This window comes from Bradyrhizobium tropiciagri (assembly GCF_018130505.1).
Taxonomy (GTDB): domain Bacteria; phylum Pseudomonadota; class Alphaproteobacteria; order Rhizobiales; family Xanthobacteraceae; genus Bradyrhizobium; species Bradyrhizobium tropiciagri_B.
In genome coordinates this window covers 396,761-854,176 of sequence record NZ_JAFCKH010000001.1, presented here as the reverse complement: position 1 = coordinate 854,176, position 457,416 = coordinate 396,761, and the positions used below count along the sequence as shown (strand labels likewise).

The window sequence follows — 457,416 nt, the reverse complement described above, 5'->3', positions numbered from 1 at the left end:
GGAGAACTGCCCTGGGGAATCACGATCGCGCAGCCATGACCGCAACCGACAGGAACATCGCGAGCCAATCTGTGCCGGATAGCGCGCCCGGACCGGGCGCTGCCGTGCAGGCTGCGCTTTCGATCGGCCATGTCAGCCACAGCTACGGTCCGCGCCGCGCGTTGATCGACGTCAATTTCAATGTCGCGCCGGCCAGCTTCACCGCCCTGCTCGGCCTCAACGGCGCCGGCAAGAGCACGCTGTTCTCGCTGGTGACGCGGCTGTTCGGCATCCAGAACGGCAAGATCAGCATCTTCGGCCACGACATCAGCCGTACCCCGGGCGAAGCGCTGCGGTTGCTCGGCGTCGTGTTCCAGCCGCGTACGCTCGATCTCGATCTCTCGCTGACGCAGAACCTGCTCTATCACGCCGCGCTGCACGGCATCTCGCGCCGCGAGGCGCGGCTGCGCAGCGCCGAGGTGCTGGAGCGCATCAAGCTTGCCGACCGCGCCGCCAGCAAGGTGCGCGACCTCTCCGGCGGCCAGATGCGGCGGCTCGAGATCGCCCGCGCGCTGCTGCACCGGCCGCGCCTGCTGCTGCTCGACGAGGCCACCGTCGGGCTCGACGTCAAGGCGCGCGCCGACATCCTCGACCATGTCCGCCAGCTCGTCACCGAGCAGGGCATCGGCGTACTCTGGGCGACGCATCTGTTCGACGAGATCATGCCGAATGACGACCTCGTCGTGCTGCACCAGGGCAAGATGCTGGCGCACGGCCCGGTGTCGCGGGTGATCGCGGAGGCCGGCGCCCAGGACGTCAACACCGCGTTCATGCGCCTGACCGGGACCGCAACGCTGGCAGGAAAGCCGCCGTCATGAGCAGCACGACCGTCACGCCCGCGCGCAGCGGCTTCTCACTGTCGGAATACATCGTCTGCCTGAACGGCATCGTGTGGCGCGAGGCGCTGCGCTTCCTGCATCAGCGCGAGCGCTTCGTCTCGGCGCTGGTCCGGCCGCTGGTCTGGCTGTTCATCTTCGCCGCCGGATTCCGGCAGGTGCTGGGCATCTCGATCATCCCGCCCTACGAGACCTATATCCTCTACGAGGTCTATATCGCGCCCGGCCTGATGGCGATGATCCAGCTGTTCAACGGCATGCAATCCTCGCTGTCGATGGTCTACGACCGCGAGATGGGCAACATGCGCACCTTGCTGGTGAGCCCGCTGCCGCGCGGCTATCTCTTGTTCTGCAAGCTGCTCGCCGGCACCGCCGTCTCGCTGCTGCAGGTCTATGCGTTCCTCGCGATCGCATGGTTCTGGGACATCACCCCGCCGACGATCGGCTACCTCACGGTGCTGCCCGCGCTGGTGCTGTCCGGCCTGATGCTCGGCGCGCTCGGCATGCTGATCTCGGCCAGCATCAAGCAGCTGGAGAACTTCGCCGGGGTGATGAACTTCGTCATCTTCCCGATGTTCTTCGCCTCATCGGCGCTCTATCCGCTCTGGCGTGTGCAGGAAGGCAGCCCGATGCTGTATTATGTCTGCCAGTGGAATCCGTTCACGCACGCGGTGGAACTGATCCGGTTCGCACTGTATGGCAAGATGGACTGGGTTTCGTTCGCGGTGGTCGGCGGCTGCACGGTGGTGTTCATGATCGGCGCGATCCTGGCTTACGATCCATCGCGCGGCCTGGTGCGCCGCGGACCCGGCGGAGGCGAAGCATGACCAAGGGTTGGCACATCAGTCTCGGCGCGCTGCTCGCCGTCACGTTGTCGAGCCAGGTCGCGCACGCGGCGGACCCCCGCTATCCGGACTGGCCGTGTGCGCAGGCCAAGGTGCCGGAAATCTCGCTCGCCGCGGTCTGGGCCGGGCCGCCCCTCGACGATGCCGCAAGCAAATGGAAGGACGACCAGAAGGTCAGCGCGCTGGTGGCACGGCTGTCGGCCCGCCGCCTGCCGCTGGAGGACGCGCAGAAGGAGATCACCGAGTTCCTGTCGACCGCGGCCGCCGACAAGGCCACGCGCGGAAAGCTGCTGTTCGCCGGCCTGTTCGATTCGCTCAATGCGCAGCGCAACTCTGTCATGAACGGGCTGGAGCGCGTGATGCGCAAGCAGCGCGAGGCGGCGGAAAAGATTCGCGCCGATACGCTGGCGCTGCAGGCGCTGCAGGACGCAACGCCGCCGGATCAAACCAAGGTCGACGCGCTCGGCAACCAGCTGACCTGGGAAACCCGCATCTTCGAGGACCGGCGGCGTGTGGTGAAATTCGTCTGCGAGGTGCCGACCGCCATCGACCAGCGCCTGTTCGCGCTCAGCCGCACCATCCAGCAGGAACTGGACTGAATCGCTGCGGCCAATCGCCCGGGACCATGGCCGCGCCCGGCGGGCGCGGAACCAATCCCGCCGTTCGTTCGTTGCCTCCAACTCTATCTGAAATTGGGAGGCCTCGATGAGAGCAGCCAAAATCGTCCTGACCGGCCTGATGGCCACGAGCCTGATCACGTCAGCGGCTTTGGCCCAGCAAGCCATGTCGGGAATGGTCACCAAGATCGACCGATTGGCGGGAACCATTGCCATCGCACCGGTTCAAACCGGCACGGTGGGGGCCTCCAGTGGCTCAGCTGTGGAATACAAGGTCCCCAAGGACCAGTCCCTCGAGCCCTTCCACGCGGGCGACAAGGTGACCTTCTCCGCCACCGAAACCGGGGGCAACAAGACGATCACCAAGATCGAGAAGCCGAAGCCGTAACACCTTAGCCCCGCGCGACGGCGGGATCAGTTCTCGCCCTCGCGCGGCTCCGGCTCCACATTCGCCAGCGGCAGTTTGGCGCGATCCCAGCCATCGGTTCCGTCCGGGTACCACGCAACGTTGCCGTAGCCATAGGACAGCACGCGCTTGGCGGCGTTCCACGACATCCAGCAATTCTCCTGGCAATAGATCACGAGCAACGCCGCGGTGTTGCCGCCGGACACCCGTACCAGTCCGTGTTTCAGGTAATCCTCGGTCGGTGCCGCGAGCTTGCCGTAGCCGGTGTCGGGCAGCCAGATGCTGCCGGGAATGTCGAGATGCGGCCGCTCACGCCACACCGTGCCCGCGGGCAGGTTCGGCTTGGGCGGACGCGGCAGCACGTCGATGAACGCGCCGGACTTGTCGCGCCAGATCGCTTCCGCTTCAGCGGTCGTCAGCACGCGCACGCCCGCCAGCGTCGCGGGCACCGGCGCGCGATAGTTCTCGGTGCGATAGTCGTCGGGCTCTGCCGGCTTGTCCTGCGCGCAAACGGGCGCCGCAGCGATCAGCATCGCGGCGGCGGCCACGGCTGCGCGCAGCCAGGTCATGGCGACTTGTTTGCGCTCTCCGGACCGATCGGCCGGTTGTTCTCGTCGAGCAGCGGAACGCCGAAATCGAGCAGGATCTTGTTGATCGCCGGCTGGTTCTCCTGGATCAGCTTATTCAGCTGGCGTTTCCAGGCCTGATCGGCCGAGCGCACGCCCATGCCGATGCGATAGACCAGCTTCGGTCCGGTGGTCTCCTTGACCAGCGGCGTGACATGCAGCGGCGGGTTGGACTTCTTCGCGTAGAAGCCCGCCATCGGGCCCCACAGGATGCCGGCGTCGATCTCGCCCTTGACGAGATCGCCGATCATCGCCTCGGCCGATGAGTCATAGCGGGTGTCGATCATCAGCGGATAGGGCTTGGCATTCCCCATCAGGCCGGCCATCGCCATGTTGGTGGCGGGCGGCGTGCCCGCGACGATACCGATATGTTTGCCCTTGAGCCGCTCGTCCTCGAGCGTGGTGACATCTTCGAGCCCGCTGCCCGGCTTGGCGACAATCGCGTAGGCCGTGCGGTAATAGGGATTGGTCGCCTGCGCGAGCTCGTCGCCTTGCGGGAATCCCATGATCACATCGCAGCGATGCGAGCCGAGCGTCATCCGCACGAAACCGGTCGCCTGCGGAAAGAACATGTAGTCGAGCCGCTTCTGCAGCTTCTCGGCCAGCAGCTCGCCGATCTTGTTCTCGAACCCCTCGCCCTTCTCGTTTGAGAACGGCAAGTTGCGTGGATCGGCGCAGATGCGCAGCACCTTGGGATCGATCAGCTCGATCGAGAGCTCGCCCTGATCATTGACCTGCGCGCGCGCTACGTCGCGGCCGGCGAGACATACGATCCCGGCAAGTGCGAACAGGATCAGCCGGCGTCCGACAAGTCTCATCACTCAAGTCTCCTCCTGATCGGACGGTGCGCCGCCATCGCTAGATTGCCCCTCACACCATGACGTGCAACAGGAATAACCCTCGCGGCAGCACCGTGTTGCTTGCTGCACTGCAAACCGAACCATCGCGCGTGCTGCGCGCGCCGATGAAACTGAGGCGGAAACATGGCTCATGGCGGTTCGATGCTGGCGCTGCTCCTGATGCTCGGAGCATCGACCATAGCGCGGGCGCAAGAGGTGGAATTGCCTGTAAGCGAAGTCGCGCCCGGAATCTTCGTGCACGGCGGGACCACCGCGCTGATGACGCGCGAGAACGAAGGCGCGATCGCCAACGTCGGATTCGTGGTCGGCGACAGTGCGGTTGCCGTCATCGATACCGGCGGCAGCGTCCGCGAAGGCCGCCAATTGCTGGCCGCCATCAAGCGCCGCACCGACAAGCCGATTCGTTACGTCATCAACACCCACGCCCATCCGGACCACAGCTTCGGCAACGCGGCGTTTGTGCACGATGGGACCAGCTTCGTCGGCCACAAGAACCTGCCGCGGGCGCTGGCCGCGCGCGGGCAGTTCTATCTCGACGGCTTCCGCCGGACGATGGGCGACGAATTGATCGACGAGGTGCGCATCATTCCGCCGACGCTGCTGGTCGAGGACACGCTGACGCTCGACCTCGGCGGACGCACGCTGGCGCTGAAGGCCTGGCCGGCGGCGCATAGCGACAACGACCTCAGCGTGTTCGACGAAAAGACCAAGACCCTGTTTGCCGGCGACCTGGTGTTCCTGAGCCATATTCCCGTGGTCGACGGCAGCCTGAAGGGCTGGCTGCGCGCACTCGACGACCTCGCTGCCATCCCCGCACAGCGCGTGGTTCCCGGTCACGGAGCCGTGAGCGAATGGCCGGCGGCGCTCGCGGACGAGCGGCGTTATCTTGAGCGGCTGGCCGCGGACGTGCGCGCGATGGTGGCGAGCGGCAAGCCGATCACGGCCGCCGCCGAGCAGGCCGGCGCCTCCGAACGGTCGCGCTGGCAGTTGTTCGACGACTACAACGCCCGCAACGCAACTGCAGCATTTTCGGAAATTGAATGGGAATAGCTGCAGCATTGTCCTATAGTGACGCCAGACATAGGGTTTTGCGCACATGCTCCGACATCGCGTCCGCCTGCTTTGCGTCGCCAGCCTCGTTTCGATCGCGCTCGGCATTCACGCCGCGCCCGCGGCGGAGGCCTATGATCCGTGGCCGGGCCTGGTCCAGGACATCTTCAGCAATCGCCCGATGAATGACGGCAACGACGTGATCGGCATCGAGATGCCGGCCCGTGCCGAGGACGCCGCAATCGTTCCAGTGACATTGCGCACGAAACTGTCGCCCGGCGATGCGCGCCGCATCGTGGCGATCACGCTGGTGATCGACCAGAACCCGGCGCCGATGGCCGCCAAGTTCACGCTCGGGCCCGACGCCAACGTCAGCGAGATTTCGACCCGCGTCCGCGTCAACAACTACACCGACGTGCATGCGGTCGCCGAACTCAGCGACGGCAAGCTCTACATGGCCAAGACCTATGTGAAGGCGTCCGGCGGCTGCTCGGCGCCGGCGGCCAAGAATGCCGAGGAAGCCAACAACCGGCTCGGCCAGATGCGCTACCGGCAATTCGCCAAGACCGATCAAGGGCCCGCGAGCGCGAGCCGCGAAGCCCAGATCATGATCGGCCATCCCAACAATTCGGGCCTGCAGATGGACCAGGTGACGCAGCTCTACGTCCCGGCCTTCTTCATCAACCAGCTGCAGCTCTGGCAGGGCGACAGCCCGGTGCTGGCGATGGAAGGCGGAATCTCGATCTCCGAGGATCCCAATATCCGCTTCACCTATGTCTCGAACGGCGCCAAGCAATTCCGGGCCGAGGCCAAGGACACCGACGGACACGTCTTCCAGCACGAATGGAAGATCGAAAATCCCGGGACCTGACCGGTCCGCGAGATTGAATCAAGCTAGAAGCAACGCACTTCGGCTTCCGCCTGCGCCCGCCTGAGGTCGTTGAGCGCGCTCGTCGCCTGCTCGGAGGTGCGGAACGGGCTGCCCATATCGCCGCGCACCTGCGACATGCTCAGCACGGTTTCGGCGGTGACGTAGCGATCATAGGGAATCAGCGAGGCGACGATGTCGATCGAGCAGGAGCACTGCTCGATCGCCTGCCGGCTCTCGCCATTGGCCTTCATGCAGCCGAACACGTATTCGGCCCGCGTCGAGGTCGGATAGTCGTTCAGCTCCTGCGCCCGCACGCCGATGCTCGTCGCGGCGAGCGCAGCAAGGGCGACAATCGGTCCTAGCATGCCAGCTCGTGCCATGGTCCTGCTTCCTCTTCTCATGTTGCAGGCTATGCTATGGATGTGAGACAGAAAAGCAAACATTCGGGAAGGTCGCTCACGAGACAATGATGGGATCAGTTCGCACGTTGTTGGCGGTGGCCATTCTGGCTGTGATGCAGGTCGGCGCCGCCTGCAACGCGGAGACCATCCGCGTTGCATCGCAGAAGACCGGGACGCTGGCCTGGGAACTGGCGGTCATCCGCTCCCACGGGCTCGACAAGAAGGCCAATCTCACGATCGACGTCGTCGAGCTCGCCAGCCCCGAGGCCGGCAAGATCGCGCTGCGCGCCGGCAATGCCGACGTGATGGTCTCGGACTGGCCGTTCGTGTCGCGCGAGCGCTCGCTCGGCGTCAAGCTGCAGTTCTATCCCTATTCCAGCGCGCTCGGCGCCGTGATGGTGCCGGCCGCCTCGCCGATCAAGACGCTTGCCGACCTGAAGGGGCGCAAGCTCGCCGTCGCCGGCGGTGCGATCGACAAGAGCTGGCTGCTGCTGCAGGCCGCCTTGAAGCAGGACGGCATCGACCTGAAGTCGCAAGCGAGCATCGTCTACGGCGCGCCGCCGCTGCTCGCGGCCAAGATGGCCGACGGCGAGATGGATGCATCGCTCAATTACTGGAATTTCTGCGCCGCGCTCGAGGCCAAGGGCTTCCGCCGCCTCGCCGGCATGGAGGACGTGCTCGAAAAGCTCGGCAGCAAGGGCCGCATCGCGATGATCGGCTACGTCTTCGACGAGGCCTGGGCCAACGCCAACAAGGACGCGCTCGCGCGCTTCATCGCCATGACGCGCGAGGCCAAGCAGATCCTCGCGACGTCGGATGCCGAATGGGACGCCATCGCGCCGCTGACCGGCGCCACTGACGCCGGCACCCTGCGCGCCTATCGCGACCGCTACCGCGAAGGCATTCCGCGCCGGCCGATCGCCGACGAGGAGGCGGATGCCCGCCTGCTCTACCGCGTGCTGGCGCAGGTCGGCGGCCGTGAGCTGGTCGGCAGCGCGACCGAGCTCGATCCCGGCACCTTCTATCAAGCGATTCCCGGAGACTAGCGGTGCTACGTCTCGTGTCATTCGCGCTGTTCATCGCGACCTGGTGGATTGCCTCGCTTTTGATCGGCGACGCCAAGCTGCCGGCGCCGCCGATCGTGCTGTCGGCGATGATCACCGAAGCCAAATCCGGCGCGCTGTTCCTCAATCTCGGCGCGACGCTGGCCCGCGTCGCGCTCGCCTTCACGCTGGCGATGGCGCTGGGGTCGGCGATCGGCTATTTGATGGGCCGCAGCGGCCTTGCCAACCGGCTCGGCGATCCCTGGCTGATCCTGCTGCTCAACCTGCCCGCGCTCGTCGTCATCGTGCTCGCCTATATCTGGGCCGGGCTGACCGAGGTCGCGGCGATCGCCGCGATCGCCATCAACAAGCTGCCGACCGCGGTGGTCACGCTGCGCGAGGGCGCGCGTGCGCTCGATCCGGCGCTCGACGAGATGGCGACGGCGTTTGCGTTTCCGCCCGGCCGCACCTTCCGCCATGTGATCCTGCCGCAGCTTGCGCCCTACATCGCCGCCGCGGCGCGCTCGGGTCTGTCGCTGGTCTGGAAGATCGTGCTGGTCGCCGAGCTGCTGGGCCGGCCGAACGGCGTCGGCTTCGAGATCGGCGTCGCCTTCCAGCTGTTCGATATCCCGCTGCTGCTGGCCTATTCGCTGAGCTTTGCGGCGGTCGTGCTCGTGATCGAAACCCTGCTGGTGCAGCCGTTTGAAACCAGGCTATCGCGGTGGCGGCTCCGTGCAGCTTGAGGTCGGGATCACGGGCAAGAGCTTTGCGAGCGCGTCCGGCAAGCGCCACGACGTGCTCGCCAACATCACCTTCACGCTGAATGCCGGCGAGGTCGGCGTGCTGTTCGGCCCCTCCGGCTGCGGCAAGAGCACGCTGCTGAAGATCCTCGCCGGGCTCGACCAGAATTATCAGGGGCACGTCGCGCGGCCCGCCAATGTCAGGCTCGGCATGGTGTTCCAGGAGCCGCGGCTGCTGCCGTGGCGCTCGGTCGAGGAGAACGTGCGGCTCGCCGCGCCTGACGTCGGCGATGCCGGGCTCGCAGCACTGTTCGAGGTGCTGGAGCTGTCGGCCCACCGCCATCACTTCCCCGGCGAGCTGTCGCTCGGCCTCGCCCGCCGCGTCGCGCTGGCCCGCGCCTTCGCCATCGAGCCCGACGTCTTGATCCTCGACGAGCCGCTGGCCTCGCTCGACAATGCGCTCGCGGGACGGCTGCGCGACCAGATCGCGACGCTGGTGGCGAGCCGCAAGATGATGACGCTGCTGGTGACGCACGATCTCGACGATGCGGTCCGGCTCGGCGACCGCCTGTTCTTCCTGTCGGCGCGGCCGGCGCGGATCCTTCATGTCGAGACCATCGCCGCACCGCGGGCGGAGAGAAACGAGCAGGAGATCACCGCGATCAAGGCGCGGCTGTCGCAGTTGGACCTTGCAAATATGTGAGACGCGGTCATCCTTGATGACAAATGAAAATACCGGAGGTTTCTCGATGTCGCGCGTGTTGATCGTCGTGGGTGCCGTGTTGCTTGCCCTGCCGGGCGCAGCGCTCGCGCAGACCAAGGGCAAAGGCATTCGGCTGTGGAATCTGACCAGCGCGACGATCACCGAATTCCAGCTGTCGCCGGCCGGCAAGAACGCGTGGGGTCCGAACCAGACGCTGAACGACAAGGACAAGGAGGTCGATCACGACGAGCGGCTACGCATCAACGGGGTCGAGCCCGGCCGCTACGACGCCAAGGTCGGCTATAGCGGCGCCAAGCAATGCTTCGTCCGCGACATCGAGATCAAGGCCGACGCCGTGTTCTCGGTCTCCGACAAGGATCTCAAGGACTGCAACAAGTAAACGAAAACGGCCCTAGCCCGCCGACTTCACCCCATCCGCGCCTGCGCGGTCGTTCGGGTGCGGATATTCGCAGCGCCATTTCACCGCGGTCCATTTCGGGTGCTCGCCGATCCATTGCGCGATGTACGGCGGCGCCGCCATCGCGCATTGCTTCGGAGACCCATTCCAGTTGAACAACAGGTGCTGCTCTTCGCAATTGGCGGGCGACAGCACCGCACATACGGTGACGACGAGATCGATCATGCGCAATCCTTCAGCATGCCCTCGAAACAGATAACACTGCGAAATACGTAATCCTGCAAGTTCGGGTTTCACAGCCCCGTGAAGCTGCGGGAACCGAGCCTTAGAAGTTGACGCCAAACACCAATCTGGCCTGGTGGCGCTCGAAATTGGCGAGGTCGAGCGCGGCATTGCTGCCGGGCCGCTGCCCCCAGGCCTGGATCCCCCAGGTCGCGGTCAGGCGCGAACGTTCGGAAAGCTGGAAATAGGCGGTCGGGCCGATGAACAGCGCCTGCCCGGCCAGCTCGTCGAGGCCGATGCCCTCATACTTCCTGAAATAGCGCGCTTCGCCGCCGAGCAAGACGTTCGGCCGCACCTTGGCCATCAGGCCGAAGGCCACGCCGATGGTGGCGTCCTGCTCCGACATGCCGGTCCGCGGCAGGCGGGTCCATTCCGGCTCATAGCTTACGTTCAGCGCGGCGAGCACGGTGTCCGGGACAATTTCGCGGTCGAACGCCAGCGTCACCTCGGTGCCGTAGCCGCGGATCGCTGCCGCGGTCGTCTCGTCGACGCGATCGGCGCGCGTCTCCAGCGCCAGCGTCATGCCGAACGGCGCCGCCTCGCGATCGAGAAAGCGGTAGCGGAAATCGACCGACACGCCCTGCCACGACAATTGGCGACGGTCTTCGAACCCCGGAACGCCCTTGATGTCATAGGCCATGAACGAAGCGGCCAGCTCGACGCGAACGTTCGGCACCGGCACGAACTCCGCCTCCAGCTCCTGGTTCAACGTGCCGTAGCGGCCGCCATCCTTGGCGAAGCGCCCGGTGGTCTGGCTCTGGAATTCGCGCTCGCCGGCGGTGCCGACATCGGAGCCGATCATGAAGCCGAAGATGTGCTCGGTGTCGAAGCCCTCGGCCCGCGCGGCCAACGGCAGCGCCGCGACGCCAAGCGCGACGCAGACCATTCGCGCCCGACGCGGCATGTTGATTCCAGGATTCATCGTCCCGACGAGGTCAGCCCACTGCTTCAAGCCGCCACCCTAGGACAAACCGTCGCCGTCGCCAAATCCGACGGCTATCGCGTGATGCAATTTGGTCCGCGTGTGGCCGACCTGTGGGCAAGACAAAGCCGCCAACGTTGGCCGATGGCGGCGCGGATGATCGAGGGAAAAGTTTCGAGTGGCGGCAGATGCCGCGCAAGACGCCTGCCACGGTCCATGCAGCAAGCTGCACGGACCGGGCAGGACGCCTTCAGGTCACTTGCGCGCGGCGCAGGCGTACATGTTGATTTCCATGCCCACCGGCACTTCGACGATCTTCGGGGTCTTCCAGGTCATTTCCGTGCTCCCAAGTAGCTGAAGGTAGCTGGCGCAAAGTTCGCGCCGCGCCGAAAGCTATGACCGCACCCCGGACAGCGCAAGCAAGGCAGTGGCGGGCCGACTTCGCTGCTGGACATGCCGGAACGACCACGGGCTTGCCGGCGCCTACGGGGATTCGATGCAGTTGGGAAAGGCCGACATTGTTCCGTCAGGCATTTTCCAGCTTCCGCAGCGCAACGCACTGATAACAAGACCAGATTGCCGCGCTCCGGTCTTGCCTAGGAGGGAAATCAGAATTTTTTTCTTATCTACCGGATCAAGGCCGGAATTCTACCTTCCGGGTAAAACCGCCTCGCCGGCCTATTTGAGGAGGCGCAGCAAGGCCCGGCCGGCTGGCGACCTCAATTCCTTCGCATCCAGCGTTCCGTCGTTGTCGGGATCGGCCGCCTTGAAACGCTGCTCGACGATGGCGAGGTACTCGTCGAGCGTCAGCGTGCCGTCGCGGTCGGGATCGGCCGCAGCGAGCTCCTTCGCGGTCAACCGCCCGCGCAATTCGCGTGCATCGAGCGTGCCGTCACGATCGGGATCGAGCTTCGCGAACACCGCCGCGGCGGCCTTCTTGGCTTCGGCAAGGTCGACCGTGCCGTCATTGTCGGGATCGAGCATCTTCAGCACGCTCTTGCCGCCGGACGCGGCGACGGCGGGACCGGACAGAACCGCCACCATCAGGGTCAAGGCAAGCGATCGGCGCGAGATCATCATTCGTCTCTCCTCAGGTGCGGCCGCGACGAGCATGCGGAGCATGGTCCATCAATTCCGGCCGACCATAACAGTTTCAGCAAGACCTCGTACAGATCGTGCAGCCCTGCTGCCCTGTCGGGATTCGGGTGGAAAGTAATGCGTGGCGCGGCCAACTCTCGGCTTGGTCGACTGCATCGCACCATGAACGAGCGAGGCCTCTCATGCACTGCATTTCCAGGATCGGTTTGGGCTGCTTGCTCGTGCTGTCGCTGCTCGCGCCGGCAGCGGCCCAGAGCAAAGCCCCTGCGCCATCGGCCGGCGCGGCCACGCTCACCGGCAAGGAGCGGCTCGGCCGCAAATGGACCGACGAGCAACGCATCGATGATTGCAACGTGCCCGTGGATAAGCGCGGCGCAAAGGCGCGGCCGACCGCCTGTCCACACGCGCCGTCGAGTTAACCGGTTGGTTCAAGTCGCGGGACTCGCGCTGCACCACACCAACGCACTTGCGTCGTAGCGTGTAAACGCAACCGCGCGATCGCCCGCGTTGGCATGCCAACGCCAATTCGTGCAAGGTCTGATGAAAAATCCAGCACCCGGCGCGCAAGTCCACGCGCGTCCACGTTTTCGTATTGACGCGTTTTGGTTTCGGGCCGATGGTTGCATCTGCAACGTCAGCAATAGACGTGCAGACAAAGGTCCATTGGGAGGAGATGATGAAACGCATTGCGCTGGCCGCAAGCCTCGTAATCCTTGCATCGTATGGTGCAAGCGCTCAGACCAACGATCAGTTGGTCAAGGGGGCGACCGATACTTCAAACGTTCTCAACTACGGCATGGGCTACAATCTTCAGCGCTTCTCGACGCTGAACCAGATCAACAAGGACACCATCAAGAACCTGGTGCCGGTCTGGAATTACAGCCTGAACGACGACCGCAGCGAGGAATCGCAGCCGCTCGTGTATCAGGGCGTCATCTACGTCACCACGCACAACGCCACGATGGCGATCGACGCCAAGACCGGCAAGCAGCTCTGGAAGAGCAAGGTCGAATATCCCGCCGAGACGCCGCGCATCGTCTGTTGCGGCATCATCAATCGCGGCGCTGCGCTGTATGACGGCAAGGTGTTCCGCACCACGCTCGACGCCAACGTGATCGCGCTCGATGCCAAGACCGGCAAGGAGCTGTGGCGCCAGAAGGCTGCGGACATCAAGGAAGGCTATTCGATGACGGTCGCCCCGCTGGTCGCGGACGGCGTCGTCATCACCGGCATCTCCGGCGCCGAGTTCGGCACCCGCGGCTTCATCGACGGCTGGGATCCGGCCACTGGCAAGAAGCTCTGGCGCACCTACTCGATCCCGACGCCGGACGAGCCCGGCGGCGACACCTGGAAGGGCGACACCTGGAAGCTGGGTGGCGGCTCGACCTGGATCACCGGCTCCTACGATGCGGAGCTGAACACGGTGTATTGGGGCATCGGCAATCCCGGACCGTTCAACTCCGCGGTGCGGCCCGGTGACAACCTCTACACCTGCTCGGTGCTCGCGCTCGATCCGAAGACCGGCAAGATCAAGTGGCACTACCAGTTCTCGCCGAACAATCCGTTCGACTATGACTCGGTCGCCGAGATGGTGCTTGCCGACATGAACATCGAGGGCAAGCCGACCAAGGTGCTGATGGACGCCAACCGCAACGGCTTCTTCTATGTGCTCGACCGCACCAACGGAAAGCTGCTCGCGGCCAATCCCTATGTGAAGGTCAATTGGGCCACCGGCATCGACATGAAGACCGGCCGGCCGATCGAGACCGACGTCAGCAAGGATGCCCGCGACGGCAAGAAGGTCGTGGTCTATCCGTCAATCCTCGGCGGCAAGAACTGGCAGCCGATGGCGTACAATCCGCAGACCAATCTCGCCTATGCCAACACGCTCTCCTTCGGCGGGCGCTACAAGACCGAGCCCGCGACCTACAAGCAGGGCGAATGGTACCTCGGCATGGACCTGACCGACCTCTGGGAATGGGGTGATGGTCCGCGCGGTCATCTCAAGGCGATCGATCCGATGACCGGCAAGGCGAAGTGGGAATCGGCCGTCGACATTCCGCGTTTCTCCGGCGTGCTGTCGACCGCGGGCGGCGTCGTCTTCACCGGTGCGCTGACCGGCGAGTTCGAGGCCTTCGACGCCGACACCGGCAAGAAGCTCTGGCAGTTCCAGACCGGCTCCGGCATCGAGGGTCAGCCGGTGACCTGGCAACAGGACGGCGTGCAATATGTTGCCGTCACCTCGGGCTATGGCGGCGTGTATTCGCTGTTCTCCGGCGACGAGCGGCTAGCCAAGGTGCCGCCCGGCGGCTCGCTGTGGGTCTTCGCGGTGAAGAACTGAGCGCGGAGCCGACGTGACTGAAAGAGCAACTCTGTTGACGGCGGCGATCTTCGCCGCCGTCGCGGCGGCCTTGATCATGCAGATCCCGGCCGCCGCACAGCAATCAGGCGCGAATGACCTGCAAGGCCAGGTCGATCCAGGCAAGGTGACCTACGCCAGGAACTGCTCGCATTGCCATGGGCCCAACATGGTCAACTCCGGCACCATCACGCCGGACCTGCGGACATTCCCCGACGACAGGACGCGCTTCGTCACCACCGTCAAGCAAGGCAAGAACGGCAAGATGCCGCCGTGGGCCGATATCCTGAACGAGCAGGAGATCGCCGACGTCTGGGCATTCGTGGCGAGCCGGAGGAATCCATGAGAGGCTTCGTTGCCGGTACCATCGCAACGGTCCTGCTCGCGATGGCCCCAGTGGCGCGGGCCGCCGACGAACCGCTCAAGGTCTGCCTCGACGAGGACCTGCCGCCGCTGTCGGCGCACCATCGCGGCAAGCCCGACTCCGGCTTCGACGTGGTGCTGGCGCAGCTGATCGCCGAGCGGCTGGGCCGTCCGCTCAAGATCCAGTGGTTCGAGAGCAAGCTCGACGAGGATTCAAGCCCGCAGCTCGAGGCCAATGCGCTGTTGTCGGACGGCCGCTGCTCGCTGGTCGGCGGCTATGCCCTGACCAAAGACTCGCTGGTCGTGCCGGGCGTCAAGACCGCGAAGCTGCCGGACTTCGAGGGCGCCACGCGCGACGACCGCCGCCGGCGGATTCCGCTCGGCGTGCTGGTGCCGAGCCAGCCCTATATCTATTCGCCGATGACCATCGTGCTCGGCCCCAAGGCGAAGGATCGCAAGATCACCGATATCGGTGACGTCGCCGGGCTTCGCATCGCGATCGAAAGCGGCACGCTGGGCGATGCCATCCTGATGACCTTCGACAAGGGAAAGCTGATCGACGACATCACCCATCTGGTACCCGGCCGCAGCGATCTGCTCGGCGAGCTCGAGGGCGACAAATTCGACGTGACGCTGCTCGACCTGCGCCGGTTCGACGCCTACCGCGCCAACCACCCCGACACCAGGATCTCGGCGTCCGGCTACTACTATCCGATCGGCGCCAATCGCGGCTACGTCGCGCTCGACAGCGACAAGGCGCTGCTGGAGGCCGTCAACAAGGTGCTCTCGGAGCTGCAAGGCGCAGGCAAGATCGCCGAGCTCGGCCAGGCCGCCGGCCTCACCTACCTCGCCCCGCGCGAGCCGATCATTCTCGGCGACGTCTGGCTGAAGATCTTGAACCGGTAGGAGCACGATCGGGGCCAGCGCACCATTGGTTCCGTCATCCTGAGAACTTGTGAATCTTTGCGCCGACGGGACTAAGAACGGGATGCGCGCGAACCACCCACGGTGTCGTCCCGGCGAAAGCCGGGACCCATAACCACCGAATTTGATTGTTGCACATCGCTGGAGCCACAGCTCGTTTCAACAACCCGACCCTGTGGTTATGGGTCCCGGCTTTCGCCGGGACGACGCGTGGGGAGATGATTCCAAGATCGATAGTCCGTAGGGTGAGCAAGGCGCAGCGTGCCCACCATCACGAGCACGCCGCAGATGGTGGGCACGGCGCTTCGCGCCTTTGCCCACCCTACGCGGCTAAGTCCCGTCATCCTGAGGAGCCGCGAAGCGGCGTCTCGAAGGATCGACGGCCCGGCTGGTGGCCGTGCATCCTTCGAGACGCGCGCAAGAGCGCGCTCCTCAGGATGACGGGACTTATGCCCGGCTACCGCAGATAGCTCGCGAGGTTCATGCTCTGGATCTTGGAGATCGCCGAATACGACGCCGTCAGCTGCGCCTGATAGGTCGCCAGCTGTGCGGTAACGGCAGCGACGTCGACGCTGGTGAGGTCGGTGGACAGCGTCTGGGCGAAATTCTGGTAGTCGCTCTGGCTGGCGCTCGCCGATTCGATCTGGGCTGCTGCGGTCGAGAGTTTCGCCTGCACGGTGGACGTCGCATCGAGCGCGCTGCCGGCGAGATCGAGCGCCTGCGAGACGTCGCTCGACGACAGCGCGGTCGAGTTGCCGACGAATTTCAGCACCCGCATGACCTGTTCGAACGCCGAATTGTCGGCCGTGACGCCGTAGGAAATCGACTGGTTGTCCGAGACGCGGACCGAGGCGATCTCGCTGTCGCCCTTGTAGTAGCTGGTATCGGCCGCCGTCAGCGAGCCGGTGCCGGTCCCGAAGCTGGTCAGATCGACCGGCGCGGTGTCGGTGCTGGCGCCGCTGAACACGTATTCGCCGTTATACTGCGTGTCGAGCAAGCCCTGCATCTGCGACAGCGCCTGCTGGGCGTAATTGACCACCGACGCAGTCGCCGTGCTGCTGCCGGTGGTGGCGGCGCTGAGCTGGGTCCGCAGCTGCGTAATGATGTCGGTCATGGTGCCGACCGCCGAATACATCACCTGCACCTTGTTGTCGGCGAGCTTGGCGGCGTCGATGTAGGATTGCGAGCGCGTCACCGAGACCTGCAGATTGATGACGCGCCCGGCATCGGAGCCATAGCCGCCGAAATCCTCCGACTTCAAGCCGGAGGATTCCTGCACCTGCTCATTGGCCATCACCGACTGCACCCGCAGCGCGCTGGTGATCATCTGCTCCGACTGCGCAAAGGTGGCGATGCGCATCATCATGGCGACCTCACCTCACACTCAGCTCGCCTGCATCGCGGTCATCAGCGACGTGAACATGCTGTTGATGACCTGGATCAATTGGGACGCGGCGGCATATTTGTTCTGGAGCGTGCTCAGATTGGCGGTTTCCTCGTCGATATTGACCCCGGACTGCGACGACAGCGAGTTGGCGTAGGTCGACTGCGCGGTCTGCTTGGCGGCGAAGGTGGCCGAGGCCTGGGTCGCCTTGCCGGCGACATTGGCGACGATCGCGGCCGCATAGTCGGTGAACGAGCTGGTGGTAGCGCCGAGCCCGCCGGCCATTGCGAAATCGGTCGATCCCGTCAGGGTGCCGAGCAGCGCGTTGACGACGGTCGCCGACCCCGGCGACAGCACCTGGCTTCCGGCCGTGAGCGCGGACGAGGCGTCGAGCGTCGCGGTCGGCAGCGCCGCCGTGCCGGTGAGAATGTCGCTGCGAACCGCGATGTCCGACGCGCCGGTGCCGGTCACGAGATCGTTGAGGCCGAAATAGTCCGAAAGGCCCTCGCCGGCACTGCCGACCGAGCTGCTCATCTCATTGATCGCGACGCCATTGCCCGATCCGGTCGCGGAGATGGCGAGGTGTCCGTTCGCGTCGACCGACGCCGACAGGCCGGAGATGCCGTTGATCGCGGTGACGAGATCGCCCACCGTCGCATAGGACGACAGGTCGAGGTCCTTGTAGGACACGAGATTGCCGCTCTTGTCCGCCACCGCGATGCGCACCGTGCCGGTCGCCGACAACGGCGTCGTGCTGGTCACGCTGGCGGTTCCGGTCAGGCTGGCCGGCGGCGGCACCGAGGTGCCCTGGTTCGAGACCGCGTTGACGGCGGCCGTGAACTGCGTCGCAAGCTGGTCGAGCTGCGACTGCGCCGCCGGCAGGGTCTGGTCGCGCAGCGTGATCAGGGCGCCGACCTTGCCGGAGGAGATCTGCGAGGTGATGTCGACCCCGTTCACGGTGATGCCGCTGAAGCCGCTGGAGGACGAGCCCGCGACATAGGTGGTCGACGCGGTGACGTTGGCGGCCGCCGTGTAGCTCAGCGAATGCGCGGTGCTGTCGACCAGCGCCTGCCCGGAGCCGGTGTAGACCTGGATGTCGCCGTTCGACGCGGTGAAGTAGCTCACATTCATCATCGACGAGAGGTCCTGCAGCGCGCTGTTGCGCTGGTCCTCGAGGTCGGCGGTCGATTGCCCGGCGGCGGCCTCCTGCTTGATCTGCTTGTTCAGGTCCGAGATCTGCTGCAAGTCCGAATTGATGTCGCTGACCGAGGAAGCAATGTCCTGGTCGGCATTGCCGCGCAGCGTCTGGATGCCGCTCGAGGTCTGCTGCAACTGGCTGGTGACGGCATCGAGGGCGCTGATCGCATTCGCCTGCAGCGACACGCTGCTCGGCGTGCTGGCCAGCGATGACAGCGCGGTCTGGAAGGCGGCGATGGTGTTGGCGAGCGACGTGCCCGTCGTCGACGAACTGGCGCTGGCGGTGCTGCCGTAGAGCTGCGCCAGCTGGGTCAGATAGCTGTTGGTGGTGTCGGCGGCGCCGAGATCGGAAGTGGCTGCGACCAGCGACTTCAGCAGCAGCTTGTCGACGGTCGAGGTGATCCCCGTGACCGTGACGCCGGTGCCGACGCCGCCCGTGACGCTGCTGGCCTGGTTGGCGGTCTTCTGCGTATAGCCCTTGGTGTCGGCGTTGGAGATGTTCGCCGAGGCAACGCTGATCTGGACACTCGTGGCCGAGAGCCCGCTGAATGCGATGCCTTGCGCGACACTGAGCGACACGGCTGCCTCCCTCTGCCGACCTGATCAGGCCCGGACGTTGGTGCCGCAGGATGCCGCCGAGGTGACGCGGCGGCCCGCCGCGCCATACGGCGATACGTTCGCAATCTGCTCGCGGATCGCATACATGATCGCCTCGATGCGGCGGTTGCTGGCCTCGATCGCGGCGCGCAGCCGCAGCACGTTCTCGTCCATCGCGCCGCGCAGCCGCAGGATCCGCTCCATCAACTGCTCGCGCAGCACGCGATCCTGGACCTGGAGATTTGCGGTCCTGCCGACCGCCTCGGCCACGCACTGCTCGAACAGGGTGGCGAGCTGGTTCTTCTCGTCGACCTGCTTCAGGCGCGAGGCCGGCAAGCCCTTGGCGAGCTCGACGTTCTCCTCGTTGACGATCACTATCAGGCTGTCGATCAGCGTGATCAGCGATCGGGCACGCTCGTCGCTGCCCGCCGGATTGGTCTTGATGGTGGCTGCCGGTGTCATGCTATCGCTCCCGTTCGTGCTAGTGTCCGCGACGCAGGGCGCGGATCGATTGTGCCCCGCGCCCGTAGGCGGAGATCGCCGTCGCCCGGACCGTCGCCCGGTTGATTTCCGCATCGAGCCGGGCGCATTCGCGCAACAGCTCGCCGCGCAGTGTCGTGATGTCGTCGAGCAGCGCGGTGAGCTGCGCCCGATCGTTGGCCTTGACGCTGCCGGCCCGCGCCGTCAGGCGCCGCAGCTTCCGCAGCAAGGCATCGTCGCCGCTTGCGTTTGCCATCACCGCGACACCGCCGAGATCAGGGTGTCGAACATCTTGTCGACGGTGGTGATCACCTGCGAAGCCGCCGAATAGGCCTGCTGCGCCGAGATCATGTTGGAGAACTGGCCGCTGGTGTCGGTCGTGCTCGATTCCAGCTCGCTGCCGTAGACCGTGCCCGCGCCGTTGGTGCCCGAGGTCTGCAGCGTGGCGTTGCCGGAGGCGGCGGTCGAGGCGTACATGCCGTCGCTACCCGCGTTCAGGCCATTCGGATCACTGAAGGTCGCCACCGCGATCTTGTAGATCGCGATCGTCTGGCCGTTGGAATAGGTGGCGTCCACCACGCCGCCCTTTCCGACCGAGATGCTGCTCAACTTGCCGAACGCAAGTCCGTCCGAGTTGATGCCGGTGAGGTCGACCGATGGCGTCGTCTCGCCCGAAGAAAACTGCGTCAGGCCGTCGGTCTTGCCGACCGTGCCGAGGTTGAGCGCGATGCTGCTGTTGGCCGCGCCGTCGGTCCACGCCGACACCGAGACGGTCGGCGGGCTCGGCGTCATCGAGGCGAGCGAACCGTCCGGGTTGAAGGTGATCGCGACCGAGCCGCTGGTCGTGCCGGTCGTCTTGGTCGAGTCGGAGGCGAGTGTCGGATTGCCGAAGCTCGCGGTCCAGCTGTTGGCGGCGGTCTTTTGCCAGGTGATCTGGATCGAGTTCGCGGTTCCCAGCGAGTCGTAGACCGTCATCGACGAGGTGAATTTGTCGTTCACCGCCGCATCCGACGGCAGGTTCGCTGCCACCGTCGTCTCGGTGGTGGCGCTGCCGCTGGTCGCAGCCACCTGGGTGTTGATCGGCCCGAGGCTCGCCGCCGAGGCATTGCCGACGACGTTGCCGTCCGCATCGGTGCGCCAGCCTTCGAGATAGTAGCCGTTGTTGACGAGATAGCCCTGGTTGTCGGTCGTGAACGCGCCGTTACGGGTGTAGAAGGTCGATCCACCGGACTTGGCATCGGTCGCGACGAAGAAGCCCGCGCCCTGGATTGCGACGTCGGTCGAGTTGGTGGTTGCCGCAAGCAAACCCTGCTGGGTGATGTTGGCACGGCCCGAAACCGTGACGCCGCCCGACGTATAGGAGGTGAGGCTGCTCGACGCCGTCACCAGGTCCTCGAACATCGCCGACGTGGTCTTGTAGCCCGTGGTGTCGGCGTTCGAGATGTTGTCGGAAATCATTGCCAGCGACTGGCTCTGCGCATTGAGCGCGGAGATCGCCGAGGAAAGAGCACCAGTGAGACTCATGATAAACTCCGGAAGCGATCAGGACGTGACGCCGATGATGTTGGCGGCGCTGACGGGGACGCCGTTCACGAGCAGCGAGGGCGTCGAGCCGGAGGCATCGATCCCGGTCACCGTTCCCGTGATCGTGGTGTAGTTGAGCAGCGAGTTTCCTGCGGCGTCGGTCGCGGTCACCTGGATGGTGTACTGGCCGCCGTCCTTGAGCTGGGTGCCGTCCGAGGCCTGGCCGTTCCAGGTGAAGCTGTTCGAGCCGGCGGTGCCGGTCCCCTTGCCGCTCCACACCGTGTTGCCGGAGGAGTCCTGGATCGTGATCGCGACGTTGGATGCAGCCGAGCTCAGCGAGTAGCCGAAGGTCGCCGAGCCGTTGTTCAGCTCCGCCGTGTCGGTCTTCGCCTCGACGGTGTGGCCGATGTAGTTGACCGAGTTGAGCGTGACGAGGCTCGAGAACGAGCTCGCCAGCGAGGTCATGCTGGCGTTGGTCGACTGCTGCTCGGTGAAGTTGGCGTAGGACGTAAGCTGGTTGATGAAGTCGGTGGTGCTGGTCGCGTTCAGCGGATCCTGGTTCTGCAGCTCGCTGACCAACAGATTGAGGAAATCGGTCGAGCTCATTCCCATCGACGCGCTCGACGACGAGCTCGAGGCGGCGGAGGCGGCAGCCGATGTGGCCGAGGAAACGGTCATGACAAGGCTCTCTTCGCCGCGCCTGTGCGCAGCGGAACGCGTTGAACATTCGTGGTCGTGAAGGTCGTTCGCAGATGAAACGGATGACGCGCCGAATTCAGGCGCGGATTCATGCGCGCGGAATCACTTGATCAGTCGGCAGAATTTGCCGCGCCGTGGCGTGCGCAGACGTCGCCCGCGCGAGAAGCAAAAGGTGGAGACGTGCCGGTGGCTAGAGCGGCAGGCTGAGGGGCAGGTCCAGCGTCAATGCCGGCGCCAGCGCGGACCACAGGCAGAACGCGAGCAGCAGCACCGGCAGGGCCTTGCCCGGCTGCGCCGGCTCATCAGGGCGCTCTGCATCGTCCGGCTTGTCCGCGGACGCGGCCGGTTCGCTCGGCAGTTTCGCAGCCGCGGTGACGATGCGGTCGACAAGGCCGGCGGGCGCGCGCACCGGCGGCGCTGCGAGCGCCTTGCGCAGCGCACTGGCCTCTTCATAAAGCGCCCGCGCCTCGGCCGAGGATGCGAGCAGCTGCATCGCCGCCAGACGCTGATCATCGGGCCAGCGGGACAGGTCCTCCCCCAGCCGGTCGATCAGATCCTCGAATGTCGCAACGTCCATCGCGCGTGCAGATCCAGCCTCGTCGCCAAGGCTGTCATAAAGCATTCGCGGGACGGCGGAAATCAATTTCCGCCGCTACGGCCTCAGGTCCGGCAAGACGCCCCGCCGGACCGTCATTTGCCCACAAGACGGTGGCGCGATGCCCTGCCCGTCTTCAGCCGGCCATCGTTGCCGGCCGATTCGCAGCCCGCACGCGACTCAGCGGGCCGCGACTGATTCGGCCACCCTGGCCTTCGCGGCCTTGCCGGCGGTCGCTTCGACGAACTTCCAGGCGTCGCGCAGTTCCGTCAGGCTGGCGATGATGCGCCGAAAGCTCTCCTTCGCATGCGGCCGACCATAGGAGCGCAGGCACGCCATGATCAGCGCGTTGTAGGTCCGGTACAGCCGGTCGGCCATCGCACCGCCGCGCGCAAAATCGAGGTTGTGGCTGAGCCCGCGCAGGATCGCGGTCGCCCGCGTCAGGTAGCCATGGCCTTCCTCGAAGCGCTTGGCCTCGTGGGCCTCCTGCGCCTTCTGCAGCAGCGTGATCGCGCCGTCGCATAGCATCACCACCGCCTTCAGCGGCGGTACCGCCACGGCGGCGGATCGATAGGCATTGTTGGCGAGATAGGCCGTCGCGTTCTGTGTCATTAGTTACCCGATGATGCGTCCAGGAGGGCTTTCAGGTAGCCCAGCGTGTTGTTGGCGCTTTCGATGGCTGCCTGGTAGTTGGCGTATTGAACCTGCAGCTGCGCCTTGAAGGTCGCGGCATTGCTCTGGACGTCGTTGACCTGCCCCTGCAGATCGGTGTCGCGCGACTGCAGATTGCCGATCAGCGTCTGCAGCTGACCGCTGGTTCCGGCGCTGGTGTTGGCGATCTGGTAGAGCTGGCTGGCGAGGCCCGACGTCGACGTCACGGTGATCGATTGCGAGGTCGTGCCCGTGTAGCTGAAGGCCATGCCGGCATAGATCGTGCCGGCATTGCCGATCAGCGTGTTGCCGACCACCGAAAAGCCGGAACTGTCACCGTTGATCGAGGCGCCGGTCAGCGTGCCCGTGGAATCGACCGTGACGTCGAGGGTAAACGATTGCGGCGACGTGCCGGTGTTGATGACGCTGAGCTGGCTCGACGACGTCGTCGTCTGCGCCGACAGCAGCTTGGTGACGCCGGCAAGATTCTGCGTCAGCACGGTCGACAGCGTTCCGGTGTCGAGCTGCAGCTCGTTGTTCTCGTTGAAGGACAGGCCGAGATCGGCCATCGTCATGTTGCCGACCGAGCCGCTGAGCACCTGCTGCAGCTGGGTCATGATATCGCGCATCGTGCTGTCGCCGAACAGCACCGCGCTCGACGACGCGCTGCCGTCGGAGTTCTGCGCCGACTGCGCGATCACCTGGTCGCGGAAGGCGTTGTAGTTGGTGACGAAGGTCTGCAGCGCGGTGGCGATCTGGGTGGTGTCGGTGTCGATGCTGACGTTCAGCGTCGTGCCGGCCGGCGTCGGCTGCAGCAGATCGAACGTGACGCCGGTCAGCACGTCGGAGATGTCGTTGGTGTTGCGGGTCAGCGCGATGCCGTCGAGGGTGAACTCCGCGGCTTGCGACTTCTGCAGCACGTCGGTGAATGCACCCGACGTGCCGGTGACGCCGAGCTTGCTCAGGATGTCGTCGCCCGAGGTCGACGAATAAGTGATGTCGGCCGCATCCTGCGTCCCGGTCAGCACCATTTCGTACGATCCGCTCGAGACCTGGACGATCGACGCCTGCACATTGGTGGTCGAGGTCTGCGCGTTGATAGCATCGACGACGTCCTGCATCGACATGCCGCTGCTGATCGTGATGTCGGCGTTGCTGCCGCCGGCAAGGCCCAGCGAGAAGGTCCCGGAATAGCCGAGCTCGGCCGTGGCGCTCGACTGCGCGGTGCCGATCACCTTCTGCGCGGCCGCGAGCTGGGTGATCTGCAGCGTATGGTCGCCGGTCGCCGAGCCGCTGTTGACGCTCATGTTGAGCGCCGAGGACGCGCTGACGTCGCCGGTCGATGAGATCGTCGCCGATCGCGTCGCAAACGCGTTGGTGGCGAGCGAATTGATGATCGATGAGCTGAGCGAGGTCAGTCCGCTCGCCAGCGTCGAAAGCTCGGTCTGTAATGTCTGATAGGCCGAGATCTTGGCCTGGTTGGCGGTGATCGTCGTGGTGATCGAGGTCGCCTGCGCCAGCTTGGCGTTGACCTCGGCCTCGATCAGCGCATCCCAGTCGATGCTGGTTGAGTTGGTGGTGCCTGTCGTCGTCACCGTGCTGGCGGAGCCCGGCGACGAGCTCGTGGTGCCTGATGTGCCTGAGGTCGCGCTGCTTACCGTCATGTCGACACGTCCGCTGCAATGGGAATCGGGCCGGCGCGCGGCCGGCCCGATCTATTTCCTCACTTAGCCGAGCAGCTTCAGCAGGTACTGCGGCATCTGGTTGGCCGCGGTTTCCGCCGACACCGCGGCCTGGGTCTTCACCTCGGCCGAGGACAGCGTCGCCTGCTCGGCGGCGATATCGACGTCCTTGATCGCCGAGTTGGCCGACTGCAGGTTCTGGGTCTGGGTCGAGATCGAGTCGGCGCTGAAGTTGAAGCGGGATTCCTGGGCGCCGATCTCGGCGCGGGCCGACGACACCGTGTCGATCGCGGTGTCGAGCGCCGACATCGCGCTGGTGGCATCCGACAGGCTGGAGACGTCGAGCGAGGTCACGCCGAGCGAGGATGCGGTCAGGCTGGTCAGCGTGATGGTGATGGTGTCGGCGGAGGTCGAGCCGACCAGCACCGAGACGCCCGAGGCGAACACGCTGGAGCCATCCAGCAGGCTCTGGCTGCTGTAGCGGGTGCCGCTGGCGATCGAGTCGATTTCGCCCTTGAGCTGCGTGAATTCCGAGTTGATGTAGCCGCGGCTGGAGTCGCTCACGGTGCCCGAGGCGGATTCCGAGGCCAGCGACTTCATGCGCGCCAGGATGTCGGAGATGTTCGACGCGCCGCCGTCGGCGGTCTGCAGGATCGAGGTCGCCTGCGCGGCGTTGGTCGCGGCCTGCTGCAGCGTCGTGATGTCGGAGGAGATGCGGGTCGAGATCGCAAGACCGGCGGCGTCGTCGGAGGCCGAGGTGATGCGCGAGCCGCTCGACAGCTTCGACAGCGCGCTGGTTTCCTGCTGCGAGTTGATGTTGAGGTAACGGACCGCGGAGTTCGCGGCGGTGTTGGTGGAAATTGCCGGCATGATTAGCTCCTGTGCTGATGGGCATGGCATGCCGCATCGTGGTAGAAGAGAGGTGACGCGGATCCAGCCCCCGTCCGCCCGATCAAACGGGACGGCCGCCGGTGATCAGGCGCGAAATCTTTCAGACGCAGGAATTTATGGTTAGCAGTCGGTAAACGCGCCGCGCAGGTCGCGCTCGTGCCGCTTGAGCATCTCACGCAATTGTTGCCGCCCGCGCTTGAGCAGCGACTCCACCGCGGCGACGGTTGAGTCCATCACCTCGGCGATTTCGCCGTTGCTCATGTTCTCATGGTAGGAGAGGATCACCGCGACACGCTGCTGCTCGGGCAGCTTCTGCATCGCGACTTCCAGCATATTTCCGATCTCGTTGCGCTCGATCACGGCGCTGGCGTCGAGCTGGGTGTCGGCGACCTCCGGCACGACATCGACACTCTCGGTGCGCGGCTTGCGGCGCAGATCGATGCAGCGGTTGCTGACGACGCGATACAGCCAGGTCGAGAACTTGGCGCGGCCATGCTGCCAGCGGCCGCGATGCGTCCATACCTTCAGCATGGTGTCCTGCACCACGTCCTCGGCATCGGCGGCGTTGCCGACGATGCGCAGCGCGATGGCGTAGGCGCGATCGACGTGACGCTCGACGAGCGCGCGAAACGCCGCCTCGTCGCCGGCGGCGAGACGGTCGAGCAATTCCTTGTCTTCGTCCTGCACCTCGACGGTGTCGAGCGGGCCCGCATCGGCAACGGTCGGCACTTCGCTCCAGGGAGCCGCAGCTTCGGCCGGCGCGACCGTGGCCTTGCTGGCCTCGATCTCGCCCGGTGCCCTCATATCAAGCGCGTAGCTCATCCGCCGCTCTCCAACCAACGCCGCAGGCACACATCCCATGCGGCTTCTGAGCGTTGAACGGCGAGGCCGGACAAACCAGGCGAAGATTTTTTGTTATTTTTCAATTGCTTAAGCGGATGTTTTTGCCGACCGCCCGGCAAAAGCTGCCGCGCCGCGACGGCGCGGGGAAAACATCTCGATGGTTGGAAGCAGTCGTTGAGCATCGCCCCGGGATTCCGCGGAAGAGATCGTCGCGCCGAAAAACGCTGTTGTCACACCAACTCACGCGACGCGAACAGATGCATGCGCATCGGCATGCGGTGATCCATTCCCGTCGTGGTCGCGATCTTGCATTCGACGATTGCGACTGGGCAATTTTTTCCGAATCACCATTTCGACGTTATCGGATTTTTTGAATCTGTCAGTCGCGAAGCACGCGTTTTCGAATCCCGCATCGAACTTTTTTGAAAAGACGCGCCTGATTTGTCTCACGCGCGCGTTCAACGCATGAGGACTGGCGGGATTTCTGCGCATGACGATCGCTACCGTCGACGCGACGCGTCGAATGCGGAATGTTTCTGCATGCTCATTCGATGTTTTCGATACATTTCTGTTGCGCGCCTGCACGACGCCGGATGGCGTATTTGAAAGGGTTTTTCAGCTTTCAGGTATTGCTGAAAAATTTCCCAACATGTCTGCCGGTTTCGTTCAGCATCGAATTCTCGCGGCATCGCGCGCACACAAGGCCGCGAAGCAGCGTCGCGGCAGCACTGAAGTGCACATCACCGATATCTATAAGTACTTTCCGTTCAGGCTGTTCGGCCTGACGCGCGACGCGCTCGCCGATCTCGCGCGACTGGAGTTCGAAGCCGAGCTCGAGCTGTGCCGGGTCAATCCGGAAATGCTTCAGCAATATGCCGACATGAAGCGCGGCGGTTTCCGCGTCGGCTTCATCTCCGACACCTACTGGAATTCGGATCAGCTCGCGCAGCTGCTGCAGAGCTGCAATCCCGGACTGACCTGGGATTTCCTCTACGCGTCGTGCGACCATCGCAGCAGCAAGAGCGAAGCGCTGTTCGAGACCTATCTCGCCGAGCAGGGCATCGATCCCGCAAGCTCGTTCCACATCGGCGACAACGAGCACGCCGACATCAAGGGCGCCCGCCGTCACGGCATTCGGCCGCGCTACTATCCGCAGGCGAGCGCGGCGCTGGCATCGAAGCTGCAGCGCGAGACCTCGCTGTTCGAATTGCTGTGGCCCGAGCAGCCGTCGCGGCTCGATCACGGCGCCCGCACGCTGCGCCGCGTCGTGACGGCGCAGAGCTCAGAGCATTCTCCCGCCTTCCATCTCGGCCTCACCGTTGTGGGCCCGGTGATGGCGGCGTTCGATGAGTTCATCGAAGCGCGACGCGCCGCTCTGGCGCGCGAGGGCGCGCGCGTCGCAATTGCCTTTCTCGGCCGGGACGGCTTTCTGCCGCACCGTATCTGGCAAGCCGCCGATCGCGGCGCCGGCGCCTATGTCGAGGTCAATCGCCGCGTCAGCCTGATCGGCTCGGCCACCACGATCGAGCCTCTCTGTGATCTGCTGAACCGGGTGGTCGAGATCGACGCGCCGACCTTCGTCGATCTCGTGAAGGTGCAGCCGCCTGCGGTGATGGACTTCTTTGCGCAATATCCCGACGGCATCGCAAGCGGCCGCGAACTCGCCGACGCCCTGCCCGATCTGATGGACCCGCGTGAGATCACCGACGTCGCCGCCGGCGTCCGCGCGCGCCTGCTTGCCTATCTCCGCGCGCACATCCCGGATCTCGACAGCTGCACCGATCTGATCCTCGCCGACGTCGGCTATTCCGCGAATGTGCAGAAATCGCTGCGGCGGATCTTCGACTGCGAAGGCATTCGCATCCGCCTGCACGGCGCCTACCTGATGTCGCTGGACGATGCCTTCGACGACATCGCCGACGACGACACCGCGGAAGGCCTGATTTCCGATCGGGTGCTGACCCCGTATGCCAATCGCATGCTGATCCGCAACGCCACATTGCTGGAACAGCTCTGCTGTCCTCCGCAAGGATCGGTGCGGGACTATCGCGGCAGCGAGGTCTTGCGTGAGCACGACCAGCGGCCGGCCGCACAGCTTGCGCTCGCCACCGAAGTCCAATCGGGGGCGCTGACCTACGCGGCGCGCGCCCGTGAGCTTGGCCCGCGTTACGGTTTGCAGCCCCATGCCGAAGAGGCCGTCGCCGCGCGCTGGGCCGCCACTGTGCTCGGACGCATGCTGCTGCTGCCTGACGACGATGAGCTGGCGCTGCTCGGAGGCATCAAGCACGACCTCAATCTCGGCACCCAGGCGCTGGTGCCGATGGTCGACGCTAACTTCATCAACGACTGCATCGTCGCGCGCGGTCTCGGCGTTGCCTGCACCGTGCCGGCGCCGCCGATGTGGCTGGGCGGCAGCTTTGCCGCGCTGTCGCCGTCGCATGCCTACCTCTACACACTGTTCGGCGCCAACCGCCTGCCGGCAAACGTGTTCGGCGAAGCGCAGTGCGGCACGCTGCAGGTCGGCCTGTTCGGACGCGACGGCCAAGCCGCGCTGGAAAGCATCAACGTCACGCATACCGGGCTCGGCGACCTCCGCCTGCGCGTTCCGCTGTCGCGGGGCATGGCGGTCGCAACGATCGCGCTGCCGCTGGCAAAGCTCGCCCGCGAGGGTCTGCTGCACGGCGTCACCGTTCAGTACGGCGCGAGCACGGCCAAGGCCGCCGAGAGCGCGGACGTGAAGCCGATGGCCGAGGGACGACTCACCTTTGCAGGCCTCGAGTGCAGCGGCCGTCACTTCCGCGCCTCCAGCGACGACGGCATGCTGCTGATCCCGGTCGACGACTTCGACGATGAGGTCGCGATCTACACGGTTGCGCTGACCTCGTTCAGCCACGACCGCATCCTGGCGATCGACGGGGGCCATGCCGATGCGGCACCCGCGGCCACCTTGAGCTGGCGCAGCGCCAACCGCGTACTGGAATGATCGGCTGATTTTGCGCGCCTGATCTCGCCGCCCCGCACGTAGAAGTTAACGAGGGGTAGCGCGGGCATGACATCAGCTGACACCACGCAGGCGAGCGGCCTGCAGACCGATTTCGACCGGTTGCTGCCGGCGCACGGCATCCGCATGAACGCGCCCCAGCGCCGGCGGCTCGCGTGGCTGGCCGAGCGGCTCGGGCCTGTCATCATCCATCAAGGGAGCACGATTCCGGCACGGGAGAGCGGCGTCGTCATCGTCGTCGAGCCCCCGAGCGGTCCCGCCGCCGAATTGTTCTGCCGGTCGCTGCGCAACGAGTGCGCGGTGGTGATCCCGTTCGGCGAGAATCCGGCGTTCGACTTTCTCAAGTCCAAGCTGACCGACTTCGGGACGATCGGGCCGAGCCTCGACGGCCCGCACGAGATGTGGTGGGGCGGCATCAATTGGCGCGCGATCGCTCCCGCGCAGGGGGCGCGCGCCGATGCGCCATTGCGCGTCGTGTCCTGCTATCCCCGCGCCTGCGGCGACGATCACACCCGCGCGCTGCTTGACAGGCTGGCGGAGTTCGAGATCGCCTGCGAGATCGCTCCGATCGATACCGCGGATGGCGGGCGCATGCGCGCGTCCGAGAAGGCCGCCTTCATCCAGCGGATGTGGCAGCAGCATCCTGAGCCGCTGCTCTTCATCGAGGCCGACGCCGTGCTCGGCGAGCCGCCGTTGCTGCCGCCGCACCTTGCCTGCGACGTCGCGCTTCACAAGTGGAACAGGTGGGAGGTGTCGGCGCGCACGCTCTACCTCGGCCGCTCCGCGGCGGCCGAAGCGCTGCTGTGCAACTGGCATCACATCGCGGCGGCCTATCCGGCAGTCTGGGAAGGCTATCTGCTCGACCAGGCCTGGAGCCTGACGTCGTCGCAAATGCCGCTCGATACGGTCTGGCTGCCGCGCTCGTACCATGCACCGGCCGACGATCTCGGTACGCCCCGGCACACGACGATCGTTCACAACGTGCCGGCAGACGGCGCCGATCTCGGGCCCGACCTTGAATTTTCCGTGGCGATGCGCGCCGCCCGGCGCGCCAGCCGCAGCGGCGGCCGCGATTCCATGATCGTGATCACCTCGCAGGCGTCATCGAGCGACGCCATCACGGTGATCATGCGCGACATCGCGGCCAGCGACGCGCGCGAGATGGCCGTCAGCATCGAGGCGGTGACCGCGGCATTTACCGCAGATTGCGGCGGGTTCGGCCGGCTCGAGCTCGCGCTATGCCCGTGGCAGGACGATATCCGCGCGGCAAAGTCGGCAGCCCGGCAGGCCAACAACCGGATCATCGAAATTGCGCCATGGCAGACGCTGCCCGCCGATCTGTTCCGCACCGTCGGGCAGGCCCGCGATGCCGGCAGCGTCGTGGTGATGGCCGGCCAGCGCGGCTGATCGCAGCAAGGGAAAGACAGCGGGAAGGACATCAGGCATCATGAAGACCATCATCCTGCTCACCGGCATCGCCAGCCAGCAATTCGCGCTCACCGAGCTGTTGAAGGCGCACAATCCGGCGCTGTCGTTCCGCTGTGCGGTGACGGCGGAAGACCTCGCGGCGATCGAACCGGATGTGCTGCGCGATGCGCGGCTGCTGGCGTTCACCACCAGCGTCATCGTCCCCGGCCGCATCCTGGCGGCGCTCGGCCATGGCGCGTACAATTTCCACCCTGGTCCGCCGCAATATCCGGGTTGGGCGCCGGCGCATTTCGCGCTCTATGACGGCGCGCGCACCTTCGGTGCCACCGCGCATGTGATGGCCGCGCGGGTCGATTCCGGCCCGATCATCGGCGTCGAGTCCTTCATCGTCCCCGACAAGATCAGCGTGCGCGGGCTCGAGCAGATTGCCTATGTGCGGCTCGCCCATCTGTTCTGGCGGATGTCGCGCGACCTCGCCTGCGATCCCTTACCGCTCACCGAGCTGCCGATCGCTTGGTGCGGCATCAAGAGCACGCGGCGGATGTACCGGGACATGTGCGAACTTCCCGCCGGCATCAGCGCCGGCGAGCTTGCGCGCCGCATCCGCGCCTTCCACGACGATTTCCGCGGGATACAGCTGACCTACAGCCTGCACGGCACCCGCTTCCAGCTCGCGACGGCGGCCCCAGCGGCGCCGGAAGCGCCGCAGGTGATCTCGCCGCCGCTCGCCGCGGCGTCCTGACGGCAGTGGCAGCAGGACAGCTCCTTCTCCCCGTTCTTACGGGGAGAGGGTTGGGGTGAGGGGCTGCCTCCGCGCAAATGATGGCAGTTTAATTCGCGGAGACTCCCCCTCACCCGGAACGCATCTGCGATGCGTTCCGGCCTCTCCCCGCAAGCGGGGCGAGGCGAAGCCGATCCCCTTCGATGCAAGGCTCAGCCGGCTCGCGCGACGATCTCCGCGTCATTCGCCTCTGCGGCCGGCCGTGCCCGCTCCAGACCCGAATTGATGCCGAGCCGGTCGAGCAGATCGGCGTCACGGTCACGTTGCGGATTGCGCGTGGTCAGCAGCACATCGCCGATGAAGATCGAATTGGCACCGGCGAGGAAGCAAAGCGCCTGCAGCTCGTCGGTCATGTATTGCCGTCCGGCCGACAGCCGAACCACGCTTTGCGGCATCAAGATGCGGGCGACCGCGACGAGACGTGCGACCGCGATCGGGTCCGGCCGCTCCGCGGTGTCGTTGACCGGCACGCCCTTGACCTCGTTCCAGAGATTGATCGGAACGCTTTCCGGATGGGTGGCCATGTTGGCGAGCAGCACCAGCATGCCAAGCCGGTCGGTGACCTGTTCGCCCATTCCGATGATGCCGCCGCAGCACACCTTGATGCCGGCTTCGCGCACATGGCCCAGCGTGTCGATTCGATCCTGCAGAGTGCGCGTGGTGATGATCTGATCGTAATAGTCCGGCGAGGTGTCGACGTTGTGATTGTAGAAATCGAGCCCGGCGTCGCGGAGCCGGCCGGCCTGCGCGGGCGTCAGCATGCCCAGCGTCACGCAGGTCTCCATGCCGAGGCCCTTCACGGCGCTGACCATTTCGCAAACCTGGTCGAGATCGCGATCCTTCGGATTGCGCCATGCCGCCGCCATGCAGAACCGCTCGGCACCGGCTTCCTTGGCGCGCTGCGCGGTGGCGATCACGTCCTGCTTGTCCATCAGGCGCGTCGCCTTCAGGCCGGTGTCGTAATGCGCGCTTTGCGAGCAATAGCCGCAATCCTCCGGGCAGCCGCCGGTCTTGATGCTGAGCAGGCTCGCGGTCTCGACGTGGTTCGGATCGAAATGGGCGCGATGGACGGTTTGCGCGCGGAACACCAGGTCGGAGAACGGCAGGTCGTACAGGGCCTCCGCCTCGGCGCGGGTCCAGTCGTTGCGGACAGGCCCACCATTGCGGCCGTTGCCCGGTTTCGCGCCTTCAGTATCGATCATCACGCTCATTCTCCCCAATCATGCCTCAGCCTTGCGCGGCGAAAAGGCATCTGATCGACAGATATGCGTCCATTCGATGGCGCAAGTCCATGCGCCCTGCGCGACGGCAGGCATGCGGCCGTCGCTTTCGAGGTGAGGTAACATCTGCCGGCCGGACGCCGCCGCGGGATGCGCCGACCGGATCGCCAGGGGGCGGTCAAGATCGGCGACCTGCGCCGCGGGCTCACCGACCCGCCGCTCCGTCAGCCGCGCAGCCGACGAACGCGCATGGTTCGGTTCACGTCGCTCGCATCGGCTTGATCTCGCCGGTGCGCGCCCTCGGGACGATCTCGCCGAGCAGCACCAACAGCAACAGCCCGGCGGCGGTGAGGAACAGCATGCGGTGATTGCCACCGCTGATGTTGAGCAGCGCCGAGAACAGCGAGCCCGCGACCGCCATCGCCGCGGCGGAGAGGATGGTGGCCCGGCTCCACACGACGTTCTGCCGGTGCGCGCTGTGCGGGATCGACTCGCGGACCCGTGCCAATGCGAGCGGAACGATGCCGGGCGCGAAGGTGCCGATGATGATTGTGAGCAGGACGAGCACCGGCCGATTGTCCGTCGCATAAAGACCGAACAGCGCCGCCGCCTGCACCGTCACCACCAGCCGCACCGTCGGGCGCGGGCCGACACGGTCCGCAAGCAGGCCGTAGAGCGGCGGGCCGGCGATCGCGCCTACGCCGTACCAGATCCAGAATATGGCCCCGGCGTGAATGCCGTCGCCGAGGCCGCGGGCGATGAAATCGACCAGGAACACCATCGGCGGCACGGCCGCGGTCGCCATCAGCGCATACTGCGCATAGAGCAGACCGACACGCGGACCCGCATGCCAGTGCGTCGCCGCTGATGCCGACGAGTCGGGCTCGCTGCCGGAATTGAGGCCAGATGCGGGCCAGGCGAACCAGCTTGCTGCAGTCAGGATCGCGGAGAAGATGCCGAGCCCCAACCAGGTCTGGCTCAGGCCCAGATTGAGCAGCAGCGGAACGATAGTTCCCGAGCCGGCGATGCCAAGGCCGAGACCGAGGAAGATTGCACCGCCGGCAATGCCTCTGCGCGCTTTCGGCACATGGGGCAGCACCGTGCCGGTGACCAGCACCATCACGACGCCGCCAGCGACGCCCGACAGCAGCCGCCAGCCGAAATACCAGACGAACGACAGCGGCGTTGCGCAGGCAAAGAACGCGGCGGTGATGATCAGCATCATCAGTCGCAGCGTATTTTCCTTCGACACATGCATCGCCAGGAGCCGTGCCAACAGCGCGCCGCCCAGATAGCCCGCCAGATTGGCGGCGCCGAGATAGATCACGGCGGAAGCCGAGAACCATTGCGCCTTGATCAGTTCGGGAATCAGCGGGGTGAAGGCGAAGCGAGCAAGCCCGATGCTGACGAGGCTGGCGCTCAGCCCGGCGAAGATGTGGCGCCAGACCAGGATGCGGTCGACCTGCGCCGGCGAAAGGCTCTGCGAATGATGGGGCATTGATGTCTGCTCGATTAACGGAAAGGAATTGGGCATTGAGCCGCATCGGCATGCCCGGGAAGAACGAGCGGCGTGGCGCTACGCGACGTCGCCATGCGCGGGCAGCACCACGACCCTGGTGCCGACCGGAACGCGGCGGTAGAGATCGATGATGTCCTGGTTGATCAGGCGCACGCAGCCCGACGAGACCATCGTGCCGATGGTCCATGGCTCCACGGTCCCGTGCAGCCGGTAGTAGGTGTCCTGCCCGTTGGCGTAGAGATACAGCGCCCGCGGCCCGAGCGGATTGTCGATGCCGCCATCCATGCCGCTCGCATAGGGGCCGTAGCGCTTCGGCTCGCGCTTGATCATCGACGGCGTCGGCACCCAGCGCGGCCACTCGGCTTTGCGCGCAATCGTCGCGGCGCCGCGGAAGTTGAAGGCCTCGTCCCGGCCGACACCTACGCCATAGCGGATCGCGCGTCCGCCTTCCTGAACCAGATAGGCAAAGCGCTGGGCGAGATCGACCACGATCGTCCCGACCGGCTCGCGGGTGAGATAGGCAACCTCGCGGCGATAGTATTTCGGATCGATCCTGCTGAGGTCGACGGCCGGCACGGCAAACGGTTCGCCCGAGACGGCACCATAGATCGCAGCGTGTCGCGGATCGTGTTCGTCGCCCGCCATCAGGCCGGGACGATCCTGCGTCACGCATCCCGCCAGAATGAATGGCGTACCGCAGACGAACATGCGTCGAGTCAACATGGCTTAACTGATCCTTCCTCAGGGCGCGAGGCAGCGCGCACGCAGCAGGACGCGGCGCGCGGCGGCGATGATGGATTTGGGTAGATGACGGGTCGCTGGTTACGGTGTTTCGCCGGAGGCCGTGCTAGCCTCCTCGAGCAACATCGGCCTGTAATACAGATCGATCATGATGGCCTCCGCCTGGCGGACGGCCACGCGAGGCCAACTGCCGCCAGCCCCGGCCCGACCAGGCCGTTCAGCAGGGCGGCGTCGGGACGCACGCGCGCCAGCACGCGCAGTCCAAGCAGCAAGGCCAGCAAATGGCGCGCGTGATCCTCGGCACGGAAGCTCGTCGCTATCTCGCCGCCGGCCTGTCCGGCAGAGACGCAGCGCAGGAAGAACTGCTCGATCTTCGCCGTCTCGCCGGCGAGATAGGCCTGCAGTTCGTGATCATCGGCGGTCGCCTCCAGCGTGGCATTGACCAGCAGGCAGCCGCGGTGCTGCGGATCGGCCAGCGAGCGATCGACGATCTCGCGAAAGAACAGAACGATCGCCTGCCCCGGCGATTTCGTGCGCTCCAGCCGCACGATGCGTTCGAGCAGGATGCTGTCGAGATAGTGCCGCAACGAACGCAGAAAGATGCCGCGCTTGTCGCCGAACGCCGCATAGATGCTGCTCTGGGTCAGGCCCGTCGACTCGACGAGATCGCGCGTCGAGGTCGCCTCGAAGCCCTTGGCCCAGAACACCGCACCGGCGGCTTCAAGAACCTGGACCTCATCGAACTCACGGGGCCTTGCCATCCGTCAAACTCCATTATGGATCATTTGCTCCATATTAATGGAGCGAACGATCCATAATGTCAAGCAGCTTTCGACCGCGCAGATCTCGCCCATCGCGAACGGACAGAGGCTGATCAACGTGTTGCCATGGCTGCTGAAGTCCACGACGATACATATCCCGGACCCGCGGCGTCTCGTTCGCGCCGCGGCAACCCAACCGACGCCGTACAGGCGCAAAATCGAGAGGATGCCCAATGCAAGGCGCCATCTATCCAAGCCTCAAGGACCGCACCGTTCTGGTGACCGGCGGTGGTTCCGGCATCGGCGAGGCCATCGTCCGCCAGTTCATCGGCCAGGGCGCGCGGGTCGGGTTCATCGACATCGATGCGAAGGCGTCGCAGCAGTTGCTGGCGAGCCTGCCGGCGCAGGCACGCGCGCATTTCGAGCACGCCGATCTGCGCGACATCGCCGCCTTGCGGCGTGCGATCGTCGCCATCCGCGAGGCGCTCGGGCCGATCACCGTCCTGATCAACAATGCCGCCCGCGACGACCGCCACGCGATCGCGGACGTTACGCCGGAATATTGGGACGAGCGGTTCGCGGTCAATCTGAAGCATCAGTTCTTCAGCGCCCAGGCGGTCGCGCCGGACATGAAGCAGGCCGGCGGTGGCTCGATCGTCAACATCGGCTCGGTGAGCTGGGTGATCGGCCAGGGCAACATGCCGTGCTACACCACCGCCAAATCGGCAGTGCAGGGCCTGACCCGGGCGCTCGCTCGCGATCTCGGGCCGGACAACGTGCGGGTCAATTCGATCCTCCCCGGATGGATCATGACGCAGCGGCAGCTCGATCATTGGCTGACGCCGGAAGCCGAGGCCGAGCTGATGCAGCGCCAATGCATCAAGCGCAAGCTGATGCCCGACGACATCGCCCGCGTCGTGCTGTTCTACGCGGCCGACGACAGCGGCGCCTGCACCAACCAGAACTACATCGCCGACGGCGGCTGGGTCTGACCCAGCCGCCAGAATTCCCGGGCCCGTACTCCGTCAACCCGCCGGAACAGGAACCGGTGCGGGACGGAGCGCTATATTGCGCTCGATCTCGATGCGGCGCTCCTCGACCTCGGGCGGCAGACACAGCCGCTGTCCGAGTTCGTCTTGGGGCTCGTCGACCGTCAGCACGGTGGGCGTGGAGATTGCGCAGATGTGCCCGTCCGGATCCCTGAAGAAGAACAGCTTGCTGTAGACCGCGTTCTGGATATCCGAGATTCGCACTCCAGCTCGCCGCAAGCGTTCATGCTCGTGAGCGAGCGCGGCATCGTTCTCCACCTCGAGCGAGAAGTGATGCGACAGGCCGGTCCCGAGGCGGCCCGTGCTGTAGCCCGGCAGCCCGAAGAATGTCAGGACCGAACCTGGAGAGAGTTCGTCATCGCAGCCGTAGTAGTAATGTGTGCCGCCCTTCTCATCCAGGTAATCGGTCTTCTTGATCAAGCGCAATCCGACGGTCTCGACGAAGAATTTTTCCGTCCGTTCGGCATTCGATGAGATCGATGTGAAGTGGTGGAAGCCGCGCAGCGCGAAGTCGTCGGTAATCGCCGGTGCCGGCTGAGGCCAGGTTTCGGAAGCCGTCAAGAGCTCGTCGCGTCCACCGATCAGGTTTTCCTTCGGTTGCGGACGAAAGCCGGAGCCCAGCACCGCCTCGTCGTGACCGAATCCCGGCTCCGTGGTTGCGATCTCGATGATCGCCCCGTCCGGATCGCGCAGATAGATCGCGTGAAAATACTGCCGATTGTAGGGGCCGGTGACGTGCAGGCCTAGGTCGGTCAGGCGGCGCTTCCATTTCAGCAGCCCGTTCCGCGTCGGAACGTGAAGCGCAAGATGATGATTGGTGCCGGCACCCCAACGTCCCTTTGGATCGCCGACGCGCGGAGATGCCACGCCCGCGATCGTGGCCTCCCGGTCAACGAAGCCGGCTTCCGGCATCGTGTAGAAGATGGGATTCCATTCGATGTAGCTGATGGTATGCCCGCGGCGCGGCTCGCCCTTGAAGGTTCGAAATCCGAAGGTGATCACCGGCAGGCGTGGATCGAGATGATGGACCGTTCTCTTGACCACGGGCAATCCCAGCAGCACCGAATAGAACTGCTCGATGCGCGCAAGATTGCTGGCCACGAAGACCTGATTGTTGACACCGCTGACGACCATATTGTTCATCTTGGACCTTCAAATGCCAATCCGCCGGACGCCCTTCCCGTCACGAGGATTGCAGGGTTGAGCAAGAACAGGAAGACGCCGCCCGGAGAACACAGCGTTCGGTTTACTGAACGAAGGGCAAGCCTGGACGCGTCCTACCGGCTCACCAACCAGGGATAGCGCGCGGTGTCGGCGTCCCAATAGTCGGGATCGAGGTAGATGTGCAGGCGATGAATTCGAAAATCCCGGATCTCGAATACATCACACCACAAGCCGGCATGGGTAATTCCGGCGCGCCATTCGACTCCGTCGGTCGTCGTTCCGTGACTTGCGCCCTCGACGACGACAAGGTCGTCCTTGATGACGACATTCAGGTGCGCGTGATGATGGGTGATCGAACCAATGATTCTCCCGAGGTCGGCAAAAAGGCGTTGTATCTCGTCCTTGCCGTTCGCAACGCCCCACTTCGGAAAATGAACCCGCGCCTTTGCATCGAAGAGATCGATCAGGTCCTCACCCCGATCTAATCTGAGCAGATACTCCAGCGCGATCGACTTGCGCTGCTCGTCGGTCATCGGCCTGACAACAAAGTCCATCGCATCCTCCCTTCACCAAACGGTGCCAATGCATCCGCGCGACAGCCGCGTAAGTGCAACGCGCCGTCGGCGGCGTGCGAGAGTTGCAGGTCTGCTGAACGGGAAGAAGAGTGCCGCTGCCGAACGCTGCGTGCAGCCTGTCGAACGCTCGGATCGGGGTGATTCTCAGCGTGCCCGGCGTCTCGATGACTTTGGTTGAGGTCCCTGTGCTGCCGCAGGCTCGAATGCGGTCACGCGCGGCATTTCGTCGGCAAGAAAGTCGACCAGCGCTCGGACTGCGGGAAGCAGGCCACGCTTGTAGGGGATCAGAGCCGAGACCCGCGCATCAGCAGCGATCCAGCCGGGCAGGACTTGCCTGAGCTTTCCCGCAGCGATCTCGTCCCTGCAGACATACCCGGGCAGAGCAACAATTCCGAGGTCGGCACACGCCGCCTCCTTGAGCGCCACCATGTTGTTGCTTTGCAGCCGCGGGACGATCCGAACGGAATGCTTGCGACCGTCGGCTGCAAGCAATTCCCAGTTCGACGATCCACCCTGCGTGATGGCGAGCGTGTCATGCGTGGATATCTCGTCCGGGGTCGCCGGAACGCCTCTGGCGTCGAGATAGCCCGGACTGGCGAACAGAACCCACGGCGCGCGCGCGACGCATCGCTGGACAAGTGATGAGTCCTCCAGCGGCGATCTGTGCCCGCGCAAGGCCAGGTCGAATCCGTCGGCCACGATATCCACCAAGGTATCGGTCGCGATCTCGACGATCCGGACCTTGGGATATTTCTTGAGAAACGCCGCCAGAAGATCGCCGAGCGCGAACTGCGCTATCTCGATCGGAGCGGTCATACGGATCACGCCGCTCGGCTCGCTCGCACGCTGGCGCACCGCTTCTTCGGCAACTTCCGCGGCCTGAAGCAGGGTCTGGGCATAGTGGTAGAACTGCATGCCGACCTCGGTCACCCCGAAGCGGCGCGACGTTCTGTTCAGCAGCGTAACACCCAGCACGTCCTCGAGGTCCCTGATGCGATTGCTCAGGGTGGACTTGGCAAGGCCAAGCGATTTGCTCGCCGACGTGAAACCGCCGCGGTCGACGATCTGAACGAAAAAGAAGACGTCCTTCAGATCAAGCATCAATGGGCCATCAGCAGGCTGGGAGATTCATCTCTAACGACGCTAGTTCCGCGGAACAATCGATTGCAAGGCCGCTCTCCGGTCCGGTAAAGTCTGCCGGAGGTCCCGGGATTCGGGTCGTAGCATCAGCAGTATCACGTTCGCACCCATGGCTGGCAAACGGAACGGCAAACGGACGACCATCACCCTGAAGGAGGTGGCGGAGCTCTCCGGCGTTCACGCATCGACGGTCTCGCGCGCCCTCAATCCAGCTACCCGCTCGATGGTGATGCCGGCGGTGGTCGAGCGAATCTTGAAGGCCGCAAAGAAGCTCGGCTATCAGCCTGATCCCGTCGCAGCCAGCCTGCGCACCGGCCGGTCTTCGCTGGTCGGCATTCTGGTTCCCGACATCGCGAACACCGTATTCGCCCCGATCCTGAGCGGAGCGACCGAGCGGCTTGATGAGCAGGGCTATTCGGTCATCGTCTCCGACGTCGGCAACGAGCAAGGGCGGCAGATCGACCTTGTCGCGAAGCTGATGGCGAGGCGGGTCGATGGCCTGATCCTCGCGACCGTCAGTCGCGATGACCCTTTGGTCGCGTACTGCATCGAGCGGAATCTGCCCGCCGTGCTGGTCAACCGGGCCGAAACCCAGTCCCGGCTCTCGGCTGTCGTGTCCGACGATGCGCTCGGCATGCAGCTTGCCGTCGATCATCTGAGCGAACTGGGGCACAAGCGGATCGCCCACCTGGCCGGCCCGACCAGACATTCGACCGGCTTCCTGCGCCGCAGAGGCTTTGCCCAGGCAATGGCGGCGAACGGTTTTGACGCGGCGGCCGCCCCTTGCGAAGTTGCCGACGCCTTCACCCGCGAGGCGGGCGCCGTTGCCATGCGGCGCCTGCTCGACACGCACCGGGGCATCACCGCGATCGCCGCTGCGAACGACCTCCTTGCGCTTGGCGCCTACGACGTGCTGCATGAGCGCGGTCTGAGCTGCCCGGGTGCCATCTCGATCATCGGACATAACGACATGCCCCTCGTGGACATGGTCGCGCCCGCATTGACCACGATCAGAATCAGCCATCGTGAAATGGGGCGGCAAGCCGCCGATCTGCTGCACCAGGCCATCGAGCAGCCCGACGCTCCCGCCCGCAACGTCGTGCTGCCGCCGAAGCTCATCGTGCGCAAATCCACCGCGGCTCCGCCTTCGACGAAGTAGCCGTTCTTTGGCCCGCGACCGGTCAGGCGCGCGAGCGGCGGCTTCGCTAGTCGGGCAGATCGGCTTTCTCGTCCCCATCCTCAAGACTCCGATCGGGAGCCCTGCCGGCTGTCGTCACTGCCCGGCGGCGTAGCTCTCAGCGGTCGGACAGGTGCGCTTGTCGTACGGGACCAGCCACTCGGCGAAGTTGGCCTTGGTGATGATTGCGCCGGGAATCAGCAGGCGCTTCGGCGTCTTTTCACCACGAATGGCCCGCAGGCCGATCTCCGTTGCGACACAGCCGATCTTGAAGCCGTTGAACTCCGCGATCGCCAGCAGGCTGCCTTCCTTGACGGCTTCGACCGCTTCCGGCACGCCATTGATCGAGACCACGGCGGTCTTGGTCCGGCCAGCCGACTTCAGCGCTTCCGCCGCCCCCAACGCCGACGCATCCGCCGCCGAAAGCACACCGTCGATGTCGCTGAACTGCTGGATGAAGTTCTCCATCACCTGCAGGCCCAGCAGACGCTGGAAATTCGCCGGCTGCGACGCGAGCAATTTGATGTTCGGATATTCCTTGAGTGCCGCATCGAAGCCACGCTTGCGCTCGTCGCCGGTGTTGGATCCCTTGACGCCTTCCAGGATGACCACGTTGCCCTTGCCGCCGAGGTGCTCGAACAGCGTCTTGGCGATGTCGTAAGCCAGCTTGTAGTCATCCTCGCCGACAAAGGAGAGATAGGGAGCGTCGCCGGCCTTGTCGTTGTAGTTCACGATCGGCGTGCCGCCCTCGATCAGGCGCTTGATCGTCGGCAGCTGCGCCTTCGGGTCGATCGGCATGAACAGGATGACCGCGGGCTTGGTCACGCCGACATCCTCGAGCTGCGACATGCCTTCCGTGATGTTGTTCGGCTTCGTGGGGACGTATTGCCGAACCGTTGCGTGCATCTTCTTTGCCATCTGCTCCACGCCGGCCCGCACACCCTCGAAATGCGGATCGACCTGGTTCTTGGTGAAGGCGGCGACGATTTCGCCATCGGCCAGCGTGCTGTGCGACGAACCGAGCCACGCCAGGGCAGCGACGGTGAGAGTGACGGTGATCTTGTTCCGCATTGGATTCCTCCTCGTTGTTGACGCCGTCGGCTGTCGCGCCACTCCGCGCGCACAACCGACGTTCGGAAATTCAGTGACCGGCGCGGCGCGCCGCAAATGCATCGGTCAGCATCGCGAGCAGGATGACGGCTCCGGTGACAAACGGATGCCAAGCGGAACCGACATTCAGCAGATTGAGGGCCGCGACAATCAGGGTGAGAATGACGGCACCCGACAGCGTCCCGAGGATGCTGCCGCTGCCGCCGAACAGCGAGGTGCCGCCGACCAGAACGGCCGCGATCGCGGGCAACAGCAGCGGCTCGCCGATACCCGGCTCGGCAGCGTTCAGCCGCGCCACATAGATCAGAGCGGCGAGCCCGGCGGCAAAGCCGCTCAGCGCGTACAGCAACATGCGGCGGCGGGCGATCGGGATTCCCGACAGTGATGCCGCCGCCTCGTTGGCGCCCATCACATACACCTCGCGGCCGATCGTGGTGCGCGTGAGGAAGATCAGGCATCCGGCGCCGACGGCCAGCATCACCCAGATCGGGACAGGCACGCCGAGCCAGAAGCCGCCGCCGAAGAACCGAAACGCGGCAGGAAACCCGTAGATCACCTGGCCGGCCATGAACCAATAGGCAATTCCCTGCGCGACCCACAGCATGCCGAACGTCGCCAGGAAAGCCGGGATCTTGAGGCGATTGATCAAGAGGCCGTTGGTCAGGCCGACGAGCGTGCCGCAGCCAAGCGCAACGGCAACCCCGGCGACCGGTTGTCCGGTCAGCTTGATCACCGATGCGGACAGACATGCACACAAGGTCAGATTGGCACCGATCGACAGATCGAGTCCGCCACCGATGATGACCAAAGTGAGCCCGGAAGCCACCAGGAACAGCAGGCTCGCCTGCCGCAGCAGGTTGAGGGCATTGTCGATGGTGGCGAAGGCCGGACTGATCAGGGAGAGCGCAACACAGATCACCACGATGATGGCCAAACGAACCAGCATGGGGACCGGAACGGCCGGCAGAGCAGTCGACACGGGAGCCTGGAGTGTGGTCATTCTGTGATCCTCGCGACAGGCCGTTTGCGGTTGCGGTCGATCAGCAATGCAGCAATCAGCAGTACGCCGACGCAGACCACCTGCAGCGATGGTTCGACCGAGAGAACATTGAGCCCGTTGCGCAGCACGGTGATCGCGAGGACACCGAGCACGGTGCCGAACAGCCACCCCTGCCCCTTCTCGAACGACGTTCCGCCAAGCACGACCGCGGCGATCGCCTCGAACTCCATGCCGACCGCGACCGTTGGGTGAGCGGAGTTGGTACGGCCGAGCAGCAGCACCGCCGAAAGGGCAACCGAGACGCTGCAGACAACGTAAACCGCCATGTGGACGAGATTGGCCCTGATGCCCGCAAGGTGAACGGCATCCTTGTTGCCGCCGACGGCGAAGATGTAGATCCCGAACCGCGTGCGATAGAGCACGAGGTACAGCAGGCCGTAGAATGCCGCCGCCACGAGCACCGGGACAGGAATGCCGAACACCGCCGCGCGGTAGAATGCCTCGAGCGCCGGCGTGAATCCTCCGATCGGCTCGCCGTTCGTCAGCGCAAGGGCCAGCCCTTCGCAAAGCCCCATCGTGCCTAGAGTCACCACAAAGGCGGGAAGCGCGAGGTAGCTGATCATGAATCCGTTCAACAGCCCGACCACGAGCCCGAGGGCCACGGCGGCGGCCAGCGCGGAGAAGATGCTCCATCCGGCAACCAGCAGGGTCGCGATGATCACCGCGGCGAGCCCGATCAGCGCCCCGACCGATAGATCGAGGCCGGACGTCAGGATGACCAGTGTCATCGGCAGAGCCAGCATCAGGAGAAGCGAGGCCTGCAAGCCGACATTCGACAGATTGGTAATGGAGAGAAAGCGCGGGTTTCCGATCTGGAACGCCACGACCATCGCCAGCAGGATGAAGGCGACACCGGGGACGCGGGCAAGATATCCGCCGACAGTAACCGGAGAGCCCGGGAGCGTTTGATCAGACATGATGCACCGCCAGATCCAGAATGGCCCTCTCGGAGAGATTGTCGCGGTCGAGGTGGCCGACGATGCGATAGTCCCGCATCACATAGGCGCGGTCGCAGAGATGCAGCAGCTCCGGCAGCTCGGAGCTGATCATCAGCACGGCCGCCCCGTCGCGCACCAGCTCGTCGATCAGCCGGTAGATCTCCGCCTTGGCTGCGACATCGACGCCGCGGGTCGGTTCGTCGAGCATGAACAGGCGTGAGCCGGCCGCGAGCCATTTGCCGAGAACGATCTTCTGCTGATTGCCGCCGCTGAGATGCCGCACCAACTGGGCGCTTCCCGGCGTCGCGACCTTGAGACGCCCGATCAGGTCGGCGCACACGCGCTCCGCCGTCGCCGGGCTGAACCAGCCGCGACGGAACAGCCGCCACATCGAAGCGGCGGTGGCGTTGTCGCGAACCGCCAGCGGCAGCGCCAGCCCCTCCCGCTTGCGATCTTCCGGTAACAACGCCATACCCTTGCGTGCGCTGCGATCGGGACGCGCTGCCAGCGGCGCCCCGTCGAATTCCAGGTCTCCCGCGGTCAGCGGATCTGCGCCGAAGATCGCACGGACCACTTCGGTGCGACCCGAGCCGACCAGCCCTGCGAGACCGACGACCTCGCCGGCGCGGACTTCCAACGAGATATCAGCGAGCTTCGCGGTGCGCAGATGACGCGCAGCGAGAACGACGGCTCCTGCGGGGCGCGGCTCGCGTCGCGACAGCGAGTCCAGCGAACGGCCGATCATCGCGCGCACCATCTCTTCCGCGCTGACCTGGCCGCGCTGGAAGCTATCGACGACGGCGCCGTCGCGCATGACGGTGATGCGGTCGCCGAGCGCCTGAACCTCCTTCATGCGATGGGAGATGTAGACGATCGCGACGCCCTGACGCTTGAGCCGCTCGATCACCTCGAACAACCTGTCGGCTTCGCGCTCCGAAATCGCCGCGGTGGGCTCGTCCATCACCAGGATGCGCGCGTTCTGGGAAAGCGCCTTGGCGATCTCGACCATCTGTTGCTGCGCGACTCCGAGGTCGGCTGCGAACGTCGCGGGATCGTAGTCGAGTCCCAGCTGACGGAGAATGTCGCGTGCTGCCCGGCGCATCGCCGCCTTGTCGACCAGGCCGAGACGCATGAAGCCCTGCTCGCGCCCGAGAAAGATGTTCTGCGCGATGTCGAGATACGGCGCGAGCGAGAACTCCTGGAAGATCACGGCGACGCCAAGCGCGCTGGCATCGGCGGGACCGCGGACAGATACTTTCTTGCCGCCGAATTCGATATCTCCGCCGTCGGCGATGTAGGCGCCACACAGCACCTTGATCAGGGACGATTTGCCGGCGCCATTCTGACCGAGGATGACGTGGACCTCGCCGGCATGGATGTCGAGCGATGCGTTCCTGAGCGCATGCACGCCGGGGAACGACTTGCGGATGTTCGCGAGGCGCAACAGCGGCGCACCGCCGGCGTCGGAATTTGTCACCGACGCGAACGAACTCGCTTCATCGACAGAGCCACACTGCGATCGCTCTTTGGGTTTCACGTATCCATCCCGCCGTGAGTGACGTTTAGCTCGGTTGCAATGACAATACCGCAATCGATTGCATAAACAAGTCGAAATTATTGTTGCAGGCGCCTGGGGATTCCGAGCCAGATACGCTCATCTGTATTCAGAAGTGGATTAATGTAAGTATTTTCAGTGCTTTGATTGAACAGTCCAGCACCAACGCGAACAGCAGACACTGCTGCGACAATTTTGCAAGCGATTGCAGATTTTATCAATCGAGCGTATGATGCGGTCGATCAATTGGTCGCTCTCGCAAAAAACAGACGGATGGACACTGAAGATGACTCGCAAACCCGCGTTCGCAACGTCCCCCACCAATCCCGAGATCAAGGAAGTTCAGACCATTCCCGAGCGCAAGGTCGACATGCCCTACGCGCCGGCGATACGGGTGGAGAGCCCGTGCGGACTGCTCTTCATTTCCGGCGCAACGCCCTCGCCGCTCTATCACAAGCATCCGCACGCGCTGAGCGAGCACGATCATCCCAATTCGATCGAGGACCAGACGCGGCGCGCCATGGAGACGATCAAGACGATTCTCGACCATGAGGGGCTGGCCTGGACCGACGTCGTCAAGGTCACGAAGTATCTGACCGATATCCGCGACCAGGATGGAATGGTGGCCGTGTTGAAGGAATATTTCGGCAGCTGGACGCCCGCGAGCACCACGGTGTGCATCAATCAGCTTTCCACGCCGGGCGCGCGCGTCGAGCTCGACATGATTGCCGCCCTGCCCAAGGGACGCTGATCGCTGATGATCAGCAGCCACTTGCTACCGATCCTGCTATCGGCGGTGTTGATCTGGGCGGGCGGGCTCAACCTCGCCGGCCCGGATTTCATCCGGGAGGAGTTTGCCAAATGGGGATATTCGGATGGCCTGCGGATGTCCGTGGGGCTCGCCGAATGGGCCGCCGCGATCGCCTTGATCGTCGTTCCGTTCCGAATGCTGGGTTGCGCCCTCGCGGCGATCATTCTGCTCGGCGTCATCGTGACGTTCGCGAGGGATCGCAGCCTGATGCGGCTGGAGTACCCGCTGGTGCTGCTCGCGATCGACATGATGATCGCAGTCCAGACATTGGGTTTGATCAGCTGACGAGTGCGCATGAGCGCCGGTCCGCGCTGTCATACGACCGGCAACGCTCCACCATCGTCCCGGCGGAACGAATTTCGAACCGTTCCGCTATCGCCCCTGCGCCGGGCGCTCTTCCGCGCTCAGCGGCATGACCAGAAGCAGGCTCGCGGGCGTTTTGCTTCTGTTGGTGAGACGGCGATCCTCACCCGGCTCGATGCGGCAGGAATCCCACCGGCCCAGCACAACCTCCTCCGAACCGTTCGAGACATGCACCTCGCCCTCGAGGACGACATACATCTTCTCCTGAGGCGAAGCGGATAATACGGTTCCGCCATCGGGAGCGATCACGGAAACGCCGATCCACATCGTTTCGGCAGGACCGGCCTCCCGGCCCTGGAGCCGAACCATCTTCATGTCGTGGTGACCCGGCGCATCATAGCCGGGCGCTTCCGCGAAGCGGACGACGTGCATCGATCAGCTCCCCGGCCGCAGGATGATGCGGTCGCGGGACGATCCGATCACGGCCGCATACGCAGCCTCGGCGTCCCCCAGCGAATAGATCGACGTCGGCACGATCGGGAATGGCCGAAGCGAGCCATCGTCGAACCCATGCATCATGCTGCGCAACACGTTCGCGCTCTCGATCGACGAAAAGCCGAGCGTATCGACACCCACATAGGTGTGGCGGGCACGATAGAACGCCAATATGTCGAACTCGACGATCCTGTTGACCGCGGCGATCAGGATCTGTCGGCCATCCTTGGCCAGCGAACGGTTGGCATCCTGGAAGTAGGGATCGCCGACCGTATTGAAGACGATGTCGACGCCTCGTCCTCCCGTCAGCCCGAGGACAGCTTTCGGCACCTCGACCGCTGCGGAGTTGATGACTTCGATCGCCGTGTTTGCGTGCCCCTGATACGGCTCGTCCTTGCGGACAACGCCGATCACGTTGGCGCCTCGCGAGGTCGCGATCTGAACGGCTGCCTGGCCTACTTTCCCGTTCGCCCCGAACACCAGGACGAACTCCCCTTGCTTTGGCATTCCGGTGCGCCGAAAGCCTTCGATCGCGGTGACGAACGGCACGCCGATCCCGGCCGCCTCTTCCATCGACATTCCGCCGGGCTTGCGCACCAGCGCATCGGCCTCAACGGCAAGATGCGAGGCGTGCGATCCATCGCGACGGATTCCGAGGTCGCCGGAGCTGCCGAACACCGCCTGGCCAAGCCAGCTTGCAGGACCGTCGATGACCGTGCCGGCAAAATCCCGACCGGGAGTCCGAGGAAAGACCGCGTATGGCATCAGCCCGGTCGTGGCCTTGACGTCAGATGGATTGACGCCCGCAGCTTCGATCCGGACCAGAACTTCGCCCTGCCCGCGGCGGATCGTTCGCGTCTCCCGCGCCAGCCTCACGGCGTTCACATTCGGCGCCTTTGCGTTGATCCTCACGCAATCCGCCTCGACGATCATGGGCGCGCTGCCCGCGTCAGAAAGGGTGAGTGTCATGTCCGGTTCTCCTGCGCAACGCGCGTAGCAGTGCGCGGCGTCGCCAGGCCGACGATCTCTCTGGCCTGCGAACAGGTCGCGATCTGACCGCCGAGATCCTCGACGATGCGGCGCGCCTTCGTCACCATCTCCCCATTCGACTTGGCAAACTGCCCGCGGGAGAGATAGACCGAATCCTCCAGGCCGACCCGCACGTGACCGCCTGCCAGGTACGATAGCGCAACCGACGGGAATGCGGCCTTGCCGATTCCGATCGCCGTGAATTCGGCGTCGCTCGGCAGCAGATTACGTGCGTAGAGCACGGTCTCCGGTCCGGGTTGGAAGCCGTAGCGAACTCCCATCACAAAGGAACACAGGATCGGCCCCTGCAAGGTACCGTCCGCTAGGAGGTCCTTCATCAACGCGATATCTCCGGAATCGAACAGCTCGATCTCGGGTTTCACGCCGGCGTCGGAGATGACCTTCGCCATCCGCCGGACGTTGCCGGGCGTATTGATCACCACCTCCTTGCCTGAATTCATCGTGTTCAGATCGAGCGTGCAGATCTCGGGGCGGAGCGCGGCGATATGCTCGACCCTGCGCTCCGGCAGCATCAGCGTCGTGCCCTCCGCTGCGAGCTTCGGCTCGTCATGGGAGGGAACGAACCGGCCGCCCGGGCCCGTGGTGACGTTGAGAATGAGCTCCGGATTCCGTGCGCGGATTCGCTCGATCACCTCGGCGTAATGGTCCAGGGACATCGAAGGACGGCCGGTCGCCGGATCCCGGACGTGAATATGCACAATCGCGGCGCCGGCATCCGCGGCACCGAGACAGGCATCCGCGATCTGCAGCGGTGTGATCGGCAAATACGGCGTCTGCTCCGGCGTCGTCAGATTGCCGGTCACGGCGCATGTGATGATGACATGGTCACGAGGAGATCGCATGGCTTGCACCTTCAGAGCGAACGGCCACCGTCGACCACGATGGTCGTGCCGGTAGAAAAAGTGAGATGGGTCGAACAGGCGAAGATCGCGGACGCGATGTCATCGGCCGTCGCCACCCGCTTGAGCGGGGTTGTCGCCGCCGTCTTCTGGTTGAAGTCGGCACCGCGTCCCGGCACAAATTGTGTGTCCACGACGCCGGGTGCCACGGCGAGCACCCGAACCTCGGGCGCCAGCACGCGCGCGAGGGATTTGGTCATGACATCGATGCCGGCCTTGACCGCGCAGTAGGCGATCGACGACCCGATGCCGTTGGTCCCCGCGATCGACGAGATCGACACGATGAGCCCGTCGCCCGATGCTTTCAGCAGCGGCGCGAAGGTGCGAATGGTCGCGAACTGGCCACGCCAGTTCACCGCGAACATGCGGTCGATCAGTTCGTCGTCGAGGCCCTCGAGGTCGGCATGGGGAACCGGCTTGGTGAACCCCGCCGCGTTGACCAGGACGTCAAGCCGTCCACAGCGTGCTTCGATCACGCTCCGCAACGCCGTCAGCGTGTCCGATCGAGCAACATCAGCAACGGAGGCGAAGTGCCCTTCGCCCGGAAGCGACGTTACGACGCGTTGCGCCGCGGCGGCCTCCTCCGGCACATCGCGATGACTTATCACGACCTGCGCGCCGATCTCCGCGAAACGCCTTGCGACTACAGCGCCGATGCTGCCGGCTCCGCCGACGACGAGCACGGCCTTGCCGCCCATGGACATGGCACTCATCCTCATTACTCGATTGGGGGTTTGGGAAGGATCGCATCGCCCGGCTCCATGACGAAGCGATGCGTCAGCGTGTACCAGGGCGCGCCAACGCCCTCCGCCGGTGGGGTACCGCCGTCGTGCCGGCTGTAGTCGCCGACCAGAGCGCGTGTGACGCCGAAAACCACGTCGCTTTCCAGATACTGGTCGTCGTCGACGAATATCTGGGTGATCAGTGTCTTGAAGCCGGGCTTGAAGCCCAGGAAGTGCATGTGCGCCGGCCGGTAGGGATGCCGCCTTTGCGCGCGAAGCATGTCGCCGACCGGACCGTCGGTCGGGACTGGATATCCTGCCGGCTTCACCGAGCGGAAACTGAACCGGCCGCGCGCGTCGGTTGTGAACTTGCCGCGCAGATTCATGTCGGCCTGCGTTTCGTCCTGGTTCTCGTAGAGGCCGATCGGAGACGATTGCCAGACGTCGACCTCGACGCCTTCGATCGGCTTGCCGGCGGGATCGACGACCACGCAATCGACAAACAGTTCGGGGCCCGGCGTCGGCGACCTGACGATCGAGCTTCCGTTTTCGGTGTGCGGTGAGTTTGCGCGCCAGAACGGGCCAAGCAACGCAGACGCGGTCTCCGTCGCACCGGCGTTACCGTTGTTCATCATGCAGACCAACGTCGACAGGCCGATCGCGTCCGAGAACAGGACACCCTCGTTATGGCTCGCGTGAGTCGCCTTGCCGATGCGGTTGAGGAACTCGATTCCGAACTCGAACTCCTGTTCGGTCAGCCTCGTCTCCCGCGCGAAGGCATGGAGATGCCTCACGAGAGCGTCGAGCAGCTCTCGAAGTCGCTTGTCCCCCGCGCCGGACATGGCCCGAAGCACCGCCGGGGTGACATCATCGAGACGATCGATGATCCCGCCGCCAGGAGATAACGAACGATCTGCTCCATCCATGCTCGACTCCCTTATGCAATCGATTGCACCAATATGCAATCGATTGCACTAATGTCAAGCCATAATCCGGAGCGCCGACATTCTAAGGTCGCATAATTATAATAGCGCTATCTTTGGGAAAGACTGGGTTCTACGTCTGACGCGGCCGGTCGAGTGGCACCGTCATAGGCGGTACATCACCTCGAATCCGATCATGTGGATGGTCTGGGCGGGACCCGTCTGGCGGATGAACTCGCCGGGCTCAAACAGCGAATATGAAGCCAGGACGTTGACGAGCGGGTGCGGGTGCCAGTTGAGCACCACTTCCTGCTGATCGCCGATGTGGAGGGCATCACTCCGATTTCCGGCGCGGAGCAGATTTCCGGCAATGCCGTAAATCCCGTCACCCCGGCTCTGCCGCCAGTATGCGATCGCCGCAAAGCCGATCGTCAGATTGTGGCCGAGGTCGAAATCGATCCCGGGATGGACGTTGACGATGTTGCTCGGGCCGAGAGGTGTGAGCTCGCCGAAGTACTTGCCCTTGGGAAACATTGGATTGAAGGTCTGAAGCACATGGTCGGCGGCATCGTGATCGCCGCTGATGATGTCCGCACGCAGGCGAAACGTGACGGGCTCGATCCGGTACGCTGTTTCGGTCCCGAGCGACCAGGCGCGGATCGGCTCACCCGAGAACCGCCCGAACTGCTCCATCAGCTCCCAATTCCAGCTCCACGGACCCCGCTCGCCGAACACCCGGACGCCAACGGTTTGGCGGTGCTCATCGCCCGTTCCCTGTTCGAACTGGGCATTCCGGTTACGAAAATCGAGGACATAGGCATCGACGCCGGTGCCGCCCGGCTGCAGGGTGGCGTAGGCTCCCGTCAGAGAGCGGGTATCAGACGCGTGATCATCGAAGTTGCCCGGGCCTATCGCCACGGGATCGACGCGCATCAGTTGAAGCCGAATCGGCGCAACGTCGGCGATGACATGGACGCCATCGAAGGGTTGGGGAATGTTCGGGCCGTAACGCGTGCCGACCAGCCGCTCGGACCCGAGCGATATCAGCTCACGGCCGCCTCGAAGCGTGACCATCGCATCTCCGACAGGAACAACGGCTTCGCCGAATCCCTGCAGCAGATCGACGCCGGTCTGGTCGGCGGGTCCGGGCGGCGTTTCGAGCCCGACAACGTAGCCGGCAATGCCCTGAACGAATGCACGAACCGGCCCGGCATGAATGTCGGCGTGCGGCATCAGCCGGAGCCACAAATATCCGTCATCCGGCGCCGGCGCGCTGCCCCATAGATTGTTCTGGTACCCTTCGTATCGCGCGCGAGCTTCGACACCCGTGCTGATCCAACTGCTGCCATCGGCGGAGAGCGGCCGGTACTTTGCTGGTATCCAGTCGGGGAGCGCGGCCGGATTCCGATCGCGCAAGACCGACCAGTCCTCGTCATAGCGCCAGCCGACCTGGGCCGGCAGATCTTGTGCAGCAGCCGGAACGGTAGCAATCACCGCGAGCGCAAAGGCGAGCACGCAATGCCTCTTCATGCTCGAGCGACCCATGGCGTGTGTGCGATCCGTTGCGGGCGCATTGCGCTTGCAATGCCTGCGCCGCCGCAGCGGCTTCCTGATCTCAGCGGTGGGCCGATGTACCGGCGAGAATCTGCCTGGCACCGACGACCGCAAAGCGGGACCGGGTTACGACGAACCCTTCAATGGGGCGAGCGGCATTTATGCCGAAGCATTTCCGCGAGAATGCAGGTTTGAGTACGCCGCTTGGCGTAGCGGCCTGACAGGGCTCAGGCCTCGTTTCGATCCATCAGCCCAGATCGCCGATCGTTCCGGCTATTGATCCATGCTGATCTTGCTGGCCTTGATCAGCCCGGCCCATTTTTCGATCTCGTCCTTCACGAAGCGGTCGAGGTATTCCGGCGACGCCCGTTCCTCGGAGACAAGCCTGAGGCCGACGGCGCCGAGCTTCTTTCTGATATCGTCCGTCTTGATCGTTTCCACCACGGCATGATTGAGCGTTGCCACGATCGATTGCGGAGTACCCTTGGGCAGGAAAAAGGCATTCCACGTATATGCCCTGACCTCGAAACCCTGCTCACGAGCCGTCGGAACGTTCGGCAACGCCTCCGAGCGTTCGTCGTCGAGAACTGCAATGGCCTTCACAGCTCCACCGTCGATCTGCGGCTTTGCCGTCGTCACGATGTCGCAGAGGTAATCGACCCGACCACTCGCAAGATCCTGCATCGCGGGGTTGGAGCCACGATAAGGCACGTGAACGACATTCAATCCCGTGACCGAGTTCATCAAGGCGCAGCCGAGGTGGATGGCCGAGCCGGCGCCGGCGGAGGCGAACTGCATCTTGTCGCCATTGGCCTTGGCGTAGGCGACGAATTCCTGCATGGAATTGACCGGCAGGTCCTTGCGAACGACCAGCACCAGCGGCGCTTCCAGGAACAGGCCGACACTCACAAAGTCCTTCGTCGAGTCATAGGACGGCCTCTTGTAGAGCGACTGGTTCTGCGCCTGCGTCCCGACAGTGCCCTGAAGAAACGTGTAGCCGTCCGGATCCGCCTTGGCGACGCGACTGGCGCCGTTCATCCCTCCGGCGCCGCCGACATTCTCGACGATGACGGCCTGGCCGAGAACCTCGCCCATCCGCTGCGCGAAGAGGCGCGCCGGCACATCGTTGGGGCCGCCGGCGGCGAATGGATTGATCATCGTGAGCGATCGTTTCGGCCACTCTTCCGCGCCGACGCGATTCACGGCGCAGATACCAAGCATCAAGAGCCCGAAGGCAATCGCCCTACGCATAATCCCTCCCCTGTCCGTTTCTTCTTGTTGTCGACTGTTCAAGACAGCTCGATCAGCAGCTTCGCCAGGTCCTTTGGCGCGATCACCATGACGTCATGGCCTGTCTGCAACTCGACAAGCTTCCAGCCTGTCTTGTCCTTCAGCTTGGCGACGTTGCCGTCGAAGGTCGGACTGGCATAACCCTTGGCCCGAATGTAGGTCTTCTTCGCAATCTTCTCGCGTCCACCGAGCACTCGCAGCTTCTCGGTATAGGTGCCGATCGGCTGCGGCGTGGTCTTGGAATCGACCCAGGCGCGATCCTTCTCGTCCTGCACACCGAAGGCAGCCGCCGGCGGTGCCTTGAAGGATGGGTCCTGGCGGCCCAGCGCCGCCTCGATCGCCGACTTGAACGCGGGTGAGGACTTTTCGAGCAAACTGTCGCCGTCCTCCGGCAGGAATGCATCGAGGAAGATGATGGACGAGATTCGATCCGCCATCTTGTCTGCGACCCCGCTGATCGCAAGCCCGCCATAGGAGTGGCCGACGAGCACGACGTCCTGGAGATCTTCCCAGGCGATCACGTTGGCGACGTCGACGACATGGGTGCTGACATTCACCTCGCGGGTCAGCAGATGCGACCGTTCACCGAGGCCCGACAGTGTCGGCGTGAAAACCTTGTGTCCTTGCGCCTCCAGCAAGTCCGCCACCGGCCGCCAGCACCATCCGCCGTGCCACGCGCCATGCACGAGCACGAAGGTCTTTCCCGGTGATGCCGCCATCGCGGCCGATACGTTGCTAGTGACGGCAACAGCTCCCACACCCGCCGCAATTGCATCGCGGCGTGTCATCTTCGCACTCATGTTCCCCTCCCAGGTTTTTGTTCTAGGCCGCAAGCGCTCCCTGAATCCGGCTGCGAATGGCCTCCTTCGCATCGTCCCTCGTCTCCGACGTCAGCGGGATATCGATGGCGATGGTCGCCGGACGCTTAAGCACCACGATCCGGTCGCCGATTTCCAGCGCCTCGTTGATGGAGTGCGTGATGAAGACCGCGGTCTTGCCGTTCTCCTTCACCAGCTTGACGAACTCGGTTCGCAGCCGCTTGCCGGTCATTTCGTCCAGCGCCGAGAATGGCTCGTCGCACAGCAGCAGGTTGGCGTTGGTCGCAAAGGCGCGCGCGATCGAGACACGCTGCCGCATGCCGCCGGACAGGGCGTGAGGATAGTCGTGCTCATGGCCGCGCAGGCCGAGCCGCTCGAGCCAGCTCATCGCGTGGCTGCGGCGCTGCTTCGCCGACTGGCCCAGGATCTCGAGACCCAGCTCGACATTCTCGATTGCGGTTCGCCAGGGCAGCAGGCGGTCGCCCTGAAAGACGATCGCCATCTTGCCCCTGAACGCGTCGAACTCGCGGAACGGGTCATGCCCGCTGACCGTCACGCGCCCTTCGGACGGCTCGGTCAGGCCGGCGATCATGTTGAAGATCGTCGACTTTCCGCAGCCCGTCTTGCCGAGCAGGGCCAGCATCTGCCCCTGAGCGACCTTAAGGTCCAGATTGTCGACCGCCGTATAGAAGCCGGCGCTATTGGCCTTGCCGAAGACCTTCGACACCTTGTCGAGCGAGATGACGCAATTTTCCATTCCGGTCACCGACGTCATAGCGTGCGCTCCGAGGCTGCGCGGTAGCGGAAGGCAACGTTCTCGATCAGCGTCAGGATCGCTTGCACGATCAGGACGAAGACCACGAGCTGCAGCGTCCAGGCGAGCGCGCCCGCCATGTCGAACACCTGCTGCTGCTGCAGCAGCTGGTAGCCGACGCCACCGGTGGCGCCGACCAGCTCCGCCACCACGACGACGCGAGAGGCGTTGCCGAGATTGACCTTCCAGGCCGTGAGAATATCCGGAAGGACGGCCGGGATGATCATCGCCGTGAACAGCTTGCTGCGCGACGGACGGAAGCTCATGACCATCTCGGTCAGGTCCCGCGACATCGCCCGCAGCGCGCTCAACACCTGGAACGAGAACGCCGGCAGCGTGGTCATCACCATGATGAAGAAGATGCGCGGCTCGATGCCGTGAAACCAGATGATCGCGAACACGACCCAGGACAGCGCCGGAATGCCCTGAAACAAGGTGAGGATCGGCGACAGGAAATCGTGGATCATCCGCGAGCGCGCCATCAGCACGGCGAGAACCGCGCCGATCAGGAAGGCGCCCGCAAGTCCGGCCAGGATGCGGAGCACGGTCGCCAGCACGTCGACGAATTGCGACCACTCGGTCACGATGCTGACGAAGCGGGCGAAGACGTCGACCAGCGACGGAAACAGGAACGGCGGGAAGAACAGCGAGGCGAACTGCCACAGTCCGGCCACGACGGCGAACGGCAAGACATAGGACATCGCACCGCGCAGCGCGGTCATGCCCAGTCGCGATGCACTCGAGCTCTCGAGCTGTGCGGCTGTCATTTCATCGGTCCTTGATAGATGGTGGCCGCCGAGGGATCGGACGGGAGGAAGGCGATCGATTTGCCGGCGTCGTAGACCGCCCTGATCTCCTTGCTCACTTCGGCCGCGGTACGAAGGTTCATGCCGAGGCGATCATTGGCGCGGATCAATTCGGCGATGGCCTTGCGGTCGTCCGCGCTGCCCTTGGCGCTGATCAACTTGGCTGCTTCGTCAGGATGAGCGGCGACCCACTCCGCCGCTTCCTTGTAGGCGGCGTAGAGCTTCGGAATCTCGGCCTTGTGCTGCTCGGCCCAGTCGACATGCGCGGCAACGCCGAGATAGGGAATGTTGGTGCTTCCCGACAGCTTCTTCCAGCTGTCCTTGATCTGCAGATCGAGCAGGCGAATGTCGGGCTTCTTGGCGTGCAACGTGGTATAGGCCGGCTCCCAGAGCTGCACGGCCGTGGCGCGGTCGGCGAGCGCGTAACCAACCAGTCCCGGCGTTGCGGTATTGACGACGGAGAGTTTGGCGGTATCGACGCCGAGTTGGCGAGCGAACCAGTCGAACATCACGTAGTTCGTGGTGCCCTTCGCCGCGGCCAGATCCTTGCCTTCGAGGTCCTTCAGCGACTTGATGTCCGGGCGCGACGTGACGACCGCGCCCCAATAGTCGAACAGGTTGAACAGGTAGGTGACCTTGACGCCGCGCACGTCGGCGAGACCAACCGTCAGCAGCGCGGCGCTGCCGCCGACCTTGAATTCACCCGAGTTGAACTGGGCCGTGTAGGCATCCGGGGTTCGCTCCTCGAAGGTGATCGAAAGGCCGTTCTTCTCGTCCAGCTTCTGCGCCTTGATGACCGGTGGCAGGAATGCCCCGAGCGACGGCGCGCCAAACACCACGATGGAGATTTTCTGAAGATCGGCCGCCACCGTTGGCGTTGCCGTGGCGGCCGCAAGCAGCAAACCCAACGCAAATCCGACTTTGTTCATGTTTTCCCTCCCAATGACAATGTCGTCGCGCCCTCGACACGCGACAGGAATTGCGTCAGCTCGTGCGCGAACGCATCGGCCGCCTCGATCGCCGAAATATGTGCGGCGTCGAGCGTCACCATCGTCGCACCCTTGACGCCCGCGACGATCTCCTCACCACGGGCAGGCGGCGTCGATGGGTCATGCGCACCGCAGATCACCTGAACCGGACACGCGATCTCGCCGAGACGCGGCTTCATGTCGGCTGCGGCAAGCACTTCGCAGCAGGCGGCATAGCCTTCCGACGGCGTAGCGCCGATCATCGCGGCCAGCTCGGCCATGCGTTGCGGCGAGCGTGCCTGAAACGACTTGGTGAACCAGCGATCGAGGGTCGCGGCCACCAGCGAGCCCATGCCTCCGGCGCGGACCGACGCCGCGCGATCCTGCCACAGCGAGGCCGGCGGAAAGTTCGCGGCCGTATTGGCAAGCACCAGACCGGACAGCCGCTCGGCGTGATTGGCGCCGAGCCACATGCCCGTCAGGCCGCCCAGCGACAAGCCGCAGAACACGGCCCGGTCGATCTCGAGGGCATCGAGGATCGCCACCGCATCGCGCCCGAGCCGCTCGAGGCTGTAAGGCCCCGCCGGGACGTCCGATCCGCCGTGACCGCGGGTGTCGTAACGCACGAAGTTGACGGAGCCGGCCAGCCGCGCAAGCAACTCGTCCCACATCGAGAGATCGGCGCCGATCGAATTGCTCAGCATGACGATCGGCTTGCCACGGTCGATGACCGGCGCCTCGACCGCGAGGCGGACCCCGGGCTCGACTTCAATCCGTTCGATGCGGCCTGATGCGCGATCCATGCCTTACGCCACTCCCTTCGAGGCGGATGCCTCGAACTCCTTGCGGAGCGCGACGAAGAAGCGGCCGATCAGATGCTTCGACACGCTCATCAGGATGCGCTGGCCGACACCGGCGACCAGGCCGCCGATCTCGCCATTGCCCTTGTAGGTGAGCTTGGTGCCGTCACCCTCGGGCTCGAGGTCGAACCGCGCCGTGCCGTTGCCGTGCCCGAGCGAACCGCTCCCCGACACCTGGATGTTGCAGGATTTCGGAGCATCCTTGTCCGACAGGCTGATCGCGCCTTCGAACGAGCCGCCGACCGCGGCGACGCGAAGCTGCATCTCGACCTTGTACGCGTCGGGCGACGTCTCCGTCATGCTCTTGCACCCGGGGATGCAACGGATGAGGACGGCGGGGTCATTGAGGGCAACCCAGAGGGCGTCCACCGGAGCCGGGATCGTTTCACTGCCGCCGATATCGAGCTTCATGTCGTCCTCTCAGAGACCAAACAGACGCTGGGCGAGACCGCCATTGATCGAAGCGCGTTCCCCGTCCGAGAACGACGTGTCCTGGACGATCTTCAATGGCGCGAGATCGCCGATCGGGAACGGCATGTCCGATCCCATCATGATGCGATCGGCGCCGACCACGTCGGCGAGATAGCGCAGCGCGCGGGTGTCCTGCACGATGGTGTCGTAATACATCGCGGCAAGCGCTGCATCGGGATCACCGAGCTTGTCCTTGTCGAGCGAATAGTTCCGGCGGAGACGGCCGATGACGTAGGGCAGCGCCGCACCGCCGATGCCGGCGACAATCTTCATGTTCGAATAGCGCGTGACGTGACCGGCATAGATCAGGCGCGACATCGCGATCAGGGTGTCGGTGATGCGACCGACGGCATTCGCCATGCCGTAGTCATGCACGCGATCGTCGCCGCTCTCGAACACCGGGTGGATGAAGATGATCGAACCGAGCTCGTTGGCGGCTTCCCAGAACGGCGTCAGCGTCGGATCGTCGAGCACGCCACCCTTGCCCTTCGGCTGGGTGCCGATCATGACGCCCTTGAAGCCATCCTTGTGGGCATCGCGCAGAACCGCCGCGGCGCGGATCCCATCCTGCAGCGGCACCGTCGCCAGCGGAATGAAGCGCGGCTGCTCCTTCGCCGCCTGCGCCAGGTGGGTGTTGATCAGGCGAGCCCACTGCTCACCCTCGGCGGCCGGAATCTCGTTGCCGAACATGTCGAGCCAGCCGCCGACGACCTGGCGCTCGATCTTCTGAGCGTCCATCCACTGCAATCGCGCCGCAATGTCGCTGAGCGGCTTGGAGACCGGGCGCGTCGGCTTGTTTCCCGCAAAGGAGAAGCCGAGGCTGCCGCCGTCCTCGACCAGCCGGATCGAGGGAAACTTCGCCTTGTCCGCGCGGATGGCGTCGAGCAGGCTCGGGGGGACCAGATGGGCGTGGCAGTCGATGATCACGTTCTATCCTTTCTTGATCTTGTCCGCGGCGGCGATCGCGTCGCTGATCGCCGCAATGCGGATGGGAAGTCTGGAGAATGAAATGCCGAGCGACGATACCGCATCGTTGATGGCGCCGGAGATCGCGGCCGGCGCACCGAGATAGCCGCTCTCTCCCGAGCCCTTCTGGCCGAACACGGTGAACGGCGACGGCGTGCAATGATGCACGATCTCAACGTCGGGCATTTCGTGCGACGACGGCAGCAGGTAGTCCATGAAGGTCTGGGTCAGGATCTGCCCTTCGTCGTCATAGACGAACTCCTCGAGCAGCGTCGCGCCGAGGCCGTGGGCGATGCCGCCGAGCGTCATGCCCTTGACGATATGCGGATTGATCACCGTGCCACAGTCGTGGCCGATCACGTAGCGGCGGATTTGCGGCTTGGCGATCTCCGGATCGAACGCCACCAGGACGAGATGGAATTCGAACGAATGGCACGGATACATCTGCACGCGCCCGTCCTCCGGCAACTTCGTGGCGGTCGGAACCTGCATCACATGCGTGGTCTCGAGACCGGGGTCCATTCCCGGCGGCAGGGCGTGATACTGACGATGGCCGATATTGACGAGGTCGATCCAGGACAGGGTTTTCCCGGACCTTGGATCGGTGACGTTGCCCTGCGCGTAGACCGCATCGTTCTCGGCGACGCCGAACTGGTGCGCGGCAATCTGCGTGAGCTTCGACTTCAGCTTCTGCGCTGCATGGTAGCAGGCGCCGCCCATCATGATCGCCATCCGGCTGCCAACCGGCGTATTCGAGGGCAGGCTTGCCAGTGAATCCGGACGTACGATTCGGATCTTGTCGGGATCGATCTCCAGCACCTCGCCGACCACGGTCGCCGCCAGCGTCTCGTGCCCCTGTCCGGAGGATGTGGTGTGGATCGCGACCGTGACGAAGCCGACGCCGTCAATGTTGATCCGGCAGGAGTCCATCCAGGTCGTGGTCGTGTTCTTCTCGTTGAGCAGCGGCTCGAACGACGAATTGCCTCCGCTCGGCTCGAGACAGGCGGCAATGCCGATGCCCGCCATCATTCCCGAAGCGCGCAGCGCGTCACGCTCGCGGACCAGGGCGTCGTAATCGGCATGCCGCAGCACCTTGTCGACGACGGTGTGATAGTCGCCGCTGTCGTAATGCGTGCCGCTCGGGATCAGATACGGAAACTCGTCCGAGCGGATGAAATTGCGGCGGCGCACTTCGATGCGATCGAGGCCCAGCGCGCCGGCAACCTTGTCGATCGCGGTCTCGATCGCATAATTGGTCGGCGACTGGCCGAAGCCGCGAACCGCTTCCTGAGCCGCCTTGTTCGACAGCGTCGCGATCGCGCGGTACTGGACGCTTTCGATCTTGTAGGGGCCGACGATCGCGCCGATCGGCTTGCCGAGCTGGAACGGCGAGCGCCCGGCATAGGCGCCGACATTGTCGAGCGCCCGCATCTTCATCGACTTGACGATCCCCCGGTCGTTGAAGGCGACCTCGACGTCGAACAGGCGTTCCGGCCCATGGGCGTCGCCCGCACGCATGTTCTCGAGCCGGTCCTCGATCAGGCGCACCGGCCGGCCGATGATGCGGGACAGATGCGAGACCAGGACCGTCTGCTTGATGCCGCGCTTGACGCCGTAGCTGCCGCCGACATCGACGTCGTGATGGACGCGCACATTGTTCGCCGGGATGCGCAGCGCGCGGGAAATCTGGTCCGGGTATTTCGGCATCTGGATCGAGGCCCAGACGTCGAGCATCTCGCGCCACGGATCCCATTTCGCCACGACGCCGAACGTCTCGATCGGGACCGTCGAATTGCGCCCCCACTTGACCTGGAACTTGAGATGACGCGGGCTCTCCGCGAAATGCCTGTCGACCTCGCCCCAGACGAACGTCCGGTCGAGCAGCACGTTGGTGCCGTGCTCCGGATGCACCTTGGCGCTCGCCGCGGTGATGGCCTCCTCGGCGTCGATGACATAAGGCAGCGGTTCGTATTCAATGCGAACCTTCTCGATCGCGTCTTCCGCCTGGGCGCGGCTCTCGGCGACGACAGCCACGACCCATTCGCCGGCGTAGCGCACCTGCCCGACGGCGAGCGGATAACGCCTCACCTTCGGCGTATCGAGCCCGTTCATCAGGGGATCGACGGCCTTGGCCAGCTCTTCCCCGGTCAGGGCGTAGACCACGCCCGGCATCGTCAGCGCCTGGCTGGTGTCGATCGACACGATGCGCGCCGCCGGATGCTGCGAAGGAACGATGGCGACGTGCAGCATCTCGTCGACGACGATGTCGGCCACATAGCGGCCCTGACCAACGACGAAGCGGCGATCTTCCCGGACCCGCCGATTGGACGAGACGAACTTCAGGCGCGGCGGGTGCGCGGTCATGAGCGATCTCCATGCGGCGCGGCCGGCGCGTTGTCCGCGTTGGCGGACGAGCGCGGCATATTGACTTGACGCAGCCGCTCGGCGGCGAGCTCGATGGCCTCGACGATCTGGCCGTAGCCGGTGCAGCGGCAGATGTTGCCGGAGATCGCGTCGACGATGTCCTCGCGGCTCGGCTCGGTCACGCGCTGCAGCAGCGCTTGTGCAGCCAGGATCATGCCGGGCGTGCAATAGCCGCACTGCATGCCGTGGGTTTCGCAGAATGCATCCTGAAGCACGCTGAGCTCGCCCGGTGCAGGCGCAAGTCCCTCGATCGTCGTGATTGCATAGCCGTCGGCCTGCGCCGCGAACATCAGACAGGAACGCACCGGCTCGCCGTCGAGCAGGATGGTGCAGGCGCCGCAAACGCCATGCTCGCAGCCGGCATGGCTGCCGACCAGCGAGAGATCTTCCCGCAGCGTATCGAGCAGCGTCTTACGCGGCTCGACCTCGGCTTCGCGGGTGCGGCCATTGACATTCAGCGAAACTTTCATTGCGCGCCTCCCTGCGCGTCCCTGAACGCATCTTCCAGGGCACGCACACCGAGTGTCACCGCGACGCGCATGCGATAATCCGCAGACGCATGCAGATCGCTCGTTGCCTCCAGCACCTGCGATGCATCGCGCACCAATTCCACGATCGCCGTCTTGTCGGGCCGGCCACCGATCAGCCCCGAGACATCGAGCCGCACGGCGCGATCGCCGACGCCACCGATCCCCAGCGCAGCCTCGATACATTGACCGTTGTCATCGAGCGCGATCTGCGCCGCCGCCGCCACGAAGGCAAAATCGGACTGCCGGGCGCTGACCTCGTGAAAGCCGGTCCCGACCCGAGCATGACGCCAGATCGGAAACCGAACGGCCGTCACGCAATCGCCCGGCATCACCGCGGTCAACATCGGTCCGATGAAGAAGTCGTCGGCCGGCATCGTGCTGACGCCGTCGGGATTGGTGATCTCGATCTCGGCCGCGAGCGTGACGGCGACCAGCGGAATCTCCGCGGACGGATCGGCATGGGCCACCGAGCCGCCGACGGTACCCCGGTTGCGCGTCGGCGGATGGCCGACCCAAGGCAACGCCCTCGCCAGCAGCGGCAATGCCTGCTGCGCGGCCGCGCTGCGCTCGACCTGCACCTGCCGCGTCGTGGCTCCGATCGCCAGAACGTCGCCATCGATGCGGATACCGTTCAGCTCGGGCAGACGGTAGATGTCGACGAGCCGTGCCGGCCGCGCGAGGCGCATCGCGAGCATCGGAACCAGTGTCTGGCCGCCCGAGATCACCCGCGCGTCCTCGTCCGCGGCGAGCAATTCGCAGGCTTCGGCAATCGAGCCGGGCCGAACATATTCAAAGGGAGCAGGCTTCATCAGCTTTCCTTCTCGCCGGACACCGGTCGCTCGACCGGAATGCGGGAGCGACTAACCAAGCAGCAGGCCGGCGACGGCCGGCGACAGCACCGAGACGGTTTGCTTCTTCAACAACGGGCCATTCACTTCGGAAGCCGCCTTGATCTGGCGCCACTCGTTGTCGGCGCCGAATGCCGCCCACGCCTTGGTGCGATCGTCCTCGGATTTGAACCGCGTCAGATAGGTGAGACGGCCATCCTCGGCGGGCGCCTCGAACACACCGATCAGCTCGATGCCGTGCTGCGGGAGCCGCGGCACCACGTGCTCCTTGAAGCGTGTCCGCATGGCCTGAGCACGGCCCTCCTCGGCTTCATAGACACGGATTTCGTAGATCACGGCAGTCTCCATCCCGCTTGAATGTTTCGGCCGCAATAAAGCAAACGCGAGGGCAATGTCAAACTTATTATAGTTCAATCTGCGATATTCCTCGCATTGCACTGCAGCAATGACGAATTTGATCCGAAACGGAGGATAAATCGGCCCAAACTGGAGACATCAGAAATAGGATATTGAAACAATCTCTGAATTGAACTACTTCAAGTGAGCTTGTTTGAGGATTCGACCGCCGTGTCTCAAGACGACCTTTCTGCCGAGTGGATACCCGTCCTTTCCGATGCGCCCGGCCCCCGCTATCTGGCCTTCGTGCAATCGCTCGAGAGGGACATTGCATCCGGGGCCCTGAAGCCGGGCACGCGGTTGCTGCCCCAACGCGACATGGCAATCCAGCTCGGGCTGAGCGTCGGCACCATCTCCAAGGCCTACGCCGAGGCGATCTCTCGCGGCCTGATTTCCGGCGAGGTCGGCCGTGGCACCTTTGTCGAGCGCCGGCGTCCTGCGATCAGTGCGGAAGGTGTATCCACAACCGTCAATCTCGCGCTCAACGTTCCGCCGTATACCGGCGAGGACGTTCTGATCGCCGCGGTTCTCCAGGACATCCTGCGCGACGAGGCGCTCAAACCGCTGCTCGGCTACCTGCCGCATCAAGGCCTGCTCAATCATCGCGACAGCATGGTTGCCTGGTTCGCGCAGCTCGGTGTCATCACCGATGTCGACCACCTCTTCATCACCCATGGCGGACAGCACGCGCTGTCGATCGCACTCGGCATGGTGGCGGCGCCCCAGGACATCGTGCTGACGGAGCGCTTCACCTATTCCGGCATGATCGCGCTCTCGGCGCAGAACGGCTATCGGCTGCACGGCGTCGATTGCGATGCGCATGGGCTGCTGCCTGACGCGCTCGACCGCGCCTTCACGGCGACGAAGGCACGCGCCCTGTTCGTCACACCGACGCTGCAGACGCCGACCGGCACCACGATGCCGGAAGAGCGGCGCCGCGAGGTGGCTGATGTCGTGCGGCGGCATGACGGCTATCTGCTGGAAGACGACGCCTACGCGTTCCTGCTCGCGAGGCCGATGCAGCCGATTTCGCTGCTGCTGCCGGAGCGCAGCTTCTACGTTTCGAGCTTCGCCAAGTGCTTGGCTCCGGGCCTGCGCATCGCCGCCATGATCGTCCCCGATCAGTTCCGCGACCGCGCCAACAACGCCATTCGCGCCACCGGATGGATGGCCTCGCCGCTGATGGCCGAAGTGGTGTCGCGGCTGATCCACAGCGGCGAACTGGCGCGCCAGGTTCAGCTCAAGCGCGCGGAAGCCGCCAGCCGCAACGCCATCGTCGACGAGGTGCTCGGCAACTGGCTGCCGGCGGCGTCCGAGACGCCGGGCTTTCACCGCTGGCTGCCGATCCCGGCCGGGCGCACGATGATTGCGCTCATCGCCCAGGCCGCGCAGGCCGGCATCACGCTGGCACCGCCGGGCGCCCTGCAACAGGTCGATCGCGGCACACTCGGCGTCCGCATCTGTCTCGGTCATCCCAAGACCCACGACGAACTGCGTCGAGCGCTGATCGAGCTGCGGCGGATTCTCGAGTCAGCCGAGGAGATGTCGTTCGTCTAGCTGAGACGTGCCGGCATGGTGACTTCAAACCTGGCTGCGGTCGAACCTCTTCCGTTCAACGCGAATATCATCCGTCCAGTACATCCAGGAAAGCCTCAATCCGTTCGAACGGAGTTTCGTTCACCTTGCCCGTATAGACGACGCGATCGCCGTCACGATGCAGGGACCGCGTCCTCGATTTCGACAACGTCCCGGGCAGGAACGTCGCCGCAACGGCCTCCGGCCCGACGTCGAGTCTTATGATCCCGCGGCGCTTGCAATCGATCCTGAGCCTTGCGGCCGCGAAGAAATCGCGGCCGGCCGGAGGCAGCCTGCCGAAGCGGCGCGAGATCTCCTCCTCCAGGTCGTCCAGATCGTCTTCGCTTCGGCTCCTGGCCGCGCGGCCGTAGATCTCAAGACGCATCGCCTCCGATTGCACATAGCTCCTGGGCAGCATATCCGCGAGCGGAAGGTTGAGATCGGGCACCCATAGATCGGCGGACCGGTCGTTGCTCTTCTCCGAGGCCTGCTTCAGGAGATGGCTGTAGAGCACCGGACCGAAAACCTGCACGTGGCCGGACTGCCGCTCGGAGAGCAGGTCTCCGGCGCCCCTGAGGTCCAGATCGCGCTCGCTGATGGCGAAACCCGCGCCCGGTTTGCTGAACTCCTCCAGAACGGCCAAGCGCTTGCCGGACTGCTCCGAGCTGGATTCGGTCAGCATGTAGGCGAAGGCGCGGGTGCCGCCGCGTCCCACCCGCCCCCGCAATTGGTGGAGTTGCGCGAGACCAAACTTTTCCGGCCAGCAGACCACGATGGTGTTGGCGCGGGGAATGTCGAGGCCGCTCTCCACGATATTGGTCGCGAGCAGGACGTCGGCCTCGCCTTCGACGAAACTCATCATTCGATCGTCGAGCTCGCCGGCGGGAAGCTTGCCATGCAGGCAAACGATGCGGAGCTCCGGCGCCACCGCCTGCACGCGCGCGAGCAGTGGATCCAGATCCTGGATTCGCGGACAGATCAGGAAGCTCTGTCCATGGCGCCGCTGCTCGCGCAGCAATGCGGCAGCGATCGCCGCGTCCGAGAGCGGTGCGACCTTGGTCACGACTGGAAGCCGATGGACAGGCGGCGAAGCGATCACGCTAAGCTCCCTGAACCCCGCAAGGCCCGCCGCAAGCGTCCGCGGAATCGGCGTGGCGCTCATCCAAAGTGTATGGACGCCCTTCGCCAGTCCAGACAGCTTCGCCTTCTCCGCCGCTCCAAAGTGCTGCTCTTCGTCGACAATGACCAGGCTCAGCTTGGCGAACTTCACATCCTTCGATGCGATCGCCTGCGTACCGACCACGACCTTCATTTTTCCGCTTCGCAGGCCCTCCTTCGTCTCCTTCATCTCCGCGGCGGAAGTGGCGCGCGACAAGCTTCCGACTTCGATACCGAACGGCGCAAACCGCTTGCGGAATGTCGCGACGTGCTGCCTTGCCAGAACGGTCGTCGGCACGATGACGGCGGCCTGTTTGCCCGACAGCGCGACGGCGGCCGCTGCGCGCAGCGCAACCTCGGTCTTGCCAAATCCGACGTCGCCGCAGACCACCCGGTCCATCGGATGCCCCGACGCCAGATCATCCAGCACCTCCCGAATAGCCTTCGCCTGATCGACCGTCGTAAAATATGGAAAGCGCGCGACGAAGCGCTCGTATGCGGGACCGGGAGCGACCAGTTTCGGGGCGCGCCGCCGCCGCCGTTGCGCGATGTGCTTTGCGAGCGTTTTCGCGGCAATCTGGATTTCCTGCTCCGCCTTGGTACGCCGCGCCCACCACGTGCTTCCATCCGCCCTGTCCAACGTCAGCCCGCCGCGTTCTGCCGCATAGGGCCAGATCAGCGCGAGATCGGCGGGCGGAGCGAGGACGGCATCATCGCCGGCAAATGCCAGCCGGATCATCTCGCGGGATGATTCCTTTCCCATGTCGAAGGTCTGCAAGCCATCGAGCACGGCCAGCCCTCGCTGCACATGAACCACGACTGCGCCGCGCTCCGGTACATCGGGATGATCGAACGCCGCACCCCATGCTCTCGCCATCGGCTGCGGATGATGGGCCCGGCTGCCGAGCACATCCGTCGCAGTGACGACCACAAGCGGCTTGCGGCCTGAATCGATGAAGCCGGCGTCGAAATCAGCCAGGAGCGCCGCTTCGCCACCGCGCCCCTTCGCCGCCTCGCTCCAATCAGCGGCGCGTTCCGCTCTGATCCCGCTCATTCGCTCGATCGCGCGCAGGTCCTCCTCGACCGCCGCGACAAACAGCAGTCGCGATCCGGCGCGCTGGGTGTCGGCAACAAAGGCGCGGAGAACCTTTCGCGGCGAGGCGACCTTCGAAAAATCCGGCGTCGCGTTGTACGCCGCCTTCCGAGGCAGCACACTCATGCGTTTGGCCAGCCGCTTCCAGTCGCCGGGCCCGAGATACTCGCGGTCCGCCTCCCTGCGGCCCGCGGCCTCCTTGATCGTGCTCAGCCAACTATCGGCGTGCCCGAGAACTCCCGCATCCGCGATCCAACGGGCGCGCTGACAGTAATCCGGCAGCGCCGCGCGCTGCGCCCGCTTGCCTCCCAGCGCGATCTGCTCCGACATCGGGTCGATCAGCAGTTCCTGCGTGTCGAAGACGACGTCGTGTTCGTCCGGATCGACTCCTGCGATCCGGCTGATCACTCCACCGGAATGCTCGATCCTGAACGGCCCGAGGGCACCGGCGGGAAACACTTCGAATGTCATTCCGTGGAACAGGACGCTGCCCGGATAATCCGCCTCTTCATCAAGATCGTATCCCAATCCCTCCAGACGATCCTTGAGGTCCTGCTCGGCATAGGTCGCACCCACCTTCAGGTTGATGCTGAGACGCGTCCAACTGGCGGGCAGCGGCAACCGCTCCATGATCGCCTCCGCCGTCGACACCAGGAGGACAGGCTTCTTGCTCTTGGCGAGACGCCGCAACACCGAGCTCCGCCTGCCGGCGATCTCGCGCGACGGCTCCAGCCCGTCAAATGGCAGGGTATTCAGCCTCGGGAACACCAGCACGTCCAACGACGGATCGAGTGAATGGAGCACGCTGCCCAGGCGCTCGGCCCTGTTCTCGCTCTCCGCCAGGAAAACGATGCCGTCACGGCCGGACTTCTTCCATTGCTCGAGGAGATGCAGCGCCAGCATGCCGAGAGGCGAAGAGGACGAGATCCTGGAACTCGCCGATCCCGCGCGCTTCTTCTTCGCGCCGGTGGCAGCGCGAGCCTTGTTAGCTTTTCCCACGTCGGACCCGTTGCTATTCACACGAAGCCGTTCGGCGGGAGCATCCAGACTGGATGCTCCACGATACCCCCGACTCAGGCCTTTGCCGAACTCACTACGATTTCAGGCTGAATAGCAACCCCGACGTACCGCAAGAATTTTTTCAAGGAGAATGAGCGCAGCCGTGGTCAGGCGGCGTCCTCCGCGCCGCCGCCGACACGAATAAACGCGTCACCTGCGATGAATACCGACGAACAATGCCGTTCGCGGCGCCTCAGCGCGAGGGCACGAACGCCACGACTTCGATCTCCACACGCGTACCGATGCCGAGGAGTGAACCGGCTCCGACGGCGGTGCTGGCCGGCGGCTCCTTGCAGTCCATGAACGTCTCGACCCGGACGCGATTGAAGCCGTCATAATCGGCAAGGTCCGTCAGGAACGATGTGGTCTTGACGATATCCGACAGCGAGGCGCCGTGCTTGGCGAGCACACCGGAGATGCGCTCGAAAACACGGCGCGTCTGCAACTCGATATTGTCTCGGGCGTCCTCATCGGCACAGATGATTCCCGACAAGTACAGGAGTTCGCCACTGGTTCCGAGCGGGACACGACGGGCCGACGAATAGCGCGGCCGATTTGAGCTTGCTGTCGACATGCGTTTGACTCTCCCTGCTGAATGATACGTGGCCTGAATGGCCCGGCTCGAGGATGGGATCAGGCCTTCAATCGAGCGCCGGCCGCTGTATACACCGGACGGCGCCGTTCGGCGAAGGCACGAAGTCCCTCTTCCGCATCGGCGCTCTGGAGAAGCCGCTTTTGCAGTTCGCCTTCGAGCGCCAATCCATCCGCCAGCGAACGATCCAGGCCGTGCTGGACGGCTCGCTTCGCGGCCCTGACGGCCAGCGGCCCGTTTGCCGCGATGCGCTCTGCGATTGCGAAGGCCTCACCGAGCAACGTGTCGGCGGAGACGATCCGGTTCACCAATCCGATCCGCTCCGCCCGCTCCGCGCCGATTGTCTCTCCGGTCAGGATCATCTCCAGGGCGCATCCAACTGCAACGAGACGCGGAAGCCGCTGGGTACCGCCACCACCGGGCAGCACGCCCCAACGCACCTCGGCTAACCCGAACTTCGCATCCGCCGTGCAGATGCGCACGTCGCACGCCATCGCCAGCTCCAATCCGCCGGCGATGCAATGGCCCTGGATCGCCGCGATGACCGGCTTGGTGATCTCGTCGGCAAGCGTCATGCCGCCGAAACTGATGGTGCTTGCCGTTCCATGCAAGGCGACGTCGCGGCGCCACGGCATATACGTCTTCAGATCGCCACCGGAGCAGAACGCACGGCCGCCGGCACCCGTGAGAACGCCAACCAGCAACGTCTCGTCCGCCTCGAACTCCTTCCACACGTCGGCGAGCGCCCGGTCGTGCTCGACGTCGAGGGCGTTCATGGCGTCGGGCCGGTTGATCGTGACCAGGGCAACGGCGCCCCTGCGTTCAAAATCGATGGACATGATGGATTCCTTCAGGACCGACCTTGAGGCTTCAAGGCCCAGGATTCAAAAGCGGCAAGCGCCGCGTTGAGGACGAAGCCGAACGCCCCGACGACGGTCAGCAGACCGAACACCTCAGCAGCGTTGAAGTTGCGTTGCGCCGTCAGCAGCAGCGCGCCTAAACCCGGCATCAGCGTCAGCATCTCGGCCAGCAGCGACACGATGATCGCGAGCGGAGCGGCCACGCGCACGCCGGTCAGGATGGACGGCAGCAACGCCGGCAGGAAGATCTTGGTAATCCGGGCGAGTGGTCCGAGCTGCAGGGATCGCGCGGCCTCGAGCAACGTCGGATGCAGCGAGCGCACGCCCGAGGTGGTATTGAGCAGCACCGGCCAGAGCGCCGCAAAGACGATCACGAACAGCTTCATCGTATCGTTGACGCCGACGATCAGGGCCGCGACCGGCACGATCGTCGGAGGCGGCAACGTGCGCAGAAACTCCAGCGTCGGCCCGAGGCAGCGCGCCAGACGGGGCGAGGCGCCGATCAGCCCGCCGATGCCGACGCCCAATGCGGTGGCGACAACCAGCGCCATGGCGACCGACTGGAATGTCATCAACACGGCGGGAAGCAGTTCACCGGAACTCGTTCGCTCGATCAGCGCGGCCGCCCATGCGGACGGCGGCGGGAAATACGGCGAACGCGGATCGCCCAGCACCTGCCAGAGCAAGAGCAGCGCGATCAGCGGCAGCAGCCCTTGCAGCGCCGACGCTGCGTTGACCGCCGCGTGGAGAGCCCACTGACGGCTTGCACGACCGATCGGTGCCTGCGCGGACGCGTTGGTTGCGATCATGACTGCGCAAGCTCCCGAATTCCGGGGAACAGCCGGGCGAAACTGGCGCGAAGGCAAGCATTGAGCAGCACTCCTAGCGCACCGGTCGCAACGAGGTAGCCGAACATCAGGCCCGGCTGAAGCGCCTCCTGCGCCGTCACCACGCCCCAGCCCAGCCCGGCTGGATTGCCCACCATCTCCGCGATGACGGCGACCACGAGCGCGAGACCGAGCGCAACCCGGGCGCCGACCATGGCCGACGGCAGAACCGCGGGAAGGACGATCTTGCCGAGCCGCTGCATCCGCGACAAATGCAGCGTTGCGGCCGTGTCGAGCAGCCGCGGGTGGATGGCCTTCGCCCCGGCCACGGTGTTGACGATCACCGGCCACACGCTCGCGAACACGATCACGGTGATTTCCGTGGTGACGGTGAAGCCAAACAACAGCACCGCGACCGGCACGAACGCGACCGCCGGCAAGGGCCGGAGCAGTTCGAGCGACGTGCCGAAGAAGCGGCGGACCATCGGCGAAAACGCCAGCGCGAGCCCGATCGCCGCGCCAAGCGCGCTCGCAACAATCCATCCCGCCACCGCGCAAGCGACCGTGTGCATGGAATCGCCGATGATCTGACCGGACCGGATCGCGCCGTACAGCGCCTCGCCGATCTCGCTCGGTGCCGGCAGGAACTCGAACCGGGTCGTAGCAGTCCGGACGCCGACTTCCCACAGCCCGAGCAGCGCGACTGCGGTCGCGAGCGCCGGTGCGTTGAACGCTGCCGCCGCGCGGCTAAGCATGGATCTCATGGCGAAACGCCTCGTAGAGCTGGTGACGAAGCCGCAAATATTCGGGCAGCTCCTTGGTGGCGATCTGGTCCCGTGGCCGCGGCAGATCGACGGTGATGCGCCGCGCGATCCGGGCCGGACTTCCCTTCAGCATGATGATCGTATCGCTGAGATAGATCGCCTCCTCGATATCGTGGGTGACGAACAGCACCGTCGCGCCGGTCTCGGCCTGAACCGCCAGCAGTTGATCCTGCAGCGAAGCCTTGGTCATCGCGTCCAGTGCGCCGAACGGCTCGTCCATCAGCAACGCGTTCGGCTCCATGGCAAGCGCCCGGGCGATCTGCACCCGCTGCTGCATGCCGCCGGACAGCCGCCACGGATATTCGTCCTGGAAGCGCTCAAGGCCGACCATGCGGATGGCGTTCTGAACCTTGCGATCGAGCTCGTCACCGCCAAGGCGGCCTTCCACGCCCAGCGCGACGTTTCTCCGTGCGGTTCGCCACATCAGCAGTGCGTGCCCGTAGTCCTGGAACACCATGGCCATGCCGGGGACCGGAGACCGCACGTCGCGTCCTTCATAGGCGGCGCGACCGCCGCTGTAGGGCGTCAGCCCCGCCAGAGCCCGCAGCAGCGTCGTCTTTCCGGTGCCGGAGCCACCGAGGATCGACACGAACTCGCCCTTTCCAACCTCGAGATCGAGGTTCTCGATGATCCGGCGCACACCGGGCGCACCGGGCAGATCGATGCAGAGCTGCTCGCACTCAAAACTGGATTGCGTTGTCATGATTGGCGCCGATCGTCCCGTTTCACTTGAGCACCAGACTGGACGCGTTCAGCGCAGTGCCGAGCTGCCCGGTCTCCCGGGTTGCCTCGACCCACGCCGCGACATCCTTTGCGGTCAGCGACGTGCCGTATGTCGGCAGCACGATGCTCTCGATCACCTCGCCCGGCAGCCGGGTCCATTTGGCGAGGATTTCGCGCGCATCCTTCGGGTGCGCCGCGATGAAGGCCCTCGCCTCGTCGAGCGCGGCGATCCAGCGCGCGATCACGTCGGGATTGGCACGCGCCCAGGCACCGTTCGCCATCCAGCACGTCAGCGTGACCGGATCCGCGACCTGCAGCATCGGATCGCCGAGATCAATCTGGCCCGCCTTCTTCATGGCGCTGACGAACGGCTCGACCGCTTCCACGGCGTCGACGCGTTGTGCCTTGAGCTGGTCCGCCATGTTGGCGAATGTCATCTCGAGGAAACGCACGCCCTTCGGGTCGACGCCGGCGCGCTTGAGCCCCAGCAAGGTCGCGATGTGGACGACGCCATTGATTGATGGCGTCCCGACCGTCTTGCCGTGCAGTTGCCCGATCGAGGTGATCCCGGACTGACTGTTGGCGATCAGCCGCATTTGTTGATTGGCCGCGGTCTCGAACGTGTTGCCGCTCACCCCGACGACATCGAGACCGCCGGCCGCCGCCTTCACGATATCGATGGCGGTCGCGCCGGAGATATCCAGCTGGCGTCCGAGCGCGCCGATCGTGGTCGAGAGGTTCTGCACCGTCATGATCTCGACGTCGAGACCGTGCTGCAGGAAGATGCCCTTGTCCTTGGCGACCCAGAGCGGAAGCCAGGCCGCGGATATCACCGAGGCGACACGGATCTTGACGGGGGCCGCGCCACCCTGTGCGAGGACACGGGACGCGGGGTACGCCGCGGCTGTGCCGAGCATGCCGGCGATGGCAGTGCGTCTCGTGAGCATTACGCTTCCTCCCTGTTGTGCTGCGTTACTGCCGAGCGCGCCGCAAGCGCGATCGCCTCGATTTCCAAAAGCAATCCGTAGTGAAGCGACGCCACGCCGGCGACCGCGCGCGCGGGGCGAACCTCACCGATCCAATCGGCATAGATCTGGTTGAACGTCGGCCAATACTTCATGTCGGTCACATAGACGCGCACCTGCAGCAGCCGGCTGCGATCGGTTCCTGCTGCTTCGAGGCACGCGTCGACATTGGCCAGCGCCTGCGCGGCCTGCCGCTCGAACGGCTGGTCGCTCATCGGCTTGCCATCCGTGTCCACCGGGAGCTGTCCGGACACGAAGACGAGACCCGCGGCGGTGCAGGTGTGGGAATAGTGGCCGGCGGGCGGACGCAGCCGGGCGCTGTCGGCGAATACGATGTCGTGCTGCATGATGTTGCCTTCGATGTCCGTCTTCAGCTCAGTAGAACTGCATCAGGACCTTGTTGTCGGCCAATTCGTCCGGTGAAGTTTCGTGGATGATCGCGCCCGACCGCATCACCAGGACGCGGTCGGATATCTTGAACGCTTCCTTGACGTTCTGCTCGACCAGAAGGATCGACAGCCCGAGCTGCTGCTGAAGTTGCCGGATCGGCTGCAGCAGATCCTGGAACAGTTTTGGCGCCAGTCCGATCGACGGCTCGTCCATCAGCAGACACCTTGGACGGCTCAGCAAGGCGCGTGCGATGCTGACCATCTGTTGCTGTCCGCCCGACAGCGTGCCGGCGCGCCGGGCGTAGAATGTCTTGATGCGCGGCAGGATCGACATCACCCACTCGACCCGCTCGGACTGCTCGCGCTGCGGGACGTCGGTCGCCCACATCGCGAGCCGGAAGATTTCCCCGACCGTGAGCCCCGGAAAGATGCCGCGGCCTTCGGGCACGAGCCCGATCCCCAGCGCCGCCATCTTCTTCGGCTCGGGCCGGCTCATGCGCTGGCCGTCGACCGAGATCTCGCCGCCCTCCCGTAAGACCACCCCGAACAGCGCGTTCAGCAGCGTGGACTTGCCGGCGCCGTTGTGACCGACCAGGCAGAGCACCTCGTTCTTGCGGATTTCAAGGCTGACATTGTCGAGGACGACGCGGCCGCCGTAACCGACCCGCAGGCCGTCAACGCTGATGAGAGCATCGGTCATGGGTTGCGCTCGCCGAAATAGATGGATGACAATTCCGGATTGCTGAGAATTTCGTCAGGCTCGCCGTCGGCCAGCAGGCGTCCCTGGTCGAGAAAGCTGATCCGATCGGAGATGCTGACGACGATTTCGAGGTTGTGCTCGATGATGCAGATCGTGATGCCGCGGCGAACCTCATTGCGCAGCAGCGTCACGAACCGCTCGTAGGACCCGGGATCGAGACCCGACGCCGGCTCGTCGAGCAGCCACATCTTCGCCTTGGTGGCCATGATGCGGGCCAGGCTGAGAAACTTGCGCTCGGCGTAGGCCAGATCGTTGGCACGCACCTCGGCCTTGTGGACCAGGCCGGTGGCATCGAGGATTTCGTGCACCCTTCGACGTCGCTCGGTGACGCTGCCCGCCTCGGACTGCCAGAACCAGGCGCTGTTCTCCATGACCGTGAGCACGTTCTCGAACACCGTCATATGGGAGAACAGCCGCAGGTCCTGGAAGGTGCGGGCCACGCCGAGCTGTGCGATCTTCCACGGCGCCGTTCCGACCACCGAGTCTCCCTGCCAGCGGATGTCTCCCGCGGTCGGCCGGAGATGACCGGTGATCAGGTTGAACAGCGTCGTCTTGCCCGCGCCGTTGGGCCCCACCAAGGTCGTGATGATGCCCTCGCGCAAATGCAGCGAAACATCGTCGACGGCCTTCACGCCCTCGAAGCTCTTGGTGAGGTTGACGATCTCCAGGAGCGTCGCCGGCAAGGCGGGCGCTTTCGACATTTGCAGCATGTCACGCCTCCCCTTGCTTGGCGCCCATCAGGCCATCCGGCTTGAAGATCATCAGCAGGACCATCGCGAGGCCGTAGATCATCTGCTGCACGGATCCGATCTCGGTGCGCGGCAGGAACGGCAGATAGGTCAAGGCCGCGGGCAGCAGCGTCAGGAGGACTGCTCCGACGATCGGCCCCCACACGGTGCCGATGCCGCCGACGATGACCATCGCCATGAACAGCGTCGAGGCATCGATGGTGAAGCTCTCGACGTTGATGAAGCTGAGGTAGTCGGCGTAAAGCACGCCGGCGACGGCGCACATCGCGGTCGAGTAGAACACCGAGAGCGTCTTGATCAGCGCGACGTTCTTGCCGAACGCCAGCGCCGCCGACTCGCTGTCCCTGATGGCCTTGAGGCTGCGGCCAAAGCTCGAGCGAACGATCGCCGTGGTGAGAACGACCACCAGGGCCAGAGCCACCGCCGCAAGGCCGAAGAATTCGACCGGATCGGTGATCGCGTGTCCCGCGATGCTTGCGGGCGGGATTCCGACCAGTCCGCCGATGCCGCCGGTGACCGACTTCCACTCCGAGAACACCGTCGTGGCAAGGACCTGAAAACCGAGCGATGCCGCCACGAAATAGTCGCCGCGGACCCTCAAGGCAGGCAGGGCCAGCGCCGCTGAAAGCAGGCCGGCAAGGAGCATCGCGGCCACCAGCTGAAACAACAGCGAGTCGGTCCACTGCAAGGCCATGAACGCCGCGACATAGGCGCCGACGCCGAAGAACACGGCATGGGCCAGCGAGAAAATGCCGGCATATCCCATGATGAAATTCAGGGTGATCGCCAGAATGGCGTTGATGCAGACGAGCGTCGCAAGGTTGATGAGATATGCAATCACGATGCGAATTCCTCAGCTGTTCACGGCGCGGCCGAAGAAACCCGACGGCCGCAGCACGATGAACGCGAACAGGATCAGGAAGGTCGCCGCCTCGCTCCACTGCGGGTCGAAGCGCCATAGCGCCAGATTTTCGGCGATGCCCAGCAGTAGGCCGGCGCAGGCCGCGCCGCGCAGGCTGCCGACGCCGCCGACGATGGTGGCGGCAACGCTGATCAGCATGACCCGGCCGCCGATCGCCGCATTCAGCCCCGACGTCATGCTGGTGAGCACGGCGGCGGGAACCACGAGCAGCGAACCGAGCGCGAACGCGCATGTCGATACGGCCTTCGGGTTCAGGCCGAAGGTCCGCACCAGCGCGGGACTCTCGGAGAGCGCACGCATTGCAATCCCGATATTCGTCCTGCCGAGGAACAGCTGCAGCGCGACAAAACATGCGACCGCGATCACGACGGCAATCGCAGCCGTCGGCGCCACATAAAGCCCGGGCGCGAGCTCGACGCTCTTGCTCAGGGCCGAGGGCACCGAGATGAAGCCGCGCCCGAACACGGTCCCGATCAGGTTCTGAACGACCACGGCGACGCCGAAGGAGCCGACGAAGATGGTGAAGAACGAGCCGTCGGTGCTCTGGATCGGTCCGTAGACATAGCGGTCGAGGGCGACGCCGAACACCACGACCACGATGCAGGCGGCCAGGATCGAGATCGGCCACCAGACGAGGAGAACCGCGTACAGGTAGTAGAACACGTAGGCGCTGATCGCGAAGCTCGCGCCGTGAGCGAAGTGGAAGATCTTCGTCGCCCCGAAGATCAGCGAGAATCCGACCGCCGTGAGGCCGTAGAGCGCCCCAACCTGGATGCCGTTGATGATGAGCTGGAGAAGCAGCATGGTTCCTCCTACGGGCGTCGACAGTCAGGGCGCCGGAACAGTCTCGACCGCCGCCGGCTCGCCGCCGACTTCGTTGATCTGCATCGCGGATCGGATCGTGCCGTCCTTTTCGAAGGTCACGCGCCCACCGACCAGATCGAACGTTCCGATCTCCCGACGCTTCGCCAGCAGGTTCTCGCCCGTGACCGGCAAGCCGGCCTTCCGGAGGCTGGCTGCCAACGTTCCGAACAGCAGCACCGCGTTGTAGTAATTTGCGGCATAGGCGCTCGGCGCCCTGCTGGTCTTGGCCTGATATTCCCGCGTGAATCGCTTCGTCACCGGATCGTCGGAATTCCAGTCGATCCGCTGCGTCGTGAACAGCGCGCCCTTTGCTTCCGCAAGGCCGGCGATGGCGGGGATCGCAAATCCGGAGTAGCTGGCGAGCTGTTGCGTCACGCCGTTGTCGCGCAGCTGCTTGATGATCTGCGATTGCTGCGCGCCGAACGAGGCGATGTAGACGACGTCCGGCTTCGCGTCACGCACGCGCGCCGCGATCCCGCTGAACTGTTGGGCATTCGACGGCACCGACAGCGTTTCCGCGAGCACGCCGCCGAGCGGAGCAAGCGATGCTTCGAGTTCGCGCTTGATCGACTGCCCGAGCGGATCGTCGACGTAGACGAGGACGAAGCGCTTCAATCCCCGCTTTTGAACGAGGTAGGGCGCGATCGCCCGCACCTCGAAATTGGCGAGCGGGATCACGTTCCAGAAATATTCGCCGAGCTCGGCCAGATCGGGACCGACCCCGCCGCCGTTGACTGCGACCGTGCGGCTTCGCGCAGCCGTCGTCGAAATCGCCTTGGACACGCCGGTGAAGGCCGAGAGCACGTAGGGCACCTTCTCGACGTTCACCAGCTTGTTCATGGCGATGACGCCCTGCTGCGGCAGCGCCTGGCTGTCCTCATAGGCGATCGACAGCTTGCCACCGAGCACCTTCGCCTCGTTGAGATGGGAGACCGCAAGCTCGGTCGCTCCCATGTAGAGATCGCCGTAATCGGCATTGGCGCCGCTCAAGGGAAAGATCGCCCCGATGCGGAGATCCTGGGCGGACACCGGCGCCGCAGAGGCGGCGAGCAGGGAAAATGCAAGAACCGCGGCTTTCCGAAGGGATGGCATTCGCAAACTCCCAAATTTACGAAAACGATTTCGTAACCTAGGGCGCACGAGCCTCGCTTGTCAAGCGCGGCATGAGATGCGTCAGACTTCGGCTGCTGCGACCAATTGGCCGCCATGGGACGAGCGCAGGATCAGCTCCGGCGACCAGATGTCCTGCAATTGCTCGGGCGAGCCGCCGTCCATGAGGGCAAGCAGCAGCTCGACCATGCGGCGCCCCGCCTCGAGGGTCGGCGCGGAAAACGTCGTCAGAGGCGGATTCAGATAAGGCCCGAGCGGATGGTTGTCGCATCCGATCACGGGGATATCGACCCCAGGCCGCCGGCCCGTTTCCGCGATCGCCTGCATCGCGCCGGTGGCGATCAGGTCGTGACCGCACATGATCGCCGTCGGAGGATTGCCCAGGGCGAGGAGCTGCCGCGCACCGCTCAGTCCACCCGCCTCATCGTTGCTGGTTTCGACCACGAGATCGGCGTCGAACGGCAGCTTCGCCGCCTTCAGCGCCGCGCGATAGCCTTCCTGCAGGAGACGGCTGATCATAAGGTAGCCGGGCGTGCTCAACAGACCGATCCGGCGATGCCCAAACCCTACGAAACGTGCGGTCCCGTTGCGTCCGGCAACCGTCCGGTCGATGTCCACGAAGGGAAACGGCTTGCCGGTCTCACTCCTCCCGAGCGCCACGAACGGCACGTTGCGTTCCTGCAGATAGCGGATCCGGGGATCGTCGCGGCGCGTGCGGCCGAACATCACGCCGTCGACCCGCTGCCGCTCGACCAGCCGGCGGAAGCTGTCGAGCTCCGTCTCCAGCGTCCGGGCCGCGACGATGATGAGCTGGAACGGGGTCTCACTGAGGCCCTGGTCGATTCCCATCAACAGATCCAGGAAGAACGGATGAGCGAAATGCGACTGCGGCGGCGACAGCACGAAGCCGATGGTCTCGGACGTTTGCGTGCGCAGCCGCCGCCCCGCGGGATCCGGCGAAAAGCCAAGCTTTTCCGCCGCTTCGAGCACGCGCCGCTTGGTCGCGTCACTGACGTCACCGCGGTCGTTGATCGCCTTCGAGACCGTCGATACGGCCAGCCCCAAATGCTTGGCCAGTTCTACAATGCTGATCCGCTGCTTCATCCAGGCCTCGTTGTCGCCAACACTTGACACATGACTTCGTCAGCGTCTAGCTTACGCACGAAAACGATTTCGGAGTTCACCGATGATTGATGTCGCTGCGCACGAAATGACGATGCTTCGCCAGACCGTGCGGGGATTCGTCCGCAATCGCCTGGGGCCGCTCGAGCAGCAGATCGAAACCGACGACAACGTTCCGCCGGAGCTGATGGCCCAACTGCGCGCCGAGGCCTCGACGCTCGGGATCTATGGCTTCAACCTGCCGCCCGAGCTCGGCGGCTATGGGCTTCCCGTCTCCGCCCAGGTCGGAATTCTGGAGGAAGTCACCCACACCTCCGTCCCCCTCTCCGAAGTCGTCGGCTTCCTGCCGCTCTCGCTGGTTCACCTGAGCGAGGAGCAGCGCGGCCGGATCCTTCCTGACCTGGTGTCCGGGCGCGCGACCATGACGTACGCCCTCACCGAGCCGGACGCAGGCTCGGACCTGAGCAGCATCCGGACCAAGGCGGTGAAGGTCAACGGCGGCTGGCGCCTCGAAGGCGCCAAGCAGTTCATCTCGAACGTCGAGAGCTGCGACTACGTGATCGTGCTCGCGGTCAACGATCCTTCCGCCTCGCTCAAGGGACGGCTGACCACGTTCATCGTCAAGCGCACCAACCCGGGCCTCGTCGGCCTGACGCGCTACAAGAAGATGGGATGGCACGGCTATCATCTGAACGGCTTTTCACTCGAGAACTGCTTCGTTCCGGATGAGGACGTGCTCGGCCGGCCCGGCGACGGGTTCCTGGTCATGATGGCCTCGATCAATCACGACCGAATCCTCTCGGCCTGCAGGTCGCTGGGGCTGGCGCAACGCGCGCACGACATGTCCGTCGCCTACGCCAAGGAGCGGCGCGCGTTCGGCTCGCCGTTGGCAGGACATCAGGCGATCCAGTTCATGATCGCCGACAACGATGTCGAGATCGAAGCGGCGCGCGCGCTGATCTATCGGGCCGCCGAACTCTGCGACCAGGATGATCCTGCCGCGCGGATCGCCGTCTCCAGGGCCAAGCTGTACGCCAGCGAGATGGGCTGCCGCGTCGTCGATCGCTGCCTGCAGATCTTCGGCGGGATGGGCTACATGTGCGAGCTGCCGATCGAACGCTTCTATCGGGATGCCCGCGCATTTCGATTGGGCGAAGGCACCTCCGAGATGCAGCGGATCCAGATCGCTCGCCAGGCTCTCGCCAACTGATGCAAGGGATCACAATGAGTGGAGCACCGGGCCCATTTTTCGGACTGCTTGATGATCATGCCGACGAGCCGGCGATCCATCTCGGCGATTACGTCGCCACGCGCAAGGAACTGGCTGAAGCCTCAAACCGCGCGGCAGCCTTTCTGAGCAGCCTCGGGCTGACGCGCGGCGACGTGGTCGCGCTCTGGCTGCCGGACGGCCCGGCCTGGCTGCAGTTCCTGTTCGCCGCGGCCCATCAGGGGATTCTCGTCGTCCCTATCAGCACGCGCTACCGGCGCGCCGAAGCGCACCATGTCATCGCGTTGTCGCGGGCAAATGCCGTCGTGGCGGCCGCCAACTTCCTCGATGTGGAATTCGCGCAGATCGTGCGCGATATCCAGCGAGAGGTGACGACCCTCGCGCACGTCATCGAGATCGCCGATCCCGCACGCTTCCACGCCGGCGCCGATGGTCATCCCAAGGCTTCCGGCCGGCCGGAAGACCTTCTCTGCACCTTCAGCACGTCAGGCACGACAGGCGCGCCAAAACTTGCCGTGCACGACCAGCAGAGCTGCGCCACCCACGCCCGCGTCGTCGCCTCTGCGTTCGACATTCATCCCGGCGACAAGACGCTGTGCGCATTGCCGCTCTATGGCGTGCTGGGATTCGTCCAGGCAATCGCGACGCTGGCCGGCGGCGGGGCCTGCGTTCTCATGCCGGTCTTCAAGGCGGCAGCGGCCGCATCGGCGATCGAGCGACATGCAGTGACCCACGTGTTCGGCTCCGACGGACTGCTGGATGCCGTCTTCAACGTTCCTGCGGCAAATCTCTCGAGCTTGCGTGCAGGGGGCTTTGCGGACTTCGCGGGTCTGACCGATCCCGTGATGCAGACGGCCGAAGCTCGCTGGGGCCTGCGCCTGGTGAGCATCTACGGCTCATCCGAAGGCTTCGCCCTGATGGCCGCGCGCTCGCCTTCCGAGTCTATCGAAGCGCGGTCGCTGGCCGGCGGCCGGCTGCTGTCGGGCGACATGGCGTTTCGCATCGTCGAACTCGACAGCGAAACTCCGGTCCAGCCTGGCGCAACCGGCGAGCTGCAGATACGCGGATACAATTTGATGCCCGGGTACCTCAACAACGAGGCCGCAACCGTGCGCTCGTTCACGTCCGACGGCTGGTTCCGAACCGGCGATTTCGCCTATGCGGAGGATGACGCCTTCGTTTTCCTGTCGCGCATCGGTGACGGCTTGCGCCTGCGCGGATACCTGGTCGATCCAACCGAGATCGAAGCGTTTCTGTGCCGGCATCCGGCCGTATCGGCCGCCCAGGTCGTCGGCGTGCGCATCGAGGGCGAAGGCGACGTTGCGGTGGCCTTCGTTCGCGCCGACCGCGAGATCGCCGAGACCGACCTTCTCACCTACTGCCGCGACGGCATCGCAAACTACAAGGTCCCGCGCCGCATCGTTCAACTCGATGCGTTTCCGGTCATCGAAGGCCCGAACGGGACCAAGATCCGCAAGGCGGACCTGAGAGAGCAGGCCTCCCGGCTGCTCTCATCCGCTGCCATCTCCTGACGAGGTTCGACATGAAACGACACGAGATCAAATCCGACATCGCCTGGGCGACCCCCACCCAAATCAAGGTCCATGGCCTCGATCTCTGCACCGAGATCGTCGGCGTCGTCGATTTCGGGCAAATGGCGTTCCTCGAGATTTTCGGGCGCCTGCCCAACACCAACGAAGCCCGCATGTTCAACGCCATGATGGTGATCCTGGTGGAGCATGGCATCACGCCCTCCTCCCTCGCCACGCGGATGACCTATTGCGGCGCCCCCGAAGCCGTGCAGGCCTCGGTCGCCGCCGGGCTGCTGGGACTGGGATCGGTCTTCGTCGGCTCGCTCGACAATGCCGCGAAGATGCTGCAGGAGGCCCTGCCCGATCCGGCCGCGTCGATCGATCTGACCGAGCTGGCGCGCACCACGGTCGACGCCTACCGAAGCCGGCGCGAGATCATTCCGGGCATCGGTCATCCCTTCCACAAGCCGATCGATCCGCGGACGCCGGCGCTGTTCAAGGTCGCAAGCGAAACCGGCTTCAGCGGCCGCTATGTCGAGCTGATGGAGCGCATCGGGGCGGAGGCGGAGAACCGCCACGGCAGACCGCTACCGGTCAATGTGACCGGCGCGATGGCGGCGATTGCCTCCGAATTCAAGCTGCCCTGGAAGATGTGCCGCGGGCTCGCCGTGGCGGCACGCGCCGTCGGCCTGGTCGGTCACATCATCGAGGAGATGCGTCAGCCGATGGCCGAGGAAATCTATTACCGCATCGAGCATGAAGCGACCGAGCATTCGCGCCCGCGCGAGTGAAGGAGCGGAACGATGAACAAGGATCCGGCTTCGCCCACGCCTTCACCTCAAAGACCGACGCCGGATCGCTTCTGGTTCTGGAGCTTTGAGAAGCTGCGCAATGCCGATACGGATCAATTCCATCACGTCAACAATGCGGCGATTGCGAGCTTCCTGGAAGGCGGCCGAATGGAATTGTTCTCCGATCCCTCCATCGCTCCGCTGATGAGCGGACTGAACGTCGTGGTCGGACGCCTCAACATCGAATTCCATGCCGAGCTGTTCTATCCGGGCGAGCTCAAGATCGGCTCGATGGTCACCCGCATCGGTCGTTCGTCATTCGATGTGCTGCAAGGCGTCTTTCGCGACGGGACCTGCGTGGCTTCCGCCGTCGCGTCTTGCGTGCTGCTGCAATCGGGCAAGCCGTACCCCATTCCTGATGCGATCCGCGCGCACCTGCTCGGAAATGTCGGTGATGCCCCCAATTTGGCCGGAGCCTGATCATGCCGGTGCAGTATAGCCTGCAGGGCGGAATCGCCATCCTGACCCTGGACAACCCGCAGCGGCGCAATGCGTTGTCCAGGGCTTCGGTTGCGATGCTGCTGGAATTGCTCGAGCGGTCGCGCACCGAAAAGGCGCGCGCGATCGTGATCGCGGCTAATGGCCCGGCGTTCTGTGCCGGTGCCGACATCGACGATCTCAGGGATGGCTGGATGAGCGGCGCGGCCGATCCGACCGATCCCGCGCTGCTGTTCCGCGCATTGGCCGACGAGACGCGTCCCACGATCGCGGCGGTCCAGGGCGGAGCGCTCGGCGGCGGCTTCGAACTGACGCTGTCCTGCGATCTCGTCGTGGTCGGGACGGACGCGTACTTCGCGCTGCCGGAACTGGGACACGGCGTCATTCCCAACACCGCGCTGGCCCGCCTGCATCCGGTGGTCGGCACGCGACGCGCCATGGAGCTGATCATGACCCGCAGACGATTGAGCGGATCAGAGGCCATGCTGTGGGGATTGGCAAACCGCCTGGTCTCCACCGCAGAGGTGCTGCCCGGCGCGATCGAGCTCGCACGCAATGTTGTCGAGTCAGCACCTCCCGGCGCGATCGGTGCCGCAAAGCGAAACCTCGCTCGCCACAACAGGACGGATTGGGAGGGAGTGATCTCCTCACCCGGCGACGTCCCGCCCACGGAGTGGCGCGAAGGCCTGCGTGCATTCGATGAGCGGCGCAAACCCGACTATGATCAATTCTGGCAAGGCGTTTGAAGATGCAGCAGGAACCACGCGCGGCAGCGAAGGACATCCACTTCTACGAACCGGTCAATGGACACGGCTTGAAGCACGATCCCTTCAACGCCATCGTCGCGCCGCGGCCGATCGGCTGGATCTCCTCGCGCGACGCCAAGGGCAATATCAACCTCGCGCCGTACAGCTTCTTCAATGCCTTCAGCTACAAGCCGCCGATCGTCGGCTTCTCCTCCACAGTCTGGAAGGACAGTGCCGCGAACGTTCTGGAGACGAAGGAGTTCTGTTGGAATCTCGTCACCATGGATCTCGCCAAACGGATGAATGCGACCGCGGCGCATGTGGCGCGCGACGTCGACGAGTTCACGATCGCCGGGCTGACCGCCGCACCCAGCAGGTTGGTCAATGTCCCCCGTGTGGCGGAAAGCCCTGCATCCTTCGAGTGCAAGGTGACGGAGATCATCCGGCTCAAGGGCGCGGACGGAAGGGACGCCGAAGCCTGGGTGACGTTCGGCGAGGTCGTTGCCGTCCACATCGACAAGGCGTTGATCCGGGACGGCATCTATCAGACCCAGCTCGCGCACCCGATCGCGCGCGCAGGCCGGCGCGGCGACTATTTCGAGATGACGCCTGAGACCATGTTCGAAATGGTCCGGCCGGACTAGCCGTCCCAACCGGCCTATTTCTGCGGGATCAGTCTGATCGGAAGCAGAAAGGGCGTTCTCGCGGCGTAGGCGTCATATTCAGGGAAAGCCTGCCGAAGGATCCGCTCTTCGTTGAACATGCGCCGGCATTGAATCGCGACGACCGTAATCGCGATCAGCACGGCGAGCGGTGAAAGCACCTGCAGCGTCACGCCGACCAGCGCGACCATCTCGCAGAGGTAGAGCGGATGCCGGACAATTCGGTAAGGCCCGTCCGTCACAAGGCGCCTTGCCTCCGCCAGAAGGCTGAAGGATTTGCCCAGCCAGCGCAGCACCACAATGCACAGCGAGGTCGCCACCAGGATCAGTGCCGTGGAGAGGATCGACCAGACCGGATCGAGCTCCGCCTTTGGAAGAAAAGCGAGCGCTATGCTCAGAAAGGTGCCTAGCAAGGCCGAGAGCCGGGTCTCGATGCCCTTCGACTTCATGATGGGGACCAGCCGGGTCATCGCCGTCACCGCGACCAGGCCGAGGAAAAGCACATTTGCCAAATGGGCCGCGGCCGTCAGCAGCCCGTGAAAGCTGTCCACCGGAAGCAGGTGCGGAATGCCTGCGGCGCCCAGAGCCGCAGACCCGCCGTAGATGATGATCAGTGCAGCTCTCGCGGCCCAATCCAGCCAGGAATTGACGCCAGAACGGGCGGCCTCGTCGCTTGCTGTCGCGGGGTTCACCTGGCCGAGCTTTACCTCAGTCACAGCACTGATCTCGCCCGTTCAAAATCGGGGGGTATTAAAAATCGAGGGTACTAAAAGCCATGCCTTCCGGGAGGTCAATCGGCCAGCAATCCTCCGGATGCAGGCCGGCCGGTTCCAGCTTCCGTCACCGCTTGCCGGCCCTCGAGATCGCATTGAACCGTTTCGGCGGTGGCGGCACGTACGTAGAAGGCATTTATTTGAAGTAGCATTGCCATGTATGGACGCGGCTTCGTAAAATTGCGCCAAATTTGTTTCTTTCTTGTCGTGCTGCTGTTCTGTCAGCCAGCATCGGCCGCCAATCGTGTCGCGCTGGTCATCGGCAATTCTGCATACAAGAACGCGGCGCCGCTTTCGAACCCGGTCAACGACGCCCAGATTGTCGAAACCACCCTGAAGAATGCAGGTTTCGACGTGGTTCAGACCCGCCTGGACCTGCAGGCGGCCGAGATGCGGCGGGCGCTGCGCGATTTTGCCGACCAGTCTCGCGACGCGGACGTGGCCGTCATCTATTATGCAGGTCACGGCATCGAGATCGAAGGCACCAACTATCTGATCCCGGTCGATGCCACGCTGGAGCGCGATACGGACGTCTACGACGAGGCGTTTTCGCTCGAGCGGATCCTGCTCGCCGTTGAACCGGCAAGGCAATTGCGGGTGGTGATCCTCGACGCGTGCCGCAACAATCCGTTCTCCGACAAGATGAAGCGAACGGTTGGCTCGCGGGCGATCAGCCGTGGCCTCGCCCGCATCGAGCCGGCAAACTCGAATACGCTCGTCGCCTTCGCCGCCAAGGCCGGATCGACGGCATCAGACGGCAACAGCAAGAACAGTCCCTACGCTGCGGCACTCGTGAAATATATCGGAACTCCCGGCCTGGATTTGCGCCGGGTGTTCGGCTTCGTCCGCGACGATGTCATGAAAGCGACCGGCAATCGGCAGGAGCCCTACGTCTACGGAACCCTTGGGGGCGACGATGTGCCGCTGGTGCCGGCCAAGCAACCTGGCAAGGAAGCTGCCAAGGAAACAGTCAAGGAAGCTGTCCCGGCGGAACTGCCGCGTGCCGAAATGCGACGCGACTACGAGCTTGCGCTGCAGGTCGGCAACAAGGATGCACTAAATTATTTCATCAGTCAGTATCCGGACGGCTACTACGCAAATCTGGCAAAGCTTCAGCTCGCCAAGCTCGATGCGGAGGAGAAGCGTGCCGCGGCGGCCGAAAAAGCGCGTCAGGCCGAGCAGGAACAGGCCCGGCTCGTCAACCAGGGCGCCCAGCAGACTCAGCTCGCCAAGGCGGCCTCCGACCTGAAGGCAGCGCAGGAGGCCCGGGCCGCCGCCGAGGCAGCCAAGGAAACCGCGCAACAACAGGCGGCTCAGGCTGAACAGCGGCGTGTCGCGGCCGAGAGCGCTGCCGCCGCGAAGATCGTCGCGCCGGCTATTCCATCCGCGCCGGAGCCGCCGCGCCAGCCGACCACACATGCGGACACGAAAGTCGCCGCGCTGCCCAGCCCGCAAGCACCCGTGCCGTCGGCAGCGCCGGCTGAGGTCGCAAAATCACTCCAGACCGAACTGCGCCGGGTTGGTTGTTTCACCGGATCGGCCGATGGAGATTGGGATACGGCGTCACGGCGCTCACTCGAGCGCTACAACCAGAGCGCCGGCACCAAGTTCGACACCAAGGCCGCCAGCGCCGATGCACTTGACGCGGTCAAGCTCAAGACGGCGCGGGTCTGCCCATTGGTTTGCGGGTCCGGCCTCAAGCGAGACGGCGACCGCTGCGTCAAGATTACCTGTGCTGCAGGCTACTTCCTCAACGACGACGATGAATGCGAGAAGCGCAAGGCTGCTCGTCGCGCTCCCACCGCCAGGGTTGAACGCAGGACCAGGGATCCTGAGGAAGAGGCGCCGGCAAGACCCGCACGGCCGAGAGCCGAGGCCAATGCAAACCGGAAGGGTGACGGCGGCGGCGGTGGCGGCGGAGTGCCCTTCATGCCCTTCTTCCTGCCCTGACGCCGAGGCGAGAGCCGAGCCCGGTTGATTGGCAATGCGTGCTCGGCCCCTGCGGATTATTCCCAGAGCGAGGGCCTCTTCGATGCCAGATGCAGGTCGGGCGCGCCGGCCGACGCTAACGCTGGTCGAGCGACGCAGCGCGATTCAGCGTCGATGACGAAATCCATCTTGGCCAGATTATCCGCCACCCGGATGTGCCTCAATATCTCGGAGTTCACCTGCTCTGCATGCGTCACCGGCAGCAGGTGGCCTCCCGTAGGCAGATGGTGCATCACAGCTCGGTCAATGATCGAGGCGAGCTTCGTGACGATGCGCTGCGTCACATAGGGCGATATCCCGCCCGAGAACAACAGCGTCGGCACGCGCAGCCCGGCGGCAGCCGTCGCCACGCCGCCCAGCCCGAGGATCGCGGCGAAATCGCAGGCGAGCTTGTCGGCCTGCTCGATCATCCGCAACTGCCCGCTCGGCGAGAACTGTTCGCCCGGGCCAGAGCCGGCCCAGAACGCCATGAACGCCTCGATCGCCTCCATCACGGCCCCGTCGCTGATATTCTTCGACACGATCTGCGCGATGTGCGCAAAGCGCTCGTAGAGCCGCGCGTCCGCGGGAGTGTCGCGCAGCAGCGTCGGCAGCACCGGCTCGATCAGCGTCAGGCTGCGAATCCGGTGTGCATAGCTCGATGCCGTCGCCATGCGAAACGCGATCGTTCCGCCATAGGAATGTCCGACCAGGTGGATCGGCCCTTCGGCCGCCCCGAGTTGAGTCTCGAGCCGCGCGATCTCGCCATCGAGCGTCCGCGGCCAGTCGCACCCGATCGCGCACGCACCGTAGCCGGAAATATCCGGCGCGATCAGCCGATCGCCGCCGAGCGCGGCGGCTAGCCTCGTCCATTGCCGCCCCGACCCGAGCGAGCAATGCAATGCCACCACCGAGGCCGCCTGTGTTCCGTCCAAACCTGTCATCAAACCTATCCCAACTGCTCTTGTTATCGCGGAGCGCGTGGCCCGCGGGCCCCCATTCGCCCGTCATGACGCGAGCAGCACGGAGGACGCGTTATTCCTGAGCAGCAGGGCAGAGGCCGTGATCGTGATCGCGGAGGGAACGGGAGTCACAGGCCGGTGATCAGATGGAATCCAGATACCCCGTCAGGATCGGGGTTTGGACAAGTCAGCCGCCAAATCGCTTCACCAGCTTTGAACCCTTGGCAGTGCTGATCTGCCCACTGGTCAAATCGCTGCCTACGCTCAGTCCCTTCGTCATCAGGTTCTTGTTGAGCTGCGCGGCTTGCTTCTCATTGGAATAATCCACGTCGACGTGGTCGACACTCATCAAGTGACCCAGTTCATGGGCCCAGGCGCGTCCATTGGCGAAGTCGTTGCCGTACCACTGGACAAAGCTTGCCGGCTCGGGATCGCTGTGAAGATACGAGCCGCCGCCGGCCGTCAGATTGGTGATCGGGTTGACGAGATAGACGTGAACCGCGTTGTCGGGCGCATGTCTCAGACTAAGAACATCCAGCACGCGCTGGTCATTGTTGCGCGCGCTCTTTGCCATATCGAGCGGCTTGTCGCTCAGGGATTCACTGATCACGAACGTGATCTTGGCCGGCGCCCAGATCTTGTTGACGACGTCCAACGCTTTCTTCGCCGTATCGGCACTCCATTTGCTGGGTTCAGCGACACCTTTTTCGGCAAATGGCGTGATGTAAATTTTCAACGGGATAGGCATATCCGTCTCCGATGCTCGATATCCTCACGACAGATCGATGCGCGCGTCGTATCGACGACTGGATCCGATTTTTGACTCCGTTCCGCCACAACGGACGCGTGTTTGATCCCAGATAGGCGCACTTCGCATCGGGATGGAAGAGGCTTGCGGATGCGACAAACAGCCGAGGCAAGCGCTTGAACCTTCTCATCGCTGCAGCGACCAACAACGCACCACTGCTCAAGCTCGGGGCTAGCTATGCCGCTGCGAGGACGAGTCGGTCGACACGCCAGGACCGGCGCTCAGTGCCAGAATTGGGCGGATGACCAGCAGACGGTGATCTCGCTGTTGAACCTGATTCCCACCGCCGACGCCGGTGCGGGCGGCGGCCTTGGCGGTCGCATCGTCGCCGGGATCTCGAGCGACAATCTCTACACGGCAATCCTGCACTTTCAGGAAAAGTATTTTCCGAAGGAGAAGTCAGGCTTCGTCGATCCGGGGGGCGCTGTCCTCGGCCGAATGGAACAACTCGCCACGCGCCCGGCACCCGCACCGAAGCCGCCGGCGGGACAGTGGGGTGAATTCAAGAGCGGGTCGGTCCAGCGCGCGCTCACCAAGGCGGTGGCGGTCGACCACTCCCTCGACCACACCGAGGCGGTGGAGCTTCTGCGCGCGACCCTCATCAACGGTTTCGTGAGCACGAGCGAGCTGGACGATCTCGAGATGGTGGCGGATAGGTCCAAGACCATCGCAGACCGGCCAAAGGCGTTGCTGAAAATGTTCGTCGACCAGGCAAGGTCCAAGATCACCAAGGACGGACCTTACAAGCTGGCGTCAGCGGTGCATGTCTTCGCGTCAGGCATGGCTTGCGACTTCCTCCGGCGGCGCGGAAACGGCTACTGGCCGCATCTCGATCGCGATGAAGTCGGCGTCGGGCTGCTGCTGCGGCTGGCGAAGCCGTCGCTCCTGCGCCAGGGCGATGCAAACCTGTGCGGGCCGGCCGCGTTCCTCTTCAATCTCCTGTCGGATCAGCCCGGGGAATACGCCAAGTACACGATGGACATGTACGAGAACGGAGCTGCGAAGATTCACCGTTTCCTGATCAAGCCAAGCGGCGCCCTGCGCGCATATGCGCTCCCGGCCGGCGCCGTCGACCCGGTCGACTGGCTGACGATGTCGAGCCTGCGCAACTCGGAAGACTGGTTCATCCATTTCGACTCGACCGACGGAACACTTTCGGGTGCGACCACCCAGATGGAATTGGCGTGGTGGTTCGACCAGGCCGGCTATACCGGCATCAAGGAGGACGCGAATATCGCCCGCCACCAGCGCGACACCGACAACATGGATGAGGCCAGCCGGCTCTATTCCGCGGGATACCGTGTCTGCCTGCTGATCGATGACCAGATGCTCTACGCCAGCAAGCAGACCAAGTCAGGCTCGGTCGTGCTCAGGGATCGTCACTGGGTTGTGCTTCGCTCGAAGATCGATCGATCCGGCGGAAACGTGAAGATGAACATCTTCACCTGGGGCGATGGAGACTACAAGGTGCCGCAGGGCGATCCGCTGACGGTCAGCCAATTCCTCGAGAACTATTACGGATACGTCGCCGCGAAGCCGTAGCGTTGGTGATCTTGGCTTGCCGCTCAATCCTCCGTTCACTATCGAGCGATGGAACCTTCACCCGGCACGCTTCAGCCAGTCTCCAAAGCCGTTCGCATCATAGATAAATATAAGTAATATCAATACCTTACCTGTTGTCCTGATGCCGACAGGCCGGCCGCCGCGGCCCTCAAATCTTCGCTGCGATTTTGAACGTCCGCGCTGGGCTGAACGACAACAAAAGGAATGCATAGGGTTCGAGATTGATACTTTACTGAAGCACCCGGCGCCCGAACCGTTTGATTGCAGTCGAGCTTCGGGCAGCCGTCTTCAGGCGACCATTTCCCTGGATGCTGGACGTTCGCCATGAGCTATTACTCATACCTCCGGGTTTTTGTTCTTCTTGCTGCTTCCGTCCTCCTGGCATCGCAGCCGGCCTGGGCAACGAAGCGAGTTGCGCTGGTGGTGGGAAATTCGAACTATCAGAACGCGCCGCTGCTTCCAAATCCCGCCAATGACGCCGCCGCCATAGCCGCGACCTTGAAGGGCGCTGGATTCGATGTTGTGGAATCCAAGCTGAACCTGGCCTCGACCGACATGCGGCGGGTGCTGCGGGACTTTGCCGATCAAGCCCGCGATTCGGATATCGCCGTCGTCTACTATGCCGGTCACGGAATCGAGATCGACGGAACGAATTACCTGATTCCGACGGATGCCCGCCTCGAGCGCGACACCGACATCTATGACGAGGCCTTCTCGCTCGATCGGGTCCTGCTGGCGATCGAGCCCGCGAGGCAGCTGCGCGTCGTGATCGTCGACGCCTGCCGCAACAATCCGTTCGCCGACACGATGAAGCGAACCGTCGCTTCGCGCGCGATAAGCCGCGGCCTCGCCCGGGTCGAGCCTACCGTGTCCAACACGCTGATCGCATTTGCCGCGAAAGCCGGGCTCACCGCGCTCGACGGCAACAGCACGAACAGCCCTTATGCGACCGCGCTCGTGAAGTATATCGCAAAACCCGGCCTCGACTTGCGCCGGGCGTTCGGCTTTGTCCGCGACGACGTCCTGCAGGCCACGGGTAATCGGCAGGAGCCTTATGTGTACGGCTCGCTGGGCGGCGACGACGTTGCGCTCGTGCCAAAGGCATCGGAGCCGGCACCAGCGCCTGCCAACGCATCGGCGGAGATTCGCCGCGACTACGAACTGGCCTTGCAGCTCGGCAACAAGGCCGCGATGAGTGCATTCCTCGTCCAGCACCCCGATGGCTATTACGCAAATCTGGCCAAGCTTCAGCTCAACCAGATCGACGCGGAGGACGCACGCGTTGCAGCCACCAGGAAAGCCCAGGAGGCCGAGCAGCAGCAGGCCCGCCTCGTCTCCGAAGGCGCCCAGCGTGCCGAGCAGGAAAAAGCCGCGGCAGCCGTGAAGGCTGCGGAGGATGCCCGCATCGCCGCCGAACGAACCAAGCTGGCCGCCCAGGAACAAGCGACCGAGGCTGAGCGGAAGCGGACTGCAGTCCAATCCTCGACGGTCGCCATGCTCTCCGGCAGCGGCCCCGTTGCGGACAGCGCCAAGCCGGACGCTCCCGCTGTAGCAGCCCCCGTCCAGAACAATGAGGGCACGAAGGTTGCCGCCTTGCCCCCGGAAGCGCCGCAGGGCGATCTCGCCAAGTCGGTTCAGAGCGAGTTGAGCCGGGTCGGCTGTTTCACCGGCGCCATCGACGGCGACTGGAACGCGGCGTCCCGCCGCTCCCTGACGCTGTTCAACCGGCATGCCGGAACCAAGTTTGACACCAAGCTTGCAAGCCTCGACGTCCTCGACGCCATCAAGCTGAAGCCGTCGCGCGTCTGTCCGCTGATCTGCGAGCACGGCTACCGGCCGAACGGCGAGCAGTGCAGCAAGATCACCTGCGCCGAGGGCTCGTTCCTCAACGACGACAACGAGTGCGAGAAGCGCCGCGCGAAGAAGCCGGTCGCCAAGCGCAACATCGAAGAGCGTCCGTCCCGTACCGTGGATCGCCCAATCCGCGAGCGGCCCGAGCCACGGGTGGATGCTCCGAGACGGCAGGCGACTGCCAAGCCGTCCGGTGGCAGCGGTCAGATCATGTGCGATGCCTATCTATGCCGCCCCGTCCGTCGCGGATGCCACCTGGACTACCGTGGCGGCGGAGGCCCCGGTGGCGGCACCGGCAATGTCGAGGTCTGCGACTAACAGGACATGACCACGCCGGCATTCACCTCAGGTCGACCGGGCCCGCGTCGGGCCCGGCCGCAGTGGAGCGACCCGCGTGGCGTGTGAACTGGAGCAGAAGGATATCGGGGCCTTCCCAGGCGTGACGCTGTTCACGAAACGGACGGCGCCCGGCATGAAGCCGACCGGGGTCTATCTCCCGCCGAAACACGCAACGGCCTCGACCAAGTTCGACGTCGTGATCTGGCTGCACGGCTTCTACGTCAAAAACCCTGAATTCCTGTTCCACAATGACCCTGCGCGGCTGCGCGAACAGGTCCGGGACTCCGGCAAGGATGTCGTGCTCATCGCGCCATTCCTTGGCTACGAATATGCGGTCGGCGACAGTTTTGCCGGAAACTACAGCGTAAAGGATCTGGCGACGCCGAAATGGGGCGAAAAATATCTCGAGGAGATTCTTGGCGCGCTTGCCAACTTCATTGGTCCCGCGAACGCTCTTCCCCAGCTGCAGGTCGGCAAGCTCGTCATCGCATGCCATTCCGGCGGCGGCGGCGCGATGCGCAATCTTGTCGGGACTCTCGGAAAGTATCAGTCGAAACTGAGCGCATGTTGGGGATTCGACTGCCTGTACGGCGTCAAGGCGCAACCCGATGACGCCACGTTCTGGTACAATTGGCTGTCGAGCCAGAACAGCAGCAAGCTCGAGGTCATGTATGGTCCGACGACACTCTCGCAGTCCGTGAAGCTGGATCTGATGGGGCGCGGTCTGGCGACGACTGACGGCAATCAAGCCCTGACCCAGCGTCCAGCACTGAAGAATCTGAACGTCAGCCTCGGCCACTACGATCTGTTTCCGGCATTTGGGCAGATGGTCCGGGTCAACGACCTGGACCCGGCTTACGTCGATCGCTTCATGATCCCGCAAGTCGCCGATCAACCGCGGGTTAACTCCAAGCCGATGCCCCGGAACGGGGAATTCGTCCGGCAGGCAATTTCCAATGTTCGCGAAGCCTTCCCCTTCCCGAAAGACATTCACTACATGATCGCGCGCGGCGGCTTCTTCAGCCGCCTGAGCAGGCTGTAACCCCGCGACTGCCGACCTACTTGATCGCGTATGATTTGATGTCGAACGACCAGTTGTTCGGCATCAGCTTTCCGCTGCCGCTGTCCGGCACACGCAGCTCACGGGTCCAATCCGACAGATAGCTCAGCGTGTCGGCCGGCTCCTGAAGCTTGCGCTGAATGTCAGGCAGGTCGAGCAATTGCACACGCCGCTCGCTCAGGATCGCGACGATAACGGCGGACCCGGTCGGCGGCGCGACGACATACTCAAAGCCGCGTTGTTGTGCCGCCGGCGTCGGAACGACGAACTGGACGCCAGGCTTGACAAGGTTCATGTCGCGCTCGGCCGACTGGGCCAAGAGCTCTGCGGTCGGAAAGATCTGGGACATGCGTCCCTCCGCATCGACATCCACCAGGATGAGATATCCCGGCTTCCTGGCGGTCACGCCGAACGACACCTTGCCGCCGATATTGACGGTTGGACCCGGCAGGATTTCAAGCGACACACTGGCGGCATTCGCCGAGCCACGTGGGGCCTGTACGCGCCAGAGCAACGGGGCGATCGTCGCGTTCGCAGATGGAAAAGCCGGTGGCAGCGGAGCTGCGGACGCGGCGCCGCTTCCCGCCAGCAACAACGCGATTGCGAGCCATGATCGATTGCGGCAAATCCGTTCCGCTGGCGACATGACCCGCCTTTTCCACGATTGTCAGGGAACGCTGAAGAAGCCGATTGATGCGATCCGCGCGTCCGCCGGCAGGTAGCGTTCGAGGCTCTTGATCACCTGCCCCGAGGCGCGGCGGCGGTTGAGCTGCATCAGGACCGTCTCGAGATCGACCATGCGCTGCTCCGAGGTCACCGCAACGACCTGCTCGGCACCGAACGGCTCGCCCACCCGAAGCGGCAGCCGCAGGTTCGCGGATCGAGCCAGCGCGGCGTCAGATCCCACCGGATACAGCATCTGGATGGTCCCATCGCCGGAGACGTTGAAGAGCAGCACCGCCCGAGAACCGACATCGGACAATTCGACCTCGACGGTCTGGCCGCTGCGCTGCTGCCGATCGTCCGGCCAGATCCGCATCAGTTGCGGTGACCGCGTCGCCATGCGCTTGAGCTCGCGGATCGCCGCGGTCCTGTTGACCACAGTGGTCAATCCGGCAACGTCGACTCCATAGGCGACCACGTCGCCCCACGCGATCACATCGTGGGATACGGGATCCCAGATCAGGTCGGGATTGTCGGTCGGCTGAACGGCCTGCACACCGGCGTCCTGCGGCTTGACGCTGTCGAAGTAGCTCGTCTTGCCGTCAAGCGAAGCAAGCCGGATCGGCGTGGTGAGGCGGAAGGGCGGCAATGCGGCGCTGGGCGCGGCCGGACTGGTCGCGGCAGCCGTGGTGGTTGGAGCGGTCGGCGATTTCGCCGTGACGGCCGCTGGTAAGGGCGGCTTTCCCGCGGCAGGCGCGGCCGTCGCAGTCTGACTGGAGGCCGCTCGCGCGGTGGCCCCCTGGATCAGTACCACGCCACGTGTCAGTTCAAAGGCCACCTCGGTTTCCGGCGCCTGCGCCTGCGACGATATCGTCACGATGTTCTGGCGTTGGTCGGACAGTTGATAGACCACCTGCCGGACATTGCTGAACAACTCCTTCAGGGTCACCTTGCCATCATGATTGATATCCGCGCTGCCCTCCACAGCCCGGGCAACCGCATAGCTCAAGGCGCCGCGCAGGCCGTCGATCCCGGGGATCCGCACTTCCGGCGCCTTGGTGTGGCGATCCACCGCGGCGAGGAACGCCGTGTGGTCGAGATCCAGCTCGGACTTCGGATCGTCGCTGTTCGACACCGGCTTCAATTCGTCGACCAGAAGGGTATAGCGCGGCACCTGCCGGAAGCTCATTTCCGCCGCACGCGGATCGATATCGCGCACCATTCCGCCGCCGTGACAGGTATCCGCGACGAAGATCACCTTCGCACCGCGCAATTCGAACTGCCGGATGAAATGGTTGAACTCGCTGCCCAGAATACGCTGGGCCGAGCCGGTGGGCGTGGTGGCGAACTCGGGCAGCAGGAACACGTTCTCCATGCCGTCCGGTTCGGAGCCCTTGACGCGCTCCGGCTCCTGCGTGCCGTGACCTGCGATCGACAGGAAGATGAGATCGTTGCTCTTGGTCCGCTCCACCAATGAGCTAATCTCACGCAGCACGCTCGCCCTGTCGGCCTGCGCGTTGGTCAATTCGACCACATCGCTCACGCCCATCGTCCTCAGGCTGGACACGATGTCATTTGCATCGGCGACCGCGCCCTTCAATTTGCGGACGTGCTGATAGTCATCGATGCCGATGACGAGAGCGCGGAAAGCAGCACCCTCCGGGTTGCTGATCGACAACTCGCCTGCCGCATGCGCGCGCTGGAGCGGCAGGCCAATCAACGTGGCGAGCAGGATGGCGGCAAACAGCCAACCGGTCTTCTGATCAAAGCTCCTGAGCCGTCGCATCGTGATTGACCTCGATATCAACTAGGCCTGCCCCAGCTTGGAGGCAGTAATCCATGTTCATTTGTAGCCTCGGCAAGACCCGAGGTTCAGCGCCGCTTGGCCGCGGCTTTGCGGCCGGCCGGCGCCTCGGTCTCTTGATAGGCGTTCGCGGAAACCGCCGTCTGATCGTCAGCGAAGGCGCGGAAGCGGACCGGGACGTAGCCGCGCGCGAGCAGGCTCGCCAGCGGATAGACGTTGCGGCAGACACGGCCGTTGCAGCCGCCCGTCGAGGATTCCATGACTTCGGCCTTGCGGTCCGGCGTGAAGCGCAGGAACAGCATCACGTGGGAACCGGGTTTGTTCAGGGCATCGCCAGGCTTCAGATCCCATGGGTTGCCGACGGGTGAGGCGATCGCGGGGATGGCGGCGGTCGTGTAGTGGACGGAGAGGCCCCACGTCGCGCTGACGAAGGCCGAGCAGTCGACGCCGGCCACATCCGGACGCGGCGCATTGCGCGTGCACACATTGCCCGCCAGCGTCCCGCTTTCGATCCGCTGCCGGAAATTCGCCAACGAACCGTGGCAACCCCAGCAATAGGGCACGCCGCGCACTTCCTGGTTGACCTTGCCCTGCAGATACCAGGGACGGCGAATGCGGCTGAAACCGGAGCATTGGCTGTCCGGATCGCTGCCGTAATTCGCCGGCGTCAACCGCCACTGGACGCCCTCAAATGCAAACGCGGTCTCGATCGCCTGCTGGCGATTGGACGGCCGCACCGCTGCGGTCGCATTGAACTTGACCTCCGGCCGCGCCGACGGCGCGGCTGCAGTGCGCGATGGCCTGACGTCGATGACGGACACGTTGCCCAGCGGCCGGAACCCGACGCCGACCACCTCGACGCCATCCGGCTTGGTGCGCAGAAAATAGACATCGCCGTCGCCCGAGATGGTGACGAACCGCCGGGTGACGGGGGTGTTCTCCAGCGGCAACTCGTAGATGCCCTCAAGGCGTCCGTTCGCGGCATAGCGCGCGACGAACGTCGCGGCATTCTTGCCCGACGGCGGAATGTCCTCGGCCAGCACGTAGAAGCGGTCGCTGTTGTCGATCTCGAGGAACTCGACGGTGCCGAGCTGGTTGCGAACGCGCAGCCCGAGCTGGCCGATGGTCTCGTTGGTGACCATGGTCTGGATTTCGACCCGCACGCTGGTATTGCCCTTGTCGGGAATGATATCGGCGATCACCGATCCCTTGCTGCGCGAGGCGATGTACTGCCGGTCGGGCTGTCGCGTCGTCTTCACGATGGCCGCGCGGGTGTTCTGATCGAGCAGATCGGTTGGGCTGCTCAGCGCCTGCGAGCCCATCTGGGCAAAGGCGGAAACGGCGACCTGGTCGTCGGTGCCGCGGGAAGAGACTTCCTCGAGCTGGATCTCATCTCCGCCCAGGCCGCGGGTGGACTGCCCCGGTGCCGCCTTCAGCACGCGCACGCCGCCGTCCCAAACCATGATGTCGTCGTTGTGAACGACGAGGTCGGTGGGCTGGACATCACCCGGCATCTTCAGGACGTCGGGAGCCACGCTGGGCTGTTTGGGGTCGAACTGCAGGATGCGGCCGTTGACCTGATCGAGGACGAACAGGTTGCCCTGCCCGTCGGCGCTGAGTGCTTGCGGACCGCCGAGTTCGACGTCCTCGCTGGCCGGAACGATCCCGACCATGGAGGCGGCCGAGCCGCCGGCAAAGCTTCGCACGACGGCATCGTCGGCCCTTGCGCCGGTGGCGGCGATGGCTGTGCCGACGACCAAGGGCCAGATCCAGCTAGAACGACGAAACATTTCCCGCCTCAATGCCACCGAACCGAACGGAGCGTCAGTCCGACTAATCCAGGACCGCAAAAGTGCGGCGTCAATTAGTGGTGAGCCGCCTCGATCCCGTTCAATTCTCTCACTGGACGGTGATCGTCCGAACCCCTTCAGCCTGCAGTGCAAACCCATGGCCAAGAACAGATTTGAGCAAGTGCACGAGATCCAGCCCGATGCGATTACCCTGATCTTGAAGCGCGACGGTGACGGCGCCTCGGGATCGGTCGTGTTGCCCGCCGCCGCCAGCGGGGGACGGCTGAGCAGCAACCAGGTCAGCGCCCAATTGCCGGCCCAGGACGCCTTTCGCGGCGCGATCCGGCTCGCCAATGACATGAAGCTCGCGATCGTGGTGTGCGACCCGGACGGCATCTGGAAGCCGGAATGGGGAGACCTCTATCAGGCGATCGATTGAACCACACCGATCCACGCTGCAGAGCCGCATGGAGGCCGGTATGGTGAACAGAGCGTTAAGCGGCCCGTCATTGCGATCGAGAGCCATGGTGATCGCCCTGCTGGCCGCAACCAGCTGGCCGGCACGGGCGAACGATTCCGCCGCCGAACTGTCCATCGGCGGGCTGCAACTCGTCCGCACCAAGGACGTGGCCATGGCGAGCGAGGACCTTCGTATCGGGCTCGACAGGGTCAGCGTTCGCTACGAGTTCGTCAACCAGACGAGCAAGCCGGTGACGCTCACCGTCGCCTTTCCGCTTCCCGACATCGATCTGTCCGAAGCCGAAAACATTGCGCTTCCATCGAGCGATCCGGTCAACTTCGTCGCGTTCGAGACAAAGATCGACGGCAACCCGGCGCCGCTGACCATCGACCAGCGCGCCATGGTCGGCGACAAGGACGTCAGCGCCGTTCTCCGTCAGTTCAAGCTGCCCCTCTTGCCGCTCGGCGATCGGGAAATCCGGGTCGCCGAACTGCCGGCGGCCACCCGGACGAAGCTGATCGATTCCGGCCTTCTGATGCCTGCGGGCATGAGCGACAACGGCCGCCAGCAATACACGCCCGGCTGGATCACCAGGACGTCAGCCGTTCGCGAGCAAGAGTTTCCACCTGCGCGCACTGTCGTTGTCGAACACCAATATCGTCCCAGCGTCGGCACCAGCCCGGACACGGTCTTGCGCTCGGGTCTGCGGGGCAGCGCAGCACTCCGTCCGGAAGTTGAACGATACAAGAAGGAATATTGCGTTACGGACGCTTTTCTTGCCGAATTGGACAAGCGCGCCGGCAAAAGCCAGGACAACACGGCTAAGCTGCAGGAGCGGCGCATTTCCTACGTGCTGAAGACCGGCGCGAACTGGGCAGGCCCGATCCGATCCTTCACGTTGACGATCGACGCGGGCAGCGATGATCGTCTGGTCAGCTTTTGTCCAGGGCGGCTGAAGTCGTCCGCTGCCAGCAACGGGCGCCAATTCACGGCAAGTGACTTCAAGCCGGATGCCGACCTGAAGATCCTGGTGATCGGCAAGTTCTAAGGGAACTCAGTTCGTGAGCATCACATAACGCGCGGCTGCAGTGAGGGTCACGTTGCCGCGCTGCGCTTCGCTCATCGCCTGCAGGAAGAATGTGTCGGCCGCCATCGGTCGCGGTTGGCGCAACGAGTCGAGAACCCGCGGCGCGGCAACGACCAACAGCAACTGCGGACCGCTGGTGCGTGCCATCGGCAGAGTAAACGACAGCGAGTCGATGCCCGGCTTCAGGAGGTAGGACAGGCTTTGCACCTCGCCGCGATCCGTGACGAGAAGCAGTTCCACCACCCGGTTGGCGAAATTCTCGATGGTCCCGTTCAGGGTTTCGCCAACCTTCAGTTCCGTCGCCGACAGATTGATGCGCGGTGTCCGCGCTTGATCACTCCCGACTTGCCCGAGGAACTTGACGGCCGGACATTGTGCCTGCGTGACCTGCCTGACACCGACCGAAGCTTCAAATCCCTGCTCCTTCCGGAACGCCTTGTCGAACGTATCGAACGGGGCGGTGGAAGCGCCGAATCCTTCGATGACGGCGGCGCTCGAGCTCACCGCAACAGGCAGGATGAAGAAGCAGTCGCCGCCCGCATATTGCGCGACGTATTTGCGGATGCGATCGGCCCGGCCCGGCCCATCGGGCGACGAAGACGGCGTCGGCGTCACCGTCGGCTGAGACGGCAGCTTGTCCGGCTCCTGACGCGCCGGCCGTAGCGGAGGCGGCTCGATCTTCGGCGCGGTCGTTGTGCCGGCAAGTTTCGGAGGTGGCGGCAAGGCCGCAAGGCGGGATGCCGACCAGACGAATTTATAGAAGGCGTACCCACTGCCCCCCAGCAGAAGCAGCAGCGCGACGACGCCGGTGCCGAGCCAGATGCCGCGCCTGTTCCGCGTGGTCGATGATGCAGATTCCCGCTGCGCCGACGTTCCGGCGTCCTTCGCCAGCGGATCGAAGCCGGACAGCGGCGCGGCCGACGGCTGAGCAGAAGCTGACGGCGACCAGCCGGCGACCTCCGCCATGGTCGGGCGCAAGGCCGGGTCTGGCTGCAGCATCCGCTCGAGAAGCGGCCTGATCCGCATGTCCACCGCGCCGAGATCAGGCACACGCCGGCGTTTCTCGACCAGTTGAAACTGGCTGCCGCCCATATCGAGCTTCTGCCCGGTCAAGGCATGGAACAGCACGAGGCCAAGGCTGTAGACGTCGGACTTCGCAGTGACCTCATTGCCGTACAGGCCGACCTGTTCCGGCGATGCGTAGTTGTCCTTGCCCGCGAAGCCGGAGCCGATGATGGTCTTGTCGCCCATCTGGGTAGACCGGGCGATCCCGAAGTCGATGATCTTCGCCCGCCTCACGTCGTCCAGCGGCACGATGATGTTGTCGGGGGACACATCGCGATGGATGATGCCGTGCTCGTGCGCGGCATCCAGGCCCGATGCGACCCGCTGCATCAGCTTGATCAATGCCTCGAAGGTCAGCGGCCCATCGTCGAGCATGCTCGACAGCGAACGCCCATTCACGAATTCCATCGCGAGATAAGGTCGCTGCAGCACCGGTTCGACCGTGAACAGGAAGTACCGAACGATCGCTTCGTGCGGAAGATTGTGGAGTGCCGCGGCCTCCCGGCGAAACAGCGCAAGCGCCGCCTCGTTGTCGACCATGTCCGGCAGCAGCATCTTGACCGCAACAGGCGAGCCGGTCTGGATTTCGCGGCAGCGGTAGACCTCCCCCATGCCGCCGGCCCCGATCATCGCTTCGATCTCGTAAATGCCGTTGAGCCGGGTTCCGGCCTGCACCCCGCGGTAGGATGGTCGAAACGGATCGTTCGCGGTCATGCGCGCGGCTCCCGATCGAGCGGCGTTCGCGTGGTCTCCGTAGCGCGTGGTGCCAGCAGCCGCACGATCACGATCGTCACATTGTCGAGGCCGCCACGGTCAAGGGCGAGCGCGAGCATGTCGTCGCAGGCCGCCTGCGCCGTCCGCGTCGCCGCGTATTTCTGGATCTCGTCGTCCTGCACGTGTCGGGTCAAGCCGTCGCTGCAAATCACGAAGACGTCGTCCGGCTCGGCCGGACCGGTCACGACCTCGAACTCCGGATCGGCGACAACGCCGACAGCCCGGGTGATGGCGTTGTTCGGCCAGTCCTGGACCTCTTCGCGCGATACCGTGCCGCCGGCAATCAGTTCTTCCAGTTCGCTGTGATCGTGCGACACCTGGATGATGCCGTCGCGGTTGATCAGATACACCCGACTGTCGCCTGCCCATATGCAGGCATAATGATCATCGCGAACCAGCAGAACTGCCGTCGTCGTCCCGACGATGGCCCCCTGCCTCGCGCGGCTGAGAGCGAGAATCTGCTGGTTGGCACTGAACAGACGCGTCTCGCACTGCTCCAGAAGGTCTGCCGCGGAGTCCGGTGCCCCGATGGCATCGAGCGACTGCACCACGATGCCGCTGGCAAGATCGCCGGCCTCATGACCGCCCATGCCGTCAGCGACCGCCCACAGGCCGACATCGGTTCGCACCAGGCATGAATCCTCGTTCCGCTCCCGCACCCGTCCGGCGTGAGTGACGCTACCGACATCAAACAAGGGCGGTGAGTGTGCCATCGCTTGTCACCCCGCTCCGGATGCCGCGCGGCCGAGGTCGCCGGTCAGCAGCATGGAATAGTGAAAGGGATCCGGCAGTCCGCGGCAACACAGCGCGAGAGGCGAGAAGCCTTCGCCGCCGGCGGTCCACCAGAAGCTGGCTGCGGCATGGATCTGGGGGTTGGCGACGCAGAGCGATCCGAACGACTCGGCAAACCCGTCAGCCGTCGAAACCATTGCGGAGGCGGCGTCGCCCAGCGACACGATCGACGGCCCGTCACTGCCCGGCGCCCGCAGACGCGGGAGCGCGAGACGATCCAGCGCATCGGAGATCTGTTCGAACGTCGCGGCGCGGTCCAGCGTCGAGAGCAGAAATGTCTCCACCTGCTCGAACCACGCGTCCTGCGGATCGATGTTCGGCGGTGGCAACCCGGCGTCACGATCCATCACCGCATGCAGCGTCAATGGATAGTATCGCCCGACGCCGTCGAGCGACGACATGATCGCTCCTGCAACCGTAGTGCCGCAGATTGCACCGCCAAGCCAGAAGCGCCAGACCGGCGCGGTCAGGAATGCTTCCTGCCAGGAGGCGCCGAGTTGATGGCGGCTTGCGGAGATGCCGGCCTGCACCCACGGCTCCCAGACTTCCAGGAAGCTGCGCGGGGTCGCGATCGCGATGAAATCACGCTTCGCGCCGATCTTGCCGAATAAGCCGCATCGCATGGTCAAATTCCGGTCGGGCAACGAAACTCGCGGAGCACTGACAAATTCAGCGGATTGCGCAACGATCCGGTCGAGATCTGGTAGTTGAGCTCGCGACCGGCGACGATGAAAGTTGCGCTGGCGGATTCCGCCTTGGCGACCAGCGACCCCGCCTCCAGCATGCGGAACAGCGACCAGGGGCCGATGCGCTCGAGTACGGACGGCGAGCCGGTCTCGTTGCTGACTGAAATTGCGGTCCGCGGCGATGGGCCGGGCCAAAGCACCGTGGTCGGCGAATTGGTTTGCGGCGGTGGCGGTGGCGCGGCGGGTTGCGGCGCGCCGAACATGGATGGAGCAGCGGCTGGTCCGGGCGTCGTGGGACTGGTGATCGTGGTGCCGCCGATCTCGGTCTTGACCGTAATGCCCGGTCCAGCCGCCCCCGGCGGCCGGATCGCGAACGACACCGCCGGCACGGCGCCGCCGGTCTGGAAAAAGGCGTCGCGGATATAGGCGGCATTCTGGAACTGCTTCAGCGTGTCGGGCGAGAACGACCGTCCGACCGGACTTTCCTTGCGCCAGACCCAATCCGAGCGCGACGTATCGGCGTAAGGCGCCAGGAACTGGGTGAAGAACTTGTCCATGATGCCATTCGGGCTGAACAGCTTGGCGAAGTCCGCGAGCGGGACCTCCTGACCGCTGCTCCGGACGAACGGATAGCGGTTGGTCACCGTCTGCTGACAGACCGGCGTGACCTGATCGCGCAACGACTGCAGGATCTGTCCGGCGGTGGACGCGGCGATGCTGCCTTCGAATTCCCCGGCCGCCGCCCGCAGCATGTCGGAAAACGGTGGCGGCATGCGCGAGGCGTTGTTACGCAACGCTGCAACCTGGGTCTGAAGCCCCGCAGTCGCCTGCGCGGTGAGCTGGGGATTCTCGACCATCAGCGTCAGGTTCTGCGCGATGTCGTTGAGGTTTGCGATCGTCGAGTCGATCGGCCGCCGCGTGCTCTCGCCTTCCAGCACCGCATGGTAGGGCTTGAACTGCGACTCGATCGACGCGCCGGGCGTACCATCCTGGGCATTGTTGAACAGCGCCGGCGTGGTGGCCGCGGGCGGCGCCCCGGCCGCCGCGGGCGTGGCGCCGCTCGCCGGCTTCGGGCGTTCCTTGGTCAGCATCGTCTCGTCGCGGACCGACTCGAGGATTTGGCGCATCGGCGAGGTCGGTGCCGAAAGCGCCCTCAGCACCTCGTATTTCGGCTTGTCGGCAAGCAATTTCTTCAGCCGCAGGCTGCCGAGCGCGGTGCGCCACGTCGTGACAAACTCGTTCGAATAGATGCTGAGCAGATCGCCGGCCAGATTGTCGTATTGCTGGTCGATCGCCGACTGCTGGCCGGCGTCGCCCAGAACCCACCGCTCCCGCTTCATGCGCTCCGACAAGCCGGGCAGCCGGGCGATGAACTTCTGCTGGAAGCCGTTGTAGGTGAAGAACTCGGGCACCCGCACGCTGTCCAGCGGCTGCCCATTCGTGGTCTCGAACACGACCGTCACGTCCGGGCCGCCGTGGCGGCTGGCGATCCAGTCGCCGCCGGCCGATCCGCGCGCCTCCGACTTCAGGAACTCGTAGGCGCGTTGCGACACGCTGAGGCGGGCCAGCGAATTCTGCGCCTGCTTGATCAGCCGGCCGTCGAGTTCGACCAGCGGCGCCTGCTCGGTCTCGAGGTCGAACATCGCCGTGAGATTCTCGTCGAGCAGACGCCGGCCTTCCGCATTGGTCGCGCCGGGATAGAGGTTGTCCGCCCAGTCGCGCTGCATCCAGGAGCGGATCAGTTCCCGGTCCGGCGACTGCAGCCCGCCAAGCATCAGGTAGACCTTCAGCGCCTCATAGACGAAGGCCGGCTCGTTGATGCGCGCATTGAGTTGCTCTTCCAGACGGTACAGCAAGCGCGGCCTGAACATGCGCTCGAGCGCGGTGTGATAGGCGGCCTTCGCAGGTGACAGCAGGCGTGCGTGCTGACTGAGACCGTAGCGCGCCGACAACGCTACCGGTTCATTGCGCGAGGCATAGCCCGCAGGCGCGTTGCGCAGGCGATAGAGCAGCGGCAGCACCTTGTCGAGATCATGGTCGGCGATCAGCGTTTGCTTGATCAGCGGCGCGCCCGCAGCGGCATACTCGCTATCGGCCTGCAGGCTCTGCTCGATCAGATCGGAGTTGCGCTTGTAGCTGGTCAGCCAGGCAACGATCAGTCCGATCGCCACCAGACCGATCACCGAGAATGCCGCGGTCTTGAGGATCAAGGCGCGACGCACCGCGGCGCGGTCGGTCGAAACCCAATCAGCCTCGCCGATGATGACCTTCGAGATCAGATCGCCGAGGAAGTAGCTCTTGCCGGTCCCGGAGTAGGATCCTGCACCGACCTCCTCCGCGCCGAATGTGCGCGCCAGGGATCCGATCAATTGATCGATCGGCGTGCCCTGCTGCGTGCCCGACGTGAAATAGAACCCACGGAGATTGGCGTTGACGTGATACCGCGTCGGCTCGAAAATCTGGTTGAGGAAATCGTGGATTTGCGGCTTGAGCCGCGCCATCTGCGCCGGGAAGCCGAACAATTGCACGCGATGCTGCGGTGTCGGCTCGTCCTGCAGGCGGTCTAGCGTCTCCTCGCTCAGGCGCTCCAGCAGGCGATCGAACTCGACTGGGATCTGCCCCACCAGATTCTGCGTCTTGTCGCCGGTCTGGAAGGTGGCGCCCCAGACCTGGCGCCGCCCGGCTTCGCCGAGATACGCGAAATACTCGGTGAAGCCGGCGACGAGATCGGCCTTGGTGAACAGCGCATAGACCGGGAAGCTCACTTTCAGCCTCTGATGCAGCTCAAGCAGCCGCATCCTGATCGCATCGGCATGCAGCGCGAGTTCCTGCTTCGGCAGCGTCAGCACATCTTCCAGACTGATTGCGACCAGAACGCCGTTGATCGGCTGGCGCGACCGGTTCTTCTTCAGGATGTCCAGGAAGGACAGCCAGCTCTCCTTGTCGGCCTTGCTGTTGGAATCCTGGGTCGTATACCGACCGGCGGTATCGATCAGCACCGCTTCGTCGGTGAACCACCAGTCGCAGTAGCGTGTACCGCCGACCCCGGCGATCGCCGCCGGCGTCGCTCCGCGCGCGAGCGGAAACTTGAGCCCCGAATTGACCAGCGCCGTGGTCTTGCCGGCACCGGGCGGGCCGATGATGACGTACCAGGGCAGATCGTAGAGATAGCCGGACTTGTTGCCGCTCGCGGTCTTGAGCGTTGCGAGCGCATCCTTCATGCGCTCCTTGAGCACGGGCTCGTCGCTGACGGGCTGATCCGCGCCGCTGATGCCTTCGGCGATCTCATTGGCACTCTTGCGTCGCTTGAAGAAATGAAGGCCGGTGACGCCTGCCGCCGCGGCGCCGAGCAGCAGGATCGCGATCTGGCGGACGATGTGATTTTCCAGCGGCCGCCAGTCGCCGAAGGCGATGAAGGGACCGGCAAGGTAGATCACCGCCCCGAGCGAGCTGAGCCCGACTCCATAGAGAACGATGCGAAGAATGTCCTTAGCGAGCATTGACCCGTACCTGTCGCATATCGCGTGAGCTTGTCGCGTCTGCCTATTCGCTGCGTTCGATGAAGATCTCGACCCGACGGTTCTTGGCGCGGCCCTCGGGCGTCGAATTGCTGCCGATTGGAGAATCCGAGCCCTTGCCGTCGACATCGATGCGCGAGCCATCGGTCAGGCCGGGCTTCAGCGCGGCCGCAACCGCCTTGGCGCGCTCGACCGACAACTCGAAATTCGAGGGGAAACGCACGGTCCGGATCGGAGAGCTGTCGGTGTGCCCGACCACCCGGATTCGCCCAGGCTCCTTGTCGAGCGTCGCCGCAACGCGGGCCGCAATCGGCTTGAAGCCATCGAGGATGGTCGCCTGGCCCGAGGAGAACAATGCGAGGTCGCAGACCCTGATCACGATGAAGCTTGCCGTCTGGTCCGCCGTCATGGCGCAGGCGGTCTTCTCCTTGGCGAGCGCGTTGCGGATGCGCTGCAGCTGGGTGATGCGATCCGGCGGCGGCGGTGGAGGCGGAGGCGGCGGCGGAGCGACGACGCGGCGCTTGAGCTCGATCGGATCGCCGGGATGCAATGCCAGCGCCACCTCCGCGGCATTTTCCGCGCGGCCGGCCAGCAGGGTCCGGAGGACGAAATAGGTGCCCGTCAGCAGCGCGGCGACCACGGCCGCCACCAGCCAGACGGGAACACGCAGGCGCGTTCGCCGACCGGCCAGCGCCTGCCCGCGCCAATGTGGCGACAAATCGTTGGTCGGCTTCGGCCGAACCCGGCGCAGCGTTTCATAGAGATTGCGCTGGATCACCTGGAGGTTCGCAAGTCCACCCGGCGATGTCCGGTGAATGCCCTGGAAGCCCAGCGCAAGGCAGGCGTGCTGCAGCTCGAGCACCGGATAGTTGACCAGCGGATCGGTCTTCAGATGGTCGAGGATCTCGAAGAAACGCACGCCGCCCACGCGCTCGCCGAAGAACCGGCTGAGCATCGAGTATTGGGCCCAGACGTGGCGATCGTCGGTCGGGATATGCTGCACGATATCGTCGGCAGTCGCGCACAGGATATACTTCGCCGTATTGGCCTGGTGCTCGGAAATGCCGGCCGACCGGATATCCTTCTCGAAGAACTTGATGGCGTCGGCGACCTGTTCCATCAGGCTTGCGAACGACGCCCGCATCAGCGCGACGCGCAGCCGGCCCAGCAGCTGCAGCAGAGGTCCGCCGGCGCGCATCACCGGATTGGCGTTTGGCGCGACCAGATCGTCGACCCGCAACGGCGGTCCGGGCGGCAGGATCGCTTGCTGCGCCTGCGCCTGCGCCGGGGTCGAAATCCATTCCTCCGACGGCTGGCTGGTCGGCGGGGCGGCGTAGTTCGCACCGGGCGGCACGGGAGAAAACGATGGCGGCGAAGGGGCGCCGGGCGATGCCATCGGCGACGGCGAGTAAGCCGGCCGGCTTGCAGGCCCCTCGCCCGCCGGAGGTTGAGGAGCCGGAGCCGGCTGCACCTTCCCGCCGGGGTTCGGACGAATGATCGTCCGCTCACCGCGACCGAAAGGATTCACCGGCTTGTCCCTGTCGGTCATGGCCGCTCTTCCAGGATGGCCCAAAGGTACAACTCAAGTTCCGGCCAGTCGCCGGAAAAATGCATCCCGATCGAAGCCGCCGTGCTGAACTCGGGCCACAGCGGCGACTTGCGATCGAGATAGAAATAGACGTGATCCGTGATGGCCCGGATGTGCGGCGGCGGCGTCGGCAGATGCACCAGCGTCAGGCCCGGCAGGTTTGCGTGCACGATCTCGGTCATCTTGGTATTGGGCCCGACCTTGAACAGATGCGGGAAGTCGTTCTGGATCTCCACCAGAGGCCGCCGCGCGGCGACCTCCAGCACGAGGGTCGCATTCCGGAACAGCGCCCGGTCGCGGATCGGCGAGACGAATGCGTTCTGGGCGCGCTCGATGATCTCGAGACGGATCGCCCGCCTGCCCAACCGCGCGCTCAGGAAGTCCTGGATGTCGCGCACCAGCGGCGTGAAGACGTATTCGAGGTTGTCGTGATCGTAGGCCGGGTAGTCCCGCGCGCGCCGTTCCGTCGTCGCAAAGGTCGCAAGCTCACCGGCAAATCTCAGCAATTCCTCGTACAGCCGCTCGGGATGCACGCTGCCGGACCGCTTGAAATGCGTCAGCACGGGAATGGTCCGGTTCAGCACCTGCAACACCAGATAATCGACGCTCTGCAATCCGCCGCCGGACGAAGGATCGACAGCGTAGCGCGCCAGCTCGTCGAGCTTGGTCTCGACCCAGCCGATGATGCGGTTGAGCCAGCCGTCGACGACCGGATGTGCGGCACAGACCAGCATCGGCGGCACGAACTTGTCGTCGAACAGGATGTTCTTGTCGCGAACCTCGAGGATGCGCGCGATGCCGAGACCCATGTATCCGGGCTTGCTGGTCTTGCGCAGCTCGAACGACAGCCGCGGATAGACGATGTCGATCTCCTCCTCGATGCGCAGCGCCGAGGTTGAATCGATAAACGTTTCGGAGGTTCGAACGTAGCGGCTGGCGCTATCGGTACTGTCCTCGTCCACCTCGCGTGTGTTCGGGGCCGCGACCGGCATCATCAGCCACACGATCTGGCCAGCGGCGGACTCCGGCACTTCGATGGCTTCCGGGATCGGACTGTCCGCAGGAATGTCGAACGGTGTTCCATCGGGCATGACGCCGGTCGCGCTGCGCACCGCGAACTTGCTCTGTTGAGTAAGGTCGCTATCGATCTCGAGCTGGGCAAAGCCCCAGGGGTACGGCGTCGTGTAGCGAACGCGCTTTTCCAGCAGATGCTCAAGATATCGATCGTTCTGCTGCAGATGATGCGGCCGCAGAAACAAACCTTCCGACCAGAAAACCTTGCTGTACCAAGACATTCCTACATCCACTTGGCAATGACCGGCGACGGCATCGTCACCGACGGTTCACTTCGACCCCGATTTGTCCGCGCGGTCGTAAAATTCCGAGAAATGCAGCATGAAGGTATCGATCGGCGCGCTTTCGTCACGGCCGAGATGCGCTTTCCAGCGCGTCAAGAATTCATCCCAGAGCTTGCTCTTGTTCGAGCCGAAAAAGGATCTGGCGCCGCGCTGCAGCTCGAGCTCCCGCGCCATCAGGGTCGGATCGATACTGGCAACAAATCCCCTGACCGCGTGTTGCATCGCAGTGTAGGTCTTGAGCTGATGCGATTTGAGATCGCTGAAACCCTGGGCGAACGCGTGCGGCGCATCGAGATAGCTGCGCGTCGGCGGTCCAAACAGGATGCGCATCGCATCTTCCACGGTGGGCGAGAATTTCAGCGGATTGTTTTCGATCGCCTGGATGGTGGTTTGACTGGTGCTGCGCGTCAGCTGCTTGGCCTGGGTCCGCGCCTGCAGCAGAGCCATCATGTTTTCCACGGTCATCCGCAGGATGACACCCAGCTGTTCTGCGAGTTCGGCCTCGGACTTGCCGGCAAAGATGTTGTCCGGCAGTCCGGCAGCACGGGCCACGAGGCGCGCGAACTCGGGATTGCCGATCGACGCGGCCGCAGCCGGCTCGGTCGCTTGCGGGCGTGGCGGCGCCATCTGCGGCGGCGGCGCCGGCGGTGGCGAGGCAGCCGCTTCCTCATCGGCCCATACGGACGGTCGGCGCGGTGTCGGCATCGCGTGCAGAAGGTCGGCCGGCGGTTTCGGCGCGGCGACCGGCCCGGCTGCCCAGCTCATGTCGTCGTGCACGGGCGGCTCGCGTTGCGGCAACTGCGGCGAGTACCGGACGGGGTCCACCCCCGCCGGCGGAACGCTCGCCGCCCAGTCGAGGAATTCCGGATTGATGGGTCGCGCAGCCTCGCGCGGCTTCTTCAGTTGCTGCGGGTCGATCGGCGGTGGCACGTCGCGATCGGCGGCCCAGAGCTCCTGGTAATCGGCATGTTGCCGCGCGAGAGGAGCCTGCTGCTGCGCGCCATGGCTGGGTGAGGCCTCACCAGGCTCATCCAGGTCCAGCGAAACCACGATGACATAGTGGCCGATGACGAGCCGGTCGCCGTTGCGCAGCCGGTGCGCGCCTCGCATGCGCTGGTCGGCACCATTGAGAAAAGTGCCGTTGGTCGACACGTCGCTCAACCAGTAGCCGCCGTCGCGATAATGGACCTCGCAATGCTTTCCCGAAATCATCCGGGACGGATCGGGCAACGTCCAGTCGAGGTGACGATCCCGGCCGATGTCGACCGAACGCCGGCCGGTGACCGCAAATGACACAGGTCCGCCGTCGGGAAGGTTCGTCTCGTTCTCGATGTTGAAGCGAAGCACCATCACAACATCTCGTCAGCGCGGAGGGCGCGGTTCGCCGCGTGCCAATTGAATACCATCCTCCAGGCATGTCGTCATTATTCGGTCCTGGGACGCGCGAGGAAGTCTGCAGAAGCCTATCAACACGGCCGCACGAACCGCCCGCGCCGTCTGATCCGGCTTGGCTTCGACCGGGGCAAATTCCGCGGGAACGACGCTGCCGCCGGACCAGCCGGCCGCCAGCGCCAACCAGGTCGCCGGCTGTTCAGGATCGTTGGCATTGCCGACCGCCAGCGCCTTGTTGCGCGTTTGCTCGTCCGGCTGCCGGACCCACGTCTCCGCAACGTTGAGCGACCTGGCTTCGTTGCCGTCGACATGGTCGAACATCTGCCGCAACGAGCGGCATCCCCAGGCGACGGCCACACGTCTGGGGAGCAGATACGCGCAGAAGGATACGGCCTGGTGCCAGTTGGCGGCATCAACCGCCTCCTGAAGGAAGTCCAGCGACAGCTTTTCCGGAGCGGCCTTGCCGACGTCGTAGCGCGCCAGCGGATAGGCCTCGAGCAGATCGTGGACTGTGCTGAACCGAACCTGATTCATGGCTGTCAGCCGACAATGGTTGGCGTGCCGTGGCCGATCAACGGGCCGCCGGCCGCAAGCGTCATGGCGGCCTGCGCGGTCATGGTGATGGTCGGCGCATTGATGACGATACCGGCCGGGGTCAGGATGATCTGGCTTGGGCCGACCTGCAGGGTGATGTTGACGTTGGCCGTCAGGGTGATGCTCAGGCCTGCATTGACGGATTGATCCATCGCCAGCCTGATGTGCTGGCCGCCCAATTCGATATCGAGCTTGTCATTGCCGTGCTTGAGCGTGGTCTTGCGGGTATCGCCGCCGAACGCGGCTTCGCCGATGGTCCTCGTCTCGGTGTCGCGGACCGTGACATCGTAATCCTTCTCGGCGTGCAGGGTGATCTTCTCGGACCCCTTCTTGTCCTCGAAGTTCCACTCGTTGTAGCCGCCTCCTCCCTTGGTGGAGTCGGATTTCAATCCCGCGATCGTCTTCTTCGACGGCAGATCGTAGGGCAGCTTGTATTCATCGTTATAGACCGTGCCGATCACCAGCGGCCGGTCGGGATCTCCTTCCAGGAATTCCACCACGACTTCCTGCCCGACGCGCGGAATGATCTGGCCGCCCCAGCGCTTGCCGGACCAGACTTGCGCAACGCGCAACCGGCACGACCGCTTCTTCTTCCGATCCCAGAAGAAGCGAACGTAGATTTCGCCCAGCGATTCGACGTCGATCTCCTCGCTCGAATTGTCGTCCTTGGTGACGACCTTGGCCGTTTGGATACCGTTGATCCGCGGCTTCGGCGTCGTCATCGGAGATCGGAACGGCCGATCGCTCGGCAGGAATTCATAGCTGCCGAAATAGACATGCTGTCCGGCGTCGCTGGGACCGCCGGTGCGGTACGACTCGATCGAAAACGAGTGAGCGGCGCGTACCACCAGATATTCGACGTTCTGCGAGTCCTTTGCGTGCTTCTCGAGCTTGGTCAGTCCGCCGGGGAACAGGCTGACGGCGTCGCCGTTGCCGCGCCGGCGGCGATCCATCGCCTGCTCGGACTCGAGCTGGACCTTGGCATATCGCTCGCCGTCGGACTTCTCCTTGAACTTGCCGGGATAGTCGTAGAACTCCATCTCCGACCGCGTGTAGTGCTCGGAGCCCTTGGCGTCGCTGATCATCTTCGCGTTGGGCTTCTCGTAGTTGTAATCGTTGAGCTCGATCTTGCCGGTGCGAAACCGACGCTCGGAAACCCACTCGTAGATGTGCTGTTCTTCGCGGCGGTCGGCACCGGTCAGCGGGATGTAAGGAATCTTGGCGAGGCCGTCGATTGTCTTGTGCGACGACTTGGAGTCGGCCAGCACCAGCGTGTGTTTGCCGCCTTCATGCTTGAAGAAGTAGTAGATGCCGTGCTGCTCCATCAGCCGGCACACGAAGTTCAGGTCGGTCTCGCGATACTGAACGCAGTATTCGAGCTTCGGGCATGAGCCCTCTTCGGTGAGCTTGGACTCATAGTCCGTGAAGCCGCGCTCCTTGAAGACCTCCTTGATGATGTCGGGCGCCTTCTTGTCCTGGAAGATCCGGCAATCGGTGGTGCGCGACAGCAGCCACAGCCAGGGTCTCAGCACGATCCGGTAACTGAAATAGTCGTTCTTGACCCCGACCCATTGGGCATCGGTGAGAATGCCGCTGAATTCGCGTTCCTTCTCGTGCAGCTTGATGGTGAGCGTGCACTGCTGGCCGATGGCGCGATCGAAGTCGAGATCGGCGTCCTCGCTGAGGCACTCGATCCGGTATTCGAACAGTTCGCTCAGGCCTTCTGAAGCCTCGAACCCGACGAAAACCAGAACGTCCTTGCCGAGGGGGGTCTTGAGCTCGCAGAGGCGGGTATCCTGGGTAAGCTGGCCCATGTGAGCGTTAAACTCCCTTCATTGACCGCCTGGTCCGCGCAACGGGCAGATCAGGCCGCCAAGCAAGATCAACCAGCCGGCCATCCGGTAACGACCGACGCGTCCGCCCGGTGTCTCCTTCCGCTACTGATGGAACTACCGTGGCACTCATGTAGTCGGCCCCAAGCGCTTGCTGGTTCACGGGAAAATCTTCTCCGGGAATGAACCGGGGCCGGTGCTGATCTGACCTAACAGTCAATCGGATCATGATCCCCGCGCGATCCGACGGATGTCACGGACCTGGCAAGGGGCCAGGCCGCGCAGACGGACCATCATCGCATGCTCGATGTCGCAGCCCTGACCCAGCCGATAGACCCGGAGAGTCCCTGCGGGCCCGACCTCGATGCGGCGGGAGACATCCAGTACCTGAACTTCTTCGCAGCTGCGGAATCGCTGCTGCCGATGTCGTACTTCGAGGTGGTCAACGCCAACGGTGAACGCGGACGCTTCGATCCGAAGGCAATTGATATTGCCGGCCAGTTCACCGCCGCGCAGCCCCTCTTGGCCCGCACCCGCGACCTGCGCCTGACCATGCTGCTGGCCAAGTTCTCCATTCTGAACCGCGATCTCGATGGCTTTCTCAGCTGCCTGAAGGCGACCACCCAACTGCTGCGCGAGCAATGGGACTCGGTTCACCCAAGAGGCGAGGACGGCGACTACGCCTTTCGTGCCGTCACCGTCGAGGCGATCGACGTGTTTCCGACGGTGATCAACCCGCTGCAATTCCTCCCCCTGATCGAAAATCGCCGGCACGGCAGCCTCAACTACCGTGCCTATCAAATTGCCAAGGGCGAAATTCCCGCCGCCGATGCCGATGTCGACTTGCCCGATCTCGGAACCATTGAGCGGATCATCGCCGAGACCGATCTCGACACGCTCAAAGCCGTGAGCGCGCGCTGTTCCGCAGTCGCCGCCGAGATTGCGGGCATCAAATCGATCTGGCACGAAAAGTTGAACTCGGGGCAACCCGTCAGTCTCGAACGGCTGGCGGGCGTTGCAAATGGCATGGCCGCCTGGCTCGCCGGGCTGGTGACCGCACGCGATCCGGCCGCTATTGCCCCATCGCAGGACGAGCCTTCCCAGACCGAACGGCAACTTCCGATTGAACCGGCCGGCGCAGTCGCATCACCGGGACAGGCCTCCGCGGCACTGGCGGCGGCTGCCGATTATTTCGCCCGGCAGGAACCGTCGAATCCGGCGCTCCTGCTGGTTCGGCAAGCGCAGGACATGGTTGGCAAATCGTTTATCGAAGTGATGCGAATGTTGATGCCTGCCCACGTCGAGAGCGCCGCCATCAACATCGGCCGCGACAAAGTGTTCGACCTGCCGATCGAACGCATGGCGGAGTTTGCCACGACAATCCCGGCCGAAGCCGAAAGCGACGCGCAAGGCGCTGATTTTGTGGCCAAAAACAGAGCGCAGGCGTTGGACCTGCTGACCAAGGTCGCGACCTTCTTCCGCGCGGCAGAGCCGTCCAGTCCGATCCCGTTCCTGGTCGATCGCGCACGCGAACTCGCACAACGCGACTTCCTCAGCCTGCTGAAGGAAGTCCTGCCGGAAGGCGCGCTGAAGACGATCGATAAATCGAATTGAACCCGCCTTCCGTTCGGCGGGACTAACTGAGCAGAAGGAAGCTCCGCTACCGAAAGACCGAAGCACCTTTTTAGCCAGCGTCGTGGAAGTCGGCTTCCGAAGCAAATTTTGAGAGGGCAACCCATGGCAACCGACAGCGGTCAAAAATTCATTCGGCGAAATCGCGCACCCCGCGTGCACATCACCTACGAAGATCCCTACGACGCCGAGCGGCTGGTCGAACTGCCGTTCGTCATGGGCGTGCTCTCCGATCTCTCCGGCAACAACTCGGGTGTCGAGAAGCCCAAGGTCGAGGAGCGCAAATTCCTCGAGTTCGACATGGACAATTTCGACAGCCGCATGGCGGCGATCCAGCCCGGCGTCACGATGCGCGTCGCCAATCGCCTGAGCGAAAACTCCGACGAGAAGGTTTCCGTCAACCTGCGCTTCAACAAGATGTCCGACCTGACCCCTGTTGCGGTTGCCCGCCAGGTTCCGGCGACGGCGAAACTGCTCGAGGCGCGCGAACAGCTCGCCAACCTCTTGCGCTACATGGACGGCAAGGTGGCCGCCGAGGATCAACTCAAGAAGCTGCTCAGCGATCCGCAACTGATGGCCGCGCTGCGCGAGCGCGCATCGAGCCAGTCTGCTGAACCAGATGCCGAGAGCTAAGGAAGGAACGGGGACCATGGCAAAGGAAGTCACACACAAAGAGGCCGCCACCCAGGTCGGGACCGTCGAGGCCGATGAATTTTCGGCCCTGCTCAAGCAGAGTTTCAAGCCGCGCACCGAGCGCGCCGCGACCGAAGTCGAGAACGCGGTATCCACACTCGTTCAGGAGGCCTTGAAGGACTCCAGCGTCATCAAGTCCGACGTGCTCGACACCATCGAGGAAATGATCGCGCGGATCGATCAGAAGCTGACCGCGCAGGTGAACGAGATCCTTCATGCGCCCGAGTTCCAGGCGATCGAAAGCGCCTGGCGCGGCTTGCACTACCTGGTCTTCAATTCCGAGACCGACGCCACGCTCAAGATCCGCGTAATGAACGTTTCCAAGACCGAGCTCTATCGCAACCTGCGGCTCTATCCCGACGCGCGCTGGGATCAGAGCCCGCTGTTCAAGCAGATCTACGAGTACGAATTCGGCCAGTTGGGCGGCGAGCCGTTCGGCTGCCTGGTCGGCGACTATTACTTCAGTCACGTCCCGACCGACGTGCAGTTGCTGCGCGACCTCAGCAAGATCGCCGGCGCCGCGCACGCTCCCTTCTTCACCGGTGCCGAGCCGACCTTGATGGGTATGGATTCGTGGACCGAACTGTCCAACCCGCGCGACATCGGCAAGGTGTTCGACACGCCGGAATATGCTGCCTGGAAGGGGCTACGCGACCAGGACGACTCCCGCTATCTCGGCCTGTGCATGCCGCGCGCACTGGGTCGCCTCCCTTACGGCGCGAAATCGGAACCTGTCGAGGAATTCGCATTCGAAGAGGAGACCGACGGGCACACCGGAGACAAATACGGCTGGATCAACGCGGCCTACCCGATGGCGGCCAACATCAATCGCGCCTTCAAGGAGTTCGGCTGGTGCACGCGCATTCGCGGCGTCCAGTCCGGCGGCGAGGTGATCAATCTGCCTACGCACACCTTCCCGACCGATGACGGCGGGGTGGACCTGAAATGCCCGACCGAAATCGCCATCAGCGATCGCCGTGAGCACGAACTTGCAAAGGCGGGCCTGATCCCGCTGATCCATCGCAAGAACACCGACAAGGCTGCGTTCATCGGAGCCCAGTCGCTCTACAAGCCGAAGAAGTATTTCGGCGAGAAGGGTGTGGACGCAACCGCATCCGACAACCTGTCGTCACGCCTGCCCTACATGTTCGCAGTATCCCGTTTCGCGCATTACTTGAAGTGCATGGTTCGCGACAAGATCGGATCCATGAAGGAGAAGGATGAGCTGACGGTCTGGCTGCAGACCTGGATCAACGAATACGTTGATGCCAACCCGGCCCTTTCTTCAGAGGCGCAGAAAGCGCGCAAGCCGTTGGCCGCTGCGAAGGTCGAAGTCATAGCAAACGAGGAGAACCCGGGATACTACAACGCACGCTTCTTTCTCCGCCCACATTTTCAATTGGAAGCGATGGACGTCGGCCTCAGCCTTGTTTCGCGCCTGCCCGGCCCGAGTTCCTGACGTCGCGTTCTCGCTACCGTCAAACACACTGAATTCTGAAAGGACTTCGCTATGGCTGTCGACATCTTTTTGAAACTCGATCCGATCAAGGGCGAGTCGCTCGACGACAAACACAAGGACGAAATCGACATTCTGAGCTGGTCGTTTGGCGAGAGCCAAAGCGGCACCTTCCACAGCGGCTCGGGCGGCGGCGCCGGCAAGGTCGCTGTTCAGGACCTCCACTTCACTCACTTCGTCGACAAGGCCACGCCCGAACTCTTCAAGGTGTGCGCCAACGGCAAGCATATCGATAACGCCATCCTCACCGTCCGCAAGGCCGGCGAACATCCGCTCGAATATCTCAAGATCGAGATGAAGAGCGTGTTGGTCACCAGCGTGTCGACCGGCGGATCGCACGGCGAGGACCGCCTCACCGAGAACGTCAGCCTGAACTTCCAGAAGGTGAAGATGACCTACAAGACCCAGACCGAAAAGGGCGGTGCCGGCGCATCACCCGTGTTCGGATGGGACGTTGCGGCCAACAAGGAATGGGCCTGATCGCAAGCTTCCACTCGGCGCCGGTTGCCAATAACGGCAATCGGCGCTGGCGCCATGGGGACCATCGATGGCTGTTACGCCCAGGAAGGACCGGCTTTCTCCTCCGTTGATGCTGGCCTTTCGCGCGGCTCACGAGGCCCGCGATGCGCGCAAGAAGATCGAGTTGCGCGACCAGTTCGGCGAGCGCGTCATAGCGGGGCGGCGCAGTGCCGGCCGTTTCCCGATTTCCGAGACGTTGCTGCGGCGAGAGGTCTCGCAGGATCTTGAAGCTCTGCTCAATACGATCGCGCTTGAATCGACCCTGGATCTGACTGGCCGCGACTGCGTCCGCGCCTCGATCCTGAACTACGGTTTCCCCGACATCGCGAACCGTTCGATCGACGAGATTACCGACGAAGAGCTCAGCGATGCGCTGCGCACGTCGCTCACGACCTACGAGCCGAGGCTCGATCGCAAATCGATCCGCGTGCGGCGCGACACCTCGGTCGGTCCCGAACAACTCAAGCTGCGCTTCATCGTGCATACCGACCTGAAGTGCGAGCCGCTCAACGTGCCCGTGGAATTCGTCGCCGACGTCGACCTCGACAGCGGCGATATCCAGATCAATCGAATGTAGCATGAATCGCGAATTCCTCGACTTCTACAATCGCGAACTGTCGCTGCTGTACGAGCATGCGGAGGATTTTGCCGAGGAGTATCCGGGCATCGCCGAGCGCCTCGGCGGCCTGATCCGCGATCGCTCGGATCCGATGATCTCGGGCCTGTTGGAAGGCGCTGCGTTCCTAGCCGCGCGCGTTCAGCTCAAGCTCAAGCACGAGTTTCCGGAGTTCACGGCCAATCTGCTCGAGCAATTGGTCCCGAACTATCTCGCGCCGACCCCGTCCGCGATGCTGGTCAAGGCCCAGCCGACCTATGCCGATCCCGCCTTGCGCGATGGCAGGAAGATTGCGCGCGGCGCCTATTTCGACGCCACCTACCGCGAACGGGAACGCAGCCTCGCCTGCCGATTCCGGCTGTGCCGCGATATCGTGCTTTGGCCCTTTGACGTCACCGGCGCCGAGTATTTCGCGACCGCGGGTGCATTGCAGGCCCTTGGGGTGCCCGTTGGCGGAGAGGTCATCGCGGGGCTCAGGCTCTCATTGACCCACCGTACCGCCGCGCGGCTCGACGAGGAGCCTGATGACGCGGAGGCCCGCCGCAAGCCCGACACCTGGTTTGCCGGCTGCCGCACCAGCGAACTCCCCATCTATCTGACCGGCGCCGAATCCGATGCCATCGCTCTCTACGAACAATTGACCTCGAACTGCGTCGGCATTTATTTCCGCTACCTCGATGATTTCGGCGATCCGGTCGTGATCCGGGCGCCGAACGACTGCGTGCGGCAAGTCGGCTTCGACGAGAACGAATCGCTGTTTCCGAACGACAACCGGGTGTTTCGCGGCTCGGAGCTGCTGCGGGAGTATTTCGTGTTTCCGCGCAAGTTCCTCGGCATCAACCTGACGGGACTACGCTCAGTGATGCCGCGTCTGCGCAGCAAGTCGATCGACATCGTCTTCGCATTCGATGCGCACAATTCGCGCCTTGCCGCCTCGGTCCGGGCGGAAACATTCAGTCTCTATACCGCCCCGGCCATCAACCTGTTCGAGAAGACCAGCGATCGCATCCCGGTCAAGTCGAACACCCACGAATACCACGTGGTCCCTGATCGGAGCCGCTATCTCGAATACGAACCGCACCAGGTGCTCGAAGTCTACGCGCACTTTCCGGCGGAGAAGGACAAGCGGCCGGTGCGCCCGCTGTACTCCGCCGCCGTCGACCGGACGGCGGGATCGGTCGAGGGGCTTTATTTTACGGTTCGCCGCTTGCCACGGCGTCGCACCGTCGAAGAGAAGACCTATGGCGCGGCCTCCGACTATACCGGGACGGACATGTTCCTTTCCCTGCTCGAACCCGGCGACCTGCAAGGCGACAAATCCGCCACCGAGTTGAGCGTGCGGGCACTGTGTTCCAACCGGCATCTCACGGAGCATCTGCCGGTCGGCCAGGGCGGCGCCGACTTTCGCCTGCTGGACGACACTTCGCTCGAGCTGATGTGCATCGCCGGTCCGACCCGGCCGCGCGAGCCCGTGGTGGCGCAGTTGCGCAGTCGCAGCGAGATCGCGAGCGGCGGCGTCGTCAGCTGGCGCCTGATCAACATGCTGAGCCTGAACTATCTCGGCCTCGTCGAGCGCGGCGGCGGCAAGTCTGCGGGCGCACTGCGGGAAATGCTGTCGTTGTTTGCCGACCAGTTCGACGACGCCACGGAGCGAAAGATTCGCGGCGTGCGCAGCGTCGAGAGCAGGCCAGTGGTCCGCCGTGTGCGCGAGCGTACCGGAAGTGGCGCCGCGCGCGGCCTGGAAATCACCGTCACGCTCGACGAGAAGGCATTCGAGGGCAGCGGCGCGTTCCTGCTCGGAGCCGTGCTGGAGCGCTTCTTCGCCGATTATTCGGGCTTCAACACCTTCACCCAGACCGTCATCGCAACTCCCGAGCGCGGCGAGATCATGCGCTGGCCCGCGCGCATGGGCTCCCGGAGGCCGCTGTGACGCTGATCGACCAGATGAAGGCCGAGCCCTGGCGGTTCGATTTCTTCCAGACGCTGCGCCAGCTCGAGCGTTCCAACCCGGACCGGCCGCGGATCGGCGACAGTGCGGCGCGTCGGGACGAATTTGTCGACCTCGGTCAGACGCCCTATCTGGACTTTCCCGCGTCCAATCTGAGCGCCGTCGACGACCGCGACGGCAGGCTCAGAATTCTGGTCAAATTCCTCGGTCTGCTCGGGCCGCAGGGCGCACTGCCGCTCGCCACCACCGATGAGAGCGTCGGCTGGGAATTGATGCGGGACGATGCTTTTCCGCGCTTTCTCGACCTCCTCAATGGACGCTTCCTGCAATTGTTCTTCCGCGCCTGGGCCGACGCACGGCCGATCGCCCAGCATGATCGGCCACCGGAGGACCGCTTCATCGCCTATGTCGGCTCCTTCGCCGGCCTCGGCTCCGACATCTTTGCCGACCGGGACACCGTACCGGACATGGCGAAGCTGAGCTTCGCCGGACTGGTGTCTCCCCGGGCGAAATCCGCGTCGCGACTGGCGCGGTTCCTGCAGGGGCTTTTCGACGTCAAGGTCGAGGTCGACGAGTTCGTCGGCACCTGGCTTGCGTTCGACCCAAGCCATTGCAGCCGGCTCGGCGCGGCGCATGCCAAGCTCGGCCACGATGCGCTGCTGGGCTCGCGCGTGTTCAGCGTCGAGGACAAGATCAGGGTCCGCGTTTTCGTGAAGAATTTTGCTCAATACGAGCAGTTCCTGCCCACCGAAATTCCCAACCTGTCGGAGCCGCTGGCTGACGCCGTCTACTTTTATGTCGGCGACGAACTCGAGTGGGAGGTGGAACTCGCTATTCCCGCGGGGTCGGTCGTCCCGATGAAGCTGGGACAGAGCGGACGCCTTGGATGGACCAGCTGGATGTCACCGAACTGGGCCTCGACCGAGGAATATCGCAGCGACGCCCGCTTCCACCTTGCCGAGCGTTTGAGAGCCCGGCGGAGCGCGGCAGCAGACACCGCGCCGGTTTGAACCTATCCACTGGTCCGATTGTCCTAACATCATGGAATTCGAGCCGATTTCCACGATGAGCCGGACAACGCCAAGCAAGTGAGCAGGAGGCGCTACCGTGGCCGACATCAGCATTGAGGTTGTGACCGGCAAGCTGAACCGGGCTGGTTACGACGCCTTCATACAAGCCCTGCGTCACGCCAAGAGCGCCAGCAACCGCAACGTCGAACTCGCGCACTGGCTATTCCACATTCTGCAGCAGGAACGGACCGACCTCAGCCTGTCGGTAGATCACTACAAGCTGGACCGCGGGCGGCTGCTGTCGGACCTCGCGGGCGTCATCAACGGCTTCCGCAAGAACGTCACCGACATGCCGAATTTCGCCAACTCGGTCATCGATATCCTCGACCGCGGCTGGCACTACGCCACGCTGTTCTTCGGCGAGACGCAGATCCGCACCGGCCACCTGCTGGTCGCCGGCCTGAAGTCGAACGATCTGCGGCGGACGCTGGAGGACATCTCGAAGGAATTCGCCAAGATCAACGTGGACGCATTGGCCGCGGAGCACCGCGCCGTCTGGGCCGGCTCCGACGAGGAGACCATGCGTCCGATGGACGGCGCCGGACTCGCGGGTGCCGGCACCGACGGTGCGGACCGTGCAGGTCCCAAAGGAACCACGCCGCTCGACCGCTTCTCGCAGGATCTCACGGCCAAGGCGAAGTCGGGCCAGATGGACCCGATCCTGGGCCGGGATCACGAGATCCGGCAATTGATCGACGTGCTGATGCGTCGGCGGCAGAACAATCCGATCCTCACCGGTGAAGCCGGCGTCGGCAAGACTGCCGTGGTCGAGGGATTCGCGCAGCGCATTGCCGCAGGCGATGTACCGCCGCCGCTGCGCGGCGTCAGGCTCTGCGCGCTCGACATCGGCCTGATGCAGGCCGGCGCCTCGATGAAGGGCGAGTTCGAGCAGCGCCTGCGCTCGGTTATCGACGAGGTCCAGAATTCGCCGACCCCCATCATCCTGTTCATCGACGAAGCCCACACCCTGATCGGAGCCGGCGGCGCGGCCGGCACCGGCGACGCGGCCAATCTGCTGAAGCCACCGCTCGCCCGCGGCACGCTGCGCACCATCGCCGCGACGACGTGGGCGGAGTATCGCCAGTACATCGAGAAGGACCCAGCCCTCACCCGGCGCTTCCAGCCGATCCAGGTCGATGAGCCGGATGTCGAGACGTGCTGCATCATGCTGCGCGGTCTGCTCGGTCCAATGGAGAAGCACCACGGCGTCCGCATCTCGGACGGCGCAATCGTGACCGCGGTCAACCTGTCGCATCGCTACATTCCGTCGCGGCAACTGCCCGATAAGGCGGTCAGCCTGCTGGATACGGCTTCGGCGCGCGTCGCCATCAGCCAGAGCGCGACGCCGGCCCTGATCGAGGACGCTCGCGTTGCCATAGCGGCGCGCGAGGCCGAACGAACCGCGCTGGTCAGCGACGGCGATCTCGGCGACGAGAACCGCGAGCGCGTCACCGCGATCGACGGCGATATCGCGACGCTCAAGGACAAGCTGGCCGCGCTCGAGGCCGATTGGGCGAAGGAGCAGGAGATCGTCAAGGACATCCGCAGCATCCGCGACATCCTTGCCGAGAAGGGAGGCGACGACCCGGCGGCGAAACGCGATGAGCTGCGCGGCAAGTTTGCGACGCTCGAGAGCATCCATCCGGAAAAGCGGATGATCTATGCCCATGTCGACCAGCAGTCGGTGGCATCGGTCGTATCCGACTGGACCGGAATCCCGGTCGGCAGGATGATGCGGGACGAAATCGAGACCGTGCTGAAGCTGCCCGAAATTCTCAATCGCCGCGTCGTCGGCCAGTCCCACGGGCTGACGATGATCGCCAAGAGGATCGAGACCAGCCGTGCCAGGCTGGACAATCCGTCGAAGCCGATCGGCGTGTTCATGCTGGCCGGGCCGTCCGGCGTGGGCAAGACGGAGACCGCGCTGGCGCTTGCCGAAACGCTCTACGGCGGCGAGCAGAACATGATCACGATCAACATGTCGGAATTCCAGGAGGCGCATACGGTCTCCACCCTGAAGGGAGCGCCTCCGGGCTATGTCGGCTATGGCGAAGGCGGCCGCCTCACGGAAGCGGTCCGGCGCAAGCCCTACAGCGTCATCCTGCTGGACGAGGTGGAAAAGGCCCATCCCGACGTCCACGAGATCTTCTTCCAGGTGTTCGACAAGGGCGTCATGGAGGACGGCAACGGCCGGCGCATCGACTTCAAGAACACCCTGATCATTCTGACCACGAATGTGGGCACCGACCTGATCATGGGCCTGTCGCGCGATCCGAAGTATCGCAATGAACCGGAAGAGCTCGCCAAGCTGCTGCGGCCGGAATTGCTGAAGGTGTTTCCTGCGGCGCTGCTCGGCCGCATCGTCTCGATCCCGTACTTTCCGCTGTCGGACGAGATGCTCGCCGGCATCGTCAGATTGCAGCTCAACCGGATCGGACAGCGCCTGCGCGACAACCACAACGCCGCGTTCGGTTACGATGATGCGGTCGTGGAGCACATCGTGTCCCGCTGCAACGATCCGGATTCCGGCGGGCGCATGATCGACAATATCATCACCAACACGCTGCTACCCGAACTGTCGCGTGAATTCCTCAGCAAATCCCTTGCCAAGGAGGAAATCAAGCAGGCCCAGGTTTCGATAGCGGACGACAAGTTTTCATATTCGTGGAACTGACCGCGATGAACATCCAGACCGAACACCGCCAGCCGACCACCGGCACCACGCCTTACGACGAAGTGTATTATCCCGGCCACGTCTACGGGCTCACGCACCCCAATCATCTGGCAGCTATCGGCACCGTCTACGGCATGCGGCCGGCACCCGTCGAACGCTGCCGGGTGCTGGAGCTCGGTTGCGGCGTTGGCGGCAACCTGCTGCCGATGGCCTTTCAGTATCCGAACAGTGAGTTCATCGGCATCGACTTGAGCGGCGTTACGATCGAGCGCGGCCAGCGCAACATCGCCGCACTGGGCCTGAGCAACATCAGGCTGCTTCACTACGATATCATGGATGTCGACGCGGCCTTCGGGCAGTTCGACTACATCATCGCCCACGGCGTGTATTCATGGGTCCCGCCGGACGTGCGCGCGAAGATGCTGACCATCTTCAAGCAGAATTTGGCGCCGCAGGGGATTTGCTACGTCAGCTACAATGCGCATCCGTTCTCGCATATGCGCGACATGGTCCGCGACATGATGCGTTATCACACGCGTCACATCACGGGGATGAAGGAGAAGGTCGGACAAGCCCGCGCAATCGTGAAGTTTCTGAGCGACGGCTCGAACTCAACTTCGGTGCACGGCGCAGTGATGCGCGATCAGTGCAAGCGCGTCCTCCAGGCTCCGGACGAATTGCTGTTTCACGACGATCTCGATCAGGGTGCAAGGGCGTTCCTGTTGCACGAAGTCGTCGAGGACGCCGGGCGGCACGGTCTTCAATATCTGAGCGACTCCGATTTCTCGCGGCGCAATCTTGCCGGCTTCAGCGAAGAGGTCTGTGCGACGCTGCAGCGCTTCCCGGAAAGTGAGTTCCTGGCACGCGATCAGTACAAGGACTTCATCGACGGCAACGGTTTTCGGCGGACGTTGCTTTGCCACGAGGGCATTACCCTTGATCGCCAGGTCGAGCTCGACTTCATCACCCAATTCTATTTGCTGAGCACCACCAGCCCGCGCCAGCCTGATTTCTGCCTGACCGACGATTCCGAGATGGAATTCGAGAATCAGGACGGCAGCCGGATCACGGTGACCAAGCCGCTGTTGAAGGCCGCACATCTTTGCCTCGGCCGGGCCTGGCCGCGCGCACTCTCGTTCAGGGAACTGCTCGACGGCTCGCGAGCGCTGCTGGAAGACCGGCAAGCCGACGATGACGAACGGGTCCTGACGGAGGCCTTGTACATCCTGGCTTGCAGCGGAGAGGTCTCCTTCCTGAAGTCACCGCCGTTCCTCGTGAAGGAAGTCACCGATCGCCCGCAGGCGAGCCTGCTTGCCCGCAGACAGTCGCAGAGCGGCCCCCTGGTCACCAATCTGCTCCACCAGACCGTGCAGCTCGAGGACGACCGGACGCGCCACTTCGTGCAACTGCTCGACGGCTCGCGGACGATCGAGGAAATCGTCGCGGAAATGACAGCGACCTTCGGCGCAAAGATCGAGGTCAAGCAAACAGACGACGCCGGAAAATCCACCGAGCCGTTGCAGATCTCAACCCGCGAAAGCGTGAACCGTTCGCTCGCGACGATCGGCAAGCTCGGCCTGCTTGTTGCCTGATACGCCCGAAGCGCCCGACTTGGCGGGTTGAGAATACCGCGACCTTCGTCAGCGCGCGCCCTTCGGCTTGGAGCCGAGCAGATCGTGCGTCCCGCTGACGCTCAGCGTTCCCGAGCACTCGAACCCGCCGAACATCCCGCAGGATCCCGTGACGGTCAGGCGCAGGTTCTTGCTTTGATACATGTCGACCGAAAGGCCAAATCGCGAAAAGTCATTGGCGCTGTTCGGCAGGATCAGGTCGATATGATCGATTGCCCAGCGTGGCACTTTTGGATTGCTCTTCCAGAACAGCTCGTTGACGGCGTGGTGGCCGAAGTTCGGCCCGACCGTGAGGGCGCCGTCCGCGCCCTCGAACACGAAGCCCGTCTCGTCGATGTGAACGTTGACCCGATCGGGCGCCACCGCGAAATGCAGGGACGTGATGTCCTGCGGCTGCGGGTCCTTGCCGAACTGCGCGCTGTAGCCGTCGCTCCATTGCCCCCGGCCGCGCCCGAGCCCGAAGCCGTGCCGGCCGGGAAGGTCGCGCGTCGAAAGCGGCCTGTCGGAGAGTTGCGGGCGCCAGATCTCGCGGAACCCCTTGCCGATCGTTGCCGCCATCGACAGGTCAAGAGCCCAATGCGACGCCTTCTCGGGGCTGCGCCCCTCCGCGAACGCATCGAAGCCGTCGCTCGTCTTGGCAATGCGCAGCTTGTCGATCAGGCCTTCCCAGTCCTTCGGCAGGAAGGTGAAGCCGTCGAGCGTGCTCGTCGCTGCCGCCGCACCGTACTTCTGCAATTGCTTACGGATGTACGGCTTCTCATCGTAAAGCCGGACATCGGGGTTCGGTCCCGCGAAATACTTCGTCAGATCGATCTGCGGCCGCAGCATGGACAGTCGCGCCGCGATCTTGCGGTAGGTATCGGTCGTGGTCGGATCAGTGGTTGTCACGGGACCGCCTCGGAGGAGAATTTCGTCCGTAATTGGTGTCAACCGCGTCCGCTTGGGTTCAACGCAGCCCGCGGCAGGGATTGGGCCTGCCAACGGAACGACGCGTCGCGATGCAACGCGTGCAGCGATGGCCGCGGCGAAACCATGCGCCCTGCCATACTGCGATATCGCGGAGGGAAATAGCTTGAGAAGGCAAACGTGTTGCCGAGGCCGAGCGCCACGCCAACGTGCGTCATGCCGGCGATCGGCGAGCGGTGCTCGATCATTATCAGGCAGCTCGTTGCGGATCGGGCGTGACCTCAACGTCCCGTCGCACGAGATCCGATTGGTCTCGACCGCCATCCCGCGAAGGCTTTGGAAAATAGAGAGATTCCAATGGTGGGCGCACCAGGGCTCGAACCTGGGACCCGCTGATTAAGAGTCAGCTGCTCTACCAACTGAGCTATGCGCCCGGAACTTGTCCGGAAGTGACCCTCGCAAGAGGGCCGTCGTTTAGCAGGGCGATTTCCCGATGTCCAGCAAGCTGGACGATTTTTCCTGACTTTTTCCAGCGCTTCGAACGCGCCGAAGGCCGCCGGATTCCGGCGGCCTTTCAGTCACTTGGCAAAGGCACTGCAGCCGGTGCTCAGAGCCGGCCGGAGCGCTCCTGATCGCCGCCGCGGTCATGGTCGTAGCGATCGCGATCGGGGCCGCGGCCGCCGCGCTCCCAGCGGTCGAATCCGCGCTCGAAGCGGTGGCGGCGCCAGCCCTCGGCGCCGAAGCCGCGGCTTTCCAGATGGGTCAGCATCGAGAGCCGCCGCTTCTGGTTGTCGTCGAGCGTCTTGTAGAGCGGGTCGGCGGCATCGGCGATCTTCTTCAGCGAGGCCGCGGTCGCAGCCATGCTGTCGGCCCGCTCGCGCAGGCGGGTGACCGGATCGGCCGGCTTCTCGGCCTTGTTGTCGCCGTCGTTCTTCTCGGCGGCCATCCGCGCGTTGGCGCGATCCATCCGCTGCTTGGCGAAGTCGCGCACCGCGGCCTCGACCGCGGGCCACAGCTTCTCCTGGTCCGCCGTCAGCTTCAGCCCGGCATGGACCGCGGCGATCCGCGCGTCGAGGAAGGCGGCGCGGTCCTCGGGGCTCATCCGCATCTGGCCGTGGAACCAGGGCCGATGCTGGGCATAGACCACGGTCGAGCCGGCGAGCGTGAGCGCCGCGATGCCGGCGAGCAGAACTTTCTTCATACGAACCTCCTTTGAAGGTTGCTCGAAGATGATGCGCCCCGCCCCTGCCTGCAACTTACCGATTGGACAGACAGAGCTCCCTTACCAAGATGTAATTCCCGGTTAACACCCGGAAACGTCCCCTAAATCATTCCCAACATTCGCGGCAGCCACAGCGAGATTTCCGGCACGTAGGTGATCAGGCCGAGGAATACCAGCATCGCACACAGCCACGGCAACACCGCGATGGTGATCTCGCTGATGCCCATCTTGGCGATACTACTCGCGATGTAGAGGTTGAGACCGACCGGCGGATGGCACAGCCCGACCTCGGTGTTGACGATCATCAGGATGCCGAGATGCACCGGATTGACGCCGAGCTTGGTCGCCAGCGGATACAGGATCGGCGCCATGATCAGGAGGATCGACGACGGGTCCATCACGTTGCCGGCGAGCAGCAGGATGACGTTGACCACCAGCAGGAACATCCAGATCGAGAAGTTCTTGTCGATGATCCAGGCCGCCATCGCCTGCGGGATCTGCTCATGCGTCATCAGGAACGAGAACAGCACCGCGTTGGTGATGATGTAGAGCAGCATCGAGCTCATGCTCGCCGCCTGCAGCAGCACCTTCGGCACCTCGGAGAGCTTCAGCTCCTTGTAGACGAACACGGTGATGAAGAAGGCGTAGGTCGCGGCGACCGCGGCCGCTTCGGTCGGCGTGAACACGCCGCCATAGATGCCGCCGAGCACGATGCCGATCAGCAACAGGCCCCAGATGCTCTCGCGGAACGCGTTGAACTGCTCGCCGATGGTCGCCTTCGGCATCCTCGGATAGCCATTGCGCTTGGCGACGAAGAAGGTCACCGCGGCCAGCATCAGCGCCAGCACGACGCCCGGCACGATGCCGGCCATGAACAGCGCGCCGATCGAGGTGTTGGTGGAGACGCCGTACAGCACCAGGATGATCGAGGGTGGCACCAGGATGCCGAGCGCGCCGGAGGTCGAGATCACGCCGACGCCGAACCGCTTCGGATAGCCGTGATCGACCATCGCCGGCATCATGATCGAGCCGATCGCAACCACGGTGGCGACGCTGGAGCCGGAGATCGCCGCGAACATCGCGCAGGCCGCGACGCCGGCGAGTCCGAGGCCGCCGGGCAGATGGCCGACCAGCGAGGTCGTGAACGCGATCATCCGCCTTGCGACACCGCCGCGGGTCAGGAAGGTGCCGGCCAGGATGAAGAACGGAATCGCCATGATGCCGAAATTGTCGAGGCCCGAGAACAATTTCAGGCCGACGCTCTCGATCGGCACCTGCGTCATCGTGAACAGGAAGGTCAGCACCGTCAGGCCGAGCGAAATCGAGATCGGCATGCCCGTCAGCATCAGGGCGAACAGCAGTACGAAGATGATGGTGGCGTTCATCACGCTTCTCCAAGCGCGACGGGCGCGGTCTTGCTGGTCTCGACGCCATCGACATGGGCGGCGTCATGGTGCGGCAGCTCGTTGCTGAACCAGTAATTCCAGCACACCTGCAGGAAACGGAAGCACATCAGATACGAGCCGAGCGGGATGCAGGCGTAGACGATCCAGCTCGGGATCTCCATATCGGGCGACACCTGCGTGGTTTGCATCAGCTCATAGACGAACTTGGCGCCCATGGTGCCGACGATCCCGGTGAACAGGGCGCCGCCGAGCAGGCCGAACAGGATCACGCCCTTGCGCCAGCGATCGTTGAGGCGGTTGATCAGGACGTCGACGCCGACGTGGACGCCGGCGCGCACGCCATAGGCGGCGCCGAACTTCGCCATCCAGATGAACATGTAGATGCAGAGTTCCTGCGACCAGGCGAGGTTGATGCCGAACAGGTACGGATACAGGATCGGCACGTCCACCAGGAAGCGGTGCACCACGGTGATGAAGGTCAGCAGCGTCGCGGCGCCCATCAGGCTCGCGATGATGATTTCCTCCAGCCGGTCGAGAATCTTCAGCAGCATTGATCTCCCCAATGGTGGCCGGACACGGCGATGCGGCCACGCCCCCTGCCCGCGACCTGGCGCGGCCGCGGCGTCCCTCGTTTGCAGTCCCAATCAGCCGCGCGGCTTGTGCTCGCACGTGGTGAAGATGTTCGCTTCACCTCGCCCCGCTTGCGGGGAGAGGTTGAAATTCAAGCTACGCTTGAATTTCGGGTGAGGGGGAGCTTCCGCGCGCACATCTGTCATCGATTACGCTGAGAAAGCCCCTCACCCCAACCCTCTCCCCGTAAGCACGGGGAGAGGAGCTCTTCTATCGTCGACCTCAGTTCACCGGGCTGCGGCCCGTTTCCTTCAGGAATTCGTCGATCAGGGGCTGGCCGACGCGCGAGGCGACGTCCTTGTAGATCGGCAGCATGGCCTTGCGCATCGCCTCGTCCTGGTCGTGGGTCAGCGTGATGATCTCGGTCTTGCCGCTCTTCTTGATCTGCTCGAGCGCCTCGTCGTTCTCCTTGGCGGACTGGCTATTGCCGTACTCGGTGGCTTCCTTCATCGCCTTGGAGAGCTGCTCGCGGATATCGGCCGGCAGGCCGTCCCAGAACTTCTTGTTCACGATCACGATGTAGCCGATGTAGCCGTGATTGGTGACGGTGGCGTACTTCTGCACCTCATGCATCTTCTGGGTGTAGATGTTCGACCAGGTATTCTCCTGCCCGTCCACGACGCCGGTCTGCAGCGCCTGGTAGACATCCGAGAACGCCATCACCTGCGGGATCGAGCCGAGCGCGCGGAACTGGGCCTCGAGCACCTTCGACGACTGGATGCGGAATTTCAGGCCCTTGTAGTCCGAGGGTGCCACCAGCTTCTTGTTGGCGGTCATCTGCTTGAAGCCGTTGTCCCAGTAGGCGAGACCGGTCATGCCCTTGGAATCGAGCAGCTTGAGCAGCTTCGCGCCGACCGGGCCGTCGGTCACCTTGCGGAGCGACGCCAGGTCCGGAAGGATATAGGGCAGATCGAAGACTTCGAATTCCTTGATGCCGATCGGGCCGAACTTCGCGTTCGACGGCGCCAGCATCTGCACCGCGCCGAGCTGCAGGGCCTCGAGCTCTTCCTTGTCCTTGTAGAGCGTCGAGTTCGGGTAGACCTCGACCTTGACCTTGCCGGCGGTGTACTTCTCGGCGAGTTCCTTGAACTTGTCGGCCGCCTTGCCCTTGGGCGTGTCCGCGGCTACCACGTGGCTGAACTTGATGACGATCGGCGATTGCGCCGAGGCCGGTGCCACAAAAGTCAGCGCTGCGATCGAAGCCGCAGCCAAAATCATCAACTTACGCATGTTTCCTCCCGCGTATTGCGGAGCCGAACTATCGTGCCCCGAGACATCCGGCCGCACCTTTACAGAGAAGCGACCGCGAATGCCATTGCCCCTTTAGCAGGGTCTAATTTGCCCATTGTTGCGATGCACAACGGGCTGCGACGGCGATATCAACATCGGCCGTTGCGACCGTTCGATGACATCGCCACACGCTGTGCCCGCTCACGGCCGCGAGGTCAATGACGGTTGCGGAAATGACGAATTCGCGAGACGCGAATGCTCGCTGGCGTTGCGGTGGCGACGCGCCCGCCAAACAGCGCGGCGTCATCACCCGACTCGACCGGGTGATCCAGTATTCCAGAGACAGCAGTGCTTGAGTCGATAGGCCGCGGCGTACTGGATCGCCCGGTCGAGCCGGGCGATGACGGCGGTGGTTGGGACCGCAGCCTCGGATTCTCGCGAGACGCGAATGCTCGCTGGTGTTGTGGTGGCGAACGCGCCTGCCCCATGTTGCGTGATAACCGCCATACACCGGCGTCATCACCCGGCTTGACCGGGTGATCCAGTATTCCAGAGACAGCAGTGCTTGAACCGAGAAGCCGCGGCGTACTGGATCGCCCGGTCGAGCCGGGCGATGACGGCGGTGGGTGGGGACCGCAGTCTCTTCCGTTTCAATTTGAGGAATCTCCTGCGGAGGGCGGTAACCATCCGTCGTAACATTGCGCAAACTCGGACGGCGTAACTGTCGCCTTGAGTTGGAATAGCATCGGAGCGCAGATGTATTCGAGACTCCTCGATCCGGTTCGAGAAGCATTCTGCTCACCATCCCCGGCCACGCGGGTGCTGGTTCTCGCTGCGGTTTCGTTCGGCGCCTTGGGCGGCACGTGGCTTGTCTATACCGACGGCGGAGCGCAATTCGCCACCCTGCAAATTCTATATCTGCCCATCATCCTTGCTGGGTTGGTATTCGGAGTCATCGGCGGCCTCGTCGCCGGCGCCGCTTCCGGGCTCCTGCTCGGCCCCTTCATGCCTTTGGACGTCGCGCACGGCGAAGCTCAGCAACTGGCCAACTGGCTGCTCCGCGCAGCCTTCTTCTGCCTCGTCGGCGGGATTGTGGGTATTGGCGCCAGCACCCTGCGCCGGCAGTTGAACCGGCTTGACTGGCTCACCGAACACGACGCGGGGACCGGCCTCCTCAATCAAGTCGGTTTCGCGCGCCTGCAACGGCAGGCGATCGAGCGCGACCGGGCGGCGGTCGAGCGTCTGCTCGTAGTGGCGCAGATCAAGAACATGCTCGACATCCAGAACACGTTTGGTGCCCGCTTCGCCGAGAAACTGCTTGAGCAAGTCTACGCGCGGGCACGAGCGATCGTTCCGGCAGACCTCCCGATCGGTCTTCTCCAACGCGATCGTCTCGTCGCGGGCTTCGACGGCATCGCCGCAACACGCAAGCTGCGCGGAGAGATCGCGACGCGCATTCGCTTGCCCTATCGAGTCGATGAGGTACCGGTTTACGTCGACTTCGCATTCGGCGCGGCCGCCTTTCCCGCGCACGGCCGAACGTTCGATGAGCTGCTGCAAAGGGCCAAGATCGCCATGCACGCGGCGGCCACGCGAAACCTTCCGTTCGTCCTCTACGACACCGCCGCCGACGTCAGCAGCCGCGAGAACCTCGAGCTGCTCGGCATGATATCGGCCGCACTCGCCAACAAGGAGTTCGCAGTGTGGCACCAGGCGAAGCTTCATCTGGCAACCGACAAAATCGCCGGCACCGAAGCGTTGTTGCGATGGCGTCACCCACAACGCGGCTTCATTCCGCCCGGCGCGTTCATTCCGCAGGCGGAGGAAACCCCGCTGATCGATGATGTGACCAAATGGGTCATCGGCGCGGCGCTGGCGGATCTGGCTGCATGGCGCGCCCGTGGACATTCGTTCGGCGTGGCCATCAACCTTTCCGTTCACAATCTGCACGAACGCTCACTGCTCGAGACCCTTCATGAGACGGTAACGCTGCATGGCATCGACCCGCATCAGGTCGAACTGGAAATCACGGAAAGCGCCGTGATGGATGACTTCGATTACTGCGTGGTCCTGATGCGGCGGCTGCGCGATCTCGGCTATCGGGTATCGATCGACGACTTCGGCACCGGCCATTCGTCGCTGGCCTATTTGAAGAGGCTGCCGGTCTGCGCGCTGAAGATCGATCAGGCCTTTGTACGTGATCTCGCCATCGATGAGAGCGATCAGAAGATCGTACGCGCCGTTCTCGAGTTGGCGAGGTCGCTGAACCTCGACAGTGTCGCCGAGGGCGTTGAAGATGAAGCGGCGCTGGCATTGTTGCGGGAATGGGGCTGTGACTATGCCCAGGGCTATGCCGTGCACAGGCCGGCCCCGTACAACGAATTGCTGGCGTGGCTCGAGAAGCCGCCGCTGAAGCAAAACCTCCGCCTGCAAAGACCGCAAATCCTGACGTAGGTCGGCCGCTGCATCGGGTTCACAGCCGGCACGCATCAGCCGGCGCGGTCCCGCTGAACCGGACGATCTCGATCATGTCATATCGATTGCAGGCAACCAGTGGTAGGTGCTCATTCCGCGCACGGTTCCGCAGCATCGGATGCGGCCGCGCGACGTTTTGCGCAGAACTGCCTAATCGCAGTGCTTGGCAGTGCAACAAGGCTCGGTTACGCTGCCGGGACACGACTACTCTGGACGTGACGACGACAATATTCGCAACGGAGCGAAGCAACATGATCGAGCTCACGGTCAATGGGATCAAGCGTCAGGTTGACGTCGTTCCCGAAATGCCTTTGCTTTGGGTTTTGCGCGACGAACTCGGGATCACGAGCGCAAAATACGGCTGCGGCATCGCGCAATGCGGCGCCTGCACCGTGCAGATCGACGGCATGGCCGTGCGGTCCTGTCAGGCGCGGATCGGCGATATCGCAAGCAAGTCGGTCGTCACGCTCGAAGGGCTGGAGAAGAAAGACCAGCACCCGGTGCTGCAGGCCTGGATCGAGCATCAGGTCCCGCAGTGCGGCTATTGCCAGACCGGCCAGATCATGCAGGCGATCTCGCTGCTCGAGTTGATCCCCCAGCCGACGGACGAACAGATCAACGAGGTGATGTCCGGCAATCTTTGCCGGTGCGGCACCTATCCGCGCATTCGCGCCGCGATCCATGCGGCTGCCGGCAAGATGGCGGAGAAGTGACATGGGCGAGATGCAGAGACTGTCCCGTCGCGCTTTCGTCATCGGCTCTGCTGCCTTTGCCGGCGGCATCGCCTTCGGCTCCTACAGCGATGCCAAGGAGGCAGCTGCAAGCGCTGGCGCCAACCCGCTGAGCGCGGGCCTTGGGCCGAACTCCGCGAGCTTCAATCCCTGGGTCGAGATCAGCCCGGACAAGATCACGCTGATCGCGCAGCACGCCGACATCGGTCAGGGCGTTGGCTCGGTGCAGCCAATCCTGATTGCCGAGGAGATGGATCTTGATCCCGGCCAGTTCGAGGTCCGGTTCGCGGGGCCCAGCCCCGCCTACTTCAATACCGGATTCGCCGATGAGTTCGCGCCGTTCCTGGCCGCGGACCAGAGCCCGGCGGCCGAGGCCGCACGCGCCGCCGTGCTCGAGAATCTCAGAAAGTCCGGCCTGCAGATGACCGGCGGATCGAGCACGATCCCGGACACCTATGAGAAGCTGCGCGTCGCCGGCGCGGTCGCACGCGAGACGCTGAAGGCCGCGGCCGCCAAACGCTCCGGCGTTGCGGTGGCGGAGCTTCGTACCAAATCCGGCCATGTGATCCTGCCCGACGGCAGCAAGATCGCCTACGTCGCGCTCGCGGCGGACGCCGCGAAGATCGCGCCGGTGCTCGATGTGAAGCCGCGCGATCCGTCGACATGGCGAATGATCGGCAAGCCGATGACGCGCCTCGACATCCGGCCGAAGGTGATGGGCGAGCTGAAGTTCGGCATCGATATGAAAATGGACGGCATGCTGTATGCGTCCGTCAAGCTGAACCCGGGCAAGGGCCAGCCGCTGAAGTCGTATGACGCGCGCAAGGCGCAGTCGATGCCGGGGGTCAAGAAGGTCCTCGAAATCAAGAATGGCGTCGCGGTGGTCGCGACCAACAGCTGGTACGCGATGCAGGCAGTCGCGGCCGTTGAATGCGAATGGGCGCCCTCGGCCTATCCCGCGGAGCAGGCCGACCACTGGAAGGTTCTGGAAGCCTCGTTCAAGCCGGAGTTCTTGGGCAAGGAGTGGCGCAAGATCGGCGATGTCGAGACCGGCCTGAAGAGCGGCACGCTGGTGGAGGCGGAGTATCGCGCGCCCTACCTGGCGCATGCGCCGCTGGAGCCGCTCAACGGCATCGGCATCGTCACCGACGCCGGGATGGAAATCTGGGTCGGCCATCAGAGCCCGCAGTTCGTGCAGTCGACCGCGGCGGCGGCGATCGGACTCAAGCCGGAGCAGGTCACCTTCCACAATCAATGGACCGGTGGAAGTTTCGGCCACCGTCTCGAATACGAGAACGTGCGTGTGCTGGCCGAAATCGCCAACCAGATGCGCGGGACGCCGATCAAGCTGGTGTTCTCGCGCGAGGAAGATTTCATCCAGGACATTCCGCGGCAGATTTCGGTCGCCCGGCACCGGGGCAGCGTCGACAAAGGCAAGATCGTTGCGGCCGACCTCCAACTGGCATCGACAGCGCCGCTGAAGGGGCTGCTCGAGCGCTCGGGCATTCCCTCGAAGGATCCCGACGCGCAACTGGCCTCAGGCCTCTGGAATGTCTACTACGACATCCCGAATTTCCGGGCCACGACCTATGAGGCGCAGGGGCTGTCGCCCTGCACCACCTGGCGCTCGGTCGGCGCCTCGACCGCCGGCTTCTTCACCGAAAGCTTCATCGACGAACTGCTGCATGCGGCGGGTGTCGATCCCATGAAGGGGCGCATCGAGATGTGCGCGGTCCCGACCTACCGCAAATTGCTCGAAACCCTCGCGGAGATGTCGGACTGGAAGGGACCGCTCGGCAACGGCAAGGGGCGCGGCGTCGCGTTCGTCGAGGCGTTCGGGACCCCGACCGCCGAAGTCGTCGAGGTGACCGCGACCGACCGCGGCATCAGGATCGACAAGGTCTGGGTCGCGGTCGATGTCGGCAAGGTGGTCGATCCCGTCAATTTCGAGAACCAGGTGCAGGGCGGGGTCATCTGGGGGCTCGGCCACGCCATCAATTGCGAGATCACCTACGCCAAGGGCGGCGCGCAGCAGACCAACTACAACCACCACGAGGCGATGCGGATCTACCAATGCCCGGTCATCGAGGTGCGCGGGCTGGAGAATGATCCGAAGGTGAGAGGCGTCGGCGAGCCGCCGGTTCCTCCGGCGGCGCCTGCGCTGGCCAACGCGATCTTCGCGGCGACCGGCAAGCGGATCCGCGAAATGCCCTTCAACAAATTCATCGATTTCGTCTGAGGGGCAAGCCATGAACCGAGCACTGATCGCGATCGCGTTCGCCGCGGCGTCGCTTGTGACCCTCACCGGGATCGTGGTCGCCAAGGACGACGCCGCCAAAGAGGCCGCGAAAGATGCGCTGCCGGCGGGCAGCGTCAGCCGCGCCGATGGGCTGGAGGCCTGGAAGCGGATCGAAGCCGTGGTGACGCATCCGCGCTGCGCCAACTGCCATGTCGATGCCCGGGCGATCCCGATGTGGACGCCGGCCGGCGAAACCAAGCCGCGCGTGCACGGCATGAACATCCATGGCGGCGAGAGCCGGATCGGCGCCGAGACCATCGCTTGCTCGACCTGCCACATGACCTCCACGCTGCCAAACGATCCGGCGCCGGCGCCGCTGCGCGCCGGCATCGACTGGCAGCTTGCCCCGGTCGAGTTCATCTGGTTCGGCAAGAGCGGCGCCGAGATCTGCGCGCAGCTGAAGGATCCCAAGCGCAATGGCGGCCGCGATGCCGTCGCCCTGCTCGAGCATCTGCGGCACGATGCATCGCTGGGCGGCTTCATTCCGCGCGGATGGGCCCCCGGCGCCGGCCGCAGCACGCCGCCCGGCACCTTCGAGGATCACGTCAAGGACATGGCGCTGTGGGGCGCGGCCGGACAGCCCTGTCCGAATTGACGGCGGCCCTCCCGCGCCGGCGGTGACGGCCCGCCTGCCCCACTTCGCCGATCTCCTCTGCGCAAATGATCCCGGCATCAGGCGGCCGGTTGGCCGCATACGCGCCGGCCGGGGCAACGCCCACCGGCGCGCGGAGGCCTGCGCTTTGATTTAGGTCAACAAGAGCAGCCTCGCGGATTGCTGAATTGGTCATGCGTTTGGCCACCCCGGCAGGGTCTCTGCTCCGGGAGACGGCAAGATGCGTCCGTTCCCGACCTTCTCGCAGGCTCCCATGATCGCCCAACTCACCCGAACCGAGCGCCAGAACGCAATCCTGATCTGCCTCGTGATCGCGGCCTGCGGATTTCTGCTTGCCGCGGCCGGCCGTGATGATCCGATCAGCATTCACGGTGCGCTGATCTTCGTTGCCTGCGCACTGATGATCTTTCGCATCGGCAAGGATTACTACGCCCCGGAGCCGTCGGACGAACGGTTCGCTCATTACTACGACGATCCCAGCAAGGCCGGCATCGTGCTGTCGATGGCTTGGGTCGTCGTCGGGCTCGCATTCGGCGACTGGGTGGCGTGGCAACTGGTCTATCCGGACCTGACCTTCGGCGGCGGCTGGTCGAGCTTCGGCCGGATCCGTCCGGTCCACACCACCGCCGTGATCTTCGGCTTCGGCGGCAACGCCCTGATCGCAACCTCGCTCTACGTGCTGCAGCGAACCACGCGGGCGCGGCTGCCCGACCAGCTCAGCCCGTGGTTCGTGCTGATGGGCTACAATTTGTTCTGCCTGCTCGCCGTCACCGGCTACATGCTGGGCATCACGCAATCCAAGGAATATGCCGAGCCGGAGTGGTACGCGGACCTCTGGCTGGTCGTCGTCTGGGTGGTGTATTTCCTGATCTATCTGCGCACGCTGGCGCGGCGCAAGGAGCCGCACATCTACGTCGCGAACTGGTACTTCATGGCCTTCATCCTGGTCGTGGCGATCCTGCACATCGTCAACAACCTCGCCGTTCCGGTCTCGCTCGGCAGTGCCAAGAGCTATTCCGCGTTCTCCGGCGTCCAGGACGCCATGACCCAGTGGTGGTACGGCCACAACGCGGTGGCGTTCTTCCTGACCGCCGGCTTCCTCGGCATGATGTACTACTTCCTGCCGGTGGTCGCGGGCCGGCCGATCTTCTCCTACCGCCTCTCGATCATCTCGTTCTGGGGCATCACCTTCTTCTACATGTGGGCGGGCTCGCATCACCTGCACTACACGGCGCTGCCGCAATGGGTGCAGACGCTCGGCATGACGTTCTCGCTGATGCTGCTGGTGCCGTCCTGGGCCTCCGCGGGCAACGCGCTGCTCACCCTCAACGGCGCGTGGCACAAGGTGCGCGACGACGCGACACTGCGCTTCATGATGGTCGCGGCGGTGTTCTACGGGCTCAGCACGTTCGAGGGATCGTTCATGGCGATCCGGTCGGTCAATTCGCTGTCGCACTACACCGACTGGACCGTCGGGCACGTGCACGCCGGCGCGCTGGGCTGGGTCGCGATGATCACCTTCGGCTCGATCTACGCCGTGGTGCCCTGGCTGTGGAAGCGCACCGGCATGTACTCGGCGCGGATGATCGAGGCGCATTTCTGGCTCGCGCTGGCAGGCACCGTGATCTACGTCTTCGCGATGTGGAATTCCGGCATCATCCAGGGGCTGATGTGGCGGACCTACAGCGACAGCGGCACGCTGGCCTATTCCTTCGTCGATTCCCTGATCGCGATGCGGCCCTATTACATCGCGCGCGCCTTCGGCGGACTATTGTTCCTGATCGGCGGCTGCATCGGCGCCTACAACATCTGGATGACGATCAGGGAGCCCCGCGAGGCGGAAGCGCGCGCCGGCGATCTGCCCGAGCCCAGGCTCGCGGCGCAGCCGGGGGAGTGAGCCGCCATGTCGATCTTCGGATTTCATTATCAGCTCGAACGCAAGGCGATCGGTCTCGTGCTCGGCATCGTGCTGGTCTCCAGCATCGGCGGCCTGGTCGAGATCGCGCCGCTGTTCACCATCCACCAGACCGTCGAGGACGCAAAGGACATGCGGCTCTACACGCCGCTCGAGCTCGCCGGTCGCAACATCTACATCCGCGAGGGCTGCTACGCCTGCCATTCGCAGATGATCCGGACCTTGCGCGACGAGGTCGACCGCTATGGCCCCTACTCGCTGGCGGTCGAATCCAAATACGACCACCCGATGCTGTGGGGCTCCAAGCGCACCGGCCCGGACCTGGCGCGGATCGGTGAAAAATACTCCGATCAGTGGCAGGTCGCCCATCTGATCAATCCGCGCGACGTGGTGCCGGTCTCGATCATGCCGGCCTATGACTGGCTGCTGTCGACCGACCTGCGCACCGACGACCTGTCCGCGCACCTCAAGGCGCAGCGTGCGGTCGGCGTGCCCTACACAGACGAGATGATCGCCAACGCCGCGCTCGACGCCTACGGCCAGGCCAATCCGGATTCACCGCGGGCCGAGGGCGTGACCAAGCGTTACGGCAAGGCGACCACGGTCCGCCCGTTCGACGGGCTGCCCGGCCGGCTCACCGAAATGGATGCGATGGTCGCCTATCTGCAGGTGCTCGGGCGCCTGACCGACGCGGCCCGCAAGCCGGTGGCACAGGCAGGAGCGGTGCAATGAACATCGAACACGACGTCCTGGTCGGCTTCTCCAAATCGTTCGGCCTGTTCTACCTGATCGCGCTGTCGGTTGCGGTCCTGATCTATGCCTGCTGGCCGTCCAACAAGCAGCGCTTCGATCGCGCCGCGCAATCCATCCTCGACGACAGGGACAGGCCATGGCGGTAGAGGAACGCGACAACCACACCGGCTATCTGACCACCGGCCACGAATGGAACGGCATCAAGGAATTGAACACGCCGGTGCCGCGCGCGGTGTATTTCTTCCTGACCATCGCCGTCGCGTTCTCGATCGGCTACTGGATCCTGATGCCGGCATGGCCGCTGGGCGTGACCTACACCAGGGGGCTGCTCGGCATCGACCAGCGCAACGTCGTGGCGCAATCGCTGAAGGAAGCAGCCGCCGACCGCAATGTCTGGACAGCGAAGATCCAGAGCGAAAGCTATGCCGCGCTACTGGCCGATCCGAAAATGATGGCGATCGTGCGCGAGGTCGGCCGCCCGCTGTTCGGTGACAATTGCGCCGCCTGCCATGGCCGCGATGCCACCGGCGGCCCCGGCTTCCCGAACCTGACGACGACGTCGTTTCTATGGGGCGGCAAGCCGGATGACATCTTCAACACCATCCGCGTCGGCATCAACTCCGCGCACAAGGACACCCATGTGTCGCAGATGCCGGCGTTCGGCCGCGATGCGATGCTGCCGCGCGGCGACGTGCTGAAGGCGGCAACGTACGTCTATTCGCTCTCGAACCCCGGCGCGAAGAATCTCGATCCGGCCACGGTCGCGGCCGGCAAGAAGATCTTCGCCGACAACTGCGTGGCGTGCCACGGCGACAATGCCAAGGGCAATCCCGAACTCGGCGCGCCCGATTTGACCGACAGGTTCTGGATCTATGGCGGCAGCCTCGATGCCATCGACACCTCGGTGTGGGGCGGCCGGCAGGGCCACATGCCGAGCTGGGAAGGCCGCCTCTCCGAGCTCGACCGCAAGATCCTCACGCTCTATCTGCTCGACAAGCGGACGCAGACGCCATGAACGAGCTCGCCATGACCGGCAGGCCACCACGCAAGCGCGCTCTGACCCTGCTCTGGCTGCTTTTCGCCGCCGCCGTCGCGTTGGTCTTCGTCGCCGCCAACACCCACCTGATTTATGTCGCGGCCACGTCGCAGCCGACCTGCCTGGCACATGTCAAGCATGGCCAGGGCGATGCGGCGCGCGGGCAGTTCAGCGCCGCGGTGTCGTCATGCGCGCCGCCGACAGTCCCTCATTCCTCAGCAACGGATTAGCGCCATGCCGGTGATCCCTCCGCTCGCATCGCCTTTGCCGATCCCCAATCGCTGGGCGCGGCCACTGACGACCGACGCCCCCATGAAGTGGCTCGCCCAGGGCTGGCGGGATTTCATGACCCAGCCGGCGATGAGCCTCGCCTATGGCGCCCTGATCTTCCTCGTCTCCGCGTTCTTCGTCGGCGGCCTGATCGCGCTCGGCCGCGACTACATCCTGTTTCCGGCCTTCGCCGGCTTCATGGTGGTCGGCCCGATCCTCGCCATCGGCCTCTATGAAAAGAGCCGCCGCATCGAGGCCGGTCAGCCGCTGCACTGGGCCGATATCTTCTTCGTCAGGCCGCGCTCGGGCGGCCAGATCCTGTTTACCGGTGTGCTGCTCTGCCTGCTGATGATGGTGTGGATGCGCGCTGCCGTCATCATCTACGCGCTGTTTTTCGGCCTGGTGCCGTTCCCCGGCCTCGCCCGGGTTGCGCCGATGCTGTTCATGACGCAGACCGGCTGGGCGATGCTGGTGGTCGGCACCGCGGTCGGCGGATTGTTCGCGGCGTTCTCGTTTGCGATCAGCGTGTTTTCGATTCCGATGCTGCTCGACGAGGACACCGACGCGCTCACCGCGATGGCGAGCAGCATGGCGCTGGTCTGGACCAATCTGCGTGTCCTCTTGATCTGGGCGGTGATCGTGCTGGGACTGTTCCTGGTGAGCCTTGCGACCGGCATGCTCGGGCTGATCGTGATCTACCCGCTGCTCGGGCATGCCACCTGGCACGCCTATCGCGCCATGCAGCCGGCTGCCACGTAAAGCGGCGGCGCGGTTGCTAGATGGAGCCGAGCGATGAGTTGCTGCGCGCCGGGCGCCGAACTTTGCCTCGTCGAAGCGACAAGCTCGAACGAAGAGTTGCTGCTCGCGAGCCGCACGCTGCGCGACGGGCTGCGCCAGACCGATCTCTCGGTGCCCGACATGCACTGCGGCGCCTGCCTGCAGAAAATAGAGGCCACGCTCGGCGGGCTCGACGGCGTCGCCTTCGCGCGCGCCAATCTGTCGGCCCGGCGCGTGTCCGTGCAGTGGACCGGCGACAACCCGCCGCCGCTGATCGCGGCGTTGCAGCAGATCGGCTACCAGGTGCATCTCGACGAGGCCACCGCCGACCGCAACGACCCGCAGCTGACGCGACTGCTGCTGGCGCTCGCGGTCGCGGGATTTGCCTCCAGCAACATCATGCTGCTGTCGGCGTCGGTCTGGTCGGGCGCGGAGGCAGAGACGCGCGACCTGTTTCACTGGATCTCGGCCGCGATCGCGCTGCCGACGCTGGCCTATGCGGGCCGACTGTTCTTTGGCCCGGCGTGGCGCAGCCTGCGCCATGGCCGCACCAACATGGACGTCCCGATCTCGATCGGCGTGCTGCTGGCGTTCGGCATGAGCCTCTATGAAACGACGCAGCACGGCCCGCACGCCTATTTCGATGCGTCGGTATCGCTGCTGTTCTTCCTCTTGATCGGCCGCACGCTCGACCATGTGATGCGCGCGCGGGCGCGGCAGGCGGTTGAGGGACTGGCACGGCTCTCCGCCCGCGGCGCGCTGGTGCAGCGGCCGGACGGCACACAGATCTATCTTCCGGTCGATGAGATCGAGCCCGGCATGACGATCCTGCTCGCGGCGGGAGAGCGCGTGCCGGTGGATTGCCGCGTCGCCAAAGGACATTCCGCCATCGATCGTTCGTTGGTCTCGGGTGAAAGCGTGCCGCAGTCCGCGGCCGAGGGGTCGCTGCTGCAGGCCGGCACCCTCAACCTCACCGCCCCGCTCACCATCGTCGCTACGGCAGCGGCGAAGGACTCCTTCCTCGCCGAAATGATGCGGATGATGGCGGCGGCCGAAGCCGGCCGTTCGGCCTACCGCCGCATCACCGACCGCGCGGCACGGCTTTACGCGCCGGTGGTGCATGTCACTGCGTTCCTGACCTGCATCGGCTGGATGATGGCGACCGGCGATGCGCACCGCGCCATCACCATCGCGATCGCCGTCCTCATCATCACCTGTCCCTGTGCGCTCGGGCTTGCCGTGCCGATGGTCCATGTCGTCGCCGCCAGGCGCCTGTTCGAGAGCGGCATCATGATCAAGGACGGCGGCGCACTGGAGCGGCTCGCCGATGTCGATACCGTTGTGCTCGACAAGACCGGCACGCTGACGGCCGGCCGGCCGCGCCTCACCATCGCGGGCGAGACCAGCGCCGGCGCACGCGCGCTGGCCGCCGCGATCGCCGCGCATTCGCGGCACCCCTATTCCGAAGCGCTGGCAGCGCCCGGCGGGACGCGTCCGGCGATCACGCTGGATGACGTGATCGAAGTGCCGGGTGCCGGCCTCGAAGCCCGGTCAGGCGAAAACAGCTATCGGCTCGGACGACCGGACTGGGCCACGGGCGCCCCGCCCGCGGCGCATCCCGATGCTGCCGTCGTGTTGTCACGCAACGGCGATTGCCTTGCCGCCTTCCGCCTCGACGATCAGCTGCGCAGCGGCACGCGGGAGGCCATCGTCGCGCTGACGGCATCCGGCCTCACCGTCGAGATCCTGTCGGGCGACAATGCAACGCGCGTCGGCGACATCGCCGCGCGCCTCGGCGTGAGCTTCATCGCCAATGCGCGGCCTGCCGACAAGGTCGCGCGGATCGCCGCGCTGCGGCAGGCCGGACGCAAGGTGCTGATGGTCGGCGACGGGTTGAACGATACGCCGGCGCTGATCGCCGCCGATGCCTCGATGGCGCCGGCGTCCGCCGCCGATATCGGCCGCACGGCCGCCGATCTGGTGTTCGTGCGCGAAGACCTTCAGGCGGTGCCCCGCGCGATCGCCGTCGCGCGCCGGGCCGCAAGACTGGTCCGGCAGAATTTCGGGCTCGCGATTGCCTACAATGTAGTGGCGATCCCGGTTGCGATTTCCGGTCAGGTCACGCCGCTGCTGGCGGCGGTTGCCATGTCGCTGTCGTCGCTCGTCGTGATCGCCAACGCACTGCGCTTCGGCGATAGCCCGTGGGCCAGACCGCACGCAGCGCGTCCCGCCGGGCGCACGGCACCTCTCACGCCGGGATTGGCGCCATGATTGATTTCTTCTTCCTGGTTCCGATTGCGATCGGCATGGGGCTGGCCGGCCTCGCCTCGTTCATGTGGACGCTGAAGAGCGGGCAATATGACGATCTCGAAGGCGCGGCCCAGCGCATTCTGTTCGATGGCAATGAAGGACCTGTGCTGGAAGAGAAACGTCCGACGCCCCCCACAGGTATCAAGACGTAAGGCGCATTCCGGATTTGCCGATTTGTGACGCCTGTATGTCTGCGTTTTCCGCGTCAGCGAATCGATACGCTCGATTTTTCGCGGAGCCGCGTTGTTTCTTGACCTAGATCAACGTGACGCTGACGCGGGCGCGACATCTGCCCGGGGGCACACGAAACGAAACCAAGGAGCTAGCGATGACAAGAACAGCAGCCGCTGTCGCGGTGGCAATTCTCTTGGCCACGACGCCTTTCGCCTACGCTGCAGAGACGTCTTCCACCGTCGGGATGCGCCACACCAGCGCCGAGGATCTGAAGAGCCTGACCGATATGCGTGTCGGCATCGTCAAGGCCGCCCTGCAATTGACGGCCGAACAGGAAAAATACTGGCCTGCACTGGAAGAGGCAATGCGCGCCAGAGCCGGCAACCGGCAAGCCCGGCTGGAGCAAGTGGCCGCGCTGCAAGGCAACGACACGACCGCTGCCGCAGGCCAAAGCAATCCGGTCGAGTTCATGCAGCGTCGAGCCGACATGCTCATTCAGCGCGGAACCGATCTGAAGAAGGTGGCGGACGCCTGGGCGCCTCTCTACAAGACGCTCACCGATGATCAGAAGCGGAGGATGGCTTTCGTGTCGTTCGTCGCCTTGCGCGGAATGCGCGATGCGATCGATCACATGGCCGACTCCGAGGAGGATGACAATTAGAGACCAGCTACTACGACCGCTACGGCAGCTATACCTGCCCCGGTGAGTATCCCTATTGCTACTGACGGAATTGCCTGCGTGCGGACGGCGACAAGCTGAGCTTCCGCCGTCCGCCCGGCAACCGGCTCGGGCCGCCACGCTAGCGCTTGGGACCTTCGAGAATCATTGTCAGAGGCATGGCATTGCAGGGAAACGCGGATCGATCCTGCCCGAATTGACACTCTCGTTGTCGCCGTAGCGAGGAATTGCCGGACCGACCTTCCCGGCCGACGGCGTCTCCTTCGGGGCGCGCTCACTTTTGCCGCCAACCGCGCCAAGCAGCGTCGCGACGACGATCATCACCAGGATTCCGGCAAGGCTCAGCGCGAGCTGCATCACGAGCCGATCCGAGAGGTCGAGCAGCGTCAGCTCGCAGACGAGCGCCAGCAGGACACCGAGGCAGTAGATCGGCAGTGAATTGGCGCCACAGCTCCTCGCACAGCGAAGCACGGGCGACGACAGCCCTCGCCAATCCCTGGGAACGAGCCGTACCGCCACGATTGCCAGCGCCAGGAAGTGCAGCAGCCGCAACGGGCTGAGATTCGATTTGTCCAATGGAAACAGCCGGTCTGTGATGGCGTGCGGCACCAGAGGCGTGATGCTCCAGCTCAATGCCAGAACCAGGCTGAAGGCCAGATAGAGAACGGCAAGAACAAGCACTGCGCGCGAGGTGATCCACGGTCGTACGCGATCGCCCGAGATCACCCACCACGCCCCGATCACGAACAGCACCTGCCAGGCCAGCGGATTGAAGTACCAGGTGCCGTTCGGCCAGGCCGGAACGCCCCAGCCGAAGACGTGCACCAGCGCATAGAGCAGCAGCGAGACGCCGAGCGTCAGGTTTGGCGCCCGCAGCAGCAGCCAGAGCAGCGGCGCGAACAACACGTGACCGAGCACGAAGACCGGCAGGATGTCGGTGTTGACAGGTCGATATTGCAGCATCGCCGCATGCGCGAACGTCGCGCCCGGTTGCTCGAACAGAATCCGCGTGTTGCTGTCGTCGGCGAGATCCTCGCTGCCCGAGAAGTAGACGAGGACGGCGCAGGCCAGCGTGAGCAGCAGGAACGCGGCATAGATGCTCCATCCCCGCCGCAACGATCGCCCGACCACGCCGTGCCAGCCCTCGCGCTGGCGCGCACTGCCGTACGCCAGTGCGCAGGTCACGCCCGAGATCAGCATGAATATCTCGGCGGCGTCGCAGAAGCCGTAATTGCGTGGCGTCAGCCAGCTGCCGACGTTGTTGGGAACATGATCGAGGAATATCCACCACAGCGCGATGCCGCGGCAGACATCGAGACGAAGGTCGCGGCCGGTCCCGCTGAACTCCGGCGAGGCTTCGCCGGCCAATCGCTTCGCGCTGGGCGTCCGATCATGCATCTGCCGACCTGTCCGCGTGCCTGCGTGCCTTGGTCGGGCGGGCCTCGATGAGACGCCCGGATGCGCCGTCACCTGCGTGCCGAGCGGATCGCCGACCAAGACGATGCGGTTGGATTCCACCTACCCGGTGGCCAGGAGTTCGTTCGTCGTCCGACTGTCCGCCTGATCGGCGGCGTCGGAAGCATCGCCGTCCTCCCGCGGCGTCTGCAGGATGTCTTCGCTGCCGACAGGTATCAGAAGCGCCTTGCGCATCTCGGCGAGGCGAGCCCGGCAGAACTCCCGGTACAGTATGTCTATGATGGTGGGCATGATCGAACCCTCACTTGATCATCACCATTGACGCCATTGGTCATAAAAACTGATGATTTCAACCGGCGGCAGGGCCGGGAATAAATGCATGTCTGGAAGTCTTCTAATTACGAGGCGGCGATGCGACACGACATCGGTGTGCAGGAGCCAGCCTGATCGTCCAGAACAGTCCGTCGAGTTCGTTCACCCGCGAACCGCGTCGTGAAGCTGCATCTGTGCTTGCATTTCGCACCGGGCACCGCACTTGGACCCGATATCAGCAATTACAAATAGAGCCGTCACGACCATCTCCTCTTAAAGGAGATTTTTGGCACGACTTGCATAGTCAATATTAGGCGCATTTGCCGACCGGGCACGTGAACCAGCTCACATCAGCTCGATCACAGATGATTGAGAATATCAGACCAAAGGCGTAGCTTCTTGGACTCGTGCGCACATTGCCGGAGAGGCGGTGCGCGAATTGCAAATGCGGAGCAAGCAGCCATCCGTCGCAAGCGTTCATCCCGTTGTCCCGTCAAAGGCGGGAGGTCCCGATGCCAGCGCACGCAACCGATTTCGTATCGCATCGATTCTCGACGCGAGAACTCCCTGAACGAATGCGACTGCCGCAATGGCGCGAGAGCTTTGCACGAGGGATCGTCCACGCCGATATCGAGCCGCTGTCGAGTACGACGTTTCACGCCGATGCGAGGCTGCACGCGATGCATGGCTTGCGTACGCTCGCCCTGAAAGGCTCCGCCATGCGCTTCAAGCGCTTGCAGTCGAGCATCACCGACGGCGATGACTCGGTCGGATTCATCGTCTGCTCCCGCAGCCGAAGCGAGCTCTCGCAGCGCAGCCACGAGGTCGAGCTTCGTGGTGGCGACGCGATCGCAATCCTGCATTCAGAGCCCGCGATCCTCACCTATGCCGATGGCATGCTGCTGGGTCTGGCGCTGCCACGCGACGCCATGGCTGAGCGCGTGACCGACGTCGAGGCCCTCGCGATGCGGCCGATTGCGCGCAGCACGGAAGCGTTTCGACTGCTCAGGGCGTATCTGAGGTCGGCCTTCAAGGAGGGAGCCCTGGCCTCACCCAGGCTGCGCGGCATGGTCGTGGCGCACATCCATGATCTCGTGGCGCTCTCGATCGGCGAGGATGCGTCGCTGGGCGAAAGCACCGCAAGCGCAGTCATGGCGGCGCGGCACAGCGCCGTCCTCGCCTACATTGAGGCAAACTTTCAGGACCCGGGGCTCAGTGTCCAGACGGCGGCCCGTGGCCAGGGCATCTCGCCCCGCTACCTGCAACGCCTGATGGCGTCATCGGGATCGTCATTCACCGGGCATGTGAACGAGCTGCGTCTCCAGCAGGCGTTCAAGTTGCTGACCAGGCTCGACGCCGGCCCGCAGCGAATCTCCGACATCGCGCTCGAGGTCGGCTTTTCGGATGTTTCGCATTTCAATCGCCTGTTCCGAGCCCGCTTCGGCGACTCGCCGAGCGGCGTTCGTGGCACCGGAAAGGATCCGCTCTGAGAGCGACGTCGCCCGCTCGCGTCAGCCGGTCTTTCCGCCGGCCTTCTCGGCGCGCCCGGTTTCGATCGCGCATAGATGGTCGAGCATCAGCCGGCTGGTCGCGGACAGATGCGCGGAGTCGCGGACCACGATCTTGAGTTCGCGGCGGCCCCAGGCGTCGCGCAGCGGGATCGCGCGAAGCCCCATGCCGGCGCCGACCACCGCGAAGGCGCGGTCGGGGATCAGGCCGAGGCCCATATTGGCCTGCACCATGCGGCAGACCGCGTCGAAGCCGGGCACGTTGATGCGCAACCGCATCGGCTTGCCGGCCTGGGTCGCCGCATACTGACAGCGCAGATAGATCGAACTCGCGGTGTGCAGCCCGATGTGATCGTAGTCGAGCGTGTCGGTGAACAGGATGCGCTCATGGCCGGCCAGCGGATGGTCCGGCCGCATCACCACCACGAGATTGTCGTAGCGGTAGTGGAAGGCCTCGAGCGCGCGGCTGTCGGCCTCGGCCGAGCAGATGCCGATCTCCGCCGTGCCCTCCTCGATGCCGCGCACCACCTGCCCGCTCGGCCGCTCCTGCAGGTCGACGCGGAGCAGCTCATGTGCGGCAAAAAAGGCCGAGAGATCCTCTGGTAAATACTGCACGATCGCCGAGAGGTTGGCGAGCATGCGGACATGGCCGCGCACGCCCTGCGAATATTCCGACAGTTCGACCGCGATCTTCTCGACATTGAGCAGCGTGACGCGGGCGTGATGCAGCAGCGCCTCGCCGGCCGGCGTCAGCGCCATGCCCTTTGCCAGACGCTTGAACAGCGTGACGCCGAACGCGAGCTCGAAATCGTTCATTCGCTTCGAGACTGCCGAGGCGGCAATCCCCTCGCGCTGCGCGGCGCGGGTCAGGTTCTGCTCGTCGCAGATGGCGACGAACAGGCGAAGGGTCGTGAGATCGACACGGCGCGTCAGCGCGGTCTCGGCGCGCGTCGGGCCGCGCTGCGGAAGGTCGACGTCGATGGAGGCAAGCGACATGGTTGGCGTCCCCGGGGGCACGGACGTGCAAAGTTAGCGCCGGCTGGAGCGCAAAAAATCCCAATTGCAGGGCCGGCATGGCTGCCCTGTTGGGAAATGATTCCAATTTCGTCGCGAAAATGCGCGCCATATTCCAACGGGCGCCGGCCAGCCGCCGGTGCGCGAACACTCCCACAGGGTCGTCCCGGCGAAGGCCGGGACCCATAACCACCGGTTGTCATTGTTGCGCCACGCTGGAGCCACAGCTCGTCTCAACAACCAGACCCTGTGGTAATGGGTCCCGGCCTTCGCCGGACGACGCTGTGGGGATGGTGCCACAACATCGGGCCGTGCATTCATCGAGACGCGCTACGCGCCCCTCCAGCGACAAGGGCAAAGCCCTTGTCGGGGATGACGGGGCTACAACGGTACGCTCGAACAAAAACGCGGCCGCAGCCTACGCACGTTTCGCGCTCTCCATACCATCACCCTGAGGAGGCCGCGAAGCGGCCGTCTCGAAGGGCGAACGGCCCGGCTGCCTCGGCGAGTGGATCGCCGCTTGCTGAAGCAGCGGGGCCGTCGATCCTTCGAGGCTCGCTCCGCTCGCACCTCAGGATGACGGGTCTAGGTAGCGCGCTCGAACAAAAACGCGGCGCCGAGGCGCCGCGTTTGCTGTCACATCGATGCAGCCCACCGTCAGCTCGCGGCTGCCGCGGCCGGGACGTCGCGCTGGCGCTTCATCACGATCTTGTTCAGGGCGCCGAGATAAGCCTTTGCCGACGCCACCAGCGTATCCGGATCGGCGGCGCGGGCGGTCATCGAGCGACCCTCATGGGCGAGGCGCACCGAGACTTCGGCTTGCGCGTCGGTGCCTTCGGTCACCGCGTGCACCTGGTACAGCTCGAGCTTGGCCTCGTGCGGCACCAGGCGCTTGATGCAGTTGAAGACGGCGTCGACCGGACCGTTGCCCTCGGCTTCCTCGATCCTGATCTGGCCGTCGACGTCGAGCTTCATGGTGGCACGCTGCGGACCATGGGTGCCGGCGATCACGGTCAACGAGGCCAGCTTGATCCGGTCATGCGCGGCGGCCATCTCCTGATCGACCAGCGCCTCGATGTCCTCGTCGTAGATGTCCTTCTTGCGGTCGGCGAGCGCCTTCATCCGCGTGAACGCATCCTCCAGCTGGTTGGCGCCGAGCTTGTAGCCCATCTCCTCCAGCTTGTGGATGAAGGCATGGCGGCCGGAATGCTTGCCGAGCACCAGCGACGACTGCTTCAACCCGACCATCTCGGGCTTCATGATCTCGTAGGTCGAGGCGTCCTTCAGCACGCCGTCCTGATGGATGCCGCTCTCGTGGGCGAACGCGTTACGGCCGACGATCGCCTTGTTGTACTGCACCGGGAACGAGGTCGCGGCCGACACCACCTTCGAGGCGCGGGTCAGCTGGGTGGTGTCGATCTTGTTCCAGTAGGGAAACTTGTCGTTGCGCACGTTGATCGCCATCACGATCTCTTCCAGCGCGGCGTTGCCGGCGCGCTCGCCGATGCCGTTGATGGTGCACTCGACCTGGCGCGCACCGCCCATGATGCCGGCCAGCGAGTTCGCTACCGCCATGCCGAGATCGTTATGACAGTGTACCGAGAAGATCGCCTTGTCGGAGTTCGGCACCCGCTCGATCAGCGTCCGCATGAAGTGGGTGTATTCCTCCGGCACGGTGTAGCCGACGGTGTCGGGGATGTTCACCGTGGTGGCGCCGGCCTTGATGACGGCTTCGACGATCCGGCACAGATAGTCCATCTCGCTGCGGGTGCCGTCCTCGGCCGACCATTCGACGTCGTCGATCTGGTTGCGGGCGCGGGCGACCATCGCGACCGAGGTCTCGATCACCTCCTCGGGGGTCTTGTTCAACTTCACCCGCATGTGCAGCGGCGAGGTCGCGATCACGGTGTGGACGCGGCCGCGCCGCGCGAACTTCACCGCCTCGGCGCAGCGGTCGATGTCGGCGGGGTGGGCGCGCGACAGGCCGGCGATCACGGAGTTCTTGGAGCGGCGGGCGATCTCGCTGACGGCCTGGAAATCACCTTCCGAGGTGATCGGGAAGCCGGCCTCGATGACGTCGACGCCCATGTCGTCGAGGAGCTCGGCGACCTCCAGCTTCTCCTCGAAGGTCATGGTGGCGCCGGGGCACTGCTCGCCGTCGCGCAAGGTGGTGTCGAAAATGATGACGCGGTCCTTATCGGACTTGTTCTGGGTGGCCATGTCGAAATTCCTTTGAAGCTTTGCGCCCGGTCGGTCGGTCCATAGGGGCGATGTCAGGGTCTGGTGATCTCGTCAAACCCCTGAGTGCCCAGGCGCAATTGCCCAGCCGGCCCTCAGGGGCAGGTAAGAAGCAGGCCGCCAATAAGGAGGGTGGGCGTTCCGGCCGGGATCGTGGCGGTAGCCAGAGCCACCTCCTCGAAAATCCCATCAATTTGGCCGCGAATCAGCATTGCCAGACCCTTTTGAGCGCCAAATCCTCGGGCAAAACCGTTGACGGTTGGTTGCCGAAAGGGCGCCGCGCCGGGTCGTTCTAGACGATTATGGCAAGCCGCCGCAATGGGGAAAGAGAGGCAGCAGGGTTGACCTAACGGTGGCAGCCCACCGCGACGGTATGGCGGTCGCCCACCCAGGGCGCGGCTGCGAGCCCTGAGGCAAGGGGCTCGCACGATTTCGGAATAATGGAAGAATACCGGTGAGTTGCCCGACGTGTCAAGTGGCCGTGTTGAACGCCCGCAGCCGCCGGCTACTTTGCATGGGGTTGTTTTCCGTGTTTTGGCGGCGGGCCCCCTGCGATGCGAGAGACAGGCGCTACTTCTTCACCGCCTTCTTCTCCGCCCCGCCCTTCCCTTCGGCCAGCAGCGCGTCGCGGACACGCTTGAACTCGCTGAGTTCGGCTTTGTCGACTTCGGGGAATTTCAGATCGAGCTTGTCGAGCGCGTTGACGATGGTTGAGCCGATCACGACGCGGGCGAACCATTTGTGGTCGGCGGGGACGATGTGCCAGGGCGCCTCTTTGGTCGAGGTGTGGTGGATCATGTCCTGATAGGCGGCCTGGTACTTCGCCCACAGCGCGCGCTCGCTGACGTCGGCCATCGAGAACTTCCAGTTCTTGGCCGGCTCCTCGAGCCGGTCGAGGAAGCGCTGGCGCTGCTCCTCCTTGGAGACGTGCAGGAAGAACTTCAGGATCACGGTGCCGTTGCGCGCGAGATAGCGCTCGATCGCGGAGATGTCCTCGAAGCGCTCGCGCCAGATGTCCTCCGTCACCAGTTGCTTGGGGATCTTCTGCTTCTCCAGCACCTCGGGATGCACGCGCACGACGAGGCATTCCTCGTAATAGGAGCGGTTGAAGATGCCAATGCGGCCGCGCTCCGGCAGCGCGACCATCGCGCGCCACATGAAGTCGTGGTCGAGTTCGCGGCTCGACGGCTGCTTGAACGAGGAGACCTCGCAGCCCTGCGGGTTGACGCCCTCGAACACGCTCTTGATCGCACTGTCCTTGCCGGCGGCGTCCATGCCCTGGAAGATCAGGAGCAGCGACCAGCGATCCTGGGCGTAGAGCTTCTCCTGGAACTCGTTGAGGCGCTTGCGGTTGGCCTCGATGATCTTGCCGCCGGCATCCTTGTCGATGCCGCCCTTCTCGGCGGTCGCGAACGACTTCAGGTGGAATTCGCCGGAACCGTCGAATCGGAACGGCGCGACGAAGGGCTTCAGTTCATCGGCGAGCGATGGGGACGGCTTGTTGCTCATGACCTCTCGGCGGCTTGCGTGGCGATCTGACCAGGTCGATCAGGCTACCAAGAATGCCCTTGGGCAGGAAGATGATGAACAGCACCAGCAGCACGCCATAGACGAGATTGTCCCAGCCGACCGCCTTGGTGCCGAAACCGATGCGCAGTACCTCGGCGAGCAGGATGGTGATGACGGCACCGACCGTCGGGCCGAGTGCGACATAGACCCCGCCGACGATCGCCGCGAACACCATCTGCAGCGAGACGGCGATGCCGCTGACGGTGTCCGGCGAGATGAACATCTGGTACTGGCAGTACAGCGCGCCGGCCAGCGCCGTCATCAGCGCCGAGATCATGGTGATCTTGAGCTTCTCGGCGGTGACGTTGACGCCGGCCGCCGCGGCGGCGTCCTCATCCTCCGAGATCGCCTCCATGGCGTGGCGGCTCATGCTGCGGTCGATGGCGCGCCAGACCACGAGGCCGACCACCCAGACCGCCAGCGCGATCAGGTACCAGGTGGTCTTGTCGTCGAATTGCAGCGCGATGAGGCCCTTGCCGCTCGGCGCGCGCTGCGGCGTGTAGCCGAGCGAGCCGCCGGTGTAGTCGCGCGTCGCGGTGATCACCTGAAGCACGATGCCGGACAGCGCCAGCGTCACCAGCACGAAATAGTGGCCGGTGATGCGGAAGCGGAAGCAGGGATAGGCGACGATCAGCGCCAGCACGCCGGCCGTCGCCATGCTGACGGGGATGCCGATCCAGGGCGTGATACCGAGGTGATTCCACAAGAGCGCGGTGACATAGGCGCCGATGCCCATGAAGCCGCCATGGCCGAGCGACACCAGGCCGAAGCGGCCCATGATCGACCACGAGGTGTAGGCGAACGACCAGATCAGGATCAGCACCAGGATGTGCAGGTGATAGGGATCGCGATGCACGAACGGCACCGCGACGAGCACGATCAGCGCGATGATCCAGCCTGCCAGCTGCCTGTTCACGAGCGCCTCGCCAAAAGGCCCGCGGGCCGGATGAACATCATGACGATGAAGAAGGCGAACGCCAGCACGTAGCCCCATTCAAGGTCGGAGAACAGGCCGCCGAGCGAGATGATCTCGGCGAACACGAAGGCGGCGATGAAGCCGCCGATGAAATTACCGAGCCCGCCGAGCACGCAGATCAGGAAGGTGATCGGCCCGAACGACAGGCCGACGAACGGATGCACGTCGTATTGCAGCACGAGCAGGCACGCGGCGAGGCCGGCGAGCCCGCCGCCGATCGCCGAGGTGACGAGGTAGATGCGCTTGGCGTCGACGCCCATCAGCGGCATGATCTGGCGGTCCTGCGCGATGGCGCGGATCGCGGTGCCGGTGAAGGTGCGGGTCAGGAACAGATAGACCCCGATCATGCCGAGCAGCGCCGCCACGAACGACAGCAGCCGCGCGTAGGAGAAATTCATCTCGCCGAGCGCCAGCACCGGCAGGCGGATGCCGAGATTGCGGAAGTCGATGCCGAAGGCGACGGTGGCGAAGCTCTGCAGGATGAACAGCACGCCGCCGGTGGCGAGCAGCTGGTTGATCGGCGGCGCGGTGAGCAGCGGCGCGATGACGAGGTAGTGCAGCGCGGCGCCGAGCAGCGCCACCAGCAGGATGACCAGCGGCGCGGCGGCCCAATACGGCAGATGATAGACCTGCACGAGGTAGTACATGCCATACATGCCGATCATCACCAGTTCGGCGTAGCAGATCCAGGTGACGTCGATCACACCGAAAATCAGGTTGAGCCCGAGCGCCAGCAGCGCCAGCACGCCGCCGAGCAGGATGCCGTTGATCACGGCTTCCAGCAGGTAGATGTCGAAGATGTCGAGGAAGTGTTGCATGGCCATGCTGTCCTAGACCGTGACATCGTCAACAAGCTGCATTCGCATCCCCGTCATCCTGAGGAGCCGCGAAGCGGCGTCTCGAAGGATGCACGGCCCGGCCGGTGGCCGTCGATCCTTCGAGACGCGGCTGGCGCCGCTCCTCAGGATGACGGGACAATGATTTGGCACGCCTGTACGACCTGCTGTCATCACGCTCACACCCCCAGATACGCCTGCTTGATGGTGTCGCTGGCGGCGAGTTCCTGCGCGGTGCCGGCGGCGCGGATGCTGCCGGCTTCCAGCAAGTATGCGCGGTCGACCACGCGCAGCACCTGCTGCACGTTCTGCTCGACGATCAGCACGGTCAGGCCGCTGGCGCGGATGCGCTTCACCAGCTCGAACACCTGCTGCACCACGACCGGCGCGAGGCCCGCCGATGGCTCGTCGAGCAGCAGCAGTTTGGGATTCGACATCAGCGCGCGGCCGATCGCGCACATCTGCTGCTCGCCGCCCGACATGGTGCCGGCCATCTGGTTGCGGCGCTCCTTCATGCGCGGGAACAGATCGAAGACGAAGTCGAGCCGCTCGGCATAATTGGCCCGCGCGCCCGGCATGTAGGCGCCCATCTTCAGATTGTCCGCGACCGTGAGCCGCGGAAACAGCCGGCGATTCTCCGGCACATGGGCGATGCCGAGGCTGACGATGCGGTGCGCGGGCGTTGCCGCGACGTCGGTGCCTTCCATCGCGATGCGGCCCTTCAGCGGGCGGATCAGCCCGGAGATCACGCGCATCAGGGTGGTCTTGCCGGCGCCGTTCGGGCCGATCACGCCGACCGCTTCGCCCGCCTTGACGTCGAGTGAGACGTCGAACAGCGCCTGGAAGCTGCCGTAGCCCGCGTCGATCGATTTCAGGTCCAGCATGCGTCACGCCCCGATCCGGCGGCGCGCCTGCGCCGCCGCGGCGGCCGCGAGCGAGGCGTCCGCATCGGTGCCGAGATAGACCTCGATGACGCGGCGGTCGCCGGCGACGTCCGCAGGCAGGCCTTCGGCGATCTTCTCGCCGTGATCGAGCACCATCACGCGATCGACCACCCGCATCAAGACGCCCATGATGTGCTCGACCCAAATGATGGTGATGCCGAGTTCGTCGCGGATCCGGCGCAGCATGTCGGCGGCTTGGTCCATCTCGGCCTCGTCGAGCCCGCCGAGGCTCTCATCGGCGAGCAGGAGTTTCGGTCCCGTCGCGAGCGCCTTGGCCAGTTCGAGCTTCTTTAGGCCCGCGGCGCCGAGACCCTCGACGCTGGCGTGGCGGTCGGTCGGCAGGCCGACCATCGCCAGCGCGTGCTCGGCCGCCTCCTCCGCCTTGGCACGGCTGTGGCGGCCCTGGCCGTAGAAACCGGCGAGCGAGACGTTGTCGAAGATGCTGAGGCGATGGAACGGCCGCGGGATCTGGAAGGTGCGGCCGATGCCGCCGTTGATGATCCGGTGCGGCGCGAGCCCTGCAATCTCGTGCCCGTCGAACAGGATCGATCCCGACGTCGGCGGCAGCGTGCCCGAGAGCATGTTGAAGATCGTGCTCTTGCCCGAGCCGTTCGGACCGATCAGGCCGAGGATCTCGCCCTTCTCGACGCGGAACGAGACGTTGTTGACGGCGCGAAAGCCGCCAAACCGCTTCACCAGGCCTTCGACTGCGAGCACGGCAGTCCCTTCCGAAATGCTGGTTACTTGTAGCTGTAGGTGGTGCCGGCCGGCAGCGGCAGCACGGACTCGCGCTGCATCTGGCTCTTCGGCCACACCACGTAGGATTTGTCGTCGATATATTGCAGCACCACCGGGAACGAGCGCGAATTCTGTCCGGCGAACTGCTCACCCTCGCCGTAGAACTTCACGCCGAAGCCGAGCATGGTGCCGCCTTCCGGAATGTCGGTGTCGAGCGCGGCCTTGCGCAGCGCATCGGGATCGACGCCGCCGTATTTCTTGATCGCGCGCGGCAGCACGTCGTCCATGAACACGAAGGCATTGGAAGCGCCGATGCCGACATGGGCGGAGCGGATCGGCACACCGGGCTTGATCTTGTCGAACTCCTCGCCGACCATCTTGATGACCGCCGGAAGCTTCTTGTCCATGCTGGTCTGGTTGGCGAGCCAGATCGAGATCGGGTCGGTATTGAAGAGATAGCTGGCGTCTGCGCCGAGCCCTTCCTTCAGCTTGTCGTAGACGCCATAGCCGGCGCCGTGGCCGACGATGGCGCCGAATTTCAGCCCCTGCTCGCGGGCCTGGCGGAAGAACAGGGTGATGTCCGGATTGTAGCCGGTGTGGAAGATCACGTCGGGCCGGGCGCGCTTCAGCTTGGTCACCAGCGCCGACAAATCCGGCGCGGTTGCCGAATAACCCTCCTTCATGACGATGTTGAAGCCGGCCTTCTTGGCGCCGGCCTCGTTGCCCTTGGACACATCGACGCCATAGGCGCCGTCCTCGTGGATGATCGCGACCCGCAGGTCCTTCGGCTCCTTGCCGAACTTGGATTGCGCCTGGTTGGCGATGAAATCCATCGTCATCAGGCCGAACTGGTCGCCGCTTGCCTGCGGGCGGAACACGTATTTGTAGTTCTTGCTGTCGAACACCGACGAGGAGATGCAGGTGGTCATCCACATGAACTTCTTCAGCTGCTCGACGCGGGCTGCCACCGGCACGCACTGCGCCGAGGAGAAGAAGCCCATCACCATGTCGACTTTTTCCTGCTCGAGCAGGCGCACCGATTCGTTGATGGCGATGTCGGGCTTGCTCTGGGCATCGGCATAGACCGCCTCGACCTTGTAGCCCTCGACGCCGGTCTTGGCGTAGTGGTCGAGCATGATCTTGACGCCGGTATAGTTCAGCTCCGAACCGCCGCCGGCGAGTGGGCCGGTGAGATCGAAGATCACGCCGATCTTGATCTTCTTGTCCTGCGCATGCGCGGTCACCGTGACGCCCAACGCTGCAACCGCGACGGACAGACCCGCAAGCCAGCGAGCAGCCTTCATGACCGGCATGAATCCCTCCCCAGAGATTGTGCACTGCATTTATTATGGTTGTCGTGCTGCCCTATCACAGGGGCAGCGACCGAGGATGTCAAGCGCCATGGCTGCGTCCGCACGGCGCAGGCCTGATCAAAGCTTCAGCAAATGGTTGCAGGCGTACGTCGCTCGCAAGCGGACCTACCTGGAAGGTGTTAGTCGTCCCGCTGCACCAATTCGAAGGTGATGCCCTCGGGTCCCTCGAACAGCCGGAGCTTCCGGCTGATGTAGTCCATCTCGTCGCTCAGCATGGTCACACCGTTGGCCACGAGATGCGCGGTCGCCGCCTCGATGTCGTCGACGCGAAACGCGAGGTGATTGAAGCCCAGCCTTCGCAGATTGGTCGGGTGCGCACCCGGATCGGTCCCCGGCGGCGAGTCGAACTGGAGCAGCTGGATTTCGAAATGAGAATCGCCGCCTTCGAGCACGAGGGTGATGTGCTGCGCTTTCATGCTTGGCATGCCCATGTAGCGGGCGGGAACGCCACCGTCGATGATCGCGACGTGATCCTTCCTGAAGCCGAGAAGTGCGAAGAACTCGATCGCTCGGCCAGCGTCCGCCACTGCGATCGTCACATGATCCGGACTGAGTATCATCCTGTCGCTCCCTGTCATGAACGCCGAGTGCCGCGCGCCTCTCGCGCTCGCGAGGTTACCAGCCCGCGTCGTCGACCGGTAGACAGATTGACCTGCGACGAAATCTGCTTCGGGCCAAAGCCGTCAGTGACGGCCAATCCTACGCGCCAAGCTGCGTTTCGATGAATGCGGTGACGAACCGCGGCATCGCGGCGGTCAGATCGGCGCGGCTGCGCACCAGGTGCATCGCGGCGAGCTCCGGCTCCTGCTGCTGCGCGAGGTTGGCCTCGATCCGCGCGCACAGCGCCTCGCCCGGCATGTCGACGCGCAGGATCCGCATCATCGCGAGCGCGGGTCCGGTGTAGATGCAGTGCCAGTCCGCGTCCGCGCGGCAATCCGCCGGGGACAGGCCGGTCTCCTCGGCGAGTTCGCGCAGCACGCTGCCGGCGATATCGACAGTGTCGCCGCTGATGTCGTCGAGATCGGGCGTGCCCGACGGAAAATAGATGCGGCCGGGATTGGCGGTGTGCTCGCCCATTTCGCCGAGCACGAAGGCGCCGTCGCTGGCGAGCAAAGCGCCCATGCCGAAGCCGTTGAAGATCTCCGGATCGGGAAAGCCCCAGTCGCGCCAGGCGAGGAAGCTCGCGAAATCGGTCTCGAAATAGTTGGCGCTGAGCCGCCCGGTGGAAAACACCGGGTCGCGGCCGAGCAGCACCCGGCCGTTCCACAGGCTCGGCTTGGCGCGCTGCTGCTCGGCGAAATGCGCATCGATCTCGGCACGCCGTTCATCCGCGAACGGCCACGGCCGCCGCTGCAATGTCAGGTCGAGCGAAGTGACGCGCTGAATGACCGGAGCCTGCATGCCAATCACCGCGTCAAACCCTCAATGTGAGCATTCCGAAACGATGCTTACTTGCTCATCCCGGTCGTCTTGACCTGATCGACATATTTGTTGGTGTAGGTCTTGGTGACGTCGATCCCGGCCTTCGCCACCTCCGGCGAGCCCGTGCTGAACACCGCGAGCACGGCCTCGGCGCCCTTCGGGTCCATCTTGCCGGTCTGCGAATACATCGGGATCGTGTTCTTCAGCGCGGCAAGGTACTGCGCCTTGTCCTTGCCGACGATCTCGTCCGGCATCTTGGCCATGATCTCCTCGGCCGAATGCGAATGGATCCAGTTGAGCGTCGCCATGATGGCGTTGGTCAGGCCCTGCACTTCCTTCTCGTGCTTGTTGACCCATGCCGTGGTCGAGTAGAGCGCGCCGCCGGGATATTCGCCGCCGAACACCTCGAGCGTGTCGTGCTGGGTGCGGGTGTCGCTGAGGATCTTGAGGTCCTTGTGATTGCCCTGCAGCACGGTAACGGCGGGATCGAGCATCACGGCGGCGTCGATCTGGCCCTGCTCCATCGCGGCGACTGCGGTGGCCCCCAGGCCGACGCCGATCACCGCGGTGTTCATCGGATCGAGACCGTTCTTCTTCAAGAGAAACTTCAGGAAGAAATCGGTCGAGGAGCCCGGCGCGCTGACGCCGACCTTCTTGCCGGCGAGATCCTTGACCGAGTTGATCTCACCGGTGTGCTTCGGCGAGACCACCAGTACCAGGCCGGGATAGCGGTCATACACCACGAAGGACTGCAGCTCCTGCTTCTTGGCGGCGAGGTTGACGCAATGGTCGAAATAGCCGGAGACGACATCGGCGCTGCCGCCGAGCACGGCCTTCAGTGCATCCGAGCCGCCCTTGAGGTCGACCAGCTCGACCGCGAGCCCGGCCTTGTCGTATTCGCCGAGCTGCTTGGCCAGCACCGTCGGCAGATAGCACAGGCAGGCGCCGCCGCCGACCGCGATGGTGATCTTGCTTTGCGCTGCGGCAAGGCCCGTGCTGACCACGAGCGCCAGCATTGCGCCTGCCAGCCTGCCAAACATCGTCCTCATGGCGTCCTCCACACGAAATTCGGCGGCAACATAATGCAGTGCGGCAGGCTTGAGAAGGCGACTTTCCGGTAGCTGGTCAAGCCCGCGGCGGCGACATAGCATCCGCCTCACAAAAAACACTCAGGGGAGGTTTCTCATGAATCGTATCGCCACGACGCTATCGATCGTTGCGGCCTTCGCCGCCGGCTGCGCCGTCACCCACGTCCTGCGGCCGGCGTTCGCCGCCGAGAACATCACCGCGCAGGTCATCCACACCGGCGAGATGGAGGGTGACAAGCTCGGCGACGCCAACAAGGTCGGCTTCCGCTCCAAGATGTTCGTGTCGGCCGACGGCGCCACCGTCTCGATCCAGGACGGCAACGTGCCGAAGCACCTGCATCCGAACACCAACGAGCTGCAGTACATCCTGGAAGGCACCGGCACGATCTGGCTCGGCGACAAGGAAGTGACGGTGAAGCCGGGCGACCTCGTCGTGATCCCGAAGGGCACGCCGCATGGCGGCTCCAAGCCGAACGGCCGCGCGCTGAAAGCGATCGCGATCAAGACGCCGCCGCAGGCGCCGGACGATACCAAGCTGCTGGATTGATACGCGCTCGCGGGGTGGGTTAGCTGCAGACGTAAACCCACCTGCCGCGATGGAGGAAAATCGCCGGGGCTACGCGGTGTCTATCATCGGGCCGCGTTGCGCGGACCGTTGGCTAACCCACCCCACGATTCCGCGAGGAGCCAGCGCGCTGTGCCCACCACCGGTTGCCGTGCAACAGATGGTGGGCAGGCCGCGCTTTCCCCACCGAACCACCCCAAGGTCCCCACTTCGCGATCTCTCTCACGACGACCCCAGCTCAGGGGCTGACAGAGCTGGGGTCTTGCTGCGTGAGTCGCTGACCACATGCGGGTGTGGAGCAGCGTGATGCGAGCCTGCGCGATGTCGCGGGTTCCGGCATTAACATGGTTTAGAGCGCCGCCGGTCTGTGCAGAACTCTATTGCGCAAAGTAAGCGGGGTGATCGAGGTCGGCGATCAGCCCCGGCCGCTCGGGCTGCCAGCCGAGCCGCGCGCGGGTGCGTGCGCTCGAGGTCGGCACGTCGAAGCCCGCGAACCTTGCGAACCAGCCGAAATGCGCGGCCGCTTCCTCCGGCGATTTCGACACCAGCGGAATGTCGAGCCGTCGCGCGATCACCTCCGCAATCGCCTTGAACGGCACGCCTTCATCGGCCACGGCATGGAACGGCCCGCCCTCCACGCCACGCTCGAGCGCGAGACGATAGACCCGCGCTGCGTCGAGCCGATGCACGCCGGGCCAACGATTTTGCCCGTCCCCGATATAGGCGGAGGCGCCCGTCTCGCGCGCGATCGCGACGAGGCGCGGCACGAAGCCGTGGTCGCCATGGCCATGCACCGAGGGCGGCAGCCGCACCACGGCGGCGCGCACGCCGCGCGCAGCCACGGCAGTCGTCGTCGCCTCCGACGCACGCGGATAGGCGTCGGAGACCGGGATCGGCGGATCCTGTTCGGTCGCGAGGCGGCCCTGCGCCACGCGGGCGACACCCGACGTCGTGATCAGCGGACGCGTCGAGCCTTCAAGCACCGCGCCGAGCGTCTCGATGGCTCGGCGGTCATCGGCGCAGTTCTGCGCGAACTTCGAGAAGTCGTGGTTGAAGGCACAATGGATCACCGCGTCCGACTGCGCCGCGCCGCTCCTGAGGCTGTCGAGGTCCTCGAGCGTTCCGTGATGAACCTCGGCGCCGGCCTCGGCCAGCGCGGCCGCGCCGTTGTCCGAGCGGGTCATGCCGAGCACCTGATGGCCGGCGGCGATCAATTCCTTGGTGACGGCCGAGCCGACCCAGCCGGTGGCTCCAGTGACGAACACGCGCATGCAATGTCTCCAGTTTCGCTGGCGACAAATCTCGCGGCTCGCGCTATTCTGGTAAAGTAGTGACGTTATCATGGTATAATCACTAACAGGATGAGCGAGCACCTCGCACAGGACAATCTGCTCGGCACCTACCTGAAGGACCGCCGCAGCCGGCTCGATCCGGCGGCGTTCGGCTTTGCGGCGGAGCGGCGGCGAACGCCGGGGCTGCGCCGCGAGGAAGTGGCGCAGCGGGCCAATATCAGCCCGACCTGGTACACCTGGCTGGAACAGGGCCGCGGCGGCGCGCCGTCGGCCGATGTGCTCGACCGCATCGCACGGGCGCTGATGCTGACCGACGTCGAGCGCGAGCACCTGTTCCTGCTCGGCCTCGGCCGCGCGCCCGAGGTACGCTACCAGCGCAGCGAAGGCGTCACGCCGCGGCTACAGCGCGTGCTCGATGCGCTATCGCCAAGCCCCGCCGTGATCAGGAGCGCGACATGGGACGTCGTAGCCTGGAACAGGGCGGCGAGCGTCATGCTGACGGATTACGGCGCGCTGCCGCCGCACCAGCGCAACATCCTGCGTTTCATCTTCCTCGATCCGCGCGTCCGCGCCGCGCAATATGATTGGGAGAGCGTGGCGCGCTTCGTCGTCGGCGCGTTCAGGGTCGATGCGGCCCGCGCCGGCGCCGCCACGGCAGTGCAGCCGTTCGTCGACGAGCTCTGCCGGCTCAGTCCGGAATTCGCGGCGATGTGGCGCGACAACGACGTCCGCAGCCATGGCGAGGGCGTCAAGCACCTGCGGCATCCGATCCTCGGCCCGATCGCGTTCGAATATTCGGCGTTCGCGGTCGATGGCCGGCCCGATCTGAGCATGGTGGTGTACAATCCGATCGAGCCGGAGGTCGCGGACAAGATCCGCGAGCTGATGGAGAAAGCGCCGGCTCTCTAGCCTTGCACCAAGCGCGTAGGGTAGGCAAAGGCGCAAAGCGCCGTGCCCACCATCCACGACGTGCTCGCGATGGTGGTCACGCTGACGCTTTGCCCACCCTACGAGGGCGCAGGTCGCTGTTGTGACCGCACCCGTATTCCGGCCACGATCACGGCCGCTACGACTTCAAGACCGATCGACAGTACGAGCGCGGTGCCATAGCCGCCGCTCCAGCCGCGCACGAGGCCGATCAAGACCGGACCTAGCGCGCCGAGCGTGCCGCTGATCGCGGTGAACAGCCCCATGACGACGGTGAAGCTCGCGGCGTCGAATTCGCGATGAATGATCAGCGGCGGCAGCGTGATCAGGTTGCCGACGGAAAAGCCGAACAGTGCGCTGGCCGCCAACACCAGCCGAACGTCGTCGGTCTGCGAGATCGTCGCGAGCGCCACGGCCTGGCTGAACAGCGAAGCCGCCGCCGCCAGCCGCGGGTCGAGCCGATCGGCGACCACGCCGAGCGATAGCCGCCCGACGATCGCCATCGCCGTCATCACGCTGACTGCAACGCCGGCGCGCACCGGACCGACCTTCGGCTCCAGCATCGCGATCTGATGCACGATGAAGCCGACCTGGGCCATGACGCCGAGCGCAAACGGAATTGCGATCGTCCAGAACGCAAGCTGCCGCACCGCCTGCCCGCGCGTGATGCTGCCGGTCGCGGCGCTCTCGCTTGGCTTGGAGGGATCGCGCATGCTCATGCTCGCTGCGGAGGATGCCGGCGGCGGGCCGACCCAGGCAAGGGTGACGGGCACGAGAACGGCCAGCATGACCGCGGCTGCGGTCAGCATCGCCGCCTGAAATCCGACATGCGTGACCAGCAGCACCAGCAGCGGCGTCACGATGACGCCGCCGGAGCTCGCCCCGAGGAATGCGAGGCTGATCGCGAGGCCGCGACGCTTCTCGAACCAGGCGCCCACCAGCGCCGAGATCACGACCGTGCCCATGCCGACCCATCCGAGCGACATCAGCGCGAACGCCACGTAGAGCATCCAGGGCGCCGACGCGATTGCGAGCAGCGCCATCGACCCGGCAAGACTCGCGATGCCGGCAAGCGCGAGCCGTTTCAGGCCGAGCCGCGCCACGATCTCGTCGGTGAAGATGACGATGACATTACCGATCAGGAGCGAGAGCGTGCTGGCGCCCGAGATCAGCGAGGCCGGCCAGCCGTTCAGGCGTTGCAGTTCGACCAGGTAGACGCCCTGGCCGTACAGGGCGAAGCCGAAGATAGAGAGCGCCAGCAGGAAACAAGCGAACACGACGCGCCAGCCGGCATAGCGCGGTGACGTCTCGTCCTGCATCTGCGACCCCACCCCAAGCCGGTCCCTGCCCGGCTCCGCCTACATGCACGCACCACGCGTGCAAGACGAGTCACGAATCATGGATCGACTGTTACACGGGCGGCATTTGCTCTCTAGCGGAGCACCAAGTGCTGTAGGGTGGACAAAGGCGCACAGCGCCAATGCCCACCATCCACGACGCGCTCGCGATGGTGGGCACGCTGACGCTTTGCCCACCTTACGATCCGTTTCGATGCGCGGGCTCAGTCCCGCGCCACCGCGGTCGGCCGCCACACCAGCAGCCGCTTCTCCACCAGCGTCACCACCATGTCGATCAGGATGACGAAGGCCGACAGCACGAACATGCCGGCGAATACACCGGCGACGTCGAACACGCCTTCGGCCTGCTGGATCAGATAGCCGAGCCCGGCCGCGGCGCCGAGATACTCGCCGACGACGGCGCCGACCACCGCGAAGCCGACCGAGGTGTGCAGCGAGGAGAACATCCAGGACAGCGCCGACGGCCAGTAGACGTGGCGCATCAACTGCCGTTCGTTCATGCCGAGCATCCGGCCGTTGTCGAGCACCGTGGTCGGGACCTCCTTGACGCCCTGATAGACGTTGAAGAACACGATGAAGAACACCAGCGTGACGCCGAGCGCGACCTTGGACCAGACGCCGAGCCCGAACCACAGCGCGAAGATCGGCGCCAGCACGACGCGCGGCAACGCGTTGACCATCTTCACATAGGGATCGAACACCGCGGCGACGCGCGGCTGCCGCGCGAACCAGAAACCGACCAGTATGCCGCCGGCCGAGCCGATCACGAAAGCGAGGATCGATTCCCACAGCGTGATCGCAAGGTGCTTCCAGATCACGCCGGTCGAGAACCACTTGACGATCTGGCTGAAGACGTCGACCGGATTGGAGAAGAAGAACGGCGGCAGCAGGATCTTGCCGAACAACGGCACGGTGGTGAAGAACTGCCACAGCGACAGCGCGACGACGGCGACCAGGACTTGCAGACAGAGCAACGTGACGCGCGACATCAGGCGGCCCCCGCCTGGGTCGACTGCACATAGCCCTTCATCACCTCGTCCTTCAGCACGCTCCAGATCTCGCGGTGCAGGGCATGGAAATCCTTCTCCATGCGAACCTCCGAGATGTCGCGCGGCCGCGGCAGCGTGATGCGCCAGTCGCCGATGATGCGGGCGGACGGTCCAGCCGACATGATGACGACGCGGTCGGCGAGCGCGATCGCCTCCTCGAGATCGTGGGTGACGAACAGTACCGCCTTGCGGTCGGCGGTCCACAGTTCCAGCAGCAGATTGCCCATGATCTGCCGGGTCTGCGCGTCGAGCGGGCCGAACGGCTCGTCCATCAAGAGGATCTTCGGATCGCGGATCAGCACCTGCGCGAGCGCGACGCGCTTGCGCTGGCCGCCGGAGAGCATGTGCGGATAGCGGCCCGCGAAGGCGCCGAGCCCGACCGAGGTCAGCCATTTCTGCGCGCGCGCCAGTGCCTCGGCACGCGGTGTGCCGCGGATATCGAGCCCGATCGCGACATTGTCGATCGCGGTCTTCCACGGGAACAGCGCGTCGGCCTGGAACAGGTAGCCGGCGTCACGGTTGAGGCCGGCGAGCGGCTTGTCGAAGATCCGCGCCGCGCCCGCTGCCGGCTTCAGCAATCCGGCCGCGACGTTCAGCAATGTCGATTTTCCGCAGCCGGTCGGGCCGACGATGGCGACGAACTCGCCATGGGCCACCGCCAGGTTGGCCTTCTCGACCGCGGTATAGAGCCGCCCGTCCGCCAACCGGAACGCCACCGTCGCATCGTCAAGCGCGACCGCCGTCGGCTCTGTCTTCTCCACCACGCCGCCTCCCACCTGTCAGGGATGGCTTAGCGGTTCGAGCCGGCAAGTTCAACGCAGGAACACGGCGCAGGGGCCGCCGGGAAGCGTGCGCGCACGCGGTATTCGCGAAAGCCGGGTTGAGAATTCGCACGAGATCGCCGAGGCTGCGAGCCCGACGGACGCGAGCAGGAGACGGATCATGCGGATTGCAGTGGTAGGCGCTGGCGGCGTCGGCGGCGGGTTTGGCGCGGCGCTGGCCCATGCCGGGGCTGACGTCACCTTCATCGCGCGCGGCGCGCATCTCGCCGCGATGCGGAGCGAGGGGCTGAAAGTGCAGGGCGGCCGCGGCGAAACCCATCTGGTGCCGACCAAGGCGACCGACGATCCCGCTGGTGTCGGCCCGGTCGACATCGTGCTGTTCTGCGTCAAGCTGTGGGACGTCGAGAGCGCGGGCGCGCATATCAAGCCCATGGTCGGTCCCGACACAGCGGTCATCCCGCTGCAGAACGGCGTCGATGCACCGGAGCGGCTGCTGCCGATCCTCGGACCCAAGGCGGTGATGGGCGGCGTCGCCCAGATCAGCGCCTCGATCATCAAGCCCGGCGTCATCAACCAGGTCGGCACCTTCATGCGCATGATCTTCGGCGAGCTCGACGGCAGCATCACGCCGCGCGGCAAGGCGCTGCATGAGCTCTGCCTGAAGGCCGGCTTCGACGCCACGCTGAGCGAGCAGATCACGACCGAGCTCTGGATGAAGTTCGTGCTGCTCGCCACCAATGCCGGCATGACCGCCGCGACGCGGCAGCCGATCGGCAAGCTGCGCGACGATCCGGATTTGCGGCCGCTATTCGTCTCGGCCTGCCAGGAGACTATCGCGGTCGCCAAAGCCAACGGCATCAAGCTGCCGCCGGACGCACTCGAGAAGGTGCTCGATTTCGTCGGGCATGCACCGCCGGCGATGAAGGCCTCGATGGCGCTCGATCTCGAGCGCGGCAACCGGCTCGAACTGCCGTGGTTGAACGGCAAGGTGGTCGAGCTCGGCCGCAAGCTCGGCGTCAAGACCCCGACGCACGACATGCTCTACGCGCTGCTGAAACCCTACGCGATGGGCACGCCTGCCTGATATCCGCGGCCGCGCCAACGCGCGGCCGCTCCAAAGCGTCGCGGCGCCTCAGACCATGAAGTGGCCGTTTCCGTGCTCTCCGGCTGCCTTCGCGTAGGCTTGCCACTGATGATCGAGCACGATGGTCTCGTGGCTGCCATTGGCCTGGCTGATGTCGAGCACGAGATCATTGCCGCCGCCGCGCTGCGCCGTGACGTCGGCCGAGCCGTTGACCAGGTCGACCAGCGCTGCCATCGAATTGACCACCGCGCCCGACCCCGCGCCTTCGCCGGTGTCGAGCACGGTCGCCGGATGGCCGCCGTTCGACGCGAACGTACCGGCCTCGTAGTCGTAGAACACCAGCGCGTCGCCCTTGTTGAAGTTGAGATCGAACACCGTGTCGGTGGCGTGCTGGCCGGCGGCCTGGTCGGTGCCGTTGAAGCGGAACTGATCGGCGCCGACGCCGGCATACAACAGGTCGCTGCCGCCACCGCCGTCGAGCACGTCGGAGTGCAGTCCGCCGATCAGCACGTCGTTGCCGCCCTTGCCGTCGAGGAAACTGCCGAGCGGGCTGAACAGCTTGGCAATCAGGACATCGCTGCGATTGGTGCCCTCGACCAGATTGTCCGAAACCACCGTGACGTTGGTGCCGCCATGACCGTCGGAGCTCAGCTGGAAGTTCAGGCCCGAGGCATAGGCGTGGGAATCCAGCTGCAGCGAGATCGCGCCCGTCGTGCCGCCGGTGATGGTGAGCACGTTGTCGGCCGACAGCGTCGCCTGCTTGGCCTTGCCGATGCCGGCCAGATCGATGGTGTCGCCGACGGCGAAGCCCTCGATCGTGTTGCCGAGATGGCCGTGATCCAGCGCCGCCTGGTCGATGCGCAGCGTCTGGGCGCCGGTCTCGAAGGTGATGGCGCCGGTCCCGCCTGCGTGCAGCGCCGCCAGTTCGAGCGTGCCAGCATGCAACGTGGTGCCACCGCTGTAGTCGTTCGAATGCGCCAGCACGGTGGTGCCGGTTCCGGCCTGATCGAAGGCGCCGCTGCCCGAGATCGCCGCGCCGAAGACGAAGCTGTCGGAGTGGCTGACGCCCAGGATCCCATCATTGGTGATGGCGCCGGCGAGCGCGCCGCCATCGGCTATTGTCAGGCGGGCGCCGGCCGCGACCGTAATGCCGGATGCGAAGCTCTCGCTGTCGGTGATGGTCCAGCTGCCGCCCTGCACGTCGAGCACTTCGAAATTCACGGCGTGCGCCAGCGTGCCCGCGCCGGCGCCGAGCAGGTTGATTGTGTCGGTGCCGTCGCCGCCGTCGATCGTCGAGGTGAAGGTCGAGCCCGCATAATCGTTCAGCTTATCGTCGCCGCCGCCCATGGCGACGCTGCCGTCGATCGTGCCCTTGTTGGTGATCGTATCGCCGAAGGTATCGGTGATCGAGATCGCCTGGCCGTTGCCGCCGCGGATCAGGCCGTCGTTGAAGATCGTGGTCGCCGCAAAGGCGTTGCCGAGATTGCTGTCGTCGACGGTGATGGCGCGGTCGGCACCGTCGATCGTGCCGTGATTGGTCACGCTGCCGCCGCCGATCGCGAGCGCCTCGGCGAGGATGCCGTCGGTATGGCCGGTCGCGGTGATGGTGCCGCTGTTGGTCAGCGCGACCAGGCCGTCGACATCGACGCCGTCGCCGTCATCGGTGCCGTTTGAGTGGCCGGTGATGAAGCCGTTGTTGATGACGGTCGCAGTGGTGGTCGCCGCGCTGTCGAGGTTGATGCCCGCACCGGCGTCGCCGATGATGCTGGCGCCGAGATCGTTGGTCACCGTCACCGGCTGGTCACCGGTGATGCCGTGACGCGCGCCCTCGATCACGCCGCCGGTATGGTTGTTGACGACGCCGCCCGCATTGCCCTGGAAATCGATGCCGTCATTGCCAGTGTCGCCGGGCGAAGCGTGGCTGACGATGCGCCCGGAATTGTCGATCACCATGTTGACGCCGGCGCGGATCGCGTCGGCATCGGCGGCCTGCAGCAAGCCGGTCGCTTGGTTGGTGAGATGAATGGTGCCCGAGGTCGACACCAGGTCGGTGAAGTCGATCGCCTGCCCGTTGGTCGAGCCGGTGTTTCCGGTCGACTGGATGGTGCCGGCGTTGTCGACCGTCACGACATAGGTCGCGTTCGGCGTCAGGGTGCTCGCGGTGAGACGGACGGCATCGCCTTGCGACTGGATCACGCCGTGCTGCTGGTTGGTCAGCGTGAACGAGGTCAGGCTGGCCAGGCTCGAGGTGTTGAGATTGATGGCGCGGCTCACCGATGCGGTGGCGTCGATCAGTCCGTCATTGGTGATCGTGATGGTGCCGGCTCCCGGGCGGATCGCATCGTCGCCGCTGGCGCCGATCACGGCGCCGGTGTGGTTGGTGATGTTGATGACGGCGCTGGCCGAGGTGATCGTGGCGAAATCCAGCGCCTGGCCGCTGGCATGGGCGATGATGTTGTTGGAGGCGTCGAGCGCGCCGGAAACGATGTAACCGGAATTGTCGACCGAGATCGTGCCGCTGCTGATGTTGCTGTTGATCCGGAATGCGTCGTTGTTCGCGGCAATCAGCTTGGCGCCGGCCTGGTTGATCAGGCTGAGGCTGCCGCTCGAGAACGTGCCTGACGTGTCGATGCCGCGCGTCGTGGCGCTGATGGTCCCGGCATTGTCGATCACCACGCCCGGGCTGTTCGAACCGCCCGTCCAAAGAATGGTGGTCGCAGCCTGGAGGGTGCCGCCCGCCGCGATGGTGCCAGTGTCATCGCCGCCAACGGTCTTCGCGGACGTGACAGTGCTGCCGCTTGCTACGGTAAAAGACGACATGAAGCCTCCCAATATGTCCTGAGTTGACGCTGCACCGCGTCACGGAATCTGCAATGCGCCGCGAGCGGTATCGGGAGTGCATGACGATGAAATGACGCCGGTGCTCCGGCGCGCGTTGAAACCGGGATGGAGCATCAGCAAGCGAGACGGTACCCGCGCTGCGCTACTCCGCTTGCTGGCGGCGCTTGTAGCTGCGGCTTTTCGGCGGCTTCTTCGGGCCTGCGTAGAACGGATTGACGATACAAGTCGCCGGTCGCCCCGAGGCCGTCGCCTGGCACTGCGGAATCGATGTGTAGCTGCAATCGATGTATTCCGCGGTCAGCCGGCCGCCATAGAGCTGCAAGCAGACGGGATAGTTCGGATCATAGGCCTGCGCGGCTGCAGGTCCGCTGACGAGCATGCCGAGCGCGGCGATCGCGAAGAATGCTGGGCGCATCGAAATCTCCTTGTTCAAGTGCTGCGGTGCGCGGCTATTGGTCGCCCGCGGGCTTGCCGTCGTCCTCACCGAGGCAGCGGATCACGAAGGCCGGCGTATCGCGCGGCAGGATCTGCGCGGCACGGGCCTTGAGGCGGCATTCGAGCTGCGCGATCTGGCGCGCCCGCTGCCGGTCGGTCGGCAGCGTGGCCTGGCGCAACTTGCGCAGCGTCATCGGCGAGCCGTCGGACTCGAAGCTCAGCTCGTACTTCCTGCCGTTCTGGTCGGTGGCGGCGCAGCTGACGCTCGACACCTGCCGCGTCACGAAGCTTCCGATCTGCCGGCACGAGCCCGTCGACATTTCGACCTGCGGCGACGGCAGCCCATCGACCCGCGGGCGATCCTTGGACTTCAGCAGCATGCGGTCGACCGCAAGCTCGAACAGATTGTCCTGGGTCTTGCCGACGCTCTCGCCGGAGAACGAGATGATGTGGCTGTTGTCGGCGGGATCATCGAGAACGACGGTGAACTCGGAACGGCCGCGCTGGGTGTGGAAGTAGGCAACCGCCTTGCAGGTAAAGCTTCGGCCGGCGACGTTGACGTTGCGGCAGGTGCCGGACATCAACGCGTACATATCGACATCGTAGACCGGGCCGGCACCGGCGAGCGCAGGCCAGCAGGCGATTGTGGCCGCAAGCACCCGCGCGAGGCGGGACGCAATGCCGGATCGATTGGGAAGTCGGTCGAGAGCCAAACGCATGGCCCAAAATCGCCGATTTGAGGCGCCAGCGCAATCGCCGAAGCGGGCTTAAATTGCCGCGCCGGGAAGCCGTTCCGGGCCTTCCGGAAACCGCACGCCCTCGGCGTCGTCAGATCTGCGGCCCGGACAGCGTAACTTCACGTTCGGCGCGGAAGACGTTGCTGTAGAGGTTCGCGATCCACTGCCGGCCGCTCGCCGTCATGTTGAGACAGCTGATGGCGCCCTGGATGTGCGGCGCCACCATGTTCCAGTAGAATTGCGGATAACGATCGACGATATCGGCCGGCGATTCATAGCCGAGCTGGCGGTTGATGCCGACCTCCTCGAACTCGTGATAGAGCGCATTGGCCTTGCGGATGTAATTGGGATCGCCGAGCTGTCCGATGAAATCCGCGGCGCGAACGATCGCCGCCTCGTCGTCATATTCCTGGCCTTCCGGCGCCGGAAACCGCGTGCCCTCGATATTGCGCGCGACCCGCTCGCGGTCGATCGGAAGCACGGCCTCGAGCCTGTCGAGCACATACAGCTTCGAGCGGTCGACATGATAGGGCATCAGACCGGCATCGGAGGAGCCGCGCGGCAGCACCACCTTGCGTCCGGTTGCATCGACGACATAGCCGTCCGGTCCGTCGCCCTTCAACAGGCCGCGCACATAGCCGATGTCGTGGGTCAGGCAGGCGATGATCGTATGCGTGTAGTCCTCGGCGGTGACGTGAGTGTGCAACGCGCGGCCGCGGATGATGTCGTGGCCGGCGAGCGTCACCAGCATCGTGTGCTCGACATTGTGGTAGAGCGCATCGCTGTTGCCGATGCATTCGAGCGCGATGCGTGCCGCCGCCGGGAGAAGCTCGCCGAAGCGGGCTTGCGAGGATCCGAATGTGCGGCTGACCCACGTGGCGAGAAACTTCTCCAAAGCTCCTGCCGCCAACTCAGGTAACGTCATCATCGATGCTGCCCCCGACCGCGCAACGTCCCTCACTGGCTTCGATCTCGCGTCGTAGTTGGGTACGGAGTATAGCGCATACTCTTGCGCGCGGCTACGCGCCGCGCCATGCGGCTTTGCACCGGGCCGTACTTTCCCGGGCTGGTCTGCCGTGACGCCGCCCACACCGATCGTGGCATGAACCCTGCATGAGATTGGTCAGAAGGTGCCGGTTCAGAAATCGCGTCAGACCGCGTTACTCCACCGATAAGGCTCATCATGCTCGTTACACTCGTCGCTATCCTCTGCAATGCTCAACTCTGCATGGAAAAGGTCGTCACAACCAGTGACCTGTCCGGCATCACCATGGGCGCCTGCGCAGTGAATGCGCAGATCGGTATCGCCGACTGGCTGGCCAAAGGGCCGTATCACGATTGGCGCTTGCGCAGCTACAAATGCATCATGGGCAAATACGTGCCCAAAAACGAAGTGTGATGCGCTCACAGGTTTTGCGCAAGGGGTTTGATTCGCGTTAGGCATCGCTCGGATCAAGGAACCGCAGGCGACCCCAACCGTTGGCGCTAGCGCCGCGGCTCAAGTCAAAGTCCATTTTATGGGCTATCACTGTCGCCCGCGATGGTGAGACCCGAGGTCGCCCTGGAATGTCGATAACGCCGCTGATCGCCTATGCGCATGTCGGCAAGAGTTTTGATGGCGGCCGCGTGGTGGCGGTCGACGATGTCTCGCTCGCAGTCGCCGAGGGCGAATTCCTGGCGATCGTCGGCGGCTCGGGCTCCGGCAAGACCACGCTGCTGCGACTAGCCAACCGCTTGATCGAAGCCGATCGCGGCCGGATCGCGATCGAGGGCGAGGACGTCAGCCGGCTCGATCCGATCCTGCTGCGCCGCCGCATCGGCTATGTCTTCCAGAGCGGTGGACTGTTTCCGCATCTGTCGGTCGCCGGCAATATCGGCATCACGCCGAGGCTGCTGGGCTGGCAGCAGGCCGAGATCGCGGCGCGGGTCGACGAACTGCTCGACCTCGTGCGGCTCGACCGCGCGCTTTACCGCGACCGTCTGCCGCACGAGCTCTCCGGCGGCCAGCGCCAGCGCGTCGGCGTTGCACGTGCGCTCGCGGCGAAGCCACGCATCGTGCTGATGGACGAGCCGTTCGGCGCGCTCGATCCCCTCACCCGCGATGCGCTCGGCGATGACTACCGCACCCTGCATCGCGAGCTCGGCCTGACCACGATCATGATCACCCACGACATGACCGAGGCGCTGCTGCTTGCCGACCGCGTTGCGGTGATGCGTACCGGCCGGCTGCTGGCGCTGGGCACGCCGGCCGAGCTCTCGGCCAGCACCGATGACTATGTCGGCGAGCTCCTGCGCACGCCGCGGCGCCAGGCCGAACGGCTCGGCGCGCTGCTGCCGCGGGACAGCGCGGCATGAGCCTTGCCACCGATCCGCGCTGGAGCGAGGCGCTCGGGCATCTGCCCGACTATCTCGGCAATCACGTGCGCGTCAGCGTTGCCGCGCTGGCGCTCGGGCTTGCGGTCAGCCTGCCGCTCGCAATCATCTCGCGCAACCGGCCGGTGCTGCGCGGCGCGCTGCTCGGGCTCGCCAGCATCGTGCAGACCGTGCCGGGGCTCGCACTGCTGGCGCTGTTCTATCCGCTGCTGCTGGCGCTCGCCGCGCTGACCGCCGCCTGGTTCGGCGTCAGCTTCTCCGCCTTCGGCTTCCTGCCGGCGGTGCTGGCGCTTGCGCTGTATTCGATGCTGCCGGTGCTGCGCAACACCATCACCGGCCTGTCGGGCGTCGATCCCGGAGTATTGGAGGCGGCGCAAGGCGTCGGCATGACGCCGCGGCAATCGCTCACCATGGTCGAGCTGCCGCTGGCGCTGCCGGTGATGATGGCGGGCATCCGCACCGCGGCGGTGTGGGTGATCGGCACCGCGACGCTGTCGACGCCGATCGGCCAGACCAGCCTCGGCAACTACATCTTCGCAGGGCTGCAGACCCAGAACTGGGTGTTCGTGCTGTTCGGCTGTATCGCAGCCGCGGTGCTCGCGCTCGTTGTCGACCAGCTGCTGGCGCTGATCGAGAACGGCCTGCGCAGCCGCAGCCGTCTGCGCACCGCGCTCGGCGGGCTCGGCATCGCGGCGCTGATCGCGGCGACGCTGGTCCCCGCGCTCGGGCGCTCACACGCCCGCTACGTCGTCGGTGCGAAGACCTTCGCCGAGCAATACGTGCTGTCGGCGCTGCTGGCGCAGCGTCTGCAAGCCGCCGGACTGCCGGCCACGACGCGCGCAGGCCTCGGCTCCAGCGTGATCTACGAGGCGCTCGCCAGTGGCGACATCGACGTCTATGTCGACTACTCCGGCACATTATGGGCCAACCAGTTTCATCGCACCGACATCAGGCCGCGCGCGGAACTGCTCGGCGAGCTGAAGACCCGGCTGGCGCAGCAGAACATCGACCTGCTCGGTGAGCTCGGCTTCGAAAACGCCTATGCGCTGGTGATGCCGCGAAAGCGCGCCGAGGAGCTCGGGATCCATACGATCGCCGATCTGGTGTCGCGCGCGCCGACCATGTCGATCGCCGGTGACTATGAGTTCTTCTCGCGGCCGGAATGGGCCGGCGTCCAGAAGACCTACGGGCTGTCGTTCCGCGCCCAGCGGCAGATGCAGCCGGATTTCATGTATGCCGCGGTCGCCTCCGGCGAGGTCGACGTCATCGCGGGCTACACCAGTGACGGGCTGATCGCGAAATACGACCTCGTCGTGCTCGAGGACAACAAGCACGCGATCCCGCCCTATGACGCGATCGTGCTGCTGTCGCCGAAGCGGCACGACGACGAGGCGCTGAAGACCGCGCTACGTCCGCTGCTCGGCAAGATCGACATCGCCGCCATGCGCGAGGCAAATTTGCGCGCGTCGGGCAACGATGCGTCGTCATCGCCGGACGCGGTAGCGAGGTGGCTGTGGGAGAAGGTCGGGAGATAGCGTAGGATGGGTAGAGCGCAGCGAAACCCATCATACCCGGCGAGCTGTTCGAGGCGTGATGGGTTTCGCTGCGCTCTACCCATCCTACAGATCGGATCCTCAAAGTCCCTTGATCAATCCCGCGTCGATCAGCATGCGGTTGAAGCGGCGCGCCTCGGCGCCGTCCTGGCAGGAATAGAATTTGCCGCCGCAGCGGAGCATGATCGCCTTCTGCTCCTCGAACGACGGATCGAGCGGAATGCCGGCGGCTTCCTGGATCACCAGCGGCAGATAGGCCGCGTCGATCGTGTCCATCACCGCGGGGCTCTTGACCGGCTCGAAGTTGACGGCGTCGATCGCGTAGTATGTCGCGTAGTAGCGCGGATCGTAGTCCATCAGCTTCTTGCCGATGCCGGCCTCGTCGAGCTGCGGGTCGAGCAGTTGCGGCGAGAATTCCGGCTGATGATCGCCGTAGCGCACGATCAGGAACGGCTGCGCCGGAAACTTCTTCTTCAGCGCCGCGACGAAGCCGGCATAATCGCTCGCGCTCATCGCCTGCCGGCGCAGATACTCGTCGATTGCAGGCTGGTTGCCCGGCCGTTTCCACGACGGCAACAGGTCGGGCCGGAATTTCGTCTCCCAGGGGAAATGGTTGGCGGCGAGATAGACGAAGGCGAACAGCGGCGTGCCCGGCGTCTTCTGCTCCGCCATCAGCTTCAGCGCCTTGTCGTAGAAGAAGCTGTCGGGCTCGACGTCCTTGGCGTGCATGTCGTGCGCGTCGTAGAACTGCTGGATGCCGGTCGTGGCCTGGAAGCTGCGCGCGCTCATGAAGCCGCCAAATGCCGGATAGAGCGACAGCGTCTCGTAGCCGCAGCGGCGCAGCGACAGCGGCAGGCCGCGCTCGACCCGTCCAGACGCGATGCGGGTGACGAAATAGGCGAAGCGGCCGAACGAGCGCGACGACAGCCCGGCGAGCACGTTGTACTCGGTGAACCAGCTCGGCCCGCCATTGCTCTCGGCCAAGAATTTGCGCGCGACGCCGTCATAGGACTTGAACTGGCTGCCATAGCCGGCCGGCACCTTGACGCCGGCGGCGGCGCGGATGTCGAAGCTGGATTCATCATGGATCATGATGATGTTCGGCCGCCGGCCGGTTGGATGGCAGGCATCGACCAGCGGCACTTTCAGCTGCTCGTTCGAGCTGCGATCCGATTCCATGAAACCGTAGGCGACGAAATCCGACACCGCGGTCACGCCGGAGCGCGCGAATTTCGACAAATAGCCGTCGTCGTAATAGCCGCGCCAGGCCTCATCCGGCCATGCGAAGGAATAGGCCGACAGCGCCGCCGCGCAGGCGAGGCAGCCCGCCGCGGCCGGCAGGCGGCGGATGCGGAACGGATCGAGCCACCACAGCGCGTACATCAGCGGCAGCGTGACGAGGCCGGCGCCGATGATCGACCAGCGCAGGTTCGGGAAGATCGTGAGCAGGAAGGACGCGGTGTCGCGGTCGATCACCATCAGGTCGACGAAGTTCGCGGTCATCTGCACCACGTCGTGCTTGAAGCGCGACAGCAGCACCACCAGCACGACTACCGTCAGCGACAGCGCGCTCGACAGTGCCGGCCGGCGCAGCAGGGCGATGAACAGGAAGTTCATGATGCCCCAGGTCAGCAGGAAGCAGATCCGCGAGCCGAAATCGGTCTCGGTCCGCAGCATCACGATCAGCGCACCGAGATGCGGCACGGCCACTGCCATCAATCGCCAGATGCCGATCGCGGCGAGGCTGCCCGCCAGCGCGGCAACGGAGGAGTTTTGCTGGGGCGCGGGCGCCATGGGCGGGACGCAATACAAACCCGGCGCAATGCAATCGCCTTGGCTGGCAACGGCCAGGAGGCACGCCGGCGCGGCCGGTATCCGCGCCATGTCACAAAATCGTAATTGAATCGTCATGAATGGGCAATGAATTTGCCAAGGCAAGCCCTGCGCAGCGGCCGGCACTCGTGCCTTAACCTTACGCAGCAGGCCGTGCCGGGCGCGCGATGCCGGCGATGAAGAGGTCGACAATCGCTGCCGCCATCGCCTCAGCTTCCACCTCCGCGACGCCCCAGCGCGGCAGATGCCCATCGATGTGCATCCGCGCAAAACCGTAGACCAGCGCGCGGCCGGCGATCTGGATCTGCTTCAGGTCGGCCGCCGCGAGTTGGCCGGCCGCGAACGCATCCGCCAGCGTGCGCTCGGTCAGGCCGATCAGCTCGGCATTGTCGCTGGAGACGCCGGCCGAGCGGTCGTGGTCGAAGAAGCGGCGGCTGGAGATGATCTCGAAATGGGTCGGGTTCTGCATCGCCCATCGCAGATAGGCGATGCCGAGGCTGCGGAAGCGGCCCAGCGGATCGCCGGCGGGCGCTAGGGCGAGCGCCGCCTCGATCTCGGCGCGGAAGCGGCGCTGCGCCTCCTCGGCCACCGCGTTCATCAGGGCGTCCCGGCTCGGGAAATGCCGAAACGGCGCCCCCGGCGAGACCCCGGCGCGACGGGCGGCCTCGCGGACACTGACCGCCTCCGGCCCGCCCTCGCCGACCAACTGCATCGCGGCCTCGATCAGAACGCGGCGGAGGTCGCCATGGTGATAAGGCCTTGCCGCCTGTGCGCGGGCCGCTTCCGAGCGCGGCTTGGCAGGTCGGCGTCCTGACGGCGGGCTTTTGGCGGGGCGGCGCATCGCGAAGCCCTAGCATCACCCGCTTGTGAATGTAAGCGCCGATTACACGGATTGACCACACCCGGCCTCGGTATGTAACTGGTGATTACATTATCACGGGAGGGCCGGACATGACGCTACGGCGAAACTGGTTCGAGGGCTGGCGGCTGTTCGCCCTGCTCTCGCTGACCCTGATCGGGCTTTCGATCTGGATCGCCGCGATGCGGCAGTTCGAGGTCGAGGGCGCGAGAATGGTCATCCGCTTCACGGCACGCAGCTCGCTGCTGTTGTTCTGCCTCGCCTTCTCCGCCGCCGCGCTGGCGCAGATATGGCCGAACGGCTGGACGCGATGGCAGCGCCGCAACCGCCGCTATCTCGGCGTCACCTTCGCCGCCTCGCACGCCATCCATGCGGTCGCGATCGCAGCATTCGCGTGGCTTGATCCGGCCGGCTTCGCAGCCGCGACCTCGGCCGTCTCCTTCATCTTCGGCGGCATCGGCTATGCCGTCATCATTGCACTGACGGCGACCTCGTTCGACCGCACCGCGGCGATGCTGGGCCCGCGTGCCTGGCGCGTGCTGCACCTTGTCGGCGGCTACTATCTGCTGGTGCAGTTCATGGTCTCGTTCGGCAAGCGGATTCCCGAGATGCCGTTCTATGCGCTGTTTTTGATCCCGCTCGTCGCGGTGTTCGTGGTGCGGATGATCGGCATGGCCGCGCGGCCGGCGCCACGTCCGGCACGGGCGGGTTGATCGGATCGTCTCAGACGAGATGAAACTTGCGGCCGAGCCGGCGATGCACCGACATCACGGCGCGGTCGACGTCGCTGATCAGGCTGTCGCCGAGCACGACGTTCGGGATCTCCCAGTTGCGGCCGATCTGCGCCTGCGGCAGCGCGGTGACGACGGGCACGCGTGCCGTCTCGCAACCGGGCTGGGCACGCAGTGCGTCCTCGGCGAGGCGGGTCAGTTCGTCCTGGTTCTTGCCGTCGGTCATTTCCGCAAATGTTGAAGCTGAAAAGTGGCTCATCGATGGATTCATCGTGAAGAAGTTCTAAAGAGCGTTCCGCGGCCGGCCAACTGAATTGAATCCCGCCTGGTCGCGGCCCGTTAACGATGCGAAGCGCCCCGTATTTGCACCGGCTTTCGGCTTAACACAGCCGTAAGATCAGCTGCCGCATCGTGCCGGCGGGTGTCATCCAACAAACGAACAGGCTGCCACGCATGGCGCAACAGCCGGCACAATCGATCATTGCCGAACTTGAAGATGCAGTCCGGGACGGAACGTCCGCCAAGCGCGTGCAGACGCTGCGGCGGGTCACCGACCTGTTCCTGAACGACGGCGACCGCCTCAACGACGAACAGGTCAAGGTGTTCGACGACGTGCTGTGCCTCTTGGTCGCGCGCGTCGAGACGCGGGCGCGGGCCGAGTTGTCGAAGCGCCTGGCGCCGCTCGACTACGCGCCGTTCGAGGTGATTCAGTACCTGGCCTGGGACGACGACATCAGCGTCGCCGGCGAAGTGCTGACGCAGTCGAGCCGACTCAGCACCGAGGCGCTGCGCGAGATCGCCAGCACCAAGGGACAGGACCATCTGCTTGCGATCTCGGCGCGGGAAGGCCTGCCCGAGAGCGTCACCGACGTGATCATCGAGCGCGGCGAGGACCGGGTGATCCGGCGCCTCGCCAAGAACGCCAGCGCGCAATTCTCCGACGACGGCTATTCCAGCATCGTCGCCCGCGCCGAAGGCGACGACGAGTTGGTCGAGATCCTCGGGCTGCGCATCGACCTTCCGGCGAGGCTGCTGCATGACCTCTTGCTTCGCGCCAAGGCCGCGGTGCGCGCCCGCCTGCTGGCGATTGCGCCACCCGCGGTGCGCGACGAAATCCGGCAGGTGCTCGACTACGTCGCCGAGCGGGAAGCCGTCACCCCGCGCCGCAATTACGGCATCGCCGAAGAACTCGTGAAGCTGATGAAGCAGTTGAACGAGCTCGACGACGCCGCGGTCTACAAATTCGCCGAGGCCGGCAAGTTCGACGAGGTGACGGTCGCGCTCGCTGTGCTCAACGACGTGCCGATCGTATTGATCGAAAAGCTGATGCTCGGCATGCGCTCCGACCTGATGCTAATCCCGTGCCGCTCGGCGCGGCTGAACTGGCCGACGGTGGAAACCATCTTGCGCAAGCGGCCGCTGCCGCGTCCGCTCGACGATGCGACGCTGGAGCTCGCACAGCGCGACTATCGGCGGCTGTCGCTGGAGACCGCGCAGCGCACGGTACGGTTCTGGCAGCTGCACAACCGGATCGAGAAGCAGCCAGCGGCGGTGGGGTAATGGCGGCGCGGCGATCGCCGCTGCCATAGGGTGGGCAAAGGCGCGTCAGCGCCGTGCCCACCATCCACGTCGTACGCGTGAGGGTAGGCACGCTTGCGCTTTGCCCACCCTACAAGTCGTGCCTTAGTTCTTGCTCTTGTCGACCAGGGCGCCCTCCGCGACAGAGGGCGTCATCTCGCGCGGTCTGGCTGCCGACCTGCTCGATCGGGTGCTGGGCGAGCTCGGCATGGGCCGCGAACCGGCAACAAATTTGACCGGTGTGAAATGCCGCACACGCGCGCCGCCACTGGCCCCTACACTATCTGGAGTTTCCGACCGAAGCCAGCTATATCTACATTTTATAGTTGTATTTGTTGAGGAGGCAATTATGGCTAGATCAACGAAAGCAGCCAAGGCAAAGAGGACGACGAAAAAAGCAGCGAAGAAAAAGCGCGCCGGCACGGCCGCGGCATACAGAGCGAGCGGCTTCAAGTCCCTGGCAATGCACGTGACCGAACAAGATGGCCGGCGTACCTTCGAAGCGCTCAGGTCGGAGCGCCCCGCGACTTCCACATTCTCGCTCGCAGTAAACCAACCCGAAAATGTCGATCCGGAAAGCGCCGCCAAACGGATTCTCGATCACGCGCTGGCAAGCAAGGCGATGCCGTCGCTGACGGCGCCGGTGGTCGATGGCACCGAGAGCAGCTTCAAGAGCCTCGGCGTCGAAACGGTGCCACTGACGGGAACCAGCATCGTCAAATTTCGCCAGCAAGTGAAAGGCATTCCGGTTTATGGCTCCCTCGTCAGCGTCGAACTCGGTGACAAGAACGAGATGGTGTCGCTCAATTCGAACCTCGCGGAGCCGGACGTCAAATCCTACGTCGCGAAGATTTCTCCGCAAGATGCACTGAAGAAGATTGCGGCCGAGGCCGGCTACGGCCGCGAACTGCCGGAACGCACGCCCGTGCTGAACCTCTATTACGACCAGAAGGGCAAATGGCACCTTGCCTATGTGGTTGAAGACGTTCGGAGCCGAAAGAAGTCGAAAACGCCCGGACGCGACATGCCCTTGATCTATGACTATGTCGTCGACGCGCTGACTGGCGCGCTGGTGGCGGAATTGCCGCGCACGCCGACCGAAACCAGCAACGGGATGGACGAACTCGGCAACGACCAGACCTTTGGCATCGTGCGCGAGGGCAGCAAGAAGGTGATGCGCGACGATACCCTCAACATAGAGACCTACGATTTCAGCTTCGGCGACCCGGAACGAGCGGATCTGCCGGGTAACCTGGTGGCGCATCCGTTCTCCAGCGCTGCAGTCAGCGCGCACTGCAACGCAACGATCGTCGCCAAATTTTTGCGCGACGTGCTCAAACGCAACAATATCGACAACATGGGCGGGCGCATGATCTCGACCGTCAATTGCGTTGTCAAAAGGTTCGAGCAGCCGCCTGCGGGCAGCAAGATCTGGCTGAACGCGTTTTGGGATGGCACCCAAATGGTCTACGGTCAGGCCAAGTTCGACGGCAAGCTACGATCGCTTTCGGCGGCACTCGACGTCGTGGCGCACGAATTGTTTCACGGCGTCACGGGCGACACAGCACGTCTGGTTTATCTGGGCGAGACCGGCGCACTGAATGAATCCTATTCCGACATATTCGGCATCATCATTTCCAATGTCGGCGAGCCGGATATGGAGAAATGGAACTGGTTGATCGGTGACGGGATATCCAGCGGGCTCGAGGCGCTGCGCGACATGGAAGATCCAACCCGGTTCGGGCAGCCCAAGTTGATGAGCAATTTCGTCGTCCTGCCTCTTACCGAGCAGGGGGATTCCGGCGGCGTGCACACCAACAGCGGAATTCACAATTTCGCAGCCTTCAAGGTGATGACGGCAAAGGATGGCGACGGGTTCCTCTTCAAGCCGAGCGAACTCGCGGCCATTTTCTATATCGCGCTTACACAGCAGCTCTCGCGACAATCGACCTTTTCAGACAGCCGCCGTGGTGTCGTCCTGGCCACGCGGTCGCTGTTCCGGACCCTGCCACAAGATCAGATTGACGCTCGCGTCGCGGCTGTCGAGGCTGGCTTCAACGCGGCAGGTATCCGATAGCGCGCCGGTGAAGACTGCGGATTTTATCGGCCGCCTCGACGCCGAGGCGGCCGATAAGCCGGGTCTTACCGGTTAGCTCCGTTCCTCAGCATCGAGATCGCATCCACGCGACCTCGATGCTCCAAATGTGGATCGCGGCTTAGTTCTTGCTCTTGTCGACCAGGGCGCCCTTCTTGATCCAGGGCATCATGTCGCGCAGCTTCTCGCCGACCTGCTCGATCGGATGCGCGGCGAGCTTGGCGCGGGTCGCCTTGAACGAGGTCTGGTTGACCTTGTTCTCGAGCATCCAGTCGCGGGCGAACTTGCCGGACTGGATGTCGTTCAGCACCCGCTTCATCTCCTTCTTGGTCTCGTCGGTGACGATGCGCGGGCCGGTGACATACTCGCCGTATTCGGCGGTGTTGGAGATCGAGTAGTTCATGTTGGCGATGCCGCCTTCATAGATCAGGTCGACGATCAGCTTCACTTCGTGCAGGCACTCGAAATAGGCCATCTCCGGCGCGTAGCCGGCCTCGACCAGGGTCTCGTAGCCGCCCTTGATCAGCTCGACCAGGCCGCCGCAGAGCACCACCTGCTCGCCGAACAGGTCGGTCTCGCATTCTTCCTTGAAGGTGGTCTCGATGATGCCGGCACGGCCGCCGCCGATCGCCGAAGCGTAGGACAGGCCGAGGTCATGCGCGTTGCCGGACGAATCCTTGGCGATCGCGATCAGGCAGGGCACGCCGCCGCCGCGCTGATACTCCGAGCGCACGGTGTGGCCGGGGCCCTTCGGCGCGATCATCAGCACGTCGAGGTCGGCGCGCGGATCGAGCAGGTTGAAGTGCACGTTGAGGCCGTGGGCGAACACCAGCGCCGCACCCTTCTTCATGTTGTCGTGCAGGTGCTCGCGATAGATGTCGCCCTGCAGCTCGTCGGGGGTCAGCATCATCACGAAGTCGGCCCACTTTGCCGCCTCGGCGACTTCCATCACCTTGAAGCCGGCGTTCTCGGCCTTCTTGGCCGAGGCCGAACCCTTGCGCAGCGCGATCGCCACTTCCTTGACGCCCGAATCCTTCAGGTTGAGCGCATGGGCGTGACCCTGGCTGCCATAGCCGACGATGGCGACCTTCTTGCCCTTGATCAGGTTCAGGTCGGCATCGCGATCGTAATAAACTCGCATCGTGGTTTCCTCGTTTGAAGGGGGCCGAACATCGGCCGATGGATCAGGCTTTCGGAAGGACAGAACCGCCGGCCGCCCGCGAATTTCCGGCGTTGTCTAGAGCATTTTCCCCGTCAGGGGAAACCCCCATCTCGCATGGCGCGGTGCGGCATCATGCGTCCATGAAGACCGGGTAGAGCGAGGCCAGCAGCAGGACGGCCATCGCCACGTTGAAGATCCGGATCGCGAGGGGCGAGGTCAGGACCGGCCGCAGCGCGGTGCCGAACAGCGCCCAGACGGTGCAGGACACCGTGCCCAGCATCAGGCTGAGGCCGACCTGGATCGCGATGTTCCAGGGAAAGGCGGCGATCGCCGCATAGGCCGTGATGGTGCCGATCACCATCACCCAGCCCTTGGCGTTGATCCACTGGAACATGGCCGCGCCCCAGAACGTCATCGGCCCGCGGCCCGTCCTGGCATCCTTGTCCGCCGAGGGCGGCGCGGCCATGGCGATGACAGCGGCGAGGTAGACCAGATAGACCACGCCGCCATATTTCAGGATGGTCTGCAGCACCGGGTAGGCGATGAAGATCGCCCCCAGCCCGACACCGACCGCACCGACCATGAAGGCGAACCCGACTGTGATGCCGGCGATATGCGGCAGCGTGCGGCGGAAGCCGTAAGTCAGCCCCGAGGACAGCAGCATGATGTTGTTGGGGCCCGGCGTGAAGAACATCACGACGGAGAACACGACAAAGGCGAACAGCAGCGAACCGGACATGGTGCCCTCACGCGACCTTCGGCAGGACTTTGGGCCGCTTCGACAGCAGCATCACGGCGATGCCGGCGATCACGGTGATCATGCCGGCCAGCCGCAGGGGCCCGAATTTCTCGCCGAACACGATGCTCGAGGCTGCCGATCCCACGAACGGCACCAGCAGCGCGAACGGCACCACCTGCGCGGCGGGATAATCCCGCAGCAGACGGCCCCACAGCCAGTAGGCGATGCTGGTCGAGATGGCGCCGATGCACAGCATGGCGACAATGCCGACGGGCGACAGATGCCACAGCGCCTGCCACAGCGGCTTCGCCCCCAGCGTGACGAACGACAGGGCAAACAGCGGCACTGCCGCGCAGAGGCACAGCCAGGCGAACAGGTCGAACATCCGCGCGTCCTGCGCCGGCCGTAGCAACAGGTTTCCGACCGCGAACGAGACCGGCGAGATCATCAGGATGGCGAAGGCGGTGACGCTGAAGTCGTAGCCGACGGTGCCGCAGATCATCAAAAGGCCGACTGCGGCAACAGCGATGCCGACGGTTTGCATCCGCGACGGTCGTTCGCCGAACACGAGCGCAGCAAAACCGATGGTGAACAGCGCCTGGCTCTGCACGATCACGCTGGTGAGCCCGACCGGCACACCATGGGCGATCGCGATCGACTGCGCCAGGAACTGGCCGAGGAACAGCGTGAAGCTGATGCCGATCAGCAGCGGCCACGACACCTGCTTCGGCTTGCGCAGGAACAGGCACGGCAGCGCCGCGATGCCGAAGCGCAGCGCGGTCATCAGTTCCGGCGGCAGTTCGTCGAGCGCGATCCGGCTTGCGACGAACGCGAGCCCCCAGATCACCGCGACCATGACGGCGATGCCAACATCGGCCGGCTTCATTGTTGTTCTTCTTTGATTTCGGTTCTGGCTTCGGTGGTGTCTAGATCTGCTCGTCGGGCTTCGGTTTGCGCAACAGATAGGTGCCGTGCAGCGGCGCGTGATAATCGGCCGAGACCAGGGTGAAGCCGGTCTCGGTCAGCATGCGCTCCATCACCCAGCCGAAGGTCGAGTACTCGTCGCGCATGTGGTTCATCACGCTTTCGCGCTCGAAATCGTGGTTCTTGATCGAGAAGTCGGCCCAGCCCTCGACATCGCGATCGACGCCGTCGGGCATGCTGACGAACACCATGTCGCGCAGATAGAAGTTGGCGCCGGGCTTGAGAGCATTGAAGATCCGCGACAGCGCCACCGCCTTCCAGAAGTCGGGCAGATGATGCAACGTGAACTCGCTTACGATCAGGTCGTAGGAATTGGGCTGGTAGGCAAAGGACAGCAGCCCGGCCGGTTGGGTGCGGATCCGCGCCTTGCGGTCGCGGGCATAGATCTCGGCGAGCCCGAGCATCGCCGGCGAGATGTCGATGGCGTCGACCTCGGCGCCCATCAGCGCCGCCTCGGTCGCCAGCACGCCGTTGCCGCAGCCGATGTCGGCGACGCGCCAGCCCGGCTTGACGCCGAGCATCGTCAGCGCCTGGCGGGCGCGGGCATCATTGTCCTCGCGATTATCGTAGATCGAGGCGACCGCGGTATCGAGCCCGACCCGCCGCCGTTGCGTGTAGTACCAGTCGCGCGCCAACATGACTCACATCCCTTCCGGCCCACGCGTGATCGCGGCCACCCCGGTTCGTGACACCTCGACCAGGCCCAGCGGGCGCATCAGGTCGATGAACTGATTGATCTTGGACGAATTCCCTGTGATCTCGAACACAAAGCTCTCCGTGGTGGCGTCGATCACCCGGGCGCGGAACGCGTCCGCGAGCCGCAGCGCCTCGACGCGGTGGTCGCCGGTGCCGCGCACCTTGACCATCGCGAGCTCGCGTTCGACCGAGTTGCCGGTCAAGGTCATGTCGACGACGCGGTAGACCGGGACCATGCGGTCGAGCTGATGCTTGATCTGCTGGATCACCATCGGCGTGCCGGTGGTGACGATGGTGATCCGCGAGAGGTGTTTCTGACTCTCGGTCTCCGAGACGGTGAGACTGTCGATGTTGTAGCCGCGGCCGGAGAACAGTCCGATCACGCGGGCGAGCACGCCGGGCTCGTTCTGCACGAGCACCGACAGCGTGTGCGTCTCGTTGGGATCGTGGCGCTCTTCGAGGAAGTAGGCGGATGCGGGCTGGTTCATGGTCGTCCCCTTACATTCTTCTCACGCCACCGCGCGCTGCGCGGCCGGCGCGGTGTCCGTCCCGATCCAGGACCGGAACAGATCGAAATCGATATTGCCGCCGCTCAGGATCAGGCCGACCCGCTTGCCGGAGAGCCTGCCCTTTTCCTGCAGCGCGGCGGCGAGCGGCGCGGCGCCGGCGCCTTCGGCGAGGTTGTGCGTATCGGTCCAGTAGGCGCGGATCGCGTGAGCGACCTCATCGTCGGTAACCTGCACGATGCGCGATGCGCCCTTGCGGATCAGGGCAAGCGCGTCCGCATCCGGAATGCGCGTCGCCATGCCGTCGGCGCGGGTGTTGCTGGTCGCAGTGGTCACGATCGCACCAGCCGCGAACGACAGCGCGTAGGAAGGCGCCTCGGTCGATTGCACGCCGACGATCTCGGTCTTCAATCCGAGCAGGTCGCGCGCCATGATGCAGCCGCAGATGCCGGAGCCCTGCCCGATCGGCACATAGAGAATGTCGAGGTCGGGCGCAGTCCGGAACAGCTCGAGCGCGTAGGTCGCAACACCGAGCACCAGGTCCGGGTGGAACGACGGCACCATGTGCAGGCCGGCGAACTGGGCGCGGCGCTCGGCCTCTTCCCGCGCGGCCTGAAAGTCCTCGCCATGCTCGACCAGTTCAGCGCCGAACGCGCGCATCGCGCGGTTCTTCTCTACCGAGTTGCCCCGCGGCACGTAGATCACCGCCGGCACGCCGTGCCGGCCTGCGGCAAAGGCGAGGCTCTGGCCGTGATTACCGCGGGTCGCCGAGATGATGCCGGGTACATCGGGCCGCTCGCGCTTCAGCCGCGCGAGATAGACGAGACCGCCGCGCACCTTGAAGGCGCCGATCGGCGTGTGGTTCTCGTGCTTGACCACGACGGATGCACCGAGCCGCTCGGCCAAGAGCGGCCAGGCATGCGCCGGCGTCGGCGGCACGGCGGTGCCGACGATGCCGTGCGCGCGTTCGAGCTCGTTGAGGTCAAACATCGGCGTTCACCTCACACCAGCGCCTTGCCGCCGGCGAAGGCGCTTGCGGTTGCCGCATCGGTCGCCTCTTCCGGCAGCAGCATCTCGTTGTGCGCCTTGCCCGACGGGATCATCGGGAAGCAGTTCTCCAGCGCCGCGACGCGGCAGTCGAACAGCACCGGGCGCTTGATCGCGATCATCTCCTTGATCGCGCCGTCGAGATCGGCGGGCTTGACCGCCTGCAGGCCGACGCAACCATAGGCCTCGGCGAGCTTGACGAAGTCAGGCAGCGCCTCGGTGTAGGAATGCGACAGGCGGTTGCCGTGCAACAGCTGCTGCCACTGCCGCACCATGCCCATGTACTGGTTGTTCAGGATGAATATCTTGATCGGCAGCTCGTACTGCACCGCCGTCGACATCTCCTGGATCGTCATCTGCACCGAGGCGTCGCCGGCGATGTCGATCACCAGGCTGTCGCGATGCGCGACCTGCACGCCGACCGCGGCCGGCAGGCCGTAGCCCATGGTGCCGAGACCGCCGGAAGTCATCCAGCGATGCGGCTCCTCGAACCCGTAGAACTGCGCGGCCCACATCTGGTGCTGGCCGACTTCGGTCGTGATGTAGGTGTCCTTGCCCCGGGTCAGCTCGAACAGCCGCTGGATCGCATATTGCGGCAGGATGATATCGTTGTTCTTGCGGTAGGACAGCGAGTTGCGCGCGCGCCATTGCGCGATCTGCTGCCACCACGCCTTGATGTCGGGCTTCCGCGCCTCCGCCTTGAACGTGTGCAGGAGATCGCCGAGCACGTTGCCGGCGTCGCCGATGATCGGCACGTCGACGCGGATGTTCTTGTTGATCGAGGACGGGTCGATGTCGATGTGGATCTTCTTCGAGCCCGGCGAGAACGCATCGGTGCGGCCGGTGATGCGGTCGTCGAAGCGCGCGCCGACGCACAGCATGACGTCGCAATCATGCATCGCCATGTTGGCCTCGTAGGTGCCGTGCATGCCGAGCATACCGAGCCAGTTCGGTCCCGAGGCCGGATAGGCGCCGAGCCCCATCAGGGTCGAGGTGATCGGGAAGCCGGTCGCCTCCACCAGCTGGCGCAGCAGCGTCGAGGCTTCCGGGCCGGAATTGATCACACCGCCGCCGGTGTAGATGATCGGACGCTTGGCATGCGCCAGCATCGCCACCGCCTTGCGGATCTGGTTCTCGTCGCCCTTGACGCGCGGCGTGTAGGAGACGTGCACGTCCGATTTGCTCGGCGGATGATAGGTGCCGGTCGCGAACTGCACGTCCTTCGGCACGTCGACCACGACCGGACCGGGCCGGCCGGTGGTGGCAACGTAGAACGCCTCGTGCAGCACCTTGGCGAGATCGTCGACGCTGCGCACCAGCCAGTTGTGCTTGGTGCAGGGCCGCGTGATGCCGACCGTGTCGCATTCCTGGAAGGCATCGTTGCCGATCAGGTGGGTCGGCACCTGGCCGGTGATGCAGACCAGCGGGATCGAGTCCATCAGCGCGTCGGTCAGCGGCGTCACCATGTTGGTGGCGCCTGGGCCCGAAGTCACCAGCACCACGCCGGGCTTGCCGGTCGAGCGCGCATACCCTTCCGCGGCGTGGCCGGCGCCCTGTTCATGGCGCACCAGGATGTGCTCGACCTCGCTCTGCTGGAAAATCTCGTCGTAAATCGGAAGCACCGCACCGCCGGGATAGCCGAACAGATGCTCGACGCCGTGGTCGATGAGCGCGCGCACGATCATCGCGGCGCCGGTCATCTGATTGGGGTCGTGGCTCTTGTCGGTCATGGCTTGCTCCGGATGCGCTTGGTTTTGCGCGGCTTTCTTCAGTTCTGCTTCGAGAAATAAAAAAGGGCCCTAGAGGCCCCATGCACACCGCCTGAATTTGGATGGCCGCTAGCCATCCCCGGCGGTGTGCCTGGGTACGACGGCGATAAGGAGTTTGGTAATAATATTGCGCACGATGCGACCCAGTCTTCCCAAAGGTTGCGCGAACATAGCGGCCAAAGCCCGAATGTCAAGGCAAGGCAGAGACTTTCGCGATTTCCGTAGTCTAACGGGGTTCCGGGCATTCGGCGAGCGTTTTCGCGCGACGAAACACGCATGGCAGACGGGCGCAGGGGTGCCCCGGGGCCCGGACAAGGGTCCCGTAGCCCGGATGCAGCGCAGCGTAATCCGGGATCACGCTCTCCGGGAACACCGGCCCCGGATTGCGCTTCGCTGCATCCGGGCTACGGGAGCCGGGCTTTCAGCCATTCCTGCGCTGCGTCCGGCGCCACCCAGTCGAATTCCGGCAACTGGTGGCGAAACCAGGTGAACTGGCGCTTGGCATAGTGCCGTGTGTCGGCCCGGCCGATCTCGGCGGCATCCTCGCGGCTGATCTCCCCGGCAAGATGCCGGATCAGCGCCGGCACGCCATGGGCCTTCATGGCCGGCAGCAGCGGGTCGAGCTTGCGCGCCGCCAGCGCCGCGACCTCGTCGAGCGCGCCGGCTTCGAGCATCGCGCCGAACCGCGCATCGATCCGCGCGTACAACTGATCCCGCTCCGGCGCGAGGAAGACCGCGGAAAATTCTCCCGGCGGCAGCAGCGGCGGCAGGCCCTCGCGATGCCAGTCCGGCAGCGTCCGCCCGGTCGCCTCGACCACTTCGAGCGCGCGGGCGATACGGGTGCGATCACGCGGCTTCAGGCGATCGGCGGAGACCGGATCGCGCCGCGCCAGTTCGGCATGCAGCGCCTCGACGCCGTCAAGCTCCAGCCGCGCGCGCACGGCCTCGCGTACGTCGAGGGGGATCGGCGGCACCGCCGAGAGCCCGCGCGTCAGCGCCTTGAAGTAGAGGCCGGAGCCGCCGATGAAGATCGGCAGCCGACCTTGCGTGCGCGCCTCAGCAAGCACCGTGGCAGCATCGCTGACCCAGGCGCCGGCGGAGAAATTCACGGCGGCATCGACATGGCCATAGAGCCGGTGCGGAACCAGCGCCTCCTCGGCAGAGGTCGGCCGCGCCGTGATGATCCGCAGATCACGATAGACCTGCATGGAGTCGGTGTTGATCACGACCCCGCCGGTCCGTTGCGCGAGTTCAGCCGCCAGCGCCGACTTGCCGCTGGCGGTCGGCCCTGCGATAAGCACGGCCTTGTCAACCAATCCCGAACCCGCCTGCATGTCCCTCGTCGCCACACTCATCTGCAATCCCGCGAGCCCCGCGCTCGACTCCACCATCGTCGATGGCGCACGGGCCGTGCTGCCCTCGCCCCATCAGGCGCAGTGGCTGTTCAACGAAGTCGCGGTCGACATTCCCTTCGAGAGCGACGTAACCAGCCGCGACGACATCAAGGCGATCGAGACCCGCCTGCGCGAGGCGCGCGCCGACCTGCCGATCGACATTGTCGTGCAGCCTCGGATCGCCCGGCGCAAGAAGCTTTTTCTGGCCGACATGGATTCCACCATGATCGGCCAGGAGTGCATCGACGAGCTCGCCGATTTCGCCGGGCTGAAGGCTCATGTTGCCGCCATCACCGAGCGCGCCATGCGCGGCGAGATCGCGTTCGAGCCGGCGCTGCGCGAGCGCGTGGCGCTGCTCAAGGGGCTGCCGGTCAGCGTGGTCGACGAGGTGCTCGAAAAGCGCATCACGCCGACGCCGGGTGGCCGCGCGCTTGTGATGACCATGCGCGCACACGGCGCCTATACCTGCCTGATCTCGGGCGGCTTCACGCTGTTCACCAATGTGGTGGCGCAAAAGATCGGCTTCCAGGAGAACCGCGCCAACCAGCTGCAGGTCGAAGACGGCAAGCTCACCGGCGAGGTGGTCGAGCCGATCCTCGGCCGCGCCACCAAGCTCGCCACCCTGGTCGAGCTGACGGAATCCTTCGACCTCGACGACATCGACACGATGGTGGTCGGCGACGGCGCCAACGATCTCGGCATGATCGAGGCCGCCGGGCTCGGGGTCGCCTACCACGCCAAGCCGGCGGTCGCGGCGGCCGCGGCCGGCCGGATCGACCACGGCGATCTCACCGCGCTGCTGTACATGCAGGGCTATCGGCGGGATGAGTTCGTGGAGGGGTAGGCCTCTTGCGAGACCGTCATGGCCGGGCTTGACCCGGGCATCCATCCAATTCGAAGAATCCTTGTGAGATGATGGATTGCCGGGTCAAGCCCGGCAATGACAAGTGCTTCTCTAGTGCGCGCTCAGCGCTTACTGCACGCCCAGCGCCACGAACCGCAGCTCGCCCTCGCCGTTGGAGACCAGCAGCAGCACCGACTTCTTGCCGTCCTTCTTGAGCTGGTCGACGCGCTTCTTGATGTCGGCGGCGCTGGACACTGCCTCCTGCGCCACCTCGACGATGACGTCGCCGGCCGACAGGCGCTTCTCGGCGGCATCGGAGTTGCCGTCGACGCCGGTGACGATCACGCCCTTCACGCTGTCCTTGATCTTGTACTTGGTGCGCAGGTCCTTGCTCAGCGATGCAAGGTCGAGGCCGAGCGCCTTCTGCGTCACCGGCTTCTCGGCGGTGTCGTCCTTCGGCTTGGCATTGGCGAGCTGAACCTTGTCGTTGTCCTCGAGGCGGCCGAGCGTGACCTTGCGGGTCTCCTCATTGCCTTTGCGGATCACGACGACGTCGACCTCCTTGCCGACCGCGGTGTCGGCGACGATGCGCGACAGATCCTTCGGATCCTTGACGTCCTTGCCGTCGAATTTCACCACGACGTCGCCCGGCTCGATGCCAGCCGGCTTTGCCGGGCCCTTATCGTCGACGCCGGCGACCAGCGCACCGCGCGCCGGCTTGATGTTGAGGCTGTCGGCGATCTCGTCGGTGACCTGCTGGATGCGCACCCCGAGCCAGCCGCGGCGGAGCTCGCCGAATTTCTGCAGCTGATCGACCACACCCGCCACCGTCTTCGACGGCACCGCGAAGCCGAGGCCGATCGAACCGCCGGTCGGCGAGATGATCAGCGTGTTGACGCCGACCACTTCGCCGTCGAGGTTGAACAGCGGACCGCCGGAATTGCCGCGATTGATCGAGGCGTCGGTCTGGATGTAGCTGTCATATGGGCCCTGGCTGATGTCGCGGTTCTTGGCCGAGACGATGCCCGCCGTGACGCTGCCGCCGAGGCTGAACGGGTTGCCGATCGCGATCACCCATTCCCCGAGACGCAGCTTGTCGCTATCGCCGAACTTCACAGCGGTGAGCGGCTTCGGCGGCTTGAACTTGAGCACCGCAAGGTCGGTCTTCTTGTCGACGCCGACCAGCTCAGCCTTCACCTTGGTGCCGTCGTTCATGATGACGTTGATCTCGTCGGCATCGGCGATCACGTGGTTGTTGGTGACCACGATGCCCGCGGTGTCGATGATGAAGCCGGAGCCGAGCGAGTTGGTCTTGCGCGGCTGGAACTCGCCGCTCTTGTCGCCACCCTTTTCACCGCCCTTGCCGCCTGGTCCGCGGCGGTTCTTGAAGAAGTCGTCGAAAAACTCCTCGAACGGCGAGCCCGGCGGCAGTTGCGGCATGGTGGCGCCGCCCTTGGCTTCGATGGTCTGCGAGGTCGAGATGTTGACGACCGCATCAATCACCTTCTCGGCCGTATCGGCGATCCCCTCGGGACCGCGCGCGGAGGCCGGCACGGAACTCAGCATGCTCGCAGCACCGATCGAGATCGCCGCTCCCATCAGGCGGAGGCGGCGGCTCAGGGCTGGTCTGGCAGCGGTCATGTCGGAATCTCTCCAGGCAAACGGGTCAAATTCGTTGGTCACAGAGTGCGCCCGAACGGGCGTGCGGCGCAAGCATCTCAACCGGGCATTTCGGCGAAAAACCGGCCGCAAAAGGCTCACGATTATGTTCATTCCGGCCGCACTGCGCGCCGGAACAAGCAATGATCAGCGTCGCACGAACCAGATCAGGATCAGCCCGGCGACGGCCGAACCGATGCCGACGATGCGCAGGATGTTGTCGGGTGTCTCCAGCGCGCTCTTCATCGCCCGCCGCATCCATGCCGGGCTTGCCGCGAACAGGATGCCTTCAAGCACGAACAGGATTCCCAGTCCGATGAGGAAGTCGCCGAACGCTATTGACCTCATCGAACGGCAACCTCCCACTGCATGGTTCTTGGTTATGACTTGTCAGGAGCGGCGGCGCTGTCCGCCGCCGCTCCCTCGCAACGTTACTGCTTCGGCGCGGCGGCTGCCGCCGCCGGCTTGCCGCTGGCACTGCCGAAGTATTTGAAGAACTCCGAATCCGGCCGCAGCAGGAAACGCGTGTCGTTGGAGCGCAGGCCGTTCTCATAGGCCGACATCGAGCGATAGAACGCAAAGAAGTCCTGATCCTTGCTGTAGGCTTCGGCGAACAGGCGGTTGCGCTCGGCATCGCCGGCGCCGCGGGTCTGCTCGGCCGTCGACCTGGCGTCGGCAATGATCACGGTGGATTCGCGATCGGCCTTGGAACGGATCTCCTGTGCCTTCTGGCGGCCCTGAGCGCGGAATTCGGCGGCCTCGCGCTGACGCTCGGTCTTCATCCGCTCATAGACCGCCTGGCTGTTCTGCTCGGGCAGATCGGCGCGGCGGATCCTGACGTCGACCACCTGGATGCCGTAGCCGTCGGCTTCCTTGTCGAGCTGCTCGCGGATCCGCGACATCAGCCGCTCACGCTCGTCACGCACCACCGCGATGAAGTTGACCTCGCCGAGCACGCGGCGCAGCGCCGCGTTCAACAGCGTGGTCAGCTGCAAATTGGCGGCCTGGATCGAGCCGACGCTGGTGTAGAAGCGCAACGCGTCCTTGATCCGATAGCGGGCGAAGGCGTCGACGACGAGCCGCTTCTGGTCCGACGCGATCACTTCCTGCGACGGGTTTTCCAGGTCGAGGATGCGCTTGTCGATCGAGATGACGCTGTCGGTGAACGGCACCTTGAAGTTCAGGCCCGGCTCGGTGACGACGTCGACCGGCTTGCCGAACCGGACCACGAGGGCCTGTTCGGTCTGCTGCACGGTGAACATCGAGCTGTAGGCGATGATGGCCACGACGAAGAGAACGATGAGGGCGACAATGCCCGCGGCAGGCGACCTCATCGCGTGGCTCCTCCCTGCTGCTGCTGACCGGCGGTGGCCGGCGCTGCAGGCGGACGCCGCGGCGTCAGCTCACCCAGCGGAAGATAGGGCACGATGTTCTGGCCCTGGCCGCCGTCATAGACCAGCTTCTCGGAGCCGCCGAGCACGCGTTCCATGGTTTCCAGATAAATCCGCTCGCGCGTCACGTCGGGTGCCTTCTTGTACTCTTCATAGACCTTGAGGAAGCGTGCGCTCTGGCCCTTGGCCTCGGCGACCGCCTGCTCCTTGTAGCCTTCGGCGTCCTGCAGGATCTGCGCGGCACGGCCGCGCGCTTCAGGCACCACGCTGTTGGCGTAGGTCTGCGCCTCGTTCTGCAGCCGCTCGAAGTCGGCGCGCGCAGCCTGCACGTCGCGGAAGGCGTCGATCACCTGCGCCGGCGGATCGACCTTCTGCATCTGCACCTGCGTGATCTGGATGCCGGCACCGTAGGTGTCGAGCGTCTTCTGCATCAGTTCCTGGACGCTCTGCTCGGTGGTGGTGCGCGCGCCGGTCAGGATCGGCTGGATCTGGGAGCGGCCGATCACCTCGCGCATCGCGCTCTCGGCCACCGCCTTCACGGTGCCTTCGGGATTCTGGATGTTGAACAGGAACGCGCCGGCGCCGCCCGGCTTGATGCGCCACAACACGGTGAAGTCGACGTCGACGATGTTCTCGTCGCCGGTCAGCATCAGGCTCTCCTCCGGCACGTCGCGCATGGTGCGGCCGCGCCGGGCCGGATCGTCGATCAAGGTCATCCCGATCGAGATCGTGTTCACGCGCAGCGCCTTCGGCAGCAGCACGGTCTCGATCGGATACGGCAGGTGATAGCGGAGACCCGGCTGGGCATCGCGCACATACTTGCCGAAGCGCAGCACCACGCCGAGCTCTTCCGACTGCACGCGGAAGATGCCGGTGGCGAACCAGATCGCCAGCGCGGCGACCACCACCAGCGCGATGCCCATGCCGCTGAAATGACCGCCGGGCAGCCATTGCTGCAGGCGGTCCTGGCCGCGGCGCAGCAGGTCCTCAAGGTCCGGCGGCCTCGGCCCGACCGATTGCGGACCCGAGCCCCATGGTCCCTTCGGACCTGAGCCCCAGGGGCCACCGCCTTGATTTTTCCACGGCATTCAATCTCTCCTCGGCAAGCCCGCGACCGGAACGGTCGAAAGCTCGGATGTCCGGCCCGGTTATAGGGGACCGTCCCGGCCCTTACAACGCAAGCTTCATGGCGTGACGAGCTATGCGCCGGGGCATAATTGTCAATGCAAACATTGGTTAACCGCGGCGGCGCCGACGATATGTCACATAGGAGAAGTCGGTGCTGTCGTTCTCGCCCGCCGGATTCCGCACGCGAGCGACCTCTTCCCAGTCGGCGGCGTCGATTGCATCAAACCGTGTATCGCCTTCCGGCCGGGCATGGACCTCGGTGATTTCAAGGCGGTCGGCGAGGCCCATCCACCGCGCGTAGATTTCCGCGCCGCCGATCACGGCAATCTCAGTGGCGAAACGCCGCAGCGCATCGCCGAGCGCGATCGCACGAGCATGCTCGAACGACGTCGTGACGACAGCGCCGCCTGCCCGGTAGGCCGGATCGCGCGTCAACACGATGTTGGTGCGGCCTACCAGCGGCCGGCGCAGCGATTCAAAGGTCTTGCGCCCCATCACCACCGGCTTGTTCATGGTGATCGCCTTGAGGCGCTGCATGTCGGATTTCAGCCGCCAAGGAATGGCGTTGTCGCGCCCGATCACGCCGTTCTCGGCAACTGCGACGACGAGCACGATCTCCATCAGCGCGCTCCTTCCGCCAGCGCCGCGAGCGCCTCGCCGGAGACGCGGCAAAGCGTCCATTCATCCATCAGCTCGGCGCCAAGCGACTTGTAGAAGGCGATCGACGGCGCATTCCAGTCGAGCACCGCCCATTGCAGGCGCGCAAAACCCTGCGCGCGGCATTCCTTCGCAAGGTGCACCAGCAACGCCTTGCCGATGCCGTTGCCGCGCAGCGCCGGACGCACGAACAGGTCTTCAAGGTAGATGCCGTGGCGGCCGGCGAAGGTGGAGAAGTTGACGAACCATACCGCGAAGCCCGCGGGCTCGCCGTTCCATTCCGCGATGTCGCAATAGAGCCGCGGGTTGGCGCCGAACAAGGCTTCGGCAATGTCGGCCTCGCTGGCGTGAACCTCGTGCAGCAGCTTCTCGTAGGCGGCGAGTTCGCGGACCAGCGAGAGCACCAGTCCCGCCTCGTCGGGACGCGCGCGGCGGATGGCGAGAGACATCAATCCCTCACACCGCGACTTCAGCCTTGATGTGTGGATGCGGGTCGTAGCCTTCGAGTTTGAAGTCCTCGTAGCGGAACGCGAAGATGTCCTTCACGTCGGGATTGATCGTCATGGTCGGCAGCGGCCGGGTCGGCCGCGTCAGTTGCAGGCGTGCCTGCTCGAGATGGTTCGAGTAGAGATGCGCATCGCCGAGCGAATGCACGAAGTCGCCGGGCTTCAGGCCGGTGACCTGCGCGACCATCATCGTCAGCAGGGCATAGGAGGCGATGTTGAAGGGCACGCCGAGGAAGACGTCGCCGGAGCGCTGATAGAGCTGGCACGACAGTTTGCCGTTCGCGACATAGAACTGGAACAGGCAATGGCACGGCGGCAGCGCCATCTTGTCGACCTCGGCCGGATTCCAGGCGCTGACGATCAGCCGCCGCGAATCCGGATTGCGCTTGATCATCTCGATCACACCAGCGATCTGGTCGATGCTGCGGCCGTCGGGCGCCGGCCACGAGCGCCATTGCGACCCGTAAACCGGGCCGAGATCGCCATTGGCATCGGCCCATTCGTCCCAGATCGTGACGCCGTTTTCGTTGAGATATTTGATGTTGGTATCGCCGGCGAGAAACCAGAGCAGCTCATGCACGATCGCCTTCAGCGGCAGCCGCTTGGTGGTCAGCATCGGGAAGCCGGCCGACAGATTGAAGCGCATCTGATGGCCGAAGATCGACAGCGTGCCGGTGCCGGTGCGGTCGTGCTTCTCGGCACCGTCGGCGAGGATGCGTTCGAGCAGGTCGTGATACTGGTTCATGCGTGCGCTTCAGGTCTTCAAGGGAGCGGCGAATGTAGCGGCCGGGGCCGTGGATCGACACGCCGATTCGGCCGGATACACCGATTATACCCTGAAAAATGACCACGCTTCCGGCAAACGACAAGAGGCGGAACTCGCGTTCCGCCCCTGTCCTATCCGCTTGATTGCGCTGGCTTAAGTTGCCGGCTTGAGCACCGGCGTCCACTTCGCGATCTCGTTCTTGACGAGGGTCGCGAGGGCCTCCGGCGTGCGATCGGCGGCCGCCGGGATCACGCTGCCGAGTTCGAGCAGGCGCTTGCGGACATTCGGGTCGTCGAGCGCCTTGACCGCCGCCGCGTTCAGTGTGGCGATGATCGCCGGCGAGGTTCCCTTCGGCGCGAAGATCGCATTCCAGGCCTGGGCCTGGAACGCCGGCAGGCCGGCTTCCGTGGTGGTCGGCACGTCGGGCAGCGACGGATTGCGCTCGGGCGTCGCGATCGCATAGGCCTTGATGGTGCCGGCGTTGATCTGCGGCACCGCGTTGACGATCTGGTCACACATGTAGTCGACCTGGCCGGCGACCAGCGCGTTCATCGCCGGGCCGGTGCCGTTGAAGGGCACGCCGACCGGCTTGACCTGGAGGATCGCGTTGAGCAGTTCGCAGGAAGCGTGCGACACCGAGCCGATGCCGGCATGTGCGGCGTTCACCTTCTCGGCGTTGGCCTTCACATAGGCGATGAATTCCTTGAGGTCCTTCGGCGGAAAGTCCTTGCGGGCGAGGATCAGGATCGGCGTGCCGGCGAGCAGCGCGACGGGCTCGAAATCCTTTTCCGGATGATAGGCGAGCTTCGGATAGAGCGGCACCGAAGCGGCGTGCGTGCCCATATGCCCGGTAATCAACGTATAGCCGTCATTGGCAGCGCGCGCGGCCCGCGTGGAGCCGGTGGTGCCGCCGGCGCCGACGACGTTCTCGATGATGATGCTCTGGCCCAGCGTCTGCGCCATGTGCGCGGTGACGATGCGCGAGATCACATCGGTCGGTCCGCCGGCCGCGAACGGCACGATCATGGTGATGTTGCGCGTCGGATAATTCTGCGCCGATGCCGGCGCCGCAACCGCGCACAATGAGGCGAGCGCAGCAAGGCATGCGCCCGCGAGCGAGCGAATGGAAGTCATCTCAGATCCCCTCCGGAAGTCCAGCCAACAAAAATGCCGGCCAAATGGCCGGCATCGTTTGTTTCACGGGGCTGTCTCTTTAGTCTACTCGACTTCCGCCTGCGGCGCGCCGACGCAGGGCCGGCGCGCGCTCAGTTCTCCGATTCCGTGAACACCTCGTCGCGCTTGGCGCGCAGTGCCGGCAGCACCGCGAGCACCAAGAGGCCGGCCGCAATCGCCAGCAGCACCGCCGACAGCGGCCGCGAAACGAACACGCTCCAGTCGCCGCGCGAGATCAAGAGCGCACGGCGCAGGTTCTCCTCCATCAACGGTCCCAGCACCATGCCGAGCAGCAGCGGCGCGGGTTCGAAGTCGTGCTTGATCAGCCAGTAACCGACCAGGCCGAACACGCCGGCAAGGACGACGTCGACCGGCGCGTTGTTCACCGAGTAGATGCCGATCGCGCAGAAGATCACGATCGAGGGGAACATCAACCGGTACGGCACACGCAGCAGGCGGACCCAGATGCCGACCAGCGGCAGGTTGATGATGATCAGCATCAGATTGCCGATCCACATCGAGGCGATCATGCCCCAGACGAGGTCGGGCTGCTTCTGCATCACCTGCGGGCCCGGCACGATGCCATGGATGGTCATCGCGCCGACCATCAGCGCCATCACCGCGTTCGGCGGGATGCCGAGCGTGAGCAGCGGGATGAACGAGGTCTGTGCCGCGGCGTTGTTGGCGCTTTCCGGCGCCGCCACGCCCTCGATCGCACCGCGACCGAACCGCGAGGGGTTCTTCGCGATCTTCTTCTCGAGCGTGTAGGCCGCGAACGAGGCGATCACGGCGCCGCCGCCCGGCAGGATGCCGAGGATCGATCCGAGCACGGTGCCGCGCAGGATCGCAGGGGTGGAGTCGACCAGGTCCTTCCTGGTCGGCATCAGCCCGGTGATCTTCTGCTGCACCAGATCGCGATTGAGCTCCGCACCGTGGTCGAGGTTGCGAATGATCTCCGCAAAGCCGAACACGCCCATCGCCACCGTGGCAAAGCCGAGGCCGTCGGCGAGCTCGGGGATGTTGAAGGCCATGCGCGAGGCGCCGGTCTCGATGTCGGAGCCCACCATCGACAGCAGCAGGCCGAACACGATCATCGCGATCGCCTTCAGCACCGAGCCCTTGGCGAGCACCACCGCGAAGATCAGGCCGAGCACCATCAGCGAGAAATATTCGGCCGGGCCGAACGCCAGCGCGAGCTTGGTCAGCGGCGCGCCGAGCACCGCGATCAGCACCGTGGCGACGCAGCCGGCGAAGAACGAGCCGATCGCGGCGATCGCCAGCGCCGGACCGGCACGGCCCTGCTTGGCCATCTGGTGGCCGTCGAGCGCGGTGACCACCGATGTCGCCTCGCCGGGAATATTGACCAGGATCGAGGTGGTCGAGCCGCCATACTGCGCGCCGTAATAGATGCCGGCGAGCATGATCAGCGCGCCGACCGGCGGCAGGCCGAAGGTGATCGGCAGCAGCATCGCGACGGTGGCGATGGTGCCGATGCCCGGCAGCACGCCGACCAGCGTGCCCACCAGCGCGCCGATCAGGCACATCAAGAGGTTGATCGGCGAGAATGCGACCGCGAAACCGTGGGCGAGATTGGCAAAGATCTCCATCACGCCCTCACTGGATCAGGAAACGCGGGAACATCGGCATCGGAAGTCCCAGGATGTAAGGAAACAGGATGGCGCAGCCCGCCGTCAGGCAGGCGCCGACGACGACGGCTTCGAGCCATTTCGTCTCATTCGAGCCCATTGCCGCGATCAGGAAGCTTGCGAAAGCCGAGACGACGAGGCCGAGCGGCCGGATCGCCAATGCGAAGAACACGATCGACGCCGAGACGAACAACGGGCCACGCCAGGAATAATGCGACAGGTGCGGACCATCTTGCAGGACCCCGACCAAAGCGACGCCGGCGCCGAGCAGCAGCAGCAGCACGGCGAACATCCGCGGCGCGGTTCCGGCGCCGAACGAAAATCCGTGCATGCCCTGCAGGTCGCTGGACGCCCACAAGGCGAACAGGGCAACCGCCATCATGGCCAGCCCGCCGATGAAATCCTGCGGTCCGCGTATCCATTTTGGCAGTATCGACCTGACCGGCGCCTCGCTCGGCGTATCACTCATGGTTTCACTCCCCCTGGCGGCGTTTTTCCCGCCCGTTCTGATTGGACTGACTTGTGGTGCTGGACCCCGACGCCTTGCTAGCGATTTTCGTCAGACAACGCCAGCAAAACCCAAAATGCCGCCGGCAAGCAACATCCAGAACGGATTGAGGCGCGTCGCAAAGGCCAGCACGGCTGCACCGATGGTGATGAGCGCCGCGATCCAACTTTGGTCTGATGTCTGCGCCAGGATCAGTCCGCTGGCGGCCATCAGGCCGATCGACAGCGGCACCAGCGCGGCCTGAACGATCGCCGGCCAGCGCGCATGGCGCGAACGCTCGAGGAAACGGCTCACATAATAGGCAAGCAGCGCGGTCGGGCCGCACATCGCAACCGTCGCCGCCAATGCGCCCCCGATCCCGGCGACCGAGTAGCCGATCAGCGTCACGATCAGCACGTTCGGTCCGGGCGACAGCTGCGAGATCGCGAACACGTCGGCGAACTGCTTGTCGGTCATCCAGTGATGCACCTCGACCGCGGCGCGGTGCATCTCGGGAATCGCCGAATTGGCACCGCCGACCGCAAACAGCGACATCAGGCCGAAGGTTACGACAAGTTCCCCGATCGAGTCGGAATTCGTGCTCATGCCTTTGCCCTGCGGCGCGCCAGGATCGTGATCGCGAGGCTGACCGGGATGGCGACCAGCAGCACGATCTGGAGCGGCCATCGCACCAGTCCGATCGCGGCGAACACCGCGACCAGGATGACGAGGCCGGTGACGTCACGCCGCTTGATCAGCGGCATCATCATCTTGAAGACGACCGCGATCAAAAGCCCGACGGCGGCGCAGGCAACGCCGGCGAGCGTGCGGCGCAGCGCGGGAATATCGCCGTAATGCGCGTAGAGCGCGGCCAGCACGGTAGCGATCAGCATCGGCGGGCCGACCAGGCCGGCGAAGGCGGCAAACCCGCCGGCGATGCCGCGGAAGCGCGCGCCGAACACGACCGACAGGTTGACGATGTTCGGACCTGGCAGGAAATGGCACAGCGCGAAGGTCTCGTTGAACTCCTCGGCGGTCATCCAGCGGTGCTTTTCGACTATGCCGCGCCGGGCCCAGACCAGGACCCCGCCGAAGCCGGCCAGCGACATCTTGGCAAAGGCAAGGAACAGCTCGAGCAGGCCGGGCTGGTTGGGCGGAGATGAAGCGGGGGCGTTCGGCGCCGGAGCGGCAACCGGCGAGGATTCCGGAGGCATGGCGCGAAATCTAGACGGCGGCACCGCGCAGGCCAACCCAAATAGATGTGTTTTCCCACCTGAAAGAGCCCTGAAGTGCTCTGAATCGGCTCTGTTTTTCTTCGGGCCAGCCGCCTATATTGGGGATGCCGGTTCGCCGGCTATGGAAATAAATGACCGTCGCAATAAACCATTCGGACCCGGGGGCGGTACCCGGCGCCTCCACCAAAGTCCATCGCCATTGCAGGGTGGCTTTTGGCGGGGGCGAAATAGGATCGACGAGGGCGTAAAGGGCGCGTTTTTTCTCGGTATGGTTCCGCCGACATCGGGCCATTGCAATAGTTGCCAACGACAACTTTGCTCCGGTTGCTCAGGCTGCGTAACGCAGTTTGAAAGACCATCTTAAAGTCCTAGCGGGTTAAGCTCCGCTAGGCGGGGTTCGGAGGCACCTGGCAACAGAAGCCTCCACTTCATTTTCAGACCGGGCACTTCCTCCGCCACAGCTCGCCGTCCCTGCTGATTTCCGGCTTCCGGCAGGGTAGCATGGCCCCCAAAAGGGCGAGTCGGACGGATCCGGCGGCGCCCGACGCGTTCGACCGTTATTTTGCAAGCGACAGGATCACCATGGCGACTGATCACATCCGATATGACGTGCTGGCGCGGGATGCGCTGCGCGGGGTGCTGCGCCGGGTGCTGGCGGATGCCGCCGAACACGGCCTGCCGGGTGAGCATCACTTCTACATCACCTTCCTGTCGAACGGTGAAGGCGTGAAGCTGTCGCCGCGGCTGCTTGCGCAATACCCCGAGGAGATGACGATCATCCTGCAACACCAGTTCTGGGATCTGGTGGTGACGGAAGAACGGTTCGAGGTCGGCCTGTCGTTCGGCGGTATTCCCGAGCGGCTCATCGTGCCCTTCGCCGCGGTGACGCGCTTCCTCGATCCGTCGGCGCCGTTCGACCTGCAGTTCGATGCGTCCGATGCGGTGGCCGAAGCGGCTCCGGCCAAAACCCCGGCGGCAGCGCCGGCCAGCGCCCTGCCCGCGGCGCCGGCCCGGGCTACGGCCGAGACCAAGCCAACCGAGACCGCAGCGGCCGAAGCCGACGAAGAGCCCGCCAAGCCCAGCGAAGGTGCCGAAGTGGTGCGGCTGGATCGCTTCCGCAAGAAATAATCCAAGAAATAATCCAGGCACGCACGGCTCCCCCACCCTGTAGGATGTTGGACATGCGGGATGACGCACAGTCGTCCCGCACCATGTTCTGCATGAGCGTGACTTCGGCGCCCGCGATTCACCCGCGCAACGCCGGATCACGCGTCTCGACAAGCAACGGAAGTATTCATGGCCCGAGCACCGAAATCATCCAAGGCGACCACCCGCAGCGAAACCGACAGCTTCGGCCCGATCGACGTCCCGGCCGATCGCTACTGGGGCGCACAGACCGAACGCTCGCGGCAGAACTTCAAGATCGGCCACGACCGGATGCCGATCGCGATCATCCACGCGCTCGGCATCGTCAAGCTCGCGGCCGCCGAGACCAACCGTGAGCTCGGCCAGCTCGATGCGCGCCGCGCCGGCGCGATCGTGCGCGCGGCCAAGGAAGTGATCGAAGGCAAGCTCGACGAGCACTTCCCGCTGGTGGTCTGGCAGACCGGCTCGGGCACCCAGACCAACATGAACGTCAACGAGGTGATCGCCAACCGCGCCAACCAGATGCTCGGCGGCGAGCTCGGCGCCAAGAAGCCGATCCATCCCAACGACCACGTCAACATGAGCCAGTCGTCGAACGACTCGTTCCCGACCGCGATGCACATCGCCGCGGCGAGCCGGATCGTCACCGACCTGATCCCGGCGCTCACCGAGCTGCATCGCGAGCTGCGCAAGAAGGAGAAGGCGTTCGCGAAGATCGTCAAGATCGGACGTACGCACACCCAGGACGCGACGCCGATGACGCTCGGCCAGGAGTTCTCCGGCTATGCCGCGCAGATCGAGAGCGGCATCGCGCGGCTCCGCGTCGCGGTGAAGGATCTGTATCCGCTGGCGCAGGGCGGCACCGCGGTCGGCACCGGCCTCAACTCGAAGCCGAGATTCGCGAAGACATTTGCGAGGCACGTTGCCAAGATCACGAAGCTGCCGTTCATCACCGCGCCGAACAAGTTCGAGGCGCTGGCTTCGAACGACGCCTATGTGCTCGTGCACGGCGCGATCAACTCGGTGGCGACCGGGCTGTTCAAGATCGCCAACGACATCCGCCTCCTCGGATCCGGTCCGCGCTCGGGTCTCGGCGAACTGATCCTGCCCGAAAACGAGCCGGGCTCCTCGATCATGCCAGGCAAGGTCAATCCGACGCAGTGCGAGGCGGTGACCATGGTTTGCTGCCAGGTATTCGGCAATCAGACCGCGATCACGGTCGCCGGCAGCCAGGGCCATTTCGAGCTCAACGTGTACAAGCCGGTTTTGGCATATTGTATGATAAATTCCATTCAGCTGATGTCCGACGTTGTCCGCTCATTTACCGAGCATTGCGTTGTCGGCATACGCGCAGATGAAAAGCGCATCGGCGAGCTGATGCAGCGCTCGCTGATGCTGGTGACGGCGCTCGCACCGAAGATCGGCTACGACAACGCGGCCAAGGTCGCGAAGGCCGCGCATGCGAATGGAACGACGCTGAAAGAAGAAGCCCTACGGCTAGGCTTTGTATCTGCGGACGAATTCGATCGGCTCGTGCAGCCGGACAAAATGACACATCCCGGATGAGCGAGCCGGCTGCGAGCGAAGAAAGTCCGGACAATTACGGTCAACGCGCGTGATATAATTATCGATCATAACGCCTAAAGGCTAAGGCCGGTCAGCTATCAGCTCTGCACTGCCGCATGGTAGAGCAGGCAGACGTCTCGTTTTCGCAGAGCGAAACCAACTTTTTGATGCTACCACCGAAGCATCAAACGGGGATTCCGGATGAACACCGAGCCAGGCGCGCTGCGCGGCCACTCTTGCTTTCGTCACGCCGCATCACCAAGTCGGGTTGGGGGGCGATGAGGACGAGCATGGGCGATATAGTCAACTTGAAACGATTCAAGAAGCGCACTGAGCGCGAACAAGCAGCCAAGCAAGCTGATAACAACCGTGCGCTATTTGGTCGCACAAAATCCGAACGTGCACGCGACGAGTTTGTCGCCGAGCGGAGTGCGCGTTTGATCGAGGGGCACCGCATCGACGGCGGTGACGCATCATGAAATCTCCCGTCGTCAAACGTTCGATCGTGGTCGCCGGCCACAAGACCAGCGTCAGCCTCGAAGAGGCGTTCTGGAACGGCATGAAGGAAATCTCCGGCCTGCGAAACATGACGCTGTCGGAGCTGGTGGGCGAGATCGACAACAATCGCCAGCAGGGCAATCTTTCCTCCGCGATCCGTCTCTTCGTGCTGGATTATTTCCGTTCACGCGCCACGCCGGCGGTCCCGGCAGATGTCAGGCCGCAGCAGGTCGATACGCGTCAGCAAGCCTGAGCCGCCTTTCGATCTTCGCAATCGATCGCCCGCATCCATCGCGCGGGCGATCGTTTCGTCGCACGCGTGTCTGAGTAGAGACTTCCTTCTCAAAACATGATCCGGAAAGACGGACGGCGGCCCCGCCGCGTTTCGCGACGCGAACCTGCATCCGCTTCGCGCGCGATCGCAATGAATCAATTCTGAATTGCCGGCCGCGGCGGCGGGTTGGCGACCTGCGGGGTCAGCGACAAAGGCGGCCGCGGCTTGGGCCTGGGCGCTGCGCCGGGCGCCGGCTTGACCTCGATCGGCGGCGGCAATGGCGCAACCTGCGGCTGGCTCGCGATCGGTGCCGGCGGCGCGACCGGTGCCGTAATGACCGGCGGCGCGATCGGCGGACGCGGCGCGACCACCTTCGGCTTCGCCGGCGCCGGCGCTTCGGGCGCAGGCTCGCCGGGTTGCGGAATTGCCGCAGGCGTCGCCTCCGGCGGCCGCTCGCCGCGCTCGATCGCATCGAGCCGCTTGGTCTCGCGGTCGATCGCACGCACCGCAAGCCACGACGAAAGCCCCGCGATGTCGATGCTACGGCTCAAACCATCCGGCGTGCCAACCGCAAGTAACTGGATCTCGGGGCGGCTGTTGGCCGTGCCGATCGAAGTCGATGACAGAGCCGCGCGGATATCGGCCTGGTCGGCCGGAATGTCGTAGCCGCCGGATACGACGACATTGGCGCCATTGGCCGCCAGCGTGGTGGCACCGACGCGCAGGCGGCCGTCGCGGATGTTGAACGGGATCTGCGCGGTCGGGATCGACAGCACGCCGCCGGCCAGCACCGGCTCGATAATCTGTCGCAGCCGCGTGTCGTCGGTGGCCTGTCCCGAATCGCTGGCGCGGATCGCAACGCCGAACGCGCGCGGATCGAGGCCCGACAGGCTGATCCCCTCCAGCGTCACAGTGCCGCTGCCGGACAGCGCGCCGGTCAGCGCCGAGGCGCTGCGGCCTTGCGCCAGCAGCGTCATCTGCGCCGAGGCGCGCCCCTTGGGTAGCGCGAGGCTGCGATAACGCAGCGCCGAGCCGTCGACGCCCGCAAGCTGCACATTCGCGTTGATCGAAAGTCCGTTGGCGCCCTGGCGCGCATCGATGGTGGCGGTCGCATCGCCGCCTCCGATCTTGCCCTTGATGCCATCGAAGGTGAGCGACTGCCCGTCAGACCTGATCGCACCGCTGATCGGCTGCAACTCGGCGCCGCCAGGCAACCGGCCGTGCAGCGCCTCGAACGTCACCTTGCCGCGCCAGCCCGACGTGAGGCCTGCGCCGAGCGGCACCGTGGGATCGGGACCCGCCGCGCCGATCGCCGCCGCAAGCACCGGCGCCAGCGTGATCTGGTCGAGGCCGATCTCGCCCTCCACGCTCTTCTGATCGGCAAGCGTCAGCGCCAGCCGCCCGCGCAGCCGCGAGCCGGCGACGATGCTGTCGAGATCGTCGAAGGTCAGCCTGTCACCTGCGAGCGTGACGCGCGACGACAGGCGGATGTTGGTGGCCGGGTCGGGTGATTTCAAGTTCACGAGCGGACTGACGTCGGCGCTGCGGACGCGGAGACTGACGCTCGATTTGGCGTCCTTTGCCCAGGGCTCCGCGGTGCCTTCGGCATCGGCATCGATGCCGGCGCCCCACAGCCTGGCCTTCACCCGCAACGGCGCACGCCATGCACCGTTCAGGTTGCCTTCGAACTGGATCGGTCCGGCACCCGATGCAATGACGCGATCGAGCCCGAGCAGCGCCAGCAGGGCCGTCCCGTCGCCGGACGACAATTTCGCTTCGGCGACGACGTCGCCGCGGCTGAGCGCATCGAAATCGAGCCCGCGGATCGCCGCGACCGGCGGCGTCGCCGACAGCATCGTGCGTCCCTTGAGCTGCGGCGCATCGAGATCGAGCGTCGCCTGCGCAGTGGCGCGATCCGCGGCCTTGCCCTTGCCGAGATCGAGCGCAAGCTTGGCACGAACCGGACCAGCATCGGCCTTGAGGACGCCGAGCCGCGCCGCAAGCGACGGCGCGAGCGGCTGCACGATTGCGACGATCCGGCCGAGCGATGCGGCCGTCGCATCGATCGCCAGCCTGCCGGTGGCATTGACGCGGTCGAAATTGCCGCTGCCGTCGAGCGTGACGTTGTCGGGCTGACCGATCCGCACGCGCTCGAGCACGATGTCCTTCGCCCCGTAGGCGAGCTTCGCCTGCAGCGGCCGCAGCTCCTGGCCCGCGGAGACGGCGCGGCCGATATCGAGCGACAGCTTGACCTCGTCGGGATACTCGGCCTGCGGGCCGGCCAGCGAGCGGATCAGCGCCGTGGTTGCATCAAGGTCGAGCCGCTCCGCCTTCAGCTGCGCGTCGAGCTTCGATCCCTTGCCCACCTCTCCGTACGCCACGGCAACGCGGCCTTCGACCGTTCCGCTCTCGATCTCCGCCCGCATGCCGTCGATGGCAAAACCGGCCGGCGAGACCGTGACGTCGCCGCGGAGCCGCAACGGCTTCTGACTGCGATAGGCGGCATCGCCGCGGCCCTGCAGCCAGCTCATCAGTGCGTCGGGATCAGTCGATTCGATGTTGAGCGCGGTCTTGAAGCTGTTCGCGGCGCCGCCCTGCGCGCTCGCGCCGCTCATCGAGACCCGCGTCGAACCCGGCGCGCGAAACTCCAGGCGGCGCACCGTCCAGGATTTCGCATCGGACTGCAGCTCCGCCGAGATGTCCTGCAACGGACGGCCGCCGAGCATGATCCGCTCCGAGGCCAGCTCGATCTGCGCCGGCAGCGGGCTTGCCGGCACCCCTGACAACATCGCGCGCAACGCCGGCAGCACGCGCGCCGGCTCGGCATTGGCGTCGGTGCCGCCCTTGGCGGTATCCTTGCCAGTATCCTTGCCGCTATCCTTGGCAGCGAATTTGTCGGCATCGAGCTGCCGCGCCGACAGCGAAGCCCGCAGCAGCGGGGTCGCGCCGAAACGGACATCGCCGCTGCCGGTAAGTTTCAGCGCACGGTCCTCGGCGCCATAGCTGACCTCAACCTGGTCGAGGCGCGCCGCCGCATTGTCCCCCTTCACCTTGGCCGCGATCCGCCACGGCGGATCGTCGCCGCCGCGCTGGCCAGGCGCGCCGGCGAGCGTCACCGCTCCCTCGAAGCGCGGCGCACGGGCCTCGAAGCTCAGCACGCCATCGAGATCGGCCGACAGCGGCCGCTGGCCGGGATCGATATTGAGATGCACGCGGGTGCCGTTGCCGTCCGGTCCCTGCCCCGACGACACCCGGAACGGATAGCGGTTGCCGCCCATCATGAAATTGCCGTCGCCGCGGATCGCTCCGGCGAGCGAGCGGACATCGCCACTGAAGGCGATATCGTTCAGCTCGAGCGTGCTGCGGCTCGCCGCATCGTGCAGCGCGATGCGGCCGGTCAGGTTGAGACGGTCGATCGCCAGCGAGGCAAGGCTGAAGGCCCCGCTCGACACCGGCCAGTCGACCCGCCCCTTCGGATCGAGCCCGAGATCGAGCGAGACGCCGTTGATGGTGAGTTCGGTCGCGCGCCATTCGCCGCGCATCAGCGAGCCCAAGCTGAACTCGACGTCGAGATTGGCGGCGCGGACCTTGCCGAGGTCGTTGGCGCCGCCGATCGTGACGGTCTTCAGCCGCAGCCAGGGCGCCGGAAGCAGGCGCGCGTCGAGGTTTCCGGCGACCCGGACTGGCGCACCAATGATTCGCGTCGCCTCTGCCTCGAACTGCGGCCTGAACTGGTTCCAGTCGACGAAAAACGGACCGACCAGCGCGGCGACCAGTGCAAGGATGAGGGCGATTGCCAGGCCGAGCAGTGTCGTCTGCACGGTGTCTCCTTTGAGCCCGCTCCGCGGCGACCTCATACGCCGAACGCCGGAACAGCTCATATAATAGAGACAAGTATGGCGAAGTCACAGCGCTTTACCGCCGTAACTTCAGGCGAGACGCAGGTTTCCCTCAGGCTCGTTAACGTGCCGGGTGGCGCCGGACCGACGCCTGGAAATCACCAGCTCGCGGGCAGCCGCTTCAGGCCGCGCAGCACGAAGGTCGGCCGCCACTCCGGATTGGCAGCGTCATCGAGCCGCAGGTCCGGAATCCGGCGCAGCAGGGTCGAGATCGCGATTTCCGCCTCGATCCGCGCCAGCTGGGCGCCGAGGCAGAAATGGATGCCGCCGCCGAACGACAGCGGCCTCACATTCGGCCGCTCGATATCGAGCTTTTCGGGATGATCGGGATAGACCGCCGGGTCGTGATTGGCGGAGCCGAGCAGGCACAGCACCGTTTCGCCCTTCGGAATCCGCTTGCCGCCGAGATCCTCGATATCCTCGAGCGCGACGCGGCCGGTGAGCTGCACCGAGGAGTCGTAACGCAGGAATTCCTCGATCGCGTTGGTGATCAGGCCGGGATTGGCCTTGAGCAGCGCGAGCTGGTCCGGATTGCGATGCAGCGCCAGCAGGCCGTTGCCGATCAGGTTCACGGTGGTCTCGTGGCCGGCGCCGAACAGCAGGATGATGTTGGCCGTCAGCTCCTCGTTGGTGAGCTTCTGGCCATCTTCCTCGGCCTGCACCAGCTGGGTGGTGAGGTCGTCGCCGGGCTGCTTGCGCCGCAGCTCGAACAGCTGGTGGAAGTACATCGCGGCCATCGCGTTGCCCGCGTTGCCCTGCTTGATCTCCTCGGCCGTCAGCGGCACCGGATCGAGCAGGCGCCCGCCATCGCGCGAGCCGTTGTAGAAGGCCTCGCGATGCTCCTCTGGAATCCCGAGCATGTCGCAGATGATGGTGACCGGCAGGCGGAAGGCGAAATCCTCGATCAGGTCCATCCTGCCCTGCGGGATGATGCGATCGAGCGTCTCGTCGACGATCTGCTGGATGCGCGGGCGCATGTCCTCGACCCGGCGCGCGGTGAAGGCCTTGACCACCAGGCCGCGCAGGCGGGTGTGATCCGGCGGATCCTGCTGCAGCATCCAGTGGCTCATGCTGCGGAAGACCGGCTCCTCCATGATCTTCGGGCCGTAGCGGCGGATGGTGCGGTCGATGTAGTCCTTGCCGAAGCGCTTGTCGCGCAGCACGAGGCTGACCTCGGCGTGCCGGCTCGCAACGAAGGCACCGTGCGCATTGAGGTGCATCGGGTCCATGGTGCGGAGCCGCTGGTAATGCGGATAGGGATTGCGAATGAATTCGGGCGCCAGCGGATTGAAAAGCGGCTCGCTGCTCGTCGACTGAACGTGCTCGTTCATGGTGACCTCGTTCGCTCGCTGCGCCGGTGCCTGCACCCTGGCGCGCCTTGGTGTCATCCTCGGGGCCGGACTCGACGGTCCGGTCATTTCAGCATCGGTCGGCGCGGTCGGCAAACTCCGTCGGCGCGCAACTCGATACACTCTTGTATCGAGTTGCATTTTGCCCTAAAATGCGCCGATGTCAAGGGTTCGAACCAGGCCGACACGGGACGATACCTGCGAGAAGCTGTTCGAGGCGGCGGCGCAGGTGTTCGAGGAACAGGGAACCGGTGGCGCCAGCATCGAGGCGATCGCGGCCGCGGCCGGCTTCACGCGCGGCGCCTTCTATTCGAACTTCAAGAGCAAGGAAGAGCTGATCATCGCGATGCTCGAGGATCACGTCGAGCAATCGGTCAAGCGATGTCTCGATCTGCTCGCGAAGCACAAGAACCTCGCCGATTTCCTCGAGGCGCTCCGCACCATGGATCGCAGCCAGCAGGATCCGCTCGGCCGCTCGCCGCTGCTGCACATGGAGATGATCCTGTTCGTCGCGCGCGCCGAGAAGCGCCGGCCCGAACTCGCCAAGCGCCTGCGCGCGCGGCGCAAGCTGATCTCCGACATCGTCACCGCCACGGCGAAGAACGGCGGACGCGACGCCGCGCTCAATCCGGAATGGACCGGCGCCATCGTGCTGGCGCTGGAAGACGGTTTCCGCCTGCACCGCCTGATCGATCCGGAGACCACGCCGGCCGACAGCTTCCTGCGCGCGATCACCGACCTGCAGCGCGCGATCGCCGGTTCGTCCTCTCAGTAGTTCTCAAGCCGTCCGCTCGATCTTGTGCATCTGTCCGGCGACGGCGCGGACCTTGCCGGGCGAGGCCTGCCAGATCGCGAATGCCGACAGCAGGCTGGCGGCGATCCCGAGCGTGAAGGCGCTCGTGTAGCTGCCCGACATGTCGTAGAGCTGGCCGGTCACCCACGGTCCCGCGGCGCCGCCGGCGAGCGCGGCGAGCATCACGGTGCCGAAAATGCTGCCGTAGTGCTTGCCCTGGAAGATCTCCAGCACGACGGGCCCCATCACGGAGGTGAGGCCGTAGCCGAGCGCGCCCTGCGTGAGCACCATCAGCCAGACCAGAGGCATCACCGGCCAGTATTTCAGCGCGACCAGCGCGGCGAAGCAGATGACGAAGCCGAAGCAGGAGATCGCCCACACCCATTCGCGGCCGATCCGATCGGAGAGATGGCCGAGCCAGATCTGGCCGGGGATGCCGATCATGCTGACGATGCCGAGCGCCCAGACGCTGACATTGGAACTGAAGCCGATATCGAGCAGGAATTTGGTCTGGTGCACCTGCACCGCGTACCAGATGTACAGGCCACAGAAATAGCCGACCGCGATCCACCAGAACCGCGCGGTGCGCAGCGCGCGCGGCAGTGTCCAGTCGGTGGCGACCCAGACCGGATCGACGATGTTTGATGCAGGCTTTGCCGATGTCGCCGATGGAGCGGCATCGCCGTCCGGCCGCAGGCCGATGTCCTCCGGCCGCTTGTGCAGCAGCAGATTGATCGGCGCGAGCACGACGAGCACGATGATGCCCATCGCGGTGCAGGAGGTGCGCCAGCTGGTCTGCTCGATCATGTGCTGCACCCATGGCAGCAAGGTCACCGAGCCGAGGCCGACGCCGGCGAAGGCGAGCCCGATCGCAAGGCCGCGGCGGCGGATGAACCAGTTCGGCACGAACAGCGACTGGCCCGAATAGCCGAGGCAGACGCTGCCGGAGCCGACCAGCACGCCGATCGTGAGGTAAAGGTGCCAGGGCTGCGTGGTCAGCGGCGCCAGCAGCAGCCCCGAGGCCATCAGCACGACGCCGAGCTCCATCACCGCGCGCGGCCCGCCGCGGTCCATCAACTTTCCGATCAAGGGGCTCGCGATCGCCGAGGCCACGAAGCCGAACGAGAACGCACCGGCGGTGACGCCGCGCTCCCAGCCGAACTCGGTGATGATGGGCGGATAGAACAGCGAGAATGCCGTCCGCGCGTTGACGCCGATCGCCATCGTGACGAACGTCACCGCGACGATGATCCAGCCGTAGAAGAAGGGAAGTCGCATCGGACGCAGCATTCTCTCCGCAACGGAACAGGCTGTGACGGCGCCGTGGCGGACTTCGGGCGGCCGGCAGCAAGCGCTGCCGCCAGCCGGATGTCACGACGACTTGGAGACAGGCGACCTGGAGACAGAGGGGTCGACGTATCCGCCGACCCCTGCCCCAACAATCGACCGCCGTGATCGCCTCGTCAACGCTTGCGCGGCCGCTTGGCTGCCTTTTTGCCCGCCTTCTTCTTGCTGCCGGCCTTCTTGCTGGCAGACGGCTTGCCGCGACCCGACTTGGTCCGCCTGAAGGCGGGCCTGCGAAGCTCGAGCTTCGGCCAGCTGATCGGCTGCTCACCACTATCGGTATCGTTGTCGTCAGGCGGATCCTCCGCACTGTCGTCCATCGGACCGCTCACGACCAGATGGACCAGATAGGTATTGCCGGCCGTGTTCAGATAGTGCGCAAGCGGCTCGCTGTTACTTGGAAACAGATGCGGCTGATGCGTATGGCTGTTTTCCTCGACCGAGAACTTCACCGCCTTGATCGCGGTTCGGGTCATCGCATCGCTCAGGATCCGCTTGATCGCGTCCTGCGTGTCCTGAGGCAGCACATGATGAAGGAAGAAAGACCATTTCCGCTTGGCGTCGTCGCTCCCGTAGTCCCTGCTCGGGTAGGCGCCGATGCGAAACGCCACGCGCCAGAGCCGGTGGCTCGCGTCGAACAGCTTTTCCTTCTTGTTGTGCCGGCGAAGCGACGCCAGCTCCGTACCGCTGAACAGCTCATTCAGCCTGTCCACGATTTCAGCATCGGGACCGCTGCCGACCGGAAGTAGAGCACCCATTTATCGTCTCCCTTTTGCAAATTGACCCACGCGTAAAAATTCAGACAGATAACACCGCGGAATTGCCGGCGCGGAGTCCGGTCGAAAGAGTGCACGCTTGCGCCGCGGCCAATGATCGGCCCAGCACACGTTCGGGCCGCGCTTGCGGGCCGTCGCGCCGCAGGCTGCAGGCGTAATGTTCTCAACGCTTGCGACAGCCCGTTCGATCGAGATCGACCGCCCGGTGCGCTTCCGGAGTTGGACCATGCCCTTGGTCAGAACCCAGCGGTCCGCCGCGCACTCGCAACCGAGCTCGGCATTGGCGGCGAGCCGTCCGCCTTTCGACAGATGATGTCCGACCTCATGAAGCAGAGTGAACACCAGCCCGTCGGTGTCGATCGCGACGTGGTAGGCCAACCCGCCGTAGAGCCGAATGATGCGGTCGTTGCCGCGAATGAACGCCTGGGCGTTGACGGTGGTGCTTGCTTCGTCGAGTTCGAAGCGCAGTTCCGGAAACGCGCACCTGAAATCAGTCAGGATCTCGCAAAGCAGCTCGTCCCTGCGGGTGCGGGCGATACCCTTGCCGAGCGGTTCGCCGATGGTGTTCGCGAACAACATGAGATCATCCGGTGCGAGATCAGAACGGCTTGCGTGCGTAATTCGATTTGGCTTCCAGACTTCACGGCGCGGAAGGACACCTTCCAGTCCTGCAATACATCAACTGTTGTTGGCCTCGTGCGAACTTCGTATAGATTTGACCGTCTTGCCCGCGGCGCCGACGAAGGGCGCGAATATCATCGCGCCGGTCTCACGCAGCAGCGCGGTCGCGCAGTCCAATTCCTTCTCCCCCTCGGCGACCTCCTCGCCGCTGTCGGACCGCAACAACAGATCGGCGCGAACGGCCCGAGCCAAGCATTCCGGGATCCGCGCATGGCGCTCGACCGCAACTGCGATCGCCTCATCGACAGCGGACAGCGCCGCCGCCGTATCACCCTTCTGGCGATACGCGTTCGCCAGATCCGCCAGGATCCGCGCTTCGTTCTCGAGCCCGGCCTTGCGCGACCGCGCGAAGTCGAGCGCCGCCAGCAGATCCTCGATCGACGCGGAGATACGGCCCGCCACCATATGGGACAGGCCGCGGCTGGCCTGGGCATAGACGCGCAAATACGGGCTGCCGCTCTTCACGGCGAGCGAGAAGGCACGATCGGCATGATGTTGCGCGAGTCCGACGTCGCCTTCGGCCCAGGCGAGATCGACATAGGCGAGACTTGGAATGACGTAGTGGATGGCGTCGACCTGACTGCCATCGAGCTGAAGCACGCGGTCGAGCAGCGGCCGCGCTTCGGACCCGCGCCCCAGCATCACGAGCGTCTGCCCGCGCATCGCCGTCAGCCAGATCTCGACGTCGAAGCCGAGCGTCTCGCGGTCCGACTTCACGATCTCTGAGGCGCGCGCGGCCGCTTCCTGATTCATCTCCAGCGCATCCGACATGCGGCCCGAGAGCCGCAGCGCATGACAGAGCACGGCTTTCAGCGTCACCTGCACGCTTGTATCGGTGCTGGTATCGGCGAGCGCCTTGGCCTCCCGCACCCGATCGACATACTCGTCCGCCGAGCCGCCATTCGCCAATATCCGGCCGTAGGCGGCGTGGATCAGCGTGTTGGCGCGCAGGTCGCCGATTGCAAGCGCAATGCCGCGGGCCTCCTCGAAATAGACCTGCGCATCCGCGGCGGGAATTCCCTCGCGCCAGCCGAAATTCACGATCTGGCCGCAGGCCATCATCTTGAGATAATCCGTCATCTGCGACGGAGGCTGGTGCATCAAGAGCTCACGCACCTTCTTCCAGCTCCGCAAGGCCTGGCTGGGATCATTCGCACCGACCCAAACCGCCGCGCGCATGTGCTGCTGCGCCGCCTTCAGATGCTCGCCGGCATGCTCCCAATGATACGCGAGCAGCGACGCCCGTTCCTCGGCGCGGTCCTTGAACAGCCGCTCGATTGCCTGGGCGACGGCCGCGTGCAGTTCGCGCCGCCGCTCGTGCAGCAGCGACAGGTAGGCGACTTCCTGGATCAGCGGATGACGGAATGCGATCAGCCGCTGCTCGAACGGAGGCACGTCATAGAGCAGCTCGGCCCGCCGCAGATGTCCGACGGCTTCCAGCAATTCGGCCTGCACCAGTCCGGCAACGGCATCGAGAACTGCCAACGAAATCTCGCGCCCGGCGACCGACGCAACCTCGAGGGCGCGTTTCGCGCGCTCGTCGAGGCGATCGATGCGCGCCGCGACCACCGCCTGCACCGTGGTCGGAAGCGGGATCGTGTCGATGCCGCCCTTCAGCCGATAGGCGCCCTTCTCGCCCTCGAAATCGCCGCGCTCGACAAGGGCGTTCATCAGCTCTTCGAGGAAGAACGGATTGCCATGCGCGCGCTCGACGATATTCCTGCTCAGCAGCGCCAGTGACGGATCGGTGCCGAAATGGTCCCGCAGGATCGATTGCGCCTCCGCGGGTTCGAGCGGCGCCATGTTGATCTGCCGATAGTGCGAGCGCTGCATCAGCGGTGCGGTAAATCCGGCCCTGAAATTGACCAGCAGCATGGTCGTGGTGCCGACCACCGCGTCGGCAAGCGCCTCCACGAACTCCTCGCTGGCCGCATCAATCCAGTGCAGATCGTCGATCAGCACAACCGTTACGTTGTCGCGCGGCGCCGAGCGCACAAGCTCGCCGACGAAGTTGAGCAACTGGGTCTTGCGCGCCTTGGGATCCAGCTTCGGTGCCGGCTGGTGCGGATCGGCGAGACCGAGGAATTCCAGCAGCACCGGCGCCAGATGGTCGGACACCGGCATTCCGGCCAGCCGGTCGAGGATCCGCCGCCGCGACACGTCCGGCGTCTCCTCCTTGATGCGCAGGCCGAAGATATCGCGGAACAACGCCAGCACCGGCTGGAACGGCGTTGCGCGGCCATGCGCGAGCACGCGGGCTTCGAAAACCCGGATGCCCCTGCCGCGACAACTTTCGGCAAATTCAAAACAAAGGCGGCTCTTTCCGATGCCGGCCTCGCCGACGACGCCGACCACCCGGCCATCACCCTTCCTCGTGCTCTCGAGTTCGGCCGTCAGGGCGCCAAACTCGTCGGCGCGCCCGGTCAGCGGACTGAGCCGCCGTCCGGTGCGGAATACGCCGCTCGACGGCGCGTGCTGCAGACCGCGCAGCTTGAACACCTCGACCGGCGCCGCTAGCCCGCGAATGGTATGCTCGCCGAGCGGCTCCACCTCCACGAACTGCTTGGCGATCGCATAGGTCTCCCGCGAGACCAGGATGGTCCCGGGCTCGGCAAGCTGTTCCAAGCGGCTGGCGAGGTGCACGTTGGCGCCGGCCGCGTCATAAGTCTGATAGATGCCGTGCTCGATGGCCTGAAATACCACCTCGCCGGTGTGGACGCCGACACGGATCTGCAGATCGACGTCATGCAACCGCTTGACGTCATCCTGCATAGCCAGTGCCGCGAGACAGCCGCGAACGGCGTGATCCTCATGGGGCTGCGGCGCGCCGAACATCGCCATGACGCCGTCGCCCTGCGCCTTGTTGACGACACCGCCGTAGCGATGGACGGCCTCGTTCATGAGGTCGAGCACCGGCTGCAAGCGCCGCATGCCCAGCTCAGGATCGCCGAGGCTGTCGATGAGGCCGGTCGAGTTGCTGATGTCGGCGAACAGGATCGTGAGGTGCTTACGCTCGCCACCCTTGGCGTGCAGGCTCCTCAGTGCACGCTCATGTGACGGCTGGCCGTGGCTCGCGTCGATCGCCGTGACCAGCGCAGCACCGCATCTGCCGCAGAAGCGACTGCTCGTTCCGTTCAGGTGGCCGCAAGCTTCACACGCAATTCCGAGAGAGGCCCCGCAACCTTCGCAATACTCATTGGTCGCCTTGTTCTGACAACCGCAACGCAGACATTGCATCGTAGGCCTCGTGAAGAGAGCGCAGACGCAGGCAACCGCAACAAGCCTTAAAACCAACGCGAGAACAATCGGGTAACCCAACGAATCTTAGCAAAGCTAGCTGCATCTGTCGTGCCATTTTATGACGCACGCGCAGATTGCGACGCTGCAGCGGCGTCAATTTCGTCCGATCCTAAGTTGCGGACGAGGGCCCGCCGAGCATGCAAGTTGTAACGGTCACGTCTGCAATGCATGACTTTCGTGGCCGAAATAAGCGCGCTCGAGCCGGTGCGGCAGATCGCTCTCGCTGGTCGGCGCCTCCAGCGCGATCGCGCCCTGCACCAGCGCGTAGACGCGATCGGCCGATGCCAGCGCTTTTTCCAGCAGCTGCTCGACCAGCAGGACCGAGGTTCCCTGCTGGCGCAGCCGGCCGATTACGTTGAGGACGCGGTCGACCAGCACCGGCGACAAGCCGGCAGACGGTTCGTCGAGCATCAGCAACCGCGGCCGGCGCACCAGGCCCTGTGCCACCGTCAGCATCTGCTGCTGCCCGCCGGAGAGCGCGCCGCCGCGCTCGTTGCGCTTCTCGGCGATCTCGGGGAAGAACGACAGCGCCTCCTCGACCCGCACCGCGCGCTCGGCCCGCGGCAGGTCGTAGCCGGCGAGCAGGAGATTGTCGTTAACCGAGATCTGCGTGAACACGCGATGGCCCTCGATCACATGCACGAGGCCGGCGCGCGCCGCATCGCGCGGCGTGGCGTTGGTCATGTCGCGGCCGTCGAAGCGGACCTGTCCGGCGTTGACCGGCAGCAGTCCCGACATCGCGCGCAACAGCGTGGTCTTGCCGGCGCCGTTGGGACCGAGCAACGCCACCACCTCGCCGGCTGCGATCCTGATGTCGATACCGTGCAGCACGCGGATCTTGCCGTAGCCGGATTCCAGCGCGCTCACCGAGAGCAGAGGTTCAGCCGCCGAGGTAAGCACTGACGACCTCCTTGTGTACGCGGATCTCGGCCGGCGTTCCCGCCGCCAGCGTGCGGCCGAGGTTGAGCACGGTGACCTGATGGCAGATGTCGAAGATCAGGTCGGCATGATGCTCGACCAGCAGCACGCCGGTGCCGCGGCCGCAGACCGCCTTGATCAGCGTGGCGAGCCGCTCGATCTCGTCATTGGAGAGGCCCGCGGCGGGCTCGTCGAGCAGCAGGAAATCCGGATCGAGCATCAGCGCCCGCGCGATCTCGATAAAGCGCAGTTCACTGTGCTGCAGGCGGTCGGCGCGGACCTCGGCAAGCGCCTCGAGGCCGACGACCGCGAGCAGTGCACGGGCCTTGTCGGCCAGTTGGCGCTCGTCCGCGCCGTTGCGCGGCAGCGCCAGCATCGCCTCCGCGAATGTCGCCCTGCCCTCGATCGAACCGCCGATCATGACGTTCTGCAGCACCGAGGCCTCGCCGATCACCCGCGGCGTCTGGAAGGTGCGGGCGATGCCGCGCACCGCGCGCAGCACCGGCTGCCCCGCCGGCAGCGCCTCGCCGCCGAGCGTCATGCTGCCGGCCTTGGCGGCGTAGTAGCCGGAGATCACGTTCAGCGTCGTGGTCTTGCCGCTGCCGTTCGGCCCGATCAAGCCATGGATCTGGCCGGGCGCGACGTCGAGATCGAGGCCATCGATCGCCTTCACGTTGCCGAAGCTGAGCGCGATGTCGCGCAGCTGCAGCGCCTTGCCGCCGTCGCGCCGGCGCACGATGTCGGCGAGCGCCGCCGGGCGCGGCACGATGGCGCGGTTGCTGGCGAGCGGACGTCGGTTGCGGAAATCAAGCAGTGCCGCGATGCCGCCCGGCATCGCCAGCACGATCACCAGCAGCAGCACCGCGTAGAGGAAGGTCGACCATGCCGCCAGCGGGGCCGCGATCTCCGGCAGGATGGTCAGAATGATGGTGCCGAGCATCGGCCCGAGGATCGAGCCGCGGCCGCCGATCAGGATCGCGATGAAGAACAGCACCGAGAGGTCGAAAGTGAAGGCGTCCGGCGTGATGTAGGTCTGCAGCGTCGCGAACAGTCCGCCCGCGATCGCGGCCAGCGCACCGGCGAACAGGAAGATCGCGATCAGCATCTTCGGCTTGGAGATGCCGCTCGCCTCGGCCGCGACCTCGGCGTCGCGCACCGCGATCAGCGCGCGGCCGAAGCGGCTGCGCGCGATGTTGGCGCTCATCCAGGTGGTGACGGCGGCGAATGCGATGCACAGGCCATAGAAGCCCCATGGCGTGTTGAACGGCGCCGGGAATTCCGGACCGGCGATGCCGATGCCGCCGCCGGTGACGCTCTGCCAGGCCAGCGCGATCTGGGTCACGATGGTGGCAAAGCCCAGCGTCGACATCGCGAAATAGAACGTGCGCAGCCGCAGCGCCGGCAGGCCGACGATGACGCCGAAGATCGCGCCGATGCAGGCGGCGATCGGCAATGCCACGAAGACCGGAAGCGCCGGCATGACATTGCCCGCAACCAATACGCTGGTGGCGTAGGCCCCGAGCGTCAGCAGCGCGACATAGCCGATCGCGAGATGGCCGGCGAAGCCGACCACCAGATTGAGGCCGGAGACCAGCACCCAGTAGATCGCCGCGCGGGTGCCGATCAGCACCCAATAGTCGTTGCTGACGAACGGCAGCAGAAACGCCGCCGCGAGGATGCCGAGGAACGGCGCGACATGTGGCAGCGCGGCGCGCCATGCGCCGCTGTCGGTGCGGGACGGGGTGTCGGTGACCGCGGTCATCACACCCTCCGCGCGGTCGAGGCGCCGAACAGCCCCTGCGGCGCGGCAAGCAGCACCACGATGAACAGCGTGAACACCGCGACCGAGGAGAAGATGCCGCCGACCAGGAAGTTCGCGGCCTGCTGGAACAGGCCGAGCGCCAGCCCGCCGATGATCGCGCCTCTGTTATTGCCGAGCCCGCCCAGCGCCACCGGCACGAAGCCGTAGAAATTCAACAGCGCGCCGTTGGCGAAGAAGGCGAGCAGCAGCTGGCCGCCGGAATATCCGGCGATGCCGCCGACCACGCCGGCGAGCGCATAGCTCGCGACCCGCAGATTGCGTTCGGGAAGGCCGAGCGCCCGCGCCGCAAAATTATCCTCGGCGATGGCGAGAAAGGCGCGGCCGACCAGGGTGCGGCGGTAGAGATATTCGAGGCCGAGAATCGTGACCGCGCAGGCCACGACCGGCAGCCAGAATTTCTCGTCCCAGACGCCCTCGCCCCAGCCGACGATGCGCGGGAACGGCTGCGGCTCGGTGCCCCATTTGATCGCCGTGATCTGCTGGATCATCAGCGCGACGGCCAGGGTCGAGAGCACGTAAAGGTGCTGGTCGAGGCTTTTCAGCACCGGCCGCACCGCGACGAACTCGGTGATGATGCCGATGATCGCGCAGCACACCAGCGTCAGCGCGAAACCGGCAATGATCGGCAGGCCCAGCTTCAGCGTGAACATCGAGCCGAACACGCCGCCCAGCATCGCGAGCTGGCCGGCGGTGAAGCTCATCACCCGCGAGGTCGAGAACATCGTGTTGTAGGTGACGCCGACCAGCGCGTAGATCGCGCCGGCGGCAAGGCCCGAGGCAAGGATCGAAGCGAGCATCGATTGCGCCCTCGCCTTTGGCTCAACTGTATCCCGGCGCGAGCGCGAAGGTGCCGTTCTTCGCCGTAGAGGCCTCCGACATCACGATCTCCTCGGTCAGGTAGCCGTTATGCTCGGTCGGCGAGAAACGATAATTGCCGAAATAGCCGGGATAGCTCGACAGCGTGTTCCAATACTTGATGATGTCGGCGCTGCTGGTCGAGCCGCTTTCCGCCACCGCCTTGGCGATCAATTCGATGCAGTCCATGCCGCCGGCGACCCACCACAGCAGCGTGTCGTTCAGCGCGACGTTGGCCTTGGCAAGGCGCGCGACGAGGTCTTCGCTCTTCGGCGGCAGCTTGCCGGCGCTGTCGTAGCTGCAGCTCTTGTAACCGATCGCGTAGACCTTCTTCCAGTTCTCCGGCTTGGCGACGAGGCTGGCGAGTTCGCCCGAGGCCATCGACGGATGGCCGACGAAGGGCACGTCCCAGTTCATCGTGGCGCGGGTGTTGAACATGCGCGCCTCCATGCCGGTCGAGACGCTCCACACGATGATCGCCTCGGCGCCGGCATTCTTGGCGCGTAGCATGTCCGGCGTCATGTCGGGCTGGGTCGCATCGACATTTGCCTGATAGACCACCTCGGCGCCGTCCTTCTTGAATGCCGCGACAGAGGCGCCGACCGCGGTGACGCCATAGCCGGTGGTGTCGCCGATCACGGCGACCTTCTTCACTTTGAGGATCTTCAAGCAATAGTTGCGCACCGCGTCGTCCCACTGGTTGTTTGACGGCGCAATGCGGAACGCGTTCGGAAACTTGACCGGATCGATCAGGCTTTCGACCACGCAGGGGTGCAGGTCCGGCATCTTGGCGCGCGCCATGATCGGCGTCGTGGCCAGCGCCTCGCCGGAATTCAGCGGCCCCCACATCGCGTGCACCTTGGCCTGGCTGATCAGTTCCTGGGTGGCGTTGACCGCCTTGGTCGGATCGCCCTGGGTGTCGCGCATCACGATCTCGATCTTGCGGCCCTTCACCCCACCCGCATTATTGATGGCGTCGACCGCGAAATTGACGCCGCGGTTGAAGCCGACCGTCGGCGCCGAGCTCGGGCCGGTGATGGCGGCGAGGCAGCCGATCTTGATCGGTTCCGACTGTGCGATGGCGGGGGCTGGGAAGGAGAAAGATGCGGCGCCGAGTGCGCCGGCGCTGCCCAACAAGACGTCACGGCGTGAAATGGCCATGTGATGCACTCCCTCTTGAGGCGCCCGTCGTTAGCTGCGGGACGTCCGTTCATTTTCTGTCCGCGGCTCAGGGACCGCGGTTTGGTGGGGTCGAGTTTGAGCTGGATGCGAACGGCTTGTCCAGCCGCATCTGCGGAATTGATGGATGTCGTGCGCTCATGGCTGCCGCGTCCATTGGTCGGCATTCACAGCACCAACGGGAATTTCGCCGGCGATGATCTTCGCGACCTGGCGCACCGTCTCCGACGATTGGTGCTCGATCGCCTGCGGTGTCAATCCGCCGACATGCGGCGTCGCGATCACATTGGGCAGTTTTGCGAGCTCCGGCGACGGCATCTGGTCCGGAGCGCGGCCGACGTCGAGGGCGGCACCGGCGATACGTCCCTCGCGAAGCGCCGCGGCGAGCGCGGTCTCATCGACGAGATTGCCGCGTGACAGGTTGATGAACACGGCGTGCTGCTGCATCCGCGCCAGCGCTGCCTGCCCGATCAGGTTCTCGGTCTGCTCGTTGGCGATCGCAAGGCAGACGACGTAGTCCGCCCGTGCCAGCAGATCGTCGAGCGGCAAATGCCGGATCGCCGCGTCGTCGATCGTAACGAAGGGATCGGCGACCAGCACCTCCATCCCGAGCACCTTCGCGATGCCGGCAAGATAACGTCCGATGCTGCCATAGCCGATGATGCCGATCGTGCTGCCGGCCAACTGCCGGCCCATCACGATTTCGGGCGCCTTTCCGGCGTGATAATCGGCGGTGGCGCGCGAGACGCCGCGCGACAAATCGACCATGAAGCCGAGCGCGAGCTCGGCGACCGATTGCACGAAGCCGGGGCTCGCCCGCGTCACCAGCACGCCGACAGCGGAGGCCGCGGCGACATCGACGTTGCGGATGTCGACCGCGCAGCGCACGAAGGCGCGCAGCTTTGGCAGGCGCGGGAATATCTCGCCGGGGCCCGCGGTCATGCGGTCGGCGACGATAATGTCGGCGCCTTCAGCGGCCTTGACCAGCGCGGCAGCATCGAGGGCTTCCTCGCCATCATGCAGCTTGACGTCGGCGACCGCGCGCAAGCCGGCCAGGCTGCGCTCGCCGTAATAGTCGCGGCGCATTTGCGGGGTATGGGCGAGCAACACTTTCACGATCTGTGTCCCTTAATAGCCCATCGCATGTGGCAACGCGGTGCTGATGAACGGCACGAAGGCGATCACCAGCAGACACAGCAGCAGCAGGCCGAGATAGCCCATGATCGGCTTGATGGTCTGCTCGATCGGCACGTTGCCGATCAGACAGGCGCCATAGAGCCCGAGACCAAGCGGTGGCGCAAAGAGCCCGAGCCCCATCGAGATCACCAGCACGACCCCGAAATGAAGCGGATCGATGCCGAGCTTCACCGCGACCGGCAGCAGCAGCGGCCCGAAGATGATCAGCGCCGCGGCGCCTTCGAGCACCGAGCCCATCACCACCAGCACCACGATCGACAGCAGCATGAACAGCCAGACGCCGTGGCTGCCCGAGATCGCCAGCATGAAGTCGCCGACCTCATGCGGCACCTGCTGCAGCGTCAGGATGAAGGCGAGCGACTGCGCCGCCGCGACGATGAACAGCACGAGGCCCGACCGCGTTGCCGATTGCACGAAGCAGTGCGCAAGACTCTTCACGCCGAGTTCGCGGAACAGGAGGCTGCCGACCGCGATCGCATAGACCGCGGCGAAGGCGGAGATCTCGGTCGCAGTGGCGAAACCGCTCTTGAAGCCGAAGAAGATCATGAAGATCAGCCCGAACGAGGCGATCGCGCCGGTCCACAGGCCGGAGACGGCCGCGCGCGGCTCGGCCTCGCCGATCGTCGCGGGACGCTTGCCGAAGATGATTGACACCGCGATCAGCGCCAGTGCCATCAGCGCGGCCGGCAGCATGCCGGCGACGAATAGCCCGCCGATCGAGAGATTGGCGACGAAGCCGAGGATGATCAGATTGATGCACGGCGGAATTGTCTCCGCCATCACGGCGGAGGCCGCGAGCAGCGCCACCGCCCCGCCCGGATTCTGTCGCGAGCGCCGCGCCGCCGGAATCAGGACCGAGCCGACCGCGGCAACATCGGCCATCTTCGAGCCCGAGATGCCGGAGAACAGCACCATCGACAGCACCATCACGACGTTGAGCCCGCCGCGCATCTTTCCGACCGCGCGCTGCAGCAGTTCGATCAACCGCACCGACATGCCGTTGGCTTCCATCAAGTAGCCGACCAGGATGAAGAACGGGATCGCCAGCAGCACGAAATTGTCGATGCCGCGCGCCATCTGCTGGGCGAAGATCACGCCGGGCAGCGTGCCTTCCACCCAGATGAAAATCAGCGCCGCCAGCGCCAGCGCGAACCCGATTGGCAGGCCGCCGAACAGCGTGAGGAAGAAACCGACCAGCATCAACACTTGGGATGACGGCACCGAGTCCGGCGCCAGCGCATCCGAGGCCAGATAAAGCCCGGCGATGACCGCCGTGGCGACGATGCCCGCGATCATGTCGCGCAGCGAACGGCCGCAGAATATCTCGAGCGCGAACACCGCCATGAACGCCGCGCCGACGCCCATCGGATAGAAGGTCCATTCCAGCGGCAGGCCGGAGCCGGAGGTCTGGCCGGTGGTCAGCCAGCCCATCTTCAGCGCATTGAAGGCGACATAGGCGGAGATGATGGTGACGAGCAGCGCGCCGAGGGCGTCGACGACCCGCCTCACGCCCGACGGCAGCATGTCGACGAAGAAGGCGACGCCGAGGTTCTCGCTGCGCGCCAGCGCGCTCGCCGCGCCGAAGAAGCTCGACCCGACCATCAGGCCGCGGGCGACGTCGTCGGACCACTCGACCGGCGCATTGAACAGGAAGCGGGCCAGCACCGAGACGCAGACCACGACGAGATCGGCGGCGAGCAGGATCGCGGCGATCGCATCGCTGACGGCGACGAGCGGCGCCGTGATCCGATAGCCGCTGCGGCTTTCGGCGACTGCGGCGACTGACATCGGCTCAGGCCTGGGTGGCGCGGATCATGTCGATCACGGCCTTCGCCTCGGGCCGCGCCTTGATGAAATTGTCGGTCTGCGGCAGCACGCGCTTGCGGAACGCCTCCTTGTCGCATTCGACCACGGTGACGCCCTTCTCGACCAGCGCCGCCTGCGCCTCCTTCTCGACCGCAAGGCCATGCGCCCTGGTGTCGGCCGCGGCCTTCTTCGCGGCATCGAGGAAACCCTCGCGCAGCTTGGGGTCCATGCGGTTGAAGGTGGTCTCGCTGAAATAAACAGCGAGCGGCGAGAAGATGTGCTGGGTCAGCGCATAGTGCTTCGAGGTTTCGTAGAACTTGCTGGCCAGAATGGTCGGCGGATCGTGCTCGAGGCCGTCGAGCACGCCGGCCTGCAGCGCGGTATAGATCTCGCCGAACGCCAGCGGCGTCGCCGCTGCGCCCATCAGGCGCAGGCATTCGGTGATGATCGGATTGGGCAGTGTGCGGATCTTAAGACCGGCGAGATCCTCCGGCGTCTTCACCGGCTTCTTCGCCAGCACGCTGCGGGCGCCGAAGTTATAGGCCCAGGCGATGATGCGGATGTTTCCGCCCTTGAGCAGCGCATCCTCGATCGGCTTCGCCGCGCCGGCGTCGAACGCCTTGGTCTGCTGCTGGAAGCTGGTGAAGAGGTAGCCGAGGTCGAAGGTGCCGACCAGCGGCACGAGGTTGGCCGAGATCGACGAGCCCGACACCATCAGGTCGATGACGCCGAGCTTCACCGAGTTGATAACGTCGATCTCCTGGCCGAGCTGGTTGTCCGGGAAGAACGTGAGGTCGATCTGGCCGCCGAGCCCGCCTGCTTTGAGCTGCTTGACGAGGTTGTCGTAGTAGACGCGGCCGTTGGCGTATTTCGGATCGTTGGGCAGCGACGACGAGCAGCGCATCTTCATCACCGCGGCCTCTGCGCGTCCGATCAACGCGGGGGTGGCGGCGAGCCACGCGCCCGCTGCGGCCGACGACTGCAAGACAATACGGCGGCTCACGCGCTTGGTCGTCATGTTGCTCCTCCCCGGGGACGGCTGGCTCATGGATCGTTGTCGCCCGCGCGTTGACGCAGCGAGCTTGGCAGTTTTGTTGTCATAATGTATGACAAAACGAAGCATGTTGCGCAAGGGCGCGCAACGCGGTTGCGCAACGGTGCAACCGGATCGTGCAATGACCGCGATGCACGCTTCAACCGCAGTGAGGCCCCGATGTTCCAGACATCCAGCGCGTTGCATCGCAATGTGCACAGCCAGGTCACCGACCGCGTCGGCAGCAGTATCGTACGCGGCGAGATCGGCGTCGGCGAGGCGCTGCCGCCGGAAATGCAGATCTGCCAGATGATGGACGTCAGCCGCACCGTGGTGCGCGAGGCGATGCGCACCCTCACCGGCAAGGGCCTGATCGAATCGCGGCCGAAGAGCGGCACGCGGGTGCGTCCGCCCGAGCAGTGGAACCAGCTCGATCCGGACGTGCTGCGCTGGCATCTCGAGACCGCCGACATAGATCGCTATCTGGCAAAGCTGTTCCAGCTGCGCACCGCGGTCGAGCCGGGCGCGGCGGCGCTGGCCGCTATTCATGCCGGCGAAGAGGACATCGCGCGCATCCGCGCCGGCTGCGACGGGATGGATGCGGCCACCACCAACGAGGCGTTCGTCGCCGCCGACATCGCCTTCCACCAGTCGATCTATTTCGCCACCCGCAACGAGTTCTTCTGGCCGATCGCGCAGATGTTCGAGATCACCCTGCGCCAGAGCTTTACGATCGCGGCCCCCGGCTCGCATCGACCGCGCGCCCTGATCGAGCACCGCGCCGTGCTCGACGCGATCGCCGCCGGCGATGCCGAGGCGGCGCGCGAGGCGACAGTGGTGCTGCTGACGCATTCCGCCGACGATCTGGTGCGGATCAGGGGCCGCGAGTTCGAGATGCCGCGCTCCACGCCCCGACGGTGAGGAGGCACAGCCTTTCCCCGCCGGCGTCCCCTGCCGCAACAACGCGGTGTCATCACCCGGCTTGACCGGGTGATCCAGTATTCCAGAGGCGGCAGTGATAGAGCCGAGAGGCTGCGGCGTACTGGATCGCCCGGTCGAGCCGGGCGATGACAGCGGTGGATGGGAACGCGGCACCCCCGCACACGGGCCTGTGACCATAGTTGAATGCGCCGGCGACGAAACTTCTGGATTGTTTAGGGCGTAGACGCCATGACAGGACAGTTACCCACGAAGGTTCATTGATGCACGACGTCTCGATCCCGGCGGCCCTGGTTGCCGGACTTGTCAGTTTCCTGTCGCCCTGCGTGCTGCCGCTGGTGCCGCCCTATCTGATCTATCTGACCGGCGCGACCATCGAGCAGGTCAACCAGGACGGCGCCAGCCCCGCGTCCAAGCGCGCGGTAATGACGGCGGCACTGATGTTCGTGCTCGGCTTCTCCACCGTGTTCGTGGCGCTCGGCGCCAGCGCGTCGTTCGTCGGCGGCCTGGTGCGGGCGTGGTCGGCCGAGTTGTCGATCCTGGCCGGCATCGTCATCATCATCATGGGCCTGCACTTCCTCGGCATCACCCGGATCGGCCTTTTGATGCGCGAGGGACGAATGACTGCGCCGAAGCCGGTCGGGCTGTGGGGCGCCTATGTCATGGGCCTGGCATTCGCGTTCGGCTGGACGCCGTGCATCGGCCCGATCCTCGCCGCGATCCTGTCGATCGCGGCCGCCGAGGCCACGGTGACCAAAGGCGCCGGCCTGCTCGCGGTCTATTCCGCCGGGCTCGGCATCCCCTTCCTGCTCGCGGCCTTCATGATCAAGCATTTCTCCTCGCTGTTCGCGCGGATGAAGCGCCATCTCGACACCGTCGAGCGGGCAATGGGCGTGCTGATGGTGATCACCGGCATCGGCTTTCTGACCGGCGCGGTGTCGAGCGTCAGCGTCTGGCTGCTGGAGACGTTTCCGGCGCTGCAGAATATCGGATAGGGCCGGCCCCTCTCCCGTCATTGCGAGCGAAGCGAAGCAATCCATCGCACCGCATATGCGGATAGATGGATTGCTTCGTCGCTTCGCTCCTCGCAATGACGCGGGATAAACCTTCGTGTCTCTGCTGGCTTTTGGCTGCGTGATGTCGGACTATTTCCCCGAGCAGACGTGAGGAGAGCCGGAGCAATGGGCCAGGACCAACCGACACGCGCCAACTGGCCGGTCTTCCGCTCGCTCGCCGGCTTCCGCGCAAGCAGTCTCCCGGGCGATCTGATCGCGGGATTGACCCTAGCCGCGATCGCGATTCCCGAGCAGATGGCGACGGCGCGGCTCGGCGGCTTCGCGCCGCAGATCGGCTTCTTCGCCTTCATCGCCGGCTCGATCGGCTTTGCGATGTTCGGCGCCAACCGCTTCCTGTCCTGCGGCGCCGACTCCACCATCACGCCGATCTTCGCCGGCGGGCTGGCCTTGATGGCAACCGCAGGCTCACCCGACTATCAGGCGCAGGCGATGGCACTGGCGCTGTTGGTCGGCGCCATCATGATCGCGGGCAGCCTGTTCAGGCTGGGCTGGGTCGCCAATTTGCTGTCTACGCCGGTGACGGTCGGCTTCCTCGCCGGCATCTCCGTGCACATCCTGGTCTCGCAGCTGCCCGGCGTGCTCGGCCTGACCGCGCCGGCCGGCCCGACGCTCTACAAGCTCGGGGTGCTCGCTGGAAATATCGGCCAGACCAATCCCTATACGGTCGCGATCGGCCTCGGCGTGCTGGCGCTGGTCGCCGGCGCGGAGAAGATCAGCGCGCGGATCCCGGGTGCGCTGATCGGCCTCGTCGCCGCGACGCTCGCGGTGATCGCCGGCCATCTCGAAAGCAAGGGCGTCAAGGTGGTCGGCGCCGTGCCCGCGACACTGCCGACGCCGTCGCTTCCCGACCTCGCGCCGGAGCGATGGGTCAAGCTGCTGTCGCTGGCGCTCTTGATCGCCGTCGTCGTGATGGTGCAGACCGCGGCGACGACGCGCTCGTTCCTGTCGGACCCGGACAAGCCGGCCGATGTCGACCGCGATTTCCTCGGCGCCGGCGCCGGCAGTGTGCTCTCCGGCCTGTTCGGCGCCTTCCCGGTCAACGCCTCGCCGCCGCGCACCGGGATCGTGTCGGAGACCGGCGGGCGCAGCCAGCTTGCCGGACTGTTCGCGGCGGCGATCGTGCTCGCGCTGCTGGCGTTCGGCGCGACCCTGCTGCAGCACGTGCCGGATGCCGCGCTCGGCGGCGTGCTTTTGTTCGTGGCGCTGCGCATCATCCGCGTGACGCAGATCCTGAAGATCTTCCGGCAGTCGTTCTACGAATTCCTGCTGGTGGTGGCGACGGCGGCGGCGATCATCGTGCTGCCGATCGAGCAAGGCGTCGCCGTCGGCATCGCGCTGTCGCTGCTGCACGGCATCTGGACCACGACGCGGGGAGGCCTCGTCGAGTTCGTGCACGTGCCCGGCACCACGATCTGGTGGCCGGCGAGTTCGCACGTCACCGGCGAGCGCAAGGCCGGCATCGCCGTGGTCGGGCTGCAGGCGCCGCTGTCGTTCCTCAACGCCGAAGGTTTTCACGGCGCCGTGCTCAAGGCGATCGGCAGGGCGCCGAAGCCGCGCCTGCTCGTGATCGAGGCCAGCGGCGTGATCGAGATCGATTTCACGGCGGCGCAGGCGTTGCACGATCTATTCCGCGAGTGCCGCGAGCAGGACGTGACGGTGGCGGTGGCACGGCTGGAATCGACCCGCGCCCAGGACGCCTTCGAGCGCTTCGGCCTCTATGATGTGCTGCCGAGGGACCACGTCTTCCGCAGCGTCGACGAAGCCGTGCGCGCGCTGAGCGGGACGAGCTGAGCGGATGCCCAACGCGTTCAGACACGCGCCCGCGACAGCGTCAGCGCAAGCAGCAGGTAGGCGGCACACGTCCACAACGATTGCCAGTTCTCCAGCCCTTCGCTGAGCCCGGTATAGACAGCAGCGATGAGGAACACAGCGGCGAACAACGATTCCGCCACAGGGCGGCTGGCTTTCCTGGGGCGGTTGAGCAGCGTCATCGCGGCAAACGGGACAGCCGCCATGGTGAGGGCCGCGTAGGGAAAATCCTTCTCGCGCGGGTCGAACACGAAGCCGAGCGCAGTCTGCGTGGCGATGACGACGATGACGATCCAGAGCAATCCGTGCACGGCCGCGAGCAGCGAAGGCGTCCGGCCGTCCTCCGGACCCACCAATTCCAGAAATGCGGGCGGCGCGCGCCCCGACATCAAGGCGCTGGCGCCGAACACGGGGGAAGCGGTCGCCGCCACCAGAAGTGTGCCCCACAGCAGCCAGTTGCCCGTTCCGTAGCTTTCATGGACCATCTTCTGGACGGTCACCCCGAACAGGATTCCGGCCATAGTTGCCGATACTGCCACCGCAACCCATGCGGCCAGACCGGGTTGCCAAGGCTTGCGCCGCGAGGTCAGCCATGCCGCGGCAAACGCCAGGATCGCCAGCGCCATCCCGCTGGCCATCTGCAGCTTCCAGGACGGAAAATTGCTGACGGGGACGCCGGGCGGATATTTCGGCATACGCGTTGCGGAATCGAACAGGCCCCAGGAGCCGCCGACCGTGCCCTCGAACTCATGCTTCCACGATTCATCATAGGCTTCGAACAGGTTGACGCGGAAATGCTCGCGCCGGGCCAGCTCGAGCACCTCCGAGATCACCCGGGCCTGGTTGGTGCGCGACGGCAGCGCCGACTCGCGCATCCGTCCCTCGCTCGGCCAGCCGGTCTCGCCGATCAGGATTTCCTTGCCCGGAAAAGCCGACGCGACCCGCCTGCGCACGGCATCGACGTGGGCGGCGGCCGATTCCGCGGGGATCGGGACGTTCTCCCAATATGGCAGGATATGAACGGTGACGAAATCGACCGCGCTCTCAAGCTCGCGATAGCGCAGCCAATACTCCCAGACGTCGGAATAGGTGACGGGCACCGCTACTTGCGCCTTCACCGAACGGATCAGGGCGGCAAGGTCGGGCGCCGACATTTCCCGGTGCAGCAGCACCTCGTTGCCGACCACCAGCGCAATGATGGTCTGCGGATATTGCCGGGCGAGGCGGACGGCCGTCGATATCTGCGCGGCGTTCTTCTGCCGGTCCTTGCTGAGCCAGATTCCCTGGATGACTTTCAGCCCCACCTCGGCCGCAACGTCGGGGACCTGATCGAGACCGAGATCGGTCGCATAGATACGGATGCATTCGGTGATCCTGGCAAGCTCGGTAAGATCCTCCGCGATCTGTTCGCGTGACACCTGCGTCTCGGCCGATGACGTCTGATGGTTGCGGAAGGGCGAGTACGAGATGCATTGCAGCTTGGCATTCGGATCGATCGGTGCGCGCGCCAGACTGACCGGCATGGCCAGCCACCACCACGCCGCGGCAATCGCACCGAGGGATATCAGAAGAAGCGAAAGCGGGATGCGGAGAGAAGCCACTTCCGTCCTCCTTGCGGCAACGATTTGCAGGGTGTCCCCAATGCGCGAGGCCCGCAGACGCACTCATTTGCCGTACGAGACCGCACCGTAGCCGTGTTTCTGATCGTGTCGGGGTAAAACGGACGTGATGACTTCATGTGAGCGCGCTCAGTCCGAGCCACTCACTCCGGCCCGCCGGCGAGCGCCGGGTGCTCCCTCAGCACTTCATCCTTGATCGAGCCAGTGTGGATGGCACGGAACAGCGCCCGCGCGGTCTTCATGTTGTTGGCCTTGATGCAGAGGCCGACGATCTCGCGCACCGCGGAGTCGCGCACCAGTTCGTCGGAGATCTTCATCGCGATTTCCATCGCGGTCTTGGCGGCCTGCTCGTAGCGGTCGCGCTCGGCCTGCTGCTGGGTCGGGCGCCCCTGGGGCTTGCCCACCTTCTCGGCACTGTCGGCGGCGGCGCGGCAGATCGCACGAATCCGCTGCGCGGCCTCGATGTCGCCGAGCGGCCCCTCGATGGGCTCCTCCCAGATTTCAGTGGGCCTGGTCTTCTTGAACCAAATCATCGCCACATCCTGTGGCCGGAAGATCGAGACAATCAATTTTGAGCATGATCGCGAACGCTACGCGTCCGCCACAGGGAAAACCGCCTCGCGCTTTCGCGCACCACGCTCTAGGCAACAGGAACGATCTTTCCGGGGTTGAAAATGTTTTGCGGATCGAGCGCATGCTTCAGCGCCCGCATCGCGTCGAGCGCCTCGGGGCCGAGCTCCGCCTTCAAATATTTCTGCTTGCCCTGGCCGATGCCGTGCTCGCCGGTGCACGTCCCGCCCATCGCCTGGGCACGCTCGACCAGGCGGTGCATGAACTCCTCGCCGCGCGCCATCTCGTCCTTGTTGTCGATGTCGCAGACCAGCGAGCAATGGAAATTACCGTCGCCGACATGGCCGACGATCGGCGACAGCAAATTGAGCCGCTCCAGATCGTCCTCGGTCTCGGTGACGCAATCGGCGAGCCGCGAGATCGGCACGCAGACATCGGTTGCGACGACGCCGATGCGATCGCCCGGCCGCAGCGCCTTCACCGACCAGTAGGCGTCGTGCCGCGCCTGCCACAGTTTGGTGCGGTCTTCCGGCTTGGTGGTCCAGGAGAAGTCGCCGCCGCCGCATTCGGCGGCGATATCGCGGAAATTCTTCGACTGCTCGGCGACCTCGACCTCGCTGCCGTGGAATTCCAGCAACAGCAGCGGCGTCTCCGGCAGCGACAGCTTCGAATAGCTGTTGCAGGCCTTCACCTGCGCGGCATTGAGCAACTCGATGCGCGCGACCGGGATGCCGGTCTGGATCGCGAGGATGGTAGCCTGGCAGGCGCCGCGCACGCTATCGAACGAGCACGCCGCGGCGGCGATGGTCTCTGGGATGCCGCGCAGGCGGATGGTGAGCTCGGAGATGATGCCGAGCGTGCCCTCGGCGCCGACGAACAGATGGGTCAGGTCGTAGCCGGCCGATGACTTCTTGGCGCGCGTGCCGGTCGTGATGATCTCGCCGTCGCCGCGCACCACCTTCAGCGCCAGAACGTTCTCGCGCATGGTGCCGTAGCGCACCGCGTTGGTGCCGGACGCACGCGTCGAGGTCATGCCGCCGAGCGAGGCGTCGGCGCCGGGATCGATCGGGAAGAACAGGCCCTGGTCACGCAGGTGCTCGTTGAGCGCCTTGCGGGTCACGCCGGGCTGGATCACGCAGTCGAGATCCTCGGCATGCACCTCCAGCACCTGGTTCATGTCGCGGAGGTCGATGCAGACGCCGCCGCCGGGCGCGTTGACCTGGCCTTCCAGCGAGGTTCCGGTGCCGAACGCGATCACCGGCACGCGGTGCTGCGCGCAGATCCGCACCACGTCCTGGATGTCGGCGGTTTCCTGCGCCATGACGACGGCATCCGGCGGCTGGTTCGGCAGCCATGTGGTGGTGTGGCCGTGCTGCTCGCGCACCGCCTGCGACGTGACGAGCCGGTTGCCGAACCGCGCCGCCAGCGCGTCGATCGCGCTCTTCAGGGCCGCCGGCTCGGGTCGCGTCACCTTGCTCGAAATCGTCGTCGCCACGTCAATCGTCCTCCCACCTTTAGCCGACCGTGGCAAAGCTTGTATAAGGGGTCAAGATAGCATGTTCCGAAAAAATGCGCGTCGTTTCGCGCACGCCCGAATTGCGTGCAAACAACAGGGATGGACGATGATTTCAGAGACTGCCGCCGGGGAGATGCCGCTGCCGCCCGCCCCGTTCCACTCCTCGGTGATGCAGATCGAGCCGCAATGGATCGACTATAACGGCCATCTCAACATGGCCTATTACAACGTGATGTTCGACCGCGCCATCGACGAGATGTGGCTGCAACTCGGCATCGGTCCGGCCTACATGAAGGCGCGGCAGTGCTCGACCTTCACCGCCGAATGCCATGTGCGCTATCTGAGAGAGATCCATCTCGGCGATCCCGTGCAGGTCTCGGTCTTCCTGCTCGGCGCCGACGAGAAGCGGCTGCATACGTTCGAGGAGCTGCGCCACGCGAGCGAGGGCTGGCTATCGGCGACCTCCGAAAACCTCACACTGCATGTCGACATGCAGGCTCGCAAGGTGGCGCCGTTTCCGCCTGATATTCGCTCCCGCGTGCGAGCGATCGTGGACAGCTATGAGGGCGTGCCACGTCCCGAGGGCATCGGCCGCAACGTGGCGATGCCCTCGAAGAAATAGCGCCGCTAGACCCTGGTGCGGCCGCGCAGCAATCCAACCACCGCCGACACCAGGAACAGGATGACGGCGATGAAGAAGATCATCTTGGCGATTTCGACCGAGGCGCCGGCGATGCCGCCGAAGCCCAGAATGCCCGCGATCAGGGCGATGACCAGAAACGTGACGACCCAGCTCAGCATGATCCAACCTCTGTCTCGTTTGCTCGCGCGGGCCGAAGCCCGACGCCGCGTCTGGTGAAACAATCCGAGGCGGGAACGCTGGTTCCTGATCGCGAAACCGCGAAATTTTCGACGCTTCCGGGAACCGGGCCGGCTGTGGATCACCGACGGGAATGGTTCCTGCGGCGCGGGATAAACCTGTCAAAACGGCCGATCAGGCCCTATATGGCCTTCAATCCCTGTTAAGAAGGCTCCCTTTCACCGTCCCGCGGTGCCATCGTGGGGCCGAGACGATTCGCGCATGACCGAACCGAGCAAATTGCCGCATCGCGGCGTTCCCGAGCACCAGCCGGCGGCTGGCGGCATTGCCGCGCGTTCGCGCGCGGCGGCGGGCGGTCCGCAATATCTTGCCGGCCTCAATCCGGAGCAGCGCGACGCGGTCGAGACGCTCGACGGGCCCGTGCTGGTGCTCGCCGGCGCCGGCACCGGCAAGACGCGGGTGCTCACGACCCGCATCGCGCATATCCTGAGCCAGGGCCGCGCGCGGCCGCACGAGATCCTGTCTGTGACCTTCACCAACAAGGCGGCGCGCGAGATGAAGCTGCGGCTCGGCCAGATGCTGGGCCAGGCCGTCGAGGGCATGCCGTGGCTCGGCACCTTCCACTCGATCGGCGGCCGCATCCTGCGCCACCATGCCGAGCTGGTGCAGCTCAAATCCAACTTCACGGTGCTCGACGTCGACGACCAGGTGCGGCTGCTCAAGCAGCTGCTGCAGGCCGAGAACATCGACGACAAGCGCTGGCCGGCGCGGATGCTGGCCGGGCTGATCGACAGCTGGAAGAATCGAGGACTGTTGCCGTCGCAGGTGCCGTCCGGCGAGGCCGCCTCGTTCGGCAACGGCAAGGGCGGCAAGATCTACGCGACCTATCAGGAGCGGCTGAAGATCCTCAATGCCGCCGACTTCGGCGATCTGCTGCTGGAGAACATCCGCCTGTTCCGCGAGAACCCGGATGTGCTGCGCTCCTACCAGAACCGCTTCAAGTTCATCCTGGTCGACGAATATCAGGACACCAACGTCGCGCAGTATCTGTGGCTGCGGCTGCTGTCGCAGGCGCCGTCGCGGCCGGGCTTGCCTCTTTCCGCGGTCATTCCGGGGCGGATCGAAGATGCGAACCCGGAATCTCGCGGTAATGAGGACTCAGCTCGAGATTCCGGGTTCGCGCCTGACGACGCGCCCCGGAATGACAACGCGAGTGGCGTCACACAGGCTCCACCCAAGAACATCTGCTGCGTCGGCGACGACGACCAGTCGATCTATGGCTGGCGCGGCGCCGAGGTCGACAACATCCTGCGCTTCGACCACGATTTCCCCGGCGCCAAGGTGATCCGGCTGGAGCGCAACTACCGCTCCACCGGCCACATCCTCGCCGCCGCCTCGCACCTGATCGCACACAACGAGGGCCGGCTCGGCAAGACGCTGCGCACCGAGGATGTCGACGGCGAGAAGGTCACCGTCACCGGCTCGTGGGATTCCGAGGAAGAGGCGCGCGCGATCGGCGAGGAGCTCGAGGAGCTGCAGCGCGCCGGCGAGAACCTCAACGACGTCGCCATTCTCGTCCGCGCCTCGTTCCAGATGCGCGAGTTCGAAGACCGTTTCGTCACTCTCGGCCTGCCCTATCGCGTGATCGGCGGTCCCCGATTCTATGAGCGCGCTGAAATCCGCGATGCGCTCGCGTATCTGCGCACCATTAATTCGCCGGCCGACGATCTCGCCTTCGAGCGCATCGTCAACGTGCCGAAGCGTGGTCTCGGCGACGCCACCGTGCAAATGCTGCACGACCACGCCCGCAAGCGCCGCATTCCCTTGTTCGAGGCGGCGCGCGCCGTGGTCGACACTGACGAGCTGAAGCCGAAGGCGCGCGGCTCGTTGCGCGAACTCGTGATGCAATTCGACCGCTGGCGGGCGCAGAGCGAGGTGACGTCGCATACGGAATTGGCCGAGATCGTGCTCGACGAGAGCGGCTACACCGAGATGTGGCAGAAGGACCGCTCGGCCGACGCCGCCGGCCGGCTCGACAACCTGAAAGAACTCGTCCGCTCGATGGAGGAGTTCGAGAACCTGCAAGGCTTCCTCGAACACATCTCGCTGGTGATGGACCGCGATGGCGAGGCCGGAGAGGAAGCGGTGTCGCTGATGACGCTGCATTCGGCCAAGGGCCTCGAATTCGACAACGTGTTCCTGCCGGGCTGGGAGGAAGGCTTGTTCCCGAGCCAGCGCACGCTGGACGAACAGGGCCGCGCCGGGCTCGAGGAGGAGCGCCGCCTCGCCCATGTCGGCCTGACGCGCGCTCGCCGCCGCGCAAAAATCTATTTCGCCACCAACCGCCGCATCCATGGCACCTGGTCGACCACGATTCCCTCGCGCTTCCTCGACGAATTGCCGGCGCACAATGTCGAGATCACCGAATCCAAGGGCGGCTCGGGCTGGGGCGGCAGTGGCGGCTATGGCGCCTCGCGCTTCGACAACCTCGAATCCTTCGGCTCGAGCTATTCGACACCGGGCTGGCAGCGCGCCCAGGCCAATCGCACCCGCGGCGGCGGTGGCGGCCGAGGCGGGTTCGAGGAGCGGCAATCGTCGTTTTCAGGCCCGCGAGGCGGAGCCTCAGGCGGCTTCGAACGCGGCAAACGTGGCCCCATGGTGATCGAGGGCGAGCTGGTGGCGAAATCCACCGGCACGGTGTCGGACTTCTCGCTCGACGACCGCGTGTTTCACCAGAAATTCGGCTACGGCCATGTGGTGAAGATCGACGGCAACAAGCTGACCATCGCCTTCGAGAAGGCCGGCGAGAAGAAGGTCGTCGACAGCTTTGTGGAGCGGGTGTGACAGGGCGGCCTTCTTTGTTGGTAGGCCTTGACCCCAACTGATTTCATGGGTTCAGATGGACCCATGGTCCGGGGACGTTTCTTCCTTTTTGTCATCGCTCTCACTGCGCCGTCGCTGGCGGCCGCGGAGACGTTGAGCTTTGGCGATGCCGCCGCCCAGCTCGCGAAAGCCTGCGGCGCCGACATCACCGCCAATTGCCGTGGCGTCAATCTCGACTCCAATCGCTTGAAGGAGTGCCTGTCGCGCAACCGCGACGTGATATCGCCGACCTGCAAGGAGAGCTATCTGACGACGCTGGACGCGATCCAGAAGCGGATCGCGGCGCGCGTCACCGTCGCCAATGCCTGCACCCGCGAGATCGTCAAGGTGTGCGGCGGTTCGACCAAGGAAACCAGCAAGTCGGTGCCCTGCCTCGTCGCCGCCAAGGGCGTCAATCGCAATTGCGCCCAGGCGATCACCGACGCGGGGTATCAGTGATGCGTCCGCTGCTGCGCCGCCTGCGCGATCTCGGCCTGCTCGGCGCACTGCTGCTGGCGGCGCCCGCGCATGCGCAGACCGCCGTCACGCGCGACGACATCATCGCCAAGCTCAATCATTTCGAGGCCCCCGCCGAGATCGACCTGCCGGCGCTGCGCCAGCAGGTGCTCGAGCGGTCGCGCGCGCGCGGCAAGAACGAGCCGCCGCCGCAGAAGCGCCCGCCGATCGCGCCCGATCTCAACAAGCTGCCGGTCATCAACCTCGACATCAAGTTCGACGTCGACACGCCGATCGTGCTGCCGGAGTCGTACCAGGCCGTCGGGCGGATCGCCGACGCGCTGACGCATTCTTCGCTGCTGCCCTACAATTTCCTGATCGTCGGCCATGTCGAGTCGGGCGGCCGGCGCGACAACGCCGCGCTGCTGAGCCAGCGGCGTGCGGATGCGATCCGCGACATCCTCGTCAACACCTTCAAGATCGCCCCGAAGCGGCTGCTGCCGATCGGCCTCGGCGAAGAGCAACTGCTCGACCCCGCCCGCCCCAACGGACCGGTCAACGCCCAGCTGCAGCTCATGACGGCCTCCAAGGTCGCCGACACCGAGCCCGCCGCGCATCCGGCCCCGGTCGCCGCCGCCAAGAAGCCGGCGAAGAAGAAGCACTGAGGGAAGTAGCTTGGGTCAAGCGGCGACCGCGACGGTCGCGGGACCGCACGCCAAATACCGAAAAACAACCCCATGCAAAGTAGCCAGTGGCTGCCGGCATTCAACGCTGCACCCTTGACACGTCGGGCAACTCAACGGTATTCTTCCATTATTCCGAAGTCACGCAAGCAGCCGATCCCGAGGCCACTGACGACTTGAAGACCCGCATGGTGACGCTGGTCGAATTGCCTGTCCGGGCTCACGCCGCAGAATAGTTTTTCTGCCCGGCCGGGTGATTGCAGAACGGATTGCGCGTCCCTATCTGCGGGTAACCCATTTCCCGCCGCCGCCACCCATTCCGCGCGCCCCCATCCCATACGGCCATCACTCCTCCATGTCGTCGATCATCTCCGTTTCCAATCTTTCGAAAGCCTACGGTTCCGGCTTCAAGGCGCTGAACGGCATCAACCTCGATATCAAGCGCGGCGAGATCTTCGCGCTGCTCGGGCCGAACGGCGCCGGCAAGACCACGCTGATCAGCATCATCTGCGGCATCGTCAATCCGAGCCAGGGCAGCGTCTCGATCGGCGGCCATGACATCATCCGCGACTACCGCGCGGCGCGGTCGATGATCGGGCTGGTTCCACAGGAACTGCACACCGATGCCTTCGAGTCGGTCTGGGCCACCGTCAGCTTCAGCCGCGGCCTGTTCGGCAAGCCGAAGAACCCGGCCCATATCGAGAAGGTGCTGAAGGACCTCTCGCTGTGGGACAAGAAGGACAGCAAGATCATCACGCTGTCCGGCGGCATGAAGCGCCGCGTGATGATCGCGAAAGCGCTGTCGCACGAGCCGCAGATCCTGTTCCTCGACGAGCCCACCGCCGGCGTCGACGTCGAATTGCGCAAGGGCATGTGGGAGGTGGTGCGGACGCTGCAGGCCTCCGGCGTCACCATCATCCTGACCACGCATTACATCGAGGAAGCCGAGGAGATGGCCGACCGCATCGGCGTCATAAACAAGGGCGAGATCATCCTGATCGAGGACAAGGCAACCTTGATGCAGAAGCTCGGCAAGAAGCACCTGACGCTGCAACTGCAGAACAAGCTCGATGCGATTCCCGAGACGCTGGCGGCATACCATCTCGAACTGTCCGCCGACGGCCGCGCGGTGACCTACGATTACGACACCAAGGGCGACCGCACCGGGATCACCAGCCTGCTCAGCGATCTCCGCAACGCCGGCATCCGCATCTCCGATCTCGACACCAAGCAATCCTCGCTCGAGGACATCTTCGTCAGCCTCGTGAGGGCGCCATGAACTACCGCGCAATCCGGGCGATCTATCTGTTCGAAATGGCGCGCACCTGGCGCACGCTGCTGCAGAGCATCGTCTCGCCTGTCGTCTCCACCTCGCTGTATTTCGTGGTGTTCGGCGCGGCGATCGGCTCGCGCATCACCGAAGTCGAGGGCGTCAGCTACGGCACCTTCATCGTGCCGGGCCTCGTGATGCTGTCGGTCTTGACCCAGAGCATCGCCAACGCCTCGTTCGGCATCTACTTCCCGAAATTCGCCGGCACGATCTACGAGATCCTGTCGGCGCCGATCTCCTACCTCGAGATCGTGATCGGCTATGTCGGCGCCGCCGCCACCAAATCGATCATCCTCGGCCTGATCATCCTGGCCACCGCCGGGCTTTTTGTTCCTCTGCATATCCAACATCCGATCTGGATGCTGACCTTCCTGGTGCTGACTGCGGTCACCTTCAGCCTGTTCGGCTTCATCATCGGTATCTGGGCCGACGGGTTCGAGAAGCTGCAGATGATCCCGATGCTGGTGGTGACGCCGCTGACCTTCCTCGGCGGCAGCTTCTACTCGGTGAACATGCTGCCGTCGGGCTGGCGCACCATCACGCTGTTCAATCCGGTGGTCTACCTGATCTCCGGCTTCCGCTGGAGCTTCTTCGAGATCGCCGACGTCAACGTCGCCGTGAGCTTCGGCATGACCATCGGCTTCCTGGTCATCTGCATGGTCATCGTGGCCTGGATCTTCCGGACCGGCTATCGGCTGAAGAACTGACTCGGTTCGCGAATCTTCGTAGCCCGGATGGAGCGAAGCGCAATCCGGGACAGCTCTATCCGCGGACGGCGCGGCCCCGGATTTCGCTGCGCTTCATCCGGGCTACAAGCGCGCGTTACCGATAGCAGTAGAAGTGCCCGTGCCGGTAATAGCCGCGGCAGCGCTGGCCGCGGCGCCAGCCGCGATCCGGAATCCCGAACACGCCCTTGACCGCGCCCATGGCGCCGCCGACGCCGGCGCCGACGGCTCCCCCGACCACGCCGCCAATCGGCCCGGCGGCCCGGTTGCCTTCGTAGGCGCCTTCCTGCGCGCCGCGAACGATGCCCTGGGCGTGGCCGGCATGCGGGATTGCCAGCAGCGCGAGCCCGAGGGCCGCGGCGGCAAGCAGGAGCCGCGCGGACGGGCCGGCTCCGACGACGGCCGCGGTCTTGACCTTGGTGTTGTTCATCTCGATTCCTTGCAACGCGACGCGAATGCGTCACTGGGCGGGAGTTGTGAAACGCCCATGCGGCCAAATGGTTGCCGTTTAAGGCTGTTGTCGCGGCCTGCTCGCGAAAAAGTCAGGACGCCGCGATCGACAAATCCGCCTTCGGCCTTGTTTGCGCCGCGCGCCGGATTAACGATTGCGCGGTACGCCACTGGAACCAAACTCTGATTCCGGGCATATTGGATGCCGGGGGACGGAGAGCCGCGGCGCTGTGATCGGCCTGGAGGCCAAGGTAAGATGCGTTCGTTCCTCGTTGCTTTCACGTCCGTGATGCTGTTCACCGCCGGCGCCGCACAGGCCAAGGTCGATATCACCATCGACAAGGACAACCAGCAGATGACCGTCGCGGTCGACGGCGTCGCCCGCTACCACTGGCCGGTCTCGAGCGGCATCCCCTCGCGCGAAACCCCGAACGGCAGCTTCCGCGCCTTCCGCATGGAAGAGGATCACTATTCCAAGGAATTCGACGACGCGCCGATGCCGCACTCGATCTTCTTCACCAAGGTCGGGCACGCTATCCACGGCACGGACTCGGTGAGCCGTCTCGGCACGCCGGCCTCGCATGGCTGCGTCCGGCTGTCGCGCGCCAACGCCTCGACGCTCTACGCGCTGGTGCAGAAGGAAGGCGTGCTCAACACCACGGTGACGCTGACCGGCTCGTCGCAGGTCGCGCTGGCGCGCAATCCGCGTGGCCGCGCCGGCACGGCGGTGGCCCGCGGCGCGCCGCAGCAGTACGACCAGCAAGCCACCGCCGGCGATCCGGTCGTGTTGACGCCGCAGCCGCGTGAATATCCGGCCCAGGCGCGCGCCGACGACGGCTACATCTATCCGGCCGACGGCTCCTCGACCGAGCAGCGCTATCCGGCGCCGCGCACCACCCGCCGCGTCTACGACGCGCAAGGCTATGGCCAGCAGCAAGGCTATTACGGCCAGCAGCAATATTACGGCAACCAGAGCAACGCGCCGGCGCCGCAATATTACCAGCCGCAGCCCCGGACCTATTACCAGCCACGCGGCTTCTATCAGGACTGAGACGCTCCCTCGCCGACGTCGCTCTTCTCGCCTCACGCGTAGCCCGCATGAGCAAAGCGATATGCGGGGCCCGCCCCGGATATCGCTTCGCTCATCCGGGCTACATGCAGACAGCCCAGCACCGCCTGCCCCTCTGACGACAGGTGCGCGAGCACAATCTGCGGCGTGCTCACCTGCTTGTGACCATCAGCAACGGCGCGCCGCCTGCCGGCGCCGCCGCTGTCGTCGCACAGTCATCTGATTGTAAAATTAGCCCGATATTTCGCGAATACAGCGCCCGCCCGGCCTTCAGGCCGTCGGCCTCGGAGTGCCTGATGATGTCAGAGCCAGAGCGCGTCAGTACGAAATATCAGGGGTTACAATGAAACGGGGCATCATTGTCCTTTGCCTGTGCACTGTTGTGATGGCGGGATATTTCACCACCGACCGGTGGGCCATCCGCCATACGACGATGACGTTCCATGACGTCCTGCGCGAGGATCGCAACGTGACGGTCGACGTCGCGGTCCGCCGCGACCGCGAGATGCAGGCGATGGCCGAGATGGTCGACCTGCCGGTCGCGATCCTGAGCCACGGCAACACGGTCAAGAACACCGAGTACTCGTTCCTGACCAACGTGTTTGCCTCGCGGGGCTACCTCGTGATCAGCATCCAGCACGATCTCGACAGCGATGCGCCGATGGTCACCAAGGTCGGCGAGGAATATGTCGGCCGCCGCATGCAGTACAATCGCGGCGCCTTCAACATCATGTACGCGATCGACGAGTTGAAGAAGCTCTATCCCAACGCGGACTATCGCCACCTGACGCTGATCGGCCATTCCAACGGCGGCGACATCTCGATGTTCTTCGCCAAGCAGCATCCCGAACTGGTGAAGAAGGTCGTCACGCTCGACAATCTGCGCGTGCCGTTCATCACCGACGGCAAGATCAAGATCCTCTCGTTCCGCTCGAAGGATCCGCACTTCAAGGCCGACCCCGGCGTCGTGCCCGACGACGAGACCTGCGTCAGGGCCGGCATCAAGGTCGTCAACACCGAGTATCAGCACAACGATCTCAGCGATCGCGGGCCTGACAGCGCCAAGTCGTCGATCCAGGCCACCGTGCAGCAATTCCTCGACGAGGACGAGCCGCCGTCGACAATCCCGCTGCTGACCGCGGCGGCGCCGAGCCCAGCCAACGCGGCGCCGGCCGAGAAGAAATAGCCGGCGCGACGAGGCGCCTATGCGTGTGCTCTGCGATTGGCCGTCGCGGCAAGCCAGATGGCCGACAGCAGGAAGTAGAACGCGCCGAACCCCGCATAGGGCGCGATATCGAGGATCGTCGGCGCAACGCTGCCGATGGATTGGATGATCATGTAGCCGCCGGCGAGCGCCGACTGCCCGCCACTGAGGATCATCAGCCATTGCGCGCCGTAGCGACGCCAGCGCCGTGCTCCCGTGTAAAGCTGCAGCAGGCCTGCCAGGATCGCCCAAGCCCCGAACACCGCCAGGACGGCATAGGCGCTGTGGCTGACCGCCGCGATCACGGCGAGCGCCGTCACCGTGCTGACCGCGACGTTCAACGTCTGCGACGGGTTGGCTATCAGGCCACCGGTGACGCGGGCGTCAGCCAGGTTGGCGACGGCATCCCACGCCGGGTAGATCACGAGCAGGAACGCAACGATCGCCGGCTGCGCGCGGAACAGCACGGCGGCGGCGATCCAGGCGATCGAGAACACGGCGCGGCCGAAATAGTAGAATCGCAGCCAGCTGGGCTGGGACATTTGACTTTCCATTGACAGGGCTTCCTATGTTATCTACCTACTAGTAGGATGAATTCGCGACCTACTAGTAGGTAGGCAGGAATCCCAAGTCAACTGGGCGCACCACACGTCCGCGTGAGAAGGAGCGCGCAGCTACGAGTTTCAGCCTCGCCCATCGGCGGCGGGCGACGACGTGAGATCCAATGACTTCGACCGCAGACAAAATCCTCGACGTCGCGCAGACCCTCATCGTCGCGGGCGGCTACAACGCGTTCAGCTACGCCGACATCTCGGATGCGATCGGCATCCGGAAGGCGAGCATCCACCATCACTTCCCGACCAAGGCCGAACTGGTCACAACGCTGGTGGATCGCTACCGGCAGCAGACCGAAGCGGGCATGACGTCTATTCAGCAGCAGGTCTCGAGCCCCGCCGAGCAATTGCGGTTCTACCTGAACTTCTGGCAGACCTGCATCCGGGATGCCTCGCTACCTTTCTGTGTCTGCGCGATGCTGGCCGGCGAGATGCAGATGCTGCCGGAGGACGTCGCCTCGCGGGTCCGCGCGCATTTCCACAGTCTCGCAAAGTGGCTTGCGTCGGTGCTGCAGGCCGGCGCCGAGCAACGTCTGTTCCGGCTCGACAAGCGGCCGGAAGATGAGGCCCAGGTTCTGATGGCGACGGTCCACGGGGCGATGCTCTCCGCGCGAGCCTTCAACGATCCCGACCTGTTTGCCGCGATCGTCGACACGCAGATGGCAAGGTTGCTGATGCAGGGTCGCTAGAATGAGAGTCTGCCACGAAGCGATCAGAGGATTCCGCTTCACCTCTCCCCGCGTGCGGGGAGAGGTCAGAACGCATCGACAGATGCGTTCTGGGTGAGGGGGAGCCTCCGCAAACGCAGTTGCGATCGTTTACGCGGAGAGAGCCCCTCACCCCAACCCTCTCCCCGTAAGGACGGGGAGAGGGAGCGTACGTACTTTCGTCGCCACTCGAGTTGACCTCTCGCCTACTGCTCGCCGTCGCGCAGGCGGCGCCAGACTGCGCCCAGCACGTTCGAATAATCGTCGGTCCAGACCCGCTGGTTCTCGCTGGCTTCGGTCTCGGCCCAGACATCAGACGATGCGAGCTTGCCGACATCGGCGTCGTCGCGCGCTGAGACCACCACCGAGGTCGAGAAGATGTACTCGTTGTCGCGGCCGGAATCCTCGCTGTAGACCCAGCTCTTCAGATCGTTGGCCTCGGCGATGCCGACCACGACGCTGGAGAGCTCGAGATGGCGGTTGGAGACGTGCATCACCACCGCGCCCTGCGGCGCCAGCTTCTCCTTGTAGATCGCCATCGCCTCCTCGGTCGCGAGATGAATCGGGATCGCGTCCGACGAATAGGCGTCGACGATGATGAGGTCGTAGATGCCGTCCGGCTCCTTGGCGAAGGTCAGCCGCGCATCGCCGATCACCGGCTTGAGGTTCGGCTCGCAGTTCTGGATGTAGGTGAAGTATTTCGGGTCACGCGCGGTGTCGACCATCGACTGGTCGATCTCGAAGAACTTCCAGTCCTCGCCGGGCTCTGAAGCGCAGGTCAGCGTGCCCGAGCCGAGCCCGATCACCGCGACCTTCAGCGGGGCGCCCTTGCGCTCGCGGATTGCACTGATGGCGCGGCCGATGCCGCCGTCCTTGTGGTAATAGGTGATCGCCTCGGGACGTCCGGTCACCGGCGTGCCGTCGTCGTTCTTGAACTTCTCGGCGCCGTGGATCGTGGTGCCGTGCATCAGCACGTGATACTGCCCGTTCGGCGTCACAACGATCTTGTGCACGCCGAAGAAGCTGCGCACGGTCTCGACCCGGCCGTCATCGGACGGATAGGCCCGCAGCAGCACCAGCGCCACCGCGACGGTGGCAAAGATCTTCCAGCGATTGGCGTTCAGCCCGAGCGCCAGCAGCGCCGAGAGCGCGCCGACCGCGCCGATCATCCAGACCCGCCGGTCGTCGAGCCAGGAGAAGATCTCACCGGGCGAATAGCTCGGCGCGATCAGCGCGACCGCGAGCACGGCGAGCAACGGCCAGTACCAGGCGCTCCAGCGCGGCAACCGCTCCGTGCCGGTCGGGCGGCAAAGCGCGGCCAGCGCCAGGAGGATCGGATATTCGGCGACCCAGGAGAAGGTGAACGGCGCGATCAATCCCGCGAACAGGCCGCCGACCATGCCCCCGAACGACAGCGCGACATAGAAGCCGGTCAGATATTTCGCGGCGGGCCGCGTGCGCGCGAGTTCGCCATGGCAGGCCATCGCGATGACGAAGAAGCAGAGCTGATGGCCGCCGAGCGTCAGCAGCAGGTTCTGCTCGCCGCCGACCGCGAGCAGGATCACGACGCCGGCGATCGCCAGCGGCTGCAACCGCAGCATCCATTTGTGCGGCAGCAGCGGCCGCGACTGGAACACCAGCACCCAGGTCAGCAGATACAGCGACAGCGGCAGCACCCAGAGCAGCGGCGCGGCGGCGACGTCGGTCGAGATGTGGGCGGTGACCGCGATCAGAAGGCCCGACGGCACCGCGGCGAGGAAGATCCAGCGCGCGCGCAGCAGCCAGGACGGTGCCGGCGCGCTGGCCTCATCCGCCTGCATGTTGAGCGCGGCCGCACCAGCCGGTGCGCGGAGCAGCAGCACGCCACAGCCGGCGATCAGGACGATCAGGAGGCCATAGCCGCAGGTCCAGATCAGGTTCTGGCTGCGCAGGGTGAACACCGGCTCCAGCAGCACCGGATAGGACAACAGCGCCAGGAAACTGCCGATGTTCGAGGACGCATAGAGGAAATACGGATCGGGGCCATCAGGGTGGCCGGTGCGCACGAACCAGGCCTGCAGCAGCGGATTGTTGGCGGCCAGCGCGAAGAACGGCAGGCCGATCGAGACCGCGAACAGGCCGAGCAGCCAAAGCGCATAGCCCGAATGCGGCGGCTCGCCCCAGCCGCTGCTGATCGCCAGCGGCAGCGTCAGCAGCGCGACGACGAGCAGTGCCAGATGCACCACCACCGGAATCGCGCGGTTCTTCAGCGTCATCAGGACATGCGCATAGGCGTAGCCGCCGAGCAGCAGCGACTGGAAGAACACCATCGCCACCGACCACACCGCCGGCGAGCCGCCGAGCCGCGGCAGCACCATCTTGGTGAACAGCGGTTGCACCGAGAACAACAGCAGCGCGCTGACGAAGATCGCGGCGGTATAGACAACCAGCACCAGCCGGTTTCGCGAGACAGACGGCTCTGACGTCATGGAAGCTCCGGCATGGACCCGGCGGGCGCCGGAGGCGGACGATCCGGCGGGAGTGCACCGGAGAATTTGAGTTGAGCATATGGCAGTATCGCGGGCAAGAAACCGCAGTCACGCGGACTTGACGAAGCGCCGCTGCGGGGCGACAGCACGCTGTCATCACTGCTTGTTGAAGCTGACATGAACGAAACGGACGTCGTCATCATCGGTGCGGGGCATAACGGCCTCACCTGCGCGGCCTATCTGGCGATGGCGGGGCTGCGCGTGAAGGTCGTGGAACGCCGCAAGGTGGTCGGCGGCGCCGCCGTCACCGAAGAATTCGTTCCCGGCTTCCGCAATTCGGTCGCGGCCTACACGGTGAGCCTGCTCAATCCGCAGATTGCTTCCGACCTGAAACTTGCCGAACACGGCCTCAGGATCGTCGAACGCCGCGCCCAGAATTTCCTGCCCGCGCCTGACGGCAGCTACCTGCTGACCGGCGAAGGCCGCACCCGCGGCTCAGTCGCGAAGCTCAGCCTGCGCGACGCCGAGGCGATCGGCGCATTCTCCGGGGAACTCGAAGCCATCGCCGACGTGCTGCGGCAGTTCGTGCTGCGCGCGCCGCCGAACATCGTCGAAGGCTTCGGCATCGGTGCGATGAGCGAGGCGTTCAACGCACTCGGCACCGCCAACATCCTGCGGCGGCTGTCGCTGGAGCAGCAGCGCAACCTGCTCGACCTGTTCACGCGCTCGGCCGGCGAGATGCTCGACGAGCGGTTCGAGAGCGACCTCGTCAAGGCGCTGTTCGGCTTCGACGCCATCGTGGGCAATTACGCCAGCCCCTACGCCGCCGGCTCGGCCTATGTGATGCTGCATCATGCGTTCGGCGAGGTGAACGGCAAGAAGGGCGTCTGGGGCCACGCCATCGGCGGCATGGGCGCGATCACGCAGGCGATGGCGCAGGCTGCGCGCGGCCACGGCGCCGAGATCGCGACCGATGCCGGCGTGCGCGAGGTGATCGTCGAGAAGGATCGCGCCTGCGGCGTCGTCCTCGACAATGGCGAGATCATCCGCGCGAAATATGTCGCAGCGAACGTCAACCCAAAACTGCTCTACACGCGCCTCGTGCCCGACGGCGCACTGGCGGCGGACTTCCGCGCCCGCATCGCACGCTGGCGCAACGGCTCCGGCACGTTCAGGATGAACGTCGCGCTGAGCGCCCTGCCCTCGTTCAGCGCGCTGCCGGGCGGCGGCGATCATCTCACCGCCGGAATCATCATCGCTCCGAGCCTGGCCTATATGGAACGCGCCTGGCGCGATGCGTGCGAGTTCGGCTGGAGCCGCGCTCCAGTCGTCGAGATGCTGATCCCCTCGACGCTCGACGACAGCCTGAGCCCGGCGGGCCAGCATGTCGCCAGCCTGTTCTGCCAGCATGTCGCACCGCAATTGCCCAACGGCAAATCCTGGAACGACCATCGCGAGGAGGTCGCCGACCTCATGATCGCGACCGTCGACCATTACGCGCCCGGCTTCGCCGGCAGCGTGCTCGGCCGCCAGATCCTCTCCCCGCTCGATTTGGAGCGGCAGTTCGGCCTGCTCGGCGGCGACATCTTCCACGGCGCGCTGACCCTGAACCAGCTGTTCTCGGCGCGGCCGATGCTAGGCCATGCCGACTACCGGGGCCCGCTGAAGGGTCTCTACCACTGCGGCTCGGGAGCCCATCCCGGCGGCGGCGTCACCGGCGCCCCCGGCCACAACGCCGCGCGCGCAATCCTCGCCGACCACCGCGCGCTGTTCGCCTGACGGGTGACAGTGGACAGGCTTGTGGAGAAGCGGTGGATCAGCCCGGGATAAGTCAGCGCGCTCCGACGGGACAAAGCGGCTTGATCGCTGCGGACCGGCGGTAGTGTCTCAGTTTGAATTCACACACGGGACTTCGACCAGCGAGACTTCGCGGCCTTGCTGGCGATTTCCTTGCGACGCTTGGCCGACATGTTGTCGGCCCGCGCCTTACCGCCCATGCGACCAAGCGCCACGGCGGCGGCGTTCTTCCCGTCCTCCGTGGTGATGTCCTCGATCTCGCCGGCGGCGATCTTGCCGATCACGACGGCGGCGCCGATCACGTCACGGGGGTGCTTTTCACCCTTAGGGCCTCTTGGCATCTGTTGCACAACCTGTAAGGTGCTTACCGGTAAGCATCTTATGCTCAACGACCCTCTACGTAAAGAAAATCTGAAATGAGCGATCTGAAAATTCTGTTCGGGCTGATTACTCGGAACAAGGGCTGGGCAGCGTCCGCGCTGGGCACAGTTATTTCCATAAGTGCCGCTGTTATCGCCGCTTTGATCGTCTTCAACAACGAGTACAAGCCTCTACCCCACAGGGTGGACGAGCTCGAGAAAAAAGTTTCGGCGATCATCGTCCCCTCGACCGAGGCCCTCCAATGGGTCGGGACTTGGCAAGGGAAGTGGGACAACACGTATGATATGCGATTTCAAATCTTCTATACCTACGGAAACAACTATCTCATTGAATATAACCATCGAGAATTTCCAGATCAGCCGATGCAAAATGATGGCATCGCTCCCGGAATTTTAGATGGCAACATTTTGACGTTTCGCGAATCGATTACCATCCGGCGCACGTCAGCTACGACCGCAACGGTCTCAGGAGTTTTTGGCAACAGCGTGGGACGACGGGCCGTAGTCACAAAGCAATAATTCAAACTGAGACACTACCGGACCGACTGTGCACGATGGACCGACAACTCCGCGACAAGGTCGTCGATGATGCGTTGACAGGCGGGGGACAGACCTGTGGACATCCGTTGGACAGTCGGCGCCGTGCCCGCGACATGCCCCGCCAAAAAGAAAAACACCGAGCGACTGTAGTCGCCCGGTGTCCTGAGAACGCCGTCCGGTGGTATTGCTTATTTCAGCGAGCTGCTGATCGTGTCGAACTTGCCGCTCAGCGCGGTGCCGACGCCGTTCACCGCGGCGATGATGGCAATCGCGATGCCGGCGGCGATCAGGCCGTATTCGATCGCGGTGGCGCCGGAGTCGTCCTGCAAGAACTTAACGATAAAAGCCTTCATGATAGCCCTGCCCTCGAGTTGTGATGCGCATGGAACCCGGATCTGCGCCGGTTCCGGAACCGTAATAGTACGGCAAAATCTAAGGTTGATTTTACAGACCCGGTCCCAATTTTCGCGATAATCGATTGAATCAAAGTTGAAATTTTAGCAAAATTCGCGCTACCGGCAGTCAATGACCCCCTCCACACATCGCGCCAGCATCACCCTTCCGGACGAATCGACCGCAAAACGGCTGATTGACGCGCTTTCCGAGACGTTTTTCGAAGATCAGGCGGCTTTTGCCGCTTTCGAACGGCCCGACGGCCGCTGGGATGTCACGGTCCATTTTGCCGAGCCGCCGGACGAGGAACTGCTTCGAAACCTGGTCGGACAGATGGTGCGACATAATGTCGCAGATGATTTATTCTTCGATCGGGTCGAGGCGAAGGACTGGGTGAAGGCAAGTCTGGAGGACCTGGTTCCGGTCCCGGCCGGACGCTTCGTCGTGCACGGACAGCACGACCGGCACCGGGTACCACCCAACAAGCTCGGCATCGAGATCGAGGCGGCGCTGGCCTTCGGCACCGGCCATCACGGCACCACCCGTGGCTGCCTGCTGCTGCTCGACCACGTGCTGAAGGCCTATCAGCCGCGCCGCGTGCTCGACCTCGGCACCGGCACCGGTGTGCTGGGGATCGCCGCCGCCAAGGCGCTGCATGGCCGCCTGCTGGCGAGCGACATCGACCCGCCCTCGGTGCAGGTCGCACAGGAGAATGCCCGGCTGAACGGCGCAGGCCATCTGGTGGACGTGATCCGCGCCACCGGCTTTGCCGCGCCGCGCTTTGCCGAGGACGGCCCGTTCGACCTGGTGCTCGCCAACATCCTCGCCAATCCGCTGCGGCAGCTGGCCGGGCCGATGTCGCGGCACCTCGCATCGGGGGCGCAGGTCATTCTCTCGGGCCTGTTGACCCACCAGGCGCCGGCGGTGATCGCCGCCTACCGCGCCCGCGGGCTGGTGCCGCTGCGGCACCTGAAGATCGAGGGCTGGAGCAGCCTGCTGCTTCGCGCGGTGAAATGACCGCAAGCGGCAGACGGTGCGGCGACTGCACGCTCTGCTGCAAGGTGATGGCGATCGAGGAGCTGGCGAAGCCCGCCAATGCGTGGTGCCGGCATTGCAAGCCGGGACGCGGCTGCGTGATCTACGACGACCGGCCTGCGGAATGCCGCTCGTTCAGCTGCGTGTGGCTGATCAACCAGCTGTTGGAGGATCACTGGCGGCCCAACAAGTCCAAGCTCGTGTTGACGACGTCGGAGGACGGCATCGAGGTGCGCTGCGATCCCGGCGTCCCCGATGCCTGGCGCAGGGAGCCGTTCCGGAGCGAGTTGCAGCAATGGGCGATCTCCGGCGAGACGGTCGACACCACCGTGGTCGTCATCGTCGGCCGGCGCATGACGCTGGTGACCGGCGAGCGTGAGTTCGACCTTGGCATCGTCGGCCCCGACGAGCGGATCGTGCGCGAGTTCGAGGGCACCAGGGTGGTCAATGCGACCGTGGTGAAGGCGTCCAATCTGGACGCGTGATCGCGATCGCGTGGCTATTTGGAGGCCGGCGGATCGCGGCTGACGTCGGCGGGTTTGCCCCGCTTCAACGAGCGCCTGACGCGGGCCTCGACGAGGCGATCCAGGATCTGGACGATGACACCGCGCTGCTTCTGTTCGATCGGCGCGATCGGGCCGCGGTGGACCGGCGGCGAAATCTTCTCAAAGCTGAAGGCAGGCATGGTGCATCTCCTCGCCGTTGAGTTGAGACACTCCTGGACTCTCCCCTGATCTCTTTGACGGCCCGCTTGCGCGCCGAGCCGTTGCGTCGTCTCTAGTGTTGGCGCCTCGATTCAAGCATAAGTTATGCCAAATTGTGGAGATGCTTGGCCGCATCGATCCCGTACCGACCGGGCTCGCAGGCGGATTATGCTCGACCGAAAGAGAGTGCCCCAGGTGATGTTCGAAGCCCATTTCCAGACATTCGAGGAACCCGAGAGCGGCGTCGCGCTGACCGCACGCCTGAGCGCCTTCCGTGAGGAACTCGCCCGCCGCAAGCTGACGGGATTCGTGATCCCGCGCGCCGACCAGCAGCAGAATGAATACGTTGCGCCGTCCGAGGAGCGGCTCGCCTGGCTGACCGGCTTCACCGGATCGGCGGGCCTTGCGATCGTGCTCAGCCAGCAGGCCGCGGTGTTCGTCGATGGCCGCTACACGCTGCAGGCCGGCAAGCAGGTCGACCGCAAGGCCTGGGAGGTCGAGCCGCTGGTCGATCCTCCGCCGGAGCATTGGCTGACGCGGCATCTTTCCGCCGGCGACCGCCTCGGATTTGATCCGTGGCTGCACACGTCTGCGGCAGCCGAGCGTCTTGCCGCCGCCTGCGCCAAGGCCGGCGCCGAGTTGGTTGCGGTCGAGAGCAATCCGGTCGATGCGATCTGGAGCGAGCGGCCGGCCCCGCCGCTCGGTCCCGTCACCATCCACGGCGCGCAGTACTCCGGCGAGATCGAGGCGGAGAAGCTCAAGCGGATCCGGCTCGAGATCGGCAAGCTCGGCGTCGACGCGCTGGTGCTGTCCGACAGCCACGCGGTGGCCTGGACCTTCAACATCCGCGGCGCCGACGTCTCGCACACGCCGCTGCCGCTGTCCTACGCGCTGGTGCCGAAGGACGGCCGGCCGGTAGTGTTCATCGACCACCGCAAGCTGTCCAATGCGACGCGCGACCATCTCGAGCAGTCCGCCGATGTCGAGGAGCCCGCGGCGCTGACGCCGAAACTCACCGAGCTAGCCAAACGCGGCGCCTCGATCGCGCTCGACGGCGCGACCGCGGCCGACGCGCTGAGCCGGCTCATCACCGGCGCCGGCGGCAAGCCGGTGCGCGGCAGCGATCCGGTCAGCCTCCTCAAGGCGGTGAAGAACAGCACCGAGATCGAGGGCACGCGCACCGCGCACCAGCGCGACGCGGTGGCGCTGGCGCGCTTCCTCGCCTGGGTCGACCGCGAGGCGCCTGCGGGCAAGCTGACCGAGATCGACGCCGTCGAGGCGCTCGAAAGCTTCCGCCGCGACACCGGCGCGCTGAAGGACGTCTCGTTCCCGACCATCTCCGGCACCGGCCCGAACGGCGCCATCGTGCATTACCGCGTCACCCGCAAGAGCAACCGCCGCATCGAGCCCGGCGACCTCTTGCTGATCGATTCCGGCGCGCAATACGAGGACGGCACCACCGACGTCACCCGCACCATCGCGATCGGCAACCCTACCGACGAGATGCGCGACCGCTTCACCCGCGTACTGCGCGGCCACATCGCGATCGCCCGTGCGATCTTCCCCGACGGCACCACCGGCGCGCAGCTCGACACGCTGGCGCGGCAATATCTCTGGCAGGCCGGCATCGATTTCGAGCACGGCACCGGCCATGGCGTCGGCAGCTATCTCAGCGTGCATGAAGGCCCGGCGCGGATTTCGAAACTCGGCACCACGCCGCTGAAGCGCGGCATGATCCTGTCCAACGAGCCCGGCTACTACAAGACTGACGCTTACGGGATCAGGATCGAGAACCTCGAGCTCGTGATCGGCACCGACATTGCGGGCGCCGAGAAGCCGGTGAACGCCTTCGAGACGCTGACCCTGGCGCCGATCGATCGCCGGCTGATCGATGTGAGCATGCTGAGCGCGGACGAGCTGGCGTGGCTCAACGACTACCATGCGCGCGTCAACCGGACGGTGCGGCCGCATCTCGATGACGCCACCAAGCTCTGGCTCGACGCGGCGACGGCGCCGCTGAAGTAGCAACTGCTGCGCGGCCGCGATCGCTTGCCACAAACGCGGTGTCATCCCCCGCGAAAGCGGGGATCCAGTATTCCAGAGGCAGTTGTTGTTGAGCCGAGAGGCCGCGGCGTACTGGATCGCCCGGTCAAGCCGGGCGATGACAGCGGCGGGTGGGGACAGCAGCGAGTTTGTAGCGGATGTCGCATCCACTACCGCGGTGTCATCACCCGGCTTGACCGGGTGATCCAGTATTCCAGAGGCAGTCGTTGTCGAGCCGATGAGCCGCGGCGTACTGGATCGCCCCGTCAGCCGGGCGATGACAGCGGTGAATGGGGATGTAGCTGGCTTTCGCCAGGACGACAGCAGCTTGTTGCGCGAGGCGAAATATCATGCGGCGCGCTTCCCGGAATCGGCATGGGCGCATGCCGAAACACCCGTATTCCGCGCGAGAGGGATCGCTACAGTCGATTCACAACACTGGATCGGACCTGAATGCACGGCGTGATGGGCAAGCCGCCCGGCGCGGCCAAGGACAACATCGCGACATCGAAGGTCATGCTGCTGATGCTCGTCGTGATGACGGGTGTGGCGCCGATCTCGCTCTACATGCTGGTGCCGGCGCTGCCGGTGCTCGCGACCGATTTCGGCCGCGACATCTCGATCGCGCAGATGACGGTGTCGCTCTACATGGTCGGCATCGCGCTGTCGCAGCTGGTCATGGGGCCGCTGTCGGACAAGTTCGGCCGCCGTCCGGTGCTGCTCGCCGGCCTCGGGCTGATGGTGGTGGCCGGCATCGGCTCGGTGTTTGCGCAGACACTGCCGCAGCTGATCGCCGCGCGCTTCTTCCAGGCGCTCGGCGGCGCCAGCGGCATGGTGATCAGCCGCGCCATCATCCGCGATCTCTATCCGCGCGAGCGCGTCGGCGCCATGATCAGCCTCGTCGTCGCCGCGCTGATGATCGCGCAGATGGTGAGCCCGCTGACCGGCGGCCTTTTGGAGACCGCTTTCGGCTGGCGGGCGATCCTGTATCTCATCACCGCGGCGTCGCTGCTTACCACGATCTTCATCGCGCTGGCGCTGCCGGAGACCCGCCGCGACCGCGCCGACACGTCGAGCTTCCGCGGCGATCTCGGCAGACTGATGACGAGCCGCGCCTTCGTCGGTTATCTGCTGTGCCAGGTGCTCGCCTCGCAGATCATCTTCGCCTTCGCCGGCGGCGGTCCCTACATCGTGGTGACGCAGATGGGCCGCAGCAGCGCCGAATACGGCGCGTGGTTCGCCATGACCGGCTTCGGCTACTTCGTCGGCAATCTGCTGTGCGTGCGGTTCGCGCCGCGGCACTCGCTCGAAAGACTGATCTGGTTCGGCCTCGCGCTGCAGGTCGGCGGCAGCCTGCTCAATTTGACCTGGAGCATCTTCGGACTGAACCAGGCACCGCTCTGGCTGTTCGGCACCCAGATGATCGTGATGGTCGCCAACGCCTTCGTGATGGCCAACTCCGCCGCCGGCGCCATCAGCATCCGCCCCGAGGCCGCCGGCACCGCCTCCGGCGCGATGGGCTTTCTGCAGCAGGGCATCGGCGCGCTGATCTCGCAATTCGGCGCCTATCTCGGCGGCCATTCCACGAGCACACTGCCGCTGATGGCCGCGATCTTCGCGATCTCGCTGGCCTGTGCCGCGACGATGATCTTCATCGTGCCGCGGCGAAAACTGGTGGTGAGCGAGGAACTGATCGAGAAGGCGGAGGAGGAAGAGAGCGGGATGATGTGAGGGGCGCGCGCGCCATCCCGTCATTCCGGGGCGCCTCGGAGAGGCGAACCCGGAATCTCGAGATTCCGGGTTCGATGCTGCGCATCGCCCCGGAATGACGGCGAAACTCTCACTCCCCGATCAGCTTCAGCCACTCGTCTTCGGTCAGCACCGTGACGCCGTGCTTTTGCGCCTCGGCGAGCTTCGAGCCGGCGCCCGGCCCGGCCACGACATAGTCGGTTTTCTTCGACACCGAACCCGCGGCCTTGGCTCCCAGCCGCTCGGCGGTGGCCTTGGCTTCGTCGCGCGTCATCTTTTCCAGCGAGCCCGTAAACACCACGGTCTTGCCGGCGACGGCGGAATTGCTCTTCGGCTTCTCGGCGTCGATGATCTCGTCGAGCTCGCCGGTCAGCCGCTCGACGATGCCGCGATTGTGGCTCTCGCCGAAATAATCCGCGATGCTCTTGATCACGGTGTCGCCGATCTGGTCGAGCGCATCCATTTCGGCGATCGCCTCCTCGTCACCCTTGGTGACCTTGAGGCAGGCATCGTGGAACGCGTCCCACGAGCCGTAGCCGCGGGCCAGCGCCAGCGCGGTGGTCTCGCCGACATGACGCATGCCGAGCGCATAGATGAAGCGCTCCAGCCCAATCTTGCGCCGGCTGTCGATCGAGGCGAACAGGTTGCGTACCGAGGTTTCACCGTAGCCCTCGATCTCCTCCAACTTCAGCTTGGCGTTGCGCTTCGGCAGCGTGAAGATATCGGCCGGCTCCTTCACCCATCCCTCGTCGAAGAAATACTGCAGCTGCTTGTGGCCGAGGCCGTCGATGTCGAAGGCACGGCGCGACACGAACAGGATCAGGTGCTCGATCTTCTGGAACGGACACGCGAACTCGCCGCTGCAGCGCAGCCGCGAACCCTCCTCGCCGGTCGCGGTCTCCTCGCGCACCACGTCGGTGTGCAGCGGGCAGGGGCACTTCTTCGGGAAGTGGAATTCCGCCGCCCCCTTCGGCCGCTTGTCGATCACGACGTCGACCACCTGCGGGATCACGTCACCGGCGCGCTGGATCACGACGGTGTCGCCGATCCTGATATCACGGCCCTCGCGCAGCACCTCGCCCTTGTTGCCGATGCCCTTGATGTAGTCCTCATTGTGCAGCGTGACGTTCTGCACGATCACGCCGCCAACACCAACCGGCTCGAGCTTGCCGACCGGGGTGAACGAGCCGGTGCGTCCGACCTGGATCTCGATGTCGCGCAGCACGGTCATGGCGCGCTCGGCCGGGAATTTGTGCGCGATCGCCCAGCGCGGCGTGCGCGACACGAAGCCGAGCCGCTCCTGCCAGTCGATGCGGTCGACCTTGTAGACGACGCCGTCGATGTCGTAGTCGAGCTCGGCGCGCTGCTCCTCGATCTTGCGATGAAACGCGATCAGCTCCTCGACCGAGTGGCACAGCTTCGTCAGCGGATTGGTCTTGAAGCCACAGCGCTCGAACCAGTGGATCATGCCGCTCTGGGTGCCTTCCGGCATCGCGCTCATCTCGCCCCAGGCATAGGCGAAGAAGCCGAGCGGCCGCGAGGCGGTGATGGTCGGATCCTTCTGCCGCAGCGAGCCCGCCGCCGAGTTGCGCGGATTGGCAAAGATGGTGTCGCCGGCCGCCTTCTGCCGCTCGTTGAGCGCCAGGAACGCCTTCTTCGTCATGTAGACTTCGCCGCGCACCTCGCAGACATCGGGGACATTACGTCCCTTCAACCGCTGCGGCACGTCCTCGAGCGTACGGATGTTGGCAGTGACGTCCTCTCCCTCGGCGCCGTCACCGCGCGTCGCGGCGGTAACGAGCTCGCCGCCCTCGTAGCGCAGCGACATCGAGAGGCCGTCGATCTTCGGCTCGGCGGAGAAATCGATCTTGTCGTCGGGCAGCTTCAGGAAGCGCGTGATGCGGCCGACGAAATCGACCACATCCTCTTCCGCGAACGCGTTGTCGAGCGACAGCATCGGCAGCGAATGGCGAACCTTCCTGAAGCGCCCCGATGGCGCCGCGCCGACCTTCTGCGACGGCGATTCCGCCGTGACGAATTCCGGAAAGCGTTTCTCGATCGCGTTGTAGCGCTGCCGCAGCGCATCGTATTCGGCGTCGGTGACGCTGGGCGCATCGTCCTGATAGTAGCGCCTGTCGTGCCCTTCGAGATCGAGCGCCAATCTTGTCAGCTCGACCTTGGCCTGAGCCTTGGTGAGCTTGTCGACGTCGACCAATGTTTTGTTTCTTACTGTCTTGGCCATGCACCGCGCGCGCTATAAATTTCCGTCATTCCGGGGCGGTCCGCCAGGACCGAACCCGGAATCTCGCTGTTCCGGACTCGATGCGTCGCATCGCCCCGGAATGACAGTGTAGGGAATGGGGCTCATGTCGTATTACGTCTACATTCTAGCAAGCCGACGAGACGGAGCAATCTACATTGGAATAACCAACGACCTCGTTCGTAGAGTCTATGAGCATCGAACCAAAACCGTGCCCGGCTTCACGTCCAAATACAATATCACACAGCTCGTTTGGTTCGAAATCTACGACGATCCGGTCTCCGCGATTTCACGCGAGAAAGAGCTCAAAAAGTGGAAGCGGAGCTGGAAGACGCAGTTGATCGAAACGACCAATCCACAGTGGAATGATTTGTACGAGTCGATCTGTGTTTGAGGTCGTCATTCCGGGATGGTCCGAAGGACCAGACCCGGAATCTCGAGATTCCGGGTTCGATGCTGCGCATCGCCCCGGAATGACGGGTAGAGACTAACTCGCCGCCCTGAGCAGGCGTTCCGCGGCGGCTCTGGCCTCGGCGGTGATCTCGGCACCGGCCAGCATGCGCGCGATCTCTTCGCGGCGGTGGTCGGCGGCCAGCGCGTTGACGCGGGTGGCGACGCGTTTGCCGCGGTCGAGGGCGTCCTTGGAGATCAGAAGATGCTGGCTGGCGCGGGCGGCGACCTGCGGCGCGTGGGTCACCGCCATCACCTGCACCCTTTCGGCGAGGCGCGCGAGGCGCGAGCCGATCGCATCGGCCACCGCGCCTCCGACCCCGGTGTCGATCTCGTCGAACACCAGTGTCGGCGCCGAGCCGCGATCGGCCAGCACGACCTTCAGCGCCAGCAGGAAGCGCGACAGCTCGCCGCCGGAGGCGACCTTCATCATCGGTCCCGGCCTGGTGCCCGGATTGGTCTGCACCCAGAACTCGACCCGGTCGATGCCCTGCGGTCCCGGCGAGGCCGAATCGGCCTCGACCTGGGTCATGAATTTTGCGCGCTCGAGCTTGAGCGGCGCGAGCTCGCCGTTGACGGCCTTGTTGAGCTTCTCGGCCGACTTGATCCGCGCCGCCGACAGCTTGGCTGCCGCCGCGCCGTAACGCTGGTCGGCTTCGCGGGCGGCCGCTTCGAGCTTCTTCAAGCGGTCGGCGCCGGCGTCGATCAGCGCGACGTCGCCGGCATATTGCGTCGCCAGCGCGGCCAGCAGGTCGACCGGCGTCGAATATTTGCGCGAGGCGGCGCGCAGCGCGAACAGCCGCTCCTCGATGCGCTCGAGCTCGGCGGGATCGAAATCGGTCGCGGCCAGCGCGGCGTGGAGATGCTGGTCGGCCTCCTCCAGCGCATTGATGGCGATGTCGATCGCCTTGACCGCCGGCTCGATCAGTGCGGGCGCATTGGCGGCGCGCCGCTCCAGCCGCCGGACTGCGGCCGACAGCGAGGCCACCGGCGAGTGCGAGCCGCCGATCGCCTCCTGCGCCTCGCGCAGATCGGTCGCGATCTTCTCGCCCTGCATCATGGTGGTGCGGCGGCTGGCGAGCTCGGTCTCCTCGCCTTCCTTCGGCGCCAGCGCCTTCAGCTCCTGCGAGGCGTGCCTCAAATAGTCCGCCTCGCGCGCGGCGCGCTCCATCGCGGCGCGATGCGAATCGAGATCGACGTTGGCGGTGCGCCTGATATCCCACAGCGCTTCCACCGCCGCGACGTCCTTCTCGAGCCCGGCGAAGGCGTCGAGCAACTGGCGATGGGTGGCCGCATCGACCAGCGCGCGTTCGTCGTGCTGGCCGTGGATCTCGACCAGCACGGCGCCGACCGCCTTGAGGGTCTGCACGCTGATCGCCTGGTCGTTGATGAAGGCGCGGGTGCGGCCGTCGGCGAGCTGAACGCGGCGAAGGATCATCTCGCCGGTGTCGTCGAGGCCGTTCTCGGCAAGTATCTTCGCCGCCGGATGCCCCTTCGGCACGTCGAAGACGGCCGTGACCTGGCCCTGCTCCGCGCCGTGACGCACCAGTCCGGCATCGCCGCGGCCGCCGAGCGCCAGCGCAAAGGCATCGAGCAGGATGGATTTGCCGGCGCCGGTTTCGCCGGTCAGCACCGCAAGGCCACGGGAAAATTCGATATCGAGCCGTTCGATCAGGACGATGTCACGGATCGACAGACGCGCCAGCATGCGAGGACAATTCCTAGCCGAGGCCTATCTTCTTGAAGGTCCTGCTGATCCAAGAACCCTGATTCTCGCTCGGCTCGAGACCGCCGGACTTTACTAGATTATAGGCGTCCTTGTACCAGCGGCTGTCAGGAAAATTGTGACCCAGCACGGCGGCGGCGGTTTGCGCCTCGCCGGCGATGCCGATCGCCAAATAGGCTTCGGTGAGGCGGAAGAGCGCCTCCTCGACATGGCGCGTGGTCTGATACTGCGTCACCACGGTCTTGAAGCGGTTGATCGCGGCGGTGAAGTCGCGCTTCTGCATGTAGTAGCGCCCGACCGCCATTTCCTTGCCGGCGAGCTGGTCGCGCGCGGCCTGCAGCTTGGCCTTGGCGGAGGTCGCATATTCCGACGTCGGATATTTGCGCACCACCTCTTCCAGCGCCGCGATCGCCTTCTCGGTGCGGCCCTGGTCGCGGGAGATGTCCGGAATCTGGTCGTAATGCGAGGCGGCGATCAGGTATTGCGCATAGGCCGCGTCCGGGCTGCCGGGATGCAGCGTGACGTAACGGGTCGCCGAACCGATGCAGCCGTCATAGTCGCCGCCCTGATAGGCGGCATAGGCCGACATCAGCAGCGACTTGCGGGCCCAGTCCGAATACGGATGCTGCCGGTCGACTTCCTCGAATTTCTTGGTGGCGGCCTTCGTGTCCTTCTTCTCGTTCATCATGTACAAGCCCTCATTGTAGAGCTTGTCCGCGGGCTCATCGACGAACGTGTCGTCCTTGGCCATGAACTTGTCCCACAGCGCGCCGGTGCCGCAGCCCGAGAGCGGCAGTGCCAGCACGATCAGGCCCGCCGCGAAACGCAGCGCGCGCGCTGCCCGCGAAAGGCCGGGGACGTCAAAAGGATTGCGTGGTTCGAGCGTCATACGCGTTGCCGACATGAAGTATAAAACCAGACGCCTTTGATGCGGTTAACGGCGGAGCCCACTCCATCCATGGACCGCGGTCATGGACGCAATATTTCCGGACCATTGGCAGCGCGTCGTGCAACCGCAGGTCGGTCTTGCCGAAAATCAGTCGTGGGCCAATCGACTACGTCGCCATTCCGCCCGGAATAAGGCGGCCGGCGGGGCCGGCACCCTGCTGTGGATACTACGGAAATCGGGATAGACCCGCGCCGATGGCGAAGGATCAGGACACGTCCGGGCCATAGGCCGGGGCGATCAGGCCGCGCACGGTACCGGCGCCGGCCTCGACATGGCTGCGCGAGGGCCGCCGCGCGGTCTCCGCCTCGACCACCCGCCAGGCGCTGCGGTCGGCCAGCAGCGCCTTCAGCACCGCATGGTTGACCTTGTGACCGCCGCGCACCGAGCGGTAGATGCCGAGCAGCGGCAGGCCGGCCAGCGCGAGGTCGCCGATCACGTCCAGAACCTTGTGGCGGGCGCATTCGTTGGCGTAGCGCAGGCCCTCGGTGTTGAGCAGGCGGGTGTCGTCGAACACCACGGTGTTGTCGAAGCTGGCGCCGAGCGCAAAGCCGGCGCCCCAGAGCTTTGCGACATCGTTCATGCAGCCGAAGGTGCGGGCCCGGGCGACGTCGCGGCGGAAGCCTTCCGGCGACAGGTCGAAGGAGAAGGTCTGGCGGCCGATCACGGGATTGGTGAAGTCGATCTCGACCTCGGCGCGGAACCCGCCGGCAAACGGACGCAGCTCACCGACGGAGTCGCCGATCTTGACCTGCACCGGCTTGAGAACCTGGATGAAACGGCGGATGGCGGGCTGGGTGACGATGCCGGCCTGTTCGATCGCGGCGACGAAAGGCGCAGCGCTGCCGTCCATGATCGGAACTTCGGGCCCATCGACCTCGATGGTGGCGTTGTCGATGCCCATGCCGCGCAGCGCGGCAAGTACGTGCTCGGCGGTCGAAACCAGCGGTCCCTCGCGGTCACCCAGCACCGTCGCAAAGTCGGTTGCGATCACGGCGTCAGCGCTGGCCGGAATCTCACGGTCGGCACCATCGAGTCCGGTGCGGACAAAGATAAAGCCTGCATCGACAGGTGCAGGTCCCAGCGTGAGATTGACAGGAAGACCAGAATGAACGCCGACGCCCGTCACGGTGGCTTGCGACCGAAGCGTTGTTTGACGGCTGAACTTCATTCGATAATGCCCACTACCCGACTTCACTCAATTCGAGAGGCCAATTTCCCCAGGCCGACTCGCTTGAGCTCCCCAAGTCACGGCAGACCATAGTCAGAGCCCCGAACCGCGCCAACTCACGCTTCTTTACCGATTGTTACCCCATCTCCGCCGCATTCGCGCCCAAGGTCAGCCAAATTGCGGCAGCGCACGGGGCCTTCCAAGGACCGCTACCTGACCACAGAAAGAATAATTAATCATTTAAAATCAGTTGCTTGTTTGTGCGCCGGCAACTGCCTCCCGACCCAAAGACAAAGGCCCCGGCGGTTCCCGCCGGGGCCTTGTTGGTCACCAATGCTGTAACAAACTTCAGTTTGCCTGCCGGCGCAGGAAGGCCGGGATATCAAGATGGTCGTCACCCTGTGGCGCCGGCGCAACAGGTGCCGGACGGCCATGGGCGTCCAAGCCCTGCGGAGCCGGGCGCTTCGCATATTCAGATACCGGCGATTCGTTCGCCGCGATCTGCTGGGCGACGCTGCGGGCCTGCTGCTTGCGATCTGGCAGCGGCGGCATCGCCGGGCTGAAGGAACGCGCCGCGATCGGCGGCTCGCTCTCCTCGTCGCGGCGGCCGAGGCCGACATTGGCGAGGCGCTGCAGCAGCGACAGCCGGGTCTTCTGCGGATGTTCCTCATGGGCCTCGGTTCCGCTGGCCTGGCGGATCTCGGCCTGGGCCGGCATCGGCAGGTCCTCGAATTTCGGCATCCGCGGCGCGCGGACCGGGGACCGTTCGGCCGCCTGCGGGATGAAGGTTTCCGGCGGCATCGCTTCCTGCTGCTCGACCCTGGTGACGTCGTGGTCGGGGAACAGGCTCGGCTTCTGGGCGATCGGGCGCACGGTGACGTCACCGTAAGAGCCCTGCTGCATCTGCGGCGCAACCGGCGCGCTGTCGGGGGCGACCGCGGCGGCGATCGCCGCCAGCGCGGCGCGCTCGACATTACCAGCCGGGCGCTGCTGGGCGGGGGCCGCGGCAGGCGCCTGCGCGATCGGGGTCACCGTCACGCCGGTCGGCGGTTCCAGCTTCTGGGCGCGATCGGCGAGACGCTGATTGTCGGCCCGCAGGCGTGCGGTCAGGTCGGCCAGCCGGCTCTCCGGAGAACCGCCGGTGGCCGGCGCGGCGGGCGCCTGGGCACGGGCGATCGCAGCCTGCTCGATGCCGGTCGCAACCACCGAGACGCGGATGATGCCGTCGAGCGACTCGTCGAAGGTGGCGCCGACGATGATGTTGGCGTCCGGATCGACCTCCTCGCGGATGCGGGTGGCGGCTTCGTCGACCTCGAACAGGGTGAGGTCCTTGCCGCCGGTGATCGAGATCAGGAGGCCGCGGGCGCCCTTCATCGAGCTATCGTCGATCAGCGGGTTGGCGATCGCGGCTTCCGCCGCGGTTAGCGCGCGCTTCTCGCCGGTGGCCTCGCCGGTGCCCATCATCGCCTTGCCCATTTCCCTCATCACCGCCCTTACGTCGGCGAAGTCGAGGTTGATCAGGCCTTCCTTGACCATCAGGTCGGTGATGCAGGCGACGCCCGAATAGAGCACCTGGTCGGCCATCGCGAAGGCGTCGGCGAAGGTGGTCTTCTCGTTGGCGACCCGGAACAGGTTCTGGTTCGGGATGATCAAGAGCGTGTCGACCACCTTGTGCAGCTCGGCAATGCCGTGCTCGGCGGTGCGCATGCGGCGGCCGCCCTCGAAGTGGAACGGCTTGGTCACGACACCGACGGTGAGGATGCCCATGTCGCGCGCGGCCTTGGCGATGACAGGCGCGGCGCCGGTGCCGGTGCCGCCGCCCATGCCGGCGGTGACGAACACCATGTTGGCGCCCGAGAGATGATCGCGCAGCTCGTCGATGACCTCCTGCGCGGCGGCGGCGCCGACGTCGGGCTGCGAACCCGCGCCGAGACCCTGGGTGACGGCGGTACCCATCTGGATGATGCGCTGCGCCTTCGACATGGTCAGCGCCTGCGCATCGGTGTTGGCGACGACGAAGTCGACGCCCTGCAGGCCGGCGGTGATCATGTTGTTGACGGCGTTACCACCCGCGCCACCGACACCGAAGACGGTGATGCGCGGTTTCAGCTCGCTGATGTCAGGGGGGGTCAGATTGAGTGCCATGGTTGCCTCTCTCGTTACGCGCGCGTGGGTTCGCCCCGGCCGCAGGGCGCGGGAGTTGGTGAAAATGCAATGTTCCGGGGTGTGGTCATCAGAAGCCCTCGCGAAGCCATCGTCCGACCTTTCCGAAGTAACCGTCAGTCCCTGTCCTGAGCTGCCGCGTGCGCCGCGGTTCGACATGTTCAAGGTGAGCGTATTGCGGATAGACGAGCAGGCCCGTCGGCACCGCGAACGATGAGCCCTTCGCTTCGTTCGGCAAACGGCCGAAGCCGAGCGGACGGCCGATGCGGACCTGGCGGTTCAGGATGCGGGTGGCCAGCTCGACCGTGCCGGTGAGCTGCGAGGCGCCGCCGCTCAGCACGACCCGCGCCCGCGGCTCTGCCGCAAACGGGGAATCCGCGAGCCGGTCACGGACCATTTCGAAAATCTCCTCGGCGCGATGCCGGACAATATTCGCGATCGTGGCGCGGGAAACGATTTGCGGCGTCTCCCGGTCATCGCCTGCAGTGGGAACGGACATCAGCTCGCGCGAGTCCGAGCCGCCGGTCAGCACTGTGCCGTATAAAGTCTTGATTCGCTCGGCATCCGCAATGCACGCTCCGATGCCGCGTGCAAGATCCATCGTGATGTGTTGCCCGCCGAGCGCAAATCCCGATCCGTGCACGAAGCGTCCGCCCGAATACGTCGCGATTGTGGTGGTGCCCGCGCCCATTTCGACGACGGCAGCGCCGAGATCGGCTTCGTCGTCGGTCAGCACGGACAGACCTGCGACATAAGGACTCGATGCCATCGCTTCGACATTGAGATGGCAACGCTCGACCACCAGCATCAAATTCTTGGCGACGGTCGCGTCACCAGTCACGACGTTCATGTCGACGCCGAACTGCCGCGCCACCATGCCCCTGGGATCGCGGATGCCCTTGACGCCGTCGAGCGCGTAGCCGACCGGCAGGGCGTGCAGCACGGTGCGGCCGGCGCCGGTGGCGTGGCGCATGCCCGCCGAAGTGACGCGGCTGATATCGTCCGAGGTGACCGAGCCGCCGCGGATATCGGCAGCGGCTTCAACGAGTTGACCATGCAGCCGGCCGCCGGAGACGGACAGCAGCACGGACTCGACGCGAACCTTGGCCATGCGTTCGGCGAGCGCCACGGCATGCCGCACCGCCTTCTCGCATTCGGCGAGATCGACGACGGCGCCGGCCTTGACACCGCGCGACTGGATCTGGCTGTAGCCGATCAGCTCGACCGCATGGGTGCGGCCGCGCAACGCCTCGTTCGGCGGCGATGGCTTCAGCCGCGCGATCATGCAGGCGATCTTGCTCGAGCCGACGTCGAGCGAGGCCACCAGCGCGGTGCGCTTCGGCATCGGCCGGGTCTTCGGGGTCAGATTGCGATCGAGGCCGGTCATGCGGAGTCACCGGCTTTCTTCTTGGTCTTCTTGTCCTTGAACAGCTCATCGCGCGCCTTGCCGGCCTCTTCGGACAGCTGCACGATCAGCCGGTCGGGCAGGCGCATGTCGACGGCGACGATATCGCGCGAGAACAGCTTCTCCTCCTTGTCGAGCTTGGAGAGCACGGCAAGCGCGTTGCCGACGTCGTATTCGGGCAGACGGATGTCGAGGCCGTCCTTCAGGCGCAGATTCCAGCGCCGCTCGCCGACGAAGATCGCGGCCTTGGTGACGGCACGGACCTGCGGGTAGCGATCGAGCAGCGCGAGGAAATCCTTGGCGCGGCTGTCGGCGCCCTTGCCCACCACCAGCGGCAGATTGAGGAAACGGCGCGAGACATAGGGCTCGAGCACCGCGCCGTCGGCGGCGATGACCGAGAGCCGGCCGTTCTCCTGCCACAGCGCGAACGCAGTGCGCTCGACGATGTCGATCTGCAGCCGGCCCGGATAGAGCTTCAGGATGGTGGCGTCGGCGATCCAGGGATTGGCCTTGAGGCGGTCGCGCACCGTCTCGGCATCGAGGAACAGCAGCGACGAGCGGCCGTTGACGCCGCCGATCGCGAGCACCTCGTCCTGGCTGAGCTGCCTGCGGCCGTTGATGCCGACGGTCGTGATGCGGAAGCCCGCGGCATTGGCGAGCGCGTTGCGGGTGTCGCTGAGCGCGGTGACGAATTCCTCGACATGGCCGCCTTTGACGATGCCGAAGCCGGCGCTGCCGAGCAGGATCGCGACCGTCGCGGCCAAGCCGACGCGGCGCGGCAGATAACGCTCGACCAAAAGGATGAAACGGTTCGGCGGCTCGCGGTCGATCACCGGCGGCTTTTTCGCAGGGCGCTGGCGGCGCCGTGCCAGCCAGGCGCCGACATACTCGCGCGCCAGCACGACCGCTCCAATAGCGGCTGCCTTCAGGTCAGCTTGAGGCCCCAGCGATCGCAGCGATCGAGTGAGGCGTCCTGCACCGTCCATTGCACGAGCTCGTCACATGTTGTGCCCGCAAACCCCGCGGGTCCCGGCACAGGTCACGTCTCAGCAGATACCGGTGGGATAAGAGTTGGCCCCCTGTTCCCTGGTTGCGATCCTCGAAGCGGTAATCCGCGACAGCTCACGCCCCGGCAGCCAAGCGCTACATGCGCCGCCAGCGTTAACCTTCGGGCTTCCTGGTAAACAAACGGTAAATGACACCGGCCCAAAGCATGTTTTGATCAACGCTCTGAGTACTTTGCCGCGAACCCGTTAGCATTTTAGCAACAGCGGCGGGTTCCATCCGGGGTCGAGTCGACCGGGTTCCCGGGTTATTTCGGTACCCGGCGGCAGGCCAGCTCAATCTGGTCACGCAGGAAATCGGCAAAGCCAATGCCCTGAGCCTTCAGCGCTTTTGGGTACAGGGATGCCGCGGTGAGGCCGGGGAGCGTGTTGGTCTCGAGGTAGACTGGGCCCTTGGCCGACACGATGAAGTCGCTGCGCGAGTAACCGGTACAGGACAGCGCGCGGTGGGCGCGCAGCGCATGATCCATGATCGCGGCGCTGACCTCCGGCGCGAAGCGGCCGGGACAGATCTCCTGGGTCGACTTCAGGAGGTATTTGGCTGTGTAGTCGAAGCCGCCCTCCGCCGGCACGATCTCGATCGGGGGCAGCGCTAACACCGCGCCGTCGGACTGTTCGAGCACGCCGCAGGTCGCCTCCACGCCCGAGACGAACGGCTCGATCAGATATTCCTCGGTCTTCGCGGCATTGCGGACGGCGACGATATCCTGCTGCGCGTTGACGAAGATCAGCCCGTAGCTCGATCCATCCTTCGCCGGCTTTGCGATCAACCGGCCGTGCTCGGCGAACGCCTGCGCGATATTCTCGACGGCGATGCCTTGCGGCGCATTCACGCCGGCGAACGCGGCAAAGCGCTTGGCCGACGGCTTGTCGAACGCCAGATGCGACGCCGCCGATCCCGAACCCGTGAACGGGATGCCGCGCAATTCGCACATCGCCTGCAATTCGCCGTTCTCGGCGCGGCCGCCATGCAGGCCGAGCACCAGCACGCGGTTCTCGGCACGAGCCTTGTCGAGCGCGTCGGCAAACGCGAGGCCCTGGCCATCGGGCTTGAAGTCGACCTCGAACGGACGGGCGTGGTTGAGCAGCTTCTCCGACGTCACCGCGTGCACGGTGTCGTCGACGTCCCAGAACCACAAATCGGCGTCCGGCAGCGCGCGGTGCAGCGCCTGCGCGCTCGCCACCGAGACCAGCCGCTCCTTGTTGGTGCCGCCGAAGAGAATGGTGACCTGCATCAGCTGTTTCCGATCCGCTTGATTTCCCAGTGCAGTTCGATCCCCGATGTCTCCTTCACCCGCTCGCGCACGGTTTCGCCGAGCGTCTCGATATCATGCCCCGTGGCGTTGCCGGTGTTGATCAGGAAATTGCAGTGCATCTCCGAGACCTGCGCGCCGCCGACTTTGAGGCCGCGGCAGCCGGCGGCATCGATCAGCTTCCAGGCGCTGTTGCCGGGCGGATTCTTGAAGGTCGAGCCGCCGGTCTTCTCGCGGATCGGCTGCGCGGTCTCACGATGGGTCTGCACCTCAGCCATGCGCGTGCGGATCGTCTCGGCATCAGTGATGCGGCCGCGGAACCGCGCCGATGTGAAGATGATGGAGGGATCGACGCCGCTGTTGCGGTAGACGAACTTCATGTCGGGATTGCTGAACGTGTGCTTGGCGCCGTCACGCCCGATACCGGTGGCTTCCACCAGCACATCCTTGGTCTCGCCGCCATTGGCGCCGGCGTTCATGCGCAGCGCGCCGCCGATCGTGCCGGGAATGCCGTAGAAGAATTCCATGCCGCCGATCCGGGCTGCCGCCGCCGTCTCCGCCACGCGCTTGTCGAGCGCCGCGGCACCGGCGGTGACGATATCGTCAGTGGCGCTGGTCTCGCCGAAGGCGCGCGGCGCGAGACGGATCACGACACCGGCCATGCCGCCGTCGCGCACGATCAGATTGGAGCCGACGCCGACCACATAGACCGGCAGCTCCGCCGGCAGCTGCCTGAGGAAATAGGCGAGATCGTCTTCGTCCGCCGGCGTGAACAGCACCTGCGCCGGACCGCCGACACGAAACCAGGTCAGCTCCGCCAGCGACTGGTTCGCCAGCAGCCGCCCGCGCAGCAGCGGCATCGCGGATTTCAGCTCGGGCGTGATGTCGGGGAAAGTCACGGTCACCCCAGCGCCTTCAATTCACCGGGCAGCGCGTAGGCCCATTGCGTGATGTTGCCGGCGCCGAGGCAGACCACGAGGTCGCCGGACTTTGCAACACCGTGCACGATGTTCGCGAGCGCGCCGGCGTCGGGCAGCGGGATCACGTTGCGATGGCCGTGGGCGCGCAGGCCGGCGGCGAAATGGTCGCGGTCGATGCCTGCGATCGGCGCCTCGCCGGCCGGATAGACCTCGGCGACCACGACCGCATCGGCGTCGTTGAAGCAGGTGCAGAACTCCTCGAACAGCGACTGCAGACGGGTGAAGCGATGCGGCTGCACCACGGCGATGATCTTGCCGTTGGTGGATTCCCGCGCCGCCTTCAGCACGGCTGCGATTTCGACCGGGTGATGGCCGTAGTCGTCGATCACCGTGACGCCGTTCCATTCGCCGGTCTTGGTGAAGCGCCGCTTGACGCCGCCGAAGCTCGCCATCGCCTGGCGGATGACATCGTCGGACACGCCGAGTTCATGCGCGACGGCGATCGCCGCCGTCGCGTTCGAGGCGTTGTGGCGGCCGGGCATCGGCAGGTTGATGTCGGCAATCTCGTGAACCGCGCCGCTCGTGCGACTGCGGATCGCGACCGTGAATTTGGAACCGCCGCCCATGGGCGTCAGGTCCTTGAGCTGCGCGTCGGCCTGCGGGTTCTGTCCGTAAGTGATGATGCGGCGATCCTCGATCTTGCCGACCAGCGCCTGCACCACCGGATGATCGGTGCACATCACGGCGAAGCCGTAGAACGGCACGTTCTCGACGAAATTGCGGAACGCATCCTGGATCGCCTCGAAGGTCTTGAAGTGATCGAGATGCTCGGGGTCGATATTGGTGACGATGACGACGTCGGACGGCAGCTTCAGGAAGGTGCCGTCGCTCTCGTCGGCCTCGACCACCATCCACTCGCCGTCGCCGAGCCGCGCATTGGAACCGTAGGCATTGATGATGCCGCCATTGACCACGGTCGGATCGAGCCCGCCAGCATCGAGCAGCGTCGCCACCATCGTGGTGGTCGTGGTCTTGCCGTGGGTGCCGGCGATCGCGACGCAGCGCTTCAGCCGCATCAGCTCCGCCAGCATCTCGGCGCGCCGGACCACCGGAATGCGCTGCGCGCGCGCCGCCATCAGTTCCGGATTGTCGCGCTTGATCGCGGTCGACACCACAACGACCTCGGCACCATCGACATTCTCCGCGGCGTGGCCGACCGAGACCTTGGCGCCCTTCTTGCGTAGCCGATCGAGGTTGTAATTGTCCGAGGCGTCGGAGCCCTGCACGGTGTAGCCGAGATTGATCAGCACCTCGGCGATGCCGCTCATGCCGATGCCGCCGATCCCGACGAAATGAATGGGCCCGATCTCGCGCGGCAGTCTCATGTTGCTAGCACCTTCATCGTGTCCGGACTCACCCCGGCAGTTCTTCGACTTATGAAAGACGCGGCTCGCCGGGACAAGCCCGGCCGTGACGTTCCATGGCCGAAAATCCCCGAAAACGGCCTAAATTCCCGCCACTTTCGTCACCAGATCGGCCAGCCGTTCCGCGGCGTCGAGCCGGCCGACGCCGCGCGCGGCATCGGCCATCGCGGTCAGTTTATCGGGCTCGGCGGCGAATGCGGAAATCTCCGCCGCCAGCCGCTCGGCCGTGAAGTCGGCCTGCTTGATGCGCAGCGCACCGCCGGCGTCCGACAGCACGCCGGCATTGGCGAACTGGTCCTGATCGATCGCACCGGGCAGCGGCACCAGGATCGAGGGCCGGCCGATGGCGCCGAGCTCGGCCACGGTGCCGGCGCCGGAGCGCGAGATCACCAATTGGCTCGAGGCCAGCCGCGCCGGCAAATCCGAGAAGAACGGCGCCAACTCGGCATTGATCTTGAGCCGGTCGTAGACCGCACGCACCCGCGCCATGTCCTCTTCGCGCACCTGCTGGGTGACGATCAGCCGGCCCCACAGCGCCGGATCGAGCTGTTCGATCGCCGGCGGCACGATGTCGCTCATCACGCGCGCGCCCTGGCTGCCGCCGACCACCAGCAGACGCAGCGGACCGCCGGCTTCGGGCAAGGTGTATCTCACCGCCGCGGCCGCCAGGATCGCCGGCCGCATCGGCGTGCCGACGGTGGTCGCCTTGCCCGCCAGCGCGGGATCACGGTCGAGCACGCCGGGCAGCGAGGTCGCGATCGCATTGACGCGGCTGGACAGGAAACGGTTGGCACGGCCGAGCACCGCATTGGCGTCGTGGATGATGCCGGGCACGCCGAGCAGGCGCGCCGCGAGCAGCGGCGGCAGGGTCGGATAGCCGCCGAAGCCGACGACAGCTGACGGCTTCAGCCGGCGCACCACATTGGTCGCGACCAGCATCCCATAGCCGAGCGTCAGCGCGGTGCGCGCCAGCGAGATCGGATTGCGGCTGCGCACGGTGGCGCTCGGCACGAGGTCGATGCTCTCGCGGCCGAACAGCCCGGAGTAGCGCAGTGCGCGGCCGTCGGTCGCGAGCCGCACGCGCATGCCGCGCCGGATCAATTCCACGGCGAGCGCCTCCGCCGGGAACAGATGGCCGCCGGTGCCGCCGGCCGCCAGCAGGATCAGGGGTGCGTTGTCCATCGAACGCTTTCTACAAGCATTGTTCCGTCATTGCGAGCCAACGGGTCGCGCGAAATGCGCGCCCGATGACAGGCTCCGCGAAGCAATCCATGGCGCCGCATATTGGAGAGATGGATTGCTTCGTCACTTCGCTCCTCGCAATGACGAGAGACACTACGCGTAGGCGCGCTGGGAACTCGCGCCTTCCATCGATTCGATTTCGGTGCGCGGCCGCTGCCGCGTCAGCGCCAGCATCATGCCGACGCCATAGGCCAGCGAGACGATCGACGAGCCGCCATAGGAGATGAACGGCAGCGTCATGCCCTTGGCCGGGATCAGTTGCAGATTGACCGCCATGTTGATCGCCGCCTGCACGCCGAACAGGATCGCGAGCCCCGATGCCGCGAAACGCGAGAACATGTCGTCGGTGGCGTAAGCGCGCGTCAGGGTGCGGATCACGATGAAGGCGAACAGCGCGACCAGCATCAGGCAGAGGATGATGCCGAACTCTTCGGCGGCGACCGCGAACACGAAATCGGTGTGGCTGTCCGGCAGGCTGCGCTTGGCGATGCCCTCGCCCGGTCCGAGCCCGAACCAGCCGCCGTTCCAGAACGCTTCCATCGCGGTGTCGACCTGGAAGGTGTCGCCGGAGGCAGGATTCATGAAGCGCTTGATGCGGCCGGCGACGTGCGGCACCAAAAGATAGGCTCCGAACAGGCCGGCGCCGGCGGCGCCCGCCAGGCCCAGCACCCAGATCATCCGCATGCCGGCGATGAAGAACAGCGCGCCCCACACGGTCAGGATCAGCATGGTCTGGCCGAAATCCGGCTCCATCACCAAGAGCGCCACCAGCGTCAGCAGCAGCACCATGGCCATCGAGGTCGCCGGCATCTCAGGCCGCTTGGTCGATTCCGCGAACAGCCAGGCCGCGACGACGACGAAAGCCGGCTTGGCGGATTCGGAGGCCTGGATGTTGACGCCGAGCAGCGTGATCCAGCGCCGCGAGCCCTTGACCTCGGGCCCGATCAACAGCGTCACCACGATCAGCGCGATCGAGACCGCGAGCACGATCAGCGCGGTGCGCCGGATCTGCCGCGGCGACAGGAACGACACCCCGATCAGCACCATCAGCGACGGCACCAGGAACAGGACGTGGCGGTTGAAGAAGTGGAACGGATCGAGCCCGATCCGGGTCGCCACCGGCGGGCTCGCCGCCAACGACAGGATCACGCCGGCCAGCATCAATCCGGCGATCGCCACCAGCAACAGCTTGTCGACGGTCCACCACCAGTCCGAGAACGGGGTGCGTTGGTCACGGGCGAGCATGGGCGTCCCCAGATGGCAGAGAGAACGTCCATTCGTGGCCCAGGATGGTTGCCAGGGAGTTAACGGGACGGATCACTTTTGAGGGATGCGGTGTGACCGCCGCACACATCGCCGTCGTCCCGGCGAAGGCCGGGACGACACCGAGTATGTGGCGCGGTCCAGCCAGTAGCCCGCATAAGCGAAGCGACATGCGGGACCTTGGCGGAACCCGGATGTCGCCTCGGGCTACCGGGCGACTCTCAGCGCAATCAGCCTCGGATACATCTCGGGTCCGCCGGGCATCTTGGTGATCACTTCGCCATCGTTCGACTGTACCAGCGTAAGGATCGTGTAGGCCACAACGTGCGCCGACACGTCGAGGAAAGCGACGGAGACGATCGCGTGGTTCGGGACCGGGCGATAGCGCTGAAAGACGACGCCAACCCGGAACGGATTCTGCCAATTCGCCGCAGCATCGCGAAGCTCTAGGTCAACGCCCAGCGAACCAAGCAACCTCGCCGATCTCACCGAAGACCACGGGATTGACAGCCCGGAGCGACGATCCCGCAAACCATCCGTTGCAATCTCAAGAACCGCATCGCCGCGCATCGCGTCCCAAAGGCAGGTGCAAGCCGTGCCCGTGAAGATCACACCATAAAACAGCATCGCCACCATCAGAAAGATCAAGCTGGCGAAGGCGAGAATGGAGCTCGGCCATTGCGAGGGGTTGATGAAGGAAGCAACGGGCGCTCCCAAAACCACGACGAGGCTCAAGAACGCGCCCATCGGAAGCAGGCAGAGGAGCCCGAGCGCAAGGGCGGGGAGGCCGAGCAGCACATTCTTGCCGCGATCGGGCAACGCGACGATCGGCAACGGCACAGTGATCGGCGGAGGCATCGGGTTGCTGAGCCGGAGCTCGCCGGGGATCAGAACGGTTTCGCGCTTCGTGACATCGTCGTCCATCACGGCCTCGCATCACACCGCGGCAGGAGCACCACCGCCACTCCAACATGTAGGATGAGTCGAGCGAGCCGACACGTCCGTTCACCGTTCCCAGCAACGGGGTTAATGGAACGCTGTCACTCGTAGGATGGGTGGAGCGCAGCGATACCCATCAATATCCGTCGGGGCGGCGATGAAGTAGCGCTTCGCTCCACCCGTCCTATGAAGCGGGATCGTCACACCACCGGCTTGACGCCCGGCAGTGCCTGGACGAGATCGCGGAACGCGGCGCCGCGGATTTCGAAGTTGCGGTACTGGTCGAACGAGGCGCAGGCCGGCGACAGCAACACCACGGCTTCCTTGATGCCGGAGGCCTCCGCATCGCGCGCAGCGCTGGCGATGGCGACGTCGAGCGTGCCGGACATCTCGTGCGGGACGCCTTCGCCGAGCGTGCCGGCAAATTCGGCCGCCGCCTCGCCGATCAGATAGGCCTTGCGGATGCGCGGGAAATAGCCGGTCAGGCTGGTGATGCCGCCGGCCTTGGGCTTGCCACCCGCGATCCAGAAGATATCGGCAAACGACGACAGCGCATGCGCGGCCGCGTCCGCGTTGGTGCCCTTGGAGTCGTTGACGAACAGCACGTTGCCGCGGCGGCCGACCTGCTCCATGCGATGCGCGAGGCCGGGAAAGCTGCGCAGGCCGTTCTGCAGCACGCTGGTCGAGATGCCCATCGCAAGCGTGCAGGCAGCGGCGCAGGCTGCGTTCTGCGCATTGTGCAGGCCGCGCAGCGAGCCGATGCCGCCGAGACGCGCGACCTCGCTGCGTGCCGCACCCGACGCGCGCACGATGGTCTCGTGCTCGACATAGAGGCCGTCGGGCAGTGGGTTCTTGACCGAGATGCGCACCACGCGCTTGCCGGTGCGTTCGAGCCGGTCGGCGATGTCGCGGCACCAGCTGTCGTCGACGCCGACGATCGAGGTGCCGCCCGTCTGCACGCCCGCGACCAGCCGCTCCTTCACCGCGGCGTAATGCTTAAGCGTGCCATGACGGTCGATATGATCCTCGGTGACGTTGAGCAGGATGCCGACCGACGGATCGAGCGAGGGACAGAGGTCGATCTGGTAGGACGACATCTCGATCACGTGCACGCGGCCCATCCGTGGCGGCTCCAGCGACAGGATCGCGGTGCCGATATTGCCGCCCATCTGGGTGTCGTAGCCCGCGACCTTCATCAGATGCGCGATCAGCGCCGTGGTGGTCGACTTGCCGTTGGTGCCGGTGATGGCGACGAACGGCGCGTTCGGCGCATGGCGGCGCCGCTCGCGGCAGAACAATTCGATGTCGCCGATCACCTCGACGCCGGCCTCGCGCGCCTTCGTTACGCTCCAATGCGGCGCCGGATGGGTCAGCGGCGCGCCGGGGGTGAGGATCAGCGCGGCGAAATTCGCCCAGGAGACCGTGCGCAGGTCGGCAGTGGTGAAGCCGGCCTGCACCGCCTTGGCGACATTGTCGCCGCTGTCGTCGGCCGCGATCACCTCGGCGCCGCCCGCCTTCAGCGCATGGCAGCTCGCAAGGCCGGAGCCGCCGAGGCCGAACACCGCGACCGTCTTGCCTGCGAAGGAGGTGACGGGGATCATGATGGCTCCACGGTCATTCCGGGGCGATGCGCCAGCATCGAACCCGGAATCTCGAGATTCCGGGTTCTCGCTTCGCGAGCCCCGGAATGACGATGGTGAGAGAACAGCACCATCACCGCAGCTTGAGCGTGGAAAGGCCGGCGAGCGCCAGCATCACCGAGATGATCCAGAAGCGGATCACGATCTGCGGCTCGGTCCAGCCCTTCTGCTCGAAATGATGGTGCAGCGGCGCCATCCGGAACACGCGCTTGCCGGTGAGCTTGAACGAGGTGACCTGCACGATCACCGACACCGCCTCCAGCACGAACAGGCCGCCGATCACCGCGAGCACGATCTCGTGCTTCACCGCGACCGCGACCGCACCCAGCATGCCGCCGAGCGCGAGCGAGCCGGTATCGCCCATGAAGATCGAGGCCGGCGGCGCGTTGAACCAGAGGAAGCCGAGGCCGGCCCCTAACACCGCGCCGCACAGCACCGCGAGCTCGCCGGTACCGGCGACGTAGTTGATCTGCAGATAATCCGAGAACACCGCGTTGCCGGTCAGATACGAGATCATGCCGAAGCTCGCCGCCGCGATCATGACCGGCACGATGGCAAGGCCGTCGAGACCGTCGGTCAGGTTCACCGCATTGCCGGCACCGACCATGACGAAGGCGCCGAAGATCACGAAGAACCAGCCGAAATTGATCACGAGGTCTTTGAAGAAGGGAATCACGAGCGAGGTCGAGGACACGTCGCGCCCGAGCCGCACCAGCGCATAGGTGGCGGCGAGCGCGATCGCCGCCTCGATCAAGAGCCGCAGCTTGCCGGCGAAGCCGCTGTGTGACTGCTTTGTGACCTTCAAGTAATCGTCATAGAAGCCGACGAAGCCGAAGCCGAGCGTCACCGCCAGCACGATCCAGACATAGGGATTGAGCGGATTGGCCCAGAGCAGCGTCGACACCACGAGCCCCGAGAGAATCATCAGCCCGCCCATGGTCGGCGTGCCCTTCTTGGAGATCAGGTGCGATTGCGGGCCGTCGGTGCGGATCGGCTGACCCTTGCCCTGGCGCAGCCGCAGATGATCGATGATCCACGGCCCGAACAGGAAGACGAACAGCGCACCGGTCACCATCGCACCGCCGGTGCGGAAAGTTATATAGCGGAAGACATTGAGGGCGCTGCGGAATACTCCGAAGCCTGGCACCGTGTTGGACAGCTCGATCAACCAGTAGAACATTCAAAAAGCCCTATACCGCTTCTTCGTGCGCGGCTCTGTCGGGAAAGCGCTTTTGCAGCGCGCTGACGATCACCTTCATCTTCGATCCCAGCGATCCCTTGACCATGATCACGTCGCCGGCGCGGACCGCGGCGACCGCCTGCGCTTCGAGCGCCGCCGAACTCTCGGCATAGCCTCCCCGCTTGCCGGTGGAAAGGGCATCCCACAAATTCCGCATCAGCGGACCACAACAATATACGAGGTCGATGCGGTTGGAGGTGACCGCCTCGATCAGGCCGCGATGCAGTTCGGGCCCGGTCGGCCCGAGCTCGAGCATATCGCCGAGCACGGCGATGCGGCGGCCGTGCGGCCCGACCTGGGCCGCACCGAGCACGTTGAGCGCGGCTCCCATCGAGGCCGGATTGGCGTTGTAGCTCTCGTCGATCAGCGTCGCCTCGCCATGGCCGACCTCGAGCGTGCGGCGATGACCGCGTCCCGTCGGCGCCTCGAGCTGCGACAGCGACAGCGCCGCGCGGGCGATGTCGGCGCCGAGCAGCGAAGCGCCGGCCAGCACCGCGAGCGAGTTCACTGCCATGTGCTTGCCCGGCATGCCGATCTTGTAGGTGATGTCGTGATCGAGGATGTCGGCGTGCACCGCCGAGCAGGTCGCGTGCAGCGAAAGGTCGATCAGCCGCGCTTCGGAACGCTTGTCGGCGCCGAACGAGACGATGCGCGAGATGCCGGCCTTCTTCGCCTGCTTCTCCAACCGGTCGAATTGCGCATTGTCGCGGTTGAGCACGGCTGCGCCATCGGGCTCGAGACCTGCGAAGATCTCGGCCTTGGCATCGGCGATCGCCTCGATGCCGGAGAAGAACTCCAGATGCACCGGCTCGACCGTGGTGATGACGGCGACATGCGGCCGCACCAGCTTGACCAGCGGGGTGATCTCGCCGGCGTGGTTCATGCCGATCTCGAACACCGCAAAGCGCGCGCTCGCCGGGCAGCGCGCCAGCGACAGCGGCACGCCCCAATGATTGTTGAACGAGGCCACGGAGGCATGGGTCTCGCCCTGCGCCGACAGCACGCGGCGCAGCGCCTCCTTGGTCGAGGTCTTGCCGACCGATCCGGTCACCGCGATGATCTTCGCGTTGAGCCGCGCACGCGAGGCTTGCGCGAGTTCGACCAGGCCGGCCAGCACGTCGTCGACCACCAGCAGCGGCGCATCGACCGGAAACTTGTCGCGCTGAGCGGCCTCGACCACGGCGAGCGCCGCGCCGGCCTTCAGCGCGTTCTCGACGAAGCTGTGGCCGTCATGGACGTCACCCTTGATCGCGAAATAGGCCTCGCCCGGGGCGATGGTGCGGCTGTCGATCGAGAGGCCGGTGATGCCTTCCGGCAGCGTGCCCTGCGTGGCGGCGCGCATCGCCGTCGCCATCGCATCCGAGGTCCACAACATCGTGCTCATGCGCCCTCCGCAGCTAACGCGACAGCAACCGCTTCGTGATCACTGAACGGCAACGTCGTGTTGCCGATGATCTGCCCGATCTCGTGCCCCTTGCCGGCGACGACCAGCGCATCGCCGGGCTCGAGGCCCGCAATCCCGGCACGGATCGCCTCGGCGCGATCGCCGATCTCGCGCGCGCCCTTCGCGGCGGCCATGATCGCGGCGCGGATCGCTTCCGGCTTCTCGCTGCGCGGATTGTCGTCGGTGACGATGACATCATCGGCATTCTCGGCCGCGATCGCGCCCATGATCGGGCGCTTGCCGGCGTCACGGTCGCCGCCGGCGCCGAAGATCACGACCAGCTTGCGCTTCGCATAGGGTCTGAGTGCCTGCAGCGCCTTGGCGAGCGCGTCGGGCTTGTGCGCATAGTCGACGAAGATCGGCGCGCCGTTGTGCTCGCCGACGAATTCCAGCCGGCCCTTGGCGCCCTCGAGATGTTCGAGACTGCAGAACACGTCGTCGGCCGCGCTGCCGGTGCCGATGGCAAGACCGGCCGCGACCAGCGCGTTCTCGATCTGGAATTCGCCGACCAACGGCAGGCGGATGGTGCGCCTGCGGCCCTGGTGTTCGATCACGAGCTGTTGCGCGAAACCTTCGATCGTTGCGTCGATCAGGCGGATACCCTCGCCCGCATCGGCATTGCGTCCGACCGCGATGATGCGCAGCGCCCGCGCGCGCGCCGCATCGATCACCTGCGCCGAGCAATCATGATCGGCGGAGATCACGGCGGCGCCGCCGTCAATCACGAGATCGCGGAACAGCCGCAGCTTGGCGTTGAGGTAATGCGCGACATCGGGATGATAGTCCATGTGGTCGCGCGACAAATTGGTGAAGCCGCCGGCAGCGACGCGCACGCCGTCGAGGCGATACTGATCGAGGCCGTGCGAGGAGGCCTCGAAGGCCAGATGCGTGACGCCGTCAGTTGCGATCTCGTCGAGCTGGCGATGCAGCGCGATCGGATCGGGCGTCGTCAGCGAGCCGTAGACGGTACGCTTGTCGGAGACGAGGCCGATGGTGCCGATGCTCGCGGAGACGTGGCCGAGCCGCTGCCAGATCTGGCGCGTGAAGGCCGCGACCGAGGTCTTGCCGCTGGTGCCGGTCACCGCGGCGATCGTCGCGGGCTGGCGCGGATAGAATGTTGCGGCGGCAAGCGCCAGCGCACGGCGCGGGTTCGGCGTGACGACCACGGGCACGCGCGCGCCCTGCGGCGGATGGTCGCTCGCGACGGCAACGGCGCCCGCGGCAATGGCCGCGTCGACGAAGCGCGCGCCGTCGGTCTTGGCGCCCGCCAGCGCAAAGAACAGATCGCCCGGCTTCACCGTGCGGCTGTCGACCGCAAGTCCGCCGACCTCGACGGCAGCGGCACTCGGATCGATCGTGGCATCATCGCTGAAGAGGTCGCGAAGTCTCATGATCTTCCAGTGTGGCCGGCGCAAGAGGCGCCGTGTGAATCTACGCCTTACTGGGTTGCTCTGGATGCCGCAAGAATAAGGCGGTCGGACGGCGGCAGGTCGAATCGCGGTTCAATACCCAAAATCGGCGCAATTCGGGCAATCACATTGCCACCGGTCGGCACCGCATTCCAGCCCGAGGTGATGAAACCGTAGGTTTCCTTCAGCGGCTGCGGCTCGTCCAGCATGATCAGAAGCTGATATTTCGGATTGTCGGCGGGCAGGATCGCGGTGAACGCGTTCAGCACGCGCTTCTTGGCATAGCGGCCGTTGATGACCTTTTCCGCGGTGCCGGTCTTGCCGCCGATATAGTAGCCCTTGACGTCAGCCTTCTTCGCGGTGCCGATCTCGGCATTGAGCCGCATCAGATAGCGCATCTTGTCCGAGGTCTCGGGCTTGATCACGCGCTTGGCCAGCGCCATCGCTTCCTGCTCGGTGCGCTTCAGGAAGGTCGGCGGGATCAGATAGCCGCCATTGACCAGCGCGTCGATGCCCATCACCGCCTGCAGCGGCGCCACCGCGATGCCGTGACCGAACGAGATGGTGACGGTGTTGAGCTCGCCCCAGCGCTTCGGCACGATCGGCGATGCGCTCTCCGGCAGCTCCGTGCGCAGCCGCTCGAGCTGGCCCATCTTGCGCAGGAACGCCTTGTGCGCGTCGACGCCCATCGCCAGCGCGATGCGCCCGGCACCGATGTTGGAGGAATAGTAGAACACCTCCTTCATGTTGATCATGCGGCCCATGTTGTGATCGTCATGAATCGCGAACTTGCCGTAGTGCAGCGGGCCGCGCGCGTCCCACATCGAGTTGAGGTCGTACTTGCCGGAATCCAGCGCCATCGCCAGCGTGAACGCCTTGAAGGTCGAGCCCATCTCGTAGACGCCGGTGGTCAGGCGGTTGATGCGATCGGGGTCGTGCGCTTCCTTCGGATTGTTCGGATCGAAATCCGGCAGCGACACCATCGCGACGATTTCGCCGGTGCGCACGTTGGAGACGAGACCCGATGCGGCCTTTGCCTTGAACTTCTCCTTGGCCTTCAGCAATTCGTCGCGCAGCGCGTGCTCGACGCGCAGGTCGATCGACAGCTCGACCGGCTTCTGCAGCCGGTCGGTCGCGAAGCCAGCGCGGTGCAGATCGGCCAGACCATTATTGTCCAGCCACTTCTCCATGCCGGCGATGCCCTGGTTGTCGATGTTGACGAGGCCGATCAGGTGGGCGACCTCGTTGCCGGTCGGATAGACCCGCTTGTTCTCGCGCAGGAAGCCGATGCCGGGAATGCCGAGGCGGTGGATGTCCTGCTGCTGCTTGGCCGAGATCTCGCGCTTCAGCCAGACGAAGCCCTTCCGCGACGACAGGCGGTCGCGCACCTCGCCGGTGTCGAGATCGGGCAAGGTCGCGGTGAGTAGCTCGATCGCCTCGTCCTTGTCGATGATGCGGCGCGGCTCGCCGAACAGGCTCGGCGCCTTGACGTCGGTCGCAAGCACCGCGCCGTTACGGTCGGTGATGTCGGGCCGCGCGGTGGCGATGGCGTCCTGGGATGCGGTGCGCCGCGCGCCATGGCTGTCGGCGCCGACCGCGAACAGCACGAGACGGCCGGCCAGCACGGCATAGACCGCCGCGAAGGCGAGGATCGCGAAGCCGACGCGGGCGCGCGCCTTCGCGGCGCGGTCGACATTGCTGCCGTACAGCAGCGTGCGGATCAGCCGCTGGCTCCAGGGTTCAGTGGGCTTCTTCGGCTGGCCCGGATCGATCATGGCTGTTCCGGTCATTGCTGGTCTCCGCCTGCCTGATCGGAGTCGGTCGCCTGGTCAGTAGCGGGCTGATCGGTGGGCGCGGCAATCGACCCTGTCGTGCTGTCAGGCGCGGCAGCGGCCTCGATGGTGTTGATCATCGCGCCGATCGGATCGCGCGCGCCCGGACGCGCGAAGTTCGGCGGCCGCTCCGGCAGGTTCTTCAGCGAGTCGTACTGGTTGGCGTTGATCGGCTTGAGCGGCAGATGCCGCTCGACCAGCCCTTGCAGGCGGAGCGGCGCGTCGAGCTTGGCCCATTGCGCGCGCAGCCGCGCAATCGCGTCGCGCTGCTCGCGAATCTCGGCGTTCAACCGCAGCACCCGCTCGACCCGCGCGGTCGATTCCATCTTGATGCGGTAGACATAGGACGCCGCGAAGATCAGCATGCCGATCACGACGAAGTGGAGGAGGCGCATCGTCACCCTCCCCGCAACACGTCTGCGAGCCGCGGCCATTCCGGCAATACATCGCTCGCGTGCATCGGCGCCGCGGTGCGTTCCGCCGCGCGCAGCTTGGCGGAGCGCGCGCGCGGATTGGCCGACGTCTCGGCATCGTCGGGTGTCACCGGGCGCTTGGTCAGGATCTTGAAGCTCGGCGCGGTCTGCGCGACCTCGGGCAGATGCCGCGAGCCGCCGGCCACCTTGCCGCGCTCGGTGAGGAAATTCTTGACGATGCGGTCTTCCAGCGAATGGAACGAGACCACGACGAGTCGGCCGCCCGGCTTCAGCACGCGCTCGGCCGCGGCGAGCGCCTGATGCAGCTCGTCGAGCTCCTCGTTGACGAAGATGCGCAGCGCCTGGAAGGTCCGCGTTGCGGGGTGGATCTCGTTCGGCTTGGCCCGCACCACCTTGCCGACGATGTCGGCGAGCGCCTGCGTCGTCGTGATCGGCGCCTCCTTGCGCGCGGCGACGATGGCCCGCGCGACGGCGCGCGAATGCCGCTCCTCGCCGAAGATGTAGATGATGTCAGCCAGCTCTTTGTCGGAGGCCCTTGCGACCACGTCGGCCGCGGTCGGACCGCTCTGCCCCATCCGCATGTCGAGCGGACCCGTGAGGCGGAACGAGAAGCCGCGCTCGGCCTGGTCGAGCTGCATCGAGGAGACGCCGACATCCATCACGACGCCGTCGACCGCATCGACGCCCTGCGCGGCGCAGACCTCGGCAAGCTCGGAGAACCGATCCTCGACCAGCGTCAGCCGGCCGCCGGCGCCGTCGACCAGATCGAAGCCGCCGGCAATCGCCGTGCGGTCGCGGTCGATGCCGATCACGCGGGTGCCGGCGACTTCGAGGATCGAACGGCTGTAGCCCCCGGCGCCGAAGGTGGCGTCGACATAGATGCCGCCCGCGCGCGGGGCGAGATAGTCGACCGCCTCGCGGCCGAGCACGGAGATGTGACGGGAGGCGTGATCGCTCATCCGCCGCTCCCGGTCGGGGCTGCGTTCGCTGGACGAAATGTAGACGCGCGCCGGCTCATTGCGCCTCGAATCCTCGCGCCTTGCCATGCGATCCCGGTCAGAAAGCCGCCGCGGTATGCATGAGCTGGCTCCCATCCCCGGTCGCAAATCCTGATATCCGACCGGAATTGGCTGGGTTTCCATGGGATTTCGCGCAAAAGCGGACCTCGGCCGTCCCCCGAAACCGGTTCGGCACTTCACCTCTCAGTAACGGCACTTAGCGTTAAGAAACGGTTGATGGTCCGTTAGCGGATTCCTTCACCTTTTACCCGTTGATGGGTGATATCTTCGGAACTCCACGCGCAGTTGTGCGCGATGGAACCGGCGGCCGGACGCCGCCTCCGCAAGGTAAAGGAATAGTAAACGCACTTGTTTTATCGATACGTCATGCCGTTCTCCCGCCGGGTTTCAGTGATCTGATGGCTTCTGGTTCGTCTGGTGGCTCCGATTCGAAGCGACAACGCGCCCTTCCAATTCCCAGGGCTGTTGCCGACATGACGACGTTCGCGCCTGATTCCTCGATCGCCTCCGATGTGATCCCGTCGGCCAATTTCGGCGAGCGCGCCGGCGGCCGCGAGCCCGATATGATCGTGCTGCACTACACCGGCATGCCCGACGTCGAGGGCGCGATCGCGCAGCTCTGCACCGCGGGCACCGAGGTCTCGGCGCATTACATCGTGCTCGAGGACGGCCGCATCGTGCAATGCGTGCCCGAGGCGAAGCGCGCCTGGCATGCCGGCGTGTCGTACTGGGCCGGCGAGGACGACATCAACTCCTGCTCGATCGGCGTCGAGATCGTCAATCGCGGACACGACTGGGGCTATCCCGAGTTTCCGCTGCGCCAGATCGCGGCGGTGATCGCGCTGTGCCGCGGCATCATGCTCCGCCGCAAGGTGCCCTCGCATCGCGTGCTCGGCCATTCCGACGTGGCGCCGGCGCGCAAGAAGGATCCCGGCGAGAAATTCCCGTGGCATTCGCTGGCCAATTCCGGCGTCGGCCACTGGGTGCAGCCGGCGCCGATCGTGCGTGCCGGTCAACTGCAGCTCGGCGCGATCAGCGACGACGTCTCCAGAATGCAGACCGCCTTCCGCCGCTACGGCTACAACGCCCCGACCAACGGCAAGTTCGACGGCGCGACCATGGAAGTCGTCACCGCCTTCCAGCGCCACTTCCGTCCCGAGCGCGTCGACGGGATTGCCGATCAGTCCACCATGGCGACGCTGCATGCGCTGCTCGCCAGCCTGCCGCCGGAGACGGCGGCACCGGCGGTGGCTGCTTCGACCAAGTAGGACGCCGCTTCATTCTTCTGGTCGTTCTGACGAGATCTCGGCGCCTCGGCATGCCTCCCCTGCGCCCGACGCACGATCCTCATTTCCGCCTCTAAGCTGCGTCAAGTGCGCCGTTAGCAATGATTTGCGTCTTCCTTTAGGATGGCGGCACGTCACGACTGCTGCCGTATCCCAAGTCAATTTTTGGAAGGTGTCACCATGACGGTACTTGCGCGATCGATCGGCGCCGTTTTGTTTTATCTGTTTTTGGGCGAGCTGGCCGCTGCTCAGACCAGCGACGTCAAATGTCAGCCGGTGAATACATCGGGCATGGCGCAGACGCTGCGCTGCGACGGCGGCATCACCATCACCGCCGAGAACGGCGCGCAGTATACGCTGAACGACACCAACCGCGACGGCCGCGTCGACTCCGTCGAGCTGGGCAGTCAGGCGATCCTGCTCGAAGTGCCCAAAGTGGCCAAGGGCAAGCGCTTCACGGTGACGACGCCGCAGGCCATCGCGGCCGTGCGCGGCACCAAATGGGCCGTCGACACCACGGCGCAGAAGACGTCGGTGTTCGTCGTCAACGGACGCGTCTCGGTCGGGCGCCGATCCGCCACCCGAGGCGGCGTCATTCTCGGACCCGGCGAAGGCGTCGACGTCGAGGGCACCGCTCCCCTCGTCGTCAAGCGCTGGGCGCCGGCACGTGTCGCCGCCCTGATGGCTAGACTGGGCCAGTAAGCACCGCGCCGATGCGCAGGCATCTCAGGGGCCTGCTGCCGGTCGTTCTGGCAGCGCTATGGGGAGCTGGGGTCTATGTCCTCCACTCCCAGGGCCACCTGCGCGCGCTCGACCGCGCCGAGTCGGCGATCACGGACTTTCGAACCGTGCTGCGCGGCGTGCGGGCGCCGCCCGATCTCGTCACCATTGTCGAGATCGACGATCGCGTCGTCGGGCAGCTCGGCCAATATCCGCTGCCAAGGCGCGACCTTGCCAGGATCGTCGATGCGATCGCGCGGTTGAAACCGAAGGCGATCGGCCTCGACATCCTGCTGCTGGACAAGGGTTCCGACGCCGGCGATGCCGCGCTGGCCGAAGCGCTCGGGGCTGCTCCCACAGCGATCGCCGCGGCCGCCGTGTTTCCCCAGCACAGCCAGTCGATCCCTGTTCAGAAGGACCAGCCACTCGGAGCGTTGCCATCGGCCGAGCGGTTTCTATGGCCGCTGAAGCAATTTGCCGAACGCGCGTCGGTCGGCGTCGTCAACGTGACCACCGACCAGAGCGGTGTCCCGCGCGCGATACCAATGCTGTTTCGGACCGACGACGGCATCGCGATGTCATTCCCGCTTCGCATCGCCAGCCTCGCCACCGGGATCGAGCCGGCGATCGAGCCGAACCGTCTTGTCCTCGGCCGGCTCACGATTCCGACCGATGCCGATCATGCACTTCCGGTCAGTTTCTACGGCCCGCGCGGGACGATACGAACCATCAGCGCCGCGTCGCTGCTCGCGGGCGAGCCGCCCGCCGCCGCCATTGCGAACAGAGTTGTCGTGGTAGGCGCCGCCGTCGCCGGCGGCGGCGACTTCTTTCCGACGCCGTTCGAGCCGCTGATGCCGGGTGTCGAAGTGATCGCGACCGCGATCACCGGCCTGTTGGCTGGAGATGTCGTCTGGCACGGCCGGTCGATCCAGATCGCGGACGGCATCGTGTGCATACTCCTTCCGGCGATGATCGTCGGCCTGCTGGCCTGGCGCCGCAGCACGGTCGGCATCATCGCCGCGGCCGGCGTCGTCCTGCTGTGGATGAGCGCAACGCTCCTGGCCACTTCGTCGGGCGTGTGGTTGAGCGCGGCCGTGCCGCTGGCCGCGACCGCACCGCCCGTGCTGCTGTTCGGCGTCATTCAACTCTGGTGGGGCCGGCAGCGGGCGCATTATTTTGCCATGAAGAGCCAGGTGCTCGGCCAGTTCCAGGCACCCAGCATTCAACGATGGCTCGCCGCCGATCCCAATTTTCTTGCCGAGCCGGTGCGCCAGAATGCAGCCGTCCTGTTCATCGACCTGTCGGGATTCACGTCCCTGAGCGAAACGATGGGGCCTGACCGCATCAGGGAGCTGCTGAACGAATTTCACGGCATCATCGACCAGGACGTGGTGAAATATCGGGGAACGATCACGGGCTTTCTCGGCGATGGCGCCATGGTCCTGTTCGGCCTGCCGCAGCCTGCGCCTGATGATGCGATCAGGGCGATCGACTGCGCAGCAACCCTCTCGACAAGCACGTCGGAGTGGCTAAGTGGCTTGCCGATGCCGATCGCGTCGAGGCTGGGGTACAAGCTGGGGGCGCATTTCGGGACCATCGTCGCATCTCGCCTTGGCGGCACCAGCCATCGCCACATCACGGCAACCGGCGACACCGTGAATGTCGCCAATCGCCTGATGGAAGTGGCGGCCGGTCATCGCGTCGAGATTTGCGTCAGCGACGAATTGCTGCGCGCGGCCGGAGATGACGTCGCTCTCTCCAAATCCGGTTCGCTGACCGGGCCGATCCGGACGCAAGTGCGGGGCCGCTCGGGTTCGCTGGGGATCTGGCTCTGGAGCGCGCGCGCCCAGGCTTCCGACAACTCCCGCCCCGCATGAGGCGCGCAGCGAACGAGTTTCATCCCATCTCCGCGATCCGCCGTGCATAGAGCCGGCGCAACGGCTCGAGCTGCGTCGCGGCGGTCGCGGCGAGATAGGCCTGCCGCGCTTCCGCCTTGCGGCCGAGACGGCGCAGCAAATCGGCGCGCACGGCGGGCAGCTGGTCGTAGCCTTTCAGGTCGCCGCGGGCCTCCAGCGCGTCGATCAGATCGAGTGCACGGGCCGGACCGTCGACCATCGACACCGCGGCAGCGCGGTTCAGCTCGATCACCGGCGACGGGTTGATCCGGAGCAGCACGTCATAGAGGCCGGCGATCTGCGGCCAGTCGGTGTCCTGATAGCTCGGCGCCCGCGCATGCAGCGCGGCGATCGCGGCCTGCACCGCGTAGGATTGCGGCAGGCCCGGCATCCGCAGCGCCTCCTCGACCAGCTTGAGGCCGTCGGCGATCTGCTCGAAATCCCACAGCGAGCGGTCCTGCTCCTCGAGCAGCACGATGTCGCCGCCGGCGGTCTGGCGGCCGGCGCGGCGCGCGTCATGCAGCAGCATCAGCGCCAGCAGGCCCTTGATCTCGCCGCGCGCCGGGATCAGCACGTTGAGCAGCCGCGCCAGCCGGATCGCCTCGCGCGCGAGGTCGGGCCGCATCAGGTCCTCGCCCGCGGTCGCGGCATAGCCTTCGGTGAAGACGAGATAGATCACCGCGAGCACGCCGGAGAGCCGCGGCTCCAGCGCCTCGCGCGCCGGCACCTCATAGGGAATCCCGGCAAGCTTGATCTTCTGCTTGGCGCGCAGCAGCCGCTGCGCCATGGCGTCCTCGCCCACGACGAAGGCGCGCGCGACCTGCGCCGTGGTGAGGCCGCACACCGTGCGCAGGGTCAGCGCGACCTGCACCTCCGCCGCGAAAGACGGATGGCAGCAGGTGAAGATCAGCCTCAGCATGTCGTCGTCGAGCGTCGCGTCGGCCGGCTCGGCCGCGCCCTCCGCATCGAGCAATATCTGATGCGTCAGCTCCTGCTGCTTGCCGCGAAACGTCACCGCGCGCCGCACCCGGTCGATCGCCTTGTTGCGACCGACATTGACCAGCCAGGCGCGCGGATTGGACGGGAATTCGCCGATCGGCCAGCGCTCCAGCGCCACCGCGAAGGCGTCCTGCAGGGAGTCCTCGGCCAGATCGAAATCGCCGACGAGGCGGATCAGCGTCGCGAGCGCGCGGCCCGCCTCGTCGCGGAAGATTTTTTCGATCTGGCTGGGGGTCATGTGGGTGCTGACGATTGACCGTCGTACCGGGCTCGTCCTTCGGACGCCCCCGGAATGACGAACTCATCACTTGTTATAGTCGGCCATCTCCCAGATCGGGCGCACTTCGATCGAGCCGACCCGCGCGCCCGGAATCCGCGCCGCGATCGCGATCGCCTCGTCGAGATTCTTGGCGTCGATCAGATAGAAGCCGCCGAGTTGCTCGCGGGTTTCCGCGAACGGACCGTCGGTGGTCAGCGTCTTGCCGTCGCGGATGCGCACCGTGGTCGCGGTCGTGGTCGGCCGCAGCCGCTCGCCGCCCTTGTAATTGCCGTTCTGGATGATGCCCTGCGTGAACGCGCCATATTCCTGCAGCATCTTCTGGGACGTCGCGGCGTCATTCTTCGCGTATTCGACCTCGTTCTGGTAGATCAGCAACAGATATTGCATCTCGACTACTCCTCTTGTTCGGCTGGATCGCCGACACCCAGTCGAACGGGCGACACGCCAAACGACATCCTCAGCATAATTTATTTGCGCGTCCGTGCCGTGCGGCGGCGACGCCACTGAAACCGGTATTGCCGACCTTTATATCGGCAAATCCGATAGCAACAGCCATTATTATTCGTTTGTCAAAACCAATATCCCGGCTAGCTTTTCGAGGTGGCGTCGCGTCGGTCGTGACCGGCCTGGTCAGGCGGACGGTCCGATCGCCCTTCGGAGGAACGGCCATGACATCGTCAGGGATCGAGGGCTTGCTGTTGTTGCTCGTGTGCTGGGCCGCCAGCCGGGTGCTGTTCGCGGCCGATGCGGTCGGACCGGCCCTCAGCGCCGATCAGATCGCGGCCGTGGTCGCGGTCAGCAACAATCCGTCGGGCGCATAGCGGCCGCCAGTTGGCGCTGTAGTTGCTATCGGCAACATCGATACGGCGCCGCGGTCAGTGACGCTTGCGCAGGCTGCGTTTCGAAGCTGACGGCTGATCTGTTGTCTGAGGCATCGCGACGCGATGCATCAGCGCGATCGCGTTCGAGACATGCTCCTCCTGCCGGTCAAGCGGATAGGCCACATAGGCCGGCATCGAAAACACCGGTGCCCCGGCGACCGCGTGCAGGCGCTTCGCCTTCAGCAGCGGCTCGACGATGCGTCGCGCGAAGAAGCCCGAGCCGCCATTGGCCAGCAAGTGCTGCAGGCCGAGCCAGCCGATGTTGACGTTGAGCGCCGGCCCCGCGAAGTTCGGAAACAACGTACTGTGCCGCGCGTAAAATTCCGGACCCCAGTCGACATAGACGTAGCCCGGCTGCGGCTCGGGCGGGCTCTTCGGATCGGTCGACACCAGCATCAGCTGCTCGTCGAACAGATGCTCGACCTTCAGCCCGGGGCGGCTCTGCGGCGTGTACATCACCCCGACGTCGATGCGTCCTTCCACCAGTCCCTGCATCAGTTCAGGCTCGAGAGCGCTTTCGGCCCGGACCGAGACCTCGGGGCACGTCGTCTGCATCAGCGGCAGCCAGCGCAACAGATACTCCTCCCACAGGCCGATGCGGCCGCCCACCACCAGCGTCGCGGTGAATCCCCTCGGCAGTCCGACGTCATGGCGGGCCTGCTCGACGGTGCGGACCAGCAGCGAGGCATGGCGCTGAAACTGCCGGCCCGCCGGCGTCAGCGTCGTGCCGGCCTTGTTGCGCACGAACAGCGTACAGCCGAGTTGCTGCTCGAGGGCGTGGATGCGCGTGCTCACGGTCGACTGGCTGACATGGAGCCGCTCGGCTGCGGTGATGAAGTTGCCGGCGCTCACCACCGTCAGGAAGGTCCGGGCCAGTTCGGTGTCCATGGCCTGCAAATCCTTGAATCGGAGAAGCCGATATCAAATGCGCAGGCTCGGCGGATGTCAAAACCATGGATGGCTGCCGGATTAACCATCGCAACCGCTTGACGCGGGCGGCCAAAGCCCGCATGCACGGAGCCGTCAGTCGGCCGGACGGCCGCTCCCGCTGGTGCCGAAAGGCCGCGGGGGAGGAAAGTCCGGGCTCCATCGACATGCGGTGCCGGATAACGTCCGGCGGGGGCGACCCCAGGGAAAGTGCCACAGAGAACGAACCGCTCCCTCCCCGGAGGGAGTAAGGGTGAAAAGGTGCGGTAAGAGCGCACCGCGTTGCCGGCAACGGCGACGGCATGGCAAACCCCACCGGGAGCAAAACCGAATAGGGACGGCATGGCGGTTAGTTCGCGCTCGCGCGATAACACCGCAGGGCGATGTCAGGCCCGCTGTCCGGGTAGGTTGCTCGAGGCAAGGTGCAAACCCTGCCCCAGAGGAATGGCCGTCACGTACCGTTCGAAAGAGTGGTGCCCTACAGAACCCGGCTTACAGGCCGGCTGATGCTTCTACCAATGAGGGGCTCGGCGTAATGCGCCGGGCCCCTCGCCATTCTGTGACCGTCATTCCGGGGCGATGCGCAGCATCGAACCCGGAATCTCGCGCAACGACATCGAGATTCCGGGTTCGCGCTTACGCGCGCCCCGGAATGACGACCTAGGAAGCGATCTCCTGCAACAGCGCCATCAGCGCCTCCGGCGCGGTGACGTTCGGCGAGTGGCTGGCGTCGATCTCGAAGTGGCGCCAGCCGCTTTCGCTTTTCGTGCGCTGCGAGAACTGTCCGAACGTATCCGCGGGCGCGCTGCGGGTGGCATAAATGTAGCTGCGCGGCACGGCCGGCTCGCCGTGCTTCAGCGTGAGCTTCTGCTCGAAGCATTTGATCGGCATCGCAACGCGGCGCGCGCCCAGCCATTCGACATCGGCGGCCGAGGTGTCCGCCGGCGTCTGCATCGGCGGGATACGCCAGCCGTCGCCGTCGCGCGCGGCCTTGCGCATGCTCTCGATCGCCGGCGCGTTGAGATCGAACAGCGATTGTCCGTCGCGCGGCACGAAGGCGTCGATATAGATCAGTTGCGCGATGCGCTCGCGCACGCGATCGGCAACGCCGGTCGCGACCATGCCGCCATAGGAGTGGCCGACCAGCACGATGTCGCCGAGATCCTCATAGCTGATGACGTTGAGCATGTCGGCGATGTGGGCTTCCAGATCGAGCGCCTGATGCGCCAGATGCACCCGCTCGCCGAGCCCGGTGTAGCTCGGGGTGATCAGCCGGTGCCCGGCGGCCTGCATCAGGGGATGCATCTTCCTCCACGCCCATCCCGCCGACCAGGCGCCGTGGCAGACCAGAAAGGTTTTGGACGAACTCGCAGTGGACGCACTCGCAGTCATGGGGATTTCCATTTTTCGATTATCGTTGGAGAGCTGCGATTTCGAATAGTAGCTGCGGTGCGCGTTGTGTAAACGTGGGGATCAACACGCCCGTCATTCCGGAGCGATGCGAAGCATCGAACCCGGAATCTCGAGATTCCGGGTCTGGTCCTTCGGACCATCCCGGAATGACGAAGGAGAAAAAGATTGACCGCAGCGGGCTACGCGATCCTGTTCTCCGGCGCGCTGGCCGGCGGTTTCGTCTCCGGCCTCGCCGGCTTCGGCACCGCGCTGATGGCGCTCGGAATCTGGCTCTACGTGCTGCCGCCGACCTTGGCGGTGCCGCTGGTGCTGGTCTGCTCCGTCATCGCGCAGCTCTCGACGCTGCCGTCGATCTGGAAGACGATCGATTTCCGCCTGATCTGGCCATTCATCATCGGCGGCCTCGCCGGCGTGCCGATCGGCATTCTGCTGATCTCGCAAGCCGATCCGTCCGTGTTCAAGCTGACGGTCGGCATCTTCCTGCTGGTGTTTCCGGTCGCGCTGTACCTGCAGAAGAAGCCGATGTCGATCGCATTCGGCGGCAAATGGGCCGACGGCGCCATCGGCTTTGCCGGCGGCATCCTCGGCGGCCTCGCAGGGCTATCCGGCCCGCTGCCGATCCTGTGGGCGAGCGTGCGCGGCTGGGGCAAGGAACAGCGGCGCGGCGTATTCCAGACCTTCAACTTCACTATCCTGTTCGCCGCGCTCTGCGTGCAGACCGCGAGCGGGCTGGTGAAGCCGGATATCATCTGGCTGACCGCCTGCGCCTTCCCGGGCACCTTGCTCGGTGCCTGGCTCGGCTCGCGCGTCTACCATGCGCTCAGCGACCGCAACTTCTCCGACATCGTGCTGGTGCTGCTGTTCTTGTCCGGCGTCGCGCTGGTGTGGAGCGAGATTGCTCCGAGATAAGTGCGCGCATGGCGGCCATGTGCACCGAGCGCGCGACTTGTCGAGGGCGATCCAAAACCGCTAACCACGTCGATCATGTCCACGTCCCATTCACGCGAACGCATCGGCCTGCTGCTCGGTTTTGTCGGCATGGTGATCTTTGGCGGCACGCTGCCGGGGACACGGCTCGCGGTCGCGGCGATTGATCCATTCGCATTGACCGCGATGCGGGCGGCGATTGCGGGCCTCTGCTCCCTGGCGGTGCTCGTCGTGCTGCGGCGTCCGTTGCCGCCGCGCCCGCTTTGGCCGCAGTTGGTGCTGACGATGCTTTGCGTCGTCGTGCTGTTTCCGCTGCTGATGGCGATGGGCATGCAGCGCGTGGATGCCTCGCATGGCGGAGTGGTGTTCGGCGGCATGCCGATCGGGACGGCGCTGGTCGCCGTCGCGGTCACCCATGAACGTCCGAGGCCGCTGTTCTGGATCGCGTCCCTCGCGGGCGCCGCGCTGGTCATCGCCTTCGCGCTGCGGCAGGGCGGCGGCGCGCTGTCGGTCGGCGACCTCTTCCTGTTCGCGGCCGTCGCTGTCGCGGCCGTCGGCTACGCCTTCTCCGGCAAGCTGACGGCCTCGATGCCGGGCTGGGAGGTGATCAGCTGGGTGCTGGTGATTGCGCTACCGTTCTCGCTCCCGGCCGCGGCGCTGACGATGCCCGCCGATCCGCTGCAGCTTCCGCTCAAGCCGCTGCTCGGCCTGCTCTACGTCGCGCTGTTCTCGCAGTGGATCGGGTTCTTCGCCTGGAACGCCGGCATGGCCATGGGCGGCATCGCGCGGGTGTCGCAGGTGCAGTTGCTGCAGCCCTTCGTTACCTTTGCGCTTGCCGCCCTGTTCAACGACGAGACCATCACCTGGCAGATCGTGCTGTTCGCCGCCGCCGTGGTCGCAACGGTGGCGATCTCTACACGGACGCGGGCGCAGACGGCGCCGCCTCCGGCGCAGCTTGTTCCGGAGTGAGCCCGCTCGCCGGCCTCGTCAGGCGCTTGCCGAACTCGCGGCGCAACAGCCACAGGCTCAAGGCGGCCTGCAGCGTCGTCGTCGCGATCGACATGTACCAGACATACTCGATCCGGAAGCCCGGCCGCGTCGACAGCCAGATCACCGGCACCGCATAGGTGACCAGGCGGGTGACCGAGCTCAACAGCACCGGCCTGGTGTTGCCGAGGCCCTGGAACATACTGTTGCAGGTGAACACCAGCCCCTGCGCCACCAGATTGAGCGAGACGAACTGCAGGAACATCGCGGCGACGCCCATCGTCTCCCGATCGCTCGAGAAGTTGCCGAGCAGCCATTCGGGCTTGCATTGCGCCAGGATCGTGAACGCGCCCATCACGATGGTGGCGATCGCCGCCGCCTTGACGAAGGTCTCCCGCACGCGTGCGGTATGCCCGGCGCCGAAATTCTGCCCGGCGATCGGACCCGCGGCGAGCGCGACCGCAAGCGCCGGCATCTGGATCAACCCCAGCACGCGCGTGCCGATGCCGAAGCCGGCCTGCGCGCCGGGACCGAAATCGCGCAGCACATAGTAGATCACGCCCATCCAGGCGAAGATGATCGCGAACTCACCGCCGGCCGGCAGGCCGACATTGAGAATGCGCTTCCACTGATCAAGCCGCGGACGCCATTGCGCCGGATCGAAGCTGACATAGCGCTCCAGCTTGAGGAAATACACAAGCAGCATCAGCACGCCGCACAGCACGGCGAGCGAGCTTGCAAGGCCAGCCCCCGCGACGCCGAGCGCGTGACCGGTGCCCCAGCCCGTGATCAGAACCGGCGCCAGCGCGATGTTGATGAGCACGGCGATCACCTGCACCAGCATGCCCGGCCGCACGATGCCGGTGGCGCGCAGCGCGGCGCCCATCACTTGCGTGATGAATTGCAATGCCAGCGCCGGCATGAACCACAGTAGATAAGTGGTGCCTGCCTCGATCGTGTCGGTATCGGCCGCAACCGCGCGCATGTAAGGACGGGACAGCAGCGCACCCGCGACCAGCGTGACCAACCCGAACAACGCCGACAACACGATTGCCTGGTTGAACACCGAATTGGCGTCGCTGCGATCCTTGCGCCCGACCGCCTGCGCGATCAGCGCAACCGTGCCGACGCCGAGCACCTGCATGAACCCGTTGATCAGGAATCCGGCGTTGCCCGCCGCGGCCACGCCCGCGACGGCGGCTTCGCCGAGTCCGCCTACGAAATACAGGTCGACCAGCTGGCAGATCATGATCGTGATCATGCCGACGACGATCGGCGGCGCCATGATCAGGATGTGGCTCACGATGGAGCCGCGTGTCAGATCCTTCATCGCAATTCCCCCCGGCGCGCGACTGACCGGGCGTTCGCCCGTCGGCCGCGCGCCATTTCACTCCGCCGCCGCGATCCGGCCGAACTCGGTCGCCTGCCGCTCGAACAGCGAGCGGTAGATGCCGTTCGGCCGTACGGCGAGCATCTCGTGCGTGCCCTGCTCGACGATCTCGCCGCGATCGAACACCAGGATGCGGTCCATGCTGCGCACCGTCGACAGGCGGTGCGCGATCACGATCGAGGTGCGGCCCTTCATCAGCCGCTCCATCGCCTGCTGGATCAGCGCCTCCGATTCCGAATCGAGGCTCGAGGTCGCCTCGTCCAGGATCAGGACCGGCGCATCGGCCAGGAAGGCGCGCGCCAGCGCCACGCGCTGCCGTTCACCGCCCGACAGCTTGACGCCGCGCTCACCGACCAGCGTGCCGTAGCCCTTCGGCAGGCGCATGATGAAGTCATGCGCATTGGCGAGCCGTGCCGCCTGTTCGATCGCCTCCATGCTGGCGGCGGGCCGGCCGTAGGCGATGTTCTCCGCCAGTGTGCGGTGGAACAGGATCGGCTCCTGCTGCACGATCGCGATCTGGCTGCGCAGCGATTGCTGCGTCGCCTTTGCGATGTCCTGACCGTCGATCAGGATCCTGCCGCCGGAAACGTCGTAGAGCCGCTGCACCAGCTTGACGAAGGTGGTCTTGCCGGAGCCGGAGCGTCCGACCAGCCCGACGCGTTCGCCCGCGTCGATGTCGATCGACAACCCGTCATACAGCGGCCTGCGATGGCCGCCGTAATGGAAGGTCACGTCGTCGAACACGATGCGGCCGCCCGCGATGTCGATCCGCCTGGCGTCGACCGCGTCGACGATGCCGAGCGGCTCGGCATGGATCGCGACCAGCTCCTCCATGTCGTTGACCGAACGCTGCAGGTTGTTGATGTGCATGCCGACATCGCGCAAGTAAGCGTGGATGATGTAGTAGCTGGTCAGCACATAGGTGACGTCGCCCGGCGTGGCGCGGCCCGCCGCCCACAGCAGGATCGCGCCGCCGATCACCGACGCGCGGAAGCACAGCAGCACCAGCAGCTGCGCCGCGCCGGTGTGGTTGTAGCGGAACCAGGTCCGCCGCACCCGCCGCCGCCAGCGGCCGATGACGCCGCCGAGCCGGATGTCCTCGCGCACCTCGGCGCCGAACGACTTCACCACCGCGTTGCAGGTCAGCGCATCCGCCAGCGTGCCGCCGACCTTGGTGTCCCACGCGTTGGAGACGCGCGCCGCCGGCGCCACGTAGCGGACCTGGAACGCCATCGTCATCGCGACATAGATCACCGCGCCGACCGCGACCACCGCGCCGAGCTGCGGCCAGTGCAGGCCGAGCAGGATCATCGAGCCGAACAGCACCACCACCGACGGCAGCAGCGCCATCAGCACGGTGTCGTTCAGCACGTCGAGCGCCCACATGCCGCGCGTGATCTTGCGCACGGTGGAGCCGGCAAAGGAGTTGGCGTGCCAGTCGGTCGAGAAGCGCTGCACGCGCATGAACGCGCGCTGCCCGACATCGGACATCGTCTGCAGCGTGAACGGCACGATGGTCTGGATGCCGACGAGGCGCAGGATCACCGACAGCAGGCCGAGCCCGACGATCGCGCCGAACGCGAGCAGCGCGGCATGGCGCGCGGCGGGGCTCGCCGCACCCGCGGTCAGCGCGTCGACCAGCCGGCCGGAATAGACCGGCATGAACAGGTCGGCGGCGGTCGCGCCGAGAAATCCCGCGGTGACGATCGCAGCCCGCAGCGGCTGCTCCAGCCAATGGCGGAACACGAACGGAAGCACGACCCGGATCGCGGCCGGTCGTTTGGTGGTTGAAGCGGTCATGGCCCATTCCGGCCACGCGTGCGTCGCGCCGGCCGGCTCCATCTGAAGCGATGCGCGGCCGGAATCCGGCCGCAGGCAACGCTGAGTACAATCGGTAACGTGTTGGGAAGCTTGGTCGATCGGGGATCAGGCCCGATCAGAGCTGGGAGCTAATGCGAAAGCGCGTCCAGCATCATCGAACGCGGGCGCGCGATCTGCGAAATAAACGAATTCATGCGCATCTCCCCGGTTCGAGCAACGGAGCGCTGCTTATAAATGCATCACGCGGGATTGGCAAGGTAACATCGCCGTGAGTGCGTCAATGCGCGCGAGTGTGGCCATTCGGGCTCACGTGTGCCGGCGATGGTGACTCTTCGTAGCCCGGATGGAGCGAAGCGCAATCCGGGAAGATCTTTCCGCGGTTGGTCTGGTCCCGGATTTCGCTGCGCTTCATCCGGGCTACGAATTCGCCTTTCCCGTCAATGCGCGTCGCCGCCGCCGGCGGTCATCGACGGCGGCTTGTTGACGAACAGCACCACGAGGCTGAGGCCGGCATAGAACAGCGACAGCATGAAGAAGGCGTCGCCGTAGCTCATCACCGCGGCCTGGCGGTGCACGATCTGCGACAGCTGCTTCATCGCCATCATCGCGGAATCGCCCATGCCCTGCATGCGCTGGGTGAAATTGTTCAGCGTCTCGACCGCGGTGGCGTTGCCCCAGGTCACGCGGTCATGCAGCCGCGAGATATGCAGGTCGGTGCGGTCGTTGAGCACCTGGTTGATCACCGCGAGCCCGAGCGCGCCGCCGAGATTGCGCATCAGGTTGAACAGGCCGGAGGCGTTCTTGACGCGCTCCGGCGCCAGCGTGGCGAGCGCGATGTTGTTGGTCGGCACCATCGCGCACATCATGCCGATGCCGCGCAGGATCTGCGGCACCAGCAGCTCGTAGAAATCGTACTCGCGGGTGATCCAGGTCATCTGCCAGGAGCCGAGCGCGAAGGTGACGAGGCCGAACGCGATGATGTAGCGCAAATCGACCTTGAGCATCAGCCGCCCGACCACCGGCGCCATGAAGAACATCGTGATGCCGGAGACGAACATGGTCTCGCCGATCATCAGCGCGCTGTAGCCGCGGACCTCGGCGAGATAGCGCGGATAGACGTAAGTCAGGCCGTAGAGCCCGATGCCGACGCAGAATTGCAGCAGGCAGCCGACCGCGAAGTTGCGGTTGGTGAAGGCGTAGAGATCGACGATCGGCTCCTCGGCGGTGAGCACCCGCCAGAAGAACAGGATCGCCGACACGAAGCCGATCGCGGCGCAGACCGCGACCGAGGTGTCCTGCAGCCACTCATATTGCGGGCCTTCCTCCAGCACATATTCCAGCGAGCCGAGGAAGCCGGCCATGAAGATCAGGCCCCACCAGTCGAAGCGATCGAGCAGGGCGAGATTCGGCTGGTCGAAATCGATCAGCGCCAGCACGCCGATGGTGATCAGGATGCCCGGCACGATGTTGATGAAGAACAGCCAGTGCCACGACATCAGGTCGGTGATGAAGCCGCCGACCGTCGGCCCGACCGTCGGCGCCAGCGTCGCGACCAGGCCGATGATCGGCGCCACGATGTAGAACTTGGTGCGCGGGAAGATCAGATAGGCCGAGGCGAACACGGTCGGGATCATGCCGGCGCCGAGAAAACCCTGCAGCGCGCGCCACACGATCATCTGCTCGATCGAGGAGGCGAAGCCGCACAAGAGACTCGATGCGGTGAAACCGAACGCCGAGATCGCGAACAGCATCCGCGTGCCGAGCGCCCGCGACAGGAAGCCGGACAGCGGAATCGCGATCACTTCCGCGATCAGGTAGGCGGTCTGCACCCACGACACTTCGGTGGACGACGCCGAGAGGCCGGCCTGGATCTCGTTGAGCGAGGCCGAGACGATCTGGATGTCCAGGATCGACATGAACATGCCGAACACCATGATGATGAACGCGAACAGCCGCTTCGGCTGGATGCGCTCCGACGCCGGGGCGCCGCTCATCATCGATGGAGAGGCAGTGGTCGTATCGGCCATGGATTCATTGGCTCCGGCTTCGAACCGTCGGCTCGCAGCCTCAAGGCATCACTGCGGATGGATCATCATCGGCGCGTCGAGATCGCTGTCGGCGTCGGCATCCGGCGCGCCCTCGTGGGTGTCGACGGTGGTGTAGACCGACATGCCGGCGCGCAGCAGGCCCTGCTTCGCGACGCTGGCGGGCACGCGGATGCGGACCGGCAGGCGCTGCACGATCTTGGTGAAATTGCCGGTGGCGTTGTCGGGCGGCAGCAGCGTGAATACCGAGCCCGCCGCCGGCGAGATGCTGTCGACGATGCCGGTGAACTTGCGGAAGCCGTAGGCATCGACCTTGATCGTCACGCGCTGGCCGGGGCGGATCCGCTTGAGCTGCGTCTCCTTGTAATTGGCGTCGATGAAGACGCCTTCGAGCGGCACCACATTGCCGAGCCGCTGGCCGACATTGATGTAGTCGCCGGTGTTGACCATGCGGTTGGAGAAGGTGCCGTCGACCGGCGCGCGGACCTTGGTGAATTCGAGATCGCGCTCGGCCTTGGCGAGCTGGGTCTGCAACTCGGCGAGCTGCGCGCGCGCCTCGGCCTGCTGCGCCCGCGTCACCTCGACATTGTCCTTGGCGGCATCGAACGCCGCCTGCGCCGAACGCACCGCGGCCTGGCCCTGGTCGCGGCCGGCCTCGGAGACCTCAAAGGTGGCGCGCGAGGCGAAGCCCTTGGTGTTGAGCGCCTGCTGGCGATCGAAATCGAGCCCGGCGCGCTTCAGGCCGGCTTCGGCCGAGACGAGTTGCGCCTTGGCCTGCTCGACCGCGCTCTCCTGCGCGGTGACCTGGCGGCCGATGCGATCGATCGTCGCCTGCTGGGTCGCGATCCGGGTGCGCGCGGCGTCAACCGCGATGCGATAGTCGCCGTCATCGATCCGGAAGATCACGTCGCCGGCACGCACCACCGTGTTGTCGCCGGGCATGATCGCGGCGATGTGGCCCGCGACGCGCGCGCCGAGCATGGTGTTGTTGGCGCGGACATAGGCGTCGTCGGTCGAGACGTAGAAGCGGCCGATCGTCAGGTAATAGGTCGCGTAGCCGGCGGCGGCGAGCGCGAGCAGGCCGACGATGCCCATCAGCACGAATTTGCGCTTGCCGGATTTCGGCGCGGCAGCGGCAGGCGGCGCGGCCGGCTGCGCGGGCGCAGGCGTCTGCGGCTGCTCGGCGGGACGGCGCTTTGCTTCGTCGGCAATCTGAGGCGCGCCCTGCTCGCCGAGACCTTCGGACGCATCACGCGTCACGTCGTCCGCCGCCGTCTCCGGCCCGGAACGAACGATGCGCGCGGCCTGATCTCTCGCTGCGGCCATGAAAGGCTCCCCACCAAATTCCCGATGCGCGCGGGTGCGGGATTTTGCCGCGCGGCCATCGTCAGTGCCATACTTACCATTGACCGAACCGTTCGGTCAATCTACATTCGGACTTACAGATTATAGTGCGTCGATTCTCGCCTTTGACCATTTTGCGTTGAGTTCTTGCCGAGAAGCTAAATCAATGGTTGCAGCGCCGCCCACTTCCGTCCACGTCGTCGAGGAGGAGTCCTCGAAGCGCCGCCAGATCCTGGACGGCGCCCGCAAGGTGTTCCTGGACCTCGGTTTTGACGGCGCCAGCATGGGCGAGATCGCCCGCGCCGCCGGGGTCTCCAAGGGCACCCTCTACGTCTACTTCCCCGACAAGGCCGGGCTGTTTGCGGCGATCGTCGAGGAGGAGAAGCTCGCCCAGGGCAAGATCATCTTCAATTTCGACCCGGCGCGCAGCGTCGATGTGACGCTGCCCGAGTTCGGCCGCGCCTATGTCGGGGTGCTGTGCCGGCCCGGCGGAGGCTCGGCGATCCGCACCGTGATGGCGATCGCCGAGCGGATGCCCGAGCTCGGGAGCCGGTTCTACACCCATGTGATCGCGCACACCGTCGACCGCTTCGCCGCCTATCTCGAGGCGCGTGCCGCACTCGGCGATCTCGTGATCGACGACTATCAGCTCGCGGCCTGGCAGTTCATGCAGATGTGCCAGGCGACGCTGTTCCAGGCGTTCATCTTCCAGGCCGCGCCGTCGCCCTCGCCCGAGCGGATCGCGACCGTGGTCGACAGCGCGACGCGCGTGTTCTTCGCGGCGTACCGGCCGAAGGCCAACTGATCTTCCACCGTCATTGCGAGCGAAGCGAAGCAATCCATTCTCTCTTCTCGTGTCGAAATGGATTGCTTCGCTTCGCTCGCAATGACGGGGAGATAGTGGCGCGCTATCCTGTTGCGGCACCAGCCCGAGGATAGCCAGCGATGAACGACCTCACCATCCGACACATGCAACCGGGCGAGATCGCGCTCGCGGTGGACTGGGCCGCGGCTGAAGGCTGGAATCCCGGCCTCGCCGATGCCGCCAGCTTCGCCGCCGAAGACCCGCAAGGATTTTTCATCGGCGAGCTCGACGGGCAGCCCGCCGCGGTGATCTCCTGCGTCAATTACGGCGCGCACTTCGCCTTCCTCGGCTTCTACATCGTGCGGCCCGATCTGCGCGGGCGCGGTCATGGCCTGAAAATCTGGAACGCGGCGATCGCGCATGCGCGGCCGCGGGTGATCGGGCTCGATGGCGTGGTGGCGCAGCAGGCCAACTACAGGAAGTCGGGCTTCGCGCTCGCCTACGCCAATATACGTTACGGCGGAACGGTCGCCGCGCCGCCGATACCGAACGCCGACGTCGTCGCGCTGGCCGACGTGCCGGCAGCGCTGATCGAAGCCGATGACTCAACGGTGTTTCCGGCGCCGCGCCCGGCCTTCCTGCGCGCATGGATCAACACGCCGGGGCATGTCGGACGCGCGCTGCTGCGCGATGGCCGGCTTGCCGGCTGGGGTGTGATCCGGCCGTGCCGGACCGGCCGCAAGATCGGCCCGCTGATTGCCGACGACCGCGCCAGCGCCGAGACGCTGCTGTCGGCCTTGCTCGCGAGCAGCGGCAGCGGCGAAATCTTTCTCGACGTCCCCGAGATCAACCGCGACGCGGTCGCGCTGGCGCAAGGCCTCGGCCTCTCGCCGGTGTTCGAGACCGCGCGGATGTACACCGGCGCGATCCCGCCCATGCGGACCGATCGCGTGTTCGGCGTCACGACGTTCGAACTCGGCTAGGGCGTGATGAGATTGGTGGACTCCCTCTCCCCGTTCTTACGGGGAGAGGGTTGGGGTGAGGGGCAGCCTCCGCATCAACGGTAGCAGTTGGATTCGCGGAGACTCCCCCTCACCCGGAACGCATCTGGCGATGCGTTCCGACCTCTCCCCGCACGCGGGGCGAGGTGAAGTAAGAGTCCCGACCCTACTTCGCCGCTGCGTTGACTTCCGGCGCAACGCGCGCGGTCCTGCCCTGCTCAACGTCCTCCGGCAGTCCGGCAAAGCGGCGCAGCGCCTTCGCCATCTTCACGCGGCCGCTGACGCCGGTGATGATGACGTCGACCATCGTGAACGACGAGTGGAACTGGCCGTGCGCCTTGAGCTGCTCGACCGCAACGCCGGCCTTCGCCAGTGCCTCGGCATAGGCGATGCCCTCGTCGCGCAGCGGATCGAACTCGCAGGTCGCGACGAACGCCGGCGGCAGGCCTTCGAGCTTGCCCCGCAGCGGGGCGACGCGCGGATCGGTGCGGTCGGCGGGCGAGCAGTAGATGTCCCAGAACCAGTACATCAGCCCGCGGGTCAGGAAGTAGCCGGTCGCGTTCTCGACATAGGACGGACGATCGAAGTTCGAGTCGGTGACCGGGCAGATCAGGAGCTGGCCCGCGATTTCAGGCCCGCCGCGATCGCGCGCGAGCTGGCAGGTGACGGCGGCGATGTTGCCGCCGGCGCTCCAGCCGGCGACCAATAGCGGCCCTGCCCTGCCGCCGAGTTCGGCAGTATGCGCGGCGATCCAGCGCGTCGCCGCATAGCCGTCCTCGGGCGCGGCCGGGAAGCGATGCTCGGGCGCGTGGCGATAGCCGACGCTGACCACGATCATGTCGGTGCGCCGGCACAGGTCGCGGCAGAACGGATCGTCGGATTGCTCATCGCCGAGCACCCAGCCGCCGCCGTGGAAATAGACCACGATCGGATGCGGCCCCGGCGACGCTGGCCGGTAGAGCTTGTACGGCAACGGACCATCGGCGCCCTGCAGCATCCCAGTGCCGACCTCGCCGACCGGCCGCCCCGCCGGACGGCCCTTGTTGAACTCGTTGAGGAAGTCGCGTGCGCCCTGCGCGCCCATGGTCTCGAGCGGCGGCAGGTTCAACTCGCCGAGCAAATTGAGCACCAGCCGTACGTCCGGCTGCAGCCGCACGATCTCGCCGTCATTGCATTGCGCCTCGACGCCGGGACCGGTGAGCTTGAAGCCGAGCATGCCTTGGTTGACGACCTCGTTGCAGATGCTGCGATAAGGACCGACGCCGCCGGTATAGGGCATCACGACCTGCGGCTTGCCGGGCACGTTGGCGCCCGTGTACCAGGTGTTTGCGAGCCGATGCAGCGTCAGCATCGAACAATCGGCCATGTGGCGCTGCCAGCCCGCCTGCGCGGTCTCGGTCGCCTCCATCGTGGTGAAGCCTGCATCGCGCAGCGCCGCGATGCGCTCGACCACCCAGTCGACATGCTGCTCGATCGACACCGCCATGTTCGACAGCACCGACGGGCTGCCGGGACCGGTGATCATGAAAAGATTTGGGAATCCGGCGACGGTGACGCCGAGATAGGTCTCGGGCCCCTTTGCCCAGACGTCCGACAGCGACTTGCCGCCGCGGCCGGAGATCGGATGCACCGCCATGATCGCGCCGGTCATCGCGTCGAAGCCGGTCGCGAACACGATGACGTCGACATCGAAGCTGCGCCCGTTGGTCGAGATGCCGCTCGCGGTGATCTCCTTGATCGGCTCCTGCCGTAGATTCACCAGCGTCACGTTGGGACGGTTGTAGGTGGCATAGTAATTGGTATCGAGGCAGGGTCGCTTGGCGCCGAACGGATGGTCGTGGGGCGTCAACGCTTCGGCCGTTGCGGGATCGTTGACGGCGGCGCGGACCTTCTCGCGGATCAGGTCGGCGACGATCTTGTTGCCGTCGGCATCGACGCCTTGATCGGCCCACAACTGCGTCAGGATGTGGACGAGGTCGCCCGCCGCCCATGCCTTCTCGAAGCGCTCGCGGCGCTCGGCGTCGCTGAGCTGCCAGCTCACCACCGTCTGCTGCGGATACGGCACGCCGGTCATCGACAGCCGGGCCTGCTCGCGATAGGCCGCGCGATCGCTCTCGAAATAGGTCTTGCGATCTTCCGGCGCCGGACCATTGCCGGCCGGCAGCGCGAAGTTCGGCGTGCGCTGGAACACGGTGAGCTGCGCGGCCTGCTCGGCGATCAGCGGGATCGACTGGATCGCCGACGAGCCGGTGCCGATCACGGCGACGCGCTTGCCCTTGAGGTCGACGCCCTGATGCGGCCAGCGGCCGGTGAAATAGATCTCGCCCTTGAAACCCTTGACGCCGTCGATCTCCGGCGGCTTGGGCGACGACAGGCAGCCGGTCGCCATGATGTAGTAGCGGCACGAGATCGGGCCGTTGCTGGTCGAGAGCTGCCAGCGCTCGCTCGCATCGTCCCAGGTCGCCTGCGTCACCTTGGTGTCGAAGCGGATGTCGCGGCGCAGATCGTAACGGTCGGTGACGAAACCGAGATAGCGCAGGATCTCCGGCTGCGTCGCGTATTTCTCCGACCAGGTCCACGCCTTGTCGAGCTCGGGATCGAACGTGTAGCTGTAGTCGATGGTCTGGATGTCGCAGCGCGCGCCCGGATACCGGTTCCAGTACCAGGTGCCGCCGACGTCGCCGCCCTCCTCGAGCGCGACCGCCGACAGTCCGGCCTTGCGCAACCGGTGCAGCAGATAAAGTCCGGCGAAACCTGCGCCGACGACCACGACGTCGACCTGCTGTGTGGTTCCGCGCCGCGTGGAGTCCGAAGCACGTGCTGCAACCGCTGCGTCTGGCATGCCATTCCTCCCGAGTGTTTTGATTTGAGCGGAAGGCTAGTCCTGCGTGTTCAGTTTGTCATCACGGCAAATGCAATCTCAGGTGAGGAACCGTGACACGCGCGCCGGCTGCGGCACGAGATGCAGCGTGTAGACGCAAGTGTTCGTGCGGACATGAGCAGCCCCGCATACACAACTGTCGTCCTTGCGAAAGCAGGGACGACACCGGCTGTGTCGCACGGCTGTTGATCCCGTCATCCTGAGGTGCGAGCGGAGCGAGCCTCGAAGGGTGCGCGGCCCGGCTGGCGGCCGTCGATCCTTCGAGGCTCGCAAGAGCTCGCACCTCAGGATGACGGGTCGGCTGTTTGCCTCACACCGACCGCATCAAGCCGCCGTCGACGCGGATGTTCTGGCCGGTGATGTAGCCGGCGCCGTCGGAGACCAGGAACGCGATCGTCGCGGCGATTTCCTCGGCCTTGCCGTAGCGCTGCATCGGCACGCTGTCGCGGCGCGCGTCGGTGGCGGGCAGGCTGTCGATCCAGCCCGGCAGCACGTTGTTCATGCGCACATTGTCGGCGGCGTAGCCGTCGGTGAACAGCTTTGTGAACGCGGCGAGGCCGGCGCGGAACACCGCCGAGGTCGGAAACATCGCGCTCGGCTCGAACGCCCAGGCGGTCGAGATGTTGACGATCGCACCCGCCTTCTGCGCCTGCATGATCGGTGCGACGAGACGCGTCGGGCGGATCACGTTCATCAGATAAACGTCGAGCCCGGTGTGCCACTGCTCGTCGGTCAAATCCAGCACGCCCGCGCGCGGCCCGTGGCCGGCGCTGTTGACCAGCGCATCGATGCGGCCCCAGCGCGCCATGATGCCGTCGACGGCGCGCTTCAGGTCGTCGTTCGAACGGTTCGAGCCGGTAAAGCCGATGCCGCCGAGTTCGTTCGCCAGCGCCTCGCCCTTGCCCGACGACGACAGGATCGCGACGTGGAATCCATCCGCCGCGAGCCGCCGCGCCGCGGCCGCTCCCATGCCACTGCCGCCTGCGGTGACGAGCGCGACTTTTCCTGCTGCCATGATCGATATCCCCGTGATGAACCGACGCAACGTCTATCATCAGGGATCGTGCTGCGCGACACCTTGCCTGGCCGCGCGATGTCGCAGTTATTTCCTGTATACCTGCTTCGATCCGGCGTCGAACCGTGCCACCGGCCGGTCCATCTGCCAGAGCTCGATGTCGTGGCTATCGACGAGACGGCTGGCCGAATTGATGGCGGCGTCGTCATCGGCGCAGTCCATGTTGACCACACCGATCGATCGGCTGTGCAGCCCGACGATATACGCGCGATAGGTCGTCATCCTCGTTCTCCAGATGCCGCGGCCGCCCTCGCGGGCGAGCGCGCGAAAATGCCTGGCTCGAAGGTGGATGGAGCGGCGTATGAATTCGAGGAGAACCGTTTCGCCATCTTGTAAAGACGGCATAAGTACCGCCGCGCTCGCGGCGTACCGATCAAGGCAGCGTTAGGCCTTGACCAGCTTCTTCACCGCCGCGACCAGTTCATCGGGCGAAAACGGCTTCTGCAGCAGGATGCTGTCCGGCACGCCCTTGGTCGGCCACTCGTCGCCGCCGCCGCCGGTGATGTAGAGCACGGGAAACGACGGATCGACCTCGCGCGCGCCGCGCGCCACGCGCCAGCCGTCGAGCCGGCCGAGCAGGCGGATGTCGGTGACCAGCGCGCTGTACTTGGTCCGGAAGGCCTTGAGCAGCGTCAATGCTTCCTCGCCGGAGGGCGCGATCGCGGGCTCGAAGCCGCCGTCGGTCAGCGCGTCCTCCACCATCATCTGCAGGTCGCGATCGTCTTCAATGACGAGAATAATCGGCGCGTCTTGCAAAGCTATCCCCCAGAAATCACGCGGTTGCGCCCCGCGTTCAGAGCATATGCAACAAGAAAGTGGCCACCGTTTGCACGATGTCACCCGGTAAAAATACGGGGGCGGTCGGACGCGCCCTATTCGTCCGCGAAGTCGTCTTCTTCGTTGGCCCCGGGTTTGCCCCGGGGCGCGACCGGCTTTCTGCCGCCAAGCGAACCTGTGACATAAGGTTCGCGCGCTGCATAGGGGCTACGGCCACCGGCGCGCGCGGCAACCTCCTCGCCGGACACCGCCGCCGGCTGGCAGATGATGCGGCGGCTGGACCGGCGCATCAGATCCACATGGATGTGGTCGTAGTGATAGACGTTGGAGCCCGGCGCCAGCACCGTGTTGAAGTGCTGACAGGCGGCGCCCTGGACGTCGCGCAGGAAGCCCTGCTCCTCGGGAAGGCCGCGCCAGCCGTCCTTCACCGAAATGCGGCGGCCGTCGGCGAGCGTGAAGGCGGCGATGTCGAGCGCGTTGCCGAAGGCGTGTTCGGAAATATGCGCGCGCGAGTTGCCGTTCATGCCGCGGCAGGAATAGGCCGAGATCTGCTTGATCTCGACCACCCGTGTGCCGAACCAGCGCTGCGCCGCAGGCTGCACCGAATCGGCGAGCCAGCGCTCGAGCATCGAGACGATCGGGCACGCCAGCGTCGCCGCCGGCTTCACCGCGACGGGACCGACCGACATCACCGGTTCACCGCGCGACGGGCCGAGCCGCGGCGGCGCCGCGTCGGGCTGCTGCGAATACGGTGCCGGCGAATAAGGCGCGGCGCTGTCGCGCTGAGGGTTGGAATGCAGGCCGGGATAATAAGGCTTCTCTGCCGCTGCGCCCGGCGTGCCTTCGGGCGGCAGGTCAATCTCGTCCTGCTGGGGCGCAACGCCAGGCGCAGTCAGCGAGATCGGTCCGGTCTGCCGGCTGCCATAACTCGGCTGACCGCCATAGTTCGGCTGACTGCCGTAACCTGGCTGACCGCCGTAGTTCGGCTGGCTGCCGTAGCCCGGCTGGCTCCCGGCTTGATTGGAATACGGCGCGGACGGCGGACTCGGCTGCTGGTTGATCGGCCAGCGCGGCTGGTTGCCGATCGGCGCCGGCGGACGCAGATCGTCGGCAAACCCGTAGGCCGAACTGGCCTCCCCGAGCGCCGCGACTTTGAGCGGAAACTCCGCGCCGCACACTCCCGGCCCGGAGATCGGATCGATTCGGACGAGGTCAGGACCTTCCTTGACCGCGCCGGATTTCAGACAAGCGGCCTCGGCCTCGGCCCGCCACGGCTCGCGCTCGGCGGTCTGAAACAGACCACGGCCGCAACCAGAAAGCGAAACAAGGACAAGGGAGCCGACGAGATACAAACGAACTCCACGCGTCATGGCGCGCAGGTTCTTCGAATTTATTTAAAGACTCTTCAACGCATTGATTTCACGTCTCTTTAACCATGCGATGGAACCCGGAAAGAGCACCGGAACACGCCGCGTAGGTCAGCCGGACAGCAGGGCTGACTTTTTCGCGCCGGAACGAGTTGCTAGCTTCGGTAGTTAATGCGGGCAGCGTTGTGAACCAGGGAGCTACCCAATGGATTTCGCGAGTCCTCTGCTGAGCAAGCTGAGCATTGTGGCCGCGTACATCGCGTTAGCCTTCGTCGGCGCCATCATTCTCGGCGTATTCTAGATCGGACGAAGTCCAGAGTTTCGCGCCCGGCGGCCGTCCCCGCCGGGCGTTTTGTTTTTCGGAAACCGCGCGCATCCGACCCATTGCCTCTCCGTGACATGGATCACAGAGGGCTCCAACGATCACGCGTAGCTTCGGGCCAGACCGCTTCACCCGCTCCAACGCAGGAGGCCCCGATGAGGAAGCTCGTTTTGATCGCCGCGCTGCTGATGACCACCAGTGCTGCCCAGGCCGGCGGCGCCGGCATCACCCTGCAGATCGACGGCCAGCGCATCCGTGTCGAGGCGCCGCGCAATTGCAACGCGCTGTCCTGCATCCGCATCTCGGCGCCGGGCTACAACGGTACGCTCGGCAATATCAACCTCAAGGGCCTCGGCTCGCAGGGGGATGACGACGACGAAGATATCTCGCCGACCGCGCCGCCGCCTCCCGCGCCTTCCCCCGCACCGGTTCAGGCCGCACCACGGCCGCAGCCGGCCGCGACCACTGTCACGCCGCCGCCTGCTCCCCCTGCTCCTGCGACGACAGTCGCGACGGCAACTGCCGCGCCGGCCGAGTCCGCTCCCAGCGCACCGGCCCCGGTCGCCGCGCGGCCCGCGCCGCAGCCTGCTCCCGTCGCGGCAGCGCCGGCGCCCGCGCCGACCGGACCGATCGGCGTCTGGGCCACCGAAGAGAACAAGGGCAATGTCCGCGTCGAGCCGTGCGGCGCCAATCTGTGCGGCTATGCCGAGAAGAGCGGCGAGCGGATCCTGATCAACATGAAGCTTGAGGGCAGCACGTGGAGCGGCCGCATCCACGATCCCGACTCCGGCCGCAACTACGACTCGACCATCGCGATGAAGGGCCCGAATGCGATGCGCGTGCAGGGCTGCGCCTTCGGCGGCATGTTCTGCGGCGGCCAGACCTGGAAGCGGGTCAGCTAGGCGCTACTTCGCATGGGGTGGTTTGCAGTTTTTAGTGGGAGACCGGCAGAGCGCTTCAAGCCGGTCGCCCAGGACGGTATGATGGCCGCACGATCGAGGTTGAGTTGAACCTGCGGGGCGGCTTGCGATGGCGTTGACGGCACTTGATCTCGGCCTCCGCGGCGCGGTGGTCGGACTGTTCCTGGTGGTGTGCGCGGTGCTGCTGCTGCGCTACACGGCGGTGCATCGCGAGTGAGCAAGGTGGCAGCCGACGGTTCGATCCGGACCACAGCGCACTCGGCGGCTGTAGCCAGCGGCGGCTGGCGCGAGGGCATCATCGTTCTCGTGATCGTGCTGGCGCCGGTCGGGTTGGCGGTCATGCTGACCACATTGGGCGTCCTGGCATATGCAAGCTGGACACGTGCGCTCGGCGGCATCCCCTATGTCCCGGCATGGCGGGAGATGCAGCCGATCGGGATGCTGGCCTTCGTGATCAGCAGCTGCATCGCGGTCGCTGCGGCCTGGCGCTGGTCGCAGCGACGGGGTCTGCATCGCGAGGTGTTTCTGTTCCGCCGGCTGACATGGCCGGCGACCGCCGCGAGCCTCGTCGGATTCCTGGTCGCGCTCTACGGCGCCCCGGTTGCGACGCATTGGCTGTCGCATGTCACCGGTGGCGCCGGTCCGGGCGCCCGGATCAATTTCCACAGCCCGTATATGACCGCGATCTACCTGCTGCTGTTCGTGGTCACGGCGCCGCTGTCCGAGGAAATTCTCTATCGCGGTCTGCTGGTGGCCTGGCTGCGCCGCGTCGGCTGGAACGATGCCACGATCTGGCTGGTGGGCAGCCTGATCTTCGGCGCCAACCACATCATCCCGCTCGGCCTGGTCTGGAGCGTCGTCATGACCGCCCTCGGCGCCATCCTGTTCGCGCTGCGCCTGCGCTACAACTCGCTCACGCCGGCGTGGCTCACCCATGTGCTGTTCAATGCGCAACCATTTCTGATCCTGCCTTTGATCAACCGGTTTGCGCCCGGGTTGCTCCCCGGGTACATCTCCTAGAGGACACGGAGCTTACCGAGCGATGAAGCATTTCCTGGAAGCGGCCCGGCTGCTCGTGCTCGACCTGGCATCGACGCTGGTCTTTCTCGTGCTGTTCCTGCTGACCCACAACACGGCGCTCGCGGTCGGCGTCGGCATCGCCTTTGGCGTCGCGCAGATCGGCATCCAGTTCGCCCGCGGCAAGCGCATCGACACCATGGAATGGCTGAGCCTGTTTCTGGTCGTCACCGCCGGCACCGCGACCTTGCTGACCCATGACCCGCGCTTCGTGCTGTTCAAGCCGAGCGTGATCTACGCGATCGTCGGCTGCGTGATGCTCAAGCGCGGCTGGCTGAACCGCTATCTGCCGCCGATCGCACAGACCGTCGTGCCCGATGTCGCAATCATAGTCGGCTACGCCTGGGCCGGTCTGATGTTCGTCTCCGCCGCGGTGAACGCGTTCGTCGCGCTGACCTGCGAGGTCACGACATGGGCGGTGGTGATGCCGATCTACGGCATCGTCAGCAAGGTCGTGGTGTTCGTCGGCGGGTTTGTCGTCATGCGCCTGATTGCGCGACGGCGCGTCCGTGCCATGCCCGAGGCGGAGCGCGAGGCCGTGTTGGCGCTCGACCGCGGGGCCGCCTCGGCGACTGGTTAACGAAACAAACCGGCGTCCGACGAAACCATTTTGGCGCCGCGACGAAGAATTGCGGAAACGAAGCGCCCCTAGTGATCGCATCCGGCAACGCGCCGCTCGGCGCGAACACAAGGGGGACATCATGGCTTTCACCGCATCCGCAATTCGTCACGGCAAGCTGCTCGCTGCGACCGCCTTCACGCTGGGTCTGTTGACCACGGCGTCCTACGCCTACACCGACGAGCAGCAGCAGATGTGCACCGGCGATGCGATGCGGCTGTGCAGCGCGGAAATTCCTGACGTCGATCGCGTCACCGCCTGCATGGTGCGCCAGCGCGCGCAGCTCAGCGACGGCTGCAAGGCGGTGTTCCACTACGTGCCGCCGGCGGCGCAGCCCGCCAGCTATTCGCCCGCCGCCAAGCCGGGCAAGCCGCTCGCAATCACCCCGCACAAGCGCGGCTGAGGATTCCCGCAATATCGGATCGGCACCGTGCTCCCCGGCGGAGCGCGGCGCTTGATCGTTTCGGCCTGCCATGACAACAAGGCGGGACCATTCATTGAGCATTCAGCCTGACACGGCTCAATTGCGTTTCCGTCCGAATGCTTCCCGGGAATCCATGCTGATGTGGCGCAGGCTGTCTTTCGCGCTTCTGCTCGGTGTCGGCGCCATGACCGGCTGGCACGCGCAAGCTGTCGCGGCTCCCGACTTGACGACATTCGCACAAGCGCAGCCGGCAGCAACGCCGGCGCCCGCCCCGGCTCCGAGCGCGACGCCCGCGCCTGTGGCAACACCGGCGCCGGCCGCAAGTCCGCAAGCCGCCACGCCCGAGCCGATCGGCAACGTCGCGACGCTGACGGGCACCGCCACCGTCAAGCGCAACAACGCCACGACCCCGCTGCAGATCCGCGACGACATCTTTGCCAATGACGAGGTCGCGACCGCGGCCACCTCCTCGCTCGGCATCACCTTCAACGACGGCACCACGTTCAACCTGCGGGCCACGACCAGAATTACGATCGACAGCTACGTCTACGAGGACGGCGGCAAGCAGAACAACGCGCTGTTCGACGTCGCTCGGGGAACGGCGGCCTTCGTCGCCGCTGCCGTCGCCAAGACCGGCGACATGAAGATCTCGACGCCGACCGCAACGCTCGGCATCCGCGGCACCACCGGCCTCGTCGAGGTGCCGGAAGGCGCGACCGCGACCAGCAACAATGTCGGCATCAAGCTCTATCCCGACGAGGACGGCCATGTCGGCCGCATCGAGGTGAACGACCGCGGCGGCGCATCGCTCGGCGTGCTGACGCGCGCGGCGAGCGGTTTTGCGATTCGTCCCGGCATCGGCGGCGCGCGCTTCGCCGCGGTGCCGCTGACGATCTCGGCGCAGCAGGTGGCGCGCGATCGCGGCTTCGTCCGCCAGGTGCACTCGGCGCAGTTCGTCGGCCGCCAGGTGGTGAACGAGCAGCGCGACTTCCGCCGCGCCAATCCCGATTTCCGCCGCGGCAATCCGGCCGCGCCGTATCCGAACCGCGGCCAGCCGTTGCAGCCGAACCAGTTGCGGCCGAACGGCCAGCCGGGCCAGAACCGCAATGCGCCCGGCCAGCCGGGTCAGCAGAACCGTCCGGGCCAGTTGCAGCAGCAGCCCGGCCAGCAGAACCGTCCCGGCCAGCCGCAGCAGCGGCCGGGCGCGCCGGGCCGGCAGGGCTCGCAGCAGCCGGGCAACCAGCAGCAGGGCGCGGCAGGCCACGCCCTGCCCGGCCAGCCCGGCGGCGCGGCACTGCCTCGCACACCCGGCGGACAAACCCCGGCTGGACAACAGCCGGCGCGCCAAGGCAGTGCGCCGGCCGGCGGACAGCAGAGTCCGGGACGCCAGGATTTGGGGCGGCAAGGCAGCGCGCCACAGCAGGGCGGGCAACAGCTACCCGCGCGTCAAGGCGGCCTGCAGCCGGGACGCCCTGCGCAGCCTGGCCTGAGGCCGCCAACGCAGCAACCGATCCAGCCGGGTTATCCGCGGCAAGGTATGGTGCCGTCAGTGCCGGGCCAGATCCGGCCGGGCTTGCAGCAGGCGCTGCCGGGTGGCCGCTTGCCCGGCCTGCTGCGGCCGGGCACACAGCCACGCCCCGGCGTGGCGCCGCAGCAGCAGCGACGCCCGCCGCCAGCGCGACCCGCGAAACCGGAGCGCAAGGACCAGCGTCAGTAATCAGCTGCGCCTGGTGATGACGGTCTCGAGATATTCGCCGGCGATCACCAGCGTGCCGTCGGTCGCGCTGTTGAACTTGTCGATGAGACCGAACATGTCGCCGGCGAGCGACTGCTGCTTGGCGGCGTCGATCGCGCCGAACGCCTTCAGCACTGGACCGTAATAGGTGCGGAAGATCTCGAGGAAATGTTCGCGCGACTTGTAGCGGAAGGTGAAGTGCCTGCGCTTGGCATCGATCGCCATGTTCGGGCCGAACATGGTTTCGAGCTGCGCCTCGGTTCCCCACAGCGCGGGCGACTTCGCGCCCGGCGCCGGCGGGACATATTTGCCGATGGTCTTGAACAGCTGGCCGATGAAGCCCTCGGGCGTCCAGCAGGCGAGGCCGATCTTGCCGCCGACGCGGCAGACCCGACGCAACTCGTTCGCCGCCTGCTGGTGGTCGGCGGTGAACATGACGCCGAACGTCGACAGCACGACGTCGAAACTCTGGTCCGCAAAGGGCAGCTTCTCCGCATCGGCTTCCTGGAACGTCACCGGCAGGCGCTCGGCCGCCGCGCGCTCGCGGCCGCGCTCGAGCAGCGCGCCGACATAATCGGTCGAGACCACATCGGCAAAGCGCCGCGCCGCGGCGAGCGTCGCATTGCCGTTGCCGGCGGCGACGTCGAGCACGCGCTGATTGCTGCGCAGGTCGACCGCCTCGCACAGCATTTCGCCGACGATCTGCAGCGTGGTGCCGACGATGGCGTAGTCGCCCGAGCTCCATGTCGCCTGCTGGCGTGCCTTCAGGGCGGCAAGATCGACGGCGGGCGTTTCGGTCTGGACGTTCATTGAAACTCTCCGTTGAGTGTCGTGATGAAATACATTTCAGATAATGTGCTGCGGGCTATTGCGTGCGCTGGTCGAGGACGGCCGGGATCGCAGACGCGACCACGAGGCTCCATTGCGAGCGATGGCGGCAGCGATGCCGGTCCAATTGCTGAGCGACCGCGCGCTGCGCTTGCGCGCCATGATGCTCGCGAACGATCAGCCCCTCCGCCCTCGTGAACACCGGCGCGGACAAGCCCGCGACCACGAGGGCGAACAGCGCGCGTCGCGCGATCAGTTGCGAACGGCGGATGTCGGCATTCGTCAACGGCCGGCCGCCGAACCTGCGCAGCATGAAGCGGCTGACCTGCCGCTCGCGCGCTGCGAGCATTCGAGCGACCGACACATTGACGATCCGCCGGAAGCGCGACAGGAAAATGGAGAAAGACTTCTGCACCGGGCCTGATACTGGCTCCTTGAATGAAAAGAACATCATCGTTTCCTTGATCGAAAAATAACGATGGCGTGCCGGACAATATCTGGACCGGGATGCGCCATCCGACGCTTCGCAAAGCGTCACTCGGCGGCAATGGGCGGTTCGACCGGATCGTCACGCACGACGACTGTGGTCGCGACCTTGTAGAATTCCTCACCGGGCATGCCGACGCGGCGAGCATGCTCGCGGATCGAGTCGCCGTCACGCGCCTCGTATATGCAGAACGTGCCAATGCGACCATCTGCCTCATGCACCACGTAGCTGCGGATCCAGCGCACGCGATCAGACATCTGCTCGTTGCCGATCTTCGCGGAGGTCGCACCGGCGGCCTGCAGCTCGGCCATGTTGGCCCACGCGCTGGGACGGCGGATGACATAGAGTTCCATTGGATTCTCCTGATGACGAACTGTTGAACGGTCAGCTTGCGATGAGTGCGAGCCATGATGAGCTATAGGCGCGGTCGATGCCCGCTGTCCTTACCGCGGACTGATCATTGTCTGATCTTTGCCTGAACCTTTTCGCGCGAAGACCTGACACAACGACATGGCCTTCGCCTTTGGACCGTTCGAGCTTGACGAAGCGGGCCGCGTCGTGTTGTGCGCGCGGCAAGAGGTTGCTTTGCAGCCGCGCGTGTTCGATCTCCTGGTTTATCTCGTCCATCATCGCGGCCGTGTCGTCTCCAAGGACGAACTGCTGGAAGCGATCTGGCCCGACGTCACCGTCACCGACAATTCGCTTCAACGCGCCGTGAGCGCGCTCCGCGCCGTGCTGCGCAAGGGCGGCATGGCGCATGCGATCAGGAATCTGCCGGGCAAGGGTTATCGCTTCAGCCCCGATGCCGAGACCGGACAGCGGGTGCACGCCGCCGACAACAAGCTCACCGAAACCGGCGGCGCGATCGGGCTCGCCCGGCACGCCATCGCCGGGAAATTGTGGCTGCAGGCTGCCAGCCTGTTCGAGAGCGCGCATGAAGACGGCGCGCTCACCGCCGAAGATCTGCACGATTGGGCGCTGGCGCTGCAATGCGTCGGCAGGCCCACCGCGGCCGTTCCGATTCTGGTTCGCGCCATCAGCGCCCGCGCCAAGGCGGGCGATGCTGCCGGCGCCGCGCTCGATGCGATCACGCTTTCGGGATTGCACTTCGAGAGCGGCCAGGCCGCGATCGGCAAGGGCTGGCTGGCCCGCGCGGAGGACTGGGCATCCGAGATCGACGATCCGCCGACGACGGCGCTGGTGTTGTGGATGAAGTCGAAGCTCGCTGCGTTCGACGGCGAGCCGGAGCAGGCGCTGGCATTGGCCGAGGCCGCCTACACCGCGGTCCGGCACAAGGACGTCGTCGGCATCGAGGCGCTCAGTCTCGCCTTTCGCGGCTTCTACCGGCTGTGCCTCGGCGACACGCGCGGCGGGCTGGCCGATCAGGACCACGCCGCGGCACTCGCGCTCTCCGGCAATGCGCTGGACCCGGTCATGGGCGGCATCCTCTATTGCAACGTGCTGTGGACGTCCCGCATGTTCGGCGACTGGGCGCGCGCCGAGCAGTGGACGCGCACCTATCAAAGCTTCTGCTCGGCCAGCGGCATGGAGCTGACCGGATCGTGCCAACTGCACCGCTCCGAGGTGCTCGGCATCCGCGGCTCACTCGACGAGGCGCTGCACCGTATTCAGGACGCGTTGACCCGGCTCACCAGCGATGCGCCATGGTCGATCGGCGATGCCAACCGTGTGCTGGGCGATATCCAGTCTGCCATCGGCAATGACGACGTGGCGCTCGAAGCCTATGACAGGGCGTATGCGCTGGGCTGGTGTCCCGAGCCGGGCCGCGCGATGCTGCTGCTGGCGCGGGGTGAAGCCGAGGCGGCCTATGCCGGCCTCGAGCGCAGCCTGATCGGCAAGAACTGGTGGACGCTGCAGCGGCGCGGCATCCTGCTGGCGCATCTGGCGCTGGTCGCGGCCCACACCCGCCGCAACGAGCAGGCGGAAGCCTTGATCAGGGAGCTGTCCGGAAGTCCGGATCGCTGGCCGATGCCCTCGATCCGCGCGCTCACCAACGAGGCGCAGGCGATCCTTGCGCTCGGCCGGCAGGATCACGAGGCCGCGATGCGTCACCTGCATCTCGCCCGCCAGCTGTGGTCCAGCATCGACGGCCGGGTTCAGGCCGTGCGGCTGCGGCTGCAGATCGCGCGGCTGGAGTTTGAATGCGGCGACATCCGCGGCGCAGCGGCCGAGGTGCATGCGGCCCGGCGCATTGCAGGCGAGATCGGCTCCCGCAAGCTTGCAGCCGATTGCGTCGCCCTGCAACGCGACATCGATTGGTCCGCAGGCGGACACGCTCTCGCCGCCCAGCGCAAGCGCTCGTGCGGCTGATCAGGCCGCGCGGCGCAGCCAGTCCCGCACCCGCTCGAGCAGATTCTTGCGCAGCATGGGCTGCGCCTCCGCGCCGGCCGGTTCGATCTCGGGTGCAAAGGACGCCGCAGCTTCCGGCGCAGGCGTGACGGCGACCGGCTCGCTCTCGACGTCCTTGCTCTCGGCGTCCCTGCTCTCGACCACTTCGCGTGCTTCGACCGTGATCTCCTGCGGCGCCGTGATCGGCACGTCAGGTGCGCTCCGCGGCACAACCGGCGCCTCTGCGACCGCGGGCACTTCGGCCGCCGGCGGGTCGACCTCGACCATCGGCGGATCCGCGACCTCGGCTTCTTCCGCGATGTCGGGCTCTGCTGCAGCCTCGGGCGCTGCAGCAACCTCGGGCATTCCAGCGATGTCGGGCGCCTGCTTGATCGCCGGCGCCTCGACAACCGGTGCCTGCTCGACGCCGGGCGCCTGCGCAGCAAGGCGGCTCTTGCGCCGCTCGGCGGCTGCAGCCCGCAGCCGCGCGCGCCGCTCGCGCTCGGCGTGAGCTGCTGCCTGCAGCGCGATCGGTCCGACATTTTCCAGGAACGCACGCTCATAGCCGCGCGACAGGCGCTCGAGCGCCTGGTCGAGCGGCAGCCAGTCGACCTCCCGGATGTCGCTCATCAGCTCGCGCACCGGCTTGCCGCCGGCATCCATGCGCCAATAGTGCACCACCTTGGAACGGCCGCCGGATTCATAGACCAGCGTGCCGATGAACTCGTGCACGTCGACGGCGTGACCGGTTTCCTCCAGCACCTCGCGTTCGGCGGCGGCGCGCGGCGTCTCGCCGTCATCGAGCTTGCCTTTCGGCAGCACCCACTCGTTGCGCTTGCGCAGGCGCACGACGGCAAACCGCGGCGGTACTTCCCGCCGCAGCACAATGCCCCCCGCCGCCATCACAGGCGTTCGCGCCATCTCGTATCCATCAGGTTTGCGATTTGGGATCGTCGCCCGACGATCCCAACCATCTTAAGCATGAAACGGAAAAGTGGAAACCGGTTTCCTCGCGGCAAATGCAAACATTTCCGCGCCGATCATGCGCAACAATGCGGCAACGAAATGAGCAAGACTACATCGGCCTGCGCAACAGCGGCTCGCCGCATTTGATCCGCGTTCCCTCCGCGACATTGTCGCAGAACTCGAAATTGCCGGGCGCCAGCACGATGATGGTCGAGCCGTGCTCGAACCAGCCGAGTTCATCGCCCTTCTTCACTTTCGCATCGCAGGGGAAATCCACCGGTCCCCGCGACTGCGCGTTCAGCGTGACGTCGAGGAAATGCAGACGGAGACTCGCCACCAGGATAGCCGCGACCGGAACCAGCGTCAGCGCCTCGCCGGTCGGAAGCTTCGCCCGCAACACTGCGCGCTCGTTCTTGCAGAACAGCCGCTCGATCCGCTTCAGCGCGATCGGATTGACGTTCCAGACATCGCCGTGAATGAACGTGACCTTGTCGATGGCAAGGTCGTACGGCGCATGGAAGCGGTGATACATGCTCGACGTCAGCCGCAGCGTGACGAAGCGGCCGTTCTTGTGCTGCTCGACCAGTGCCGGGTCGCCGAGCAGGTCGAGCAGCGAATAGGGCGCGCCCTTGACCTGGAACAACTGGCCGTCCTCGATGGCGCCATGCGCGCCGATGATCGCGTCCGAGGGGCTGGCGATGATGGCGGGATCGGCCGCCGCCGGGCGCAGGCCGGGCTTCAGCTCGCGGGTGAAGCAGTCGTGCAGGCTTTTGAATTCGGTCTTTTTGGCTTCCGACAGATCGAGGTCGGAGAACAGCTTCCAGCAGGCGATCGAGGCGTCGCGCACCAGCGGGTTCTCGACCTTGGAGAACCAGCCCATGAACCGGGTCAGGGCCGCCCGCGGAATCCGGTTGGTGAGCAGGAAATTGAGGTCTTCCTGCTGGGTGAATGCCGAGATCAGGCCCTTGACTGTCATGAATCTGTTAGGTGCCGAGGCTAGCGCTTCTGTCATGGAAACATCCCTTCCGATTCTCTCGCTGTCCGCCGCCGCGCTCGCCGGCGCCGCCGCAGCCTTCCCCAAAATTCAGGCCCGCATCGCGCTGTCGCGGGCCAAGCACCGCTCGCTCGCCGGACATTCCAAGATGTCCAAGATGGTGGCGCGCATGGTGCCGAAATACGAATTCGACATCGACGAGTTCTTCCGCTCGGACGGGGCGCCGACCGAGGTCGCGATGCAGCGCCAGGACGGCTTCTTCCGCCTCGCCGGCATCTACGGCGAGCGCTACCCCAAGGGTCGCGCGCTGACGGCCGAGGTCGCGGATCACATCTCCGACCTGCAGTTCACCGAAACCTACCGGGTGCCGTTCCAGTACAGCCGCCTGGTGCGCGAGCATCTCGCCACCTCGGCGTTCATGCAGGCTTCCAGCGGCGTCACCGTCACCGACGTCGACGGCAACGTCTCCTACGACCTGACCGGCTCCTACGGCGTCAACATCTTCGGCAACGACTTCTACAAGGAGTGCATCGCCGAGGGTGAGAAGCGCGCCAATGCGCTGGGTCCGGTGCTCGGTCCCTACCACCCGGTCATTGCCGACAATGTGAAGCGGCTGTGCGAGATCTCCGGCCTCGACGAGGTCTCGTTCCACATGTCCGGCACCGAGGCCGTGATGCAGGCGGTGCGGCTCGCGCGCTACCATACCAAGCGCAAGCGCCTGGTCCGTTTCGCCGGCTCCTATCACGGCTGGTGGGGTGACGTGCAGCCGGGCGTCGGCAACCCGGTGTCGCCGCACGAGACCTTCACCCTCGCCGAAATGTCCGAGAAGACGCTGCACGTGCTGCGCACCCGCAAGGACATCGCCTGCGTGCTGGTCAATCCGCTGCAGGCGCTGCATCCGAATTCCAACGCGCCCGGCGATTCCGCGCTGGTCGATTCCTCGCGCTCCTCGAAATTCGACCGCGCCGCCTACACCGAATGGCTGAAGCAGCTGCGCGAGGTCTGCACCGAGCGCGGCATCGTGCTGATCTTCGACGAGGTGTTCGTCGGCTTCCGCCTCGCCGCCGGCGGCGCCCAGGAGTATTTCGGCGTCAAGGCCGACATGGTGACCTACGGCAAGAGCCTCGCCGGCGGCCTGCCGATCGGCGTGGTCTGCGGCCGCAAGGACCTGATGCGGCGCTTCCGCGACGACCGCCCGGCGGACGTCTGCTTCGCCCGCGGCACCTTCAACTCGCATCCCTACGTCATGACGTCGATGGACGAGTTCCTGAGCCGGCTCGCCAGCCCCAATTTCCGCTCGATCTACAACGGGCTGGACGAGACCTGGAACGGCCGCGCCAAGGCGCTCAACGACCGCCTCGCGGCGCAGGGCCTGCCAGTGCGCGTCGGCAACCTCTCCTCGATCTGGACGGTCTATTACACCGAGCCGTCCCGCTATAACTGGATGCTGCAATACTATCTGCGCGCCGAGGGCCTGGCGCTGAGCTGGGTCGGCACCGGCCGCCTGATCTTCACCCTCAACTACAGCGACGCAGATTTCACCGAGGTCGCCGACCGCTTCGTCGCGGCGTCCGAAAAGATGAAGCGCGACGGCTGGTGGTGGCACAAGGAAGGCCTCACCAACCAGAACATCAAGCGGCAGATCCTCAAGGAGATGGCCGCGGCGAAGTTCAAGCGCTGAGGCCAGCCCCCGCTCTATCCCCCCCTCGCCCCGCTCTTGCGGGGCCGCGACGAGCGAAGCTCGCACTGAGAGGGTTGGGGTGAGGGGCTCTCTCCACAAATTTGGTAGCAGACGGACTCGCGGTGAGCCCCCCTCACCCGGATCGCATCTTACGATGCGATCCGACCTCTCCCCGCAAGCGGGGCGAGGTGAAGAGAAGCAGCCGCGTTCTCTCACTCTGCTTTCTTTCCCGGCCATCGTATGCCCCGTCGTTCCGGGGCGATGCGCAGCATCGAACCCGGAATCTCGAGATTCCGGGTTCGCCCGCTGCCGCGAGCGCCCCGGAATGACCGTGTCCAAGACCAAGCCCAAGACGATGCCCTAAGACGTAGATGCCCGGGACGAGCCCGGGCATGACGCAATTCGAAAGAGGTTGGGGATCAACGATCAGGCAGCGTGCTTGACGTGCTTCTCAAGACCCGGGTCGATCAGCTCGCCCTTCATCAGGAACAGCGGCGCCTTGTGATAGAGCTTCAGATCGTGGAACGGGTCGGTGATGATCTTGGTCATCCAGACGAGGCCGGTCTCGACGTCGCGGATGAAGAACAGGTGGATGGTGCGGAACAAGAGGCCGCCGACGCCGACAAACAGCCAGATCTTGGCCACCTGGCGGGTGAAGTCGCCCATCGTGACCCAGGGCTTGAACAGGCCGAACAAGGTCGGATCGAAGTACAGCACCATCGGCGACAGCGCCCAGATCGCCATCAGCACGACCTTGCGCTGCAGGTTGTAGCCGACCTTGATGTCTTCCTTGTGCTCGTGGGTCGCGTGGTTGACGTGGTCGTAGCCCTTCGGCTCGAAGAAGAAGTGACCGGCCTGGCGCGAGGTCATCGAGACCAGCCAGCCGACCAGCGCCGACACGACCGGATCGAAGAACAGCATCACATAGGCGAACACGAAGCTCAGCGCGCTGACGAAGTGCAGGCTCTGGTTGATCCGGCTGTGATGATAGTAGCGATGGTCATCCCAGCGCTGGGTACGCAGCTCTTGCAGGAAGTTCTTGATCATTGGTTCCCCCAACATCTGTCGGAACAAGGATTACAGGGATTCGATGTAGCGTGTGTGACATCATCATAATGACATATAATGATGTGGAGCGACGCGTTGACGCAACCGGAGAGTGACCCCGCCTCGTCCGGCACGCGCTTTCGCGGTGGACGAGACCGAGGATCGGCACCGTAGTTTCCCGGTCCGAGGCGTGCTGTGCGCCGCCTCACACGAGAGCTACGACGGCGGGCCGGGCCGCCCCTCAGGCGGCCTTGGCGACGTCCGCCTTGCGGAAGCGGACCAGCGAGAAATGGCCAAGCGGCGGGATCAGGCGGCGTTCGGCGAGCTCCATGCCGCGGGCACCGGCCAGCCACTTGGTGTAGCGCGACCAGGCGAATTCGGCGGTGCGGAAGCCGAGCGGGCGGACCACTGGCTGCAGCCTCTGCTCGATGAAGCGGCGCACGCCGGCATCGGCGCTGACCCGGGTCAGGATGATCAGCTCGCCGCCCGGGCGCACCACGCGGGCGAACTCGTCGAGCGCGGCTTCCGGATTCGGCACCGCCGACAGCACGTACTGCGCCATCACCACGTCGAACGAATTGTCGGGAAATTCGAGCTTCTCGGCGTCCATCACGGCGAGCCCCTCGACATTCTTCAGGCCGTATTCGCTGACGCGCTTCTTGGCCTTCTCCAGCATCGCTTCGGAGATGTCGGTGCCGAAGATGCGGACATGCGGGCCGTACAGCGGCAGCGAGATGCCGGTGCCGACGCCGACTTCGAGCACGCGGCCGCCGATCTTGTTGGTGGCCTGGATCGCCGCCTGCCGGCCCTTGCTGAACACGCCGCCGAACACGAGGTCATAGATCGGCGCCCAGCGGTCATAGGCCTGCTCGACCGTCTCGCGGTCGAAGGAACGCTTTGCGTCCAGCTTGAGGATGTCAGCCATAAATGGTCTCTCGTCTGCTTTCGTTCGATGAGGGTGTTAATTCGGAACGGCGGTCCGGCCGGCGACGCGGCGGGCGGGCCGCGGCGCGCGGCTCGGCTGCAACGGGGCCAGATTGCCGATGAACTGACGCGCACTGTTTTCCCAGGAGCGCTCCAGCGCGAAGTTGCGGCAGGTCTCGCGCGACATCGTCAGCGCACGCAGGCAGGCGGCGCGCAAATCATTGTCGATCGCGCCGATCGGATGATCCGCGATGACGTCCTTCGGTCCGGTGACCGGGAATGCGGCGACCGGCGTGCCGCAGGCCAGCGCCTCGAGTTGCACCACGCCGAAGGTATCGGTGAGGCTCGGGAACACGAAGACGTCGGCGGCGGCGAGATGCGAGGTCAGATCCTGGCCCTTCTTCTCGCCGAGGAAAATCGCGCCGGGATATTTCTGTTCCAGAGCCGCCTTCTGCGGGCCGTCGCCGACCACCACCTTGGAGCCCGGCAGGTCGAGCGACAGGAAGGCGTCGAGGTTCTTCTCCACCGCGACGCGGCCCATGGTCATGAAGATCGGCCGCGGCAGGTCGAGCGTCGTCGGCTGGTCCGGATTGAACAATCTGGTGTCGACGCCGCGGGTCCAGAATCCGAGCTTGCGGAAGCCGCGCTCGGCGAGCTCGGCCTTGAGCGAGTCGGTCGCCACCATCGTCATCGAGGCGGCGGCATGGAAGTGGCGCAGCACGGCATAGCCGACGCTGTCCGGGATACCCGTGCGCACCGAAACATATTCCGGGAAGCGCGTGGTGTAGGAGGTCGTGAAGGCGAGATCGTTGCGCTTGCAATAGCCGCGCACCGCCCAGCCGATCGGCCCCTCGGTTGCGATGTGGATCGCCTCGGGTGCCGCGTCCTCGATCCGGCGCGCGATCTCGCGGCGGTTCGGCAGCGCCATGCGCAGACCCGGATAGGTCGGCACGCCGACCGAGGGGAAACCCTCCGGCGTCAGGAATTCGATCTCCGCGCCGAGCGTCGCCGCGCTGCGCGACAGCGAGGTCAGCGTCCGGACGACACCGTTGACTTGCGGATGCCAGGCATCAGTCGCTACGAGGATGCGCATTGCACGAGATCCAAATCGTTAATTCGATTCTGCTCGCACGACGTTCTGACATGGATGTTTCAAACGTATGACGTCATCGAAATGTTAGGTTCTTTTTCAGGGCACAGCGCCGCTTTTTCGGATAACATGACAGTATGATGTCAGGGCAGGACGACACTCTCCGCGCTGCACGGCGCAGGGTCAGGCGGCGGAACTCCTCGCTGCTGATCCTGGCAGCCGGCATGCTCGCGTTCGGCCTCGCCGCCGGCGCGCTCTATTTCTTCCTGCGTCCGACGACGTTGCAGATCGCCGTCGGTCCGGCCGGCAGCGAGGACGTCAAGATCGTGCAGGCCTTCGCGCAGGCGTTTGCGCATGACGGCAGCGCGGTGCGGCTCAAGCCGGTCGCAACGCAAGGCTCCGCCGAAAGCATCGCGCTGTTCGCCGCGAACAAGGTCGACCTTGCGGTGGCGCGCGGCGATCTCAATCTGCCGGCCAGCGCGGAGTCGGTTGCGATCCTGCGCAAGAACGTCGTCGTGCTGTGGGCGCCCTCCGGCGCCAAGGGCAAGCGCTCCACGGGGTCGAAGGTCAAGAGCATCGACGATCTCGCCGGGCACAAGGTCGGCGTGATCGGCAGCACGCAGGCCAACGTCACGCTGCTGCGCGTGATCCTCACCGAGTCCGGCGTCAATCCCGACAAGGTCGCGGTCAGCCAGTTCAGCGTCAAGCAGATCGCCGAGCTTGCGCGCGATCCCTCGCTCGACGCCTACATGGCCGTGGGTCCGCTCGACAGCAAGATCACGGCCGAGGCGATCGCGGCAACCGCGGCGGCGCGCGGCGAGCCGCGCTTCCTGCCGATCGATGTCTCCGAGGCGATCGCGCAGAAGCATCCGCTCTATGAGTCCGAGGAGATCGCCGGCAGCATCTTCTCGTCGTCGCCGGCACGTCCGGAGGACAAGGTCGAAACCGTCAGCGTCAATCATCTGCTCATCGCGCAGCACGCGCTCGACGATGCAACGGTCGGCGCGCTGGTCCGGCAATTGTTCACGATGCGCCTGCAGGTCGCCCGCGACGTGCCGTCGGCGTCCAAGATCGAGAAGCCCGACACCGACAAGGATGCCGCGCTGCCGGCGCACCAGGGCGCGGCAGCCTATATCGACGGCAACGAACGCACCTTCCTCGAGAAGTATTCGGACTACATCTGGGGCGGCATCCTGCTGCTGTCCGGCCTCGGCTCGGCGATCGCCTGGCTGCGTCACTACATGAAGCGCGACGAGCGCGAGCAGTACATCGCGCATCGCGACAATCTGCTGGCGCTGATCTCGAAGGTGCGCGGCGCGGAAACACCGGAAGCGCTCGAGGCCATGATGAGCGAAGCGGATGACCTGTTGCGCGAGGCGCTCGACTGCTACGACGACGGCGCGATCGAGGAAGGCGACCTCGCGGTGATCGGTCTGACGCTGGAGCAATTCCACCACGCCGTCGCCGATCGCCGTGCCGTGCTCGGCGGCGACAGGCCGGGCCTGCCGCGGATGCGCGCCGGCTAGGCAGCGTTGAGCGAGCCCGGGACAAAGGGTGCCCGCACCATTTCGGAATAATGGAATAGTATCGCTGAGTTGCCCGACGTGTCAAGCGGCCGTATCGACCGCGGGCAGCCGCCGGCTACTTTGCATGGGGTTGTTCTTCGGTATTTGGCATTGCCTCCTGCGACGGCAGCACCACACGGCCGATTGCACCGAGAGCAATGTGCACCGAGAGCAATGTTTTTGTTGTGAGTACGAATCCGCGCCACCATGTTGGATGGTGACCGCAACGCTTCGCACAACGCCATGTCCGCCTCCACCATCGCAGAACTGCCCGCACCGTTCATGCTCGCGGTTGCCTTCGCCGGCGTGTTCCTGATCTCCTTCATGAAGGGCGCATTCGGCGGCGGCTTTGCCATCGTCGGCATTCCGCTGCTGTCGCTGGCGATGGATCCGATCGCCGCCGGCGCGCTGCTGGCGCCGCTGTTCATCGTGATGGACCTCACCGCGCTGCGCTACTGGCGGCCGAACACCTGGTCGCGCCCCGATCTCGCGATGCTGCTGCCCGCGCTGGTGGTCGGCATCGGCCTCGGCTATTTCGTGCTGCGCGATCTCGACCGCCACGCCATCGAGATCGTGATGGGCGTGGTGACGCTGCTGTTCGCCGGGCTCTGGCTGATCGGCGGCGGCGAGATCAAGCCGCGGCCGCGTTCGGCCATCAAGGCCGGGCTCGCCGGCCTCTCCTCCGGCGTCACCACGATGGTGGCGCATTCCGGCGGTCCGCCGCTGGCGATGTACCTGTTGCCGCTCGGCATGTCGAAGGCGCTCTATGCCGGCACCACCAGCCTGTTCTTCACGGTCGGCAACCTCCTGAAGGCCGGCCCGTGGCTGGTGCTCGCAACCCCCTCGCGAAGCCTGTGGCTGCTGATGGCGCTGTGCGTTCCGGCCGTGCCGGCCGGCGTCTGGGCCGGCTGGCGGCTGCACGAGCGCCTCGACCAGCGCGCGCTGTACCGCGCCTGCTACGCCATCCTCGTCGTCACCGCGGCCAAGCTGCTGTGGGACGGCCTGGGCGGGTATATCCACCTCTGAGCCGGCCTGCGGCGCCGCCCCGGCAACCCCGGATTAACTGTCCCGCGAAACACGCACGAAACAATTCCCTAACGCCACGAAACCATTTTGGCGATTTCGTGCAAACGTCCTGAAACGGCTGGCCTGTACTTCATTGTTCCAACGACGCGCCACAGCGGCGCGCAGGGCGCAAACAACAGGGGTCGACAATGTTCCAGTCCATCAAGCTGAACTCGCGTCTCGCTGCCGCTGCCTTTGGCGCGCTGGCGATTGGCACCGTTGCCTTTTCCGCTTCCGCCGCGGCCGCGCCGCTGGTCCCCTTCCCGTTTATCCTGACGCCGCCGACCGAGGCCGCTCCGCCCCCGGTGCAGCAGATGCCGCAGGTCCAGGAAGAAGAGCGCACCACCGTTCTGCCCGCCCGCCTCCGCCGCCAGGTCGTCGCCTATCCGACCCGCGAGGCGCCCGGCACCATCATCATCGACACCCCGCACACCTATCTCTACCTGGTGCTCGGCAACGGCCAGGCGATGCGCTACGGCATCGGCGTCGGCCGCGATGGCTTCACCTGGTCGGGCACCCAGACCATCACCAAGAAGGCCGAGTGGCCGGATTGGACCCCGCCGCCGGAAATGATCGCCCGCCAGCCCTACCTGCCGCGCCACATGGCCGGCGGCCCCGGTAACCCGCTCGGCGCCCGCGCCATGTATCTGGGCGGCACCGTGTACCGCATTCACGGGACCAACGCGCCCGAGACGATCGGCACCCGCGTCTCCTCCGGCTGCCTGCGCCTCACCAATGAGGACGTCAGCGACCTCTATTCGCGGGTCGGCGTCGGCACCAAGGTGATCGTGCTGCCGATGACCGATCGCCGCGCCGACCTCGGCTCGGCCGTCCGCTAAATCGTAATCATCCTTAAGCGAGTACGGCCCCGGCCCGCCAGCCGGGGCCGTACTCGTTTTGCCGGCCGTTAACCTCCTCGCCGCTTTGTGCGGTCACGCAATCTTTCGCCCCCGAAGCAGCTTGATCCGGCCACACTGGCGCCCTCGTCGGCAGGCCTGTACAAGTTGTGTCAACTTCATTTCATCCGGGGACATGATGCGTCTGTCGATGCGTCCGATGACGATCCTGCTCGGGATCGCGGTGGTGGCGGTCTCGTTCCTGATCGCCTTGAAGGCGATGGACTTGGTGGCGCCGAGCGCTCCGGTGCAGCCGCCGAAGATCGTGGAGCGGCCGCCGCTGCCGGCGGCGCCGCGCTCCTCGACGGTGGTGGCGCAGGTCTCGGTGGCGCTGTCGGCGATCCGTGACGTGGCCGAGCGCGGCGCGCCGAAGACCTTTGCCGGCAAGGCGCCCAATCCGGCGACGCAGATCCTGCAGAATGCCGATATCAACTGGACCGCCTCGCGCGGCCCGATCGCGCTGACCGGCGCGCAGGATGTGCTGACGCTGTCGACCCCGATCGACGGATCGCTCAAGGTCACCGGCTCGCTGTCGGCGAAGGCGAACGGCGCCTTGAATGACGCGCTCGGCAGCCTGCTCGGCGGCAACGTCGCCAAGCAGATCGGCGCCGTCAACATCAAGAACATCAACGCCAATGCCGAGATCAAGGGCAACGTCACGCTGACCGCGCGGCCGAAGCTCGGCGCCTCCTGGCGGATCGAGCCGAACCTGCAAGCGCAGGTCAATCTCAGCGACACCAATCTGTCCACCGCCGGCGTGCGCCTCAACGTGCCGGCGCAGGTCAAGCCGGTGATCGACAAGACCGTGGCCGACCAGATCGCCGCGATCGAGGCGCGGCTGCACAACGATCCGGCGTTCCAGAACAGCGCACGCGCGCAATGGGCCAAGGCCTGCCGCTCGATTCCGCTGCAGGGCACCGGCGGCACCTCGTCGATGCCGCCGATGTGGCTCGAACTGAAGCCGACCCGCGCCATCGCGGCGCAGCCGAAGGTCGACGCCTCGTCGATGATCATCACGATGGGGATCGAGGCCGAGACGAGGATCACCGAGAAGCAGACCACGCCGGACTGCCCGTTCCCGGACAAGCTCTCGATCGTGCCGCCGATGCCGGGCCAGGTCGCGATCGGCCTGCCGGTCGACATGTCCTTCACGACGCTGACCCAGCTGGTCGAGGCGCAGGTCAAGGACAAGACTTTTCCCGAGGACGGCTCCGGTCCGGTCGACGTCACCGTCAAGCATGCCAGCGTCGCCGCCTCCGGCGACCGCCTGTTGATCTCGCTGCTGGTGCGCGCCAAGGAGAAGGCGAGTTGGTTCGGCCTCGGTGCCGAGGCGACCGTCTATATCTGGGGCCGACCGCGGCTCGACCAGCAGGCGCAGACGCTGCGGCTCAACGATGTCGAGTTGGCGGTGGAATCCGAGGCCGCATTCGGCCTTCTGGGCGCAGCGGCGCGCGCGGCGATTCCCCGCGTTCAGCAGGCGCTCGCCGACCGGCTGATCGTCGATCTGAAGCCGTTCGCCAACAACGCGCAGCGCAAGATCGCCGCCGCGATCGCCGACCTGCAGAAGAACGAGGACGGCATCCGCGTCGACGCCGAGGTCAACAGCATCCGCCTCGCCGGCATCGACTTCGACTCCAAGACACTGCGGGTGATCGTGGAGACCGAGGGCACCATCAAGGCCGCCGTGACCGCGCTGCCGGCGCTGTAATCGCCGCCAGCCAGCTCGCTAGACGATATCCCAGTCGTTCGAGACGACCCCGGCGGCCGCGATCACATGCGCGCCGCCGACCTGGCCGTTGTCCCAGACCAACACCGCACCATTGTCGTTGCGCCACAGGATGTCGCTGCGACCGTTGCCGTCGTAGTCGCCGGTGTCGGCGATGCGCCAGTCGTTTGAGATCACGCCGACCGCCGCAACGATGTGCGCGCCCCCGATCTGACCGTTATCCCAGATCGACACCGCGCCATTGTCGTTGCGCCACAGGATGTCGTCGCGCCCGTTGCCGTCGAAGTCATCGGTCGCGGCAATCCGCCAGTCGTTCGGAACCAGGCCTGCCGACGCCACGATGTGCGCGCCGCTCGCCTGGCCGCTATCCCAGATCGAGACCGCGCCGTTGTCGTTGCGCCACAGGATGTCGTCGCGGCCGTCGCCGTTGAAGTCGCCGGCCCCGGCGACGCGCCAGCCGCCGGGAACGACGCCGGCACTGGCAACGATATGCGCGCCGCCGATCTGCCCGTCGTCCCAGATCGAGACCGCGCCATTGTCGTTGCGCCACAGGATGTCGTCGTGATGGTTGCCGTCGAAATCGCCGGTGCCGGCAATATGCCAGCTGCCGGCGACAGCGCCGGCGCTGGCGATGACGTGCGCAGCGCCGATCTGCGCGCTATCCCAGATGGAGACCGTGCCGTTGTCGTTCTGCCATAGCGCGTCGCTGGCGCCGTCGCCGTCGAAATCGGCCTTGCCCATGATGTGCCAGCCGGCCGCGATGCCGGAGCCGACGATATGCGCGGCTGCGATCTGCGCATCGTCCCACACCGAGACGGCGCCGTTGTCGCGGAACCAGAGGATGTCGTCGCGGGCGTTGCCGCCGAAATCGCTCCGGCCCAGCGAGTCGAAGATGAAATCATCCGCGGCCAGATTCGCCCTGGTAACACCGAGCAGCGTGAGCTTGTCGCCGCCGCCGAAGTCGATCACGGTGTCGGCGCCGGCCTGGGTCGCATGCGAGAGCACGGCGGAGAGCGAATGGACGTCGAAGCCGGCAAGGCCGATGCGATCACCACTGCCTGCGCCCGCCGCGAAGTCGTTGATGATGTCGGCGCCGTAACCGGGCGCGAACACGAAGCGATCGGCGCCGGCCCCGCCGGTCGTCGTATCCCTGCCGGTGCCGCCGTCGAGCATGTCGTTGCCGGAGCCGCCGAACATCATGTCGTCGCCGCCGAGGCCGCGCAGCCGGTCACCCTGGTCCGCCGAGACCACGTCCGGCGTCAGGCGGAACACGTCGCCACCCTGGTTGACGATGTAGAGATTGCCCCTCGCGTCCTCACCGAACGAGGTCGGCGTGACGATGGTGCCGACATTGGTGTGGATCTGTGCCGTCCGGTCGGTCGCGACCCAGGCGCCGCCCGTGTTGCGCAAGGTGTAGACGTGGCCGCTGCCGAGGTCGGCAAAGAAATATTGCCCTTGCAGCCCCTCGCTGGTGCCGCGATAGGCGTAGCCGCCAATGACGGCGATGCCGGTCGCATGGCTGTAGGAATAGATCGGCGCCGTCAGCGTGCCGGCCGAAACCGTGCCGCTGCCGGCAGGGCCTTCGTAGGACGGCCAGCCGTAGTTGGCGCCGCCCCGCCCGAGATTGATCTCCTCCCAGGTGCTCTGGCCGACATCGGCAATGTAGAACTCGCCGGTGCCGCGATCGAAGCTGTCGCGGAACGGGTTGCGCAGGCCGAGTGCGAAAATTTCGGGGGCGGCGCCCATCGTGCCGACGAACATGTTGTCGGGCGGGATGGCGTAGTTCTTGTTGGGGTCTGCCGGAAATGCATCGGCATGGACGTCGATGCGCACGATCTTGCCGAACAGATTGCTGGCAATTTGCGCGTTGCTCGGGTTCGCATTTTCGCCGACCGCCGCGTAGAGGTAGCCGTCCGGCCCGAACCCGATCCAGCCGCCATTGTGGTTGGTGGCGGCGGACAGATTTCCCAGGCTCATGACCGTCGTCGCGCTGGCCACGACATTGGGGTTTGCCGGATTGACGTGATAGCGCACGATCTCGTTGTGCACGCCGCCGGTCGTCACGGTCATATAGGCATAGACGAATCCGTTGTTCGCATAATCCGGGTCGAACGCGAGGCCCAGCAGGCCCCGCTCGCCATTGCTGTCTACACTCGCGCTGAGGAACGGCACCGGCAGCAGCTGTCCGGTGACGAGATCGACGATCCGCACCGTTCCGCTCTGCTGGACGACGAACAGGCGTCCGGAGTCTCCCGGAGCGGCGGTGACGAAGAGCGCGCCGGTCAGTCCCGTTGCGACGCGGGTTGCGGTGATCGAGCTGACATTGCCCTGCGCCCCGTTCGGATCGAAACCGTAGAGCAAGTCGCGGCCAGCGCTGCCGCTGAGATCGTTGCCGCCATCATTGCCCAGAACGACGTTCGCATTCGCCATGCGACCTCCAGGGAATTTTGCGCAGGAGAGCCAGATTTGATGTCTTGGTTTCGCGAGCCGTGCGGTGCGAGCTCGACGCATCGAAGCATCCGGCAAGCGCACGCGATGTTCAAGCAATGCGATTGCGATCAAATGCCACGGGACGCTGCGGCACGGCCCCACCAGAGGTTGCCGCCCTCCCCGGCGTGACGGGCCTCCCGGGCCGCGAGGTACCGGAACACTCCGCCGCGCGGCAATTCGATCACACGCAGTTCCGGCGCCTGCCCAGAAAGTCGGCTTTGCGACAGCTTGCCGCACCGGATAGAAGGGCCCGGTGGAAGCAACCCTCAACGAAAAGTCAGGGAGAGAACAATCATGAAGTCACTGTTGGCCGCAGCTGCGGCCGGTCTCGCGCTCGCGGCCTCCGGCTCCGCGGCCAACGCCCAGATCTCGGACAATGTCGTCAAGATCGGCGTACTCACGGACATGTCGAGCCTTTACGCGGACGCCACCGGCAAGGGCTCGGTCGCCGCGGTCGAGATGGCGGTCGCCGATTACGGCGGCAAGGTGAAGGGCGTGCCGGTCCAGGTGGTCTCGGCCGATCACCAGAACAAGCCCGACGTCGGCATCAACATCGCGCGTAACTGGTATGACAACGAGAAGGTCGATGCGATCCTCGACGTCCCGACCTCCTCGGTCGCGCTGCCGATCTCGGCGCTGACGCGCGAGAAGAACAAGATCAACATCAACTCCGGCGGCGGCTCCTCGGACATCACCGGCACCGCCTGTTCGCCCAATACGGTGCACTGGACCTACGACACCTATGCGCTCTCGAACGTCGCCGGCAAGGCGATGGTCAAGCGCGGCGAGGACACCTGGTTCTTCGTCACCGCCGACTACGCTTTCGGCATGGCGCTGGAGCGCGACGCTGCCAACGTCGTCAAGGAAAGCGGCGGCAAGGTGCTCGGCGACGTGCGCCACCCGCTGAACTCGTCGGACTTCTCGTCCTTCCTGCTGCAGGCACAGGCGTCGAAAGCCAAGGTCGTGGCGCTGGCGAATGCCGGCGGCGACACCACCAACGCGCTGAAGCAGGCCTCCGAGTTCGGCCTGGTGCAGGGCGGCCAGAAGATGATCGCGCTGCTGCAGGAGATCACCGACACGCATTCGCTCGGCATCAAGGCAACCCAGGGCCTGATCGTCACCGACGCCTTCTACTGGGACATGAACGACGAGACCCGCGCCTTCTCGAAGCGCTTCAACGAGAAGGTCGGCCACATGCCGACCATGATCCAGGCCGGCCTCTACTCGGCGACCATGCATTACCTGAAGGCGATCGAGGCGATCGGCAGCGACGAAGCGCCGAAGGTGATGGAGCAGATGCGCAAGACGCCGATCAACGACTTCTTCGCCAAGAACGGCCACATCCGGATCGACGGCCGCATGGTGCACGACATGTATCTGTTCGAGGTCAAGAAGCCCGAGGAATCCAAGGGCGAGTGGGACCTCTACAAGCTGATCGCCACCGTGCCCGGCGACGAGGCCTTCCGTCCGCTCGACAAGGGCGGCTGCCCGCTGGTGAAGTGAGCCGAGGTGAAACTCGCTTTCCGCGTCCCGGCATTTTGCCGAAGCGCGGGAAATCAAATCCGCAATCCCGGACATCACAAGTTCGGGATTGCCATTCCCGCACATGAACCTCGGCTCGGACCGGCTGACCTATAGGCGCCGGGATTTTGCATCACCCTTCCCGGGGCTAGAACCGGCGCCGCCTGCCTTATTTCAAGCAGGCGGCGTTGTGTTGTCGAGGGCCGGGTTCCTCTTCATTCAGCGGCGATGATGGGCGCTATGGCGCGGCAGATCGGCGGTAACGCCGATGCCGGCTTCGCGCTGCTGGATCGCCTGCAGCACTGCCGGCGGCTGCAACACCAGAGCGGCTGCGCGAGTCGGCGCGCCGCCGTTCAGAACGTCGCGGTACGGGTAGAGGGCCTGATACGCAGCCGGCTCGGAAATCGCTGCCTAGGCCGAGGCCGCCGTGGCCGCGAAGGCCGACAGCGCCGCAGCCAGCGCGACGGTTTTGAAAGCCGCCTTTGCGGTATGTGAAATCCTGGTCGTCATGATAGCGCTCCTTGCGACTTTCATCGCATGCGATTAATTCGCTCGCGCTCTATAAAGGGATGCTGGCGATAGATTTCAAGCATTCCGATTTAATCGGATACGATACATTTGATCACAACCCTTCAACTATCCGTGTCGCGGGGAAATCGCTGATAAATCATTAGATTGCCGGCAGGACGACCGACTTTGCCCACCCTGCCGGGAACCCGATCAGACCCCTGAAACGCGCATAGTCGCGATCTGGAACGGTCGTAGCTGCAGACGGCACACCCGCCCCTCTACGGGCAGCGCGTCGATCCGGTCCTCCAGGATGTTGCTCGTCCAGACCGCCGAGATGTCGACGCCGAACGCCAGCGTCACGGCAGCATGAACGCCAATGCTTTCATAGAGCCGCACCACCCAGCCCTCGCCATCCTCGGCCGGCTTGATCGTGTCGATGACCACGTTGGACGGCGACGCCTTCAGGAACGACTGCCGCAACGGCTCGCCCGGACGTCCCTTGATCCAGAGCACGGGCCGGGCAAAGCGCAGCGCCCTGCCGACGGTATCCGCCGCGCGCCAGTCGCCCGCGTGCGGATAGAGCGCATAGCCCATCCGGTGCTGGCCGAGATCGGCCTGCGGATCGGGCGAGATCGGGCCGCGCAGCAGCGTCAACGCGAGCTGATTGCCGAACACCGAATAGCCGTGCCGGCAGTCGCTGAATAGCGAGACGCCGAAATCCGGCTCGCCGATGTCGGCCCAGCGGTGACCCGGCACCTCGTATTGGGCCGCATCGGCATCGGTGTTGGCGTGGGTCGGCCGCTCGGTCGCGCCGAACATGGTCTCAAAGGTCGCGTTCGGCGAACGGCAGGCGACGGGAAACATCACCTTCAGCGCCGTCCGGCGTTCCTGCCAGTCGACCGTGGTTTCGAAGGCGAGGTAACCGGCGCCGGCGTCGAGGCGGATCACCTGGGACAGATGGCTGGCGCGTCCGAGCTTGCGCGCGAAGCGAATTTCGCCGCGCAGCCCGCCGTCCAGCAGAACCTCGCAGGTGACCTCTCCCGACACCTCGCGCGTGGTCTCCAGCGCGAACGGATCGATATCCCACGCCTCGAAGTCGAGCGGCCGGTCCTCCAGCAGCAGGAAGCGGCCGCCGGGCGCGGCCATGGTCTCGCGGCCGGTCGGCAAATGCAGCAGCGAGCGGACGTGACCCGTGCGGTCGATGCGCGCCTCAAGCTGCGCATTCGACAGCACGAAGCCGTCGGCATCGGACGCCACGCCAACGCGCTCGTCGATCGCGGCCGTCTCGCCCGCCGCGAACGGCGCGGCGACGACGTGGTGAAGCGTGCCGTCGGGATCGCAGGCGATCTCGGCGCGCGCGCTGCCTAGCGTATTGACCGGTGTCCAGCCGCCGTCACCGCTCTCGCAGAGCGTGCCCAGCACGGCCTGCGTGCGGCGCCTGGCGTCCGCCTCGACGCCGGCGAGTTCGGCCTCGGCTCGCTCATAGACTTCGCCGATGCTGCTGCCCGGAATGATGTCGTGAAACTGGTTGACCAGCAGCGTGCGCCACAGCGCTTCGATCTCCTGCGCCGCAGGCGACGGCCGCTGCCACGCAGCCGCGACGGTGGCGGCGAATTCCAGCGCCTGAAGGCCGGCCTCGCAGGCGCGGTTGAGCCGCTTGACCTCGGCCTGCGTGGTGTAGGTGCCGCGGTGATATTCGAGATAGAGCTCGCCCTCGATGGTCGCGAAGTTCTCCGCGGACATCGCCAGACGGTCGAAGAATTCGTCAACGGTGCGGATCTGGATTCGCGGCAGTCCCTGCAGATCCTTGGTGCGCTGCAGCGTCTCCAGCATGGTTTCATCGGCGCCGCCGCCGCCGTCGCCATACCCGAACAGATAAAGCGCGTCCGGCGAGCGGTCGGCATCCTTGTAGTTGGCGGCGTGATAGCGCAGCTCGGCGAGCTGCGTTGAGCCGTTATAGGTATCCGCCGGGGGGAAGTGCGCCAGCACGGTGCTGCCATCGAGCCCGCGCCAGTGGAAGCTGTGATGCGGCGGCGAGGTGAACTTGTTCCACGACAGTTTCTGGGTGAGGAAGCGCACCATGCCCGCCGAGCGCATCAGCTGCGGCAGCTGCGCGTCGTAGCCGAACACGTCGGGATTCCAGAACACCGTGGAGCGTGCGCCGAAGGTGCGCTCGAAATAGCGCTGGCCGTAGAGGAACTGGCGGCAGATCGACTCGCCCCAGGGCAGATTGCAGTCCGGCTCGACCCAGCTGCCCCCGATCGGAAGCCACTGGCCGGTCGCGGCCTTGGCGCGGATGCGCGCGAACAGATCCGGGTCGTTCTGCTCGATGACGACATACTGGTAGGCCTGCGAGCAGGCGAACTTGAAATCGGGATAGCGCTCCATCAACGCGACCGCGGTGGAGAAGCTGCGCTGCGCCTTGCGCCGGGTTTCCGCCAGCGGCCACAGCCATGCCGTGTCGAGATGGGCATGGCCGATCGCCGTCATCTCGTGCGCGACCCCGCCATTGCGCGCCGCGAGCAATTCATCGAGCACGGACCGCGCCGCCGGCCATGTCGCACGATCGTCAGGATCGGCAATATTGCAGACGCGATTGAGGTCGTGCAGCAGCCGCCCGGCCCAGGTCCGGTCCAGCGCCGGCTGCGCCGTCTCGCCGACGGCGCCATACGCCCTGCTCTTGGTCGACGGATCGCGGTCAGCCTCGAGCTGACGCAGCACGTCGTAATCGAAGTAGAACGACCAGGCCTCCGGATCGAAGCGGCGCAGCTCGCAGGCCGCCAGCGCGTAGGCCTGCGTGTCGCTGCCGAACGCGCCGAACAGGCCGTTGCAGGCGACCTCCACGAGGAAGCTCAAGGTCTCGCCACCGCGCGCCGATGCAATGAGCGGCGCAACATGCCGGCCGGGATTCAGCCCCTGCGTCGAACGCCCATCCAGCCAGAGCAAGGCCTCCGAGCGGCTGTCCCAATACAGATCGACGCGCGACCCGGCCCAGCCCGCAGGCACCTCGGCCACGATCCGAACCCAATATGTCGCCCATAGCGGCCCGAGCGGCTGGCCCAATTCGACCGGCCGGTAGTCCAGCTCGAGCGCCTCCGCCAGGCTGATCCGGTCCGTCGGACAGGCCAGTTCGAGCGAGGTGACCTTCACGCGATCGCTGTGAATCCTGCGCTGCAGCCGCTCCGCAAAGCGCTGCAGCCTGCGCCGCGTATATTGCGGGTAGCGCCCGCGAATCCGCGCTACCGCGGCATTGCCGTCGTCTCGATCCGTGTCGTCGATCATGGTTCACCCGTGTGAAGGATGAAGGCCTAAGCCCGATTCGTTGAGGCTTGATTATAGCGGCGCTTGAGCCGATCGAATCAGGGAGCCGCGCAGGCGGGCGCGCATGAGCGCGAGGTTCGAAACTGCCCGTTAGCTAACTCAACCGTTACGTCGTTGAGCCAGGTTTTATGCACCTCGAACGCAAAAACGCGCCCGGCGGGACCGGGCGCGCTTTGCTTCAACTGACGCGACGTGCGTTAGTCGGTCGAATACTTGAACTCGGGCATCGCCTTCAGCTCGTCCTTGCTGGCGCTGATCACGGCGTGATCCGGGTACCAGGGGTTCGGCTTCGACGTTGCCGCCGCAGGCGCGGCGCCTGTCGTGGTGGTCTTGCTGGTGCTGCTCGTGTTCGACGACGTGGTGGTCGAGGCGACCGGCTCGTTGACAAACTTCACCTTGTCGAGCGGCAGCGCGACCAGATGCTCGCCGACACCAAGGAAGCCGCCGACGCCGACCACGACCGCCTTGATCGCACCGCTCTTCTCCATCAGCAGGTCGTTGATCGAGCCGACGCTCTCGTTCTTGTCGTTATAGACGCTGAGACCGACGACCTTCGACGCACGCCAGTCACCCTTGAAGGAGACGGACGTCGTGCTGGTCGTGGTTGTGGTCGTCGTGCTCGCCGGCGGCGGCGAGGCGTTGGTCTTGTCGCTCTTGGTGTCGGTCGGCGTCTGCGCAAACGCAACGGTCGCAAGCAACGCCGAGCCGGCAACGCCGGCAACGAATGATTTGACTAACATGTGTGGCTCCTCCTCAGTTCGCAAAATCGATGCGTGGAGAACCCGTCATCCTCGCAAGTGTTCCTACGAAAGATGCGATCAAAAGCCGCCGTATTGCGAGGGAACGTACGCCAGGCAACACAGCCGCCGGTGAAACCGAACATCAGAAGCTGAAGGCTTGGAGCTTGCGCCGAACCCGCAGTCTTTCATGGAGCGCGCAGGCATTCGCATGCGACGCGTCGGCGAGACGCGGCCTGCCTAAGTGTGCACGGCGCGTTGCCGCGCGATCAGAAGCCGCCCCAATAGGGCGGCACGCCGTAGAAGCGATGCAGCTCGACTTCCTGCGACCGGTCGCCCCAATCGAAATCCTTGTCGGCGCGGAACGAGGGCGCGCGCTTCAGCTCGTCATCCTCGATATCGAGCTCATAGGCCTCGAACTTGAGGTTGTAGTGCAGCCGGCCCCAGGGCAGCGGAATGAGGTTGGTTCCGATACCGAGGAAGCCGCCGAAGCTCAGCACCGCGTACGACACCTGCCCGGAGATCTTGTCGATCATCAGCCGCTCGATATGGCCGATCATGTCGCCGTTGGGCCGGCGCACCGCAGTGCCCTCGACGCGATCGCTCGCAATGAGCTGATGCGGCCTGGTCTGGACCTCGACAGCCATTTCACCCTCCCAGCCTTCAAGTCTCTAAGCTGAATCAACGCGCTGCCCGAATACGGGTTCCGGCCTGGTCTGAGGACCGGGCCAGGACCGAGGTGGCCGGCCCGCCACCGGAACCTCCAAATACGGGAAAGGATAGGAAAACTGTCTCTCCGGCCGATTATCGGCGAGTTCCGCGCAGCGGTCCCGGAACGGACTTGAGCTGGGCTGGTTGAAGTCGGGTGATTCCGATGGAGATCATGCGATGTTCAAGGCAGAGCGATCCATCATTCGCTGCAGGTGCGGCCAGGAGCTGACGAACCTGCGATCATTTCCCGACAACCAGACGGGAACGCGTTTTCTCACAGAGCGTTGCGAAGCCTGCGGTGAGATCGTGGTGGTGCTGGCGGATCAAAACCAGGGAGCGACGCGATGAGCCGGAAGACATTGCAAGCTCGCACCGAGCAGGCGCTCGTCGTCATGACCCTGAGCACCGCGACCCTGATCTCATTCTTCGTCCTCGCGCTGTCCCGGATGTGAGAGATTCGGATGATCCGGCCGGTCAGCGCGACCGCGCCGTCCCAAGCGTTTCGAACAACGTCTGTTGCCACCAATCGCTTTCAATCTGATCGAGCACGGCAAGATCGAGCCTCGGCTTCAGGGCGCTGTTTCTCGGCAAGACGATCGCATAGCTCTCGCTGCTGAAGCTGGTATCCACGACACGGACCGAACCGGAAAAGTCGTTGCGAACCATCCAGGTCAGCAATGGCTTGTCGTGGACGAAGGCATCGATCTCGTTGCGTCCCACCGCGGACAGGCCACTTTGAACATCCGGGAATGCGCGAAAGGAAAGCCGCTGGCGGCCCAGATAGCCTGTCGTCGCCGAGTTCGCGACCGCACCGACACGCACGGAGCGCAGGTCGTTAAAGCCGTGAACGGCGCCTTCTAGTCCCCTGCGCGTCAGGGTCGAGGTGATCCCGGCGGTGAATACGGCGATCGCGATGATGGAGGCGATCATCCACGCCATTGCGACGATCCGGCCCGGGAGAGTCGTCGGTGCATTCTGGGCCGCGCCGGCCTGGGTCATGGCGATCGTCGACCACCAGAAGCTGGAGGCAAGTCCCTTGGCGCCACCCGCGAAATGTTCCGTCTTCCGCCGCTCCAGCACCCAGATGAGGAAGCCGACCGCCATTGCGAAACAGAGCAGGATTCCGACAGCCTGGAAAAAGCCGAAGGACAGCAGCGCGCGTCCGATCGAGACCCACGGATTCTCGTTGATCGGAACGGCGATCCCGATCCCCGTATTGTAGAAGGGTTGAGTAAAATCGACGCTGCGCGCGCGTTCAGCAGTTACGGTGATGGCGGCGACACCGGCGTCGTAGGTGCCGTTGGCGACACCGTCCAGCAGCGCGGGGACATCATCGGCTTCGACCAGGCGAAACCGCAGATGCTCGCGATCGGCAATCTTCTTCCACAGCGCGATGCTGATGCCGCTCCACTCCCCGTTCGGCTGCTTGATCGCAAATGGGGGCGCCGACTTGGTCGCCACCACCAATTCCTTGCCGGCGGCGGCATTCTCCTGGGCCAGCAGCACGTGTGGGCCAAACGCCAGCAGAACCAGCACGAAGCACAGGACGGCGCGAAACGACGCCAGCGGAACCAGCTCAAATCGATCAGACGAATTCATTGCAAACCCCGGTGCGCACCTCGCGTCCTACTAGGTCAGCGCTATTTGGCAATTCCGCGGATGCCTCGGCGAATTCGTCGCGAGGGACCGATGCCTGTCCCCAATCTCGCCGGGAAACGACCGGAGAGGAGAGATGGCTGCCGAACCATGGATTGCAGAGGCGCGTCGTGTTCCGTGCCGCGCGCGGCGACGCGGCCTCATTTTTGCCCAAGAAAATGAGCGGTCTAGAGCCGGATTGAAAGTCGTTTCAGATCAAGTTTTTCTGCAGTTCATTTGGAATGGAACTAGCGTCATGGCCTCGATCGATGGCATGGGTTACTTGGCGTCGGCTCTTGTCCTGCTCACGTTCTGCATGAGCACCATGTTGAGCCTGCGTGCGGTTGCAATCTGCAGCAACCTGGCGTTCATCAGTTATGGACTTGTTGCCGGAATTTACCCGGTGCTCCTCCTCCACATCATCCTGCTTCCGTTGAACGTGGTGATGCTGGTCCAGATGGCGAGCCTGCTTCGCAAGGCCAAGCGGGCCGCGGCAACCGATCTCTCTCCGAACTGGCTGCAGCCGTTCATGCGGGCCAAGCATCTCAAGGCAGGGGAGACGATCTTCAGAAAAGGGGATCATGCCGACCTGCTGTACATGGTCGTGTCGGGAGAGGTCAGCCTTCCGGAAATCGATCGACGGCTGCGTGCCGGTGACCTGTTCGGAGAGATCGGACTGTTTTCCGTCGAACGGCGCCGCACGCAAACCGCGCTGGCAGCGACCGATCTGGATTTGCTCTGGATCAGCGACGGGGCGCTCAAGAAGCTCTGCGAACGCAATCCGGGACTGTCGCTGTATTTCCTGCGACTGACCGCCAGCCGAATGGCGGAGAATGCCGATCGCGCGAGCGCAGCCGCCGCCTCGCCCGCGTGAGGTAAATTCGGCTGTTTCTTCAAAGCATTGCGTTGATGACAGAACGATAACTTTTCACCGCAAGTGCGAGCTGTTAACTCCAGTAACCGGGCAAGAATTTCAGAAACAAACTGAAACAAAAATCCTGAGCCGCTTTCCCCGAATCACGGACAAAAAGATCGGTATGACCCAGGCCACGCCCAATATCCTTGTCGTCGAGGACGACCGCGAGACGCGGACCCTCATCGCAAAGTATCTCCGCACCAATTCCTGTCATGTCACCACCGCGTCCGACGGACGCGAGATGGCCCGCGCGATGACCGATCATCGCGTCGACCTTTTGGTGCTCGACGTCATGCTGCCGGGCGAGGACGGGCTCAGCCTGTGCCGCAAGGTGCGTGCGGAGTCGCAGACACCGATCATCATGCTGACGGCGCGCGGCGAGGACGTCGACCGCATCCTCGGCCTCGAGATGGGCGCCGACGACTATCTGGCCAAGCCGTTCAACCCGCGCGAGCTGCTGGCGCGGATCAATGCGGTGCTGCGCCGCCAGGCCGCGGCGCGCAACGCCAGCGCGATCGAGGGCGCGACCGTGCTGACCTTCCTCGGCTGGAAGATCGACATCCGCCTGCGCGAGCTGCGCAACCCCGAGGGCGCGCGCGTCGCCATGACCAGCGCCGAGTTCGACCTGCTCCGGACGTTCTGCGAGCGGCCCGGCCGCGTGCTGTCGCGCGATAGCCTGCTCGACCTGACCCAGGGCCGCAGCGCCGGCTCGTTCGAGCGCTCGATCGACGTTCTGGTCAGCCGCATCCGCCGCAAGATCGAGCCCGATCCGCAGGAGGCCACCATGATCAAGACGGTGCGGTCCGGCGGCTATGTGTTCACCCCGCGGGTGGAGGCGGTTGCCGCCGCGAGCAACTGATACCGGCCATGAAGCTGCTGCGCGTCCTGACACTGCGGGGTATCGGCGCACAGATGGCGGCGCTGGTAGTGGTGTCGATCGTCGCACTGCACCTGATCATCACCGCGACCTTCCTGATCCATCGGCCGGACCAGGTCGACCCGCCGGATCGCTGGCACACCCAGCTCGCCGCCGCCGCGCAGCTGTTGGGACGCGCTCCGGCATCGGAACGGCCGCGGCTCGCGGCCGACGTCACCCGCGCCTTCCCGCAGCTGGCGATCGGCGACCTGCCGGACGAGACCGTCCCGATGGCCGACCCCGATGCGCAGAGCCTTCACGCGCTGCGGCGGCTGGGCCCCGGCTATCACGTCTTCCTGCTGCCGCGCGAGCCGGGCGTCACGCCGCATGACGGCGAGACCCGCCGCGTCGCGATCCGCCTCCCCGACGGCGACATGATCGCCGCCAACCTGATGCCGGATCCGCACATGCGTCCGTTCTGGGGCGGCCCGTGGATGATGACGGTGCTGTTCGCCGTGATCAGTGTCACCCTGCTCAGCCTGTGGGCTGCATGGGCGCTGACGGCGCCGCTGTCGACCTTCGTCAAGGCCGCGGAGACCTTCAGCCTCGACGGCGCGGCAGCACCGCTGCCCGAGCGCGGGCCGGAGGAGATCCGCTCGCTGGCGAAAGCGCTCAACCGGATGCGCGAGCGCATCACCGCCCTGATCGACGACCGCACCAGGACGCTGGCCGCGATCAGCCACGATCTGCGCACGCCGATCACGCGGATGCGGCTGCGCGCGGAGTTCATCGAGGACGAGACCCATCGCCACCGCATGCTGCGCGACCTCGACCAGATGCGCTCGATGCTGGAATCGGTGCTGTCGTTCCTGCGCAACGACCGCAAGCTCGAGGAGATGACGCTGGTCGACATCGCGAGCACGCTGAATCTGGTCACCGACCAGTTCGCCGACATGGGGCACAAGGTCAGCTACACCGGACCGCAGCATGCGATGGCGACGGCGCGGCCCGCCGACCTGCATCGCTGCATCACCAATCTGGTGGAGAACGCGGTACGCTTCGGCGGCGAGGTCGCGGTCCGGCTCGACGCCGCCGGCGACCGTCTCGCCATCGACATCGAGGACGACGGTCCCGGCATTTCGGATGCGCACAAGGCGAGCGTGCTGGAGCCGTTCGTGCGCGGCGACAATGCGCGCAACATGGACGAGGCCGAGGGTTTTGGCCTTGGGCTGTCGATCGCCAACGCCATCGTGCTGGCGCACGGCGGCACACTGTCGCTGCACGATCGCAAGCCGCATGGGCTCGTCGTGCGGATCGAATTGCCCGCACACCGCCAGCCGCAGCAGCTGCAGAAATCCGCGGCCTGATCAGGCTCGAGCATGATCCGGAAAAGTGGAAGCCGGTTTTCCGGAAAGATCATGCTCAAACAAAGAGGCGCGCTCAGGCAGCCAGCGGCGTGAGCTGCGCATCGTCGTAGATCGCGACGGCTTCGAAACGGTAGTCGCAGGCGCGGCAATTCCACAGGTAGGACGTGCGTCCGTCGCCTTGCTCGACCCAGTCCGGCCGTGCAATCGGCTTGCCGCATTGCGCACAGGGATTTTCACGAGGCATGAAGCCAAAATCCTGGCGAGCCATGGCGCATCTCCCGAGTAGCGTTTTTATATGCTTTGGAATGGACAGTCGTGCTGACTCAACACGTGCACGCTATCTTCATCCATTGTAGACCTCTGTTGAATCGTTTGCACGACAATCCGTGTGTGCGACGTGCGGCAAAATCGATCCTGACAATTTGAGGCAGTTCGTCATCCTCTTCCGATCCCGGAAATCATCGGACGTATCCGCTTCCATCCCGGCGCGGCTTTTGCCACATTGCTGCCCGCTCGGCGTACCAATGAAACCGCAGAACCTGACGCACTGAATTTTCTCTGACCGAAGTGACATGAAGACATTTCAAACTCTTGGTTGGCTCGCCGCAATCGCGGTGCTGTCGCCCTGCGCAACTGCGAACGCGCAATCGCGCGCGCAATACGAGGCGATGGTGGCCACGGAGGCCCAGGCCAATCTGGTGCCGGAAGAGTTGGTGCATCGCGTCATCGTGCGCGAGAGCAAGTATCACCCGCAGCTGATCGGGCGCGGCGGCACCATCGGGCTGATGCAGATCAAGCTCGGCACCGCGCGCGGGCTCGGTTACACCGGCACCGCCGAGGGCCTGCGCGACCCCGCGACCAACCTCAAATACGGCATCAAATACCTCGCCGGCGCCTTCCGCGCCGCCAATGGCAATCACGACCGAGCCGTGCGTTATTTCGCGGGCGGGTATTACTACGTCGCAAAGCGCCAGCGCGGTGCGCACCTGAACGAGGCGAAGCATGGCGGCGTAAGTGCACCGCCGAAGGAACTCGCCAGGCAGGATCAGGTGACCGCCGATACCGCCGAGGCGAAGCCGGAACAGGCTGCAAAATAAGCTCTTTGGCGCCAGTGCCCACGCCGCGATGCGCGGCGTGTTCCACTCACTGATCGTCGCGCTTCGGCAGCGCACCCGCGTCCGTACGCCCCACCGAAACCGCGGCGCCCGGTTCTCGATGCGGTTCCTGGCATACACGTTGACACGCCCAGCCATCCGCCTACATTAGAGCCGTTCCGAGGGGTGCTCCGAGGAGGAGCTGAGATACCGCAAGCTTGGACCCGCCACAGTGGCGGTTAGTCCGGGACCGCGGTGACCCTTTGAACCTGATCCGGGTCATGCCGGCGAAGGGACAGGGATGTTTCAGACGTCAAGACCGCGGGGGGATTCCCCCGTCTCCATCATCGGCGCAGGCATAGCCGGCGCCTGGCATGCGCTGCTGCTCGCAGACGCAGGACGTTCCGTCACTCTGCATGAGCGCAGTGACGCCGCGATGACGGAATCCACAAGCCACTGGGCCGGCGGCATGCTCGCGCCTTGGTGCGAGGCCGAGGGTGCCGAGCCGGTGATCTCGCGCCTCGGCATCCGTTCGCTCGATCTGTGGCGGCAGCATTTTCCCAAAACCCCGTTCAACGGCTCGCTGGTGGTGGCGCATCCGCGCGACCGCGCCGATTTCGAGCGCTTCGCCCGCATGACCTCCGGCCACCGCCGGCTTGATGCTCAGGGCGTGCGCGAGCTCGAGCCTTCGCTGGAGGGCCGTTTCCGCGAGGGGCTGTTCTATCCGGACGAGGGCCATGTCGAGCCGCGCCGGGTGCTGCCGCAGCTGCATGACGCGATCACCAGGGCCGGCGGCGCCATCAGGTTCGGCAGCGATGCCGAGGCCACCGATCTCGACGGGCTCGTGATCGACTGCCGCGGCCTCGCCGCACGCGACCGCGCCCCCGGGCTGCGAGGCGTCAAGGGCGAGATGATCATCATCGAGACCTCCGAGGTCGAGCTGGCGCGCCCGGTGAGGCTGATCCATCCGCGCTGGCCGCTCTACGTGATCCCGCGCGGCGACGGCCGCTTCATGCTGGGCGCGACCTCGATCGAGGCCGAGGACACGGGCGTCAGCGTGCGCTCGGCGCTGGAGCTGCTGGGGGCCGCCTATGTGGTGCACCCGGCGTTCGGCGAGGCGCGCATCGTCGAACTCGGCGCCGGGCTGCGCCCCGCGTTCCCGGACAATCTGCCCAGGATCAGGATCGAGCAGGAACGCATCACGGTGAACGGACTCTACCGTCATGGCTTCCTGCTGGCGCCGGCGCTGGCCGAGCTGACGCTCGCCTACCTTTCGCGCGGCGAAATCGACAATGAGGTGATGCAATGCGCGTGATCGTTAACGGCGAGCAGCGGGACATCAGCGCCGCCAGCGTCGCCACGCTGCTGAGCGAGCTCGATTACGAGGGCACCCATTTCGCGATCGCGCTGAACTACGACGTGGTGCCGAAAAGCCGCTGGGCCGAGACCGCGCTGAAAGCCGGCGACGAGATCGAGATCATCACGCCGCGGCAGGGAGGGTGATGGTGATGAACGCGCGAACTCTCCCCTCGTCGTCCCGGCGAAAGCCGGGACCCATAACCACGACCGGTTATTGCTACGAAGAACGTCGCGCCGCGTGCCTCATTGCAGGGCCGCGGCGTATGGGTCCCGGCTTTCGCCGGGACGACAGCACCATTTGAGGAGACGCCGCGCACATGGTCACCTTCTACGGCAAATCCTTCCCCTCCCGTCTCCTGATCGGCACGGCGCTGTATCCCTCGCCCGCGATCATGCAGAACGCGATCCGCGCATCGGGCGCGAGCATCGTCACGGTGTCGCTGCGGCGCGAGGCGGCGGGCGGCAAGACCGGGGATGCGTTCTGGTCGCTGATCCGCGAGCTGGGCGTCACCGTGCTGCCGAACACCGCCGGCTGCCGCAGCGTGAAGGAAGCCGTCACCACCGCCAAGCTGGCGCGCGAGCTGTTCGACACGCCCTGGATCAAGCTGGAAGTGATCGCCGACAACGACACGCTGCAGCCCGACGTGGTCGGCCTGGTCGAGGCCGCCGGCATCCTGATCAAGGACGGTTTCGAGGTGTTCCCCTATTGCACCGAGGACTTTTCGGTGGCCTCGCGCCTGGTCGACGCCGGCTGCAAGGTGGTGATGCCGTGGGCCGCGCCGATCGGCAGCGCCAAGGGCATCATCAACCGCGACGCCTTGAGGCTGCTGCGCGACCGGCTGCCCGACATCACGCTGGTGGTCGATGCCGGCATCGGTGCGCCGTCGCATGCTGCCGAGGCGCTGGAGCTCGGCTACGACGCCGTGCTGCTCAACACCGCCGTCGCAAAGGCCGCCGATCCCGTCGCGATGGCCAACGCCTTCCGCCTCGGCGTCGAGGCCGGCCGCACCGCCCATGAAGCCGGGCTGATGGAAGCCCGCGACTTCGCCTCCCCCTCCACCCCTGTCGTTGGGACACCGTTCTGGCATGCCGTATCCTGATCGCCACGCGTATCCTGATCGTTTCTATCCCGTCGTCGACACGGTCGCCTGGGTCGAACGGCTGACAAAACTCGGCGTCGGCACCATCCAGCTCCGCGCCAAGGAGCTCGACGACGGCGCCGCGCTGCAGATCGTCACCGACGCGCTGGCGGTGACCAAGGGCACGCCGACGAAGCTCGTGGTCAACGACTACTGGCGCGCCGCGATCGTCGCCGGCGCCGAGCATCTGCATCTCGGCCAGGAGGACCTGGCCGATGCCGACCTAGCCGAGATCCGCAACGCAAAACTGACGCTCGGCATCTCCACCCACGACGACGCCGAGCTCGCCACCGCGCTCGCCGCGAAACCCGACTATGTCGCGCTCGGCCCGATCTTCTTCACCACGCTCAAATCGATGCGGTTCGAGCCGCAGGGCATCCCGAAGATCACCGAGTGGAAGAAGCGCATCGGCTCCATCCCTCTCGTCGCGATCGGCGGCATCAAGTTCGAGCACGCGGCCGAGATCTTCGCCGCCGGCACCGACTCGATCGCCGTCGTCAGCGACGTCACCCAGCACGCCGACCCCGACGCCCGCGTGCGGCAGTGGCTCGGCCTCAACGCGGAGGCCGTGTGATGGGCGGCTTCGCACACTCTCCATCCCGTCACCCTGAGGAGCGCGCTCTCGCGCGCGTCTCGAAGGGTCGACGGCCCGGCTCGTTCATCCTTCGAGACGCGCTTCGCGCTCCTCAGGATGACGAGGTCAACTGCATTCACAAGAGTTAAAACGGAGGAATCCTTATGAACATCCGCTCCAACCCCGAAAGCACCCGTCCCGCCGTCACCACCGGCGCGCTGCCCGCCTCGCGAAAGATCTTCGCAACGCCGGAGGCCGCGCCTGATCTGCGCGTGCCGCTGCGCGAGATCATGCTGTCCGAAGGCGCCGGCGAGCCGAACCTGCCGGTCTATGACACCTCGGGCCCCTACACCGACCCGGCCGTCACCATCGACGTCAACGCCGGCCTGCCCCGCAATCGCCTCGCCTGGGTCAAGGAGCGCGGCGGCGTCGAGGAATATCAGGGCCGCGACATCAAGCCGGAGGACAACGGCAATGTCGGCGCCGCGCATGCCGCCAAGGCATTCACCGCACACCATGCGCCGCTGCGCGGGCTCGACGGTCACAAGATCACGCAGCTCGAGTTTGCCCGCGCCGGCATCATCACCAAGGAGATGATCTACGTCGCCGAGCGCGAGAATCTCGGCCGCAAGCAGCAGCTCGAGCGCGCCGAGGCCGCGCTTGCCGACGGCGAAAGCTTCGGCGCATCGGTGCCGGCCTTCATCACGCCGGAGTTCGTGCGCAGCGAGATCGCGCGCGGCCGCGCCATCATTCCGTCGAACATCAATCATGCCGAGCTCGAGCCGATGATCATCGGCCGCAACTTCCTGACCAAGATCAACGCCAATATCGGCAACTCGGCGGTGACCTCGTCGGTCGAGGAGGAGGTCGACAAGATGGTGTGGGCGATCCGCTGGGGCGCCGACACCGTGATGGACCTTTCGACCGGCCGCAACATCCACACCACCCGCGAATGGATTTTGCGCAACTCACCGGTGCCGATCGGCACCGTGCCGATCTACCAGGCGCTGGAGAAGTGCAACGGCGATCCCGTCCAGCTGACCTGGGAGCTCTACAAGGACACGCTGATCGAGCAGTGCGAGCAGGGCGTCGACTACTTCACGATCCACGCCGGCGTACGGCTGTCCTACATCCACCTCACCGCCAACCGCGTCACCGGCATCGTGTCGCGCGGCGGCTCGATCATGGCGAAGTGGTGCCTGGCGCATCACAAGGAGAGCTTCCTCTACACCCATTTCGAGGAGATCTGCGACATCATGCGCAAGTATGACGTCTCGTTCTCGCTCGGCGACGGCCTGCGTCCCGGCTCGATCGCGGACGCCAACGACCGCGCGCAGTTCGCTGAGCTCGAGACGCTCGGCGAACTCACCAAGATCGCGTGGGACAAGGGCTGCCAGGTGATGATCGAGGGCCCCGGCCACGTGCCGATGCACAAGATCAAGATCAACATGGACAAGCAGCTCAAGGAGTGCGGCGAGGCGCCGTTCTACACCCTCGGGCCGCTGACGACGGACATCGCGCCGGGCTACGACCACATCACCTCGGGCATTGGCGCCGCGATGATCGGCTGGTTCGGCTGCGCCATGCTCTGCTACGTCACGCCGAAGGAGCATCTGGGTCTTCCGGATCGCAACGACGTCAAGACCGGCGTCATCACCTACAAGATCGCCGCCCACGCCTCCGATCTCGCCAAGGGCCACCCCGCCGCCCAGCTCCGCGACGACGCGCTGTCGCGCGCGCGTTTCGACTTCCGCTGGGAGGACCAGTTCAACCTCGGCCTCGATCCGGACACCGCAAAGAACTTCCACGACGAGACCCTGCCGAAGGAAGCCCACAAGGTCGCGCATTTCTGCTCGATGTGCGGTCCGAAATTCTGCTCGATGAAGATCACCCAGGACGTCCGCGACTACGCCGCGTCGCTCAACGACAAGGAACAGGGCATGGCGCAGATGAGCGCAAAGTTCAAGGAAATGGGCGAGAGCGTGTATCTGGATGCGGAGAAGGTGAAGGAGAGCAATCGGGTGTTGTGACCTTCATCGCTCGTCATGCCCGGGCAACAGTGCGAAGCACCTCATCGCGCCAGATGACCCGGGCATCCATCGAAAACGAAAAGGCCGGGCGAAAGCCCGGTCTTTTTTCTTCGGGAAAGCGTACTCATCCATTGGGTATGCGGATTGTACGGGCCGACGGCAGACACCAGGTGCTTCCCAAAACCATTGACCTGGATCAAGGAAATATCCGCGATCTCATCGCATGCCATGATGCTGAAACGTAGTGAAGGCCGCAAATTCCACGCCGGCTCGCAGAGGGTCCAGTAGCCCAATGGCCCGGTAATTGGAGACTTTTCATGAGAACCTTCAATGCAGTGCTTTTAGTATTTCTCATTGCGCAATCGGCCTCGGCACGAGCTGCGGATTTGAACGGAGCCTGGACGGTCGACGCCTCGGCCTGCGATAAGATATTCACGAAGGAGAACAACAAGCTCGCATTCAAGAAGGATGCCGATCTCCACGCGGGCGGCTTCATCGTGCAGGGAAAGCAAATCACCGGCACGTTTCAAAAATGCACCGTCAAATCGTTGCACGATGACGGGCAGAATGCACGCATGGTTGCGTCGTGCTCGGATGGTGTCGCGATTTCAGACGTCGCATTCGACTTGAAAGTCTCTGGAGACGGCAAGATCACGCTCAGCGCCAACGGACCCGTGACAGTAGAGACACCGTATGTTCGCTGCTCGATGTGACGTTGACGGCGACGACCAGGTCGGTTAGCCGAAGGCGTAATCCACCTAATAAACAATCAAGAAGAAGGTGAGTTACGCGGAACCTGTCATCGGGCCGCGCTCTGCGCGGACCCGTTGGCTAACCCACCCTACGATGCGACGCAGGTGTGACCGAACTCGCCCGAAACGCTATCTCCTGATACTCCTGCGCCTCCACCCCGTTGATGATCCCCAAGAACTTCGGCGTGCCGCCGTTGTAGACGAAGTACCGCACCGTTCCCTCCTCGTGCCCCGCGACATTCGAGTTGTAGCCGGTGAACCAGGACTTGGCTTTGCGCATCAGCATGATCTCGTACATCTTGACGACATGCGCGGTCCAGCGCTGCTGCGCCTCAAGCGTGGCGTCGGCTCTGACGTAGCCATGGTCCCACATGAATTTCAGCAAATTGGTGCACCAGCCGACGCCGTTCTCGATGCCGCGCGGGAAATTGGTCGAGGCCGAGGCGCTTTGCGGGCCGGTCGGCATCAGCAGGTTCGGGAAGCCGTGGACGAGCATGCCGAGGAAGGTGGACGGCGCGTGCTTCCATTTGTCGGCGAGACGCTCGCCGCCGATGCCTGTGATGTCGATCTGGTCATAGGCGCCGGTGATGGCGTCGAAGCCGGTGGCGTAGACGATGATGTCGAAATCGTAGTCGCGCGCTGACGTGCGCAGGCCTTTCTCGGTGACGCGGACCAGCGGTGTCTCGCTGAGGTCGACGAGATGCACATTGTCGCGGTTGTAAGCCTCGAAATAGTTGGTCTCCAGCGGCAGGCGCTGCACGCCGAAACCGTGATCCCGCGGGATCAGCTTTTCGGCGACCTTGGGATCGTTGACGCGGCTGCGGATGCGGCCGGCGATATACTCGGACAGCTCGGCATTGGCGGCTTCGTCCATGAATATCTCGCGGTAGTTCGCGAGCCAGATGCCGAAGCCGGGCTCGTCATACAGCTTGTCCCACAGCGCCAGCCGTTCCTCGCGGCTCGCCTCGTAAAAGCCGCGGCTCTGCGGGCCATGAACGAAGCTGCCCGGCGTCAGCGCGCAGGCGGCGAAGATCTCGTCGTAGCGGGCGCGGATGTCGGCCATTTCAGTCTCGGAAATCGCGCTGTTGTTGAGCGGAGCGCTCCAGTTCGGCCGGCGCTGAAACACGGTAAGCTCACCGACCTTATCGGCGATCTCACCGATCACCTGGATCCCGGTGGCGCCGGTGCCTATGACCGCGACCTTCTTGCCCGCAAGATCGACCGGCTCGTGCGGCCAGTAATAGGTGTGGAACGAGCGGCCCTTGAAGTCGTCGATGCCGGGCACGCGCGGCATGGTCGGCGCCGAGAGCAGCCCGATCGCGAGCACCACGAAGCGGCAGGTCAGCGTGCGGCCGTCGCCGAGCTCGAGCTGCCAGAGATCGCGCGTCTCGTCGAACTGCATGGTCTCGACCTTGCAGCCAAACTGCATATGCTTGCGCAGGTCGAACTTGTCGGCGACATAGTTGAGGTAGCGCAGATTCTCCGGCTGGCCGGAGAAGCGCTCCTTCCAGTGCCACTCGTCGAGCAACTCGCGCGAGAACGAGAAGCCGTAGGTGTAGCTCTCGGAATCGAAGCGGCAGCCGGGATACCGGTTCCAGTACCAGGTGCCGCCGAGATCGGGCGCGGCTTCCAGCACGGTGGCGTCGATGCCGAGATCGGCCAGCCGCTTGATCTGGTAGATGCCCGCGACGCCGGCGCCGACGACGATCACCTCGTAGTGGGATTTTGCCTCGCCCATCGTTTCACGCTCCGGAATTCTGTTCTTGCGTCTGTTGAGGCAGATTACAAACCGTTTTGCCTGATCAGGCAACGCCGGATCAGACGTGCGACTTGCGTTGAGACGCTGGCTGCACCACATCGATCGCTGCGTAGCCCGGATGAGGAAGCGACATCCGGGGTTTGCGTCCGTCCCGCATATCGCTACGCTCATGCGGGCTACGCATCTATCGATCGCCCATACGTCATTTGGATCGCCATGACCGACAGTCTCACCGGTGTCTGGGACGGCAGCTACGTTCAGACGGGCGCCGGCATGGTCACGTTCCTGGCGACGCTGATCGATGCCGGCGGCGCGCTCGGCGGCAGCGTGACCGAGCCCTGCATGACGCCGGGCTGCCCGCTCAGCACGCACAACGCCTCGCTTGCGGGCCATCGCTCCGGCAGCGCGGTCTCCTTCGTCAAGCGCTACGAGCCGCCGGGCTACGGCTATCACACGGTGCATTACGAAGGCACGGTCAACGCCGAGGCGACGGAGATCGACGGCCGCTGGCGCATCACGGGCACGGCGTTCTCGGGCGCGTTCTTGATGGTCCGCGCGGGCAGATCGGCGGAAGCGGTCGCGGCTGAGAAGAAGACCAAGGCGCCGGCGCGCTGACCTTGCAGATGTCCGACGCCTCGCTCCACCGCCTCCCCGACCAGCTCCGCGGCAATTTGCGCCTCGTCTTCGTCGGCACCGCCGCCAGCACGCGCTCGGCTAAAGTCGGACATTACTATGCCCATCCCGGCAACCGCTTCTGGCGCGCGCTGCATGAGGCCGGCATCACGCCGCGGCGCTACCGGCCCGACGAATTCGCGGCGCTGCTCGCGCTCGGCATCGGCTTCACCGATCTGTCCAAGACCGGCGCCGGGATGGATCACGAGATCGCGCGGCAGTCGTTCGACGTGATCGGCTTCCGGGCGAAGATCGAGACCTATCGGCCGAAGACGATCGCCTTCACCAGCAAGACAGCGGCGAGCCTGTTTTATCACAAGCCGACCAGCGCGATCGCGCTAGGCCGGCAGGCGCCGCCGCGCGGTTTTCCCGAGGTGTTCGTGCTGCCGTCGCCGTCAGGCGCGGCGTCCGCAACGTGGACGCTGCAGCCGTGGCGCGAGCTGGCGGAGTGGATCGCGCAAACGTAGCCCAGATGGAGCGAAGCGTAATCCGGGGCCGCTCCATCCGTGGAGACGTCGGCCCCGGATTTCGCTTCGCTGCATCCGGGCTACAAAGTTATTCCTTCAGCGAGATCGCGAGCCCGCTGAGGTCGAAATTGGCCATCAGCCCGACCTGCTTGCCGCTCAGTTCGAGCACCGCGCCGTTCGGGTTGGTCAACAGGATGCCGCGCACGCCGGCGCCGAGCGCAACCCCGGCGCCCGCCGCGGCATAGACGCCGGCGATGTCCTGGGCCCGGCGGATGTTGCGCACCCGCCCCTGCAACGTGGTCTGCGAGCCGCCGAACACGAGGCCGTAATCCAGCCCGCCGGCGGTCAGCCCGTAGGTCTTGCCGCGGAACGTCAGCACGCCCTTGCCGGCGGAGCCGCCGAACACCCAGCCGCCCTTGAAGATGACGAGCGTCACCGCGCCCTCGTCGGCTCGCGCGGCAGACGATCCGGTGAGCAGCGCCAATGCGAACAGCACGGCGCGGACGGCGGATGACAATTTCATGGGGGAGTTCTCCGGACGAAGTGAGCAGCTCAAATCGCGCCAATCTAGCCGATGGGCGGCAGCGATGAAATGCAGGCAAACATGCTGAATTGCGCTTGTTCCTGAACTTGTGAAGTCTATCATCGCGCGCACGGCCGCGCGACCATGGGCGCATCCGCCTGCCGCTTTGCCGGATCGCTGAGGAGTTTGCGCAACAGGATCCAGATCGATGCACAATTTCACCCCGATCTCAGGTTTTGCCGGCGGCGCGTTGATCGGGCTCGCGGCGGCGCTGCTGATGCTGCTGACTGGGCGCATCGCGGGCGTCACCGGCATCAACGGCGGCCTGCTCCAGGCCGACACCACCGACCGCAGCTGGCGCCTCGCGTTCATCGCGGGATTGATCGCAGCGCCGTTGATCGCGGCGCTGTGCGGTGCGCCGCTTCCGCAACCCGTGATGAATGCGCCCCTCGTCGTGATCGCAATTGCGGGCCTCCTGGTCGGGTTCGGCACCCGCATGGGCAACGGCTGCACCTCCGGCCACGGTGTCTGCGGCTTCGCCCGGCTGTCCGGCCGCTCGATCGCGGCAACCTGCATCTTCATGCTGACCGCGACCGTGACTGTTGCGATCCTCAGGCATGGGCTCGGAGGCTAGCGATGCAGCTTCTCGCCAGCTTTGTCTGCGGGCTCGTTTTCGGCGCCGGACTTCTGATCTCGGGAATGACCGATCCGCAGAAGGTGCTCGGCTTCCTCGACCTGTTCGGCGCGTGGGACGCGACGCTCGCTTTCGTGATGGCGGGCGCGGTCGCGGTCGCCGCCACCGGCTTCGCGATCGCGCGGCAACGCGCCGCTCCGGCCTTCTCGGTGCGCTTTCTCTGGCCCGAACGTCACGACATCGATGCACCGCTGGTTGCCGGCGCCGTGCTGTTCGGCATCGGCTGGGGCCTCGTCGGCATCTGTCCCGGGCCGGCGCTGGTCAACCTTGCCGGCCTCTCGCTGCCGATCGTTGTGTTCGTCGCCGCGATGATCGCAGGCATGTTCGGCCACGAATTCCGGCGCCGGCGCGCGACGGCGCCGCCGCGCAGCATCGCAAATACTCCTCTTCCATCTCGCGCAGACGGGTGACCTCATGACAGCGATCAAGCACATCCCGCCCCCGCCCGGCGTCAAGGCGCCGCCACTCTCGTTCGGCGCCCGCGTCGGCGACTTGCTGTTCATCTCGGGCATTCCCGGCTTCGACGCCAATGGCGGGCTGCCCGACGGTTTCGAGGCGCAGTTCGCCAATGTCGTGACCAACTTCAAGCGCGTGCTGGAGCAGGGCGGCGCGACGATGCGCGATCTCGTCAAGGTCAACGTGCTGCTGACCCGCGCCTCCGACGTCGCCACGATGAACGCACTCTACGCCGGCGCATTCGGGCCGCCGCCCTACCCGGCACGCACCACCTGCGTGGTAGTGGCGCTGCCGAACCCGCAGATGCTGATCGAGATCGAGATCGAGGGCGTCGCGGCGGCGAAGGGCTAATGCCGTCACCGGCGTCGTAGGGTGGGCAAAGGAGCGCAAGCGACGTGCCCACCCTACGGCGCTACGCGATTACGCAAACCGACTCACGGCCGAGGCAGCGCGTCGCGGAGCGTGTCGCTGACGAAGCGGGCGGCGCGGCGGAAGGCTTCGTCATTGTCGCCGCGAAAGCTCACGGTCCGCCGCAGCAGCAGCTTGTTATCCTTGACGTCGACGAGTTCGACCTCGCCCCACTGCACCAGCGTGCTCATCTTGCGGATGCCGCCATAGACGACGTACTGCGCGCCGGACTGCCGCGCCGCGGCGGCGAAGTCGTCGGCCGGCATGCTCGCGGCGGTGCAGGGCCGCTGCGCGCAGTCGATCGGCAGCACGCGATAATCCTTGTCTCCGAGATCAGTGCGCAGGCCTTCGCCGAAGGCGGTGACCAGCGCGGTGTGCTTGGCCGTCTGGTCCGACGCCTCGCCCGAGGTGTCGACATAGTCGAAGTCGGCGATCGCCACCGAAATCGGTGAAGCCGCCCGCGCCGTCCCGGCGTGACAGCACAGTGCCGCTGCGGCGACCACCGCAAGGGCCACAGATGTTTTGCATTGCCGACTGCCACGCCCGCCGCTTGTGCCGCGCATCACGATCCTCCCGAACACCTGTCCTCCGATCCGGGGCAGGTCTCCGCACAGTCGATCATGGAACGGCGCGGCGGGCAAATCGCAGGGCATCACCGCGCACGCGAATTTGGATGCAGAAGCGAATGGTGGGCAAGGTCGCTAAGCGACGTGCCCACCTTCCCGGCATGTCCTCATGGTGGCGCCGGCGCTTCGCTCACCTTATGAACTCAGGGAATGTTGATCTGCTCCCTGGTCGAGGCGCCGACCACTTCGACGCCCTTGGTGCCGAGTAGGTGGGAGATGTCGAGCGAGACGTGATAGGGCGCGGTTTGCGGCAGGCCGATGCCGCTCTGGCATCCGACCACCTCGATCCCCCAATATTCCGGCTGCCTGATGTAGATCAAAGGATGCAGTTCGACCTTCATCGTCACCCAGGGCTTGGTGCCCGATACGATGAGGATGAAGGATTTCGGCACGATGCCGGGCACGACCCGCACGTCGTCGAAATCGATCAATCGACACGACGTGGAGTGAGGCAGGCTCTCGAACCGCTTCAAATCGCTCTCTTGCATGACAATCTCCGGTGAAAATTCACGTCACAAAGCAGTGGCTGCCGGAGCGTAATACAATCTTCGATTGCATTCAAGGCAACACCTATCTCAGAATGTGCAAGAGTGTGTTGGCACGTGATCATCGTCACCGTCTTTGCGAAGCGCGTTGCCCGCCACGCGGAGCGGTATCATCCCAACTGTCATCACCCAGCTTGACCGGGCGATCCAGTACGCCGCGGCCCATCGGCTCAAGCGCTGCTGCCTCTGGAATACTGGATCACCCGGTCAAGCCGGGTGATGACACCGCGTTGTGTGGCAAGCGAACGGACAACAAACTCAGTGTCGTCCCTGCGAAAGCAGGGACGACACTGTATATGGATGCCTTTTGCCGCCACGGACCGCGCTGCGCGTCTCCCGGCTAAAACAACGACCCCTGCCCGTCATCCTCCTCGCGCGGCGCCGCCTTGCGCGGTGCGGCCTTCTTCGGCGGCGGCGCGTCTTCCGCTGCGATCTGTTCGGCGGTCATCGGCAGCGTGAGTTGCGCATCGTCATTGGCAAAGCTGTTCACCCGCATCGTCACCTGGTGCCAGGCGAACTCGCCGACATCGGGCCCCTTCAGCAGCGGCATCACCTCGTCGGCATCGTCCGTGCCGCAATCGAGCCAGCGCGCGAATTCCTCCGGCTTGATCGTGACCGGCACGCGATGATGCAGCTGCGCGAGGTCGCGGCTCGCCGGCGCCGTGACGATTGCGACCGTGTCCTGCTCCTCGCCATTCGGCCCCATCCAGCTCTCGGCGAGCGCCGCGAAGGCGACCGGCTCGCCATCGCGGCGGTGGATGAAGAACGGGCGCTTGCGGCCACCGGCATCCTGCCATTCGTAATAGCCGTCGGCCGGGATCAGCGCGCGACGCCGCCGGATCGCGTTCTTGAAGGCGGGCTTCTCGCGAACCGTCTCGGCGCGCGCGTTGATCAAGAGCGAGAAGGTTCTGGGATCCTTGACCCAGGACGGGATCAGGCCCCAGCGCATCAATTGAAAATGCCGGCCGCCATTTTGCAGGATCACGACGGGGATCGGCTGGGTCGGCGCAACATTATACCGCGGCGGAAAATTCGGCTGCTCAATATAGCCGAAAATTTCCCGCAAGGCCGCCGGCGGCGAGGTGATCACAAAGCGTCCGCACATATCCCGTCCAGAATGGTATCCGTTTATTCCGCTTTAACCCCAACCGTTAAAGAGTGCGAGCGATGACCTCAACGGCCGCCATAGCGGGCTCTTCCCCGCGACCGACGTACCCCGACGAGGCGCGGGCTGCGCAGTTGCGCGCCGGCAACATCAATCCGCGCACCGGGCTTGCGACCGACTACCTCAATCATTTCAACGAAGCCATCATGCTGCTGGAGATGATTCCGGATATGCCGGAATGCGCCAGCGATTTCCTGGAGTGGCGGCCGCTGTCCTATGCCGAGCACTTCATCGCCTCCAATTTCAAGGCACGCGATCTCGCGATCGAGGCCTATGAAGCCGCGAACGCCGACATCCGCGCCGAATTCGACCATCTCACCGACAACATGACGCGGATCCTGGCCGAGGTCGGCTCGGCGATGCGCCAGTTGCAGCAGGACAAGAGCCGGGTCGCGCTCGCCGAGCAGGCCATCGTCTGGGTCAAGCCACTGGTGATGCTGACCGCCGGCGTGATCAACGGCGCCGCGGAGGCCGACGTCGACAGCATCATGGCAGGCGCCTGATTTATCAGGCATGCTGCTTTCCTGATGACCGTGATCTCTCCCGAACCTCCATCCCGCCCGCAACTCGCCGTGTCAGGCGTGATCTTTCGCGCCGGAAAGGTGCTGCTGGTGCGCCGCGCCCGCTCGCCGGGCAAGGGCTTCTACTCGCTGCCAGGCGGCCGGGTCGAATTCGGCGAGTCCCTGCACACTGCCCTGCACCGCGAGGTCGACGAGGAGACCGCGTTGCGGATCGATATCCTGGGCCTCGCCGGCTGGCGCGAGGTGCTGCCGGCCGGCCCCGGCACCGGGCACTACATGATCATGTCGTTCGCGGCACGCTGGGCCTCCCGGGAAGTGGCGCTGAACGACGAGCATGACGACTACAAATGGTTGGCGCCGGAGGAGATCGGCGACCTCAAGGTCACCGGCGGGCTCCAGGAGGTGGTTGCAGCCGCCCGCAAGCTGGTCTGAGGCCGGTTCCGGCCTTCACCTGCCCTGTCGTCTGCCTTGCCTCGGGCGCATTGCGGGGGCATACCACACCCCGTTCCGGAACCCCTGATGACCAAAGCATTTCTGGCCGTTGTTTTGCTCCTGTCGGCATGCCTCGCGACGCCCGCCCGCGCGCAGGACGCACCCGCGCCGTTCGACGGCGACCTGCAGCGGCTGGCCGAGATCCTCGGCGCCCTGCACTACCTGCGCGGCATCTGCAACGCCAACGAGGGCACCAAGTGGCGCAACGAGATGCAGGCGCTGATCGACGCCGAGACCCCCTCCGGCGACCGCCGTGCCCGCATGATCGCCGGCTTCAACCGCGGCTATAACGGGTTTCAGCAGACCTACCGGACCTGCACCCCCGCCGCGACAGTCGCGATCCGCCGCTACATCGAGGAGGGCTCGAAAATCTCCCGCGACCTGACGGCCCGTTATGCCAACTGAGACCACGATCTTCTTCGACCTCGACGGCACGCTGACCGATCCGAAGCCCGGCATCACCGGCTCGATTCAGTATGCGCTGCAGAAGCTCGGCCGCCCGGTTCCCTCGCAGGACGAGCTGACCTGGTGCATCGGGCCACCGCTCCGGGCGAGCTTTGCGATGCTGCTCGGCGGCGAGGAATATGCCGACCAGGCGGTCGCGTTCTACCGCGAGCGGTTCGGCGATGTCGGGCTGTTCGAGAACGCGGTCTATCCGGATATCGCCGAGGTGCTGGCCACGCTGCGCCAGACGCCGCGGCGAATGTTCGTGGCGACCTCGAAGCCGCACGTGTTCGCGACGCGGATCGTCGCGCATTTCGGGCTGTCCGATCATTTCGACCACGTGTTCGGCTCCGAGCTCGACGGCACCCGCGTCAACAAGGTCGAGCTCCTGGCCTATGCGCTCGAGCAGACCGGCGTCGATCCGGCCGCCACCGTGATGATCGGCGATCGCAGCCACGACGTGATCGGGGCGAAGCGGAACGGCATCCGCGCGGTCGGCGTCACCTACGGCTATGGCAGCTCCGAGGAGCTGATCGAGGCCGGCGCCAGCCATCTTTGCGCGTCACCGCGCGCGGTGCTCGACCATATCGGCGGTTCCTTCGGATAAATGCCGAGGCGGCCGTTAACCTTTCCTAAAGATATGGACTAGGCGGTAGCCGCATGCGTGCTACACCTCGAGGCCTTGCTGCGGTTCGCTTCCGGACCGCGGATACATTTTGTGAATGTTCATGCGCCATCCAGCGTCCTTTCCTCTCCCCCACGATCCGCGTCCTGATCACGAGCAGAAGCAGGCCGCGCTGAGTTACCTTAATCAGGCCTGGGCGGAAGCGCGTCTTGATGGCGTCGACGGCGACTGCCTGGCGCAGGCCAGCCTGTTCGCCGCGCTGGCCGAGCTCGTCACCACCTACGGCGAGGACGCCGTCGCGACGTTCGCCGAGAACCTGCCCGCGCGTCTGCGCAACGGCGAGTTCTCGCTGGTGCTCGCCCGCCAGTAATCAACCGAACTCTAGGGCTTCAGCGTCTCGAGGAAGCGGACCGGCTCGCCCGTCGACGACGTCGTTACTTCGCCCTGCCACATCACCCGCTGGCCGCGAACGAAGGTGCCGACCGGCCAGCCCTGCACCCGCACGCCGTCATACGGCGTCCAGCCGGCGCGCGAGGCGACCCACTTGTTGGTGATGGTCTCGCTGCGCTTGAGGTCGACGACGGTGAAATCGGCGTCATAGCCAGCCGCGATGCGGCCCTTGCACGCGATATTGAACAGCCGCGCCGGACCTGCGCTGGTGAGATCGACGAACCGCGCCAGCGACAGCCGGCCGGCATTGACGTGGTCGAGCATCAGCGGCACCAGCGTCTGCACGCCGGTCATGCCCGACGGCGAGGCCGGATAGGTCTTGGCCTTCTCCTCCAGCGTATGCGGCGCGTGGTCGGAGCCGAGCACGTCGATGATGCCCTGCTCGATGCCGTACCAGATCCCGGTGCGGTGATCGGCCGAACGCACCGGCGGATTCATCTGGGCCAGCGTGCCGAGCCGCTCGTAGCATTCCGGCGCGGCCATCGTGAGGTGGTGCGGCGTCGCCTCGCAGGAGGCGATGTCCTTGTGGTCGCGCAAATAGAGAATTTCTTCCTTGGTCGAGATGTGCAGCACATGGATGCGCTTGCCGGTCTCGCGCGCCAGATTGACGAGGCGCTCGGTCGCCATCAGCGCCGCGGTCTCGTCGCGCCAGACCGGGTGCGAGCGCGGGTCGTTCTCGATGCGCAGCGGCTTGCGCTCGTTGAGGCGGTATTCGTCCTCGGCGTGGAACGCGGCGCGGCGCCGGATCACCTGGAAGATTCGGCGCAGGCTCTCATCGTCCTCGACCAGCAGCGCGCCGGTAGAGGAGCCGATGAACACCTTGACGCCGGCGCAGCCCGGCGCGCGCTCCAGCTCCGGGAGGTCCTGCACGTTCTCGCGGGTGCCGCCGATGAAGAAGGCGAAATCGCAGTGCATGCGGTGGCGGCCGCGCTTGATCTTGTCGGTGAACGCCGCTTCGGTGACCGTCAGCGGGTTGGTGTTCGGCATCTCGAACACGGCGGTGACGCCGCCCATCACGGCGCTGCGCGAGCCGGTCTCGAGATCTTCCTTCTGCTCCAGGCCGGGCTCGCGGAAATGCACCTGGGTGTCCATCACGCCGGGCAGGATGTGCAGGCCCTTGCAGTCTATCACCTCGCCGGCGGAGGCCTGGCCGAGCGAGCCGATCGCGGCGATGCGGCCACCCTTGATGCCGATATCGCGCACGCCCTCGCCGTCCTGATTGACCACGGTGCCGGATTTTAGAATGCTGTCGAAATGCTGATTCATCGGTCCTCGGCGCCCGCTTTCCACAGTCGCGCGGGCCTTGTTCGGGGCACTCTAGCGCCTTAGCTTGGCAGGGGGAAATCCGCCCTCCGGCGTTTCCCAAAGGAACTTGAAAAGAGCCGATTTTTCGAATGAAAGCAGCATTTCTTCCGGATCGGGGCGTGGTCAAGGTCGCAGGCGACGACGCCCGCAACTTCCTCAACGGCCTGATCACCGCAGACATCGCCGAGTTGCGTCCGGGCCAGGGGCGGTTCGGCGCGCTGCTGACGCCGCAGGGCAAGATCATCACCGATTTCCTGATCACCGAGGCGCCGGCAGGCCATGTCGGCGGCTTCCTGATCGACGCGCCGCGCGCGCTCGCCAAGGGGCTCGCCGACAAGCTCGGCTTCTACAAGCTGCGCGCCAAGGTCACGGTCGAAAACCTCACCGACAGCCTCGGCGTGCTCGCGGCCTGGGATGGCGAACCTGCGATGACGCCGGACCTCGCCTTCGCCGATCCGCGCAATGCCGCGCTCGGCTGGCGCATCCTGATCCCCGTGGAGTTGCAACAGAAGCTCGCCGAGCTGATCGGCGCCGACCTCGTCGACAGCAGCGCCTATGAGGCGCATCGCATCGCGACCGGCGTGCCGCGCGGCGGCCTCGACTTCATGTATGGCGACGCCTTCCCGCACGAGACCAACATGGATCACCTCCATGGCGTCGATTTCGACAAGGGCTGCTATGTCGGCCAGGAAGTGGTGTCGCGGATGCAGCATCGCGGCACGGCGCGCACCCGCACCGTGAGGATCGTCCTCGACGGCCCCTCGCCCGAAGCCGGCGCGACCATCCTCGCCGGCGACAAGCAGGTCGGCACCATCGGCTCGACCGCGGGGCAGAACGGCCTCGCGCTGGTCCGTATCGACCGCGTCGCCGATGCGCTCGACGCCGGCCTTACGCTCACCGCGGGCGGGCTGTCGCTTCGCCTCGCCGATCCCAATGTCGTCCGCACCCCGCCCAAGCAGACCGTCGCATGAGCCGCACCGCAAAACTGCATCCGGACGGCAAGACGCGTTGCCCCTGGCCGGGCGAAGATCCGTTCTACATCGCCTATCACGACAATGAATGGGGCGTGCCGGAATATGACGACCGCGCGCTGTATGAAAAGCTGATCCTCGACGGCTTCCAGGCCGGCCTGTCTTGGATCACCATCCTACGCAAGCGCGAGAACTTCCGCAAAGCCTTCGACGATTTCAGGCCCGAGAAGATCGCGCGCTACACCGACAAGAAGGTGCACGCGCTGATGAACGACGCCGGCATCGTGCGCAACCGCGCCAAGATCGAGGGCGCGGTGGCGAGCGCAAAGGGCTACCTGGAGATCATGGAGAAGGGTCCCGGCTTCTCGAAATTGCTCTGGGGCTTCGTCGACGGCAAGCCGAAGGTCAACCAGTTCAAGACCACCGCGAGCGTGCCGGCCTCGACGCCGGTCTCGATCAAGGTCTCCAAGGAGCTCGGCGCGCGCGGCTTCAAATTCGTCGGCCCGACCATCGTCTACGCGTTCATGCAGGCGACCGGCATGGTCAACGATCATCTCGTCACCTGCTTCTGTCACGAGGCCTGCAGCGGCAAGCTCCGCGCACCGCGGCTCAAGGTGAAATGACGGTGCGTCAATCGACCGAGGCGGTCCGCGCCTGGCAGCGCATGCTCTCCGGACGCCGGCTCGACCTGCTCGATCCGTCGCCGCTCGACATCGAGATCGTCGACATCGCGCACGGGCTGGCGCGGGTCGCGCGCTGGAACGGGCAGACCTCCGGCGCGCACATCTTCTCGGTGGCGCAGCACACGCTGCTGGTCGAAGCCGTGATGCGCCAGCAGATGCCGCGCGTCGACGTTCGTCACCGGCTCGCAGCGCTGCTGCACGACGCGCCGGAATACGTCATCGGCGACATGATCTCGCCGTTCAAGGCGGTGCTCGGCGGCGACTACAAGGTGGTGGAGAAGCGGCTGCTGTCAGCGATCCACATCCGCTTCGGCCTGCCCGCCGTGCTGGCGGACGAGATCACCCAGCAGATCAAGGCCGCCGATCGCGGCGCCGCCTATCTCGAGGCGACGCACCTGGCCGGGTTTTCGCAAACCGAGGCGAAGCGGCTGTTCGGCCGCGATCCCGGCCTGCCCGAGGCGACCGAGCGCGACTACCTGACGCCGTGGACCGCGGCGAGAGCGGAGAAGCAGTTCCTCGAGCGGTTCAGCGCGGTGCACACGTAACGCTGCAGTGCACGGCATTTTGTAGGGGGGGCAAAGGCGCGCAAGCGCCGTGCCCACCATCCACGACGCGCTCGCGATGGTGGGCACGCTAACGCTTTGCCCACCCTACGGCAGCCGTTATAATCCCCCTCACCCCGACCCAAGGACCATTATGCTCCACGTCTGCTCGCTTGCCGCGCTTCCCGACACGGTCCGCGTCACCGGTGCCAGCCATGTGCTGACCGTGATGGCCAATGTCGACCAGGTGCTGCGGCCGCCATCCGTGCTTGCCGCCAATCACCTGAAGGTGTCGATGGACGACATCACCGAGACGATGGACGGCTTCGTCGCGCCGAACGAGACGCATATCGAAAAGGTGCTCGCCTTCGTGCGCAGTTGGGACCGTCGCGCGCCGATGGTGGTGCACTGCTATGCCGGCATCAGCCGCTCGACCGCGAGCGCCTTTGCCGCGGCCTGCGCGCTCAACCCGCATCGCGACGAGTTGGCGATCGCCCGGCTGATCCGCGAGGCCTCGCCGATCGCTTCGCCCAACCGGCTGATCGTCAGCCTCGCCGACAAGGCGCTGGGCCGCGAGGGGCGGATGCTGCGTGCGCTGGAGGCGATGGGCCCCGGCAGCATGAGCGTCGAGGGCCGCCCCTTCCGGATCGATCTCGAATAGGACGAACGTGGCACACCCCAAGGTTTGAACTTCGTGGCTTGAACTTCGTGGCTTGAACTTCCGGTCTCCCGGACGGCACATAATAGATTGCGACGGGCCGCCGGCTGGCCGAGGGTCCGCCGCGCATTGCCGGAGGCCCAATGTTCGACTCGCCGTTCGATTTCCTCACGCTGGTCATCGCCATCATCGCGATCGCTCTCGCCCAAAAGGCGATGAGCCAGGTCTCGGCGTTGCAACGACGGCTGGATGCCATCGAGGGCGCCGGCGCCGCGCGGGTGGCCATGCCGCCGCCGCTGGCGCCGCTACAGGAGTTCGAGCAGACGCCACCATCGGCGCCTCCGGTCACGCCACCGCCGCTGCCGGAAGCGGCCGCCGGCGAGCCGGATATGCCGCAAGCCGGACCGCCCGCGCAGGCTCCAGAGGCCGCGCCGCCGCCCCTGCCGGAGCCGGCTGTCGGCTTCGAGGAGACCCTCGGCACGCGCTGGGTGGTGTGGATCGGCGGCCTGACGCTCGCGCTCGGCGGCTTCTTCATGGTGCGCTATTCGATCGAGGCCGGCCTGCTCGGCCCCGGCGTGCGCACCATGCTCGGCGGCCTGTTCGCGCTGGCCCTGCTGGTGGCCGGCGAATGGACGCGGCGCAAGGAGAGCATTTCGAGCATCGCCCCGCTGCCGGTCGCCAACATTCCCGCGATCCTCACCGCGGCCGGCACCGCGGTGGCCTTCGCCACCGTCTATGCCGCCTACGCGTTGTATGACTTCCTCGTACCGGCGACCGCGTTCATCCTGCTCGGCCTGGTCGCGCTCGGCACGCTCGCCGCTGCCTTGCTGCACGGGCCGGCGCTGGCCGGGCTCGGCATCGTCGGCGCCTTCGCCACGCCCATCCTGGTCTCATCGGACAAGCCGGACTATTGGTCGCTCTACATCTACCTCGCCATCGTCACCGCCGCGTCGTTCGGCCTTGCACGAATCCGGCTGTGGCGCTGGCTTGCCGTCACGACGATCGCCTTCGCGCTGCTGTGGACCTTCCCCTGCCTGCAATGCGGGCCGGACTTCATCGCCCCGCACGCCTTCCATGTCATCGCGGGCTTCGTGCTTGCCGCGCTGCTGGTCGTCTGCGGCTTCATGTTCGGGCCTGACAGCAATGGCGAGGAGATCGAGCCGATCTCGTCCGGCTCGCTCGCGGCCTATCTGCTCGGCGCGATGCTGATCGTGCTGAACAGCTTCCATGCTGATGTTGCGATGATCAGCTTCGCGCTGCTGGTGGCGGGCACCCTGCTGGTGGCGTGGCGTGCGCCCGCAGCCACGCGCGCGGTCGGCGCCGCCGCGATCTTCGTCTTCATCGTGTTCGGCGAATGGGCCATCCGCGTCAACGTCGACACGCTGGTGCTGCCGGGCGGCGCCATCCCGGGCATCGGCCCGTCGGCGACCGACGGTTCGGTCTCGCTGCATCTCGTCACCGCGGCGGTTTTTGCCGCGGCGTTCGGCATCGCCGGCTTCCTCGCGCAACTGCGCTTCACGACAATGCAGGTCACGGTGACCTGGGCCGCCGCAGCGGTCTTCACTCCGGTCACGCTGCTGATTGCGCTCTATGCCCGGATCGCGCATCTGGATCGTTCGGTGCCGTTCGCGATCCTCGCCGTGCTGCTCGCCGCCTGCTATGCGGCCGCGACCGAAGCGCTGACAAGGCGCGGCGAGCGGCCGGAGCTGTCGCCTTCGATCGCGCTGTCCGCCACCGGCACGCTCGCGTCACTCGCACTGGCGCTCACCTTCGCGCTCGACAAGGGCTGGCTCACCATCGCGCTGGCACTGGTGTCGCTGGGCACGGCGTGGATCTCGGTGCAGCGGCCGATCCCGTTCCTGCGCTGGCTGGCCGCGATCCTCGCCGGCATCGTCGTGCTGCGCATCGGCTATGAGCCGCGCATCGCCGGCGACGCTGTCGGCAGCACGCCGATCTTCAACTGGCTGCTGTGGGGCTACGGCATTCCCGCGCTGTCGTTCTGGGTGGGCAGCCACTTCCTGCGCCGTGGCGGCGATGACGCTCCGCTCCGCATCGTCGAAGCCGCCGCAATCCTGTTCACGGTACTGCTCGCCTTCATGGAGATCCGGCACGCGGTGAATGGCGGCGACGTCTATCGCAGTGCCGCCGGGTTGACGGAGATCGCGCTGCAGGTCTGCGTGGCGCTTGCGATGGCGATCGGGCTGGAGCGGCTACGGCTGCGCAGCGGCAGCATCGTCCACAATGTGAGCGCGATCCTGCTTGCGGTGTTCGCCGGACTTGCCAGCGTGTTCGGACTGCTTGGGCTGGAGAACCCGATGCTGTGGTACCGGGACGTCGGCGGCAGCTTCATCAACGTGCTGCTGCTCGGCTACGCCTTGCCGGCCGTATTGGCGCTGCTGCTGTCCTACGCGGTGGCCGGTCATCGCCCCGCGAGCTACGGCAATACGATCGCGGCCGGTGCGCTGATCCTCGCCCTCGCCTATGTCAGCCTTGAAATCCGCCGGCTGTATCACGGGCCGGTGCTGAGCCGCGGCGAGACCACCGATGCGGAGCAATACACCTACTCGATCGCCTGGCTGATGTTCGGCGTCGCGTTGCTCGGCATCGGCATCCTGGTCAACTCGCAGCGGGCGCGGCTCGCCTCCGCCGCGGTGATCGGCCTGACGATCCTCAAGGCATTCATGATCGACATGTCGACACTGACCGGCGTCTATCGCGCGCTGTCGTTCATGTGCCTCGGCATCGTGCTGGTCGCGATCGGCTGGCTCTATCAGCGGATCCTGTTCCGCAGGCAGGCACCGCCGCCTGTCCCGCAGGCGGGGGGATGACAGAGCGTTTTCCAGCGAAGTGGGTCCCGGTTGCCGTGAAGACAAAGCAAAAACCTGGAGCCTTCCGATTCTATCGGAATGTTCGAGGCGGCAAGGCGAAGGCGGACGTCAGTCGACGGATTCCGCAACGAGGCGGATTCTGAACACGGGCTTCCTGCCCTCGTCGAGCAACTCCATGTTCCATTCGCTGTTCTGCTGGAGATTGCGCGAAATGCTGCCGAGGAAGTTGCCGCAAACCTTCGTCATCTCGGCCCAGGCCGCGTCACGGCTCTCGAATTCGGTCGGGTGATCGGACGCGCCGGCGTAATCGCCATCACTGATGCGAAAAAAATACTGCGCCATAACTGTGCTCAAATGCGTGGTCCCCACGTTCCGGTGAACGTCGGCTATTGAGTAGCCGCCAGCGCAAACGCCGCCATCCGTATGACTACGGCTTGGTGGCGGATATTCGGGTTAGTGCGAAAGGACGAGATGTCCGGCACTCACGCATGATCCGAAAAAGCGCGAACCGGTTCTTCTGAAAAGATCACGCGCAAACAAGGAGCTAAGGCGCAATGACGATGACGCTTAGTCCGTCGACCGGCGCAGTTCCGGGGGGCTCTCGACCTTGGCCGGCTCGGCCTTGATCGGCTCGAGCTTCGAGCTCTCGACCCGCGGCGTTTCGACCCGCGACACTTCGGACTGCGAGGCGTCCGCCGACCGGGTGCGCGCGTGCGGACGCGGGCGTGCCACCGAACGGGCGATCAGCATCTGCTGCGCGCCCTGATGGCGGAATTCGCAATAAGCGAAACCCATGCCGGAGACCGAGCCGCGGAACGAACGCTCGTCCTGCTTCTCAAGATTGAAACAGGGCTCGAACGGAATGCCCTTCAGCGAGGCGCAAACGCTCTGGCCGCGGACCTGCAGCGTGTTGCCGGGTAGCCGGACATGACGGATCGGGCCGGAGCCGGAGAACTGGACCGAGCCTGCCGCGCCCATGTCGTCGAGGATGCGGCCGGCACCGCGGGTGCCGTCGAAACAGGTGAAGGCGAACACCTTGCCGGCAACGAATTTACGCGCCTCGTCGGCGTTCATCATGCCTGCGAACGCCGGTACGACCATCGCTCCGGCCGTCACGGCCCCCAACACGAAACGCGCAAGCATGCACCTACTCCACCCTACGAGCGCGGGCACCGCTCCTTGTTGAGCATGACCCCCGTCACGACGCTATCCACGTCTGCGCGAGGACATCCCGGCCCCCGGGATCATGCTGCAAGTCTCTTTACCCGCTGCTTACCATACCAACAGTGGCAACATTGGAGCAGCTTGGTTGGTAAAGTCTGAACGTCGTCAGACTATTTTTACCACGATGCGACCGCGGACCTCGCCGCCGAGGATTTTGGCGCCATAACCGGCGACCTCGTCCATCGTAATTTCGTGAGTGATATCAGCAAGTTTTGCCTTATCCAGATCGCTGGCCAGGCGGGCCCAGGCGGCTCTCCGCAGCTCGATCGGGCACATCACGGAGTCGATGCCGAGAAGGCACACCCCCCGCAAAATGAAGGGCGCAACCGACGACGGCAGATCCATACCGGCGGCTAGGCCGCAGGCCGCGATCGCGCCGCCATACTTGGTCATCGAGAGCATGTTGGCGAGCGTGGTCGAACCGACGCTGTCGACGCCGCCGGCCCAGCGCTCCTTTGCCAGCGGCTTCGCCGGCCCCGACAGTTCGGCGCGGTCGATCACCTCGGCGGCGCCGAGACCCTTCAGATAATCGGCTTCGGACGCCCGCCCGGTCGAGGCGATGACGTGGTAGCCGAGCTTGGACAGCACCGCGATCGCGACCGAGCCGACGCCGCCGGCAGCCCCGGTCACCACGACCGGCCCGCTCTTGGGCGTCAAGCCGTGTTTCTCCAGCGCCAGCACCGAGAGCATCGCGGTGTAGCCGGCGGTGCCGACCGCCATCGCATCGCGCGCCGAAATCCCGTCAGGCAGCCGCACCAGCCAGTCGCCCTTGACGCGGGCCTTCTCGGCATAGGCGCCGAGATGGGTCTCGCCCATGCCCCAGCCGTTGCAGACGACCTTGTCGCCCGCCTTCCAGTCGGGATGGCTGGATTGCTCGACGGTGCCGGCGAAATCGATGCCGGCGATCATCGGGAACCTGCGCACCACCGGCGCCTTGCCGGTCAGCGCGAGGCCGTCCTTATAGTTCAGCGTCGACCATTCGACGCGAACGGTCACGTCGCCGTCCATCAGTTCGGCTTCGTCGAATTGCGTGAGCGCGGCGGTGGTACCCTTGTCCGCCTTGTCGATCCTGATTGCCTTGAACGTTGCCACGATGAGCACTCCCCGAAAGCCTTGGTTTCGGGGAATGTTTAACCCATCAGGCAGGCTGCGCAACCAGGCGGGCCACCGGCTTTTCGACGATCGGCAGGTTGATCAGCGCCGACAGCACGCCGAACAGCACCGACAGCCACCAGATCGGCGTGTAGGAACCGTACTGCTCGAACACGATGCCGCCGAGCCAGACGCCGAGGAAGCCGCCGACCTGATGGCTGACGAAGGCGAAGCCGTACAGTGTCGCGAACCAGCGCGTGCCGAACATCAGCGCCACCAGCGCTGAGGTCGGCGGCACCGTGGACAGCCAAGTCAAACCACTGACTGCGCCGAACGCGATCGCCGAGAAGGTCGTGATCGGGAACGAGATGAAGACGACGATCGACAGCGCGCGGGTGAAATAGATCACCGACAGAATGTAGCGCTTCGGGAACACGTTCTGCAGCCAGCCGACGCTGAGCGAGCCGATGATGTTGAACAGGCCGATCGCCGCGATCACCCAGCCGCCGGTCGTCGCCGGAATGCCGCGGTCGGCGAGATAGGCCGGCAGATGCACGGTGATGAAGGCGAGCTGGAAGCCGCAGGTAAAGAAGCCGAGCACCAGCAGCACATAGGAGCGGTGGCCGAACGCTTCGGCAAGCGCAGTCTTGAACGACTGCTGATCGGCGGCCGGAACGTTGCTGGTCTCGGCCGGCGGCGTTGCGAGTGCCAGCGACAGCGGCAGGATCAACAGCATCAGTATGCCGAACACCAGGAGCGCGGTCTGCCAGCCGAAATTGTCGATCATCGCAACGCCGAACGGCGCGAACAGGAACTGGCCGAACGAGCCGGCCGCGGTGCCCGCGCCGAGCGCGATGCCGCGGCGTTCGGGCGGCAGCAACTTGCTGAAGGCGGACAGCACCAGGTTGAACGAAGAGCCCGACAGGCCGAAGCCGATCAGGACTCCGGCACCGATATCGAGCGACAGCGGCGACGACGAGTAGCGCATCAACAGCAGGCCGGCGGCGTAAAGCAGCGCGCCGACCACCATCACGCGCAGCAGCCCAAAGCGGTCGGCAATCGCGCCGGCGATCGGCTGGCCGAGGCCCCACAGCAGGTTCTGCAGCGCCAGCGCGAGGCCGAACACGTCGCGGCCCCAAGTGAATTCCTTGCTCATCGGCTGCACGAAGAAGCCGAGGCTGGAGCGCGGGCCGAAGCTGAGCAGCGCGATCGCGCAGCCGCAGACGATGATCACAAGCGGTGTGCGCCAGGTGGCAGAGGCCGGACGAGCGTCACCGGTGGTTACAGTCATGTCTTTCCCCGCAACTGCTGCGGGGCACCCCGCACCAAAGCTTACAGGGAGTTAATGCAGCTGCATGAAAACCCCAAGGGGGCGATGGAGAAAAATCTTCGCCTGCAGGGCAGCTCTGCGGAATTGGAAAAGCATGATGGCCGTCATTCCGGGACGCCGCAGCGCGAACCCGGAATTCCATCGAGATTCCGGGCCTGGCCCCTGCGGGCCATCCCGGAATGACGCGGCCGGGCGAGCCGTCTTGGAGCTCCGGCCCTACCGCTTCGCGCTGGCCTGCTCGGCCGAGCTTTGCGCGGCTGAGGCGAGCTGGGCGGAGATCGCGGCCGTTTCGGCCGGATTGCCCCAGCTCGGCGCATCGCTGCCGTTGCCCCAGGCGCGTGGCCGATAGAAGGTGTGGACGCCGAACTTGTACATCTTCTTCATCTCGCTGACCCAGGACGGCCGCACCCAGTAGGCGTGATAATGGGTCGAGCGGTCGACTTCCGGCAGCCACAATTTGCCGTCGAGCATTGCCTTCGAGATCTTCCTGGCGCGGTCCCACATGTCGGGCTCGCGGACCACGTCGCGGACGTTGTCGCAGGCGAAGGTGAACTGGCAGGCGTAATGCCGGTGCTTGTTCTGGTAGACCACGCCGCACACGGTGTCGGGATATTTGCCGGAGAAGGCGCGGTTCAGCACCACCTGGGCGACCGCGATCTGGCCGCGCACCGCTTCGCCGCGCGCCTCGAAATACACCGCTTCGGCGAGGCACTTTTCCGACTTGGCGCGGGAATGTTCGTCGAGCAGGCCGAGCCGCTCGGCCGGCGTCTTGCTGTGCTGGTCGTCGGCGTTGACCTCGCCCTTCGGCGCGATGCTCTCGCCCATCTCGCCGGCCTTCACGGGGCCGTCGGCATCGACCGGCAAGGATGCCATCACCTTCATGTCGGGATCGGGCTGCACGGCCGGCGCCACCACGACCGGCTCCTCACCGGGCTGCCAGCGCTCGATGCTCTCGGGCGCACCGAGCGACGAGCCGAAGAACAGGCTGGAGGTCTGGACCGCGAACGGGTCGCGCGACGGCGCCGTATTGGCGTGAGCCGTCCGTGCCGGAGCGGCCGGCGCCGGCTTCAGGTCATTGAGCGGGTCGGCTTCCAGCGACAGCGAAACATCCTGCTGCTGCGCCGACGGCTGCGAGTATTGCAGCAGCGGCGGCGCACGCAGCGCCTCCTGCAGCTCGGGATCGAGCGGCGCGCTGTCGGCCGGTGCGGTCGCGGTCTTCATTCCCTTGACCAATGAATTCGACGTCGCCGGATCCTCGTTCGGCTGGGCCGGATTGGCGGGCAGCTCAGGCTCAGCCGCATCGGGCGACCTGACGACGAGACGGTCGCCCTTCAGCGTGCGGTCGACCCTCGGGAAATCGGATGCCTGGTAGCGCGGCGGCGGCGCCGCGAGCGGATTGCGCGTCACGGTGCCCGTGATGTCAGTGCTCTGGTTGCCGAGGCTGGCGAGAATGACGTTCGGAGCCTGCGGCGCGGAGGTGCCGATCGGGCGGCCGAAGCTGTAGGTGGCGACCTGGATCGAGCCGACGGCGGATGAGAACACGCGCTTCTGCCAGCGCTCCGCGACGCCCGGCTGGCGGGCGAGCAGTGAGGCGATATCCTGATATCCCATCTCGGTCGGCATCAGGGCGAAGATGCTGAGACCGAGACCGAAGAGCGCAAACCGTGCGCCCCTCGGCTGGTTACGCAACACAAACATCGTACGCTCACGCAACGCTTACTGTGCAATCGAACGCGGTACATCCGCGCAATTCGACCTTTATCGTTGCTAACGTGTTTAGGTTGCCGCGGAGTTAATCGGCGTTGCCCGCGCGCTACACTCAAGCAATCACGTAGATCTCGCGTGTTGCGTCGCACAGCGTGGTAAATGCGCGGCGGATGAAAGTCGTAAACGGCTCGTCAACGAAGATGGTGAATGAAATATTGATCGCGCGGTCGCGTAGGATGGGTGGAGCGTAGCGATACCCATCACTTCTCCCGGCGTGTGGTGAGATGATGGGTATCGCTGCGCTCCACCCATCCTACGCTCCCGCAAAAACAAATGGCCGGGACAATGTCCCGGCCACTGCCGTCTTCAAACTATCTGATCGCTCACGCCTGGCTGGCGGCCGCCTTGCCGAGCGCGGCCTGCGCGGCGGCGAGGCGCGCGATCGGCACGCGATAGGGCGAGCACGAGACGTAGTCGAGGCCGACCTCGTGGCAGAACGCCACCGATGCCGGATCGCCGCCGTGCTCGCCGCAGATGCCGACCTTGAGGCTCGGCCGCGTTTTGCGGCCGCGGGTAACGCCGATCTTCACAAGCTCGCCGACGCCGTCGCGATCGACCGAGATGAACGGATCGATCTCGAGGATGCCCTTGGCGACATAGGTGCCGAGGAAGCTCGCGGCGTCGTCGCGGCTGATGCCGTAGGTGGTCTGGGTCAGGTCGTTGGTGCCGAACGAGAAGAACTCGGCGGTCTCCGCCACCTCGCCGGCCATCAGGCAGGCGCGCGGCAGCTCGATCATGGTGCCGACCTGGTAGCTCAGCTTGACGCCGGTCTCCTTCATCACCGCATTCGCGGTGGCATCGATGCGCGCCTTGACCAGATCGAACTCGGCCTTGGTCGCGATCAGCGGCACCATCACTTCGAGACCGACCGGCTTGCCGGTGCGCTTGCCGGCCTCGACGGCGGCCTCGAAGATAGCGCGCGCCTGCATCTCGGCGATCTCGGGATAGGCGATCGCGAGACGGCAGCCGCGGAAGCCGAGCATCGGGTTGAACTCGGCGAGCTCCCGCGCACGATCGGCCAGCTTGCGCGGATCGGTGTTCATGACGCGCGCGACTTCCTCGATCTCCGCCTGGGTGTGCGGCAGGAACTCGTGCAGCGGCGGATCGAGCAGGCGGATCGTGACGGGCAGACCCTTCATGATCTCGAACAGCTCGACGAAGTCGGCGCGCTGCATCGGCAGCAGCTTCGACAGCGCCGAGCGGCGCGACTGTTCGTCCTCGGAGAGGATCATCTCGCGCACGGTGCGGATGCGGGTCTCCTCGAAGAACATGTGCTCGGTGCGGCAGAGGCCGATGCCTTCGGCGCCGAATTTCACCGCGGTACGCGCGTCATCGGGCGTATCGCCGTTGACGCGGACGCCGAGCTTGCGGACCTCGTCGGCCCAGCCCATCAGCGTGCCGAACTCGCCGGACAGCTCCGGCTCGATCATCGGCATGCGGCCGGCCAGCACCTGGCCGACCGAGCCGTCGATGGTGATGACGTCACCGGTCTTGAAGGTGCGCTGACCCACCGTCATGGTGCCGCGGCCGTAATCGACGCGGATGGTGCCGCAGCCGGAGACGCAGGGCTTGCCCATGCCGCGCGCGACCACCGCCGCGTGCGAGGTCATGCCGCCGCGCGTGGTCAGGATGCCCTGGGCCGCATGCATTCCGTGGATGTCTTCCGGGCTGGTCTCGATGCGGACCAAAATCACCTTGCGTCCGTCGGCCTGCAGCTTGGCGGCTTCGTCCGACGAGAACACGATCTCGCCCGACGCAGCACCGGGTGATGCCGGCAGGCCGGTCGCGATCACGTCGCGCTTGGCGGCCGGATCGATGGTCGGGTGCAAGAGCTGATCGAGCGAAGCCGGGTCGATCCGCGTCACAGCGTCCTTGCGGGAGATCAGGCCTTCATTGGCAAGCTCGACGGCGATGCGCAGCGCCGCCTTCGCGGTGCGCTTGCCGCCGCGGGTCTGCAGCATCCACAGCTTGCCCTGCTCGACCGTGAACTCCATGTCCTGCATGTCGCGGTAGTGCTTCTCGAGCAGCGTGTAGATCCGCGTCAGCTCCTTGAACGCCGCCGGCATCGCGGCTTCCATCGACGTCTTGTCGGAGCCGCTCTCCTGGCGCGCTTCCTCGGTGATGTCCTGCGGAGTGCGGATGCCGGCGACGACGTCCTCGCCCTGCGCGTTGATCAGGAACTCGCCGTAGAGCTTGCTCTCGCCGGTCGACGGGTTGCGGGTGAACGCAACGCCGGTCGCCGAGGTCTCGCCCATGTTGCCGAACACCATCGCCTGCACGTTGACGGCAGTGCCCCATGACTCCGGAATATCGTGCAGCTTGCGGTAGGTCACCGCGCGCGCATTCATCCAGGATGAGAACACCGCGCCGATCGCGCCCCACAGCTGATCATGCGGGTCCTGCGGGAAGGCGTGGCCGGTCTCCTTCGCCACCGCTTCCTTGTACTTGCCGACCAGCTCGACCCAGTCGTCGCCGGTGAGGTCGGTGTCGAGCGAATAGCCCTGGCTGTCCTTGAAGGTGTCGAGGATGTCCTCGAAGTGATGATGCTCGAAGCCGAGCACCACGTCCGAATACATCGTGATGAAACGGCGATAGCTGTCATAGGCGAAGCGACGGTCGCCGGAGAGTTCGGCGAGCGCTTCGACCGTCTGGTCGTTGAGACCGAGATTGAGCACGGTGTCCATCATGCCCGGCATCGAGGCGCGCGCGCCGGAGCGCACCGACACCAGCAGCGGGTTCTTGGCGTCGCCGAAGGTCTTGCCGGTGATCTTGCCGACATAGTCGAGCGCCTTCTCGACCTGCGCCTTCAATTCCTTCGGATACGTCTTGTCGTGCTCGTAGAAATAGGTGCAGACCGAGGTCGGGATGGTGAAGCCGGGAGGCACCGGCAGGCCGAGATTGGCCATTTCCGCGAGGTTGGCGCCCTTGCCGCCGAGCAGATCGCGCAGACCCGCCTGGCCTTCCGCCTTGCCGTCGCCGAACGTGTAGACCCATTTGCCAGCCTTGATTGCAATCTGTGCAGACTTCGCCGGGGCCTTGCCGGCGGGCTTCGCGGCCGGCTTGGCGGCGGCCTTCGGCGCCACCTTGGCGGCGGTCTTTTTCAGCGCCTTGCGGGCCTGCGGCGCGGCCTTCCGAGCCGGGGCGGAGGGCTTTGATTTCGCTGCGGTTTTCACGACAGTTTTCTTGGACTTCGCGACGGCTTTGGCCATGTCAGACAACAATCCGGAAAGAGGGGGTCGAGGATGCGCGCCTTACACCATTTTGGGGGGTCCCGCGCAAGCCGCGAAACCCCCTTTCCCGCTACATATGAAACCAGCGCAGCAGCCCCATTCCCACCAACCCGACGAAGATCAGGTAGATGGCGACGATGTAGTTCAGGAGCCGCGGCATGATCAGAATCAATATGCCCGCGATCAAAGCCACGATGGCAGGCAGATGCGCAGCGGTGATGACCATTGAAATTTCTCCGGTGGTTTTCGGAAGATCGAATCGAGAGCGGCAGTCTATCTGCCGGGAACGCAAGTTCCCACATCAAGACGCGCATGATGACAACGGGTTCCGGCGCTCACGAAATTTGCTCGAAAATGCCGCGTATATGACAGTGGTTTTTCCGGAACATCACCGGAGCGGATGAATTGGCTCCCCATGTGTGCTGGCAACGTGAAGCCGGCACCTTGCAGCGTGAATATGCAGCGTGAAAATGGAGTGAGCCATGCGAAACAGATTACTTGCCGTTGCAGCCGTTGCTGCTGCGATCACGGTGCCGGCTGTTGCCGCACAGGCGCAGACCGTCGGCATCGTCCGTGGCGGTCCTTCAGTCGCAGTCGAGGATGACGGCGGAATTGCGATCGAGCAACGTCCGGCGTTCCGCGAATATATCGTGCGCGAGCGCGTGCCGGATTATCGGATCCCCGATCGCGTTGCGGTCGGCTCGGTACTGCCGGAAGTCGGCGTGACCTATTACGACGTACCGCAGCGTTTCGGCGCGACGCCCTATCGCTACACCGTCGTGAATGGCGAGACCGTCCTGGTCGAGCCGCGCTCGCGCCGCATCGTTCAGGTGGTCGATTAATCGTGAAACGACCGGCCTGAGCGATCAGTCCGGGCGCCGCGCAAGCGGATGTGCGTGAGGATCGACCGGACCAGAAAGCCCTGCCTGGCCTCCCCTCCAGGCGGGGCTTTTCTGTGTTGTGCGGCGACGCGCGGCTTCGTGAAGGATTTTATGACTTGAGGAGCGAGAGCAGCGTCGAGGTCGTCTTGTAGTTCTTGACCGCGGCGTCCTGAAAATCCGGCGTCCAGTTGGTCGCCAGCCGCTCCTCCGAGCTCATCGACGAGTATTGCTTGAGGATGCCGAGGCTGAACGCCCGCGGATCGCCGTCGGACTGGCTCTGCTTCAGCGCGTCGAGCACGGCAAGGCGCGTCCGCGTGTTGAGCTCCTGCTTGGCGGCGAAGATCTCCTCGACGGAGAACTTCTTGTCCTGGTTCAGCGAGATCGCCGAGAGCGAACGGTTGTCGAGCGTTGACAGGTTGGCGAGTTGTCCGGTCTTGCGTCCGGGATCGAACACCAGTTCCTTGCCGTTGCTCGCCGCCTCGTTCTTCTGCCGGTCGAGGAAAGCACGCACGTCGGTTGCGATGCTGCTGAAGTCGCGCGGCGTGTTGCTCTTGGTCGGGGGCGCGGTCCCCGCCAGCGCCGCTGCGATCGGATCTCCGGGAATGTCCGACGGCGGCGTGTTCGGATCCTGCTGCGTCGCCTGATAGCCCTTGAGCACCGCGGCGCGCTGCTTGGCCCAGGTCGCGGTCGCCTTCTCCTCGTCACTGGCACCATCGAGCCAGTCGAGCGCCGCCTTGTAGCTGACGCTGTAGTCGCCGGTCAGGCGCGTGGTCGCAAGCGACGGCTCCAGCGCCTTGTCGAAGCGCTGCTTCAATTCGGTGGCGGCGACCGCCTGCTCGTCCGGCGAGAATTTTCCGCCGTTGTTGGTCGAGATCGCAAACAGCGAGCGGCGGTCCAGCGTCGACAGATCGATCGTGGTCTCGCCATCGACGATCGGGCCCTTCACGCCGGCGACGTTGTAGAGACGGTCGAGCGTGATGCGCGCATCGTTGGTCACCGTCGCGAAGTCGGGCAGCTGCGCCTTGGCGAGCTGGGCGCGAGCGGCGTCCGACAGCGTGAGGTTGGTCGCGGCGTTCGATGTCGAGGACGCCGAAGCATCTCCGGCACTGCCGTCAGCCGACAGCGTCGCGGCCAGCGAGGGCGTCGCCGCAGCCCGCGCATAGGCCGAACCGTACTGGGCGTAAGGATTGGTGCCGATCGAAGTCATCGGGAAGGTCCCTGCATTGGGCGAGGGGCGATTTCTTAAGAAATCGTTGACTTGCCGGGACCTTCGCAGGGCATGGTTAACAAATCGCAAATCGTGTCGAAATATTTCCGCAGCCAGCCATCAGCCCTCGATCCTGGAGAAATCCGCCACCGCGCGCGTCGCGGCCCGGATCTCATTGAGCAGCTTGAGGCGGTTCTCGCGAACCTTCGGATCGTCGTCGTTGACCTTGACCTTGTCGAAGAACGCATCGACCGCCGGGCGCAGCTTCGCCATCGCGCTCATCGCGGCGGCGAAGTCTTCCTTGGCGACCGCGGCGGAGGCTTCGCGCTTCACCTGGTCGATCGCCGCCGCGAGCGCCTTCTCCTCGTCGAGCTTGTAGAGCGCCGCGTCAGGCGCGCCATCGAAGCTCCGCTTGTCCTTCTTCTCCTCGATGGCAAGGATGTTGCTGGCGCGCTTCGTTCCCGCGAGCAGGTTCTTGCCGTCGTCGCTGTCGAGGAATTTGCCGAGTGCTTCGACGCGGCGGACCACCAGCAGCAGATCGTCCTGGCCACCGAGCGAGAACACGGCATCGACGAGATCGTGGCGCGCGCCCTGCTCGCGGAGCTGGACCTTCAGGCGGTCGGCGAAGAAGGCCAGGACGTCTCGCATCACCTCCCCGATGTTGAAGGGCTCCGTGACTTCGCGCGATGCGACGACCGCGATGGGACCAGCCAGTTTTGATTCATGTTCATCAACGGTCGGTATCTTGGACAAGTCGTCTAGGTCTACTCCAAATCGCTTCTTCACGAAGAAAGTTGCGACTGCCCAAACCAGGACAAGATTGAACTGAATCCGCAACTGATTTTCCAAGACGATTCGAATGACGCCCAGCGCTGCGCGACGCAGAGCGTATGGATCCTTCGATCCCGTCGGCTTCTCATCGATGGCCCAGAACCCCGCCAGCGTATCCAGCTTGTCCGCCAGTGCCACCGCGATGCTCACCGGATCAGTCGGCGCGCGATCGGTCGGCCCCTGCGGCTTCCAATGCTCCTCGCTCGCCGCGGCGACCGAGGCGTCCTCGCCCTGTGCCAGCGCGTAATACTTGCCCATCAAACCTTGCAGCTCGGGGAATTCGCCGACGACTTCGGTCAGCAAATCCGCCTTTGCCAGCCGCGCAGCACGCCTGGTTTTCTCGACGTCGGCGCCGACCAGCGGCGCGATCTCGGCGGCGAGCCGCTCGATCCGCTTGATCCGCTCGGCCTGCGTGCCGAGCTTCTCGTGGAACACGATCTGCTCGAATTTCGGCAGCCGGTCCTCAAGCTTCGTCTTCAGGTCGGTCTCGTAGAAGAACTTCGCATCGCTCAGCCGCGGCCGGATCACGCGCTCGTTGCCGGCGACGATGGTCTTGCCGTCGTCGGGCGCCTCGATATTCGCGGTCAGCACGAACTTGTTGGTCAGCTTGCCCGTCTTGGGGTCCTTGACCACGAAGCACTTCTGGTTGTTGCGGATGGTGGCGCGGATCACTTCGTCCGGGATCGACAGGAATTCCTGCTCGAACGATCCCATCATGACGACCGGCCATTCGACGAGGCCGGAGACCTCGTCGAGCAGCACCTGGTCCTCGACCAGCTCAAGGCCCTGCGCGAACGCCAGTTCCTTGGCGTCTTCGAGGATGATGTCCTTGCGCGCCTGCGGATCGAGGATGACCTTGGCCGCCTTCAGCTTGGCCTCGTAATCTTCGAAGCGGCGCACCGAAATTGCGCCGGGCGCCATGAAGCGATGGCCATAGGTGGTCTGCCCGGCCTCGACACCGTCGATCGAGAACTTGACCACATCAGGCTCTTCGGTCTCGAGCCCGAAGGTCGCGGTGATCGCGTGCAGCGGGCGCACCCAGACCAGCGAGCCTGATTTGGCCGAACGCGCGCCCCAGCGCATCGATTTCGGCCACGGGAAGGTGCGGATGATCACCGGCAGCATTTCCGCGATCACGTCGATCGCCGGGCGGCCGGGCTTTTCGATCAGCGCGACGTAGAAATCGCCCTTCGCATCTTTCTGGATCGTCGCCTCGTCAAGCGACTTGAGGCCGGTCGCCTTCAGAAAGCCCTGCACCGCTGCATCCGGGGCGCCGATCTTCGGGCCGCGGCGTTCGGTCTTCAAATCGGGCTGGCGCGCGGGAATGCCGTGCACGGTGAGCGCGAGGCGCCGCGGGGTCGCGAACGCTTTCGCGCCTTCATAGACCAGTCCCTCGGCGACGAGCTTGTCGGTCACCATGCGGCGCAGATCGTCCGCCGCCTTGGCCTGCATGCGGGCGGGGATTTCTTCGGAGAACAGTTCAAGGAGAAGATCGGGCATCAGGCCGCCCTGCCCGTTTCAGTGTGGATCCATGCTTCGCCGCATGCCTTCGCCAGATCGCGCACGCGGCCGATGTAGCTCTGCCGCTCCGTCACCGAGATGACGCCGCGGGCATCCAGCAGGTTGAAGACGTGGCTCGCCTTGATGCACTGGTCGTAGGCCGGCAAGGCCATCAGATGTTCCTTTTGATTGCCGCCCTCACGCCAACCCGCGGCGAGATACTTCCGGCAGGCCTCCTCGGCCATCTTGAACTGCTCGAACAGCATCGCGGTGTCGGCGTATTCGAAATTGTGCCGCGAGTATTCCTGCTCGGCCTGCAGGAACACGTCGCCATAGGTCACCTTCTCGGCGCCCTCGCGGCCGTTGAAGTTGAGGTCGTAGACCCGGTCGACGCCCTGCACATACATCGCGAGCCGCTCGAGCCCGTAGGTGAGTTCGCCCGCGACCGGGGCGCATTCGACGCCGGCGACCTGCTGGAAGTAGGTGAACTGGCTGACCTCCATGCCGTCGCACCAGCATTCCCACCCTAAGCCCCACGCGCCCAGCGTCGGGCTTTCCCAGTCGTCCTCGACGAAGCGGATGTCATGGACGGCGGAATCGATGCCGATCGCGGCGAGTGACTTCAGGTATAGCTCCTGAAGGTTCGGCGGCGACGGCTTCATGATCACCTGGAACTGGTAGTAGTGCTGCATCCGGTTGGGATTTTCGCCGTAACGACCATCCTTGGGCCGCCGTGACGGCTGCACATAGGCCGCGTTCCACGGCTTCGGCCCCAGCGCGCGCAGGGTGGTGGCGGGATGGAAGGTGCCCGCGCCCATTTCCATGTCATAGGGCTGCAGGATGACGCAGCCCTGCTCGGCCCAGAACCGCTGCAGGGCGAGGATGAAGCCCTGGAACGAACGTTCCGGGCGCATGTGGTCAGGCAGGGCGTCCATCGGCTCAACAGGTCTCGCGAGGGGGTTTTGAAGCGCGCGGGACCGTATCGGCGGCAGCCAATGGAATCAAGGCGATGCCGGAAATTCCGGCACCGCCATGTTGCGGCTTTGGAAGCGGGTCAGCTCGGCCGGTACGCGCCGGTCACGGGGTCGCGGCGCAGGGTCTTGATTTCGCTCGCGCGCGTGGCGTCGGCCATGCGGGCGAGCCGTGCCTCTTCCAGTTCCTGGTTGATCCGGACGGCCGTCTTGTACGCCCAGCGGACCACGGCCAGGCTTCCCAGGACGCCAGCGAATGCAATCAGCGGCGGCATTGGTCGATCCTTGTCGTTCACGTCTGTCAGGCCCCCAATACCGGGCATTCTCGCCCAACCCCGTCTGCGCCGCAATCGCGCTTTTGGGGCTAAATGGCGCGCTCACATCCACGTCAGAACCCGAATTTGGCCCAAATCGCCCGTGTTTCCAGCGCGGAGATCAGTTCCTCCGGCAGGGCGGCAATGCCGTCCAGCTGTGACAGCGATCCCGCCCCGGGCGAGCGCCGCCCGAGCAGGCCGGACAGCATGCCGCTCGCCGGCGCGATCACCGGCGTCAGCACCTTGTCGCCGTAGCGGGCGCGCAGCGTCGAGCGGAGATCGCCGATGCCGTCGGCGAGACCAAGGCCGATCGCCGTCTCGCCGGCCCAATATTCACCGGTGAACAGCACATCGTCAGCGCCCTTCAGCCGCCCGCCCCGGCTCTGCTTTACCAGCGCGATGAAGATCGCATGGATCTCGCGCTGGATTGCCTTCAGCCGCGCGACGTCATCGGGGTTCTCGGGCAGGAACGGATCGAGCATCGCCTTGTGGCTGCCGGACGTATAGAGCCGCCGCTCGACGCCGATCTTCTTGATCAGCCCCTCGAGGCCGAACGTGCCGCCGACCACGCCGATCGAGCCGAGGATCGAGGACGGGTCGCAATAAATCTCGTCGCCCGCGCAGGCGATCATGTAGCCGCCGGACGCCGCGACGTCCTCGACGAACACCAGCACCGGCAGCTTCTTCTCGGCAGCCAATTGGCGGATGCGCAGATAGATCTGGCGCGACTGCACCGGCGAGCCGCCGGGTGAATTGATCACCAGCGCCACCGCCTTGGCATTCCGAGTGCCAAACGCGCGCTCCAGCATCTTGGCGACGCCGGCGAGGTTCATGCCCGGCCGCAGCGGCGTCACCGCGCCGATCACGCCCGACAGACGGACCACCGGCACGACCGCCACGCCACGCCGGAAGCGCGCGGGAAGCATCCTCTGCACACGCTCCAGCAGTCCACCCGAACGCTGCTGCCGATCACTTATTTGTTCACTCATGCACTTACCTCGAATTAACCACTTTTTATCACGCCACTGTCATTGGAATTAGCGGAACGCGTTTTGCATTCTTCTCGTTGGGTGGCTGCAATGGCGCGGCGGAGAGGGACATGAAGATCTACCTGCTGATTTTGCTGTTCGGTACACTGCTCACGGCAATCCGCTTCACGTCAACGCCGGAACGCCAGTCGGAAACGGCCTCGCAGTAGATTCACGCCACTCACGGCTCGGGTAGCGAGACTGCCCGCTATGGCCGCGCCAACGGCAATCCTCCCTTCCCTGCCAAGATCTCCTGTACCCATTTATTGGGCACGCCTGGCTTTTCATTGAGCAGCAGCGCGGCATGCAGTCGCGTCGGCGCCCGTCCGCCCTTGGTTGCCCGCACCAGAATCCTGATCGCCGGCGACGTCGCGTCAGCGTGAACCGGCAGGATCTCCAGACTGCCGAAGCCGCGGTCGAGCGCGGCCAGCACTTCGCCGATGCCGTCCGCCCGCCAGATCATCGCGAGCCGCCCGTTCGATCTGAGAATCCGCCGCGCCACGTGGACCCAGGCCGCAAGCGTGGTCGCGGTCGCGACATGCGCGCGCTCCCGCGCCTCGTCCGGCGAGGCGCGGTGCCGGGCAGGATCGTTGAACGGCGGGTTCATCAGCACGACGTCGGCGCTATCGGGGCCGAGGCCGGCCGCGGCAAAGGCCGAGGCGTCGGCCTCGACATCGAGCACGATCACATCGCCCGGGATCGCATTGGCCGCGGCATTATTCCGGGCAAGCTCGGCCAGCGCGGGGTCGATCTCGACCAGCGCGAGCGCAATTCCGCCGACCCGCCGCGCCACCGCCAAACCCGCAGCGCCGACCCCGGAACCGAGCTCGACGACCCGGTCGCCCGGCTGCGCCGGCGTCGCGGCGGCCAGCAGGATCGCGTCATGGCCGGCACGATGGCCGCTGCGCGGCTGCCGCAGCCGCAACTGGCCGCCAAGGAAGCCATCCTCGGTGACATCAGGGGCCGGAGATGGCATTTTTGACGCGTTTTCTCCACGCGAACCGGCGCCCGCTTCGCCTGAAGACGCGCTATTCATCGGCCCGCAATTCGTGGCCGAGGCCGGCATCGGTGAGGAGCTGGCGGGCCTGCCGGTTGTCGTCGTCATGCACCAGGATGCGCCGCGGCAGCACGCCCAGCGAGCCCTCGATGATGCTCATGTTCTGGTCGAGCACCAGATGGTGGATGTTAGCGCTGTCGAGCAGCGCGCCGATGGCGGAAACCAGCACGATGTCGTTGGTCCGAACCAATTCCCGCAAAATACGCTCTCCTCTGGGCCCAGCTGTCCGGCCGCTGCGACATATGTCAACAATTTCGTGGTCTTGCCGCTTCACCGCGCAGTTTCTATTGTTATAGCTAAGCATAGTGCGAATTCGGCAAAATTGGAGACCAGCGTGGCGGTTATTGTACCCTTCGAAAGCCCGTCCAATGCTTCGATCGACGGGCTGGTGGGACTTGTCGCCGCCGACATGGAGCGGGTCAACGCGACCATCATCTCGCGGACCGGCTCCGAGGTCACCATGATCCCCGAGGTCGCCAACCACCTGATCTCGTCGGGGGGCAAGCGGCTGCGTCCGATGCTGACCCTGGCCATGGCCCAATTGTCTGACTATTCGGGCGACGGCCACATCAAGCTCGCCGCCGCGGTCGAGTTCATGCACACCGCGACCCTCTTGCATGACGACGTGGTCGACGAGAGCGAGCTGCGCCGCGGCAAGCTCTCGGCGCGGATGCTGTGGGGCAACGAGGCCAGCGTGCTGGTCGGCGACTTCCTGCTCGGCCAGGCCTTCCGCATGATGGTCGAGGTCGGCTCGCTGCGCGCGCTCGACATCCTCTCAGCGGCCGCCGCCACCATCGCCGAGGGCGAGGTGATGCAGCTTGCCGCCGCCAAGAACACCGCGACCACCGAGGACGAGTACCTTGCCGTGATCAGAGGCAAGACCGCCGAGCTGTTCGCCGCGGCCTGCGAGGTCGGCCCAGTGATCGCCAACCGCCCGAAGGCCGAGCAGACCGCCTGCCGCTCGGTCGGCATGAATCTCGGCATCGCCTTCCAGCTGGTCGACGACGTGCTCGACTATGGCGGCAAGTCCGCCAAGCTCGGCAAGAATGTCGGCGACGATTTCCGCGAGGGCAAGATCACGCTGCCGGTGGTGCTCGCCTTCCGCCGCGGCAACGACACCGAGCGCAAGTTCTGGATCCGCGCGCTGGAGCGCGGCGAGATCGGCGCCAGCGACCTCGACCACGCCATCGGACTGATGACCAAGCACCGCGCGCTGGAGGACACCATCAGCCGCGCCCAGCATTACGGCGCCATGGCCGTCGACGCGCTGGCGCTGTTCCCGTCCTCGCCGATGAAGACGGCGCTGGAACAGGTGGTCGCGTTCTGCCTGGCAAGGTCGCATTAGTAAGAGCAGCGACGTCGCCGTGTGTGTGTCGCATCGCCTGCCACACAACGCGGCGTCATCACCCGGCTTGACCGTGTGATCCAGTATTCCAGAGCCAGTCATTATTGAGCCGAGAGGCCGCGGCGTACTGGATAGCCCGGTCGAGCCGGGCGATGACAGGGTGGATGGGACGCGCACCCTCGCAATCCCGTAGGATGGGTACAGCGAAGCGAAACCCATCGCCTTTTGTCCGCACGGATGGATGATGGGTTTCGCTGCGCTCTACCCATCCTACGACGGGACGGCGCGCGCCTACTCCTCCACCGGCACCCAGATATCCAATCCGCCGTTACCGGTCGCCGGATCGAAATTCACGTCGTAGCGCTCGAAGTTCGGCGCGTCGGCGACCTTCATGCCGGACTGCGGCAGCCAGCGATTCCAGATCGTGTTGACGGTGCGGCGGATGGTCGAGATGTGGTCCTTGTGGGTGAACACGAGATATTTCTGCGCCGGGATTCGCACGCGGGCGAATTCGCGCGGCAGGTCGGAGAAGTCGGCGACCTCGACGCCGGCGATGTAATCGAAATTGCCGGCATCGTCGCCGTTGCAGCAGACGCCGAAGGCGAGGTTGCCGACGCGGTGGGGGATATCGGCGTGCTTGAGGTGGAAGTCCTGCCACTGGCCCGGGATACCGGCGCCGGCACCGCTGCCGTTGCCGTGATTGTAGCGCTCGCCGATCCCGGCGACGAGGAACGCCTTGGCGGTTGCGGTGCGCGGCGGATCGATGTGATCGAGGGCTGTCGAGATCATGGTGATCGGCTCCTGGAGCTTGAGCGTGTCGAGACACGTGCTCGCGCGCACCGCTTCGGGCTTGACGCCGAAATGATCGCGGAACGCGCGGGTGAATGCTTCGTGGGAGCCGTAGTCCACATCCAGCGCCAGGCTGAGAATGTCGGGCGCACCGGCGGCGAGTTCGCGCGCGGCCTCGCTGAGGCGGCGCGCCCGCACATAGCGCATCACCGGAAACCCGGTCGCTTCCGCGAACGCCCGCACCAGATGGAAGCGCGAGACGCCGGCGACGCCGGCGATCTCGTCGAGCGTCAGCGGCGCACGCAGATGGCTTTCGATGTACCAGAGCGCCTTCTGGGCCGGGTTCATGGACGATACTTCCCTTCGGCTTCCGTTGCGAAGCAGCCGCATCATGCGCGGATGCCGCGCGCCACGCTTGATAGGTCTTGCTGCGTGACTTGCTGAAACTTCGGTTCCGCTGCGCGGAAATTTAGCCCAAAGGCGTTGCTGGTAACATGCTCCCAATCATGCATACTCGCTCCCGCATCGACCCGACGGCTCACCAAGCTGCCTGAAAATCAAGACTGCACGAGCCGCGGCCAGCATGTCAGGGAGGACAATGATGCACTACCGACGCTTGAGCTATGCCTTGTCCGCGGCGCTTGCCGGGCTGTTGACGGTCGCCGTCGCAGGCACCGCCAACGCCCAGAAGAAATACGATACGGGCGCGACCGACACCGAAATCAAGATCGGCAACATCATGCCTTACTCGGGCCCGGCATCCGCCTACGCCACGATCGGCAAGACCGAAGCCGCCTATTTCAACAAGCTCAACAGCGAAGGCGGCATCAACGGCCGCAAGATCAACTTCGTCTCCTATGACGACGCCTACTCGCCGCCGAAGATGGTCGAGCAGGCCCGCAAGCTGGTGGAGAGCGACGAGGTGTTCCTGATCTTCAATCCGCTGGGCACGCCGGGCAACACCGCGATCCAGAAATACATGAACGCCAAGAAAGTGCCGCAGCTGTTCGTCTCGACGGGAGCTGCGAAGTGGAACGACCCGAAGAACTTCCCGTGGACCATGGGCTGGCAGCCGAGCTACCAGGTCGAGGCGCGCATCTATGCCAAGTACATCCTGCAGAACTATCCCGGCAAGACCATCGGCGTGCTCTACCAGAACGATGATTTCGGCAAGGACTACCTGATCGGCCTGCATGACGGACTCGGCGACCAGGCCAAGAAGCTGATCGTCGTCGAGACCTCGTACGAGACCGCATCGCCCACGGTGGATTCGCAGATCGTGCAGATCAAGGGCGCCAATCCCGACATCTTCGTCAACATCGCAACGCCGAAATTCGCGGCGCAGGCGATCAAGAAGGTCGCCGAACTCGGCTGGCATCCGGTGCAGTTCCTAACCAACGTGTCAGGCTCGATCGGCGGCGTGATGAAGCCGGCGGGCTATGAAGCGAGCCAGGGCGTGCTCTCCACCGCCTATCTCAAGGATCCCAAGGACGCCGAGTGGAAGAACGATCCGGCGATGAACGAATGGCGCGCCTTCATGGGCAAGTGGTATCCCGAGGGCGACCTCGACGATGCCGCGACCGTGTTCGGCTACGGCGTCGCCAAGGGGCTGGAGCAGGTGCTGCGGCAATGCGGCGACAACCTCACCCGCGATAACCTGATGAAGCAGGCCGCCAGCCTGAACTTCGAGATCGGCATCTATCTGCCGGGCACCAAGATCAAGACCAGCCCGGATGACTACGCCCCGATCGAGCAGTTGCAGATGATGCGGTTCAAGGGCGAGAGCTGGGAGCGGTTCGGCCCGGTCATGAGCGGCGAGAAGAGCTCGTAAGCGGCGCTGCACAAGTTTGCAGTTGGTGATGCCCGGCCATGCGCCGGGCATCCACGTCTTCGACACGATTCGCGCGCAACGCTTGCGCGCGCTAGACTTGCGCGACCGGGGATATGAGCAGAAGCGACGCCGTCCTTCAGCGAGCAATGTCCGGTCACAATGAGAGCCAGGGACATCCTGCGATCGGAAGGACAACAACAATGAAAATCACCGACGTCCGCGCCCACCATATCCGCATCCCCTATGACGCCGGGCCGGCGAGCTTTCGCCAGGGCGCGTCGGCGATCTCGGCGCTCGACATGGTGCTGGTCGAGGTGTCGACCGACGCCGGCCTCACCGGCTGGGGCGATGCCTTCGCCTATGTCAGCCCGAAGACCAACAGCATGGCGGTCACCGAGATGATCGCGCCGCAAGCGCGCGGGCTCGAAGTGCCTGACGCCGCCGGCATCCCCGCCGTGATGGAGCAGATCCAGCGCAATTTGCATCTGTTCGGCCGCTACGGCATCACGATGTTCGCGATCTCCGCGCTCGACATCGCGCTGTGGGACCTCGCGGGCAAGGTCAAGGGCGTGCCGCTGCATCAATTGATCGGCGGCGCCAAACGCAGCAAGATCCCGGCCTATGCGAGCCTGTTGCGGATCGGCACGCCGCAGCACATCGCCAGCGAGTGCAAGCGAGCGATCAAGCTCGGCTATTCCGCGATCAAGCTGCACGAGACCACGGTCCCCGCCGTCACCGCCGCGCGCGAGGCGATCGGGCCCGGCGTGCCGCTGATGGTCGACATGAACTGTCCGCTGGACGGGCCGGCCGCGATCCAGTTCGCGCGCGACTGCAAGCAGGCCGCGCCGATGTTCCTGGAGGAGCCGGTGTGGCCGCCGGAGGATTTCGCGACGCTCGCTGAGGTGCGCAAGGAGGGCCGGCTCGACATCGCGGCCGGCGAGAACGCCTGCACGGTGCATCAATTCCGCCAGATGATGAATGCCGGCGCGGTCAGCCATGCGCAGCCGTCGGTGATCAAGGTCGGCGGCGTCACCGAATTCCTCAAGGTCGCGGTGCTGGCGGACGAGTTCGGCGTCCAGGTGATCCCGCACTCGCCCTATTTCGGGCCCGGCTTCCTCGCCACGCTGCACCTGATGGCAGTGCGCGATGCGGGAATGATCGAGGTGTTCTTCATGACGCGCCCCGCCTGCCTGTGGGGCAACCGCATCGACGTCGACGCCAGCGGCCATGTCGCCGTGCCGCAGGGCCCCGGCCTCGGCTATGAGCCGGATCGCGACGTGATGGAGAAGTACCGGGTGGCGTGAGCGCCCGGTCGTTTCCACCGTCATTGCGAGGAGCGAAGCGACGAAGCAATCCATCGATCCGCATACGCGGTACGATGGATTGCTTCGCTTCGCTCGCAATGACGGCTTTTACTTGGTCCCCTCCTTCGCGGCCGGCGCTGCATCCTTCGCTGCCTGCGCGTCGGCCTTCTTCTTCAGATCGTCCGCAAGCTTGCCTTGCGCCGCCTGCAAATCCGCGGCGAGCTTCTGCAAGCCCGCGACCGTGCTCTTCAGGCTTTCGATCTGACGATTGGCCGCGTCGAGCTTCTGCTGATGATCCGTCGTCAGCTTGGTGATGGTCTTCTGCAGGAAGTCGACATTGCTCTGCAGGCAGCTGGTGCGCCGCTCCATCGTCTTCTCGACGGTGCAGATCTCGATGCCCGGAACGTCCTGCGCGCGAGCGTGTCCGGCGAGTGCAAGCGCAACGAGCAGCGCAACGGCGATACGAGCAATCATTGTCATCCCCCAGTCAGGTGGTCCGTTCACAGCTTTGTGCGCGCGATGCTCAAAGCAGGGCAGAGATATCACACTGAAACCGCATTCGAGCGTTCTGCTTAAGCCATTACGAGGAACTTCTCGTGGGGACGGGGGCCTTCGGAACTAGTTTGGTTCGATCCCTTTGGCTCGGCCTTGGGCAGTGGAGACAGATCACATGGCGACGCGCGATAAACGGCTGGCGCAATTTGATGGCAATGGCGAACCTTCGCCGGAACTGCGCGTGGAAGTGCTTTGTGAGGATCACAGCGGAACGTATCAGCTGCCGTTTGCTTGCCGCTTCGTCAACGGACAGTGGCGCAACGACACCACCGGCGGCGCGCTCGAAGCCAACGTCGTCGCCTGGCGCATGCCGCGCGAGAAGCAGGTGATGACCTGAGCACAGAAATGCGCGCCGCTGTTCCAAAACGCGACGCGCGCTCTTTCGACATTAAGGTTTGGAACGTGGGTGGAACGAACCGCGTCCGAATCACTGATCGGGCGCCGTACGCCGTTGTTCACGGCTAGATGTGGCGAACGATCCGAGCCGGTGCACCACATACAGAACCATCACGATCGGCCGCACCCAGCGGCCGATAACAAAGGTTAATTCCTCCGCGGACGACATGACGATCACCTCCACGGCGTGGGCGGAGGCACGTTGTCGGTCCGCGGCTCGACATCGACGGTCTTGAAATCGGCAGGGCTGACGATCTCGAGGTATTCCATGTCCTCGGAATAATCGAACAGGTAGTGGGTGATGCCGGGCCGCTGATGCACGACGTCGCCGGCCCGCACCAGCGTCTCCTTGTCCTCGTACATGAAGCGGGCCCAGCCCTTGGTCATGATGACGATCTGGAATTCGCACAGATGCTTGTGCCAGCCGGTGCCTTCCTCCGGCGGCAGATCGGGATTGGCCTTGACCAGGTGGCAGATCACCTGGCCGTTGGTGGCGTCGGCGATGCCGAGGTCGCGGTACAGGAAGAAGTCGCGCAGACCTCCGCCCTTGAACGCGGTGTCATCGGGTTTGACGTGGGAGAATTTGCTGACGACGGCGTGCTGATTCATCTGAAGCTCCACGGTTCTCGTGTTCGCGAGATCGCGGCGCCGGCTCAGCGTCCAAATTTTCGGCAGCGTCGCATCGTCGCGGTCACAGCTTGGGAACTGCCATGCGAAATCCTTGCCAGCCGCACGCCGCCGCTTCTGCCGCGCTCGACATCATCCCGGAAGCATCTGGAGCAAAGCGCAAATTCACGTGCGGCTGAGGTTGCGACGCCGTCCCGATCGGACGGCAACGCCGTCACCGGCGGCATCTCCCTTGAGCAAACGCTGCCCGGAGCTTGGGCCGCCGATGCGTGCACAACGAACGGCGCACTGCCTAATATTCGACCTCGAGCTCCTCGACATCGGCCGGCTCGGCCTTTGCCGCCGCGATCCATTCGATCATCTCGGGCATCATCATGATGGTCGTGGCATAGGCCGCGAGGTCCGGCTCAAGCTTGACGTCGTAGGTCAGGAAGCGGGTGACGACGGGCGCATACATCGCATCCGCCATGGTGCGGCGCGCGCCGAACAGGAACGGCCCGCCCGAGCTTGCAAGGCAATCGCGCCAGATAGCGCAGACACGGTCGATATCGGCCTGCGCCCGCGACCAGATCTTGAAGCCGGGAAAGTGCCCCTTGAGATTGACCGGCAGCGAGGCGCGCAGTGTCGTGAAGCCGGAATGGATCTCGCCGCAGATCGAACGACAATGGGCGCGCTGGATCCGGTCCGCCGGCAGCAGCCCCGCCTGCGGCATGATCTCGTTGAGATACTCGGCGATCGCCAGCGTGTCCCAGACCGTCGCGCCGTCATGGCGCAGGCAGGGCACCAGGATCGAGGACGACAGCAGCAGCAGTTCGGCGCGCGCCGACGGATCGTCGGGGGCGGTGACGACTTCCTCGAACTCCAGCCCGGCGAACTTCGCCAGCAGCCAGCCGCGCAGCGACCAGGACGAATAGTTCTTGCTGCTGATGGTGAGTGTCGTCGTCGCCATGCCCATCCCTCACGCCTGCCGCTCCCGCTGACGCCCAGCACCCGGGAGATCGGCCGTTTTCGCAGCAAGCCACGTGCCAATTTGACGGGCAGCCGCCTCTCGCTCTGGCGTCGATATTGCATGGCATGTCGGCCCAGGGGTGGATGCGTATGATGTCGATGCTGTACCAGGCCTACCAGAACCACGCGGACCTCACGGCGCCATGGCGGACCGGAGCCGCCGCGGCGCTGAAATACCTCAACCTGGTGCCGCAGGGCGCCTCGGACCGGATGTTCGGCCGGCTCGCGGCAGCGCTCGAGCTGATCTCGCGCTCCGCCCTCACCTATGCCCGCCCTGATTACGGCATCGACAGCGTGACGGTCGGCAACAGGGAATTGCAGGTGACCGAGGAGGTCGCCTACGCGACGCCGTTCGGCTCCCTGCTGCACTTCAAGAAGGCCGACGCGCCGGAGCAGCCGCGGCTGTTGCTGGTGGCGCCGATGTCCGGCCATTTCGCGACGCTGCTGCGCGGCACCGTGAAGACGCTGCTGCAGGACCACGACGTCTACATCACCGACTGGCACAATCCGCGCGACATCCCGCGCGAGGAAGGCCGCTTCGGCCTCGAGGACTACACCGATCATTTGATCGATTTCCTCGGCCAGCTCGGCCCGCGCGCCCATATGGTCGCGATCTGCCAGCCGTCGGTATCGGCGCTGGCGGCGGCGGCGATCATGTCGGAGGACAACCACCCGGCGCGGCCGGCGTCGCTCACGCTGATGGCCGGGCCGATCGACACCCGGATCCAGCCGACCAAGGTCAACCAGTTCGCCACCGGCAAGCCGATCAAATGGTTCGAGGACAATCTGATCAACTACGTGCCGGTGCAGTGCAAGGGCGCGCTGCGGAAGGTCTATCCCGGCTTCGTGCAGCTCACTGCCTTCGTCTCGATGAACCTCGAGCGCCACATCAAGCAGCATGTCGAGCTCGCGCGCCATCTGGCTAAAGGCGATGCCGAGAAGGCCGAGATGATCAAAACCTTCTACGACGAATATTTCGCGGTGATGGACCTGCCGGCTGAATTCTACATCGAGACCGTCCGCGACGTGTTCCAGGAGCATCTGCTGCCGCAAGGCAAACTGATGCATCGCGGCCGTCCGGTGAACCCAGCGGCGATCCGGCGCATGGGCCTGATGACGGTGGAGGGCGAGAAGGACGACATCTGCTCGATCGGCCAGACGCTGGCGGCGCAGGACCTCTGCACCGGCGTGCGCACCTACCGCAAGGTGCACCACATGCAGGCCGGCGTCGGCCATTATGGCGTGTTCTCCGGCAAGCGCTGGAACAACGAGATCTACCCGCTGCTGCGCGATTTCGTGCATGTGAATTCGTGAGGGAAGTGCGACGCTGCGGTCGCGCTTGGATTCTGCGTAGCGCGGATGGAGCGCAGCGCAATCCGGGAAAGTATCTCCGCGGAGAAGCCGGCCCCGGATTTCGCTGCGCTCCATCCGGGCTACGAAGCTCCTCGCAATGACTTCTGGCGTCTAGCCACGCCTCATCACTCGCAGTAGTGTCCCCCGCCACGACGACCCGCCCTCAAGAATCGTCCAGGGAGAACCCTCCATGCGCCGCCCCGCCTTCCGCACCCTTGCGCTCGCCTTCACCGCCGCCCTCGCCTTCACCTCGGCCGCCTCCGCCGCCGAAGTCCATGTCATGATCTCGGGCGGGCTGACCGCGGCCTACAAGGCGCTGGTGCCGGAGTTCGAGCGCAAGACCGGACACAAGGTGATCACCGCCTTCGGGCCGTCGATGGGCACCACGACCAACGCGATCCCGGTGCGGCTGGAGCGCGGCGAGCCGGCCGACGTGCTGATCATGGTCGGCTACGCGCTCGGTGACCTGATCAAGCAGGGCAAGGTCGTGGCCGACAGCCGCGTCGACCTCGTGAAGTCGCCGATCGGGATCGCGGTCAAGTCAGGCGCGCCGAAGCCGGACATCAGCTCGGCCGACACCGTCAAGCAGGCGCTGCTGGCGGCGAAGACCATCGCCTATTCCGACAGCGCCAGCGGCGTCTATGTCTCGACCGAAATGTTCGCCAAGCTCGGCATCGCCGATCAGATGAAGGACAAGGCGCGGATGATCCCGGCCACCCCGGTCGGCGAGATCGTCGCCAAGGGCGAGGCCGAGCTCGGCTTCCAGCAGATCTCCGAGCTCAAGCCGGTCGCCGGCATCGACATCGTCGGCCCGCTGCCGGAGCCGTTGCAGAAGATCACGGTGTTCTCCGCCGGCATCGCCAAGGTCTCGAAGGAGCCGGACGCCGGCAAGGCGCTGATCGGCTTCCTCGCCTCGGCCGACGCCCGCGACGCGCTGGTGAAGAGCGGCCTCGACCCGATTCCGGGCGGCGCGACGCATTAGGGCGCTGGACGCGCGCCCTCGGAGGGGCGCACAGCCAAAACATGGAAAACAACCCCATGCAAAGTAGCCGGCGGCTGCCGGGGTTCGACGGCGGCTTGACACGTCGGGCAACTCAGTCGTAATATTCCATTATTCCGAAAATGTACTAGTACCCATCCACGGCGTCGTCCCGGCGAAAGCCGGGACGACGCCGTGGGTGGTTCTTGCGCAATCCACCCTACCGCCAATGATGCGCGCTGTACGCGAGCAGCACGATCACGACCAGCGCCAGCAGCAAGGTCGTCGACTTCCAGAACAGCACCGGGTTGCGCTCGATCAGCGGGGTCGATGACGTCGCGAGATACTTTGCGTTGGGATTGCGCAGGTCGAACAGGAATTCGGAGAAGCTGTCGTAGCGCTTCAGCGGGTTGGGATGCACGGCGCGCTCCAGCGTGCGGTCGACCCAGACCGGGATGTCGCGGCCGCCATGCGTGGCCGGGCTGTAGACCAGCCGGTTGAAATCGGCCGGCGTGCGGGCGCGCGCGATCTGGGCGCCGTAGGGCAGCCGTCCGGTCAGCATCTGATAGGTGACGACGCCGAGCGAGAACAGGTCGGATCGCGGCGTGCCCGGTTCGCCCAGGAAATATTCCGGCGCGGTGTATTGCTGGGTGCCGAGAATCTCCTCGGCCCCCGACGGCGCCGCGTCGGCGACACCGGAGATCCGCGTCGAGCCGAAATCGATGATCTTCACCGTGCCGGTCTTGTCGATCATGATGTTGTCGGGCCTGACATCCTGATGCAGCATCTCCTTGCGGTGGAAGGCGCGCAGGCCCCGCGCGGTCTGCTCGGTGATGTCGCGCACCGTCTCAAGCGCGGGAGCGGGATTGTCGATCATCCACTGCGTCAGGGTCTGGCCGTCGATATATTCGGTCGCGACATAGAGGAAGTTCCGCCGGCGCTGCGGCAGCCAGGGCTTCAGCACATGCGGACTGTCGATCCGTTTCGCGACCCACTCCTCCATCATGAAGCGCTTCAGATAGGCCGGATCGTCGCGCAGATCGATCGAGGGGATCTTGATGGTGACGGTGGTGCCGCTGTCCTCGTCGACCGCCAGATAGATGTGGCTGCGGTGCGAGGCGTGCAGCTCGCGCACGATGCGGTAGCCGTCGAAGCGCATCCGCGCGTCGAGCAGTGGCGGCACCGGCAATTCGCCTGGCTGGCCGAACACCTCGCTGGCATCGCCGTCCGGCAGCTCGTCGATGCGAACGATCTGCGCGGTGAGATTGTCCGGACTGCCGCGCTCGAACGCCTGCTCGACGATCGACCGCGCCGCCTGATCGAGATCGCCGGCGCCGTCCTGGATCAGCTTGGCGAGCTGGCGCGGCGGGACATGCTCGTAGATCCCGTCGGTGACCAAGAGGAAGGTGTCGCCGCGCTCCAGCCGGACGTTCTGGTAGTCGATCTCGAGCTGCGGGTTCACGCCGAGCGCGCGGCCGAGATAGCTCTGCTGCGAGGAGATCACGACGCGATGGTCGTTGGTCAGCTGCTCGAGGCTGTTGCCGGCGACGCGGTAGATCCTGCTGTCGCCAACATGAAACAGATGCGCGGTGGTCGACCGGATGACCACCGCGCTCAGCGTACAGACATAGCCCTTGTCCCGGTCATAGGGATTCTGGCTGCGCCGCGTTTGCGCATGCAGCCATGAATTGGTCGCCTCCAATACCCGCTGCGCCGAGGTCTTCACCGACCACGATTCCGAGGTGCAGTAATAGTCGGTGAGAAAACCCTTCACCGCGGATTCGGCGGCGACGCGGCCGACGCTGCTCGACGAGATGCCGTCGGCGAGCACCACGGCGATGCCCTTCAGGCCGAGCAGCGGCTCCTCGGGGATCAGTACGCCGTGGAAATCCTGATTGGTGTCCTTGCGGCCCTTATCAGAGAATTGCCCGACCGATATTTTCAGTGCGCGCGGCATGGCTCGTGTTCGCGGCGGATGGATCTTTCCCGCAGGAGAGACCCATCCGCCCGCACAGATCAAGCCGCTAGGCGCTGCGGGCGCTTCGGCGCGGTCTTCACATGCGTCGTGTAGAGCGTCAGGCCGGTGAAGGCGAGGCCGCCGACGAGGTTGCCGACCACGGTCGGGATCTCGTTCCAGATCAAATAGTCCAGGATCGTGAAATGGCCGCCGAGCATCAGCCCGGACGGAAACAGGAACATGTTCACGATCGAATGCTCGAAGGTCATGTAGAAGAACAGCATGATCGGCATCCACATCGCGATCACCTTGCCGCTGACGGTGGTCGAGATCATCGCGCCGACCACGCCGGCCGACACCATCCAGTTGCACAGCATGCCGCGAATGAACAGCGTCAGCATGCCGGCCGCGCCATGCGCCGCATAGCCGACGGTGCGGCTCTCGCCGATGGTGCCGATGACCTGGCCGACCTTGTCGGGCGGCGAGGAGAAGCCGAAAGTGAACACGATCGACATCATCACCGCGACCGTGAAGGCACCGGCGAAATTGCCGATGAAGACGAGGCCCCAGTTGCGCAGCACGCCGCCGAGCGTGACACCGGGCCGCTTGTCGATCAGCGCCAGCGGCGCCAGCACGAACACGCCGGTCAATAGATCGAAGCCGAACAGATAGAGCATGCAGAAGCCGACCGGAAACAGCGCGGCGCCGACGATCGTCACGCCGGTGTTGACGTTGATGGTCACCGCAAAGGCCGCCGCCAGCGCGAGGATCGCACCGGCCATGTAGGCGCGGATCACGGTGTCGCGGGTCGACATGAAGATCTTGGATTCACCGGCGTCGACCATCTTGGTGACGAATTCGGACGGTGCGAGATAGGCCATTTCGTAAAGTCCCCTTGAGCAATTGGCCGCGCCGGCTGCCACGCGAGAGGCGACGCAAGCTGGTTGAAATGCGCACCATCCGGAGACGCTTCAGGGACAAGGCAAGCTGTCGTGGAGAGATGTCTCGATGACGGCTCAGCGCGCCCAAACGGGGCAGGCAAATTGTCCCTCAGCTTCGGCCAACGCTGGCTTCGGCAACCCGGAGGACGGCAGTCGTCATTGACTGGATTGGGTAAAAGCAATCGACGTGCCAATAAAGCGAGCCCCGCGCCGGGCGGGAAAACCTTTGAAACAATTAGGTTTTGCTATCCGGTCCGGGCAGCGCCGTGAGCCGATGGCGTGGATTTATGCAGCCTGCACAGATGTCACCCACCGGCGCTCTTCGTCCGACGGTGCTCTTTCTCCGTCATCCTGAGGAGCCGCGAAGCGGCGTCTCGAAGGATGAATCGGCCCCTATGCCGCCACGTGGGCTAGAGCCGGGCCGTCGACCCTTCGAGACGCGCTACGCGCTCCTCAGGGTGACGGGACTGGCATGGTGGAGCTACTTGACCCCGGTGCGGATCGGGGAGTCCTTCAGCCCGTTGTTGTCGTAGGCCTTGCGCAGCGTGCCGTTGCTGGTCGCTTCCGTCATGAACTTCGCGGTGAAGGCCGCGGCGAGCGGATGGTTGAGCGGCACAGCGACCGCGGTGACGGTCTGCTTGAAGGTCTCGTCCAGCACCTTGGTGCCCGGGATCTTCTTCGCCATCGCATGGAGCTGGTCGCGCGACAATGCGAAGGCGTCGATCTCGCCGTTCTTCAGGAGATTGAAGATCTCGTCATAGGTCTGATAGCCCGCCACCTTGGCGTGCTTGAGATGCGCGATGGCGCCGCGCATCGTCGTGGTGTTGTTGACCGCGGCGACCTTGACGCCGTCCTGATCGAGCGTCGCGAAATTCGTGATGGTCGAGCCCGGCTTGACGATGTAGGTGGCGTCCGCGACCTCGTAGATCGGCCCGAACGTCATTTTCGTCTCGCGCTCGGGGTCCTTCGGCAGGAAGGTGACGTCCCAGGTGTTCTTCGCGGCGGCGTCGGTGATCTGGCCGGAATTCTGGTGCACGACATATTCCACGGGCACGCCGAGCTGCGCTGCCATCTCGCGGCCGAGATCGACGGGAACGCCGGCATAGCCACTCTCGGTCTTGGTCGACCAGAATGCGCCGCCCGCCGGGCTGATCGCGATCGCGACCCGGAGCTTGCCGGTCGGCGCGATCTCATCCTTCAGGGCATCGGCATGGGCAGGCACGGCCATCATCATCACTCCCAGTACGAGGCCAGCCAGACGCGACAGTTGAGCGGACATCGGACTTCCTCCACGCCGGGTCTTGGGCCCGGCTGTTGCTTGATCCGAGGTGTTTTAGCTTACCCGGCTGAGAGGAACCAGCGGGCAGCCCGCGCATTTGCGCGGTATCATCGCGCAAATGCCGCAAGGCTAGCCCGAAGCCTAACTTGAAGCCTAACCTGGGATACTTTTAGAGGGCGTAATGCGCCCTCCATAGCGCAACGCCGCCCGCTTGAAATTCTTGCGGTCGGCGCTGGCCCTAGCCCCAAGGAGGAAGTGCAAAATCCCTGGCAACCAAGAATCAGCACGAACCGCCGCAGGGTTCATCACCCAATCGGGCTATGCTCGACGATCTTTAGAGCGTCACGAAATTGCAATGCAGCTTTGGTGAACTTGTCGCTTAGCCTGCGGCGTGGAACCACCCGCTCGCGCGGTCGCGTTGGCCGAACTGCAAGTCGACACGCGATCAGATTGGTGCCGTCACAGGTTTCCAGTAAGTGGTCGCAAGCCGGGCAATGATACTCGCCCTTGGGATCCGGTTCAGACCAGAGCTCCCAGCGTCGGAAGCCCGCGCCGCGAATTGGGCACGTTACGCTTTCATCGCCCTGATTCCAATCGCACAGGGGCACCGTTTGGCGAAACATGCGCGGCAGAACCTTGTTTAAGCCTTTTGATAGATTGGTTTCTTATGCCCGATATTTTGATCAATTGCCCAGAGACGGGAAGGCCCGTTCCAACAGGTTTGGATACGGAGACTGTTGTTCTTGAGACGCTTCCCAGCGTCTCGCTTCCTGTCGAGTGTCCACACTGCGGTCGAGTGCATTACTGGAGACCAGCCGAGGCTTGGGTCTGGCACGGCGGCAAGCCCGTGCCGCACTAGGAAAGAGGTTTGTGGCGTTTGCGCCTTGGCGATGCGACGTTTCAAACTCCGGTCAACGCGCGGCGCCGGCCAGCACCTCGCGCGCCAACGCGTAGCTGTTGACGACAACGCCCTCGCCCATCTCCGCGAGCCGCGCGTCCATCCGCGTCATGCCCGAGACGAATGACGGCAGCACGCGCTCCATCCACCGGCCGGCGAGTTCGTGCAGGCTCGCCTCCCTGACATTGCCGAGCGCATAGTCGCGCGGAAAACCGTATTCGAGCGGCACGCACATCCCGTCCGGCTCGATCACCAGCGGCGAGACCACGTCGCTGATGCGCCGCGGCGTTTGCCGGTCCGTGCACGCCATGATCTGGCGCAACCCGCCCGACGTCGCGATATCGGCCTGGATCGTGAGCCGGTTGCCGACGGCATGCTGCAACCGCACGCACTCGACGAGCGCCGCAGAGGCCTCGATTTCGTCCGGAACGTCGTCGGCGAGGCCGATCGCCCGGCCGGTGGCCTCGAGCGGATGAATCTGCAGCAGCCGCGCGCCGCTCGCGAGCGCAAACTCCACCGCCCATTCGATCTGGTGCACGTTCCACATCGTGAGCGTGAAGACCAGGCCGAGCGGGATGCCGCTGTCGCGCACCAGCGCGAGACGATCGCCGAGCCGGCGGAACGCTCCCGCCTGCGCGCGCATCCGGTCGTGATCGTCAGGCGCGCCGTCGATGCTGACCGCCAGCAGATCAAGCATTCCAGTCACCGCCTTGAGGCGTGACGGAGTGATGGCGAGCCCGTTCGACACGAGCTGCGTGTGCATGCCGGCAGCCTTGGCAACCGCAAGCAGGCGCGGTAACGGCTGATACATGAAAGGCTCGCCGCCTGATACGGAAGCAACGCGATAGCCAAGCGCCGCTGCTTCGCCGAGGACACGCGCGACGAGCTCCGGCGGCAGCTCGTCGCTCGCCTCGGGCGATGACTCCGAATAGCAATGCAAGCAACGAAGATTGCATCGCCGGGTCGGATGTATCTGGACGATCCTTGCGGACCGGACGAAGCTCACGCTAGCGCTCGCGCGCCGAGCCCGCCTGGAAGCCGACGTCGAAGCCGTCAATCTGCGGAGGCAGGCCCCTGGGGAATACCCAAACTCCCGGGATCTTGTCGTGCTTCAGCAGCGTTCCCAAAAACTTCAGCAGGGCGTCCGGCTTGACATGCCATGTCCCCCACCCGCCGTCGGGATCCGGGATTCCCTTGGGAAAGAATTCGACCAGATTGACGCCGTCGTGCTCGACGTCGACGAGCTTGGCCAAGTCCTGCTTCGTCCATCGCTGAGCGAGCATATCAGATCCACGCGGTTTCCTGTCAGCTGACATCTGATGCCTCCGGGCTGCTCGGCATGTGAAATAAATTTGCAATGATATTGATAGAAACTGCCGAGTTATTCTATTTTAGCGTGTGTCCGACAATGGTCAATGTTCCATGCCGCGGCGTTGAGCCGCGCGCACGACATCGTGTTGAATACGGAATGCGATCGGCGCGGCTGATGCCTTGATCGCGCGCGAAAAAGATCGCGGTCACGGTCGATAGAACCTGCAACAAAGCTTGCACGACTGCTCACGCAAGCTCGTGTCGTTGCACGAAACGATCAGTACCGGACTATCTCACCCGGATGGTGATCTTCTCGGAGACGACCGGCGGATCGAACGGATAGTGCTTGGCATCGCCAAGCACCAGTTGCAGCGTATGCCTGCCGGGCGTCAGTTCGATGCGGGTCTCGGTCTGCCCGGCGCCGAAATGCTGATGCGACTTGTCCGACGGAATCGGCTCGCTCGGATTCAGCGGCTCGTTGACGTCGATCAGAAGATGGTGATGCCCGCTGTTCGGGTAATCGTCGCCGGCATGGGTGACGCCCATGTTGCGCAGACCGAAGCGGACCAGGAATGAGCCCCTCACCGTTGCGCCATCACGCGGCGTGATGAAGTACAGCTTGGCGTCTTTTCCCGCCGGCTTGTTCTGCGCGGCGGCGGGGCTCGCGAGCAGCGCCAGCGCCGACGCGAACAGGATCGAGCATACAAGTCTCATAGCCCCTCCACCAAACCGGGCGATTGCAGTGATCTCAGGGAGACAGCGCGACCCGCAGACCATGGGTCGGATAACGAACGTTGGTATCGTAATTGTCGCGATTGGCTGGCCGCACGTAGCGCGCGTCGTTCTTCCAGGAGCCGGAGCGGATGACGTGAGAGCCGCAGTCGCCGCCGGCCCAGACCGAGCCGTCGACCGACGCGCCCTGGTAGTTCCTGTGCCAGCAATCCTCGACCCATTGATCGACGCCGCCGCCCATGTCGTGGAGGCCGAACGGATTCGGCTTGAAGCTGCCGACCTTCAGCGGCTGCTCGGCATTGGCATCGCCGCCGCAATCCTTGCAGGCGGCGTTACCCGGCTGCATCTGATCGCCCCACCAATATTTGGTCTGCGTGCCGCCCCGCGCCGCATATTCCCATTCGGCTTCGCTCGGAAGCCGGTAAGCCTTCTTGCTGCGCTCGGCGAGCCACGTCACATATTGTTTGGCGTCGCTCCAGCTCACATTGGTGACCGGCGCATCATCCTTGCCGGCCGCCGTGAAGCCGCAGGCCTTGGCCGCGGCGCACGCGTTCCATTCGCGCACCGTGACCGGATATTTGCTCATGCTGAAGGGTTTGACCGTCACCCGGTGGATCGGCCGCTCCGACGGATCGTCATTGCTTCCCATCGAGAAGCTGCCGCCTTGCAGCGCGACCATCTCGGGCTCCGGCACGGCTGCCGCGGGCGCGGGGCTCGCGGACGGCGCAACTTGAGGCGACGCCTGCTGCGTCGGCGCGGCGCTCGGGGCAGGAGTTGGAGTCTGGGCTGGCGGCTGGCTCGCTGCCGGCGCCGGCTGCTTGACGTCGGGCGAGGATGCGGCTGACGGCGGCGCCTGCGCCACATCCGCCGGCCTGCCGCGCTGCTGCATCAGCATGTACCAGAGCGCGCCGCCGGCGATGATCGCGATCGAAAGGCCGAGCAAGGTGATCAGCACGGTCTCGCGGCGCTTGCGCGTCCGGTGAAACGCCGCGGCGTCCGGCAGCACGCGATACACCCGCACGGGATCGGTGATGTTCTTGACCTTGCGGTCGCCGAGCGACTCGTAGCCGCAGACCAGCTTGTGCTTGATCTGCTCGTAGATGCCGCCGGAAATGAACACCTCGCCCGGCGCTGCGATTCCCTCCAGCCGCGCGGCGACGTTGACGCCGTCGCCGTAGATGTCGTCGGGCTCGATGATGACGTCGCCGAGATTGACCCCGATGCGGTATTCGATCCAGAACTCCCTCGGCATCGCGGCGTTGCGGCCGATCATGTTCTGCTGGATCACGATGCTGCAGCGGACGGCCTCGACCGGGCTGTCGAAGATCGCGATGAAGCCGTCACCGGTGGTCTTGACCAGCTTGCCGTGGTGTTCGGTGATGGTGGGCTCGATGAGATCGCGTTCGATGCGCTTGACGCGCTTGTGCGTGCCCTCTTCGTCGAGCTGCATCAGCCGGCTGTAGCCGGTGATATCGCCTGCAACGATCGCAGCAAGGCGGCGAGGCCCAATATCGCTGCCTGAAGGCGGCGTGCCGGACTTCCCCGACCTGAAGTCGCGCAGTTCTCCCATTACTCCGGCTGCTCCGCAAACCCTGGATGGTGCGCCGAGGTGCAACCGGCTCCTCGGTCACCGAAGCCTGGCTGAAAACGTATCACACCGCGGGGTCGGATCAAAGTGACCCGGCTCACAGACTGCGGCAACCCCGATGGGTGCACCCCGCAAACGCGGAGGGGTATCGGCCGGCAAGTTCAGCGGCAAATCACGATGGCGTCAGCCCGCCTGGGTGGTGGGCGCCTTGATTTCGCGCGGCAAGATAATCGCGGCCGCGATCGCCAGCAGGCACAGCGCCGCGAACGCGCGCAGCATCATGCTGAAGCCGCCCTGGTCGTACAGCCAGGCCACCAGGCCGACCGACGCGCCGGCCGCGGTGAAGCCGACGAAGTAGCGCACCGCATAGGCGCGCGAGCGCCATTCCTCGGTGGTGTACTTGCCGACCATGGCGTCGTTGACCGTGACCTGGCCGAATGCGCCCATCACGATGCCGATCGAGACCAGGATCAGCGGCAGGTTCGACAGGCTGGCGGCGAGATAAAGGAACGGCGCCAGCATGAACGACAGCGGCACCGCCACCGCCTTCAGCGAATGCCGGTCGAGCAGCTTGCCGATGGTGTACTGCGTCATCGCGCCGAACACGTAGACGCCGGCCGCGATCACGCCGAGCAGCGCCGGGCTGTGGGTCAGGTCGGCGAGACGTTCGGCGAACAGTTTCGGCAGCGCCACCGTCACCGCGTTGAAGGTGGTCGAGATCGCGATCACCACGATCAAGAGCGACAGCACCACCCGCCACATGTCCTGCTTGGCGACGCGCGCCTGCGCCGCCGCCTGCTTCGAGCCCTTGCGGTCCTCATGCACCACGGTCATCGCGAAGGCGATGCCGATCAGCACGGTGATCACGCCGGGCACGATGAAGGCCCAGCGCCAGCCGAGATACTGGCCGATCACGCCGGTGACCAGCGCCGACGAGGCGACGCCGAGATTGCCCCAGACGCCGTTGATGCCCATCTCGGCGCCGAGCTTCTCGGCGTAGGACACGATCATCGCGGTGCCGACCGGATGGTAGATCGAGGCGAAGATGCCGATCGCCAGCAGCGCCGCGCCGAGCTGCAGCGGCGTCTGCACGAAGCCGACCGAGATCATCGCCAGGCCGATGCCGACGAAGAAGATCAGCATCATGTGTCGGCGGCTCCAGCGATCGCCGAGCCAGCCGGTGATCAGCGAGCCGGCGCCGAAGGCGATGAAGCCCGGGGTCGCGTAGGGCAGCAGCTCCGAATAGGCCATGCCGAGCGCGGGGCCCATGATGATGACGGCGGCGGCGAAGATCAGCATCGCATAATGGTCGATGAAATGGGCACCGTTGACGAAGGTGATCACCCGGCTGGGGCTGTTCATTGGCACGTTCTCACTCGAATCTTCAAATTCCTGAAAATCGGTTATAGGTATTTGCCCTGACGGGATGTCGCCAATGACTATCGCTGACGCGCCAATCCTAGCCCTCTACGAGCCACGCCGCGTGACCGCCGACGGCGTGCATCTCGTCGCGCGCTCGTACCAAAGGGGGCACCGGCTCGACCTGCATATGCACCGCGAGGCGCAGCTGGTCTACGCCGCTCGGGGCACCATGCAGGTGACGACGCCGAAGGGCCGCTGGCTGGTGCCGCCGGACCGCGCGGTGTGGGTCCCTGCCCTGTTCGGCCATGCGATCGACGTGCTCGCCGATATCGAGATGCGCACGCTGTATTTCGAACAGGCCTGGCTCGCCCGCGAGCAGCGCAGCGCCAGCCTCGACAACGAGTTCGTGGTGCGGGTGTCACCGCTGCTGCATCAGTCGATCCTCGCGCTGTTCGATGCATCGAGCAGCGATGAGCGCATCGAACTATTGATCCGCCTGGTGATGTTGGAGCTGCACCGCGCCGAGGACTCCACGACCTTCATTCCGCTGCCGCACGAGCCGCGCTGCCGCCGCGCCGCCGACATCGTGCTGGCCGACCCGACCCGCGACCACGAGATCGAAACGCTGGCGCGCATGGTCGGCACCTCGGCGCGGACGCTGTCGCGGCTGTTCTCGGCGGAGACGCAGCTGTCGTTCAAGAGCTGGTGCCAGCGCGCCCGCATCGCGGCGGCGATCGAGCGGCTGTCGACCGACGCGAACGTCTCGGTGAAGCAGGTCGCGTCGGACCTCGGCTATGCCAGCGTACCGGCATTTTCCCATGCGTTCCGCCAGGTGACCGGCAAGACGCCAACCGAGTTCGCGGAGAAAACCTGAACGGATTCCGCGTCAAGCCAGCAATGATACCTTTGTCGTGCTGCGACATATTTCCGTACGATCCATGCGCTTGAATCGGGTGCTCCCGGCCTTAAATCCCGTGTAAGGTTCGGCTTCACTGGATCAGACCCCGCCCATGGCCAACGCCTACTTCTCCGACCTGCTCGCAACGATTTCCGAACGCGGCCGCATTCTGCTGGGACGATCGAGCCCGACCAACGTCAAGCAGGATGCCTCCGAGCTCGTCGAGCTCTGCGAAGCGCTGCTGTCGGGCCGCGGCGAGGCCTCCGGCACCGCGATGGCGCGCGAGGTGCTCGACCGCTACCATCACCTCGATGCCGCCGGCCGCCTCACCTTCTTTCAATCGCTGGCCAACGATTTCGGGCCGGATCTCGCCCGGCTGACGCAGGCGATCGAAAGCTGGCACACCCATGCCAACGGCGACGACGCCAGCGACGTGCACTTTGCATCGGAGCCGCGCCGGCAGGAGCTGATCCGCCGGCTCAACCGCGCGCCGGGCGGCACCGGCGAGCTGGTGTCGATGCGCTCCGATCTGCTTTCACTGATGAAGGGCAACAAGGACCTCGCCGCGCTCGACCGCGACGTGGTGCATCTGCTCTCGTCCTGGTTCAACAGGGGATTCCTCGTGCTGCGCAGGATAGACTGGTCGTCGCCGGCCAATATTCTGGAAAAGATCATCCGTTATGAGGCCGTGCACGAGATCCGCGACTGGGACGATCTGCGCCGCCGCATCGATCCGGTCGACCGCCGTTGCTACGCCTTCTTCCATCCGGCGCTCGCCGAGGAGCCGCTGATCTTCGTCGAGGTCGCGCTGACCGAGGCGATCCCGGGCGCGATCGCGCCGCTGCTCGCCGAGGAGCGCGAGCCGGTGCCGGTCGAGCGCGCCCGCACCGCGGTGTTCTATTCGATCTCCAACACCCAGCGCGGGCTCGGCGGCATCTCGTTCGGCAGCTTCCTGATCAAGCAGGTGGTCGAGGAATTGCGCCGCGAATTGCCGAAGCTCGACAATTTCGTGACGCTGTCGCCGGTGCCGGGCTTCATGCAATGGGTCAAGCAGGCCGACGACGTTCCGCTCGGCGAGGACGACCGCCAGTTGCTCGAGGCCCTCGGCAAGGGCGACTGGCCGCAGGATGCCGAGCTCGCCGCGCAATTACGCGCCGTGCTGGAGCCGCTCGCGGCCTACTACTTCCTGAAGGCGCGCACGCCGAAGGGCCGCCTGATCGATTCGGTGGCGCGTTTCCATCTCGGCAACGGCGCGCGGCTGGAGCGGATCAACTGGCTCGGCGACCTCTCGCCGAAGGGCCTGCGCGAATCCGCCGGCGTGATGGTCAACTATCTCTATCGCCTCGACGACATCGAGAAGAACCACGAGGCCTATGCCAACAACGGCGAGGTGATCGCCTCGAGCGCGGTGAAGAAGCTGTTGAAGGGCGAAGGCCGGCGGCTGCTGGACATGCGGCTGGGATAGACGGGGCGACGCTCCCTCCCCGCGTCATTGCGAGCGGAGCGAAGCAATCCATCTCTCCACATGCGGATAGATGGATTGCTTCGTCGCTTTGCTCCTCGCAATGACGGCTAAGGGCGGCGCGCGCTCTCGACGCGCCGATCGCTCAAAACTTCGCCCGCGCCATCAGCCGCACCGTGCGTCCCTGTCCCGGCGAGATGTTGTTGTTGCCGTCGGCGGAAGCCCAATAGCCCTTGTCGAAGATGTTCTCGACATTGAGCTGGGCGCTCCAGGTCTCGTCGATCTTGGCATAAATCCCGGCATCGAAGCGGACGAAGCTCGGCAGCCGCACGGTGTCGTCGGACGAGGCAAAGGAATCGTCGAAGAAGATCACGCCGAGCGCCGCGGCCCACATCGGCGTGAACTGGTACTTGTTCCACAAGGCGAGCTGGTTGTACGGCACGAGCTGCACGCGATTGCCGGGCACCACGGTGGCCGACGTCGCGCTGGTGATCCTGGCATCGGTATAGGCATAGGCCAGCGACGCCTGCCATTTCTCGGTGACGTAGCCGGTCAGGCTGGCCTCGAAGCCGCGCGTCAGGGTGCTGCCGGACGGAAAGAAGAAGCCCGGATTGTTGCCGTCGGGAATAGGCTGGTTGGTGCGGTTCAGATTGTAGACGGCGGTCGAGAACAGCAGCTTCGGATTGATGTTCCACTTCATACCGATCTCGGTGTTCTCGAAGCGCTGCGGCTGCAGGATCAGCGTGCCGTCGGTCAGCGACGAGAACTGGTCGCCCGAGGCCGGCAGATACGAGATGCTGTAGGCGGTGTAGACCGACATCGACTCCATCGGCTTGATGATCATGGCCGCCTGCGGCGACACCAGATTGTCGACGCGGCTGCGGTTGATGTTGGTGTTCATGTCGGTCGCCGACATGTCGAAGCGGTCGAAGCGCGCGCCGGCGATCAGCTGCAGGCCGCGCGAGACCTCGATCGTGTCCCTGAGATAGCCGGACTGGATGTTCAGCCCGTAGCGGCTGTTGGAGTCCGGCGTGGTCACGCCGTCGGCGTTGGTGCCGGTGAAATGGTGGAAGAACGTCACCGGACCGAAATAGGTCGGCGCGAACGGATTCTGCACGATGGTGTTGGTGCCGTTCGGGAAGTCGCCGGTGTTGCGGATGTCGACGCCGGTCTGGCGGCCGAACTCGGTGCCGAAGCCGACGGTGTGGAACACCGGCCCGGTCCAGGTCTTGTAGGTGAAATCGGTCTGGTTGAAGAAATTGTCGCGGTTGGTGGTGTGCTGATAGGCGCCGAGATTGACGGCGGTATCCGCCGGATTGACGGCGCCGCCGAGCGGGCCGCCGGTCGGATAGACGTTCTGATAGAACTTCTTGTAGTCGGCGGCGATGGTGCCGTTGCGCACCGTCAATCCGTTCTCGAAATCATGCTCGATGATCGCCATGCCGGTCTGCACGGTGGCCTGCGCGGTGTTCAGGCTGGGGCTGCCGAAGAAGGTCGAGAAATCGCCATTTGGTGCGAATGGCGTCGTCGGATTGAAGCGGGTCGCGCCGCCCGGCAGGCCTTGCGAGGGATTGCCGCGATCGGCGGTGCGCTCGTCGTGGAAATACTCGTAGCTCAGCTTGATCTTGGTGTTGTCGTCGGGCTTCAGCGTCACCGTCGGGTTGATGCCGTAGCGCTCCAGATGATTGAAATCGCGGAACGCGTCAGCGCCTTCGTAGAACACGTTGAGCCGCGCCGCGACGTTCTGGTTGATCGCCTGTCCGGCATCGAGGCTGACACGCCGGTCACCCCAAGAGCCGGTCTGCGCGGTCGCCTCGTAGACGCGGTTGCCGTCGGCCTCCTTGAGCGTGCGGTTGACGAGGCCGCCGCCGGCACCGCGGCCGAAGGTCAGCGCGCTCGGCCCCTTCAGCACCTCGATGCTCTGGGCGTTGTACATGTCGCGGAAATACTGCACGTCGTCGCGGAAGCCGTTGACGAAGAAATTGGCGCTGGAATCGACGCCGCGGATCACCAGTTCGTCGCGATTGCCCTCGCCCTGATGCACGGCAACGCCGGGGACGTAGCGGGTGACGTCGGTGAGGCCCTGGTAGTTCTGGTCGCGGATCTGCTCCCGTGTCACGACGTTGAGCGATTGCGGGATGTTGACGATCGCGGTGTTGGTCTTGGTCGCAACCGAGGTGCTGTTGGCGAAATAGCCCGACGTGCCGGTGCGGGCATCCTGCGATTCCGCGAACGGCTTTGCCGCCGGTGCCGGCTCCAGCCGCCGCGCGGTCTGGGTGCGCCGGCTCCGCGCGGCGCTGGTGCTGCGCCGTGTGGAGGGCGTGTTGCGGCGATGCTGCACTTGCGCAGGATTGACCGTGACCGGCGGCAGCGACGATGCGGCGCCCGGCGCTGGCGCCGATTGCGCCTGCGCGGCCGGCGTCGTCAATGGAGCGGTGAGCGCGAGGCCGCTCACCGTCAGCAGCAAGACCTTCGTGATCGAAACGGCGCAGCGATTGTTTTTTGATTTTTGTTTCATGACGTCGTCCCCAACTCTCGAAGCATCTCTCGCCTTGTCCAGAAAGCGATGCGCCGTCCTCTAGAGACGTGAGGGGCCATGCGTCCAGACGACGCAGCCGGGAATCTTTTTGCGCGGCGTTGGAATAAAGTCGGGACGAATGATCGCGGGAAAACCTCGCAGCAAGCGCCGCGTGGGAAACGTCAAGAATGCAAATGGTTTCTGTCGGCTTCAGGATTTGCACCGAGACAAGAAGCACGACGCTCGCGCGCCGTGCTTCTTTTAGCGATTCCAGATTGTATCGATTCTAATCGTCACGCAGAGACCGACCGCGGCCGCAGCGCTGCCGGAATGTTGGCGTCGAGCCAGGCCGCGATCGCGCGCTCGTTGCGATGGTAAAGCAGCCCGGCCGCGATCACGCCGATTCCGATCAGCGACAGCGAGAACGGAAACAGCAGCGAGTCCTTGAAGACGACGTCGGCGAGATGTCCCAGATACAGACACACGCCGAACGCACCGAACACCGCGTAGGCACGCCGCATCAGGATCACGGCGAGCGCGATCAGACCGACATTGAGCAGGCAATACACCGCCCGGCCCAGTTCGGTCGCGCCGTCGGACGCGGTCACGCCGCCCCAGAACGCCAGCAGGCCGAACAGATGCAGCCAGAACGCAAAGTCCTGATTGCGGCTGCGATAGTCCACGATCCAGGCGACCGCGAGCACGGCGAGGCCGAACCAGATCGACACCGTGCGCCGCATCGCGAAGTCGGCGTGATCGGTGCCGCTGAACCAGGGCGCGAGATCCATCGACATGAACCACAGCGCGACCGCGATGATCGCGACGATGAAGGCAAACCGGTAGTAGCGCAACGCGACGATGCCGGCGGCGATGGTCGCGATCTCCATGAAGATCCAGCTGCCCTTCACCCAGATGTAGAAGTCCTGCACCGTGCCGGGCTTGCCGAACTGGCCCCACCAGCCGAACTCGTCCTGGATGCCGTAGACCGCGAGCGGCGCCATCGAGACCGCGATCGCGATCAACAGGCCGCCGGGGACGCGCAAGTTCTTGCCGTGCCACAGATGGTGGCCGGCGAGGCCGAAGGCGACCGCATAGGCGATGGCGCAGGCGGTGAGCGCGCGGCCGCCCATCTGGGTGAAGGCCAGCGTCGAGAACAGGCCCATCGCCCCGATCACGATCAACGCGCCGGCGTACCAGAGCACATGCGCGGCATCGAACCTGGCCGTCGGGTTTGCGCCGGCCTGGACGTCGCCGGTGCCCAGAAAGGCCAGCAACCGCTCCAGATCGGTCGCGCTGATGACGCCGGCATCGGCGGCGTCCCGGAGATTCTTCGCTGAATATGGCATGCGGCTATCCTCATGGCCGGTTTCGCGCCTCCCGTTCGGGCAAGGCGCCTCTCCTGCTTGAGTGTAGCCAAACGTGAGCAGCGTTCAATATTTTATTGAGCAATGCTCACAATTTTGTTCGAGGAACCGGCCCAAGGGGCCGAGCTAGTCAGCCAACGCCTTCATTTCCTTGTACAAATCCGACTTGCCCTCAAAGCCGATGCCGGGAAGGTCGGGCATCGTGATGTGGCCGTTCTCGACCCGCACGCCGTCGGGGAACCCGCCATAGGGCTGGAACAGGTCGGGATAGCTCTCATTGCCGCCGAGTCCGAGGCCGGCCGCGATGTTGAGCGACATCTGGTGGCCGCCATGCGGGATGCAGCGGCGCGGTGACCAGCCGTGGGTCTTCAGCACCTCGAGCGTGCGCTGATATTCGCACAGCCCGTAGGACAGCGCGCAGTCGAATTGCAGCCAGTCGCGGTCCGGCCGCATGCCGCCGTAGCGGATCAGGTTCCGCGCATCCTGGTGGCTGAACAGGTTTTCGCCGGTCGCCATCGGCCCCGGATAGAACTCGGCGAGCGCCGCCTGCAGCGCATAGTCGAGCGGATCGCCGGCCTCCTCGTACCAGAACAGCGGATATTCCCGCAGCATCTTGGCGTAGGCGATCGCGGTCTCCAGATCGAAGCGGCCGTTGGCGTCGACGGCAAGCTGCGCGTCCTTGCCGATCTCCTTCAGCACCGCCTCGATCCGCTCGGCGTCCTCCTTGAGCGATGCGCCGCCGATCTTCATCTTCACGACGTTGTAACCGCGGTCGAGATAGCCGCGCATCTCCTTGCGCAGCGCGCCGAGATCCTTGCCCGGATAGTAGTAGCCGCCCGCGGCATAGACGAAGACGCGCGGATCGGCGGTGAGGCCGTGGCGCTCGGCGAGCAGTCGAAATAGCGGCTTGCCCGCGATCTTCGCCACCGCATCCCACACCGCCATGTCGATGGTGCCGACCGCGACCGAGCGCTCGCCATGGCCGCCCGGCTTCTCGTTCGACATCAACGTCGACCACACCTTGTCCGGATCGAGATTGTCGCCGCCGGCATCGAGCAGCGATTTCGGATCGGCCTCCTTGAGCCGCGACGCAAAGCGCTCGCGGATCAGGCCGCCCTGCCCGTAGCGGCCGTTGGAATTGAAGCCGTAGCCGACCACGCGCTTGCCGTCGCGCACGACGTCGGTGACCACGGCGACCAGGCTCGAGGTCATCTTGCTGAAATCGATATAGGCGTTGCGGATCGGCGAGGAGATCGGCTTTGTGACCTCGCGGACGTCGACGATGCGGACGGACATGACGGGATGCTTTCGGAGTTGTGAGACACGTCATTCCGGGGCGATGCGAAGCATCGAACCCGGAATCTCGTCATTCCGGGTCTGGTCCTTCGGACCATCCCGGAATGACGGGTGATTACTTCTTATCCCGGAAATACGGCTCGACCGGGCCGTGCACCTTGATGGTCAGCGGATTGCCGCGACGGTCCTTGGCATTGCCGGCGGTGACGCGCACCCAGCCCTCGCTGATGCAGTACTCCTCGACATTGGTCTTCTCGGCGCCCTTGAAGCGGATGCCGACGTCACGCTGGAGGATCTCCGCGTTGTAGTACGGGCTGTTCGGATCGACCGAGAGGCGATCCGGGAATTGCGCATTTGTGGTGTCGTCGTTGTCGCTCATAGCAGCGCCTCGATATCCTTCTTCAATCCTTCGGGCCGTGCTGTCGGCGCGTGCCGCGCCACGACCTTGCCGGACCGGTCGACCAGGAATTTGGTGAAGTTCCATTTGATCGAAGGCCCGAGCAGGCTCGACTTCTCACGTTTCAGATGCTGATACAATGGATGCGCGTTGGTGCCGTTGACGTCGATCTTGGCGAACATCGGGAACGTCACGGAATAGTTGGTTTCGCAGAACGTGGCGATCTGCTTTGCATCGCCGGGCTCCTGCGCGCCGAACTGGTTGCAGGGGAAGCCGAGCACGGCAAAGCCGCGCGGCGACAGGCCGGCGTGGAGCTCCTGCAGGCCCTTGTATTGCGGGGTGAAGCCGCAGGCGCTCGCGGTGTTGACGATCAGGAGCACCTGCCCCTCGAACCGTTGCAGCGGCACGTCCTCACCTGCGAGCGACATCGCGTTGAAATCATAGACCGTCGGCATCATCGCCTCCGCATCATCTTGCCGGAAAACCGGTGTCCACTTTTCCGGATCATGCGGTCACCGGATCGATCGCCGCCGACGGCGTGCCGCCGGCTTCCACCGCTTCGCCCGCGGCCAGGCAGAGATCTTCGCGATAGCGGGCGGCCACCAGCTGCACGCCGACCGGAATCCGTCCCACGAGGCCGGTGGAGACGACGAGCCCGGGCAGTCCCATGAACGGGATCGCGATCTGCGGCAGCTGCGCGTGCCAGACCCGCGCGAACGACGCTTCGTCCTTGCGGTCGAGCTGATCCGGGAACGGCAATTCGCCTGATACCGGCATCAGCAGCACCGGGTATTTGTCGAGGAAGGTGAACCATTCGCGGGTCAGCGTGGCGCGGCGGGTCAGCGCCTGCGACAGGTCGAACGGATGCACCTTGGCGCGGTTGCCGCGCAGGCAGGCGAGCGCGCCGGGATCGCCCTCGCGCTCGGCCGCCGCGAGCTGGGCCTCATAACCATCGCCGAGCCACAGCCGGGTCTGGATCTCGGCCGCCTCGCGCAGCGACGGCGTATCGGCGATCTCCTCGACGATCCAGCCGGCCGCCTGCAGCCGTTTTCCGGCGTCAGCAACCGCAGCGACCACCTCGGGCACCGGGTTGAGACCGTCAGGGTTGAGGCACATCGCGACGCGCTTTTCCCGCGGCGCGCCGACCAGCGGCACCGGCGCGTACCAGGGATCGCGATGATCGGGCGCGGCCATCGCCGCGAGCGAGATGCGCAGATCGTTGATGGTGCGCGCCAGCGGGCCGGAGACCGCGCTGATCTGCGGGCCGATCGGCCGCTCCGGCAGCGCCGCGTTGAAGGCCGGCAGGCGTCCCATGCTCGGCCGCAGTCCGTGCACGCCGCAGGCATAGGCGGGATAGCGGATCGAGCCGGCGATGTCGGTGCCGTGGGCGATGTGGCCGATGCCGGCGGCAACCGCCGAGCCGGCACCGCCCGACGAGCCACCCGGCGTGATCGACGGATCGCGCGGGTTCTTGGTGTCGCCGTGAATCAGATTGGTGGTGAACCACCGATAGGAGAACGCCGGACAGTTGGTGCGCCCGAGCAGCACCGCGCCGGCCTTGCGCAGATTGGCGACCACGGGGTTGTCGGCCTTGGCGATCACGTCGCGCTGCAGCTTCAGGCCGTTGGTGGTGGCATAGCCCTCCTGGTCGACATTGACCTTGATGGTGACGGGCACGCCGGCCAGCGGCCCGATCTCGTCGCCGCGCGCAATCGCCGCATCGACCGCGGCCGCCTGCGCCAGCACGTCGTCCGGGCGGTGATCGACCACCGCATTGATCTTCGGGTTGACCGCATCGAGCCGGTCGAGCCCCGCCTGCGCCGCCTCCTTCGCCGAAACCTGCTTCGATTTGATGAGGCCGGCGAGCTCAGTCGCCGGCAGACGCCAAAGATCCTGCATAAGATGCTCCGTATGACTGACTGGTCTTTTAGCGTCAGCCGTCAAGCATGGCCAGCGGCGGCGAGCACCGCTATAGATTGTGGGCGTCGCCCCAAGCATCCGGAAGCAGGCTCATGGCGCCCAAAGTCATCATCGAGCTGCCAAAATTTGATACCGGTCTGTACGAAGGCTGCGAATTCACCATGTCCGGCGGCGGCGCGCGACTGAAATTGCGCTTCTCCGAACTTCCTGACTTTGAAATCAGCTTTTCACGCGCACGGTGGCATCAATTCACGGCTCTGCCGAATTGCAGCTCGGAAATGATCAAGACTGCGTATTTTCGGTTGGTCGAACTTGCGGATTCGAAGGCGCTGGCCGCCTTCATCAAAGCAGACTGGGAGGTCAACAAGGCCTATCAAGACTTGCACCACTATCGAATATTTCTCGACGAAACGGGTTGCCATGAGCTCTTTGCGCAATCCGCTCAGGGCCTGACGTAAGCGAAGGCCAGCTACGCCTACCTTACATGCGCGATGTAATAGGCGAGATCCGCAATCTGCTCCTTGGCGATCGGACCCATCACGTCGGCCATGGTGCCGTCATAGCCGTGGCGGCTGTTGTCCTTGTATTCGGCCAGCGTCTTGGCGAGGTAGTCTTCGCGCTGGTTGGCGATGCGTGGAACGTTCTCCTTGCCGGAATAATCGGTGTTGTGACAGGCGTTGCAGCGGTTCTGCTGCGCCAGCGCCTGCCCCTTCGCCATCCGCGCCGGATCGCCGGCATCGGCCGGCGGCGCCGGCTTCGGCAATGTGGCGATGAAATCGGAGAAGGCGCGCAGATCGTCATCGGTCAGCGGCTTGGCCATCTCGTTCATCGGCTCGAAGACGCGCAGCTTCTCGCGGAACATGAACAGCTGGATCAGCGCATAGGGCGCCTGCTGGCCGCCGAGCGAGGGCGTGTTCTCGGTCTCGGACGTGCCGCGCTCGCCATGGCAGGCAAAGCACGCCGCGGCGCGCTCCTGGATGGTTTCGGCGGTTGCGGGGAAGATGGTGGTGGCAAGCAGGAGCGCGGGGATGATTGTCTTACGCATTAGTCGCTCCTGCTACTTCAGTCATTCCGGGGCGATGCGCAGCATCGAACCCGGAATCTCGAGATTCCGGGTCTGGTGCTTGCGCACCAGCCCGGAATGACGTCGGTGGTCGTTACTTCCCGGCGACCTTCTGCTTGCCGTAGCTGACGCGGTAGACGGCGCCGTTCCAGTCGTCGGAGACCAGCATCGAGCCGTCCTTGAGCAGCATCACGTCGACCGGGCGGCCGAGATATTTGTTGTCCTCGAGGAAGCCGGTCATGAACGGCTCCATCGACTTCACGCTGCCGTCCTTGTTCAGCTTGACGGCGACGATGTCACCGCCCTGCTTCTGCGACTTGTTCCAGGAGCCGTGGCGCGCGATGAAGATGGTGTTCTTGTAGCTCTTGGGGAACTGGCTTCCGGTGTAGAAGCGCATGCCGAGCGCCGCGGTGTGCGGGCCCATCAGGCCGACCGGCGCAGTGTAGTCCTTGCAGTTCTTGCCCCAGCCGAGCTCCTGGTCGATGATGTTGCCCTGGTAGCAGTATGGTGCGCCGAAATCCTCGCCGGCCTTGGTGATGCGGTTGAGCTCGTCCTCCGGCACCGTCTCCGACAGCCAGTCGCGGCCGTTGTCGGTGAAGTACATCTGCTTGTTCTCGGGATTCCAGTCGAAGCCGACCGTGTTGCGGACGCCGAGCGCGTAGACCTCGGCGCCGGAGCCATCGAGATTCATGCGGCGGATCTGGCCGTGGTCGGCGTCGTGCAGCACGTTGTTGCCGGGCTGGCCGACCGGAACGTAGAGCTTGTTGTCGGGGCCGATCGAGATGAACTTCCAGCCGTGGGCTTCGTCCTTCGGCAGCTTGTCGTAGATCACCGTCGGCTTCGGCGGGTTGTCGAGATTGTCCTCGATCTTGTCGATCTTGGAGACCTTCGAGAGCTCGGCGATGTAGAGCGTGCCGTCCTTGAAGGCGACGCCGTTCGGACGATAGAGGCCGGAGGCGATCACCTTGACCGAGCGTTTGCCGTCCTTGTTGACGATGGCATAGACCTTGTCGACGAGGCGGCTGCCGACGAACACGGTGCCCTTGTCGCCGAGCGCCAGCGAACGCGCATTGGCCATGCCTGCGGCATAGACCTCGACGTTGAAGCCGGCCGGCACCTTGAGCTTGGCGAGCGGCAGCTTGTCGGCGGAGGCCGGCAGCGGCGGCGGCGCAACCGGAGCGAGCTTGGCGGCGGCCTCGCCATCCGGACGCCCGATCAGCGGCGAGCCGGGCGGCAGCGGCTGTGCGGCCGGCGCGGCACCGGACGCGGGCGGAGCAGCCGGCTGCTGCGCGGCGGCACCAAAGGTGAGAGCGCCAAAGACGGCGCCCGCCAGCAACAGGCTGCGCGGCGCCAACGAACGATCTGTCATGATATTTCTCCCCTGACGGGAACTGCTCTTCCTGGCGCCGATCGACTCAACCGGCGCGGGCAGCCTTCCCGGGATATCCTTGTAAGTTTGTCCGGACAAATGCAATCAGCAACATGGCATGGCACACGTGCGCTGCCGGTCGAGTGGTGCCACGCGTTTTGTCCGTGCGCGTCAATGCCTGGTGATCGAGCGGTCCGGGCGATCGAGGATGGCTTCCGTGAACGGAAACTCCAGCACGATCTCGCCCTCGTCGTCGGTCACCTCGATGACCGCGCTGAGCAGCGCGCCATCGGCGCCCTCGGTCTTGAGCAGCTCGCGAATCATCGCCCGTGCCATCTCCCAGGCGCGATCGGGATCGCGCAGGATCTCACCGTCGGGATCGGAGATCAGTTCGTCGCCGATCCTGGTGTTGAAGAAATAGCGTGGCATCGGCAGAAACTCGGCTCAGTTGAGGTGCGCGGTGCTGACGCAGGCGCAAATCAATCTACAGGACCTTGGGAGGAGGCGCGCGAGCCCCACCCCGCCCCCAACATCACTATTCACCCCACTGCGAACAACAGGAAAAAGGTCTGATGCCACGGGCTTTTGACGCAAAGCCGCGCACAAAAACGTGAGTGGCCAGCGAGAAATTGCTGCAGCGCAGCATGGAATGACGCAACGCAACGTTGCCAAAAATTTAAGTGGCGAACTTTTTCAGCCGCAGTAGTTTAATCCGCAGGGCGGAAGTTCGTCCGGTTGCAACAAGGAGAACCCGAAAATGGCCTGGAAAGCACCGAAGATCGTCGAAGTGTCGGTCGGCATGGAAATCAACATGTATATGTGCGCCACCCGCAAGTAAGCGGTAGCGCCCACATACACGTATAGCGTTTTAGCGCAGGTGGACGGTCCGGGCGTGACGCCTCCCGATTGAGGGAGTGCCGAGCTATTCCGGGTCTCCACCTCGTCGCTTTTTTGGGTCAGATTTCTCCGGGGGACGGATCATGTTTCGCGTCGTCGTCCTCGGCGCCGCAGCGGGCGGCGGTGTTCCGCAGTGGAACTGCGGCTGCACGGTGTGCAGGACAGCCCGAAGCGAACATCCGGGATTGCAGAGCACGCAGGCCTCGATCGCGGTCAGCGCCGACGGCGCGCACTGGTTCCTGGTCAATGCCTCTCCGGACCTGCGCCAGCAACTGATCGCGGCGCCGCAGCTGCATCCGAAGGCCGGCGCCTTGCGCCACACGCCGATCGCCGGCGTTATCCTCACCAATGGCGAGATCGATGCCGTGGCGGGGCTGTTGTCGATGCGCGAAGGCTCGCCGTTCACGATCTACGCGCATGAGCGCGTGCTGGCGATCCTGCGCTCCAACAGCATCTTCAACGTGCTGAGCGAGAAGAATGTCGGCCGCCGGCCGATCGCGGTCGATCAGGCCTTCGAGCCAGCCCTGCCCGACGGCACGCCTTCGGGCATCGAGGTGCTGCCGTTCGAGGTTCCCGGCAAGGGTGCCTGGTATCTCGAGGGCAAGGCGCATCCCGCAGGCGGCGACGGCGTCGGCGATACGCTGGGCCTGCGTATTGCGGACAAGGCGAGCGGCAAATACTTCTACTTCCTGGCGGCCTGTGCGCGGGTGACCGACGGCCTGAAGGCGCGGATCAAGGGCGCGCCGCTGGTGTTCTTCGACGGCACGGTGTGGCGCGACGACGAACTCGTCCTCGCAGGGCTCGGCAACAAGACCGGCCAGAGCATGGGACATATCTCGATGTCGGGCGAGCACGGCGCGATCGAAGCCCTCGCCGGCCTCGACATCGGACGAAAAGTGTTTTTGCATATCAACAACTCCAACCCGGCGCTGCTTGGGACCTCGGCCGAGCGCAAGGCCATCGAACAGGCGGGCTGGCAGATTCCCTCCGACGGAACGGAGATCGTGCTGTGAATGTGGTGCCTACCAATACAATGACCGCGCTCTCGATCGGCAAGGGCATCACGCTCGACAGCGCCGAGGCGATGGAAGCCGTGCTGCGCCAGATCGGCGCGACGCGCTATCACAGCCTGCATCCGTTCCACCGGCTGCTGCACGGCGGCAAGCTGAACAAGGGCCAGGTGCAGGCCTGGGCGCTGAACCGCTACTACTATCAGAGCACAATCCCGCTGAAGGACGCGATGGTGATCTCGCGCTTCCGCGACCGCAACACGCGGGTCGAATGGCGCCACCGCATCGAGGATCATGACGGCGATCTCGGCACCGAGGGCGGCATCGAGCGCTGGCTCAAACTGACCGAGGGCCTCGGCCTCGATACGGCCTATGTCGAATCCACCGAAGGCATCCTGCCGGCGACGCGCTTTGCGGTGGAAGCCTACGTGCATTTCTGCCGCGACCGCACGCCGCTGGAGGCGATCGCTTCCTCGCTGACCGAACTGTTCGCGCCGAACCTGCACGAGGAGCGCATCTCGGGGATGCTGAAGCACTACGACTTCGTCAATCCCGACATCATGAGCTATTTCAGCCGCCGCCTGACCCAGGCGCCGCGCGACGCCGGCTTCGCGCTCGACTACGTCAAGCAGCATGCGAAGACACAAGCCGAGCGCGAGTCGGTGTGCAACGCGCTGATCTTCAAGACCAACGTGCTGTGGGTGCAACTCGACGCGCTGTATCACGCCTATGTCGACGGCCATATTCCGCCCGGCGCGTTCGTGCCCAAGACGAGCTAGAGAGCGAGCTAGAGGACACCGATGGCCAGCCGCAACATCAGCGTCAGCGAGACCAGCCGGCCGAAGCTGCCGCGCCATGCCAAGCTGAAATTCGACGAGACGCGGCAGGTCTGGGTGATCCTGGCGCCGGAGCGCGTGCTGGCGCCGGACGAGATCGCGGTCGAGGTGCTGCAGCTCTGCGACGGCGAACGCAACGTCGCGCAGATGGTCGACATGCTCGCGGAAAAATACGCCGCGCCGCGCGAGGCGATCGCGACCGACGTGGTCGCGATGCTGCAGGACCTCGCCGACAAGGGCTTTCTCACCGAAGCGCGCGAGAAGACACCATGAGTGACACGCTCGCCGACAACAAGACAGCCGCAGCAGGCCCCAGCGACGGGCTCGCCGTGCTGGAAGGTAACCGCTCGGCGGCCGAGACCTACGGCATCCCGCTCGCGGTGCTGCTCGAGGTCACCCACCGCTGCCCGCTGCAATGCCCCTATTGCTCCAACCCGGTCGAGCTCGATCGCGGCTCGACCGAGCTGACGACGGAGGAATGGAAGAAGGTGCTGAGCGAGCTCGCCGAGCTCGGTGTGCTGCAGGTCCATTTCTCCGGCGGCGAGCCGACCGCGCGCAAGGACATCGTCGAGCTGGTGCAGCATGCGAGCGACGTCGGCCTCTACTCCAACCTGATCACGTCGGCAGTGCTGCTGACGAAGGACAAGCTGTCGGCGCTGGCCGATGCCGGCCTCAGCCATGTGCAGATCAGTTTTCAGGGCAACGAGCCCGTCGTCGCCGACCGCGTCGCCGGCCTGAAGGACGCCCATCGCAAAAAGCTCGAGGTCGCCAGATGGACGCACGAGCTGGAGCTGCCGCTGACGGTGAACGCCGTGATGCACCGGCAGAACCTGCATCAACTCTCCGACATCATCCAGATGGCGGTCGATCTCGATGCCGACCGGCTCGAGGTCGCCAACGTGCAGTATTACGGCTGGGCGCTGAAGAACCGCGCCGCGCTGATGCCGACCGTCGAGCAGATCGAGGAGACCAGCCGCATCGTCGAGGACGCGCAGGCGCGGCTGAAGGGCACGCTCGCGATCGACTATGTGGTGCCGGACTATTACGCGCTGCGGCCGAAGAAGTGCATGGGCGGCTGGGGCCGCCAGTTCTTCAACATCTCACCGGCCGGCAAGGTGCTGCCGTGCCACGCCGCCGAGAGCATCACCGGGCTGGAATTCGAATCGGTGCGCTCGAACCATTCGATAGCCTGGATCTGGCAGAACTCGGAGGCCTTCAACCGCTATCGCGGCACCGGCTGGATGCCGGAGCCGTGCAAGAGCTGCGAATTCCGCGAGGTCGATTACGGCGGCTGCCGCTGCCAGGCCTTTGCGCTGACCGGTGATGCCGGCAACACCGACCCGGCCTGCGCGCTGTCGCCGCGGCATGACGAGATCTTCAAGCAGGCCGAGCGCGAGTCCGCCGGCGATCAGACCCGTTTCCTCTACCGCAACTTCGCCGGCGGCACGCTGGAGACGGACGACAAACCTCAGGACGAGCGGAATGGCGCCTGACGCCGATGCCGGAAAGGCCGCCAAGCGCGCCGATCCGTTCGCCCCGCTGACATCGGAATGGCTCGATGTCGGCGACGGCCACGATCTCCACGTCGAGAGCGTCGGCCGCGAGGGCGGCATCCCCGCGGTCTATCTGCATGGCGGGCCGGGCAGCGGCTGCCAGCCGGATCATCGCCGGTTGTTCGATCCGGAACGATTCCACGCCGTGCTGTTCGATCAGCGCGGTTGCGGCCGCAGCCGGCCGAAGGGCAGCCGCCAGCACAACACGACCGCGCACCTGATCGCCGACTTGGAGAAGATCCGCGCGCGCTTCGGCTTCGAGCGCTGGATGGTGGTCGGCGGCTCCTGGGGCGCGACGCTGGCGCTTGCATACGCGCAGGCGCATCCCGACCGCGTCAGCGGCCTCGTGCTGCGCGCGACGTTCCTCGGCACGCGTGAGGAGCTGGAAGACGTTTTCCTGCGCACGCTGCCGCGGTTCTATCCCGCGCTCTACGAGGACTTCCTCAACTTCCTGCCGGCGAGCGAGCGTGCCGCGCCGCTCGATGCCTATTACCGCCGCATCCTCGACCCGAGTATCGATGTGCACGGCCGCGCCGCGCGCGCCTGGCACGACACCGAACGCGCATTGTCGGAGCACACGCCGAAGCAGACGCGGCTCGACCTGCAGAAGGCATCGGGCGTGCTGCCCTCGACGCCGTTCATGGAAGCGCATTATTTCGCCAATGACTGCTTCATGCGGCCGAACCAGTTGATGGACGAGGCCGGCAAGCTCGCCGGCATTCCCGGTATCCTTGTGCAGGGCCGCTACGACCTGCTCTGCCCGCCCGCGACCTCGCACGCCCTCGCCGCGCGCTGGCCCGGCAGCGAGGTGCGCATCGTCGACGGCGCCGGCCACATCCTCTACGACCCCGGCATCCGCAACGCCGTGATGAAGGCGATCGCCGATCTCGCGTCACGAGCGCGCTGACGTCGCCCGGCCGTATCGACCACCCCAATCAATGCTTGCACTTGCCCGGCGGACAGGCCGGCGCGGCCGGCCGCGCCACCGCAGCGGGCCTTGGCGGCGCCACCATCCGCGGCGGCGGCGGGGCAGCACGCTGCACCTGCACCATCGGCCGCGGTGGCGGAGCTGCGTGCGGGACCGGCGCCGGTCGTGGCGGCGGAGCAACCGGACGCGGCGCCACCGCGACCGCACGCGGCGGCGGGGCGGCATGCGGCGGCGGTGGCGGACGCGCGATCACCGGCGGGGCCACGGCGGCACGCGCGGGTGGCGGCGCCGTGGCGGCGTGCGGGAGCGGTGGCCTGCCCGGCGTCCGCGCGGCTGCCGCAGGCGGTGGCGTCGGCGCGCCTGTCGGACGAGCGACGGGAGCCGGCTGAGCATTGGCCGGCGCCATCGCTGCGGCGGGCCTGTTTGGCCCAGCCTGTCCCGGCAGCGCCGGCCTTGCACCCGGCTGCGGTGCGCCGGCGGGTGCAGTCGCGGACTGCGGCAGCGGCGGAGCGTTGCGGCCGCCCGGCAGCGGATGAGCAGCCGCGCCCGGAGCGGTCGGCGCAACGGCCGCGTTCGGTGCGGCTCCCGGCAATGCGGGTCGTCCGCCCGGGCCCGGGCCTGGCTGGGCGCCCTGTGCCGGCGCGAGGTTCGCGCGCTGCAGGGCCGCAGGCGGCAATGACGGCGCCCGCGAGATCGGGCCTCCGGGGATCGCCGGCCTTCCCCCTGCCGCGCTGAGCTGCGCCGGCGTGGGGTTGGGATTGTTGATCACATTGTTGATGATCGTGGTGTTGTGGATGTTGCGGAACACGATGTTGTTCGGCGGCGGCACGACATAGCGGGGCGCGGCGATATAGGCGGGTATCGCGACGAACAGCGGGATCGGCAACACGTACAGGCCGATCGACGGCGGCGGTGGCGGCAGCACCACGAAGTCCGGCGGCGGTGGCGGCAGGAACACGACAGGCGGCGGTGGCGGCGGCGCGAAGCCGAACACTGGATCGCCGTAGTAGAGCTCCGGACGGTCGACATACTCGATTTCATCGGGCGGCGGCGGCGGCACGTCGTAGTCGAGCGCGGCGAATTGCGGCGGCGGCTCCAGCGCGGCCGAGAGATAAGCGAGCCGCCGCCGCGCATCCGTCGAATGCGGTCCGCGCGGATAGCACTTCAGATACGACCAGTAGGCATCCGGCGTATCGGCAGTGTAGGTCCGCCGCCATGTGATGGCCTCGCGCCGCGCCGCCACGATCGCGCGCACCCGCTTGGCCAGCGGATCGCTCGGATAGGCCTGCAAATAATCCTCGTAGCCCTGCAGCGTGTCGCGCTCCAGCGCCGCCGCATAGGCATCCTGCGCCGAGAAGTCGCGGATCGGCTTGCTGCGCAGATTGGCATCGACCTGCTCCGGCGGCGCATCCGGCTGCCTCTCGAAGAACATGAAGGGCGCATCGACCTTCTGCGCATCCCACGGGATCTGCGCGCCCTTGGTCATCTCGTTGACGCGCAGGCGGACGCGGTCGAACACATCGGGCAGGCTGAGGCCGCCGGAGCGGATCATCTCGGCCAGCGCCTGCGCATAGGGTCCATAGGGCGGCGCGCCGTCGGGCGCGACAGTCCCGGGCGCCGAGCTGAACGCGATCAGCATCTTCGGATCCGGATCGACCAGCGCGAGACCTCCGGCGAGCGGCTGGCCTTCCTTGGCAAACGGATTGCTGCGCGCAGCATCGAGCACGACCACGCCGGCCTTGAGCGGCAGCGCGGAGAGCTGATGGATGTAGTCGGACATCCGGATCGTCTCGACCGGCACGTCGGTGTCGCGCGCGATCCTCGCATCCACCGGCACGAAATAGTTCTCGCCGGTCAGCTGCACGCCGTAGCCTGCGAGGTAGACGAAGGCGACCGCGTTGGGACCGGCCTCCTGCACCTTCTGGACGAAATCGCGGAACGATTTGCGCAGCGTCTCGCCGTCGAGATCGCGCGCGCCGATCACGTCGAAGCCGGCCGCCTGCAAGGTCTGCGCGATCAGCCCGGCATCGTTGGCGGCGGTCTGCAGCTCACCCGCCTGATAGGCGCCGTTGCCGACGACCAGCGCGAGCCTCTTCTCCTGCTCCTGCGCATGCGCTGGCTGCGCTGCGAGCGATACAAGGCCGATCAAGAGTGCCCAGAGAATTCGCGCCATCGCGGCCATCCTTGTTCTTCCCGGAGATTGGCGAGTTGAATGGAAATGCTTCTTCCGTGAACCCGCGCTGAACAGCATCGCAGCAATTGTGGCAATCCTTGGTCTGCCCGGTCGCGTGCACCGGGAACCGGCTTCCCTGCGCCGCGCCGTTCGGCGATATTGCGCCGATAAAAGCAGGCAAAAAGGAGCACTCGATGCCGATCGCCGGGCAAGGCATGTTGATGACATCGATGGATGTCGACCCCTTACACGAGGCTGAATTCAATCGCTGGTACGACCGCGAGCATATCGAGGAGCGCGTCGCGATCGACGGGTTCCTCGAAGCGCGGCGCTACGTCGCGCATGACGGCAAGCCGAAATATCTCGGCCTCTACTCGACCGCGACCTTCGACGTGCTCGACAGCCCGGCCTATCGCACGGCGCTCGCCAACCAGACCGAATGGTCGAAGGCCAATATCGCGCGCTTCAAGAACATGATCCGCGCCGTCGCACGCATCACGATCAGCAGCGGCGTCGGACGCGGCGCCGCGCTCGGCCTCATCCGGCTGCGTCCGCCGGCCGATGGCGCCGACAAGCTCCGCGCTGCGTTGCGCGAGCTGCTCGATCCGGCGACGCAGGACGGCATCATCTCGATGCACCTGTTGGAGAACGATCCTGATCTGTCGAAGCCGCTGACAGAGGACGCCGCGAAGGCCGATCCCGGCGCCGGTGACTGGTTCGTACTGATCGACGCCACGGATGTCGGCGCCGTGCCTGCGGCATCAGCGCGCATCACCGATAATGCCGCACTGAAACCGCTCGTGATCACGAGCGGCGTCTATCGGCTGCTGTGGGACCTCGCGAAGAGCGATCTGCCGCGAAAATAGATCGCGGCGCGCGGCGGAGCAGCATTGCTGCACCGCCGCATGACGACGGCGACATTAACGCAAATGCACAGCAGCCACGCGAAAGCTGTAGGTCGGACAATTTAGCCTTTGCCATCACTGGAACGGCTCTAATAAGATAAACCTATGATCCAATTCAAAAACCCGAAGAACGCGACATGAGCGTTCGTGGTCAACGATAAGGCCGCGCCGGATCTGGCATTTTTCGCGCGGGACAAAGGTAGGAATGAAACCGACTGATATCTCGGCGCCGGATTACTTTCATAAAGTAGTCGATTGCCAATGGGCCTGTCCCGCACACACCCCCGTTCCCGAGTACATCCGGTTGATTGCTGAGGGGCGTTACAGCGACGCCTATATGATCAACTGGAAGTCCAACGTGTTCCCGGGAATCCTGGGACGCACCTGCGATCGTCCATGCGAGCCGGCCTGCCGCCGCGGACGCGTCGAGGAGACTCCGGTCGCGATCTGCCGCCTCAAGCGCGTCGCCGCCGACTTCAAGGACGACATCACGCAGCGCCTGCCGCGGCCTGCCGCGAAGAACGGCAAGCGCATCGCGCTGGTCGGCGGCGGCCCCGCCTCGCTCGCGGTGGCGCGCGATCTGGCGCCGCTCGGCTATCACTGCACCGTGTTCGACGGCGATCCGAAGGCCGGCGGCATGATGCGCAGCCAGATTCCGAAATTCCGCCTGCCCGACAGCGTGATCGACGAGGAGACCGGCTACATCCTCGGCCTCGGCGTCGAGTTCAAGGGCGGCCAGCGCATCGACAGCCTCAAGCAGCTGCTCGCCGAAAACTACGACGCGATCTTCGTCGGCAGTGGCGCGCCGCGCGGCCGCGAGCTCGACATTCCCGGCCGTAAGGAGGCCGCTGCCAACATCCACATCGGCATCGAGTGGCTCGCCAACGTCTCGTTCGGCCATGTCGACAAGATCGGCAAGCGCGTCATCGTGCTCGGCGGCGGCAACACCGCGATGGATTGCTGCCGCACCGCGCGCCGCCTCGGCGGCGAAAACGTCAAGGTGATCGTCCGCTCCGGCTTCGAGGAGATGAAAGCCTCGCCGTGGGAGAAGGAAGACGCGCTGCATGAGGACATCCCGATCCTCAACTTCATGGTGCCGGTGGCCTTCAAGCATGTCGCCGGCAAGCTGATCGGCGTCACCTTCCAGAAGGTGAAGGCCGAGTACGACGACAAGGGCCGCCGCAATTTGGTGCCCTCGGGCGAGCCGGACGAGACCGTGCCCTGCGACGATGTGCTCGTTGCCGTCGGCCAGGAGAACGCATTCCCCTGGATCGAAGCCGATTGCGGCATCGAATTCGACAAGTGGCACATGCCGAAGGTCGATCCCAAGACGTTCGTCTCGACCAATCCGAAGGTGTTCTTCGGCGGCGACGCGGCGTTCGGGCCGAAGAACATCATCTGGGCGGTGGCGCACGGCCACGACGCCGCGCTCTCGATCCACAAAATGGTCTCCGGCGAGGACATCACCGAGCGCCCACTGCCGGAGGTGCACGTCTCCTCGCAGAAGATGGGCATCCACGAGTGGAGCTACGACAACGACATCTCCGCCGACAAGCGCTTCAAGGTGCCGCATCGCGACAAGGTGATCGCGCTGAAGGACATCCGCGCCGAGGTCGAGCTCGGCTACGACGTCAAGCTCGCGCTCGGCGAGGCGCAGCGCTGCCTGAACTGCGACGTGCAGACGGTGTTCGCCGCGCCGCTCTGCATCGAATGCGACGCCTGCGTCGACATCTGCCCGATGGACTGCATCAGCTTCACCGAGAACGGCGAAGAGGATGATCTGCGGCAGCGCCTGAAGGCGCCCTCGCCGCACCACGACCAGGCGCTCTACGTCTCCGGCGACCTGAAGACCGGCCGCGTCATGGTCAAGGACGAAGACGTCTGCCTGCATTGCGGGCTGTGTGCCGAGCGCTGCCCGACCGGCGCCTGGGACATGCAGAAGTACCTCATCGATATGGTTCACGCAGGATCAACATGTCAGTCCAAAGCCCGATCAGCAGCGTAAACGACTTCGTCGTCCGCTTCGCCAACGTCAACGGTTCGGGCTCCGCCTCCGCCAACGAACTGTTCGCGCGCGCGATCCTGCGCCACGGCGTGCCGGTGTCGCCGCGCAACATCTTCCCGTCCAACATCCAGGGCCTGCCGACCTGGTATGAAGTGCGCGTCACCGAGGACGGCCATCTCGGCGCCCGTGGCGGCGTCGACATGATGGTGGCGATGAACCCGCAGACCTGGGACAAGGACGTCGCCGGCATCGAGCCCGGCGGCTATCTGTTCTACGATTCGACCAAGCCGATGCCGTCGTCGAAATTCCGCGAGGACATCACCGTCATCGGCGTGCCGCTGACCGCGATCACCAACTCGACCTACAGCGATCCGCGGCAGCGCCAGCTGTTCAAGAACATCATCTATCTCGGCGCGCTGTGCGCGCTGCTCGACCTGGACCCGAAGCTGGTCGAGCAGCTGATCGGCGAGCAGTACAAGGGCAAGGAGAAGCTGCTCTCCTCCAACGTCCATGCGCTGCATCTCGGCCGCGACTGGGCGCTGCAGAACCTGAAGTGCCCGATCGGGCTGCGGGTGAAGAAATCCGACAAGGTCGGCGACCGCATCTTCATCGAGGGCAACAGCGCAGCCGCGCTCGGCGCGGTCTATGGCGGCGCCACGGTTTGCGCCTGGTATCCGATCACGCCGTCATCGTCGGTGGCCGAAGCCTTCACCAGCCACTGCAAGAAGTTCCGGCACGATGCCGAAACCGGCAAGGCGAAATACGCCATCGTGCAGGGCGAGGACGAGCTGGCCTCGATCGGCATCGTGATCGGCGCCTCCTGGAACGGTGCGCGCGCCTTCACCGCGACCTCCGGCCCGGGCATCTCGCTGATGACCGAGTTCATCGGCCTGTCCTACTTCGCCGAGATTCCGGCCGTGATCATGAACATCCAGCGGGCCGGCCCCTCGACGGGCATGCCGACCCGCACCCAGCAATGCGACGTGATCGCCTGCGCCTATGCCTCGCATGGCGACACCAAGCACGTGTTGCTGTTCCCGGAAGACCCGGCCGAAGCCTTCGAGTTCGCCGCACATTCCTTCGACCTTGCCGAGCGGCTGCAGACCACGATCTTCCTGATGCTCGATCTCGACATCGGCATGAACCACCGGCTGTGCCGCCCGCTGAAGTGGGACGACGCCCGGCAGTACGACCGCGGCAAGGTGATGACTGCGGAGATGCTGGAGGAAGGCCGCGACTTCGGCCGCTACCTCGACGTCGACGGCGACGGCATCCCGTTCCGCACCTATCCCGGCACCCATCCGACCAAGGGCTCGTACTTCACCCGCGGCACCTCGCGCGACCGCTATGCGCGCTATTCGGAGGAAGGCGCCGTCTATGCCGACAACATGCAGCGCCTGGTGCGCAAGTTCGAGACCGCGCAGGACATGGTGCCGCGGCCGCTGCAGGCCAATGCCGGCAAGCCGACCAAATACGGCGTGATCTATTTCGGCTCGACGTCACCTGCGATGGACGAGGCGATCGGCCTCCTGGAGGCGCGCGGCCACCAGCTCGACCGCATGCGCATCCGCGCCTTCCCGTTCCACTCCAGCGTCGCCAGTTTCATCGCCGACCATGATTTCGTGTACGTGGTCGAGCAGAACCGCGACGCGCAGCTGCGCCAGTTGATCGTCAACGAGAACGGCATCGATCCCGTCCGCCTGGTGCCGATACTGCACTATGACGGCACGCCGATCACCGCGCGCTTCATCGCCAATTCGATCGGCGACCACCAGGACCATCTCAAGGTGACTCCTCTCCGCAAGGCCGTGTCATGACCTACATTGCAAAGCCGAAGTTTCATCATCCCGGCCTGAAGAAGAACGAGCTGGGCTATACCCACCGCGATTATGAGGGGAAGATCTCGACGCTGTGCGCCGGCTGCGGCCACGATTCGATCACCGCCTCGATCATCGAAGCCTGCTACGAGCTCTCGATCGAGCCGCACCGGGTGGCGAAGATCTCCGGCATCGGCTGCTCGTCGAAGACGCCGGACTATTTCCTCGGCAATTCGCACGGCTTCAACTCGGTGCACGGCCGCATGCCGTCGGTTTTGACCGGCGCCAACCTCGCCAACCGCGACCTGATTTATCTCGGCGTCTCCGGCGACGGCGATTCAGCCTCGATCGGCTTCGGCCAGTTCGCGCATTCGATCCGGCGCGGCGTCAACATGACCTACATCGTCGAGAACAACGGCGTCTACGGCCTGACCAAGGGGCAGTTCTCGGCCACCGCCGACCGCGGCTCGAAGTCCAAGAAGGGCGTCACCAACACCGACAACGCGATCGACCTCGTCGCGATCGCGCTGCAGCTTGGTGCCACCTTCGTGGCGCGCAGCTTCTCCGGCGACAAGACGCAATTGGTGCCGTTGATCGCGGCCGCGATCCGACACAAGGGCGCCTCGTTCATCGACGTGATCAGCCCCTGCATCGCCTTCAACAATCACGCCGGCTCGACCAAGAGCTTCGACTATGTCCGCGAGCACAATGACGCGGTGAACCGCCTCGACGTGCTGGTCGGCCGCGAGCCGATCAGCGTCGACTATGCGCCGGGCACCGTGCAGGTGGTCGAACAGCACGACGGCTCACGGTTGGCACTGCGCAAGCTCGATGCCGACTACGATCCGCATGATCGGCTGGGCGCGCAGACCTTCCTCGCGAGACACGCTGCCAAAGGCCAGATCGTCACCGGGCTGCTCTATGTCGATCCGGACGCCGAGGATCTGCACACCCATCTCGACACCGTCGAGACGCCGCTCAACACCCTGGACGAAAAGGCGCTGTGCCCCGGCTCAGCCGTGCTGGACAAGATCAACGCCAGCCTACGCTGACGGAAGCGGCCTCGTCTTCATCGCGCGGGCGGCGGCGAGATAGGTGTTGCAGGTATCGAGCAACCCTTCGGCGCTGACCGCCAGTGCGGTCACGCCGATCGGGATTCCGTCAACTCCAATCATCTTGTTGGCGGCGTCCATCAGTGCGCCCGTCGCGCCGGTGCTGGGGGTTTGCCCCGGAAGCAGCTTCAGGACCACGAACTTCTGGCTGCGGACCCGCTGGATCGAGACCGCTTCCACCGACTGCCAGGGCGTCAGCGTCCGTGATGATCGCGCATCCCGGATGCCTTGGCGGCTGATGAAAATCACCGCTCGCTTCGGCGACGACAATTGCCAGGCAAACATGCAGGCGCCGCCGCCGAACAGCACAATGCTTAGGTAGCTCAACACAAGAAAGCCCGTGTCCGGCGTTCCATCGGAAAGCCAGCCGAACACGACCGACGCGCCCAGCAGTGCAAACGCAACACTTCCGGCGAGCAGGGCGAGCGTTCGCCAAACCGAAATGCCGATCTCAATGTCTGGCAGATATTGATTGTGCTGCATGTCTGCTGCCGCGTCCGAAGGTTTTTCCGAGTTTTCAGGTTCAGACCCCTACGCGATACTCGTTAAGATTGCATGCTCACAACCGCTCGAAATGCCAGGGTCCGGACATCTGTGGCGCCTCGATCGGCCAAGCGTCGGCGGCGATCAACGCCACAGCAAGGTGCTCGAACCGACGGCCGCCGCGCGATAGCGCTTACAGAGGTCGAACACCTCATCGGCTTCCATCTTCAATCCCATCGTGTTGATCACGACCCCTCTGGTGCCCAGCAGCTTGTTGAGCAAGGCGGGTAGAGGGTTGAGCTTCTTCGCGAAGAGCAGACGTGCGACCGCGGGATCCAGCGTCAGTTCGAGATATTTGTGGCCACGAAATGCCCGAAGCGAGACCGCTTCGATGGATTGCCAGGGGATGGTCGATTTCGATACGCGCTTATCGCGGATGCCGAAACGATTGACGAAGACCACCGGCCATTGCGGCCAGAGCAGGATCGGAATTTGGTAGCAGACGGCGAACCCGAGCAGGGCCGTGACGGTGTAAGCCAGCGTCATCTTGGTCGTCGTCATCGCCTTTTGCGGAGCCCAACCAAGCACGCTCGCCAGGCACAGCAGGAAGAGCAGGAGATAGACAAAGAGCTGCGCCAGATTCCACGACCACGAATAGCTGATCTCGATATCCGGGAGATCATGATCGACGTTGGTCGTGCGGAGCATTGGCGTTTCGGACAACTGGTCGGGCTGACGATCCGAATATGTCGCGCCTATGCATTAAGGACGTCTTGCAGAGATCCGTTGAATTCTGACGATCGACCGCCCGGGGCGCGATAAAGCTCACGCTCCCGGGCGGCAAGGGACTACTTGTCGCTCAGCACGTCGCCGAACAGCGCCCAGGACTTGCCGTCGAACCGCGCCATCTGGATCTGGCGGATCGGCGTCACGTTGTCGGGCTCGGTCTGCACCTTGATGCCCGGCAGCAGCATCGGCAGTTCGAGCGCCTTGAGGTTGGTCGCCTGCTTGATGATGTTGTCGCGGCTGTAATCGCCGTTGCAGTTCTTCAGCACCGCGGTCATGACTTGCGCGACGGTATAGCCCTGCACGTTGAAGAGATCGCCGGCGCTGGCATTCGGCTGATACTTCTTCATCCAGGCCGAAAACTCCTTCTGGCCGGGATCATCTGCCCAGCGCGGATCGGTCGGGTCCTTCAGATAGAGCCCGGTCACGACACCGACGACATTCTCCAGGCCCGCCGGCTCGAGCACCGCGGAGACGGAGTTGGAGACCGTCGGCAGGATGATCAGCGGCTTCCAGCCCATGCTCGCCGCCTTGCGCAGCGCCTGCGCCGCGAATTTCGGCGTCGCCTCGGCGAAGAACACGTCCGCGCCGGATTCGCGCATCGTCACGATCTGCGAATCGATGGTCGGGTCGGCGGTCTGATAGGTGGTCTCCGCGACGATCTGGCCGACATGCTCGCCGAGCCCGTCCTTGAAGCCCTTCAGATAGTCCTTGCCGGCGTCCTCGTTCGGCGTGATCACGGCGATCTTGGCATCCGGCTTGGTCTTCAGGATGTATTGTGCGTAGAGCTTGCCTTCGAGCTCGTAGGTCGGATTGAAGCCGACCGTCCAGGGGAAGTGCTTCGGATCGTTCCAGCGCGTCGCGCCGGACGAGACGAACAGCTGCGGCACCTTCTTGATGTTGAGGTACTTCTGCACGGAGATGTTGGGCGCGGTGCCGACCGAGCTGAAGATCGCCAGCACCTCGTCCTGCTCGACCAGCTTGCGCGTCTGCTCGACCGTCTTCGACGGCGAATAGGCATCGTCGAGGGTCTCGAACTCGATCTTGCGGCCATTGATGCCGCCCTGATCGTTGAGCATCTGGAAATACGCGGATTCGGCGCGCGCGATGGTGCCGTAGGCGGACGCCGGCCCGCTATACGGCGCGGTGTTTCCGATCTTGATCGATGTTTCCGCGGCGAGCGACGGAGAGATCGAGAGGGCCGCGAATGCGGCAACGGCGAGAGAGCTCGCCAAAGCGGTGCGAGTTGACAAGAGCTGATCCTTTTTTTGATCTTGTTGACGGCGCGCACAATATCGATCGCGCCTGCGCAGGCAATCGCCAAGAATTCTCAAGAATTTCGCGTACCGGCAATCGTGCTCCTACGCGGAACGGCGCGCGGCGCTTTGTCGACTGAATGTTACCGGAATGTTCGCGATGTGGACCCGCGTCGGTCGCGAAGGTTCGCCGAGCAAGAAATCCATTCCGCGACGCGGTCGGCCTTGCGTGTACTGCAACGCAGTCGCGCGCTCAGGCCGCCGCTGCCGCGGCGACGCGCGGGCTGATGACGTATTCCTTCAGCACCTTGTCGGAGCCGTCGACCTCGGTCAGCACGACGTCGTAGGACCAGAGGTCGGCGAGATGCTGCAGCACGCGGCGCGTGTCGGTCTCGTTGAGCTGGGCGTCCTTGACGGTGGTATGACGCAGCATCAGGCGGCGGTCGCCGTCGAGATCGACGTCGATGACCTCGATATTGGCATCGACGAAGCCGACATCGTATTGCCGCGCCAGCTCGCGCCTGACCCGGCGATAGCCGCGCTCGTCATGGATCGCGTCGACCAGGATTCCCGCGCTTTCGGCGGGATCGTCGTGCAGATGGAACATGCGGAAGCGCCGGATCAGTGCCGGGCTGAGGTACTGGCTGATGAAGCTTTCGTCGCGGTAATTGGCCCAGACCTCGCGCAGCACGCCTTCGACGTCGCCCTTGCCGGCGATGTCGGGGAACCAGTGGCGGTCCTCGTCCTCCGGATTGCTGACGATGCGCTCGATGTCCTGCATCATCGCAAAGCCGAGCGCGTATGGGTTGAAGCCGGAGAAGCGGCGATCGTCGAACTCGGGCTGGAACACCACGTTGGTGTGCGACTGCAGGAATTCGAGGAAATTGCCGTCGGTGATGCGGCCCTGCTGATGCAGGCGATTCATGATCCGGTAGTGCACGTAGGTCGCCGTGCCCTCGTTCATCACCTTGGTCTGGCCCTGCGGGTAGAAGTACTGCGCGATGTGGCGCACGATACGGATCAGCTCACGCTGCCAAGGCGCCAGCCGCGGCGCGGTCTTCTCCAGGAAATAAAGGATGTTCTCCTGCGGCAGGCCGAGCAGCGCACGGCGGCGCTCTGCGGTGAGGCTGGCCTTGGTCTTGGTCTTGACGTTCGGCACCGTCCGCCACAAATCGTTGAACACGCTCTCCTCGTGCTGCCGGCGCTGTCCGGCGCGCTTCTCCTCGTCACGCAGATCGAGCATCTTCTTGCCGGGATAGCGGTCGACGCCGTGCGACATCAGCGCATGCGCGGCATCGATCGTCCTTTCCACCGCCTCGCTGCCGTGACGATCCTCGCAGGTGGCGATGTAGCCCTTGGCGAATTCCAGATAGTCGAGGATGCCCTCGGCGTCGGTCCACTGCTTGAACAGATAGTTGTTCTTGAAGAAGTGATTGTGCCCGAACGCCGCGTGCGCGATCACCAGCGTCTGCATCGTCGCGGTGTTTTCCTCCATCAAATAGGAAATGCACGGCGAGGAGTTGATCACGATCTCATAGGCGAGGCCCATCAGGCCCTTGCGATAGGAAGCTTCCTGGAACGCGAACTGCTTGCCGAACGACCAGTGCTTGTAGAACAAGGGCATGCCGACCGAGGAATAGGCATCCAGCATCTGCTCGGCGGTGATCACCTCGATCTGGTTCGGATAGACGTCGAGCCCGAGCTCCTTGCGCGCGATCTCCTCGCACGCGTCGTGGATTCGTTGCAGGGTCGGGAAATCCCAGTCCGCGCCCTCGAACAGGCGTTCGCCGGAAGAAGCCATTACGGAACCCTCTCTTGCTGGCTGCGGCGCTTGAACAGATCCTGGAACACCGGAAAGATCTCGCCGCGCTCGCTGACCTTGCGCATCGACAGCGGCGCGCCCTCGTTGCGCAGGCGCTCGTACAGCGTCCACAGCGAGGAGTCCGGCATGTCGAAGGTGTAGTTGGCGGCCTCGCCGACCTCGAGATAGGCGAAGAACTGGCAGACCGGCAGGATATTGTTGGTCAAGAGCTGTCCGGTCAGCGCGCTGTCGGACGTCATGTTATCGCCGTCGGAGGCCTGGGCGGCGTAGATGTTCCAGTCGGCCGGGCGGAAGCGGGTGCGGACGATCTCGTTCATCGCCACCAGCGCACTCGACACCAGCGTGCCGCCGGAAGCCGGCCCGTGGAAGAACGTATCCTCGTCGACCTCCTCGGCGCGGTCGGTGTGGCGGACGAACACGATCTCGACGTGCTTGTAGCGCCGCTTCAGGAACACGTAGAGCAGCATGTAGAACCGCTTGGCGAGGTCCTTCATGTGCTCGGACATCGAGCCCGAGACGTCCATCAGGCAGAACATCACGGCCTGCGCCACCGGCTTCGGCACGGTCTCGAACCGGCGGTAGCGGATGTCGATCGGATCGATGAACGGAATGCGCTTAACCTTGGCCTTCAGCGCCTCGAGCTGCGCCATCAGTTCGCGCCGTCGCACCGCGTCATCGCATTCGGCAAGCTCGGCCTCGAGTGCCTCGATCTCGTCCTTGCGCGGCCGGCGCAGCGCCACGCGCCGCGCCAGCGCGCGGCTCACGGTGCGGCTGATCGAGATATTGGCCGGCGAGCCTGATGTGGAATAGCCGGCGCGCTGGATGCCCTCGCTCTCGGTCTCGGCGAGCTTGCGCTTGGCAAGGTCGGGCAGTTCGAGGTCATCGAGGAACAAATCGACGAACTCGTCGCGGCTGAGCACGAAGCGGAAGGCGTCCTCGCTGTCGCCCTCACCCGCGCCGGAGCCCTTGGCGCCGCTCTGGGTCGGTCGCGGCAGGTAATCGCCTTCGACGAATTTCTTGTTGCCGGGCAGCACCAGGTCGCGCGTGCCGCCTTCGCGCCGGAAGCGCGGCTCATCCATCCCGTCCAGCGGAATCGTCACTTCGCCGCCCTCCAGGACATCCTTGATGTCCCGGTCCTGCGACGACTTCTTCACGGCGCCCTGCACCAGCGCCTTGGCGCGGCGCAGGAAACGCTGACGGTTCTCCAGGCTCTTGCTACCCGGATTGAGCCGCCGATCGACGATATGCATGACCACGTTGCATCTGCCTCACGCCGTGATGCGAACGGAAGCGATCGCATCATCATTCTTATTGGGACGGAGCAAGGAGAGCCGCTGCCGACTCTCCGGATCCTGCGCTTAACCGGCCTGCTTCACCCGCATGTACCACTCGACCAGACGACGGACCTGGCGCTCGGTGTAACCGCGCTCCACCATCCGCGCGACGAACTCGCCGTGCTTCTTTTCGGTCTCACCGTCCTTCTTCGAGCCGAACGAGATCACCGGAAGCAGATCCTCGACCTGGGAGAATATCCGCTTCTCGATCACGTCGCGAACCTTTTCGTAGGAGGTCCAGCTCGGGTTCTTGCCGTTATTGTGCGCCCGCGAACGCAGCGAGAACTTGACGACCTCGTTGCGGAAGTCCTTCGGGTTGGCGATGCCGGCCGGCTTCTCGATCTTGGTCAGCTCCTGGTTCAAGAGCTCGCGGTTCATCAGCTGGCCGGTGTCGGGATCCTTGAAGTCCTGATCCTCGATCCAGGCGTCGGCGTAGTCGACGTAACGGTCGAACAGGTTCTGGCCGTAGTCGGCGTAGGATTCCAGATAGGCCTTCTGGATCTCGTTGCCGATGAACTCGGCGTAGCGCGGCGCGAGGTCGGCCTTGATGAATTCGAGATAACGCTTCTCGGCTTCATCGGGCAGCTGCTCACGGCGGATCGCCTGCTCCAGCACATACATCAGATGCACCGCGTCGGCGCCGACCTCGGTGGTGTCGTGGTTGAAGGTCGAGGCGAGCACCTTGAAGGCGAAGCGGGTCGAGACGCCGTCCATGCCTTCGTCGACGCCGGCCGCGTCCTTGTACTCCTGTACGCTGCGCGCCTTCGGATCGGATTCCTTCAGGCTCTCGCCGTCATAGACCCGCATCTTGGCGAACAGCGTCGAGTTCTCGTGCTTGCGCAGGCGCGACATCACCGTGAAGCGCGCCAGCGTCTCCAGCGTCGCCGGGGCGCAGGGCGCGGAGGCGAGCTCGGAGCTCTCGATCAGCTTCTCGTAGATCTTCTGCTCCTCGGTCGTCCGCAGGCAGTACGGGACCTTGATGACGCAGATGCGGTCGATGAAGGCCTCGTTGTTCTTGTTGGTCTTGAAGCTCTGCCACTCCGCCTCGTTGGAGTGCGCAAGAATGATGCCGGTGAACGGGATCGCGCCGATGTTCTCGGTGCCGATGTAGTTGCCTTCCTGCGTCGCCGTCAGCAGCGGATGCAGCATCTTGATCGGCGCCTTGAACATCTCGACGAACTCGAGCACGCCCTGGTTGGCGCGGTTGAGGCCGCCGGAGTAGCTGTAGGCGTCGGGATCGTTCTGGGCGTAGGTCTCCAGCTTGCGGATGTCGACCTTGCCGACCAGCGAGGAGATGTCCTGGTTGTTCTCGTCGCCGGGCTCGGTCTTGGCGACCGCGATCTGGCGCAGCCGCGAGGGCTGGATGCGCGCGACGCGGAATTGCGAGATGTCACCGCCGAACGCCTCGAGCCGCTTGTAGGCCCATGGCGACATCAGCCCGCTCAGCCGGCGGCGCGGGATGCCGTACTTCTCCTCGATCATCGGACCGAGTTGATCGGGATCGAACAGGCCGAGCGGCGACTCGAACACCGGCGAGAGCTCGTCACCGGCCTTCAGCACGTAGATCGGATGCACTTCCATCAGCGCCTTGATGCGCTCGGCGAGCGATGACTTGCCGCCGCCGACCGGCCCGAGCAGGTAGAGGATCTGCTTGCGCTCCTCGAGGCCCTGCGCGGCGTGACGGAAGAAGCCGACGATGCGCTCGATCGTGTCTTCCATGCCGTGGAAGCCGGCGAAGGCCGGATACGACCTGATCGTACGGTTCAAAAAGATACGGCCAAGGCGTGGGTCCTTGGCCGTGTCAATCATGTGAGGCTCACCGATTGCCGCTAATAACCGCTCGGCCGCATTGGCATATCGCATCGGATCACTTCGACACGACTCCAGATACTCGGCCATCGACATGTCGGTTTGGCTTCGCGCTTCAAACGACCTTGCGAAGGCGTTGAACAAAGAATCGTTGTACATGATCCCTCTCTCCACGATATGTATCGCCGCACGACTGACACGAGTCGCAACCAGAGCGTCCAAGGATCGAATCAGCGTCGGCACGCTGGGTCCATTGGACACTCGACCGACTCACTTCGGCAATGCACGGCGCGTGCAGCCACCGCCTTATCAACAGGCAGGAAGCTTAATAGTTCATCAATATCCCCCTGTTTTTGGCCGTTGTCGCACTCTCGCAACATCCGTGGTTTAACGGGCCGGCCTCCAAAAGCGGACATTCGAACGGGGCACCTTCCCTGCCCGACGATGAACTTTGGCCTCCCTGAAAAGGTGTGGCTGTCCAGCCTTGGCGTCAAGATGCGGCGTCTACGGGCGTGCATGAACAAACATTCAGACACCCTTGAACGTGCCTCCATATCGCCGCGACTAAGGCAGCGAGACCGCGCAGTTCCGCGCGGTACTTTCGCCGCGCATCATGGTGATGTGCCGACAGCACCTGTTATTCCCGAGAGCCGGGCCATGAAGCTGCTATCCCGTATCGTCCTCGCAGTTGCGGCATACGCCGCCGCGACGTTCGCCGCCCAGGCCCAGGACGCCGTCGACAAGGCAAGGGCTGCCGCCTTCGACAAGCGGATGTTCGCGGGCCCCGTGCACGAGAAAACCTATGCCTGCTTCGTGCGGCGCTACGACGCAAATCATCTGGCGCAGCACCCGAAGCAGAAGGTCAGCGCGATGAAGCTGCTGGTCGAGGCCGAAACGGAGCCTGAGGACAAGACCATCAGCTATTCCTTCCGCACCGGCGTCAAATTCCGCGATCGCGCCGGCGATTTCGACTCCGTCGGCTCATGCAATCACGCCCTCGCGAGCGAGCGGGGCCACGAGCTGCGCTATGAATGCAACGTCGATTGTGATGGCGGTGGCATCACTGTGGCATTATCAAAGGATAACAAATCCGCGATCGTCCACATCGGGCGCATCATGGTCTCCGAGCGCGGCAAGCCGGGAGACGCCATGCCGGATGACGCTGCCGGGGAGGCACTGTCCGGCAGCGGCGACGACAAGATCTTTCGCGTCGACCGTGCCGACAGTAGCGAATGCGCCGAGCTCGTGACCGATCGCACGGAACTCGCCGCACTCAGCCACAAGTGATAGGCTATCGCCCGAACAACACCGGTAACGGGAGGGACGCCATGCACCGACGCAGTATCCTGTGGGGCACCGTCTCGGCGATCAGCGCCGTGTTCGCCGCGTCCAAGGCCGGCGCGGCGACCGAGGTGCCCGCGAACAAGCTGAAGGTGGTCTATCACCTCTCCGACCTCGACAAGGTCAGCTTCGTGGTCGGCAATATCCAGAACCATCTCGACGGCGTCGGCGGTCCCGACAATGTGACGATCGCGCTCGTGGTGCACGGCCCGGCGCTGAAGGCGTTTCATTCGACCGCCGGCAATGCCGACCTGTCGCGTCGCGTCGGCCAGTTCGCCAAGGACGGTATCGAGCTCGCCGCCTGCGGCAACACCATGAAATCGCAGAACATCAGCCTGAAGGACCTGCTTCCCGGCTTCGTCAGCGCCGATCGGGGTGGCGTGGTCCGCCTCGCCGAGCTGCAGTCGCAGGGCTACCTTTATCTGCGGCCTTGACCGCACTGCACACGGCCCAGAACGCGTCATAAAAATGTTCAGAGATCAGGCTCTGCTCGGGGCGGCTACCCGACGGATCGAACTGATGTGAATGGCGTTATCCCTTGGGAATCCTGATATTCCGCCCCGGGCACCCCCATGTTGACAATCCGCTTCCGTCCCCGAAAGCTGCCCGGGAACCCAAAAATCGACCCTCGATCGAACGAGAACAGGCACCCATGAACCCCGTCAAAGCACTCGAAAATCACGGCCAGGCGGTCTGGCTGGACTTTTTGGCTCGCGGCTTCGTCGCCAAAGGCGACCTGAAGCGGCTGATCGAGACCGACGGCGTCAAAGGCGTGACGTCCAACCCCTCGATTTTCGAGAAGGCGATCGGCAGCTCGGACGAATATGACGGCGCGATCGGCCAGGCGCTGAAGTCGGGCGACCGTTCGGTCGCCGACCTGTTCGAGCAGCTCGCGGTCGCGGACATCCAGCACGCCGCCGACGTGCTGCGCCCGGTCTACGACCAGAGCCATGGCGGTGATGGCTTCGTCAGCCTGGAAGTGTCGCCCTATCTCGCGATGGACACCAAGGGCACCATCGCCGAGGCCGAGCGGCTGTGGGAGGACGTGCATCGCAAGAACCTGATGGTCAAGGTGCCGGCGACGCCGGAGGGCCTGCCCGCGATCGAGCAGCTGATCGGCGAAGGCATCAGCATCAACATCACGCTGCTGTTTTCCCAGAAGGTCTACCGCCAGGTGGCGGAAGCCTACCTGAAGGGCCTGGAGAAATACGTCGCCAAGGGCGGCGATCCCTCCCATGTCGCGAGCGTCGCCAGCTTCTTCGTCAGCCGGATCGACTCAGCGGTCGACAAGCAGCTCGACGAGAAGATCGCCCGCGCCAATGACCCGTCCGAGAAGGAGCGGCTGGCCGCCCTGAAGGGCAAGGTCGCGATCGCCAACGCCAAGCTTGCCTACCAGGACTACAAGCGCCTGTTCGCGGGCGCGCGCTGGGACAAGCTGAAGGCAAAGGGCGCCAAGCCGCAGCGGCTGCTGTGGGCCTCGACCGGCACCAAGAACAAGGACTACAGCGACGTGCTCTATGTCGAGGAGCTGATCGGCCCCGACACCGTCAACACCGTGCCGCCGGCGACGCTGGATGCCTTCCGCGACCACGGCAAGCTGCGCGACAGCCTGGAGGAAAACGTCGAGGACGCTCGTCACGTGCTGGACGAGCTGGAGAAATCCGGCATCTCGCTCGACGCCATCACTGAGGAATTGGTCAAGGACGGCGTCAAGCTGTTCGCCGACGCGGCCGACAAGCTCTACGGCGCGGTCGCCCACAAGCGCGCGACCTCACTCGGCGGCGGCATCGACCCGCAGAAGCTCGCGCTCGGCGCCACCATCGAGAAGGCGGTCGAGAAGAGCACCGAGGAGTGGCGCGCCCAAGCCAAGATCCGCCGGCTCTGGCAGAAGGACAAGTCGGTCTGGACCGGCGACGACGAGAACAAATGGCTGGGCTGGCTGACCAGCGCCGCTACCGCCGATGTCGCCGACTACGAGGATTTCGCGCGGCGCGTGAAGGGGCAGAACTTCACCGACGCCGTGGTGCTCGGCATGGGCGGTTCGAGCCTCGGGCCGGAAGTGCTGGCCGAGACCTTCCCGCACAAATCCGGCTTCCCGCGGCTGCATGTGCTCGACTCCACCGATCCCGCCCAGGTGCGCGCGATGGAGGAGTATGTCGACATCTCGAGGACGCTGTTCATCGTCTCCTCGAAATCCGGCGGCACCACCGAGCCGAACGTGATGAAGGACTACTTCTTCGACCGGGTGGCGAAAGCGATCGGCAAGGACAAGGCCGGCCACCGCTTCATCGCGGTGACCGATCCCGGTTCCTCCTTGCAGAAGGTCGCAATCAAGCAGGGCTTTGCCCGGATCTTCTACGGCGATCCGGCGATCGGCGGCCGCTACTCCGTGCTGTCGCCGTTCGGCCTGGTGCCGGCGGCCGCGGCCGGCATCGATGTCCGCAGCCTGCTCGGCCATGCGCTGTCGATGGCGCGCTCCTGCGGCGCCGACGTGCCGCCGCATGAGAACCCCGGCGTGCAGCTCGGCCTTGCGATGGGCATCGCCGGGCTCGAAGGCCGCGACAAGGTGACGATCTTCGCCTCGCCCGACGTCGCCGATTTCGGCGCCTGGGCCGAGCAGTTGATCGCCGAATCCACCGGCAAGGACGGCAAGGGCCTGATCCCGATCGAGGGCGAGACGATCGGCGATGCCGCCGTCTACGGCAACGACCGCTTCTTCATCGACCTGCGCACCGAGCACGAGCACGATGCGGCGCATGAGGCGAAGCTCACGGCGATCGAGGCCGCCGGCCATCCGGTCGTGCGCATCGTGCTGAAGTCGATCGACCATATCGGCCAGGAGTTCTTCCGCTTCGAGATCGCAACCGCAGTCGCAGGCTCGATCCTCGGCATCAACCCGTTCAACCAGCCCGACGTCGAGGCCGCCAAGATCAAGACGCGCGAGCTGACCGCCGCGTTCGAGAAAACCGGATCACTGCCGGCTGAGGAGCCGGTGGTGTCGGCGGACGAGGTCGAGCTCTACACCGACGCGCAGAACGCCGAGGAATTGCGCAAGGCCGGCGCCAATGGCGATCTCAACTCATGGATAAGAGCGCATCTGTCGCGCTCCGGGCGCGGCGACTATGTCGCCCTGCTCGCCTATATCGAGCGCGACGGCGACACCATCGACGCAATGCAGGCGATGCGGCTCAAGGTCCGCGACGCCAGGCATCTTGCGACCTGCGCCGAGTTCGGCCCGCGCTTCCTGCATTCGACCGGACAGGCCTACAAGGGCGGGCCCGACAGCGGCGTGTTCCTGCAGGTGACGACCGACGACAGCCAGGACCTCGCGGTGCCCGGCCAGAAGGCCAGCTTCGGCGTGATCAAGGCGGCGCAGGCGCGCGGCGATTTCGACGTGCTGACCGAGCGCGGCCGGCGGGCGCTGCGCGTGCATCTCAAGGGCGACCTCGCCTCCGGATTGGCAGCGCTCGACGCTGCGATCTCGGCTGCGCTGAACTGACGGAGGCAAGGCAATGCAACTCGGCATGATCGGCCTCGGGCGGATGGGCGGCAACATCGTGCGCCGCCTGATCGCCCACGGACACACCGCCGTCGTCTACGACAAGGATCCCAAGGCCGTCACCGCGCTGGTCGCCGACAACGCCGCGGGCTCCTCCTCGCTGGAGGATTTCGTCGCCAAGCTGGAGACGCCGCGCACCGCCTGGGTGATGCTGCCGGCCGGCAAGATCACCGAAGCCACCATCGAGACGCTGGCGAAGCTGATGCAGCCCGGCGACGTCATCATCGACGGCGGCAACACCTTCTGGCAGGACGACGTCCGCCGCGGCAAGGCGCTCAGGGAGAAAGGCCTGCATTACGTCGATGTCGGCACCAGCGGCGGCATCTGGGGCATCGAGCGCGGCTACTGCATGATGATCGGCGGCGACAAGGCCGTGGTCGACCGGCTCGACCCGATCTTCAAGGCGATGGCCCCCGGCATCGGCGACATCCCGCGCACGCCCGGCCGCGACGGCCGCGACCCGCGCATCGAGCAGGGCTACATCCATGCCGGCCCGATCGGCGCCGGCCACTTCGTCAAGATGATCCACAACGGCATCGAATACGGCCTGATGCAGGCCTATGCGGAAGGTTTCGACATCCTGAAGAACGCCAATATCGAGGCGCTGCCGGCCGAGCATCGCTTCGACCTCGACATCGCCGACATCGCCGAGGTGTGGCGGCGCGGCAGCGTGATCCCGTCCTGGCTGCTCGATCTCACCGCGACGGCGCTCGCCGAGAACCACACGCTCGACAACTACTCCGGCTTCGTCGAGGATTCCGGCGAAGGCCGCTGGACCGTGAATGCCGCGATCGACGAGGCGGTGCCGGCCGAGGTGCTGACGGCCGCACTGTTCGCGCGCTTCCGCTCGCGCAAGGACCATACCTTCGCCGAGAAGATCCTCTCTGCGATGCGCGCCGGCTTCGGCGGCCACAAGGAGCCGCCGAAGAAGGCTTAACCAACCTCGGAAGATCACGTGCAGAAGAAACCCGATCCCTGCTCCTTCATCATCTTCGGCGCCACCGGCGACCTGACGCACCGCCTGGTGATCCCGGCGCTGTACAATCTCGCCGCCGGCAACCTTCTGCCGGACAAATTCTGCGTCGTCGGCATCGCCCGCAAGGGCATGTCGAGCGAGCAGATGAAGGACAGCCTGCTGCAGGGCCTGCGCAAGTTCGCAACCCGCCCCGTCGACGAGGCGGTCGCCGCGCGCCTGTTCGAATGCGTCACCGCGATCGAGGCCGATCCGAGCGATCCGGCATCGTTCGACGCCATGAACGAACGGCTCGAAAAGATCGAGAAGGCGCGCGGCACCGGCGGCAACCGGCTGTTCTATCTGGCGACGCCGCCGAGCGCGTTCCTGCCGATCAGCCGAGAGCTCGGCCGCACCCGCATGCTGGAGGAGAACGGCGTCTGGCGGCGGCTGGTGGTCGAGAAGCCGTTCGGCACTGATCTGGCATCGGCAAAGGCGCTGAATGCCGCCCTGCTCAAGCTGATGGACGAGCACCAGATCTACCGGATCGATCATTACCTCGGCAAGGAAACCGTCCAGAACATCCTGGTGCTGCGCTTCGCCAACGGCATGTTCGAGCCGATCTGGAATCGCAACCACATCGACCACATCCAGATCACCGTCGACGAGAAGCTCGGCGTCGGCCACCGCGGCAGTTTCTACGACGCCACCGGCGCGCTGCGCGACATGGTGCCGAACCATCTGTTCCAGTTGCTGTCGCTGGTGACGATGGAGCCGCCGGCACGGTTCGACGCGTATGCGGTACGCTCTGAGAAGGCCGAGGTGCTGAGCGCGATCCAGACCCAGACCGAGCAGGAGGCGCTGTCCAATTCGGTGCGCGGCCAGTATCGCGCCGGCAAGATCGGCGACACCGAGATCGAGGATTACCTGAAGACGCGCGATGTCAGGCCCGACAGCTCGACCGAAACCTATGCCGCGCTGAAGCTGACCATCGACAATTGGCGCTGGGCCGGCGTTCCCTTCTATCTGCGCACCGGCAAGGCGCTGACGTCCAAGCGCACCGAGATCGCGATCAAGTTCAAGCAGGCGCCGTTCGCGATGTTCCGCGACACACCGGTCGACCGCCTGTCGCAGAATTATCTCGTCATCTCGACCGAACCGACCGAGGGCATCGAGCTGCAGTTCAACACCAAGGTGCCGGGCCCGACCATCAACATCGACGGCGTCGAGATGAAGTTCCGCTACAAGGACTACTTCAAGGCCGAGCCATCGACCGGCTACGAGACGCTGATCTACGACTGCATGATTGGCGACAACATCCTGTTCCAGCGTGCCGACAGCGTCGAAGCCGGCTGGCAGGCGGTGCAGCCTTTCCTCGACGCCTGGAAGAATGCCGGCGGACGCGGCCTGCAGCCCTACAAGGCCGGCAGCGAAGGCCCGGAGGCCGCCAACGCACTGCTGACGCGCGACGGCCGCAGCTGGCGGAAGCTCGGCTGAGCATGGCCGGGAGCGACCAGCGCAGGATCATCACCGTCGCCGATCCGGCGGCGATGGCGAAGGCCGCGGCCGAGCGCCTGATCGCGCGGATCGCCGGCAACGAGGGCCGGATCGCGGTCTGCCTCACCGGCGGCTCCAGTCCGAAGGCGCTGTACCAACTGCTGGCGACGCCGGAGTATCGCGGCCGGATTCCCTGGGACCGCGTCGACTGGTTCATCGGCGATGAGCGCCTGGTGCCGCGCAAGGATCCGCTGCACAATATGAGCATGGCGCGCCAGGCGTTTCTCGACCGTTGCGCACCGGCCGCCAACGTCCATCCGATTGCGACCGACACCGCCGACCTCAATGATCCCGACGTCAGTGCCGCCCTCTATGAGAACGAGCTGATGGCGTTCTACGGCGCCGAACAGCTCGACCCCGCGCGCCCGTTGTTCGATCTGGTGCTGATGGGCGTCGGCCCCGATGGCCACACCGCCTCGCTGTTCCCCGGTTTTCCCGCTGTCGAGGAGACCGCACGCTGGGTGGTCGGCGTGCCCAAGGCCAATGTCGAGCCGTTCGTACCGCGCGTCACGCTGACCTTGCCGACGCTCGCCTCCTGCCGCGAGATGCTGTTCGAGATCGCGGGCGAGAACAAACGCGCGATCCTGAGCCGGCTGTTTGCCGGCGAGGACCTGCCGGCGAACCGCGCGCGATCGCTGAACGAAACCGTCTGGCTGGTCGATCAGGCCGCGCTGCCGGAGGATGTTCGTGGCTGAACGCGACAACGCCTGCGCGCTGGTGGTGATGGGCGTCTCCGGCTCGGGCAAGAGCACCATCGCCGAACGGCTCGCGATCCGGATCGGCTGGCGCTTTGAGGACGGCGACAGCTTCCATCCGCCGAGCAATGTCGCAAAGATGCATTCGGGCCAGCCGCTCACCGACGAGGACCGCTGGCCTTGGCTCAAGGCGATCGCCGGCGAGATCGACCGCACCTGCGCCGCCGGCGAGCGCGCGGTGATCGCCTGCTCGGCGCTGAAGCGCAGCTATCGCGACATCCTGGTCCATGGCCGCGCGGACGTGCGCCTCGTCTTCCTCGACGGCACGCAGGAGCTGATCGCAACGCGTCTGGCGATGCGTAAGGGCCACTTCATGCCGCCGGGGCTGCTCACCAGCCAGTTCGGGACGCTGGAGCCGCCGGCCGCGGAGGAGCGCCCGATCAACGTCGCCATCGACCGCAGCGTCGAGGCCATCGTCGAAGACATTGTCAGCCAACTGAAACTGGACCGCCCATGACCCGCATCGCCCTTGTCGTCTCCGATGTCGACGGCACGCTCCTGACCAAGGACAAGATCCTGACCGAGGACGCCAAGGCGGCGGTGCACGGGCTGCACGAGGCCGGGATCGGATTCACCGTCGTCTCCAGCCGGCCGACGATCGGCATGGGTTTCCTGGTCGCGCCGCTCGCGATCACGCAGCCGATCGGCGCCTTCAACGGCTCCTCGATCGTCGATCCGCAATTGAAGCCGCTGGAGCAGCATCTGATCCCGGCCGCCACGGCCAAGCGCAGCGTCGACCTGCTGCGCGACTACGGCGTCGACATCTGGCTGTTCACCAACGACCGCTGGCTGACGCGAAATCCCGACGGCGAGTACACCGCGCACGAGCAGCACACCATCAAGCACGATCCGACCATCGTGCCGGATTTCGCACCCTATCTCGACCAGGCCTGCAAGATCGTCGGCGCCAGCTCGGACGCGGCGTTGCTGCAGCGCTGCGAGAAAGAGATGCAGCAGGTGGTCGGCCACGATGCGATCGCGGTCCGCTCGCAGACCTACTATCTCGACGTCACGCCGCCCGGCCACGACAAGGGTACCTTCGTCGCGGCGATCGCGAAGCGTCTCGGCGTGGCGCTGGAGAACGTCGCAACGATCGGCGACATGCAGAACGACCTGCCGATGTTCGCCAAGAGCGGCGTGTCGTTCGCGATGGGCAATGCCAGCGACGACGTGAAGGCCCGTGCCACCAACGTCACCGAGAGCAACGCGAATGACGGTTTCGCGCGCGCGATGGAGACGGTGCTGCAGTTCCGCTGAGGCAGGATTCCACAAGCAGAACGACAGTGTCGTCCCGGCGAAGGCCGGGACCCATAACCACCGAAGGTCATTGTTGCGCGACGCTGGGGCCACAGCTTGGTTCAACAACCTGATCCTGTGGTTATGGGTCCCGGCTTTCGCCGGGACGACGCGTGGGGGATTATTCCAAGATCGCGCGGCCTCTGCGGAGGCGCGAGTCGGAGCCGATCGCCTATGTCGACCGCTGCACCGCAGGCTTCTCTGCCTCGGCCCTCGCCGCACTGAGATTGTGTGCGGTGTTGATCAGCGCGATGTGGGTCAGCGCCTGCGGGAAGTTGCCGGTCTGCCGGCCCGCGCCGGAGTCGAACTCCTCCGCCAGCAGGCCGAGATCGTTGGCGACCGCCACCACGCGGTCGAACATGACCTGGGCCTTGTCGACATCGCCGGCCAGCACATAGGCATCGGCGAGCCACAGGCTGCAGGCCAGGAATGCGCCCTCGATCGGCTGGGTCTCGTCCGACACCTCGCGCGGGTCGTGGCGCAGCACGAAGCCGTCGCGCATCATGTGCCGCTCGACCGCATCGATCGTGCCGCGGATGCGCGGATCGGTCGGCCGCAGGAAGCCGACCGATGGCAGCAGCAGCAGGCTGGCGTCGAGCAGCTTCGAGCCGTAGCTCTCGACGAAGCTGTTCAGCTCCGCGTCGAAGCCGCTGTGGCAGACGTCGCGATGAATGGCGTCGCGGATCACCCGCCATTTGACCAGCGGCGCCTTGAAGCCGAACCGTTCCGCGCTCTTGATGGCGCGGTCGAAGGCCACCCAGCACATCACCTTGGAGAACACGTAGTGCCGGGGCATGCCGCGGCGTTCCCAGATGCCGTGGTCCGGTCTGTCCCAGACCTCGGCAAGATGGTTGACGACGGTGCACTCCAGCGACCAGTTCTCCTCGTCGAGCTTCAGCTCGGCCATCCGCGACTGGTGGAAGGCGTCGATCAGTTCGCCATAGACGTCGAGCTGCAGCTGCGCATGCGCCGCATTGCCGACGCGTACCGGCTGCGCGCCTTCATAGCCGGGCAGCCATCCGGCCTCCCATTCGAGCAGGCGCCGCTGGCCCAGGATGCCGTACATGATCTGCATGTTGGCCGGCGCGCCGGCCGCCGCGCGCAGCAGCCAGTTATGCCAGGCCGCCGCCTCGTCCTTGTAGCCGGAGTTCATCAGCGCCAGCAGCGTGAAGGTGGCGTCGCGCAGCCAGCAGAACCGGTAGTCCCAGTTGCGCGCCCCGCCGAGCTTCTCCGGCAATGAGGTGGTGGGCGCCGCGACGATGCCGCCGGTCGGCCGGAATGTCAGCGCCTTCAGCGTGATCAGCGAGCGCATCACGAGGTCGCGCTTGTAGCCGTCCTCATAGGTCGAGCGGCTGCACCATTCCTTCCAGTATTCCTCGGTGTCCTTGAGCGCCGCCTCGGGATCGATCGGCGCCGGCACCGGCGAATACGACGCACCGTAGGTCAGCACGAACGGCACCGTCTCGCCCGCGCCGACCTCGAAATCGGCAATCGTGGTCAGGTCCTTGCCGCGGGTCTCGACCGGCGTGCGCAGCACGGTCATGTCCTGGCCGGCGATCGCCAGCAGCCCGTCGCCGTCAGGATTTTTCTTCACCCAGGGAATGTCGACGCCGAAGCCGAAGCGGAGCACCAGCTCCATGTGCATCCTGACCCGACCGCTGACGCCGCGCACGAGGCGCACGACGTCGGAGGCGTTGCCGCGCGGCGGCATGAAGTCGATCAAGGCCACGACGCCGCCAGCGGTCTCGAACCGCGTCTCGAGGATCAGCGTGTCGTCCCAATAGCGGCGCGACGTTGCGGTGATCTCATCGGCGGGCGCGATCAACCAGCGGCCGTTCCTGGTTGTGCCGAGCAGCGCCGCGAAGCACGCATCGGAATCGAAGGCCGGCCAGCACAGCCAGTCGATCGAACCGTCGCGGCCGACCAGCGCCGCGGTCTCGCAATCGCCGATCAGTCCGTAGTCTTCGATGCGCAAGGCCAAGACCGCGCTCCGGATCAGCCGCCGCGCGACCGCTCGCGGGTCGCCCGCTTGAGCGCCTCGACGTCGATCGCCGACGACAGATGCTCGAGCGAGACCGGAAGCCGCCGTTTCCAGTTCGGATGCTCATGGACGGTGCCGGGAATGTTGGGCTGGTCGACCAGGCCGAGCAGGTCCTCCGTCGACACCACCATCATCCGCGACTTCGTCCGCGCCAGGAAGCTCACCACCGAATAGAGGTCGTGCCCGTGGATGTCGTGGCGGCGCAGCACCTCGTCGAGCTGACCGAGCGCGTGCCAGCGTCCTTCGTCGGTCTCGCCGGGATCGATCCCGAGCGCACGCTTGGTCTTGAGGTCGCTGAATGAGCGCCAGCCGGCATAGGTCGAGAGATCGTGGGTGTTGAAGGTGACGAGCGCGTCGGTGAGGTAGTGATCGGCGTTGTAGAACACGCCCTGGCCGTCATGCTCGAACATCATCACGAGATAGGACCAGATGCCCCAGCCGTTCATCTGCTCGCGAAAGCCCTCGGGCACGGTGCCGAGATCCTCGCCGATCACGACGCAGCGGCTCGCGACACTCTCCTGCGCGGTGGCCGCCAGCAGCGCCTCGAACGGCATCAGCACATAGGCGCCGTTGGCCGGGCCGAAGCCGCGCGGCACGAGGTACAGCCGCTTCAATCCGAAGGCATGATCGAGCCTGATCGCGCCGGCATGGCGCATCGAGGCGCGCAGCATCTGCCTGAACGGTTCGAACAGACGCAGCTCCAGCCCCGCAGCGTTGAAGCCGGCGAGTCCCCAGTCCTGCCCGGCAGTGTTGAGCGGATCCGGCGGCGCGCCGACGCCAAGCTGGCGTGAGATCGCGGTCTGCTCGTTCCAGGCATCGAAGCCGTCCGACTGCACCCCGACGGCGACGTCGAGATAAAGCCCGACCCGCATGCCGAGCTTGTGCGCGAGCGCCTGGCAGGCGGCGAGCTGGCGGTCGGCGGTCCATTGCACGAATTCGACGAACTCGATCTCGGCGGCGCTGTCGCGCGCCCGGCGCAGCCTGGCACAGGCCGCATCGTCGGGCTGCCGCCATTCGTCCGGCCATTCCCACCACGGCGCGTTGAACTTGTGTCGCATCGTCTCGAAGCAGGCGAAGCGCGACAGCAGCGCGCCATGCTCGCTGCGATAGGCTTCGAAATCCTGCCAGCGGCCGAGGCCGGGATTGGCCTTGAAGGCCGCGAACGCCGCGCGCAGCGCTTGCCATTTCAAGCCGGCGACGGCGACGTAGTCCACCATGTCGTGGGTGCGCAGCTGCGTCAGCGCGCCTTGCGTCTCGGCATCGATCCTGAATTCGGGAATCTTCTCGACGTCGATATAGAGCGCGTTGAGGAACAGCCGGCTGTTCGGCGAGTACGGGCTGCAATCGCCGGGCCGGTCGTCGAACAGCGCGTGCAGCGGATTGAGCCCGATGCCGTCGGCGCCGAGATGATGCGCGAAATCGATCAGACCCTGCAGATCGGTGAAATCGCCGATGCCCCAGTTGCGCGCGGAGCGCACGCCGTAGAGCTGCACCGCGATCACCCAGCAGCGGTCGAACTCGCCGCCGAACGCGCCCTGCGGTGCAACCAGCAGCGGCAGTTCCTCGCTTGCGCCTGATGCGTCCGTGACCTGCAACCGATGCACGCCCTCGGGCAGTCCGGACGGCCACGCCACATTGCGCTCGTGCGCCTCGCCCTGCGCCAGCAGGCTGGAGCCGTGTCTGATCCTCCATTGCACCGGAAGCCGGGCGGCCTCCGATAGCGCGGTCGCGGCGGCGCGGCCGGCCCTGACGACGACCGGATCGGCGACGATCCGCCGCGGCGTCTCCGGCGGCAGCGCGTCGAGGATCGCCGAGAGCGCCTCGGGGGTTGTCACACGCAAGTGACCGCTGCCGTCGATATACTCGGTCTGGATACCCAGGGTCTTGGCTTTGGCGTAAAGGTCCATGCGGCACGCTGCTGGCTTGCAACGGTATTACGACCCGCTGCTAAATTGTTCAGATACGGGAAAGGGATAGTTGATGGTCAACGCTCTACCCTATCCGGCGTTCCCGCCGGGAACCATTGCCCGGCAAGTGGCTTACTATATGGGTCTGGCGCGCCTCCTTCCCGCCGCCGGGACGGCCTTTGCATCTTGAATGGCGGCATCACCGTGAACAAAACCGCCCGACCTGTCGAGAGTGCCAGCGGCACTTTTCATATCACTGACGTTTACCCGTCGGTCGATGGCGGCCGCTTCCCGGTCAAGCGCATCGCGGGTGAACCCGTCGAGGTGTGGGCCGACATCTATCGCGACGGACATGACGTGATATCGGCCGCGCTGGCATGGCGGCACGAGGATGGCGGCGAATGGCAACATGCGCCGATGACCTTGCACAGCGACGACCGCTGGACCGGCAGTTTCGTGCCCGACCGCCCCGGCCGCTACGCCTACGCGATCGAGGCCTGGACCGACGAGTTCGCCAGCTGGCGGCATCGCTTCGAGCAGAAGCAGAAAGACGGCGCCGACCACACGCTGGACGCGATCGAAGGCGCCGGCATGCTGACCCAGGCGCAGGCCGGCGGCCCGGCGGCCGCGGCCGTAATCATCAGGCAGTGCGAGATCTATCTGCAGACCGGCGAGGCCGGTGCGCTGCTGGCGCCGGAACTGCAGACGGCGATGGCGGGCAGCCAGTTTCGCCGCGACCTGACGCGCTCGCAGCTGTTTGCGCTGGTCGCCGAGCGGCCGCGGGCGCGCTGCAGCGCCTGGTATCAGATGTTTCCGCGCAGCCAGGGCAAGGTGCCGGGCCAGCATGCGAGCTTCGGCGATTGCATCGCGCGGCTGCCTGACATCGCGGCAATGGGTTTTGACGTCGTGCTGCTGGCGCCGATCCATCCGATCGGACAGACCCACCGCAAGGGCCGTAACAATGCGGCGATCGCGCAGCCCGGCGATCCCGGCAGCCCCTATGCGATCGGCGCGGCCGAAGGCGGCCACGACGCCGTGCATCCGCAGCTCGGCACGCTCGACGACTTTCGTGCTTTCGTCGCCGCCTGCCACACCCATGGCATGGAGATCGCGCTCGACTTCGCGGTGCAATGCTCGCCGGATCATCCGTGGCTGAAGCAGCATCCGGAGTGGTTCAGGCGGCGCCCCGACGGCTCGATGCGACCGGCCGAGCATCCGCCGCAGCGCTGGGACGATGTCGTCAACCCGGACTTCAGCTGCGAGCAGGCCGGCGCGCTGTGGCAGGCGCTGCGCGACATCGTGCTGTTCTGGGTCGAGCAGGGCGTCAGGATTTTCCGGGTCGACAATCCGCACACCAGGCCGCTGCCGTTCTGGGAATGGTTGATCCGGGAGGTGCAGCGCCACGACGCGGATGTCGTGTTCCTGGCGGAAGCCTTCGTGCGGCCGAAGCTGATGAAGGGGCTCGCCAAGCTCGGCTTCTCGCAATCCACCAGCTATTTCACCTGGCGCACGCAGCGCTTCGAGCTCGAGCAATATCTCGGCGAGTTGATCGGCTATCCCGAACGTGACTTCTTTCGGCCGAATTTCTTCGTCAACACGCCAGACATCCTGCCCTTTCATCTGCAGGGCGGCGCACCCTGGATGTTCAAATCGCGTCTCGCACTGGCCGCGACGCTGTCGAGCAATTACGGTATCTATAGTGGCTTCGAGCTATTGGAGCATGCCCCGATCCCAGGCCGGGAGGAATATGCCGATTCCGAAAAATACCAGATCAAGGTCCGGGACTGGAACAGCTCCGGGAACATCAAGCCCTATATCGCCGCGCTCAACCGGATCAGGCGCGGCAATTCGGCGTTGCAACAGACGGCGGGTTTGCGCTTTATCGGCATTGAGGACGGCAATTTGATTGGCTTCGTCAAGCAATCGGCCGACCGGACCAATGTGGTCGCGGCCATCATCGCATTGTCGCCCGAGGCGCGCGACGTCTGGCTGCCGCTCGGCGACATCCAGATCGACGATCGTCCCGTCGCGGCGGTGGAGGATCTCGTCAGCGGCGAACGCCACGCACTCGAATGGGGAGGCCTGCGCCTGCGCATCGATCCCGAGCGCGATCCCGCGCTGCTGTTGCGCTGTGAGGCCTCGAGGGAGCCGTCATGAACGTATTCTCCTCCATCGACATCAAGCAGAAGGTCGCGACCGAGGCCACCGACAAGCTGTGGTACAAGGACGCGATCATCTACCAGCTGCACGTCAAGGCGTTCGCCGACAGCAACAATGACGGCATCGGCGACTTCGCGGGCCTGACCGAGAAGCTCGGCTATCTGCAGGAGCTCGGCGTCACTACGCTGTGGCTGCTGCCGTTCTACCCTTCGCCCGGCCGCGATGACGGCTACGACATCGCCGACTACGGCGACATCAATCCCGATTTCGGGACGATGAAGGACTTCAAGCGCTTCATCCAGGAAGCCAAGAAGCGCGGCCTGCGCGTCATCACCGAGCTCGTCGTCAACCACACCTCGGACCAGCACGCCTGGTTCAAGCGCGCCCGCCGCAGCCCGCCGAATTCGAGCGCGCGGAGCTGGTACGTCTGGAGCGACACCGACCAGAAATATCTCGATACCCGCATCATCTTCACCGACACGGAGAAGTCGAACTGGACCTGGGATCCGGAAGCCGGCCAATTCTACTGGCATCGCTTCTTCTCACACCAGCCGGATCTGAATTTCGACAATCCGCGGGTGGTGCGCGCCATCGTGCAGGTGATGAAGCGCTGGCTCGACACCGGCGTCGACGGTTTCCGACTCGACGCCATTCCCTATCTGTGCGAGCGCGACGGCACCAACAACGAAAACCTGCCGGAGACGCATGCCATCATCAAGCGGCTGCGCCAGGAGCTCGACGCCTACGCCAAGGACAAGGTGCTGCTCGCCGAGGCCAATCAATGGCCGGAGGACGTGCAGGAATATTTCGGCCACGGCGACGAATGCCACATGGCCTACCACTTCCCGCTGATGCCGCGCATTTATATGGCGATCGCGCAGGAAGACCGCTTCCCGATCACCGACATCCTGCGGCAGACGCCGGACATCCCCGCCGCCTGCCAATGGGCGCTGTTCCTGCGCAATCACGACGAGCTGACGCTGGAGATGGTCACCGACGTCGAGCGCGACTATCTGTGGTCGACCTACGCCAACGATCCGCGCGCCCGCATCAATGTCGGCATCCGCCGACGTCTTGCCCCGCTGATGGACAATGACCGGCGCAAGATCGAGCTGATGAACTCGCTGCTGCTGTCGTTCCCGGGAACGCCGATCATCTATTACGGCGACGAGATCGGCATGGGCGACAACATCTATCTCGGCGACCGCAACGGCGTGCGCACGCCGATGCAGTGGTCGCCGGATCGCAACGGCGGTTTTTCGCGCTCGGATCCGGCGCGGCTCTACGCCCCGATGATCATGGATCCGGTATACGGCTATGAGGCCGTCAACGTCGAGGCGCAGTCGCGCAGCCTGTCGTCGCTGCTGTCGGCGACCAAGCGGCTGATTGCCGTCAGAAAGTCCACGCTCGCCTTCGGCCGCGGCACCATGACCTTCATCCGCCCGGAGAACCGCTCGGTGCTCGCCTATGTCAGGCAGTACAATGGCGAGGTGATCCTGTGCGTCGCCAATCTGTCGCGCTCGGCGCAGGCCACCCAGCTCGACCTCTCCGCCTTCAAGGACCGCATTCCGCTGGAGATGCTGGGACGCACGCGCTTCCCCGCGATCGGCGAACTGCCCTACATGATCACGCTGGCACCCTACGGCTTCTACTGGTTCCAGCTGCAGGAACGCGACAAGTCCGAGCCGGTGACGCCGCGCGCGGTGCCGGAGTTCGAGACGCTGGTGGTGCCGATGAACTCCACCTGGACGTCGCTGGCGCGCGAGCGCGGCATGTTCGAGCACGACGTGCTGCCCGGCCATCTCTCGCGCTGCCGCTGGTACCCGGAGCATTCCCCGAAGGCGATCAAGCCGACGCTGGTGTCCGCGGTCCCGTTCTGCGACATCGGCGACAACCGGCCGTGGCTGATCTTCTTCGAGACCACCGAGCGCGGCACCACCAGCCGCTACGTGCTGCCGATGCAGATCGAGTGGGTGCGTTTCGACCGCGAGCGCTACAACCCGCGCGCCTTCGCCGCGGTGCGCCAAGGCGCCCGCGAAGGCACGCTGCTCGATGTCGCCACCGACCAGATCTTCACCGGACTATTCCTGCGCAATCTGCGCGAGAACCTCGTGGTCGACGAAGGCGAGCAAGGCCTCAAGCTCGAATTCAAGCCGACCAGCCGCTTCTCGGACAAGCCGGTGCGGCAGCCCGAGCGCATCCGCGTCTTCGAGAACGACCAGCCGCACTCGACCGCGCTGGTCGACAACGAATACGTCACCAAGATCTTTCGGAAGCTCGAGGTCGGCATCAATCCGGAGATCGAAATCTGCCGCTTCCTCACCGAAGTGGTGAACTTTCCCAACAGCCCGGCCCTGCTCGGCACCGCCGAGCTGGTCGAAGGCGACAAGCGCAGCGCGATCGCGGTCCTGCACGCGATGGTCGTCAACCAGGGCGATCTCTGGACGGTGGCGGCCTCTTACCTCGATCGCCTGGTGGAAAAGCAGCGACTGCTCGCGGCGAGCGAGGAGCCGCGGGAGAACGGCGATCAGAGCGGCTATCTGCGTCATCTGTCGCACGCCGGAAAGCGCCTCGCCGAGCTGCACATCGCGCTCGCCAGCAAAGGCGACCTGCCGGACTTCGCGCCCGAACCGACCCGGCCGGAGGACCTGCAGCGCTGGAACGACGAGATCATGGCGCGCGCCGAGCGCGTGTTCGACACGTTGAAGCAGCGCCGCGACACCCTGAAGGAGGGCGAGGCGCTGCTCGCCGACGAGCTGCTGGCCCGGCACGACATGCTGCCGGAGCGGCTGAAGGCGCTGCTGCCGCGCGAGACCGACGGCTTCAACATCCGCCATCACGGCGACCTGCATCTCGGCCAGTTCCTGGTCGTCAAGGACGACATCTTCATCATCGACTTCGATGGCGGGCCGGGCCGCACCATCGCCGAGCGGCGCCGCAAGGCACCGGCCGCGCGCGACGTCGCCGGCCTGCTGCGCTCGATCGACTATGCGGCGACCGCGGCGCTCGAACGCACGCTCAAGGTCGCACCGGATGAAAGCGGCAGGCTGAGCCTTGCCTTGGCCGAATGGCGCGACCATGCCGCGGATACGTTCCTGGCGGCCTATCGCGAGACGATGGCCGGCCAGCGCCTGTGGCCGGCCGATGCCAGGGCGGCCGAGCGCCTGCTCAGCCTGTTCCTGCTCGAGAAGGCGTTCTACGAGGTCGAGTATGAACTCGCCAACCGGCCGGACTGGCTGCGCGTGCCGCTGACCGGCCTGCTCAGGATTCTGGCGCAACAGCCGCATGAGGTTGCATGACCAAGCTGCCCGCCGAGGCCTATGCGATCATCGAGGGCCGCCACTCGGACCCCTTCCACTATCTCGGCCTCCACGCCGAGGGCGATCGCAACGTCGTGCGTGCCTTCCTGCCTGACGCCAGCAACGTCGAGGCGATCGGCGAACATGGCGAGGCGGCGCCGCTCGCCCGGATTCACGACGCCGGCCTGTTCGCGGGTCCGCTGCCGAACGGCTCGACGCGCTACCAGCTGCGCGCCCGCTTCGGCGACAATGTGGTCGAGCTCGAGGACGCCTACCGCTTCCCACCGATCCTGAGCGACTTCGATCTCTATCTGCTCGGCGAAGGCACGCATCAGCGCATCTACGACACGCTCGGCGCGCATCCGATGACGCTCGACGGCGTCGATGGCGTCGGCTTCGTGGTGCTGGCGCCGAACGCGCGGCGCGTCAGCGTGGTCGGCGACTTCAACTTCTGGGACGGCCGGCGGCATCCGATGCGGGTCCGCGGCGCCGGGTACTGGGAGCTGTTCATCCCGCGCGCTCGCGCCGGCGACCATTACAAGTTCGAGGTCGTCGGACGGAACGGCCAGCATCTGCCGCTGAAATCGGATCCGATGGCGTTCGCCGCCGAAGTCCGCCCCAAGACCGCGTCGATCGTGATCGACGAGCGCAACCTTCCGCACCCACGCCCGGCTCCCGAGCGCGTCAATGCGCTGAGCTCGCCGATGTCGATCTACGAGGTCCATCTCGGCTCATGGCGGCGCAAGGGCCGCAATGAATGGTTGACCTATCGCGAGATGGCGGAACAGCTTCCCGCCTATGCCCGCGACATGGGCTTCACCCATATCGAATTCCTGCCGATATCGGAGCATCCGTTCGACGGCTCCTGGGGCTATCAACCGACCGGCATGTTCGCCCCGACCAGCCGCTTCGGCTCGCCGGAGGATTTCGCCGCCCTCGTCGATGCCTGCCATCGCGAAGGCCTCGGCGTGCTGCTCGACTGGGTGCCCGGGCATTTCCCAGACGATCCGCACGGCCTTGGGCATTTCGACGGCACCGCGCTGTACGAGCATGCCAACCCGCTGCAGGGCCGCCATCTCGACTGGGGCACGCTGATCTACAATTACGGGCGCACCGAGGTCACCAACTTCCTGGTCTCGAACGCGCTGTTCTGGCTCGACCGCTACGGCATCGACGGACTGCGTGTCGATGCCGTCGCCTCGATGCTCTATCTCGACTACAGCCGGCCATCCGGCGGCTGGATCCCGAACAAATATGGCGGCCGGGAGAACATCGAGGCGATCGGCTTCCTGCGCCGCTTCAACACCGAGGTGTTCGCGCGCTTTCCGCAGGCGACGACGGCCGCCGAGGAATCCACCGCATGGCCGCAGGTGTCGCGACCGGTCGAATATGGCGGGCTCGGCTTCGGCTACAAGTGGAACATGGGCTGGATGCACGACACGCTGAAATACATCGGCAAGGATCCGATCCACCGCAAATATCACCACGGCGACATCCTGTTCGGCCTGCACTACGCGTTCTCGGAAAACTTCATCCTGCCGCTGTCGCATGACGAGGTCGTGCACGGCAAACGCTCGATCCTCGGGCGCATGCCCGGCGACAACTGGCAGCGCTTCGCCAATCTGCGCGTCTACTACAGCTTCATGTTCGGACATCCCGGCAAGAAGCTGATGTTCATGGGCTGCGAGTTCGGCCAGGAGCGCGAGTGGAACCACGACCACTCGATCGATTGGCACCTGCTGGATCAGCCGCGGCACAGCGGCATCCAGAGCCTCGTGCGTGACCTGAACCGCCTCTATCGCGCGGTGCCGGCGCTGCACGAGCTCGACTGCGACCAGGCCGGCTTCGAGTGGGTGATCAGCGACGACGCCGCCAACAATGTGTTCGCCTGGATTCGCAAGGGCAATGACGCCCGCGCGCGCTGCCTCGTGGTCGCGAACTTCTCGCCCAACGTCTATCGCAACTATCGCGTCCGCGTGCCGTTCGCAGGCAAGTGGCACGAGGTGTTCAACTCGGACTCCGCGCATTACGGCGGCACCAATGTCGGCAATGCCGGCGAGATCCGGGCCGCGGAGGGCGCGACGCCAGAGCTCAGTCTCACCATTCCGCCGCTGGCCTCGATCTTCCTCGTACCGGAAAGCTGAGCCATGCGACTGACCGGGGGAACGTCCGGACGGCTTGGTGCAAGCTGGGACGGCAGGGGCACCAATTTTGCGCTGTTCTCGGCCAACGCCGAGAAG

418 protein-coding genes, 1 tRNA gene, 2 other RNA genes, 1 pseudogene and 1 riboswitch (2 of these 423 only partly in view) are annotated in these 457,416 nt (G+C 65.1%); of the genes and pseudogenes, 174 read left to right on the top strand and 248 right to left on the bottom strand.

All coding sequences use genetic code 11. The features are described from left to right. The 5 genes from JQ633_RS03915 to JQ633_RS03895 all read left to right on the top strand — a co-directional run. Positions 1-39 carry the 3' portion of a YVTN family beta-propeller repeat protein gene (locus tag JQ633_RS03915; protein WP_211982516.1) on the top strand. 942 nt of this gene lie to the left of the window's left edge, so only the last 39 of its 981 coding nucleotides appear in the window; its start codon lies beyond the left edge, outside the window; the stop codon is at positions 37-39. Further along, complete coding sequence (locus tag JQ633_RS03910) at positions 36-857, top strand: ABC transporter ATP-binding protein (RefSeq protein WP_249158724.1); 822 nt, start codon at positions 36-38, stop codon at positions 855-857. The genes JQ633_RS03915 and JQ633_RS03910 overlap by 4 nt, the downstream gene beginning before the upstream one ends. Further along, entirely contained in the window at positions 854-1,702 is an 849-nt protein-coding gene (locus tag JQ633_RS03905; RefSeq protein ID WP_211982514.1) for an ABC transporter permease, read from the top strand. Before JQ633_RS03910 ends, JQ633_RS03905 begins: the two co-directional genes overlap by 4 nt. Beyond that, positions 1,699-2,319 (top strand): hypothetical protein, encoded by a 621-nt coding sequence (locus JQ633_RS03900; RefSeq protein WP_211982512.1) that lies wholly within the window; start codon positions 1,699-1,701, stop codon positions 2,317-2,319. The genes JQ633_RS03905 and JQ633_RS03900 overlap by 4 nt, the downstream gene beginning before the upstream one ends. A gap of 106 nt (positions 2,320-2,425) precedes the next feature. Continuing rightward, entirely contained in the window at positions 2,426-2,725 is a 300-nt protein-coding gene (locus JQ633_RS03895) for a copper-binding protein (RefSeq protein WP_211982510.1), read from the top strand. Positions 2,726-2,751: 26 nt separating this feature from the next. On the opposite strand, the gene JQ633_RS03890 is transcribed toward JQ633_RS03895, so the two are convergent. Further along, positions 2,752-3,312, bottom strand: a complete 561-nt coding sequence (locus JQ633_RS03890) for a PQQ-dependent catabolism-associated CXXCW motif protein (RefSeq protein ID WP_211982508.1) — start codon at positions 3,310-3,312, stop codon at positions 2,752-2,754. After that, positions 3,309-4,187, bottom strand: coding sequence for a substrate-binding domain-containing protein (locus tag JQ633_RS03885; RefSeq protein ID WP_211982506.1), 879 nt, complete (start codon positions 4,185-4,187; stop codon positions 3,309-3,311). Before JQ633_RS03885 ends, JQ633_RS03890 begins: the two co-directional genes overlap by 4 nt. A gap of 165 nt (positions 4,188-4,352) precedes the next feature. Here JQ633_RS03885 and JQ633_RS03880 point away from each other — a divergent pair, with 165 nt between their 5' ends. After that, positions 4,353-5,279: a quinoprotein relay system zinc metallohydrolase 2 gene (locus tag JQ633_RS03880; protein WP_211982504.1), complete on the top strand. Its 927-nt coding sequence runs from the start codon at positions 4,353-4,355 to the stop codon at positions 5,277-5,279. A gap of 46 nt (positions 5,280-5,325) precedes the next feature. Continuing rightward, the gene (locus tag JQ633_RS03875) at positions 5,326-6,150 is read left to right on the top strand and encodes a quinoprotein dehydrogenase-associated SoxYZ-like carrier (RefSeq protein ID WP_211982503.1); all 825 of its coding nucleotides are present in this window, start codon (positions 5,326-5,328) and stop codon (positions 6,148-6,150) included. Between the two features lie 23 nt (positions 6,151-6,173). Here JQ633_RS03875 and JQ633_RS03870 read toward each other — a convergent pair whose 3' ends face one another. Next, entirely contained in the window at positions 6,174-6,530 is a 357-nt protein-coding gene (locus JQ633_RS03870) for a hypothetical protein (RefSeq protein ID WP_211982501.1), read from the bottom strand. A 134-nt stretch (positions 6,531-6,664) separates the two neighbouring features. On the opposite strand from JQ633_RS03870, the gene JQ633_RS03865 reads away from it, so the two are divergent. The 4 genes from JQ633_RS03865 to JQ633_RS03850 are packed head-to-tail and all read left to right on the top strand — an operon-like array spanning position 6,665 to position 9,437. Beyond that, complete coding sequence (locus JQ633_RS03865; RefSeq protein WP_249158815.1) at positions 6,665-7,597, top strand: ABC transporter substrate-binding protein; 933 nt, start codon at positions 6,665-6,667, stop codon at positions 7,595-7,597. 2 nt (positions 7,598-7,599) lie between these two features. Then, complete coding sequence (locus JQ633_RS03860) at positions 7,600-8,337, top strand: ABC transporter permease (RefSeq protein WP_211982497.1); 738 nt, start codon at positions 7,600-7,602, stop codon at positions 8,335-8,337. Further along, a complete protein-coding gene (locus tag JQ633_RS03855) occupies positions 8,327-9,037 on the top strand; it encodes an ABC transporter ATP-binding protein (protein ID WP_211982495.1) in 711 nt (236 codons plus the stop codon). The genes JQ633_RS03860 and JQ633_RS03855 overlap by 11 nt, the downstream gene beginning before the upstream one ends. Before the next feature lie 46 nt (positions 9,038-9,083). Next, the gene (locus JQ633_RS03850) at positions 9,084-9,437 is read left to right on the top strand and encodes a hypothetical protein (protein ID WP_211982493.1); all 354 of its coding nucleotides are present in this window, start codon (positions 9,084-9,086) and stop codon (positions 9,435-9,437) included. A 12-nt stretch (positions 9,438-9,449) separates the two neighbouring features. Here JQ633_RS03850 and JQ633_RS03845 read toward each other — a convergent pair whose 3' ends face one another. The 4 genes from JQ633_RS03845 to JQ633_RS03830 form a co-directional block, all read right to left on the bottom strand. Further along, a complete protein-coding gene (locus JQ633_RS03845) occupies positions 9,450-9,686 on the bottom strand; it encodes a hypothetical protein (RefSeq protein WP_211982491.1) in 237 nt (78 codons plus the stop codon). 94 nt (positions 9,687-9,780) lie between these two features. Then, a complete protein-coding gene (locus JQ633_RS03840) occupies positions 9,781-10,641 on the bottom strand; it encodes a hypothetical protein (RefSeq protein ID WP_433995621.1) in 861 nt (286 codons plus the stop codon). Between the two features lie 273 nt (positions 10,642-10,914). Beyond that, complete coding sequence (gene pqqA / locus JQ633_RS03835; protein WP_035721241.1) at positions 10,915-10,995, bottom strand: pyrroloquinoline quinone precursor peptide PqqA; 81 nt, start codon at positions 10,993-10,995, stop codon at positions 10,915-10,917. Positions 10,996-11,337: 342 nt separating this feature from the next. Continuing rightward, positions 11,338-11,736, bottom strand: coding sequence for a calcium-binding protein (locus JQ633_RS03830; protein WP_211982803.1), 399 nt, complete (start codon positions 11,734-11,736; stop codon positions 11,338-11,340). Between the two features lie 242 nt (positions 11,737-11,978). Here JQ633_RS03830 and JQ633_RS03825 point away from each other — a divergent pair, with 242 nt between their 5' ends. From JQ633_RS03825 to JQ633_RS03810, 4 genes are all read left to right on the top strand, one after another. Next, complete coding sequence (locus JQ633_RS03825) at positions 11,979-12,176, top strand: hypothetical protein (RefSeq protein WP_349631512.1); 198 nt, start codon at positions 11,979-11,981, stop codon at positions 12,174-12,176. A 257-nt stretch (positions 12,177-12,433) separates the two neighbouring features. Next, positions 12,434-14,098: a methanol/ethanol family PQQ-dependent dehydrogenase gene (locus JQ633_RS03820; RefSeq protein ID WP_211982799.1), complete on the top strand. Its 1,665-nt coding sequence runs from the start codon at positions 12,434-12,436 to the stop codon at positions 14,096-14,098. 76 nt (positions 14,099-14,174) lie between these two features. Continuing rightward, positions 14,175-14,462 (top strand): c-type cytochrome, encoded by a 288-nt coding sequence (locus tag JQ633_RS03815; protein WP_211982797.1) that lies wholly within the window; start codon positions 14,175-14,177, stop codon positions 14,460-14,462. Further along, on the top strand, positions 14,459-15,385 hold the full coding sequence (locus JQ633_RS03810) for a substrate-binding periplasmic protein (protein ID WP_211982488.1): 927 nt from the start codon (positions 14,459-14,461) through the stop codon (positions 15,383-15,385). Before JQ633_RS03815 ends, JQ633_RS03810 begins: the two co-directional genes overlap by 4 nt. A gap of 475 nt (positions 15,386-15,860) precedes the next feature. On the opposite strand, the gene JQ633_RS03805 is transcribed toward JQ633_RS03810, so the two are convergent. The 11 genes from JQ633_RS03805 to JQ633_RS03755 all read right to left on the bottom strand — a co-directional run bounded on the left by JQ633_RS03805 (position 15,861) and on the right by JQ633_RS03755 (position 25,925). Further along, a complete protein-coding gene (locus JQ633_RS03805) occupies positions 15,861-16,769 on the bottom strand; it encodes a flagellin (RefSeq protein WP_211982486.1) in 909 nt (302 codons plus the stop codon). Between the two features lie 18 nt (positions 16,770-16,787). Further along, positions 16,788-18,563 carry a flagellar hook-associated protein FlgK gene (gene flgK / locus JQ633_RS03800; RefSeq protein WP_211982484.1) on the bottom strand — a complete coding sequence of 592 codons (1,776 nt, stop codon included), beginning with the start codon at positions 18,561-18,563 and terminating at the stop codon, positions 16,788-16,790. A gap of 24 nt (positions 18,564-18,587) precedes the next feature. After that, positions 18,588-19,043 (bottom strand): flagellar protein FlgN, encoded by a 456-nt coding sequence (locus JQ633_RS03795; protein WP_211982482.1) that lies wholly within the window; start codon positions 19,041-19,043, stop codon positions 18,588-18,590. A gap of 19 nt (positions 19,044-19,062) precedes the next feature. Next, positions 19,063-19,317: a hypothetical protein gene (locus tag JQ633_RS03790; protein WP_211982480.1), complete on the bottom strand. Its 255-nt coding sequence runs from the start codon at positions 19,315-19,317 to the stop codon at positions 19,063-19,065. Then, positions 19,317-20,585 (bottom strand): flagellar hook protein FlgE, encoded by a 1,269-nt coding sequence (gene flgE, locus JQ633_RS03785; protein WP_211982478.1) that lies wholly within the window; start codon positions 20,583-20,585, stop codon positions 19,317-19,319. Before flgE ends, JQ633_RS03790 begins: the two co-directional genes overlap by 1 nt. 18 nt (positions 20,586-20,603) lie before the next feature. Further along, a complete protein-coding gene (locus JQ633_RS03780; protein ID WP_211982476.1) occupies positions 20,604-21,263 on the bottom strand; it encodes a flagellar hook assembly protein FlgD in 660 nt (219 codons plus the stop codon). 211 nt (positions 21,264-21,474) lie between these two features. After that, positions 21,475-21,861, bottom strand: a complete 387-nt coding sequence (locus JQ633_RS35515) for a hypothetical protein (protein ID WP_349631511.1) — start codon at positions 21,859-21,861, stop codon at positions 21,475-21,477. Positions 21,862-22,059: 198 nt separating this feature from the next. Continuing rightward, positions 22,060-22,491: a flagellar export chaperone FliS gene (gene fliS / locus JQ633_RS03770; RefSeq protein ID WP_211982474.1), complete on the bottom strand. Its 432-nt coding sequence runs from the start codon at positions 22,489-22,491 to the stop codon at positions 22,060-22,062. After that, positions 22,491-24,194, bottom strand: coding sequence for a flagellar filament capping protein FliD (fliD, locus tag JQ633_RS03765; RefSeq protein ID WP_211982472.1), 1,704 nt, complete (start codon positions 24,192-24,194; stop codon positions 22,491-22,493). Before fliD ends, fliS begins: the two co-directional genes overlap by 1 nt. Before the next feature lie 63 nt (positions 24,195-24,257). Then, positions 24,258-25,082 carry a flagellin gene (locus JQ633_RS03760; RefSeq protein ID WP_211982470.1) on the bottom strand — a complete coding sequence of 275 codons (825 nt, stop codon included), beginning with the start codon at positions 25,080-25,082 and terminating at the stop codon, positions 24,258-24,260. Positions 25,083-25,223: 141 nt separating this feature from the next. Next, positions 25,224-25,925, bottom strand: coding sequence for an RNA polymerase sigma factor (locus JQ633_RS03755; RefSeq protein ID WP_211982468.1), 702 nt, complete (start codon positions 25,923-25,925; stop codon positions 25,224-25,226). Positions 25,926-25,978: 53 nt separating this feature from the next. Between JQ633_RS03755 and JQ633_RS03750 the strand changes: the two genes are divergently transcribed. The 4 genes from JQ633_RS03750 to JQ633_RS03735 all read left to right on the top strand — a co-directional run bounded on the left by JQ633_RS03750 (position 25,979) and on the right by JQ633_RS03735 (position 31,117). Further along, positions 25,979-26,320: a hypothetical protein gene (locus tag JQ633_RS03750; RefSeq protein ID WP_211982466.1), complete on the top strand. Its 342-nt coding sequence runs from the start codon at positions 25,979-25,981 to the stop codon at positions 26,318-26,320. A gap of 359 nt (positions 26,321-26,679) precedes the next feature. Beyond that, positions 26,680-28,929 carry a hypothetical protein gene (locus tag JQ633_RS03745; protein WP_349631510.1) on the top strand — a complete coding sequence of 750 codons (2,250 nt, stop codon included), beginning with the start codon at positions 26,680-26,682 and terminating at the stop codon, positions 28,927-28,929. Between the two features lie 66 nt (positions 28,930-28,995). After that, entirely contained in the window at positions 28,996-30,354 is a 1,359-nt protein-coding gene (locus JQ633_RS03740; RefSeq protein ID WP_211982463.1) for a hypothetical protein, read from the top strand. Positions 30,355-30,391: 37 nt separating this feature from the next. Next, complete coding sequence (locus JQ633_RS03735) at positions 30,392-31,117, top strand: formyltransferase family protein (RefSeq protein ID WP_211982795.1); 726 nt, start codon at positions 30,392-30,394, stop codon at positions 31,115-31,117. Positions 31,118-31,308: 191 nt separating this feature from the next. Here JQ633_RS03735 and bioB read toward each other — a convergent pair whose 3' ends face one another. From bioB to JQ633_RS03715, 4 genes are all read right to left on the bottom strand, one after another. Next, entirely contained in the window at positions 31,309-32,358 is a 1,050-nt protein-coding gene (gene bioB, locus JQ633_RS03730; protein ID WP_211982461.1) for a biotin synthase BioB, read from the bottom strand. Positions 32,359-32,635: 277 nt separating this feature from the next. Next, positions 32,636-33,874, bottom strand: a complete 1,239-nt coding sequence (locus JQ633_RS03725) for a YbfB/YjiJ family MFS transporter (protein ID WP_211982459.1) — start codon at positions 33,872-33,874, stop codon at positions 32,636-32,638. Positions 33,875-33,952: 78 nt separating this feature from the next. Beyond that, positions 33,953-34,618, bottom strand: a complete 666-nt coding sequence (locus tag JQ633_RS03720) for a L,D-transpeptidase (RefSeq protein ID WP_211982457.1) — start codon at positions 34,616-34,618, stop codon at positions 33,953-33,955. A 164-nt stretch (positions 34,619-34,782) separates the two neighbouring features. Then, positions 34,783-35,397 (bottom strand): TetR/AcrR family transcriptional regulator, encoded by a 615-nt coding sequence (locus JQ633_RS03715; RefSeq protein WP_211982455.1) that lies wholly within the window; start codon positions 35,395-35,397, stop codon positions 34,783-34,785. 233 nt (positions 35,398-35,630) lie between these two features. Between JQ633_RS03715 and JQ633_RS03710 the strand changes: the two genes are divergently transcribed. Continuing rightward, positions 35,631-36,389, top strand: coding sequence for an SDR family NAD(P)-dependent oxidoreductase (locus JQ633_RS03710; protein WP_211982453.1), 759 nt, complete (start codon positions 35,631-35,633; stop codon positions 36,387-36,389). 33 nt (positions 36,390-36,422) lie between these two features. Here the strand turns inward: JQ633_RS03710 and JQ633_RS03705 are convergent, their stop codons facing one another. The 3 genes from JQ633_RS03705 to JQ633_RS03695 all read right to left on the bottom strand — a co-directional run bounded on the left by JQ633_RS03705 (position 36,423) and on the right by JQ633_RS03695 (position 39,286). Then, positions 36,423-37,589: a VOC family protein gene (locus JQ633_RS03705; RefSeq protein ID WP_211982451.1), complete on the bottom strand. Its 1,167-nt coding sequence runs from the start codon at positions 37,587-37,589 to the stop codon at positions 36,423-36,425. 134 nt (positions 37,590-37,723) lie between these two features. Continuing rightward, entirely contained in the window at positions 37,724-38,164 is a 441-nt protein-coding gene (locus JQ633_RS03700; protein ID WP_211982449.1) for a nuclear transport factor 2 family protein, read from the bottom strand. 165 nt (positions 38,165-38,329) lie between these two features. Beyond that, entirely contained in the window at positions 38,330-39,286 is a 957-nt protein-coding gene (locus JQ633_RS03695; RefSeq protein ID WP_211982447.1) for a LysR substrate-binding domain-containing protein, read from the bottom strand. Between the two features lie 148 nt (positions 39,287-39,434). Here JQ633_RS03695 and JQ633_RS03690 point away from each other — a divergent pair, with 148 nt between their 5' ends. Next, a complete protein-coding gene (locus JQ633_RS03690; RefSeq protein WP_211982446.1) occupies positions 39,435-40,484 on the top strand; it encodes a LacI family DNA-binding transcriptional regulator in 1,050 nt (349 codons plus the stop codon). 114 nt (positions 40,485-40,598) lie between these two features. Here the strand turns inward: JQ633_RS03690 and JQ633_RS03685 are convergent, their stop codons facing one another. The 4 genes from JQ633_RS03685 to JQ633_RS03670 form a co-directional block, all read right to left on the bottom strand. Then, entirely contained in the window at positions 40,599-41,573 is a 975-nt protein-coding gene (locus JQ633_RS03685) for a sugar ABC transporter substrate-binding protein (protein WP_211982444.1), read from the bottom strand. A gap of 70 nt (positions 41,574-41,643) precedes the next feature. Beyond that, positions 41,644-42,612: an ABC transporter permease gene (locus JQ633_RS03680; protein WP_211982442.1), complete on the bottom strand. Its 969-nt coding sequence runs from the start codon at positions 42,610-42,612 to the stop codon at positions 41,644-41,646. After that, a complete protein-coding gene (locus tag JQ633_RS03675) occupies positions 42,609-43,589 on the bottom strand; it encodes an ABC transporter permease (RefSeq protein WP_211982440.1) in 981 nt (326 codons plus the stop codon). Before JQ633_RS03675 ends, JQ633_RS03680 begins: the two co-directional genes overlap by 4 nt. Further along, positions 43,582-45,087, bottom strand: a complete 1,506-nt coding sequence (locus tag JQ633_RS03670; RefSeq protein ID WP_211982438.1) for a sugar ABC transporter ATP-binding protein — start codon at positions 45,085-45,087, stop codon at positions 43,582-43,584. Before JQ633_RS03670 ends, JQ633_RS03675 begins: the two co-directional genes overlap by 8 nt. 364 nt (positions 45,088-45,451) lie before the next feature. Between JQ633_RS03670 and JQ633_RS03665 the strand changes: the two genes are divergently transcribed. Together JQ633_RS03665 and JQ633_RS03660 are read left to right on the top strand one after the other, a co-directional pair. After that, positions 45,452-45,916, top strand: a complete 465-nt coding sequence (locus JQ633_RS03665; RefSeq protein ID WP_211982437.1) for a RidA family protein — start codon at positions 45,452-45,454, stop codon at positions 45,914-45,916. 6 nt (positions 45,917-45,922) lie between these two features. Next, positions 45,923-46,261 (top strand): DoxX family protein, encoded by a 339-nt coding sequence (locus JQ633_RS03660; RefSeq protein ID WP_211982435.1) that lies wholly within the window; start codon positions 45,923-45,925, stop codon positions 46,259-46,261. 87 nt (positions 46,262-46,348) lie between these two features. Here the strand turns inward: JQ633_RS03660 and JQ633_RS03655 are convergent, their stop codons facing one another. The 18 genes from JQ633_RS03655 to JQ633_RS03570 all read right to left on the bottom strand — a co-directional run bounded on the left by JQ633_RS03655 (position 46,349) and on the right by JQ633_RS03570 (position 63,053). Next, a complete protein-coding gene (locus JQ633_RS03655) occupies positions 46,349-46,711 on the bottom strand; it encodes a cupin domain-containing protein (protein WP_211982433.1) in 363 nt (120 codons plus the stop codon). Between the two features lie 3 nt (positions 46,712-46,714). Next, on the bottom strand, positions 46,715-47,743 hold the full coding sequence (locus tag JQ633_RS03650; protein ID WP_211982431.1) for a quinone oxidoreductase family protein: 1,029 nt from the start codon (positions 47,741-47,743) through the stop codon (positions 46,715-46,717). After that, positions 47,740-48,666, bottom strand: a complete 927-nt coding sequence (locus JQ633_RS03645; RefSeq protein WP_211982429.1) for a 3-keto-5-aminohexanoate cleavage protein — start codon at positions 48,664-48,666, stop codon at positions 47,740-47,742. Before JQ633_RS03645 ends, JQ633_RS03650 begins: the two co-directional genes overlap by 4 nt. Before the next feature lie 11 nt (positions 48,667-48,677). After that, positions 48,678-49,427, bottom strand: a complete 750-nt coding sequence (locus tag JQ633_RS03640) for an SDR family NAD(P)-dependent oxidoreductase (RefSeq protein WP_249158717.1) — start codon at positions 49,425-49,427, stop codon at positions 48,678-48,680. Positions 49,428-49,441: 14 nt separating this feature from the next. After that, positions 49,442-50,371: a dioxygenase gene (locus tag JQ633_RS03635; RefSeq protein ID WP_211982425.1), complete on the bottom strand. Its 930-nt coding sequence runs from the start codon at positions 50,369-50,371 to the stop codon at positions 49,442-49,444. 162 nt (positions 50,372-50,533) lie between these two features. Beyond that, complete coding sequence (locus JQ633_RS03630; RefSeq protein WP_211982423.1) at positions 50,534-51,883, bottom strand: alginate export family protein; 1,350 nt, start codon at positions 51,881-51,883, stop codon at positions 50,534-50,536. A 312-nt stretch (positions 51,884-52,195) separates the two neighbouring features. After that, positions 52,196-53,215: a Bug family tripartite tricarboxylate transporter substrate binding protein gene (locus JQ633_RS03625; RefSeq protein WP_211982421.1), complete on the bottom strand. Its 1,020-nt coding sequence runs from the start codon at positions 53,213-53,215 to the stop codon at positions 52,196-52,198. Further along, positions 53,212-54,012 carry an alpha/beta fold hydrolase gene (locus tag JQ633_RS03620; RefSeq protein WP_211982419.1) on the bottom strand — a complete coding sequence of 267 codons (801 nt, stop codon included), beginning with the start codon at positions 54,010-54,012 and terminating at the stop codon, positions 53,212-53,214. Before JQ633_RS03620 ends, JQ633_RS03625 begins: the two co-directional genes overlap by 4 nt. 22 nt (positions 54,013-54,034) lie before the next feature. Beyond that, positions 54,035-54,805, bottom strand: coding sequence for an ABC transporter ATP-binding protein (locus JQ633_RS03615; RefSeq protein WP_211982417.1), 771 nt, complete (start codon positions 54,803-54,805; stop codon positions 54,035-54,037). Next, entirely contained in the window at positions 54,802-55,611 is an 810-nt protein-coding gene (locus JQ633_RS03610; RefSeq protein WP_211982415.1) for an ABC transporter permease, read from the bottom strand. Before JQ633_RS03610 ends, JQ633_RS03615 begins: the two co-directional genes overlap by 4 nt. Then, positions 55,608-56,579 carry an ABC transporter substrate-binding protein gene (locus JQ633_RS03605; RefSeq protein WP_211982413.1) on the bottom strand — a complete coding sequence of 324 codons (972 nt, stop codon included), beginning with the start codon at positions 56,577-56,579 and terminating at the stop codon, positions 55,608-55,610. Before JQ633_RS03605 ends, JQ633_RS03610 begins: the two co-directional genes overlap by 4 nt. After that, complete coding sequence (gene pcaD / locus JQ633_RS03600) at positions 56,576-57,421, bottom strand: 3-oxoadipate enol-lactonase (protein ID WP_211982411.1); 846 nt, start codon at positions 57,419-57,421, stop codon at positions 56,576-56,578. The genes JQ633_RS03605 and pcaD overlap by 4 nt, the downstream gene beginning before the upstream one ends. Positions 57,422-57,424: 3 nt before the next feature. Further along, positions 57,425-57,889, bottom strand: coding sequence for an SRPBCC family protein (locus tag JQ633_RS03595; RefSeq protein WP_211982409.1), 465 nt, complete (start codon positions 57,887-57,889; stop codon positions 57,425-57,427). A 9-nt stretch (positions 57,890-57,898) separates the two neighbouring features. Further along, complete coding sequence (locus JQ633_RS03590) at positions 57,899-58,876, bottom strand: amidohydrolase family protein (RefSeq protein ID WP_211982407.1); 978 nt, start codon at positions 58,874-58,876, stop codon at positions 57,899-57,901. Between the two features lie 3 nt (positions 58,877-58,879). Next, positions 58,880-61,279, bottom strand: coding sequence for a xanthine dehydrogenase family protein molybdopterin-binding subunit (locus JQ633_RS03585; RefSeq protein WP_211982405.1), 2,400 nt, complete (start codon positions 61,277-61,279; stop codon positions 58,880-58,882). Next, on the bottom strand, positions 61,276-61,809 hold the full coding sequence (locus JQ633_RS03580; RefSeq protein ID WP_211982403.1) for a (2Fe-2S)-binding protein: 534 nt from the start codon (positions 61,807-61,809) through the stop codon (positions 61,276-61,278). The genes JQ633_RS03585 and JQ633_RS03580 overlap by 4 nt, the downstream gene beginning before the upstream one ends. Further along, complete coding sequence (locus JQ633_RS03575) at positions 61,806-62,678, bottom strand: FAD binding domain-containing protein (protein ID WP_211982401.1); 873 nt, start codon at positions 62,676-62,678, stop codon at positions 61,806-61,808. The genes JQ633_RS03580 and JQ633_RS03575 overlap by 4 nt, the downstream gene beginning before the upstream one ends. A gap of 51 nt (positions 62,679-62,729) precedes the next feature. After that, positions 62,730-63,053, bottom strand: a complete 324-nt coding sequence (locus JQ633_RS03570; RefSeq protein WP_211982399.1) for an NIPSNAP family protein — start codon at positions 63,051-63,053, stop codon at positions 62,730-62,732. Positions 63,054-63,284: 231 nt separating this feature from the next. Here JQ633_RS03570 and JQ633_RS03565 point away from each other — a divergent pair, with 231 nt between their 5' ends. After that, the gene (locus JQ633_RS03565; RefSeq protein ID WP_211982397.1) at positions 63,285-64,670 is read left to right on the top strand and encodes a PLP-dependent aminotransferase family protein; all 1,386 of its coding nucleotides are present in this window, start codon (positions 63,285-63,287) and stop codon (positions 64,668-64,670) included. A 67-nt stretch (positions 64,671-64,737) separates the two neighbouring features. Here the strand turns inward: JQ633_RS03565 and JQ633_RS03560 are convergent, their stop codons facing one another. The 14 genes from JQ633_RS03560 to JQ633_RS03495 form a co-directional block, all read right to left on the bottom strand. Next, positions 64,738-67,842: a DEAD/DEAH box helicase gene (locus JQ633_RS03560; protein WP_211982396.1), complete on the bottom strand. Its 3,105-nt coding sequence runs from the start codon at positions 67,840-67,842 to the stop codon at positions 64,738-64,740. 349 nt (positions 67,843-68,191) lie between these two features. Further along, the gene (locus JQ633_RS03555) at positions 68,192-68,572 is read right to left on the bottom strand and encodes a RidA family protein (protein WP_211982394.1); all 381 of its coding nucleotides are present in this window, start codon (positions 68,570-68,572) and stop codon (positions 68,192-68,194) included. A 59-nt stretch (positions 68,573-68,631) separates the two neighbouring features. Continuing rightward, on the bottom strand, positions 68,632-69,429 hold the full coding sequence (locus tag JQ633_RS03550; protein ID WP_211982392.1) for an enoyl-CoA hydratase/isomerase family protein: 798 nt from the start codon (positions 69,427-69,429) through the stop codon (positions 68,632-68,634). 11 nt (positions 69,430-69,440) lie between these two features. Next, complete coding sequence (locus JQ633_RS03545; protein WP_211982390.1) at positions 69,441-70,259, bottom strand: ABC transporter permease; 819 nt, start codon at positions 70,257-70,259, stop codon at positions 69,441-69,443. Continuing rightward, positions 70,256-71,041, bottom strand: coding sequence for an ABC transporter permease (locus JQ633_RS03540; protein ID WP_211982388.1), 786 nt, complete (start codon positions 71,039-71,041; stop codon positions 70,256-70,258). Before JQ633_RS03540 ends, JQ633_RS03545 begins: the two co-directional genes overlap by 4 nt. After that, complete coding sequence (locus tag JQ633_RS03535) at positions 71,025-71,804, bottom strand: ABC transporter ATP-binding protein (protein WP_211982386.1); 780 nt, start codon at positions 71,802-71,804, stop codon at positions 71,025-71,027. The genes JQ633_RS03540 and JQ633_RS03535 overlap by 17 nt, the downstream gene beginning before the upstream one ends. Positions 71,805-71,826: 22 nt before the next feature. Next, the gene (locus JQ633_RS03530) at positions 71,827-72,771 is read right to left on the bottom strand and encodes an ABC transporter substrate-binding protein (RefSeq protein ID WP_211982385.1); all 945 of its coding nucleotides are present in this window, start codon (positions 72,769-72,771) and stop codon (positions 71,827-71,829) included. Further along, positions 72,771-73,196 (bottom strand): RidA family protein, encoded by a 426-nt coding sequence (locus JQ633_RS03525; protein ID WP_211982383.1) that lies wholly within the window; start codon positions 73,194-73,196, stop codon positions 72,771-72,773. The genes JQ633_RS03530 and JQ633_RS03525 overlap by 1 nt, the downstream gene beginning before the upstream one ends. A gap of 28 nt (positions 73,197-73,224) precedes the next feature. Beyond that, entirely contained in the window at positions 73,225-73,938 is a 714-nt protein-coding gene (locus tag JQ633_RS03520; RefSeq protein WP_211982381.1) for an ABC transporter ATP-binding protein, read from the bottom strand. Continuing rightward, complete coding sequence (locus JQ633_RS03515; protein WP_249158715.1) at positions 73,935-74,708, bottom strand: ABC transporter ATP-binding protein; 774 nt, start codon at positions 74,706-74,708, stop codon at positions 73,935-73,937. The genes JQ633_RS03520 and JQ633_RS03515 overlap by 4 nt, the downstream gene beginning before the upstream one ends. Before the next feature lies 1 nt (position 74,709). Further along, complete coding sequence (locus tag JQ633_RS03510; RefSeq protein ID WP_211982379.1) at positions 74,710-75,588, bottom strand: branched-chain amino acid ABC transporter permease; 879 nt, start codon at positions 75,586-75,588, stop codon at positions 74,710-74,712. A 12-nt stretch (positions 75,589-75,600) separates the two neighbouring features. Then, complete coding sequence (locus JQ633_RS03505) at positions 75,601-76,473, bottom strand: branched-chain amino acid ABC transporter permease (protein WP_211982377.1); 873 nt, start codon at positions 76,471-76,473, stop codon at positions 75,601-75,603. Between the two features lie 24 nt (positions 76,474-76,497). Then, a complete protein-coding gene (locus JQ633_RS03500) occupies positions 76,498-77,625 on the bottom strand; it encodes an ABC transporter substrate-binding protein (protein WP_211982375.1) in 1,128 nt (375 codons plus the stop codon). Between the two features lie 81 nt (positions 77,626-77,706). Then, on the bottom strand, positions 77,707-78,747 hold the full coding sequence (locus tag JQ633_RS03495; protein ID WP_211982373.1) for a LacI family DNA-binding transcriptional regulator: 1,041 nt from the start codon (positions 78,745-78,747) through the stop codon (positions 77,707-77,709). A gap of 112 nt (positions 78,748-78,859) precedes the next feature. Here JQ633_RS03495 and JQ633_RS03490 point away from each other — a divergent pair, with 112 nt between their 5' ends. Genes JQ633_RS03490 through JQ633_RS03465 form a run of 6 tightly spaced genes read left to right on the top strand, consistent with a single transcriptional unit; the run spans position 78,860 to position 84,204 of the window. Further along, the gene (locus tag JQ633_RS03490; protein ID WP_249158714.1) at positions 78,860-79,975 is read left to right on the top strand and encodes an acyl-CoA dehydrogenase family protein; all 1,116 of its coding nucleotides are present in this window, start codon (positions 78,860-78,862) and stop codon (positions 79,973-79,975) included. Further along, positions 79,864-81,525, top strand: coding sequence for an AMP-binding protein (locus JQ633_RS03485; RefSeq protein WP_211982371.1), 1,662 nt, complete (start codon positions 79,864-79,866; stop codon positions 81,523-81,525). Before JQ633_RS03490 ends, JQ633_RS03485 begins: the two co-directional genes overlap by 112 nt. 11 nt (positions 81,526-81,536) lie before the next feature. Then, a complete protein-coding gene (locus tag JQ633_RS03480) occupies positions 81,537-82,316 on the top strand; it encodes a citryl-CoA lyase (RefSeq protein ID WP_211982370.1) in 780 nt (259 codons plus the stop codon). A 12-nt stretch (positions 82,317-82,328) separates the two neighbouring features. Further along, complete coding sequence (locus JQ633_RS03475) at positions 82,329-82,796, top strand: acyl-CoA thioesterase (RefSeq protein ID WP_211982369.1); 468 nt, start codon at positions 82,329-82,331, stop codon at positions 82,794-82,796. A 2-nt stretch (positions 82,797-82,798) separates the two neighbouring features. Then, complete coding sequence (locus JQ633_RS03470; RefSeq protein WP_211982368.1) at positions 82,799-83,560, top strand: enoyl-CoA hydratase/isomerase family protein; 762 nt, start codon at positions 82,799-82,801, stop codon at positions 83,558-83,560. 2 nt (positions 83,561-83,562) lie between these two features. Then, complete coding sequence (locus JQ633_RS03465) at positions 83,563-84,204, top strand: flavin reductase family protein (protein WP_211982367.1); 642 nt, start codon at positions 83,563-83,565, stop codon at positions 84,202-84,204. Between the two features lie 14 nt (positions 84,205-84,218). Here JQ633_RS03465 and JQ633_RS35510 read toward each other — a convergent pair whose 3' ends face one another. Next, positions 84,219-84,938 (bottom strand): methyltransferase family protein, encoded by a 720-nt coding sequence (locus tag JQ633_RS35510; protein WP_211982359.1) that lies wholly within the window; start codon positions 84,936-84,938, stop codon positions 84,219-84,221. A 213-nt stretch (positions 84,939-85,151) separates the two neighbouring features. On the opposite strand from JQ633_RS35510, the gene JQ633_RS03455 reads away from it, so the two are divergent. Next, entirely contained in the window at positions 85,152-86,945 is a 1,794-nt protein-coding gene (locus JQ633_RS03455; protein ID WP_211982357.1) for a caspase family protein, read from the top strand. Between the two features lie 56 nt (positions 86,946-87,001). Here JQ633_RS03455 and JQ633_RS03450 read toward each other — a convergent pair whose 3' ends face one another. Together JQ633_RS03450 and JQ633_RS03445 are read right to left on the bottom strand one after the other, a co-directional pair. Beyond that, entirely contained in the window at positions 87,002-87,907 is a 906-nt protein-coding gene (locus tag JQ633_RS03450) for an alpha/beta fold hydrolase (RefSeq protein ID WP_211982355.1), read from the bottom strand. A 205-nt stretch (positions 87,908-88,112) separates the two neighbouring features. Next, positions 88,113-88,673 carry a hypothetical protein gene (locus JQ633_RS03445; protein WP_211982353.1) on the bottom strand — a complete coding sequence of 187 codons (561 nt, stop codon included), beginning with the start codon at positions 88,671-88,673 and terminating at the stop codon, positions 88,113-88,115. A 327-nt stretch (positions 88,674-89,000) separates the two neighbouring features. Here JQ633_RS03445 and JQ633_RS03440 point away from each other — a divergent pair, with 327 nt between their 5' ends. The 3 genes from JQ633_RS03440 (at position 89,001) to JQ633_RS03430 (ending at position 93,528) form a co-directional block, all read left to right on the top strand. After that, positions 89,001-90,275 (top strand): hypothetical protein, encoded by a 1,275-nt coding sequence (locus tag JQ633_RS03440; protein WP_211982351.1) that lies wholly within the window; start codon positions 89,001-89,003, stop codon positions 90,273-90,275. A gap of 345 nt (positions 90,276-90,620) precedes the next feature. Next, the gene (locus JQ633_RS03435) at positions 90,621-92,465 is read left to right on the top strand and encodes a caspase family protein (RefSeq protein ID WP_211982791.1); all 1,845 of its coding nucleotides are present in this window, start codon (positions 90,621-90,623) and stop codon (positions 92,463-92,465) included. Positions 92,466-92,541: 76 nt separating this feature from the next. Further along, the gene (locus tag JQ633_RS03430) at positions 92,542-93,528 is read left to right on the top strand and encodes a hypothetical protein (RefSeq protein ID WP_349631509.1); all 987 of its coding nucleotides are present in this window, start codon (positions 92,542-92,544) and stop codon (positions 93,526-93,528) included. Positions 93,529-93,544: 16 nt separating this feature from the next. Here the strand turns inward: JQ633_RS03430 and JQ633_RS03425 are convergent, their stop codons facing one another. The 3 genes from JQ633_RS03425 to JQ633_RS03415 form a co-directional block, all read right to left on the bottom strand. Further along, complete coding sequence (locus tag JQ633_RS03425) at positions 93,545-94,192, bottom strand: DUF4384 domain-containing protein (RefSeq protein ID WP_211982349.1); 648 nt, start codon at positions 94,190-94,192, stop codon at positions 93,545-93,547. A 21-nt stretch (positions 94,193-94,213) separates the two neighbouring features. After that, a complete protein-coding gene (locus tag JQ633_RS03420) occupies positions 94,214-95,995 on the bottom strand; it encodes a caspase family protein (protein WP_211982347.1) in 1,782 nt (593 codons plus the stop codon). Between the two features lie 86 nt (positions 95,996-96,081). Beyond that, positions 96,082-97,803 (bottom strand): hypothetical protein, encoded by a 1,722-nt coding sequence (locus JQ633_RS03415; protein WP_211982787.1) that lies wholly within the window; start codon positions 97,801-97,803, stop codon positions 96,082-96,084. Between the two features lie 157 nt (positions 97,804-97,960). Between JQ633_RS03415 and JQ633_RS03410 the strand changes: the two genes are divergently transcribed. Further along, complete coding sequence (locus JQ633_RS03410; RefSeq protein WP_211982345.1) at positions 97,961-98,242, top strand: hypothetical protein; 282 nt, start codon at positions 97,961-97,963, stop codon at positions 98,240-98,242. Between the two features lie 85 nt (positions 98,243-98,327). After that, entirely contained in the window at positions 98,328-99,311 is a 984-nt protein-coding gene (locus JQ633_RS03405; protein ID WP_211982344.1) for a DUF4424 domain-containing protein, read from the top strand. Between the two features lie 6 nt (positions 99,312-99,317). Here JQ633_RS03405 and JQ633_RS03400 read toward each other — a convergent pair whose 3' ends face one another. From JQ633_RS03400 to JQ633_RS03360, 9 genes are read right to left on the bottom strand one after another with little or no spacing between them, the layout of a single operon-like run. Beyond that, positions 99,318-101,129: a serine/threonine-protein kinase gene (locus JQ633_RS03400; protein ID WP_211982342.1), complete on the bottom strand. Its 1,812-nt coding sequence runs from the start codon at positions 101,127-101,129 to the stop codon at positions 99,318-99,320. Continuing rightward, the gene (locus tag JQ633_RS03395; RefSeq protein WP_211982340.1) at positions 101,126-101,902 is read right to left on the bottom strand and encodes a PP2C family protein-serine/threonine phosphatase; all 777 of its coding nucleotides are present in this window, start codon (positions 101,900-101,902) and stop codon (positions 101,126-101,128) included. The genes JQ633_RS03400 and JQ633_RS03395 overlap by 4 nt, the downstream gene beginning before the upstream one ends. A 6-nt stretch (positions 101,903-101,908) precedes the next feature. Continuing rightward, positions 101,909-102,610, bottom strand: coding sequence for a type VI secretion system-associated protein TagF (tagF, locus tag JQ633_RS03390; RefSeq protein WP_211982338.1), 702 nt, complete (start codon positions 102,608-102,610; stop codon positions 101,909-101,911). After that, positions 102,607-106,167 (bottom strand): type VI secretion system membrane subunit TssM, encoded by a 3,561-nt coding sequence (gene tssM, locus JQ633_RS03385; protein WP_211982336.1) that lies wholly within the window; start codon positions 106,165-106,167, stop codon positions 102,607-102,609. The genes tagF and tssM overlap by 4 nt, the downstream gene beginning before the upstream one ends. Positions 106,168-106,210: 43 nt before the next feature. Beyond that, complete coding sequence (gene tssL / locus JQ633_RS03380) at positions 106,211-107,734, bottom strand: type VI secretion system protein TssL, long form (RefSeq protein ID WP_211982335.1); 1,524 nt, start codon at positions 107,732-107,734, stop codon at positions 106,211-106,213. After that, complete coding sequence (gene tssK / locus JQ633_RS03375) at positions 107,731-109,068, bottom strand: type VI secretion system baseplate subunit TssK (RefSeq protein WP_211982333.1); 1,338 nt, start codon at positions 109,066-109,068, stop codon at positions 107,731-107,733. The genes tssL and tssK overlap by 4 nt, the downstream gene beginning before the upstream one ends. A gap of 48 nt (positions 109,069-109,116) precedes the next feature. Continuing rightward, a complete protein-coding gene (tagH, locus tag JQ633_RS03370) occupies positions 109,117-110,481 on the bottom strand; it encodes a type VI secretion system-associated FHA domain protein TagH (protein WP_211982331.1) in 1,365 nt (454 codons plus the stop codon). 12 nt (positions 110,482-110,493) lie between these two features. Further along, entirely contained in the window at positions 110,494-111,057 is a 564-nt protein-coding gene (locus JQ633_RS03365; protein ID WP_211982329.1) for a DUF6931 family protein, read from the bottom strand. A gap of 5 nt (positions 111,058-111,062) precedes the next feature. Next, the gene (locus JQ633_RS03360) at positions 111,063-112,931 is read right to left on the bottom strand and encodes a type VI secretion system Vgr family protein (RefSeq protein ID WP_211982327.1); all 1,869 of its coding nucleotides are present in this window, start codon (positions 112,929-112,931) and stop codon (positions 111,063-111,065) included. Positions 112,932-113,249: 318 nt separating this feature from the next. On the opposite strand from JQ633_RS03360, the gene JQ633_RS03355 reads away from it, so the two are divergent. The 9 genes from JQ633_RS03355 to JQ633_RS03315 all read left to right on the top strand — a co-directional run bounded on the left by JQ633_RS03355 (position 113,250) and on the right by JQ633_RS03315 (position 125,209). Beyond that, on the top strand, positions 113,250-114,563 hold the full coding sequence (locus JQ633_RS03355; protein WP_211982325.1) for an ImpA family type VI secretion system protein: 1,314 nt from the start codon (positions 113,250-113,252) through the stop codon (positions 114,561-114,563). A gap of 123 nt (positions 114,564-114,686) precedes the next feature. Next, positions 114,687-115,214 carry a type VI secretion system contractile sheath small subunit gene (gene tssB / locus JQ633_RS03350; protein ID WP_211982323.1) on the top strand — a complete coding sequence of 176 codons (528 nt, stop codon included), beginning with the start codon at positions 114,687-114,689 and terminating at the stop codon, positions 115,212-115,214. Between the two features lie 16 nt (positions 115,215-115,230). Further along, entirely contained in the window at positions 115,231-116,733 is a 1,503-nt protein-coding gene (gene tssC, locus JQ633_RS03345) for a type VI secretion system contractile sheath large subunit (RefSeq protein ID WP_211982321.1), read from the top strand. 51 nt (positions 116,734-116,784) lie between these two features. Next, positions 116,785-117,270 (top strand): Hcp family type VI secretion system effector, encoded by a 486-nt coding sequence (locus tag JQ633_RS03340; protein WP_211982320.1) that lies wholly within the window; start codon positions 116,785-116,787, stop codon positions 117,268-117,270. Between the two features lie 67 nt (positions 117,271-117,337). Next, positions 117,338-117,886, top strand: coding sequence for a type VI secretion system baseplate subunit TssE (tssE, locus tag JQ633_RS03335; protein ID WP_211982318.1), 549 nt, complete (start codon positions 117,338-117,340; stop codon positions 117,884-117,886). Between the two features lies 1 nt (position 117,887). Next, the gene (gene tssF, locus JQ633_RS03330; protein ID WP_211982310.1) at positions 117,888-119,855 is read left to right on the top strand and encodes a type VI secretion system baseplate subunit TssF; all 1,968 of its coding nucleotides are present in this window, start codon (positions 117,888-117,890) and stop codon (positions 119,853-119,855) included. Continuing rightward, positions 119,819-120,883 carry a type VI secretion system baseplate subunit TssG gene (tssG, locus tag JQ633_RS03325; RefSeq protein WP_211982785.1) on the top strand — a complete coding sequence of 355 codons (1,065 nt, stop codon included), beginning with the start codon at positions 119,819-119,821 and terminating at the stop codon, positions 120,881-120,883. Before tssF ends, tssG begins: the two co-directional genes overlap by 37 nt. Before the next feature lie 97 nt (positions 120,884-120,980). Next, positions 120,981-123,617, top strand: a complete 2,637-nt coding sequence (gene tssH / locus JQ633_RS03320) for a type VI secretion system ATPase TssH (RefSeq protein WP_211982308.1) — start codon at positions 120,981-120,983, stop codon at positions 123,615-123,617. Positions 123,618-123,622: 5 nt separating this feature from the next. Further along, positions 123,623-125,209: a methyltransferase regulatory domain-containing protein gene (locus tag JQ633_RS03315; protein ID WP_211982307.1), complete on the top strand. Its 1,587-nt coding sequence runs from the start codon at positions 123,623-123,625 to the stop codon at positions 125,207-125,209. A gap of 48 nt (positions 125,210-125,257) precedes the next feature. Here the strand turns inward: JQ633_RS03315 and JQ633_RS03310 are convergent, their stop codons facing one another. The 7 genes from JQ633_RS03310 to JQ633_RS03280 form a co-directional block, all read right to left on the bottom strand. Further along, positions 125,258-126,136, bottom strand: coding sequence for a hypothetical protein (locus JQ633_RS03310; protein WP_211982305.1), 879 nt, complete (start codon positions 126,134-126,136; stop codon positions 125,258-125,260). 38 nt (positions 126,137-126,174) lie between these two features. Continuing rightward, complete coding sequence (locus JQ633_RS03305) at positions 126,175-126,402, bottom strand: hypothetical protein (protein WP_211982303.1); 228 nt, start codon at positions 126,400-126,402, stop codon at positions 126,175-126,177. Positions 126,403-126,512: 110 nt separating this feature from the next. Beyond that, positions 126,513-126,588: transfer RNA gene (locus JQ633_RS03300), tRNA-Lys, on the bottom strand. Between the two features lie 173 nt (positions 126,589-126,761). Beyond that, on the bottom strand, positions 126,762-127,355 hold the full coding sequence (locus tag JQ633_RS03295) for a Spy/CpxP family protein refolding chaperone (protein WP_211982301.1): 594 nt from the start codon (positions 127,353-127,355) through the stop codon (positions 126,762-126,764). A 122-nt stretch (positions 127,356-127,477) separates the two neighbouring features. Beyond that, on the bottom strand, positions 127,478-128,761 hold the full coding sequence (locus JQ633_RS03290; protein WP_211982299.1) for a TRAP transporter large permease: 1,284 nt from the start codon (positions 128,759-128,761) through the stop codon (positions 127,478-127,480). Then, positions 128,761-129,333 carry a TRAP transporter small permease gene (locus tag JQ633_RS03285; protein WP_211982297.1) on the bottom strand — a complete coding sequence of 191 codons (573 nt, stop codon included), beginning with the start codon at positions 129,331-129,333 and terminating at the stop codon, positions 128,761-128,763. Before JQ633_RS03285 ends, JQ633_RS03290 begins: the two co-directional genes overlap by 1 nt. Positions 129,334-129,634: 301 nt before the next feature. Further along, positions 129,635-130,642, bottom strand: a complete 1,008-nt coding sequence (locus JQ633_RS03280) for a TRAP transporter substrate-binding protein (protein WP_211982295.1) — start codon at positions 130,640-130,642, stop codon at positions 129,635-129,637. 756 nt (positions 130,643-131,398) lie between these two features. Here JQ633_RS03280 and JQ633_RS03275 point away from each other — a divergent pair. The 13 genes from JQ633_RS03275 to JQ633_RS03215 all read left to right on the top strand — a co-directional run bounded on the left by JQ633_RS03275 (position 131,399) and on the right by JQ633_RS03215 (position 144,656). Continuing rightward, complete coding sequence (locus tag JQ633_RS03275) at positions 131,399-133,096, top strand: putative bifunctional diguanylate cyclase/phosphodiesterase (protein ID WP_211982293.1); 1,698 nt, start codon at positions 131,399-131,401, stop codon at positions 133,094-133,096. Positions 133,097-133,368: 272 nt separating this feature from the next. Beyond that, on the top strand, positions 133,369-133,830 hold the full coding sequence (locus JQ633_RS03270) for a (2Fe-2S)-binding protein (protein WP_211982783.1): 462 nt from the start codon (positions 133,369-133,371) through the stop codon (positions 133,828-133,830). Between the two features lies 1 nt (position 133,831). Further along, entirely contained in the window at positions 133,832-136,087 is a 2,256-nt protein-coding gene (locus JQ633_RS03265) for a xanthine dehydrogenase family protein molybdopterin-binding subunit (protein WP_211982291.1), read from the top strand. A 10-nt stretch (positions 136,088-136,097) separates the two neighbouring features. Continuing rightward, positions 136,098-136,742 (top strand): hypothetical protein, encoded by a 645-nt coding sequence (locus tag JQ633_RS03260; protein WP_211982290.1) that lies wholly within the window; start codon positions 136,098-136,100, stop codon positions 136,740-136,742. A gap of 271 nt (positions 136,743-137,013) precedes the next feature. Continuing rightward, complete coding sequence (gene ccoN, locus JQ633_RS03255) at positions 137,014-138,657, top strand: cytochrome-c oxidase, cbb3-type subunit I (RefSeq protein ID WP_211982781.1); 1,644 nt, start codon at positions 137,014-137,016, stop codon at positions 138,655-138,657. A gap of 6 nt (positions 138,658-138,663) precedes the next feature. Further along, the gene (ccoO, locus tag JQ633_RS03250) at positions 138,664-139,407 is read left to right on the top strand and encodes a cytochrome-c oxidase, cbb3-type subunit II (RefSeq protein ID WP_211982288.1); all 744 of its coding nucleotides are present in this window, start codon (positions 138,664-138,666) and stop codon (positions 139,405-139,407) included. Next, a complete protein-coding gene (locus JQ633_RS03245) occupies positions 139,404-139,574 on the top strand; it encodes a cbb3-type cytochrome c oxidase subunit 3 (RefSeq protein ID WP_211982286.1) in 171 nt (56 codons plus the stop codon). Before ccoO ends, JQ633_RS03245 begins: the two co-directional genes overlap by 4 nt. After that, positions 139,565-140,443, top strand: a complete 879-nt coding sequence (gene ccoP / locus JQ633_RS03240) for a cytochrome-c oxidase, cbb3-type subunit III (RefSeq protein ID WP_211982284.1) — start codon at positions 139,565-139,567, stop codon at positions 140,441-140,443. Before JQ633_RS03245 ends, ccoP begins: the two co-directional genes overlap by 10 nt. Beyond that, entirely contained in the window at positions 140,440-140,694 is a 255-nt protein-coding gene (locus JQ633_RS03235; RefSeq protein WP_249158709.1) for a hypothetical protein, read from the top strand. The genes ccoP and JQ633_RS03235 overlap by 4 nt, the downstream gene beginning before the upstream one ends. 4 nt (positions 140,695-140,698) lie before the next feature. Beyond that, positions 140,699-141,493, top strand: coding sequence for a DUF2189 domain-containing protein (locus tag JQ633_RS03230; RefSeq protein ID WP_211982282.1), 795 nt, complete (start codon positions 140,699-140,701; stop codon positions 141,491-141,493). Between the two features lie 33 nt (positions 141,494-141,526). Continuing rightward, positions 141,527-143,782, top strand: a complete 2,256-nt coding sequence (locus tag JQ633_RS03225) for a heavy metal translocating P-type ATPase (RefSeq protein WP_211982280.1) — start codon at positions 141,527-141,529, stop codon at positions 143,780-143,782. Then, complete coding sequence (gene ccoS, locus JQ633_RS03220) at positions 143,779-143,973, top strand: cbb3-type cytochrome oxidase assembly protein CcoS (RefSeq protein WP_211982278.1); 195 nt, start codon at positions 143,779-143,781, stop codon at positions 143,971-143,973. The genes JQ633_RS03225 and ccoS overlap by 4 nt, the downstream gene beginning before the upstream one ends. Before the next feature lie 176 nt (positions 143,974-144,149). Then, on the top strand, positions 144,150-144,656 hold the full coding sequence (locus tag JQ633_RS03215) for a Spy/CpxP family protein refolding chaperone (RefSeq protein ID WP_211982276.1): 507 nt from the start codon (positions 144,150-144,152) through the stop codon (positions 144,654-144,656). Positions 144,657-144,824: 168 nt separating this feature from the next. Here JQ633_RS03215 and JQ633_RS03210 read toward each other — a convergent pair whose 3' ends face one another. Together JQ633_RS03210 and JQ633_RS03205 are read right to left on the bottom strand one after the other, a co-directional pair. After that, positions 144,825-146,072: an OpgC domain-containing protein gene (locus JQ633_RS03210; protein WP_211982274.1), complete on the bottom strand. Its 1,248-nt coding sequence runs from the start codon at positions 146,070-146,072 to the stop codon at positions 144,825-144,827. A 120-nt stretch (positions 146,073-146,192) separates the two neighbouring features. Continuing rightward, complete coding sequence (locus tag JQ633_RS03205) at positions 146,193-146,381, bottom strand: hypothetical protein (RefSeq protein WP_211982841.1); 189 nt, start codon at positions 146,379-146,381, stop codon at positions 146,193-146,195. Between the two features lie 533 nt (positions 146,382-146,914). On the opposite strand from JQ633_RS03205, the gene JQ633_RS03200 reads away from it, so the two are divergent. Continuing rightward, positions 146,915-147,892: a helix-turn-helix domain-containing protein gene (locus tag JQ633_RS03200; RefSeq protein ID WP_211982272.1), complete on the top strand. Its 978-nt coding sequence runs from the start codon at positions 146,915-146,917 to the stop codon at positions 147,890-147,892. 21 nt (positions 147,893-147,913) lie between these two features. On the opposite strand, the gene JQ633_RS03195 is transcribed toward JQ633_RS03200, so the two are convergent. The 11 genes from JQ633_RS03195 to JQ633_RS03145 form a co-directional block, all read right to left on the bottom strand. Further along, the gene (locus JQ633_RS03195; RefSeq protein WP_211982270.1) at positions 147,914-148,906 is read right to left on the bottom strand and encodes a LysR family transcriptional regulator; all 993 of its coding nucleotides are present in this window, start codon (positions 148,904-148,906) and stop codon (positions 147,914-147,916) included. A gap of 675 nt (positions 148,907-149,581) precedes the next feature. Next, the gene (locus JQ633_RS03190; protein WP_211982268.1) at positions 149,582-151,144 is read right to left on the bottom strand and encodes a 2-isopropylmalate synthase; all 1,563 of its coding nucleotides are present in this window, start codon (positions 151,142-151,144) and stop codon (positions 149,582-149,584) included. 588 nt (positions 151,145-151,732) lie between these two features. Then, positions 151,733-152,671: a polyphosphate kinase 2 family protein gene (locus JQ633_RS03185; protein WP_211982266.1), complete on the bottom strand. Its 939-nt coding sequence runs from the start codon at positions 152,669-152,671 to the stop codon at positions 151,733-151,735. Continuing rightward, on the bottom strand, positions 152,637-153,647 hold the full coding sequence (locus tag JQ633_RS03180; RefSeq protein ID WP_211982264.1) for a branched-chain amino acid ABC transporter permease: 1,011 nt from the start codon (positions 153,645-153,647) through the stop codon (positions 152,637-152,639). The genes JQ633_RS03185 and JQ633_RS03180 overlap by 35 nt, the downstream gene beginning before the upstream one ends. After that, entirely contained in the window at positions 153,644-154,525 is an 882-nt protein-coding gene (locus tag JQ633_RS03175) for a branched-chain amino acid ABC transporter permease (RefSeq protein ID WP_211982777.1), read from the bottom strand. The genes JQ633_RS03180 and JQ633_RS03175 overlap by 4 nt, the downstream gene beginning before the upstream one ends. A gap of 197 nt (positions 154,526-154,722) precedes the next feature. After that, on the bottom strand, positions 154,723-155,427 hold the full coding sequence (locus JQ633_RS03170; RefSeq protein WP_211982262.1) for an ABC transporter ATP-binding protein: 705 nt from the start codon (positions 155,425-155,427) through the stop codon (positions 154,723-154,725). A gap of 3 nt (positions 155,428-155,430) precedes the next feature. Further along, a complete protein-coding gene (locus JQ633_RS03165) occupies positions 155,431-156,204 on the bottom strand; it encodes an ABC transporter ATP-binding protein (RefSeq protein WP_211982260.1) in 774 nt (257 codons plus the stop codon). A 23-nt stretch (positions 156,205-156,227) separates the two neighbouring features. Next, complete coding sequence (locus tag JQ633_RS03160; RefSeq protein ID WP_211982258.1) at positions 156,228-157,538, bottom strand: ABC transporter substrate-binding protein; 1,311 nt, start codon at positions 157,536-157,538, stop codon at positions 156,228-156,230. Between the two features lie 179 nt (positions 157,539-157,717). Further along, a complete protein-coding gene (locus JQ633_RS03155; protein WP_211982256.1) occupies positions 157,718-158,158 on the bottom strand; it encodes a VOC family protein in 441 nt (146 codons plus the stop codon). 139 nt (positions 158,159-158,297) lie between these two features. Next, the gene (locus tag JQ633_RS03150) at positions 158,298-158,999 is read right to left on the bottom strand and encodes an NUDIX hydrolase (protein ID WP_211982253.1); all 702 of its coding nucleotides are present in this window, start codon (positions 158,997-158,999) and stop codon (positions 158,298-158,300) included. Positions 159,000-159,046: 47 nt separating this feature from the next. Continuing rightward, the gene (locus JQ633_RS03145) at positions 159,047-160,069 is read right to left on the bottom strand and encodes an ABC transporter substrate-binding protein (RefSeq protein ID WP_211982252.1); all 1,023 of its coding nucleotides are present in this window, start codon (positions 160,067-160,069) and stop codon (positions 159,047-159,049) included. Positions 160,070-160,205: 136 nt separating this feature from the next. On the opposite strand from JQ633_RS03145, the gene JQ633_RS03140 reads away from it, so the two are divergent. Beyond that, positions 160,206-160,655: a cupin domain-containing protein gene (locus JQ633_RS03140; protein ID WP_211982244.1), complete on the top strand. Its 450-nt coding sequence runs from the start codon at positions 160,206-160,208 to the stop codon at positions 160,653-160,655. A 395-nt stretch (positions 160,656-161,050) separates the two neighbouring features. Here JQ633_RS03140 and JQ633_RS03135 read toward each other — a convergent pair whose 3' ends face one another. After that, complete coding sequence (locus JQ633_RS03135) at positions 161,051-161,944, bottom strand: SDR family oxidoreductase (protein ID WP_211982242.1); 894 nt, start codon at positions 161,942-161,944, stop codon at positions 161,051-161,053. Positions 161,945-162,034: 90 nt separating this feature from the next. Here JQ633_RS03135 and JQ633_RS03130 point away from each other — a divergent pair, with 90 nt between their 5' ends. Then, a complete protein-coding gene (locus JQ633_RS03130; protein ID WP_211982240.1) occupies positions 162,035-162,874 on the top strand; it encodes a helix-turn-helix transcriptional regulator in 840 nt (279 codons plus the stop codon). Positions 162,875-162,972: 98 nt separating this feature from the next. Here JQ633_RS03130 and JQ633_RS03125 read toward each other — a convergent pair whose 3' ends face one another. The 3 genes from JQ633_RS03125 to JQ633_RS03115 form a co-directional block, all read right to left on the bottom strand. Continuing rightward, complete coding sequence (locus tag JQ633_RS03125; protein ID WP_211982238.1) at positions 162,973-164,211, bottom strand: MFS transporter; 1,239 nt, start codon at positions 164,209-164,211, stop codon at positions 162,973-162,975. A 242-nt stretch (positions 164,212-164,453) separates the two neighbouring features. After that, entirely contained in the window at positions 164,454-165,239 is a 786-nt protein-coding gene (locus tag JQ633_RS03120) for an ABC transporter permease (RefSeq protein WP_211982236.1), read from the bottom strand. Further along, positions 165,239-166,060: an ABC transporter ATP-binding protein gene (locus JQ633_RS03115; RefSeq protein WP_211982775.1), complete on the bottom strand. Its 822-nt coding sequence runs from the start codon at positions 166,058-166,060 to the stop codon at positions 165,239-165,241. The genes JQ633_RS03120 and JQ633_RS03115 overlap by 1 nt, the downstream gene beginning before the upstream one ends. A gap of 181 nt (positions 166,061-166,241) precedes the next feature. On the opposite strand from JQ633_RS03115, the gene JQ633_RS03110 reads away from it, so the two are divergent. Beyond that, a complete protein-coding gene (locus JQ633_RS03110; protein ID WP_211982234.1) occupies positions 166,242-167,165 on the top strand; it encodes a 2-dehydropantoate 2-reductase in 924 nt (307 codons plus the stop codon). Between the two features lie 48 nt (positions 167,166-167,213). On the opposite strand, the gene JQ633_RS03105 is transcribed toward JQ633_RS03110, so the two are convergent. The 4 genes from JQ633_RS03105 to JQ633_RS03090 form a co-directional block, all read right to left on the bottom strand. After that, positions 167,214-169,985: a beta strand repeat-containing protein gene (locus JQ633_RS03105; protein ID WP_211982232.1), complete on the bottom strand. Its 2,772-nt coding sequence runs from the start codon at positions 169,983-169,985 to the stop codon at positions 167,214-167,216. Positions 169,986-170,148: 163 nt separating this feature from the next. Next, positions 170,149-170,421 carry a DUF3551 domain-containing protein gene (locus tag JQ633_RS03100; RefSeq protein WP_211982225.1) on the bottom strand — a complete coding sequence of 91 codons (273 nt, stop codon included), beginning with the start codon at positions 170,419-170,421 and terminating at the stop codon, positions 170,149-170,151. A 34-nt stretch (positions 170,422-170,455) separates the two neighbouring features. Next, positions 170,456-171,160, bottom strand: coding sequence for a hypothetical protein (locus JQ633_RS03095; protein ID WP_249158707.1), 705 nt, complete (start codon positions 171,158-171,160; stop codon positions 170,456-170,458). 109 nt (positions 171,161-171,269) lie between these two features. Continuing rightward, on the bottom strand, positions 171,270-172,106 hold the full coding sequence (locus tag JQ633_RS03090) for a metal-dependent phosphohydrolase (protein WP_211982223.1): 837 nt from the start codon (positions 172,104-172,106) through the stop codon (positions 171,270-171,272). Between the two features lie 255 nt (positions 172,107-172,361). On the opposite strand from JQ633_RS03090, the gene JQ633_RS03085 reads away from it, so the two are divergent. The 3 genes from JQ633_RS03085 to JQ633_RS03075 all read left to right on the top strand — a co-directional run bounded on the left by JQ633_RS03085 (position 172,362) and on the right by JQ633_RS03075 (position 175,086). After that, positions 172,362-172,577, top strand: coding sequence for a hypothetical protein (locus tag JQ633_RS03085; RefSeq protein WP_211982221.1), 216 nt, complete (start codon positions 172,362-172,364; stop codon positions 172,575-172,577). A gap of 167 nt (positions 172,578-172,744) precedes the next feature. After that, the gene (locus tag JQ633_RS03080) at positions 172,745-173,533 is read left to right on the top strand and encodes an ATP-binding cassette domain-containing protein (RefSeq protein ID WP_211982219.1); all 789 of its coding nucleotides are present in this window, start codon (positions 172,745-172,747) and stop codon (positions 173,531-173,533) included. Continuing rightward, the gene (locus tag JQ633_RS03075; RefSeq protein WP_211982212.1) at positions 173,530-175,086 is read left to right on the top strand and encodes a glycine betaine ABC transporter substrate-binding protein; all 1,557 of its coding nucleotides are present in this window, start codon (positions 173,530-173,532) and stop codon (positions 175,084-175,086) included. The genes JQ633_RS03080 and JQ633_RS03075 overlap by 4 nt, the downstream gene beginning before the upstream one ends. A 99-nt stretch (positions 175,087-175,185) precedes the next feature. Here JQ633_RS03075 and JQ633_RS03070 read toward each other — a convergent pair whose 3' ends face one another. Together JQ633_RS03070 and JQ633_RS03065 are read right to left on the bottom strand one after the other, a co-directional pair. Beyond that, positions 175,186-176,898, bottom strand: a complete 1,713-nt coding sequence (locus tag JQ633_RS03070) for a sulfatase-like hydrolase/transferase (RefSeq protein ID WP_211982210.1) — start codon at positions 176,896-176,898, stop codon at positions 175,186-175,188. 178 nt (positions 176,899-177,076) lie between these two features. Continuing rightward, a complete protein-coding gene (locus tag JQ633_RS03065; RefSeq protein WP_249158706.1) occupies positions 177,077-177,649 on the bottom strand; it encodes a TetR/AcrR family transcriptional regulator in 573 nt (190 codons plus the stop codon). Between the two features lie 239 nt (positions 177,650-177,888). On the opposite strand from JQ633_RS03065, the gene JQ633_RS03060 reads away from it, so the two are divergent. Continuing rightward, entirely contained in the window at positions 177,889-178,509 is a 621-nt protein-coding gene (locus JQ633_RS03060) for a ferric reductase-like transmembrane domain-containing protein (RefSeq protein ID WP_211982206.1), read from the top strand. Positions 178,510-178,519: 10 nt separating this feature from the next. On the opposite strand, the gene JQ633_RS03055 is transcribed toward JQ633_RS03060, so the two are convergent. Next, complete coding sequence (locus JQ633_RS03055; protein ID WP_433995620.1) at positions 178,520-178,786, bottom strand: hypothetical protein; 267 nt, start codon at positions 178,784-178,786, stop codon at positions 178,520-178,522. A 194-nt stretch (positions 178,787-178,980) separates the two neighbouring features. On the opposite strand from JQ633_RS03055, the gene JQ633_RS03050 reads away from it, so the two are divergent. Next, complete coding sequence (locus JQ633_RS03050) at positions 178,981-180,087, top strand: DUF2336 domain-containing protein (protein WP_211982205.1); 1,107 nt, start codon at positions 178,981-178,983, stop codon at positions 180,085-180,087. A 367-nt stretch (positions 180,088-180,454) separates the two neighbouring features. Further along, a complete protein-coding gene (locus JQ633_RS03045; RefSeq protein ID WP_211982203.1) occupies positions 180,455-182,182 on the top strand; it encodes a M4 family metallopeptidase in 1,728 nt (575 codons plus the stop codon). Positions 182,183-182,321: 139 nt separating this feature from the next. Here JQ633_RS03045 and ilvC read toward each other — a convergent pair whose 3' ends face one another. From ilvC to miaA, 8 genes are all read right to left on the bottom strand, one after another. Then, positions 182,322-183,341 carry a ketol-acid reductoisomerase gene (ilvC, locus tag JQ633_RS03040; protein WP_211982196.1) on the bottom strand — a complete coding sequence of 340 codons (1,020 nt, stop codon included), beginning with the start codon at positions 183,339-183,341 and terminating at the stop codon, positions 182,322-182,324. A 151-nt stretch (positions 183,342-183,492) separates the two neighbouring features. Further along, positions 183,493-184,101 (bottom strand): LysE family translocator, encoded by a 609-nt coding sequence (locus JQ633_RS03035; RefSeq protein WP_211982195.1) that lies wholly within the window; start codon positions 184,099-184,101, stop codon positions 183,493-183,495. 7 nt (positions 184,102-184,108) lie between these two features. After that, complete coding sequence (locus JQ633_RS03030) at positions 184,109-184,987, bottom strand: EamA family transporter (RefSeq protein ID WP_211982193.1); 879 nt, start codon at positions 184,985-184,987, stop codon at positions 184,109-184,111. 40 nt (positions 184,988-185,027) lie between these two features. Then, a complete protein-coding gene (locus tag JQ633_RS03025) occupies positions 185,028-185,723 on the bottom strand; it encodes a class I SAM-dependent methyltransferase (protein ID WP_211982185.1) in 696 nt (231 codons plus the stop codon). A 3-nt stretch (positions 185,724-185,726) separates the two neighbouring features. After that, positions 185,727-186,269, bottom strand: a complete 543-nt coding sequence (gene ilvN, locus JQ633_RS03020; protein WP_211982183.1) for an acetolactate synthase small subunit — start codon at positions 186,267-186,269, stop codon at positions 185,727-185,729. Between the two features lie 21 nt (positions 186,270-186,290). Further along, complete coding sequence (locus tag JQ633_RS03015; RefSeq protein WP_211982175.1) at positions 186,291-187,277, bottom strand: threonine dehydratase; 987 nt, start codon at positions 187,275-187,277, stop codon at positions 186,291-186,293. An 11-nt stretch (positions 187,278-187,288) separates the two neighbouring features. Beyond that, entirely contained in the window at positions 187,289-189,064 is a 1,776-nt protein-coding gene (locus tag JQ633_RS03010) for an acetolactate synthase 3 large subunit (RefSeq protein ID WP_211982174.1), read from the bottom strand. 443 nt (positions 189,065-189,507) lie between these two features. Then, positions 189,508-190,458 (bottom strand): tRNA (adenosine(37)-N6)-dimethylallyltransferase MiaA, encoded by a 951-nt coding sequence (gene miaA, locus JQ633_RS03005; RefSeq protein ID WP_249158705.1) that lies wholly within the window; start codon positions 190,456-190,458, stop codon positions 189,508-189,510. On the opposite strand from miaA, the gene serB reads away from it, so the two are divergent. Further along, positions 190,436-191,341 carry a phosphoserine phosphatase SerB gene (gene serB, locus JQ633_RS03000; protein ID WP_211982172.1) on the top strand — a complete coding sequence of 302 codons (906 nt, stop codon included), beginning with the start codon at positions 190,436-190,438 and terminating at the stop codon, positions 191,339-191,341. The two genes, miaA and serB, sit on opposite strands and share 23 nt — an antisense overlap. 129 nt (positions 191,342-191,470) lie before the next feature. On the opposite strand, the gene JQ633_RS02995 is transcribed toward serB, so the two are convergent. The 12 genes from JQ633_RS02995 to JQ633_RS02940 form a co-directional block, all read right to left on the bottom strand. Then, positions 191,471-192,982, bottom strand: coding sequence for a Do family serine endopeptidase (locus JQ633_RS02995; RefSeq protein ID WP_211982170.1), 1,512 nt, complete (start codon positions 192,980-192,982; stop codon positions 191,471-191,473). A 165-nt stretch (positions 192,983-193,147) separates the two neighbouring features. Beyond that, positions 193,148-193,348: a DUF2065 domain-containing protein gene (locus tag JQ633_RS02990; RefSeq protein ID WP_211982162.1), complete on the bottom strand. Its 201-nt coding sequence runs from the start codon at positions 193,346-193,348 to the stop codon at positions 193,148-193,150. Between the two features lie 83 nt (positions 193,349-193,431). Beyond that, positions 193,432-194,334: a protease modulator HflC gene (gene hflC / locus JQ633_RS02985; protein WP_211982160.1), complete on the bottom strand. Its 903-nt coding sequence runs from the start codon at positions 194,332-194,334 to the stop codon at positions 193,432-193,434. Beyond that, a complete protein-coding gene (gene hflK, locus JQ633_RS02980) occupies positions 194,331-195,479 on the bottom strand; it encodes an FtsH protease activity modulator HflK (RefSeq protein WP_211982158.1) in 1,149 nt (382 codons plus the stop codon). The genes hflC and hflK overlap by 4 nt, the downstream gene beginning before the upstream one ends. Positions 195,480-195,627: 148 nt before the next feature. Beyond that, the gene (locus JQ633_RS02975; RefSeq protein ID WP_211982150.1) at positions 195,628-196,140 is read right to left on the bottom strand and encodes a dihydrofolate reductase; all 513 of its coding nucleotides are present in this window, start codon (positions 196,138-196,140) and stop codon (positions 195,628-195,630) included. Then, positions 196,140-196,625: a GNAT family N-acetyltransferase gene (locus JQ633_RS02970; protein WP_211982148.1), complete on the bottom strand. Its 486-nt coding sequence runs from the start codon at positions 196,623-196,625 to the stop codon at positions 196,140-196,142. Before JQ633_RS02970 ends, JQ633_RS02975 begins: the two co-directional genes overlap by 1 nt. Positions 196,626-196,632: 7 nt before the next feature. Next, a complete protein-coding gene (locus JQ633_RS02965; protein ID WP_211982146.1) occupies positions 196,633-197,427 on the bottom strand; it encodes a thymidylate synthase in 795 nt (264 codons plus the stop codon). A gap of 174 nt (positions 197,428-197,601) precedes the next feature. Next, positions 197,602-198,582, bottom strand: coding sequence for a tripartite tricarboxylate transporter substrate binding protein BugD (locus JQ633_RS02960; protein ID WP_211982144.1), 981 nt, complete (start codon positions 198,580-198,582; stop codon positions 197,602-197,604). Positions 198,583-198,713: 131 nt separating this feature from the next. Beyond that, positions 198,714-200,228 carry a tripartite tricarboxylate transporter permease gene (locus JQ633_RS02955; protein ID WP_211982142.1) on the bottom strand — a complete coding sequence of 505 codons (1,515 nt, stop codon included), beginning with the start codon at positions 200,226-200,228 and terminating at the stop codon, positions 198,714-198,716. A gap of 7 nt (positions 200,229-200,235) precedes the next feature. Continuing rightward, the gene (locus tag JQ633_RS02950) at positions 200,236-200,736 is read right to left on the bottom strand and encodes a tripartite tricarboxylate transporter TctB family protein (protein ID WP_211982140.1); all 501 of its coding nucleotides are present in this window, start codon (positions 200,734-200,736) and stop codon (positions 200,236-200,238) included. 90 nt (positions 200,737-200,826) lie between these two features. Beyond that, a complete protein-coding gene (locus tag JQ633_RS02945) occupies positions 200,827-201,360 on the bottom strand; it encodes a chromate transporter (protein ID WP_211982139.1) in 534 nt (177 codons plus the stop codon). Then, on the bottom strand, positions 201,357-201,968 hold the full coding sequence (locus JQ633_RS02940) for a chromate transporter (protein WP_211982137.1): 612 nt from the start codon (positions 201,966-201,968) through the stop codon (positions 201,357-201,359). Before JQ633_RS02940 ends, JQ633_RS02945 begins: the two co-directional genes overlap by 4 nt. 88 nt (positions 201,969-202,056) lie before the next feature. Between JQ633_RS02940 and ssrA the strand changes: the two genes are divergently transcribed. The 5 genes from ssrA to JQ633_RS02915 all read left to right on the top strand — a co-directional run bounded on the left by ssrA (position 202,057) and on the right by JQ633_RS02915 (position 205,452). Continuing rightward, positions 202,057-202,417, top strand: a transfer-messenger RNA (tmRNA) gene (gene ssrA, locus JQ633_RS02935). A gap of 154 nt (positions 202,418-202,571) precedes the next feature. Beyond that, positions 202,572-203,117, top strand: coding sequence for an SspB family protein (locus JQ633_RS02930; RefSeq protein WP_211982768.1), 546 nt, complete (start codon positions 202,572-202,574; stop codon positions 203,115-203,117). A gap of 168 nt (positions 203,118-203,285) precedes the next feature. After that, positions 203,286-204,701, top strand: a complete 1,416-nt coding sequence (fumC, locus tag JQ633_RS02925; protein ID WP_211982135.1) for a class II fumarate hydratase — start codon at positions 203,286-203,288, stop codon at positions 204,699-204,701. A 290-nt stretch (positions 204,702-204,991) separates the two neighbouring features. Next, positions 204,992-205,180, top strand: coding sequence for a DUF4169 family protein (locus JQ633_RS02920; protein ID WP_211982127.1), 189 nt, complete (start codon positions 204,992-204,994; stop codon positions 205,178-205,180). Then, complete coding sequence (locus JQ633_RS02915) at positions 205,177-205,452, top strand: ribbon-helix-helix domain-containing protein (RefSeq protein WP_016841077.1); 276 nt, start codon at positions 205,177-205,179, stop codon at positions 205,450-205,452. The genes JQ633_RS02920 and JQ633_RS02915 overlap by 4 nt, the downstream gene beginning before the upstream one ends. Positions 205,453-205,628: 176 nt before the next feature. Here JQ633_RS02915 and JQ633_RS02910 read toward each other — a convergent pair whose 3' ends face one another. Together JQ633_RS02910 and JQ633_RS02905 are read right to left on the bottom strand one after the other, a co-directional pair. Beyond that, a complete protein-coding gene (locus JQ633_RS02910; RefSeq protein WP_211982125.1) occupies positions 205,629-209,294 on the bottom strand; it encodes an AsmA family protein in 3,666 nt (1,221 codons plus the stop codon). Between the two features lie 176 nt (positions 209,295-209,470). Next, positions 209,471-210,703: a cytochrome P450 gene (locus JQ633_RS02905; RefSeq protein ID WP_211982123.1), complete on the bottom strand. Its 1,233-nt coding sequence runs from the start codon at positions 210,701-210,703 to the stop codon at positions 209,471-209,473. Positions 210,704-210,881: 178 nt separating this feature from the next. Between JQ633_RS02905 and JQ633_RS02900 the strand changes: the two genes are divergently transcribed. Further along, positions 210,882-211,496 (top strand): TetR/AcrR family transcriptional regulator, encoded by a 615-nt coding sequence (locus tag JQ633_RS02900; protein WP_211982121.1) that lies wholly within the window; start codon positions 210,882-210,884, stop codon positions 211,494-211,496. Positions 211,497-211,499: 3 nt separating this feature from the next. On the opposite strand, the gene JQ633_RS02895 is transcribed toward JQ633_RS02900, so the two are convergent. The 11 genes from JQ633_RS02895 to JQ633_RS02845 all read right to left on the bottom strand — a co-directional run bounded on the left by JQ633_RS02895 (position 211,500) and on the right by JQ633_RS02845 (position 226,410). Beyond that, positions 211,500-212,792 (bottom strand): MFS transporter, encoded by a 1,293-nt coding sequence (locus JQ633_RS02895; RefSeq protein WP_211982119.1) that lies wholly within the window; start codon positions 212,790-212,792, stop codon positions 211,500-211,502. Between the two features lie 185 nt (positions 212,793-212,977). Next, positions 212,978-213,616, bottom strand: a complete 639-nt coding sequence (locus JQ633_RS02890) for a hypothetical protein (RefSeq protein WP_211982117.1) — start codon at positions 213,614-213,616, stop codon at positions 212,978-212,980. Further along, a complete protein-coding gene (locus JQ633_RS02885) occupies positions 213,617-214,213 on the bottom strand; it encodes a hypothetical protein (protein WP_249158703.1) in 597 nt (198 codons plus the stop codon). 99 nt (positions 214,214-214,312) lie between these two features. Then, positions 214,313-217,552 carry an adenylate/guanylate cyclase domain-containing protein gene (locus JQ633_RS02880; protein WP_211982115.1) on the bottom strand — a complete coding sequence of 1,080 codons (3,240 nt, stop codon included), beginning with the start codon at positions 217,550-217,552 and terminating at the stop codon, positions 214,313-214,315. Positions 217,553-217,768: 216 nt separating this feature from the next. After that, positions 217,769-218,515 (bottom strand): ABC transporter ATP-binding protein, encoded by a 747-nt coding sequence (locus JQ633_RS02875; RefSeq protein ID WP_211982113.1) that lies wholly within the window; start codon positions 218,513-218,515, stop codon positions 217,769-217,771. Then, complete coding sequence (locus JQ633_RS02870; protein ID WP_211982111.1) at positions 218,496-220,295, bottom strand: branched-chain amino acid ABC transporter ATP-binding protein/permease; 1,800 nt, start codon at positions 220,293-220,295, stop codon at positions 218,496-218,498. Before JQ633_RS02870 ends, JQ633_RS02875 begins: the two co-directional genes overlap by 20 nt. Continuing rightward, positions 220,295-221,152, bottom strand: a complete 858-nt coding sequence (locus JQ633_RS02865) for a branched-chain amino acid ABC transporter permease (RefSeq protein ID WP_211982110.1) — start codon at positions 221,150-221,152, stop codon at positions 220,295-220,297. Before JQ633_RS02865 ends, JQ633_RS02870 begins: the two co-directional genes overlap by 1 nt. Before the next feature lie 22 nt (positions 221,153-221,174). Further along, positions 221,175-222,371: an ABC transporter substrate-binding protein gene (locus tag JQ633_RS02860; RefSeq protein WP_211982102.1), complete on the bottom strand. Its 1,197-nt coding sequence runs from the start codon at positions 222,369-222,371 to the stop codon at positions 221,175-221,177. Between the two features lie 156 nt (positions 222,372-222,527). Then, positions 222,528-223,505 carry an NAD(P)-dependent oxidoreductase gene (locus JQ633_RS02855; RefSeq protein WP_211982100.1) on the bottom strand — a complete coding sequence of 326 codons (978 nt, stop codon included), beginning with the start codon at positions 223,503-223,505 and terminating at the stop codon, positions 222,528-222,530. Between the two features lie 12 nt (positions 223,506-223,517). Next, entirely contained in the window at positions 223,518-225,374 is a 1,857-nt protein-coding gene (locus JQ633_RS02850) for a TRAP transporter large permease (protein ID WP_211982098.1), read from the bottom strand. Between the two features lie 4 nt (positions 225,375-225,378). Next, on the bottom strand, positions 225,379-226,410 hold the full coding sequence (locus JQ633_RS02845; protein ID WP_211982096.1) for a TRAP transporter substrate-binding protein: 1,032 nt from the start codon (positions 226,408-226,410) through the stop codon (positions 225,379-225,381). A gap of 195 nt (positions 226,411-226,605) precedes the next feature. Here JQ633_RS02845 and JQ633_RS02840 point away from each other — a divergent pair, with 195 nt between their 5' ends. From JQ633_RS02840 to JQ633_RS02830, 3 genes are all read left to right on the top strand, one after another. Beyond that, positions 226,606-227,346, top strand: a complete 741-nt coding sequence (locus JQ633_RS02840; protein WP_249158701.1) for a FadR/GntR family transcriptional regulator — start codon at positions 226,606-226,608, stop codon at positions 227,344-227,346. Between the two features lie 281 nt (positions 227,347-227,627). Next, a complete protein-coding gene (locus tag JQ633_RS02835; RefSeq protein WP_211982093.1) occupies positions 227,628-228,359 on the top strand; it encodes a cytochrome c biogenesis CcdA family protein in 732 nt (243 codons plus the stop codon). 186 nt (positions 228,360-228,545) lie between these two features. Continuing rightward, positions 228,546-230,231, top strand: a complete 1,686-nt coding sequence (locus JQ633_RS02830) for a SulP family inorganic anion transporter (RefSeq protein ID WP_211982091.1) — start codon at positions 228,546-228,548, stop codon at positions 230,229-230,231. A 17-nt stretch (positions 230,232-230,248) separates the two neighbouring features. On the opposite strand, the gene JQ633_RS02825 is transcribed toward JQ633_RS02830, so the two are convergent. From JQ633_RS02825 to JQ633_RS02815, 3 genes are all read right to left on the bottom strand, one after another. After that, positions 230,249-231,772, bottom strand: coding sequence for a glycosyl hydrolase family 17 protein (locus JQ633_RS02825; protein WP_211982766.1), 1,524 nt, complete (start codon positions 231,770-231,772; stop codon positions 230,249-230,251). 239 nt (positions 231,773-232,011) lie between these two features. Beyond that, a complete protein-coding gene (locus tag JQ633_RS02820; protein ID WP_211982089.1) occupies positions 232,012-232,401 on the bottom strand; it encodes a hypothetical protein in 390 nt (129 codons plus the stop codon). Positions 232,402-232,508: 107 nt separating this feature from the next. Then, complete coding sequence (locus JQ633_RS02815; RefSeq protein WP_211982087.1) at positions 232,509-233,933, bottom strand: FAD-binding oxidoreductase; 1,425 nt, start codon at positions 233,931-233,933, stop codon at positions 232,509-232,511. A 154-nt stretch (positions 233,934-234,087) separates the two neighbouring features. Between JQ633_RS02815 and JQ633_RS02810 the strand changes: the two genes are divergently transcribed. Beyond that, positions 234,088-234,576 carry a thioesterase family protein gene (locus JQ633_RS02810; RefSeq protein ID WP_211982764.1) on the top strand — a complete coding sequence of 163 codons (489 nt, stop codon included), beginning with the start codon at positions 234,088-234,090 and terminating at the stop codon, positions 234,574-234,576. A 5-nt stretch (positions 234,577-234,581) separates the two neighbouring features. Here the strand turns inward: JQ633_RS02810 and JQ633_RS02805 are convergent, their stop codons facing one another. Beyond that, entirely contained in the window at positions 234,582-234,755 is a 174-nt protein-coding gene (locus JQ633_RS02805; RefSeq protein WP_211982085.1) for a DUF1328 domain-containing protein, read from the bottom strand. Between the two features lie 280 nt (positions 234,756-235,035). On the opposite strand from JQ633_RS02805, the gene JQ633_RS02800 reads away from it, so the two are divergent. The 5 genes from JQ633_RS02800 to JQ633_RS02780 all read left to right on the top strand — a co-directional run bounded on the left by JQ633_RS02800 (position 235,036) and on the right by JQ633_RS02780 (position 240,812). Continuing rightward, the gene (locus JQ633_RS02800) at positions 235,036-237,618 is read left to right on the top strand and encodes an ATP-dependent helicase (protein ID WP_211982084.1); all 2,583 of its coding nucleotides are present in this window, start codon (positions 235,036-235,038) and stop codon (positions 237,616-237,618) included. A 63-nt stretch (positions 237,619-237,681) separates the two neighbouring features. Continuing rightward, positions 237,682-238,095 carry a hypothetical protein gene (locus JQ633_RS02795; protein WP_211982082.1) on the top strand — a complete coding sequence of 138 codons (414 nt, stop codon included), beginning with the start codon at positions 237,682-237,684 and terminating at the stop codon, positions 238,093-238,095. Then, positions 238,095-238,757, top strand: a complete 663-nt coding sequence (locus JQ633_RS02790) for an OmpA family protein (protein WP_211982081.1) — start codon at positions 238,095-238,097, stop codon at positions 238,755-238,757. The genes JQ633_RS02795 and JQ633_RS02790 overlap by 1 nt, the downstream gene beginning before the upstream one ends. A gap of 373 nt (positions 238,758-239,130) precedes the next feature. Next, on the top strand, positions 239,131-240,054 hold the full coding sequence (locus tag JQ633_RS02785; RefSeq protein WP_211982079.1) for an ABC transporter ATP-binding protein: 924 nt from the start codon (positions 239,131-239,133) through the stop codon (positions 240,052-240,054). After that, complete coding sequence (locus JQ633_RS02780; protein WP_211982077.1) at positions 240,051-240,812, top strand: ABC transporter permease; 762 nt, start codon at positions 240,051-240,053, stop codon at positions 240,810-240,812. Before JQ633_RS02785 ends, JQ633_RS02780 begins: the two co-directional genes overlap by 4 nt. Before the next feature lie 115 nt (positions 240,813-240,927). On the opposite strand, the gene JQ633_RS02775 is transcribed toward JQ633_RS02780, so the two are convergent. Continuing rightward, entirely contained in the window at positions 240,928-241,260 is a 333-nt protein-coding gene (locus JQ633_RS02775; protein WP_211982075.1) for a hypothetical protein, read from the bottom strand. 276 nt (positions 241,261-241,536) lie between these two features. On the opposite strand from JQ633_RS02775, the gene JQ633_RS02770 reads away from it, so the two are divergent. Both JQ633_RS02770 and JQ633_RS02765 read left to right on the top strand, forming a co-directional pair. Further along, positions 241,537-242,331 carry a L,D-transpeptidase gene (locus JQ633_RS02770; protein ID WP_211982073.1) on the top strand — a complete coding sequence of 265 codons (795 nt, stop codon included), beginning with the start codon at positions 241,537-241,539 and terminating at the stop codon, positions 242,329-242,331. Between the two features lie 361 nt (positions 242,332-242,692). After that, a complete protein-coding gene (locus JQ633_RS02765; RefSeq protein WP_211982071.1) occupies positions 242,693-243,535 on the top strand; it encodes an alpha/beta hydrolase in 843 nt (280 codons plus the stop codon). A 17-nt stretch (positions 243,536-243,552) separates the two neighbouring features. On the opposite strand, the gene JQ633_RS02760 is transcribed toward JQ633_RS02765, so the two are convergent. Continuing rightward, entirely contained in the window at positions 243,553-244,107 is a 555-nt protein-coding gene (locus JQ633_RS02760; protein ID WP_211982069.1) for a DUF308 domain-containing protein, read from the bottom strand. Between the two features lie 170 nt (positions 244,108-244,277). On the opposite strand from JQ633_RS02760, the gene JQ633_RS02755 reads away from it, so the two are divergent. Then, the gene (locus JQ633_RS02755; protein ID WP_211982067.1) at positions 244,278-244,856 is read left to right on the top strand and encodes a TetR/AcrR family transcriptional regulator; all 579 of its coding nucleotides are present in this window, start codon (positions 244,278-244,280) and stop codon (positions 244,854-244,856) included. A gap of 224 nt (positions 244,857-245,080) precedes the next feature. Here JQ633_RS02755 and JQ633_RS02750 read toward each other — a convergent pair whose 3' ends face one another. Beyond that, positions 245,081-247,342, bottom strand: coding sequence for a fused MFS/spermidine synthase (locus JQ633_RS02750; RefSeq protein WP_211982065.1), 2,262 nt, complete (start codon positions 247,340-247,342; stop codon positions 245,081-245,083). Positions 247,343-247,519: 177 nt separating this feature from the next. Here JQ633_RS02750 and JQ633_RS02745 point away from each other — a divergent pair, with 177 nt between their 5' ends. Beyond that, positions 247,520-249,121: a phytoene desaturase family protein gene (locus JQ633_RS02745; protein ID WP_211982064.1), complete on the top strand. Its 1,602-nt coding sequence runs from the start codon at positions 247,520-247,522 to the stop codon at positions 249,119-249,121. Positions 249,122-249,240: 119 nt separating this feature from the next. Here JQ633_RS02745 and JQ633_RS02740 read toward each other — a convergent pair whose 3' ends face one another. Further along, positions 249,241-249,441 (bottom strand): RNA-binding protein, encoded by a 201-nt coding sequence (locus JQ633_RS02740; RefSeq protein WP_349631508.1) that lies wholly within the window; start codon positions 249,439-249,441, stop codon positions 249,241-249,243. A 114-nt stretch (positions 249,442-249,555) separates the two neighbouring features. Here JQ633_RS02740 and JQ633_RS02735 point away from each other — a divergent pair, with 114 nt between their 5' ends. After that, a complete protein-coding gene (locus JQ633_RS02735) occupies positions 249,556-250,038 on the top strand; it encodes a hypothetical protein (RefSeq protein ID WP_211982060.1) in 483 nt (160 codons plus the stop codon). 209 nt (positions 250,039-250,247) lie between these two features. Here JQ633_RS02735 and JQ633_RS02730 read toward each other — a convergent pair whose 3' ends face one another. Further along, complete coding sequence (locus tag JQ633_RS02730) at positions 250,248-250,412, bottom strand: Flp family type IVb pilin (protein ID WP_211982058.1); 165 nt, start codon at positions 250,410-250,412, stop codon at positions 250,248-250,250. A gap of 172 nt (positions 250,413-250,584) precedes the next feature. Between JQ633_RS02730 and JQ633_RS02725 the strand changes: the two genes are divergently transcribed. After that, positions 250,585-251,469: a 50S ribosomal protein L11 methyltransferase gene (locus tag JQ633_RS02725; RefSeq protein ID WP_211982056.1), complete on the top strand. Its 885-nt coding sequence runs from the start codon at positions 250,585-250,587 to the stop codon at positions 251,467-251,469. Next, positions 251,466-251,972 carry a hypothetical protein gene (locus JQ633_RS02720; protein WP_211982054.1) on the top strand — a complete coding sequence of 169 codons (507 nt, stop codon included), beginning with the start codon at positions 251,466-251,468 and terminating at the stop codon, positions 251,970-251,972. The genes JQ633_RS02725 and JQ633_RS02720 overlap by 4 nt, the downstream gene beginning before the upstream one ends. 14 nt (positions 251,973-251,986) lie before the next feature. Here JQ633_RS02720 and JQ633_RS02715 read toward each other — a convergent pair whose 3' ends face one another. Then, the gene (locus tag JQ633_RS02715) at positions 251,987-252,172 is read right to left on the bottom strand and encodes a hypothetical protein (RefSeq protein WP_211982052.1); all 186 of its coding nucleotides are present in this window, start codon (positions 252,170-252,172) and stop codon (positions 251,987-251,989) included. A gap of 217 nt (positions 252,173-252,389) precedes the next feature. Here JQ633_RS02715 and JQ633_RS02710 point away from each other — a divergent pair, with 217 nt between their 5' ends. Together JQ633_RS02710 and JQ633_RS02705 are read left to right on the top strand one after the other, a co-directional pair. Next, positions 252,390-254,216 carry an aminopeptidase P family protein gene (locus tag JQ633_RS02710; protein WP_211982762.1) on the top strand — a complete coding sequence of 609 codons (1,827 nt, stop codon included), beginning with the start codon at positions 252,390-252,392 and terminating at the stop codon, positions 254,214-254,216. Between the two features lie 471 nt (positions 254,217-254,687). Further along, positions 254,688-255,965 carry a multidrug effflux MFS transporter gene (locus JQ633_RS02705; protein ID WP_211982050.1) on the top strand — a complete coding sequence of 426 codons (1,278 nt, stop codon included), beginning with the start codon at positions 254,688-254,690 and terminating at the stop codon, positions 255,963-255,965. A gap of 109 nt (positions 255,966-256,074) precedes the next feature. Here JQ633_RS02705 and ligA read toward each other — a convergent pair whose 3' ends face one another. Beyond that, on the bottom strand, positions 256,075-258,225 hold the full coding sequence (gene ligA / locus JQ633_RS02700) for an NAD-dependent DNA ligase LigA (protein WP_211982048.1): 2,151 nt from the start codon (positions 258,223-258,225) through the stop codon (positions 256,075-256,077). Between the two features lie 124 nt (positions 258,226-258,349). On the opposite strand from ligA, the gene JQ633_RS02695 reads away from it, so the two are divergent. After that, entirely contained in the window at positions 258,350-258,637 is a 288-nt protein-coding gene (locus tag JQ633_RS02695) for a GIY-YIG nuclease family protein (protein ID WP_211982046.1), read from the top strand. 93 nt (positions 258,638-258,730) lie between these two features. Here the strand turns inward: JQ633_RS02695 and recN are convergent, their stop codons facing one another. From recN to rsmH, 20 genes and pseudogenes are all read right to left on the bottom strand, one after another. Continuing rightward, complete coding sequence (recN, locus tag JQ633_RS02690) at positions 258,731-260,401, bottom strand: DNA repair protein RecN (protein ID WP_211982044.1); 1,671 nt, start codon at positions 260,399-260,401, stop codon at positions 258,731-258,733. Between the two features lie 13 nt (positions 260,402-260,414). Continuing rightward, positions 260,415-261,323: an outer membrane protein assembly factor BamD gene (locus tag JQ633_RS02685; RefSeq protein ID WP_211982042.1), complete on the bottom strand. Its 909-nt coding sequence runs from the start codon at positions 261,321-261,323 to the stop codon at positions 260,415-260,417. A gap of 250 nt (positions 261,324-261,573) precedes the next feature. Next, entirely contained in the window at positions 261,574-262,536 is a 963-nt protein-coding gene (lpxC, locus tag JQ633_RS02680; protein WP_211982040.1) for a UDP-3-O-acyl-N-acetylglucosamine deacetylase, read from the bottom strand. A gap of 348 nt (positions 262,537-262,884) precedes the next feature. Then, on the bottom strand, positions 262,885-264,681 hold the full coding sequence (ftsZ, locus tag JQ633_RS02675) for a cell division protein FtsZ (RefSeq protein ID WP_211982038.1): 1,797 nt from the start codon (positions 264,679-264,681) through the stop codon (positions 262,885-262,887). Between the two features lie 88 nt (positions 264,682-264,769). After that, positions 264,770-266,086: a cell division protein FtsA gene (gene ftsA, locus JQ633_RS02670; protein ID WP_211982036.1), complete on the bottom strand. Its 1,317-nt coding sequence runs from the start codon at positions 266,084-266,086 to the stop codon at positions 264,770-264,772. Continuing rightward, the gene (locus JQ633_RS02665) at positions 266,083-267,090 is read right to left on the bottom strand and encodes a cell division protein FtsQ/DivIB (RefSeq protein ID WP_211982035.1); all 1,008 of its coding nucleotides are present in this window, start codon (positions 267,088-267,090) and stop codon (positions 266,083-266,085) included. Before JQ633_RS02665 ends, ftsA begins: the two co-directional genes overlap by 4 nt. Then, positions 267,030-267,326: pseudogene (locus JQ633_RS35095) on the bottom strand (D-alanine--D-alanine ligase); the annotation flags it as partial. The pseudogene JQ633_RS35095 and the gene JQ633_RS02665, both read right to left, overlap by 61 nt. A 90-nt stretch (positions 267,327-267,416) precedes the next feature. After that, positions 267,417-268,403: a D-alanine--D-alanine ligase family protein gene (locus tag JQ633_RS02660; protein ID WP_211982033.1), complete on the bottom strand. Its 987-nt coding sequence runs from the start codon at positions 268,401-268,403 to the stop codon at positions 267,417-267,419. Beyond that, positions 268,403-269,320 carry a UDP-N-acetylmuramate dehydrogenase gene (gene murB, locus JQ633_RS02655; protein ID WP_211982760.1) on the bottom strand — a complete coding sequence of 306 codons (918 nt, stop codon included), beginning with the start codon at positions 269,318-269,320 and terminating at the stop codon, positions 268,403-268,405. The genes JQ633_RS02660 and murB overlap by 1 nt, the downstream gene beginning before the upstream one ends. Positions 269,321-269,322: 2 nt before the next feature. Further along, positions 269,323-270,726 carry a UDP-N-acetylmuramate--L-alanine ligase gene (murC, locus tag JQ633_RS02650; RefSeq protein ID WP_211982031.1) on the bottom strand — a complete coding sequence of 468 codons (1,404 nt, stop codon included), beginning with the start codon at positions 270,724-270,726 and terminating at the stop codon, positions 269,323-269,325. A 120-nt stretch (positions 270,727-270,846) separates the two neighbouring features. After that, positions 270,847-271,947 carry an undecaprenyldiphospho-muramoylpentapeptide beta-N-acetylglucosaminyltransferase gene (gene murG, locus JQ633_RS02645; protein ID WP_211982030.1) on the bottom strand — a complete coding sequence of 367 codons (1,101 nt, stop codon included), beginning with the start codon at positions 271,945-271,947 and terminating at the stop codon, positions 270,847-270,849. A gap of 153 nt (positions 271,948-272,100) precedes the next feature. Next, positions 272,101-273,252, bottom strand: a complete 1,152-nt coding sequence (gene ftsW / locus JQ633_RS02640) for a putative lipid II flippase FtsW (RefSeq protein ID WP_211982028.1) — start codon at positions 273,250-273,252, stop codon at positions 272,101-272,103. A 225-nt stretch (positions 273,253-273,477) separates the two neighbouring features. Beyond that, positions 273,478-274,194 (bottom strand): hypothetical protein, encoded by a 717-nt coding sequence (locus tag JQ633_RS02635; protein WP_211982026.1) that lies wholly within the window; start codon positions 274,192-274,194, stop codon positions 273,478-273,480. A gap of 215 nt (positions 274,195-274,409) precedes the next feature. Beyond that, entirely contained in the window at positions 274,410-275,810 is a 1,401-nt protein-coding gene (gene murD / locus JQ633_RS02630; protein WP_211982024.1) for a UDP-N-acetylmuramoyl-L-alanine--D-glutamate ligase, read from the bottom strand. Positions 275,811-275,922: 112 nt separating this feature from the next. Further along, entirely contained in the window at positions 275,923-277,029 is a 1,107-nt protein-coding gene (mraY, locus tag JQ633_RS02625; protein ID WP_211982023.1) for a phospho-N-acetylmuramoyl-pentapeptide-transferase, read from the bottom strand. 10 nt (positions 277,030-277,039) lie between these two features. Beyond that, positions 277,040-278,473 carry a UDP-N-acetylmuramoylalanyl-D-glutamyl-2,6-diaminopimelate--D-alanyl-D-alanine ligase gene (locus JQ633_RS02620; protein ID WP_211982021.1) on the bottom strand — a complete coding sequence of 478 codons (1,434 nt, stop codon included), beginning with the start codon at positions 278,471-278,473 and terminating at the stop codon, positions 277,040-277,042. Next, positions 278,470-279,924 (bottom strand): UDP-N-acetylmuramoyl-L-alanyl-D-glutamate--2,6-diaminopimelate ligase, encoded by a 1,455-nt coding sequence (locus tag JQ633_RS02615; RefSeq protein ID WP_211982019.1) that lies wholly within the window; start codon positions 279,922-279,924, stop codon positions 278,470-278,472. The genes JQ633_RS02620 and JQ633_RS02615 overlap by 4 nt, the downstream gene beginning before the upstream one ends. Before the next feature lie 47 nt (positions 279,925-279,971). Then, positions 279,972-281,732: a peptidoglycan D,D-transpeptidase FtsI family protein gene (locus JQ633_RS02610; protein WP_433995619.1), complete on the bottom strand. Its 1,761-nt coding sequence runs from the start codon at positions 281,730-281,732 to the stop codon at positions 279,972-279,974. Next, positions 281,729-282,169: a cell division protein FtsL gene (ftsL, locus tag JQ633_RS02605; protein WP_211982017.1), complete on the bottom strand. Its 441-nt coding sequence runs from the start codon at positions 282,167-282,169 to the stop codon at positions 281,729-281,731. The genes JQ633_RS02610 and ftsL overlap by 4 nt, the downstream gene beginning before the upstream one ends. Before the next feature lie 2 nt (positions 282,170-282,171). Further along, positions 282,172-283,167 (bottom strand): 16S rRNA (cytosine(1402)-N(4))-methyltransferase RsmH, encoded by a 996-nt coding sequence (gene rsmH / locus JQ633_RS02600; RefSeq protein WP_211982015.1) that lies wholly within the window; start codon positions 283,165-283,167, stop codon positions 282,172-282,174. 458 nt (positions 283,168-283,625) lie between these two features. On the opposite strand from rsmH, the gene JQ633_RS02595 reads away from it, so the two are divergent. The 3 genes from JQ633_RS02595 (at position 283,626) to JQ633_RS02585 (ending at position 287,110) form a co-directional block, all read left to right on the top strand. Next, a complete protein-coding gene (locus JQ633_RS02595) occupies positions 283,626-284,495 on the top strand; it encodes an N-acetylmuramoyl-L-alanine amidase (RefSeq protein WP_211982006.1) in 870 nt (289 codons plus the stop codon). 198 nt (positions 284,496-284,693) lie between these two features. Continuing rightward, entirely contained in the window at positions 284,694-285,215 is a 522-nt protein-coding gene (locus tag JQ633_RS02590) for a FecR domain-containing protein (RefSeq protein WP_211982004.1), read from the top strand. Positions 285,216-285,226: 11 nt separating this feature from the next. Then, a complete protein-coding gene (locus tag JQ633_RS02585; RefSeq protein ID WP_211982002.1) occupies positions 285,227-287,110 on the top strand; it encodes a CHASE2 domain-containing protein in 1,884 nt (627 codons plus the stop codon). A gap of 19 nt (positions 287,111-287,129) precedes the next feature. Here the strand turns inward: JQ633_RS02585 and JQ633_RS02580 are convergent, their stop codons facing one another. Both JQ633_RS02580 and JQ633_RS02575 read right to left on the bottom strand, forming a co-directional pair. Beyond that, positions 287,130-288,365 (bottom strand): RNA polymerase sigma factor, encoded by a 1,236-nt coding sequence (locus tag JQ633_RS02580; protein WP_211982000.1) that lies wholly within the window; start codon positions 288,363-288,365, stop codon positions 287,130-287,132. Positions 288,366-288,431: 66 nt separating this feature from the next. Continuing rightward, a complete protein-coding gene (locus tag JQ633_RS02575) occupies positions 288,432-288,794 on the bottom strand; it encodes a YciI family protein (RefSeq protein ID WP_211981998.1) in 363 nt (120 codons plus the stop codon). A 281-nt stretch (positions 288,795-289,075) separates the two neighbouring features. Between JQ633_RS02575 and JQ633_RS02570 the strand changes: the two genes are divergently transcribed. Next, complete coding sequence (locus tag JQ633_RS02570; protein ID WP_211981996.1) at positions 289,076-289,228, top strand: hypothetical protein; 153 nt, start codon at positions 289,076-289,078, stop codon at positions 289,226-289,228. Between the two features lie 54 nt (positions 289,229-289,282). On the opposite strand, the gene JQ633_RS02565 is transcribed toward JQ633_RS02570, so the two are convergent. Then, a complete protein-coding gene (locus JQ633_RS02565; RefSeq protein ID WP_211981995.1) occupies positions 289,283-290,176 on the bottom strand; it encodes a LysR family transcriptional regulator in 894 nt (297 codons plus the stop codon). Between the two features lie 135 nt (positions 290,177-290,311). Between JQ633_RS02565 and rnpB the strand changes: the two genes are divergently transcribed. Further along, an RNA gene (gene rnpB / locus JQ633_RS02560) (RNase P RNA component class A) lies at positions 290,312-290,726 on the top strand. A gap of 149 nt (positions 290,727-290,875) precedes the next feature. Here the strand turns inward: rnpB and JQ633_RS02555 are convergent. Then, entirely contained in the window at positions 290,876-291,607 is a 732-nt protein-coding gene (locus tag JQ633_RS02555) for an alpha/beta fold hydrolase (RefSeq protein ID WP_249158698.1), read from the bottom strand. Positions 291,608-291,793: 186 nt separating this feature from the next. Between JQ633_RS02555 and JQ633_RS02550 the strand changes: the two genes are divergently transcribed. Both JQ633_RS02550 and JQ633_RS02545 read left to right on the top strand, forming a co-directional pair. After that, positions 291,794-292,537: a sulfite exporter TauE/SafE family protein gene (locus JQ633_RS02550; RefSeq protein WP_211981991.1), complete on the top strand. Its 744-nt coding sequence runs from the start codon at positions 291,794-291,796 to the stop codon at positions 292,535-292,537. A 75-nt stretch (positions 292,538-292,612) separates the two neighbouring features. Further along, positions 292,613-293,524, top strand: a complete 912-nt coding sequence (locus JQ633_RS02545) for a DMT family transporter (RefSeq protein ID WP_211981989.1) — start codon at positions 292,613-292,615, stop codon at positions 293,522-293,524. Here the strand turns inward: JQ633_RS02545 and JQ633_RS02540 are convergent. The 4 genes from JQ633_RS02540 to JQ633_RS02525 all read right to left on the bottom strand — a co-directional run bounded on the left by JQ633_RS02540 (position 293,469) and on the right by JQ633_RS02525 (position 300,124). Next, entirely contained in the window at positions 293,469-294,872 is a 1,404-nt protein-coding gene (locus JQ633_RS02540) for an MATE family efflux transporter (RefSeq protein ID WP_211981987.1), read from the bottom strand. The genes JQ633_RS02545 and JQ633_RS02540 overlap by 56 nt on opposite strands. Positions 294,873-294,929: 57 nt before the next feature. Continuing rightward, the gene (locus JQ633_RS02535; RefSeq protein ID WP_211981985.1) at positions 294,930-296,732 is read right to left on the bottom strand and encodes an ABC transporter ATP-binding protein; all 1,803 of its coding nucleotides are present in this window, start codon (positions 296,730-296,732) and stop codon (positions 294,930-294,932) included. Positions 296,733-297,190: 458 nt separating this feature from the next. Further along, positions 297,191-298,780 (bottom strand): DHA2 family efflux MFS transporter permease subunit, encoded by a 1,590-nt coding sequence (locus tag JQ633_RS02530; RefSeq protein ID WP_211981983.1) that lies wholly within the window; start codon positions 298,778-298,780, stop codon positions 297,191-297,193. A gap of 48 nt (positions 298,781-298,828) precedes the next feature. Beyond that, positions 298,829-300,124, bottom strand: coding sequence for an HlyD family secretion protein (locus tag JQ633_RS02525; protein ID WP_211981981.1), 1,296 nt, complete (start codon positions 300,122-300,124; stop codon positions 298,829-298,831). Between the two features lie 184 nt (positions 300,125-300,308). On the opposite strand from JQ633_RS02525, the gene JQ633_RS02520 reads away from it, so the two are divergent. Together JQ633_RS02520 and JQ633_RS02515 are read left to right on the top strand one after the other, a co-directional pair. Next, a complete protein-coding gene (locus tag JQ633_RS02520) occupies positions 300,309-300,947 on the top strand; it encodes a TetR/AcrR family transcriptional regulator (RefSeq protein ID WP_211981979.1) in 639 nt (212 codons plus the stop codon). A 140-nt stretch (positions 300,948-301,087) separates the two neighbouring features. After that, positions 301,088-301,930 (top strand): GNAT family N-acetyltransferase, encoded by an 843-nt coding sequence (locus JQ633_RS02515; RefSeq protein ID WP_211981978.1) that lies wholly within the window; start codon positions 301,088-301,090, stop codon positions 301,928-301,930. A 184-nt stretch (positions 301,931-302,114) separates the two neighbouring features. On the opposite strand, the gene JQ633_RS02510 is transcribed toward JQ633_RS02515, so the two are convergent. The 5 genes from JQ633_RS02510 to JQ633_RS02490 all read right to left on the bottom strand — a co-directional run bounded on the left by JQ633_RS02510 (position 302,115) and on the right by JQ633_RS02490 (position 308,051). Next, the gene (locus JQ633_RS02510; RefSeq protein ID WP_211981976.1) at positions 302,115-304,790 is read right to left on the bottom strand and encodes a flavin-containing monooxygenase; all 2,676 of its coding nucleotides are present in this window, start codon (positions 304,788-304,790) and stop codon (positions 302,115-302,117) included. Positions 304,791-305,139: 349 nt separating this feature from the next. After that, on the bottom strand, positions 305,140-305,844 hold the full coding sequence (locus JQ633_RS02505; RefSeq protein ID WP_211981974.1) for an SDR family oxidoreductase: 705 nt from the start codon (positions 305,842-305,844) through the stop codon (positions 305,140-305,142). An 87-nt stretch (positions 305,845-305,931) separates the two neighbouring features. Further along, positions 305,932-306,126, bottom strand: coding sequence for a hypothetical protein (locus tag JQ633_RS02500; RefSeq protein ID WP_211981972.1), 195 nt, complete (start codon positions 306,124-306,126; stop codon positions 305,932-305,934). A 162-nt stretch (positions 306,127-306,288) separates the two neighbouring features. After that, positions 306,289-306,660, bottom strand: coding sequence for a response regulator (locus JQ633_RS02495; protein WP_211981970.1), 372 nt, complete (start codon positions 306,658-306,660; stop codon positions 306,289-306,291). Positions 306,661-306,776: 116 nt separating this feature from the next. Next, positions 306,777-308,051: an extensin-like domain-containing protein gene (locus JQ633_RS02490; RefSeq protein ID WP_211981968.1), complete on the bottom strand. Its 1,275-nt coding sequence runs from the start codon at positions 308,049-308,051 to the stop codon at positions 306,777-306,779. 474 nt (positions 308,052-308,525) lie between these two features. Between JQ633_RS02490 and JQ633_RS02485 the strand changes: the two genes are divergently transcribed. From JQ633_RS02485 to JQ633_RS02465, 5 genes are all read left to right on the top strand, one after another. Further along, positions 308,526-309,272 carry a DUF2147 domain-containing protein gene (locus JQ633_RS02485; protein WP_211981966.1) on the top strand — a complete coding sequence of 249 codons (747 nt, stop codon included), beginning with the start codon at positions 308,526-308,528 and terminating at the stop codon, positions 309,270-309,272. 231 nt (positions 309,273-309,503) lie between these two features. Continuing rightward, the gene (locus tag JQ633_RS35505) at positions 309,504-310,310 is read left to right on the top strand and encodes a CPBP family intramembrane glutamic endopeptidase (protein ID WP_211981964.1); all 807 of its coding nucleotides are present in this window, start codon (positions 309,504-309,506) and stop codon (positions 310,308-310,310) included. A 22-nt stretch (positions 310,311-310,332) separates the two neighbouring features. Further along, positions 310,333-310,947, top strand: coding sequence for an inner membrane-spanning protein YciB (locus tag JQ633_RS02475; RefSeq protein ID WP_211981962.1), 615 nt, complete (start codon positions 310,333-310,335; stop codon positions 310,945-310,947). Between the two features lie 121 nt (positions 310,948-311,068). Next, positions 311,069-311,389: a hypothetical protein gene (locus JQ633_RS02470; RefSeq protein ID WP_249158697.1), complete on the top strand. Its 321-nt coding sequence runs from the start codon at positions 311,069-311,071 to the stop codon at positions 311,387-311,389. A gap of 160 nt (positions 311,390-311,549) precedes the next feature. Then, positions 311,550-313,127: a FecR domain-containing protein gene (locus tag JQ633_RS02465; RefSeq protein WP_349631507.1), complete on the top strand. Its 1,578-nt coding sequence runs from the start codon at positions 311,550-311,552 to the stop codon at positions 313,125-313,127. On the opposite strand, the gene JQ633_RS02460 is transcribed toward JQ633_RS02465, so the two are convergent. Genes JQ633_RS02460 through JQ633_RS02450 form a run of 3 tightly spaced genes read right to left on the bottom strand, consistent with a single transcriptional unit; the run spans position 313,128 to position 314,813 of the window. Continuing rightward, positions 313,128-313,955: a class I SAM-dependent methyltransferase gene (locus JQ633_RS02460; RefSeq protein ID WP_211981956.1), complete on the bottom strand. Its 828-nt coding sequence runs from the start codon at positions 313,953-313,955 to the stop codon at positions 313,128-313,130. 55 nt (positions 313,956-314,010) lie between these two features. Next, on the bottom strand, positions 314,011-314,511 hold the full coding sequence (locus tag JQ633_RS02455) for a hypothetical protein (RefSeq protein WP_211981954.1): 501 nt from the start codon (positions 314,509-314,511) through the stop codon (positions 314,011-314,013). Beyond that, positions 314,508-314,813: a nickel-binding protein gene (locus JQ633_RS02450; RefSeq protein ID WP_211981952.1), complete on the bottom strand. Its 306-nt coding sequence runs from the start codon at positions 314,811-314,813 to the stop codon at positions 314,508-314,510. The genes JQ633_RS02455 and JQ633_RS02450 overlap by 4 nt, the downstream gene beginning before the upstream one ends. 157 nt (positions 314,814-314,970) lie before the next feature. On the opposite strand from JQ633_RS02450, the gene JQ633_RS02445 reads away from it, so the two are divergent. Next, a complete protein-coding gene (locus JQ633_RS02445; protein WP_211981950.1) occupies positions 314,971-316,791 on the top strand; it encodes a winged helix-turn-helix domain-containing protein in 1,821 nt (606 codons plus the stop codon). Here JQ633_RS02445 and JQ633_RS02440 read toward each other — a convergent pair whose 3' ends face one another. Further along, the gene (locus JQ633_RS02440; RefSeq protein ID WP_211981948.1) at positions 316,792-317,730 is read right to left on the bottom strand and encodes an NUDIX hydrolase; all 939 of its coding nucleotides are present in this window, start codon (positions 317,728-317,730) and stop codon (positions 316,792-316,794) included. It abuts the gene before it with no gap. Between the two features lie 154 nt (positions 317,731-317,884). Next, on the bottom strand, positions 317,885-318,751 hold the full coding sequence (gene asd, locus JQ633_RS02435; protein WP_211981940.1) for an archaetidylserine decarboxylase: 867 nt from the start codon (positions 318,749-318,751) through the stop codon (positions 317,885-317,887). A gap of 34 nt (positions 318,752-318,785) precedes the next feature. On the opposite strand from asd, the gene JQ633_RS02430 reads away from it, so the two are divergent. Beyond that, positions 318,786-320,450: an aminotransferase class III-fold pyridoxal phosphate-dependent enzyme gene (locus JQ633_RS02430; RefSeq protein WP_211981938.1), complete on the top strand. Its 1,665-nt coding sequence runs from the start codon at positions 318,786-318,788 to the stop codon at positions 320,448-320,450. A 426-nt stretch (positions 320,451-320,876) separates the two neighbouring features. On the opposite strand, the gene JQ633_RS02425 is transcribed toward JQ633_RS02430, so the two are convergent. From JQ633_RS02425 to JQ633_RS02415, 3 genes are all read right to left on the bottom strand, one after another. After that, positions 320,877-321,497, bottom strand: a complete 621-nt coding sequence (locus tag JQ633_RS02425) for a hypothetical protein (protein WP_211981936.1) — start codon at positions 321,495-321,497, stop codon at positions 320,877-320,879. A 241-nt stretch (positions 321,498-321,738) separates the two neighbouring features. Further along, positions 321,739-322,422 (bottom strand): class I SAM-dependent methyltransferase, encoded by a 684-nt coding sequence (locus JQ633_RS02420; RefSeq protein ID WP_211981934.1) that lies wholly within the window; start codon positions 322,420-322,422, stop codon positions 321,739-321,741. A gap of 36 nt (positions 322,423-322,458) precedes the next feature. Further along, on the bottom strand, positions 322,459-323,514 hold the full coding sequence (locus JQ633_RS02415; RefSeq protein WP_211981932.1) for a glycosyltransferase family 4 protein: 1,056 nt from the start codon (positions 323,512-323,514) through the stop codon (positions 322,459-322,461). A gap of 137 nt (positions 323,515-323,651) precedes the next feature. Here JQ633_RS02415 and JQ633_RS02410 point away from each other — a divergent pair, with 137 nt between their 5' ends. From JQ633_RS02410 to JQ633_RS02395, 4 genes are all read left to right on the top strand, one after another. Continuing rightward, complete coding sequence (locus JQ633_RS02410; RefSeq protein ID WP_211982756.1) at positions 323,652-325,037, top strand: TAXI family TRAP transporter solute-binding subunit; 1,386 nt, start codon at positions 323,652-323,654, stop codon at positions 325,035-325,037. Positions 325,038-325,319: 282 nt separating this feature from the next. Continuing rightward, positions 325,320-326,102: a sulfite exporter TauE/SafE family protein gene (locus JQ633_RS02405; protein ID WP_211981930.1), complete on the top strand. Its 783-nt coding sequence runs from the start codon at positions 325,320-325,322 to the stop codon at positions 326,100-326,102. Between the two features lie 188 nt (positions 326,103-326,290). Continuing rightward, complete coding sequence (locus JQ633_RS02400) at positions 326,291-326,980, top strand: L,D-transpeptidase (protein WP_211981928.1); 690 nt, start codon at positions 326,291-326,293, stop codon at positions 326,978-326,980. A gap of 196 nt (positions 326,981-327,176) precedes the next feature. Next, positions 327,177-328,745 carry a DUF4403 family protein gene (locus JQ633_RS02395; protein ID WP_211982754.1) on the top strand — a complete coding sequence of 523 codons (1,569 nt, stop codon included), beginning with the start codon at positions 327,177-327,179 and terminating at the stop codon, positions 328,743-328,745. A gap of 18 nt (positions 328,746-328,763) precedes the next feature. Here the strand turns inward: JQ633_RS02395 and JQ633_RS02390 are convergent, their stop codons facing one another. Then, positions 328,764-331,193 (bottom strand): PQQ-dependent sugar dehydrogenase, encoded by a 2,430-nt coding sequence (locus JQ633_RS02390; RefSeq protein WP_211981926.1) that lies wholly within the window; start codon positions 331,191-331,193, stop codon positions 328,764-328,766. 354 nt (positions 331,194-331,547) lie between these two features. On the opposite strand from JQ633_RS02390, the gene JQ633_RS02385 reads away from it, so the two are divergent. Then, positions 331,548-332,756 (top strand): ABC transporter substrate-binding protein, encoded by a 1,209-nt coding sequence (locus tag JQ633_RS02385; RefSeq protein WP_211981924.1) that lies wholly within the window; start codon positions 331,548-331,550, stop codon positions 332,754-332,756. A gap of 738 nt (positions 332,757-333,494) precedes the next feature. Here the strand turns inward: JQ633_RS02385 and JQ633_RS02380 are convergent. From JQ633_RS02380 to JQ633_RS02370, 3 genes are all read right to left on the bottom strand, one after another. After that, entirely contained in the window at positions 333,495-336,566 is a 3,072-nt protein-coding gene (locus JQ633_RS02380; protein ID WP_211981922.1) for an alpha-mannosidase, read from the bottom strand. A gap of 236 nt (positions 336,567-336,802) precedes the next feature. After that, positions 336,803-337,345, bottom strand: a complete 543-nt coding sequence (locus JQ633_RS02375) for a PRC-barrel domain-containing protein (RefSeq protein WP_211981920.1) — start codon at positions 337,343-337,345, stop codon at positions 336,803-336,805. A gap of 266 nt (positions 337,346-337,611) precedes the next feature. Next, entirely contained in the window at positions 337,612-337,989 is a 378-nt protein-coding gene (locus tag JQ633_RS02370; RefSeq protein ID WP_211981919.1) for a PRC-barrel domain-containing protein, read from the bottom strand. 241 nt (positions 337,990-338,230) lie between these two features. Between JQ633_RS02370 and JQ633_RS02365 the strand changes: the two genes are divergently transcribed. Continuing rightward, positions 338,231-338,401 (top strand): hypothetical protein, encoded by a 171-nt coding sequence (locus tag JQ633_RS02365; protein ID WP_211981917.1) that lies wholly within the window; start codon positions 338,231-338,233, stop codon positions 338,399-338,401. A gap of 126 nt (positions 338,402-338,527) precedes the next feature. Here the strand turns inward: JQ633_RS02365 and JQ633_RS02360 are convergent, their stop codons facing one another. Then, entirely contained in the window at positions 338,528-339,652 is a 1,125-nt protein-coding gene (locus JQ633_RS02360; protein ID WP_211981915.1) for a transporter substrate-binding domain-containing protein, read from the bottom strand. A 292-nt stretch (positions 339,653-339,944) separates the two neighbouring features. On the opposite strand from JQ633_RS02360, the gene JQ633_RS02355 reads away from it, so the two are divergent. The 3 genes from JQ633_RS02355 (at position 339,945) to JQ633_RS02345 (ending at position 342,827) form a co-directional block, all read left to right on the top strand. Then, positions 339,945-340,562 (top strand): cyclic nucleotide-binding domain-containing protein, encoded by a 618-nt coding sequence (locus JQ633_RS02355; RefSeq protein WP_211981912.1) that lies wholly within the window; start codon positions 339,945-339,947, stop codon positions 340,560-340,562. Positions 340,563-340,725: 163 nt separating this feature from the next. Then, positions 340,726-341,463 (top strand): response regulator, encoded by a 738-nt coding sequence (locus JQ633_RS02350; protein WP_211981910.1) that lies wholly within the window; start codon positions 340,726-340,728, stop codon positions 341,461-341,463. An 8-nt stretch (positions 341,464-341,471) separates the two neighbouring features. After that, a complete protein-coding gene (locus tag JQ633_RS02345) occupies positions 341,472-342,827 on the top strand; it encodes an ATP-binding protein (protein ID WP_211981908.1) in 1,356 nt (451 codons plus the stop codon). A 73-nt stretch (positions 342,828-342,900) separates the two neighbouring features. Here JQ633_RS02345 and JQ633_RS02340 read toward each other — a convergent pair whose 3' ends face one another. Then, the gene (locus JQ633_RS02340; RefSeq protein WP_211981907.1) at positions 342,901-343,095 is read right to left on the bottom strand and encodes a hypothetical protein; all 195 of its coding nucleotides are present in this window, start codon (positions 343,093-343,095) and stop codon (positions 342,901-342,903) included. Between the two features lie 304 nt (positions 343,096-343,399). Between JQ633_RS02340 and JQ633_RS02335 the strand changes: the two genes are divergently transcribed. The 7 genes from JQ633_RS02335 (at position 343,400) to JQ633_RS02305 (ending at position 349,736) form a co-directional block, all read left to right on the top strand. Continuing rightward, positions 343,400-343,924 carry a lytic transglycosylase domain-containing protein gene (locus JQ633_RS02335; protein WP_211981905.1) on the top strand — a complete coding sequence of 175 codons (525 nt, stop codon included), beginning with the start codon at positions 343,400-343,402 and terminating at the stop codon, positions 343,922-343,924. 169 nt (positions 343,925-344,093) lie between these two features. After that, a riboswitch (TPP riboswitch) is annotated at positions 344,094-344,235 on the top strand. Further along, complete coding sequence (locus JQ633_RS02330; protein WP_211981903.1) at positions 344,223-345,236, top strand: FAD-dependent oxidoreductase; 1,014 nt, start codon at positions 344,223-344,225, stop codon at positions 345,234-345,236. (Overlaps the previous riboswitch by 13 nt.) Further along, positions 345,227-345,424: a sulfur carrier protein ThiS gene (gene thiS, locus JQ633_RS02325; protein WP_211981895.1), complete on the top strand. Its 198-nt coding sequence runs from the start codon at positions 345,227-345,229 to the stop codon at positions 345,422-345,424. Before JQ633_RS02330 ends, thiS begins: the two co-directional genes overlap by 10 nt. A gap of 173 nt (positions 345,425-345,597) precedes the next feature. Further along, entirely contained in the window at positions 345,598-346,380 is a 783-nt protein-coding gene (locus tag JQ633_RS02320) for a thiazole synthase (RefSeq protein WP_211981893.1), read from the top strand. Further along, positions 346,367-346,993 (top strand): thiamine phosphate synthase, encoded by a 627-nt coding sequence (thiE, locus tag JQ633_RS02315; protein WP_211981891.1) that lies wholly within the window; start codon positions 346,367-346,369, stop codon positions 346,991-346,993. The genes JQ633_RS02320 and thiE overlap by 14 nt, the downstream gene beginning before the upstream one ends. A gap of 164 nt (positions 346,994-347,157) precedes the next feature. After that, positions 347,158-349,023 carry a phosphomethylpyrimidine synthase ThiC gene (gene thiC, locus JQ633_RS02310; protein WP_211981888.1) on the top strand — a complete coding sequence of 622 codons (1,866 nt, stop codon included), beginning with the start codon at positions 347,158-347,160 and terminating at the stop codon, positions 349,021-349,023. A 317-nt stretch (positions 349,024-349,340) separates the two neighbouring features. Next, positions 349,341-349,736 carry a hypothetical protein gene (locus tag JQ633_RS02305; RefSeq protein WP_211981886.1) on the top strand — a complete coding sequence of 132 codons (396 nt, stop codon included), beginning with the start codon at positions 349,341-349,343 and terminating at the stop codon, positions 349,734-349,736. A 118-nt stretch (positions 349,737-349,854) separates the two neighbouring features. On the opposite strand, the gene JQ633_RS02300 is transcribed toward JQ633_RS02305, so the two are convergent. Beyond that, positions 349,855-351,513 (bottom strand): flavin-containing monooxygenase, encoded by a 1,659-nt coding sequence (locus tag JQ633_RS02300; RefSeq protein WP_211981884.1) that lies wholly within the window; start codon positions 351,511-351,513, stop codon positions 349,855-349,857. 237 nt (positions 351,514-351,750) lie between these two features. Between JQ633_RS02300 and JQ633_RS02295 the strand changes: the two genes are divergently transcribed. Together JQ633_RS02295 and JQ633_RS02290 are read left to right on the top strand one after the other, a co-directional pair. Next, a complete protein-coding gene (locus JQ633_RS02295; protein ID WP_211981882.1) occupies positions 351,751-352,149 on the top strand; it encodes a hypothetical protein in 399 nt (132 codons plus the stop codon). Between the two features lie 8 nt (positions 352,150-352,157). Next, positions 352,158-352,673 (top strand): mismatch-specific DNA-glycosylase, encoded by a 516-nt coding sequence (locus JQ633_RS02290; protein ID WP_211981880.1) that lies wholly within the window; start codon positions 352,158-352,160, stop codon positions 352,671-352,673. Between the two features lie 88 nt (positions 352,674-352,761). On the opposite strand, the gene JQ633_RS02285 is transcribed toward JQ633_RS02290, so the two are convergent. Continuing rightward, on the bottom strand, positions 352,762-353,196 hold the full coding sequence (locus tag JQ633_RS02285; RefSeq protein ID WP_211981872.1) for a hypothetical protein: 435 nt from the start codon (positions 353,194-353,196) through the stop codon (positions 352,762-352,764). Positions 353,197-353,404: 208 nt separating this feature from the next. On the opposite strand from JQ633_RS02285, the gene JQ633_RS02280 reads away from it, so the two are divergent. Genes JQ633_RS02280 through JQ633_RS02270 form a run of 3 tightly spaced genes read left to right on the top strand, consistent with a single transcriptional unit; the run spans position 353,405 to position 354,697 of the window. Continuing rightward, positions 353,405-353,830 (top strand): YeeE/YedE family protein, encoded by a 426-nt coding sequence (locus tag JQ633_RS02280; protein WP_211981871.1) that lies wholly within the window; start codon positions 353,405-353,407, stop codon positions 353,828-353,830. 2 nt (positions 353,831-353,832) lie between these two features. Further along, on the top strand, positions 353,833-354,300 hold the full coding sequence (locus JQ633_RS02275) for a DUF6691 family protein (RefSeq protein WP_211981864.1): 468 nt from the start codon (positions 353,833-353,835) through the stop codon (positions 354,298-354,300). Positions 354,301-354,304: 4 nt separating this feature from the next. Then, entirely contained in the window at positions 354,305-354,697 is a 393-nt protein-coding gene (locus JQ633_RS02270) for a RidA family protein (RefSeq protein WP_211981862.1), read from the top strand. A gap of 83 nt (positions 354,698-354,780) precedes the next feature. Here JQ633_RS02270 and JQ633_RS02265 read toward each other — a convergent pair whose 3' ends face one another. The 3 genes from JQ633_RS02265 to JQ633_RS02255 form a co-directional block, all read right to left on the bottom strand. Further along, positions 354,781-355,269, bottom strand: coding sequence for a DUF2380 domain-containing protein (locus JQ633_RS02265; RefSeq protein WP_211981860.1), 489 nt, complete (start codon positions 355,267-355,269; stop codon positions 354,781-354,783). Between the two features lie 254 nt (positions 355,270-355,523). Beyond that, positions 355,524-355,868 (bottom strand): hypothetical protein, encoded by a 345-nt coding sequence (locus JQ633_RS02260; RefSeq protein ID WP_211981859.1) that lies wholly within the window; start codon positions 355,866-355,868, stop codon positions 355,524-355,526. Between the two features lie 397 nt (positions 355,869-356,265). Then, complete coding sequence (locus JQ633_RS02255; protein WP_211981857.1) at positions 356,266-357,030, bottom strand: SOS response-associated peptidase; 765 nt, start codon at positions 357,028-357,030, stop codon at positions 356,266-356,268. Between the two features lie 62 nt (positions 357,031-357,092). On the opposite strand from JQ633_RS02255, the gene JQ633_RS02250 reads away from it, so the two are divergent. The 5 genes from JQ633_RS02250 (at position 357,093) to JQ633_RS02230 (ending at position 359,542) form a co-directional block, all read left to right on the top strand. Beyond that, positions 357,093-357,593, top strand: coding sequence for a hypothetical protein (locus tag JQ633_RS02250; RefSeq protein WP_211981855.1), 501 nt, complete (start codon positions 357,093-357,095; stop codon positions 357,591-357,593). A gap of 24 nt (positions 357,594-357,617) precedes the next feature. Beyond that, positions 357,618-358,043 (top strand): NUDIX hydrolase, encoded by a 426-nt coding sequence (locus tag JQ633_RS02245; RefSeq protein WP_211981853.1) that lies wholly within the window; start codon positions 357,618-357,620, stop codon positions 358,041-358,043. Between the two features lie 87 nt (positions 358,044-358,130). Continuing rightward, entirely contained in the window at positions 358,131-358,508 is a 378-nt protein-coding gene (locus JQ633_RS02240; protein WP_211981846.1) for a TIGR02301 family protein, read from the top strand. After that, positions 358,498-359,154, top strand: coding sequence for an HAD family hydrolase (locus JQ633_RS02235; RefSeq protein ID WP_211981845.1), 657 nt, complete (start codon positions 358,498-358,500; stop codon positions 359,152-359,154). The genes JQ633_RS02240 and JQ633_RS02235 overlap by 11 nt, the downstream gene beginning before the upstream one ends. Positions 359,155-359,275: 121 nt before the next feature. Continuing rightward, positions 359,276-359,542, top strand: coding sequence for a hypothetical protein (locus tag JQ633_RS02230; RefSeq protein WP_211982752.1), 267 nt, complete (start codon positions 359,276-359,278; stop codon positions 359,540-359,542). Positions 359,543-359,553: 11 nt separating this feature from the next. Here JQ633_RS02230 and JQ633_RS02225 read toward each other — a convergent pair whose 3' ends face one another. Next, positions 359,554-360,888, bottom strand: a complete 1,335-nt coding sequence (locus JQ633_RS02225) for a dihydroorotase (protein WP_211981843.1) — start codon at positions 360,886-360,888, stop codon at positions 359,554-359,556. Positions 360,889-361,016: 128 nt separating this feature from the next. Here JQ633_RS02225 and JQ633_RS02220 point away from each other — a divergent pair, with 128 nt between their 5' ends. The 5 genes from JQ633_RS02220 to JQ633_RS02200 all read left to right on the top strand — a co-directional run bounded on the left by JQ633_RS02220 (position 361,017) and on the right by JQ633_RS02200 (position 366,609). Next, on the top strand, positions 361,017-361,898 hold the full coding sequence (locus JQ633_RS02220; protein WP_211981841.1) for a YgfZ/GcvT domain-containing protein: 882 nt from the start codon (positions 361,017-361,019) through the stop codon (positions 361,896-361,898). Further along, positions 361,895-362,521, top strand: coding sequence for a DNA-3-methyladenine glycosylase I (locus JQ633_RS02215; protein WP_211981839.1), 627 nt, complete (start codon positions 361,895-361,897; stop codon positions 362,519-362,521). The genes JQ633_RS02220 and JQ633_RS02215 overlap by 4 nt, the downstream gene beginning before the upstream one ends. Beyond that, positions 362,518-363,126, top strand: a complete 609-nt coding sequence (locus JQ633_RS02210; RefSeq protein ID WP_211981837.1) for an HD family hydrolase — start codon at positions 362,518-362,520, stop codon at positions 363,124-363,126. The genes JQ633_RS02215 and JQ633_RS02210 overlap by 4 nt, the downstream gene beginning before the upstream one ends. Before the next feature lie 151 nt (positions 363,127-363,277). Beyond that, on the top strand, positions 363,278-363,784 hold the full coding sequence (locus JQ633_RS02205) for a tyrosine phosphatase family protein (RefSeq protein WP_211981835.1): 507 nt from the start codon (positions 363,278-363,280) through the stop codon (positions 363,782-363,784). 140 nt (positions 363,785-363,924) lie between these two features. Continuing rightward, the gene (locus tag JQ633_RS02200) at positions 363,925-366,609 is read left to right on the top strand and encodes a DUF2339 domain-containing protein (RefSeq protein ID WP_211981833.1); all 2,685 of its coding nucleotides are present in this window, start codon (positions 363,925-363,927) and stop codon (positions 366,607-366,609) included. A gap of 108 nt (positions 366,610-366,717) precedes the next feature. Here JQ633_RS02200 and JQ633_RS02195 read toward each other — a convergent pair whose 3' ends face one another. From JQ633_RS02195 to JQ633_RS02180, 4 genes are all read right to left on the bottom strand, one after another. Next, a complete protein-coding gene (locus JQ633_RS02195) occupies positions 366,718-366,951 on the bottom strand; it encodes a DUF6894 family protein (protein ID WP_211981831.1) in 234 nt (77 codons plus the stop codon). 225 nt (positions 366,952-367,176) lie between these two features. After that, entirely contained in the window at positions 367,177-367,752 is a 576-nt protein-coding gene (locus tag JQ633_RS02190; RefSeq protein ID WP_211981829.1) for a hypothetical protein, read from the bottom strand. 186 nt (positions 367,753-367,938) lie between these two features. After that, positions 367,939-368,925 carry an acrylyl-CoA reductase (NADPH) gene (gene acuI, locus JQ633_RS02185; RefSeq protein ID WP_211981828.1) on the bottom strand — a complete coding sequence of 329 codons (987 nt, stop codon included), beginning with the start codon at positions 368,923-368,925 and terminating at the stop codon, positions 367,939-367,941. Between the two features lie 46 nt (positions 368,926-368,971). Further along, positions 368,972-370,216 (bottom strand): MFS transporter, encoded by a 1,245-nt coding sequence (locus tag JQ633_RS02180; protein WP_211981826.1) that lies wholly within the window; start codon positions 370,214-370,216, stop codon positions 368,972-368,974. Between the two features lie 54 nt (positions 370,217-370,270). On the opposite strand from JQ633_RS02180, the gene JQ633_RS02175 reads away from it, so the two are divergent. Beyond that, positions 370,271-370,438 (top strand): hypothetical protein, encoded by a 168-nt coding sequence (locus JQ633_RS02175; RefSeq protein ID WP_211981824.1) that lies wholly within the window; start codon positions 370,271-370,273, stop codon positions 370,436-370,438. Between the two features lie 33 nt (positions 370,439-370,471). On the opposite strand, the gene JQ633_RS02170 is transcribed toward JQ633_RS02175, so the two are convergent. From JQ633_RS02170 to JQ633_RS02160, 3 genes are all read right to left on the bottom strand, one after another. After that, the gene (locus JQ633_RS02170) at positions 370,472-371,953 is read right to left on the bottom strand and encodes a cell wall hydrolase (RefSeq protein ID WP_211981822.1); all 1,482 of its coding nucleotides are present in this window, start codon (positions 371,951-371,953) and stop codon (positions 370,472-370,474) included. Positions 371,954-372,345: 392 nt separating this feature from the next. Beyond that, on the bottom strand, positions 372,346-375,231 hold the full coding sequence (gene ppdK / locus JQ633_RS02165; RefSeq protein ID WP_211981820.1) for a pyruvate, phosphate dikinase: 2,886 nt from the start codon (positions 375,229-375,231) through the stop codon (positions 372,346-372,348). A gap of 91 nt (positions 375,232-375,322) precedes the next feature. Then, entirely contained in the window at positions 375,323-375,478 is a 156-nt protein-coding gene (locus JQ633_RS02160) for a DUF3096 domain-containing protein (protein WP_211981818.1), read from the bottom strand. Between the two features lie 256 nt (positions 375,479-375,734). Here JQ633_RS02160 and JQ633_RS02155 point away from each other — a divergent pair, with 256 nt between their 5' ends. Further along, the gene (locus JQ633_RS02155; protein WP_211981816.1) at positions 375,735-376,094 is read left to right on the top strand and encodes a DUF1236 domain-containing protein; all 360 of its coding nucleotides are present in this window, start codon (positions 375,735-375,737) and stop codon (positions 376,092-376,094) included. 148 nt (positions 376,095-376,242) lie between these two features. Here the strand turns inward: JQ633_RS02155 and JQ633_RS02150 are convergent, their stop codons facing one another. The 7 genes from JQ633_RS02150 to JQ633_RS02120 all read right to left on the bottom strand — a co-directional run bounded on the left by JQ633_RS02150 (position 376,243) and on the right by JQ633_RS02120 (position 383,240). Then, positions 376,243-377,340, bottom strand: coding sequence for a hypothetical protein (locus tag JQ633_RS02150; RefSeq protein WP_211981814.1), 1,098 nt, complete (start codon positions 377,338-377,340; stop codon positions 376,243-376,245). Between the two features lie 120 nt (positions 377,341-377,460). Next, positions 377,461-379,671 (bottom strand): glycine--tRNA ligase subunit beta, encoded by a 2,211-nt coding sequence (gene glyS / locus JQ633_RS02145; RefSeq protein ID WP_211981812.1) that lies wholly within the window; start codon positions 379,669-379,671, stop codon positions 377,461-377,463. After that, the gene (locus tag JQ633_RS02140; RefSeq protein WP_211981810.1) at positions 379,671-380,606 is read right to left on the bottom strand and encodes a glycine--tRNA ligase subunit alpha; all 936 of its coding nucleotides are present in this window, start codon (positions 380,604-380,606) and stop codon (positions 379,671-379,673) included. Before JQ633_RS02140 ends, glyS begins: the two co-directional genes overlap by 1 nt. A 119-nt stretch (positions 380,607-380,725) precedes the next feature. Then, complete coding sequence (locus JQ633_RS02135; RefSeq protein WP_211981808.1) at positions 380,726-380,917, bottom strand: hypothetical protein; 192 nt, start codon at positions 380,915-380,917, stop codon at positions 380,726-380,728. A gap of 113 nt (positions 380,918-381,030) precedes the next feature. Continuing rightward, positions 381,031-381,945, bottom strand: coding sequence for a S49 family peptidase (locus JQ633_RS02130; RefSeq protein WP_211981806.1), 915 nt, complete (start codon positions 381,943-381,945; stop codon positions 381,031-381,033). 247 nt (positions 381,946-382,192) lie between these two features. Continuing rightward, positions 382,193-382,960 carry a tRNA1(Val) (adenine(37)-N6)-methyltransferase gene (locus JQ633_RS02125; protein ID WP_211981804.1) on the bottom strand — a complete coding sequence of 256 codons (768 nt, stop codon included), beginning with the start codon at positions 382,958-382,960 and terminating at the stop codon, positions 382,193-382,195. A 52-nt stretch (positions 382,961-383,012) separates the two neighbouring features. Next, a complete protein-coding gene (locus JQ633_RS02120; protein ID WP_211981802.1) occupies positions 383,013-383,240 on the bottom strand; it encodes a DUF2007 domain-containing protein in 228 nt (75 codons plus the stop codon). Between the two features lie 135 nt (positions 383,241-383,375). Between JQ633_RS02120 and JQ633_RS02115 the strand changes: the two genes are divergently transcribed. Beyond that, the gene (locus JQ633_RS02115) at positions 383,376-384,386 is read left to right on the top strand and encodes a polyprenyl synthetase family protein (RefSeq protein ID WP_211981800.1); all 1,011 of its coding nucleotides are present in this window, start codon (positions 383,376-383,378) and stop codon (positions 384,384-384,386) included. A 291-nt stretch (positions 384,387-384,677) separates the two neighbouring features. Here JQ633_RS02115 and JQ633_RS02110 read toward each other — a convergent pair whose 3' ends face one another. Further along, positions 384,678-385,523, bottom strand: coding sequence for an AraC family transcriptional regulator (locus tag JQ633_RS02110; RefSeq protein ID WP_211981798.1), 846 nt, complete (start codon positions 385,521-385,523; stop codon positions 384,678-384,680). 250 nt (positions 385,524-385,773) lie between these two features. Between JQ633_RS02110 and JQ633_RS02105 the strand changes: the two genes are divergently transcribed. Then, positions 385,774-387,006, top strand: a complete 1,233-nt coding sequence (locus JQ633_RS02105; protein ID WP_211981797.1) for an ABC transporter substrate-binding protein — start codon at positions 385,774-385,776, stop codon at positions 387,004-387,006. A gap of 200 nt (positions 387,007-387,206) precedes the next feature. Continuing rightward, positions 387,207-388,310, top strand: coding sequence for a mandelate racemase/muconate lactonizing enzyme family protein (locus JQ633_RS02100; RefSeq protein WP_211981796.1), 1,104 nt, complete (start codon positions 387,207-387,209; stop codon positions 388,308-388,310). A gap of 108 nt (positions 388,311-388,418) precedes the next feature. Here JQ633_RS02100 and JQ633_RS02095 read toward each other — a convergent pair whose 3' ends face one another. Beyond that, a complete protein-coding gene (locus tag JQ633_RS02095) occupies positions 388,419-388,784 on the bottom strand; it encodes a hypothetical protein (protein ID WP_211981795.1) in 366 nt (121 codons plus the stop codon). A gap of 196 nt (positions 388,785-388,980) precedes the next feature. Between JQ633_RS02095 and JQ633_RS02090 the strand changes: the two genes are divergently transcribed. Beyond that, positions 388,981-389,202 carry a hypothetical protein gene (locus tag JQ633_RS02090; protein WP_211981794.1) on the top strand — a complete coding sequence of 74 codons (222 nt, stop codon included), beginning with the start codon at positions 388,981-388,983 and terminating at the stop codon, positions 389,200-389,202. Positions 389,203-389,435: 233 nt separating this feature from the next. Here the strand turns inward: JQ633_RS02090 and JQ633_RS02085 are convergent, their stop codons facing one another. Both JQ633_RS02085 and JQ633_RS02080 read right to left on the bottom strand, forming a co-directional pair. Then, on the bottom strand, positions 389,436-389,870 hold the full coding sequence (locus tag JQ633_RS02085; protein WP_211981793.1) for a cupin domain-containing protein: 435 nt from the start codon (positions 389,868-389,870) through the stop codon (positions 389,436-389,438). Between the two features lie 310 nt (positions 389,871-390,180). After that, positions 390,181-390,837, bottom strand: a complete 657-nt coding sequence (locus JQ633_RS02080) for a glutathione S-transferase family protein (RefSeq protein WP_211981792.1) — start codon at positions 390,835-390,837, stop codon at positions 390,181-390,183. A 149-nt stretch (positions 390,838-390,986) separates the two neighbouring features. On the opposite strand from JQ633_RS02080, the gene JQ633_RS02075 reads away from it, so the two are divergent. Both JQ633_RS02075 and JQ633_RS02070 read left to right on the top strand, forming a co-directional pair. Then, positions 390,987-392,210, top strand: a complete 1,224-nt coding sequence (locus JQ633_RS02075; RefSeq protein ID WP_211981791.1) for a polyhydroxyalkanoate depolymerase — start codon at positions 390,987-390,989, stop codon at positions 392,208-392,210. A gap of 229 nt (positions 392,211-392,439) precedes the next feature. Then, positions 392,440-393,231 (top strand): substrate-binding domain-containing protein, encoded by a 792-nt coding sequence (locus tag JQ633_RS02070; RefSeq protein ID WP_211981790.1) that lies wholly within the window; start codon positions 392,440-392,442, stop codon positions 393,229-393,231. 217 nt (positions 393,232-393,448) lie between these two features. Here the strand turns inward: JQ633_RS02070 and JQ633_RS02065 are convergent, their stop codons facing one another. From JQ633_RS02065 to JQ633_RS02030, 8 genes are all read right to left on the bottom strand, one after another. After that, positions 393,449-395,185 (bottom strand): bifunctional protein-serine/threonine kinase/phosphatase, encoded by a 1,737-nt coding sequence (locus JQ633_RS02065; protein WP_211981789.1) that lies wholly within the window; start codon positions 395,183-395,185, stop codon positions 393,449-393,451. Positions 395,186-395,244: 59 nt separating this feature from the next. Then, positions 395,245-396,066, bottom strand: a complete 822-nt coding sequence (locus tag JQ633_RS02060; RefSeq protein ID WP_211981788.1) for a formate/nitrite transporter family protein — start codon at positions 396,064-396,066, stop codon at positions 395,245-395,247. Between the two features lie 541 nt (positions 396,067-396,607). Further along, the gene (locus tag JQ633_RS02055) at positions 396,608-397,405 is read right to left on the bottom strand and encodes a transporter substrate-binding domain-containing protein (RefSeq protein ID WP_211981786.1); all 798 of its coding nucleotides are present in this window, start codon (positions 397,403-397,405) and stop codon (positions 396,608-396,610) included. A gap of 911 nt (positions 397,406-398,316) precedes the next feature. Beyond that, the gene (locus JQ633_RS02050) at positions 398,317-399,309 is read right to left on the bottom strand and encodes a radical SAM/SPASM domain-containing protein (protein WP_349631506.1); all 993 of its coding nucleotides are present in this window, start codon (positions 399,307-399,309) and stop codon (positions 398,317-398,319) included. Between the two features lies 1 nt (position 399,310). Continuing rightward, positions 399,311-399,556: a hypothetical protein gene (locus JQ633_RS02045; protein ID WP_211981782.1), complete on the bottom strand. Its 246-nt coding sequence runs from the start codon at positions 399,554-399,556 to the stop codon at positions 399,311-399,313. A 346-nt stretch (positions 399,557-399,902) separates the two neighbouring features. Further along, on the bottom strand, positions 399,903-400,328 hold the full coding sequence (locus JQ633_RS02040; protein WP_211981781.1) for a DUF4399 domain-containing protein: 426 nt from the start codon (positions 400,326-400,328) through the stop codon (positions 399,903-399,905). 34 nt (positions 400,329-400,362) lie between these two features. Then, positions 400,363-401,916, bottom strand: a complete 1,554-nt coding sequence (locus JQ633_RS02035; RefSeq protein WP_211981778.1) for an SUMF1/EgtB/PvdO family nonheme iron enzyme — start codon at positions 401,914-401,916, stop codon at positions 400,363-400,365. Between the two features lie 201 nt (positions 401,917-402,117). Next, positions 402,118-403,296, bottom strand: coding sequence for an MFS transporter (locus JQ633_RS02030; protein WP_211981768.1), 1,179 nt, complete (start codon positions 403,294-403,296; stop codon positions 402,118-402,120). Positions 403,297-403,369: 73 nt separating this feature from the next. On the opposite strand from JQ633_RS02030, the gene JQ633_RS02025 reads away from it, so the two are divergent. Together JQ633_RS02025 and JQ633_RS02020 are read left to right on the top strand one after the other, a co-directional pair. Then, positions 403,370-404,170: an AraC family transcriptional regulator gene (locus JQ633_RS02025; RefSeq protein WP_249158694.1), complete on the top strand. Its 801-nt coding sequence runs from the start codon at positions 403,370-403,372 to the stop codon at positions 404,168-404,170. Between the two features lie 136 nt (positions 404,171-404,306). Further along, entirely contained in the window at positions 404,307-405,659 is a 1,353-nt protein-coding gene (locus JQ633_RS02020; protein ID WP_211981764.1) for a malonyl-CoA decarboxylase, read from the top strand. 142 nt (positions 405,660-405,801) lie between these two features. On the opposite strand, the gene JQ633_RS02015 is transcribed toward JQ633_RS02020, so the two are convergent. The 6 genes from JQ633_RS02015 to JQ633_RS01990 all read right to left on the bottom strand — a co-directional run bounded on the left by JQ633_RS02015 (position 405,802) and on the right by JQ633_RS01990 (position 413,130). Next, on the bottom strand, positions 405,802-408,174 hold the full coding sequence (locus JQ633_RS02015; protein ID WP_211981762.1) for a TonB-dependent receptor: 2,373 nt from the start codon (positions 408,172-408,174) through the stop codon (positions 405,802-405,804). A 293-nt stretch (positions 408,175-408,467) separates the two neighbouring features. Continuing rightward, positions 408,468-409,520 (bottom strand): hypothetical protein, encoded by a 1,053-nt coding sequence (locus JQ633_RS02010; protein WP_211981760.1) that lies wholly within the window; start codon positions 409,518-409,520, stop codon positions 408,468-408,470. Positions 409,521-409,664: 144 nt separating this feature from the next. Then, positions 409,665-410,834, bottom strand: coding sequence for a mandelate racemase/muconate lactonizing enzyme family protein (locus JQ633_RS02005; RefSeq protein ID WP_211981758.1), 1,170 nt, complete (start codon positions 410,832-410,834; stop codon positions 409,665-409,667). Between the two features lie 115 nt (positions 410,835-410,949). Beyond that, complete coding sequence (locus tag JQ633_RS02000; protein WP_211981757.1) at positions 410,950-411,213, bottom strand: DUF3297 family protein; 264 nt, start codon at positions 411,211-411,213, stop codon at positions 410,950-410,952. Next, positions 411,210-411,686, bottom strand: coding sequence for a glutathione peroxidase (locus JQ633_RS01995; RefSeq protein WP_211982750.1), 477 nt, complete (start codon positions 411,684-411,686; stop codon positions 411,210-411,212). The genes JQ633_RS02000 and JQ633_RS01995 overlap by 4 nt, the downstream gene beginning before the upstream one ends. Before the next feature lie 49 nt (positions 411,687-411,735). Beyond that, entirely contained in the window at positions 411,736-413,130 is a 1,395-nt protein-coding gene (locus tag JQ633_RS01990) for an amidase family protein (RefSeq protein WP_211981755.1), read from the bottom strand. Between the two features lie 113 nt (positions 413,131-413,243). On the opposite strand from JQ633_RS01990, the gene JQ633_RS01985 reads away from it, so the two are divergent. Continuing rightward, a complete protein-coding gene (locus tag JQ633_RS01985; protein ID WP_211981753.1) occupies positions 413,244-413,609 on the top strand; it encodes a hypothetical protein in 366 nt (121 codons plus the stop codon). Positions 413,610-413,626: 17 nt separating this feature from the next. On the opposite strand, the gene JQ633_RS01980 is transcribed toward JQ633_RS01985, so the two are convergent. From JQ633_RS01980 to JQ633_RS01970, 3 genes are all read right to left on the bottom strand, one after another. Next, the gene (locus JQ633_RS01980; RefSeq protein ID WP_211981752.1) at positions 413,627-414,196 is read right to left on the bottom strand and encodes a c-type cytochrome; all 570 of its coding nucleotides are present in this window, start codon (positions 414,194-414,196) and stop codon (positions 413,627-413,629) included. A 112-nt stretch (positions 414,197-414,308) separates the two neighbouring features. Continuing rightward, positions 414,309-415,583: a PQQ-dependent sugar dehydrogenase gene (locus JQ633_RS01975; RefSeq protein ID WP_211981750.1), complete on the bottom strand. Its 1,275-nt coding sequence runs from the start codon at positions 415,581-415,583 to the stop codon at positions 414,309-414,311. 171 nt (positions 415,584-415,754) lie between these two features. Beyond that, positions 415,755-416,012 (bottom strand): DUF6894 family protein, encoded by a 258-nt coding sequence (locus JQ633_RS01970; RefSeq protein WP_195785297.1) that lies wholly within the window; start codon positions 416,010-416,012, stop codon positions 415,755-415,757. A 328-nt stretch (positions 416,013-416,340) separates the two neighbouring features. Here JQ633_RS01970 and pqqA (JQ633_RS01965) point away from each other — a divergent pair, with 328 nt between their 5' ends. From pqqA (JQ633_RS01965) to pip, 6 genes are all read left to right on the top strand, one after another. Next, a complete protein-coding gene (gene pqqA, locus JQ633_RS01965; RefSeq protein WP_035635412.1) occupies positions 416,341-416,421 on the top strand; it encodes a pyrroloquinoline quinone precursor peptide PqqA in 81 nt (26 codons plus the stop codon). A 142-nt stretch (positions 416,422-416,563) separates the two neighbouring features. Continuing rightward, positions 416,564-417,493, top strand: a complete 930-nt coding sequence (gene pqqB / locus JQ633_RS01960; RefSeq protein WP_211981749.1) for a pyrroloquinoline quinone biosynthesis protein PqqB — start codon at positions 416,564-416,566, stop codon at positions 417,491-417,493. Between the two features lie 20 nt (positions 417,494-417,513). Then, entirely contained in the window at positions 417,514-418,269 is a 756-nt protein-coding gene (gene pqqC / locus JQ633_RS01955; protein WP_211982748.1) for a pyrroloquinoline-quinone synthase PqqC, read from the top strand. Positions 418,270-418,290: 21 nt separating this feature from the next. Continuing rightward, positions 418,291-418,599: a pyrroloquinoline quinone biosynthesis peptide chaperone PqqD gene (gene pqqD, locus JQ633_RS01950; protein ID WP_211981744.1), complete on the top strand. Its 309-nt coding sequence runs from the start codon at positions 418,291-418,293 to the stop codon at positions 418,597-418,599. Then, positions 418,596-419,819, top strand: coding sequence for a pyrroloquinoline quinone biosynthesis protein PqqE (gene pqqE, locus JQ633_RS01945; RefSeq protein ID WP_211981743.1), 1,224 nt, complete (start codon positions 418,596-418,598; stop codon positions 419,817-419,819). Before pqqD ends, pqqE begins: the two co-directional genes overlap by 4 nt. After that, on the top strand, positions 419,809-420,786 hold the full coding sequence (pip, locus tag JQ633_RS01940) for a prolyl aminopeptidase (protein ID WP_211981742.1): 978 nt from the start codon (positions 419,809-419,811) through the stop codon (positions 420,784-420,786). The genes pqqE and pip overlap by 11 nt, the downstream gene beginning before the upstream one ends. A gap of 28 nt (positions 420,787-420,814) precedes the next feature. Here the strand turns inward: pip and JQ633_RS01935 are convergent, their stop codons facing one another. Beyond that, positions 420,815-422,989: a caspase family protein gene (locus tag JQ633_RS01935; RefSeq protein ID WP_433995618.1), complete on the bottom strand. Its 2,175-nt coding sequence runs from the start codon at positions 422,987-422,989 to the stop codon at positions 420,815-420,817. A gap of 185 nt (positions 422,990-423,174) precedes the next feature. On the opposite strand from JQ633_RS01935, the gene JQ633_RS01930 reads away from it, so the two are divergent. From JQ633_RS01930 to JQ633_RS01915, 4 genes are all read left to right on the top strand, one after another. Further along, positions 423,175-423,846: a DUF4286 family protein gene (locus JQ633_RS01930; protein WP_211981739.1), complete on the top strand. Its 672-nt coding sequence runs from the start codon at positions 423,175-423,177 to the stop codon at positions 423,844-423,846. Positions 423,847-424,090: 244 nt separating this feature from the next. Further along, complete coding sequence (locus JQ633_RS01925; protein WP_211981737.1) at positions 424,091-425,890, top strand: FAD-dependent oxidoreductase; 1,800 nt, start codon at positions 424,091-424,093, stop codon at positions 425,888-425,890. Continuing rightward, positions 425,860-427,707, top strand: a complete 1,848-nt coding sequence (locus tag JQ633_RS01920) for a 2-oxoacid:acceptor oxidoreductase subunit alpha (RefSeq protein WP_211981735.1) — start codon at positions 425,860-425,862, stop codon at positions 427,705-427,707. Before JQ633_RS01925 ends, JQ633_RS01920 begins: the two co-directional genes overlap by 31 nt. Continuing rightward, entirely contained in the window at positions 427,704-428,759 is a 1,056-nt protein-coding gene (locus tag JQ633_RS01915; protein ID WP_211981733.1) for a 2-oxoacid:ferredoxin oxidoreductase subunit beta, read from the top strand. The genes JQ633_RS01920 and JQ633_RS01915 overlap by 4 nt, the downstream gene beginning before the upstream one ends. On the opposite strand, the gene JQ633_RS01910 is transcribed toward JQ633_RS01915, so the two are convergent. The 6 genes from JQ633_RS01910 to JQ633_RS01885 form a co-directional block, all read right to left on the bottom strand. Next, positions 428,751-429,302 (bottom strand): STM3941 family protein, encoded by a 552-nt coding sequence (locus tag JQ633_RS01910; protein WP_211981732.1) that lies wholly within the window; start codon positions 429,300-429,302, stop codon positions 428,751-428,753. The two genes, JQ633_RS01915 and JQ633_RS01910, sit on opposite strands and share 9 nt — an antisense overlap. Before the next feature lie 144 nt (positions 429,303-429,446). Next, entirely contained in the window at positions 429,447-430,010 is a 564-nt protein-coding gene (locus tag JQ633_RS01905) for an STM3941 family protein (protein ID WP_211981731.1), read from the bottom strand. Positions 430,011-430,150: 140 nt separating this feature from the next. Next, positions 430,151-431,341 (bottom strand): ABC transporter substrate-binding protein, encoded by a 1,191-nt coding sequence (locus JQ633_RS01900; protein ID WP_211981730.1) that lies wholly within the window; start codon positions 431,339-431,341, stop codon positions 430,151-430,153. A gap of 256 nt (positions 431,342-431,597) precedes the next feature. Next, positions 431,598-433,145 (bottom strand): SpoVR family protein, encoded by a 1,548-nt coding sequence (locus JQ633_RS01895; RefSeq protein ID WP_211981725.1) that lies wholly within the window; start codon positions 433,143-433,145, stop codon positions 431,598-431,600. Next, positions 433,145-434,416: a YeaH/YhbH family protein gene (locus JQ633_RS01890; protein ID WP_211981723.1), complete on the bottom strand. Its 1,272-nt coding sequence runs from the start codon at positions 434,414-434,416 to the stop codon at positions 433,145-433,147. Before JQ633_RS01890 ends, JQ633_RS01895 begins: the two co-directional genes overlap by 1 nt. A 108-nt stretch (positions 434,417-434,524) precedes the next feature. After that, the gene (locus tag JQ633_RS01885) at positions 434,525-436,468 is read right to left on the bottom strand and encodes a PrkA family serine protein kinase (protein ID WP_211981721.1); all 1,944 of its coding nucleotides are present in this window, start codon (positions 436,466-436,468) and stop codon (positions 434,525-434,527) included. 498 nt (positions 436,469-436,966) lie between these two features. Between JQ633_RS01885 and JQ633_RS01880 the strand changes: the two genes are divergently transcribed. The 8 genes from JQ633_RS01880 to JQ633_RS01845 all read left to right on the top strand — a co-directional run bounded on the left by JQ633_RS01880 (position 436,967) and on the right by JQ633_RS01845 (position 445,730). Further along, positions 436,967-437,596: a hypothetical protein gene (locus tag JQ633_RS01880; protein WP_211982746.1), complete on the top strand. Its 630-nt coding sequence runs from the start codon at positions 436,967-436,969 to the stop codon at positions 437,594-437,596. Positions 437,597-437,637: 41 nt separating this feature from the next. Further along, on the top strand, positions 437,638-438,084 hold the full coding sequence (locus tag JQ633_RS01875) for a DsrE family protein (RefSeq protein WP_211981719.1): 447 nt from the start codon (positions 437,638-437,640) through the stop codon (positions 438,082-438,084). A 218-nt stretch (positions 438,085-438,302) separates the two neighbouring features. Further along, on the top strand, positions 438,303-441,149 hold the full coding sequence (locus tag JQ633_RS01870; RefSeq protein WP_211981717.1) for a bifunctional transaldolase/phosoglucose isomerase: 2,847 nt from the start codon (positions 438,303-438,305) through the stop codon (positions 441,147-441,149). A gap of 13 nt (positions 441,150-441,162) precedes the next feature. After that, the gene (gene gnd / locus JQ633_RS01865; RefSeq protein WP_211981715.1) at positions 441,163-442,146 is read left to right on the top strand and encodes a phosphogluconate dehydrogenase (NAD(+)-dependent, decarboxylating); all 984 of its coding nucleotides are present in this window, start codon (positions 441,163-441,165) and stop codon (positions 442,144-442,146) included. An 18-nt stretch (positions 442,147-442,164) separates the two neighbouring features. Further along, the gene (gene zwf / locus JQ633_RS01860; RefSeq protein WP_211981713.1) at positions 442,165-443,658 is read left to right on the top strand and encodes a glucose-6-phosphate dehydrogenase; all 1,494 of its coding nucleotides are present in this window, start codon (positions 442,165-442,167) and stop codon (positions 443,656-443,658) included. Between the two features lie 2 nt (positions 443,659-443,660). Beyond that, complete coding sequence (gene pgl / locus JQ633_RS01855; protein ID WP_211981711.1) at positions 443,661-444,413, top strand: 6-phosphogluconolactonase; 753 nt, start codon at positions 443,661-443,663, stop codon at positions 444,411-444,413. After that, positions 444,400-444,930 (top strand): gluconokinase, encoded by a 531-nt coding sequence (locus JQ633_RS01850; protein WP_433995617.1) that lies wholly within the window; start codon positions 444,400-444,402, stop codon positions 444,928-444,930. The genes pgl and JQ633_RS01850 overlap by 14 nt, the downstream gene beginning before the upstream one ends. After that, positions 444,927-445,730 (top strand): Cof-type HAD-IIB family hydrolase, encoded by an 804-nt coding sequence (locus JQ633_RS01845; RefSeq protein ID WP_211981709.1) that lies wholly within the window; start codon positions 444,927-444,929, stop codon positions 445,728-445,730. The genes JQ633_RS01850 and JQ633_RS01845 overlap by 4 nt, the downstream gene beginning before the upstream one ends. Positions 445,731-445,941: 211 nt before the next feature. Here JQ633_RS01845 and JQ633_RS01840 read toward each other — a convergent pair whose 3' ends face one another. After that, a complete protein-coding gene (locus JQ633_RS01840; protein WP_211981708.1) occupies positions 445,942-447,750 on the bottom strand; it encodes a glycoside hydrolase family 15 protein in 1,809 nt (602 codons plus the stop codon). Positions 447,751-447,764: 14 nt separating this feature from the next. Further along, a complete protein-coding gene (gene malQ / locus JQ633_RS01835) occupies positions 447,765-449,717 on the bottom strand; it encodes a 4-alpha-glucanotransferase (RefSeq protein ID WP_211981706.1) in 1,953 nt (650 codons plus the stop codon). A 204-nt stretch (positions 449,718-449,921) separates the two neighbouring features. On the opposite strand from malQ, the gene JQ633_RS01830 reads away from it, so the two are divergent. The 4 genes in view from JQ633_RS01830 to glgX are tightly spaced (at most 3 nt apart) and all read left to right on the top strand, a layout consistent with a single transcriptional unit that may run on beyond the window. Then, complete coding sequence (locus tag JQ633_RS01830) at positions 449,922-451,874, top strand: alpha-1,4-glucan--maltose-1-phosphate maltosyltransferase (RefSeq protein WP_211982742.1); 1,953 nt, start codon at positions 449,922-449,924, stop codon at positions 451,872-451,874. After that, on the top strand, positions 451,871-455,176 hold the full coding sequence (gene treS / locus JQ633_RS01825; RefSeq protein WP_211981705.1) for a maltose alpha-D-glucosyltransferase: 3,306 nt from the start codon (positions 451,871-451,873) through the stop codon (positions 455,174-455,176). The genes JQ633_RS01830 and treS overlap by 4 nt, the downstream gene beginning before the upstream one ends. Next, the gene (gene glgB / locus JQ633_RS01820; RefSeq protein WP_211981703.1) at positions 455,173-457,320 is read left to right on the top strand and encodes a 1,4-alpha-glucan branching protein GlgB; all 2,148 of its coding nucleotides are present in this window, start codon (positions 455,173-455,175) and stop codon (positions 457,318-457,320) included. The genes treS and glgB overlap by 4 nt, the downstream gene beginning before the upstream one ends. Positions 457,321-457,323: 3 nt before the next feature. After that, on the top strand, positions 457,324-457,416 hold the start of the coding sequence (glgX, locus tag JQ633_RS01815; protein ID WP_211981702.1) for a glycogen debranching protein GlgX. 1,980 nt of this gene lie beyond the right edge of the window; only the first 93 of its 2,073 coding nucleotides appear in the window; it begins with the start codon at positions 457,324-457,326; the stop codon falls past the right edge of the window.

Excerpts from the sequence above, each read along its gene's own strand:
- JQ633_RS03910 (WP_249158724.1), top strand. The coding sequence starts at position 36 with ATGACCGCAACCGACAGGAACATCGCGAGCCAATCTGTGCCGGATAGC.
- JQ633_RS03905 (WP_211982514.1), top strand. The coding sequence starts at position 854 with ATGAGCAGCACGACCGTCACGCCCGCGCGCAGCGGCTTCTCACTGTCG.
- JQ633_RS03900 (WP_211982512.1), top strand. The coding sequence starts at position 1,699 with ATGACCAAGGGTTGGCACATCAGTCTCGGCGCGCTGCTCGCCGTCACG.
- JQ633_RS03895 (WP_211982510.1), top strand. The coding sequence starts at position 2,426 with ATGAGAGCAGCCAAAATCGTCCTGACCGGCCTGATGGCCACGAGCCTG.
- JQ633_RS03890 (WP_211982508.1), bottom strand. The coding sequence starts at position 3,312 with ATGACCTGGCTGCGCGCAGCCGTGGCCGCCGCCGCGATGCTGATCGCT.
- JQ633_RS03885 (WP_211982506.1), bottom strand. The coding sequence starts at position 4,187 with ATGAGACTTGTCGGACGCCGGCTGATCCTGTTCGCACTTGCCGGGATC.
- JQ633_RS03880 (WP_211982504.1), top strand. The coding sequence starts at position 4,353 with ATGGCTCATGGCGGTTCGATGCTGGCGCTGCTCCTGATGCTCGGAGCA.
- JQ633_RS03875 (WP_211982503.1), top strand. The coding sequence starts at position 5,326 with ATGCTCCGACATCGCGTCCGCCTGCTTTGCGTCGCCAGCCTCGTTTCG.
- JQ633_RS03870 (WP_211982501.1), bottom strand. The coding sequence starts at position 6,530 with ATGGCACGAGCTGGCATGCTAGGACCGATTGTCGCCCTTGCTGCGCTC.
- JQ633_RS03865 (WP_249158815.1), top strand. The coding sequence starts at position 6,665 with ATGCAGGTCGGCGCCGCCTGCAACGCGGAGACCATCCGCGTTGCATCG.
- JQ633_RS03850 (WP_211982493.1), top strand. The coding sequence starts at position 9,084 with ATGTCGCGCGTGTTGATCGTCGTGGGTGCCGTGTTGCTTGCCCTGCCG.
- JQ633_RS03840 (WP_433995621.1), bottom strand. The coding sequence starts at position 10,641 with ATGCCGCGTCGGGCGCGAATGGTCTGCGTCGCGCTTGGCGTCGCGGCG.
- pqqA (WP_035721241.1), bottom strand. The coding sequence starts at position 10,995 with ATGACCTGGAAGACCCCGAAGATCGTCGAAGTGCCGGTGGGCATGGAA.
- JQ633_RS03830 (WP_211982803.1), bottom strand. The coding sequence starts at position 11,736 with ATGATCTCGCGCCGATCGCTTGCCTTGACCCTGATGGTGGCGGTTCTG.
- JQ633_RS03820 (WP_211982799.1), top strand. The coding sequence starts at position 12,434 with ATGAAACGCATTGCGCTGGCCGCAAGCCTCGTAATCCTTGCATCGTAT.
- JQ633_RS03815 (WP_211982797.1), top strand. The coding sequence starts at position 14,175 with ATGCAGATCCCGGCCGCCGCACAGCAATCAGGCGCGAATGACCTGCAA.
- JQ633_RS03810 (WP_211982488.1), top strand. The coding sequence starts at position 14,459 with ATGAGAGGCTTCGTTGCCGGTACCATCGCAACGGTCCTGCTCGCGATG.
- JQ633_RS03805 (WP_211982486.1), bottom strand. The coding sequence starts at position 16,769 with ATGATGATGCGCATCGCCACCTTTGCGCAGTCGGAGCAGATGATCACC.
- JQ633_RS03795 (WP_211982482.1), bottom strand. The coding sequence starts at position 19,043 with ATGACACCGGCAGCCACCATCAAGACCAATCCGGCGGGCAGCGACGAG.
- JQ633_RS03790 (WP_211982480.1), bottom strand. The coding sequence starts at position 19,317 with ATGGCAAACGCAAGCGGCGACGATGCCTTGCTGCGGAAGCTGCGGCGC.
- flgE (WP_211982478.1), bottom strand. The coding sequence starts at position 20,585 with ATGAGTCTCACTGGTGCTCTTTCCTCGGCGATCTCCGCGCTCAATGCG.
- JQ633_RS03780 (WP_211982476.1), bottom strand. The coding sequence starts at position 21,263 with ATGACCGTTTCCTCGGCCACATCGGCTGCCGCCTCCGCCGCCTCGAGC.
- JQ633_RS35515 (WP_349631511.1), bottom strand. The coding sequence starts at position 21,861 with ATGGACGTTGCGACATTCGAGGATCTGATCGACCGGCTGGGGGAGGAC.
- fliS (WP_211982474.1), bottom strand. The coding sequence starts at position 22,491 with ATGACACAGAACGCGACGGCCTATCTCGCCAACAATGCCTATCGATCC.
- fliD (WP_211982472.1), bottom strand. The coding sequence starts at position 24,194 with ATGACGGTAAGCAGCGCGACCTCAGGCACATCAGGCACCACGAGCTCG.
- JQ633_RS03760 (WP_211982470.1), bottom strand. The coding sequence starts at position 25,082 with ATGCCGGCAATTTCCACCAACACCGCCGCGAACTCCGCGGTCCGTTAC.
- JQ633_RS03755 (WP_211982468.1), bottom strand. The coding sequence starts at position 25,925 with ATGAGCTACGCGCTTGATATGAGGGCACCGGGCGAGATCGAGGCCAGC.
- JQ633_RS03740 (WP_211982463.1), top strand. The coding sequence starts at position 28,996 with ATGACATCAGCTGACACCACGCAGGCGAGCGGCCTGCAGACCGATTTC.
- bioB (WP_211982461.1), bottom strand. The coding sequence starts at position 32,358 with ATGATCGATACTGAAGGCGCGAAACCGGGCAACGGCCGCAATGGTGGG.
- JQ633_RS03725 (WP_211982459.1), bottom strand. The coding sequence starts at position 33,874 with ATGCCCCATCATTCGCAGAGCCTTTCGCCGGCGCAGGTCGACCGCATC.
- JQ633_RS03720 (WP_211982457.1), bottom strand. The coding sequence starts at position 34,618 with ATGTTGACTCGACGCATGTTCGTCTGCGGTACGCCATTCATTCTGGCG.
- JQ633_RS03715 (WP_211982455.1), bottom strand. The coding sequence starts at position 35,397 with ATGGCAAGGCCCCGTGAGTTCGATGAGGTCCAGGTTCTTGAAGCCGCC.
- JQ633_RS03710 (WP_211982453.1), top strand. The coding sequence starts at position 35,631 with ATGCAAGGCGCCATCTATCCAAGCCTCAAGGACCGCACCGTTCTGGTG.
- JQ633_RS03705 (WP_211982451.1), bottom strand. The coding sequence starts at position 37,589 with ATGAACAATATGGTCGTCAGCGGTGTCAACAATCAGGTCTTCGTGGCC.
- JQ633_RS03700 (WP_211982449.1), bottom strand. The coding sequence starts at position 38,164 with ATGGACTTTGTTGTCAGGCCGATGACCGACGAGCAGCGCAAGTCGATC.
- JQ633_RS03695 (WP_211982447.1), bottom strand. The coding sequence starts at position 39,286 with ATGCTTGATCTGAAGGACGTCTTCTTTTTCGTTCAGATCGTCGACCGC.
- JQ633_RS03690 (WP_211982446.1), top strand. The coding sequence starts at position 39,435 with ATGGCTGGCAAACGGAACGGCAAACGGACGACCATCACCCTGAAGGAG.
- JQ633_RS03685 (WP_211982444.1), bottom strand. The coding sequence starts at position 41,573 with ATGCGGAACAAGATCACCGTCACTCTCACCGTCGCTGCCCTGGCGTGG.
- JQ633_RS03680 (WP_211982442.1), bottom strand. The coding sequence starts at position 42,612 with ATGACCACACTCCAGGCTCCCGTGTCGACTGCTCTGCCGGCCGTTCCG.
- JQ633_RS03675 (WP_211982440.1), bottom strand. The coding sequence starts at position 43,589 with ATGTCTGATCAAACGCTCCCGGGCTCTCCGGTTACTGTCGGCGGATAT.
- JQ633_RS03665 (WP_211982437.1), top strand. The coding sequence starts at position 45,452 with ATGACTCGCAAACCCGCGTTCGCAACGTCCCCCACCAATCCCGAGATC.
- JQ633_RS03660 (WP_211982435.1), top strand. The coding sequence starts at position 45,923 with ATGATCAGCAGCCACTTGCTACCGATCCTGCTATCGGCGGTGTTGATC.
- JQ633_RS03655 (WP_211982433.1), bottom strand. The coding sequence starts at position 46,711 with ATGCACGTCGTCCGCTTCGCGGAAGCGCCCGGCTATGATGCGCCGGGT.
- JQ633_RS03650 (WP_211982431.1), bottom strand. The coding sequence starts at position 47,743 with ATGACACTCACCCTTTCTGACGCGGGCAGCGCGCCCATGATCGTCGAG.
- JQ633_RS03645 (WP_211982429.1), bottom strand. The coding sequence starts at position 48,666 with ATGCGATCTCCTCGTGACCATGTCATCATCACATGCGCCGTGACCGGC.
- JQ633_RS03640 (WP_249158717.1), bottom strand. The coding sequence starts at position 49,427 with ATGTCCATGGGCGGCAAGGCCGTGCTCGTCGTCGGCGGAGCCGGCAGC.
- JQ633_RS03635 (WP_211982425.1), bottom strand. The coding sequence starts at position 50,371 with ATGGATGGAGCAGATCGTTCGTTATCTCCTGGCGGCGGGATCATCGAT.
- JQ633_RS03620 (WP_211982419.1), bottom strand. The coding sequence starts at position 54,012 with ATGAGTGCGAAGATGACACGCCGCGATGCAATTGCGGCGGGTGTGGGA.
- JQ633_RS03615 (WP_211982417.1), bottom strand. The coding sequence starts at position 54,805 with ATGACGTCGGTGACCGGAATGGAAAATTGCGTCATCTCGCTCGACAAG.
- JQ633_RS03610 (WP_211982415.1), bottom strand. The coding sequence starts at position 55,611 with ATGACAGCCGCACAGCTCGAGAGCTCGAGTGCATCGCGACTGGGCATG.
- JQ633_RS03605 (WP_211982413.1), bottom strand. The coding sequence starts at position 56,579 with ATGAACAAAGTCGGATTTGCGTTGGGTTTGCTGCTTGCGGCCGCCACG.
- pcaD (WP_211982411.1), bottom strand. The coding sequence starts at position 57,421 with ATGGATCGCGCATCAGGCCGCATCGAACGGATTGAAGTCGAGCCCGGG.
- JQ633_RS03595 (WP_211982409.1), bottom strand. The coding sequence starts at position 57,889 with ATGAAGCTCGATATCGGCGGCAGTGAAACGATCCCGGCTCCGGTGGAC.
- JQ633_RS03585 (WP_211982405.1), bottom strand. The coding sequence starts at position 61,279 with ATGACCGCGCACCCGCCGCGCCTGAAGTTCGTCTCGTCCAATCGGCGG.
- JQ633_RS03580 (WP_211982403.1), bottom strand. The coding sequence starts at position 61,809 with ATGAAAGTTTCGCTGAATGTCAATGGCCGCACCCGCGAAGCCGAGGTC.
- JQ633_RS03575 (WP_211982401.1), bottom strand. The coding sequence starts at position 62,678 with ATGAAGCCTGCTCCCTTTGAATATGTTCGGCCCGGCTCGATTGCCGAA.
- JQ633_RS03560 (WP_211982396.1), bottom strand. The coding sequence starts at position 67,842 with ATGCTGGCGCTGCATCTCCTCGAGCAATGGAAGAAGTCCGGCCGTGAC.
- JQ633_RS03555 (WP_211982394.1), bottom strand. The coding sequence starts at position 68,572 with ATGTCGACAGCAAGCTCAAATCGGCCGCGCTATTCGTCGGCCCGTCGT.
- JQ633_RS03550 (WP_211982392.1), bottom strand. The coding sequence starts at position 69,429 with ATGTCCATCGATTTTGAACGCAGGGGCGCCGTTGCCCTGGTCACGATC.
- JQ633_RS03545 (WP_211982390.1), bottom strand. The coding sequence starts at position 70,259 with ATGATCGCAACCAACGCGTCCGCGCAGGCACCGATCGGTCGTGCAAGC.
- JQ633_RS03540 (WP_211982388.1), bottom strand. The coding sequence starts at position 71,041 with ATGAGATCCATGCTTAGCCGCGCGGCGGCAGCGTTCAACGCACCGGCG.
- JQ633_RS03535 (WP_211982386.1), bottom strand. The coding sequence starts at position 71,804 with ATGACAACGCAATCCAGTTTTGAGTGCGAGCAGCTCTGCATCGATCTG.
- JQ633_RS03530 (WP_211982385.1), bottom strand. The coding sequence starts at position 72,771 with ATGCTCACGAGACGCACTGCCATCGCCGGCATGCTCGGCACAGCCGCG.
- JQ633_RS03525 (WP_211982383.1), bottom strand. The coding sequence starts at position 73,196 with ATGCAGCACGACATCGTATTCGCCGACAGCGCCCGGCTGCGTCCGCCC.
- JQ633_RS03520 (WP_211982381.1), bottom strand. The coding sequence starts at position 73,938 with ATGACCGATGCTCTCATCAGCGTTGACGGCCTGCGGGTCGGTTACGGC.
- JQ633_RS03515 (WP_249158715.1), bottom strand. The coding sequence starts at position 74,708 with ATGCTGCAAATGTCGAAAGCGCCCGCCTTGCCGGCGACGCTCCTGGAG.
- JQ633_RS03505 (WP_211982377.1), bottom strand. The coding sequence starts at position 76,473 with ATGCTGCTTCTCCAGCTCATCATCAACGGCATCCAGGTTGGGGCGCTC.
- JQ633_RS03500 (WP_211982375.1), bottom strand. The coding sequence starts at position 77,625 with ATGCCATCCCTTCGGAAAGCCGCGGTTCTTGCATTTTCCCTGCTCGCC.
- JQ633_RS03495 (WP_211982373.1), bottom strand. The coding sequence starts at position 78,747 with ATGAAGCAGCGGATCAGCATTGTAGAACTGGCCAAGCATTTGGGGCTG.
- JQ633_RS03490 (WP_249158714.1), top strand. The coding sequence starts at position 78,860 with ATGCTTCGCCAGACCGTGCGGGGATTCGTCCGCAATCGCCTGGGGCCG.
- JQ633_RS03480 (WP_211982370.1), top strand. The coding sequence starts at position 81,537 with ATGAAACGACACGAGATCAAATCCGACATCGCCTGGGCGACCCCCACC.
- JQ633_RS03475 (WP_211982369.1), top strand. The coding sequence starts at position 82,329 with ATGAACAAGGATCCGGCTTCGCCCACGCCTTCACCTCAAAGACCGACG.
- JQ633_RS03470 (WP_211982368.1), top strand. The coding sequence starts at position 82,799 with ATGCCGGTGCAGTATAGCCTGCAGGGCGGAATCGCCATCCTGACCCTG.
- JQ633_RS03465 (WP_211982367.1), top strand. The coding sequence starts at position 83,563 with ATGCAGCAGGAACCACGCGCGGCAGCGAAGGACATCCACTTCTACGAA.
- JQ633_RS03455 (WP_211982357.1), top strand. The coding sequence starts at position 85,152 with ATGTATGGACGCGGCTTCGTAAAATTGCGCCAAATTTGTTTCTTTCTT.
- JQ633_RS03450 (WP_211982355.1), bottom strand. The coding sequence starts at position 87,907 with ATGACAGGTTTGGACGGAACACAGGCGGCCTCGGTGGTGGCATTGCAT.
- JQ633_RS03445 (WP_211982353.1), bottom strand. The coding sequence starts at position 88,673 with ATGCCTATCCCGTTGAAAATTTACATCACGCCATTTGCCGAAAAAGGT.
- JQ633_RS03435 (WP_211982791.1), top strand. The coding sequence starts at position 90,621 with ATGAGCTATTACTCATACCTCCGGGTTTTTGTTCTTCTTGCTGCTTCC.
- JQ633_RS03425 (WP_211982349.1), bottom strand. The coding sequence starts at position 94,192 with ATGTCGCCAGCGGAACGGATTTGCCGCAATCGATCATGGCTCGCAATC.
- JQ633_RS03420 (WP_211982347.1), bottom strand. The coding sequence starts at position 95,995 with ATGCGACGGCTCAGGAGCTTTGATCAGAAGACCGGTTGGCTGTTTGCC.
- JQ633_RS03415 (WP_211982787.1), bottom strand. The coding sequence starts at position 97,803 with ATGTTTCGTCGTTCTAGCTGGATCTGGCCCTTGGTCGTCGGCACAGCC.
- JQ633_RS03410 (WP_211982345.1), top strand. The coding sequence starts at position 97,961 with ATGGCCAAGAACAGATTTGAGCAAGTGCACGAGATCCAGCCCGATGCG.
- JQ633_RS03405 (WP_211982344.1), top strand. The coding sequence starts at position 98,328 with ATGGTGATCGCCCTGCTGGCCGCAACCAGCTGGCCGGCACGGGCGAAC.
- JQ633_RS03400 (WP_211982342.1), bottom strand. The coding sequence starts at position 101,129 with ATGACCGCGAACGATCCGTTTCGACCATCCTACCGCGGGGTGCAGGCC.
- JQ633_RS03395 (WP_211982340.1), bottom strand. The coding sequence starts at position 101,902 with ATGGCACACTCACCGCCCTTGTTTGATGTCGGTAGCGTCACTCACGCC.
- tssM (WP_211982336.1), bottom strand. The coding sequence starts at position 106,167 with ATGCTCGCTAAGGACATTCTTCGCATCGTTCTCTATGGAGTCGGGCTC.
- tssL (WP_211982335.1), bottom strand. The coding sequence starts at position 107,734 with ATGACCGACAGGGACAAGCCGGTGAATCCTTTCGGTCGCGGTGAGCGG.
- tssK (WP_211982333.1), bottom strand. The coding sequence starts at position 109,068 with ATGTCTTGGTACAGCAAGGTTTTCTGGTCGGAAGGTTTGTTTCTGCGG.
- tagH (WP_211982331.1), bottom strand. The coding sequence starts at position 110,481 with ATGGTGCTTCGCTTCAACATCGAGAACGAGACGAACCTTCCCGACGGC.
- JQ633_RS03365 (WP_211982329.1), bottom strand. The coding sequence starts at position 111,057 with ATGAATCAGGTTCGGTTCAGCACAGTCCACGATCTGCTCGAGGCCTAT.
- JQ633_RS03360 (WP_211982327.1), bottom strand. The coding sequence starts at position 112,931 with ATGGGCCAGCTTACCCAGGATACCCGCCTCTGCGAGCTCAAGACCCCC.
- JQ633_RS03355 (WP_211982325.1), top strand. The coding sequence starts at position 113,250 with ATGCTCGATGTCGCAGCCCTGACCCAGCCGATAGACCCGGAGAGTCCC.
- tssB (WP_211982323.1), top strand. The coding sequence starts at position 114,687 with ATGGCAACCGACAGCGGTCAAAAATTCATTCGGCGAAATCGCGCACCC.
- tssC (WP_211982321.1), top strand. The coding sequence starts at position 115,231 with ATGGCAAAGGAAGTCACACACAAAGAGGCCGCCACCCAGGTCGGGACC.
- JQ633_RS03340 (WP_211982320.1), top strand. The coding sequence starts at position 116,785 with ATGGCTGTCGACATCTTTTTGAAACTCGATCCGATCAAGGGCGAGTCG.
- tssE (WP_211982318.1), top strand. The coding sequence starts at position 117,338 with ATGGCTGTTACGCCCAGGAAGGACCGGCTTTCTCCTCCGTTGATGCTG.
- tssF (WP_211982310.1), top strand. The coding sequence starts at position 117,888 with ATGAATCGCGAATTCCTCGACTTCTACAATCGCGAACTGTCGCTGCTG.
- JQ633_RS03315 (WP_211982307.1), top strand. The coding sequence starts at position 123,623 with ATGAACATCCAGACCGAACACCGCCAGCCGACCACCGGCACCACGCCT.
- JQ633_RS03305 (WP_211982303.1), bottom strand. The coding sequence starts at position 126,402 with ATGATCGAGCACCGCTCGCCGATCGCCGGCATGACGCACGTTGGCGTG.
- JQ633_RS03295 (WP_211982301.1), bottom strand. The coding sequence starts at position 127,355 with ATGAAGAAAGTTCTGCTCGCCGGCATCGCGGCGCTCACGCTCGCCGGC.
- JQ633_RS03290 (WP_211982299.1), bottom strand. The coding sequence starts at position 128,761 with ATGAACGCCACCATCATCTTCGTACTGCTGTTCGCCCTGATGCTGACG.
- JQ633_RS03285 (WP_211982297.1), bottom strand. The coding sequence starts at position 129,333 with ATGCTGCTGAAGATTCTCGACCGGCTGGAGGAAATCATCATCGCGAGC.
- JQ633_RS03280 (WP_211982295.1), bottom strand. The coding sequence starts at position 130,642 with ATGCGTAAGTTGATGATTTTGGCTGCGGCTTCGATCGCAGCGCTGACT.
- JQ633_RS03275 (WP_211982293.1), top strand. The coding sequence starts at position 131,399 with ATGTATTCGAGACTCCTCGATCCGGTTCGAGAAGCATTCTGCTCACCA.
- JQ633_RS03270 (WP_211982783.1), top strand. The coding sequence starts at position 133,369 with ATGATCGAGCTCACGGTCAATGGGATCAAGCGTCAGGTTGACGTCGTT.
- JQ633_RS03265 (WP_211982291.1), top strand. The coding sequence starts at position 133,832 with ATGGGCGAGATGCAGAGACTGTCCCGTCGCGCTTTCGTCATCGGCTCT.
- JQ633_RS03260 (WP_211982290.1), top strand. The coding sequence starts at position 136,098 with ATGAACCGAGCACTGATCGCGATCGCGTTCGCCGCGGCGTCGCTTGTG.
- ccoN (WP_211982781.1), top strand. The coding sequence starts at position 137,014 with ATGATCGCCCAACTCACCCGAACCGAGCGCCAGAACGCAATCCTGATC.
- ccoO (WP_211982288.1), top strand. The coding sequence starts at position 138,664 with ATGTCGATCTTCGGATTTCATTATCAGCTCGAACGCAAGGCGATCGGT.
- JQ633_RS03245 (WP_211982286.1), top strand. The coding sequence starts at position 139,404 with ATGAACATCGAACACGACGTCCTGGTCGGCTTCTCCAAATCGTTCGGC.
- ccoP (WP_211982284.1), top strand. The coding sequence starts at position 139,565 with ATGGCGGTAGAGGAACGCGACAACCACACCGGCTATCTGACCACCGGC.
- JQ633_RS03235 (WP_249158709.1), top strand. The coding sequence starts at position 140,440 with ATGAACGAGCTCGCCATGACCGGCAGGCCACCACGCAAGCGCGCTCTG.
- JQ633_RS03230 (WP_211982282.1), top strand. The coding sequence starts at position 140,699 with ATGCCGGTGATCCCTCCGCTCGCATCGCCTTTGCCGATCCCCAATCGC.
- JQ633_RS03225 (WP_211982280.1), top strand. The coding sequence starts at position 141,527 with ATGAGTTGCTGCGCGCCGGGCGCCGAACTTTGCCTCGTCGAAGCGACA.
- ccoS (WP_211982278.1), top strand. The coding sequence starts at position 143,779 with ATGATTGATTTCTTCTTCCTGGTTCCGATTGCGATCGGCATGGGGCTG.
- JQ633_RS03215 (WP_211982276.1), top strand. The coding sequence starts at position 144,150 with ATGACAAGAACAGCAGCCGCTGTCGCGGTGGCAATTCTCTTGGCCACG.
- JQ633_RS03210 (WP_211982274.1), bottom strand. The coding sequence starts at position 146,072 with ATGCATGATCGGACGCCCAGCGCGAAGCGATTGGCCGGCGAAGCCTCG.
- JQ633_RS03205 (WP_211982841.1), bottom strand. The coding sequence starts at position 146,381 with ATGCCCACCATCATAGACATACTGTACCGGGAGTTCTGCCGGGCTCGC.
- JQ633_RS03200 (WP_211982272.1), top strand. The coding sequence starts at position 146,915 with ATGCCAGCGCACGCAACCGATTTCGTATCGCATCGATTCTCGACGCGA.
- JQ633_RS03195 (WP_211982270.1), bottom strand. The coding sequence starts at position 148,906 with ATGTCGCTTGCCTCCATCGACGTCGACCTTCCGCAGCGCGGCCCGACG.
- JQ633_RS03190 (WP_211982268.1), bottom strand. The coding sequence starts at position 151,144 with ATGGCCACCCAGAACAAGTCCGATAAGGACCGCGTCATCATTTTCGAC.
- JQ633_RS03185 (WP_211982266.1), bottom strand. The coding sequence starts at position 152,671 with ATGAGCAACAAGCCGTCCCCATCGCTCGCCGATGAACTGAAGCCCTTC.
- JQ633_RS03175 (WP_211982777.1), bottom strand. The coding sequence starts at position 154,525 with ATGCAACACTTCCTCGACATCTTCGACATCTACCTGCTGGAAGCCGTG.
- JQ633_RS03170 (WP_211982262.1), bottom strand. The coding sequence starts at position 155,427 with ATGCTGGACCTGAAATCGATCGACGCGGGCTACGGCAGCTTCCAGGCG.
- JQ633_RS03160 (WP_211982258.1), bottom strand. The coding sequence starts at position 157,538 with ATGCCGGTCATGAAGGCTGCTCGCTGGCTTGCGGGTCTGTCCGTCGCG.
- JQ633_RS03155 (WP_211982256.1), bottom strand. The coding sequence starts at position 158,158 with ATGATACTCAGTCCGGATCATGTGACGATCGCAGTGGCGGACGCTGGC.
- JQ633_RS03150 (WP_211982253.1), bottom strand. The coding sequence starts at position 158,999 with ATGCAGGCTCCGGTCATTCAGCGCGTCACTTCGCTCGACCTGACATTG.
- JQ633_RS03145 (WP_211982252.1), bottom strand. The coding sequence starts at position 160,069 with ATGAGGACGATGTTTGGCAGGCTGGCAGGCGCAATGCTGGCGCTCGTG.
- JQ633_RS03140 (WP_211982244.1), top strand. The coding sequence starts at position 160,206 with ATGAATCGTATCGCCACGACGCTATCGATCGTTGCGGCCTTCGCCGCC.
- JQ633_RS03135 (WP_211982242.1), bottom strand. The coding sequence starts at position 161,944 with ATGCGCGTGTTCGTCACTGGAGCCACCGGCTGGGTCGGCTCGGCCGTC.
- JQ633_RS03130 (WP_211982240.1), top strand. The coding sequence starts at position 162,035 with ATGAGCGAGCACCTCGCACAGGACAATCTGCTCGGCACCTACCTGAAG.
- JQ633_RS03125 (WP_211982238.1), bottom strand. The coding sequence starts at position 164,211 with ATGCAGGACGAGACGTCACCGCGCTATGCCGGCTGGCGCGTCGTGTTC.
- JQ633_RS03120 (WP_211982236.1), bottom strand. The coding sequence starts at position 165,239 with ATGTCGCGCGTCACGTTGCTCTGTCTGCAAGTCCTGGTCGCCGTCGTC.
- JQ633_RS03110 (WP_211982234.1), top strand. The coding sequence starts at position 166,242 with ATGCGGATTGCAGTGGTAGGCGCTGGCGGCGTCGGCGGCGGGTTTGGC.
- JQ633_RS03105 (WP_211982232.1), bottom strand. The coding sequence starts at position 169,985 with ATGTCGTCTTTTACCGTAGCAAGCGGCAGCACTGTCACGTCCGCGAAG.
- JQ633_RS03100 (WP_211982225.1), bottom strand. The coding sequence starts at position 170,421 with ATGCGCCCAGCATTCTTCGCGATCGCCGCGCTCGGCATGCTCGTCAGC.
- JQ633_RS03095 (WP_249158707.1), bottom strand. The coding sequence starts at position 171,160 with ATGCGTTTGGCTCTCGACCGACTTCCCAATCGATCCGGCATTGCGTCC.
- JQ633_RS03090 (WP_211982223.1), bottom strand. The coding sequence starts at position 172,106 with ATGATGACGTTACCTGAGTTGGCGGCAGGAGCTTTGGAGAAGTTTCTC.
- JQ633_RS03085 (WP_211982221.1), top strand. The coding sequence starts at position 172,362 with ATGCTCGTTACACTCGTCGCTATCCTCTGCAATGCTCAACTCTGCATG.
- JQ633_RS03080 (WP_211982219.1), top strand. The coding sequence starts at position 172,745 with ATGTCGATAACGCCGCTGATCGCCTATGCGCATGTCGGCAAGAGTTTT.
- JQ633_RS03075 (WP_211982212.1), top strand. The coding sequence starts at position 173,530 with ATGAGCCTTGCCACCGATCCGCGCTGGAGCGAGGCGCTCGGGCATCTG.
- JQ633_RS03070 (WP_211982210.1), bottom strand. The coding sequence starts at position 176,898 with ATGGCGCCCGCGCCCCAGCAAAACTCCTCCGTTGCCGCGCTGGCGGGC.
- JQ633_RS03065 (WP_249158706.1), bottom strand. The coding sequence starts at position 177,649 with ATGCAGTTGGTCGGCGAGGGCGGGCCGGAGGCGGTCAGTGTCCGCGAG.
- JQ633_RS03060 (WP_211982206.1), top strand. The coding sequence starts at position 177,889 with ATGACGCTACGGCGAAACTGGTTCGAGGGCTGGCGGCTGTTCGCCCTG.
- JQ633_RS03055 (WP_433995620.1), bottom strand. The coding sequence starts at position 178,786 with ATGAGCCACTTTTCAGCTTCAACATTTGCGGAAATGACCGACGGCAAG.
- JQ633_RS03050 (WP_211982205.1), top strand. The coding sequence starts at position 178,981 with ATGGCGCAACAGCCGGCACAATCGATCATTGCCGAACTTGAAGATGCA.
- JQ633_RS03045 (WP_211982203.1), top strand. The coding sequence starts at position 180,455 with ATGGCTAGATCAACGAAAGCAGCCAAGGCAAAGAGGACGACGAAAAAA.
- ilvC (WP_211982196.1), bottom strand. The coding sequence starts at position 183,341 with ATGCGAGTTTATTACGATCGCGATGCCGACCTGAACCTGATCAAGGGC.
- JQ633_RS03035 (WP_211982195.1), bottom strand. The coding sequence starts at position 184,101 with ATGTCCGGTTCGCTGCTGTTCGCCTTTGTCGTGTTCTCCGTCGTGATG.
- JQ633_RS03030 (WP_211982193.1), bottom strand. The coding sequence starts at position 184,987 with ATGAAGCCGGCCGATGTTGGCATCGCCGTCATGGTCGCGGTGATCTGG.
- JQ633_RS03025 (WP_211982185.1), bottom strand. The coding sequence starts at position 185,723 with ATGTTGGCGCGCGACTGGTACTACACGCAACGGCGGCGGGTCGGGCTC.
- ilvN (WP_211982183.1), bottom strand. The coding sequence starts at position 186,269 with ATGAACCAGCCCGCATCCGCCTACTTCCTCGAAGAGCGCCACGATCCC.
- JQ633_RS03015 (WP_211982175.1), bottom strand. The coding sequence starts at position 187,277 with ATGTTTGACCTCAACGAGCTCGAACGCGCGCACGGCATCGTCGGCACC.
- JQ633_RS03010 (WP_211982174.1), bottom strand. The coding sequence starts at position 189,064 with ATGACCGACAAGAGCCACGACCCCAATCAGATGACCGGCGCCGCGATG.
- serB (WP_211982172.1), top strand. The coding sequence starts at position 190,436 with ATGTCCCTCGTCGCCACACTCATCTGCAATCCCGCGAGCCCCGCGCTC.
- miaA (WP_249158705.1), bottom strand. The coding sequence starts at position 190,458 with ATGAGTGTGGCGACGAGGGACATGCAGGCGGGTTCGGGATTGGTTGAC.
- JQ633_RS02995 (WP_211982170.1), bottom strand. The coding sequence starts at position 192,982 with ATGACCGCTGCCAGACCAGCCCTGAGCCGCCGCCTCCGCCTGATGGGA.
- JQ633_RS02990 (WP_211982162.1), bottom strand. The coding sequence starts at position 193,348 with ATGAGGTCAATAGCGTTCGGCGACTTCCTCATCGGACTGGGAATCCTG.
- hflC (WP_211982160.1), bottom strand. The coding sequence starts at position 194,334 with ATGAGGTCGCCTGCCGCGGGCATTGTCGCCCTCATCGTTCTCTTCGTC.
- hflK (WP_211982158.1), bottom strand. The coding sequence starts at position 195,479 with ATGCCGTGGAAAAATCAAGGCGGTGGCCCCTGGGGCTCAGGTCCGAAG.
- JQ633_RS02975 (WP_211982150.1), bottom strand. The coding sequence starts at position 196,140 with ATGGAGATCGTGCTCGTCGTCGCAGTTGCCGAGAACGGCGTGATCGGG.
- JQ633_RS02970 (WP_211982148.1), bottom strand. The coding sequence starts at position 196,625 with ATGTCTCTCGCCATCCGCCGCGCGCGTCCCGACGAGGCGGGACTGGTG.
- JQ633_RS02965 (WP_211982146.1), bottom strand. The coding sequence starts at position 197,427 with ATGAACCAGTATCACGACCTGCTCGAACGCATCCTCGCCGACGGTGCC.
- JQ633_RS02960 (WP_211982144.1), bottom strand. The coding sequence starts at position 198,582 with ATGACTTCCATTCGCTCGCTCGCGGGCGCATGCCTTGCTGCGCTCGCC.
- JQ633_RS02955 (WP_211982142.1), bottom strand. The coding sequence starts at position 200,228 with ATGGAGATCTTTGCCAATCTCGCCCACGGTTTCGCGGTCGCATTCTCG.
- JQ633_RS02950 (WP_211982140.1), bottom strand. The coding sequence starts at position 200,736 with ATGAGTGATACGCCGAGCGAGGCGCCGGTCAGGTCGATACTGCCAAAA.
- JQ633_RS02945 (WP_211982139.1), bottom strand. The coding sequence starts at position 201,360 with ATGAGCACGAATTCCGACTCGATCGGGGAACTTGTCGTAACCTTCGGC.
- JQ633_RS02940 (WP_211982137.1), bottom strand. The coding sequence starts at position 201,968 with ATGCCTCCGGAATCCTCGCCGGTTGCCGCTCCGGCGCCGAACGCCCCC.
- JQ633_RS02930 (WP_211982768.1), top strand. The coding sequence starts at position 202,572 with ATGGCGACTGATCACATCCGATATGACGTGCTGGCGCGGGATGCGCTG.
- fumC (WP_211982135.1), top strand. The coding sequence starts at position 203,286 with ATGGCCCGAGCACCGAAATCATCCAAGGCGACCACCCGCAGCGAAACC.
- JQ633_RS02920 (WP_211982127.1), top strand. The coding sequence starts at position 204,992 with ATGGGCGATATAGTCAACTTGAAACGATTCAAGAAGCGCACTGAGCGC.
- JQ633_RS02915 (WP_016841077.1), top strand. The coding sequence starts at position 205,177 with ATGAAATCTCCCGTCGTCAAACGTTCGATCGTGGTCGCCGGCCACAAG.
- JQ633_RS02905 (WP_211982123.1), bottom strand. The coding sequence starts at position 210,703 with ATGAACGAGCACGTTCAGTCGACGAGCAGCGAGCCGCTTTTCAATCCG.
- JQ633_RS02900 (WP_211982121.1), top strand. The coding sequence starts at position 210,882 with ATGTCAAGGGTTCGAACCAGGCCGACACGGGACGATACCTGCGAGAAG.
- JQ633_RS02895 (WP_211982119.1), bottom strand. The coding sequence starts at position 212,792 with ATGCGACTTCCCTTCTTCTACGGCTGGATCATCGTCGCGGTGACGTTC.
- JQ633_RS02890 (WP_211982117.1), bottom strand. The coding sequence starts at position 213,616 with ATGGGTGCTCTACTTCCGGTCGGCAGCGGTCCCGATGCTGAAATCGTG.
- JQ633_RS02885 (WP_249158703.1), bottom strand. The coding sequence starts at position 214,213 with ATGTTGTTCGCGAACACCATCGGCGAACCGCTCGGCAAGGGTATCGCC.
- JQ633_RS02880 (WP_211982115.1), bottom strand. The coding sequence starts at position 217,552 with ATGCAATGTCTGCGTTGCGGTTGTCAGAACAAGGCGACCAATGAGTAT.
- JQ633_RS02870 (WP_211982111.1), bottom strand. The coding sequence starts at position 220,295 with ATGACCGCGGTCACCGACACCCCGTCCCGCACCGACAGCGGCGCATGG.
- JQ633_RS02865 (WP_211982110.1), bottom strand. The coding sequence starts at position 221,152 with ATGCTCGCTTCGATCCTTGCCTCGGGCCTTGCCGCCGGCGCGATCTAC.
- JQ633_RS02860 (WP_211982102.1), bottom strand. The coding sequence starts at position 222,371 with ATGGCCATTTCACGCCGTGACGTCTTGTTGGGCAGCGCCGGCGCACTC.
- JQ633_RS02850 (WP_211982098.1), bottom strand. The coding sequence starts at position 225,374 with ATGTCAGTCGCCGCAGTCGCCGAAAGCCGCAGCGGCTATCGGATCACG.
- JQ633_RS02845 (WP_211982096.1), bottom strand. The coding sequence starts at position 226,410 with ATGACGACCAAGCGCGTGAGCCGCCGTATTGTCTTGCAGTCGTCGGCC.
- JQ633_RS02840 (WP_249158701.1), top strand. The coding sequence starts at position 226,606 with ATGTTCCAGACATCCAGCGCGTTGCATCGCAATGTGCACAGCCAGGTC.
- JQ633_RS02835 (WP_211982093.1), top strand. The coding sequence starts at position 227,628 with ATGCACGACGTCTCGATCCCGGCGGCCCTGGTTGCCGGACTTGTCAGT.
- JQ633_RS02830 (WP_211982091.1), top strand. The coding sequence starts at position 228,546 with ATGGGCCAGGACCAACCGACACGCGCCAACTGGCCGGTCTTCCGCTCG.
- JQ633_RS02825 (WP_211982766.1), bottom strand. The coding sequence starts at position 231,772 with ATGCCGGTCAGTCTGGCGCGCGCACCGATCGATCCGAATGCCAAGCTG.
- JQ633_RS02820 (WP_211982089.1), bottom strand. The coding sequence starts at position 232,401 with ATGATTTGGTTCAAGAAGACCAGGCCCACTGAAATCTGGGAGGAGCCC.
- JQ633_RS02810 (WP_211982764.1), top strand. The coding sequence starts at position 234,088 with ATGCCGCTGCCGCCCGCCCCGTTCCACTCCTCGGTGATGCAGATCGAG.
- JQ633_RS02805 (WP_211982085.1), bottom strand. The coding sequence starts at position 234,755 with ATGCTGAGCTGGGTCGTCACGTTTCTGGTCATCGCCCTGATCGCGGGC.
- JQ633_RS02800 (WP_211982084.1), top strand. The coding sequence starts at position 235,036 with ATGACCGAACCGAGCAAATTGCCGCATCGCGGCGTTCCCGAGCACCAG.
- JQ633_RS02795 (WP_211982082.1), top strand. The coding sequence starts at position 237,682 with ATGGTCCGGGGACGTTTCTTCCTTTTTGTCATCGCTCTCACTGCGCCG.
- JQ633_RS02790 (WP_211982081.1), top strand. The coding sequence starts at position 238,095 with ATGCGTCCGCTGCTGCGCCGCCTGCGCGATCTCGGCCTGCTCGGCGCA.
- JQ633_RS02785 (WP_211982079.1), top strand. The coding sequence starts at position 239,131 with ATGTCGTCGATCATCTCCGTTTCCAATCTTTCGAAAGCCTACGGTTCC.
- JQ633_RS02780 (WP_211982077.1), top strand. The coding sequence starts at position 240,051 with ATGAACTACCGCGCAATCCGGGCGATCTATCTGTTCGAAATGGCGCGC.
- JQ633_RS02775 (WP_211982075.1), bottom strand. The coding sequence starts at position 241,260 with ATGAACAACACCAAGGTCAAGACCGCGGCCGTCGTCGGAGCCGGCCCG.
- JQ633_RS02770 (WP_211982073.1), top strand. The coding sequence starts at position 241,537 with ATGCGTTCGTTCCTCGTTGCTTTCACGTCCGTGATGCTGTTCACCGCC.
- JQ633_RS02765 (WP_211982071.1), top strand. The coding sequence starts at position 242,693 with ATGAAACGGGGCATCATTGTCCTTTGCCTGTGCACTGTTGTGATGGCG.
- JQ633_RS02760 (WP_211982069.1), bottom strand. The coding sequence starts at position 244,107 with ATGGAAAGTCAAATGTCCCAGCCCAGCTGGCTGCGATTCTACTATTTC.
- JQ633_RS02755 (WP_211982067.1), top strand. The coding sequence starts at position 244,278 with ATGACTTCGACCGCAGACAAAATCCTCGACGTCGCGCAGACCCTCATC.
- JQ633_RS02750 (WP_211982065.1), bottom strand. The coding sequence starts at position 247,342 with ATGACGTCAGAGCCGTCTGTCTCGCGAAACCGGCTGGTGCTGGTTGTC.
- JQ633_RS02745 (WP_211982064.1), top strand. The coding sequence starts at position 247,520 with ATGAACGAAACGGACGTCGTCATCATCGGTGCGGGGCATAACGGCCTC.
- JQ633_RS02735 (WP_211982060.1), top strand. The coding sequence starts at position 249,556 with ATGAGCGATCTGAAAATTCTGTTCGGGCTGATTACTCGGAACAAGGGC.
- JQ633_RS02730 (WP_211982058.1), bottom strand. The coding sequence starts at position 250,412 with ATGAAGGCTTTTATCGTTAAGTTCTTGCAGGACGACTCCGGCGCCACC.
- JQ633_RS02725 (WP_211982056.1), top strand. The coding sequence starts at position 250,585 with ATGACCCCCTCCACACATCGCGCCAGCATCACCCTTCCGGACGAATCG.
- JQ633_RS02720 (WP_211982054.1), top strand. The coding sequence starts at position 251,466 with ATGACCGCAAGCGGCAGACGGTGCGGCGACTGCACGCTCTGCTGCAAG.
- JQ633_RS02715 (WP_211982052.1), bottom strand. The coding sequence starts at position 252,172 with ATGCCTGCCTTCAGCTTTGAGAAGATTTCGCCGCCGGTCCACCGCGGC.
- JQ633_RS02710 (WP_211982762.1), top strand. The coding sequence starts at position 252,390 with ATGTTCGAAGCCCATTTCCAGACATTCGAGGAACCCGAGAGCGGCGTC.
- JQ633_RS02705 (WP_211982050.1), top strand. The coding sequence starts at position 254,688 with ATGCACGGCGTGATGGGCAAGCCGCCCGGCGCGGCCAAGGACAACATC.
- ligA (WP_211982048.1), bottom strand. The coding sequence starts at position 258,225 with ATGGCCAAGACAGTAAGAAACAAAACATTGGTCGACGTCGACAAGCTC.
- JQ633_RS02695 (WP_211982046.1), top strand. The coding sequence starts at position 258,350 with ATGTCGTATTACGTCTACATTCTAGCAAGCCGACGAGACGGAGCAATC.
- recN (WP_211982044.1), bottom strand. The coding sequence starts at position 260,401 with ATGCTGGCGCGTCTGTCGATCCGTGACATCGTCCTGATCGAACGGCTC.
- JQ633_RS02685 (WP_211982042.1), bottom strand. The coding sequence starts at position 261,323 with ATGTCGGCAACGCGTATGACGCTCGAACCACGCAATCCTTTTGACGTC.
- lpxC (WP_211982040.1), bottom strand. The coding sequence starts at position 262,536 with ATGAAGTTCAGCCGTCAAACAACGCTTCGGTCGCAAGCCACCGTGACG.
- ftsZ (WP_211982038.1), bottom strand. The coding sequence starts at position 264,681 with ATGGCACTCAATCTGACCCCCCCTGACATCAGCGAGCTGAAACCGCGC.
- ftsA (WP_211982036.1), bottom strand. The coding sequence starts at position 266,086 with ATGACCGGCCTCGATCGCAATCTGACCCCGAAGACCCGGCCGATGCCG.
- JQ633_RS02665 (WP_211982035.1), bottom strand. The coding sequence starts at position 267,090 with ATGGACGGTGCAGGACGCCTCACTCGATCGCTGCGATCGCTGGGGCCT.
- JQ633_RS02660 (WP_211982033.1), bottom strand. The coding sequence starts at position 268,403 with ATGCAGGTCACCATTCTCTTCGGCGGCACCAACAAGGAGCGGCTGGTC.
- murC (WP_211982031.1), bottom strand. The coding sequence starts at position 270,726 with ATGAGACTGCCGCGCGAGATCGGGCCCATTCATTTCGTCGGGATCGGC.
- murG (WP_211982030.1), bottom strand. The coding sequence starts at position 271,947 with ATGGACAACGCACCCCTGATCCTGCTGGCGGCCGGCGGCACCGGCGGC.
- ftsW (WP_211982028.1), bottom strand. The coding sequence starts at position 273,252 with ATGCTCGCCCGTGACCAACGCACCCCGTTCTCGGACTGGTGGTGGACC.
- JQ633_RS02635 (WP_211982026.1), bottom strand. The coding sequence starts at position 274,194 with ATGGACGACGATGTCACGAAGCGCGAAACCGTTCTGATCCCCGGCGAG.
- murD (WP_211982024.1), bottom strand. The coding sequence starts at position 275,810 with ATGATCCCCGTCACCTCCTTCGCAGGCAAGACGGTCGCGGTGTTCGGC.
- mraY (WP_211982023.1), bottom strand. The coding sequence starts at position 277,029 with ATGTTCTACTGGTTGATCGAGCTGTCCAACACGGTGCCAGGCTTCGGA.
- JQ633_RS02620 (WP_211982021.1), bottom strand. The coding sequence starts at position 278,473 with ATGAGCACGATGTTGTGGACCTCGGATGCGATGGCGACGGCGATGCGC.
- JQ633_RS02615 (WP_211982019.1), bottom strand. The coding sequence starts at position 279,924 with ATGAGACTTCGCGACCTCTTCAGCGATGATGCCACGATCGATCCGAGT.
- JQ633_RS02610 (WP_433995619.1), bottom strand. The coding sequence starts at position 281,732 with ATGACCGGAACAGCCATGATCGATCCGGGCCAGCCGAAGAAGCCCACT.
- ftsL (WP_211982017.1), bottom strand. The coding sequence starts at position 282,169 with ATGCGCCTCCTCCACTTCGTCGTGATCGGCATGCTGATCTTCGCGGCG.
- rsmH (WP_211982015.1), bottom strand. The coding sequence starts at position 283,167 with ATGAGCGATCACGCCTCCCGTCACATCTCCGTGCTCGGCCGCGAGGCG.
- JQ633_RS02595 (WP_211982006.1), top strand. The coding sequence starts at position 283,626 with ATGGCTTCTGGTTCGTCTGGTGGCTCCGATTCGAAGCGACAACGCGCC.
- JQ633_RS02590 (WP_211982004.1), top strand. The coding sequence starts at position 284,694 with ATGACGGTACTTGCGCGATCGATCGGCGCCGTTTTGTTTTATCTGTTT.
- JQ633_RS02585 (WP_211982002.1), top strand. The coding sequence starts at position 285,227 with ATGCGCAGGCATCTCAGGGGCCTGCTGCCGGTCGTTCTGGCAGCGCTA.
- JQ633_RS02580 (WP_211982000.1), bottom strand. The coding sequence starts at position 288,365 with ATGACCCCCAGCCAGATCGAAAAAATCTTCCGCGACGAGGCGGGCCGC.
- JQ633_RS02575 (WP_211981998.1), bottom strand. The coding sequence starts at position 288,794 with ATGCAATATCTGTTGCTGATCTACCAGAACGAGGTCGAATACGCGAAG.
- JQ633_RS02570 (WP_211981996.1), top strand. The coding sequence starts at position 289,076 with ATGACATCGTCAGGGATCGAGGGCTTGCTGTTGTTGCTCGTGTGCTGG.
- JQ633_RS02565 (WP_211981995.1), bottom strand. The coding sequence starts at position 290,176 with ATGGACACCGAACTGGCCCGGACCTTCCTGACGGTGGTGAGCGCCGGC.
- JQ633_RS02555 (WP_249158698.1), bottom strand. The coding sequence starts at position 291,607 with ATGACTGCGAGTGCGTCCACTGCGAGTTCGTCCAAAACCTTTCTGGTC.
- JQ633_RS02545 (WP_211981989.1), top strand. The coding sequence starts at position 292,613 with ATGTCCACGTCCCATTCACGCGAACGCATCGGCCTGCTGCTCGGTTTT.
- JQ633_RS02540 (WP_211981987.1), bottom strand. The coding sequence starts at position 294,872 with ATGAAGGATCTGACACGCGGCTCCATCGTGAGCCACATCCTGATCATG.
- JQ633_RS02535 (WP_211981985.1), bottom strand. The coding sequence starts at position 296,732 with ATGACCGCTTCAACCACCAAACGACCGGCCGCGATCCGGGTCGTGCTT.
- JQ633_RS02530 (WP_211981983.1), bottom strand. The coding sequence starts at position 298,780 with ATGGCCGATACGACCACTGCCTCTCCATCGATGATGAGCGGCGCCCCG.
- JQ633_RS02525 (WP_211981981.1), bottom strand. The coding sequence starts at position 300,124 with ATGGCCGCAGCGAGAGATCAGGCCGCGCGCATCGTTCGTTCCGGGCCG.
- JQ633_RS02520 (WP_211981979.1), top strand. The coding sequence starts at position 300,309 with ATGGTTGCAGCGCCGCCCACTTCCGTCCACGTCGTCGAGGAGGAGTCC.
- JQ633_RS02515 (WP_211981978.1), top strand. The coding sequence starts at position 301,088 with ATGAACGACCTCACCATCCGACACATGCAACCGGGCGAGATCGCGCTC.
- JQ633_RS02510 (WP_211981976.1), bottom strand. The coding sequence starts at position 304,790 with ATGCCAGACGCAGCGGTTGCAGCACGTGCTTCGGACTCCACGCGGCGC.
- JQ633_RS02505 (WP_211981974.1), bottom strand. The coding sequence starts at position 305,844 with ATGGCAGCAGGAAAAGTCGCGCTCGTCACCGCAGGCGGCAGTGGCATG.
- JQ633_RS02500 (WP_211981972.1), bottom strand. The coding sequence starts at position 306,126 with ATGACGACCTATCGCGCGTATATCGTCGGGCTGCACAGCCGATCGATC.
- JQ633_RS02490 (WP_211981968.1), bottom strand. The coding sequence starts at position 308,051 with ATGACGCGTGGAGTTCGTTTGTATCTCGTCGGCTCCCTTGTCCTTGTT.
- JQ633_RS02485 (WP_211981966.1), top strand. The coding sequence starts at position 308,526 with ATGAGGAAGCTCGTTTTGATCGCCGCGCTGCTGATGACCACCAGTGCT.
- JQ633_RS02475 (WP_211981962.1), top strand. The coding sequence starts at position 310,333 with ATGAAGCATTTCCTGGAAGCGGCCCGGCTGCTCGTGCTCGACCTGGCA.
- JQ633_RS02470 (WP_249158697.1), top strand. The coding sequence starts at position 311,069 with ATGGCTTTCACCGCATCCGCAATTCGTCACGGCAAGCTGCTCGCTGCG.
- JQ633_RS02465 (WP_349631507.1), top strand. The coding sequence starts at position 311,550 with ATGTGGCGCAGGCTGTCTTTCGCGCTTCTGCTCGGTGTCGGCGCCATG.
- JQ633_RS02460 (WP_211981956.1), bottom strand. The coding sequence starts at position 313,955 with ATGAACGTCCAGACCGAAACGCCCGCCGTCGATCTTGCCGCCCTGAAG.
- JQ633_RS02450 (WP_211981952.1), bottom strand. The coding sequence starts at position 314,813 with ATGGAACTCTATGTCATCCGCCGTCCCAGCGCGTGGGCCAACATGGCC.
- JQ633_RS02445 (WP_211981950.1), top strand. The coding sequence starts at position 314,971 with ATGGCCTTCGCCTTTGGACCGTTCGAGCTTGACGAAGCGGGCCGCGTC.
- JQ633_RS02440 (WP_211981948.1), bottom strand. The coding sequence starts at position 317,730 with ATGGCGCGAACGCCTGTGATGGCGGCGGGGGGCATTGTGCTGCGGCGG.
- asd (WP_211981940.1), bottom strand. The coding sequence starts at position 318,751 with ATGACAGTCAAGGGCCTGATCTCGGCATTCACCCAGCAGGAAGACCTC.
- JQ633_RS02430 (WP_211981938.1), top strand. The coding sequence starts at position 318,786 with ATGGAAACATCCCTTCCGATTCTCTCGCTGTCCGCCGCCGCGCTCGCC.
- JQ633_RS02425 (WP_211981936.1), bottom strand. The coding sequence starts at position 321,497 with ATGATCAAGAACTTCCTGCAAGAGCTGCGTACCCAGCGCTGGGATGAC.
- JQ633_RS02420 (WP_211981934.1), bottom strand. The coding sequence starts at position 322,422 with ATGGCTGACATCCTCAAGCTGGACGCAAAGCGTTCCTTCGACCGCGAG.
- JQ633_RS02415 (WP_211981932.1), bottom strand. The coding sequence starts at position 323,514 with ATGCGCATCCTCGTAGCGACTGATGCCTGGCATCCGCAAGTCAACGGT.
- JQ633_RS02410 (WP_211982756.1), top strand. The coding sequence starts at position 323,652 with ATGTCAGGGCAGGACGACACTCTCCGCGCTGCACGGCGCAGGGTCAGG.
- JQ633_RS02405 (WP_211981930.1), top strand. The coding sequence starts at position 325,320 with ATGTCCGCCTCCACCATCGCAGAACTGCCCGCACCGTTCATGCTCGCG.
- JQ633_RS02400 (WP_211981928.1), top strand. The coding sequence starts at position 326,291 with ATGTTCCAGTCCATCAAGCTGAACTCGCGTCTCGCTGCCGCTGCCTTT.
- JQ633_RS02395 (WP_211982754.1), top strand. The coding sequence starts at position 327,177 with ATGCGTCTGTCGATGCGTCCGATGACGATCCTGCTCGGGATCGCGGTG.
- JQ633_RS02390 (WP_211981926.1), bottom strand. The coding sequence starts at position 331,193 with ATGGCGAATGCGAACGTCGTTCTGGGCAATGATGGCGGCAACGATCTC.
- JQ633_RS02385 (WP_211981924.1), top strand. The coding sequence starts at position 331,548 with ATGAAGTCACTGTTGGCCGCAGCTGCGGCCGGTCTCGCGCTCGCGGCC.
- JQ633_RS02380 (WP_211981922.1), bottom strand. The coding sequence starts at position 336,566 with ATGATCGACGACACGGATCGAGACGACGGCAATGCCGCGGTAGCGCGG.
- JQ633_RS02375 (WP_211981920.1), bottom strand. The coding sequence starts at position 337,345 with ATGTTAGTCAAATCATTCGTTGCCGGCGTTGCCGGCTCGGCGTTGCTT.
- JQ633_RS02370 (WP_211981919.1), bottom strand. The coding sequence starts at position 337,989 with ATGGCTGTCGAGGTCCAGACCAGGCCGCATCAGCTCATTGCGAGCGAT.
- JQ633_RS02365 (WP_211981917.1), top strand. The coding sequence starts at position 338,231 with ATGTTCAAGGCAGAGCGATCCATCATTCGCTGCAGGTGCGGCCAGGAG.
- JQ633_RS02360 (WP_211981915.1), bottom strand. The coding sequence starts at position 339,652 with ATGAATTCGTCTGATCGATTTGAGCTGGTTCCGCTGGCGTCGTTTCGC.
- JQ633_RS02355 (WP_211981912.1), top strand. The coding sequence starts at position 339,945 with ATGGCCTCGATCGATGGCATGGGTTACTTGGCGTCGGCTCTTGTCCTG.
- JQ633_RS02350 (WP_211981910.1), top strand. The coding sequence starts at position 340,726 with ATGACCCAGGCCACGCCCAATATCCTTGTCGTCGAGGACGACCGCGAG.
- JQ633_RS02345 (WP_211981908.1), top strand. The coding sequence starts at position 341,472 with ATGAAGCTGCTGCGCGTCCTGACACTGCGGGGTATCGGCGCACAGATG.
- JQ633_RS02340 (WP_211981907.1), bottom strand. The coding sequence starts at position 343,095 with ATGGCTCGCCAGGATTTTGGCTTCATGCCTCGTGAAAATCCCTGTGCG.
- JQ633_RS02335 (WP_211981905.1), top strand. The coding sequence starts at position 343,400 with ATGAAGACATTTCAAACTCTTGGTTGGCTCGCCGCAATCGCGGTGCTG.
- JQ633_RS02330 (WP_211981903.1), top strand. The coding sequence starts at position 344,223 with ATGTTTCAGACGTCAAGACCGCGGGGGGATTCCCCCGTCTCCATCATC.
- thiS (WP_211981895.1), top strand. The coding sequence starts at position 345,227 with ATGCGCGTGATCGTTAACGGCGAGCAGCGGGACATCAGCGCCGCCAGC.
- JQ633_RS02320 (WP_211981893.1), top strand. The coding sequence starts at position 345,598 with ATGGTCACCTTCTACGGCAAATCCTTCCCCTCCCGTCTCCTGATCGGC.
- thiE (WP_211981891.1), top strand. The coding sequence starts at position 346,367 with ATGCCGTATCCTGATCGCCACGCGTATCCTGATCGTTTCTATCCCGTC.
- thiC (WP_211981888.1), top strand. The coding sequence starts at position 347,158 with ATGAACATCCGCTCCAACCCCGAAAGCACCCGTCCCGCCGTCACCACC.
- JQ633_RS02305 (WP_211981886.1), top strand. The coding sequence starts at position 349,341 with ATGAGAACCTTCAATGCAGTGCTTTTAGTATTTCTCATTGCGCAATCG.
- JQ633_RS02300 (WP_211981884.1), bottom strand. The coding sequence starts at position 351,513 with ATGGGCGAGGCAAAATCCCACTACGAGGTGATCGTCGTCGGCGCCGGC.
- JQ633_RS02295 (WP_211981882.1), top strand. The coding sequence starts at position 351,751 with ATGACCGACAGTCTCACCGGTGTCTGGGACGGCAGCTACGTTCAGACG.
- JQ633_RS02290 (WP_211981880.1), top strand. The coding sequence starts at position 352,158 with ATGTCCGACGCCTCGCTCCACCGCCTCCCCGACCAGCTCCGCGGCAAT.
- JQ633_RS02285 (WP_211981872.1), bottom strand. The coding sequence starts at position 353,196 with ATGAAATTGTCATCCGCCGTCCGCGCCGTGCTGTTCGCATTGGCGCTG.
- JQ633_RS02280 (WP_211981871.1), top strand. The coding sequence starts at position 353,405 with ATGCACAATTTCACCCCGATCTCAGGTTTTGCCGGCGGCGCGTTGATC.
- JQ633_RS02275 (WP_211981864.1), top strand. The coding sequence starts at position 353,833 with ATGCAGCTTCTCGCCAGCTTTGTCTGCGGGCTCGTTTTCGGCGCCGGA.
- JQ633_RS02270 (WP_211981862.1), top strand. The coding sequence starts at position 354,305 with ATGACAGCGATCAAGCACATCCCGCCCCCGCCCGGCGTCAAGGCGCCG.
- JQ633_RS02260 (WP_211981859.1), bottom strand. The coding sequence starts at position 355,868 with ATGCAAGAGAGCGATTTGAAGCGGTTCGAGAGCCTGCCTCACTCCACG.
- JQ633_RS02255 (WP_211981857.1), bottom strand. The coding sequence starts at position 357,030 with ATGTGCGGACGCTTTGTGATCACCTCGCCGCCGGCGGCCTTGCGGGAA.
- JQ633_RS02250 (WP_211981855.1), top strand. The coding sequence starts at position 357,093 with ATGACCTCAACGGCCGCCATAGCGGGCTCTTCCCCGCGACCGACGTAC.
- JQ633_RS02245 (WP_211981853.1), top strand. The coding sequence starts at position 357,618 with ATGACCGTGATCTCTCCCGAACCTCCATCCCGCCCGCAACTCGCCGTG.
- JQ633_RS02240 (WP_211981846.1), top strand. The coding sequence starts at position 358,131 with ATGACCAAAGCATTTCTGGCCGTTGTTTTGCTCCTGTCGGCATGCCTC.
- JQ633_RS02235 (WP_211981845.1), top strand. The coding sequence starts at position 358,498 with ATGCCAACTGAGACCACGATCTTCTTCGACCTCGACGGCACGCTGACC.
- JQ633_RS02230 (WP_211982752.1), top strand. The coding sequence starts at position 359,276 with ATGCGCCATCCAGCGTCCTTTCCTCTCCCCCACGATCCGCGTCCTGAT.
- JQ633_RS02225 (WP_211981843.1), bottom strand. The coding sequence starts at position 360,888 with ATGAATCAGCATTTCGACAGCATTCTAAAATCCGGCACCGTGGTCAAT.
- JQ633_RS02220 (WP_211981841.1), top strand. The coding sequence starts at position 361,017 with ATGAAAGCAGCATTTCTTCCGGATCGGGGCGTGGTCAAGGTCGCAGGC.
- JQ633_RS02215 (WP_211981839.1), top strand. The coding sequence starts at position 361,895 with ATGAGCCGCACCGCAAAACTGCATCCGGACGGCAAGACGCGTTGCCCC.
- JQ633_RS02210 (WP_211981837.1), top strand. The coding sequence starts at position 362,518 with ATGACGGTGCGTCAATCGACCGAGGCGGTCCGCGCCTGGCAGCGCATG.
- JQ633_RS02205 (WP_211981835.1), top strand. The coding sequence starts at position 363,278 with ATGCTCCACGTCTGCTCGCTTGCCGCGCTTCCCGACACGGTCCGCGTC.
- JQ633_RS02200 (WP_211981833.1), top strand. The coding sequence starts at position 363,925 with ATGTTCGACTCGCCGTTCGATTTCCTCACGCTGGTCATCGCCATCATC.
- JQ633_RS02195 (WP_211981831.1), bottom strand. The coding sequence starts at position 366,951 with ATGGCGCAGTATTTTTTTCGCATCAGTGATGGCGATTACGCCGGCGCG.
- JQ633_RS02190 (WP_211981829.1), bottom strand. The coding sequence starts at position 367,752 with ATGCTTGCGCGTTTCGTGTTGGGGGCCGTGACGGCCGGAGCGATGGTC.
- JQ633_RS02180 (WP_211981826.1), bottom strand. The coding sequence starts at position 370,216 with ATGACTGTAACCACCGGTGACGCTCGTCCGGCCTCTGCCACCTGGCGC.
- JQ633_RS02175 (WP_211981824.1), top strand. The coding sequence starts at position 370,271 with ATGCAGCTGCATGAAAACCCCAAGGGGGCGATGGAGAAAAATCTTCGC.
- JQ633_RS02170 (WP_211981822.1), bottom strand. The coding sequence starts at position 371,953 with ATGTTTGTGTTGCGTAACCAGCCGAGGGGCGCACGGTTTGCGCTCTTC.
- ppdK (WP_211981820.1), bottom strand. The coding sequence starts at position 375,231 with ATGGCCAAAGCCGTCGCGAAGTCCAAGAAAACTGTCGTGAAAACCGCA.
- JQ633_RS02160 (WP_211981818.1), bottom strand. The coding sequence starts at position 375,478 with ATGGTCATCACCGCTGCGCATCTGCCTGCCATCGTGGCTTTGATCGCG.
- JQ633_RS02155 (WP_211981816.1), top strand. The coding sequence starts at position 375,735 with ATGCGAAACAGATTACTTGCCGTTGCAGCCGTTGCTGCTGCGATCACG.
- JQ633_RS02150 (WP_211981814.1), bottom strand. The coding sequence starts at position 377,340 with ATGACTTCGATCGGCACCAATCCTTACGCCCAGTACGGTTCGGCCTAT.
- glyS (WP_211981812.1), bottom strand. The coding sequence starts at position 379,671 with ATGCCCGATCTTCTCCTTGAACTGTTCTCCGAAGAAATCCCCGCCCGC.
- JQ633_RS02140 (WP_211981810.1), bottom strand. The coding sequence starts at position 380,606 with ATGGACGCCCTGCCTGACCACATGCGCCCGGAACGTTCGTTCCAGGGC.
- JQ633_RS02135 (WP_211981808.1), bottom strand. The coding sequence starts at position 380,917 with ATGCCGCCGCTGATTGCATTCGCTGGCGTCCTGGGAAGCCTGGCCGTG.
- JQ633_RS02130 (WP_211981806.1), bottom strand. The coding sequence starts at position 381,945 with ATGAGTGAACAAATAAGTGATCGGCAGCAGCGTTCGGGTGGACTGCTG.
- JQ633_RS02125 (WP_211981804.1), bottom strand. The coding sequence starts at position 382,960 with ATGCCATCTCCGGCCCCTGATGTCACCGAGGATGGCTTCCTTGGCGGC.
- JQ633_RS02110 (WP_211981798.1), bottom strand. The coding sequence starts at position 385,523 with ATGAACCCGGCCCAGAAGGCGCTCTGGTACATCGAAAGCCATCTGCGT.
- JQ633_RS02105 (WP_211981797.1), top strand. The coding sequence starts at position 385,774 with ATGATGCACTACCGACGCTTGAGCTATGCCTTGTCCGCGGCGCTTGCC.
- JQ633_RS02100 (WP_211981796.1), top strand. The coding sequence starts at position 387,207 with ATGAAAATCACCGACGTCCGCGCCCACCATATCCGCATCCCCTATGAC.
- JQ633_RS02095 (WP_211981795.1), bottom strand. The coding sequence starts at position 388,784 with ATGATTGCTCGTATCGCCGTTGCGCTGCTCGTTGCGCTTGCACTCGCC.
- JQ633_RS02090 (WP_211981794.1), top strand. The coding sequence starts at position 388,981 with ATGGCGACGCGCGATAAACGGCTGGCGCAATTTGATGGCAATGGCGAA.
- JQ633_RS02085 (WP_211981793.1), bottom strand. The coding sequence starts at position 389,870 with ATGAATCAGCACGCCGTCGTCAGCAAATTCTCCCACGTCAAACCCGAT.
- JQ633_RS02080 (WP_211981792.1), bottom strand. The coding sequence starts at position 390,837 with ATGGCGACGACGACACTCACCATCAGCAGCAAGAACTATTCGTCCTGG.
- JQ633_RS02075 (WP_211981791.1), top strand. The coding sequence starts at position 390,987 with ATGATGTCGATGCTGTACCAGGCCTACCAGAACCACGCGGACCTCACG.
- JQ633_RS02070 (WP_211981790.1), top strand. The coding sequence starts at position 392,440 with ATGCGCCGCCCCGCCTTCCGCACCCTTGCGCTCGCCTTCACCGCCGCC.
- JQ633_RS02065 (WP_211981789.1), bottom strand. The coding sequence starts at position 395,185 with ATGCCGCGCGCACTGAAAATATCGGTCGGGCAATTCTCTGATAAGGGC.
- JQ633_RS02060 (WP_211981788.1), bottom strand. The coding sequence starts at position 396,066 with ATGGCCTATCTCGCACCGTCCGAATTCGTCACCAAGATGGTCGACGCC.
- JQ633_RS02055 (WP_211981786.1), bottom strand. The coding sequence starts at position 397,405 with ATGTCCGCTCAACTGTCGCGTCTGGCTGGCCTCGTACTGGGAGTGATG.
- JQ633_RS02040 (WP_211981781.1), bottom strand. The coding sequence starts at position 400,328 with ATGAGACTTGTATGCTCGATCCTGTTCGCGTCGGCGCTGGCGCTGCTC.
- JQ633_RS02035 (WP_211981778.1), bottom strand. The coding sequence starts at position 401,916 with ATGGGAGAACTGCGCGACTTCAGGTCGGGGAAGTCCGGCACGCCGCCT.
- JQ633_RS02030 (WP_211981768.1), bottom strand. The coding sequence starts at position 403,296 with ATGAACAGCCCCAGCCGGGTGATCACCTTCGTCAACGGTGCCCATTTC.
- JQ633_RS02025 (WP_249158694.1), top strand. The coding sequence starts at position 403,370 with ATGACTATCGCTGACGCGCCAATCCTAGCCCTCTACGAGCCACGCCGC.
- JQ633_RS02020 (WP_211981764.1), top strand. The coding sequence starts at position 404,307 with ATGGCCAACGCCTACTTCTCCGACCTGCTCGCAACGATTTCCGAACGC.
- JQ633_RS02015 (WP_211981762.1), bottom strand. The coding sequence starts at position 408,174 with ATGAAACAAAAATCAAAAAACAATCGCTGCGCCGTTTCGATCACGAAG.
- JQ633_RS02010 (WP_211981760.1), bottom strand. The coding sequence starts at position 409,520 with ATGCCATATTCAGCGAAGAATCTCCGGGACGCCGCCGATGCCGGCGTC.
- JQ633_RS02005 (WP_211981758.1), bottom strand. The coding sequence starts at position 410,834 with ATGTCCGTCCGCATCGTCGACGTCCGCGAGGTCACAAAGCCGATCTCC.
- JQ633_RS02000 (WP_211981757.1), bottom strand. The coding sequence starts at position 411,213 with ATGAGCGACAACGACGACACCACAAATGCGCAATTCCCGGATCGCCTC.
- JQ633_RS01995 (WP_211982750.1), bottom strand. The coding sequence starts at position 411,686 with ATGCCGACGGTCTATGATTTCAACGCGATGTCGCTCGCAGGTGAGGAC.
- JQ633_RS01990 (WP_211981755.1), bottom strand. The coding sequence starts at position 413,130 with ATGCAGGATCTTTGGCGTCTGCCGGCGACTGAGCTCGCCGGCCTCATC.
- JQ633_RS01985 (WP_211981753.1), top strand. The coding sequence starts at position 413,244 with ATGGCGCCCAAAGTCATCATCGAGCTGCCAAAATTTGATACCGGTCTG.
- JQ633_RS01980 (WP_211981752.1), bottom strand. The coding sequence starts at position 414,196 with ATGCGTAAGACAATCATCCCCGCGCTCCTGCTTGCCACCACCATCTTC.
- JQ633_RS01975 (WP_211981750.1), bottom strand. The coding sequence starts at position 415,583 with ATGACAGATCGTTCGTTGGCGCCGCGCAGCCTGTTGCTGGCGGGCGCC.
- JQ633_RS01970 (WP_195785297.1), bottom strand. The coding sequence starts at position 416,012 with ATGCCACGCTATTTCTTCAACACCAGGATCGGCGACGAACTGATCTCC.
- pqqA (WP_035635412.1), top strand. The coding sequence starts at position 416,341 with ATGGCCTGGAAAGCACCGAAGATCGTCGAAGTGTCGGTCGGCATGGAA.
- pqqB (WP_211981749.1), top strand. The coding sequence starts at position 416,564 with ATGTTTCGCGTCGTCGTCCTCGGCGCCGCAGCGGGCGGCGGTGTTCCG.
- pqqC (WP_211982748.1), top strand. The coding sequence starts at position 417,514 with ATGACCGCGCTCTCGATCGGCAAGGGCATCACGCTCGACAGCGCCGAG.
- pqqD (WP_211981744.1), top strand. The coding sequence starts at position 418,291 with ATGGCCAGCCGCAACATCAGCGTCAGCGAGACCAGCCGGCCGAAGCTG.
- pqqE (WP_211981743.1), top strand. The coding sequence starts at position 418,596 with ATGAGTGACACGCTCGCCGACAACAAGACAGCCGCAGCAGGCCCCAGC.
- pip (WP_211981742.1), top strand. The coding sequence starts at position 419,809 with ATGGCGCCTGACGCCGATGCCGGAAAGGCCGCCAAGCGCGCCGATCCG.
- JQ633_RS01935 (WP_433995618.1), bottom strand. The coding sequence starts at position 422,989 with ATGGCCGCGATGGCGCGAATTCTCTGGGCACTCTTGATCGGCCTTGTA.
- JQ633_RS01930 (WP_211981739.1), top strand. The coding sequence starts at position 423,175 with ATGCCGATCGCCGGGCAAGGCATGTTGATGACATCGATGGATGTCGAC.
- JQ633_RS01925 (WP_211981737.1), top strand. The coding sequence starts at position 424,091 with ATGAAACCGACTGATATCTCGGCGCCGGATTACTTTCATAAAGTAGTC.
- JQ633_RS01920 (WP_211981735.1), top strand. The coding sequence starts at position 425,860 with ATGTCAGTCCAAAGCCCGATCAGCAGCGTAAACGACTTCGTCGTCCGC.
- JQ633_RS01915 (WP_211981733.1), top strand. The coding sequence starts at position 427,704 with ATGACCTACATTGCAAAGCCGAAGTTTCATCATCCCGGCCTGAAGAAG.
- JQ633_RS01910 (WP_211981732.1), bottom strand. The coding sequence starts at position 429,302 with ATGCAGCACAATCAATATCTGCCAGACATTGAGATCGGCATTTCGGTT.
- JQ633_RS01905 (WP_211981731.1), bottom strand. The coding sequence starts at position 430,010 with ATGCTCCGCACGACCAACGTCGATCATGATCTCCCGGATATCGAGATC.
- JQ633_RS01895 (WP_211981725.1), bottom strand. The coding sequence starts at position 433,145 with ATGGCTTCTTCCGGCGAACGCCTGTTCGAGGGCGCGGACTGGGATTTC.
- JQ633_RS01890 (WP_211981723.1), bottom strand. The coding sequence starts at position 434,416 with ATGCATATCGTCGATCGGCGGCTCAATCCGGGTAGCAAGAGCCTGGAG.
- JQ633_RS01885 (WP_211981721.1), bottom strand. The coding sequence starts at position 436,468 with ATGTACAACGATTCTTTGTTCAACGCCTTCGCAAGGTCGTTTGAAGCG.
- JQ633_RS01880 (WP_211982746.1), top strand. The coding sequence starts at position 436,967 with ATGAAGCTGCTATCCCGTATCGTCCTCGCAGTTGCGGCATACGCCGCC.
- JQ633_RS01875 (WP_211981719.1), top strand. The coding sequence starts at position 437,638 with ATGCACCGACGCAGTATCCTGTGGGGCACCGTCTCGGCGATCAGCGCC.
- JQ633_RS01870 (WP_211981717.1), top strand. The coding sequence starts at position 438,303 with ATGAACCCCGTCAAAGCACTCGAAAATCACGGCCAGGCGGTCTGGCTG.
- gnd (WP_211981715.1), top strand. The coding sequence starts at position 441,163 with ATGCAACTCGGCATGATCGGCCTCGGGCGGATGGGCGGCAACATCGTG.
- pgl (WP_211981711.1), top strand. The coding sequence starts at position 443,661 with ATGGCCGGGAGCGACCAGCGCAGGATCATCACCGTCGCCGATCCGGCG.
- JQ633_RS01850 (WP_433995617.1), top strand. The coding sequence starts at position 444,400 with ATGTTCGTGGCTGAACGCGACAACGCCTGCGCGCTGGTGGTGATGGGC.
- JQ633_RS01845 (WP_211981709.1), top strand. The coding sequence starts at position 444,927 with ATGACCCGCATCGCCCTTGTCGTCTCCGATGTCGACGGCACGCTCCTG.
- malQ (WP_211981706.1), bottom strand. The coding sequence starts at position 449,717 with ATGGACCTTTACGCCAAAGCCAAGACCCTGGGTATCCAGACCGAGTAT.
- treS (WP_211981705.1), top strand. The coding sequence starts at position 451,871 with ATGAACGTATTCTCCTCCATCGACATCAAGCAGAAGGTCGCGACCGAG.
- glgB (WP_211981703.1), top strand. The coding sequence starts at position 455,173 with ATGACCAAGCTGCCCGCCGAGGCCTATGCGATCATCGAGGGCCGCCAC.